Origin of the sequence: Phocoenobacter atlanticus subsp. cyclopteri, from assembly GCF_018343795.1 — a bacterium.
GTDB classification, from domain to species: domain Bacteria; phylum Pseudomonadota; class Gammaproteobacteria; order Enterobacterales; family Pasteurellaceae; genus Phocoenobacter; species Phocoenobacter atlanticus.
In genome coordinates this window covers 1,903,157-2,301,649 of record NZ_CP074346.1, presented here as the reverse complement: position 1 = coordinate 2,301,649, position 398,493 = coordinate 1,903,157, and the positions used below count along the sequence as shown (strand labels likewise).

Annotated in this window: 340 protein-coding genes, 9 tRNA genes, 7 rRNA genes, 14 pseudogenes and 1 CRISPR repeat array (1 of these 371 running past the window's edge); of the genes and pseudogenes, 172 read left to right on the top strand and 198 right to left on the bottom strand. The window is 34.3% G+C overall.

The genetic code is table 11. The annotated features are described in order from the left end of the window. Positions 1-251: 251 nt before the first annotated feature. From KGI96_RS11085 to mutM, 8 genes are all read right to left on the bottom strand, one after another. Positions 252-327 (bottom strand) — tRNA-Trp (locus tag KGI96_RS11085). Between the two features lie 9 nt (positions 328-336). Further along, a tRNA-Asp gene (locus tag KGI96_RS11080) sits at positions 337-413 on the bottom strand. A gap of 13 nt (positions 414-426) precedes the next feature. Then, positions 427-542, bottom strand: a 5S ribosomal RNA gene (rrf, locus tag KGI96_RS11075). 53 nt (positions 543-595) lie between these two features. After that, positions 596-711, bottom strand: a 5S ribosomal RNA gene (rrf, locus tag KGI96_RS11070). 161 nt (positions 712-872) lie between these two features. Then, a 23S ribosomal RNA gene (locus tag KGI96_RS11065) occupies positions 873-3,885 on the bottom strand. A 266-nt stretch (positions 3,886-4,151) separates the two neighbouring features. Continuing rightward, a tRNA-Glu gene (locus tag KGI96_RS11060) sits at positions 4,152-4,227 on the bottom strand. A gap of 86 nt (positions 4,228-4,313) precedes the next feature. After that, positions 4,314-5,854, bottom strand: a 16S ribosomal RNA gene (locus tag KGI96_RS11055). 329 nt (positions 5,855-6,183) lie between these two features. Next, the gene (mutM, locus tag KGI96_RS11050; protein ID WP_211598531.1) at positions 6,184-6,996 is read right to left on the bottom strand and encodes a bifunctional DNA-formamidopyrimidine glycosylase/DNA-(apurinic or apyrimidinic site) lyase; all 813 of its coding nucleotides are present in this window, start codon (positions 6,994-6,996) and stop codon (positions 6,184-6,186) included. A 273-nt stretch (positions 6,997-7,269) separates the two neighbouring features. Here mutM and KGI96_RS11045 point away from each other — a divergent pair, with 273 nt between their 5' ends. Continuing rightward, entirely contained in the window at positions 7,270-8,094 is an 825-nt protein-coding gene (locus KGI96_RS11045) for a tetratricopeptide repeat protein (protein ID WP_211598533.1), read from the top strand. A gap of 151 nt (positions 8,095-8,245) precedes the next feature. Here KGI96_RS11045 and KGI96_RS11040 read toward each other — a convergent pair whose 3' ends face one another. The 3 genes from KGI96_RS11040 to KGI96_RS11030 form a co-directional block, all read right to left on the bottom strand. Then, positions 8,246-9,445, bottom strand: coding sequence for an ATP-binding protein (locus tag KGI96_RS11040; RefSeq protein ID WP_211598535.1), 1,200 nt, complete (start codon positions 9,443-9,445; stop codon positions 8,246-8,248). 305 nt (positions 9,446-9,750) lie between these two features. Next, on the bottom strand, positions 9,751-10,791 hold the full coding sequence (locus KGI96_RS11035; RefSeq protein ID WP_249111438.1) for an extracellular solute-binding protein: 1,041 nt from the start codon (positions 10,789-10,791) through the stop codon (positions 9,751-9,753). Between the two features lie 157 nt (positions 10,792-10,948). After that, a complete protein-coding gene (locus tag KGI96_RS11030) occupies positions 10,949-11,299 on the bottom strand; it encodes a carboxymuconolactone decarboxylase family protein (protein WP_211598537.1) in 351 nt (116 codons plus the stop codon). A 133-nt stretch (positions 11,300-11,432) separates the two neighbouring features. Between KGI96_RS11030 and KGI96_RS11025 the strand changes: the two genes are divergently transcribed. Next, a complete protein-coding gene (locus KGI96_RS11025; protein WP_211598538.1) occupies positions 11,433-11,714 on the top strand; it encodes an ArsR/SmtB family transcription factor in 282 nt (93 codons plus the stop codon). 226 nt (positions 11,715-11,940) lie between these two features. Here the strand turns inward: KGI96_RS11025 and nhaA are convergent. Next, positions 11,941-13,115 (bottom strand): annotated as a pseudogene (gene nhaA / locus KGI96_RS11020) (Na+/H+ antiporter NhaA). Positions 13,116-13,271: 156 nt separating this feature from the next. On the opposite strand from nhaA, the gene KGI96_RS11015 reads away from it, so the two are divergent. Then, positions 13,272-14,216 carry a 2-hydroxyacid dehydrogenase gene (locus KGI96_RS11015; RefSeq protein WP_211598542.1) on the top strand — a complete coding sequence of 315 codons (945 nt, stop codon included), beginning with the start codon at positions 13,272-13,274 and terminating at the stop codon, positions 14,214-14,216. Between the two features lie 145 nt (positions 14,217-14,361). Here KGI96_RS11015 and upp read toward each other — a convergent pair whose 3' ends face one another. The 4 genes from upp to ppc all read right to left on the bottom strand — a co-directional run bounded on the left by upp (position 14,362) and on the right by ppc (position 18,807). Then, the gene (upp, locus tag KGI96_RS11010; protein ID WP_211598544.1) at positions 14,362-14,988 is read right to left on the bottom strand and encodes a uracil phosphoribosyltransferase; all 627 of its coding nucleotides are present in this window, start codon (positions 14,986-14,988) and stop codon (positions 14,362-14,364) included. A gap of 132 nt (positions 14,989-15,120) precedes the next feature. Next, positions 15,121-15,513 carry a 30S ribosomal protein S9 gene (gene rpsI, locus KGI96_RS11005; RefSeq protein WP_211598546.1) on the bottom strand — a complete coding sequence of 131 codons (393 nt, stop codon included), beginning with the start codon at positions 15,511-15,513 and terminating at the stop codon, positions 15,121-15,123. 16 nt (positions 15,514-15,529) lie between these two features. Next, positions 15,530-15,958: a 50S ribosomal protein L13 gene (gene rplM, locus KGI96_RS11000; protein ID WP_211598548.1), complete on the bottom strand. Its 429-nt coding sequence runs from the start codon at positions 15,956-15,958 to the stop codon at positions 15,530-15,532. 194 nt (positions 15,959-16,152) lie between these two features. After that, positions 16,153-18,807, bottom strand: coding sequence for a phosphoenolpyruvate carboxylase (gene ppc, locus KGI96_RS10995; protein WP_211598550.1), 2,655 nt, complete (start codon positions 18,805-18,807; stop codon positions 16,153-16,155). A 243-nt stretch (positions 18,808-19,050) separates the two neighbouring features. Between ppc and KGI96_RS10990 the strand changes: the two genes are divergently transcribed. Beyond that, positions 19,051-19,914: a YicC/YloC family endoribonuclease gene (locus tag KGI96_RS10990; protein ID WP_213156484.1), complete on the top strand. Its 864-nt coding sequence runs from the start codon at positions 19,051-19,053 to the stop codon at positions 19,912-19,914. Between the two features lie 12 nt (positions 19,915-19,926). Then, on the top strand, positions 19,927-20,763 hold the full coding sequence (ygfZ, locus tag KGI96_RS10985; protein ID WP_211598559.1) for a CAF17-like 4Fe-4S cluster assembly/insertion protein YgfZ: 837 nt from the start codon (positions 19,927-19,929) through the stop codon (positions 20,761-20,763). 10 nt (positions 20,764-20,773) lie between these two features. On the opposite strand, the gene mnmC is transcribed toward ygfZ, so the two are convergent. Continuing rightward, the gene (mnmC, locus tag KGI96_RS10980; protein WP_211598561.1) at positions 20,774-22,774 is read right to left on the bottom strand and encodes a bifunctional tRNA (5-methylaminomethyl-2-thiouridine)(34)-methyltransferase MnmC2/FAD-dependent 5-carboxymethylaminomethyl-2-thiouridine(34) oxidoreductase MnmC1; all 2,001 of its coding nucleotides are present in this window, start codon (positions 22,772-22,774) and stop codon (positions 20,774-20,776) included. A 55-nt stretch (positions 22,775-22,829) separates the two neighbouring features. Then, positions 22,830-23,168, bottom strand: a complete 339-nt coding sequence (locus tag KGI96_RS10975; protein ID WP_211598563.1) for a rhodanese-like domain-containing protein — start codon at positions 23,166-23,168, stop codon at positions 22,830-22,832. Positions 23,169-23,492: 324 nt separating this feature from the next. Between KGI96_RS10975 and purR the strand changes: the two genes are divergently transcribed. The 8 genes from purR (at position 23,493) to rph (ending at position 30,745) form a co-directional block, all read left to right on the top strand. Next, positions 23,493-24,506, top strand: a complete 1,014-nt coding sequence (gene purR, locus KGI96_RS10970; RefSeq protein ID WP_211598565.1) for an HTH-type transcriptional repressor PurR — start codon at positions 23,493-23,495, stop codon at positions 24,504-24,506. A gap of 12 nt (positions 24,507-24,518) precedes the next feature. Further along, positions 24,519-25,139 carry a DedA family protein gene (locus KGI96_RS10965; RefSeq protein ID WP_211598567.1) on the top strand — a complete coding sequence of 207 codons (621 nt, stop codon included), beginning with the start codon at positions 24,519-24,521 and terminating at the stop codon, positions 25,137-25,139. Next, a complete protein-coding gene (rnhA, locus tag KGI96_RS10960; protein ID WP_211598569.1) occupies positions 25,126-25,590 on the top strand; it encodes a ribonuclease HI in 465 nt (154 codons plus the stop codon). The genes KGI96_RS10965 and rnhA overlap by 14 nt, the downstream gene beginning before the upstream one ends. 48 nt (positions 25,591-25,638) lie before the next feature. Continuing rightward, a complete protein-coding gene (locus KGI96_RS10955) occupies positions 25,639-26,130 on the top strand; it encodes a CvpA family protein (protein ID WP_211598571.1) in 492 nt (163 codons plus the stop codon). A gap of 18 nt (positions 26,131-26,148) precedes the next feature. Next, positions 26,149-26,757 (top strand): UbiX family flavin prenyltransferase, encoded by a 609-nt coding sequence (locus tag KGI96_RS10950; RefSeq protein ID WP_211598572.1) that lies wholly within the window; start codon positions 26,149-26,151, stop codon positions 26,755-26,757. Between the two features lie 80 nt (positions 26,758-26,837). Next, positions 26,838-29,042 carry a GTP diphosphokinase gene (relA, locus tag KGI96_RS10945; RefSeq protein WP_211598574.1) on the top strand — a complete coding sequence of 735 codons (2,205 nt, stop codon included), beginning with the start codon at positions 26,838-26,840 and terminating at the stop codon, positions 29,040-29,042. A 17-nt stretch (positions 29,043-29,059) separates the two neighbouring features. Then, positions 29,060-29,887: an RNase RNM gene (gene rnm / locus KGI96_RS10940; RefSeq protein WP_211598631.1), complete on the top strand. Its 828-nt coding sequence runs from the start codon at positions 29,060-29,062 to the stop codon at positions 29,885-29,887. A 135-nt stretch (positions 29,888-30,022) separates the two neighbouring features. After that, positions 30,023-30,745 carry a ribonuclease PH gene (gene rph, locus KGI96_RS10935; protein ID WP_211598576.1) on the top strand — a complete coding sequence of 241 codons (723 nt, stop codon included), beginning with the start codon at positions 30,023-30,025 and terminating at the stop codon, positions 30,743-30,745. 90 nt (positions 30,746-30,835) lie between these two features. Here the strand turns inward: rph and KGI96_RS10930 are convergent, their stop codons facing one another. From KGI96_RS10930 to murD, 10 genes are all read right to left on the bottom strand, one after another. Beyond that, positions 30,836-31,822, bottom strand: coding sequence for an IS110 family transposase (locus KGI96_RS10930; protein WP_211598578.1), 987 nt, complete (start codon positions 31,820-31,822; stop codon positions 30,836-30,838). Positions 31,823-32,133: 311 nt separating this feature from the next. Continuing rightward, a complete protein-coding gene (lpxC, locus tag KGI96_RS10925) occupies positions 32,134-33,051 on the bottom strand; it encodes a UDP-3-O-acyl-N-acetylglucosamine deacetylase (RefSeq protein WP_211598580.1) in 918 nt (305 codons plus the stop codon). A gap of 10 nt (positions 33,052-33,061) precedes the next feature. After that, complete coding sequence (ftsZ, locus tag KGI96_RS10920) at positions 33,062-34,267, bottom strand: cell division protein FtsZ (RefSeq protein ID WP_211598582.1); 1,206 nt, start codon at positions 34,265-34,267, stop codon at positions 33,062-33,064. A 229-nt stretch (positions 34,268-34,496) separates the two neighbouring features. Beyond that, positions 34,497-35,762, bottom strand: coding sequence for a cell division protein FtsA (gene ftsA, locus KGI96_RS10915; RefSeq protein WP_211598584.1), 1,266 nt, complete (start codon positions 35,760-35,762; stop codon positions 34,497-34,499). Positions 35,763-35,775: 13 nt separating this feature from the next. After that, complete coding sequence (locus KGI96_RS10910; RefSeq protein WP_211598586.1) at positions 35,776-36,585, bottom strand: cell division protein FtsQ/DivIB; 810 nt, start codon at positions 36,583-36,585, stop codon at positions 35,776-35,778. Continuing rightward, a complete protein-coding gene (locus KGI96_RS10905) occupies positions 36,585-37,496 on the bottom strand; it encodes a D-alanine--D-alanine ligase (protein ID WP_211598588.1) in 912 nt (303 codons plus the stop codon). Before KGI96_RS10905 ends, KGI96_RS10910 begins: the two co-directional genes overlap by 1 nt. A gap of 1 nt (position 37,497) precedes the next feature. Next, on the bottom strand, positions 37,498-38,925 hold the full coding sequence (gene murC / locus KGI96_RS10900; protein ID WP_211598590.1) for a UDP-N-acetylmuramate--L-alanine ligase: 1,428 nt from the start codon (positions 38,923-38,925) through the stop codon (positions 37,498-37,500). Positions 38,926-38,945: 20 nt separating this feature from the next. Next, positions 38,946-40,007 carry an undecaprenyldiphospho-muramoylpentapeptide beta-N-acetylglucosaminyltransferase gene (murG, locus tag KGI96_RS10895; RefSeq protein WP_211598592.1) on the bottom strand — a complete coding sequence of 354 codons (1,062 nt, stop codon included), beginning with the start codon at positions 40,005-40,007 and terminating at the stop codon, positions 38,946-38,948. A gap of 106 nt (positions 40,008-40,113) precedes the next feature. Further along, positions 40,114-41,313, bottom strand: coding sequence for a putative lipid II flippase FtsW (ftsW, locus tag KGI96_RS10890; RefSeq protein ID WP_211598593.1), 1,200 nt, complete (start codon positions 41,311-41,313; stop codon positions 40,114-40,116). Continuing rightward, positions 41,306-42,613, bottom strand: a complete 1,308-nt coding sequence (murD, locus tag KGI96_RS10885; protein ID WP_211598602.1) for a UDP-N-acetylmuramoyl-L-alanine--D-glutamate ligase — start codon at positions 42,611-42,613, stop codon at positions 41,306-41,308. The genes ftsW and murD overlap by 8 nt, the downstream gene beginning before the upstream one ends. A gap of 142 nt (positions 42,614-42,755) precedes the next feature. Here murD and KGI96_RS10880 point away from each other — a divergent pair, with 142 nt between their 5' ends. Further along, positions 42,756-43,739, top strand: coding sequence for a DNA polymerase III subunit delta' (locus KGI96_RS10880; RefSeq protein WP_211598604.1), 984 nt, complete (start codon positions 42,756-42,758; stop codon positions 43,737-43,739). 237 nt (positions 43,740-43,976) lie between these two features. Here the strand turns inward: KGI96_RS10880 and KGI96_RS10875 are convergent, their stop codons facing one another. Together KGI96_RS10875 and ftsY are read right to left on the bottom strand one after the other, a co-directional pair. Further along, positions 43,977-44,441, bottom strand: a complete 465-nt coding sequence (locus tag KGI96_RS10875; RefSeq protein ID WP_211598606.1) for a hypothetical protein — start codon at positions 44,439-44,441, stop codon at positions 43,977-43,979. Positions 44,442-44,753: 312 nt separating this feature from the next. Then, entirely contained in the window at positions 44,754-45,914 is a 1,161-nt protein-coding gene (ftsY, locus tag KGI96_RS10870) for a signal recognition particle-docking protein FtsY (RefSeq protein WP_211598608.1), read from the bottom strand. Between the two features lie 69 nt (positions 45,915-45,983). Here ftsY and rsmD point away from each other — a divergent pair, with 69 nt between their 5' ends. Together rsmD and glmU are read left to right on the top strand one after the other, a co-directional pair. Continuing rightward, positions 45,984-46,577 carry a 16S rRNA (guanine(966)-N(2))-methyltransferase RsmD gene (gene rsmD / locus KGI96_RS10865; protein WP_211598610.1) on the top strand — a complete coding sequence of 198 codons (594 nt, stop codon included), beginning with the start codon at positions 45,984-45,986 and terminating at the stop codon, positions 46,575-46,577. A 56-nt stretch (positions 46,578-46,633) separates the two neighbouring features. Then, the gene (glmU, locus tag KGI96_RS10860; protein WP_211598612.1) at positions 46,634-47,998 is read left to right on the top strand and encodes a bifunctional UDP-N-acetylglucosamine diphosphorylase/glucosamine-1-phosphate N-acetyltransferase GlmU; all 1,365 of its coding nucleotides are present in this window, start codon (positions 46,634-46,636) and stop codon (positions 47,996-47,998) included. 91 nt (positions 47,999-48,089) lie between these two features. On the opposite strand, the gene KGI96_RS10855 is transcribed toward glmU, so the two are convergent. The 9 genes from KGI96_RS10855 to KGI96_RS10815 all read right to left on the bottom strand — a co-directional run bounded on the left by KGI96_RS10855 (position 48,090) and on the right by KGI96_RS10815 (position 56,036). Beyond that, on the bottom strand, positions 48,090-52,238 hold the full coding sequence (locus KGI96_RS10855; RefSeq protein WP_211598614.1) for an NACHT domain-containing protein: 4,149 nt from the start codon (positions 52,236-52,238) through the stop codon (positions 48,090-48,092). Positions 52,239-52,460: 222 nt separating this feature from the next. Beyond that, entirely contained in the window at positions 52,461-52,610 is a 150-nt protein-coding gene (locus tag KGI96_RS10850; RefSeq protein ID WP_211598616.1) for a hypothetical protein, read from the bottom strand. A 126-nt stretch (positions 52,611-52,736) separates the two neighbouring features. Continuing rightward, the gene (gene erpA, locus KGI96_RS10845) at positions 52,737-53,078 is read right to left on the bottom strand and encodes an iron-sulfur cluster insertion protein ErpA (protein WP_211598618.1); all 342 of its coding nucleotides are present in this window, start codon (positions 53,076-53,078) and stop codon (positions 52,737-52,739) included. Between the two features lie 231 nt (positions 53,079-53,309). Further along, entirely contained in the window at positions 53,310-53,945 is a 636-nt protein-coding gene (tmk, locus tag KGI96_RS10840) for a dTMP kinase (RefSeq protein ID WP_211598620.1), read from the bottom strand. Position 53,946: 1 nt separating this feature from the next. Then, positions 53,947-54,960, bottom strand: a complete 1,014-nt coding sequence (mltG, locus tag KGI96_RS10835; RefSeq protein ID WP_211598622.1) for an endolytic transglycosylase MltG — start codon at positions 54,958-54,960, stop codon at positions 53,947-53,949. Between the two features lie 89 nt (positions 54,961-55,049). Then, positions 55,050-55,125 (bottom strand) — tRNA-Lys (locus KGI96_RS10830). Between the two features lie 30 nt (positions 55,126-55,155). Beyond that, positions 55,156-55,231 (bottom strand) — tRNA-Lys (locus KGI96_RS10825). A gap of 30 nt (positions 55,232-55,261) precedes the next feature. Next, positions 55,262-55,337: transfer RNA gene (locus tag KGI96_RS10820), tRNA-Lys, on the bottom strand. Positions 55,338-55,493: 156 nt separating this feature from the next. Beyond that, on the bottom strand, positions 55,494-56,036 hold the full coding sequence (locus tag KGI96_RS10815) for a YggT family protein (RefSeq protein WP_211598625.1): 543 nt from the start codon (positions 56,034-56,036) through the stop codon (positions 55,494-55,496). Between the two features lie 115 nt (positions 56,037-56,151). On the opposite strand from KGI96_RS10815, the pseudogene KGI96_RS10805 reads away from it, so the two are divergent. Both KGI96_RS10805 and KGI96_RS10800 read left to right on the top strand, forming a co-directional pair. Next, a pseudogene (locus tag KGI96_RS10805) lies at positions 56,152-56,963 on the top strand (DUF4184 family protein). 108 nt (positions 56,964-57,071) lie between these two features. Next, positions 57,072-58,175 carry an ISAs1 family transposase gene (locus KGI96_RS10800; protein ID WP_213156405.1) on the top strand — a complete coding sequence of 368 codons (1,104 nt, stop codon included), beginning with the start codon at positions 57,072-57,074 and terminating at the stop codon, positions 58,173-58,175. 38 nt (positions 58,176-58,213) lie between these two features. Here the strand turns inward: KGI96_RS10800 and trmB are convergent, their stop codons facing one another. The 4 genes from trmB to yceD form a co-directional block, all read right to left on the bottom strand. Continuing rightward, positions 58,214-58,960: a tRNA (guanosine(46)-N7)-methyltransferase TrmB gene (trmB, locus tag KGI96_RS10795; RefSeq protein WP_249111400.1), complete on the bottom strand. Its 747-nt coding sequence runs from the start codon at positions 58,958-58,960 to the stop codon at positions 58,214-58,216. A 22-nt stretch (positions 58,961-58,982) separates the two neighbouring features. Then, positions 58,983-59,936 carry a beta-ketoacyl-ACP synthase III gene (locus KGI96_RS10790; RefSeq protein WP_211597407.1) on the bottom strand — a complete coding sequence of 318 codons (954 nt, stop codon included), beginning with the start codon at positions 59,934-59,936 and terminating at the stop codon, positions 58,983-58,985. A gap of 135 nt (positions 59,937-60,071) precedes the next feature. Next, positions 60,072-60,233: a 50S ribosomal protein L32 gene (gene rpmF, locus KGI96_RS10785; protein WP_211597406.1), complete on the bottom strand. Its 162-nt coding sequence runs from the start codon at positions 60,231-60,233 to the stop codon at positions 60,072-60,074. 21 nt (positions 60,234-60,254) lie between these two features. After that, positions 60,255-60,776, bottom strand: a complete 522-nt coding sequence (yceD, locus tag KGI96_RS10780; RefSeq protein WP_211597405.1) for a 23S rRNA accumulation protein YceD — start codon at positions 60,774-60,776, stop codon at positions 60,255-60,257. Between the two features lie 124 nt (positions 60,777-60,900). Between yceD and KGI96_RS10775 the strand changes: the two genes are divergently transcribed. After that, the gene (locus KGI96_RS10775) at positions 60,901-62,160 is read left to right on the top strand and encodes a paraquat-inducible protein A (protein ID WP_211597404.1); all 1,260 of its coding nucleotides are present in this window, start codon (positions 60,901-60,903) and stop codon (positions 62,158-62,160) included. A gap of 55 nt (positions 62,161-62,215) precedes the next feature. Here the strand turns inward: KGI96_RS10775 and KGI96_RS10770 are convergent. Further along, positions 62,216-62,407: pseudogene (locus tag KGI96_RS10770) on the bottom strand (MltR family transcriptional regulator); the annotation flags it as partial. A 312-nt stretch (positions 62,408-62,719) separates the two neighbouring features. Between KGI96_RS10770 and KGI96_RS10765 the strand changes: the two are divergent. Continuing rightward, positions 62,720-63,484 (top strand): DeoR/GlpR family DNA-binding transcription regulator, encoded by a 765-nt coding sequence (locus KGI96_RS10765; protein WP_211597403.1) that lies wholly within the window; start codon positions 62,720-62,722, stop codon positions 63,482-63,484. A gap of 34 nt (positions 63,485-63,518) precedes the next feature. Next, the gene (glmS, locus tag KGI96_RS10760; RefSeq protein WP_211597402.1) at positions 63,519-65,354 is read left to right on the top strand and encodes a glutamine--fructose-6-phosphate transaminase (isomerizing); all 1,836 of its coding nucleotides are present in this window, start codon (positions 63,519-63,521) and stop codon (positions 65,352-65,354) included. Positions 65,355-65,418: 64 nt separating this feature from the next. Here the strand turns inward: glmS and grxD are convergent, their stop codons facing one another. Together grxD and cysZ are read right to left on the bottom strand one after the other, a co-directional pair. Next, positions 65,419-65,745, bottom strand: a complete 327-nt coding sequence (gene grxD, locus KGI96_RS10755; RefSeq protein ID WP_211597401.1) for a Grx4 family monothiol glutaredoxin — start codon at positions 65,743-65,745, stop codon at positions 65,419-65,421. An 87-nt stretch (positions 65,746-65,832) separates the two neighbouring features. Then, positions 65,833-66,651 carry a sulfate transporter CysZ gene (gene cysZ / locus KGI96_RS10750; protein WP_211597400.1) on the bottom strand — a complete coding sequence of 273 codons (819 nt, stop codon included), beginning with the start codon at positions 66,649-66,651 and terminating at the stop codon, positions 65,833-65,835. 96 nt (positions 66,652-66,747) lie between these two features. Between cysZ and zipA the strand changes: the two genes are divergently transcribed. Next, positions 66,748-67,578, top strand: a complete 831-nt coding sequence (gene zipA, locus KGI96_RS10745; protein WP_211597399.1) for a cell division protein ZipA — start codon at positions 66,748-66,750, stop codon at positions 67,576-67,578. Between the two features lie 414 nt (positions 67,579-67,992). Here the strand turns inward: zipA and KGI96_RS10740 are convergent, their stop codons facing one another. The 4 genes and pseudogenes from KGI96_RS10740 to xylA form a co-directional block, all read right to left on the bottom strand. Next, the gene (locus KGI96_RS10740) at positions 67,993-68,706 is read right to left on the bottom strand and encodes a tRNA1(Val) (adenine(37)-N6)-methyltransferase (RefSeq protein WP_211597398.1); all 714 of its coding nucleotides are present in this window, start codon (positions 68,704-68,706) and stop codon (positions 67,993-67,995) included. 298 nt (positions 68,707-69,004) lie between these two features. Beyond that, a pseudogene (locus KGI96_RS10735) lies at positions 69,005-69,220 on the bottom strand (hypothetical protein); the annotation flags it as partial. 100 nt (positions 69,221-69,320) lie between these two features. After that, entirely contained in the window at positions 69,321-70,766 is a 1,446-nt protein-coding gene (xylB, locus tag KGI96_RS10730; protein WP_211597396.1) for a xylulokinase, read from the bottom strand. Positions 70,767-70,846: 80 nt separating this feature from the next. Continuing rightward, positions 70,847-72,166 (bottom strand): xylose isomerase, encoded by a 1,320-nt coding sequence (xylA, locus tag KGI96_RS10725; protein WP_211597413.1) that lies wholly within the window; start codon positions 72,164-72,166, stop codon positions 70,847-70,849. A gap of 242 nt (positions 72,167-72,408) precedes the next feature. On the opposite strand from xylA, the gene xylF reads away from it, so the two are divergent. From xylF to KGI96_RS10660, 13 genes are all read left to right on the top strand, one after another. After that, entirely contained in the window at positions 72,409-73,407 is a 999-nt protein-coding gene (gene xylF, locus KGI96_RS10720) for a D-xylose ABC transporter substrate-binding protein (RefSeq protein WP_211597395.1), read from the top strand. Between the two features lie 53 nt (positions 73,408-73,460). After that, positions 73,461-74,972 carry a xylose ABC transporter ATP-binding protein gene (locus KGI96_RS10715; RefSeq protein WP_211597394.1) on the top strand — a complete coding sequence of 504 codons (1,512 nt, stop codon included), beginning with the start codon at positions 73,461-73,463 and terminating at the stop codon, positions 74,970-74,972. Positions 74,973-74,974: 2 nt separating this feature from the next. Further along, a complete protein-coding gene (locus KGI96_RS10710) occupies positions 74,975-76,105 on the top strand; it encodes a sugar ABC transporter permease (protein ID WP_211597393.1) in 1,131 nt (376 codons plus the stop codon). Positions 76,106-76,125: 20 nt separating this feature from the next. After that, complete coding sequence (locus KGI96_RS10705) at positions 76,126-77,322, top strand: MalY/PatB family protein (RefSeq protein ID WP_211597392.1); 1,197 nt, start codon at positions 76,126-76,128, stop codon at positions 77,320-77,322. Then, a complete protein-coding gene (gene nhaC / locus KGI96_RS10700) occupies positions 77,306-78,715 on the top strand; it encodes a Na+/H+ antiporter NhaC (RefSeq protein WP_211597391.1) in 1,410 nt (469 codons plus the stop codon). Before KGI96_RS10705 ends, nhaC begins: the two co-directional genes overlap by 17 nt. A gap of 220 nt (positions 78,716-78,935) precedes the next feature. After that, the gene (locus KGI96_RS10695) at positions 78,936-80,117 is read left to right on the top strand and encodes a XylR family transcriptional regulator (RefSeq protein WP_211597390.1); all 1,182 of its coding nucleotides are present in this window, start codon (positions 78,936-78,938) and stop codon (positions 80,115-80,117) included. A gap of 576 nt (positions 80,118-80,693) precedes the next feature. Continuing rightward, positions 80,694-81,287: a peptidylprolyl isomerase gene (gene slyD / locus KGI96_RS10690; protein WP_211597389.1), complete on the top strand. Its 594-nt coding sequence runs from the start codon at positions 80,694-80,696 to the stop codon at positions 81,285-81,287. A 10-nt stretch (positions 81,288-81,297) separates the two neighbouring features. Continuing rightward, positions 81,298-82,632 (top strand): phosphoglucosamine mutase, encoded by a 1,335-nt coding sequence (glmM, locus tag KGI96_RS10685; protein ID WP_211597388.1) that lies wholly within the window; start codon positions 81,298-81,300, stop codon positions 82,630-82,632. A gap of 62 nt (positions 82,633-82,694) precedes the next feature. Continuing rightward, the gene (gene rpiA / locus KGI96_RS10680) at positions 82,695-83,354 is read left to right on the top strand and encodes a ribose-5-phosphate isomerase RpiA (RefSeq protein WP_211597387.1); all 660 of its coding nucleotides are present in this window, start codon (positions 82,695-82,697) and stop codon (positions 83,352-83,354) included. A gap of 55 nt (positions 83,355-83,409) precedes the next feature. Next, entirely contained in the window at positions 83,410-84,642 is a 1,233-nt protein-coding gene (gene serA, locus KGI96_RS10675) for a phosphoglycerate dehydrogenase (RefSeq protein ID WP_211597386.1), read from the top strand. A gap of 51 nt (positions 84,643-84,693) precedes the next feature. Beyond that, on the top strand, positions 84,694-86,400 hold the full coding sequence (proS, locus tag KGI96_RS10670) for a proline--tRNA ligase (protein ID WP_211597385.1): 1,707 nt from the start codon (positions 84,694-84,696) through the stop codon (positions 86,398-86,400). Positions 86,401-86,421: 21 nt separating this feature from the next. After that, positions 86,422-87,147 carry a 1-acylglycerol-3-phosphate O-acyltransferase gene (locus KGI96_RS10665; protein ID WP_211597384.1) on the top strand — a complete coding sequence of 242 codons (726 nt, stop codon included), beginning with the start codon at positions 86,422-86,424 and terminating at the stop codon, positions 87,145-87,147. Between the two features lie 108 nt (positions 87,148-87,255). Next, a complete protein-coding gene (locus KGI96_RS10660; protein ID WP_267873264.1) occupies positions 87,256-88,434 on the top strand; it encodes a DUF2254 domain-containing protein in 1,179 nt (392 codons plus the stop codon). 210 nt (positions 88,435-88,644) lie between these two features. Here KGI96_RS10660 and KGI96_RS10655 read toward each other — a convergent pair whose 3' ends face one another. Further along, positions 88,645-89,937: an amino acid permease gene (locus KGI96_RS10655; RefSeq protein ID WP_229577178.1), complete on the bottom strand. Its 1,293-nt coding sequence runs from the start codon at positions 89,935-89,937 to the stop codon at positions 88,645-88,647. Positions 89,938-90,036: 99 nt separating this feature from the next. Beyond that, a complete protein-coding gene (locus tag KGI96_RS10650; protein WP_211597382.1) occupies positions 90,037-91,176 on the bottom strand; it encodes a trans-sulfuration enzyme family protein in 1,140 nt (379 codons plus the stop codon). Positions 91,177-91,351: 175 nt separating this feature from the next. Here KGI96_RS10650 and KGI96_RS10645 point away from each other — a divergent pair, with 175 nt between their 5' ends. Continuing rightward, positions 91,352-91,813, top strand: coding sequence for an Lrp/AsnC family transcriptional regulator (locus KGI96_RS10645; protein ID WP_211597381.1), 462 nt, complete (start codon positions 91,352-91,354; stop codon positions 91,811-91,813). A 127-nt stretch (positions 91,814-91,940) separates the two neighbouring features. On the opposite strand, the gene hslU is transcribed toward KGI96_RS10645, so the two are convergent. The 3 genes from hslU to KGI96_RS10630 all read right to left on the bottom strand — a co-directional run bounded on the left by hslU (position 91,941) and on the right by KGI96_RS10630 (position 94,512). Further along, complete coding sequence (hslU, locus tag KGI96_RS10640) at positions 91,941-93,269, bottom strand: ATP-dependent protease ATPase subunit HslU (RefSeq protein ID WP_211597411.1); 1,329 nt, start codon at positions 93,267-93,269, stop codon at positions 91,941-91,943. Positions 93,270-93,275: 6 nt separating this feature from the next. After that, complete coding sequence (gene hslV, locus KGI96_RS10635; RefSeq protein WP_115316215.1) at positions 93,276-93,800, bottom strand: ATP-dependent protease subunit HslV; 525 nt, start codon at positions 93,798-93,800, stop codon at positions 93,276-93,278. A gap of 103 nt (positions 93,801-93,903) precedes the next feature. Then, entirely contained in the window at positions 93,904-94,512 is a 609-nt protein-coding gene (locus KGI96_RS10630; RefSeq protein ID WP_211597380.1) for a YigZ family protein, read from the bottom strand. Positions 94,513-94,746: 234 nt separating this feature from the next. On the opposite strand from KGI96_RS10630, the gene KGI96_RS10625 reads away from it, so the two are divergent. From KGI96_RS10625 to KGI96_RS10615, 3 genes are all read left to right on the top strand, one after another. Next, on the top strand, positions 94,747-95,709 hold the full coding sequence (locus KGI96_RS10625) for a TAXI family TRAP transporter solute-binding subunit (RefSeq protein WP_211597379.1): 963 nt from the start codon (positions 94,747-94,749) through the stop codon (positions 95,707-95,709). Between the two features lie 145 nt (positions 95,710-95,854). Continuing rightward, positions 95,855-98,467 carry a TRAP transporter permease gene (locus tag KGI96_RS10620; protein ID WP_211597378.1) on the top strand — a complete coding sequence of 871 codons (2,613 nt, stop codon included), beginning with the start codon at positions 95,855-95,857 and terminating at the stop codon, positions 98,465-98,467. Positions 98,468-98,485: 18 nt separating this feature from the next. Next, a complete protein-coding gene (locus KGI96_RS10615; protein ID WP_211597377.1) occupies positions 98,486-98,911 on the top strand; it encodes a universal stress protein in 426 nt (141 codons plus the stop codon). Between the two features lie 120 nt (positions 98,912-99,031). Here KGI96_RS10615 and KGI96_RS10610 read toward each other — a convergent pair whose 3' ends face one another. Next, positions 99,032-99,130 (bottom strand): methionine/alanine import family NSS transporter small subunit, encoded by a 99-nt coding sequence (locus tag KGI96_RS10610; protein WP_211597376.1) that lies wholly within the window; start codon positions 99,128-99,130, stop codon positions 99,032-99,034. Further along, positions 99,130-100,644, bottom strand: a complete 1,515-nt coding sequence (locus KGI96_RS10605) for a sodium-dependent transporter (RefSeq protein ID WP_211597375.1) — start codon at positions 100,642-100,644, stop codon at positions 99,130-99,132. Before KGI96_RS10605 ends, KGI96_RS10610 begins: the two co-directional genes overlap by 1 nt. 456 nt (positions 100,645-101,100) lie before the next feature. On the opposite strand from KGI96_RS10605, the gene KGI96_RS10600 reads away from it, so the two are divergent. From KGI96_RS10600 to KGI96_RS10580, 5 genes and pseudogenes are all read left to right on the top strand, one after another. Beyond that, positions 101,101-104,160, top strand: a complete 3,060-nt coding sequence (locus KGI96_RS10600) for a TonB-dependent receptor domain-containing protein (protein WP_211597374.1) — start codon at positions 101,101-101,103, stop codon at positions 104,158-104,160. A gap of 148 nt (positions 104,161-104,308) precedes the next feature. Beyond that, the gene (locus KGI96_RS10595) at positions 104,309-105,106 is read left to right on the top strand and encodes a Slam-dependent surface lipoprotein (RefSeq protein WP_211597373.1); all 798 of its coding nucleotides are present in this window, start codon (positions 104,309-104,311) and stop codon (positions 105,104-105,106) included. Between the two features lie 143 nt (positions 105,107-105,249). Further along, positions 105,250-106,713, top strand: a complete 1,464-nt coding sequence (locus KGI96_RS10590) for a surface lipoprotein assembly modifier (RefSeq protein ID WP_211597372.1) — start codon at positions 105,250-105,252, stop codon at positions 106,711-106,713. Positions 106,714-106,808: 95 nt separating this feature from the next. After that, positions 106,809-108,683 (top strand): DNA mismatch repair endonuclease MutL, encoded by a 1,875-nt coding sequence (gene mutL, locus KGI96_RS10585; RefSeq protein WP_211597371.1) that lies wholly within the window; start codon positions 106,809-106,811, stop codon positions 108,681-108,683. Positions 108,684-108,688: 5 nt separating this feature from the next. Continuing rightward, positions 108,689-109,818 (top strand): annotated as a pseudogene (locus tag KGI96_RS10580) (glycerate kinase). A gap of 101 nt (positions 109,819-109,919) precedes the next feature. Here KGI96_RS10580 and KGI96_RS10575 read toward each other — a convergent pair. After that, positions 109,920-110,684 (bottom strand): IclR family transcriptional regulator, encoded by a 765-nt coding sequence (locus KGI96_RS10575; protein WP_211597370.1) that lies wholly within the window; start codon positions 110,682-110,684, stop codon positions 109,920-109,922. Positions 110,685-110,905: 221 nt separating this feature from the next. On the opposite strand from KGI96_RS10575, the gene yiaK reads away from it, so the two are divergent. The 9 genes from yiaK (at position 110,906) to KGI96_RS10530 (ending at position 121,040) form a co-directional block, all read left to right on the top strand. Then, positions 110,906-111,904 carry a 3-dehydro-L-gulonate 2-dehydrogenase gene (yiaK, locus tag KGI96_RS10570; RefSeq protein WP_211597369.1) on the top strand — a complete coding sequence of 333 codons (999 nt, stop codon included), beginning with the start codon at positions 110,906-110,908 and terminating at the stop codon, positions 111,902-111,904. 38 nt (positions 111,905-111,942) lie between these two features. Continuing rightward, positions 111,943-113,460, top strand: coding sequence for a sugar ABC transporter ATP-binding protein (locus KGI96_RS10565; RefSeq protein WP_211597368.1), 1,518 nt, complete (start codon positions 111,943-111,945; stop codon positions 113,458-113,460). Between the two features lie 21 nt (positions 113,461-113,481). After that, positions 113,482-114,528 carry an ABC transporter permease gene (locus KGI96_RS10560; RefSeq protein ID WP_090919811.1) on the top strand — a complete coding sequence of 349 codons (1,047 nt, stop codon included), beginning with the start codon at positions 113,482-113,484 and terminating at the stop codon, positions 114,526-114,528. A 62-nt stretch (positions 114,529-114,590) separates the two neighbouring features. Continuing rightward, positions 114,591-115,694, top strand: a complete 1,104-nt coding sequence (locus tag KGI96_RS10555) for an ABC transporter substrate-binding protein (RefSeq protein WP_211597367.1) — start codon at positions 114,591-114,593, stop codon at positions 115,692-115,694. Between the two features lie 117 nt (positions 115,695-115,811). Continuing rightward, positions 115,812-116,699 carry an SMP-30/gluconolactonase/LRE family protein gene (locus KGI96_RS10550; protein WP_211597366.1) on the top strand — a complete coding sequence of 296 codons (888 nt, stop codon included), beginning with the start codon at positions 115,812-115,814 and terminating at the stop codon, positions 116,697-116,699. Positions 116,700-116,717: 18 nt separating this feature from the next. After that, positions 116,718-117,197, top strand: coding sequence for a TRAP transporter small permease (locus KGI96_RS10545; protein ID WP_090919818.1), 480 nt, complete (start codon positions 116,718-116,720; stop codon positions 117,195-117,197). Next, entirely contained in the window at positions 117,197-118,474 is a 1,278-nt protein-coding gene (locus tag KGI96_RS10540; protein WP_090919821.1) for a TRAP transporter large permease subunit, read from the top strand. Before KGI96_RS10545 ends, KGI96_RS10540 begins: the two co-directional genes overlap by 1 nt. A gap of 31 nt (positions 118,475-118,505) precedes the next feature. Beyond that, positions 118,506-119,489 carry a TRAP transporter substrate-binding protein gene (locus tag KGI96_RS10535; RefSeq protein WP_211597365.1) on the top strand — a complete coding sequence of 328 codons (984 nt, stop codon included), beginning with the start codon at positions 118,506-118,508 and terminating at the stop codon, positions 119,487-119,489. A gap of 99 nt (positions 119,490-119,588) precedes the next feature. After that, positions 119,589-121,040 carry an FGGY-family carbohydrate kinase gene (locus KGI96_RS10530; protein ID WP_211597364.1) on the top strand — a complete coding sequence of 484 codons (1,452 nt, stop codon included), beginning with the start codon at positions 119,589-119,591 and terminating at the stop codon, positions 121,038-121,040. On the opposite strand, the gene KGI96_RS10525 is transcribed toward KGI96_RS10530, so the two are convergent. Continuing rightward, positions 121,029-121,427 (bottom strand): fructose PTS transporter subunit IIA, encoded by a 399-nt coding sequence (locus KGI96_RS10525; RefSeq protein ID WP_211597363.1) that lies wholly within the window; start codon positions 121,425-121,427, stop codon positions 121,029-121,031. The genes KGI96_RS10530 and KGI96_RS10525 overlap by 12 nt on opposite strands. Before the next feature lie 185 nt (positions 121,428-121,612). Here KGI96_RS10525 and tehB point away from each other — a divergent pair, with 185 nt between their 5' ends. Then, positions 121,613-122,473, top strand: coding sequence for an SAM-dependent methyltransferase TehB (gene tehB / locus KGI96_RS10520; RefSeq protein ID WP_211597362.1), 861 nt, complete (start codon positions 121,613-121,615; stop codon positions 122,471-122,473). Positions 122,474-122,646: 173 nt separating this feature from the next. Here the strand turns inward: tehB and aroQ are convergent, their stop codons facing one another. The 3 genes from aroQ to ruvA form a co-directional block, all read right to left on the bottom strand. Then, a complete protein-coding gene (aroQ, locus tag KGI96_RS10515) occupies positions 122,647-123,084 on the bottom strand; it encodes a type II 3-dehydroquinate dehydratase (RefSeq protein ID WP_211597361.1) in 438 nt (145 codons plus the stop codon). A 2-nt stretch (positions 123,085-123,086) separates the two neighbouring features. After that, positions 123,087-123,971: a 50S ribosomal protein L11 methyltransferase gene (gene prmA / locus KGI96_RS10510; RefSeq protein WP_211597360.1), complete on the bottom strand. Its 885-nt coding sequence runs from the start codon at positions 123,969-123,971 to the stop codon at positions 123,087-123,089. Positions 123,972-124,057: 86 nt separating this feature from the next. Then, on the bottom strand, positions 124,058-124,663 hold the full coding sequence (ruvA, locus tag KGI96_RS10505) for a Holliday junction branch migration protein RuvA (protein WP_211597359.1): 606 nt from the start codon (positions 124,661-124,663) through the stop codon (positions 124,058-124,060). Between the two features lie 141 nt (positions 124,664-124,804). Between ruvA and KGI96_RS10500 the strand changes: the two genes are divergently transcribed. Continuing rightward, positions 124,805-126,385, top strand: coding sequence for a BCCT family transporter (locus KGI96_RS10500; RefSeq protein ID WP_211597358.1), 1,581 nt, complete (start codon positions 124,805-124,807; stop codon positions 126,383-126,385). 81 nt (positions 126,386-126,466) lie between these two features. On the opposite strand, the gene KGI96_RS10495 is transcribed toward KGI96_RS10500, so the two are convergent. From KGI96_RS10495 to hemL, 3 genes are all read right to left on the bottom strand, one after another. After that, on the bottom strand, positions 126,467-127,090 hold the full coding sequence (locus tag KGI96_RS10495) for a ubiquinone biosynthesis accessory factor UbiJ (RefSeq protein WP_211597357.1): 624 nt from the start codon (positions 127,088-127,090) through the stop codon (positions 126,467-126,469). Positions 127,091-127,099: 9 nt separating this feature from the next. Continuing rightward, positions 127,100-127,873, bottom strand: coding sequence for a bifunctional demethylmenaquinone methyltransferase/2-methoxy-6-polyprenyl-1,4-benzoquinol methylase UbiE (gene ubiE, locus KGI96_RS10490; RefSeq protein WP_211597356.1), 774 nt, complete (start codon positions 127,871-127,873; stop codon positions 127,100-127,102). A 76-nt stretch (positions 127,874-127,949) separates the two neighbouring features. Continuing rightward, positions 127,950-129,242 carry a glutamate-1-semialdehyde 2,1-aminomutase gene (hemL, locus tag KGI96_RS10485; protein ID WP_211597355.1) on the bottom strand — a complete coding sequence of 431 codons (1,293 nt, stop codon included), beginning with the start codon at positions 129,240-129,242 and terminating at the stop codon, positions 127,950-127,952. Between the two features lie 281 nt (positions 129,243-129,523). On the opposite strand from hemL, the gene asnC reads away from it, so the two are divergent. After that, entirely contained in the window at positions 129,524-130,012 is a 489-nt protein-coding gene (gene asnC / locus KGI96_RS10480) for a transcriptional regulator AsnC (protein WP_370685830.1), read from the top strand. Between the two features lie 24 nt (positions 130,013-130,036). Beyond that, on the top strand, positions 130,037-130,792 hold the full coding sequence (gene udp, locus KGI96_RS10475) for a uridine phosphorylase (protein WP_211597353.1): 756 nt from the start codon (positions 130,037-130,039) through the stop codon (positions 130,790-130,792). 86 nt (positions 130,793-130,878) lie between these two features. On the opposite strand, the gene KGI96_RS10470 is transcribed toward udp, so the two are convergent. After that, on the bottom strand, positions 130,879-131,718 hold the full coding sequence (locus KGI96_RS10470; protein WP_211597352.1) for a 23S rRNA (adenine(2030)-N(6))-methyltransferase RlmJ: 840 nt from the start codon (positions 131,716-131,718) through the stop codon (positions 130,879-130,881). A gap of 61 nt (positions 131,719-131,779) precedes the next feature. Between KGI96_RS10470 and ampD the strand changes: the two genes are divergently transcribed. From ampD to lipA, 7 genes are all read left to right on the top strand, one after another. Next, on the top strand, positions 131,780-132,352 hold the full coding sequence (gene ampD, locus KGI96_RS10465) for a 1,6-anhydro-N-acetylmuramyl-L-alanine amidase AmpD (RefSeq protein ID WP_211597351.1): 573 nt from the start codon (positions 131,780-131,782) through the stop codon (positions 132,350-132,352). Positions 132,353-132,505: 153 nt separating this feature from the next. Beyond that, positions 132,506-134,101 (top strand): L-lactate permease, encoded by a 1,596-nt coding sequence (locus KGI96_RS10460; RefSeq protein WP_211597350.1) that lies wholly within the window; start codon positions 132,506-132,508, stop codon positions 134,099-134,101. Positions 134,102-134,226: 125 nt separating this feature from the next. Beyond that, positions 134,227-135,396 (top strand): alpha-hydroxy acid oxidase, encoded by a 1,170-nt coding sequence (locus KGI96_RS10455; RefSeq protein WP_211597349.1) that lies wholly within the window; start codon positions 134,227-134,229, stop codon positions 135,394-135,396. 462 nt (positions 135,397-135,858) lie between these two features. Then, positions 135,859-136,842, top strand: coding sequence for an octaprenyl diphosphate synthase (gene ispB / locus KGI96_RS10450; protein WP_211597348.1), 984 nt, complete (start codon positions 135,859-135,861; stop codon positions 136,840-136,842). Between the two features lie 72 nt (positions 136,843-136,914). After that, positions 136,915-137,208 (top strand): DUF493 family protein YbeD, encoded by a 294-nt coding sequence (ybeD, locus tag KGI96_RS10445; protein ID WP_211597347.1) that lies wholly within the window; start codon positions 136,915-136,917, stop codon positions 137,206-137,208. Next, on the top strand, positions 137,208-137,861 hold the full coding sequence (gene lipB, locus KGI96_RS10440; RefSeq protein ID WP_211597346.1) for a lipoyl(octanoyl) transferase LipB: 654 nt from the start codon (positions 137,208-137,210) through the stop codon (positions 137,859-137,861). The genes ybeD and lipB overlap by 1 nt, the downstream gene beginning before the upstream one ends. A gap of 21 nt (positions 137,862-137,882) precedes the next feature. Further along, positions 137,883-138,845: a lipoyl synthase gene (gene lipA / locus KGI96_RS10435; RefSeq protein WP_211597345.1), complete on the top strand. Its 963-nt coding sequence runs from the start codon at positions 137,883-137,885 to the stop codon at positions 138,843-138,845. A 57-nt stretch (positions 138,846-138,902) separates the two neighbouring features. Here the strand turns inward: lipA and uxuA are convergent, their stop codons facing one another. Beyond that, positions 138,903-140,087, bottom strand: a complete 1,185-nt coding sequence (gene uxuA / locus KGI96_RS10430) for a mannonate dehydratase (RefSeq protein WP_211597344.1) — start codon at positions 140,085-140,087, stop codon at positions 138,903-138,905. A 193-nt stretch (positions 140,088-140,280) separates the two neighbouring features. On the opposite strand from uxuA, the gene KGI96_RS10425 reads away from it, so the two are divergent. The 4 genes from KGI96_RS10425 (at position 140,281) to KGI96_RS10410 (ending at position 144,150) form a co-directional block, all read left to right on the top strand. Then, positions 140,281-141,300: an alcohol dehydrogenase catalytic domain-containing protein gene (locus KGI96_RS10425; protein WP_211597343.1), complete on the top strand. Its 1,020-nt coding sequence runs from the start codon at positions 140,281-140,283 to the stop codon at positions 141,298-141,300. Between the two features lie 45 nt (positions 141,301-141,345). Beyond that, positions 141,346-142,332, top strand: coding sequence for a TRAP transporter substrate-binding protein (locus tag KGI96_RS10420; protein ID WP_211597342.1), 987 nt, complete (start codon positions 141,346-141,348; stop codon positions 142,330-142,332). A gap of 67 nt (positions 142,333-142,399) precedes the next feature. Further along, positions 142,400-142,879 (top strand): TRAP transporter small permease, encoded by a 480-nt coding sequence (locus KGI96_RS10415; protein WP_211597341.1) that lies wholly within the window; start codon positions 142,400-142,402, stop codon positions 142,877-142,879. Further along, a complete protein-coding gene (locus KGI96_RS10410; RefSeq protein WP_211597340.1) occupies positions 142,879-144,150 on the top strand; it encodes a TRAP transporter large permease in 1,272 nt (423 codons plus the stop codon). Before KGI96_RS10415 ends, KGI96_RS10410 begins: the two co-directional genes overlap by 1 nt. A gap of 89 nt (positions 144,151-144,239) precedes the next feature. On the opposite strand, the gene KGI96_RS10405 is transcribed toward KGI96_RS10410, so the two are convergent. Further along, complete coding sequence (locus tag KGI96_RS10405) at positions 144,240-144,998, bottom strand: FCD domain-containing protein (RefSeq protein WP_211597339.1); 759 nt, start codon at positions 144,996-144,998, stop codon at positions 144,240-144,242. Between the two features lie 87 nt (positions 144,999-145,085). Further along, positions 145,086-146,066 (bottom strand): TRAP transporter substrate-binding protein, encoded by a 981-nt coding sequence (locus KGI96_RS10400; protein WP_211597338.1) that lies wholly within the window; start codon positions 146,064-146,066, stop codon positions 145,086-145,088. A 240-nt stretch (positions 146,067-146,306) separates the two neighbouring features. Between KGI96_RS10400 and KGI96_RS10395 the strand changes: the two genes are divergently transcribed. From KGI96_RS10395 to mnmE, 7 genes are all read left to right on the top strand, one after another. After that, positions 146,307-146,804 (top strand): TRAP transporter small permease, encoded by a 498-nt coding sequence (locus KGI96_RS10395; RefSeq protein WP_213156478.1) that lies wholly within the window; start codon positions 146,307-146,309, stop codon positions 146,802-146,804. A 3-nt stretch (positions 146,805-146,807) separates the two neighbouring features. Then, positions 146,808-148,118 (top strand): TRAP transporter large permease, encoded by a 1,311-nt coding sequence (locus tag KGI96_RS10390; protein ID WP_211597336.1) that lies wholly within the window; start codon positions 146,808-146,810, stop codon positions 148,116-148,118. Positions 148,119-148,133: 15 nt separating this feature from the next. Further along, entirely contained in the window at positions 148,134-149,555 is a 1,422-nt protein-coding gene (locus tag KGI96_RS10385) for a mannitol dehydrogenase family protein (protein WP_211597335.1), read from the top strand. A 28-nt stretch (positions 149,556-149,583) separates the two neighbouring features. Continuing rightward, positions 149,584-150,987 (top strand): glucuronate isomerase, encoded by a 1,404-nt coding sequence (gene uxaC, locus KGI96_RS10380; protein WP_211597410.1) that lies wholly within the window; start codon positions 149,584-149,586, stop codon positions 150,985-150,987. Between the two features lie 10 nt (positions 150,988-150,997). After that, a complete protein-coding gene (locus KGI96_RS10375) occupies positions 150,998-151,936 on the top strand; it encodes a sugar kinase (RefSeq protein ID WP_211597409.1) in 939 nt (312 codons plus the stop codon). A gap of 10 nt (positions 151,937-151,946) precedes the next feature. Next, positions 151,947-152,588, top strand: coding sequence for a bifunctional 4-hydroxy-2-oxoglutarate aldolase/2-dehydro-3-deoxy-phosphogluconate aldolase (locus KGI96_RS10370; RefSeq protein WP_211597334.1), 642 nt, complete (start codon positions 151,947-151,949; stop codon positions 152,586-152,588). Positions 152,589-152,729: 141 nt separating this feature from the next. Further along, on the top strand, positions 152,730-154,088 hold the full coding sequence (gene mnmE / locus KGI96_RS10365; protein WP_211597333.1) for a tRNA uridine-5-carboxymethylaminomethyl(34) synthesis GTPase MnmE: 1,359 nt from the start codon (positions 152,730-152,732) through the stop codon (positions 154,086-154,088). Between the two features lie 77 nt (positions 154,089-154,165). Here the strand turns inward: mnmE and ligA are convergent, their stop codons facing one another. Then, a complete protein-coding gene (ligA, locus tag KGI96_RS10360) occupies positions 154,166-156,190 on the bottom strand; it encodes an NAD-dependent DNA ligase LigA (RefSeq protein WP_211597332.1) in 2,025 nt (674 codons plus the stop codon). A 150-nt stretch (positions 156,191-156,340) separates the two neighbouring features. Next, positions 156,341-157,150 (bottom strand): Cof-type HAD-IIB family hydrolase, encoded by an 810-nt coding sequence (locus tag KGI96_RS10355; protein WP_211597331.1) that lies wholly within the window; start codon positions 157,148-157,150, stop codon positions 156,341-156,343. A gap of 117 nt (positions 157,151-157,267) precedes the next feature. Here KGI96_RS10355 and KGI96_RS10350 point away from each other — a divergent pair, with 117 nt between their 5' ends. Beyond that, positions 157,268-157,945, top strand: coding sequence for a phosphoribosyltransferase family protein (locus tag KGI96_RS10350; protein WP_211597330.1), 678 nt, complete (start codon positions 157,268-157,270; stop codon positions 157,943-157,945). A 130-nt stretch (positions 157,946-158,075) separates the two neighbouring features. Here the strand turns inward: KGI96_RS10350 and KGI96_RS10345 are convergent, their stop codons facing one another. From KGI96_RS10345 to rraA, 3 genes are all read right to left on the bottom strand, one after another. Then, the gene (locus KGI96_RS10345) at positions 158,076-159,734 is read right to left on the bottom strand and encodes an ABC transporter ATP-binding protein (RefSeq protein WP_211597329.1); all 1,659 of its coding nucleotides are present in this window, start codon (positions 159,732-159,734) and stop codon (positions 158,076-158,078) included. After that, positions 159,727-161,478, bottom strand: coding sequence for an ABC transporter ATP-binding protein/permease (locus KGI96_RS10340; RefSeq protein ID WP_213156476.1), 1,752 nt, complete (start codon positions 161,476-161,478; stop codon positions 159,727-159,729). The genes KGI96_RS10345 and KGI96_RS10340 overlap by 8 nt, the downstream gene beginning before the upstream one ends. A 173-nt stretch (positions 161,479-161,651) precedes the next feature. Then, positions 161,652-162,143, bottom strand: a complete 492-nt coding sequence (gene rraA, locus KGI96_RS10335) for a ribonuclease E activity regulator RraA (RefSeq protein WP_211597327.1) — start codon at positions 162,141-162,143, stop codon at positions 161,652-161,654. A 169-nt stretch (positions 162,144-162,312) separates the two neighbouring features. On the opposite strand from rraA, the gene rpoZ reads away from it, so the two are divergent. The 4 genes and pseudogenes from rpoZ to KGI96_RS10315 all read left to right on the top strand — a co-directional run bounded on the left by rpoZ (position 162,313) and on the right by KGI96_RS10315 (position 167,699). After that, a complete protein-coding gene (rpoZ, locus tag KGI96_RS10330; protein WP_211597326.1) occupies positions 162,313-162,597 on the top strand; it encodes a DNA-directed RNA polymerase subunit omega in 285 nt (94 codons plus the stop codon). A 28-nt stretch (positions 162,598-162,625) separates the two neighbouring features. Beyond that, a pseudogene (locus KGI96_RS10325) lies at positions 162,626-164,041 on the top strand (RelA/SpoT family protein); the annotation flags it as partial. A gap of 167 nt (positions 164,042-164,208) precedes the next feature. Beyond that, the gene (fumC, locus tag KGI96_RS10320; protein WP_211597325.1) at positions 164,209-165,603 is read left to right on the top strand and encodes a class II fumarate hydratase; all 1,395 of its coding nucleotides are present in this window, start codon (positions 164,209-164,211) and stop codon (positions 165,601-165,603) included. A 263-nt stretch (positions 165,604-165,866) separates the two neighbouring features. Then, positions 165,867-167,699, top strand: coding sequence for an LTA synthase family protein (locus KGI96_RS10315; protein ID WP_211597324.1), 1,833 nt, complete (start codon positions 165,867-165,869; stop codon positions 167,697-167,699). Positions 167,700-167,744: 45 nt separating this feature from the next. Here KGI96_RS10315 and KGI96_RS10310 read toward each other — a convergent pair whose 3' ends face one another. The 9 genes from KGI96_RS10310 to KGI96_RS10270 all read right to left on the bottom strand — a co-directional run bounded on the left by KGI96_RS10310 (position 167,745) and on the right by KGI96_RS10270 (position 176,279). Beyond that, the gene (locus KGI96_RS10310) at positions 167,745-168,944 is read right to left on the bottom strand and encodes an aminotransferase class V-fold PLP-dependent enzyme (RefSeq protein WP_211597323.1); all 1,200 of its coding nucleotides are present in this window, start codon (positions 168,942-168,944) and stop codon (positions 167,745-167,747) included. A gap of 159 nt (positions 168,945-169,103) precedes the next feature. After that, on the bottom strand, positions 169,104-170,270 hold the full coding sequence (cgtA, locus tag KGI96_RS10305; RefSeq protein ID WP_211597322.1) for an Obg family GTPase CgtA: 1,167 nt from the start codon (positions 170,268-170,270) through the stop codon (positions 169,104-169,106). 14 nt (positions 170,271-170,284) lie between these two features. After that, complete coding sequence (locus KGI96_RS10300) at positions 170,285-171,211, bottom strand: DMT family transporter (protein ID WP_211597321.1); 927 nt, start codon at positions 171,209-171,211, stop codon at positions 170,285-170,287. 72 nt (positions 171,212-171,283) lie between these two features. Then, complete coding sequence (gene rpmA, locus KGI96_RS10295) at positions 171,284-171,541, bottom strand: 50S ribosomal protein L27 (protein ID WP_090922052.1); 258 nt, start codon at positions 171,539-171,541, stop codon at positions 171,284-171,286. Positions 171,542-171,561: 20 nt separating this feature from the next. Continuing rightward, entirely contained in the window at positions 171,562-171,873 is a 312-nt protein-coding gene (gene rplU, locus KGI96_RS10290) for a 50S ribosomal protein L21 (protein ID WP_211597320.1), read from the bottom strand. Positions 171,874-172,097: 224 nt separating this feature from the next. Continuing rightward, a complete protein-coding gene (gene rlmB / locus KGI96_RS10285; protein ID WP_211597319.1) occupies positions 172,098-172,841 on the bottom strand; it encodes a 23S rRNA (guanosine(2251)-2'-O)-methyltransferase RlmB in 744 nt (247 codons plus the stop codon). Next, complete coding sequence (locus tag KGI96_RS10280; RefSeq protein WP_211597318.1) at positions 172,841-174,697, bottom strand: AMP-dependent synthetase/ligase; 1,857 nt, start codon at positions 174,695-174,697, stop codon at positions 172,841-172,843. Before KGI96_RS10280 ends, rlmB begins: the two co-directional genes overlap by 1 nt. Positions 174,698-174,808: 111 nt before the next feature. Next, positions 174,809-175,900: a tRNA (uridine(54)-C5)-methyltransferase TrmA gene (trmA, locus tag KGI96_RS10275; RefSeq protein WP_211597317.1), complete on the bottom strand. Its 1,092-nt coding sequence runs from the start codon at positions 175,898-175,900 to the stop codon at positions 174,809-174,811. A 55-nt stretch (positions 175,901-175,955) separates the two neighbouring features. Continuing rightward, complete coding sequence (locus KGI96_RS10270) at positions 175,956-176,279, bottom strand: MaoP family protein (protein ID WP_211597316.1); 324 nt, start codon at positions 176,277-176,279, stop codon at positions 175,956-175,958. A 368-nt stretch (positions 176,280-176,647) separates the two neighbouring features. Between KGI96_RS10270 and acpP the strand changes: the two genes are divergently transcribed. Beyond that, positions 176,648-176,878, top strand: coding sequence for an acyl carrier protein (gene acpP, locus KGI96_RS10265; protein ID WP_090922038.1), 231 nt, complete (start codon positions 176,648-176,650; stop codon positions 176,876-176,878). Positions 176,879-176,913: 35 nt separating this feature from the next. On the opposite strand, the gene tusA is transcribed toward acpP, so the two are convergent. Beyond that, positions 176,914-177,159 carry a sulfurtransferase TusA gene (gene tusA / locus KGI96_RS10260; RefSeq protein ID WP_211597315.1) on the bottom strand — a complete coding sequence of 82 codons (246 nt, stop codon included), beginning with the start codon at positions 177,157-177,159 and terminating at the stop codon, positions 176,914-176,916. 167 nt (positions 177,160-177,326) lie between these two features. Between tusA and dnaA the strand changes: the two genes are divergently transcribed. The 6 genes from dnaA (at position 177,327) to rpoD (ending at position 185,035) form a co-directional block, all read left to right on the top strand. Then, on the top strand, positions 177,327-178,664 hold the full coding sequence (gene dnaA / locus KGI96_RS10255; protein WP_211597314.1) for a chromosomal replication initiator protein DnaA: 1,338 nt from the start codon (positions 177,327-177,329) through the stop codon (positions 178,662-178,664). 9 nt (positions 178,665-178,673) lie between these two features. Continuing rightward, positions 178,674-179,777: a DNA polymerase III subunit beta gene (gene dnaN, locus KGI96_RS10250; RefSeq protein ID WP_211597313.1), complete on the top strand. Its 1,104-nt coding sequence runs from the start codon at positions 178,674-178,676 to the stop codon at positions 179,775-179,777. Between the two features lie 12 nt (positions 179,778-179,789). After that, positions 179,790-180,884: a DNA replication/repair protein RecF gene (gene recF, locus KGI96_RS10245; protein ID WP_211597312.1), complete on the top strand. Its 1,095-nt coding sequence runs from the start codon at positions 179,790-179,792 to the stop codon at positions 180,882-180,884. Between the two features lie 185 nt (positions 180,885-181,069). After that, on the top strand, positions 181,070-181,285 hold the full coding sequence (gene rpsU / locus KGI96_RS10240) for a 30S ribosomal protein S21 (protein WP_211597311.1): 216 nt from the start codon (positions 181,070-181,072) through the stop codon (positions 181,283-181,285). Positions 181,286-181,386: 101 nt separating this feature from the next. Further along, the gene (gene dnaG, locus KGI96_RS10235) at positions 181,387-183,126 is read left to right on the top strand and encodes a DNA primase (protein ID WP_211597310.1); all 1,740 of its coding nucleotides are present in this window, start codon (positions 181,387-181,389) and stop codon (positions 183,124-183,126) included. Positions 183,127-183,199: 73 nt separating this feature from the next. Then, on the top strand, positions 183,200-185,035 hold the full coding sequence (rpoD, locus tag KGI96_RS10230; RefSeq protein ID WP_249111397.1) for an RNA polymerase sigma factor RpoD: 1,836 nt from the start codon (positions 183,200-183,202) through the stop codon (positions 185,033-185,035). Between the two features lie 69 nt (positions 185,036-185,104). Here rpoD and uvrD read toward each other — a convergent pair whose 3' ends face one another. Next, positions 185,105-187,291, bottom strand: coding sequence for a DNA helicase II (uvrD, locus tag KGI96_RS10225; RefSeq protein WP_211597308.1), 2,187 nt, complete (start codon positions 187,289-187,291; stop codon positions 185,105-185,107). Positions 187,292-187,579: 288 nt separating this feature from the next. Between uvrD and KGI96_RS10220 the strand changes: the two genes are divergently transcribed. Next, on the top strand, positions 187,580-188,839 hold the full coding sequence (locus tag KGI96_RS10220; RefSeq protein ID WP_211597307.1) for a SulP family inorganic anion transporter: 1,260 nt from the start codon (positions 187,580-187,582) through the stop codon (positions 188,837-188,839). A 93-nt stretch (positions 188,840-188,932) separates the two neighbouring features. On the opposite strand, the gene asnB is transcribed toward KGI96_RS10220, so the two are convergent. Then, complete coding sequence (asnB, locus tag KGI96_RS10215; protein ID WP_211597306.1) at positions 188,933-190,516, bottom strand: asparagine synthase B; 1,584 nt, start codon at positions 190,514-190,516, stop codon at positions 188,933-188,935. Positions 190,517-190,761: 245 nt separating this feature from the next. On the opposite strand from asnB, the gene menB reads away from it, so the two are divergent. Next, positions 190,762-191,619, top strand: a complete 858-nt coding sequence (gene menB / locus KGI96_RS10210; protein ID WP_211597305.1) for a 1,4-dihydroxy-2-naphthoyl-CoA synthase — start codon at positions 190,762-190,764, stop codon at positions 191,617-191,619. 72 nt (positions 191,620-191,691) lie between these two features. On the opposite strand, the gene ompA is transcribed toward menB, so the two are convergent. The 4 genes from ompA to accB all read right to left on the bottom strand — a co-directional run bounded on the left by ompA (position 191,692) and on the right by accB (position 196,486). Beyond that, positions 191,692-192,762 (bottom strand): porin OmpA, encoded by a 1,071-nt coding sequence (gene ompA / locus KGI96_RS10205; RefSeq protein WP_211597304.1) that lies wholly within the window; start codon positions 192,760-192,762, stop codon positions 191,692-191,694. A 419-nt stretch (positions 192,763-193,181) separates the two neighbouring features. Further along, positions 193,182-194,144 carry an IS30 family transposase gene (locus tag KGI96_RS10200; protein ID WP_213156442.1) on the bottom strand — a complete coding sequence of 321 codons (963 nt, stop codon included), beginning with the start codon at positions 194,142-194,144 and terminating at the stop codon, positions 193,182-193,184. A gap of 517 nt (positions 194,145-194,661) precedes the next feature. Continuing rightward, positions 194,662-196,005, bottom strand: coding sequence for an acetyl-CoA carboxylase biotin carboxylase subunit (gene accC, locus KGI96_RS10195; RefSeq protein WP_211598765.1), 1,344 nt, complete (start codon positions 196,003-196,005; stop codon positions 194,662-194,664). Between the two features lie 16 nt (positions 196,006-196,021). Then, the gene (gene accB, locus KGI96_RS10190) at positions 196,022-196,486 is read right to left on the bottom strand and encodes an acetyl-CoA carboxylase biotin carboxyl carrier protein (protein ID WP_211598763.1); all 465 of its coding nucleotides are present in this window, start codon (positions 196,484-196,486) and stop codon (positions 196,022-196,024) included. A gap of 316 nt (positions 196,487-196,802) precedes the next feature. Here accB and KGI96_RS10185 point away from each other — a divergent pair, with 316 nt between their 5' ends. Next, on the top strand, positions 196,803-197,159 hold the full coding sequence (locus KGI96_RS10185) for a diacylglycerol kinase (protein ID WP_211598761.1): 357 nt from the start codon (positions 196,803-196,805) through the stop codon (positions 197,157-197,159). A 98-nt stretch (positions 197,160-197,257) separates the two neighbouring features. Here the strand turns inward: KGI96_RS10185 and KGI96_RS10180 are convergent, their stop codons facing one another. The 3 genes from KGI96_RS10180 to KGI96_RS10170 form a co-directional block, all read right to left on the bottom strand. Continuing rightward, positions 197,258-197,554 carry a hypothetical protein gene (locus KGI96_RS10180; RefSeq protein ID WP_213156475.1) on the bottom strand — a complete coding sequence of 99 codons (297 nt, stop codon included), beginning with the start codon at positions 197,552-197,554 and terminating at the stop codon, positions 197,258-197,260. A 150-nt stretch (positions 197,555-197,704) separates the two neighbouring features. Continuing rightward, on the bottom strand, positions 197,705-198,970 hold the full coding sequence (locus KGI96_RS10175) for an HlyC/CorC family transporter (protein ID WP_211598757.1): 1,266 nt from the start codon (positions 198,968-198,970) through the stop codon (positions 197,705-197,707). Between the two features lie 121 nt (positions 198,971-199,091). After that, positions 199,092-199,865 (bottom strand): cytochrome C assembly family protein, encoded by a 774-nt coding sequence (locus KGI96_RS10170; RefSeq protein ID WP_211598755.1) that lies wholly within the window; start codon positions 199,863-199,865, stop codon positions 199,092-199,094. Between the two features lie 188 nt (positions 199,866-200,053). Here KGI96_RS10170 and KGI96_RS10165 point away from each other — a divergent pair. Then, positions 200,054-200,143: transfer RNA gene (locus tag KGI96_RS10165), tRNA-Ser, on the top strand. A gap of 53 nt (positions 200,144-200,196) precedes the next feature. Here the strand turns inward: KGI96_RS10165 and hpaC are convergent. The 3 genes from hpaC to KGI96_RS10150 all read right to left on the bottom strand — a co-directional run bounded on the left by hpaC (position 200,197) and on the right by KGI96_RS10150 (position 201,655). Continuing rightward, a complete protein-coding gene (hpaC, locus tag KGI96_RS10160; RefSeq protein WP_211598746.1) occupies positions 200,197-200,679 on the bottom strand; it encodes a 4-hydroxyphenylacetate 3-monooxygenase, reductase component in 483 nt (160 codons plus the stop codon). A gap of 10 nt (positions 200,680-200,689) precedes the next feature. After that, a complete protein-coding gene (locus tag KGI96_RS10155) occupies positions 200,690-201,010 on the bottom strand; it encodes an HI1450 family dsDNA-mimic protein (protein WP_211598744.1) in 321 nt (106 codons plus the stop codon). A gap of 90 nt (positions 201,011-201,100) precedes the next feature. Beyond that, positions 201,101-201,655, bottom strand: coding sequence for a DUF2799 domain-containing protein (locus tag KGI96_RS10150; protein ID WP_211598742.1), 555 nt, complete (start codon positions 201,653-201,655; stop codon positions 201,101-201,103). A 151-nt stretch (positions 201,656-201,806) separates the two neighbouring features. Here KGI96_RS10150 and dapD point away from each other — a divergent pair, with 151 nt between their 5' ends. Continuing rightward, entirely contained in the window at positions 201,807-202,628 is an 822-nt protein-coding gene (gene dapD / locus KGI96_RS10145) for a 2,3,4,5-tetrahydropyridine-2,6-dicarboxylate N-succinyltransferase (RefSeq protein ID WP_211598740.1), read from the top strand. Positions 202,629-202,741: 113 nt separating this feature from the next. Here dapD and bamJ read toward each other — a convergent pair whose 3' ends face one another. Then, entirely contained in the window at positions 202,742-203,371 is a 630-nt protein-coding gene (bamJ, locus tag KGI96_RS10140; protein WP_211598738.1) for a BamJ family beta-barrel-assembly machinery protein, read from the bottom strand. 198 nt (positions 203,372-203,569) lie between these two features. Further along, on the bottom strand, positions 203,570-204,460 hold the full coding sequence (locus KGI96_RS10135) for an autotransporter outer membrane beta-barrel domain-containing protein (protein ID WP_213156473.1): 891 nt from the start codon (positions 204,458-204,460) through the stop codon (positions 203,570-203,572). Between KGI96_RS10135 and KGI96_RS10130 the strand changes: the two genes are divergently transcribed. Together KGI96_RS10130 and KGI96_RS10125 are read left to right on the top strand one after the other, a co-directional pair. Next, positions 204,447-204,908 (top strand): hypothetical protein, encoded by a 462-nt coding sequence (locus tag KGI96_RS10130; RefSeq protein WP_213156471.1) that lies wholly within the window; start codon positions 204,447-204,449, stop codon positions 204,906-204,908. The two genes, KGI96_RS10135 and KGI96_RS10130, sit on opposite strands and share 14 nt — an antisense overlap. 183 nt (positions 204,909-205,091) lie before the next feature. Further along, positions 205,092-205,598: a hypothetical protein gene (locus tag KGI96_RS10125; RefSeq protein WP_213156470.1), complete on the top strand. Its 507-nt coding sequence runs from the start codon at positions 205,092-205,094 to the stop codon at positions 205,596-205,598. Between the two features lie 255 nt (positions 205,599-205,853). On the opposite strand, the gene KGI96_RS10120 is transcribed toward KGI96_RS10125, so the two are convergent. The 4 genes from KGI96_RS10120 to KGI96_RS10105 form a co-directional block, all read right to left on the bottom strand. Beyond that, complete coding sequence (locus KGI96_RS10120; protein ID WP_211598728.1) at positions 205,854-207,017, bottom strand: FAD-dependent oxidoreductase; 1,164 nt, start codon at positions 207,015-207,017, stop codon at positions 205,854-205,856. 305 nt (positions 207,018-207,322) lie between these two features. Then, positions 207,323-207,532, bottom strand: coding sequence for an NUDIX hydrolase (locus KGI96_RS11160; protein ID WP_229577173.1), 210 nt, complete (start codon positions 207,530-207,532; stop codon positions 207,323-207,325). Between the two features lie 20 nt (positions 207,533-207,552). Continuing rightward, the gene (locus tag KGI96_RS11300) at positions 207,553-207,783 is read right to left on the bottom strand and encodes an EamA family transporter (protein WP_211598726.1); all 231 of its coding nucleotides are present in this window, start codon (positions 207,781-207,783) and stop codon (positions 207,553-207,555) included. Positions 207,784-208,142: 359 nt separating this feature from the next. Then, positions 208,143-208,394 carry an EamA family transporter gene (locus KGI96_RS10105; RefSeq protein ID WP_306344735.1) on the bottom strand — a complete coding sequence of 84 codons (252 nt, stop codon included), beginning with the start codon at positions 208,392-208,394 and terminating at the stop codon, positions 208,143-208,145. Between the two features lie 289 nt (positions 208,395-208,683). Here KGI96_RS10105 and KGI96_RS10100 point away from each other — a divergent pair, with 289 nt between their 5' ends. From KGI96_RS10100 to KGI96_RS10085, 4 genes are all read left to right on the top strand, one after another. Next, the gene (locus KGI96_RS10100; RefSeq protein WP_213156468.1) at positions 208,684-209,556 is read left to right on the top strand and encodes a sce7726 family protein; all 873 of its coding nucleotides are present in this window, start codon (positions 208,684-208,686) and stop codon (positions 209,554-209,556) included. Then, positions 209,538-210,479, top strand: coding sequence for a sce7725 family protein (locus KGI96_RS10095; RefSeq protein ID WP_211598720.1), 942 nt, complete (start codon positions 209,538-209,540; stop codon positions 210,477-210,479). Before KGI96_RS10100 ends, KGI96_RS10095 begins: the two co-directional genes overlap by 19 nt. Position 210,480: 1 nt before the next feature. Then, on the top strand, positions 210,481-211,539 hold the full coding sequence (locus tag KGI96_RS10090; protein WP_211598718.1) for an RES family NAD+ phosphorylase: 1,059 nt from the start codon (positions 210,481-210,483) through the stop codon (positions 211,537-211,539). A gap of 224 nt (positions 211,540-211,763) precedes the next feature. Then, a complete protein-coding gene (locus tag KGI96_RS10085; protein ID WP_211598716.1) occupies positions 211,764-213,293 on the top strand; it encodes a YifB family Mg chelatase-like AAA ATPase in 1,530 nt (509 codons plus the stop codon). A 56-nt stretch (positions 213,294-213,349) separates the two neighbouring features. On the opposite strand, the gene glpT is transcribed toward KGI96_RS10085, so the two are convergent. After that, entirely contained in the window at positions 213,350-214,732 is a 1,383-nt protein-coding gene (glpT, locus tag KGI96_RS10080) for a glycerol-3-phosphate transporter (RefSeq protein WP_211598714.1), read from the bottom strand. Between the two features lie 583 nt (positions 214,733-215,315). Between glpT and rpsP the strand changes: the two genes are divergently transcribed. From rpsP to rplS, 4 genes are read left to right on the top strand one after another with little or no spacing between them, the layout of a single operon-like run. Continuing rightward, positions 215,316-215,564, top strand: a complete 249-nt coding sequence (gene rpsP / locus KGI96_RS10075; protein ID WP_211598712.1) for a 30S ribosomal protein S16 — start codon at positions 215,316-215,318, stop codon at positions 215,562-215,564. A 29-nt stretch (positions 215,565-215,593) separates the two neighbouring features. Beyond that, a complete protein-coding gene (gene rimM, locus KGI96_RS10070; RefSeq protein ID WP_211598711.1) occupies positions 215,594-216,121 on the top strand; it encodes a ribosome maturation factor RimM in 528 nt (175 codons plus the stop codon). A 37-nt stretch (positions 216,122-216,158) separates the two neighbouring features. Then, complete coding sequence (trmD, locus tag KGI96_RS10065) at positions 216,159-216,911, top strand: tRNA (guanosine(37)-N1)-methyltransferase TrmD (protein WP_211598709.1); 753 nt, start codon at positions 216,159-216,161, stop codon at positions 216,909-216,911. 37 nt (positions 216,912-216,948) lie between these two features. After that, on the top strand, positions 216,949-217,302 hold the full coding sequence (gene rplS / locus KGI96_RS10060; protein ID WP_090921372.1) for a 50S ribosomal protein L19: 354 nt from the start codon (positions 216,949-216,951) through the stop codon (positions 217,300-217,302). A 93-nt stretch (positions 217,303-217,395) separates the two neighbouring features. On the opposite strand, the gene crp is transcribed toward rplS, so the two are convergent. From crp to coaBC, 5 genes are all read right to left on the bottom strand, one after another. Continuing rightward, positions 217,396-218,061 (bottom strand): cAMP-activated global transcriptional regulator CRP, encoded by a 666-nt coding sequence (gene crp, locus KGI96_RS10055; RefSeq protein ID WP_211598707.1) that lies wholly within the window; start codon positions 218,059-218,061, stop codon positions 217,396-217,398. A gap of 69 nt (positions 218,062-218,130) precedes the next feature. Then, positions 218,131-218,349, bottom strand: coding sequence for a YheU family protein (locus tag KGI96_RS10050; protein ID WP_211598701.1), 219 nt, complete (start codon positions 218,347-218,349; stop codon positions 218,131-218,133). Between the two features lie 7 nt (positions 218,350-218,356). Continuing rightward, positions 218,357-218,968, bottom strand: a complete 612-nt coding sequence (gene slmA, locus KGI96_RS10045; RefSeq protein WP_211598699.1) for a nucleoid occlusion factor SlmA — start codon at positions 218,966-218,968, stop codon at positions 218,357-218,359. Positions 218,969-218,977: 9 nt separating this feature from the next. Next, a complete protein-coding gene (dut, locus tag KGI96_RS10040; protein ID WP_211598697.1) occupies positions 218,978-219,433 on the bottom strand; it encodes a dUTP diphosphatase in 456 nt (151 codons plus the stop codon). After that, positions 219,433-220,638 carry a bifunctional phosphopantothenoylcysteine decarboxylase/phosphopantothenate--cysteine ligase CoaBC gene (gene coaBC, locus KGI96_RS10035; RefSeq protein ID WP_211598695.1) on the bottom strand — a complete coding sequence of 402 codons (1,206 nt, stop codon included), beginning with the start codon at positions 220,636-220,638 and terminating at the stop codon, positions 219,433-219,435. Before coaBC ends, dut begins: the two co-directional genes overlap by 1 nt. A gap of 172 nt (positions 220,639-220,810) precedes the next feature. Here coaBC and radC point away from each other — a divergent pair, with 172 nt between their 5' ends. The 3 genes from radC to rpmG all read left to right on the top strand — a co-directional run bounded on the left by radC (position 220,811) and on the right by rpmG (position 222,064). Continuing rightward, complete coding sequence (gene radC / locus KGI96_RS10030) at positions 220,811-221,479, top strand: RadC family protein (protein ID WP_211598693.1); 669 nt, start codon at positions 220,811-220,813, stop codon at positions 221,477-221,479. 166 nt (positions 221,480-221,645) lie between these two features. After that, on the top strand, positions 221,646-221,882 hold the full coding sequence (rpmB, locus tag KGI96_RS10025; protein ID WP_211598691.1) for a 50S ribosomal protein L28: 237 nt from the start codon (positions 221,646-221,648) through the stop codon (positions 221,880-221,882). Positions 221,883-221,893: 11 nt separating this feature from the next. After that, the gene (rpmG, locus tag KGI96_RS10020) at positions 221,894-222,064 is read left to right on the top strand and encodes a 50S ribosomal protein L33 (RefSeq protein ID WP_090921417.1); all 171 of its coding nucleotides are present in this window, start codon (positions 221,894-221,896) and stop codon (positions 222,062-222,064) included. A gap of 411 nt (positions 222,065-222,475) precedes the next feature. Here rpmG and KGI96_RS10015 read toward each other — a convergent pair whose 3' ends face one another. Together KGI96_RS10015 and prfA are read right to left on the bottom strand one after the other, a co-directional pair. Next, on the bottom strand, positions 222,476-222,988 hold the full coding sequence (locus tag KGI96_RS10015; protein ID WP_211598689.1) for a DUF2569 domain-containing protein: 513 nt from the start codon (positions 222,986-222,988) through the stop codon (positions 222,476-222,478). A 24-nt stretch (positions 222,989-223,012) separates the two neighbouring features. After that, the gene (gene prfA / locus KGI96_RS10010) at positions 223,013-224,089 is read right to left on the bottom strand and encodes a peptide chain release factor 1 (protein ID WP_211598688.1); all 1,077 of its coding nucleotides are present in this window, start codon (positions 224,087-224,089) and stop codon (positions 223,013-223,015) included. Between the two features lie 116 nt (positions 224,090-224,205). Between prfA and KGI96_RS10005 the strand changes: the two genes are divergently transcribed. Continuing rightward, on the top strand, positions 224,206-224,598 hold the full coding sequence (locus tag KGI96_RS10005; RefSeq protein WP_211598686.1) for a YchJ family protein: 393 nt from the start codon (positions 224,206-224,208) through the stop codon (positions 224,596-224,598). Between the two features lie 64 nt (positions 224,599-224,662). On the opposite strand, the gene KGI96_RS10000 is transcribed toward KGI96_RS10005, so the two are convergent. After that, entirely contained in the window at positions 224,663-225,697 is a 1,035-nt protein-coding gene (locus KGI96_RS10000; protein WP_213156467.1) for a YadA C-terminal domain-containing protein, read from the bottom strand. 187 nt (positions 225,698-225,884) lie between these two features. Here KGI96_RS10000 and KGI96_RS09995 point away from each other — a divergent pair, with 187 nt between their 5' ends. From KGI96_RS09995 to KGI96_RS09875, 24 genes are all read left to right on the top strand, one after another. Then, positions 225,885-226,343 carry a phage virion morphogenesis protein gene (locus KGI96_RS09995; protein ID WP_249111441.1) on the top strand — a complete coding sequence of 153 codons (459 nt, stop codon included), beginning with the start codon at positions 225,885-225,887 and terminating at the stop codon, positions 226,341-226,343. 225 nt (positions 226,344-226,568) lie between these two features. After that, on the top strand, positions 226,569-227,525 hold the full coding sequence (locus KGI96_RS09990) for a phage protease (RefSeq protein ID WP_229577171.1): 957 nt from the start codon (positions 226,569-226,571) through the stop codon (positions 227,523-227,525). Between the two features lie 116 nt (positions 227,526-227,641). Next, complete coding sequence (locus KGI96_RS09985) at positions 227,642-228,562, top strand: Mu-like prophage major head subunit gpT family protein (RefSeq protein ID WP_213156465.1); 921 nt, start codon at positions 227,642-227,644, stop codon at positions 228,560-228,562. Between the two features lie 49 nt (positions 228,563-228,611). Beyond that, entirely contained in the window at positions 228,612-228,938 is a 327-nt protein-coding gene (locus KGI96_RS09980) for a hypothetical protein (protein ID WP_211598681.1), read from the top strand. 5 nt (positions 228,939-228,943) lie between these two features. Then, a complete protein-coding gene (locus KGI96_RS09975) occupies positions 228,944-229,369 on the top strand; it encodes a gp436 family protein (RefSeq protein ID WP_211598678.1) in 426 nt (141 codons plus the stop codon). Further along, positions 229,369-230,019 carry a phage protein Gp37 gene (locus KGI96_RS09970; RefSeq protein WP_211598676.1) on the top strand — a complete coding sequence of 217 codons (651 nt, stop codon included), beginning with the start codon at positions 229,369-229,371 and terminating at the stop codon, positions 230,017-230,019. Before KGI96_RS09975 ends, KGI96_RS09970 begins: the two co-directional genes overlap by 1 nt. Continuing rightward, a complete protein-coding gene (locus KGI96_RS09965) occupies positions 230,009-230,188 on the top strand; it encodes a DUF2635 domain-containing protein (protein ID WP_211598674.1) in 180 nt (59 codons plus the stop codon). Before KGI96_RS09970 ends, KGI96_RS09965 begins: the two co-directional genes overlap by 11 nt. Beyond that, the gene (locus KGI96_RS09960) at positions 230,188-231,606 is read left to right on the top strand and encodes a phage tail sheath subtilisin-like domain-containing protein (protein ID WP_211598672.1); all 1,419 of its coding nucleotides are present in this window, start codon (positions 230,188-230,190) and stop codon (positions 231,604-231,606) included. The genes KGI96_RS09965 and KGI96_RS09960 overlap by 1 nt, the downstream gene beginning before the upstream one ends. A gap of 10 nt (positions 231,607-231,616) precedes the next feature. Beyond that, the gene (locus KGI96_RS09955; RefSeq protein ID WP_211598664.1) at positions 231,617-231,988 is read left to right on the top strand and encodes a phage tail protein; all 372 of its coding nucleotides are present in this window, start codon (positions 231,617-231,619) and stop codon (positions 231,986-231,988) included. After that, on the top strand, positions 231,988-232,356 hold the full coding sequence (locus tag KGI96_RS09950) for a hypothetical protein (RefSeq protein WP_229577169.1): 369 nt from the start codon (positions 231,988-231,990) through the stop codon (positions 232,354-232,356). The genes KGI96_RS09955 and KGI96_RS09950 overlap by 1 nt, the downstream gene beginning before the upstream one ends. A gap of 77 nt (positions 232,357-232,433) precedes the next feature. Further along, positions 232,434-232,571 (top strand): hypothetical protein, encoded by a 138-nt coding sequence (locus KGI96_RS09945; protein ID WP_211598662.1) that lies wholly within the window; start codon positions 232,434-232,436, stop codon positions 232,569-232,571. A 46-nt stretch (positions 232,572-232,617) separates the two neighbouring features. Next, on the top strand, positions 232,618-234,990 hold the full coding sequence (locus tag KGI96_RS09940; RefSeq protein WP_213156463.1) for a phage tail tape measure protein: 2,373 nt from the start codon (positions 232,618-232,620) through the stop codon (positions 234,988-234,990). After that, positions 234,990-236,369 carry a DNA circularization protein gene (locus KGI96_RS09935; protein ID WP_211598658.1) on the top strand — a complete coding sequence of 460 codons (1,380 nt, stop codon included), beginning with the start codon at positions 234,990-234,992 and terminating at the stop codon, positions 236,367-236,369. Before KGI96_RS09940 ends, KGI96_RS09935 begins: the two co-directional genes overlap by 1 nt. Positions 236,370-236,377: 8 nt before the next feature. Continuing rightward, positions 236,378-237,481, top strand: a complete 1,104-nt coding sequence (locus tag KGI96_RS09930) for a phage baseplate assembly protein (RefSeq protein WP_211598656.1) — start codon at positions 236,378-236,380, stop codon at positions 237,479-237,481. Beyond that, positions 237,481-238,056, top strand: a complete 576-nt coding sequence (locus KGI96_RS09925) for a phage baseplate assembly protein V (protein ID WP_211598650.1) — start codon at positions 237,481-237,483, stop codon at positions 238,054-238,056. The genes KGI96_RS09930 and KGI96_RS09925 overlap by 1 nt, the downstream gene beginning before the upstream one ends. A 105-nt stretch (positions 238,057-238,161) precedes the next feature. Continuing rightward, positions 238,162-238,512 (top strand): phage GP46 family protein, encoded by a 351-nt coding sequence (locus tag KGI96_RS09920; RefSeq protein ID WP_211598648.1) that lies wholly within the window; start codon positions 238,162-238,164, stop codon positions 238,510-238,512. Between the two features lie 12 nt (positions 238,513-238,524). After that, entirely contained in the window at positions 238,525-239,586 is a 1,062-nt protein-coding gene (locus KGI96_RS09915; protein WP_211598646.1) for a baseplate J/gp47 family protein, read from the top strand. Beyond that, positions 239,586-240,161, top strand: coding sequence for a YmfQ family protein (locus tag KGI96_RS09910; protein ID WP_211598644.1), 576 nt, complete (start codon positions 239,586-239,588; stop codon positions 240,159-240,161). The genes KGI96_RS09915 and KGI96_RS09910 overlap by 1 nt, the downstream gene beginning before the upstream one ends. An 11-nt stretch (positions 240,162-240,172) precedes the next feature. Beyond that, on the top strand, positions 240,173-241,441 hold the full coding sequence (locus KGI96_RS09900) for a pyocin knob domain-containing protein (protein WP_229577167.1): 1,269 nt from the start codon (positions 240,173-240,175) through the stop codon (positions 241,439-241,441). Positions 241,442-241,456: 15 nt separating this feature from the next. Continuing rightward, on the top strand, positions 241,457-242,059 hold the full coding sequence (locus KGI96_RS09895) for a DUF4376 domain-containing protein (RefSeq protein WP_211598643.1): 603 nt from the start codon (positions 241,457-241,459) through the stop codon (positions 242,057-242,059). After that, positions 242,052-242,498, top strand: a complete 447-nt coding sequence (locus KGI96_RS09890; protein WP_211598640.1) for an enoyl-CoA hydratase — start codon at positions 242,052-242,054, stop codon at positions 242,496-242,498. Before KGI96_RS09895 ends, KGI96_RS09890 begins: the two co-directional genes overlap by 8 nt. Before the next feature lie 136 nt (positions 242,499-242,634). After that, positions 242,635-242,751 (top strand): Com family DNA-binding transcriptional regulator, encoded by a 117-nt coding sequence (locus tag KGI96_RS11295; protein ID WP_211598638.1) that lies wholly within the window; start codon positions 242,635-242,637, stop codon positions 242,749-242,751. A gap of 65 nt (positions 242,752-242,816) precedes the next feature. Further along, positions 242,817-243,650 (top strand): DNA adenine methylase, encoded by an 834-nt coding sequence (locus KGI96_RS09880; protein WP_211598637.1) that lies wholly within the window; start codon positions 242,817-242,819, stop codon positions 243,648-243,650. A gap of 11 nt (positions 243,651-243,661) precedes the next feature. Continuing rightward, positions 243,662-244,408, top strand: coding sequence for a DNA cytosine methyltransferase (locus KGI96_RS09875; protein ID WP_211598635.1), 747 nt, complete (start codon positions 243,662-243,664; stop codon positions 244,406-244,408). 71 nt (positions 244,409-244,479) lie between these two features. Here the strand turns inward: KGI96_RS09875 and KGI96_RS09870 are convergent, their stop codons facing one another. Next, positions 244,480-245,121, bottom strand: a complete 642-nt coding sequence (locus KGI96_RS09870; protein ID WP_213156461.1) for an ISAs1 family transposase — start codon at positions 245,119-245,121, stop codon at positions 244,480-244,482. Between the two features lie 89 nt (positions 245,122-245,210). Between KGI96_RS09870 and KGI96_RS09865 the strand changes: the two are divergent. From KGI96_RS09865 to cas2, 4 genes and pseudogenes are all read left to right on the top strand, one after another. Beyond that, positions 245,211-245,600: pseudogene (locus KGI96_RS09865) on the top strand (YchJ family protein); the annotation flags it as partial. A gap of 214 nt (positions 245,601-245,814) precedes the next feature. Beyond that, a pseudogene (cas9, locus tag KGI96_RS09860) lies at positions 245,815-248,994 on the top strand (type II CRISPR RNA-guided endonuclease Cas9). A gap of 57 nt (positions 248,995-249,051) precedes the next feature. Further along, complete coding sequence (cas1, locus tag KGI96_RS09855; protein ID WP_211597775.1) at positions 249,052-249,966, top strand: type II CRISPR-associated endonuclease Cas1; 915 nt, start codon at positions 249,052-249,054, stop codon at positions 249,964-249,966. Further along, entirely contained in the window at positions 249,959-250,285 is a 327-nt protein-coding gene (gene cas2, locus KGI96_RS09850) for a CRISPR-associated endonuclease Cas2 (RefSeq protein ID WP_211597776.1), read from the top strand. Before cas1 ends, cas2 begins: the two co-directional genes overlap by 8 nt. A 169-nt stretch (positions 250,286-250,454) precedes the next feature. Then, positions 250,455-251,414: a CRISPR direct-repeat array (repeat unit 36 nt; unit sequence ATTATAGCATAGCGAAATGAGAAAGGGAGCTACAAC). Between the two features lie 189 nt (positions 251,415-251,603). On the opposite strand, the pseudogene KGI96_RS09845 reads toward cas2, so the two are convergent. From KGI96_RS09845 to KGI96_RS09780, 14 genes and pseudogenes are all read right to left on the bottom strand, one after another. Beyond that, positions 251,604-252,737: pseudogene (locus tag KGI96_RS09845) on the bottom strand (IS256 family transposase). 117 nt (positions 252,738-252,854) lie between these two features. After that, complete coding sequence (locus KGI96_RS09840) at positions 252,855-253,307, bottom strand: hypothetical protein (RefSeq protein ID WP_211597777.1); 453 nt, start codon at positions 253,305-253,307, stop codon at positions 252,855-252,857. An 802-nt stretch (positions 253,308-254,109) separates the two neighbouring features. Further along, positions 254,110-255,879, bottom strand: coding sequence for a Tad domain-containing protein (locus KGI96_RS09835; protein ID WP_211597778.1), 1,770 nt, complete (start codon positions 255,877-255,879; stop codon positions 254,110-254,112). 24 nt (positions 255,880-255,903) lie between these two features. Continuing rightward, positions 255,904-256,530: a tight adherence pilus pseudopilin TadF gene (gene tadF / locus KGI96_RS09830; protein ID WP_211597779.1), complete on the bottom strand. Its 627-nt coding sequence runs from the start codon at positions 256,528-256,530 to the stop codon at positions 255,904-255,906. Further along, a complete protein-coding gene (locus KGI96_RS09825) occupies positions 256,505-257,074 on the bottom strand; it encodes a TadE family protein (RefSeq protein ID WP_211597780.1) in 570 nt (189 codons plus the stop codon). Before KGI96_RS09825 ends, tadF begins: the two co-directional genes overlap by 26 nt. A gap of 30 nt (positions 257,075-257,104) precedes the next feature. Further along, positions 257,105-257,890: a tetratricopeptide repeat protein gene (locus KGI96_RS09820; protein ID WP_211597781.1), complete on the bottom strand. Its 786-nt coding sequence runs from the start codon at positions 257,888-257,890 to the stop codon at positions 257,105-257,107. Then, complete coding sequence (locus KGI96_RS09815) at positions 257,880-258,734, bottom strand: type II secretion system F family protein (RefSeq protein ID WP_211597782.1); 855 nt, start codon at positions 258,732-258,734, stop codon at positions 257,880-257,882. The genes KGI96_RS09820 and KGI96_RS09815 overlap by 11 nt, the downstream gene beginning before the upstream one ends. Beyond that, positions 258,734-259,621 (bottom strand): type II secretion system F family protein, encoded by an 888-nt coding sequence (locus tag KGI96_RS09810; protein ID WP_211597783.1) that lies wholly within the window; start codon positions 259,619-259,621, stop codon positions 258,734-258,736. Before KGI96_RS09810 ends, KGI96_RS09815 begins: the two co-directional genes overlap by 1 nt. Beyond that, positions 259,621-260,898 carry a TadA family conjugal transfer-associated ATPase gene (locus tag KGI96_RS09805; protein WP_211597784.1) on the bottom strand — a complete coding sequence of 426 codons (1,278 nt, stop codon included), beginning with the start codon at positions 260,896-260,898 and terminating at the stop codon, positions 259,621-259,623. Before KGI96_RS09805 ends, KGI96_RS09810 begins: the two co-directional genes overlap by 1 nt. Before the next feature lie 5 nt (positions 260,899-260,903). After that, positions 260,904-262,022 carry a CpaE/TadZ family protein gene (locus KGI96_RS09800; protein WP_211597785.1) on the bottom strand — a complete coding sequence of 373 codons (1,119 nt, stop codon included), beginning with the start codon at positions 262,020-262,022 and terminating at the stop codon, positions 260,904-260,906. A 16-nt stretch (positions 262,023-262,038) separates the two neighbouring features. Then, complete coding sequence (locus KGI96_RS09795) at positions 262,039-262,494, bottom strand: hypothetical protein (RefSeq protein ID WP_211597786.1); 456 nt, start codon at positions 262,492-262,494, stop codon at positions 262,039-262,041. Next, a complete protein-coding gene (locus tag KGI96_RS09790; RefSeq protein ID WP_211597787.1) occupies positions 262,491-263,861 on the bottom strand; it encodes a type II and III secretion system protein family protein in 1,371 nt (456 codons plus the stop codon). Before KGI96_RS09790 ends, KGI96_RS09795 begins: the two co-directional genes overlap by 4 nt. Before the next feature lies 1 nt (position 263,862). Beyond that, complete coding sequence (locus KGI96_RS09785) at positions 263,863-264,663, bottom strand: CpaB family protein (RefSeq protein ID WP_211597788.1); 801 nt, start codon at positions 264,661-264,663, stop codon at positions 263,863-263,865. Between the two features lie 60 nt (positions 264,664-264,723). Further along, positions 264,724-265,113 (bottom strand): A24 family peptidase, encoded by a 390-nt coding sequence (locus KGI96_RS09780; RefSeq protein ID WP_229577271.1) that lies wholly within the window; start codon positions 265,111-265,113, stop codon positions 264,724-264,726. Between KGI96_RS09780 and KGI96_RS11155 the strand changes: the two genes are divergently transcribed. Continuing rightward, positions 265,040-265,198 carry a hypothetical protein gene (locus tag KGI96_RS11155; RefSeq protein WP_229577280.1) on the top strand — a complete coding sequence of 53 codons (159 nt, stop codon included), beginning with the start codon at positions 265,040-265,042 and terminating at the stop codon, positions 265,196-265,198. The two genes, KGI96_RS09780 and KGI96_RS11155, sit on opposite strands and share 74 nt — an antisense overlap. Positions 265,199-265,218: 20 nt before the next feature. Here the strand turns inward: KGI96_RS11155 and KGI96_RS09775 are convergent, their stop codons facing one another. The 22 genes and pseudogenes from KGI96_RS09775 to dprA all read right to left on the bottom strand — a co-directional run bounded on the left by KGI96_RS09775 (position 265,219) and on the right by dprA (position 289,084). Continuing rightward, positions 265,219-265,446: a Flp family type IVb pilin gene (locus KGI96_RS09775; RefSeq protein ID WP_211597790.1), complete on the bottom strand. Its 228-nt coding sequence runs from the start codon at positions 265,444-265,446 to the stop codon at positions 265,219-265,221. A gap of 837 nt (positions 265,447-266,283) precedes the next feature. Next, positions 266,284-266,763 (bottom strand): deoxycytidylate deaminase, encoded by a 480-nt coding sequence (locus KGI96_RS09770; RefSeq protein WP_229577165.1) that lies wholly within the window; start codon positions 266,761-266,763, stop codon positions 266,284-266,286. Positions 266,764-266,908: 145 nt separating this feature from the next. Then, a complete protein-coding gene (rpoC, locus tag KGI96_RS09765; protein ID WP_211597791.1) occupies positions 266,909-271,171 on the bottom strand; it encodes a DNA-directed RNA polymerase subunit beta' in 4,263 nt (1,420 codons plus the stop codon). Between the two features lie 141 nt (positions 271,172-271,312). Continuing rightward, entirely contained in the window at positions 271,313-275,344 is a 4,032-nt protein-coding gene (gene rpoB / locus KGI96_RS09760) for a DNA-directed RNA polymerase subunit beta (RefSeq protein WP_211597792.1), read from the bottom strand. Positions 275,345-275,653: 309 nt separating this feature from the next. Beyond that, positions 275,654-276,016 carry a 50S ribosomal protein L7/L12 gene (rplL, locus tag KGI96_RS09755; RefSeq protein WP_211597793.1) on the bottom strand — a complete coding sequence of 121 codons (363 nt, stop codon included), beginning with the start codon at positions 276,014-276,016 and terminating at the stop codon, positions 275,654-275,656. Between the two features lie 65 nt (positions 276,017-276,081). Next, positions 276,082-276,573, bottom strand: a complete 492-nt coding sequence (gene rplJ, locus KGI96_RS09750; protein WP_211597794.1) for a 50S ribosomal protein L10 — start codon at positions 276,571-276,573, stop codon at positions 276,082-276,084. 344 nt (positions 276,574-276,917) lie between these two features. After that, complete coding sequence (gene rplA, locus KGI96_RS09745; RefSeq protein ID WP_211597795.1) at positions 276,918-277,613, bottom strand: 50S ribosomal protein L1; 696 nt, start codon at positions 277,611-277,613, stop codon at positions 276,918-276,920. A 3-nt stretch (positions 277,614-277,616) separates the two neighbouring features. After that, a complete protein-coding gene (rplK, locus tag KGI96_RS09740) occupies positions 277,617-278,045 on the bottom strand; it encodes a 50S ribosomal protein L11 (RefSeq protein ID WP_115316247.1) in 429 nt (142 codons plus the stop codon). Positions 278,046-278,232: 187 nt separating this feature from the next. Next, positions 278,233-278,805: a transcription termination/antitermination protein NusG gene (gene nusG / locus KGI96_RS09735; protein WP_211597843.1), complete on the bottom strand. Its 573-nt coding sequence runs from the start codon at positions 278,803-278,805 to the stop codon at positions 278,233-278,235. Between the two features lie 22 nt (positions 278,806-278,827). Beyond that, on the bottom strand, positions 278,828-279,241 hold the full coding sequence (gene secE, locus KGI96_RS09730) for a preprotein translocase subunit SecE (protein ID WP_211597796.1): 414 nt from the start codon (positions 279,239-279,241) through the stop codon (positions 278,828-278,830). 107 nt (positions 279,242-279,348) lie between these two features. Further along, positions 279,349-279,597: a hypothetical protein gene (locus KGI96_RS09725; protein ID WP_211597797.1), complete on the bottom strand. Its 249-nt coding sequence runs from the start codon at positions 279,595-279,597 to the stop codon at positions 279,349-279,351. A 24-nt stretch (positions 279,598-279,621) separates the two neighbouring features. After that, positions 279,622-280,062: a hypothetical protein gene (locus KGI96_RS09720; protein WP_211597798.1), complete on the bottom strand. Its 441-nt coding sequence runs from the start codon at positions 280,060-280,062 to the stop codon at positions 279,622-279,624. A gap of 12 nt (positions 280,063-280,074) precedes the next feature. Next, positions 280,075-281,211, bottom strand: coding sequence for a hypothetical protein (locus KGI96_RS09715; RefSeq protein ID WP_211597799.1), 1,137 nt, complete (start codon positions 281,209-281,211; stop codon positions 280,075-280,077). Positions 281,212-281,406: 195 nt separating this feature from the next. After that, a complete protein-coding gene (locus KGI96_RS09710; RefSeq protein WP_211597800.1) occupies positions 281,407-281,697 on the bottom strand; it encodes a hypothetical protein in 291 nt (96 codons plus the stop codon). A gap of 40 nt (positions 281,698-281,737) precedes the next feature. Next, positions 281,738-282,259, bottom strand: coding sequence for a hypothetical protein (locus tag KGI96_RS09705; protein WP_211597801.1), 522 nt, complete (start codon positions 282,257-282,259; stop codon positions 281,738-281,740). 26 nt (positions 282,260-282,285) lie between these two features. Continuing rightward, positions 282,286-283,845, bottom strand: coding sequence for a leucine-rich repeat domain-containing protein (locus KGI96_RS09700; RefSeq protein WP_213156459.1), 1,560 nt, complete (start codon positions 283,843-283,845; stop codon positions 282,286-282,288). Beyond that, the gene (locus KGI96_RS09695) at positions 283,821-285,572 is read right to left on the bottom strand and encodes an FtsK/SpoIIIE domain-containing protein (RefSeq protein ID WP_211597803.1); all 1,752 of its coding nucleotides are present in this window, start codon (positions 285,570-285,572) and stop codon (positions 283,821-283,823) included. The genes KGI96_RS09700 and KGI96_RS09695 overlap by 25 nt, the downstream gene beginning before the upstream one ends. Positions 285,573-285,713: 141 nt before the next feature. Further along, entirely contained in the window at positions 285,714-286,730 is a 1,017-nt protein-coding gene (locus KGI96_RS09690) for a virulence RhuM family protein (RefSeq protein ID WP_211597804.1), read from the bottom strand. Between the two features lie 27 nt (positions 286,731-286,757). Then, complete coding sequence (gene rhuM, locus KGI96_RS09685; RefSeq protein ID WP_229577163.1) at positions 286,758-287,234, bottom strand: RhuM family protein; 477 nt, start codon at positions 287,232-287,234, stop codon at positions 286,758-286,760. A gap of 22 nt (positions 287,235-287,256) precedes the next feature. Beyond that, complete coding sequence (locus tag KGI96_RS11345; RefSeq protein WP_229577162.1) at positions 287,257-287,475, bottom strand: virulence RhuM family protein; 219 nt, start codon at positions 287,473-287,475, stop codon at positions 287,257-287,259. 116 nt (positions 287,476-287,591) lie between these two features. After that, positions 287,592-287,732, bottom strand: coding sequence for a CopG family antitoxin (locus tag KGI96_RS09680; protein ID WP_211597805.1), 141 nt, complete (start codon positions 287,730-287,732; stop codon positions 287,592-287,594). 228 nt (positions 287,733-287,960) lie between these two features. Beyond that, positions 287,961-289,084: pseudogene (gene dprA / locus KGI96_RS09675) on the bottom strand (DNA-processing protein DprA). Between the two features lie 94 nt (positions 289,085-289,178). Here dprA and def point away from each other — a divergent pair. Continuing rightward, positions 289,179-289,688, top strand: coding sequence for a peptide deformylase (gene def / locus KGI96_RS09670; protein WP_211597806.1), 510 nt, complete (start codon positions 289,179-289,181; stop codon positions 289,686-289,688). Between the two features lie 11 nt (positions 289,689-289,699). Then, on the top strand, positions 289,700-290,626 hold the full coding sequence (gene rfaD / locus KGI96_RS09665; RefSeq protein ID WP_213156457.1) for an ADP-glyceromanno-heptose 6-epimerase: 927 nt from the start codon (positions 289,700-289,702) through the stop codon (positions 290,624-290,626). Positions 290,627-290,742: 116 nt separating this feature from the next. On the opposite strand, the gene tusB is transcribed toward rfaD, so the two are convergent. From tusB to KGI96_RS09640, 5 genes are read right to left on the bottom strand one after another with little or no spacing between them, the layout of a single operon-like run. Then, positions 290,743-291,015 (bottom strand): sulfurtransferase complex subunit TusB, encoded by a 273-nt coding sequence (gene tusB, locus KGI96_RS09660; RefSeq protein ID WP_211597808.1) that lies wholly within the window; start codon positions 291,013-291,015, stop codon positions 290,743-290,745. Positions 291,016-291,023: 8 nt separating this feature from the next. Then, positions 291,024-291,395 carry a sulfurtransferase complex subunit TusC gene (gene tusC, locus KGI96_RS09655; protein WP_211597809.1) on the bottom strand — a complete coding sequence of 124 codons (372 nt, stop codon included), beginning with the start codon at positions 291,393-291,395 and terminating at the stop codon, positions 291,024-291,026. A gap of 1 nt (position 291,396) precedes the next feature. Next, positions 291,397-291,777 carry a sulfurtransferase complex subunit TusD gene (gene tusD / locus KGI96_RS09650; RefSeq protein WP_211597810.1) on the bottom strand — a complete coding sequence of 127 codons (381 nt, stop codon included), beginning with the start codon at positions 291,775-291,777 and terminating at the stop codon, positions 291,397-291,399. After that, positions 291,777-292,433, bottom strand: a complete 657-nt coding sequence (locus KGI96_RS09645; RefSeq protein ID WP_211597811.1) for a helix-turn-helix transcriptional regulator — start codon at positions 292,431-292,433, stop codon at positions 291,777-291,779. Before KGI96_RS09645 ends, tusD begins: the two co-directional genes overlap by 1 nt. 52 nt (positions 292,434-292,485) lie before the next feature. Continuing rightward, complete coding sequence (locus KGI96_RS09640; RefSeq protein ID WP_211597812.1) at positions 292,486-293,205, bottom strand: FKBP-type peptidyl-prolyl cis-trans isomerase; 720 nt, start codon at positions 293,203-293,205, stop codon at positions 292,486-292,488. A 113-nt stretch (positions 293,206-293,318) separates the two neighbouring features. Here KGI96_RS09640 and KGI96_RS09635 point away from each other — a divergent pair, with 113 nt between their 5' ends. Continuing rightward, the gene (locus tag KGI96_RS09635; RefSeq protein ID WP_211597813.1) at positions 293,319-293,543 is read left to right on the top strand and encodes a SlyX family protein; all 225 of its coding nucleotides are present in this window, start codon (positions 293,319-293,321) and stop codon (positions 293,541-293,543) included. Between the two features lie 36 nt (positions 293,544-293,579). On the opposite strand, the gene mioC is transcribed toward KGI96_RS09635, so the two are convergent. Further along, on the bottom strand, positions 293,580-294,017 hold the full coding sequence (mioC, locus tag KGI96_RS09630) for an FMN-binding protein MioC (protein WP_211597814.1): 438 nt from the start codon (positions 294,015-294,017) through the stop codon (positions 293,580-293,582). Positions 294,018-294,228: 211 nt separating this feature from the next. Between mioC and dnaK the strand changes: the two genes are divergently transcribed. After that, entirely contained in the window at positions 294,229-296,139 is a 1,911-nt protein-coding gene (gene dnaK / locus KGI96_RS09625) for a molecular chaperone DnaK (protein ID WP_211597815.1), read from the top strand. A 128-nt stretch (positions 296,140-296,267) separates the two neighbouring features. Beyond that, positions 296,268-297,392: a molecular chaperone DnaJ gene (dnaJ, locus tag KGI96_RS09620; protein ID WP_211597816.1), complete on the top strand. Its 1,125-nt coding sequence runs from the start codon at positions 296,268-296,270 to the stop codon at positions 297,390-297,392. A gap of 76 nt (positions 297,393-297,468) precedes the next feature. On the opposite strand, the gene KGI96_RS09615 is transcribed toward dnaJ, so the two are convergent. From KGI96_RS09615 to glgB, 5 genes are all read right to left on the bottom strand, one after another. Next, on the bottom strand, positions 297,469-299,928 hold the full coding sequence (locus tag KGI96_RS09615; protein WP_211597817.1) for a glycogen/starch/alpha-glucan phosphorylase: 2,460 nt from the start codon (positions 299,926-299,928) through the stop codon (positions 297,469-297,471). An 89-nt stretch (positions 299,929-300,017) separates the two neighbouring features. Beyond that, a complete protein-coding gene (glgA, locus tag KGI96_RS09610; RefSeq protein ID WP_211597818.1) occupies positions 300,018-301,445 on the bottom strand; it encodes a glycogen synthase GlgA in 1,428 nt (475 codons plus the stop codon). 112 nt (positions 301,446-301,557) lie between these two features. After that, a complete protein-coding gene (gene glgC / locus KGI96_RS09605; RefSeq protein WP_211597819.1) occupies positions 301,558-302,865 on the bottom strand; it encodes a glucose-1-phosphate adenylyltransferase in 1,308 nt (435 codons plus the stop codon). Between the two features lie 49 nt (positions 302,866-302,914). Beyond that, the gene (gene glgX / locus KGI96_RS09600) at positions 302,915-304,894 is read right to left on the bottom strand and encodes a glycogen debranching protein GlgX (RefSeq protein WP_211597820.1); all 1,980 of its coding nucleotides are present in this window, start codon (positions 304,892-304,894) and stop codon (positions 302,915-302,917) included. A gap of 44 nt (positions 304,895-304,938) precedes the next feature. Then, positions 304,939-307,128 carry a 1,4-alpha-glucan branching protein GlgB gene (gene glgB, locus KGI96_RS09595; RefSeq protein WP_211597844.1) on the bottom strand — a complete coding sequence of 730 codons (2,190 nt, stop codon included), beginning with the start codon at positions 307,126-307,128 and terminating at the stop codon, positions 304,939-304,941. A 656-nt stretch (positions 307,129-307,784) separates the two neighbouring features. Here glgB and KGI96_RS09590 point away from each other — a divergent pair. Further along, positions 307,785-309,500: a ShlB/FhaC/HecB family hemolysin secretion/activation protein gene (locus tag KGI96_RS09590; protein ID WP_211597821.1), complete on the top strand. Its 1,716-nt coding sequence runs from the start codon at positions 307,785-307,787 to the stop codon at positions 309,498-309,500. Between the two features lie 24 nt (positions 309,501-309,524). After that, positions 309,525-316,709 carry a YopT-type cysteine protease domain-containing protein gene (locus KGI96_RS09585; protein WP_211597822.1) on the top strand — a complete coding sequence of 2,395 codons (7,185 nt, stop codon included), beginning with the start codon at positions 309,525-309,527 and terminating at the stop codon, positions 316,707-316,709. A gap of 209 nt (positions 316,710-316,918) precedes the next feature. Here KGI96_RS09585 and KGI96_RS09580 read toward each other — a convergent pair whose 3' ends face one another. Beyond that, the gene (locus KGI96_RS09580) at positions 316,919-318,127 is read right to left on the bottom strand and encodes an IS256 family transposase (RefSeq protein ID WP_211597823.1); all 1,209 of its coding nucleotides are present in this window, start codon (positions 318,125-318,127) and stop codon (positions 316,919-316,921) included. A gap of 784 nt (positions 318,128-318,911) precedes the next feature. Between KGI96_RS09580 and KGI96_RS09575 the strand changes: the two genes are divergently transcribed. The 5 genes and pseudogenes from KGI96_RS09575 (at position 318,912) to sfsA (ending at position 330,788) form a co-directional block, all read left to right on the top strand. Continuing rightward, positions 318,912-321,401 carry a two-partner secretion domain-containing protein gene (locus KGI96_RS09575; protein ID WP_211597824.1) on the top strand — a complete coding sequence of 830 codons (2,490 nt, stop codon included), beginning with the start codon at positions 318,912-318,914 and terminating at the stop codon, positions 321,399-321,401. A 27-nt stretch (positions 321,402-321,428) separates the two neighbouring features. Next, positions 321,429-325,526 (top strand): hemagglutinin repeat-containing protein, encoded by a 4,098-nt coding sequence (locus KGI96_RS09570; protein WP_211597825.1) that lies wholly within the window; start codon positions 321,429-321,431, stop codon positions 325,524-325,526. Positions 325,527-325,538: 12 nt separating this feature from the next. Further along, positions 325,539-326,330 carry a YopT-type cysteine protease domain-containing protein gene (locus KGI96_RS09565; protein WP_211597845.1) on the top strand — a complete coding sequence of 264 codons (792 nt, stop codon included), beginning with the start codon at positions 325,539-325,541 and terminating at the stop codon, positions 326,328-326,330. Between the two features lie 235 nt (positions 326,331-326,565). Continuing rightward, a pseudogene (gene ydiJ, locus KGI96_RS09560) lies at positions 326,566-329,687 on the top strand (D-2-hydroxyglutarate dehydrogenase YdiJ). A 378-nt stretch (positions 329,688-330,065) separates the two neighbouring features. Next, positions 330,066-330,788 carry a DNA/RNA nuclease SfsA gene (gene sfsA, locus KGI96_RS09555; RefSeq protein WP_211597827.1) on the top strand — a complete coding sequence of 241 codons (723 nt, stop codon included), beginning with the start codon at positions 330,066-330,068 and terminating at the stop codon, positions 330,786-330,788. A gap of 51 nt (positions 330,789-330,839) precedes the next feature. Here the strand turns inward: sfsA and KGI96_RS09550 are convergent, their stop codons facing one another. The 6 genes from KGI96_RS09550 to KGI96_RS09525 all read right to left on the bottom strand — a co-directional run bounded on the left by KGI96_RS09550 (position 330,840) and on the right by KGI96_RS09525 (position 336,072). Continuing rightward, complete coding sequence (locus KGI96_RS09550) at positions 330,840-331,550, bottom strand: SDR family NAD(P)-dependent oxidoreductase (protein ID WP_213156455.1); 711 nt, start codon at positions 331,548-331,550, stop codon at positions 330,840-330,842. Between the two features lie 99 nt (positions 331,551-331,649). Continuing rightward, positions 331,650-332,651, bottom strand: a complete 1,002-nt coding sequence (gene ruvB / locus KGI96_RS09545; RefSeq protein WP_211597829.1) for a Holliday junction branch migration DNA helicase RuvB — start codon at positions 332,649-332,651, stop codon at positions 331,650-331,652. Continuing rightward, the gene (dolP, locus tag KGI96_RS09540) at positions 332,648-333,232 is read right to left on the bottom strand and encodes a division/outer membrane stress-associated lipid-binding lipoprotein (RefSeq protein ID WP_213156594.1); all 585 of its coding nucleotides are present in this window, start codon (positions 333,230-333,232) and stop codon (positions 332,648-332,650) included. The genes ruvB and dolP overlap by 4 nt, the downstream gene beginning before the upstream one ends. Before the next feature lie 47 nt (positions 333,233-333,279). Continuing rightward, complete coding sequence (locus KGI96_RS09535) at positions 333,280-333,858, bottom strand: D-sedoheptulose-7-phosphate isomerase (protein WP_211597831.1); 579 nt, start codon at positions 333,856-333,858, stop codon at positions 333,280-333,282. Positions 333,859-333,911: 53 nt separating this feature from the next. Further along, positions 333,912-334,256, bottom strand: coding sequence for a YraN family protein (locus KGI96_RS09530; RefSeq protein ID WP_211597832.1), 345 nt, complete (start codon positions 334,254-334,256; stop codon positions 333,912-333,914). Position 334,257: 1 nt separating this feature from the next. Continuing rightward, positions 334,258-336,072, bottom strand: a complete 1,815-nt coding sequence (locus tag KGI96_RS09525; protein WP_211597833.1) for a penicillin-binding protein activator — start codon at positions 336,070-336,072, stop codon at positions 334,258-334,260. Positions 336,073-336,132: 60 nt separating this feature from the next. Here KGI96_RS09525 and rsmI point away from each other — a divergent pair, with 60 nt between their 5' ends. Next, on the top strand, positions 336,133-336,993 hold the full coding sequence (gene rsmI / locus KGI96_RS09520) for a 16S rRNA (cytidine(1402)-2'-O)-methyltransferase (protein ID WP_211597834.1): 861 nt from the start codon (positions 336,133-336,135) through the stop codon (positions 336,991-336,993). A gap of 5 nt (positions 336,994-336,998) precedes the next feature. On the opposite strand, the gene KGI96_RS09515 is transcribed toward rsmI, so the two are convergent. Further along, positions 336,999-337,619 carry a TfoX/Sxy family DNA transformation protein gene (locus tag KGI96_RS09515; RefSeq protein WP_211597835.1) on the bottom strand — a complete coding sequence of 207 codons (621 nt, stop codon included), beginning with the start codon at positions 337,617-337,619 and terminating at the stop codon, positions 336,999-337,001. Between the two features lie 145 nt (positions 337,620-337,764). Continuing rightward, the gene (gene hemH, locus KGI96_RS09510) at positions 337,765-338,715 is read right to left on the bottom strand and encodes a ferrochelatase (protein ID WP_211597836.1); all 951 of its coding nucleotides are present in this window, start codon (positions 338,713-338,715) and stop codon (positions 337,765-337,767) included. A 117-nt stretch (positions 338,716-338,832) separates the two neighbouring features. Between hemH and lptM the strand changes: the two genes are divergently transcribed. The 4 genes from lptM (at position 338,833) to KGI96_RS09490 (ending at position 342,937) form a co-directional block, all read left to right on the top strand. Then, positions 338,833-338,940, top strand: coding sequence for an LPS translocon maturation chaperone LptM (lptM, locus tag KGI96_RS09505; protein WP_211597837.1), 108 nt, complete (start codon positions 338,833-338,835; stop codon positions 338,938-338,940). A gap of 274 nt (positions 338,941-339,214) precedes the next feature. Then, positions 339,215-340,039, top strand: coding sequence for a formate transporter FocA (focA, locus tag KGI96_RS09500; RefSeq protein WP_213156593.1), 825 nt, complete (start codon positions 339,215-339,217; stop codon positions 340,037-340,039). Positions 340,040-340,174: 135 nt separating this feature from the next. Next, entirely contained in the window at positions 340,175-342,457 is a 2,283-nt protein-coding gene (pflB, locus tag KGI96_RS09495) for a formate C-acetyltransferase (protein ID WP_211597838.1), read from the top strand. Positions 342,458-342,550: 93 nt separating this feature from the next. After that, positions 342,551-342,937 carry a DUF805 domain-containing protein gene (locus KGI96_RS09490; RefSeq protein WP_211597839.1) on the top strand — a complete coding sequence of 129 codons (387 nt, stop codon included), beginning with the start codon at positions 342,551-342,553 and terminating at the stop codon, positions 342,935-342,937. A gap of 208 nt (positions 342,938-343,145) precedes the next feature. Here KGI96_RS09490 and argS read toward each other — a convergent pair whose 3' ends face one another. After that, positions 343,146-344,873, bottom strand: coding sequence for an arginine--tRNA ligase (gene argS, locus KGI96_RS09485; protein WP_211597840.1), 1,728 nt, complete (start codon positions 344,871-344,873; stop codon positions 343,146-343,148). Between the two features lie 173 nt (positions 344,874-345,046). Here argS and KGI96_RS09480 point away from each other — a divergent pair, with 173 nt between their 5' ends. Next, positions 345,047-345,511, top strand: a complete 465-nt coding sequence (locus KGI96_RS09480) for an outer membrane lipoprotein (RefSeq protein ID WP_211597841.1) — start codon at positions 345,047-345,049, stop codon at positions 345,509-345,511. Between the two features lie 134 nt (positions 345,512-345,645). Here KGI96_RS09480 and KGI96_RS09475 read toward each other — a convergent pair whose 3' ends face one another. Then, entirely contained in the window at positions 345,646-346,752 is a 1,107-nt protein-coding gene (locus tag KGI96_RS09475; RefSeq protein ID WP_213156454.1) for an ISAs1 family transposase, read from the bottom strand. A gap of 311 nt (positions 346,753-347,063) precedes the next feature. Here KGI96_RS09475 and corA point away from each other — a divergent pair, with 311 nt between their 5' ends. From corA to KGI96_RS09425, 10 genes and pseudogenes are all read left to right on the top strand, one after another. Continuing rightward, on the top strand, positions 347,064-348,020 hold the full coding sequence (corA, locus tag KGI96_RS09470; protein WP_211599135.1) for a magnesium/cobalt transporter CorA: 957 nt from the start codon (positions 347,064-347,066) through the stop codon (positions 348,018-348,020). A 97-nt stretch (positions 348,021-348,117) separates the two neighbouring features. Next, the gene (locus KGI96_RS09465; protein WP_211599136.1) at positions 348,118-348,657 is read left to right on the top strand and encodes a pilus assembly FimT family protein; all 540 of its coding nucleotides are present in this window, start codon (positions 348,118-348,120) and stop codon (positions 348,655-348,657) included. Then, a complete protein-coding gene (locus tag KGI96_RS09460) occupies positions 348,614-349,315 on the top strand; it encodes a PilW family protein (protein ID WP_211599137.1) in 702 nt (233 codons plus the stop codon). Before KGI96_RS09465 ends, KGI96_RS09460 begins: the two co-directional genes overlap by 44 nt. Then, entirely contained in the window at positions 349,299-349,955 is a 657-nt protein-coding gene (locus KGI96_RS09455) for a DUF2572 family protein (protein WP_211599138.1), read from the top strand. The genes KGI96_RS09460 and KGI96_RS09455 overlap by 17 nt, the downstream gene beginning before the upstream one ends. After that, a complete protein-coding gene (locus KGI96_RS09450) occupies positions 349,955-350,248 on the top strand; it encodes a DUF5374 domain-containing protein (protein WP_211599139.1) in 294 nt (97 codons plus the stop codon). The genes KGI96_RS09455 and KGI96_RS09450 overlap by 1 nt, the downstream gene beginning before the upstream one ends. A 52-nt stretch (positions 350,249-350,300) precedes the next feature. Then, positions 350,301-353,567, top strand: a complete 3,267-nt coding sequence (gene recC / locus KGI96_RS09445; protein WP_211599140.1) for an exodeoxyribonuclease V subunit gamma — start codon at positions 350,301-350,303, stop codon at positions 353,565-353,567. A gap of 8 nt (positions 353,568-353,575) precedes the next feature. Next, positions 353,576-353,995, top strand: a complete 420-nt coding sequence (locus KGI96_RS09440) for a hotdog fold thioesterase (protein ID WP_211599141.1) — start codon at positions 353,576-353,578, stop codon at positions 353,993-353,995. Positions 353,996-354,097: 102 nt separating this feature from the next. After that, a pseudogene (gene mrcB / locus KGI96_RS09435) lies at positions 354,098-356,374 on the top strand (penicillin-binding protein 1B); the annotation flags it as partial. Positions 356,375-356,618: 244 nt separating this feature from the next. Next, positions 356,619-357,728, top strand: a complete 1,110-nt coding sequence (gene ald, locus KGI96_RS09430; RefSeq protein ID WP_213156451.1) for an alanine dehydrogenase — start codon at positions 356,619-356,621, stop codon at positions 357,726-357,728. A gap of 110 nt (positions 357,729-357,838) precedes the next feature. Beyond that, positions 357,839-359,199: pseudogene (locus KGI96_RS09425) on the top strand (sodium-dependent transporter). Positions 359,200-359,462: 263 nt separating this feature from the next. Here the strand turns inward: KGI96_RS09425 and KGI96_RS09420 are convergent. From KGI96_RS09420 to KGI96_RS09410, 3 genes are read right to left on the bottom strand one after another with little or no spacing between them, the layout of a single operon-like run. Further along, complete coding sequence (locus KGI96_RS09420; RefSeq protein WP_211599145.1) at positions 359,463-359,867, bottom strand: phosphoribosyltransferase; 405 nt, start codon at positions 359,865-359,867, stop codon at positions 359,463-359,465. A gap of 22 nt (positions 359,868-359,889) precedes the next feature. Continuing rightward, complete coding sequence (gene pyrF, locus KGI96_RS09415; RefSeq protein WP_211599146.1) at positions 359,890-360,525, bottom strand: orotidine-5'-phosphate decarboxylase; 636 nt, start codon at positions 360,523-360,525, stop codon at positions 359,890-359,892. A gap of 1 nt (position 360,526) precedes the next feature. Continuing rightward, entirely contained in the window at positions 360,527-361,396 is an 870-nt protein-coding gene (locus KGI96_RS09410) for an amino acid--tRNA ligase-related protein (protein ID WP_211599147.1), read from the bottom strand. A gap of 314 nt (positions 361,397-361,710) precedes the next feature. Between KGI96_RS09410 and KGI96_RS09405 the strand changes: the two genes are divergently transcribed. Further along, positions 361,711-362,751 carry a quinone-dependent dihydroorotate dehydrogenase gene (locus KGI96_RS09405; protein ID WP_211599148.1) on the top strand — a complete coding sequence of 347 codons (1,041 nt, stop codon included), beginning with the start codon at positions 361,711-361,713 and terminating at the stop codon, positions 362,749-362,751. Positions 362,752-362,802: 51 nt separating this feature from the next. Here the strand turns inward: KGI96_RS09405 and yidC are convergent, their stop codons facing one another. From yidC to mnmG, 8 genes are all read right to left on the bottom strand, one after another. After that, positions 362,803-364,431: a membrane protein insertase YidC gene (gene yidC, locus KGI96_RS09400; RefSeq protein WP_211599149.1), complete on the bottom strand. Its 1,629-nt coding sequence runs from the start codon at positions 364,429-364,431 to the stop codon at positions 362,803-362,805. 151 nt (positions 364,432-364,582) lie between these two features. Beyond that, positions 364,583-364,861 (bottom strand): membrane protein insertion efficiency factor YidD, encoded by a 279-nt coding sequence (gene yidD, locus KGI96_RS09395; protein WP_211599150.1) that lies wholly within the window; start codon positions 364,859-364,861, stop codon positions 364,583-364,585. Further along, entirely contained in the window at positions 364,822-365,184 is a 363-nt protein-coding gene (gene rnpA, locus KGI96_RS09390) for a ribonuclease P protein component (protein WP_211599151.1), read from the bottom strand. The genes yidD and rnpA overlap by 40 nt, the downstream gene beginning before the upstream one ends. 37 nt (positions 365,185-365,221) lie before the next feature. Further along, positions 365,222-365,356 carry a 50S ribosomal protein L34 gene (rpmH, locus tag KGI96_RS09385; RefSeq protein ID WP_090923035.1) on the bottom strand — a complete coding sequence of 45 codons (135 nt, stop codon included), beginning with the start codon at positions 365,354-365,356 and terminating at the stop codon, positions 365,222-365,224. A gap of 131 nt (positions 365,357-365,487) precedes the next feature. Further along, positions 365,488-366,687: a cupin domain-containing protein gene (locus KGI96_RS09380; protein WP_211599152.1), complete on the bottom strand. Its 1,200-nt coding sequence runs from the start codon at positions 366,685-366,687 to the stop codon at positions 365,488-365,490. Between the two features lie 52 nt (positions 366,688-366,739). After that, positions 366,740-367,366 (bottom strand): glutathione S-transferase family protein, encoded by a 627-nt coding sequence (locus KGI96_RS09375; RefSeq protein WP_211599153.1) that lies wholly within the window; start codon positions 367,364-367,366, stop codon positions 366,740-366,742. A 67-nt stretch (positions 367,367-367,433) separates the two neighbouring features. After that, positions 367,434-368,048, bottom strand: coding sequence for a 16S rRNA (guanine(527)-N(7))-methyltransferase RsmG (gene rsmG, locus KGI96_RS09370; RefSeq protein WP_211599154.1), 615 nt, complete (start codon positions 368,046-368,048; stop codon positions 367,434-367,436). Beyond that, a complete protein-coding gene (gene mnmG, locus KGI96_RS09365) occupies positions 368,048-369,940 on the bottom strand; it encodes a tRNA uridine-5-carboxymethylaminomethyl(34) synthesis enzyme MnmG (RefSeq protein ID WP_211599155.1) in 1,893 nt (630 codons plus the stop codon). The genes rsmG and mnmG overlap by 1 nt, the downstream gene beginning before the upstream one ends. 674 nt (positions 369,941-370,614) lie before the next feature. On the opposite strand from mnmG, the gene KGI96_RS09360 reads away from it, so the two are divergent. Further along, positions 370,615-371,070 (top strand): hypothetical protein, encoded by a 456-nt coding sequence (locus tag KGI96_RS09360; RefSeq protein WP_211599156.1) that lies wholly within the window; start codon positions 370,615-370,617, stop codon positions 371,068-371,070. 1 nt (position 371,071) lies between these two features. Here KGI96_RS09360 and dxs read toward each other — a convergent pair whose 3' ends face one another. Both dxs and suhB read right to left on the bottom strand, forming a co-directional pair. Continuing rightward, on the bottom strand, positions 371,072-372,919 hold the full coding sequence (gene dxs, locus KGI96_RS09355) for a 1-deoxy-D-xylulose-5-phosphate synthase (protein ID WP_211599157.1): 1,848 nt from the start codon (positions 372,917-372,919) through the stop codon (positions 371,072-371,074). Between the two features lie 81 nt (positions 372,920-373,000). Beyond that, the gene (suhB, locus tag KGI96_RS09350; protein ID WP_211599158.1) at positions 373,001-373,810 is read right to left on the bottom strand and encodes an inositol-1-monophosphatase; all 810 of its coding nucleotides are present in this window, start codon (positions 373,808-373,810) and stop codon (positions 373,001-373,003) included. 211 nt (positions 373,811-374,021) lie between these two features. Here suhB and KGI96_RS09345 point away from each other — a divergent pair, with 211 nt between their 5' ends. Beyond that, positions 374,022-375,929 (top strand): LTA synthase family protein, encoded by a 1,908-nt coding sequence (locus KGI96_RS09345; protein ID WP_229577159.1) that lies wholly within the window; start codon positions 374,022-374,024, stop codon positions 375,927-375,929. A gap of 62 nt (positions 375,930-375,991) precedes the next feature. On the opposite strand, the gene pepE is transcribed toward KGI96_RS09345, so the two are convergent. The 9 genes and pseudogenes from pepE to ilvC form a co-directional block, all read right to left on the bottom strand. Continuing rightward, positions 375,992-376,723: a dipeptidase PepE gene (gene pepE / locus KGI96_RS09340; protein WP_211599159.1), complete on the bottom strand. Its 732-nt coding sequence runs from the start codon at positions 376,721-376,723 to the stop codon at positions 375,992-375,994. 10 nt (positions 376,724-376,733) lie between these two features. Continuing rightward, complete coding sequence (gene dcuC, locus KGI96_RS09335; protein WP_211599160.1) at positions 376,734-378,113, bottom strand: C4-dicarboxylate transporter DcuC; 1,380 nt, start codon at positions 378,111-378,113, stop codon at positions 376,734-376,736. 147 nt (positions 378,114-378,260) lie between these two features. Then, positions 378,261-379,264, bottom strand: a pseudogene (locus KGI96_RS09330) (nickel/cobalt transporter). After that, positions 379,252-379,884: a DUF1007 family protein gene (locus KGI96_RS09325; RefSeq protein ID WP_211599162.1), complete on the bottom strand. Its 633-nt coding sequence runs from the start codon at positions 379,882-379,884 to the stop codon at positions 379,252-379,254. Before KGI96_RS09325 ends, KGI96_RS09330 begins: the two are co-directional and overlap by 13 nt. A 146-nt stretch (positions 379,885-380,030) precedes the next feature. Next, positions 380,031-381,872 carry a dihydroxy-acid dehydratase gene (gene ilvD, locus KGI96_RS09320; protein WP_211599163.1) on the bottom strand — a complete coding sequence of 614 codons (1,842 nt, stop codon included), beginning with the start codon at positions 381,870-381,872 and terminating at the stop codon, positions 380,031-380,033. Between the two features lie 107 nt (positions 381,873-381,979). Next, positions 381,980-382,198 carry an acetolactate synthase 2 small subunit gene (gene ilvM, locus KGI96_RS09315; protein WP_211599164.1) on the bottom strand — a complete coding sequence of 73 codons (219 nt, stop codon included), beginning with the start codon at positions 382,196-382,198 and terminating at the stop codon, positions 381,980-381,982. A 20-nt stretch (positions 382,199-382,218) separates the two neighbouring features. Next, positions 382,219-383,886, bottom strand: a complete 1,668-nt coding sequence (ilvG, locus tag KGI96_RS09310; RefSeq protein WP_211599165.1) for an acetolactate synthase 2 catalytic subunit — start codon at positions 383,884-383,886, stop codon at positions 382,219-382,221. A gap of 282 nt (positions 383,887-384,168) precedes the next feature. After that, positions 384,169-385,695: a threonine ammonia-lyase, biosynthetic gene (gene ilvA, locus KGI96_RS09305; RefSeq protein ID WP_211599166.1), complete on the bottom strand. Its 1,527-nt coding sequence runs from the start codon at positions 385,693-385,695 to the stop codon at positions 384,169-384,171. Between the two features lie 32 nt (positions 385,696-385,727). After that, entirely contained in the window at positions 385,728-387,209 is a 1,482-nt protein-coding gene (gene ilvC, locus KGI96_RS09300; RefSeq protein WP_211599167.1) for a ketol-acid reductoisomerase, read from the bottom strand. A gap of 162 nt (positions 387,210-387,371) precedes the next feature. Between ilvC and murI the strand changes: the two genes are divergently transcribed. The 6 genes from murI to rrf (KGI96_RS09270) all read left to right on the top strand — a co-directional run bounded on the left by murI (position 387,372) and on the right by rrf (KGI96_RS09270) (position 393,917). Next, positions 387,372-388,157 carry a glutamate racemase gene (gene murI / locus KGI96_RS09295; RefSeq protein WP_211599168.1) on the top strand — a complete coding sequence of 262 codons (786 nt, stop codon included), beginning with the start codon at positions 387,372-387,374 and terminating at the stop codon, positions 388,155-388,157. 311 nt (positions 388,158-388,468) lie between these two features. Then, positions 388,469-390,009: ribosomal RNA gene (locus KGI96_RS09290) — 16S ribosomal RNA — on the top strand. Positions 390,010-390,090: 81 nt separating this feature from the next. Beyond that, positions 390,091-390,167, top strand: a tRNA-Ile gene (locus KGI96_RS09285). Positions 390,168-390,203: 36 nt separating this feature from the next. Further along, positions 390,204-390,279 (top strand) — tRNA-Ala (locus tag KGI96_RS09280). A 347-nt stretch (positions 390,280-390,626) separates the two neighbouring features. After that, positions 390,627-393,640: ribosomal RNA gene (locus KGI96_RS09275) — 23S ribosomal RNA — on the top strand. Between the two features lie 161 nt (positions 393,641-393,801). After that, positions 393,802-393,917, top strand: a 5S ribosomal RNA gene (rrf, locus tag KGI96_RS09270). Positions 393,918-394,161: 244 nt separating this feature from the next. Here rrf (KGI96_RS09270) and nagA read toward each other — a convergent pair. The 6 genes from nagA to KGI96_RS09240 all read right to left on the bottom strand — a co-directional run. After that, complete coding sequence (nagA, locus tag KGI96_RS09265) at positions 394,162-395,277, bottom strand: N-acetylglucosamine-6-phosphate deacetylase (protein WP_211599199.1); 1,116 nt, start codon at positions 395,275-395,277, stop codon at positions 394,162-394,164. 18 nt (positions 395,278-395,295) lie between these two features. Further along, positions 395,296-395,724, bottom strand: coding sequence for a PTS galactosamine/N-acetylgalactosamine transporter subunit IIA (gene agaF, locus KGI96_RS09260; RefSeq protein ID WP_211599198.1), 429 nt, complete (start codon positions 395,722-395,724; stop codon positions 395,296-395,298). Between the two features lie 98 nt (positions 395,725-395,822). After that, complete coding sequence (locus KGI96_RS09255) at positions 395,823-396,737, bottom strand: PTS system mannose/fructose/sorbose family transporter subunit IID (RefSeq protein WP_211599197.1); 915 nt, start codon at positions 396,735-396,737, stop codon at positions 395,823-395,825. A 1-nt stretch (position 396,738) separates the two neighbouring features. Further along, positions 396,739-397,530, bottom strand: a complete 792-nt coding sequence (gene agaW / locus KGI96_RS09250) for a PTS N-acetylgalactosamine transporter subunit IIC (protein WP_211599196.1) — start codon at positions 397,528-397,530, stop codon at positions 396,739-396,741. A gap of 37 nt (positions 397,531-397,567) precedes the next feature. Next, on the bottom strand, positions 397,568-398,041 hold the full coding sequence (agaV, locus tag KGI96_RS09245; protein WP_090921364.1) for a PTS N-acetylgalactosamine transporter subunit IIB: 474 nt from the start codon (positions 398,039-398,041) through the stop codon (positions 397,568-397,570). Between the two features lie 23 nt (positions 398,042-398,064). Beyond that, positions 398,065-398,493 carry the end of an SIS domain-containing protein gene (locus KGI96_RS09240; RefSeq protein ID WP_211599195.1) on the bottom strand. It continues 759 nt past the right edge of the window, so only the last 429 of its 1,188 coding nucleotides appear in the window; the start codon falls outside the window, past its right edge; it ends in the stop codon at positions 398,065-398,067.

Here is a 398,493-nt window from a genome sequence, read left to right as displayed (position 1 = left end):
AAAAATGGTATTTGAAATGTAAGATGTGTAGTATTGTACTTCGAATTTCAGTTGTACTTGGATAACGTTATGAAACACTACAAGAATTTTATACAAGAACAAAAATATCAAATTTCTGCTTTAATGAAAACAAAAATTTCACAAAGAGAAATACTCGTCTGATGGATTTTAGTTTGAAGTGCAATACTTAAAAATCAAAATTCGATCTTAAGTGGTGTTTGATAGTCTAATATTTATTTGATAAGAAAAAATGGCAGGGGCGGAGAGACTCGAACTCCCAGCATTCGGTTTTGGAGACCGACGCTCTACCAATTGAACTACGCCCCTAAAAAGAGTTGGCGGAATGGACGGGATTCGAACCCGCGACCCCCTGCGTGACAGGCAGGTATTCTAACCAGCTGAACTACCACTCCGCAAATTTGGAAAATCTAACAGTGTCCTACTCTCACATAGGGAGACCCTACACTACCATCGGCGTTACAGCATTTCACTTCTGAGTTCGGTATGGAATCAGGTGGTACTACTGCACTATTACTGTTAGAAAAATTTTTATTAAGTTAGTTTACTCATAAATGAATAAACTAATGTAATAAAACCCTGATGGTGTCCTACTCTCACATAGGGAGACCCTACACTACCATCGGCGTTACAACTTTTCACTTCTGAGTTCGGTATGGAATCAGGTGGTTCCGCTGCACTATGGCCATCAGGAATATTCTTTTCTGTTAATGTCACTTCTACATAACACTAACTCTATATTCTCTAAATTAAAAACAAGCTTCTACTTTAACTTTCTTAAACTTCAAACTCCAACCTTACAGTCTTCTGTCTTCCGTCCTCTGTCTTCTGAAACAAAAACACTTGAGTGTTGTATGGTTAAGTCTCTCGGGCAATTAGTACAGGTTAGCTCAACGTCTCACAACGCTTACACACCCTGCCTATCTACGTCTTAGTCTCAAACAACCCTTACAATCTTATAGATTGGGAGAACTCATCTCAAGGCTAGTTTCGTGCTTAGATGCTTTCAGCACTTATCTATTCCGCATGTAGCTACCCAGCAATGCTTCTGGCGAAACAACTGGAACACCAGTGATGCGTCCACTCCGGTCCTCTCGTACTAGGAGCAGCCCCTTTCAATTCTCCAACGCCCACGGCAGATAGGGACCGAACTGTCTCACGACGTTCTAAACCCAGCTCGCGTACCACTTTAAATGGCGAACAGCCATACCCTTGGGACCTACTTCAGCCCCAGGATGTGATGAGCCGACATCGAGGTGCCAAACACCGCCGTCGATATGAACTCTTGGGCGGTATCAGCCTGTTATCCCCGGAGTACCTTTTATCCGTTGAGCGATGGCCCTTCCATTCAGAACCACCGGATCACTATGACCTACTTTCGTACCTGCTCGACATGTCCGTCTCGCAGTCAAGCTTGCTTATACCATTGTACTAACCTCACGATGTCCGACCGTGATTAGCAAACCTTCGTACTCCTCCGTTACTCTTTGGGAGGAGACCGCCCCAGTCAAACTACCCACCAGACACTGTCCGAACACCCGTTTCGGGTGCTTCGTTAGAACATCAAACGTTAAAGGGTGGTATTTCAAGGTTGACTCCATAACAACTGGCGTTGCTACTTCTAAGTCTCCCACCTATCCTACACATTAAAATTCAAGGTTCAGTGTCAAGCTATAGTAAAGGTTCACGGGGTCTTTCCGTCTAGCCGCGGGTACACCGCATCTTCACGGCGATTTCAATTTCACTGAGTCTCGGGTGGAGACAGCCTGGCCATCATTATGCCATTCGTGCAGGTCGGAACTTACCCGACAAGGAATTTCGCTACCTTAGGACCGTTATAGTTACGGCCGCCGTTTACTGGGGCTTCTATCAGAAGCTTCTCTTTCGATTACATCATCAATTAACCTTCCAGCACCGGGCAGGCATCACACCCTATACGTCCACTTTCGTGTTTGCAGAGTGCTGTGTTTTTAATAAACAGTTGCAGCCAGCTGGTATCTTCGACCGGTTCAACCTTCACCCGTAAAGGGCTACAATCTACGCCGGCGCACCTTCTCCCGAAGTTACGGTGCTATTTTGCCTAGTTCCTTCACCCGAGTTCTCTCAAGCGCCTGAGTATTCTCTACCTGATCACCTGTGTCGGTTTACAGTACGATTTATAATAACCTATGCTTAGTGGCTTTTCCTGGAAGCGTGGTATCAGTTACTTCATCTCCTTAGAGATTCGTCATCACTTCTCGGTGTTATACAGAATTCCGGATTTGCCTAGAATTCCCACCTACCGGCTTAAACAGGGATATCCAATACCCTGATAACCTAACCTTCTCCGTCCCCACATCGCAGTTATTACAAGTACGGGAATATTAACCCGTTTCCCATCGACTACGCTTTTCAGCCTTGCCTTAGGGGTCGACTCACCCTGCCCCGATTAACGTTGGACAGGAAACCTTGATCTTCCGGCGAACGAGTTTTTCACTCGTTTTATCGTTACTTATGTCAGCATTCGCACTTCTGATACGTCCAGCAAACCTCTCGATTCACCTTCATCCGCTTACAGAACGCTCCCCTACCCAACAGGCGTATCACAAATATTCCTCAATCCTTACTTTATTCCAACTCGACGTATGGAACGCTTGGACGTCTTTCACTTCGTGAAAGCCGTCAATCGTAAATTATAAGGCGTATTTGTGATACGCCTGATGCCGCAGCTTCGGTGCTATATTTGAGCCCCGTTACATCTTCCGCGCAGGCCGACTCGACTAGTGAGCTATTACGCTTTCTTTAAATGGTGGCTGCTTCTAAGCCAACATCCTAGCTGTCTAAGCCTTCCCACTTCGTTTCCCACTTAATATAGACTTTGGGACCTTAGCTGGCGGTCTGGGTTGTTTCCCTCTTCACGACGAACGTTAGCACCCGCCGTGTGTCTCCTGAGTATCACTCTTTGGTATTCGGAGTTTGCATCGGGTTGGTAAGCCGGGATGGCCCCCTAGCCGAAACAGTGCTCTACCCCCAAAGGTGTCAGCTCAAGGCTCTACCTAAATAGATTTCGGGGAGAACCAGCTATCTCCCGGTTTGATTGGCCTTTCACCCCCAGCCACAAGTCATCCGCTAATTTTTCAACATTAGTCGGTTCGGTCCTCCAGTTAGTGTTACCCAACCTTCAACCTGCCCATGGCTAGATCACCGGGTTTCGGGTCTATACCTTGCAACTAAACGCCCAGTTAAGACTCGGTTTCCCTACGGCTCCCCTATTCGGTTAACCTTGCTACAAAATATAAGTCGCTGACCCATTATACAAAAGGTACGCAGTCACAACTCGAAGTTGCTCCTACTGCTTGTACGTACACGGTTTCAGGTTCTATTTCACTCCCCTCGCAGGGGTTCTTTTTACCTTTCCTTCACAGTACTTGTTCACTATCGGTCAATCAGGAGTATTTAGCCTTGGAGGATGGTCCCCCCATCTTCAAACAGGATATCACGTGTCCCGCCCTACTTATCGTTAGCTTAGTTCCACAATTGTATTTTCAGATACGGGATTATCACCCTCTTTGATTGAGTTTCCCAACTCATTCTCTTAATACTAATGCTAAAACTAACTGGCTCTTCCACTTTCGCTCGCCGCTACTCACAGAATCTCGGTTGATTTCTTTTCCTCGGGTACTTAGATGTTTCAGTTCTCCCGGTTCGCTTCAATGACCTATGTATTCAGTCATTGATAATAGGTTCTTCACCTATTGGGTTTCCCCATTCGGAAATCTTGGAATTATCACGTTTCTTATCAACTCTTCCAAGCTTATCGCAGATTAGCACGTCCTTCTTCGCCTCTGATTGCCAAGGCATCCACCGTGTACGCTTAGTCACTTAACCATACAACCTCAAGTATTCTTAAAATAAATCAAAGAAAACCTAACGTTGTTACATTAAACAACTCAAGTTCGTATGTTGCTTTTGTTCAACATACTATTTTTTAGTTTCTTACTCAGACTTCTTCTCAAAAAACAGCCACTTTAACAAATTACAGTTTTAATTCCTGTCATCTGTCTTCCATACTCTGTCTTCTGAACTTGAAAGTCTTCAGTTTTCAGCTTGTTTCCAATTTTTTAAAGAACAATAAGATAATAAATATCTTTAAATGGCGTCCCCAGGGGGATTCGAACCCCCGTTACCGCCGTGAAAGGGCGATGTCCTAGGCCTCTAGACGATGGGGACAACATTTAGAGATACTCTTATCTCTCTTTTGTCTCTTATTTCTCTATCAAACAATCTGTGTGAGCACTCATTGTCGCTTATTCAGGTAAGGAGGTGATCCAACCGCAGGTTCCCCTACGGTTACCTTGTTACGACTTCACCCCAGTCATGAATCATACCGTGGTAAACGCCCTCCCGAAGGTTAAGCTATCTACTTCTGGTACAACCCACTCCCATGGTGTGACGGGCGGTGTGTACAAGGCCCGGGAACGTATTCACCGCGACATTCTGATTCGCGATTACTAGCGATTCCGACTTCATGGAGTCGAGTTGCAGACTCCAATCCGGACTTAGACGTACTTTCTGAGATTCGCTTACCATCGCTGGTTCGCCGCCCTCTGTATACGCCATTGTAGCACGTGTGTAGCCCTACTCGTAAGGGCCATGATGACTTGACGTCGTCCCCACCTTCCTCCAGTTTATCACTGGCAGTCTCCTTTGAGTTCTCAGCATTACCTGCTAGCAACAAAGGATAAGGGTTGCGCTCGTTGCGGGACTTAACCCAACATTTCACAACACGAGCTGACGACAGCCATGCAGCACCTGTCTCATAGTTCCCGAAGGCACAAGACTATCTCTAGTCTCTTCTATGGATGTCAAGAGTAGGTAAGGTTCTTCGCGTTGCATCGAATTAAACCACATGCTCCACCGCTTGTGCGGGCCCCCGTCAATTCATTTGAGTTTTAACCTTGCGGCCGTACTCCCCAGGCGGTCAATTTATCGCGTTAGCTACGGGCGCCAGGCTTAAAGCCCAACCCCCAAATTGACATCGTTTACAGCGTGGACTACCAGGGTATCTAATCCTGTTTGCTACCCACGCTTTCGCACCTCAGCGTCAGTCTCTCTCCAAGGGGCTGCCTTCGCCTTCGGTATTCCTCCACATCTCTACGCATTTCACCGCTACACGTGGAATTCTACCCCTCCCTAGAGGACTCTAGTCGCCCAGTCTCAAATGCAATTCCCAAGTTAAGCTCGGGGCTTTCACATCTGACTTAGACAACCGCCTGCGTGCCCTTTACGCCCAGTTATTCCGATTAACGCTCGCACCCTCCGTATTACCGCGGCTGCTGGCACGGAGTTAGCCGGTGCTTCTTCTGCGACTAACGTCAATGTTTGCACCTATTAGATACAAACCCTTCCTCATCGCTGAAAGAACTTTACAACCCGAAAGCCTTCTTCATTCACGCGGCATGGCTGCATCAGGGTTTCCCCCATTGTGCAATATTCCCCACTGCTGCCTCCCGTAGGAGTCTGGACCGTGTCTCAGTTCCAGTGTGGCTGGTCATCCTCTCAAACCAGCTAGAGATCGTCAGCTTGGTGAGCCTTTACCTCACCAACTACCTAATCTCACTTGGGCTCATCTCGTGGTATATGGTCCGAAGATCCCATACTTTAATCTTTCGATATTACGCGGTATTAGCTACAGTTTCCCGTAGTTATCCCCCTCCACAAGGCAGATTCCCAAGCATTACTCACCCGTCCGCCACTCGTCAGCAAGAAAGCAAGCTTTCTCCTGTTACCGTTCGACTTGCATGTGTTAAGCCTGCCGCCAGCGTTCAATCTGAGCCATGATCAAACTCTTCAATTAAAAGTTTAATCGCTCAATAAACTGACATAGAATTTTTATTAAATAAATTTTCAGTGACACTTATTAAGACTTCTTTATTTCAAATATTTTTTTCAAATAAGTCAATCAACAAGTGCCCACACAGATTGTCTGATAAATTGTTAAAGAGCAAAAAACAACGACGCACCTAGCAAAATCTTTCACAACAGTGCGTCATTGTCTGTGGCGTATTATAGAGATTTTTAAAGGCGACGCAAGTACTTTTTGGAAAAATATTTAATTTTTTTGCTATTTGATGTTTTTTAATTCAATTTGAATGTTTTTTGTAAATTTTTAATAAAATGTCACCGCTATTGCTGACAATTTTCACAATAAAACGTATTGCGTTGCCCGATGATTTTTGTCTTAATTTGGTTTTGGCACTGATTACATTCTTCGCCTTTGCGTCCGTACACCTGTAAAACTTGTGCAAAATAACCCGGTTTGCCGTCTGGTTGCACAAAATCTTTCAAGGTTGTACCACCCTGCTCTATCGCTTTGGTTAAAACTTGCTTAATTATCGTTACTAATAAGTGAGATTGTTCCTTTGTTAAAGTGCAAGCTAATCGCTCAGGCAGAATTTTGGATAAAAATAAACTTTCACACGCATAAATATTCCCTACGCCCACCACAACGGCATTATCCATTATGAACTTTTTAACCGCCACTTTTCTATTTCTGCTCTTCTTATATAGGTAATCGCCATTAAATTCTGCTGAAAGGGGTTCTAATCCGAGTTTTTGAAAAATCGGCATTTGTGAAATATCTTCCGCCCATAGCCACGCACCAAATCGGCGTGGGTCGTTATAGCGTAACACAATGCCATCTTGTGTAATTAAATCAACGTGATCGTGCTTGCCGACATCTTTGGTTTCTTTTTCTAAAATACTTAATGAACCCGACATTCCAAGATGAATAACTATCTCACCCTTTGTGGTGTGAATAATCAAATATTTGGCTCGGCGTGAAATTGCGGTAATTTGGGCATTTTGCATTTCATTCAATTCATCGCTCACCAACCAACGCAGTTGCTTTTGGCGAATAATAATCTCTTTTATGGTTTTTCCCTCAAGATAAGGGGATATTCCACGCACACTGGTTTCAACTTCGGGTAATTCTGGCATTTTATTTTCTCTTCTATATAAGGATAAGATTTTGCAAATAGTAAATAAAATTTGACCGCTTGTGAAGTAGAAAAAACAGAGTGAAATCTTTAACTTATTGTTTCTAAGGTGATTTAATTGTATAATTAGCACTCCCAAATATTTCAATATCTCACCAAAAATTAGCTAAAAAATGGCTAGACGGATCGGATCGGATCGGATAAAATTGTGTCTTGGTTGAATTAAAATTCAAGCAATTTTCTTGTTAAATCACTCAAACTAAGGAATAACACAATGAAAAAACTTATCTCAATTATTATTGGTATTTTAATTTTCTCTTTTTCTAGTCTCAGTTATGCAAACAAAAAACACGATGATCAAGTTTATGAATTCTATGAGATAGCTAAAAAACATTATGATAAGAAACAATATAAACAAGCATTTAAACTCTTTAAGAAAATAGCTGAACAAAATGATAAAGATCCTCTTGGAAAAGCTCAATATTATCTTGGAAAAATGTATGCTAAAGGACTAGGTGTAAAACGAAACTATACTGAAGCTATAAAATGGTATAAGGTAGCCGCTACTGGATACAATTATTTTGGATTTCCTGCATATGAACTTGGTATAATGTATAGATATGGGATTGGAGTAAAGCAAGACAATTCTCAAGCCTTTAAATGGTTCTTAAAAACTAGTGATCGTATAGGATTCATTGGTGGTTTGGAACTTGGTTCAATGTATGAGAATGGTTTAGGTACAGAACAGAACTATGGTAAAGCTTTAAAAATATATGAACAAGCACATAAAAGTAGTCTTATTAAAGAAGACAAAACTCTGATTGAACAAAAGAAGCGTTCACTATTTGATAAAATTATAAAATTGAATGATGCTATAGACTATTATGAGAAAAAACAATATAAAAAAGCACTTAAATTATTTACAGAAAGTGCGGAACAAGGATCTCAACTTGCTCAAATTACTATTGCAGATATGTATAGAAAAGGGCTAGGTACAAAAAAGGATTTTAAACAAACCGAGAAATGGTACAAAATAGCGGCTAAAAGTGGAAATAAAAAAGCACAAAAAATTCTTGAAGATAAAGGTATAAAATACTAATTTCTTTTAATTAAAAACCTGTTGTAAGAAATTGCAACAGGTTTTTTTGTTGGGAAATTCGCCCTATTATACGAAATTATAATTAACATTGGGCGTATGCCATACGCCCCTACGGATATTCCGCAAATTTTTATAAAAATCTAACCGCTTATTACTGTAATAAAAAATCCATTATATTCTGATGAATAATTCCATCTTGGCTGAAATCGACTTTATCCATTGAAAGTACATATTTTGGATAATTATCACTGATATTTTTATATACCCCAAATTCTCGTTCTCTGGTTTGCTCGGTTGCCATTAAATAAGATACTTGATAATAGATAATTTCTTTATCTTTTCTCGCAATAAAATCTATTTCTTTCGCACCAACCTTACCAATTTCAACTTGGTAGCCCCTAGAAATCAATTCTATATAAACAATATTCTCTAAAGTTTTTTCAATATCTTTAATATTAGAATATCCCTTAGACTGTCGAAAACCGTGATCAGTAAGATAATATTTTTCATCTATTTTTAATGTTTTTTTACCAACAAGATCATATCTCGGCACTTTTTTAATAATAAAAGCCATTTGACAATATTCTAAGTAATTTAAAACGGTATCGACTGATACTTCTCGGCTTTCACTTTTTAAATACTTTTTAATACTACTGGCTGAAAAAGTTGCACCGATATTTTGAATAACAAAATTTAGAATACGATTAAATATATCAACATCACGTATTTTGTTATAATTTAAAACATCTTTTACTAAAACTGTATTATAAACATCCTGTAAATATTTATAGCTCGTTTCTTCCTCTAAATTAAAATACCTTAAAATTGGCATTCCGCCAACTTGTAGAAATTTATTAAATAATTCATCTCTATTTAAGTTTGTTTCAGTATAAACCATTAAAAATTCATCAAAGGTAAAGGGCTGTATTTCAAATTCTACATATCTCCCTGCTAATAATGTGGCTAATTCTCCTGAAATGAGTTTTGAGTTTGAACCTGTAATATAAATATCACAATCTCTATCTACTCTTAAACCGTTGATGACTTTTTCCCAATTTTTTACTAACTGAATTTCATCAAAAAAGAAATAAACTTTGCCTTTAATTCCTTTTAAGTTTTCAGTCAAATACTTAGCTAACGCATTAGCATCATTAATATGTAAAAACTCTAACGACTCAAAATTAATATAAATTTTTTGCTCAGTAGGAATTGTCGCTAATATTTCATTTTTTATAATCGTTAAAATTGTTGATTTTCCGACTCGTCGCATTCCAGTTAATACTTTGATCACGGGTTTATCAACAAATTTCTCTATTTTTTTAGTATATTTTGGTCTAACAACATATTTCATAGATAACCCTTATTACATTACTTTAATGTTTAGACTATAATAGAAAAAAATACAAAAATCAATAACGATTTCTATTATAATCGATACGTTTAAAATTTTATGATTTATATAGATTATAATAGAAACAAGCCATTTTTTGTATTCAATTGCTATTTAGTAAACGGTCGGATATACGCAAACAAGTTTGCTAATCCAACCCTATAAATTTATAAATAAAAAACCTGTCGCAAATCATCTGCAACAGGTTTTTGTTAAGTATGAAAAACGGTAAATTTTTATAAAAATCTAACCGCTATATTTTAACCTTAGTTACTGGTTCTTAATTTATTCCAGTATTTTTCATACACTTCAATCGCATCCCCTACATCTGCTTGGGCAATGCCTTTTTCAAGCTCTTCTTTTGGTGGGAATAATACTTTATCTGCTAATTGTTCTGGGGTTAATAAATCTCTTACCCCTTCATTTGGCATTGAGAAACCTAATTTTTCAATCACGACTTTTGCACTTTCTGGACGTAGTAAGAAGTCAATAAATTTATAGGCTGCTTCTTTATTTTTAGCAGTATTTGGAATAGCGTAGTTATCCATCCAGACAATCGCTCCTTCTTTTGGGTAAATAAAGGTTAAATTTGGGTCTTCTTTTTGACCTAAATATGCCGAACCATTCCAAATCATTCCGATTGACACTTCACCTTGTAAAAATGGCATTTCAGGTGCATCTGAATTGAAGGTTAATACATTTGGAATTAAGGTTTTTAAACGCTCATAAGCAGTTTTGATTTCTTCTGGGTTAGTGGTGTTTGGCGATTTTCCATCTAATAATAGTGCCATATGGAACACTTCACGAGAATCATTCATTAACTGTAATAAGCCTTTATATTCAGGTTTCCATAAATCTGCCCAGCTAGTTACTGTCGTTAGATCAATTTCTTCTTTATTTACGCCGATACCTGTTAAGCCAAAAATATAAGGTAATGAGTAATCATTTTTAGGATCAAAACTTTGCCCCATTAACTCTTTACTCACATATTTAAAATTAGCTAATTTTGTTTTATCTAACTTTTCTAGCATTCCTTCTTTTGCCATTCTACTAACGTAGTAGCTTGAAGGGAACACGATATCATAACCTGCACCTTGAGTAAGCTTCATTTTTGAATACATTTCTTCATTACTTTCAAACGTAGAATAGATCACCTCTATCCCTGTTTCTTCCGTAAATTTCTCTAATAAGCTTGAAGGTACATATTCAGTCCAGTTATAAACATATAATTTTTCTGTAGCTTGTGCAGAAACCGCCACACTTAAAGTTGTAATTGCAAAAAAGAGTTTTTTAATTAATTTTGTCAATTTAATATCCTTAACGTTTAAAATTGTTATACTAATAGGGGAACGAGTATAACGTTTTATAAACGAATTTACCAACAATAAAAGGGACGGTTTTTTATTCTGCAAACCGAATAATATGCAAAAAACAAATTAAATCATACCGCTTGTCATATTAAAACTATTCTTTTTCTCCACCAAATTCTTCGTATGCCATTAATGCTTCTGCAGCAGTCATCACTGATGGACCACCACCCATATAAATAGCAACTTGTACCATTTCCAGAAATTCAGCACGAGTACAACCTGCTTTAACGAGTGCTTTTGCATGAAAACCTAAGCAACCTTGACAACGCATTGCAATCGCAATGGACATTGCCATCATCTCTTTTTGTTTAAATGAAAGTGCATCTTCTTTTAATGCAGATTGTGCCATTTGATTAAAGCCTTGCATTGTATCTGGAATAGCAGAGCGAAGTTGTGCTAATTTTTGATTAAGGGCTTGTGTTAGTTCTGTGTAATTGTGACTCATTCTTTCTCCTAAATTATGGTTTATAAAAACAATATAAATGATATCAGACTTTTGTGTTATGTAAAAATACATAAAATATGTTACTATAAATAAAACAATATTATTTATTATGGAGGTTTAAGGCGTGCAAGAAATGATACAAAATGCTGAAGATACGGCATCTCAATTAAAAATTATTGCCAACCCTTATCGACTAATGGTGCTATGTGCGTTAATAGAAGAGAGTAAAAATGTCTCGGAATTAATGAGTTTAACAAATGCTCCACAGACGCTGATGTCTAACCATCTAGCGGTTCTTAGAAAAGCAGGAATTATTGATTACAATCGAGATCACCGCACTCTAAATTATTATCTTAAAGATCCTCGAATGAAAACGTTATTAAAAACATTATATAATATTTACTGTAATATCTAAGAAACAAAAATGAACAATTTAATACTTGGATCTTTTCATTCGATTTTAATTTAAATTTCAGAACAAGTATAATAAAACAAAATATAAAGGACAAAAAGCGAGATGATTGATATCTCGCTTTTTTTATTTATTTGTCCCGTCCTAAAATAAGTTTACATAAAAGGCATTTATTTATGGAAATAAGTAGCCATACATTTTGTGTATGGCTACAAATTTAACTATCAATCTATTTTGGGATGATACATTTGGTCGTTTGACGTAATAATATATAACCCAATATTGCAGAGACAATTGAGCCAATTAAAATCCCTACTCTAGATAAAATATTTAAATTTTCTCCTGCTCCATCAATAAAAGCAAGACTGGCAAGGAACATCGACATTGTAAATCCAATACCACATAAAAATGCAACCGCTAAGATCTGTTTAAAATTAATTCCTTCTGGCAAGGTGGCAATACGGAATTTTACAGATAGATAGCTAAATAAGAATACCCCTAATGGTTTACCAACAATTAATCCAAAAACAATACCGAGTGGCAAAGCTGATGTCACCATTGATAAACTCACTCCATTTAAATTTACTCCAGCATTCGCAAAAGCAAATAATGGTAAAATAAAGAGTGAACACCAAGGTACTAAGCTATGTTCCAATTGATGTAATGGACGTTCACCATTTCGCCCTTGTAATGGAATACAAAAACCGATAATTACCCCTGCTAAAGTGGCGTGTACCCCTGATTTTAATACGGAAGTCCACAATACCAACCCCACCAATATATAAGCACCAATAGAACTCACTTTACATTTTCCCATTATTGCCAATATAACAATAGCAACACTTGCTGAAATAAGAGCTGTCATACTCAAGGTATCAGAATAAAAAATCGCAATAACAACAATTGCCCCTAAATCATCAATAATAGCCAATGCTAATAAAAATACTTTTAATGCTAACTGCACTCGCTTTCCTAGCAGTGCAACAATCCCCAATGCAAACGCAATATCTGTTGCCATTGGAATTGCCCAACCTTTTTGCAATTCAGGACTGGTATAGGTAATCATATAAAAATAAGGGCTGGGATAACCATTCCACCAATAGCCGCAATGGCAGGAAAAATAGCTTGTTGATAACTTGAAAGAGAGCCTTCAAACAGCTCTCGCTTTACTTCCAGCCCTACTAAGATAAAAAATACCGCCATAAAACCATCATTGATCCAATGTAATAATGATTTATCAATTTCAAAATGCCCTACTTGAATAGAAACAGGCATATTCAAAAAACTAGTATAAAGTGAATTTAAACCCGTGTTTGCAAATAGCATTGCCACAAGAGCTAATACAAATAATAAAATCCCACTGGTTGGCTCTTTTTTTAAAAGAGATTGAATTGCTAACAGCATTATATTACGTCCTTTTTGTATGTATTTATCAATAAAACTTTTCTTTTATCACAAAAATAGTCTCAATAGAGAGAATATTTGACATTTTATTTTTATTGTTTGATTATAGCCTTTTTATCATAGATAGCATAATAATTAAATAATAGGGGAATTTTTATGTTAAATATCGTATTTTTAGAAAGTACAGCTATACCTAGCACGCACAGCATTCCACGTCCGCAATTTCCACATAATTGGATTGAATATTCTCATACCTCCGCTGATGAGCTTTACGAAAGAGCCAAAGATGCTGATATTGTGATTATGAGTAAAATTATTTTTAATCGTGAAATAATGTCAAAATTACCCAAATTAAAACTTATTGCTGTTACAGCAACAGGTACAAATAATATTGATTTGGTTGCCGCTAAAGAGTTGGGAATTGAGGTTAAAAATGTGACAGGTTATTCCAGTGTCACCGTGCCTGAACACGTACTTGGTATGATTTTTTCATTAAAACATCAACTTATTTCTTATCATAAAGATCAAGTTTTAACCGACCGTTGGGCAACCTGTGGTCAATTTTATTATGCTGACTTTCCAATATCGGATATTCGAGGTTCAACCATTGGTATTTTTGGTAAAGGTTGTTTAGGAACAGAAGTGGGACGTTTGGCAGAGCTGTTAGGAATGAAAGTTCTATATGCTGAACATAAAGGTGCAGCCAAAATTCGAAAAGGATATACACCATTTGAAACGGTATTAAAAGAGTCGGATATTATTACCCTACACTGCCCTTTAACAGAAACCACACAAAATCTTATTAATGCAAAAACCCTAGCTTTAATGAAACCTAATGCTATTTTAATCAATACGGGGCGTGGTCCTTTGGTTGATGAAATAGCATTACTTGACGCATTAGAAAATGGCACAATTGCAGGAGCTGGCATCGATGTAATGATTCAAGAACCCCCACAAATTGATAATCCATTAATGCAAGCAGCAAAACATTTACCTAATTTGTTAATCACTCCACACGTTGCTTGGGCAAGCCAGTCTGCAACTACAACATTATGTAATAAGGTGGCTCAGAATATTGAAGATTTTGTGAAAACTTTGTAGGCAAGATAAAAAGGTAAGATTTTTGTAGATCTAAGAAAACAAAAAGTATTTTACCACTATATTTTATCTACTATGCCAGAAAATCAAAAAACCTCTTCTAGATTTAGAAGAGGTTAAATGTTTTTATTTAGCAGATCAAAAATTATTATTTTGTACCAAATATTTTATCTCCCGCATCACCGAGACCCGGAATAATATAACCTTTTTCATTTAAATGATCATCAATAGAAGCGGTATAAAGCTCAATATCAGGGTGTGCTTTCTCAAGAGCTGCAATCCCTTCTGGTACCGCAACTAACACTAAAACTTTAATATTGTTACACCCTGCTTCTTTTAAAAGATCGATAGTTGCAATCATTGAACCACCTGTAGCTAACATCGGATCAACGACAATTGCTAAACGTTCGCTTACATCATTTGTTAATTTTTGAAAATAAGGAACCGGCTCTAAAGTTTCTTCATTGCGATACATACCTACAACACTAATTCTTGCACTTGGCATATGTTCAAGTACCCCGTCCATCATTCCAAGACCTGCTCGTAGAATAGGGACAACTGTTACTTTTTTACCTTTAATTCGATCAACTTCCACATCACCATTCCAACCTTCAATAGTGACTTTTTCTGTCTCTAAATCAGCGGTTGCTTCATAAGTCAGTAAGCTACCAATTTCAGTAGCAAGTTCTCGGAAGTGCTTTGTGTTTACATCAGCGGCACGCATTAAACCTAATTTATGTTTAACGAGTGGGTGTTTTACTTCAACAATTTTCATAATTAACCCCTTTGTCTTAGAAATAAAATAATACTCGATCGAATATTTTAACAGACTTTTTAATATAAGGGGAAATAAAAGAAATAAAAAAAGCAGAGATTTCTCTCTGCTTTTGGAAACGAAAATATAGAATTAACGTTTTGAGAATTGTGGACGACGACGTGCTTTGCGGAAACCCACTTTTTTACGTTCAACGCAACGAGCATCGCGAGTAACGAAACCTGCTGCACGTAATGCTGGGCGTAAAGACTCATCATATTCCATCAATGCACGTGTAATACCATGACGGATTGCACCTGCTTGACCAGAAATACCACCACCTTTAACCGTAATGTAAAGGTCTAATTTATCAGTTAATTCAACTAACTCTAAAGGTTGACGAACAACCATACGTGCGGTTTCACGACCAAAATACACGTCTAATGAACGGTTGTTGATCTCAATTTTACCGCTGCCCGGTTTGATAAATACACGAGCTGAAGAGCTTTTGCGGCGACCTGTGCCATAATTTTGATTCTCTGCCATTTTGTTTGCTCCGTGATTAAATGTCTAAAACTTGAGGTTGTTGTGCTGCGTGGTTATGTTCTGAACCTGCATACACTTTTAATTTACGATACATTGCACGACCTAAAGGTCCTTTTGGCAACATACCCTTAACCGCAATTTCAATCACAGCTTCTGGACGACGTTGAATCATCTCTTTAAAGGTAGCTTGTTTGATACCACCGATATAGCCAGTGTGCCAGTAATAGATCTTATCGCTTTCTTTTCTACCTGTTACTGCCACTTTTTCTGCATTGATTACTATAATGTAATCACCTGTATCCACGTGTGGAGTATATTCAGGTTTATGTTTACCACGAAGACGGCTAGCGATTTCAGTCGCTAAGCGACCTAAAGTTTTGCCTTGTGCATCTACTACATACCAGTCACGTTGTACGGTTTCTGGTTTTGCTACAAAAGTTTTCATTAATTTAATACCAATATTTAATAGTTATTAACCCAATACTCGAAATGAGTATTACCTAAAAGTTCAAACCTAACCCCTTCGAGTTCGCTTAAACAAAACTTGCTTGGCGGGAAAACCAAGCAAAACAGGGTTCGGCAATTGTACAGATTTTAAGTTTAAAACTCAATAAGTATTTTTTTATATTAATGATAACATTACCCTGTATTACGCATTCCTGCAGCAATACCCGTAATCGTAATCATTAGAGCTTGTTCTAAAATTGGATCTCTATTTTCTTCATCTTGGTTACGCAAACGGTGTAATAATTCCACTTGCAACAAATTAAGAGGATCAGTATAAACATTACGCAAACGGATGGATTCCACGACTTCGGGCAAGTCTCCCATTAAACTATCGTGATGAGCAAGCTCCATAATGGTGTCTATATCTGATTGAAGTTGTGCCCTTAATGTTTTCCCTAAATTATGTAATTTCGGATCCACAAGACGTTGATCGTAATGCTCCGCTAACCATAAATCTGCTTTAGTAAAGACCATTTCCAGCATTCCAATACGAGTTGAAAAGAATGGCCACTCTGAACACATTTCACTTAACAATGCTTTATCTCCCTCATCCATTAATTGACGCAATGCTGTTCCTGCACCTAACCAAGCGGGTAGCATTAAACGATTTTGCATCCAAGCAAAGATCCAAGGAATTGCACGCAAGCTTTCTACTCCTCCATTTGGATTACGTTTTGCAGGACGAGAACCTAGTGGTAATTTGCCTAATTCTAGCTCAGGGGTTGCACTGCGGAAATAGGGCACAAAATCCGCTTCACCACGTACAATATTACGGTATGCTTCACACGAAATATCTGATCCTTTTTCCATCATCTCTCGCCACGCTTGTTTTGGTTCTGGGGGTGGGAAAATATTCGCTTCTAAAATCGCACTCGCATACAATTCTAAACTTTCTAGGGCAACGATAGGTAAACCTAATTTAAAGCGGATCATCTCACCTTGCTCAGTTACACGTAAACCATTTTTCAGTGAGCGAGGTGGTTGTGAGAATAACGCTGCGTGAGCGGGTGCACCACCACGACCGATTGTACCTCCACGTCCGTGAAATAAAGTTAATTCAATGCCATTTTTCTCTGCCAAATTTACAAGAGCTTCTTGTGCCTTATATTGTGACCATGAGGCAGCTAACATCCCCGCATCTTTTGCTGAATCTGAATAACCGATCATTACCATTTGTTTATTAGCAATAATGCCACGATACCAGCCAATATTAAATAATTGTGTCATTACTGATTCGCAACGATCTAAATCATCCAAGGTTTCAAACAATGGCGCAACTGGAATAGAAGGTTTACAATCTGCTTCTTTTAATAATAAATGTACCGCTAACACATCAGAGGCTTCACGTGCCATTGAAATAACATAAGCAGAAATCACACCTTCTGGTTGCTCGGCAACCACTTTACAAGTATCTAAAATTTCTTTGGTGTCTGCACTTGGTGTCCAATTTGTTGGAATAAGTGGGCGGCGAGAGTTTAATTCTCTTACTAAAAAGGCTTGTTTATCTTCTTCTGACCATTGTGAATAATCGCCTAAACCAATATAACGAGTAATTTCAGCAATCGCCATTTCGTGGCGTGTACTTTCTTGACGAATATCTAAACGAGATAAACCAATACCAAAACAACGAATACGACGTAATGTATTTAATAATTCACCATTTGCTACAATTCGCATTCCACAACTATGCAATGATTGGTAACAATCATACAAGGGTTCCCATAATTGCTCATCACTGGAGATAATTTCATCTTTATGAACAGTTAAATCTTTACCGTCTAACACTTCGGTATAATAAGCAACAGTGTTAATCAATTTTGCACGTAATTCTTTTACAACAACACGATAAGGTTCTAAATGTAAACCGTATTTTTCGCTAAATTCAGGGGTACATTCTACGATTGAAAGCTCATCGGCTAATTCTCTAATATCATTTAAAAATAGTTCTGCAGCTTTACGACGACTCATTGCAAGCACAGTGCGAGTGGTTTCGTGTGTAACAAAAGGGTTTCCATCACGATCTCCCCCCATCCAAGATGAAAAACGAATAGGCGTTAAACCTACGTTATGTTGCACACCAAAATTTTTCTCTAAATGAAAATTTAATTGACGACAAAATTCTGGCACCGCTTTCCATAAGCTACTTTCAATCACTGCCATTCCCCATTTTGCTTCATCAATCGGCGTTGGACGTTGCGTACGAATTTCATTGGTATGCCACGCTAATGCGATCATTTGCATCAAACGACGTTTTAAACGAATAACCTCAGGTTCTGGCAAATCATTATGTTCTAAACGGCTCAAACAACGGTTGATTTCAACGTGTTTTCCAACTAAAGAGCGACGTGTAACTTCTGTTGGATGTGCTGTTAAAACTAACTCAATCAATAGTTTTTCGACTGTTTGCACGACTTTTTCAACGGGTACATTCTCTTCTTTTAAACGTTCGAATAATTTTCCTAATGAACGTTCACCAAATGAGGATTGATTACTATTACGAGCAATCATTTGGTACTGTTCTGCAATATTAGTTAAATTTAAGAACTGGTTAAATGCACGTGCTACTGGTAATACATTCTCCGTTGAAATAGTAGAAAGAGTATCTAATAGTTGTTCTCTTGATTTCTCATCTCCAGCACGAGAAGCTCTTGAAAGCATTCTAATATTCTCAATTAGATCTAAAATTTCACTTCCCTGAGCATCTTGGATAGTTTCCCCTAAAAAATTTCCTAGCATATTTATATTACTGCTTAGTGTATTTTTTACTGATGTGGTATGTTGCTTCATTATTTTGCTTCCTTTAATAAAAAATTTACTGACTGTAGGTATACCGTAAAATGCTTTTAAAAGCAAAACCAAACATTAAGAAATTAACACTATACTGATCTCTCTCAACTAAAATGGTGAAATGATTAAGCTTTATTTAAAATAATTACTTTAAACACAGGCTATGTTAATCTGATTTTTTAGTTTAAAATATCGCAATCTCACTACCAATAGAGTAGCGTTAATCATAAAAGGAAATTTATAATGATTTATAGTATGACTGCTTTTTCACACCTTGAAATAAAAAAAGAGTGGGGATCCGCCGTTTGGGAACTTCGCTCTGTAAACCAACGTTTTTTAGATACTTATTTTCGTCTGCCAGATACCTTTCGTCATTTAGAAATGACCTTACGTGATCGTTTAAAAGCCAGTCTAACCCGTGGTAAAGTTGAATGTAGTTTGAAAATTGAGCTTAATAATAATCAAAATAATGGGTTAGCTCTCAATCAAGAGTATGCCACTCAAGTTATCAATTCTTTAAAATGGCTTAAAGCTACAGCTGATGAAGGCGAAATAAACCTTGTTGATGTACTGCGTTATCCCGGTGTCGTTGATAATGCCAATCAAGATTTTGATCAAATTGCTGAAGATTTATTAACTGGCTTTGAACAAATTCTTAGTGATTTTATTGCAATGCGAGGGCGTGAAGGTGAAAGTTTACATAGTTTAATTCAACAACGTTTAGACGCGATTTCTATTGAAGCAACAAAAGTACAAAATCAAATGCCAGAAGTATTACAATGGCAAAAAGAACGTTTTCAACAAAAATTTGATGAACTGAATGTTCAATGTGACCCACAACGTTTAGAGCAGGAAATGGTATTAATTGCTCAAAAATCTGATGTTGCAGAAGAGTTAGATCGTCTACAATTACACGTAAAAGAGACAACCGCAATCTTAAATAGAGGCGGAGCTGTTGGGCGTAAATTAGATTTTATGATGCAAGAATTAAATCGTGAAGCGAATACATTAGCCTCGAAATCAATCAATAATGAAATTACTAATTCTGCAGTAGAATTAAAGGTCTTGATTGAACAAATGCGTGAACAAATTCAGAATTTAGAATAAAACGGAAAAGTAATGATTTATCTAAAACAATATAAAGTAATTGAAGTTGCAGGACTTGATGCACAAAAATTTCTACAAGGACAACTCACTTGTGATGTTGCAAAATTAGAAATGGGTAAACAAACATTAACGGGTCACTGCGATCCGAAAGGTAAAGTCAGTGGCTTATGGCGTTTATATCGACAATCAGAAAATCAGTTTTTAATCATTATTCATCAAGATTTGTTACCTGAAGCGATAGATCAATTAAAAAAATATGCCATTTTTTCAAAAGTGACTTTTACTGAAAAGCAAATCTTTGTTTATGGTTGTATTGAACAAAATATAAGCGGTGAGATTTTTGCAAAAATTTACCAAAATCATACTGCTTGTCAATTGGAAGAAAATTCATCTCGTCATATTATTTTAAGTGAACACCCCCTTGATGCAACTGAAAACAGTGAATATTGGGATCTGCTTGATATTCAAAATGGTATCCCTATTTTATTAAAACAAAATAGACTCACTTTTATTCCTCAATCCTTAAATTTACAAGATATTGAACAGGCGATTTCCTTTAAAAAAGGCTGCTATATTGGGCAAGAAACCATTGCAAGAGCCAAATATCGAGGAGCAAACAAAAGAGCAATGTTTACTCTAGAGGGTACACTTTCTGAAAATTCCCCATTACCAGAAATTGGCTCTGCGGTTGAAATGCAATTAGGCGAAAATTGGAAATCTACGGGAACAATTTTATACAGCCTTATTGCAGATAACCAACTTTGGGTGCAAGTGGTATTAAATAAAGATATTGAGGAAGATAGTGTATTTCGTGTTAATGAAACACACTTATCTCTATTTAATCATTAACCAAAAATCATTAAACTGGCGTGCCTTTTAATTGTTTTCTTAGCCATACTCGATTTGGATTTAAAGCGTGCCATAAATCTTCACTTAATGGGATAGGTTCATTACAAATTTGACTAGCAAGTAGTTCACCAAGCAATGGGGCGGTAGTTAAGCCTCGTGAACCTAATCCAACTATAGTATAAAGTTGCGGGTAAACAGTGGCAGTTTCAATTGGTTTCTTACGACGGCGAAGGTTAAATAAATTATTATATTGCTCTCGCTGTTTGTCTAGATGACCCACCAAGCCTACCATTGGAATACGATCTCTTAATGTCGCTCTAATCCCCATTCTGGCAAGATTTTGAGAATAATCAATTGCTTTATTCCATTCACAAGCGGTCACATTTTGTTGTAATTTTGCAATATTTTGCTGATGTTCTTCTAAACTAAAATGGGTATCGGTATTATCTCTCACGTGGCTTGCTCCGATGCAATGGGTTCCTTGTGCTGAAACAGGAGTTAGATAACCATCGTAACACAACACAGTTTTTAATTTTTGTAGCTCAGGCGTTGTTGGAAATTGACTGACTTGCCCACGCACTGCATAAAGAGGAATGCCTTCTGTCTGAGTGAAGTCTTTGAGTTTATGTCCATTGGCTAATACTAAAGTTTGATGTGCAAAGGTTTCGCCATTGTGTTGCCATTGCCAAAGGTTATCTTGAAAAACAGGATTGGTTACTTCGTGATTTAGCACGATTTTCAAGCCTTTTTTCTCTAAATACGCAAAACTGTTTTGTACAAATTGAATCGGCGATAGCCAACCTGCACGAGGAATAAAGCCTCCGCCATTAGTGACAGACAAACCTATTTTGTCACTTAATTGCTCAGCATTACATAAATGAAAGAGTGAATGAGCATAGTTAAGATTGGCGAGCTTTTGTAGTTTATTCTGATTTTTTTGATTGTAGCCATAAATTGCCACGCCACTTAAATTATGTTCAAAATCAATCTGTGGCTCTAACTGTTGAATACGTTGCAACGCATAATCAAAGCTATGCACATAAAAACGGATATTTCGTTCATCATCATCACTGAGTTGCGGATAAATAGCACCTTGTTTATTGCCAGAAGCATTTTGAGCTAAAGCACTATCTTTACAGTATAACGTGACTTTTTTACCTTTTTCCAATAAGGATAGACTTAAAAATAAGCTTGCAATTCCGCCTCCGACAATCGCAATATCGTCCGTTTCAGGTTGTGGTTGCTGATAATAATAAGGGACTTTAACCGCTGATCTTTCACTTTGTGGTGGTTTTTCACCCCATAACATTTCCCGTTTTTTACCAAAACCTTTACGTTTTTTAACATTAAATCCGACTGCCTGTAATCCTCTACGCACAGTACTTGCTGCAGTGAAAGTCGCAAATGAGCCACCATTTTTGGTTAAGCGAAACATTTGCTGATATAAGCTTTCACACCACATTTGTGGATTTTTATCTGGTGCAAAACCGTCTAAAAACCACGCATCGATTTTCTCATTATATAAATCGCCAAGTTGTGGTAAGTTGTCTAAAATATCTCCAAACCAGAGATCAAGATAAACATTATCAAAATGATAACGCTGACAACCTGTTTGCCAGACATTCCAACAAGCGGTCAGATGTTGTGAAAAATTTGCAAATTGTGGATAATTGCTATGAATTTTCGTTAATTGTTGTGAAGTTAAAGGATACTTTTCAAAGGAAATAAAGTATAAACGTTGTAATATGTGAGTAGGATTTCGTTGTTTAAATTGCTGGAATTTTTCTGCCACTGCAAAAAAGTTTAATCCTGTTCCAAATCCTGTTTCTGCGATAACAAAGGCTGATTGAGTGTGATTTTGCCATTTTTCCCACAATTGATTACCTTCTTGGAAAACATAAAGACTTTCAGCAAGACCATCTTGAGTCGAAAAATATATATCATTAAATTGCGTTGAAAAAGGTGTGTTATCCGTATTAAATAAAATGGTGGCAAAAGTAAGTTTAGACATTTTTGGTAAATTTCTATCAGATTAAAAATAAGCTAAAAAGGAAGTGGGTAAATACTTATGGCACTATTTTGCGAAGCTGTTCATATCTACCACGATTTTGAACATTAGTATAACCCATTCGTACCAAAGTTTCTCGAGCAACCTCTGCTCGTCTACCAGAGCCACAATATAAATTAATCAGCTGTTTCCGATCTTTTACGACTGTCTGAATTTTTGTTGCGATTTCGTTGTAGGGAATTAAAACAGCATTTTTTAGATGTCCTTTGTCCCACTCATACGGCGTACGCACATCAACCCACACAGCTTTCTCCTGTGCGATACTAATAGAAGGCAATGTTAGCCCTAAAATAGTTAAGGAAAACACAGCCAAATAAAATGTTTTAATTTTCGTCATTTTTTTATTAGTGTGTTGTAAATTCTCTTACGTAATCGATAGAATGCCATCGATACTATCAGTTACTTCTACTTGAGATTTACCGCTAATTTTATATTTTAAAAAATATTATATGCAAAAAGTATAATCATACCTAAAGATGCACACACAGTCAGCATTGAATAACCGAAAGTTCCCATAATTAATCCTCCAAAAAAGTAAAATAATAAAGGTATTTTAAAACTATTTTTTCAAAATGCAATCAAAGGTGTAATTTTATTTAAAAATTTTATAAAAAGTCAGCTATAATAGGCACAAATTTACATTGAATTCAGGAAAAAACCAATGGCAACCATTAAAGATGTCGCAAAATTAGCTGGAGTTTCAACCACTACAGTTTCTCACGTAATTAATAAAACGCGTTTCGTTGCAGAAAAAACAACGCAATCTGTTTGGGATGCCATTTCTGAATTAAATTATTCTCCCAGTGCGGTTGCTCGTAGTTTGAAAGTCAATACCACAAAATCTATTGGAATGATTGTTACCACCAGTGAATCCCCTTTTTTTGCAGAAATCATTCTAGCAATGGAACGTCATTGTTATGAAATGGGTTACTCACTGTTTTTATGTAATACTCAAAATGATCCTGAAAAAATCCAAAACCATTTAGATATGTTAATGACGAAACGTGTTGACGGTATTTTGGTTATGTGTAGTGAATATACTGAAAACTCTCTTGCACTTTTAAATAAAGCGAATATTCCTATGGTAGTAATGGATTGGGGATTGCGAGATAATAGTAATGATCTTATCGCTGACAATAGTTTTATTGGTGGCTATTTCGCTACTCAACATTTAATTGAGAATGGGCATAAAAAAATAGCAGTTATTACAGGAGATTTGTTTAAAACAGTATCAAAAAATCGTTTTCAAGGTTTTAGTAAGGCAATGGATGAAGCAAATTTATTGATTGAACCACAATGGATTCAGGAAGGTGATTTTGAACCAGAAGGTGGCTTTGAGTGTATGAATAATATTCTTGATTTAGATGAATTACCTACAGCAATTTTTTGTTTTAGTGATGTAATGGCATTAGGTGCAATTTCAGCAATTAATCTTAGAGGATTATCTGTACCACAAGATATTTCTGTTATTGGTTATGATAATATTCATAACTCTCGCTTTTATGCGCCTCCTTTAACAACAATGCATCAATCCAAATCACGACTTTCAGATAGAGTGCTAGAATTATTACTTGAGCGAATTTCTTCAAAAGAAAAACGAAATGAACCACAAATATTAGAGTTTATGCCTGAGTTAGTTGTGCGTGATTCAGTTCGTAATTTAAATAAAAATTAGATAGGTTTTTTAATGGAATTTTTAATTGATTTTTTTAGTAGTTATGGCTATTGGGCTGTTTTTTTAGTATTACTCGCTTGTGGTTTTGGTTTACCTATTCCTGAAGACATAACGTTAGTCTCTGGGGGGGTTATTTCTGGTTTAGGCTATACTAATGTACATATTATGCTGGTAGTAAGTATGATAGGGGTATTAGCTGGTGATAGTACAATGTATTGGCTTGGACGAATTTATGGTAAGAAGATCTTACGTTTTCGTTTTATTAAACCTTTAGTTCGTCGAGGACGATTATCCGCAGTAAGAAAGATGTTTGATAAATATGGAAATCGCTTACTATTTACTGCTCGTTTCTTACCCGGATTGAGAGCGGTAGTTTATCTTGTTTCTGGTATTACCAATCGTGTTAATTACCTTCAATTTGTCCTTGTTGATTTTTGTGCGGCTATTATTTCCGTTCCAATTTGGGTATATTTAGGTGATTTTGGTGCCTCAAATTTAGATTGGCTGAAAGAACAAATACATAAAGGACAGGCTATTATTTATATCATTTTGGTTACTGTCATCTTATTTGTTGTTTGGAAGATTTATCAAATGCGTAAAAAACAAAAGGTAAAAATTAATGAAGCACGTTGAAATTTTTACTGATGGTTCCTGTTTAGGTAATCCAGGTAAAGGTGGTATTGGTATCGTATTACGCTACAATCAACACGAAAAAAAAATAAGTAAGGGGTATTTTCAAACGACCAACAATAGAATGGAATTACGAGCGGTCATTGAGGCATTAAGTTTACTAAAAGAACCTTGCTATATTAGACTATTTAGTGACAGCCAATATATGCAAAATGGAATCCAAAAATGGATTTTTAGTTGGCGAAAAAATAACTGGAAAACCAGTGCGAAAAAACCAGTTAAAAATAAAGATTTATGGATTGCACTAGATCAACAAATCCAACAACATAAAATTGATTGGCAATGGGTTAAAGGGCATTCAGGACACCGTGAGAACGAAATTTGTGATGAATTAGCCAAGTCAGGGGCAAATAATCCAACATTACAAGATGTTGGTTACGAAAATTTAAGTTAATTATTCCATCAACTATTTATAGAATAAGGAATAGAAAAAAGAGGTATTATGATTGATTATATTATTATTGGTATTATTGTTTTTTCTTCATTAGTGAGTTTATGGAGAGGATTTATTAGAGAAGTAATGTCTTTAATCGGTTGGGTAACCGCTTTTTTTGTGGCAAGCTATTTTTATCCTTATTTCAGTGGATATTTCACACAAGTAAATTCGACTTATCTGCAACAATCTGAGTTGATAAGAGACGGTCTGGCTGCGATATTATTATTTATTGGTACACTTATAATAATGAGTATTATTAATGCTTTGTTAGGTAAACTTGTTGATCAAACAGGATTAAGTGGTACAGATCGAGTACTTGGAATGGTATTTGGTGCGTTACGTGGCATATTGATTGTTGCTGCAGTATTATTCTTCTTTGATTTCACTCAAGCCAGTGACAGTGAATGGTGGAAAGAGTCTCAATTAATTCCTCATTTTGGTTTTATTGTTAAGTGGTTTTTTGAGCAACTACAAACAAACTCTAGTTTATTACAATAGCAATGTTAAAATAGTTTAATGAAAGAAAATTGTAAAAAGTCATCAAGATCTCACCGCTTGCCTGAACGCCTAATTGTTGCAATAACAGGGGCGAGTGGTGTCATTTATGCTATTCGATTACTCGAAGTGTTACAAAAAACGAATATAGAAGCACATCTAATTATTAGCAATGCAGCAAAACAAACCATTGCAATAGAAACGGACTATTCTCTTAATCAAATAAAATCATTCGCTCACCAAATTTATGATATACGAGATATTGGTGCCGCAATTTCATCAGGTTCATTTATTACAAAAGGAATGATTATTGTCCCCTGCTCAATGAAAACATTATCAGGTATTGCACATAGTTATACTGATGATTTAATTACTCGTGCCGCAGACGTTATTTTAAAAGAGAGAAAACCTTTAGTGCTTTGCGTACGTGAAACTCCCTTACACTTAGGGCATTTACGCTTAATGACACAACTGACTGAAATTGGTGGACAAATCGTACCACTAATGCCTGCTTTTTATCATAAACCACAAACTGTTGCAGATATTGTGGATCAAGGGGTAAATCGCCTACTAGATCAATTTGATATTTATCTTGAACAAGAGCTATTTACACGCTGGAAAAGTGAATAATAATATTTTAGTTTAAATATTAAATAGAAATATGTATTATCTTTTATTACATCATACAGTTAACAGTTATCGGAGGATCTATGGTTGCAATTCGTCATTCCCATATTCTGGACCCAAATGATTTCGAATTAGTAAGTTGGGGCACTTCTTTGCAAATGTCACCTGTAACTTTTGAAGAAATCCAAATTGTTTGGCGTTATGCACAAGAAAAACTTGATATCGAACAATATCCATTAATGTGGTTTGGTATTGAAATGATTGAAATCTTGCATAGTTTAAATATGGATGATGATAGTCTAGTTGCCGCTTTTTTAGTTCCTCTCGTTAAGCATAAAATTATTGATTTAATTGAAATTAAAGATAATTTTAATGCGAGCATTACCGAGCTTGTTAAAGGTGTGTTAGAGATGGATAACATTCGTCAATTAAATGCAGGTTACTCTTCTGATATTCAAATCGATAATATCCGCCGTATGTTGTTAGCAATGGTAAAAGATTTCCGCTGTATGGTTATTAAACTTGCTGAACGCATTACTTATCTACGAGATAAAAATCACACAGAAGAAGAACTTTTTTTAGCGGCAAAAGAATGTTCTCAAATTTACGCTCCCCTCGCCAACCGTTTAGGAATTGGACAATTAAAGTGGGAACTCGAAGACTACTGTTTCAGAGCATTACATCCTAGACAATACAAACAGGTTGCAAAAATTGAACTCAATGAACGACGTTTAGATCGTGAAAAATATATTGCAAAATTTATTAAAAATCTGACCGCTTTACTTGAACAAGAATTAGATGGTTTTCATATTTATGGTAGACCAAAACATATTTATAGTATATGGAAAAAAATGCAATGCAAAAACCTTGCATTTAAACAACTATTTGATATTCGAGCAGTGAGAATTATTGTACCAACCTTAGAAGATTGTTATACCGCTTTGGGAATTGTTCATACCCATTATCAACATTTATCTGAGCATTTTGATGATTATATTTCAAATCCAAAACCTAATGGCTACCAATCCTTGCATACTATTATTTTAGGCAAAGGTCACAAACCCATTGAAATACAAATTAGAACTCAAGAAATGCACGACAGTGCGGAACTTGGCGTCGCTGCTCACTGGAAATATAAAGAAGGAGGTGCTGCTGGGCGTGCTGGCTATGAAGATAAAATTGTATGGTTACGTAAACTATTAGATTGGCAGAATGATATTGCAGAATCGAATGAATCTATTAATGAACTACGTAGCCAAGTCTTTGATGATAGAGTTTACGTCTTTACTCCTCGTGGTGAAGTAATTGATCTTCCTAAAAATGCTACACCTCTTGATTTTGCCTATGCTATTCATAGTGAAGTAGGACATCGTTGTATTGGTGCAAAAGTAGCAGGACGAATAGTTCCTTTTACCTATTTACTACAAATGGGCGATCAAGTTGAAATTATCACTCAGAAAAATCCCAATCCAAGTCGAGACTGGTTAAATCCAAATCAAGGCTTTATTAATACAGCACGAGCCAGAGCCAAAGTTATCAATTTCTTTAAAAAGCAAGATCGAGATAAAAATATTCCTCTTGGAAAAGATATTCTCGATGCTGAAATGACAAAGTTTAACTTTACACAAAAGCAAATTGAACAATATGGATTACCTCGTTATAACCTAAAACATATTAGTGACCTCTATGCTGCCATTGGCAGCGGTGATATTAAATTAAATCAATTTAGTCATTATTTACAAAGTAAATTGATTAAACCCACCGCCGAGCAAGAAGATGAAGCAGTACTAAAAAGTGTTCAATTTAAAGCCTCAAATACTATCAATAAAGGAAAAAGTAGTGATATTATTATCGATGGTGTAGGTAATTTAATGCACACTGTTGCACGCTGTTGTCAACCTATCCCAGGAGATAAAATTGTGGGTTATATTACTCAAGGACGAGGAATTTCTATTCATAAATCGGATTGTGAACAACTTTTTGAATTAAGAAGCATTAATCCAGAACGCGTTGTCAAAGCACAATGGGGAGCAAATGATACTAGAGGCTTTAGTTTAACCATTCGAATCATTGCCAACGATCGTAATGGTTTATTAAGAGATATTACCAGTATTATGGCAAATGAAAAAGTGAATGTACTTGGTGTATCGAGTAGAACAGATATTAAATCAAATATTGCGACCATTGATATGGAAATTGAATTAACAAATGTTGAATTTCTTGCAAAATTGCTTTCTCGTATTACACAGCTGAGCGATATAATTGAAGCTAAACGCTTCGCAGGTTAACAATGACAAACAATACAATAATTTATGATTTACACAGTCACAGCACTGCCTCGGATGGACTGCTTACTCCTACAGAATTGATACAACGTGCGGTTGAAAAAGGTATTAATATTTTAGCCTTAACAGATCACGATACTATCAATGGTTTAGAAGAAGCAAAGCAAGCGACACAACACTTACCAATTAAACTTATTTCAGGAGTAGAAATTTCTGTCATATGGCAAAATAAAAATATCCATTTAAGTGCCTTAAATTTTGATGAAAATAATGAAAAATTGGTAAATTTATTACAAAATCAGACCGCCTTAAGAGAACAGCGAGCAATTCACATCGCAGAAAAATTAGCCAAAGCAGGTATTCCAAATGCCTATGAAGGGGCAAAAAAATTGGCACAAGGTGAAATCACACGTGCTCACTATGCCCGTTTTTTAGTTGAAATTGAAGCCGTCAACAATATAGAAAAAGCATTTAAAAAGTATTTAGGACAAGGTAAATCTGCTTACGTTAAACCAATATGGTGTTCAATGGAAGAAGCCATTGATGTAATACATCACGCAGACGGAGTAATCAACATTGCCCACCCTCTTAAATATAAACTCACTGCACGTTGGATACGCCGTTTAATTACCGCCTTCAAAGAAGCAGGAGGAGATGGAATTGAGGTCGCAGGTTGCGGACAGTCGCGAGATCAACGCCAACTTCTCGCCCGTTGGGCAGAAAAGTTTGAGCTTTACTCCTCTGTTGGTTCTGATTTCCACTATCCAACCCAATGGTTAGATCTCGGTAAAGATCTTACCCTTCCCACAAACTGTAAACCTATTTGGGAACTATGGAAAGAAAAATGACCATATGACCTCTTGGTACAAAAATATTTTTAATTGTAAAAAATAACAAAGATCATACCGCTTATTCAGAACAACCGCATACATTACTGGTATTATTTGTTAGAATAGATTAACTTTTTAATTTTAGGAGAATGTATGCGTCCAAATAATCGCACAGCAAACCAAACTCGCCCAGTAAAAATCACTCGCAATTATACCAAATATGCTGAAGGTTCAGTATTAGTTGAATTTGGGGAAACCAAAGTGTTATGTAATGCCTCAATTGATGAATCTGTTCCTCGTTTTTTAAGAGGTAAAAATCAAGGTTGGATAACAGCAGAATATGCAATGCTTCCTCGTGCCACACACTCACGAACACAACGAGAAGCCTCAAAAGGTAAACAAGGTGGAAGAACCCTTGAAATTCAACGTTTAATTGGTCGTTCACTACGAGCAGTCGTTGACTTAAAAGCCTTAGGTGAACGTACAATTACGGTAGATTGTGATGTTATTCAAGCCGATGGTGGTACTCGAACTGCTGCAATCACTGGAGCTGCTGTCGCTTTACAGGATGCATTAAATAAGTTAATTGACACAGGAAAATTAAAAACTAATCCGATGAAAAGTCTTGTTGCTGCAATTTCTGTTGGAATGGTAAATAATGAAGCTGTTTGTGATTTAGAATACATTGAAGATTGCAATGCTGAAACAGATATGAATGTTGTTATGGTCGAAGGTGGTCATTTTGTAGAAGTACAAGGTACTGCAGAGGGAATACCATTTTCTCATAATGAATTATTACAGTTATTAGATCTCGCAAAACAAGGGATTGAACAACTATTCGAGGCACAGCATTTAGCATTACGAAATGCTCAATAATACTTCACTTCCTACAAGGCAATATCATATTTAAAAAATCTAATTACTTACGTAGATACCATCTTGCCAACCCAACCGCAAGTAATTTTTTTAATTAATTTGCGGTTGGTAATTACTATTGTGTTTTATCACACCATAGCAAATTTGTAATAACTTTCTCATAGCTGCAATCAACGCCACTTTTTTACATTTCCCATTCGCCAGTAATCTTTCATATTGAACCTTGATATCAGGGTTATACTTTATCGCACTCATTGCACACATATACAGCTTAGAACGAATAGTACTATTACCTTTCTTGCTAATTCTAGGCTTACCTTTCATCAACCCCGATTGCCGTTGAACAGGCGTTAGACCAACAAAAGCAGCACATTCGGACGCACTTTTAAATTGTTTAGATTTTAATAAATTCAATACTCTTGGGGCAACCTTTTCACCAATGCCTGGAATACTAACAAGGTGTTCAAAACCCGACTTTAAATCAGGATTATTATCAATATGTTCATTTATTTTAGCTTGTACTTTTTCTATCGCCTCATCAAGATTATCGAGCATTTCCTGTAAAGATTCTAATAGGAATACATCATTATTTTTACTTGATAATAATTTTTCTAAGCGATTTTTTTCTCGTTGTTTATCCATTTCTAACGCATCTAAACGAGCGATTAATTGTTTTAAGTAGCGAACATCTTCAGGTTCTGGCTCCCATAGTCTAATTTCTTTGATACTCGCATACTGAGCTAAAACCTTCGCATCTTGCTTATCTGTTTTACTATGACTTCCCATTGCACCTGCAAATTGTTTCACATAAGTAGGATTGACAACCGATACGCCAAAACCCATATCATAAAGGGTATAAGCAAGATTTTCATGATAAACCCCAGTGGCTTCCATAAGTACTAGAATATCTTTAGCTTCTTTTTTGCTTTGTTTGATTATCCACCGATGAAATATGTCAAAGCCCTTCGTATCATTTGTAAATTGTTTGGTTTTCGGTTTCTTTGACCCCTTGTTAACCCAAGCTACATCAAAATTAAATTTAGATACATCTATGCCAACATATACTTTATAAGTCATTTCTTGCATTCCTCTTGTAAATACAGTGTCACTTAGCGTATATATTTTGTATAATTATCTAAGGCACTTTGATACCATCCAATATTAAAGAAATATGGGTAAAGGACTTAATCTACAACACAAGTTCAAAGACTTTAGAGACAAGCCTAGTTCACTTTACCCATTGCATATCCAGTTTACTAGTTTAACTGAATAAGCTGGCAAGATACAAGAGACAGGGCATGCCCTGTCTCTACAATATACTTATACATCAATAGGTAAAAACTTACGGTTGCCCTTGATAATATCAGTAATTTACCAATACATCTTAATTAAACTAAAATATGACCCTTTTTCTGATAACCAAAAGGCACTGTTGCTTTATCATCGAAAGTCACAAATTCCCAAGCTTTCTCATTTTCAAGCACCGCTCTTAATAATTGATTATTTACGCCGTGCCCTGATTTATAGGCAGAAAATTCACCGATAATATTGTAACCACACATAAATAAGTCACCAACAGCATCTAACATTTTATGACGAACCAATTCATCAGGAAAACGTAACCCCTCTTCATTTAAGATACGATAATTATCTAGTACAATGGCATTATCCAAACTTCCACCCAGTGCTAATCCCATCGATTGAAGTAATTCAATATCTTTCATAAAACCAAAGGTTCTCGCACGACTTAACTGCTGAATAAAGCTTTTTGTTGAAAATTCCATTTGATAATGCCCAACATCTTTACTAATTGCAGGGTGAGAGAAATCAATTGTAAAATCAAGTTTAAAGCCATTATAAGGTTTTAATTCTGCCCACTTGTCTTCATTTTCTACTCGCACTGTTTCTTTAATTCGAACAAATTTTTTCAATGCATTTTGTTCTTCAATTCCTGCATCTAACAATAAATAGATAAATGGACTAGAACTACCATCCATAATAGGAATTTCAGGCGCATCAACTTCTACAATTACATTATCTAATCCAACAGCAGACATAGCAGCATTTAAGTGCTCAACCGTTGAAATACGCACACCATCATCGTTGATCATACAAGTACATAACGTCGTATCACGAATAAAATCGGCTCTCGCAGGAAAATAAACAGCAGGCTCTAAATCAGTACGAGCATAAATCACACCTGTATTTTCAGGAGCAGGACGCAGCGTAAGGGTTACCTTTTTACCACTATGCAATCCGATTCCCGTTACTTTTATTGATTTTTTCAGGGTTCTTTGCTTAATCATATTTACCTTACTATTTCTTTAAAAAACCAGGAATTGATGAAGGCGAGAATAGTCTCTGTTCATCAATACGATGAGGTTGTGGATTATTCATTTTTGTAGTTTCACTTCCTGTTGTATAAGTTCTTCGGTCAGAAACACTTTCTACTGGTTTTAATTCTGGTTGAGTAACGCCGAAATGAGAAGATACTGAATGCTGTGCTCTCATATTATTTGCTCTCAACATCTCTTGTTCAGAAGGTCCAATACCCGTTGCAACAAGAGTCACTCGAATTTGACCATCCATTTCTGGATAAATGGATGTCCCGAATACAACTGTAGCATCCGCTGCTGCATATTCGTGAATATAATCCATAACTTCATATACTTCACTTAATTCAATATCCATTCCTGAAGTAATACTGACTAGAATACCTTTTGCTTCAGACCAGTCAACATCTTCTAATAATGGACTAGCAACGGCTTCTTGTGCGGCTTTTTCTGCTCGACCTTCTCCATCTGCGATACCTGTTCCCATCATCGCTCGTCCCATCTCAGACATTACTGTTTTAACGTCTGCAAAATCGACATTAATTAACCCTGGAGAAGTAATCATATCAGTAATACCCAAAACAGCATTACGTAACACATCATTTGCTGCTTTAAAAGCGTCTAACATTTTAACATTTTTGGGTAAAACTTTTAATAACTTATCATTAGGGATAATAATTAAGGAATCAACATGCTTAGATAGCTCAGCAATACCTTGTTCTGCATAGTTCATTCGCTTAGCCCCTTCAAATCTGAAAGGTTTTGTTACAATCGCAACCGTCAAGGCTGATGGCTCTGCATTTTTTGCAATTTCCGCAATAACTGGTGCAGCTCCTGTTCCTGTTCCACCACCCATTCCAGCAGAAATAAACACCATATCTGCACCAGATAACATATTAGTTAATGCATCTCGATCATCTTCTGCCGCTTGGCGACCTACATTGGGGTTAGCTCCAGCACCCAATCCTTTAGTGATCTTATCCCCAATTTGAATAGTTTGACGCACTGCTGTTTTACGCAATGCTTGAGCATCTGTGTTAACTGAAAAAAATTCAACACCGCTACTCAGCTCACCATTTTCATCGGCTTGTCCTTCAACCATATGATTTAATGCGTTACCGCCACCGCCACCAACACCAACGACCTTTATCACTGCATCAGGTGTTACTTCATATACTGGTTCAAACATTATTTATTCTCCCTAATATGCAAGTCTAAAACCTACATTTCTATCTAAAATGTGACTTACATAAATTATATAAATTTTTATTTTTACTTATTTCAAGACTATATTAATTAATATATTACCACAATCATAGAGCAATTGCATACTAAGTATTATGCATTACTACCCTATTAACACACAATACCACGCATTGTATATAAATTATGCGATTTCTATTATTTTAAATTGAATTTCAAAAATTTGATTTTATCCAATTATATGATTTTTTAAGCACACTCAACATACCTTTATCATTTGAAGGTAATGGTTTATTATTAATGTCATCACTATTTAGATAACTATATTGTAATAAACCCAATGCTGTTGCATACTGAGGTTTATTTACATAGTCTGTTAAACCTGTAATATTTAAAGGATAACCAACTCGAGCAGCCATTCCAAATACATTTTTTGCACATTCAACAATATCTTCTGCTTGAGATCCTCCTCCAGTTAGTACGACGCCAGCGGTTAAATCAAGCTTAATTCCTCTTTGAGTCAATTCTTCCTTCAAAAGTTCCAATTCTGTTTGTATTAATTTTAATAAATCTATATAACACTCAGAAATTACACTAGAAAAATCCTGTTTAGTAATATTTTGAGGTCTACGCCCACCCAAACCTGGAATTTCAATTTTTGTATCAACAAAAGTAGAAGGTGGTGAAATCGCACTTGCATATTTCACTTTAATATTTTCGGCATCATTAGGAGAAGTTGTAAATACTTTAGAAACATACTGAGTGATATCATTTCCTGCAAATGGAATAACCTTGCTATAACGCAATGCACCACCAGAATAAACTAAAATATCCATCGTGCCTCCGCCAATATCCACAAGGCACACACCCAATTCCATTTCATCTTCAGTGAGCACTGAATAACTTGATGCAATTCCTGAAAAAACAACCTGATCAATATTTAATTTATTATTTTCAACGGCTTTACATAAATTGCGTAACCAATCTTTATGACAAGTGATCAAATGTACCTGTGCTTGCAAACGCATACCTTGCAAACCCAGTGGCTTTTTTGTTCTTTCTAAATGATCCACTTTATATTCTTGTGGGATGATATGTAATGTTTCAACACCTTCTGATAATTTTACCGAACGAGCGGTGCGAATGGCCGCTTCAATATCAGCGTGGGTAACCTCTCCGCTTCCCAAAGCTACACTACCAAGTTCATTAAGTGTTTGGATATGTTCTCCTGTAATAGCCAAGGTTACACCTTGAATATCACAATTTGCAATGGACTCCGCTTGCTCAATCGCTCTTTTAATGGCTCCCGTAACGGCATCTAAATCAACAACACTTCCTCTTTTAATTCCTTTAGACGGACAGACACCTGTACCTAATACATTCACAACAGCATCAGGTAAAACCTCTCCAACAACAGTGACGATCTTTGATGATCCCACCTCTAAACTTACTATAATTTTAGATTCTGCAATTTTTGACATATTTTTTCATCTACTATTTTTTAGAAATAAACCCTACAGCGGCACCATATTTATAACGCAAATCTATATAAGAAATTACTTTTCCTTCTGGTACATTAATTTGTGGAAAAATTTTTACAAAACGATCAATTTTGGATGCCCAATCACCTCTTCCTAAAAGTAATTCAAGCTCATTTGATAACTTAATTTTCCACGATCCTCTTCCATCTATAGAAACTGATTTTAATATTAAACTTCTGGCGATCAAATCTTGTTTGATTTTCCACCACGCACTCAATACTTTTTTTCCTTCTGTATCTGGTCCATATAATACAGGAAAGTCTGTACGATTGACACGATCAAAAGGTAAAGTAAATACAACTCCTCGATCAGATAACAATTTAGTATCATTCCATAATGCAACAGGGCGATGTTCCAAAACTGTTAAACTTAACTTATTAGGCCACAATTTTCTTACTACAACACTATGAATCCAAGGAATTGTCAATAATCTTTCTTTCACTTGCTCAATATTTTGCCCAAAATATCCTTTTAGAGGCTTACCTGTTGAAAGTGCATCTCGAATATCAGTATGCGTAGTAAATTGAAGTTTATGAGTAAGGGCATAAGATGTAATAGGTGTATCGTTATCTAATCTTTCAAGCCAATAATCTTTATTACTATAAACCACATACGCTAATACTATGCAAAACAATACTACCAAAGGACGAATAAAAATAAAAACAGAATATGAACTACTTTTATATTTTGTACGTAATCTCTCCCTTGCTGAACGATTTTTTTTCTGTTTAGCAAATACTTGATTACTTTTTCGCCACCACATTAAATACTTAGCTCCAAAATACGTTCAACCAATTTATCAAAACTATATCCCACTTTCGCTGCAGCAAAAGGAAAGTAACTGTGCGTTGTCATCCCTGGGCAAGTATTGGCTTCCATTAGAAAAAATTCACCTTTATTATTTTCCATTACATCAATTCGACTCCATCCACGACAACCTAAAACTTGATGAGCTCTCATCACTAATTCTGCAATCTCTGCCTGACGATTATCATCTAATGCAGGACAAATGTATTGTGTTTTATCAGATATATATTTAGCGTGATAATCATAAAACTCACCATCGGGAATAACTTGTACTGTTGGTAATACTTCATCACCTAATACGGGTACAGAATATTCTTCCCCTGCCAAAAATTCTTCAATTAATACGGTATCATCATATTTTAATGCTTCTTCAATTGCTGGAATTAATTGTTCTTTTTCTTTTACTTTTACCACGCCAACACTTGACCCCTCACAAGCAGGTTTGACAAAAAGAGGTAACCCTAATTTTGCAAAAATTTCCTCAGATCGTACCGCTTCCCCTTTATGTACAATTTCCATTTCTGCTGTTGGTAAACCAACCGCTTGCCATAAAAGTTTAGTTCGAAATTTATCCATTGTTACTGCTGATGCCATTACACCACTACCCGTATAAGGGATTTCTAATTGATCCAATACACCTTGTAATACACCATTTTCACCCACACCACCGTGTAAAATATTAAAAACACGTTGAATGCCCATTTCTTTTAATTTTTCAACTGGGGTAAATTTAGTATCCACGGCTTCCACATTATAACCAAGATTTTTTAACGCATTAAATACGGCTTCTCCTGATTTTAATGAAACTTCTCTTTCTGAGGATACTCCACCAAAGAGTACCGCTATTTTTTCATCTTTTAAACTCATTCTATCCTCTCCAACTTTCTGCTAGATTACGAGAAATTTTACTAACACTCCCAGCCCCTTGAGCTAATACCAAATCACCATCTTGAATAACCTGATCTAATACCTCACCTAATTTATCAGTATCAGAAACCAAAATTGGATCTACTTTACCCAAATTACGAATAGAGCGACATAATGCTCGACTATCTGCTCCTGCAATCGCTTGTTCACCAGCAGTATAAACCTCAAGCATAATCAATACATCCACATTTGACAAGACATTCACAAAATCATCAAACAAATCACGCGTTCGAGAATAGCGATGTGGCTGGAACACCATTACCACACGTTTACCTTTCCACCCACTACGAGCAGCTTTAATCGTGACATCCACTTCTGTTGGATGATGCCCATAATCATCAACTAAAGATACTTTACCATTAGGACGAATAAACTCCCCTAGCTGATCAAAACGTCTACCTGCTCCTTGAAACTCTGCTAATGCTTCCAAAATTGCTTCATTTGAAATATTTTCTTCTTTTGCAACGGCTAATGTTGCAGTTGCATTTAACGCATTATGTTTACCTGGAACATTAAGTAATACATTCATTTTTTCACCTGTTGGACAAACAACGGTATAATGCCCTTGAAAACCAGTCTGTTCATAATTTTCAATACGATAATCCGCTGTTTCACTAAAGCCATAAGTAATCACTTGTCGTCCAACTTGTGGCACTAGTTCCATTAAATCTTTATCATCAGCACACATTACTGCAAGACCATAAAAAGGCAAATTATGTAAAAATTTCACATAGGTTTGTTTCATTTTATCAAATGAACCACCGTAAGTATCCATATGATCGGGTTCGATATTAGTGACCACAGAAACCATCGGTTGTAAGTGTAAAAATGATGCGTCACTCTCATCTGCTTCTGCAATTAAATAGCGACTCGCACCAAGGTGAGCATTTTTACCAGCTGATTTAATTAAACCACCATTTACATAAGTTGGGTCAAGTTTAGCTTGAGCATAAACCATTGAAAGCATTGCTGTTGTTGAGGTTTTACCGTGTGTCCCCGCTACGGCAATACCGTGACGAAAACGCATAATCTCCGCTAACATTTGAGCACGTTGAATAACTGGTATCCGTTGCTCTTTAGCTGCAATAATTTCAGGATTTGTTTCATCAATGGCACTTGAAACCACTACTACATTTGCTCCGTCAATATTTTCAGCTCGATGTCCAATAAAAACCTTTGCACCATTGGTTACAAAGTTTTTTGTTACTGGACTTTCAGCAATATCTGAACCCGAAATTTGGTAGCCCTCATTTAATAAAATTTCAGCAATACCACTCATTCCAGCACCACCGATACCAATAAAATGAACCTGCTTCACACGACGCATTTCTGGAATAATTTTTCTTACTTGATCTTGATAATTTTTCATTATTATTCTTTATCCTTTGTTTATTTCGCTACTTCAACGATCACTTCTGCCACTCGTTTCGCAGAAAAAGGGGTGGCGACTTCACGAGCATTTAATGCCATTGCTAATAATTGTTGACGATCGGTGATTAAACACTGTAATTGTCTTACTAAATTGTCAACAGTAAAGTCTTTTTGTTCAATAATAATTGCTGCTTTTACTTGTTCCAAATATTTTGCATTTAAGTATTGTTGACGATCTTTGTGTTGGAATGGTACAAAAATCGCAGGTACTCCAGCAGCAGCAATTTCACATACCGTCAATGCACCTGAGCGACAAATCACAAGATCTGCATCACCATAAGCCTGTGCAACATCATCAATAAATTCAGTCACAATCACATTTTCTGCTGATTGTTTCGCATAACGTTGTTGCACATATTCTAAATTACCTTTCCCTACTTGGTGTACAATTGCAATTTTTTCTCCAAATGTACCCGCTATCTGTGGCAATGTTTGGTTTAAAATTCTCGCCCCTTGTGAACCACCCATTACTAGAATTTTTATGGCACCTTCACGTTCTGTGAAACGTTGTTCTGGTGAAGGAAGTTGGAATAAATCTTGTCTAACTGGATTGCCAACTACCTCTTTATGCTTAAACGCATTTGGGAAAGCTTGCAACACACGAGTTGCCACTTTTGAAAGCCAAACATTGGTCAATCCTGCCACCGCATTTTGCTCGTGTAGAACAATTGGTACACCACACAATTTTGCAGCAATGCCACCTGGTCCAGAAACATACCCTCCCATTCCTAGCACTGCATTAGGTTGAAACTCTTTAATAATTTTACGAGCTTGCCATACCGCGCGTGAAATGGAAAAAGGTGCCTTTAACAAAGCTTTAATCCCTTTGCCACGTAATCCTGAAATTTGAATAAATTGAATGGGAATATTATATTTTGGCACGAGTTCTGCTTCCATTCGATCTTTTGTTCCTAGCCAACAGATTTCCCAACCTTGTTGTTGTAATTCTGTTGCCACAGCTAGAGCAGGAAAAACGTGTCCCCCAGTTCCACCCGCCATTACTAATAATCTTTTTGTCATATTTTTATTCACTTTTTAATTATTTATTATAGATATACTCTATGAAGTCGTCATTGTACCTCAAACAACTAAATACAAAAATAAAGGATTAATTTTTGCAAAATTTTTACTCAATCCTACCGCTTTCTTCATTTTTATTTAGATTTTCAGATTGTAAATTTGCTAAGCGATTTTCATAATCAATTCTTAATAAAATCGCAATCGCAATAGACATAATAATCAAACTCGAGCCACCGTAACTCACAAGAGGAAAGGTTAATCCTTTAGTTGGAAGTAAACCTGAAGCCACTCCTAAATTAACAAAGCTTTGTAAAAAAATCCAAATTCCAATACCAAAACTAAAAAAGCCTTTAAAACGCTCTTCTAATAACAATGACTCTCGACTAATTTTTAACGCTCTTAAAGAGAGTAAAACAAATAATAAGGTAATACTTAAAATACCAATAAAGCCTAATTCTTCTCCAACAACAGCCATAATAAAGTCAGTATGGGCCTCTGGTAAATAGCCTAATTTTTGAACTGAATTACCCAACCCTTTGCCAAATAATTCACCTTGTCCAAATGCCATTTGTGAATTGGTTAATTGGAAACCATCACCATAAGCATCTGCCCAAGGATCTAAAAAAGTTTTTACTCGCTTTAAACGATATTCAGAGGTTAAAACAAAAAATAAGAAAAGACCACCACCTGTAATACCTAAAAACAAAAATTGAAAAATTCTTGCACCAACAATAAATAGCATTGCAAAAGTGAGAACAAAAATAACAACAGTACTTCCTAAGTCTGGCTGTAAAATCAATAAACTGCCAAATAAACTTAAAATGATCATTGGTCGTACAAAGCTCATCATTCTATTTCGCATTTCATCAAATTTTCTTACATAAAACCCTGCAAAATAACAAATAATGGCTAACTTCGCTAACTCCGCAGGTTGGAAGTTCATCATTCCCAAACGAATCCAACGTGTTGCACCATTCACGTTATGCCCAACAAATAACACGCCAATTAATAATGCAAGAGCAATAAAAAACAATCCTATATTGTATTTTTCCCATTTTTGAATTGGAATTTGAATAAAGAAAAATAAAATACATAACGAAATAAAAATATAAACCACATCTCGTAATGCAAAATAAATAGGATCATTTTTTAATCTTAATCCAGCAGGAATAGAGGCAGAGGTCACGACTATAAATCCAAAAACCAATAATGCAAAAAATAACCACATTAATGTGCGATCATATAATACATTTTGAGGAGTAAGTTCAAACCATATTTTCTTATCTTTTGCCAACTGTTCACTCATTATCTAACTCTCCTAATGCTAATTTTATAAATGTCTCTCCCCTTACTTCAAAATTAGGAAATTGATCTAAACTAGCACAAGCGGGTGATAATAGAACCCTATCATTTTGTTTTAATTGTGGACGAATTCTTTTTATTGCTTCTTCCATTGTGTCTACCACCAGACTATTAGGTGTAAGTTCTGCTAGTTTATTACTATCTTTTCCAAAGCAATAACATACAATATTTGATTTATTGATAAAAGGTTTTAATTCTGAAAAATCTGCACCTTTACCATCACCACCGAGTAATAAGTAACATTTTTGTTGTATCTCTAACCCATTTAATGCGGCGACAGTACTTCCTACATTGGTTGCTTTAGAATCGTTAATCCAAAGAATGCCATCATTAGTTGGTACTAATTGAAAGCGATGTGCTAATCCAGTATAACTTTGCAACGCTCTTACAATTCCATTTTTAGGGATATTAGCCGCTTCCGCAAGTGCAATAGAAGCAAGGGCATTTAACATATTATGACGCCCTGTTATTTTTAACTTATCCACTGAAATAATGGTTTCATCGCCAGAATATAACTGTTCATCTCTCAATGAATATCTAGCATTATTTTCTGCAAAATCTATCAAAGAAGTGACCGCTTGCTCAGGATACGTTTGTGTGTCTTCTGCATTTACGATCACATTTTCAGCATTATTATAAATTCGTAATTTAGCTAAACGATAATCATCTAACGTCACATAACGATCCATATGATCTTCACTAATATTTAATACTGTCGCAGCTTTTGCTTTAAGTGAAAAAGTTGTTTCTAATTGAAAACTAGATAATTCTAATACATATAATTCATAATCTTGTTTTAATAAGGTTAGAGCTGGTACACCAATATTCCCGCCCATACCAACTTTTAACCCTGCTTGTTTTGCCATTTCAGTCGTTAATGCGGTGACGGTACTTTTACCATTAGACCCCGTAATCGCAATAATGGGTGCTATTGCTTCACGACAAAATAATTCAATATCACCAACAACTTCAATGCCAGCTTTTAATACCTGCTGAATTTCAGGTGTCGCTAATGCCAACCCAGGGCTTATTACCACTAAATCAGAGCTTAATAACCAATCTAAATTTAAACTGCCTATATGTAATGCTACATTTTGTGGTAATTGATCAATACCTGCAGGTTCTTCACGAGTATCAATCACTCGTAATTGTACTTTTTTATCTAAAAAATAATCAACACAAGAAAGCCCTGTTTTACCTAATCCAACAATAGTAACTCTTTTTCCTTGATAACAAGTTTGCATAAATTTACGATCCTAAAATGGTAAAAAAATCTTTTCAATTATCGCATAAATAACCTTATAAGCGGTAAGATTTATATAAAAATTTGCAAAAAAAGCCATTAAGTGTTGAAATATACCTATAATTTTTTCTAAAAACATATTTATGAAACTCTATCCTTGGCAATATAATTTATACCAGCAATTAAGCAATGCATTCCTACAAAATCACCAACATCACGCCTTACTTTTTAAAACAGAAATAGGGTTAGGAACAGATGTACTTATTCGCCATTTTGCTCATTGGCTACTATGTCATCATCCACAGGGAGAACAACCTTGTTATCAATGTAAAAGTTGCCTTCTAGTCGAAAGTCAAAACCATCCTGATTTCCATATTTTACAATCTATGGAAAATAAAGAAATCGGTATTGATCAAATTCGAGAATTGAATAGTCAATTACAACAATTTGCACAACAAGATGGTAATATTGTCATTTATATTGCAGATACAGATAAACTCAATGAATCCAGTGCCAATGCATTACTAAAAACCTTAGAAGAACCTCATAATAACGTTTATTTTTTATTAAAAGCACCGTTACAGTCCACTGTTCTTGCCACTATTCAAAGTCGTTGCCAACAATGGGTTATCTATGCACCTGAAAGTACTTTATCATTGCAATGGCTACAAAATATTTATCCACAAAAAGAGAGGGAAGAATTAAGTACTGCACTGCGATTGTGTCACCATCGTCCACTTTTTTGCAAAAAATTTATTGAAACTGACCGCTTATCACAGCGTAAAACCTTTTTACAAAATTTCTGGCGATTTTATAAAAGTAAAAATATTCTATTGTTATTAAAAAGTTTTGATAAAGAGAAAGAAAATATATCAGAACAACTCGATTGGCTGTCATCATTCTTTAGTGATGCTCTTAAAGCCCAAATGAATATTGCCACCAACTGGACAAATCCTGATTTACAAAAAGGTATTTTAATTTTTGGACAACAAATTACTGCCCAAAAATTATTAAAAGGACATAAAATTATTCAACAAACCCAGCAAAATCTTTATATCAATGGCGTAAATTTAGAATTGATGTTACTTGATGGTTTAACTAAACTTGTTTTAGAGGTTTTTGAATAAATTCTCTTGCAATCTAAGGGATTTTTTAAAGATCACACTATTCCCTAAAGGATACTTAACGCTATTTACCTACTCATTTCTTAATATTTTGATATATTATTTATTAAAATTTGTGTTTCTATAAAAGAAATAAGCTTTATGTATCTTTTATGGTACAAGCTATTAGCTATCACTAGTTTATATAAAAAAAACCTACTTAATTAAGTAGGGTTTTATAAAAGTATTTACTCAGGTAACTTATTTTGTACCATCTGTTGCTTTAATTACTTCTTGAGTTTCAGTTGCTTTGTTCATAACTGTATCTGTTGCTTCTGTAGCTTTCGTCATAGCTACATCTTTAACTTCAGTTGCTTTGTTCATAACTGCATCTGTTGCTTCTGTAGCTTTCGTCATAGCTACATCTTTAACTTCAGTTGCTTTGTTCATAACTGTATCTGTTGCTTCTGTAGCTTTCGCCATAGCTGCATCTTTAACTTCAGTGGCTTTTGCAACTGCTGCATCTTTAACTTCAACAGCCTTTTCAACAACTGCATTTTTAACTTCAGTTGTTTTATCCATTGCTGAATCTTTAACTTCAGTTGCTTTTTCTACTACTGAACTTTTTGCCTCTGTAACAGATGCTTTTAATTCTTCAGCTTTATCACAAGCAGTTAAAGTAACTGCTGAACCCAGTATTAATGCACTTAATAGCATTTTTTTCATAGAGATGACTCCTAATTGTTTATCTCAAAATAATTCATTCTGTCTTGAACGAAAGTAAAATTGTCTCATACTTTTAAATAATAGTAAAGAAATCTTCCATTATGTAGCAGGGCAAGAGCATTATAAATTTTAAAGTAATAAATAAACAATTTGTATGATGTTTGCTCACTTAAATTTATGAAATATAGTTTATATAAATGTACTATTATCAATATTACTTAATGAAGAACAAAATACATACAATTAATGAGAGTTTTTTAAATTATAATGCTCTTGCCCTGCATTATGTAGTGTTTAGTAATATGTAAGGAATTAGCTTTTTTCATTACTAAATAATGCGTCAATAAATTCATCTGCATCAAATTGACGCAAATCTTCAATACTCTCTCCAACACCAATAAATCGTATTGGAATATTAAATTGATCCGCAATGGAGAAAATAACGCCCCCCTTTGCTGTTCCATCTAATTTAGTGAGAGAGATGCCTGTTAGACCAACGGCATCATTAAAAAGTTTCGTCTGGCTGATGGCATTTTGTCCAGTTGAAGCGTCAAGTGTTAGCATAATTTCGTGTGGTGCAGTTTCATCATATTTACGTATCACTCGGACAATTTTTTTCAATTCGTCCATTAAATTATCTTTATTTTGTAAACGCCCTGCGGTATCAGCCAATAAAATATCAATACCTTTGGCATTGGCTGATTGCATCGCATCATAAATCACAGATGCAGAATCTGAACCCGTAGATTGTGCCACAACAGGAATCTGGTTACGTTCACCCCAAACTTGTAGTTGTTCCACCGCAGCCGCACGAAAAGTATCGCCCGCAGCAAGCATTACAGATTTACCTTCGTCTTTAAATTTGCGCGCTAATTTCCCAATAGTGGTGGTTTTTCCTACCCCATTAACCCCCACCATCAAAATTACATAAGGTTTTTTCGTTTCATCAATAACCAAAGGCTGTGCCACAGGTTTTAGTACATCAGCCAATTCGATTTTTAATTGCTGATAAAGTAATTCTGCCTCTTTCAATTCTTTCTTAGATGTATGCTGAATTAAATTATTAATGATTTTTGTAGTAGTTGGCATACCTAAATCGGCAATTAATAGTTTTTCTTCTAACTCTTCAAACAGTTCATCATCAATTTTTTTACCTTGAAAAAACCTCAAAAATCCCGAACCAATATTTTGTTTTGTTTTTACTAATCCATTGATAAGACGATTGAAAAAGCCATCTTGAGTTGGTTTTTTTTGATAATTATCGACAATTTCAGGTTGCAATTCAGCTGTTACTTCGACGCCAGATTGATGAATAGCGGTAACATTTTGTTCATTTTTTGCAAATTTTTCATCACAAGTAACCGCTTGTTCTTCAACTTGTCCTTCTGTTTCTTGTTCTGCGATAATTTGCTGTTCATTAGTTTGTTGTTTATCACCAAATAGTGATGACCAGAATCCTTTTTTCTTCGCCATATTTTGTTCTCTTTATAATTGATATAGAATATATCCTTATATTCTACTTTATTTTGAGTACCTTTTGTTATGAAAAAACCACAAAATTCAACCAAATCTCGTCAAATGGGCGAAGTAAGGATTATTTCAGGGCTATGGCGAGGCAGAAAATTACCTGTTTTAAATGCCGAAGGATTAAGACCAACCACCGATCGTGTTAAGGAAACCGTCTTTAATTGGTTGATGAATGATGTGGCAAACGCACGTTGTTTAGATTGCTTTGCGGGAAGTGGTTCACTCGGATTAGAAGCTCTTTCTCGTCAGGCACAAGCGGTCACATTTTTAGAAAAATTTGCAAAAGCGTCACAACAATTAAAAAATAATTTAGCGTTGCTTAAAACAGATAAAGGAAAAGTGATCAATACCGATACCTTACAATTTCTTGCTCAAAAAAATAATGAATTGCCCTATGATCTGATTTTTATCGATCCCCCTTTTAATAAAGGTTTTGTACCACAAGTGTTGGATCTATTGATTAAAAATAACTATATTGCACCAAATGGACTGATTTATGTAGAAACGGAAAAAAATCATACCGCTTTAGTATTACCAGAAACGTGGCAAATTCTCAAAGAAAAAACCTTTGGGCAAGTGACCAGTCGTCTTATTCAAGTTTGCGATTAAGTGTCGCTTTCTTTACAATACGTAAAAATTAATTTAATTATTTATAAGGATTTTCAATGACTCAACTTAGTGTTGTAATTTTAGCCGCAGGCAAAGGCACTCGTATGTATTCTGACTTACCAAAGGTGTTGCACAAAGTAGCCGGCAAACCGATGGTTAAACACGTGATTGATACCGCAAAATCATTAGAAGTGGACAATATTCATTTGATTTATGGACACGGTGGCGAGTTAATGCAACAAGTGTTAAAAGACGAGCCAATAAATTGGGTGCTACAAACCGAGCAACTCGGTACAGGACACGCAATGCAACAGGCTGCACCGTTTTTCAACGATGATGAAAATATCGTGATGCTTTACGGCGATGCACCTTTGATTACCAAAGAAACTTTGCAAAAATTGATTGCTCAAAAACCACAAGATGGCATTGCGTTGTTAACTGTAGGGCTTGATAATCCAACTGGTTACGGACGTATTTTGCGTGATCAAGGTTCGGTAGTGGGTATTGTGGAACAAAAAGATGCAAACCCAGAGCAATTGGCAATCAAAGAAGTGAATACGGGCGTAATGGTAGCGAGCGGTAAGAGTTTTAAACAATGGTTGGCTCGTTTAGATAATAACAACGTTCAACAAGAATATTACATCACCGATATTATCGCTTTTGCAAATCAAGATGGCTTTAAAGTTCAAGCCGTGCAAGCGGACGAATTTATGGAAGTGGAAGGAGCGAATAACCGTTTACAACTGGCAGCCTTAGAGCGTTTTTACCAACAAAAACAAGCAGAAAAACTTATGCTGGGTGGCGTACGAGTGATTGATCCTGCAAGAATTGACGTGCGTGGCACAGTGCAACACGGTAAAGATGTTGAAATTGATGTGAACGTGATTTTTGAAGATAATGTTACCTTAGGAAATAATGTGAAGGTCGGTGCGGGCTGTGTTTTAACAAATTGTCAAATTGGCGATAATGTAGAAATCAAACCTTATTCTGTGATTGAAAATGCGGTTGTGGGGCAAAAAGCCATTATCGGACCTTTCTCTCGTTTACGCCCAGGGGCTGATCTTGCCGCTGAAACTCACGTTGGAAACTTTGTTGAAATCAAAAATTCAAAAGTGGGTAAAGGCTCAAAAGTCAATCACTTAAGCTATGTGGGTGATGCTGAAATCGGCGAAACCTGTAATATCGGTGCAGGTGTAATTACTTGTAATTATGACGGTGCAAATAAATTTAAAACCATTATCGGCGATGATGTTTTTGTCGGTTCAGATTGTCAATTAGTTGCTCCTGTAACCATTGAAAATGGTGCGACCATTGGTGCTGGTGCGACTATTACTAAAAATGTTGCAGAAAAAGAGCTTGTAATCACACGAGTTGCTCAAAGACATATTCAAGGGTGGAAACGTCCGACTAAGAAGAAATAAGGTTAATTTAGGCACAAAACATGCTTGACTGGTTAATAGTTAAGCATGGTTATTCAATAGATGTTGATGATAATATTATATAAGTAAACTACTAATTAATAAAAAAGTAATCATTTCCTGTGATAATACCATTTTCTAAATAATACACGCCTGATATCGTGAGACGATTTTTTGTGTGCGTTACCATATCGTGCATTGCTACTTTTTCAGAAAGAACAGTCCAAATGATACGACAATCTAGTAATTTTTCTAATATCATTAATTCATCAAACCGTATCAATAAATTATTCTTACTATTTCCATAAAGACCAGCATCAAATAAGACTACTTCATTATTTTGATTAAGCCAAGAACCTGCGTAAATATCATGACTTAACTCTAATGTTTTATAAATTAACTCAGAAGGTACATAAACTTCAGTAGCTAATCGAGAGTTTTTTATTCCTTCCATTATGTAGTTATTACTGCAAGAGTGAGCCTTACCAATAATTTGTTTATTATGAGTAATGTTCTGCCAGTTACTATGACTATAATAATTATTGTTATACACAGAAAATAAAGGAGACCAATAATACTCACCATAAAAAATATTATTATAATGTTCCACAGGTTGTGGCATCCAGTTGTTCATAAAACTTTTATTTTGAATATTTCTTATAATATTTTCAAAATCTTTATTATGTACTAAACAGGCTTGAACCCTATACCAAAGGTTTTGATAACCATTACAACTATTATCGTCTAACTGGCGTGGATTATAATCAACATAACGCTGTAATGAACACCATTGAGCATTATCATATTCTAGGGATAATAATTCCCTAATATTAATTAAATTATTTTTAGAAATTGTCCATTTTTCATAATCATTATCCCAGTCATCATAATCGGGGGTATGGATCATACGCTTATCATTACTAGGTGGAATAAATGAAGGATCTATATCTCGTAAACAAGGCTCGACAGAACCGTTGTACCATATTTGTTGTGGATTACTACCGTAGCGAGAGCTTGGAGCAATCATTTTTATATTATCAGATACTCTAGCCATTGCTTCATACATTGCAATCCATTGATATTTTTTCCCTATGCGTTCAATAGTATTACGTGATCTATCGTTACTGATAGAATATCTGTCAAACTTGCCGTGTAATTCAGGATTATATCCGTATTTTTCAAAAATCAGTTGTATTGCATAATTACTGAGTAAATTAATATCAACTTGACCTTTCCAATTTCTGAACTTGGCTTCAAAAGTATAACGACCAAAATCTCCATAACCACACATTCCACGACCATATTCTGTTGCCATAGAGTGAAATATTATATCAATGGAGCGATAATATTCTGGGGAAGTATCCTTGTTGTAATTATTAAATTGAGTATCAATATCATCATTACTAGGTAGTGATTTTGGAAATGAACTACTGTACGGTGGATGAATTAAATCATTTTCATCATCTGTTAATGTGATGATTGAGTGCAAATGAGCATATTCAACAATATTTTTTGCGTAATCTCGTACTAATATATTTGGGTATATTTCATCTTTTGAAAAAAAATTGTTGAGTAAAAAAGTACAGATTTCTTGTAACTGTACTGTCTTTTGAGAAGACAGTACAGCACCATAGCTAGCAGCAAATACTCGCTCTACAATGTACGGATCATTAACACTACTAAATCGTTTCAAAATATCGCTAGCCACAGATAAGTGATTTTGTAGTAATCGAGCAAGAGCAATTGTGATATCATCTCTTAGAGCAATATTGGTAGTAGATAATGCCCATGACAATGCAGTGGCAAGTAAAAAACGGCTATTATCCGATAGACTATCTGAAAAACTACGATTTTTACCCCAAAGAATAATGTTTTGTAAGGCATCAATATTTTCAAAACCCCTATTAATTTCTATTGTCCAAAAAGAATCTCGTTCTGCTAATGAAAATTTTGATAGCCATAAATGTAATTTTTCTGCATTAAGTGGATGATTTTCCTTGCCAGCAACTTGATAATTAAGGTTGAGGAAATGTCTCAATAAGTAGTGATTACTGTGAGAGATAGCCCCATTTATAAATAGTCTATTTTTATCAAGACTAAAGTTATCATTATTACGCCAATAAAGACTTTCAATAAATAAATCGACAATATCAAAAGAATAATTTATGCTTTTTAAGTCTATAACTTCATAGAGTTCAAAACCATATTTTATGGGAATAAGAAATGATAAAACACCTACAACACCTGAAGATAATATTCTATCCTTATATAGTAAATTGTTGTATAATAGTTCCAAATTATTTTTGAAATCTTTTTTTGTTGTAAGTGTTTCACAAATATATTGTGCAGTCAGATAATCAAGAAAGCGTTCAAATGTAAAATGCAGATATTCTGTATCTGTTGCATTATCCATTTGAGCAGTTAATAAGTTTTCTGCAAGTAATTCTTGCAAAAATATATCGGCACTTATTATGGCACTGTAATTTTGATTAATAATATTAGTAGTGTCTAAATAATTAATGGAATGTCCATTACCCATAAATATTGCTTCAGCAATATCATTAAGTACTTTTGATACTAAGTTAAGATTTACTCTATATCCTAATTTTTCAGATATTTTTTTATTGATTGTTTTAAAATATTCTCTAAATACTTCACTAATTAATAATGAAGATACTTCTTTGGGAGTACTTTTTCTATACTCACAATATATTTTAAGGAATAAAGGGTTAGAAAATTCATTAATGAGCAAGGGTTCTGTTGGTAAAGGGATTTGATGGTAATTAAAGAAGAACTCTGTAGCATCTACAATATTTGAGGAAAGCCCCATATGTTCTATCAACATAATACGCTTTGTTTCAATATCTCTTTGTATATTTGCTAATATATTTTGTTTGTATTCAGAGCGAATTGATAAAACAAGACCAACCCAAGGGTATTTGGAGAATTTAGCTATAAAACTAGCTAGTGTATCTTTCCAAAAATGACAACCTTTACCTTCATTAAGTGCATCAATTATAAATAACACTCTTTCTTGTTGTGCTTGTCCAATGGTATTCAATATACCTAAAAATTCATCTTCATTACAGCACAATCTTAATTCATCTTTTAATATCTGAGTCCAAGGGTGTGTTTCATTGGTAAAACGTTGACCAAGCAAGAAAACACACTTTTTGTTATTTTTGATAAGATTATTTGCAATATCACCAAGTAGATGTGATTTGCCAATGCCAGCTTTTCCATGAATAATGAGATATGGATTATCAGCTAAATAATAACACTTTTGAGTAATATCATATATAGCTTTTCCTAATTCATCTAATAAACTATCTATTCTATAATTTTCGTCTATGATATATTTGGATGTTAATAATGGCAGTATTTGATCAAATATATCTTGTAAAGAATTTTCTATTTTTAAAATATCCAATTCTGTAGGATTATTTTCAGATATTGTTATCCAGAAATCTTGAAGCTGTTGTAGTCCAACTTCAACCTTGTTCACAATCTGATTTTTTGTGTTGAACTGCTTACTTTGTAATTCACTATAAATTTTGTTTAGTATTTTAAAGGTTTCTTGTAGATAATTAAAAATATCATCACAGAATTTTGAATTTTTTATCATAAAATCAAAATATGATGCAATTTCGTGATTTTCAAAATTTAACTCAGTACTATATCTTGCTCCTAAGTTTTTTATGGATCCATTTACTTGCTCATTAAACCAATTATTTGAAAATTCATCACACCCAAACCAAAATTTTGTTACTCCTGTATTATATTCTTTTTGTAATTCACTATTGAGTTCAAAGGCTCCCCAATATTCAATTTCTAGAGTAATACCTTTATCATCAGCTATTTTCTTACATTTATTAACAAAATGGTGCCATCTATCTTGTAAATATTGTTTGCCTTCTATTCTCGGATCTTGCTTATCAATGGGGCAACATACATAGTATTTTTTTAGATTTGGGTGTTTATCAATAACCGTTTTAAAAGATTTTTCAATTTGATCAAATTGACTGTTTTGAATGTCAAAAAAATATTTTGCTTGCCAGCCAAACTCATCTCCATTTGGAAAAGTTAAATATGATTCAACTCCACCATCAGGTGCTTTTACTCGTACATATTTATTTTGTGTATTTGGAGCAAATTTATTGTGTGCGATTTGGCATACTAACTCTTCAAAGGCAGACTGTTGAGAGCCTTCATACGATCTTATTTTTTTCCAATCTATAGACATGCTTGTTATTAAGAGTTAAGTTTGTTTTATTGCATTATATTTGCTATGTAAGGTTAATATCAAGTATTTAGCATTACTTTCCTCCTAATCAGCTACAATACTTTCTTTTTCGTATTCTAATTCTTTCCTGTATAGTTAGGGGTAATTATTTATCTATGAGCTTATTGTTCGCCATTGTATTTCTTGCGGTAGCCACCACCTTTGGCATTTACAACCAATTAATTATTTGTAGCAAATTTGCAGCAATGAACGCTCAAAACCAATATTCGCCATTTTCTTTTGTAGTTCATCAGCGGTGATTGAATAACTTTTAGGAATTTGGCGTAATACTTCTAAATGGAATTGCACTGTGGTTGGCTTTTCAATTGCCATTTTAATTACTCTTGATCTCTGAAGTCCTAGTGAAGAGCTATTTTATAATAGTTATCACTCTTTGAAAAAATCCAGAAATTACAGTAAAAATCAATATTTATACAACTTTAAAATGATTTTACTTAATCAAACAGTAAATGACGATCCACAACCACAAGTGGAACTTGCATTTGGATTATTAACAACAAAACGAGAACCTTCTAACCCTTCAATATAATCAACTGTTCCACCAATTAAATATTGTAAGCTCATTGGATCGACAACTAATCCAACATTTTGATTTTCAATCGTTAAATCACCTTCGTTTACTACTTCGTCAAAAGTAAAACCATACTGGAAGCCACTGCAACCTCCACCTGTAATATAAACTCGCAAGCGGAGGTTTGGATTCTCTTCCCCCTCGATTAGACTCTTTACTTTAGCCGCAGCTGCATCTGTAAAGATCAGAGGAACATTGATATCACTCATAAAAAACCCCACTAAATTAAAAAAATAGTGGGGTATTATCTACTAATTAACCACTTCAATCAACTTGTTTAATTAGATTTAAAGGAATATAAACAGGGTAACCATAGACTTTTAACTATTGAGTTTTATAAATGAATAGCAATAATACTCCCTAACCTTCCTCCGCTCGCGGAAGGAGGCTAGGAGGGGGGGTATAAATTTCAAGTATGATTAGCCTAGCAATATCATCTTTTACTTTTCGGTCTGAGCTAACCACTTCTCAACAACCGTTCTAATTTCTTCTGAAACCTTTTCTAAGCACTGTTCTGCATTAATTTTTATTGCTTTAGGGTTTTGTTCTACTAATTCCAAGTAACGTTTTCGAGTACGATAAAAAAAATCGATATGTTGTTGCTCTATCCGATCGAGTTCGCCACGTCCTTTTGCTCTCTCTAAACCAATTTTAGGATCAAGATCCAAATAAAGCGTTAAATCGGGTTCAAACTCACCTAAAATGGCATTTTTGATTGTATTGAGCAATGGTTCACTTAATCCTCGCCCACCACCTTGATAGGCTAAAGTAGACATATTATGACGGTCACCTACAACCCATATTCCATTGTCTAATGCAGGTTGAATAATGGTTTCTACTAATTGTGTTCTTGACGCATAAAGCATTAATAATTCTGCTTTATCTGTCGTATATTCTCCTTCAACACCTTCTTTCCAAATTCGGCGTAATGCTTCAGCAATAGGCGTTCCACCGGGTTCACGAGTAGTAATAAACTGAATATTATGTTTTTGTAAGCTATCTATGAAAATTTGCTGTGCATTACTTTTTCCTGCACCTTCCAAACCTTCAATAACAATAAATTTTCCCTTTAACATTTTAATTTCCTTTCTTGGATCTTAACCATTTTAGATATTCTTGCACTGCTTGATTATGTTCTTTAAGTGTACGACTAAATTTATGCCCACCCGTTCCATCTGCCACAAAATACAGATAAGTAGTAGTATCGGGATGAGCAACCGCATTAATTGCTGCTTCGCTTGGCATTGCAACAGGTGTTGGAGGCAAGCCTTCTATCACGTAGGTATTATAAGCTGTTGGTTTTCGTAAATCTCTTTTTGTAATGTTGCCTTTATATTTATCTCCCATTCCATAGATAACGGTTGGGTCGGTTTGTAAACGCATTTTTAAACGTAATCGATTAACAAAAACGGAGGCAATTTGAGGTCGTTCCTCTGCTTTGGCTGTTTCTTTGTCTATGATAGAAGCAAGAATTAACATTTCATAGGCTGATTTAAGTGGTAAATTTTCATCCCTATTATTCCAAGCATTATCCAAGATAGTTTTTTGTCTTTTATAAAGGCGTTGTAATAATGCCAGATCCGTTGAATAAGGAATATAATTATAGGTATTTGGAGCAAACCATCCTTCTAATTTAGAATGTGGAATGCCTAATAATTTAGCAATTTCTTCTTCTGATTTTCCTTTTAGCGTTTGTTTTAAAAACGAGGCTTGTTTAATTGTTTCTAACCAATCTTTAAATGTTTTTCCAGAAATAAAACGCAACGAAAGTTGAACTTGTTGATAGCCCGTTATTTGCTCTAATAATTGACCTAATGTTGTTACCTTATCAAGAGAAAATACCCCTGCTTTAAAATCTTTAAATTTAGGGTCGAAGCGAATAATATAAGGTAATAAAAATGATTTCTTAACAATATGTTGCTGGCTAAGTAAGGTGGCTAATTGTTTACTAGAAGTGCCTCTCTCAATAATTAAAAATTGCTGAGGTTTACTTTCAATAGGTTGATTAATAATTTGAAAATAACGATAGCTTACTAATGAGACTAAGCAAATAGGAAGCAAAAATAAAATAAATATAATTTTTTTTAACATAACTAAAATGGAAGAATAAATAAATTGATGTAACTATACCAAAAAGCGGTACGATTTTAAGATTTTTTTGCAAATTTAAGAAAATTAAATGGTGGGGCATGAAGGATTCGAACCTTCGACAAATGGATTAAAAGTCCACTGCTCTACCAACTGAGCTAATGCCCCTTATTAAACTACTAATATAGGGTACGTGAATGGTGGGGCATGAAGGATTCGAACCTTCGACAAATGGATTAAAAGTCCACTGCTCTACCAACTGAGCTAATGCCCCTTATTAAACTACTAATATAGGGTACGTGAATGGTGGGGCATGAAGGATTCGAACCTTCGACAAATGGATTAAAAGTCCACTGCTCTACCAACTGAGCTAATGCCCCATCACTATTCAACGAGGGGTAATCATACTGATTTTAAAAATCTAATCAACCCCTTTTTTTAAAATTTTTACATAATTATAGATTAACTGGATAGTTTCCACTCGATTTTGTAAATTTTCATAATAATCCTACCGCTTACTTGGTCATTTAGTAAACTTATGCAATTGCCCAAAGCCCACCTAAATGACTATACAAAAATTGGTTTAATGCTAATAAAATAAATGCCAATACCATTACAGAAAAATCAAGCATTCCTGTTTTTGGAAGAAAACGGCGAATTAAACCCAATACGGGTTCTGTAATTTGTGCTACGGTATAATCTAAAGGATGATTACCTTGTGTGACCCAACTCATTAATGCTCGAATTAATGTAGTAAAAAATAAAATTTGTCCAAAAGTTTTTAACACACTTAATAAACCAATCAACACCGCTGTGGTAATAGAAATAGTGTCAATAAAGAAAAAATAAAAGAGTGTTACTATCACAATCGCAATCAAAATAGCGGCGACATTAATATTTCCACGTAGATTAGGAATAACCTTGCTTACTGGATTAACCAAAGGCTGAGTTAAACGAAGAAGAGACTGAGAGATGGGTAGCTGAGGGCTAACTCTACAAAACTCCAACCACGCTCGTAAGATAAGAACAAAACTAAAAAAACTAATCACAATGTTCAAAAGACTAATAATAAATTCCATAAATTTAACCACGCTATAAATTGATATAATATAATCCGTTCAGATTGACATAACTTACACTTTTTGTAAATAGTTTGAATGAACTAACCGCTATTCCAAGCATAATATAAGCGGTATGATCCTATCAAAAATTTACAATTTTGTATTATCTTTTTTTTCTGATACACTTTCGATATCAATTATTCATATTATAAAATCAAATGCCATTTACTTTTCACATCCTGCGATTGTGCTACCGCTAAAAAATATTTTAGGGCGTCACGTTTCATTAATTGCTCTGATTATTGGTAGTTTAACACCCGATTTTGAATATTTTTAAGAATGAAGATGTATGGCGAATATGGACACACATTTTATGGGGTACTAGGGTTTGATTTGCCTTTAGGTCTTATTTTATACCTTATTTTTCATCGCATTATAAAAAAACCATTGATAGAAAATTCTCCTCGATTTATTCAAGGTCGTTTAGCCATATTTAAAAATGATGATGGGTTTGGCTACTTTAAACGACATTATTTTATTGTTATTTTTTCTATCATTATTGGGGCTTATTCACACTTATTTTGGGATCTATTTACTCATCATAATACTTGTTTGGTTAATTACTTTGAACTTCATCAAACTATTGCTAACACGACTATTCCTTTTTTCAAATTATTACAACATTTGAGCAGTGTTGTTGGGATGTTATTTATATTTAGTTACTTATTAATGATGAAACAAGCACCCTGCCAATATACTCAACCTAAATTAAGTTTCTGGTTTAAAATGATAATACTCGCAAGCAGTATCTTTATAATAAGAATATATTTTCTGCAAAATCTGACTCAATATGGGGATATTATCGTTAGTGGAATAGCATCAGGAATAGTTGCATTAATAATAGTGTGCTTAAATGAAAAGCTGAAAATAAAAAAATCGCCTTAAAAATGAAGGTGATTTTCTCTTATAACATACAGGGCAAGATCATACTTTAATTGAATATAACTTTAATTTATGATCAAATACTCCTTTATATATAAAAGGAGACATAAAATGGCATTTATTGAGCACTTTAATCAATTAGAAGATACTCGTTCACATATTAATAAAAAACATGACTTACTGGATATTATATTTCTAACAGTAACCGCCATTTTATCAGGGGCGGAAGGTTGGAAAGGTATTAAGTTATTTGGTGATGAAAAACTCCAGTGGTTACGTAAATTTAGGGCATTTGAAAATGGTATTCCAGTCGATGATACGATTGCTAGGATTGTAAGTTCCCTAGACCCACAAGAGTTAACTCATTGTTTTATGCGTTGGGTTAATGAAATACGAGAAGCCAATGGACAAAGTGTCATTGCATTTGATGGAAAAACACTTCGTCATTCCTTTGATGGTGATAGAAAGACAGCATTACATAGTGTTTCAGCCTATGCAACAGACCAGAAATTAGTGCTGAGTCAAAGTAAATCTAAAGGTAAAAAGAATGAAGTTGAAACGGTTTTAGAGTTGATTGAAATCTTAGAAATAAAAGGAAATATTGTTACTGCTGATGCTATGCATTGCTTGAAAAAAGTGACAAAAGCAATTGATAAAAAAGGCGGTGATTATGTCCTTCAAGTAAAAGATAATCAAAAAAAACTACTGCAAGAAATAGAAAGTTTTTATCATAAAACTCGTCGAGATACACCTGTTTTAATTGAACAAAATAAATTTGAACAGATTGATGGTGAACATGGGCGATTAGAAGAAAGAACCTATACACAATTAGCTGTAACTGACTGGTTAGAACAAACAAATGGTTGGTCAAATTTAAATTCAATTATAGAAGTTGTTAGAAAACGAACAATCAAAGAAAAAAAGAGTGAAGAAGTCTCTTATTATATAAGTTCTTTGCCTGTTGCACCTGAGATAGTAGCAAAAGCAATAAGAAGTCATTGGAGTATTGAAAACAGTTCACACTGGGTACTTGATGTGATTTTTAAAGAAGATGAATCAAGAATTCGTCGAGAAAATGCCCCTGAAAATATGGCGATATTTAGGCGTTTTGCGATGAATTTAGCTCGTTTAAGTCCAATCAAAGATAGTATGAAGAGTAAACTACAACGAGCTGGATGGTCAGATAAAATAAGAGAGCAACTTATATTTGGTTAATTATTGTTCAAGTATGATTTTGCCCTGTTATAACATATTTATTTTTTAATGAAATACAGATCCCACACTCCGTGCCCTAAATTTTTTCCTCGCTCTTCAAATTTGGTTAAAGGGCGAAAATCTGGACGTGGAATATAATCATTAGTAGGGGATTGATTTTCTAGCTCTGTATCAAACTGTTGCAATACTTCCAACATATGCTCTGCATAATTCTGCCAATCCGTAGCAAAATGAATAAAGCCATTAGCGGTTAGTTTATGTAAGATTTTTACAATAAATTCTGATTGAACAATACGGCGTTTATGATGTTTTGTTTTATGCCAAGGATCCGGGAAATAGAGTTGTAAGCCTGCCAATGAGTGATCTGAAATACTATCTCGTAAAATTTCCGTTGCATCGTGACAGATCACACGTAAGTTTTTCACTTGCTTTTCCACCGCATAAGCAATACAAGCCCCCACACCCGGTGTATGAACTTCAATTCCAATATAATTTTTATCTGGATTTTGCTCTGCCATTTCAACTAAAGATTTACCCATTCCAAAACCAATTTCTAAAATAACAGGGTTATCATTTCCAAAAATAGTTTTAAAATCAAAAGGAGTGATTTGGTAATCTAACCCAAAGGTTGCCCAATTATTATTCATTGTGTTACGTTGATATTCGCTCATTCGCCCTGTACGCAGTACGAAGCTACGAACTTTACGTTTATAACGTCCATCTTCAGTAAACTCAGCCTGCTCCACTGTTTTACGTTTTTTATCTGCTAAAGTTTGTTGTGTCATTATCTATTCTATATCACTCAAATTAAAAACGAATTAAGGCTGAACCCCAAGTTAAACCACCACCAAATGCCTCTAATAATAGCGTTTGTCCACGTTGAATACGTCCATCTCGTACCGCTTCATCAAGAGCGGCAGGAATAGAGGCTGCTGATGTATTACCGTGACGATCTAAGGTTAAAACAACTTGATCTAACCCCATTTTTAATTTGCGTGCTGTGGCTGAAATAATACGTAAATTGGCTTGATGTGGAATTAACCAATCAATTTGATCCCGCTTTAACTGATTATATTCAAGGGTTTCTTCCACTACATTAGCCAATTCTCGAACCGCAATTTTAAAGGTATCATTGCCTTGCATTTCTACATAAGCTGGAGCACTTTCTAATACGCGAGCTTGATTTTCTAATGATAAAACATTGGCACTTTTACCTGTTGCGTGAAGATGGGTTGATAAAATCCCTGCTTCTTCCGATGCTTCTAAAATAACAGCCCCTGCCCCATCACCAAATAAAATAACTGTAGTACGATCTTCAGGATCTAACGCTCGAGAAAAGAGGTCTGAACCAATAACCAGTGCTTTTTTCACTTGTCCTGTTTTGATAAATTGATCTGCTACGCTTAATCCATACACAAAGCCTGAACACGCAGCCGCCAAATCAAAGCAAATTGCATCATCAATATCCAACATTTGCTGCACTTGGCACGCAGAACTTGGAAAAGCGTGGCTGGATGTAGTAGTTGCCACAATAATTAAGCCAATCTCATTAGGATCAATGTTCGCCATTTCCAATGATTTTTTTGCTGCTTCATAACCCATTGTGGCAACTGTTTCATTTTCTGCAGCAATACGACGCTCTTTAATGCCTGTGCGTTGCGTAATCCACTCATCAGAGGTTTCCACCATCTTTTCAAGTTCTGCATTAGTGCGTACCTGCGCAGGTAAATAGCTACCTGTTGCTAGAATTCTGCTATACATTTTGTTCTCTAAAATTTAAAACGATTAATTTTGGCAATTCTAACAAGAATTGCAAAGGCTTTCACTAATTTTTAAAAATAAAAAAAACGAGGACAAAAGCCCTCGTTTTCTCATTCTTAAAGTGGTTAAATTAAATTACTTAATTTTACGACCTTTGTAGAAACCATCTTCACTTACGTGATGACGTAAATGAGTTTCACCACGAGCATCTACTGATACTGCAGCAGTTGTTAATGCATCATGTGAACGACGCATACCACGTCTTGAACGAGTTTTTTTACTTTTTTGAACAGCCATTGGCTATACTCCTAATCTAGATTATTTTTTTAAGTTAGCTAATACGGCGAACGGATTTGGTTTTTCTTCTTCCTCGTCAGGAATTTCACCAAAAACCTGCTCCGCCACGGACACTTCACAGTGTTCATAATTATGTTTCGGGACTAGGGGTAAATTGAGAATAAATTCATCCACAATAGCATCTAGTAAATTTATTTCACCAAATTCATTTAATTCAAGTGGTTCATAAATTTCGGGCAAATTGTCCGCCTGATTCATATTAGATACTGGACTGAAACTAAACGTACAGTCGAGTACTTGTGAAAATGGGTTACCACAACGCTGACATTCTAACTCTACTTCAACATTTGCGGTGCCTTTCATCACCGTCAAACCTTGAGAATCAATATCAAGCGAAAGTGTAACTTGTGCATCACTTTGCACATTACCAACAAGTTCATCCAAACGACCTAAAGCATCTTTTAGAAAAAAACCTTTGTAGTCCATACGATGCTGTGCATCTTTTTTAGGATTAATTGTTAGGGGTAGTTTTACCTTTTTCATAGGGTGAAGATATTACAGATAGAAACTAAAATAGTCAAAGGGAAAATTGTATTTTTTAAAACTTACTTGCAAAACTCATTATATTATAGACAATAGTCTTAATTATTCCGAATAAAAAACACGAATGAAACAAGACTTAACTTACTTACAACGTTGCAAAGAGTGTGATATCACAGTAAAAATTGCAAAAACTGACCATAATCATACCGCTTATTGCCCGAATTGTAATAAAGTGTTACATCAAGGACATAGCTGGAAGCTCATTAAATGCACAATTATTGCTATCTCTATTCTTATTTTACTTCCTTTTGCATTAACCTTTCCCCTAATGCGTATTGATTTATTAGGAATGCCAGTCTATGCCTCTTTTTGGGGAGGCATTTGGAAAATGGCTGTTTCTGGCTATGCGATTACTGCCTTTATGGTACTTATCTGTGCTGTGATTATGCCTTGCCTTTTTGCCTCACTGGTTGTTACATTAGCAATACAACGTTTATTAAAACAACGCCCCAAATATACATTACTGCTACTAACCAAAATTCAACCCTGGGTAATGCTAGATGTTTATTTTGTTGCTTTAGCTGTAGCTGCATTTAAAGTACACGAATATGCAGATTTACATTTTGATATTTATCTCTCTGCTTTTGTTATCACAACCCTACTAACTACACTATTATTTATCAAAATCAATCCTCAACAATTATGGTCTGATTTTTATCCTGAATATCATACCCTACCTCCAGATCACCCTTGTTCACCCACACTTTGTGCCGAATGCGAATATACCTTTGATGAAAACATCATTGACTTAAAAGGACGATTACGCTGCCCACGTTGTGAAAGTAAATTAACTATTTCTGATAGTATAAAATTACAACGAGTGTGGGCAACACTAGTTGCTGGTACTATAATGCTTATTCCAGCAAATATTTTACCTATTTCAATCACCAATTCGGCAGGATCAATTTCTGCAGACTCTCTTATTTCGGGCGTTCTACTATTTATAGAAATGGGAAGCTACTTAGTCGCAATGATTGTTTTTGTTGCGAGTATCCTAGTCCCTTTCAGTAAAATTATCATTATCACTTATTTATTATTGGCGATTCACTATCGTTTTAAACACAATATTCACTTTCAATTAAAGCTATTGCACTATGTTCATTTTGTAGGACGCTGGTCTATGTTAGATTTATTTGTGCTTGCTTTAATGATGTCGCTCGTAGAACGAGGACAAATCATCAGTTTTTCTGTCGGCAGTGCTGCTGTATTCTTTGGTGCCGCCGTCTTTTTAACAATGATTTCATCATCAAATTTAGATGCCAAAATGTTATGGAAAATACACAAGAAACATAAAGAACAAAATAAGCGGGTAGATGTTGAATAGAATTTGTAAAACAATGAGGCTATTTGATGAGTAATTATTTATTATAAAGGGATTACTCTTTTAATCCGATAAAAAGATTAATATCCTCACAAACATCTGTTGAAATAGCACCCAAACTCACTAACACTTTTATCCTTACTGGTAATTCAGCAAGTGGTCCTTGACGTTCAAAAAGCGAATTAACCACAGATTCAACCACAAAATCTTTTTTACGAAAAACAGGGTTAATCAATTGCTCAACGCCCTGAGAAAAATGTTTGATATCGTGAGAATTTTATAAAAGAGAATGTATCATTTCGTGAGAAAATGAAGTTTATAAACTTGTTATTTCGTGATCTTATTGATTTTATTATATTTAATAGGTATAGAATTAACATAATTGAGATATTGTTAGATTAAGTAAGGAAAGTAAAAATATCACTACTTGAAGCATAGTACTCTACTTTTTATACTGCCCATCATCTTATTTTTACAAATCACCACAAAAATCTTACCGCTTATCTCTTTTTTATTATATAATTACGAAACGAAACTTAATCAAATCGAATCAAAACATTTTATGTCAAAACGAAATACCCAACAACGTCGTCATTTAATTGCTACTCTTGTTCAAGAACAAGGGGAAGTGAGTGTGGAACAGTTATCAGAACAGTTTGAAACCTCAGAAGTAACAATTCGCAAGGACTTAACAATACTTGAAGAGAGTGGGCTATTGTTACGCCGTTATGGTGGGGCAATTAAAATGCCGTCTGAATTTATTGATGAGCAACATATTGAAGATGTTTCGAAACAAAAGAAAGCGATTGCAAAATTGGCAGTAAGTTGTATTCGTGAGCATAATCGTATCATTATTGATAGTGGTAGTACGACAGGGGCATTGGTTCCTTATTTGAATCAAGTAGGGTTAGTTGTGATGACAAATTCTCTTGCACTTGCCTCAGAATTAACCGCTTTGGAAATTGAGCCAACGGTATTGATGACAGGGGGAACGTGGGATTCTCGTTCGGAATCTTTTCAAGGAAAAGTGGCAGAAACCGCATTGCGATCCTATGATTTTGACCAGTTATTTATTGGTGCTGATGGGTTGGATTTGGCAAGGGGGACGACAACTTTTAATGAGTTAGTTGGGTTGAGTCAGGTTATGGCAGACGTATCTCGTGAAGTGAATGTGATGATTGAGTCTCACAAAATGGCAAGAAAAATGCCTAATGTGGAATTAGATTGGGATCATATTGATCGTGTGATTACCGATAATCAAATTGATTTAGAAATTAAGAAGGCATTGGAACAAAAAGGTATTGACGTTCTGATTGCTGAAATTTAGTCATTTTAAATTTATATAAAAGGAAAATAGAATAATGTGTGGAATAGTAGGTGCAGTAGCACAGCGTGATGTGGCAGACATTTTAGTTGATGGGTTACACCGTTTAGAATATCGTGGTTATGACTCGGCAGGTGTTGCTGTGCTGAATGCGACAACCAAAGAGATGCAAGTGGTTCGCCGAGTGGGTAAAGTCAAAGAATTAGAAAATGCTGTTGCTGAAAGTAATGTTATTGGTGGAACAGGTATTGCACACACACGTTGGGCGACCCACGGTGAGCCAAGTGAAACCAATGCTCACCCTCACGTTAGTGGTAAAATTGCGGTGGTTCACAACGGTATTATTGAAAACTACGAAGAATTACGTGAAGAATTAAAAGCGAAAGGCTATGAATTTTTATCACAAACGGATACCGAAGTGATCGCTCATTTAGTGGAATGGGAACTACGTACCTCTGAAACCTTATTAGACGCTGTGAAAAAAACTGTCAAACAGTTGCGTGGGGCTTACGGCACTGTGGTGATGAACCAAGATGAACCAGAACATTTAATCGTGGCTCGTTCAGGTAGTCCATTAGTGATCGGCTTAGGTGTTGGCGAGAATTTTATCGCTTCAGATCCTTTGGCATTATTAAGTGTTACCCACCGTTTTATTTACTTAGAAGAAGGCGATGTGGCTGAGATTACACGTAAAACAGTGGATATTTTTGATAGCGAAGATAAGCCTGTGCAACGTGAAATTCACGAATCACAATTTGAACACGATGCGGCGGATAAAGGGCAGTATCGTCACTATATGCAAAAAGAAATTTTTGAACAGCCAGTTGCGATTATCAATACCCTTGAAGGTCGTATTACCAATGGTAAAGTGAATATTGACGCAATGGGCAAAGATGTCGATAAAATCTTAGAGAAAGTAGAGCATATCCAAATCGTCGCGTGTGGTACGTCTTATAACGCTGGAATGGTGGCTCGCTACTGGTTTGAGTCTATTGCGGGCGTAAGTTGTGATGTAGAAATCGCCTCTGAATTCCGTTATCGCAAATTTGTCACTCGTCCAAATAGCTTATTAGTTACCCTTTCACAATCAGGGGAAACCGCAGATACCTTGGCAGCATTACGTTTAGCACAAGAATCAGGCTTTATGTCTTCAATGGCGATTTGTAACGTGGCAAGTTCATCATTAGTGCGTGAATCTGATTTTGCCTTTATGACAAAAGCGGGCGTGGAAATTGGCGTTGCCTCAACCAAAGCCTTTACAACTCAATTAACCTGTTTATTATTATTAACCGCTGCGATCGGACGCTTAAAAGGTAACCTTTCAGAGCAAGAAGAGAAACAAATTGTGCAATCTTTACAACGCTTACCCGCACAAATTGAAAGTGCGTTAGTGTTTGACAAAGAAATTGAAAAATTATCACAAGATTTCGCCGAAAAACACCATACTCTATTCTTAGGACGTGGTGAGTTTTACCCTATCGCAATGGAATCTGCGTTAAAATTAAAAGAGATTTCTTATATTCACGCAGAAGCGTATGCCGCAGGCGAATTAAAACACGGTCCGTTAGCTTTAATTGATAGCGATATGCCAGTAGTGGTAATTGCTCCTGAAAATGATTTATTAGAAAAAGTAAAATCGAATATTGAAGAAGTGAGTGCCAGAGGCGGACAGCTTTATATCTTTGCGGATAAAGATGCTGGTTTTACGGATTCAGATAATTTCAAAACGTTAGTAATGCCAAAAGTCGATCAGGTTACGGCACCGATTTTCTACACCGTGCCATTACAATTATTGTCTTATCACATCGCCTTAATTAAAGGCACTGATGTTGATCAACCTCGTAATTTAGCAAAAGCAGTAACGGTTGAGTAATATAATTTATGTAATTAAAAACCCCTATTCTTTTGTAAAGTAATAGGGGTTATAAATACTAAAATTAAGCTGGATTTTCTTCAGTCGCTTCTTTTAATAGTTTTTGAAGCTCACCTTTTTGATACATTTCTAAAATAATATCACAACCACCTACTAATTCACCTTTAACCCAAAGTTGTGGAAAAGTTGGCCATTGTGCATATTTTGGTAATTCTGAACGAATATCAGGATTAGTTAAAATATCTACATATCCAAAAGGAACTTTGCATCCCATCAATGCTTCTACTGCTCGAGCAGAAAAACCACAAGAAGGAAATTTTGGTGATCCTTTCATATAAATAAGAACAGGATTTTCTGTAATTTGTTTTTTGATTTTCTCTATTGTTTCCATTATAAGCCTCTAATCTAAATATAGGAGAGTATTTTAGCAAATTTTAATTAAGATCGCACCGCTTATCCTGTTTAATTAAATAGCATTTTATATTTTATTTATAAATTTACTCTTTTTTCTATCATAAAACTCCCCTAAATCACTATTTAAAAAGAAAGTACGGTATTCTTGTGTCCACATTGCAGTTGCACCACACACAGCAACAGGCATAATAACTAAATTAATTACTGGAATTAACGTGGCAATGCTTATCAGTGTACCAAAAGTTAAGTTCATTACTTTATGTTCAGATAATGCTTTTTGCATTCTAATAAAGCTAATTTTATGATTATCAAAAGGATAGTCACAATATTGAATTGCAACTAACCAACATCCCAATATAAATAATAATATAGGGATCACCGTTTGTCCTAAAAGAGGTACAAAGCCTAATGTAAATAAAATAACTAATCGAGGAAGTGCATACATCATTTTTTGCCATTCGCGTTTAAGCATTCTTGGAATGTCTTTTAATATGTCGGCAAAAGAAGTATCTAATAACAGTTCCCCCGTTAATTGAAGTTCCACTTTTTCTGCCAATAGACCATTAAAAGGCGCTGCAATAAAATTGGCTAGTGTTGTGAAAGTAAAATAGAAAAAGAGCATTAAACCCAAAATTGCAATAGGGATCAATATCACTGTTATCCAATCTAACCAGCTAGGCATAAAGCTTACAAGAGAATTTAACCAATCATTAAGGTTAACAATAAATAACCATACTAAACCTATAATCAGCGTAATATTAATCAGTAATGGAAACAAAATAAAAGGAAGTAATTTTCGCTGAAAAATCAAACGCCATCCAAAAGTAAAATAATAAATCCCCGCCTCAAACTGATTTTGAGAAGGTGGAGGTAATAAAATCATAATATTTTTCCTTATATTTTTAAAATATTCTTAGAAATATGGTAAGCTATTCATATCATTTTCCAAAGTACGTACTATAAGACAAAAGAGGATGCAATGGAACTCTCAATTATTTTCTTTATTTTAGCTGGAATACTTATTACATTGTTAATTGGTTATTCAATCTTGTCTTCTCGCAGAGAAAAATCTCATATATTTGAAAATGACTTTGCTAGTCGTCCACAACAACCCATCACACCATTAAATGAACTCTCTTTTTCTCATTTATCTCAAAATGAGAAGTATGACAATGTACAAGATGACACGTCGACAGAACAATTGCCAGAAAACAATGAAGACTCTGCAGTTGAAAAGTCTATCAATAAAATAAAAATACGTTTAAATAATAAAAAAAATGCAAAAGAAAAGCAAAAATCAGAAGAGAGACAATTATCCTTATTTAATACTCAAGACACAATTAAAAATGAGGAAGAAGAGATAGAGGTAGAAAAACAAGCACCAGAGGTAACACAAACTCAAGAGAATACAACAGAAGAGAAAATTATTACCCTTTATCTTGTTGCTCCTGAAAATAAAGAATTTTCTGGTGAAGAAATTGTTCAAAAGCTCGAAGAAATGGGTTTTCAATATGGTGAACATAAAATTTTTCATCGTCATATTGATAACAGTGCGAGTCCAATTATCTTCAGTGTTGCTAATATGATGCAACCTGGGGTATTTGATCTCGATAAAATACACTCATTTTCAACAATTGGTCTTCTCTTTTTTATGTATATTCCATCAGCTGGAAATGATGTTACAAATTTACGATTGATGATCAGCACAGTAGAAAGCTTATCTAAATCACTCGGCGGATTTGTGTTGAATGACCAACAAGCGTTATTTGACAAACAATCTCACTCAGAATACATACGAAGAGTACAATAACGTACAAATGAATTGAGAATTATATTGTTTAAAAAACAGCTCTCTTCAAAATGAATAGTAACATTAAAGAGTAACCTGTTGTTTTAGAATGATTTATTTGTTATTTAAATACTTCATTCTAAAACAATTCTTAGATTTACACAAATTTATCCACAGTAAATGGGGATAAAAAAAGAGTAGCGAAAACTAGCCTGATAGAAACAAAATTAACATCTATCGAAAGCATAATAAATAACCATATTGTAGATCAATTAAACGTGTTGATGATCTTTTAACAAACACCAATAACAAATAAAAAAGAATTTATAAAACAACAGGTTAACACTTATTTTTATTACCTTTCAACAACTATTACGTAGTTATTCACAAAATTATCTACATTTTATGTGAATAAAGATCGCAACTCTCTTTGCATTAAAAATTAAGATAGAATAATTGCGTTATTTTTTTATATTGCTCAGTATATTGATGATTTTCGTCATAAATAGTCAAAAACAAGCGGTCACTTTGTTGAAACTTTTTACAAAAAGTCACAATCATTCGTTTCGGTGGGTTACCTTGCTTCGTTGCAATGTCCCAACGCTCAATGCAATAAAGGTTAATTTCTTTTGCCTCCTCAATTAATTTTTCTGCTACATCAAAAGGTAAAATAAAGGTAATTTTACCTTCTTCAGAAAGTAAATTTTTGGCGTGTTTTAGCCACACAAAATGACTGTGAATGGTCGCACGAGCAAGATCTCGCTCACTACTTTTACTTGCAAGACTATATTCAAAATAAGGAGGATTAGATACAATAAGATCAAATTTTTGGGTAACTTGAAAGTCTAAAAAATCACACAATTTAATAGATAGACGATCTTTCCAAACTGTTTGTTGAATATTTTCAACAGCTTGCTGAAAAGCATTTGGTTCGATCTCCAATGCGGTAATTTGGCAGGTCGTATAAGCGGTACGTTGTGCTAACATAATTGCAATTAGCCCTGTTCCCGTTCCAATATCTAGAATAGATAAAGCACTACCTATATTCGCAATACTTCCCAGTAAAATAGCATCCGTATTCACTTTCATTGCACATTTGTTATGTGCAATAAAAAATTGTTTAAATTGAAATCCGTTAGATTTAGTCATTTTAGTAAATTTTTTGATAGATCGTACCGCTTTGAAATTTAGTATGTAAGGAAAAATCCTCAATTCAAACTCATAAGCGAAGTAATAAAAACGTATAGTGATTTACTATACTTGAAAGCAAATAGATTATATACAAATATTCAAGAATAACAGTCCAAAATCAAACTTGAACAATAATTAATCCAATATAAATCACTCGCTTATTTTATCTGACCATCCAGCTCGTTGTAGTTTGCTTTTTATACTATCTTTGATTGGACTTAAATGAGCTAAATTTACCTTGTTCAATTAAAAATAGCGTATCTCGGCGAGATTTATGATAAAAACTTTCTATTTCTTGCAGTAATTTTTTCTGATTATCTTTTACTTGAAGAACATAATCACCGCCTTTCCAACCTTCGACCTCAGATAAAATTGCAATGACTGTTAGAAATATAATATCAAGTAAATAATGTTTTTTATTAATATGTGAACAAGTATCTTCTAATTGATTAAAATGCTCAATAAATGCCATGTTGCTCTCATTGTAAAAGGAGTATTTGATCATAAATCAAAGCAATATTCAATTAAAGTATGATATTGCCCTGACTAAGACTCACAACTTGGCCAAAAAACTAATTAAACTGCTTTAAAGATTGATATAACGCTATATATTTTTCTTTTTTCTCTTGATACAAATTATGATTATTGATATTTGGTTCATAAATTGTTTCTAAATTTAATGGCTGGCATAAATTAGCCACATCTTCATTTGGATTTAACGCAATTTGTGCAAGTTTTGCAGCACCTAGCGCAGGACCAACATCACCACCTGTGCGATATTCCAATGTTTTTCCCGTAATATCTGCTAATAGCTGTCGCCAATAATGGCTTTTCGCTCCACCGCCAATGAGTGCGATACTTTCTGCTTTTACCCCTGTCTCGTGTAAAACATCAATCCCTTCTGATAACGCAAAACTTACCCCTTCAACTACTGCTTTGGCGAGTGAAATAGGATTTGTATTATGATCTAATCCCCAAAATACGCCTTTTGCATAAGGATCATTATGCGGTGTTCTTTCTCCTGAAAGATAAGGTAAAAATAATAAATCAGACATCGATTCTTGTTCAATTTGTTTAAATAATAATTGAATATCTTGTATATTCGTAATTTTTTGCACCCAATCAACTGCGGATGCTGCACTTAAAATTACCGACATCAAATGCCATCTATTCGGTAATACGTGGCAAAAACTATGTACTGCTTTATGCGGATTACAAGTAAATTTATCCGTTACCACAAAATAAACACCCGATGTACCCAATGATAGCATTGCCTGCCCTGATTTATGTAGCCCAATGCCAACCGCCCCCGCTGCATTATCTCCACCGCCAGCAATAACAGGTACTTCTTTCATCTTCCAGCTTTGAGCAATGTGCTTGTTCAATATCCCTGTAATTTGATTACCTTCAAATAAGGTTGGCATATTTGATAAATCTAAACCACAAGCATTAAGCATATCCCTATTCCATTCTCTTTTTCCTACATCAAGCCACATCGTACCTGCTGCATCAGACATATCAGAAGCATACTCTCCTGTCATCATTAAGCGTAAATAATCTTTAGGAAGCAAAACTTTTGCTATACGATCAAATATTTCTGGTTGATTTTTCTGAACCCATTTCAGCTTTGGTGCTGTAAAACCTGGCATCATTAAATTTCCTGTAATATCACAAGAATTTTTAACCGCTAGCTCCAACTCTTTACACTCTGCTGCACTACGCCCATCATTCCACAAAATAGCAGGGGATAAGATTTTATTATTTTTATCTAATAGTGTTGCACCGTGCATTTGACCTGTAAGCCCTATCGCTTTCACACTACTCAAATTATGTTTTGTTGATAATTCCAACATTGCTTGATGTGTTGCTTGCCACCAATCATCAGGGTTTTGTTCAGACCAAAGCGGTTGTGGGCGAGAAATGGAAAGGGAACGATGAGATGTTGCAATAATATTTTGCTCCTCATCAAGTAAAAAAACTTTTACTCCAGATGTACCAAGATCGATTCCAATATACATAAGATTTCCTTATTTTAAGATATACAAGCGGTCATTTATTTTGTAAAAAATACAAATAAAATTACCGCTTGTCTATTTGATTATTTATAAATATAAGCATTTACTCTATTTTCTAAATACTCTTGTTGTCCTGATAGAGGTTTGGGATCTAAACCAGTATCTTCAACAAGTTTAGCTAAATCTTGTAGTGAAACTTGTTTGTTTAAGATCTGTTTACCTAATTCAGAATCCCATTTAGCATAACGTTTTTCTACAATAGTTTGCAATACCTGATCTTCAAACATTTTTGCGGCACGTTTTAAAGAAAGGGCTAACGTATCCATACCACCAATATGGGCGTGGAATAAATCATAAGGATCAATACTTTGACGATGAATTCTTGCATCAAAATTAAATCCACCCGTAGTAAACCCTCCATATTTTAGGATTTCATACATAATTAAAGTATTTTCTTCAACACTATTTGGGAATTGATCGGTATCCCAACCCAATTGAGCATCACCACGATTAGCATCAATAGAACCAAAAATGCCTAACGCACAAGCTGTTGCAATTTCGTGATGGAAAGAATGTCCTGCTAATGTTGCGTGGTTTGCTTCAATATTAACTTTCACTTCTTTTTCTAAGCCATAGTCTTTTAGGAAACCATACACCGTTGCAGTATCATAATCATATTGATGTTTGGTTGGCTCTTGTGGTTTTGGTTCAATCAATATCGTGCCATCAAACCCAATTTTATGCTTATGCTCCACAACCATTTGGATTAATCGCCCAAGTTGTTCACGCTCTTTTTTCAAATCCGTATTTAATAATGTTTGATAACCTTCTCGCCCACCCCATAATACATAATTAGCACCACCTAAACGCTTAGTTGCATTCATCGCCGTAAAAATTTGAGTTGCAGCACAAACAAACACTTCGGGATTCGGATTTGTTGCTGCTCCAGCTAAATAACGAGGGTTTGAAAAACAATTTGCTGTTCCCCATAATAATTTTACACCTGTTTCAGCCTGTTTCTTTTCTAAAATATCAACCATTGTACTAATATTATAAAAATACTCTTTAAATGAATGACCTTCTGGTGCAATATCTGTATCGTGGAAACAGTAATAAGGTACACCTAATTTAGTAAAAAACTCAAATGCTACCTCTGCTTTCTGCTTTGCTCCTTCGAGAAGATCACTATTTTTTTGCCAATAACGATCGAGTGAACCTGAACCAAAAACATCTGTTCCCCCCCAACAGAATGTATGCCAATAACAAACCGCAAAACGTAAATGTTCTGCCATTGTTTTACCTAAAATGATTTGATCTGGATTATAGTGTTTGAAAGCAAAAGGATTGCTAGATTGCTCCCCTTCATATTTTACTTTCTCAATTTTATCAAAGTAACTCATTATAAATACTCCTCTTTTATGACGAAATAACAAGCAGGATTATTTATTAAAAATATTGAGTAAACAATTACGTTTTTTTATTTATGAATTAAGATCTTTGTTTATTGTGTAATAGATCACAAAAACAAAAAAACGTAATTTGATTATAAATTACTATAATTGTTTTTATTTGGTTCTATCGTAATAATTGCTTTGAGTATAAAAAACTCCATTGTAATCCATTTATTTATAGAGGAATAACTATTATGAAATTTAAACATATTTTTATAGCAATGATGGCAAGTGTTACGATTTTTAGTAATAGTGCATTATCTAATAACTTAAAAATCGGAATGTCAATTGATGATTTAAGATTAGAAAGATGGCAAAAAGATAGAGATATTTTTGTGAAAAAAGCCAACGAATTAGGTGCAGAAGTTTTAGTTCAATCTGCTAATGGTGATGATTACAAACAAATTTCACAAATTGAAAATATGATCAATAAAAATATTGATGTATTAGTTATTATTCCACACAACGGCGATGTTCTAAGTAATGTTATTGCTGAAGCTAAACGTGAAGGTATTAAAGTCCTCGCTTATGATCGTCTTATTAATAATGCTGAACTTGATTTTTATATTTCATTTGATAATGAAAAAGTCGGTGAATTACAAGCAAAAAGTATTATTAAAGCAAAACCAGAAGGTAATTATTTCTTAATGGGTGGTTCACCTGTTGATAATAATGCAAAACTATTTAGAAAAGGACAAATGAAAGTATTACAACCATTAATTGATAGTGGAAAAATTAAAGTGATTGGTGATCAATGGGTTGATTCTTGGTTAGCAGAAAAAGCATTACAGATAATGGAAAATGTACTTACTGCAAATAAAAATAATATTGATGCTGTTGTCGCTTCCAATGACGCAACAGCAGGTGGGGCTATTCAAGCATTAATAGCACAAGGATTATCTGGAAAAGTCGCAATATCAGGTCAAGATGCAGATTTAGCTGCAATTAAACGAATTATTGCAGGAACACAAACAATGACTGTCTATAAACCTATTAATAATTTAGCAAATACAGCAGCCGAAATTGCTATTGCATTAGGGAATGATAAAAATCCTAAAGCAAATGCTGAATTAAATAATGGGTTAAAAAATGTGCCTTCCTATTTACTCGATCCTATTTCTGTTGATAAAACTAATATCAAAGAAACAATAATAAAAGATGGTTTCCATACAGAAGAAAGTATTTATAAATAATAAATATAAGGGATATTAGTAACTAATATCCCTATCCAGTCGGAGCAGTTATTATGACTAAATTATTAGAAATGAAAAATATTACTAAGAAATTTGGTGATGTTATTGCATTAAATAATATTTCAATCTCTTTATCTAAAGGTGAAATACTCTCTTTATGTGGAGAAAATGGTTCTGGAAAATCAACACTGATGAAAGTGCTATGCGGCATTTATCCGTATGGTGAATATGATGGAGAAATTTATTTTTCTAACCATAAGTTAGAACCTAAAAACATTAAAGATACTGAAGAAAAAGGGATTTCTATTATTCATCAAGAATTAACGTTAGTTAAAAATATGTCTGTTGTTGAAAATATCTTTTTAGGAAATGAAATATCAAACAATGGCATTACTGATGACAATCAGATGTATCTTAAATGTAAAAAATTACTACAATCTGTAGAACTTAATATAGATCCTAATACTAAAGTTGGAGAATTAGGTATTGGTCAACAACAATTAGTTGAAATTGCTAAAGCATTAAATAAAAAAGTACAACTATTAATTTTAGATGAACCGACCTCTTCTTTAACAGAAAAAGAAACTAAAGTATTACTTAATTTAATTAAAAATTTAAAAGTACACAATATCGCTTGTATTTACATATCTCATAAACTAAATGAAGTAAAAGAAATTTCAGATAATATTTGTATTATTCGAGATGGAGAACATATAGGAACATACTCAATGGCAGCTATGTCAGAAGATGACATTATTACCAAAATGGTTGGACGTGAAATTACCTCCCTTTATCCACGTGAAGAGCATCAAATAGGGGAAGAAATTCTTCGTATAGAAAATCTTACGGCTTATCATCCGATTAATACGCACATCAAACGTCTTGATCACATCAATTTTAATCTCTGTTCTGGAGAAATTTTAGGGATTGCAGGGCTTGTTGGTTCTAGGCGTACCGAAATGGCTCAATGTATATTTGGGTCGTATGAAGGTAAATATAATGGTGATATTCTTATTGATAACCAGAAAGTAACAATCAAAAACTGCTCACAAGCAATTAAACATAAAATTGTAATGGTACCTGAAGATCGTAAGAAACACGGAATTATCTCTATTATGGAGGTGGGCAAAAATATTACTCTTTCTTCTCTTAAAGAATATAGTTTTAAAAATATTATTAATAACGCAAAAGAAGAAACAGTAATTCAAAACTCAATTGAAAAATTAAAAGTAAAGACATCTTCCCCCAAATTAGCCATTGGTCGATTAAGTGGTGGAAATCAACAAAAAGCAATTTTAGCTAAATGTTTATTATTAAATCCAAATATTCTTATTTTAGATGAGCCAACAAGAGGAATTGATGTTGGTGCTAAATATGAAATCTATAAATTAATTTATCAGTTAGCCCAAAAAGGTATTGGTATCATTGTTATATCTTCAGAATTACCAGAAGTTTTAGGTATTAGTGATCGTATTCTCGTAATGCACGAAGGGCAAATCAAAGCGAATTTAATTAATCATAATCTAACACAAGAAAAAGTGATGGAAGCGGCACTTAAGGAGTAATTATGTTTTCTAAATTTAAATCTATTAATTTACAACTTTATATGATGTTAATTTCTATTATAGTGGTTATATTATTTTTCTCTTTAGCTACTGATGGTGCTTATTTAAGTGCAAGAAATATTTCTAACTTATTACGTCAAACATCTATTACTGGTATATTAGCTATTGGTATGGTATTTGTAATTATATCAGCAGAAATTGACCTTTCTGTTGGATCATTAATGGGATTATTAGGTGGTTTTGCTGCTATTGCTGATGTATGGTGGAGCTGGCCATTACCTTTAACTATTATGGTAACACTCTGCTTAGGATTATTATTTGGTTCGTGGAATGGTTGGTGGGTAGCATACCGTAAAGTTCCTTCATTCATCGTAACACTAGCTGGTTATCTTGCATTTAGAGGAATGCTAATTGGATTAACAAATGGAACAACTATAGCTCCTATTAGTAAAGAAATGACAGTTATTGGGCAAAGTTATTTATCTGATATAACAGGAATAGTTGTTGGTACTGTCGCTATTCTTATTTTTTTTGTATGGGGAGCTTATCAACGTAAAGCACGTAAAAATCTAAATTTAAACATTGATACTCTCTCAAATAGTATTCTAAAAAATGGGCTTTTTACAGTTATAGTTCTAGGATTAATTTTATTACTTAATAACTATCGAGGTATTCCACTCCCTGTCATTTTATTAATTATTCTGACTATCATTGGTATGTTTATTGCGACAAAAACAGTATTTGGACGTCATATTTATTCAATAGGTGGCAATATAGATGCAGCAAGACTATCCGGTATTAATGTAGAAAAAATTAAATTAATTGTTTTTTCTCTTAATGGATTAATGGCGGCAGTTGCAGGACTAATTTTAAGTGCGAGATTAGGGGCAGGTTCACCATCAGCTGGACAAAATGCAGAATTAGATGCTATCGCGGCTTGTGTAATTGGTGGAGCAAGCTTAGCTGGTGGTATTGGTAGCGTTTATGGCGTTATTATCGGGGCTTTAATTATTGCTGCCATTGATAATGGAATGAGTATGTTAGATGTACCAACATTCTGGCAATACATTGTTAAAGGAAGCATCCTACTATTAGCAGTTTGGGCAGACACCATGAGCAAGAAGAAAATGTAACTACATTTTAGGGGATTAATATGAACAAAATAAATTTTGATTACTTAATCGATCGGTCAAATAATTATAGTGCAAAGTGGAATTTGGCAGATACTCATTTAGATCAAAAAATTATTCCAATGTCTGTGGCTGATATGGATCTACCTGCCCCCCAAGAAGTTGTAGATATTTTGGAACAATCTAATAATGGGATTTATGGATATACAGTTATCCCTGATACTTATTATACAGTGGTCAAAAATTATATTTTTAGACATTATGATTATGACGTAGATATAGAAGACATTGTTTTTTGTCCTAGAATAATTCAAGCAATCTCTATTTACATACGAGAATTTACCAAAGAAGGAGATAGTATAGGGATTTTTACTCCCTCTTATCACCCAATATTAAATATCATATCTTTAAATAATAGATATGTTAATCGCTGTCAATTAGATTATAGCGGTGATAATTATGTAATAAATTTCAATAAATTAGAAGAATGTTTTAAAACCTCTAAAGTGTTTCTTCTCATTTCCCCACATAATCCAACAGGTAAAGTATGGACTCAAGATGAATTGTATAAAATAGCAAAATTAGCCGAAAAATATCAAGTATTTTTAATTTCAGATGATGTTCATTCAGATTTTGAGTTTTCTAGTAAACATATTTTTATATCTTCATTAAATAGCTATGTGAAAGAACACTCACTTATATGCACATCACCTGCTAAAACATTTAATATTCCCGGATTAGAAGTCGCTAATATCATTCTTCATAACAATGAAATAAAAGAAAAATTTAAGTCAATAATGTTAGCTTTAGGTATGCATAACCCTAATTATTTTTCCATCCCTGCAATAATGACCGCATATACGGATTGTGATTATTGGTTATGTGAATTAAAAAAATATATACAGGAGAATAAATCAATCACAAGAAATTTTTTGAAAAAAGAAATTCCTGAACTTGTCGTTACCGATAGTGATGGAACGTATTTAATGTGGATCAATTATGAGAAATTAAACATTGATGAAGAAAAATTGCAATATTGGTTTTTAAAATTATCTGGCATAGAAATATGTTTAGGAAGCGAGTTTGGTTATGAAGGACAAAACTTCTTCAGAATAAATGTAGCAATGCCTAGATTTCTTTTAAAAGACTGTTTAATGAAAATTAAAGAAAGTTTTGTTTTACTACAAAAAAGAGGATTTAATTATGAACAATCAAACTAAAACACCAACATTATTAGTAGCACTTTCCCCAATATTGGTAATGCTATTTTTACTTGGTTTTGGATATGCATTATTTAATTTACCTGCAGAACCATTAATGGTTATATCTTGTATATTTGCAGGGATATTAGTTAAGTATCTAGGATTCTCATATCAAGATATATTAAGTTCTATCGCTGAAAAAATTGCTAAGACTATGCCTGCATTACTTATCTTAATTACCGTAGGGTTATTGATTGGCACTTGGATCGCAGGTGGCACAATACCAATGATGATTTATTATGGATTAAAAATAATAGATCCACAGTATATCTATATCACAGCATTAGGATTAACATCAATAGTTTCCGTCTGTACAGGTACTTCTTGGGGATCTGCAGGTACTGTTGGTGTTGCTTTTATGGGCGTAGCGGTAGGATTAGATGCGAATTTAGCAGCGACCGCAGGGGCTGTTGTTGCAGGGGCTTATTTTGGTGATAAATTATCCCCATTATCAGATACAACAAATATTGCATCAACAGCAGCCGGTGTTGATTTATATGAGCATATTGCACATTTACTTTACACAACCCTGCCATCTTTTATATTAGCAGCTGTTGTATATATAATATATGGAATGAGCGGAGATTTTCATAGTGTAGAAACGCCTGAAAAAGTATTAGGAATGATATCAGGATTAGAAAATATATATCATTTTAATATTTTCTTCTTAATGATTCCTGTCATTATTATTTTATGGGGTTCTATAACGAAGAAACCAACTATTCCTGTTATGCTACTTTCTGCCACTGTTGCGGTCATAAATGCTATTTTTATTCAAAACTTTGCTTTACACGATGTAATCAATAGTGCTGTTAATGGATTTAATGTTTCTATGATACCTAGTGATATGAATGTAAATGCAGATCTTGCTAAATTATTGAATAGAGGAGGAATGAACTCAATGATGGGAACATTACTTATCTGTTTCTGTGCATTATCTTTTGCAGGTATTTTATCATTAAGCGGTGCATTAGAAGTGATTATTCAAAGTCTATTACGTTTAGTCAAATCAACTGCTTCACTTATTTTTGCAACAATATTGTGTGGATTAACTATGATAGGAGTAACTTGTAATGGTCAAATATCTATATTGATCCCAGGTGAAATGCTAAGAAAAGCGTATATTGATAGAGGATTACATCCTAAAAATTTAAGTCGAACAGCAGAAGATTCTGCAACCATTATTGAACCTATCTTACCTTGGACTGCTGCAGGTGCATATATGGCAGGTACGTTAGGCATTCCTACCTTATCATATTTACCTTGGGCAATATTATGCTGGAGTGGAATTGTGTTTGCAATGCTTTGGGGTATTACCGGCTTCGGTATTGCCAAATTAAATAAAAACTAAGGTTTAAATACCTAGTATAGAGACGTGGTTCACATACTACGTCTCTACAAATATACTTGAAAATCAATGGATTATTATTTTCTAACTCTATAAAAATCATTTCCTACTCATCATTTTTATGGCATTATTCAGTTAATACAGTCTTTACCAGATCAATTTTAATTATCTAACTTATTGTAATTTCAAATTAAAATATAAATTTATGAAGGAGTAAAGAAAAATGAAAGAACAAAAAACCTACTGTATTACACTCCTATTTAACGCAAATAAAGTTTATGATCGTCAGATAATTGAAGGGGTTGGGCAATATTTACAAGCATCTCAATGTAATTGGAATATTTTTATAGAAGATAATTTTATTTATCAAAAAGATATTTTAGAAGATATTTCTATTGATGGTATTATTGCTGATTTTGATGATTCAGAAACAGCAAATAAATTACTAAAATTTAATCAAATTCCTACCATTGCTGTTGGTAGTTCATATAAAGATCCGTCTTTATATCCTGATATTCCATACGTTGCTACTGATAATAATGATTTAGTTGAAGCTGCATTTTTACATTTAAGACAAAAAGGTATTTCTAATTTTGCTTTTTATGGAATGATACCGCCTAAAAATGGCAAACATTGGTCTATTGAACGACAGAACACTTTTGTTGAATTAATGAATAAATATAAATATCCAAATAATATTATTTATCAGGGTGAAAATATTACTTCTAAAAACTGGCTCTTTGCCCAACAAAATTTACAAGAATGGATTAAAACCCTACCTGCTCATACAGGTATAATTGCGGTAACAGATGCGAGAGCAAGACACCTCTTACAAGCTTGCGAATATTTGAATATCGCCGTTCCCGATCAATTATGTATTATTGGTATTGATAATGAAGAACTTATACAACATTTATCAAGAGTTTCACTATCTTCTGTGATGCAAGGCACAAGACAAATTGGCTATCAAGCGGCTAAATTACTTGATAATTTATTAAACAATAAACCTATTAGTAAAAAACCAATTTTAATACCATCAATAAAAGTGGTAGAACGAAGATCAACTGATTACCGTTCTTTAAAAGATCCTTTTGTGATACAAGCAATGCACTTTATCCGTCACAATGCTTGTAAAAGAATTAAGGTTGAACAGGTTCTCGATCACTTACGTATTTCTCGTTCTAATTTAGAAAACCGTTTTAAGATAGATATGAAAAAAACTATTCATCAAGCTATTTATGATGAAAAACTAAAAAGAGCCATTGATTTACTCTGTTTCACAAATATGTCAATACAGGAAATTACTGAGATCTGTGGTTATCCATCTGTTCAATATTTTTATTTTATTTTTAAAAAAGAGTATAAAAAGACACCAAAAGAATTTAAAAATATGATGCTTAACTAATTGAATATTAGATAGTTTACCTTTCAGGATAACTGCATACTTTGTATATACATCACTCAACCACACCAAAAATGATCTCAAATATCATTGATAAAATTAATAAAAACATTATTTAACTTTTCTGGATTTATATATTTGACAATAGTGAAATCAATAGAAATACTCTTGTCAAAAAACCTATATTTTTGTAACTATTTTACATTTTATTGACCAAACTGATAAGTTTCACTCTACCTTTTTCACCTGATACTACAACACTTATTGCAAGAAGAGAATATCTAAAAAATTATGTTTTTTATTTAAGTGAATTCGTTTTTATACCTATTTATTATTTACTCAATAAGCACTATTAGATCATATTTTTAAGGAAAGTGTACTCTTGCTCTGAAATTCATAGATTAAATGATAAAAACGTATAGTGATTTACTATACTTGAAAGCAAATAGATTATATACAAATATTCAAAAATTAGAAAAATACAGATTTTTTCAAAGAGAATTTTTTCATTTTTTATTCTCTAATGGTCATTAAAACGTTACAATAGACACAATTTTTACTTAAATAAAGGAATCCCTAATGAAAATTACTAAAAATACTGTACCAAGCATTGCTTACCAAGTTCGTACCCAAGAAGGTGTGTTAGTTGATGAAGCACCCGTTAATCAACCATTAGACTATTTACACGGTCATCAGAACCTTGTGATTGGTTTAGAAAATGCATTAGAAGGTAAAGCGGTAGGCGATACATTTGAAGTGCGTGTAAAACCAGAAGAAGGTTATGGCGAATACAATGAAGATATGGTGCAACGTGTACCAAAAGATGTATTCCAAGGCGTTGATGAATTAGAAGTAGGAATGCGTTTTATCGCAGATACGGATATTGGTCCATTACCTGTTGTGATTACTGAAGTAGATGAAACCGAAGTGGTGGTTGATGGTAACCATATGTTAGCAGGACAAGAATTATTATTCAGCGTTGAAATCGTATCAGTGCGTGCAGCAACAGAAGAAGAAATGGCTCACGGTCATATTCATCAACACGATGGCTGTTGTGGACACGATCACGATGAAGAAGAACACGAATGTTGTGGTGGACACGGTCATTGCCACAGTGATGAAGAAAAGAAAGATAAAAAAGAAGGTCGCTGTGGTTGTGGTCACAAACACTAAGGACTAGAAAATGGCAGAACGTAAATATTTTGGAACAGATGGTATTCGTGGCAAAGTTGGGCAATATCCTATCACGCCAAAGTTCATCTTAAAATTAGGTTGGGCTGCGGGCAAAGTATTAGCCAATCAAGGTTCAAAGCGAATTTTAATTGGTAAAGATACTCGTATTTCAGGTTATATGATTGAAGCAGCATTGGAAGCGGGGCTTTCAGCAGCAGGGCTTTCTGTGGCATTTACCGGTCCTATGCCAACCCCTGCGATTGCGTATTTAACCCGCACTTTTCGTGCCGAAGCAGGAATTGTGATTTCAGCGTCCCATAACCCTTATGATGATAACGGAATTAAATTCTTCTCATCAAATGGCGAGAAATTACCTGATGAAGTGGAAGAAGCAATCGAGGCGATGCTTGATGAACCAATGGATTGTGTGGAATCAGCACAGCTTGGAATGGCAAGCCGTATCACGGATGCCACTGGACGTTATATTGAATACTGCAAAAGTACTTTCCCTTCTCACTTAAATTTAAGTGCGTATAAAATTGTGGTGGATTGTGCGAACGGTGCAACCTACCACATCGCACCAAATGTAATGCGTGAGCTTGGTGCAGAAGTGATTGAAATTGGTACTAAGCCAAATGGTATGAATATCAATAAAGGCGTGGGTGCAACAGATATTAAGCAACTACAAGAAACTGTACTTGAACATAAAGCCGATCTTGGTTTAGCTTATGATGGCGATGGCGATCGCTTGATTATGGTGGATCATCTAGGCAATAAAATTGATGGCGACCAAATTATCTTTATTATTGCTCGTGAAGCATTGCGTGCGGGTAAATTAAAAGGGGGCGTTGTCGGTACATTGATGAGTAATATGAGCTTAGAGAATGCACTGCGTACCCTTGCTATCCCCTTTGTGCGTGCCAAAGTGGGTGACCGTTATGTTTTAGAACAGTTAAAAGAAAAAGGCTGGACATTAGGTGCAGAAAACTCAGGGCATATTATTATCTTAGATAAAAATACCACTGGGGACGGCATTGTGGCTTCATTAGAAGTATTAGCGGCAATGGCGGCTCAAAAACTGAGTTTAAATGAACTTGCTGAGGCAGTACCACTTTATCCGCAAGAGCTTATCAACATCAAGTTTAGTGGCGATAATGATCCACTTGTAAGCGAAGAAGTACAAAAAGTGACACAAGATGTGGAGCAACGCTTAAAAGGGAAAGGGCGAGTATTATTGCGTAAATCAGGCACTGAACCGTTAATTCGTGTAATGGTTGAATGTGCTGATGGCGAGCTTGCTCACTGCTGTGCAACTGAAATTGCAGAAGCAGTAAAACGTAATTAGTCATTTTATTTGGTAGATACTATTAAGAAAATTTAATTTATTACATTTAGAGATTAGAAATAATGGATCAACTTTCAATGAAAAAACAAGCAGCAAAAACTGCTCTAAAGTATGTCAAACCAGAAACTATTATTGGTGTTGGTAGTGGCTCAACCGTAAATTGTTTTATTGAAGCATTAGGCTCTATGAAAGATCAAATCAAAGGTGCTGTTGCCGCTTCAAAAGAGTCAGAAAAACGCTTACGTGAATTAGGTATTGAAGTCTTTGATGCCAACCAAGTATCTAGCCTTGACGTGTATATTGATGGGGCTGATGAAATTACACCACAAGGTTATATGATCAAAGGAGGCGGTGCAGCCTTAACCCGTGAAAAAATTGTAAGCTCATTAGCGAAAAAATTTATTTGTATTGTGGATAAATCTAAACAAGTAGATGTATTAGGTTCAACCTTTGCGTTACCTGTTGAAGTTATTCCAATGGCACGTTCTTATGTTGCTCGTCAGCTTGTTGCTTTGGGTGGTTCACCTGAATATCGAGAAGGTGTGGTAACGGATAATGGTAATGTAATTTTAGATGTCTATAATTTCAATATTATTGAACCGCTTAAAATGGAACATACGATTAACAATATCGCTGGTGTGGTTACGAACGGTATCTTTGCACAACGTTTTGCAAACATCACCATTGTCGGCTCACCAGAAGGTGCAAGAATTATTGAATAAGCGGTCAGATTATTATAAAAATTTTAAATATAAATACAACAGGAAGTAATAAATAATGACAACTCATATTTCTTTAGATAAATCAAAAATTAAATTTGTGTTACTTGAAGGCGTTCATAAAAATGCTATTGAAGTGCTAAAATCATCAGGCTATCACAATATCCACAATTATAAAGGAGCACTTGATGGCGATGAATTGGTTAATGCTATCAAAGACGCTCACTTTGTAGGTATTCGTTCTCGGACTTATTTAACTGCAGAGGTACTATCTCAAGCAACTAAACTGGTTGCTATTGGCTGTTTTTGTATTGGTACCAACCAAGTGGATATGAATGCAGCAAAAACACTAGGAATTCCTGTTTTTAACGCACCATTTTCAAATACTCGTTCTGTTGCAGAACTGGTACTCGCAGAAATTATTTTATTAATGCGTAAAGCTGCTCAAGCGAATATGGAAGTACATAGAGGAGAATGGAATAAATCTGCCGAAGGCTCAAATGAAGTACGTAATAAAAAATTAGGTATCATTGGATATGGTCATATTGGCTCACAATTAAGTGTAATCGCCGAATCTATTGGAATGCAAGTTTATTTTTATGATATAGAAAACAAACTCCCTCTAGGTAATGCACAACAAGTACATAATTTAGATGAATTATTGTCATTTTGTGATGTTATTTCTCTTCACGTACCTGAGAACAATTCTACTAAAAATATGATTGATGCTCAGTGTCTTAAAAAACTAAAAGAGGGTGCAGTTTTAATCAATGCCGCACGAGGAACCGTCGTTGATATTAATGCTCTTGCTGAAGCTTTAAAATCTGGAAAATTACGAGGTGCTGCTGTCGATGTATTCCCTATTGAACCCGCATCAAAAGATGAGTGCTTCACTTCACCATTATGCCAGTTTGATAATGTTATTCTTACTCCTCATATTGGTGGTTCAACAACAGAAGCACAAGCCAATATTGGTACGGAAGTCGCCAATAAATTTGTGAAATACTCTGATAATGGCTCTACTCTATCAGCGGTTAATTTTCCTGCTGTTTCCTTACCATCACACAACGGAGCGAAAAGATTATTGCATATTCATACAAATAAACCTGGTGTAATGAATCAGATTAACCAAGTATTTGTTAATGCAAATATGAATATTGCAGCACAATATTTACAAACTGATGCTGAAATTGGCTATGTTGTTATAGATGTTGAATCTGATGATGTAACCGAAATACTTGCTCAATTAAAAGCAATTGATGGAACAATAAAAGCAAGAGTATTACACTAGTTAAAATCAATAAAAAAAATTTTAAATTATACAAATAGGAATAAAAAAATAATGCGTACAAGTCAATATTTACTATCTACATTAAAAGAAACCCCTAATGATGCACAGGTGGTAAGCCATCAATTAATGTTGCGAGCGGGAATGATCAGACCCCTAGCATCAGGACTTTATACTTGGTTACCAACAGGGTTACGTGTATTAAAAAAAGTAGAAAATATCGTGCGTGAAGAAATGAATAAATCTGCTGTTGAAGTGTCTATGCCAGTGGTTCAGCCTGCGGATTTATGGATTGAATCACAACGTTGGGATGACTACGGTCCAGAATTGTTACGTTTTGAAGATCGTGGAGCTCGTCCATTTGTATTAGGTCCAACTCACGAAGAAGTAATTACGGATTTGGTGCGTCGTGAAATTACTTCATATAAACAATTACCGTTAAATTTATACCAAATTCAAACTAAATTCCGTGATGAAGTGCGTCCACGTTTTGGGGTAATGCGTTCACGTGAATTTTTAATGAAAGACGCTTACTCTTTCCATACAACACCTGAGTGTTTACAAAATACTTATGAAGTAATGCACCAAACTTATTGCAATATTTTCAATCGTTTAGGCTTAGATTTCCGTCCTGTTCAAGCTGACACAGGGTCAATCGGTGGTAACGCATCACACGAATTCCAAGTATTAGCACAAAGTGGCGAAGACGATATCGTCTTCTCAACAGAATCTGATTACGCAGCCAATATCGAATTAGCAGAAGCAGTGGCTGTGGGCGAAAAACACGCCCCAACCAAAGAGATGGAATTGGTGGATACCCCAAATGCGAAAACCATTGCCGAAGTGGTAGAGCAATTTGATGTAGCGATTGAGAAAACCGTTAAAACCTTAGTAGTAAAAGGAGCAAGCGAAGATCAACCTTTAATCGCATTGGTGTTACGTGGTGATCACGACTTAAATGAAATCAAAGCCATTAAATTACCAGAAGTGGCTGAACCTTTTGAGTTTGCTGATGAAGCGAATATTAAAGCAAAAATTGGGGCTGGAGTGGGTTCATTAGGGGTTGTAAATATGCCAATTCCTGTGATTATTGACCGTAGCGTTGAGTTAATGAGCGATTTCACCACAGGGGCAAACATCGACGGTAAACACTATTTCAATGTGAACTGGGAACGTGATGTTGCTCTGCCAAAAGTAGCAGATTTGCGTAATGTGGTAGAAGGCGATCCAAGTCCAGACGGCAAAGGCACATTGTTGATTAAACGTGGTATTGAAGTAGGGCATATTTTCCAATTAGGCTCAAAATATTCAGAAGCAATGAATGCCACAGTTCAAGGCGAAGATGGTCGTCCACAAACCTTAATTATGGGCTGTTACGGTATCGGTGTTTCTCGTGTGGTTGCCGCAGCGATTGAGCAAAATCACGATGAGCGTGGCATTAAATGGTCAAATGTAATTGCACCTTTCACAGTAGCGATTGTACCAATGAATATGCACAAATCAGAAGAAGTAAAACAAGAAGCTGAAGCCCTTTATAAGCAATTAAAAGCATTGAATATTGATGTGATTTTTGATGATCGTAAAGAACGTCCTGGGGTAATGTTTGCGGATATGGAATTGATCGGTGTGCCACACACCATCGTGATTGGACAGCGTAGCCTTGAAAATGGTGAGCTTGAATATAAGAGCCGTCATACTGGTGAAAAACAGATGATCGCCAAAGATCAAATGGTCGCCTTTATTCAATCTCAACTTAGTTAATTGATAAAAAAGGACGAATTTATGCTCAAAATACTTAGAATTATCATTGTTGTTATTCTCGCTATTGGAATTTGTTTGATTGGCACAGTTTATTCATTATGCCGTTTTAAACATCCGAATAATGTGTGTTTTATCGTCAAAATGTTTGGCTGGTTACATCATTTTCTGGGTATTAAAGTGATTCTTCGTCCTAAAAAAGATTTTACCCAACACGCTATTTATATAGCCAATCATCAAAATAATTATGATATGGTAACGATTTCTGCAATGTTACAATCGAATACGGTTAGCGTTGGAAAAAGTAGCTTAATTTGGATTCCATTTTTTGGTTTAATGTATTGGAGTAGTGGTAATATTTTAATTCAGCGCGAAAATCATAATAGTGCAATTAAAACAATGAGCAAAGTAGCAAAAGTGATTAAAGAAAATAACATTTCTATTTGGATGTTTCCTGAAGGAACACGTAGCCGTGGGCGTGGTTTACTTCCGTTTAAACGTGGTGCTTTTCATACCGCTATCGCAGCAGGCGTACCTATTGTGCCTGTCGTATGTTCAAATACCCATAATAAAATAGACTTAAATCGTTGGGATAATGGTTACGTAATTTGTGAAACCTTAGAACCAATTGATACCGCTGGCTACTCTCGTGAAAATATCAAAGAACTAATTCAACTTTGTTACGATAGAATGGATGAAAAAATTAAAGTGCTTAATCAAGAAGTCGCAGAATTAGAATCAAAAGCTTAAATTATCGCTATATTTACACACCCTGAAAATCATAATAATTTTGAGGGTGTTTTTTATACGTTCAATTTAGAGTATGATAGGGTTTTCTAAAATAATTTTATAAATATTATGTACCGTTTTTTACTTTGGTTAAAGCAACCAAGCAATACATTATGGGTTAAGCCTACATTAGGGGCTTTATTGGCCCTAATCATTGCTTTCTCTTCTTATTGGATTGATCGTTGGTTACCTGCTCAAACTCTACCTAAAATTAATATAGATATTGTAGATGACTTATTAAATATTATTGCCTCCAGTATGCTAGCAGTAAGCACCTTCTCTCTTTCAATTATGATTGCTGCTTTTAGTTCCGTCGCCAGTAATGCCACACCTCGAGCAACAGAGTTAATTATTGCCGATGGTACTACTCGAACAGCAATTTCTAGTTTTCTTTCTGCGTTTATTTATGCAGTTATTGCTAAGATATTATTAGGACTCGGTATTTTTGGCACAAATGGGCTGTTTATTCTATTTGGTTGTATTGTTATTTTATTATTATATTTAGTGGTAGTTTTAATTCGTTGGGTACAAACTCTTTCAGGATTAGGGCGTTTAAAAAACACCTTAGATCGTATTCAACAAAAAGCCACTGAATCATTACGTGATTATCGTAATAATCCAAATTTAGGGACTGCCGCCAAAATTACTGAATTAAAACAAGTAAGATCAATTTATTCTCAAAAGATTGGTTATTTAATTAATATAAATCTTTCAGGCTTGCAGCACTGGGCTGAAGATAACGATTGCTATTTACATATTATGGTACGAGTAGGTGACTGGCTAATGCCAAATAAAGCAATGGTATTAGTGCAACGAAATCATTTTGAGGATATTGATTTTGATGAAATCAACCGTTTCTTTATTGTAGATTCACAACGTAAATTTGAACAAGATCCAAGTTTTGGTTTATCTGTTTTAAGTGAAGTTGCACAACGAGCCCTTTCTCCTGCAATCAATGACTCAGGTACAGCATTAACAGTATTAGCGACTCTTACACAATTATTGACTGAAAAACCAATCGAAAAAGATGACGATAGAGACTTTGATCGTTTAAGTATTGTTCCGTTAGATGAAGGGATTTTTATTCAAGAATCAATCCGCCCTATTGCACGGGATGGGGCGACCAATGTAAATATTGGTATTGCTATTTTGCAAGCACTTGCCACTATTTACCATCAAGCACCAACCGTTGAGCTTTCACTTGCTGCACAAAAAGAAGCAGAAAATACTTTACAACGTAGTATTTAAATACTGAATTTTGAAAATGATAAACATCTTATTAATGATCTCTATCAACAACTTTTTGGGTTTAAATTAAGCCAGTAAGCGGTCACATTTTAAGAGAAATTTACACAATTGAAAGAAAATAAAAGTTGCTTAACTCCTTATAAAATAAGACATTAAGCAACTTTTCTGATTATTTAAAATAGTGAAAAAATTTACTGCTAATCTCCAAAACTAAAGAAAAGCAAGAAATGGTGAAATACAAAGTAGTATTCCAGTAAAGATAATCACATTTGTTGCTAAGCCTTTATAGTGGTGTAAGTGTGGCATTTTATGTACAAGATATGCAGGGATTAAACAACCCACTAAACCAAAAATTGGACTACAAATTGAAGTAAAGTTTAGGATTGGGAAGTTGGTAACAATTGTTCCCCAGCAAATAAGAATGATAAACGCAACTACCAGTTTCTCAATTAATGGCTTGTTGATCTCTTCTTCTTTATATTTACGTAGTAACACATTCATTACAAGACCAACACACGCTTCTCTAAAGCCTAAGAATACCCCAAAGAAAGAGGTCACAATCGCAAAAATATTGATAACAATACCTGTAATGGTTGCCCAGCTACCTGGTATAAATTGTGCAATAATTGCTAATGATGAAATGTTTTGCTCTTTGGCACTGATTGCTTGCTCTTGGCTGATAGCCAAAGTAAATGAAACTGCATAGAAGAATACCACCACAAATAAAATCACAAACGAAATACGCATTGCTCGTGATGCTTTATAACGTGCGACTTCAATAGATTTTTCGTGTGATCGATAAGAAATCACCATTGGGCTTAATGACTGTAAGAATAAAATAGACGTTAGAGTAAATGGAAGGGTTATGATGGCATCTTTTATCATTGTTCCCCAGTTTCCAACGGCTGGAAGATTTGAGAGATCCCAACGTGATACAAGTAGCACACCCATTATCCCCACAAGAGATAATACCGTCACAGCCATAAATCCAGATAATTTAAAGAGTAATTTTTCTCCTTTCGATGCAATAAAAGAAAGTACACAAACTAATCCTAATCCATAGAATATATTATCACTTAACTTAGTTTCAGTAATACCAAAGGATTGCAAGTAAGAGGCACTGTCATTAGTGACGGCTAATGAATAAATTAACACCCAAATGACAAGCATAATAAAATAAAGAATACCTAACGCTATCCCCCAGTTTTTACCAAGGTAATCAGAGATAATTCGAGGGTAGTCAGTACATTTTTTTGATTCGGCAAGGGTATTTATAAAGAGATTTTGGAAGAGATATAAAGCAGGATAACCAATGATTGCGGAAAGTAGGAAAACCCATATTCCCATTATCCCAACTTGAACAGGAAGAAAGACAATTCCCGCCCCAATCGCCATTCCGATGCTCATTACTATCCAACCAACATCGACACTATCAAACTTAATGGCTTCTTGCCATTGCTGTCTGGTCATACCGGCTTTTTCATAGTTTTTTTGATTGCTCATATATTGCTCCTTATAGGATTTACATTTTAGTCTTGTGAAATTTTATTGAACATCTGTAAATATAGAAACAAAGGCTCAATTTACCACCTTACAAAAACACTAGATATGATCCAGTGCATTTTTGATATCATCAATCAGATCTTCTGGATCTTCAATACCGACGGATAAGCGAACCAATCCTGCTGTAATTCCTTGTTTTAATCTCTCTTCTTCAGGTACACTGGCATGTGACATTTTTGCAGGATAAGATAAAATAGATTCCACGCCTCCTAAACTCACTGCAACAATAGGATATTTTAAGGCTTCTGCAAATTTCTTCATATTTTCAATACTACCCAAATCAAAAGAAAGCACTGCCCCACCACTTGATGCTTGTTTTTTGTGAATTTCATAGCCTTCGTGACTTTCTAAACCGGGATAATACACTTTTTTAACTTTAGGATGGATTTCAAGAAGTTGAGCAATTTTTAATGCCGTTTGAGTACTTTTCTCCATTCGAATAGCCATCGTTTTGATACCTCGCATCACCAACCAACTTTCTTCAATACCCGGTAATCCGCCAAGCATAATTTGTTGTTTATGCAATTTTTCATAAAGTTCATCATCATTCACCGCTACTGCACCTAAAATGACATCGCTATGCCCATTTAAGAATTTAGTTGCACTTTGAATAACAATATCTACCCCCATTGTCAGTGGATTTTGATATTGTGGTGTCATAAATGTATTATCAATAGCGGTCAAAATATTATGCCTTTTTGCAATTTCAACCACACCTTGAATATCGGTAATTTTTAAAGTCGGATTAGATGGCGTTTCCATATAAAAGGCTTTGGTATTCGGTTTAATGGCATTTTCCCATTCAGCAAGATTCGTTTCATCAACAAAGCTCACTTCAATCCCAAAGCGTGGTAATGCCTCATTGACTAATTGAAATGTGCCGCCATAAACATCTTTACACATCACAATATGATCACCTTTTGAGAACATCAAAAGTACCGCAGAAATTGCCGCCACCCCAGACGCAAAAGCCACCGCATATTTGCCTTGTTCTAGGCTAGCGATGGCTTCTTCTAATGCAGAACGAGTTGGATTACCAAATCTTGAATACATATATTTCTGCATATTATCAATTTCTTTTTGATGAAAGGTTGATGCTTGGCAAATAGAAATGGATGATGCCCCTGTTTCAGGATCGAGCATATTATAGCCGTGTAAAACTTGTGTTCCAAATTTCATAAAACCACCTCTTTTTGTTTATTAATTATCACAATAGTTGTGATTATACTCTTGAAAAGTAAAAAAATTTTTCTCCATTTTTACTTGATTTCCATAAATTTTAAAATAAAATTCTAAAATATCTTATATAGAAAGAATATTTTTCTACAGCTAAACTTACTTACGAGGTAACAAAGTGTACAAACTTGATAAAATAGATAGACAAATTTTAAGACTATTGCAAAAAGATGCCTCTATTTCGATTACTGATTTAGCAGAAAAAGTCAATTTGACCACGACACCTTGCTGGCGACGAATTCATCGTCTTGAAGAACTTAAAATTATTAGTAATCGAGTTGTATTGGTAGATGCAAATAAAGTGGATTTAAGTCTTATTGGCTTTGTTCGGATTAAAACCAGTGATCATTCTGAGCAGTGGTATCACAAGTTCTCCAAAACAATTATAGACTTTCCTGAAGTCACGGCTTTTTATCGAATGGCTGGAGAATATGATTATTTAATGCAAGTACGAGTGAAAGATATTCACACCTTTGATATTTTTTATAAAAAATTAGTAAGAGAAGTAGAAGGCTTAACGGATGTCACTTCTACCTTTGCAATGGAAGAACTAAAATATACTTATGAATTACCGATTTAATAAGCGGTACGATTATTTTCATTTTTTGCAAATTTTTGATCAAATCTTACCGCTATATTTAGCCACTTAGTTCTATATAACGTAACGGACGGATAGTTTGCTAATGCCACCTCTACAACGTTTTAAACTATAAAATATAACGACTTAAATCTTCGTTCTCAACCACATCATCAAGCTCTTTGGCAACGAATTCTTGGTCAATCACAATTTTTTCGCCTGAGCGTTCGCTTGCATTGAAAGAAATGTTATCCATTAAACGCTCTAACACGGTATGCAAACGTCTTGCACCGATATTTTCGGTTTTTTCATTCACGTGGAATGCAGATTGTGCGATTCGGCTGATACCATCTTCGGTGAACTCAATTTCAACGCCTTCGGTTTTCATTAACTCTTTGTATTGTAAGGTTAATGATGCATTTGGTTCAGTTAAAATACGTTCAAAATCGTTTTGCGTTAAAGATTTTAATTCCACACGAATAGGTAAACGACCTTGTAATTCAGGTAGTAAATCAGAAGGGCGAGCCACTTGGAATGCACCTGAACAGATAAATAAAATATGATCCGTTTTTACAATGCCGTGTTTAGTGTTTACTGAGCTACCTTCAATGATTGGCAGTAAATCACGTTGCACCCCTTCACGAGAGACATCGCCACCGCTATGCTCCGATTTTTTACAAATCTTATCGATCTCATCAATAAACACGATACCGTGCTGTTCTACCGCTTCAATCGCTTGCTGTTTTAACTCTTCTGGATTAACTAATTTTGCCGCTTCTTCGTCAATTAACACTTTAAACGCGTCTTTGATTTTCATTTTGCGTTTTTTCTTTTTGCTTGGCGATACGCCTTCAAACAGGGATTGTAATTGCGATGTCATCTCTTCCATTCCCGGTGGTGTCATAATTTCTACACTCACTTGGGCGGCGATATCAATTTCAATCTCTTTGTCATCTAATTGACCTTCACGCAATTTTTTACGGAAAACTTGACGAGTTGAGGTGCTAGAGCTACTTTCTTCACTGTTACCCCATTGATCTTTGGCTGGTGGCAGTAATACATCTAAAATACGCTCTTCCGCTGCTTCTTCAGCACGGAAACGATTTTTTTCAATCGCTTGTTCACGCACTAATTTCATTGAAACATCAGCTAAATCACGAATAATCGCATCAACTTCCTTACCCACATAACCGACTTCGGTAAATTTGGTTGCTTCTACTTTCACAAAAGGCGCATTGGCTAATTTTGCTAAACGACGTGCAATTTCCGTTTTACCCACACCTGTTGGTCCAATCATTAAAATATTTTTTGGGGTGACTTCTTGGCGTAAATCTTCTGGCAACTGCATACGACGCCAGCGGTTACGCAATGCAATCGCTACGGCACGTTTTGCTTCGTTTTGCCCAATAATATGGGCATCTAATTCTGATACAATCTCACGAGGTGTCATTGACATAATCTGTTCCTATTTTTCAATTTCTTCAATAATATGGTTGCTGTTGCTGTAAATATCGATTTCGCCTGCCACTTTTAATGACTCTGCAACAATCTCTTTGGCTGATAACTCGCTGTTTCTTAACAATGCAAGGGCAGCGGATTTTGCATAATTACCGCCAGATCCAATCGCTAAGACATCGCTTTCTGGCTCAATCACATCGCCACTGCCTGAAACTAATAAAAATTCGCTTTCATTCGCAACAATCATCATCGCTTCTAAACGACGTAATGCACGATCTGAACGCCACTCTTTGGCTAATTCTACGGCGGATTTCACTAAATGTCCTTGATGAAGTTCTAATTTTCGCTCGAATAATTCACGCAAAATAAAAGCGTCTGCCGTTGAGCCTGCAAACCCTGTGATCACTTTATCTTGATACATTTTACGCACTTTTCTTACTGTGCCTTTTTCTACACAGTTACCGAGCGTAGCTTGACCATCGCCCCCCATTGCTACTTTGCCATCACGACGTACACATACAATAGTTGTCATTGTTATTCCTTATTTTCTTAAAAATCTTTTTATTAGATTGTGATTAAATTTAAGATTTCAAGGGTAAGAATCAATTTTGTAAATTTTAATCAGAAAGTAACCGCTATTCCATCTCAATTAAGTTTAATTGACCAGAAAATCGTTCGGTAATGGCTTGTTGAATTTCATCAAATTCAGTAGGGTTAAGACCTAATTCTATAACAACTTTATCGCTAAATTGTTGGTCATAAATTTCAATATCCATTGTGCTAAGCAGGTTTTGTAGTGAGTTAAATTGATCGTATTCACATTGTAAGCGGTATGATTTTCTTAAAACTTTGCGAATTTTTTCTACTTGCTTTAAGGCTTGCTGTACACCGTTTCCATAAGCTCGCACTAATCCACCTGTCCCTAATTTTATGCCACCAAAATAACGAACAATAACAACACTGACTTCCCCCATTCCACTGCCTAACAGATGATTTAACATTGGTTTTCCAGCCGTGCCTTGTGGTTCACCATCGTCAGTAAAACCATATTGTTGACTATCTGTCGGTGAACCAGCCACAGCCGCCCAACAGTGATGTCGTGCATCAGGATAAGTGGTTCGCATTTCGGTTAAAAAAGCCTTAGCTTCTTCAATACCTTCTGTATGACGAATATAGGTAATAAAGCGACTTTTTTTAATTTCTTCTTCAAAAACAACTTCAAATTTGGGTATATAATATTCCATTTGAGCCTAAAAATATTTCTTTAAAAAATGTTCATTTTTGTGATCATAGCCTAATTTTTGATAATTATCGACGCATTTAACGGTTATTTTTACTGTTTTACTTGCAAAATAAATATTTTTTTAGTATACCTTTAAATATTGTATTTTTGTAACAAACAGAAAGTGACAATGTAAAGAGATAATGTGAAATAATAATGCAACATTATTTTAAACAAAAAAACAGAGGAAAATTTAATGAAAAAATTACTAAAAATTTCTTTAGTAGCAGGACTAGCGATGAGTGCAATTTCTGTTCAAGCTGATGAAAAATTTGTGACTATCGGAACAGGTGGTCAAACAGGTGTTTATTATGTAGTCGGTCAGTCGGTATGTAAATTAGTAAACCGTACCACGGCAAAAACAAATGTAAAATGTAATGCACCATCAACTGGCGGTTCTGTGGCAAACTTAAATGCCATTGCAGGTAATCAAATGCAAATGGGGATTGCTCAATCAGATTGGCAATTCCACGCTTATAATGGTACAAGTTCTTTCAAAGGTAAAAAGAACGATAAATTACGTGCTGTATTCTCAATCCATCCAGAACCATTTACGGTAATGGCTCGTGATGATTCAGGTGTTCAATCATTTGATGATCTTAAAAATAAACGTGTAAATGTAGGAGACCCAGGTAGTGGTACTCGTGCAACAATGAAAGTTGTTTTAGATGCCAAAGGTTGGACAGAAAAAGAATTTAAAGTCGCATCAGAATTAAAAGCGTCAGAAATGGCTTCTGTAATGTGTGATAACAACTTAGATGCGATCACTTATAATGTTGGACACCCAAATGGTGCATTAAAAGAAGCGGCAGCATCTTGTGATGCACATTTAGTACCTGTTACAGGTAAAGCAATTGATAAACTAATTGCTGATAATGCTTACTATGCGAAAGCAACTATTCCAGGTGGATTATATAAAGGTTCTGATAAACCAGTAGATACTTTTGGTGTATATGCAACTTTAGTCACTTCAACAGATGTTGATGCAGACAGTGTTTATGCCGTAGTTAAAGCGGTGTTTGATAACTTTGACCGCTTTAAGCGTTTACACCCAGCATTTGCAAACTTGAAAGAGCAAGATATGATTAAAAATGCTCTTTCAGCGCCTCTTCACGAAGGTGCGGTACGCTATTATAAAGAGCGTGGTTGGTTAAAATAATTCAATTATTTGTTTTATTAAATCATAATTGAGAGTAAAATTCTCATTATCTGAAAATTTCACAAATTTTCTTTGCCCTCAATCTTTAACCAGATTGAGGGTACTCATTTCCCCTTATAACTTGATTTTTACGAGAAAGCATTTTATGTCTGAAATAAATAAAGTAGATTATGACGATCTGCAAGATATGGTAGCATCTAATGATGCTGGTGGTCGTAATCCTTATGGATTTACTAAAAAACTGATTATTGTAACTGCTATTTTATGGTCGGTATTCCAACTTTATTATAGCTCACCTCTGGCTTATACCTTACAGGAGATGGTAAGGGCAGCAGGAATTGATATAAACGTAGTTATTGATGACACCAAAGCACGCTCAATTCACCTTTCTTTTGCACTATTCTTAGGATTTTTAACCTTTCCTGCTTTTGCTACTTCGCCAAAACACAAGGTACCTTTAATTGATTGGACTTTTGCAATTGTCGGTGCATTTTTAGCATCTTATTATCTTTTCTTTTATGAAGGATTAGTCACTCGTTTTGGTGCACCTAATTTACAGGATATTATCGCGGGTTGTATGGGGATTATTTTACTGCTTGAAGCAACTCGCCGTACTTTAGGGCTGCCTTTAGTAATTATTGCTGCAGGCTTTCTACTTTATAACTATTTTGGGCAATTTTTCCCAAGTAGCTGGATTGTCAGCCATCGTACAGGTACGCTTTCCCATATTATTAATCAGCAATGGATAACGCCAGAAGGAGTATTTGGTGTTGCGTTAGGCGTATCGACTAAATATGTTTTCTTATTTGTATTATTTGGTGCATTGCTTGATAAAGCGGGGGCTGGAAACTATTTTATTAAAACTGCTTTTGCATACTTAGGGCATTTGCGTGGCGGTCCAGCAAAAGCGGCAGTCGTTGCATCGGGATTAACAGGGTTAATTTCAGGATCTTCAATTGCAAACGTAGTAACTACTGGAACATTTACTATTCCAATGATGAAACGAGTCGGTTTTTCATCAGAAAAAGCAGGTGCTGTGGAAGTTGCCTCCTCTGTAAATGGTCAAATTATGCCACCTGTAATGGGTGCGGCTGCATTTTTAATGATTGAATATGTTAATATGCCATACAGTGAATTGATTACTCACGCTTTCTTGCCTGCATTAATTTCGTATATCGCATTAGTTTATATTGTTCATTTAGAAGCGTGTAAACTTAATTTAACTGGACTTCAAAGAACGGATCCTGCTCGTCCATTATTCGTTGCCATTATACGAGTATTAGCAACATTCTTGAGTGTTTGTATTCTTTATTTTGCCGTTAAATTTGGATTAGGTTGGATAAAAGAAATTGCACCAAATTCTGCCTTTATGATTATAATGGTATTATTAACCCTCGCTTATTTAGGATTAATTTACCGAGTTGCACAATTCCCAGAATTAGAAATTGATGATCCGACTTCTAAAATTGTGAAACTGCCATCAGTTAAACCGACCGTAAATTCAGGGTTACACTTTTTACTGCCAGTAGTCGTATTAATCTGGTGTTTAATGATTGAACGCTTATCACCAGGATTATCTGCATTTTGGGGAACATTAGTACTTAGCTTTATTCTTGTGACTCAAAGAACATTATTAAACTTCTTCAGAAAAGAAGTATTTAACCCACTGTCTTTAAAATTAGGCGTAAAAGATCTCATTGATGGTTTAGAAACTGGAGCCAGAAATATGATCGGTATTGGCATTGCCACAGCAACAGCAGGTATTATCGTAGGTGTTGTATCGTTAACTGGTTTTGGGGTACAACTTTCTGGCATCATTGAAGCTCTTTCAATGGGTAGCGTGTTAATTATGCTGGTTCTTGTTGCTGTCTTTAGTTTAATTTTAGGAATGGGATTACCAACTACGGCAAATTATGTCGTGGTATCCTCACTTATGGCGACGGTTATCGTAGAAGTGGGTCGTCAAAATGGCTTAATCGTACCTTTAATTGCGGTACATTTATTTGTGTTCTATTTTGGAATTATGGCAGATGTCACGCCACCTGTTGGACTGGCTTCCTTTGCAGCAGCGGCAGTTTCAGGAGGAAATCCGATTAAAACAGGGTTGGTTGCATTTTTCTATAGCTTAAGAACCGCCATTTTACCGTTCTTATTTATCTTTAATACTGATTTATTATTAATTAATGTAGGTTGGGCTAAAGGTATACTGGTCTTTATTATATCTACCACCGCAATATTACTCTTTACAGCCGCCACAATGAATTTCTTTATTACAAAAAACAAGAAATGGGAAACAGTGGCGTTAATTCTATCTGCATTTATCTTATTTCGCCCAGCACTATTTATGGAGCAAATTTCACCAAGTACAAAAACAATTGAAGCAACTCAGTTTGTACAACAGCTTGAAAACGCATCAGCAGGTGAAAAAATAACACTACAAATTGCAGGGGTTAACCCTTATGGTAAACCAATAGAATTTTTCTCAGAATTGGACATTCCTGATGTAAACGGACAAACTCGTCTTAAAGCCTTAGGATTAGAATTGTTAGAGCAAGAAAATAAAGTGATTGTGGATATGGTTGATGTTGGCTCACCGGCAGAAAAAGCTGGGTTAAGCTGGGATCAAGTTATTTTAAGCGTAAAATTACCACAAGCTTCACTACCAAAAGAACTAATGTTTATTCCAGCATTATTACTCGCTTTATTTGTGGGCTGGAACCAACGACGTCGTAGAAAAAACGCAGTAGCAACAAACTAAAGTAATCAAGGATTAACTATGTATAATAAAATTTTAATTGTTATTGATCTTGGCGATATAGAAAAAGCGTCAGAAATGGTAAAAACTGCACAAGATCTCACCGCTCATAACCCAAATGCTATTTATCGAGTGGCAACCGTGATAGAACCATTTGATGGAAGTTTTATCTCTTCTTTTTTACCACAAGGGTTTGATAAATCAGTAATCTCAGAAGCGAATAAAATGCTACATGAATTTACAAAACAACATTTTCCGGAAGGCACAAAAGTGCAACATATTGTTGCTCACGGCACGATTCACGAAGAAGTTAATCGAATTGCTCACGATAAAAGTATTGATTTAATCATTATGTTAGCTAAGAAAAAAAGAACCTCTAAAGGATTAAGCTCTGATACTGTAAAAGTGGCACGTTATAGTGAAAAGCCGATGTTGTTATTACGTTAATCTACTTGCTTTCGAAAGCTGAAAAAGTTATTACTAACTGCGTTCATCTTACAATTATTAGTAAAACAAAACCGCTTGTGTTAAACAGCAAGCGGTTTGATTTTTAGTAGTTTTTACAAATTATTTTTCTTCTTTCGGTAAATGTATAAGTGAAGCTACTAAGCCTCCCCAAATAATGAGAAGAGAAATAATCATCATAATAATAGCAATAAAACTCATTATTTAGTCTCCTTAAAAATATGATACTTCCATTCAATGTGAGAAAGTAAGTATGAAATAACACCTAATGCGATCACCATTCCCCAGCCAAAGAGATTTAAGAACCATTGTGGATAACCTGAGTACCCTTCAAAAATCACTTTCTTGGCTTCAATAAATAGCATAATACCAAGGACAATGGGTGTAATAATGCCACAGAAAATAATCCATAATTTACCAACTTGTACAGATGATGTACTATTTAAATGTTCAGCTAATGATGGCAAACGTTTTGTTAAACTGATCGAAACAATATAAAGGAATCCAACTAAAACAATACCAAAACTATTCACAAATTTATCTAAAGTATCTAATACTGGAATACCTGTTGTTGTACCAAATAACAGAACAGAAACCACCGCCATTGGAAGTGAAACCATTAATGTTGCTTTAAGACGACGAATTCTAAATTTATCTTGAATTGCCGCAATAATTACTTCCATAATTGAGATCATTGAAGTTAAGCCTGCAAATACCAATGAACCAAAAAAGAGCAACCCAACAAGTGACCCCATCGGAGCTTGATTAATAATAGTTGGAAATGCAATAAAAGCTAACCCGATTCCTGAAGAGGCAACATCACTTACTTCTTTACCTCCAGCTGTTGCCATAAAGCCCAATGCAGCAAATACACCAATACCAGCAAGTAATTCAAATGAACTGTTAGCAAAACCGACAACCAACCCCGTTCCTGTTAAATCAGTATCTTTTTTCAAATAAGAAGAGTAAGTTACCATTATTCCAAAACAAATTGAAAGAGAAAAAAAGATCTGCCCATAAGCCGCAATCCAAACACTTGGTTCAACTAATTTTGACCAATCTGGTGTGAATAATGCATCTAACCCTTTTGCTGCCCCTGGTAAGAAGAGTGAGTAAATAACAAGAGAAACAAACATTACTAAAAGTAACGGCATAAAAATATTTGATGCTTTTGAAACTCCTCGTTGAACACCTAAAGTCATAATGAAAATAGTGACCATCCAAACGGCAATTAAAGGTCCTACAACTGCACCAACAAAATCAAGGCTTATACCTGCATCTGCAACTTGTGTAAATTCTTTTAAGAAAAAATCGGCAGGATTTGATCCCCAAGCACTACTTAGAGAAAAATAAGTATAACTCGCTGCCCAACCTAAAATTACCGCATAATAAACGGCGATAATAATACAAACTAAAACTTGCCACCAACCAAACACTTCAAACTTTTTGCTAATATGACGAAATGCCAAAGGTGCTGAACCACGATATTTATGCCCAATTGCATAATCTAATAATAAAATAGGAATTCCTGCCGTTAATAAAGCAACAAGGTAAGGAATAATAAATGCCCCTCCCCCATTTTCATAACTAACATAAGGAAATCGCCAAATATTTCCTAACCCAACGGCGGAACCAATTGCCGCTAAAATAAAAGCTCGACGATCAGTAAACGTCTCCCTTTTATGTTTCTTGACTTTTTTATCTGAACTAGACATCAACACCTCCCATAATAAAAATTAATAATAATCACAATAATAAAAAGTAATTATTTTTAATATGCCTTAAATTAAAATAAATGTAAATAATATGTTGACAAAAAATCAAATATTTTGAAAACATCTCCGTCTATTTGTGTATGGTTTAAAATTTTTTCCAAATTTCAAATAAAAATTGGTTTTATTATAGGAATAGCTTCAATCTACATTACTTCTATTTCAGATATGCACTACTGTAAAACTAGAGGTAAAGCCATAAAATTTACCAAATATCAGCTTGTTTATAGAATATTTAAAGAAAATATTTCTATTTATCAATTCTCATAAACAAACACCACATACTTGATAAGAATAAATATCAATCAAATAATTAGCAAACCCAACTAAAGCAATTGACAATAGTTCGCATTAGCGTTAATCTCGCGTATCTGTTAAATTGAGATCAAAGAGGATGTTATGAAAAAAAATTTGTGTTTGAATTTTATATCGACTGTACTTATCGTAACAAGTACTTCAGCACAGGCTGTTGATATTCTTAATAACCAATCATCAACACTAGGCACGATAACTGTTACAGATAAAGCAGAAAGTATTGATGAGCAAAAAAAAGATGAAGTTTATCAGCGTGATATTACCAATATGTACGCCGATAAAGAAACCGTTGAGCGTTATAAAGGTGCTGCACCAGCCGATTTATTCCAAGGGTTTAATGGTGTTTATAGTGGTGACGCTCGCAACAGTGGTGCAGTTGATCCCAATATTCGAGGTATCCAAGGGCAAGGAAGAATTCCTGTTACTGTTGATGGTACAGAGCAGGCTTTGACAACATATCGTGGTTACAATGGGGCAAACAATCGTAATTATTTAGATCCAAATTTAGTGAGTGGGATTACGGTAGAAAAAGGACCGACTATTGCCTCTGGTCATGCATCTGGAATTGGTGGTGTTGTTAAAATGAGAACAATAGACACTGATGATATTGTGAAAGAAGGTGAAAAGTTTGGTGTAGAGTTAAAATTAGAAACAAGTAATAACTCAGTAAAAGAACATATTCCTGATTATAAATGGGGACAAGATTATCGAGTGGTTGGTGATGGAACACCAGGGGATTTTTCTTCTGTTACTCTCGTTAAGCCTAAACGTAAAGGTGAATACTTTAAAGATAGTGCAATACGTTTGGCTGTTGGTTTAAAAGAGGATAAATACGATTTATTAGCAGCCTATAGTTACCGCAATAAAGGAAATTACCTAGCAGGGAAAGGTGGTGCAGACAGATATAAAGGCTTACCACCAGAAAAAGGAATGGGTAGCTTAAGGCAGTTAGAGCCAAATTTACCTTTTGCAGCATCAATTTATAAACCTCATACTGAAATTCCAAATACATCTAATGAAATGGAATCCATTTTATTAAAAGGAAAATTACGATTAACTGATGAGCAAACACTTAAAATGGGTTATCGTCATACTAATATTCATTATGGAGAAATAATGCCTTCTCGTCTTGAATTTAGGAAGTTTCATGGCTTTGTTCCACAGTGGCCTTTATCAAAAGTTAAACAAGATACGTTTAATTTAGACTATGCTTATAATCCTGATAATCCATATATTAATTTAAAAACAGGAATTTGGTATAACAAGACTGTCAGTGATACCAATACTTCTGGCGGAAACCCTCGGGATGCAAAAGGGCGTGATAGGGAATGGACAATAGCAACATCAGACTGTGTTACTGAAAATCCTAATCCAAGTAATCCTCATGATTATTTTATAATAGATCATCAATGTTTAAAGGAAAAAGGCAAAGATATCATTGCTAAAAATCCAAATACAGATGGTCAATATAATTATGAAAATGCAGCTCAAGTTAATGCTTACAATACTCGTAAAGGATTTAATTTGAGTAATATGATGCATTTAACTAAAAATCTTGATTTAACATTATCTGGTGCATTTCAAACAGAGCATTTAACCAGTAATAAAGATCGAGAAAAACCAAACCCAAATAGCTCTTTTGAAATGCCTCCTCGTATTGGTAAACGTCAAGAGTGGGATGTCGCATTTAATTTTAATTACCGCCCAACAGATTGGTTAATTTTAACCGCAGGTGGTCGTTACAATGAATATTGGTCTTTTGATGAATATTTAGATCAAATTTTAAAATCTGGAAAACTTTATGCAACGGATAATCACTCAACTAGAAAAGTGACGACAGGTATTTCTTATGAGTATGATAAAGTGATTCCAAAAGATTTATGGGATAATTATGCAAAGGCACAAGACGCAATGCTTAATTATGATTCATTCGCTTGTGATGATATAGCAGATCCTACGGAACAAGATGCTTGCTATGATAAAGAATGGGACTTAATGGATGAAGTCGATGCAGCAGAAAGTTTAATAAAAGAAAAAATGGCAGAGGCAGGAAGTGAGCCAGAGATCAGAGAAAATGGTCGAGCACATTTTTATTTTAAACAAAATTATCGTTCTGACGGCTATTCACATAAAGAAGATAATCCATTTTATAATGGTACCTTAAAGCAAGAAAAGGTAAAAGATCCTATTACGGGTAAAATGGTAGATAAATATCAATTAACACAGTTAGGCTCTCATTATGAAAATGGTAAAGAAGAAAATAAATTAACTGAAGTGAAAAAGAAAAAAGGACATGCATTCTCACCTTCATTCTCAGCTACTGCCTTTGTAAATGATAATGCAAGGGTATATTTCCGTTATATTCAATATGCTCGTATGCCAAGCATTTTTGAGACAACAGTAGGATTCTCTGCTAGTCCTGAAGCATCAAAAATATTTAAAAATATGTACCTAAAACCAGAAAAAGCCCAAAACATTGAAATTGGGTATGTGCATAGTTTTAGTGATTATTTTGAAACACCAACCAAGGCTGATCTTAAATTGAGTTACTATCACAATGTAACTAAAAATGTAATTGATCGTGATACCAATTTCCGTTTTGTTCAATTGGATAAACGTATTTTAGATGGATTAGAATTACAAGCACGTTATGATAATGGCGATTATTTTGGTGATTTAGGCATTGAATATCGTCTTAAAAATCAGGTCTGTGATGCAGATATGGCAGTAGAACTTGACCCTATTTCTCAACGTGTTCCTCACTGTATGACAGCCGGCTTCCCAGCAGGATATTTACGTACTCAATTACAACCAAAATATTCAATTAGTGCTAATTTAGGGGGACGTTTTTTTGATCGTAAACTAGAACTTGGAACACGTTGGTTATATCACAGTAAAGCAAAAAATAGTGATGAAATGAAATTAGTTGAGCAAAAAATACAACATATTGGTATGAATGCTCCAATGTATTGGCAACCAGTGTTAACAGTTGATGCTTACGCAAAATATAAGTATTCAAAAAATGTAACATTGGAATTTGTGGGAACAAACTTAACCTATCGTTACTACCTTGATCCTATGACTCGTTCAATGATCCCAGCACCGGGTAGAACCTTTAAATTAGGATTAACTGCCAGTTTTTAAAAAGTCAGCAATGATTTTTTAGAAAAAAAGACAGTAAAACGACCGCTAAATCTATTTTACTGTCTTTAAAAAGAACGCTACTTTTAATAAAAAAGTAGCATAATTGTAACCGTGGAAAATATCCACAAATTCATTATAGGAGATTTTTATGAAAAAATCACTTTTAGCAACTATTGTATTAAGTTCATTATTCGCAGTAAGTACTGCAAGTGCTGTTGTTACTTCAGGTATGTCTGATAAAGTTACTTTAACGTTACCCCAAGAAGGTTCTGCTGCACATAATGGCTGGTTCCACAAAGATGACGCAGGTTTACCAGGTGTGAGAGTAAAAAACTCTAATCTTAAATCAGAAAAAGTCACCAGCTTTAAATCATTAACCAGTATTACTAAAAGAACCCAATGGCTAAGACGTTTTGGTGGTGTAGATAGCAATGGTGTGGTGGTATTAAAAATGAGCAATATGCCAAGCTGGGTACCAGGTTTCCATAATGAACTTGGTGATTTTGCCTTTAAAAAAGTAGGTAATCAGGAACTTTATTTTGGAGAATGGTTAGGTCATAGCGGTAACCCATCTAAAGATCGTGTTGTTTATTACGCAGGTAATGAAAAAACACAAACAATGCCAACCAGTGGAAAAGCCGTCTATTCTGTGCAAGGAATTAACCAAAATAATGACTTAAATAAAGCATTATTAAAAGGTGAGTTTACTGCTGATTTTGGTAAAAAACGTTTAGATGGTACTCTTTCTAAATCAAATTTAAATATTACAGTTAAGGCTAGAATTAAATCTGATGCCAGCTTTGGAGGTAGAGCTGTCGCAAATAATAATGTGAGAGGTTCAGCTAAAGGTCATTTCTTTGGAAAAGATGCTTCAGCTCTAGCAGGTTATACGAAATTTGAAGTTAATAATCAATATGATACGGCTTTTGGCGGTACTAAAAAATAATTTGAGCATTATTTAATTATTGATAGAGATCGAGTTTACTGGATCTCTATTTTTTCATTGCGAATTAAACATATTATAGCGGTCACATTAATAATAAAATTTGCAAATTTATTTTTATTATTGGATGGTTACTCGGAGAATATATGAAACAATATTATTGGGTACCTTTTTTAGGTGCGATGTTTATACCACAAGCAATTGCACAGCAATATCAAGACAACTCTCATAATCAAGAGAGTATTCAGCTATTACAACAGTACCAACAAAAAGCACAACAGCAACAACAAGAGTATCAACAGGTTAAAAATAAAACGCAAAAAAATGAAATTACTCTTGATGGTAAAACATTTGAGATAGAAAATAATGTAAATGCTGTTGGACAGGCGTTGTATATTTCGCTAAACCAAGAGTTATGGGATTATGCGGAGAAATTTTTAGCCCAATATCTACAATTTGCCGATCATAAACCACCGCTTGTTTTATTTGCAAAAGGATTGTTAGCAAGGAAGCAAGGAAGTCTTGAACAAGCCGAGCTTTATTATCAGGAACTATTAAAACTGGATCCACAATTTTTACGTGGGCAGTTAGATCTTGCGAGAATTTTATTTGAAAATCATAAAAATAATGAATCGACATCGCTATTTGAAAAAATTACCCAATTAGAATTACCTCAAGATCTATATCAAACCATTGGTGGCTATCAGCAAGCTTTATCCGAACGGGAAAGTTGGCAAGGCGGATTGAGTGTTGGTTATCAATATAATCAAAATATTAACCAATCATCACAAAAAGAAGAATGTTTGCTTTCTCTGAATAATCAATGTGTTGAAAAACAATCTTCTCCAAAGTCAATTAATGCTCAAGGTTGGCATTATGATGCAAATATTCGTAAACAAACTTCATTTGTTGCAAATCACGGTCTAGCATTCTCATTGAATAGTTATGGTCAATTTTATCCTCACTATCGAAACTATAATGAAAATACCGTTAAAACGTCTTTAGGTTATCACTTCCAAAATGCGAAAACAGAATTAACCATTGCTCCTGTATTTGAATATAATGTGTTGCAAAATCATCGTAATTATCACGCTTGGGGCGGACGTATTAATTTTTCACAAAATTTGTCACCTCGTCATCATTTAAACTTACAATTTGAACAGAAGAAATTCTATTATAATAGTGAACAACACTCTTTTGAAAATGCTTATTTAAGCACTTTATCTGGAACGTGGTATTATTTACTTAGTCCAAAAACAACCTTATTTAGTGGTTTAGATTTTGCATATCGTCACACGCTACAAAAAGAGAAAAATTATCAAATGGCAGGGCTACGCTTAGGTTTTAATCATCAATTTGATTTTGGATTAAACACCACTTTTTTAGCCTTACTTAAACATTATCGTTATGAGAAAGATTATGGCGTGATATTTAAGGCAAGAAGAGAAAATTTACAAACTTATTTAGCTATATTTAAAATGCCAAAATGGAATTTTAAAGGCATTGTACCGAGTTTATTGATTAAACATAGTCGCAATAAAGCAAATAATGACACGATATTTTCTTATAAACAAAGTGAAGTGCAAGTAAATTTTGAATGGCAGTTTTAGTATCAATTGATTGTTTAAGCAAAAAACAGGGTATGCCCTGTTTCCAGAATTTATGCTAAAATCTAACTAATTATCTTCTGAAATCTAAAAATAAAATGACACAAACACACCTTATCAATATTCTGCCCCCACAACTTGCCAACCAAATTGCGGCAGGGGAAGTAGTGGAGCGACCAGCTTCTGTGGTTAAAGAATTAGTGGAAAATAGCCTTGATGCAGGGGCGACCAATATTCAAATTGATATTGAAAAGGGCGGATCGCAGTTGATCCGAATTCGTGATAATGGCTGTGGTATTGCAAAAGTGGATCTGGAATTAGCCCTCGCTCGTCACGCTACCAGTAAAATTGCCAGCCTTGAAGATTTAGAAGCGATTTTAAGTTTAGGTTTTCGTGGCGAAGCGTTAGCAAGTATCAGTTCGGTGTCTCGCTTAACCCTCACATCACGCCCTGAAAATCAAACAGAAGCGTGGCAAGCTTATGCTCAGGGGCGAGATATGGCGGTGGAAATTCAGCCTGCCTCACACCCTGTTGGCACAACCATTGAAGTGGCAAACTTATTTTTTAATACTCCTGCGAGACGTAAATTTTTACGAACCGATAAAACAGAGTTTAACCATATTGATGAAGTGGTGCGACGTATTGCATTGGCAAAACCAAGCATTACCTTTACCTTAACCCATAACGATAAAAAAATTCGCCATTATCGTGGCATTGCTCAGCACAATTTAGCGCAGCAGCAAAAACGAGTGGCAGCAATTTGTGGTGAGAATTTTATTCAAAATAGTGTTCATTTAGATTGGCAACACGGCGATCTTCATCTGCAAGGTTGGATCGGATCGCCCACCATTGCTCGTACACAAAATGATCTCAATTACAGCTATGTAAACGGCAGAATGATGCGAGATAAAACCATCAACCACGCTATCCGCCAAGCCTATGGCGATTTGCTCGCAAAAGATTGTTACCCAAGTTTTGTACTGTTTTTGGATTTAGATGCGAGCCAAGTGGATGTAAATGTCCACCCCGCCAAACACGAAGTACGTTTTCATCAAAGACGACTCGTACACGATTTTATTTATCAAGGTATTGCGAATGCTCTGCAAGAGCAGGCAGATTTACCTTTGAATGACAATCAGGTTAATGAGCCGATGCCAAGTTATGCCAAAGACACTCATATTAAAGACACCAACCGAGCCGCAGCAGGCAAAAATATTTTTGCGGAGCAATACCAAGAGCAGTACCAAAAAAATTATTCACAGGGACTCAGTTTTCAAAGACCGTCAAATTCTTATACTTCACCAAGTGTAAGTAAATCCTCACAACGTCTTTATGGCGAGTTATTACAAAGTGGCACAGAAACCTCTCAACATACGGAAATAAAGCGGTCAGATTTTAGTGAAAATTTACCAAAAATGGATAATTTGCAAAAAACTGCAGAAATCACACCGCTTACACAACCAAGTTCAGACTATATTCAAGCCCTTGCGATTGTGAAAAACAAAGCACTATTATTAAAGAAACAAGAGTCCTTTTATTTAATGCCATTAAAAAAATTAGCGGAATTAAAGTTACAAGCGGAGCTGAAAAAAACCGAAACCAAAGTGTTGCTTATTCCATTAAGCTTAACCCTTGATGAAGCCCAAACGATCGCTTGGCAACAATGTGAGCAACAACTTACTATGTTAGGCTTTGAAATTATAGAAAAGCATTGGCAAGGACAAACTCGTTTAACTATTAATAAAGTCCCTCAATGTTTACGAGAGCAAAATTTACAACAATTATTACTGAATTTGTTTAATCAACAAGCGGTCAGTTTAAGTGAATTTTTTGCAAAAAATTGTGTAAATCATACCGCTTGTAATTTAAGTGATTGCATTACCCAACTCGCTGAAATTGAGCAAAATTTAGTGACCAAACAACAGCTAGAACAAAGTTATATTGAAGTGGATTTTGGGCAGTTTTTGGAATAAAAAAGATGAAAATTATTATAGCCCCTGATTCATTTAAAGAAAGCTTAACCGCCTTAAAAGTGGCAAATGCGATTGAGGAAGGATTTGCAAAAATTTATCCCAATGCTGAATTTATCAAAATTCCGATGGCAGACGGTGGCGAAGGCACGGTGCGATCCTTAGTTGATGCGACAAATGGCTCAATTATAGAAACCGAAGTTACTGCCCCATTAGGGAATAAAATAACCGCTTTCTTTGGGCTATCAGGGGATCGTAAAACGGCATTTATTGAGATGTCCGCCGCCTCTGGTTTACACCTTGTTCCACCTGAAAAACGTAATCCTCTTAAAACCACTTCTTTTGGCACAGGGGAATTGATTGGTTCAGCGTTAGAGTATGGCGTAGAAAAAATCATTCTTGGGATTGGCGGAAGTGCGACGAATGACGGCGGTGTCGGAATGTTGCAAGCCTTAGGGGGAAAATTTTTAGATAGTTCAAATCAGCCGATTGGCTTTGGTGGCGAAGCGTTAAAAGAGCTTGCTCAGATCGATTTATCAGCGTTAGATCTTCGTTTAAGCAAGGTTCAATTTGAAGTGGCTTGTGATGTGAATAATCCTTTATGTGGCGAGAATGGTGCAAGTGCTATTTTTGGTCCTCAAAAAGGGGCAACCCCTGAAATGGTTCAGCAATTAGATGAAGCATTGGCACATTTTGCAAATATTGTTCAGCAACAGATTCAACTTGAAATTAAAGAGAAAGCGGGTTGCGGTGCAGCGGGCGGAATGGGGGCGGTTTATTGTTATTGCCTAACGTAACCCTAAAATCAGGTGTAGATATCGTGATTGAAGCCACGTCACTGGCTCAATTTATTGAGCAAGCAGACCTAGTGATTACAGGCGAAGGCAGAATGGACGCTCAAAGTATTGCAGGTAAAACGCCGATTGGTGTCGCAAAGGTGGCGAAACAATTTAATAAACCTGTGATTGCGATTGTAGGTTGCTTACGAGAAGATTATGAAGTGGTGTATCAATATGGTATTGATTGCGTCTTTCCGATTATTCGTAATCTTGGCTCACTTGAAGAAACCTTGCAACAAGGTAAAGCAAATCTAATCTCAACGGCACAGAATATTGCAAGGTTGTGTCGGGTTTTATAAGAGCTAATAAGCGGTGGGATTTTTATCTATTTTTGCAAAAAATTATATAAAAACCACCGCTTATCATTTAGGTTTGAAATACCATTTAATTTTTAGGATATTTAAACATTTGCCCCAAGTTCTAATGAAATATTTTTCGCTGTTTCTTGTATTTGTGAAAGTAAACTTTTTTTATCTAAGGCATTAAGCCTTGCGGTTGAAAGCGAAACAGAAACAGAATATTTCACTTTTCCTTGAATATCAAAAATAGGACAGGCAATACAGGTTACACCCAGCTCATTTTCTTCGTTATCTAAGGCGAAACCTTGATGGCGAATATTATCTAATTCTTCATACATTTTATCTAATGAAGTAATCGTATTTGCAGTAAGCTGTATAATGTTTTCTTTATTGTTTGCCCAATATTGGGATACTTTTTCCTTTTCATCATAAGCAAGATAATTTTTTCCCATTGCAGAGCAATAAAGTTGTAACTGCTGCCCAATATAAGAGCGTGTTTTCATCATTCCTGTTGTAGGTTCTAATTTATAAATCATTACAGCGTGATTTTTATCTCTCATTGAAAAATTGACTGTTTCACCGATCTCAATGTTTAGATTTTCTAACAAAGGCGATATCACATTTAAAATATTTAAGGAATTTAATGTTTTTTGCCCAATCATCAAACATTTGGTGGTTAAGCGATAAGATCCCGCTGTATTTGCCGGTTTGACATAACCGCAATTTTGCAATGTTTGTAGCATTCTGTGGGTTGTACTTTTGTTTAATGTTGATAATTCTGCCAATTTTGCCAAAGGACAGCCATTTGGGTAATCGCTCAGAATATCAAGTAGTGATAATCCTCTTATCAAACTTTGATTACTCATCTTTTTTCCTTTAATTATTTTTTTTCTGAGAAATATACTCTTTTTAATAAAAATTTCCACAATGAGATCTATTCCAAAAATGAGATCTTGTTCACAAAATAGAAAATTATTTCTTAAAATATTGATATTAAAGTATTTTTATTTTTGAGTTTTTGTTGACTTTATATTTATATAGATCTATATTTTGAAACATCATTTCAATATATAAAACGGAGACGGTAATGAAAGTTTCTTATGAACAACTAAAATCTGAATTTAAACGTGTTTTAATTGCAAGAAATGTCACAGAAGAAATCGCAGAAGAATGTGCAACAATGTTTGCAGATACCACACAGGACGGGGTGTATTCACACGGTGTAAATCGTTTCCCTCGATTTATTCAACAGTTAGAAAATGGTGATATAAAGCCCGATGCAATACCGACAAAAGTACTTTCTTTAGGGGCAATAGAGCAGTGGGACGCACATCAGTCTATTGGTAATTTAACTGCCAAAAAAATGATGGATAGAGCCATTGAGCTAGCCGATCAAAATGGCATTGGTGTTGTTGCATTAAAAAATGCCAACCATTGGATGCGTGGCGGTGGCTATGGTTATCAAGCGGCGGAGAAAGGTTACATTGGTATTTGTTGGACAAACTCTATTGCGGTAATGCCACCTTGGGGGGCAAAAGAGTGCCGTATTGGTACAAACCCTTTAATTATTGCTGTACCAAGTAATCCAATTACGATGGTTGATATGTCTTGTTCAATGTATTCTTACGGAATGTTAGAAGTCAATCGTCTTGCAGGTCGTCAAACCATTGTTGATGCGGGCTTTGATGATGAGGGAAATCTAACAAAAGATCCCGCTACTGTTGAGAAAAATCGTCGTTTATTACCAATGGGTTATTGGAAAGGATCAGGGCTGTCGATTGTCCTTGATATGATTGCAACACTTCTTTCAAATGGTGAATCCGTTGCTTCAGTGACAGAAGATAAAGATGATGAATATTGTGTTTCACAAATTTTTATTGCGATTGAAGTGGATCGCCTGATTGATGGCAAAACCAAAGAAGAAAAACTCAATCGTATTATGGATTATGTTTTTACCGCAGAACGCTCTGATCCTAATGTTGCTATTCGTTTACCTGGTCACGAATTTGTACAGCTAAAAGCCGATAATCAAGCAAATGGAATTCCTGTTGATGACAGTGTGTGGGAAAAATTATTATCTTTATAAATAATAATTGACCGTTTTGTTAATTACTGGGGGCAAGTATGAACAGCAAGCAACCCATTCTTAGTTTTAAGAATATTGTTAAATTATTTGGTAATAATGCTGCAGTAAATCATATCAATCTTGATATTTACTCAGGAGAGATTGTAGCCCTTTTAGGCGAAAATGGTGCAGGAAAATCAACTCTTATAAAAATTTTAGCAGGAATTTATAACTCTGATGAGGGAGAAATTTTATTTCATCAAAAAATAATTAACTCAGCAAAAGATCTTAAAAAAGGTAATAAACAACCTATAGCATTTATTCATCAGGATTTAGGGCTTATTGAATGGATGACTATTGCTGAAAATATGGCTTTTGTAATGGGGTATCCAAAACGCTTTGGGATTATTGATTGGAATACTGTCAATACACAAGCTCAAAAAGCACTTGATTTTGTAGGTTTAGAGTTAGATGCCAATACTAGAGTCTTTGATTTAAGTCGTACAGAAAAAGCACTACTTGCTATTTCTCGTGCTATTGCAGTAGAAGCTGAGTTATTAATTTTGGATGAGCCAACAGCGTCACTTCCTGCGGCAGATGTAAAACATCTTTTTAGTGTTTTACATCGTTTGAGAGAACAGGGTGTTGGTATGATTTATGTCACACACCGATTAGATGAAGTTGTTGCCATTTCAGATCGTATTTTAGTAATGAGAGATGGAAATCCTGTTGCGGAAGGAAATACTAAAGATTATGACGTTAAAGGGCTTTGTAGAGCAATCGTAGGCGAAGAAACTCGAGGTCGTCAAAGAAAAGCATTACCTGTTAATAATTGTGAAGTTCTAAATCTAAAAGAGGTTGTTGTTGGAGATACTGGCCCTGTGTCATTTAGCCTACAACAAGGAGAGATGATTGCTTTAGCGGGATTACGTGGAGCAGGGCAAGAGGAAATCGGTCGTTTACTATTTGGCTTACGTGAATTAGATAGCGGTACGATTTTATTAAAAAATAACAAATTTTTTGCTAAATCTCCACAAGATGCAATTAATAAAGGGATTGCTCTTGTTGCAGGTGATCGTGTTAGAGAAAGTGTCATTATGTCAATGACAACCACTGAAAATCTATTTTTGAATCCTGTGCTAAGCGGTCATTCTCCTCTTAAAAAATACAATAAACGTGCTGAATTAGAACAAAGTTGGTATAAATTCCAGCTTTTTGATATTCGCCCTAAAAATCTTTTTATTGATATCAGTGCATTATCAGGAGGTAACCAGCAAAAAATTGTAGTGGCAAGATGGATGCATTTAGATACCCCTGTATTAATTTTAGAAGATCCAACAGCAGGTGTAGATGTGGGGGCTAGAGCAGAAATTTATGACTTACTGAATAAGGCTCTAGATAAAGGTGTCGCCATTATTATCATTTCTACTGATTTTGAAGAAATCGCTCATTTGTGTAATCGTGCTTTGATATTTAATCGTGGAGATATTGCTGGAGAATTAAAAAATGAAGAAGTTACTTTTTCTAATTTGCTTGCATTAGCATCAGATTCGAAATCAGCTCAAAAGGTAGCGTAATTAAATTTATAAGAGGTTATTATGGCTCAAACAAGTGTTAAATCAACTGCCCTAGAACAACCAGTGTCTATTGCTAGAGATGGCTTTATTGCATGGTCATCTCAGATGATAACTCGTTACGGTTTATTATTTTTATGTATTTTATTGATAGTTATTTTTTCTCTTACTACTGAATCTTTTGCTTCAATGCTAACAGTTAATGCCATATTAGAAAGTAAGTCTAAAATCGCATTGCTTGCACTTGCAGCAACCACAACAATGATTGTGGGAAAAATAGATTTAAATGTCGGTTTTGGAATTGTGTTATGGCACATCTTAGTCATTACGTTACAAGTTCAATATGGATTTTCGTGGCCAGTTGCTATGCTTATTGTTCTTATCATTGCAGCATTATATGGTTTATTTAATGGTATTTTGGTTGCTTTGGCGGATATTGATAGCTTTGTGGCAACGTTAGGTTCTGGAACAGTACTGTATGCTGTTGCATTATGGCATTCAGGTGGACGACAAATTGTCGGTGATTTACCAGATGGATTTTATGCAATAAATAGCACTGAAATTTTGGGTATTCCTATTTCTGCTTTTTATGTATTAGCTGTTGCAATCATTATGTGGCTTGTCACAGAACACACCCCAACTGGACGTTGTATGTATGCAGTAGGAGCAAATCCAGCTGCAGCGAATCTGAATGGTATTAATATTAAGAAATACACAATTGTCCCTTTCGTTGTATCTAGTGTCATCACTGCTTTTACTGGAGTATTAATTGCGGCACAACAAGGTGTAGGACAAGCAAGTGTTGGAATGGATTATTTATTACCCGCTTTAGTGGGGGCTTTTTTAGGAAGTACGACTATTCGTCCTGGACGCATTAATGTATGGGGAAGTGTAGTAGGGATTGCTATTCTTGCAATCGGTATCTCAGGTATTCAACAATTTGGTGGTGCATTTTGGGTTGAACCATTATTCAATGGAACAACATTACTATTATCCATTACGATTGCTGGTTATGCTCAACGTAAACGGTTATTAAATCAGAAATCAATTCAAAAGAAATCAACAAAGTAGTTGTAAAGAATATTCTATAAGTGATGGAATATAAACAATATTACTCAAAGTAGGAGTTATTTATGAAATTAAGATCAACATTAACAGCACTTGCTATGTTAACAATGGCAACGTTTACAACAAATGCTATTGCAAATGAAACTTTCCTTGAAAATGCAAAACAGCGAGTGGAAGCAGCAACAGCACAACAAACTAAATGGAATGGCCCAAAAACAGGACCTAAAATTCAAAAAGAAAAACACATTATTTTTATCGCTTCTGATATGAAAAATGGCGGCGTTTTAGGTGTAGTAGATGGAATGAAAGAAGCCTCTAAAATAGCTGGGTGGAAACTTGACATTCTTGATGGTGCAGGTTCGGTGAATAACCAATTATCCGCACTTAACCAAGCAATTGCACGTACGCCAGATGCAATAGTTATTGGTGGTTGGAATCCAAATGTGGCAAAAATGCCTCTTCGTAAAGCACAAAAATATGGGATTAAATTAGTTTCTTGGCATGCAACACCAAATCCAGGTCCTGATGAGAAATATAATATTTTCTATAATGTTACCTCTAATTCAGATGAAATCGCAGAGTTATCCGCATTACTTGCTGTTGCAAAATCAAATGGAAAAGCAAGCGTGGTTATCTTAACGGATTCTCTCTATGAAATAGCACTTCATAAAGCAAATGTAATGAAATCTGTTATAGAAAAATGTAAAGAGTGTAAAGTATTAGAATTTATTGATACACCGTTAGCGGATACGTCAAGCCGTATGCCAAGTTTAACTTTTAGTTTACTTCAAAAATATGGTGATAAGTTGGATTATACGTTAGCTATAAATGATCTCTATTTTGATTTTATGGCACCTTCTTTACGCTCTGCTAAAACTGGTGATAAACCATATAATATTTCAGCAGGTGATGGTTCTGTAACAGCCTATCAGCGTATCAAAAAAGATGACCATCAGTTTGCAACTGTACCTGAACCATTAAATTTACATGGTTGGCAGCTCGTAGACGAATTAAACCGTGCTTTTTCTAATCAAAAACCGTCAGGTTATGTCACCCCTCCTCATCTAGTGATTAAAGAGAATGTACAGTTTGATGGTGGTGAGAAGAATTTATATGACCCTCAAAATGGTTATAAAGAAGCATATCAAACTATTTGGGGATTGAAATAAAATTTTAATTACCCCAAGAGGAGAAATTACTTTTGGGGTAACTAACTTTAATAAGCGGTGAGATTTCTAATATGTTTTACAAAAAGTAAATTTCAGAAAGTAAGTATCTTAGGAGTGATGATGTCATTAAAAATTGAACGTTATGATCCTCGTTTTAAACAATTAGTAGGGAATGCCTTTGAATTGGATGAACTTTTTGATCAAGCAATTTGGGCTGAAGGACCTGCATGGAATAAAGATACTCAAACTCTTACTTTTAGTGATGTAAAAGGGAATATTATGTATCAATGGAGTGAGAGTAATGGTACGCAAATTTTTCGTCAGCCATCACATTATGCGAATGGGAATGCTATTGACTTGAGTGGTAATTTAATTACTTGTGAGCATAAACGTAGAGGTGTCAGCCGTACAGATGTTAATGGTTATTTTGAATTATTAATAGATAATTTAGAAGGTAAGCAACTAAATTCCCCAAATGATGTGGTAGTTAAATCTGATGGCACTATTTGGTTTACTGATCCACCTTATGGCATCTTAAGTGATGAGGAGGGGAAAAAATCAGCGAGTGAAATTATTGGGTGCTATGTTTATTGTTTTGATCCAAAAACAAAGGATCTTAATATTGCGACTTTTAATGTAATGCGTCCAAATGGATTAGCTTTTTCTACAGATGAGAAGCAATTATTTGTAGCTTATATGTCAATTGTAGAGTTTAAAAAAGGAGGCTTGCACCATATTGTTGCTTTTGACGTTGAAGGAAAGTTTTTAACTAACCGACGGAATATTGCTGAAATTAACCCAGGTATTCCTGATGGTTTCTGTATTGATAATCAAGATGTTATCTACTGTAGTTGTGAGAATGGTATTGTTGTATTACTTAGTGATGGCACAATTTTAGGACGAATTATTATTGGGAAATGTACTTCAAATATTACTTTTGGAGATAATCAAAAAACACTTTTTATTACTGCCACTAATAGTTTGTATCGTTTAAAAATAAACTAATAGAACAAGGGAAGTATGATGAAACGTTATTCAAATTTTGCCACAAAAACCATTGAGATATTGGTTGTTACTATTTTGGGAGTAATGGCACTGCTTGTTTTTCTTAATGTCGTACTGCGTTATGGCTTTAACAGTAGTATCAATATTACGGAAGAAGTCTCACGTTACTTGTTTATTTGGTTAACTTTTCTAGGGGCAATCCTTGCTTTTAATGATAATCAACATGTTAAAGTAACCCTTTTTGTGGATAAGCTGTCACCCATTAAAAAACATATTCTTCATTTATTGACTGATGGGTTAATGCTGTTTTGTTGCTATTTGATGTTACTTGGTGCTTGGTCTCAGTTTAAACTTAATCTTAGCAATATGGCTCCGATTTCTGGTATTCCAACTGGGGTCAATTTCTTTGCGTGTGTAGTTGCAAGTGTTGCTATAGGATTGTTACTTATTATTCGATTGGTTGCCACATCAATAGTGTTAATAAGAGGAGAAAAATAATGACCGTAATTATTTTCCTTTTAGTCTTACTTGGTGCAATTATTTTAGGCATTCCTGTTGCATTCTCACTTATTCTTTGTGGTGTGGCATTAATGCTTCATTTGGATTTATTCGATCCACAAATTCTTGCCCAACAGTTAGTCAGTGGTGCAAATAGCTTTTCATTACTTGCAATTCCTTTCTTTGTACTTGCAGGAGAAATAATGAATGAAGGAGGGCTATCTAAACGAATTATTGATTTGCCAATGAAATTAGTTGGACATAAACAAGGTGGATTGGGCTTTGTTGCTATTATGGCAGCGATGATTATGGCAAGTTTATCAGGCTCAGCCGTAGCTGATACAGCAGCAGTGGCAGCGATGTTATTGCCAATGATGAAAACGACAGGCTATCCGATGGAGCGTTCTGCTGGTTTAATTGGTACAGCAGGTATTATTGCACCTATTATTCCGCCATCCATTCCTTTTATTATTTTTGGTGTCACCAGTGGTGTGTCAATTACTAAGCTCTTTTTAGCAGGTATTTTTCCTGGAATTTTAATGGGAGTTTGTCTGGGAGTATTATGGTGGTGGCAAGCAAAACACCTGAATTTAATGACTTTTTCTAAGGCGACTAAGCAAGAAATTCGTGATTCATTTAAGAGTAGTATTTGGGCGTTATTACTTCCTGTGATCATTATAGGTGGTTTCCGATTAGGTATTTTTACTCCAACAGAAGCAGGTGTTGTTGCTACGTTTTATGCCTTGTTCATTTCTCTTTTTGTTTATCGAGAATTAAAAGTCTCTCAGCTTTATGGAGTTTTACTCAGTGCTGGAAAAACGACGGCAGTAGTGATGTTTCTTGTTGCAGCTGCACAAGTGACGGGTTGGTTGATTACTATTGCAGAACTGCCTCAAATGATGACCGAATTACTCGAACCATTATTAGAAACCCCAACAACATTATTAATTGTCATTATGTTAATGGTCTTTGTGATAGGAATGGTAATGGATTTAACACCAACCGTGTTAATTCTAACCCCTGTTTTAATGCCATTAGTAGAGGAAGCTGGCATTGATCCTGTGTATTTTGGAGTGTTGTTTATTCTTAACACGTCTATCGGTTTAATTACACCACCTGTAGGCAATGTACTCAATGTCATTACTGGTGTATCTAAACTACCTTTCGATAAGATGGCAAAAGGAATACTTCCTTATCTATTTATGATGATCATCTTACTGTTTATTTTTATCTTCGTACCTGAACTCATTTTAATCCCATTTAATTGGATAAAATAAGTTGTCTCAAAACTTTATTAAGGAGTTACAAATGAAACATTTAACGTTAAAAGCAATATCAGCAACTGTTATTAGCCTATTTTTAGCCAGTAATACAATGGCAACAACATCACTGCGTTTTGGCTATGAAGCGCCTCGTAGTGATACTCAACATATTGCAGCCAAAAAATTTAATAAGTTACTAAAAGAAAAAACAAAAGGAGAACTAAAATTGAGCCTTTTCCCTGATAGCACGTTAGGGAATGCACAAACAATGATTTCTGCTGTTCGTGGTGGTACCATTGATTTAGAAATGTCAGGTTCACCTAACTTTTCAGGTTTAGAACCTAAATTAAATGTGATTGATATCCCGTTTATTTTCCAGAATCGTGAACACGTTTATAAAGTATTAGACGGTGAAATTGGTCAAAAACTATTAAAATCATTAGAAGATAAAGGCTTAAAAGGTCTCGCTTTTTGGGATGTTGGCTTTAGATCTTTTACCAATTCCAAACATCCAGTCAAAACACCTGATGATATTAAGGGATTAAAAGTACGTACAAACCAGAATCCTATGTATATTCAAGCATTTTCATTACTAGGAGCAAATCCTGTTCCAATGCCATTATCAGAGCTTTATACTGCATTAGAAACAAAAGCAGTTGATGCCCAAGAACACCCTGTAGGTATTGTATGGTCGGCAAAACTTTATGAAGTACAAAAATATTTAAGTTTAACTAATCACGGTTATACACCTCTTATCGTTGTAATGAATAAAGCAAAATTTGATACACTTTCTCCAGCAGTACAAAAAGCCTTGGTTGAATCAGCACAAGAGGCAGGGAATTATCAACGTCAGTTGAATGAAAAAAATGAGAAAGACATTATTGCTAAAATGCAGAAAGAAGGTATTAAAGTACTTGAACAAGTTGATACTAAACCATTTAAAGCAGCAATTGAAAAAGAAGTGCGTAAAGCATTTATTGATAAAAATGGCGATGAATTAGTAAAACAGATTGATGCATTAGCGAAATAAAATCTAGTAAACTAAATAAGCGGTTAGATTCTATTTAAAATTTGCAAATGTTTAGTAAAATCTGACCGCCTAGTAAGCAAGTATTATTAAGGGTATATAATGAGTTACTATTTGGGAATTGATTGTGGTGGCACTTTTATTAAAGCCTCTCTATTTGATGAAAACTTAAATATGTATAGCTGTATTCGTGAAAATGTTGCTGTGCTTAGTGAAAAAGAGGGTTATGCAGAGCGAGATATGGCATCACTCTGGGAAAGTTGTGCAAATGTGATAAAACAAGTAATCAACACATCTCAAATTGATTCGACTAAAATTAAAGGTGTAGGTATTTCAGCTCAAGGAAAAGGCGCTTTTTTACTTGATAAACATAATCAGCCACTAGGAAGAGCTATTCTCTCTTCTGACCAACGGGCTTTAGACATTGTTAAACAATGGCAAAAAGAAGGTATTCCACAACAACTCTATCCTATTACCCGTCAAACATTATGGACAGGACACCCTGTTTCCATTCTTCGTTGGATTAAAGAGAATGAGCCAAAGCGATATCATCAAATTGGTAGTCTGTTGATGTCTCACGATTATCTTCGCTTTTGCTTAACTGACCAACTTTATTGCGAAGAAACGAATATCTCAGAATCTAATTTGTATAATATGAACACAGGAACTTATGATCCTGAGTTAGCACAATTACTGGGTATTCCTGAAATTATCAATGCATTACCTCCTATTATTGCTTCAAACCAACAAGCAGGAACTGTTACAGAGAAAGCCTCTCAACAAACTGGACTTGCGGTTGGAACTCCTGTTGTAGGTGGATTGTTTGATGTTGTCTCAACGGCATTATGTGCAAATTTGAATGATGAAACAACGCTAAATGTGGTATTAGGCACGTGGTCTGTGGTGAGCGGTATTACTTCTCATATTGATAACTCACAGAGTTCACCTTTTGTCTATGGACGTTATGCAGATCATCAGTCTTTTATTGTACACGAAGCAAGTCCTACTTCTGCAGGAAATTTAGAGTGGTTTACACAGCAATGGAGCAATCTTAGCTATGAGGATATAAATGCAGGTATTGCTACGTTAGCACCAGCAAGCAGTTCGGTATTGTTTATTCCTTTTCTGTATGGTTCAAATGCAGGGCTTGGAATGAAAGCAGGGTTTTATGGTATACAATCTTATCATACCCAATTTCATCTTTTGCAAAGCATCTATGAAGGCGTATTATTTAGTTTAATGCATCATTTAGAAAAGATGTTACAACGTTTTCCAAATGTGACTGTTTTAAGAGTAACGGGAGGTCCTACTAAATCAGATATTTGGATGCAAATGTTAGCAGATTTAACAGGAATAACCTTAGAAATTCCTCAAATTGAAGAGACGGGTTGTTTAGGTGCGGTATTGATGACAATGCAACAAAATGGAGGGGTAAATGAAGTAGTTGTAGAGTCTATTATTGTCAAACCTAATCCTGATAATTTCAATGCTTATCAAACGAAATATCAACAATATAAAAAATTAGTGAGTTTGTTACAGAAATTAGAAATATAACGTTACTTTATATAAGGGTATTTCAATCAATTTAGAAGAAAGTTCAACCAATAGATGATCCGCACCATTCTCTGGTGAAGCAATCATAAAGAATAATTTAGATAATTCACCATTTTCTGCACCATAATCAATTCCACTACGGCTAATCCCTACCACGACCGCAGGCTCAGTAATTGCAGTACTTTTAGCGTGTGGCATTGCAACACCATTTTCAAATCCAGTATTATCTATTTGCTCACGAGCATAAACATCTTTTAAAAACTGTTCAGGATATTTTAGCTTTCCTTGTGAATGAAGTTTTTCTATTAATTCACGGAATACCTCGTCTTTTGTGGTTGCTTTTAGAACCAAGAAAATCAGTTCCTCGTTAATCAGTTGAGTAATCATATAGACCTCCTTTAATTAGTAAGTTTTAGAATAAAGGTAAGACAGAGAAATACTACTGTATTTTGATGAAAATTTTTTATAAAAGAAAAAAGGCATCAATACCTGACTAAAATAGTTGGTTTTAAAGTTTGTTTCATATACACTTATTTTATGAAAATTTTACATTAAGTAATAAGGAAAAAATGATGCAAAACTTAATCTGTTATAAAACTATGCCTGTATGGAATAAAGATTCATTACCTAAGATGTTTCAAGAGCAACATAATACAAAAGAAGGAACTTGGGGAAAACTGACTGTTTTAAAAGGTAAATTAAAATTTTATGAATTAACAGAAGAAGGACTGGAAGTTAACTCTGTTATTTTATCACCTGAAAATCAAGCAGATTTTGTTACCCCTCAGCTTTGGCATAAAGTAGAAGCGGTTTCTGATGATTTAGAGTGTCAGTTAGCATTTTATTGTCAACCAGAAGATTTTTATGCTAAAAAATATAATTTAACCAAAACACATTCTGAGGTTTTAAATGCCGCAAACATCGTACCTAAAGGTAAAGTTTTAGATCTAGGCTGTGGTCGAGGTAGAAATTCACTTTATCTAAATTTACTGGGCTTTGATGTGACTGCAGTTGATCATAATCCTGAAAGTATTGCTTTTTTAAATCGTATTATTGAGCAAGAAAATCTCTCTATTGATGCTCATACTTATGATATTCACAATGCAAGTTTAAAAGAGCAATATGATTTTATTGTTTCAACTGTGGTGATGATGTTCTTACAAGCAGATCGTATTCCTGATATTATTAAAAATATGCAGCAGCAAACAAAAGTAGGGGGATATAATTTAATCGTCTGTGCGATGAATACTAAAGCATATCCTTGTACACAACCCTTCCCCTTTGCATTTAAAGAGAATGAATTGAAAAATTATTATCAAGATTGGGAATTGGTAAAATATAATGAAGATCTTGGAAAGTTACATCGAGTTGATGCAGATGGTAACCGAATTCAATTACAATTTGTGACAATGTTAGCGAAAAAATTACGATAATTTTTTTACTATAACGAGCCTTTTAATTATAGCGGTAACATTTGATCGAAAATTTTCAAAAAAGTAATACCATCCCCCCCTAGCCCTCCCCCGCAAGCGGAGGAGGGAATTTGAGTAGTTAATTCAAGTTAGATTTGACTCTATCACTCAAAATAATTTTTATCTGAAATATTTTATTCTGCTAATTGCTGTACTGCAAAATCTAGCCCATATTCATAGCCCTTTACACCACAGCCACAAATCACAGCTTGTGCAATATCGCTAAAATAAGAATAATGACGAAACTCTTCACGAGAATGGACATTAGACAAATGGATTTCCACAAAAGGAATATCAACAGAAAGTATTGCATCACGCAATGCAACGCTAGTGTGAGTAAAAGCAGCGGGATTAAATAAAATAAAATCGACTTGCTGAAAAGCTTGATGGATACGATTAATCAATGCTTCTTCACTGTTTGATTGGAAATAATCTAACTCAACACCTTGCTCTTTTCCGAGTTGTTGAAGATGTCGTTCAATATCTACAAGAGTTTGTGAACCGTAGATTTCTGGCTCACGTTTTCCTAACATATTTAAATTTGGACCATTTAATAACAGTATTTTTTTCATTTTTACCCTCTTCTAATGCCTGTAATTCGACACCATTCCTCTTTTTCTGCCACAGGATCTAACTCATAATCTTGTTGATAAGCTTCACAAACTGATTCCGATTGGGTGGTTAAAATCCCAGAAAGCCCTAATAAGCCTTGTGGTTTCACTAAGTTAATAATCAAAGGGGCAAGCTCTTTTAACGGACCTGCAAGAATATTAGCGACAACTACATCCGCTTGTAAATTTTGTGGCTGATCCTCGGGTAAATATAAGGCTAATTTATCTGCCACACCATTTTGCTCTGCATTCATTTTGCTTGCAGTGATTGCTTGTGGATCGATATCAATTCCAATCACCGATTTAGCCCCTAATTTTAAGGCAGCAATCGCTAAAATGCCTGAACCACAACCAAAATCAATCACGGTTTTACCTTCTAAATCTAGGCTATCTAACCAACGTAAACAAAGTTCTGTGGTTGGGTGCGTACCTGTTCCAAAGGCTAAACCGGGATCAAGCATAACATTTACTGCATTTGGATCTGGTACTTCTCGCCAACTTGGACAAATCCACAAACGTTCGCCAAATTGCATTGGGTGGAAATTATCCATCCATTCACGTTCCCAATCTTTATCTTCAATCTGTTCAATTTTATAAGCAAAATCAGGTTCAATAATACCACTTTGTTGTAGTGCTGTGATGATTGGTTTCATCTCTGTTTCTGCATCAAATAAAGCAACGACATCCGTATTGCCCCATAAACGAGTTTCGCCTGGTAATGGCTCAAAAATTGGGGTATCTTGGCTATCCATATAAGTAATAGATACTGCTCCCCATTCTTCAAAAAACTCACTAAGTTGTTCTGCTTTATCATCTGTACTGTTTAAGCGAATTTGTATCCACGCCATTTTTATTCCTTCAATATTTTGGTAAATTTTTACTCAAATCTTACCGCTTGTGTAATTTAGGTGAATTTTTTAGTAAGTGGCTAATATTATAGCGACTTTTTCAGCGCCTCTCTAATAATTTGTTCACTGGTTAGATCTTGTTGTGATACTTTTTTGAGCATTTTTTCAATTTCTGTTGCTTTATAACCAAGTGCAATTAATGCTTCTTTTGCTTCACCTGTTGGGCTTGGTTTATTGATAGCCGTCATCTCTTGAGAAGATTGCTGCATAAAGAACTCTGTTTGAGCCATTGATTTGAATTTTCCTTTTAATTCAACCAAGAGCCTCTCAGCAGTTTTTTTACCAATTCCTGGAATTTTTGTTAATTTTGTTACTTCTTCGTTTTCTACCGCTGTCGCAAAATCATAAACAGACATTGCAGAAAGAATGGCTAAAGCAAGTTTAGGTCCAACACCATTCGTTTTAATCAGATCTCGAAATAAGGTGCGATCAATTTTTTCAGAAAACCCAAAGAGTAAATGAGCATCTTCTCTAATACTTAAATGAGTAAAAAGCGTGGTTTCTTCACCAACTTTTGGCAAGTTGTAAAAACTAGTCATTGGAAGTAATAATTCATAGCCAACACCCTGTACATCTAATACAATTTCGGGTGGCGATTTTTCAATAATTTTACCTTGTAATCGTCCGATCATTGTTCTATTCCATCTATTAAATATGAGTATTTAGGATACACAAAAACTGGATAAAAAAACAGTAAAATAATGTATTTATTTGTTATAAATAGTAGATAGTGGTAGTATATATGGAGTTTTTATTCAAATTTAGAGGAAAATATGAAACAAAAAAAACATCACGATAAGTACAGTATTCATAATACTGATTACGAAATCGGACAAGATAATATCCAAAAATGGGGCTTTGATATCCATAATGCCGTATTTGGTATTAGTGCAGGATTAATCATTCTTTTCTTAGCCGCTGTGTTGATCGCTGATTCTCACACAGCAAAAGAAGTATTAGATGGGATTAAATGGAAAATCATTGGTAATTTTGACAGTTTATTTATCATAGCTGGAAATATTTTCGTTATTTTTTGTTTAGCGTTAATTGTATTACCCGTTGGACGTATTCGTTTAGGCGGAGCTGATGCAAAACCAGAGCATTCACGAGTCTCTTGGTTTGCAATGTTATTTGCAGCAGGAATGGGGATTGGTTTAATGTTCTGGAGTGTGGCAGAACCTGTAGCCTATTATACTGGTTGGTATAAAACACCACTAAATGTGATTGCAAACACTCCTGAAGCAGCAGATCTAGCAATGGGTGCAACAATGTTCCACTGGGGGTTACATCCTTGGGCAGCTTATGCTTTAGTTGCATTATCTCTTGCATTTTTTACTTATAATAAAGGTTTACCACTTTCTATTCGCTCAGTATTCTATCCATTATTAGGTGAAAGAACTTGGGGATGGATTGGGCATATTATTGATATTCTCGCTGTTGTTGCCACTTTATTTGGTTTAGCCACTTCTTTAGGATTAGGTGCTCAACAAGCTGCCAGTGGTATGCATCATGTATTTGGCTTGGAAAATTCAGTAAGCTTACAAATTATTGTCATTATTGTTGTAACAGCTGTCGCCTTATATTCTGTGATAAAAGGTATTAATGGCGGTGTTAAATTATTAAGTAATATTAATATGGGAATTGCTGTTGCATTATTAATCTTTGTTGCTGCGTTAAATATTGGGACTGTTTCAGACTTTTTACCTAGAACATTAACATCTTATGTAAAAAATATTATTCCATTAAGTAATCCTTTCGGACGTGAAGATGAAGCGTGGTTCCAAGGTTGGACAGTATTCTATTGGGCGTGGTGGTTCTCTTGGTCACCATTCGTTGGTATGTTTATTGCTCGAGTATCAAAAGGACGTACTATTCGTGAGTTTTTACTTGCAGTATTAATTGTTCCAACATTTGTAACCTTAATTTGGATGTCTACTTTTGGTGGTATTGCACTTGATCAAGTCATAAATAAAGTAGGTGTATTAGGTCAAGAAGGCTTAAAAGATGTCTCTCTTGCGATGTTCCAAATGTTTGATGTTCTTGCTTTCTCTAGTATTCTTTCTGTTGTAGGGATCGTTTTAGTATTAGTCTTCTTCGTAACTTCATCAGATTCAGGTTCACTGGTTATTGATAGTATCACGGCTGGCGGAAAAATGGATGCCCCTGTTCCACAACGTATTTTCTGGGCAACAATTGAAGGAGCCATTGCTGCAGCATTAATTTGGGTTGGAGGTACAGAAGCAATTCAAGCACTCCAAGCTGGAGCAATCTCAACCGCTTTACCATTTACGATTATTCTACTGTTAATGTGTGTGAGCTTGGTCTTGGGATTACGTACAGAGCGTTATAAATAGAATATAAATCACATTAAGTGAAAAAAAGACCTCATACTACAATATGAGGTCTTTTTTATTTGTGTAAATTGTTACAAAAATCTAACCGCTATTTCTTACCTTCATTTCTAGCTGATTAGCTTGTTTTTCCAAAGCGGTCACTTCATCACAAAAATTTGCAATTTCTAATTGATGAACTAAGACAGAACATTCATTAATAAGATTATCGACTATATGTTCACTATTTTTGGCTATTTGTTGTTTAGCTTTATTAAATAAAAAACCAGCAACATCTGTTGAGCCTTGTGCAATAACATCACCGACAAAAGGCGAGAGTAACTCAGCTGGATTTTTTTCCAATTCATCAAGAAGCTGAACAAAATGCTGTAAAACCTGAATATCACCTTCTAAAAGCAACGTTTTATTATTGATCAGCTCCGTTAATTTCGTTTTATCTGCTAATTTTGGTAATACCGAGCTTTGTAAACTAAGGCAGCAACTTGGGTTCCCTTCATAATGAGAGAGCCAATCTGTTTGGGTTTCACTAAAATTAATGATACATTCAAATTCAGGTTGTAATAATTTGATATGTAAGGTGCTATCTTTCAGTTTTTTTAAGGTTGGCAAACAATGAGGTGAGCGGTTAATTAAATAATTAAAGCCCATTTCTAGCGTACCAATGGTTACTTGAGATAACATAAACTGTTGTTTTAATTGTTCTAACATTAGTCTCTCCTAGAATTTATACCCTCTATGCAAAGCAACAATACCTGCACTTAAATTATAGTAATTCACACTTTCAAAACCCGCCTGTTGCATCATTTCTTTTAATTCATCTTGTTTCGGGTGCATTCGAATGGATTCTGCCAAGTAACGGTAACTGTCACCATCATTCACTACTGCTTCACCAATTTTTGGCAAAATATTAAAAGAGTAAAAATTATAAGCCTGACTAATAGGATCAATAATTGGTTTAGAGAATTCTAATACTAATAAACGTCCACCCGGTTTTAGCACTCGATACATTGAACGCAGTGCTTTATCTTTATCAGTGACATTACGCAATCCAAAACTGATAATAACGCAATCAAAGGTATTATCAGCGAAAGGTAAACTTTCTGCATTGGCTTGCACATAACTCACATTACCCACAACACCTAAATTGCGTAGCTTTTCACGCCCTACTTCTAGCATTGAACTATTAATATCCGCTAATACAACTTCCCCAGTTGAACCAACAAGTCGAGAAAATTTGGCACTAAAATCCCCTGTTCCTCCCGCAAGGTCGAGAACTTTTTGCCCTTGTCTTACTCCACTACAATCTATCGTAAAGCGTTTCCAAATTCGATGAATACCGAAAGAAAGTAGATCATTCATTAAATCATATTTACCCGCTACATTATGGAAAACTTGTGCGACAAGTTGCTGTTTTTCTTCTTTAGCAACCGTTTTAAACCCAAAATGAGTGGTTTCCGTTTGCTGTGAGATAGTTTGATTTTCTTCTTTCATTACTTTATTCCTAATATTAATAAATTTGGGATTTTGCAAATTTTATTCAAGATCATACCGCTTAAATACTATTTTTTTAATTCAGCGTCTTAATTTCAGCAAAGACTTTATCTACAACCTCTAATGTTTTTGCAATATCTTGATCACTATGGGCTAAAGACATAAAACCAGCCTCGAAAGCTGATGGAGCAAAATAAATGCCTTTTTCTAAACATTTATGGAAGAATGTATTGAACATTGCAACATCACACTTCATTACATCTTTATAACTTGTCACCGAAGATTGGTCGGTAAAAAATAAACCAAACATTCCCCCAACATAATTAACCAAAAACGGTACAGAATGTTTATTCGCCAGCGCTTTTAAGCCTTCTGCCAATTGTTTTGTTTTCGATGCAAGTAGCTGCTCATTTTCAGGTTTTGAAAGTTCTGTCAAACAAGCCATTCCTGCTGCCATTGCAATAGGATTGCCTGATAATGTACCTGCTTGGTAAACAGGTCCTGTTGGGGCAATATAATCCATAATTTCAGCTTTACCACCAAAAGCCCCCACTGGCATTCCGCCACCAATAATTTTTCCTAAGGTAGTTAAATCTGGCGTGACATTATAATAGGCTTGAGCTCCACCTAACGCCACTCGAAAACCTGTCATTACTTCATCAATAATAAAAACCGTGCCGTATTGAGTACAAAGCTCTCGAATGCCTTGCAAAAATCCCTCTTGTGGAGGAATACAATTCATATTTCCTGCTACGGGTTCAATAATTAAACAAGCAATCTCATTAGGATATTGCTCAAATGCTTGTTTAACAGAGGTGAGATTATTGTATTCACAAGTCAGTGTATGCTTAGCAAAATCCTCAGGCACGCCTGGTGAACTTGGTTGACCAAGCGTCAATGCACCCGATCCTGCTTTTACTAATAGTGAATCAGAATGTCCGTGATAACAGCCTTCAAATTTAATAATTTTATCTCTGTTGGTATAACCTCGAGCAAGGCGAATCGCTGACATTGTCGCTTCTGTACCAGAACTGACCATTCTGACTTTTTCAATAGAAGGGATAAGTTTACAAACTAATTCCGCAAGTTCTGTTTCTAAAGGACTTGGTGCTCCAAAACTTAATCCGTTTTGAGCCGTTTTAATCACTGCATCTAAAATTTTAGGATGATTATGCCCTAAGATCATCGGTCCCCAAGACCCAACATAATCAATATAATGATTATTTTCACTATCAAAAATATAAGCACCTTGTGCCTTTTCAATAAAAATAGGCGTGCCTCCCACACCTTTAAATGCAAGTACTGGTGAATTTACACCACCTGGGATAACTTGTTGTGCTTTTTCAAAAAGAGATTGCGATGATTTCATTTATATACCTTAATTTTGCAAATTTCTGTCATTATCTTACAGCTTTACAGTAAATATATCCCATTTTACTGTAAAAACCATAAAATAAAAATTTATTTTAAAAAACGAAATCCTTTGCGTAATTGTTAGAACTATATTCACTGTAAAATTTGTGATTTTCCTCACATTTCTTAAAATGAAATCTTCTCATTATTAGTATATTAGCGATATAATTGGAATATATTTAAAAATATGAGATATAGGTAGATATATTTTAATAGCACCACAAATTGTAGGATGAAATGATGAAAAATTACCAGAACTTAGTATCTACAGATCAACTTGATCGACAAATTCTGCGAACATTAACCCTTGATGCTCGAACACCTTACGCTGAGATGGCAAAAAAATTTGAAGTGAGTGCTGGTACTATCCACGTTCGAGTTGAAAAAATGCGTCAATCAGGCTTAATTAAAGGCACACAGATTTGTATTGATGAACAAAAGCTAGGTTATGATGTTTGTTGTTTTGTTGGTGTGATCTTAAAAAGTGCGAAAGATTGCAGTGCAGTTATTCAAAAATTACACCAATTTGATGAAGTGATAGAGGCTTATTATACTACTGGAAATTATTCCATTTTCTTAAAAGTAATGACTCACACCATTGAGGAACTTCATCTATTACTTTCCACAAAAATTCAATCTCTTGATGAAATTCAATCAACAGAAACCATCGTTTCTATGCAGAATCCAATTAAGAGAAATATTAACCCCTCTAAAGTAGATTTATAATTACATAAAATAAGGAGAAATAAAATGTCTGAAGTTTTCCATTTAGGTTTAACTAGAGCAATGTTAGAAGGTGCAGAATACGCTATCGTACCTGGAGATCCAGCACGAAGTGAGCGTATTGCTAAATATATGGATAATCCAAAATTCTTAAATTCAACTCGTGAATATACTTCTTGGTTAGGTTATATCAATGGCAAGCCTGTTGTGGTTTGTTCAACTGGTATTGGTGGTCCATCTGTATCTATCTGTGTTGAAGAATTAGCACAACTTGGTGTACGTAACTTTATTCGTATTGGTACAACAGGGGCAATTCAACCACATATCAATATTGGTGATGTATTAATTACCACTGGTGCAGTTCGTCTTGATGGTGCGAGCCAACATTTTGCACCAATGTGCTTCCCTGCAGTAGCTGATTTTAACTTAACTCAAGCGATGTATGAAGCCTCAAAAGAGTGTGAATATCCAACTTATATTGGTGTGACAGCATCATCAGATACTTTCTATCCCGGTCAAGAACGTTATGACACTTATACAGGAAAAGTATGGAAAGATTATCAAGGTAACTTAAAGTTATGGCAAGATCTTGGTGTAATGAACTTTGAAATGGAATCTGCCACACTTTATACAATGGCTCACGCACTAGGATTAAAAGCAGCGATGGTTTCAGGTGTTATTGTAAACCGTACTCAAAAAGAAATTCCAAACGAAGAAGATGCTAAAACCGTTGAAGTTCGCAGTGTAACCGCCACGATTGAAGGTTTGAAAAAAGTGTTGTGATTTAACATTAATTGATTAATGCTAAACCAAAGCCATTATAATTTCTTATAATGGCTTTTTTATCCTTTCTGTTTAAAAAATTTTCTTTATTCAGGTGCAATCCAACTTACTTTCCAACTGCCCGTTCCTTCTGGTACTAGTGTTTTTGTTAAGTAAGGTAAAATAGTTTTCATTTGTTTTTCTAACTGCCAAGGTGGATTAATTATAATCATTCCACTTGCCGTCATTCCTCGTTGATCAGAATCTGGACGTATCGCTAACTCAATTTGCAAAATTTTACGAATTCCTGTCTCTTCTAATCCTCGTACCATTCGTCTAATATGTTGGCGTAATACGACTGGATACCAAATTGCATAACAGCCTGTTGCAAAGCGTTTATAACCCTCTTGAATTGCTTTTACCACTAGCTCATAATCTTCTTTAAGCTCATAAGGAGGATCGATTAAAATTAAACCTCGTTTTTCCTTAGGAGGAAGTGCAGCTTTTAATTGTTGAAAACCATTTTCTCGTTTAGTAATAACTATCGCATTCTTTGAAAATTCATTACGCAATAAAGGATAATCGCTAGGATGAAGTTCTGTTAACAATGCTCTATCTTGTGGACGCAATTGTTGTACTGCAAGCAAAGGAGAACCTGTATAAAAACGCAATTTTCCTTTATTTATTTTTTTGACTTCAGCAACATATTTTGCAACCTCTGACGGTAAATCATCCCTATCCCAAAGTCTTGCAATACCTTCAAGGAACTCTCCTGTTTTTTCAGATTCTCGGCTCAACAAACTATAACGTCCCGTTCCTGCGTGAGTATCAAGATAGAAAAACCCTTTTTCTTTTTGCTTTAATGATTCTAAAATTAGAGTTAAAACAATGTGTTTTAGCACATCAGCGTGGTTGCCTGCGTGAAAACTGTGACGATAACTTAGCATTTTATTTCTCTTTCTCGTAAAATAGGTTCTATTCTAACGTAATATCAGAGTAATTTATAGAATGAAATCAAATCTAACAATTAAAAATGGCTGGTTAACTCAAAGTAAGCGGGTACTTTCTCCTCATTTTTCGCAACGTTCTGATGTGAATGATATCTCACTGTTGGTTATCCATTATATCAGCCTTCCACCAGAACAATTTGGAGGAGACTTTATTGATCGCTTCTTTGAAGGAACACTAGATCCTACCCATCACCCCTATTTCAAAGAAATTAAAGATCTTAAAGTATCCGCACATTGTTTAATTAACCGCAACGGTGAAATCACTCAATATGTCAATTTCAATGATATGGCGTGGCACGCAGGCATTTCTCAGTTTCAAAGTAGAGACAAGTGTAATGAGTTTTCTATTGGTATTGAACTGGAAGGAAGTAATGAACAACCATTTACAGAATTGCAATATCAAAGTCTTGTAAAATTAACTCACATTATTATGAGAAATTATCCTCAAATTACTCAAGATCGTATTGTTGGACATTGTGATATTGCACCTGAACGAAAAATTGACCCTGGTCAGTATTTTAATTGGGATTATTATAATCAATTACTCACGATTTTTAGCAAAAAGATCTAAGAATAATATTAGATCCTATTTTTGAAACTTATACAATTTTTGAAACAATTTCGTATTTTTTGTGATCAATCTCTCGTTTTTTTAACTTTTTTGTTACACTTTTCTATAATTATATTTACAATGCTACTTTAATTTTTATTTTGGAGTAGCTTTATGGCTCTTTTTCTTAGTATTTTTCCGATTGTATTGTTAATTTATCTGATGGTAAAACGCAATGCACTTCCTTCTTATGTTGCATTACCTTGGATTGCAGCAGTTGTATTAATTGTTCAACTTATTTTCTTTGAAACAGATATAACAACGATTAGTGCTAATATTGTTTCAGCAATTATTTCGGTACAAACACCAATTACCGTTATTTTTGGCGCTATTTTATTTAATCGTTTCTCTGAAAAATCAGGAGTAACTAACACATTACGTAAATGGCTTGGTAATATCAGCCCTAATCCTGTTGCTCAGCTTATGATTATTGGTTGGGCATTTGCCTTTATGATTGAAGGGGCAAGTGGATTTGGTACGCCTGCGGCTATCGCGGCTCCTATTTTAGTTGGCTTAGGTTTCCCTGCTCTACGTGTGGCAATGCTTGCATTGGTAATGAACTCAGTGCCAGTATCATTTGGTGCAGTAGGTACGCCAACGTGGTTTGGTTTTGGTCCGATGAATTTAACAGATACTCAAATTTTAGAAATTGGTTCAATGACATCTCTTATTCATACCATCGCTGCAGTTGTCATTCCAATAATGGCATTACGTATGATTGTTAGCTGGCAAGAGATTCGTAAAAATATTGTGTTCATTTATATCAGTATTTTTGCCTGTGTTGTTCCTTACTTCTTAATTGCTCAAGTAAACTATGAGTTCCCATCATTGGTAGGTGGTGCTGTTGGTTTATTAATCTCTGTTTTTGTTGCTCACAAAGGCTTTGGTTTAGAAAAAGTTGAAGATAATTTAGATGATAAAGCGGTAACCAAAGCAGAAGTAATGAAAGCATTATTACCAACGGGAATGTTAATTTTCATCTTAATAATTACTCGTATCAAACAGTTACCATTCAAAGGAATGTTAACAAATGCAACAGAATGGTTTAGCGTTCAGTTAGGTTCATTAGGTCACTTTGAAGTCAGCCAAAGTTTAATTCTTAGTTTAAAAAATATCTTTGGTTCTTCAATTAGTGCAAGCTACAAAGCACTTTATGTTCCAGCATTTATTCCTTTTATTATTACTGTTTTACTGGTTGCACCATTATTTGCAATGTCTTTTGGAAAAACAAAAAATGTGTTTGTGGATAGTTTAAAACAAACTCGCAATCCATTCTTAGCCTTAGTTGGTGCGTTAATTATGGTTAAATTGATGTTAGTTGGTGGCGATGGGTCAATGGTAAAAATTATCGGTAGAGGTTTTGCTGCTGCAACAGGGGAATACTGGACTGTCTTTGCCTCATATTTAGGTGCTGTGGGTGCATTCTTCTCTGGTTCTAACACTGTTTCTAACTTAACCTTTGGTAGTGTGCAATTATCAACTGCTGAAATTACTGGTTTATCTGCAACCCTAGTGCTTGCATTACAATCTGTTGGTGGTGCAATGGGGAATATGGTTTGTATTAACAACATCATTGCCGTAAGCTCAGTATTAAATATTGAGAAACAAGAAGGTGTAATCATTAAGAAAACCGTCGTTCCTATGATTGTTTATGGTATCATCGCTGCATTATGTGCATCCTTTGTTATTCCGCTATTTTTTAACGTATAAATAGCTTTTTAATGTGTAACTAAGCGGTTAGATTTACATAAAAATTTACAAATTTTATTTACTAAAACAAAAGGTTCGCTTACCCAAGGTAAGCAACCTTCATCATTTATAAGAGAGAAAATATTATGAGCTTTCAAATGAATCCAGATTATCCAAGTATCGAACATCTTCGTGTTAAATCAAAAAAACGTATGCCAAAATTTGCCTACGAATATTTAACAGAAGGCTGTAACGAAGATCTAAACGTATATAAAAATACCAAAGAAATTCGTGATATCGAATTAATGCCAACTTACTTAACTGATTTAAAAGAAGTTTCTATGAAAAAGGAACTTTTTGGTAAAACTTACGATGCTCCATTTGGTATCACAGCCGTTGGTTTACAATCTTTAATGTGGCCACAAACTTCACAAATTCTGGCGAAAACGTCTGTTGATTTCAATATTCCATTTATGCTTTCAACAGTCACCACAATGTCTATCGAAGAATGTGCTGAAATCACAAAAGGTAACTTCTGGTTCCAACTTTATTACCCAAAAAATAAAGAGTATCGTGAAGATATTTTAAAACGTGCTTGGGATAACGGCTGTCGTGTACTTTGCTTATTATCAGATGTACCAACTTTTGGCTATCGTCCAAAAGATATTTATAACGGCTTTGGTATGCCACCAAAAATGATGCTTCGTAATATTGTTAATGCTGCATTACACCCAACTTGGGCATTAGAGTCATTAAAATATAATGGAATTGAAAAACTAGGTATGCCAAGTTTTAAAACGTTGGAAAAATATATGCCAGGTGGTATGGATTTACGTCAATTAGGTGTCTTTATGGATGACTTCTTTGATGGTAAATTAACGGTTGAACGTATCAAAGATATCCAAAAAATCTGGCCAGGTAAAATCGTGATTAAAGGTGTAGCAAGCGTTGAAGATGTACAAACCTGTGTAGATTTAGGTTTAGATGGTGTCATCGTGTCTAATCACGGGGGGCGTCAATTAGATGCTGGCCCAAGCTCAATTTCAACCTTAGGTCCAATCGTTGAGAAATTCAAAGGTAAAATTACCATTATGATGGACGGCGGTATGCGTAATGGTCCAGATATGGCTCGTGTGCTTGCAAGCGGTGCTGATTTCTGTTTCTTAGGTCGTCCATTTATGTATGGAACTGGAGCATTAGGTGCAAAAGGTGGCGATCAAGCTGCTTGGATCTTAAAACGTGAGTTCCAACAAGTAATGGAACAATTAAACTGCGAAAAAGTAGAAGATTTACCAAGTTTCTTATTGAAAAAATAATTGGTAATAAAAACAAAAAAAGTGGAGTACTTTTTAAAGTACTCCACTTTTTCATAAATTGGGTGAACATCCTTGTTCAGTATAACTCCATTTTCTGTGCTAAAATCGTATATCGCCAAAAATCTTTTTCAGCTTTATGGAAGGCATAAAATCCGTTTGTACCTAATTGTCTCAGCAAAGAAAACGCATTGTATACCCTTTCTTAATAATACCAAGATAAACATTTACAAAGATAATCTGGTTGTACCAGACCTTAAATAAATACAAAATCATTTCACAAAACCTATTAATAGGTTATCTTTCAAAAATTTAATGAATATTGATATTAATTAAAAATAGTTAAGTCATAATAGCAACCAAAACAATACTCATCTCAATTTTTTAAACTAGATTTGTGATTTTATTTTAACGAACTGTAAATTTAAGGTAAAATTAGGAAAATTTTTGTAATTTGGAATAATAATGACAACACAACTTTCCCTTGAACAAATTCAAGCACTTATAAAAGACGATATGCAAGGAGTCAACCAAGCAATTTTAGATCAATTAAATTCTGATGTTGTTCTAATCAATCAATTAGGTCACTATATTATTAGTGGTGGTGGTAAACGTATTCGTCCATTAATCGCTTTATTATCAGCAAAATCTTTAGGTTATCAAGGTTCCGATCATATCACTTGTGCTGCTTTTATTGAATTTGTGCATACCGCAACCTTATTACACGACGATGTAGTCGATGAATCAAATATGCGTCGAGGTAAAGAAACGGCTAATGCGTTATTTGGAAATGCGGCGAGTGTATTAGTAGGCGACTTTATTTATACCCGCTCTTTCCAAATGATGACAAGTGTCAATTCATTAGACGTGTTAAAGGTGATGTCAAATGCCACGAATGTTATTGCGGAAGGTGAAGTGCAACAGTTAATGAATTGTAATGATCCAGATACAACAGAACAAAGCTATATGCAGGTGATTTATGGCAAAACTGCTCGTCTTTTTGAAGCGGCAACACAGTGTGCTGCCATTATCTCAAAAGCAACACCACAGATGGAAAAAGCATTACAAGATTATGGGCGTTATTTAGGTACAGCATTTCAATTAATTGATGATATTTTGGATTACAGTGCAAATACGGAAAAATTAGGTAAAAATATCGGTGATGATTTAGCTGAAGGTAAACCTACTCTACCCTTACTTCACGCAATGCAACAAGGCAATACCGCAGAAGCATCACTTATTCGTGAAGCGATTGAGCAAGGAGGGAAAAGAGACGCATTAGATCAAATTCTTGCAATTATGCAAAAATATCAATCTCTTGACTATGTAATGCAACGTGCCAAAGAAGAAGCACAAAAAGCCGTTGATACCATTCGAGTTTTACCTGATACTGAATATAAGCAAGCATTGATTTCTTTAGCTTATCTTTCTGTTGATAGAAATTATTAAGAAAAATTTGCAAATTTTATACAAAATCATACCGCTTTCAATTGAAAGTATATTGTTATTAAAGAGGAAAAGATGACAAAATCCGTAAACTTACAAGATTTACCACAACAAAAATTAAAAGATTTATTAGAATTTCCGTGTAATTTTACTTTTAAAATAGTAGGTGCCAAACGTGATAATTTGTCTGATGATGTAGTGAAAGTTGTTCAACAATATATTCAAGGGGATTATATACCTCGTGAACAAGCTAGTTCAAAAGGCACTTATAGTTCTATTTCTATTTCTATAGTGGCAGAAAATATCGATCAAGTAGAAAGCCTTTATACCGATCTTGCCAAAATTGAAGGCGTAAGAATGGTGCTTTAATGGAACTCATTATTCGCCAACTTGGTATTTGTGATTATCAACAAACGTGGCACGAAATGCAGCAGTTCACCGATAATCGCAATGCTTCAACCATTGATGAAATCTGGCTTGTGCAACATCCCGCTGTTTTTACACAAGGGCAAGCAGGTAAGCCTGAGCATTTACTCAATCCATCCAACATTCCTGTTGTTCAGTCTGATCGTGGGGGACAAATAACCTATCACGGTTTAGGGCAACAAGTAATGTACGTGCTAATTGATATCAAACGCCATAAAGCTGAAGGACGAGATTTTAATGTGCGACAATTAGTGACCGCTCTGGAACAATCTGTCGTCAAAACCTTAGCGGATTATAACATTAAAAGTTATCCAAAAGCGGATGCACCGGGTGTTTATGTGAATGAAAAGAAAATTTGTTCATTAGGACTGCGAATTCGCAAAGGCTGTTCATTTCACGGACTTGCGTTAAATATCAATATGGACTTATCCCCTTTTAAAAATATCAATCCTTGTGGCTATACAGGACTTGAAATGTGCCAATTAAAAGACTTTATCAGCGAAGAACTGGCAGATTGTGATAAAGTTTCTCTAAAATTAGTAGATTACTTTACACAAATTCTCGGTTACAATAGCACCCAAATTGTTAAAAAATAGTTAAGAAATAGGATTTAATGAATGGGTACACCTTTCAAAATGGAAAGAGGGGTTAAATATCGTGATGCAGCAAAAACCTCTATTATTCCTGTCAAAAATATTGACCCCGATCAGGAAGTATTAAAAAAACCAAGTTGGATGAAGATCAAACTTCCAGCAAGCTCGGCGAGAATTGAGAGTATTAAAAATGGTATGCGTCGTCACGGATTACATTCAGTCTGTGAAGAGGCAAGTTGCCCTAATTTACACGAATGTTTTAATCACGGTACTGCAACCTTTATGATTATGGGCGCAATTTGTACTCGCCGTTGTCCTTTCTGCGATGTCGCACACGGTAAACCATTACCTTTGGATCAAGAAGAGCCATTAAAATTAGCAGAAACCATTGCGGATATGAAATTAAAATATGTAGTTATCACTTCGGTGGATCGTGATGATCTCCCTGATCGTGGTGCTGGACACTTCGCTGCTTGTGTAAAAGAAATTCGTAAACTGAATCCTGATATTAAAATTGAAATTTTAGTCCCGGATTTTCGTGGACGTATTGAATTAGCATTAGAGAAATTAAAAGACAACCCACCAGATGTATTTAACCATAATTTAGAAAATGTACCTCGTTTATATAAAAATATTCGCCCTGGTGCAAATTATGAGTGGTCACTTAAATTACTGAAAGAATTTAAAGAAATGTTCCCTGATATTCCAACCAAATCAGGGTTAATGGTAGGACTCGGTGAAAAAAATGAAGAAATTCTCACGGTGATGGAAGACTTGCGTGAAAATGGCGTGACAATGCTAACCCTTGGACAATATCTACAACCAAGTCGTCATCATTTACCTGTTGATCGTTATGTCCACCCAGATGATTTTGATGAATTTAGAGTAAAAGCTGAAAAAATGGGCTTTGAACATGCCGCTTGTGGTCCTTTTGTGCGTTCATCTTATCACGCTGATTTGCAAGCAAGCGGTGGGATTGTGAAGTAAATTTGTAAAAATAAAAAATAAGGTACTAACCATATAGTTAGTACCTTATTTAATTTACTACTTTTCAAAATAAACTTTTTTAAGTGCTAACTCTAATCCCCTAAATTCAGCTAATCCTTTTAAGCGACCAATTGCTGAATATCCAGGATTCGTTTTTTTATTAAGATCATCTAACATTTGATGTCCGTGATCAGGACGCATTGGAATTAAACGATGATTTCCATTTTCTTTACGTTTATATTCCTCAGTAAGTAATGCCTTAATAACATTAAACATATCAACATCGCCTTCTAGATGACAATCTTCGTGAAAACTCAATGGATTTTCTTCACGACAGGTTGAGCGTAAATGAGCAAAGTAAATTCGATCCGCAAATTTTTCAGTCATTGCAACAAGATCATTATCTGCTCTCACACCATAAGATCCCGTGCACATTGTAAACCCATTGGCGGATAGCGGTTGTATTTCTACAAAATATTGCATATCTTCAATAGTTGATACAATACGAGGTAATCCTAAGATTGGACGAGGAGGATCGTCTGGATGAACTGCCATTTTAATTCCAGCTTCCTGAGCGACAGGAATGATCTCATTTAAAAAATAAGCTAAATGACTACGAAATTTTTCAGTAGAAATATCTTTATAACGATCTAATTGAGCCTGAAATTGTTCTAATGTATAGCCTTCTTCAGCACCAGGTAAGCCTGCAATAATATTATTTGTCAGTTGCTGAATATCGTCATCAGACATTTTTTCAAAATATATTCTTGCCTCTTCACATTCTTTTTGAGTATAAGCATTTTCCGCATTTGGTCTTTTTAAAATATAAAGTTCAAAAGCGGCAAAAGCAATATGATCGAAACGTAATGCCTTTGAACCATCAGAAAGTTGGTATGCCAAATCAGTTCTTGTCCAATCTAATACTGGCATAAAGTTATAACATACTGTATCAATACCACACTGTGCTAAGTTTCGTAAACTTTGCTTATAATTATCAATCCAATACTGATAATTCCCAGTTTGGGTTTTTATTTCCTCGTGAACAGGAATACTTTCTACCACAGACCAAGTTAATCCAGCATTTTCAATAAGTTGTTTTCTTTCTATAATTTCTTTCATAGACCAAACTTCTCCATTTGGAATATGATGTAATGCGGTAACCACCCCCGTTGCTCCCGCTTGTCTAATATCTGATAAAGAAACAAAATATTTTGGTCCATACCAACGCCACGTTTGTTCCATAAGGACTCCTTTCTTAATATTTTTAAATAATTAATCACATTTCTATTATCTATAAATTTTAGTATTTTTGGAATGCCAAATTTAAAAATATGTGATCTTAATCACAAATTTTGAAATTGGAATGCCAAAATTATTGTGTTTAACTTAATTGTTATACTATACTCCAACAAAAATTAAATAATGTGGAGATTTTATGATAAATGCAATTTGTCTAGCTGAACCTGGAAAAATTGAAATTAAGAAAGTTGATTATCCAATAAAAAAAGAAAATGAAGCTCTTATTAAAATTGAATCTATGGGAATTTGTGGTTCTGATGTTGGTGCTTATCGTGGAACTAATCCATTGGTAACATATCCACGAATTTTAGGACATGAGCTTGTTGGAACGGTTATTGAAGAAGGAGAAGGAATTCCTAATACTATCAGTAGAGGAGATAGAGTAATAGTAGAACCATATATTTATTGTAATGCTTGTTACCCATGCTCTATTGGCCGTACAAATTGCTGTGAAAATTTAAAAGTTTTAGGTGTTCATATAGATGGTGGTATGCAAGAATTTTTTGCTCATCCAGCAAAAATGTTAACAAAAGTTCCTGATAACTTAACTTTAGATAAATTACCATTAGCAGAACCATTAACAATTGCACTGCATGCACTTCATAGAACAGAATTAAAATCAGGTGAATATGTAACTATCATTGGTGCTGGTGCAATTGGGTTAATGGCTGCATTAGTTGCTAAAGAATATGGAGCAATTCCTATTCTTATAGATATTTTAGATAAACGTCTTGAATATGCAAAATCAATTGGTATTCCTTATATAATTAATCCAAGTAAAGAAAATGATATAGAGTGTATTAAAAAAATCACCAATAGTCGTCTTTCTGAAGTTGTTATTGAAGCGTCTGGAGCAAATGTATCAATACAAAATACTTTAAAATATGCTTCTTTTGCTGGCCGTATTGCATTAACAGGTTGGCCAAAAACAGAAACTTTATTACCCACAAATATAATTACTTTTAAAGAGTTAAATATTTATGGATCAAGAACAAGTAAAGGAGAATTTTTGGAAGCTTTAAATTTACTTTCTACAGGAAAAGTAAGAGCACAGGATATTATTAGTCGAACAATACAATTTAATGAAATTCCGGAATATCTTGAAATCCTTTCGGATACTCCAGAAAGATTCTTAAAAGTTAACGCCGTAATCTAAAAAATTTAGACTACATACTTATACCTTAAAAGTAAGGAGTTTATTATGAAAAAACTTAAAGTATTAACAAAAACATTATTAGTAACAAGCTTGTTATTTGGTAGCTCAGCTTTTGCAAAAATGGTTATTAAAGTAGGGCATTATAATGCAGATACACATCCATCTCATATTGCATTACAAAAATACTTTAAAAAAATAGTTGAAGAAAAAACAAATAATCGTTACAAAATAATGATTTATCCTAATAACCAATTAGGAGGAGAAGATCAGGTTGTTAATGGTTTAAGAAATGGAACCATTGAAATGGGTGTAACAGGACTATTGTTACAAAATATTGACCCTATTTTTGGTGTATGGGAATGGCCATTCTTATTCAAAAATAATGAAGAAGCGAAAAAAGTTTTAGAATCTCCAGTTGCTGCTGAGATCGGAACTAAAATGGAAAAATACGGAATTAAATTACTTGCTTATGGTATGAATGGTTTCCGTGTGATTTCTTCAAATAAAAAATTAGAAAAATTTGATGACTTCCAAGGTTTACGTTTACGTGTTCCACTAAATTCATTATTTGTTGATTGGGCGAATGCGATGAAAGCTAATCCGCAAAGTATGCCATTAAGTGAAGTATTTACAGCTCTTGAGCAAAAAGTAATTGATGGTCAAGAAAATCCTTATATGTTAATTAAAGATTCTGGATTGTATGAAGTTCAAAAATATATTATCCAAAGTAATCATATTTTCTCACCTGGTTTATTACAAATGAGTTTAAAAATATGGAATAAAATTCCAGCTGAAGATCAAAAAATTTTTATGGAAGCAGCTAAAGTATATCAAGAAAAAGAATGGGAAATGGCTATGAAAGTTGAGCAAGAAACAAAAGATTTTTTTGCTAAAAACGGTAGTGAAATTATTATCCCAGATGCAAAATTCCAAGCGGATATGTTAGAAGCATCTAAAGGCTTATACGAGAGTTTCTATAAGAAATATGATTGGGCAAAAGGTGTTGTTCAAAAAATCACTGATGCTAAGTAATTAGCCTGAGAACGTTACTGATAAGTTTATCAGTAACGTTTTTTTATTATGATATAAAGGATATATTATGAATACATCAAAAATACTTGATAATACATTAAAATCATTATCAATATTAGCGTTAGTAATAATGATCTGCTTAGTTTTCTTTAATGCTTTATTACGCTACTTTTTTGATTCAGGTATTGCTTGGTCAGAAGAGTTTGCGAGAATTTGTTTTGTTTATATGATTTTTTTAGGCATTGTTTTAGTTGCTAAAGAAAGAGGGCATTTAACAGTTGATATTGTGATATCTACACTTTCTCCAAAGTATAAAATAATATTTCTTATTATTTCAGATCTTTTAATACTACTTGCTACAAGTTTTATTACTATAGGTGCTTATGAATTAGCTAAATTGACCTATATGCAAAAAATGCCTGCAACAGGTATATCTTCAGCCTTTCTGTATAGTGCTGCTATTATTTCATCTATTTGTTATTTCTTAATAATAAGTTTTAGTTTGAGAAAAAATATTAAATCAGTATATTTTAAAGGGGATAAATAATGTTGTGGCTATTTTTAGGAAGTTTATTTCTTTTGCTATTTTTAGGCGTTCCTGTTGCACTTTCAATGCTATTAAGCGCAAGCTTAATGCTTTTTCAAATGGATATGTTTGATACACAACTAATAGCAGAAAACTTTGTTATGGGAACAAATAATTTTCCCTTAATGGCAATTCCTTTCTTTATGCTTACTGGTGAAATAATGAAGCATGGCGGTATTTCAGAAAGAATTATCAATTTTGCTATGAGTATAGTTGGGCATATTAAAGGTGGGCTTGGGTATGTTGTTATTATTTCAGGACTGATTTTTGCAGGATTATCTGGTTCAGCAGTTGCTGATACTGCAGCTTTAGGTGCAATTTTAATTCCAATGATGGTTGCAAGAAATTATGAGGCTTCTCGCTCAACTGGATTAATTTGTGCTGCTGGTATTATTTCTGTTGTCATTCCTCCAAGTATCCCAATGATTATTTATGGAATTACAGCTGGTGCATCAATTACTAAATTATTTATGGGAGGGGCTATTCCTGGATTACTTATGATCGCTGGACTATGGATTACTTGGAAAATTCTTTATCGTAATGAAGAATTAACAATTGAAAGAAAACAAAATTATAAAGAGCGTTTAATTGCTTTTAAAAGTGCATTTTGGCCACTATTACTTCCTGTCATTATTATTGTTGGATTACGAGGTGGTATTTTTACACCAACAGAAGCTGGTGTTGTAGCAGCTATTTATGCAGCAATTGTCAGTCTTACATATGGTAACCTAACGGTTGATAAGGTACAGTTAATTTTTATTAATACTATTAAAACAACATCAATGGTTATGTTTGTTGCTGCAGCTGCTATGATTTCTGGCTTTGCAATTACGGTGGCACAAATTCCAATGGAGCTTGTTGAATTTATTAAAGGTATTACTAATAATCCAATAGTATTAATGTTAATAATAATGATTTTTCTATTATTTGTTGGTTGTGTAATGGATCTTATTCCTGCAGTATTAATTTTTGTACCTGTTTTACTGCCGGTATTAAGAGCATATAATATTGATATTGTTTATTTTGGCATTATGATGGTAATTAATTTATCTATTGGATTAATTACACCTCCTGTTGGTACAGTATTATATGTAGGTTCAGGGATTGCTAAGTTAGGTATTAATGATATAACGAAAGGGATTGCTCCATTTTTATTCGTGTATTTTATAATATTATTATTGATGGTATTTATTCCTGATATTGTAATTGTCCCTATGAATTGGCTATCGTAAAAACTCATTACCAGTTAAGCAAAAGTGTGATTTATTATTAAATAATAATCACACTTTTTATTTTTTAAGAAATCATAGTGAAAAACTATTTATATTCCAACAACAACAGGGTTAGTTTTATATAAAAAACCATCAAAATCAGGAGATTCAACATCTGAAAGTTCAAATAATTTTTGTTTCACATTTTCTAAATGTTGCCACATCATTTTTTTTGCCAAAATTGGATTTTTACGCTGAATAGCATTTAAAATATTTTGATGATCTTCTAACCAAAGCTTTCTATATTGCTGATCGATAATATGAGCATGTAGTCCTTTCCACATTGAATTAGAACGATATTTCCAAAGTTCTTTTTGCATTTGAATTAAGACTTCATTCTGCGTAATTTCTGCAATCGCTAAATGAAACTCTTCGTCTTCCTTATAATCATCATTATTATTTTCTAGTGTGATCCGCTCTCTATTTAAAATATCTTTTAACTTTGTAATATCACTAGGATTTGCTTGAATCGCAGCAAATTCTGCAATACTACTTTCTAAAAGTTGTCTTGCTTGGAGTAATTCAAAAGGACCAACATCAGCATATAAAGACTTATCATCAGAAACTTCAATTTCATTTTTAGGTAAGTTGATAACATAAACCCCAGATCCTTTTTTGACAGATACTAAATTTTCTAATTCAAGCATTATCAATGCTTCACGGATAACTGTTCGGCTTACATTAAATCGTTCAGCAAAATCTCTTTCAGGGGGAAGGCGTTCGCCAATTTGGTATAAACCTTGTTGTAACTCTTCTTTTAATAGTTTACCAATTCTTTTATAAGAGCGATGTAAATCAGTTCCATTCATAAATTGTACGATACTTATTAAGTGTAATAACAAATGCCCCAATACTTAAATATTAGGACATTCAACATACCTACAATAATACCATATTTAGTTTACTTTACGAACTTCTTCTACAATTTTATAGGTTTCAGGATCATTTTTTTGTAGCTCTTGATACATTGGTTCAACTGCTTTTTTAAATGGCACTTTATCCACTTGAACAAATTTAACGCCTTGCTTAATTGCTGACTCTCTTTGCTCGTTTTCAGATTTAACCCATAAATCTCTCATTGCAAGCGTTGCTTCATCTGCTGCTTGTTTGAGAATTTTCTGATCTTTTTCACTTAAATCATTCCAAACTTTTGTTGAAATAACCAGAACATCAGGTACCATTGTATGTTGATCTTCACTGAATACTTTTGCTACTTCACTATGACGGCTTAATGTAAAAGATGGAATATTATTTTCAGCAGCATCAACAACACCTTGTTGTAATGCAGTATACAATTCTCCATAAGCTAATGGGGTTGGATTTCCGCCTAAGAATTTAACCATACTCACTGCGGTAGGACTTGGTTGCACTCGAACTTTTAACCCTTTTAAATCTGCTGGGCTATTGATTGCTTTACTTGTATAAAAATTTCTTGAACCTGCATCTAAATAAGCTAATCCAATAAAACCATTTTTCTCAGAAGAAGATAAAATATCTTGTCCAACTTTACTTTCCATTACTTTATGATAGTGATCTTTATCATTAAATAGATAAGGTAAATTATACACACCATAAGGTTTACTAAATGCTTCTAATTCTGCAGCATTTGATTTTGCTAATGCTAAAACTCCTTTTTGAACTAACTCTAATGATTCTCTTTGAGTACCAAGTTGAGCATCAGGATAAACTCTAATTTTTAGTTCACCCTTTGATAATTCCTTCGTTCTTTTCGCCATTAGATCTAAAGCTTTATGTACTGGGTGAGCTCTATTTTGATTATGACTTAATTTTAATGTTGTACTTGCATTAGCCGCCACAGAAAAAGTTAATGCAACGGTTGCAGCTAAACTTGATAATAAAAATGTTCTTTTTAACATAGCTTTATTCCTCGTTAGTTAGTAAATAAATGAATACCAGAATTCCAAACCAATTAATTTGGTATTCCAATGTTTCACTTTTTTTGTATATTAGTCAAAGAAATAAATTTAAAAATGAGATACACTTCACAAAAAACAAATTTTTGGCATTCCAATTGTTGAGAAATGTGATCTATATCTAATTTTTTATCTAGTTTTTATAGTAAACTCTGTCATAAAAATAAACATCAGGAGTTTTTTATGGAAAAAACAGCCAGATTGGTAAACCAATTTCTTGCTTGGTTTTCTGTCATACTATCAGTTGTTCTTGTTATTTGTGTTGTATGGAAAGTCATTTCTCGTTATGTACTAGGTGCTCCAAGTATAGTTACCGATGAACTAGCTCGTTTTTTATTTATGTGGGTGGGGTTAATTGGAGCAGCTTATGCCACAGGTGCTAAACGTCACTTGGCAATAGATTTACTGCTATTAAAATTAAAAAATACTAAAAAGCAATTATTAGAAATAGTTATTCTACTAACAATGTGTTTTTTTGCTGGTTATATTTTAATTTATGGTGGTTCTCAACTCGCTTGGGATACTCATATCTCTGGTCAAGTATCTCCATCATTACAAATTGATATGGGCTTAGTCTATTTATGTCTTCCTGTTTCAGGAGGACTTATGCTTTTTTATCTTATCGTAGAGTTAATCCAGAAACTCACTTCCAATTCAAATAACCTAACAAGCAAGGATTAAAAAATGGAATGGACGGTAATTCTTACACTATTTGGTAGCTTTGCAATAATGCTGGCATTATCTATACCTATCTCTTTTGCTATTGCAATTTCTACCTTGCTTACAATTTCTATATCACTGCCTTTTGATATGGCTTTGATGGTTGTTACTCAAAAAATGGCGTCAGGTTTAGATAATTTTGCTTTGCTTGCAATTCCATTTTTTATTTTAGCAGGAAATATAATGAATAGAGGTGGGATTGCGATGCGACTTATCGCATTAGCAAAAGTGTTAGGAGCAAAGTTACCCGGTTCACTTTTTCATTGTAATGTGCTTGCAAATATGATGTTTGGCTCAATTTCAGGCTCTGCGGTTGCTTCTGCTGCTGCAATGGGAGGAATTATGTCTCCATTACAAAAGAAAGAAGGTTATGATCCTGAATTATCAGCGGCAGTAAATATTACTTCTTGCCCAACAGGACTCCTTATTCCACCAAGTAATACACTTATTGTTTATTCTCTGGTTTCAGGTGGAACATCAATTTCAGCTCTATTCTTAGCAGGTTATCTACCGGGTATTTTAATGGGGTTAGGAATTATGCTGGTAGCAGGATTTATGGCGAAGAAAAGAAATTATCCAATTGAAAAGAAACCAGCTTGTAAAGAAGTGATATTTAAAACCCTAGATGCCCTACCATCTTTATTACTGATCATTATTGTTATCGGTGGGATTATTGGTGGAATTTTTACCGCAACAGAAGCATCAGCAATAGCGGTCATTTATACATTAATTCTTGCAGTTATTATTTATAAAGAGGTAAAAATAACCGAGCTTCCAAGTATTATTTTAGATTCTAGTATTACCACAGCAATCGTTTTACTGTTAATTGGTGCATCATCAGGTATGTCTTGGGCGATGGCAAATGCAGATATTCCTTATATGATTCAAGATGCGTTAATGAATATCTCTGAAAATCCAATTGTTATAATGTTATTTATTACCTTTATTTTATTGATAATTGGTACTTTTATGGATATGACACCAGCAGTACTCATTTTTACACCTATTTTCTTACCTATTGTAATGGAGCTAGGTATTGATCCTGTTCATTTTGGTATTATGATGACATTCAATCTATGTATTGGAATTTGTACACCACCTGTTGGTAGTGCATTATTTATTGGTTGTTCAGTGGGGAATGTAAGCATTGACCGTGTATTAAAACCATTATTACCTTTCTTTGTGACGTTAATAATCACACTCTTAATGGTTACTTTTATCCCTGATATTAGTTTAATTTTACCAAAATTATTCCTTAATTATGTTCCAATGTAAAAGTGGAGAAATATTATGAATTCAAATACAAAGAAAGCACGTATATTACATTTAGGATTTGGTGCATTTCATCGTGCTCATCAACTTGTTTATACAAATGAAACAAATCAAAATACAAATGAGCCTTGGTATTTTTATGAAGTAAATTTACGCACAGGTATTCCTGTTATCAAACAACTAAAAGAACAAAATTTTAAATTTCACGTACTTGAAAAAAGTAGTACGCAATCAGAATTAAAAGAAATTGATATTATTGCTGACGCTTTTCATCCTGAAATTAGCACTATTGACACAATTATAGAAAAAATTGCTGAACCACAAATTGCCATTGTTTCTTTAACTGTTACAGAAAAAGGTTACTGTATTGATCCTGTTACAGGAAAATTAGATCTCAACAATACTGCTATTTTACATGATCTACAAAATCCAACTAAGCCTACAACAGCGATTGGCTATATTGTACAAGGTTTAGCATTACGCAAAGCACGTGGATTAAACGGTTTTTCTGTAATGTCTTGTGATAATTTAATGGAAAATGGACATATTGCTAAAAATGCAGTATTAGGATTTGCTGAACAGCTTGATCCAGAACTTGCTCAGTGGATTGATAAAAATGTTTCTTTCCCTTGTACAATGGTAGATAGAATTGTTCCTGCGGTAACAAGTGAAACACTATCAGAAATAGAAACTAAGCTTGGCTATTCAGATCCTTGTGCAATTGGCTGTGAAGCATTTAGACAATGGGTAATTGAAGATAATTTTATTGCAGGCAGACCACAATGGGAACTTGCTGATGCAGAATTAGTAACTGATGTGAAACCCTTTGAGCAAATGAAATTAAGAATGCTCAATGGTAGCCACTCTTTCTTAGCTTATTTGGGGTACTTAGCGGGTTACGAACATATCTCTGATTGTATGCAAGATCCAAATTATCAAAAAGCAGCCTTAAAGCTAATGTTAGATGAACAAGCTACCACACTTAATATGCCAGCAAGTATAGACTTAACTCAATATGCAAACTCCTTAATTGAGCGTTATGAAAATAACAATATAAAACACCGTACTTGGCAAATTGCTATGGACGGTAGTCAAAAATTACCGCCACGAATGCTCGAATCAATTCAGTACCATTTGGAAAAAGGATCTAATTTCTATTTATTAGCTTTGGGTGTAGCAGGTTGGTTACGTTATATGAGTGGTGTTGATGAGCAAGGTGAGGTCATTGATGTTCGAGATCCAATGAAAGATCAAACTCAACAAATTTATGCAAAATCTGGTTTAAATCTGACCGCTATTGATGAATTATTGAAACTAGATAATATTTTCCCAACTCAATTAGTTGCAAATAAATCTTTTGTTGAAGCTGTTAAACAAGCTTATCAATCACTACTTGATCTTGGTGCGAAACAAAGTGTCGCAATCTATTTACAAAAATAATAGGAAAATAATGATGAACCCAACAATAATAAAACCTTTTATGTGTGAAGATTTTTTACTGACGAATGATGTATCACGCACGTTATATCACGACTATGCAAAAGATCAGCCAATTTTTGATTACCATTGCCATTTAAGCCCAAAAGAAATCGCAGAAAACCGTCAGTTTAATAATTTAACTGAAATTTGGTTAGAAGGCGATCATTATAAATGGCGTGCATTACGTTCAGCAGGTGTTCCAGAGAAACTGATTACAGGTAATGCCACAAATTATGAAAAATATAAAATATGGGCTGAAACAGTCCCAAAATGTATCGGTAATCCAATTTATCATTGGACGCATTTAGAACTACGCCGTCCTTTTGGGATTACAAATACCTTATTTAATCCACAAAATGCCGATAAAATCTGGCATCTATGTAATGAAATGTTACAACAGCCTGAATTTTCTGCTCGTGGAATAATGCAACAAATGAATGTCAAATTATCAGGTACCACCGATGATCCTATTGATTCTCTTGAATATCATAAAATAATTGCCAAAGATCCTAATTTTGATATTGAAGTTGTTCCAAGTTGGCGACCAGATCGTGCATTGAAAATAGAATTACCTTTATTTAATGATTACATTAAACAGCTAAGTGAAGTTGCAGATATTGAGATAGATAGTTTTGATAAACTTAAAAAAGCACTTTTGAAACGTCTTGAGCATTTTGATCAACATAACTGTAAATCAGCCGATCACGGTATCGAAATTGTTCGCTTTGCACCTATTCCTGATGAAAAAGAGTTAGATAAAATTTTAAGTTTACGCTTAAATAATCAACCGCTCACCGAACAACAAATCGCCCAATTTAGTACCGCACTTTTAGTGTGGCTAGGAACGGAATACCATAAACGTCAATGGGTGATGCAAATGCATATTGGTGCATTGCGTAATAATAATACCAGAATGTTTAACCTATTAGGTGCTGATACTGGCTTTGATTCTATCGCTGATCGTCCTTTTGCAGAGGCTTTATCTAAATTACTGGATACAATGGATCAAACAAATCAGCTTCCAAAAACAATCCTATATTGCTTAAATCCAAGAGATAATGAGATGATGGCAAGTATGATCGGAAATTTTCAAGGTGGTGGTATCGCAGGAAAAATTCAGTTTGGATCAGGTTGGTGGTTTAATGATCAAAAAGATGGAATGGAACGCCAATTACAACAACTTTCACAATTAGGGCTATTAAGTCAATTTGTAGGAATGCTGACTGATTCTCGTAGCTTTTTATCTTATACTCGCCACGAATATTTTCGTCGTATTTTATGTGAAATGCTAGGAAAATGGGTCATTAATGGTGAAATACCAAATGATCAGCAGTTATTGGGTAATATGGTTCAAAATATTTGTTACCACAATGCGAAACATTATTTTAAATAGGATTTGAATGATGAAAAAAATAGCACTGATTGGCGAGTGTATGATTAAGTTAAATGGCGAGCCTTTTGGAATAATGCAACAAACCTACGGTGGGGATTCATTAAATACTGCCACTTATCTTGCAAGAACGAGCTTGCCAGAAAAAATCCAAGTTTATTATGTTTCAGCCTTAGGTGCAGATAAAATCAGCCAAAAAATGATTGAGCTTTGGGAAGATGATGGAATTAACACTAAATGGGTATTAAAAGATCCGCATCATCAGCTTGGGCTATACCTTATCCAACTTGATCAACAAGGTGAAAGAACTTTTTTATATTGGCGTAATCAATCTGCTGCTCGTTATTTATTACAGCACCCTGATTATCCCAAAGTATTAAATAATTTATCTCAGGTTGATGCCATTTATCTAAGTGGTATTTCATTAGCCATTCTACCGCCTGATGATCGCACAACCTTGATTAAACAACTAACAGAGTTTAAAAAGCAAGGTATTACAATTATTTTTGATAGTAATTATCGCCCTGCTTTATGGAATAGCGTAGAAGAAACACAACATTATTATGCTCAACTACTTTCTCTTGTTGATGTAGCATTAGTTACATTTGATGATGAGCAATTATTATGGCAAGATTTGAATGAACAGCAATGCTTACAGCGTTTATCTTCAAAAGGTATTCAAACTATTGTTTTAAAACAAGGTAAAAGCGGTGTAATTTTACAAGAAATTTGCAAAATTCAGCCAATCCCAACAATACCAATAAATAATGTTATTGATACTACCTCAGCTGGAGATGCTTTTAATGCAGGATTTTTAAATGGCTACTTACAAGATAAAGATTTAACAACTTGTTGCCAACAAGGAAATCAACTGGCGGGAGTTGTAATACAACACAAAGGTGCTATTATTCCTAAAAGTGCAACACAAAATTTAATCAATGAATTTAATTAAGGAGATAAAAATGGCTTATACAACAAAACAAATTATAGAAAAACTGGCTCAACTAAAAGTTGTACCAGTCATTGCTTTGGATAATGCAGAAGATATTTTACCTCTTGCAAAAACATTAGCAGAGAATGGATTACCTGTTGTTGAAATTACATTCCGTTCAACTGCTGCTGAACAAGCAATTCAATTATTACGCAAACATAATCCTGATATTTTAATTGCAGCAGGGACAGTATTAACATCAGAACAAGTATTACAAGCTAAAAATGCAGGGGCTGATTTTGTTGTGACACCAGGATTTAATCCAAAAATTGTTAAACTTTGCCAAGATCTTGATTTACCTATTACTCCGGGAGTAAATAATCCAATGTCTATTGAAGCTACATTAGAAATGGGGATTACCGCCGTGAAATTTTTCCCTGCTGAAGCGAGTGGTGGTGTAAAAATGATTAAGGCATTGCTAGGACCTTACCCACAATTACAAATAATGCCGACAGGGGGAATTGGTTTAACGAATATTCAAGATTATTTAGCCATTCCTAATGTCGTAGCTTGTGGAGGATCTTGGTTTGTGGATAAAAAACTGATCAATGCTCAAGATTGGGATAAAATTGCACAATTGACAAAAGAAGTAGTTAAATTAGTACATATTTAAACTAGTTAGGATTACTGAAATAATTAAACTCAGTAATCCTTTTTTATATCACTTATCTCTCTTCCACATATAAGCTACTTGATATAATACGCTTTCAAGGTATCATATCCCCTAATATTCTATTAACTAAATATAAAAACAATGAAAGAAACAATAGTAGCACAAGCAACCCCAATAGGTCGTGGTGGGGTTGGAATTTTACGAATTTCAGGACCTTTAGCCGAAGCCGTCGCACAGGAAGTCTTAGGTAAACCCCTTAAGCCTCGTATGGCAAATTATTTGCCTTTTAAAGATATTGATGGGTCTACTATTGATCAAGGAATTGCTCTCTTTTTTAAAGCACCAAATTCGTTTACTGGTGAGGATGTTCTTGAATTGCAAGGACACGGTGGGCAGATTATTTTAGATATTCTGTTAAAACGTATTTTACAAGTAAAAGGCTTACGCATTGCTCGTGCGGGAGAATTTTCTGAGCAAGCCTTTTTGAATGATAAGCTAGATTTAACCCAAGCAGAAGCCATTGCTGATTTAATTGATGCCACCTCTGAGCAAGCCGCTCGCAGTGCCTTGAAATCGTTACAGGGCGAATTTTCAAATAAAATTCATCAGCTTGTTGATGATGTGATTTATTTGCGTACTTATGTTGAGGCATCGATTGATTTTCCTGACGAAGAAATTGATTTTCTTGCCGATGGTAAAATTGAAAATAAACTCAACCAGATTATTGCCAGTTTAGACAATGTGCGTAAAGAAGCAAAACAAGGCTCGATCATTCGTGAAGGTATGAAAGTTGTAATTGCAGGGCGTCCAAATGCAGGAAAATCAAGTTTATTGAATGCTCTTGCAGGGCGTGATGCGGCGATTGTAACAAATATTGCAGGAACAACCCGTGATGTGTTACGTGAGCATATTCATATTGACGGAATGCCGTTGCATATTATTGATACTGCAGGGTTACGAGATGCCAGTGACGAAGTAGAGCGTATTGGGATTGAGCGTGCGTGGAGCGAAATAGAGCAAGCGGATCACGTTTTATTGATGATTGATAGCACAGAAAGTAGTAATGAAAATATTCAAGCCGAATGGCAAGATTTTTTAACACGTTTACCTGAAAATATTCCTGTTACTGTAATTCGTAATAAAGTGGATCTCTCGGGCGAAAAAGAAGGTTTTGAACAATTAGAAGATTTTAATTTAATTCGTCTTTCTGCTCAAACCAAAGTAGGGATTGATCTATTACGTGAACATTTAAAACAATCAATGGGTTATCAAAGTTCAACAGAGGGGGGCTTTATTGCTCGTCGTCGTCATTTGGTCGCCTTAGAAAAAGCGGCTGAACATTTATTAAATGGGCATACTCAATTAACTGAATTTTATGCGGGCGAGTTACTTGCTGAAGAACTACGAATGACACAAAACTCCTTAAGTGAAATTACAGGCGAATTTACCTCTGATGATTTACTCGGTAATATTTTTAGTTCATTTTGTATTGGTAAATAAAGTTATTGGCATATCGTCTCAGAAAAATAATTTCGAGATCCTATGCCAATAATCTATAAGCCAGTTACTATTACATATTAAGTACTAAATTCATTGGTTAAATCAATTAAATCTTGCTCACTGAGTATTTTAATTCCAAGCTCTTGGGCTTTAGTTAATTTTGAGCCTGCCTTTTCTCCTGCAATTAGAAAATCTGTCTTACCTGATACACTGCCAGAAACTTTACATCCATAACTTTGTAGCAATGCTTTTGCCTGATCACGTGTTAACTGTGAAAGAGAGCCTGTTAGTACGACATTCTTATCTTTTAATGGATTGTCTTTAACCTCTTGTAATACAACATCTTCCCAATGAACGCCCAATGCAATCAACTCTTCAACTACAGCGACATTATGTGGCTCTAACCAAAAACGATAAATATGATTTGCTACAATTTCACCAACATCTGGCACCTCTTTCAACTGTTCAACATTAGCTTGGCGAATAGCATCTAGTGTTCCAAAATGATTAGCTAAATTCAGTGCGGTTGCTTCGCCCACTTCTCGAATGCCAAGTGAAAATAAAAAACGGGCAAGGGTAGTTGATTTCGATTTTTCAATACTTTGTAGAGAATTAGTCGCTGATTTCTCCCCCATTCTTTCTAGCCTAGACAAGGTTTCTTTTTCTAATTTAAACAAATCTGCAGGGGTGTGGAGCAACTCTTTTTCCATTAATTGTTCAATCAATTTTACACCAACACCATCAATATCCATTGCCTTGCGAGAAACAAAATGTTTTAAAACTTCTTTACGTTGTGCGTTACAAAACAGACCACCAGTACAACGAGCCACTGCTTCACCTTCAACACGAATAATGGTTGAGCCACATTCAGGGCAAGCGGTAGGAAAATGAATACTTTTTGCAAATTCAGGGCGATGTTCCAATACAACTCCTACAATTTGTGGAATAACATCACCTGCACGACGAATAATCACAGTGTCGTGAATACAGACACCTAAACGAGCAATTTCATCACCATTGTGCAATGTTGCATTACTCACCGTCACTCCCGCCACAAAAACAGGCTCTAATTTTGCAACAGGCGTTATCGCCCCTGTTCGCCCCACTTGAAACTCAACATCCTTTAACACCGTCATCTCTTCTTGAGCAGGAAATTTATAGGCAATTGCCCAACGAGGTGCTTTAGAAACAAAACCTAATTGCTCTTGTAATTTAATGTCATTGATTTTTAACACTGTACCATCAATATCGTAACCGAGAGAATTACGTTTTTGTGCAATAGAATGATAAAACGCCAATAAGCCTTCTATTCCTTTTGCAAGCATAATTTCATTATTGACGGGAATACCAATAGATTTTAACCACTGTAAACGAGCAAAATGAGTGTCAGGAAGTGGTTGCTCACTTTGATAAACACCGATTCCATAAGCATTTAAAACTAATGGTCTAGAGCGAGTAATTTTAGGATCAAGTTGGCGTAATGAACCTGCGGCAGCATTACGTGGATTAGCAAAGCTTTTTTCACCCTTTGCTAGTGCGTTTTTATTTAATAAATCAAACCCCTTTTGAGGCATAAATACCTCACCACGAACCTCTAAACTGGCAGGAGGATTTGTCATATTAAGCTTTAATGGAATATTACGAATAGTACGAATATTGGCAGTAATATCCTCCCCAACTGCACCATCGCCTCGAGTTGCTGCTTGGGTTAATATTCCATCTTCATACAAAATACTGACCGCTAAACCATCTAGCTTTGGTTCACAGCAAAATTCAAGTGAGGAAGTATTTACTGCTCCTCTATCTTTAATTCGACGTAAAAAAGCCTCTAATTCATTATCAGAAAAGGCATTGTCTAACGAGAGCATTGGCACTTTGTGAGTAACTTGGTTAAATCCATCTAAGGGTTTTGCACCCACTCGTTGTGTGGGAGAATCTGTTGTAATTAACTCTGGATTGTCTTTTTCAAGCTGTTTGAGTGTATTCATTAAACGATCATACTCAGCATCTGGTACGATTGGATTATCTAGTACGTGATAATGATATTCGTATTCTCGTAATTTTTCTTTTAATTCAGTAATTTGTTGTATTAGTGATGACATTAATAAATCTCTTGATAAAAAGTATAAAAACACTTTTATTATAATGATATAGGGCTATAAAATAGATGGGCTATTCTAACATAGATGCTATTTTTTATAGGTAAAATTTAACATTTTGCAAATTTTGTATAACATCATACCGCTTCAAAGTTAAATTATATTAAACTCTTTTAATGCAAATAATACACCATCTTCCCAAATTGGCTTGGTGACATAATCCGCTAATTTTTTTAACTCTTCTTCACTATTTCCCATCGCCACACCAAAACCAACACTGGAAAGCATTTCAAGGTCATTTAAGCCATCACCAAATGCCATTGCATTTTTGATATCAATATTAAAATAAGCAAGCACATCTTGAATTCCTTTTGCCTTAGAATTTGTTTTATCTAAAATATCAACGGCTTTAGGATGCCAACGTACTTCTTTTAAATCATCACCAAATAATCCTGAATTTTTTACTTCTTGAGAACGCTCTTGTGGATAAAAAGCTAACATCTGCATAATATCATTGTGTTTATAATGTTCAGGATCAACAATATAATCTTCTTGAATTGGCTTTAACGATTCAATAACATCTGGAGTTTCTTTTGATACCACCATCTGATTATCACTCACGAAACCATATTCAATATTTAACGCTTTTAGTTGTCCAATAACTACTTCAATTCGGGTAGTATCTAATGGATATTTACTTATTATTTGATTTTTATAACAGTTATATTGCCCATTAATTGTAACTAATAATTCAAATCCCTGTGCATTAATCAATGGTGTTAAAGGTTTGGGAAATACACCCAAACAACGCCCAGTTGCAATAGCGGGAATAATCCCCTTGGCTTTTAGTTTTGGGATAACTTCCTTAAAAATACTCTCTGGAATACGGGTTTCTTTTTTATAGTAAAGGGTATCGTCAATATCAAAAAAAACAATTTTAATTGGGTAGTTTAAATTATTCATTTTTTCTCCTTACTGAATATCAGTATATTTTAGGCTTTTTCTCGATCTAGGTCACAAAAATTTTTACTTTTTTTGATTTTTATTCTTTATTATTCGTTTTATTTTAATTTGATAAATATGAATATTGGACAGTTTCGTTGTTTTCAATGTGAAAAACCATTAGCAATCAGTCATCACGGTTTTTGTAGTCATTGCTATAAACAGATTGAGCAATCTCCTTATTGTGGTTGCTGTGGTTCGCTATTGTTAGAGAATAGTTTAGGCTGTGGAAATTGTTTACAAGACGAACCAAAATGGCATAAATTTGTGCAAATTTGTTGGTATAAGTCACCGCTTACCCATTGGATTGCTGATTTTAAATTTCATCAATGTTATTATTTAGATCAACCTTTAGCAAGATTATTACTATTAGCCATTAGAAAAGCCAGAAGAGAGCATTTTTTAACTTTACCTGAGGTGATTATTCCTGTTCCTTTGTATTGGCAACGCCATTGGAAACGTGGTTATAATCAAGCAGAATTATTAACTGAGCCTCTTTCAAAATGGTTAAATATTCCTATGGATAAAGATTGCTTAACAAGGATAAGATCAACCATTCCACAGCGAGAGCTTTCTGCTCAAGAACGTAGAACAAATTTAAAAAAAGCCTTTTGCTATCAACCTATAAAACCCTATAAAAGCGTGGCAATTGTTGATGATGTAGTTACAACAGGATCAACGATTAATGCTATTTGTGTGGAGTTATTAAAACAAGGTGTGAAGGAAATACAGGTTTGGACGTTGTGTAGAGCTTAGCTTAAAGTAATATTATTTTAATTTGTGGTTTTGTTAAAAAACAAGCGGTTAGATTCTAGAAAAATTTTGCAAATTTATTTTGTAGCGAAAGGGCATCTAAGTTATGCCCTTTCACTATATAACTACACAACTAAGACATTCGCCCATTCTCAATTTCAATCACTTGATCGCAAATTGCCATTGTTGAGGCTCTGTGGCTAACCAAAATAATCAGTTTATCCTGTTTTACTTTTTGTAACGATTGTAAAATGATCGCTTCGTTTAAGCTGTCTAAGTTACTGGTTGGTTCATCAAGTAAAATAATCGAGGCGTTGTGTAAGAACGCACGAGCGATACCGATACGCTGTTTTTCGCCGTCTGATAAATTGTTGCCAAGCTCAGTGACTTTGGTATCGTAACCTTCAGGTAAGCTCATAATAAAATTATGTAATGACGCTTTTTTACTTGCCTCGATCACTTGTTCTTTGGTTGCTGAGCGGTTTGCCATTAAGATATTTTCATAAATACTTTCGTTGAAAATATAGGTTTGTTGTGTGATGTAAGCGATATGATCACGCAAACTCGCCGTGTTAATCTGTGGCAAAGCGGTCTGATTTATCGTAATTTTTCCACTTTGTGGATCGTAAAAACGCATAATCAGTTTCAGTAAGGTACTTTTACCGCTTCCGCTACGTCCGTGAATACCCACGATTTCGCCTTTGTTTATGGTTAAGTTGAGATCCGATAAAATCTTCTCATCTTCATAAGCAAAGCTTAAATTTTCTACTGTGATTTGTTCGACGTTATCTAAATCGGTGCTATCAACCACATCTTCCAAATCTGGCGTTTCATTTAATAGGGTTAAAACACGTTCGCCACTCGCAAGAGTTTGTAGTAAATTGCTTGATAAATTACTTAACGCAATCACAGGTCCGTAGCTCGACATCAATAAGATTACCGCCACTAATAAGCCTGCAAAATCAATCTGTTGGTAATAGAATAGAATTAAACCTGCGAATAAAATCACAATGTTGAAAGCGGATACGGCAATCTCGGTGTAAGAGCGTACTTTGCCTTCTTGCTGTTTGATTTTTAAGAATGCTTGGTCAATTTTTTCACTGCGTTGATTGATTTCATCTAAACGTGGTTTTTCATTGCCGAAGAGTTGCAATTCTTTCATTCCACGCACGCTATCTAAGAAATAATCATTCATTTCGCCGACTAAATCACGGTATTTGCGACCATCTTCTCGTGCCATTTTGGTGGTAATAATAGGTAAAATAAAGCCGATTGTGAGATAAGCTAAAAAGGCGATGACAGTAAACCAAATTGAAATATGAGCGAACACAACTAATAATAATGTAGAAGTTAAGAAGGCAATCATTATCGGGGCGATAGTGTGAGCATAGAAGACTTCTAACAATTCAATCTCGTTGGTAACCAGAGAAACAAGCTGTCCTGATTGCTTATCTTGTAATTTTACAAAGGCTAATTTACGCAATGCGGTAAAGACTTTTTCACGCAATAACGCAAGCAATTTGAAAGCGATATAATGCCCTGACATTTGCTCTAAGTAACGTAATAGCCCACGAGAAACTGCTAAGATAATCAAAATCATCAGCACGCTGCGTAGTTCTAAGTGCATTTGAAAATCAAGCAAACTTGCCAAGCCCATTGCACCAAGTACCATAATAAAAATCGCAGAAAGGAAACCTAACACGCCAGTGATTACGGTAAAACTCATAATGTGAGCCAGCGGTACGACTAATTTTAATAAATTCCACATCACAACAAATCCATTTTTACGCATTGTTATTTCCCCCGTTTCTGATACTTTCTAAATTCTGTTGCTGATTAAACATTTCAGCGTAAATACCTTGTTTATCCATTAACTGACGATGATTACCCTGCTCGGCAAGTTCGCCTTGTTGTAAAACAAAAATATTATCTGCCCACACGGCATTTGCTAAGCGGTGCGAAATCATCACAATGGTTTTTTCATTTTTGAGTTTTTGGATAAAGTTGAGAATAATCTCTTCACTTTCCACGTCAATGTTGCTTGTTGCCTCGTCAAAAATATATAAATCCGCATTGTGTAATAAAGCACGAGCAAGGGCTAAACGCTGAATTTGTCCGCCTGATAAATTGCTACCACGACTTAATAATGGCATATCTAATCCGCCATTTTCACGCACGAAATTCGCTAAATTGACTTGCTCTAAGGTTTGATAAATTTGTTCATCGCTCGCCTCTAAGTTTGCCATTAACATATTTTCTCGTAAGCTACCTTTGAAAATATACGAACTGTGGCTCACAAGTGAAACCTGTTGATAGAAAGAGTGGCGTTCGACGTCTTGAATATCTTGTCCGTTGAATAAAATCTTGCCTTGCTGTGCTTTATAAAAGCCCATTAGTAATGAAACTAAGGTTGATTTTCCGCAACCACTTTTACCCACAAAGACCGTTAATTGTTTTGGGGCAATGGTTAAGTTCAAACCTTTAATGGCTTGTTTTTCAGAGGAATAAGAAAAATGTAAATCTTTAATTTCAATAGAAATTGCATTTTTTACTGAGAATGTGACCGCTTGTTTATTCTCTTCTACTGGCGTATCTAATAAAGTGAAGATTTTATCGGACGCGGCTTTACCGTTCATTGCAACGTGGAAGAATGAACCGAGTAAACGCAATGGAATAAAGAATTCTGATGATAATAAAATAAATAAAATCACACCGAAAATCCCCAAATTACCGTCTTGATATTGCAATAATGCGGTTAAAATCCCCACCGCTGCTCCACCATAGGCAAGCAAGTCCATCAATGAAACCGAGTTTAATTGCATTGTCAGCACTTTCATTGTGATTTTACGAAAATGCTCCGCCTCTTCGTCCATTTTTTGGGATTTATGCTCATCATCTTGATAGATTTTTAAAGTAATCAAGCCCTGTAAATTATCTAAAAAGCTACTGCCTAAGCCGACATAAATCGCCCAATATTTACTTAATAATTTTTTAGCGATTTTATTGACCGCAATGATAGACATCGGAATTAACGGTACGCAAACCAACAAAATTAAGGCTGTCGGTGCATTGAAAAACACCAAAAAGGCAAATAAAGTTAAAGGTGCAAGCAAGCTATAAAAAAGCTGTGGCAAATAACGACCAAAATAGATTTCTAACTGCTCTACCCCTTCCGATGCTACTTGAATAATTGATGATGTAGATTGTTGATTAACCTGATTCAACGGCATTGATGCCAATTTCTCAAAAATTAAGGTACGCAATCTGTGTTTAACATCAGTACTCGCTTTATAAGAGGCTTTGACAGACATACTGCCAGCAAAGGCTCGTACCCCAAGTGCAGCGATCAAAATAATGGCATAAAAAATCCCACTTCCAAGTGAAAGAGAGCCATCAAAAGCCTGTTGCAATACCCACGCAAAAACTACCGCACTTACAATACCGCCAACCAGTGCAACCCAGTTCCACAGCACCGTTACTGCAATCCATTTTTTGCTATCGGTTACTGTGCCGATCAAACGTTTATCAATCATCATAGATTCATCATCCCGAAAAGTTTGCTATTAATTTGATTATTTTAGCATAGAGAAAGGCAAAAGATTATCACTCTTAATTAAAAATTAATAATATTTGGTAGGAATTTTATAAGAGTAAACCTTATTTTAAAACTAATTTTAAAATAAGGTTTAATTTTAATGAAGTTAAAAAATTATGCCTGATAATCTTCTAATGGCTCTGGAGAAAGGACTATTCCTGTTAAATCAGCATAAACATAATCCTCTGGGAAAAAAGTCACCCCACCAAAATTAACTGGCGTATCCACTTCTCCGATATCGGTATATTCAGCTCCGACAGGAATTGGAGCAAGTGCTTGAATACCAATTTCAAGGGTTTCTAAAATATCAACCTGACGAACAGAACCATAAACAATAATACCTTCCCAACCATTATCAACCGCAAGAGTTGCTAGTTCAGCATCAATTAATCCACGTCTTAATGAACCGCCACCATCAATAAGTAGTACTCTTCCTTCACCATTCTCTTTTAGTGTTTCTGCAATTAATCCATTACATTCAAAACATTTTATTGTGGTAATTTTTCCAAAAAAAGCACTATCTCCTCCAAATGTTGAAAACATTGGTTCGACAACATCAAGTTGGTCACTATAAAGATCACAAAGTAAAGAAGTATCAATATTCATAAGAAATCCTATTTAAAGATGAGTTTGAGGGTCAGTATAGATCTCTTTATTTAATAACTCAACATTTTGTTGCGTTTCCTTCATTTTGAGGCTAGCAAGTTACTAGCAACTTGTAGTATAATCGAAGATCCTTTCTATAATTTATAAATAATTTTTGGAGTAATGAAATATGGCTCGAGTGACAGTACAAGGTGCAGTAGATAAAGTAGGTAATCGTTTTGATTTAATTTTAATGGCAGCGCGCCGTGCAAGACAATTACAACTTCACGTACGTGATCCTTTAGTTGAAGAAGAAAATGATAAAGCAACCGTAATTGCATTACGTGAAATTGAACAAGGTTTAATTACTAATGAACTAATGGATCAATTTGAAAATAGTGATGCCATTCAAAAAGAAGAAGCAGAAAAAGATGCGATCTCTTTCTTAACAAGTATAAAATCTACTGATATTTAATTTAGGTGTAATTGTGTATCTTTCAGAAATTTTTGAAGAGTTAAATAAAATCATTCAAACTTATTTACCATCAGATAAAATTGAATTAATAAAACAAGCTTTTATTGTTGCTCGTGATGCTCACGAAGGACAGTTTCGTTCTAGTGGCGAGCCCTATATTTGCCACCCTGTTGCAGTGGCTACGATTATTGCAGAAATGAAGCTTGATCATGAGGCGGTAATGGCGGCATTACTGCACGATGTAATTGAAGATACTCCTTATACAGAAGAAGAGCTAGCAAATGCATTTGGTACAAGTGTTGCAGAAATTGTACAAGGTGTATCCAAATTAGATAAGTTAAAATTTCGTACTCGTCAAGAAGCTCAAGTTGCTAATTTCCAAAAAATGATTTTAGCAATGACAAAAGATATCAGAGTTGTTTTAATTAAACTTGCTGATAGAACACACAATATGCGAACCTTAGGTTCATTACGAGCAGATAAACGTCGTCGTATAGCAAAAGAAACTCTTGAAATTTATACACCTCTTGCTTATCGATTAGGATTAGATAATCTTAAACGTGAGTTAGAAGATCTCTGTTTTGAAGCTCAATATCCACACCGTTTCCAAGTATTAAAAATGGCCGTGGAGTACGCAAGAGAAAATCGTAAACGCTTGATTGAAACTATTTCAAATGAAATTCAAGGTTTGTTAGATAAGGCAAATATTCAAGGTTATGTATATGGACGTGAAAAAAATATTTATACCCTCTACCAAAAAATGCGTCAAAAAGATCAGCATTTTCAATCAATTTTAGATATTTATTCTTTTAGAATTGTTGTAGATAGTATAGATAGTTGCTATCGTACATTAGGTTTATTACACTCGTTATATAAACCTCGTCCAACCTTAATTAAAGATTATATAGCTATCCCAAAACCTAACGGTTACCAATCCTTGCATACTTCAATGTTTGGACATAAAGGTATGCCTATTGAAGCTCATATCCGTACTAAAGATATGGATCAAATGGCAGTAATGGGCGTTTCTGCTTATTGGAGCTATAAAGATGATTCTCATACCAGTGTGCAGTTAAGAGTAAATAAATGGTTACAAAGTATTGTTGAATTACAACAAAGTATTGAAAATACAGAAGAATTTATTGAAAATGTAAAATCTGATTTATTTTCAGATGATATTTATGTCTTTACACCGAAAGGACGTATTATTGAATTACCCGCCAAATCTACTGCCATTGATTTTGCCTATGCCGTTCACTCCGCAATAGGAAATAGATGTGTTGGAGCTATTGTTGATCGTAACCCTTATCCTCTTTCGAAGCCTCTTAAAACAGGACAAACTATTCAAATAGAAACACAAGAAGATCATTTACCAAGTGCAGAATGGTTAAATTTTGTGGTCAGTGCTAAAACCAGATCAAAAATTAGAAATGTATTAAAACATAAAATTTAAGCGGTATGATTTTATAAAAAATTTGCAAAAAGTTTGTAATAAATAACCGCTTAAATTTGTGATCTATATCAGAAAATCAGCATTATATTATTCCTTTCTTTTTTAGGCAGTGATACTATTCCAAGGTTATCATTTTTTATAAATTGAAGGAGTATTCTATGGAATTTCGTACTGAACACGACACTATGGGTGAAGTAAAAGTCCCTGCGAGTCGTTATTGGGCTGCACAAACTGAGCGTTCACGCAACAACTTTAAAATTGGCGAAGAAGCGTCAATGCCAAAAGAAATTATTGAAGCCTTTGGGTATTTGAAAAAAGCAGCGGCATTTGCAAACTGTGATCTTGGTGTGTTACCAGCCGAAAAACGTGATTTAATCGCAAAAGCCTGTGATGAAATCTTAGCAAATCAATTAGAAGGCGAGTTTCCACTTGTGATTTGGCAAACAGGTTCTGGTACGCAATCAAATATGAATGTGAACGAAGTGGTGGCTAACCGAGCGCACGTTTTAAACGGCGGTAAATTGGGCGAGAAAAGTGTGATCCACCCAAATGATGATGTGAATAAATCACAATCTTCAAACGATACTTACCCAACTGCAATGCACATTGCAGCATACAAAAAAGTGGTTGAGCATACCCTTCCAGCATTAAGACAGTTACAAAAAACGTTTGCGGATAAATCAGCGGCATTCCAAGATGTGGTTAAAATCGGTCGTACCCACTTAATGGATGCAACCCCATTAACCTTAGGTCAAGAGTTCTCAGCTTACGCAGCACAGCTTTCATTCGGTATCAAAGCCCTTGAAAATACTTTACCACATTTAAGTGAATTAGCCTTAGGTGGAACAGCGGTAGGTACAGGGTTAAATACACCAAAAGGCTACGATGTAAAAGTGGCGGAATATATTGCACAGTTTACGGGTTTACCATTTGTTACTGCACAAAATAAATTTGAAGCCTTAGCAACCCACGATGCGATCGTAGAAACACACGGAGCATTAAAACAAATTGCAATGTCATTATTCAAAATCGCAAATGATGTGCGTTTATTAGCCTCAGGTCCTCGTAGTGGAATTGGTGAAATCTTAATTCCTGAAAATGAACCAGGTTCATCAATTATGCCGGGTAAAGTAAACCCAACGCAATGTGAAGCATTAACAATGGTGGCGGCACAAGTATTAGGTAACGACACCACCATTTCATTCGCTGGCTCACAAGGTCACTTCCAGTTAAACGTATTCAAACCTGTTATGGCGTTTAATTTCTTACAATCTGCACAACTTTTAGCGGATGCGTGTTTATCATTTGATGAGCATTGTGCAAGCGGTATCGAGCCAAATTACGCACGTATCAAAATGCAATTAGAAAATTCGTTAATGTTAGTGACAGCGTTAAATACCCATATCGGTTATGAAAATGCAGCTAAAATTGCGAAAACTGCTCACAAAAATGGTACAACATTAAGAGAAGAAGCGATTAACTTAGGTTTAGTGACTTCTGAGCAATTTGATGAATGGGTACGCCCAGAAGATATGGTTGGAAGTTTGAAATAGTCATTTAATTACGTTAACTAAAAGTTGAGCGCTATACTAGAAAAAATAGCACTCAACTTTTTTGTTGATTTCATCTATCAATGTCTTATTGATATAAATGTTCAATTACTCAAATATTTTTCTATAGGGCAAAAATTAAACCTAACTTAAGATCAATCCCGTTTTTATAATTACTCTTAACTCTCATTTTAATTAAGATCATAGCAGAAATAGTGTAAAATGAAGATATTATTTTATGTACAAAGCTAAAAGGAAAAAGAAAAGTGAAATTACTAAAAAACTATTTTTCAGTATTTTTTATCTGTGTATTTATCTCAATTTTTGCAAAACTTATTTTTGCTTTTTATGATTTTGCAGATATAGAAATAACTGAAAAATTATATGCTGTATTTTATGGTTATAAATTTGATTTTGCGATAAGTGCAATCATCGCTCTTTTAACTCTCTTTTTTGATTTTAATCAAAAATTATTACTTAGCATATCACTTTTCCTTATTTTATCGTTATTTTGCTTTTTAATCAGTGATATTATGTATTTTAATGATGCAAGTCGCCATATTTCTTATGAAATTAAAGATGCAATTATTGAAGCAAAAGGTTTATTCGGTACTGTACTACAAAAGTATTTAGATCTTTTCATTATAGGTTTAATTACAATTATTGTTTTGGGAGCATTGTGCTTTAAATTATTAAATAAAAATTTAAATGCCATTAAATTTTCAAAATCATATATTCCAACAAAATTTTTATTAATTACAATAAGTGTATTTTTCATACGAGGAATGTTTCAACATATTCCTTTAGATCCGTGGCATGCTTATAAAATTGGTAATACTAAATTAGCGATGCTTAGTTTAAACGGTGCATATAATTTAGTTTTTCAAAATATTAGAAATGAAGGCGATATTAAAATCACGCCTAAATATCAGGTTAATAATAAATTACAAAGTGTGAAATCACTTTATACTAACAACCATCAACAGCCGTTAAAAACATCTTTAGCACAACCCAATATCGTGATGTTTTTCTTAGAAAGTTGGGGAGGGGCATTCTTAAAAGACTATGGTGGAGAATATGATATCACACCTAGATTTAGCGAAATTTTAAAAAAATCTATTCGCCCTAAAGCAATGATAGCCAATGGACATAGAACCGTTGAAGGTATTTTTTCCACACTTACTTCATTCCAGAATCCACTAGGAAAGAGTATCGCTAGAACATCACTACAATCTTTTGAATATACAAGTGTTATAAACCTACTTAGAGAAAGACATTATTCGAGTGCTTTTTTTCAAGGATCTAGTTCCAATACTGCTGCGGGAAACTTAGCTCAAAACTTAGGATTTGAACATTCCTACGGTAAGCACGACATAAAAAAACGTAATTATCAAGAAAACTATTGGGGTGTACATGATCCTGATTTATATAATTTCGTTTTTGAAAAAATTACAGAAATGAAAACACCTTTTGTAATTGGTGTAAATGGCACCACTACACACGATGATGTCGTACCAAAAAATTATCCACAAAAACGTTTTACTGAAGATGATGTGCTAAACGAACGCCTAAATACGTTCCGACTATCTGATGAAGCTACTTATAATTTCATACAAAAAGTAGAGAAAGCTTATCCCAATACTATTTTTGTGATACTGGCAGACCATACAACAAGAATACCTGTAGATACAAATTTTCATAACTATTTAATTCCATTTGCTATTTATTCACCAAAACTTAAACCTAAATATATTGATGAATTTATGTCACAACGAGATATTGCTCCAACACTGACGGATCTTGTTTTGGGTGATTATTATAAAATTGCACCTGAATTTAGTGGCAAGTCACTGTTAAGGGATGATAATTTTTTTGCGGATTATTATCATAATGGGGTGTTAGGCGTGGTTAAAAATAATATAGCGATTGAAACAGTGGGTAATCAAACCAAGTGTTTTGATGTCTCTGATTTCAAACTAAATAATATTATTTGCCCAGCAAATACAGCTGAAATTACTAACCAAATAAAATCCTTTACCAATCTTCAACAAGAATTATTGTTTAAAGGAAAAACAAAGGATTTTGCTAAATTTAGGTAATGTGTTTAAATATTAAAACCTCATTTAAAATTCCTTAAATGAGGTTTATTTATTATGCAATAACTCTAATACACAATCTAATGCTTTAAAAAACTGCTCCATATCTTGTTGAGAATTATAATGAGCAAGAGACACTCGCACAGTGCCACTTTCTTTTAAATAATGTAAATACGGTTTGGCACAGTGTTCACCACTACGAATAGCTATTTTACTTTCCGTTAAGATACTTCCAATATCAGCGTGATGCTCACCTTTTATATTAAAACTAATAATCGGTGCAATCTGCTTACCCGCTAAAATTTGCAAATTTTTATAACAATCTAACCGCTTACGAAATTGTTTGGCTAAAGAATAAAGGTGATTATTTAGTTCTTCAAAATCCCATTGCTCCAACCACTGCAATACGGCACCAAAACCTATAACCCCTGCAATATTAGGTGTGCCAGCCTCAAAACAATAAGGCATCTCAGCAAGGGTTAAATGGGTTTCATCCACAGTTTGCAACATTTTTCCCCCAAACATAAGCGGTGAGATTTCAAGTAAACTTTGCAATTTCCCCATTAACACGCCAACCCCTGTCGCACCATACATCTTATGTGCGGAAAAGACATAATAATCAGCATCTAAACTTTGTACATCCACTTTTTCAGAAGATACTGCTTGAGCAATATCTAATAAAATTTTTGCATTAGAATATTGGCGAATAATTGGAATTAACTTTTCGGCATTCTGACGCACACCTGTCACATTAGAAACCAAATTAAATGCAACAATTTTAGTTCGAGAGGATAATACCTGCTTTAATTCTCTTTCTTTAATTTGATAAGATTTATCTACCGACAACACAATTAATTTTGCACCAGTTCGCAATGCTAACTGTTGCCAAGGGACAAAATTAGCGTGATGCTCTGCCACTGATACAATAATTTCATCACCTTGCTGAATACTATTCGCTAATCCATTCGCCACCAAATTAATAGAATGAGTGGTACCACTTGTCCAAACTACGGCTCTACGATCCTCAACATTAAACCGCTGTGCCACTAAATCTCTTGCTTGTTCATAAGCAGAGCTTTGTTCCAGATCATATTGACTGCGATGTACAGAACCTGCTGACATATAAAATTGCTGGGTTGCATTCACCAAAACGTCAGGTTTTAAAGTCGTTGCCGCAGAATCTAAATATGTCCATTCAGATTGATTTTCAAAAAAAGGAAAATGAGAACGAAATAAAATATTGATCATTGAGCTTATCTTTTAAATAATAGAAAGCGATTATTTTACACTATTTAACTTATCATCTTGATTAAAATTTTAGATAAATATTTAAAACTAAGCGGTTAGATATGCATTAAAATTTGCAAAATCCCTCTTAATGATGACCATAAGAGGGATTTTTTTATATTAAGGTTGGTAAATAATTTCTACACCTTCATCATCTTCTTCTGTCCAATCGTCATCCCAATCATCTTCAGTAATTGGATTTTGAATGGCTTGGTTATGGTATTCTTCCCATTTGAATTCCACTTCCTCTTTGGCTTTTTCCTCTTCTTCAACTTCTCGAGGATTAGCTTCAATAAAGTCCATAATGCTGTTGGTTAATGTAGATACATTGTGACCTGTTGCTGCAGAGATAATGTAATAATCTCCTTTCCAACCAATTTGTTCAATAATCTCTTTCGCTCTTTGCTGTGCTTCTTCTTCGCCAATAACATCACATTTATTAAACACTAACCATTGAGGTTTATCTGCAACTTTTTCACTATATTGAAAAAGTTCTGATTCAATAATGGTAATATTATCTGCAGGATTTGTTTCATCAATTGGCACAATATCTACTAAATGAAGTAATATACGACAACGTTCTAAGTGCTTTAAGAAACGAATACCTAAGCCTGACCCTTCTGCAGCACCTTCGATCAATCCAGGAATATCTGCAACCACAAAACTACGATCACCGCTAACACGAGCCACACCTAAACTTGGAACAAGTGTTGTAAATGGATAATCGGCTACTTTAGGTTTGGCTGCTGAAATGGCACGAATAAAGGTTGATTTGCCTGCATTGGGTAAACCTAACATTCCAACATCTGCAAGTAACATCAATTCGAGCATTAAATCTCGTTTTTCACCCTCTGTACCATTAGTTTTTTGACGAGGAGCACGATTAACCGAAGATTTAAAACGTGCATTACCTAAACCGTGAAAACCACCTTTGGCAATCAATAATTTCATTCCGTGTTTGGTTAAGTCTCCAATCACTTCTTTAGTATCATTATCTATTGCACGAGTTCCAACAGGTACACGTAATGTAATATCTTTACCTCTTGCCCCCGTACAATTTGAGCTACGTCCATTCTCACCACGTTCTGCAGCAAAGCGTTTAGTAAAGCGGTAATCAACTAATGTATTTAAATTATCATCTGCAATCAAGTAAACATCACCACCATCACCACCATCTCCACCATCAGGACCACCTTTTGGGATGTATTTTTCACGGCGGAAACTGACACAACCATTTCCACCATCACCAGCTTCTATTCTTACTAGAGCTTCATCAATAAATTTCATTTTTACTCCTAAAATTATTTTATTCTATTCTTTTTGATTAACTTATGTCCAAGTACTGAGATAATTGTACCTGAAACTACAATAAATGCACCGATATAACTTAAAAAACTCATTTCAGGATTGGCAAATATGTCAGGAAAAGAATAATAACCTATATTTGAAAAAAACATTGTAAAAATTGGAATGAGTACCGTAATTGCACTGACTTTTGATGCATCCCAATTATTAAGTGCTTCCGCATAAGCACCATAACCAATTAAGGTATTTAAGCAACAAAAAATAAAACAACCTAATGTAAATCCACTTAACTCACTAAATTGGTTAGGTGTGGCAAAACCACTGAAGACAATTGCACACCCCATATAAATAATGAACAAAATTTGTTGCGAACTAAATCGTGCTAACAATAATTTTTGTGAGATTGCATATAATACCCAGATAGAAGATGCACCCACACCAAATAATATGCCTAATGCATAGTCGCCAAGTTGTAATATTTCTTCAAACTGTTGATGAAAAAAAGTAATTAATCCAATAATTAATAATATTGAACCAATTTTTTGGTGTAAACCAAAACTTTCTCGGAAAAGTAATACACTAACAATCATCATTATAAAGGGAGATAATTGACTTAAAACTTGTGTGGTTGTTGGGGAAATATATTGTAATGCTGAACTAAATAAGAAAAAATTGGCGGAAAGCCCAATAATACCAAATAAAATCCACTTATATTGTCTAAAAGATAAACTTGTTAATTTGGGTAATTTTTTAGTCAATCCCAATATAATAAATAAACCTAAGCCTGCAACTAAGAAACGATACCAAACTATAGTAGTAGGTGTCATTACAGCTAATACTTTTTGTACCGCAATAGGTACAGCTCCCCACATTGAGGTAGCAAGTAATGCCAATAAAAATCCAATTACGGGTCTTTGTTTCATATACTCTCTTTTCTTAAATCCTATAAAAAAACCCGCATAAAGTGCGGGGTCATTTATTCTTTACTTTGAAAACTACTCAGCGTCAATGCTCACAAATTTGCGATTTTTGTCACCTTTCACTTCAAATTTAACTTTACCATCTGCTGTTGCAAATAATGTATGGTCACGTCCCATACCTACGTTTGTTCCAGCGTGGAATTTAGTACCACGTTGACGAACAATAATACTTCCCGCTAATACAGATTCACCACCGAAACGTTTAACACCAAGGCGTTTAGATTCAGAATCACGACCGTTACGAGTTGAACCACCTGCTTTTTTAGTTGCCATCTACTTGATCTCCTCTGAAATTATGCTGTAATCCCAGTGATTTTCACTTCTGTGAACCACTGACGATGACCTTGTTGTTTACGGCTATGTTTACGACGACGGAACTTAACGATTTTAATTTTATCGCCACGACCGTGTGAAACAACTTCTGCTACTACTTTGCTACCAGCAACTACTGGTGCACCAATTTGGATATCTTCACCATTAGCGACCATTAACACTTTGTCAAACTCAACTGTTTCACCAGTTGCAACTTCAAGTTTTTCTAAACGAATTACTTGACCTTCGCTTACTCGGTGTTGTTTGCCGCCACTTTGGAAAACTGCGTACATATATACTCCGCTAAATTATGCGTTCGCATTCTGTTTCTAATTAACTTGCTACTAACATTTTTAAATCATTAAAATAGGTCGCCAATTCTACGCAAAAAAAGAGTTAAGAGCAAGATCGTTTTTAGATTATTTTGATAATTTATGAAAAATAATAGCTAAGCGGTCACTTACTCTTAATTTTTTGCAAATTCTTGTCTGTAAGTTACCGCTTACTTTTGAGAAGTTTAACTTTTTAACGTTAAATTTTGACGTACAATTTCAAAAAGACAAATCCCTGTCGCAACAGACACATTTAATGAAGAAACTGAGCCCGCCATTGGAATGCTGATCAGTTGATCGCAATGTTCTCGAGTTAAACGACGCATTCCTTCCCCTTCTGCACCCATCACTAAAGCAACAGCACCCGTTAATTTGGCTTGATAAAGATTTTCAGTGGCTTCACCGGCTGTGCCAACGACCCAAATATGCTTTTCTTTAAGCTCTCTGAGTGTACGAGCTAAGTTGGTCACTCGAATTAATGGAACAGTTTCTGCTGCCCCACAAGCAACTTTACGAGCAACAGAAGTCAGCTGTGCTGATTTGTCTTTTGGTACAATCACCGCATCAACGCCAGCGGCATCAGCTGTTCGTAAACACGCACCAAGATTATGAGGGTCTGTGATACCATCAAGCACCAATAAAAAAGGTTGTGTTTTTTGTTCTAACAGGCTCGCTAAATCTTGTTCATTAAGTTCTTTTGTTGGCACGACTCGAGCGATAATACCTTGATGTACTTCGCCTTGTGCTTTTTTGTCTAAGGTATTGCGATTTAACCATTGAATCGAAATACCGTAATTATTTAATTGCTGCAATAATGGTTGTAGGCGTTTATCTTCACGCCCTTTTAAAACAAAAACTTCAATTAAACGCTCAGGGGTATTTTTTAAAAAGGATTCAACAGAATGAATGCCATAAATATGTTCGCTCACTATTTTTTATCATCCTCTTTTGGTAAGTTTTCTTCGCTATTTTTAGCTTCTTCTTTTTTATTAGGAGAAAAATATTCGTTATACATTTCTTCAATATGATGTTTATAACGCTCTAAAATCACTTTACGACGTAATTTTAAGGTTGGCGTAATTTCCTCCATTTTGGCACTAAATTCTTCTGAAAGTAAGGTGAATTTTTTGACCTGTTCAAAATGGGCTAACTCTTTTTGTAATTCATTAATACGCGTTTCAAAAAATTGAATAATTTCAGAGTTTTTAATAAGTTCTAAACGATCTTGGTATTTAATATTAAGCTGTTCAGCTAAATCTTCTAATGCCTCAAAACTTGGTACTACTAAGGCGGATACATATTTTTTAGCATCAGCAACTACGGCTATTTGCTCAATAAATTTATCTTTTCCAATTTTGCCTTCAATATATTGAGGTGCAATATATTTACCATTTGAAGTTTTCATTAGTTCTTTAAGGCGATCGGTAATGTATAAATTGCCGTATTCATCAATTTCACCTGCATCACCTGTTTTTAAGAAGCCATCTTCAGTAAAACTTGCTGCTGTTTCTTCAGGTTTCTTGTAATAACCTTTCATTACAATACCACCTCGTACCAAAATTTCATTTTCCTCACCAATTTTGATCTCTACATTTGGCATTACTTTACCGATAGAGTTACTTTTAAACCCTTTTTGTTCCCAACAAGAAATCGTGGCGGTCGTTTCTGTCATTCCATAACCCGTAATGATATTAATTCCAATAGAATGAAAAAATTCCGCAATGGAAGGTTCTAATTTTGCACCACCACAAGGTAACATACGAACTCGCCCACCCAGTAACGCTCTGAGTTTAGATAATACCAGTTTATCGGCTAATTTATAACGTACTTTTAACCACTTAGAATGGTACTTACGTTGTAAACTTTTTTCTCCGATATTGATTGCCCAATTAAATAATTTTTTACGGTATTTTGGTGCTTTATCTACTTTATCCCAAATTGCTGAGTACATTTTTTCATATAAACGAGGAACCGCACACATTAAGGTTGGCTGTGTTTCAGCTAAAGCAGAACGTACTTCATTAGTATCTTCTAAATAACAAATGATGGCTCCTCTATGTAGCATATAGGCCGACCAAGCACGTTCATAAACGTGCGAGAATGGCAAGAAAGCCAAAGAAACATCATTATGATCAATAGGAAGTAACGCAAGATCGTGACTTTGAAATTGATGAGCCAAATTTGAATGCGTCAGCATTACACCTTTCGGTTCACCAGTGGTGCCAGAGGTATAAATCAGGGTAAACAGGTCGTCTAAGTTTTTAGTTGCAATACGTTGTTCAAAGTCTTGTTTATTGGCATTTTCACCTAATGCAATAAAATCATTCCATTCTATAATTAAATCATTGGCTTGGTATTGTAATCCCTCTTTCATTAACACAATTTTTGTTAATGTCGTACAATTTTCAGCTACGCTTAAAATCGCATCCAGTTGAGGCTGATCGCCTACAAACAAGATTTCTACGTCTGCATTATTGATAATGTATTCTGCTTGCTTAGGCGTATTTGTTGCATAAATAGGTACCGTAATTGCACGTAATTGCAAGGTGGCAATATCAACAATTGTCCAATTTGGCATATTTTGTGCAAAAATGCCCACTTTATCCTGAATGTCAATATTTTGACCTAGTAAGGCTAAAGAGAGTTGATCTAATTTTTGCTGAAACTCACCCCAAGAAATATCTTGCCAAGTTTCATTTTGTTTAAAACGCAATGCACTACGTTCAGGGTGTTCTAAGGCTTGCTTACGAACACGGCTTACGATATGGAGATCTAATAAATTCATAATGGTATTTTAATTAAAATTAAACGGAAAAACGTTAGCAATATAACGTTTTCTAGTAAAAAAAGCGAGTGAATTTAATGTTTTTGCAAAAACTAAAATAAATCTTACCGCTTATTTCTTCAACAACCAAACCCCACTTTCAATATGGTCTGTATAAGGGAATTGATCAAATAACGCACATCTCTCAATACGGTGGGTTTGGCTAAGTTGTTCTAAATTCTCACACAAAGTATGCGGATTACACGAAATATACAAAATTCTTTCATAGTTTTGTACTAAATTTAAGGTATCTTGATCTAATCCTGCTCGAGGAGGATCAACAAAAATGGTGTTGCATTGATAATCAGATAACTCAATTCCTTTTAAACGGTTAAATTTACGCACTCCATTCAACGCTTGCGTAAATTCTTCCGCTGACATTCTGATAATTTGTAAATTATCAATTTGATTTTGTTCAATATTATATTGTGCGGATGCCACAGAAGATTTAGAAATTTCCGTTGCTAATACTTTTCTAAATTGGCTAGCAAGTGCAATGGAGAAGTTGCCATTTCCACAATAAAGTTCCAATAAATCCCCTTCGCTATTTGCGGTACAACTTCTTGCCCACTCTAACATTTTTATATTTATTTTTGCATTAGGCTGAGTAAAACTATTTTCTACTTGGCGATAAATATATTCTTTATTATCAATGGTTAATTTTTCTTCGACATAATCACGATCAATCACAATTTTTTGCTTTGTGGCACGTCCCACCAATTGAACATCAAAACCTTGTTGAATTAAATTTTGTTTAAGTAATTTGGCTTGCACTGTCCAATTTTCGTCAAGTTTTTTATGATACAACATTGACACCACAATTTGTCCACTTAATGATGTAAGGTAATCCACTTGAAATAAACGATGTCTTAATATGTCATTGGTGCGAATTTCATCTAATAATGCGGTCATCATTTGATTGATTAACAGACTACCAATCGGAAATTGATCGACTCGATAGCGTTGTTTGGTCTGTTGATCAAACATTATGTGATAAAGATCGTCATCATTATGCCAAATGCGAAATTCTGCACGTAGACGAAAATGGTGAGTTTCAGATTCAAAAGCCTCAATACAAGGAGGATTAAAAGGAGCAAGTAAAGCGGTCAGATTTGCCACTTTTTTTGCAAATAATTGAGGATATTGTTCAATCTGTAGTGTCATAATTTCTCTATATTGATATAAAAATTAAAAAGAAATTCCCCTTTTAATTCTTTGATTATTCTGATAAATCGTCAGTTTCATTTCCTAAATTATCAGCCAATGTGTATAAACGTTTTGTTTGACTAATTTTAGTACGATATTTCACCCAAACTCTTTCTAATGGTGTCGTTGCTTGTCTTTCTGCTTTAATCATCGCAACAAATTGCTTTTCGTCTTCTGTTACTGGCTCTCTTTCTCCAAGCTCTAAGGCAAGACAAGCTTGTCCAAATTGTTCCAATAGTTTTGCTTCATTAATAGTATAATCACCTTGACGAGAAAATCCTCTTGGATAGTTTTTGTTATCAAAAAAGCGACGAGTTGCACTAAAACTTTTTGTCATAATTTTTCTTCTCCTAAAACAACAGATCTAAAAATCAGAGAAATTAAAACAAGTTTCAAAAATAAGTCAATTATTTTTATTCAAATATGCTTTCATTTATTTTACTTATTTGCATTTTTTATGGTTTTTTATTAAAAAATGACCACTTAATCAAAAATCAACTATGGATCAACATCATACATAATGGTAAAATCATTCTGCTTTTTCGTTCAGACCGTAGAACAAAATTATTTTATTGAACGGTGTGAGGAAAAGCATAGCTGGTTTGACATCTATTAAAATTGCTTAAATAAGAGTTGAAATCAGTTAAATTTTCTTTACACTATACATTTTCGCAGTTAGGCGAAGTCATAAATAGGAAACAAAAAATGAGTATTGAAGAACGCGTAAAAAATATTATCGTAGAACAACTTGGCGTTAAAGAAGAAGACGCAAAACCAGAAGCATCATTTATTGATGATTTAGGTGCAGATTCTTTAGATACTGTTGAGTTAGTAATGGCTTTAGAAGAAGAATTTGATATCGAAATTCCAGATGAAGAAGCTGAAAAAATTACAACTGTTCAATCTGCGATTGATTACGTTCAAAACAATCAATAAGATTACAACAAGGCGGTCATTTGACCGCCTTCGTTTTATATTCCTTTCTTTATCCAGTATTGATACGGTATTGTTTCTGTTTGAAAATCAACTAATTGATGATTCATAAACTCACAAAAACTAGGAATGTCACGAGTTGTCGCAGGATCATCTGCAGTAATTAATAAAATATCCCCCTCTTGCATATTTCTGATAGTTTTACGTACAAGCATTATTGGTTCAGGACATCTTAGTCCTAATGTGTTTAGTGTTTGATTAGATTTAGGTCGATTAAATTGCAATTTTCATTCTCTCTTATCTATAAAGCGCCATTGTATCAATTTTTCATAAAATAAGCGGTGAGATTGATCAAAAGATTTGCAAAAAAATAAAAAGATCTTCATTACATTTTGAGGTATGATATTAGTTCTTTCTTAGTAACAATTTTCTTATTTTTTGGGAGTAATTAGTGTCTTCTCTTTGGCGTGATACCTTAGATCATTTGCAAACTAAAGTATCTTCACAAGAATTTAATGCGTGGTTGCGTCCTTTACAAGCAACGTTAAGCAATGATCAGCTTACACTTTATGCACATAATTCATTTATAATTGACTGGGTACAAAATAAATATCTTTCTGAAATTACAGAACTAGTTCGTTTTTTATCAAAAAATGATAACCTTGCTGTCGTTATTAGAGAAGGAAAAAAACCAGTAGAAACAGAAATAAAAACTCAAACGCAATCTGTTTCGACAAATAAAAATGAAATATTTAACTCATCTATCCAAACTGGATTATTAGAAGGCTTAACTTTTGACAATTTTGTTCAAGGGAAATCCAATCAAATGGCAAAATCTATTGCTCAATCTGTGGTTGAGAATATAGGTGAAAGCTATTGTAATCCATTTTCTCTGTACGGAGGTACAGGATTAGGAAAAACCCATTTGTTACACGCCATTGGTAATGAGATTTTAAAAAAGAATCCCAATGCAAAAATTGTATATATCCATTCTGAACGCTTTGTTCAAGATATGGTAAAAGCATTAAAAAGTAATACGATTGAGAAATTTAAGCAATTTTATCGTTCCCTTGATGTATTGATGATTGATGATATTCAATTTTTTGCCAATAAAGAAGCGTCTCAGGAAGAATTTTTCCATACTTTTAATACGCTTTTTGAACGCAGTAAACAAATTGTGGTTGCCTCAGATGTTTTCCCTAAAAATATTCAAAATATTGAAGAACGTATTCGTTCTCGCTTAAGCTGGGGGGTTAATGCCGCTATTGAACCACCCGAACTTGAAACTCGTGTTGCTATTTTAATGAAAAAAGCAGAAGAACGAGGTGAAAGACTAGAAGAAAATGTAGCCTTATTCCTAGCTCAAAAGCTTCGCACAAATGTGCGAGAATTAGAGGGGGCATTAAATCGTGTGATTGCGTGGCGTAATTTTACAAAACGTCCAATTACTATTGATGCAGTACGTGAAGCCCTTAAAGATTTAATGTCATCTTATGAACATTTAATTACTATCGAAAATATTCAAAAAACAGTTGCAGAGCGTTATAATATAAAAATATCAGATTTAAAATCAAAAAGTCGTAAACAAATGTTTGCTCGTCCTCGTCAAATCGCGATGGCATTGGCAAAAGAATTAACTAACCACAGTTTACCTGAAATTGGTCGAGAATTTGGTGGTAAAGATCATACCACTGTGATGCACGCAATAAAAAGAATCAATGAGTTAATGGACTCTGACAGTAATCTTAGAGAAGATTATACCAATTTAACACGCAAATTATCATCTTAAGGAATTGTTATGCAATTTACTATTACACGTGAAAAATTATTAAAACCATTACAACAAGTTTGTAGCGTTTTAAACAGTCGCCCAACATTACCCATTATTAATAATATTTTATTAGAAGTAAAAGGTAATCTATTATTTTTAACTGGTACAGATCTAGAGGTTGAATTAACGACTCAAGCAGAGTTAGAAGAACATCTACAGACTGAGGAAAAATTAACTATTCCAGCTAAAAAGTTTTTAGATATTTGTAAAAGTTTACCCGAAGATAGCCTAATTTCAGTTAAATTTGAAGAGGATCGAGTGCTTATTCAAGCCTCTCGTAGTAAATTTAATTTAGCAACTTTACCTGCAAGCGATTACCCAAGCTTAATGGATTGGAGTTCCGATGTTGATTTTAATATTGAACAAGCAACATTAACTCGCCTCATTGATGCCACACAATTTTCTATGGCAAATCAAGATGCTCGTTATTTTTTAAACGGAATGAAATTCGAGACTGAAGGAAATTTATTAAGAGCGATCGCAACAGATGGTCACCGTTTAGCTGTTTGTACTATGCCATTAGCTCAAGAACTTCCTTCTCACTCGGTAATTGTTCCTCGTAAAGCAGTAATTGAACTTTCTCGTTTACTTATCCCAAATGATGAAACGACTCGTCTTGAGATTGGGGCAAATCACATTCGCTTTTCTATGAATAAAATCGTATTTACGTCTAAATTAATTGACGGTCGCTTCCCTGATTATCGTCGAGTTTTACCTCGTAATGCAGATCGTATTTTAGAAGCAGATACTGAAACATTAAAACGAGCATTGGTGCGTGCCGCTATTTTATCTAATGAACGTTTTCGTGGTGTTCGCTTATTATTAACGAATAATTTACTCAAAATTACGGCTAATAATCCAGAGCAAGAAGAAGCAGAAGAAATTATTGATGTTGCTTATCAAAATGTAGAAATGGAAGTAGGTTTTAATGTTAGCTATTTGTTAGATGTCCTTAATACCTTAAAATGCGAAAGAGTACGCATTAATTTAGTGGATTCTTCATCGAGTTGTCTCATTGAAAACTGTGACAACAGTAGCGCAGAATACGTTATTATGCCAATGCGTTTGTAATAATTGTAAATAATGCCTTTAAGCCGTCTGATTATTAATAATTTTAGAAACCTTAATGCCGTGGATCTTGAATTAAGCCACGGCTTTAACTTTTTGGTTGGAGAGAACGGTAGTGGTAAAACAAGTTTATTAGAAGCTATTTTTTATCTTGGACACGGACGATCATTTAAAAGTAATATAACGAACCGTATCATTAATTATGATAGTGAACATTTTATTTTGCACGGAAAAATAGACCAAGCTAAATATCACTGGAGTGTGGGATTACAAAGAAGTCGTCAAAATCAAACTATTCTCAAAATAAATGGTGAAGATGGAAATAAAATGGCCGATCTTGCCCATTTATTACCAATGCAAGTCATTATGCCTGAAGGTCTTACATTATTAAATGGAGGACCAAGTTATAGAAGAGCCTACCTTGATTGGGGACTTTTTCATTTACACACTCACTTTTATACGCATTGGACAAACCTCAAACGTTTATTAAAACAACGAAATGCTGCTCTCCCTCAAATTCGTTATTATCAAGAGTTGCTTCATTGGGATAAAGAGCTCGTAAATTTAGCTCTAGTTGTCAGTAAAATGCGAGCAGAATACGCAGAAATACTTTGTCCTGAAATTGAAAAAACGTGCCAGTTTTTTTTGCCAGAATTAGAAATTTCAGCAACATTTTATCAAGGCTGGAATAAAGACCAAGATTATGCAACCATTTTGGCACAAGGTTTTGAGAGAGATAAATCTATTGGTTATACAATGATTGGACCTCAAAAAGCAGACTTTCGTTTTCGAGCAAATGGATTACCCGTTGAAGATGTTCTATCTCGAGGGCAGCTAAAACTATTAATGTGTGCATTACGTTTAGCTCAAGGAGAGCATTTAATACAACAAAAAGAATGTCAGTGCCTATTTTTAATTGATGATTTTGCTTCAGAACTCGATGCAAATAAAAGAGAATTACTGACTCACCGTTTACGAAGAAGCAACTCACAAGTATTTATTACTGCTATCAATAAAGAACAACTGCAATATATGGATTGGCAAAAAAATAATACCGATAAATTATTTACGGTTAAAAATGGTAATATTAGGCCTCTTTCACCAAAATAATGAAATTTAAAGAATAAAAAGATAATTTTTCCTTTGGGAGAAACGTTCCCTAAAATAATTAGTTGAGATCTTTCTTTACATCTGTTTTCCTCTGAGCTAAAATAACCTACCTTTTTTAGTCTATTGTCGCCATTATTTAAGCGACATTTTATTTTAAACATATTATTTTTCTGAGGTGATGGCTTATGCCAGTAATTAAAGTTCGTGAAAATGAATCATTTGACGTTGCATTACGTCGTTTTAAACGCTCTTGCGAAAAAGCAGGTATTTTAGCAGAAGCTCGTGCTCGTGAATTCTACGACAAACCTACAAGTATTCGTAAACGTGAAAAAGCATCTTTAGCTAAACGTCACGCTAAACGTAATAATCGTGAGAATGCACGCAACAATCGTTTGTACTAATTTAGATTTATTTTCAAGCGAAATTCTAGAACCGTGACTCTTTTATAAGATCACGGTTTTGGTGTTTTTAGTTTCTAATTAATTTAACATAAGAAGAATTGATGAAAGGTCTTATTCCTCGTTCATTTATTGATGATCTCATTGCACGTACCGATATAGTTCAATTAATTGATTCTCGTGTGAAATTAAAAAAAGCAGGACGAAATTATCAAGCCTGTTGTCCTTTTCATCACGAGAAGACTCCATCATTTTCAGTCAGTCCAGCAAAACAGTTTTACCATTGTTTTGGTTGTGGAGTAAGTGGCAATGTAATTTCTTTTCTTATGGAATATGATAAATTGGAATTTGTAGAGGCCATTGAAGAACTCGCTCAACTATACGGTTTAGATGTACCAAGAGAGAATACTTCTTTAAATAGTACACCAACAACGAGTTATAAGACAAAAAGAAATCTCTATGAATTGATGGAAGAAATTGCAAAATTTTATCAAGATCTCACCGCTTCCAATCCTCATAGTTTAGTTTATTTGAAAGAAAGAGGACTTTCCAACGAGATTATTAAACGTTTTGAATTAGGTTTTGCTCTCAATTCAATGGACAGTGTATTACAGCGATTTGGTAAAAATCGTGATGAAATAGAAAAACTTCTTGATGCTGGAATGCTCTCTAAAAATGACCAAGGAAGAGTTTACGATCGTTTTCGTAATCGTATAATGTTTCCCATTCGAGATCGTAGAGGACGAATAATTGCATTTGGAGGACGAGTTTTAGGTGATGAAAAGCCAAAATATTTGAATTCTCCAGAGTCGGCGATTTACCATAAGGGAAATGAACTTTATGGATTATATCAAGCTCTACAACTTAATGACAAACCTGAGTTTTTGATTGTGGTTGAAGGTTATATGGATGTCGTTGCCCTTGCTCAGTTTGGGGTAAATAATGTGGTTGCCTCACTGGGCACAGCAACTACAGGAGAACAACTTCAACAGATGTTTCGACATACAGAGCAAGTAATTTGTTGCTATGATGGCGATCGTGCAGGAAGAGATGCTGCTTGGCGAGCCTTAGAAAATGCACTACCTTATTTAGAAGATGGTCGTCAGTTAAAATTTATATTTTTACCAGATGGTGAAGATCCTGATTCATTTGTTAGACAACAAGGAAAAGAGGGATTTGAGAAAAATTTAACAAAAGCTCAATCATTAAGTGATTTTTTATTTAGTTCATTATTAGCCAAAGTAGATCTTTCGACTAAAGAGGGAAAATCAAAATTAGCGGCATTAACCCTTCCTTTACTCAAACAAATTCCAGGGGAAATGTTTCGTGTTTATTTACGTAATATTTTAGGGCAGAAACTCGGTATTTTAGATTCAGCACAATTAGAATCGATGCTACCTCAAACACAACAAACAACAACACAAAAAATTTCTCAGTCTAAAGTTGAGCAAACACCAATGCGATTATTGGTTGCATTGTTATTACAAAACTCTCATTTAGTGCAGCTTGTACCTAATTTACAGCCACTAAAAGAGCTTAATATTGCAGGTTTGGAACTTTTTGAAGAACTGGTAGAATTATGTAAAACGCATCAAGGAATAAGTTTGGGAGGAATTTTAGAATATTATCGTGATAAAAAATCATTTAAAACCCTTGAAATTCTTGCTAACTGGAACCATCTAGTAGCACCTGAAAATGTAGAAAGCGCTTTTTTAGAGACCCTTGATTTTTTTTATAAAAAATTAGTTGAAAAACAAATAGAAGAGTTAATTGCAAAAGATCGTACAATAGGGCTAAATACGATCGAAAAAAAAGAACTGGCTTTATTAATTAGCCAACAATAATTTAGTATTAACAATAATTTTAAAAGTAGTGGTATAATCTACCCTCTTTTCTAGCATAAATGTGGATATCAGAATGGAAAAACAATCTCAACTTGAACTGCTTATTACTCAAGGCCGTGAACAAGGATACTTAACTTTATCAGAAGTTCACGATCACCTACCTGAATATTTGGTAGATGCTGAGCAAATCGAAGATATCATCCAAATGATCAATGATATGGGAATTAAGGTTCTGGAAACAGCACCTGATGCAGATGATTTAATGTTATCTGAAAATATCACTGATGAAGATGTGGTAGAAGAAGCAACTAAAGTCCTTTCCACCGTAGAATCCGAACTGGGTAGAACAACTGATCCTGTACGTATGTATATGCGTGAAATGGGCACCGTTGAACTTCTTACTCGTGAAGGTGAAATTGATATCGCAAAACGTATTGAAGAAGGTATTAATGAAGTTCAATGTACCATTGCAGAATATCCAGAAGCATTAACTAACTTAATCGCTAGCTATGAGCAAGTTGAAGAAGGAACAATGCGAATTACGGATCTCATTACTGCCTTTATTGAACCAGATATTGAAGAAAGCGAAGTTGCCGATGATACCTTTATCGTTCCTGAAGAAGAAAATAGCGATATTCCTGAAGATGACGATGATGAAGATAGTGATGATGACAGCGATGATAATGCTGATGATAATGGTATTGATCCTGAACTTGCTCGCCAAAAATTCTACGCATTACGCGATCAACATAAAAAAGCACTTTTAACCATTCAAAAGTATGGTAGAACAAGTAAAAAATCAAAAGAGCAAGTAAAAGCCCTTTCGGAAATTTTCCGTGAATTTCGTCTAGTACCAAAACAATTTGATCTACTTGTTGCCCAAATGCGTACTATTATGAAACAAGTTCGCAAAGAAGAGCGTCAAATATTACGTTTAGCCGTTGAGTATTCAAAAATGCCAAGAGGTGCATTTTTAAAAGCATTCCAAGGTCATGAAACGGATGATGCTTGGTTAATCAAAGCGATTGAATCAAACAAACACTATTCAGAAAAATTAGGTTTGAATGCAGAAAAAATTCGTCTCAATATGAATAATTTAAAACATATTGAAGAACAAACAGGATTAACTATTAAGCAGATTCGAGTGATTGGTGGACGAATTGCAGAAGGCGAATTAAAAGCTCGCCGTGCGAAGACTGAAATGATTGAAGCAAACCTACGTTTGGTTATTTCTATTGCTAAAAAATACACCAACCGCGGCTTACAATTCTTAGATTTAATTCAAGAAGGTAATATTGGTTTAATGAAAGCAGTTGATAAATTTGAATATCGTCGTGGGTATAAATTCTCAACTTATGCAACTTGGTGGATCCGCCAAGCGATTACTCGTTCAATTGCCGATCAAGCACGTACTATCCGTATCCCTGTGCATATGATTGAAACGATTAATAAATTAAATCGTATTTCTCGTCAATGTTTACAAGAAATGGGACGTGATGCGACACCTGAAGAATTAGCAGAAAAAATGGGAATGCCTGAAGATAAAATTCGTAAAGTTCTTAAAATTGCTAAAGAGCCAATTTCAATGGAAACACCCGTCGGTGATGACGATGATTCACATTTAGGGGACTTTATCGAAGATACTGCACTTGCACAGCCACTAGATTCTGCAACATCAGAAAGCCTACGTTTAGCAACTGGTGGAGTATTAGAGGGTTTAACACCTCGTGAAGCCAAAGTATTACGTATGCGTTTTGGTATTGATATGAATACCGATCATACGTTAGAAGAGGTGGGTAAACAATTTGATGTAACACGTGAACGTATCCGTCAAATTGAAGCAAAAGCATTACGTAAACTACGTCACCCAAGCCGTTCTGAAACGCTGAGAAGTTTCTTAGATGAATAATGATTAATAAAGTAAAAATAAAGGACATTATAAAATAATTAATGTCCTTTGTTATTTTTTACCTTCGCCTTACACTTTTTCTAGCTTCGCCATTTTAGCCACTAACCACTTAATGCCATTTTGAACAAAGGCAATTTGTAAACGTGTCTGTTCACCAGATCCTTCTACATTAATAATAGTCCCCTGCCCAAATTTACTATGTTGAACTTTTTGACCCATTTGCCAACCTGTATCTTGTGATATTGAAGAGGAGGAAGCGGTACGATGTTGTGAACTTTTTACAAAATTTGCAGGGCGGTTGATTGTGCCACGTAAACGCACCACTTGAATATGTTGTTCTGGTAGTTCTGAAATAAAACGTGATGGAATATGACGTTCTTCTTTACCATATAAACGGCGATTTTCAGCATAACTTAAGGTGAGTTTTTTCTTGGCTCGAGTAATGCCAACATAAGCCAAACGGCGTTCCTCCTGCAAACGATCTTCTTCAAAACTTCGTCCACTTGGAAAAATACCTTCTTCTACACCTACGATAAATACACGTGGGAATTCCAAGCCTTTGGCTGAATGTAATGTCATTAATTCAACATAATCTTGATGAGGTGAAGCTTGAGACTCTCCCGCTTCCAATGAGGCGTGAGTAAGAAATGCGGTTAAATCTGTCATATCTTCCGCTTCATCAGGTTTAGTAAATTGACGTGTTGCAGTGACTAATTCCCCTAAGTTTTCAATACGAGCCTCACCTTTTTCACCTTTCTCTTTTTGATACATATCTAATAAACCTGAGCGGTTGATGACAAATTCGGTTTGCTCAAAAAGGGGCATTTCTGAGGTTTCAATATCGATGGTATTGATCAATTCAGTAAAGCGTAATAAAGCATTAGCAGCACGTCCTGAAAGTTGCTCTTCTTGTACGGCGACCTGTACAGCTTGCCACAGTGTAATTTGACGAGTACGAGTCAGTTGTCGCAAAATATCTAGGGTACGATCCCCAATCCCTCTTGTTGGCGTGTTCACGACACGTTCAAAAGCAGCATCATCTTGTCGATTGGATATTAAACGTAAGTATGCCAGTGCATCTTTAATTTCTTGGCGTTCAAAAAATCGCATTCCACCATAAATACGATAAGGAATATCCGTTTGAATTAAGGCTTCTTCCATCACACGAGATTGGCTATTGCTACGATAAAGAATGGCACATTCATTTAATTCGCCGTCATTTTTACACCATTGTTTTATTTGTGAAGCAACATAACGGGCTTCATCTAACTCATTAAAGGCTTCATAAATTTCAACAGGATCACCGTTGCCGCTATCTGTCCATAAATCTTTTCCTAGTCGGTTTTTATTATTTGAAATAAGGGCATTCGCACTATGTAATATATGCCCCGTAGAACGGTAATTCTGCTCAAGACGAATTGTTTGTGAATTAGGATAATCCTCTAAAAAGCGTTGAATATTTTCAACTTCTGCTCCTCGCCAACCATAGATAGATTGATCATCATCGCCAACCACAATGACATTGCCAGATTGTCCTGCTAATAGCCTAATCCAACAATATTGAATGTGGTTGGTATCTTGAAATTCGTCAATCAAGATATGTGGAAAGCGTTCTTGATAACGTTTTAAAATCAGAGGCTTATCTTTAAATAATTCATAAGCTCGAATTAATAATTCAGCAAAATCTAACAAACCCGCACGATTACAGGCATCTTGATAAATTTGATAAATTTTTATCAGTCTTTTTTCATTGCTATCATTTTGATGATCGATTTGATGCGGGCGTAACCCTTTATCTTTTTTACCATTGATGTACCACATCACTTGTTTTGGGGGGAAGTTTTTCTCATCAATATGATGTAATTTGAGTAAACGTTTAATTAAGCGATGTTGATCTTCTGAATCCATAATCTGAAAATCTTGCGGAAGATTGGCATCCAAATAATGAGAGCGTAGTAAACGGTTTGCAATACTATGAAATGTACCAACCCACATTCCAAATAGACGATGATTAGAGGATGAAAGCGTATGCTCAATACGATGACGCATTTCTGTCGCTGCTTTGTTGGTAAAAGTAACAGCAAGAATATTGGATTCAGGAATATTTTCAACGCCAATCAGCCACGCAATACGATGGGTTAAAACTCGTGTTTTACCACTGCCAGCTCCTGCAAGTACTAAATAGTTACCCACAGGGGCAGCGACTGCTTCACGTTGCTTTTCATTCAGTCCATCTAATAATAATGAAAAATCCATCCTTTACCTCAAATTTTTTTATATTTGTTATTTTGCATCTGTTTTTTTATACAGTAATTGTTTGGCATTATAGATCAAAGCGGTAAGATGTTGCAAAAAATTTGCAATTATTTTTTACTGGGTTTTCATTATTTTTACTTTTTTTCCCTTTTTTTAGGCGTATAATACCCGATCATTTTGTGATTAAATTTTTATTTTTTCACCCCTTTATAATTACTTGATAACTTTACTATTATGATTTCTTCATCTAAAAGCAATTTTTCAATTTCTAATTTATATACCAATATAATGGCAGCATTAGTCGTGAGTTTTGTTGCCTTGAGTTTAGGTGCGTCTTTTGGCTTATTATCAGGACGTGGGGCATTATCAGGTATGATCGCCGCCGGTGTGATTGCCTTTGTGACATCTTTATTTGGTGGAACAAGAATTCAATGTTCAGGACCTACTGCACCAATGTCAGCGGTGGCAATTGCAGTTTTAGTTTCTGCACAACAATTAAGTGCAAACCAACTTGAAGGGATGACCGTTAATCAAATTTTTAATTTTACCGTTATTTTAAGCGGTTTTATGTTAGGGTTTGCCGCATTGTTTCGTGCAGGTAATTTAATTAAATGGATTCCAAATAGTGTTATTTCAGGTTTTATGTCTGGAATTGCTGTGCTAATTTGGATTGGACAAATAGAACAATTATTTGTCATTGATGGTCTTTGGGTGTTTAATAAAACGGCTCTACTTAATAGCTTAATTGCACTATTAACTCTGGCTATTATTCTTCTTTTTCCTAAAACAAAAAATAAAACTTTCCGTCGAATTTTAGCTTTTTTCCCTGCCACATTAATGGCAATTATAATTAGCACTCTGGTTGTACATTTATTTAATATTCCGATTGAAACTATTAATATAGATAGCAGTGTACTTTCAGTCTCTATCAGTGAATGGGTGCAGGCTCAAGTTCCAACACATATGTCTTTTGAATTGTTGATATTTGCACTTCCTTTAGCATTTCAGCTAGCATTATTATGTTATCTAGATACCTTAATGACGGCTTTGGTAATGGATAAAATCAGTGGTGAAGATACTCAACGTAATCGTGAGCTTGCGGCTCAAGGTTTAGCAAATGCAGCGGCTGCCTTACTTGGTGGCTTACCAGGTGCTCAGGCAACTATTCGTTCTGTACTAATTTTAAAAGAAGGAGCAACATCAAGATTTGCGGGGATTTTAGTGGGTGTTTTTGTGATTGTGGAAATTTTTGTTTTCCTTGATTGGATCAGCCTTATTCCAAAAGCGGTATTTATAGGAGTGCTGTTTAAAGTCGGTTACGATGTATTTGATAGAACAGTTGCACGAGAAATTGGCAAATTATTATTAGGGCGAAAAGCATTACTTTCTAAGAAAGATGTACCATTAATTGTATTAACCGTATTAGTCACACTCTTTGTGAATTTGAGTGTTGCCGCAATTGGAGCAACAATTTTATTCTATATTATTCAAAAATTAACCAATAATAGTTTACCTGATTTGAATAAATTATTGGTTAAACACGATTGATAATTTGAAAAAATATCCAAAAATTTACAACTAAAAAAGTGAGCAACATTCAGATGCTCACTTTTTTGTAAATTTTAATAAAAATCTAACCGCTTACTTGCCACTATCTCCATAATTTTTAAGAACTCGTGCTGATGGATCGTTGACATTACAGCCTTCCCACTCTTTATTCGGCATCCAGAAATCTTTAATCCACTCTGCTTGATCTGGATAAAACTTTTCAAAAATATCACGATAAAGCAAGCTTTCTTTGGTAAATGGTGTGCCGTGTAAATATTTTTGTTTAGCATTTTCTAGATCTTCATCAGAATATTTACTTTCTGCAAATTCTTTTAAATGATCCACCATTGAGTGACCAACAGCATCGGAAAATGCGGCTTTTTCACGGTATAAAATACTATCTGGTAAATAATCTAAACCCTCAAATGCTCGGCGTAATAAGTATTTCCCTTTACCGTATTTATTCATTTTACGTTCAGGGTTGATACTCATTGCATAATCTACAAAATCAATATCACTAAATGGTACACGAGCCTCAATTGAGTTTGCTGATAAGCAGCGGTCCGCACGTAATACATCGTACATATATAATTCGCGGATACGTTTTTGTGACTCTTTTTGGAATTCTGCTGGTGTTGGAGCAAAATCGGTATATTTATAACCAAAAATTTCATCACTTACTTCGCCCGTTAAAAGCACTTTAAGATCGGTATTTTCACGGATATATTTACAAATCAAGTACATTCCCATACTTGCACGAACTGTCGTAATATCCCAAGTTTCCAAGTGCCAAATTACTGTTTCTAATGCTTCTAACACATCTTCTTTAGTCATAATCACTTCAGTATGTTCACAACCTAAAAAATCAGCCACTTCTTTAGCATATTTTAAATCAATAGGATCCGTTTCCATTCCTACAGCAAAGGTACGAATTGGTTTATCTAAATGTTTTTGAGCAATCGCACAAACTAATGATGAATCTAATCCGCCACTTAATAAAAAGCCTAATGGTGCATCGGCGTGTAAACGCTTAATTACCGCTGCTTCTAATTTTTCTTTTAAATTTTTTGCAATAGTTTCAACATCTTGATCGATAATCACTTTTGGATCAGCAATATCGTTATAACAAACAAACTTACCCGCTTTATAATAATGACCTGGAGGGAATGGCACAACATCACGACAAAATGAAATTAAACCCTTCGCTTCTGACGCAAAAGCAATCGCACCTGTTTCTTTATCGTAACCATAAAATAGTGGACGGATACCCATAGGATCACGACCAGCCATAACTTCACCTGTTTTATGATCAAACATTACCAGTGCAAATTCAGCATCAAGCATTTTCATCATTACATCAATGCCTACGTGTTCATAAAGTGGAATTAATACTTCACAGTCACTGTGTGAATGGAAATTATAGGTATCTTTTAAAATTTCAGTTAAATATTCAAAGTTATATATTTCACCATTACACATTAATTTTACACCATTATGTTCAAATGGCTGGTTACCATTATTGGTCATATCCATAATAGATAAACGGTGAAATCCCCAAATTCCTCCATCATCAACACTGATACTTTGATGATCAGGACCACGATGGAAAGTTGAATCATAACTTTTCTTAAATACTTCACTCATCTCTTTTGCTGATGAATATACAAAACCACACATTTTTTATCTCCAAATTGATTATTCTTTAACTTAGTTATTTTATTTTAAATAAAAATAATCAAAATGCAATTATATTTACTAAAATTACCCAAATATTGCCAATAAGATGAATATCATTTAATTTAACGCCGCTTTTATTAGATATATAATTCTTTTATAGATAAAATCCCTTATTATTTAGACTATCGTTAAAAAAGAAAAATTCCGTTATAATTCTTTCACTTTTAACAAAATAAGGAATAATTATGCAAAATCCAAATGATGATGTACTTTATGCACCAATAGAGTGGCAAGATTATAGTAAAAACTATACTGATATTTTATATCACAAATCAACGGATGGAATTGCCAAAATTACGATTAACCGTCCTGAAGTCCGTAATGCTTTTCGACCACAAACGGTCAAAGAGATGATTCAAGCTTTTGCAGATGCCCGCTTTGATGAAAAAATAGGAGTGATCATACTCACTGGTCAAGGTGAAAAAGCATTCTGTTCAGGTGGTGATCAAAAAGTACGTGGAGACTACGGTGGCTACAAAGATGATAGTGGTGTGCATCATTTAAACGTACTTGATTTCCAACGTGATATTCGTACTTGTCCAAAACCAGTTGTTGCAATGGTTGCTGGCTATTCTATTGGAGGCGGTCACGTATTACATATGATGTGTGATCTAACTATTGCAGCAGAAAATGCTATTTTCGGTCAAACGGGACCAAAAGTAGGGTCATTCGATGGTGGCTGGGGAGCTAGCTATATGGCTCGTATTGTTGGGCAGAAAAAAGCCCGTGAAATTTGGTTTTTATGTCGTCAATATAATGCACAAGAAGCATTAGAAATGGGATTAGTCAATACTGTTGTTCCGTATAGCGAATTGGAAAAAGAAACCGTAAAATGGTGTCGTGAAATACTACGTAACAGTCCAATTGCGTTACGTTGCTTAAAAGCAGCTCTAAATGCAGACTGTGATGGTCAATCTGGCTTACAAGAACTTGCCGGCAATGCCACGATGTTATTTTATATGACAGAAGAAGGACAAGAAGGGCGTAATGCATTTAATGAAAAACGTCAACCCGACTTTAATAAATTTAAACGTAACCCTTAAATTTAATAGTTTGTTACTACCAATAAAAAAGCCCACTAATATGGGCTTTTTTGTTATTCTTAAAAATACTAATTACATAGTAATTTTTTTAACGCCTTGAACTCGAACTTCAACACGACGATCAGGTGCTAAACAAGAAATTAATGCTTTACGACCTTTTACTTTATCACAAGTATTACCAGTTGCTGGGTTTGTTTCACCATAACCAACTGCTGTAATATTTGCAGGTTGAACACCTTTAGATACTAAGTAGTTTGCTACTGTTTCAGCACGACGTTGTGATAAATGCATATTAGATTTTTCAGAACCAATACGGTCAGCATAACCACTTACTTTAACTGCTGGAGTTTCTAAACCTAATGCATTGATTTCAGCATTTGCTGAATCTAACACTTCAGTTGCTGCAGGTTTTAAGCTTGCTTTACTAAATGCAAACAATACATCTGAGCTAAATGCAAAGTTTTTAGTTACCACTTTAGGTGCTTGAACTTGACCAAAACGGTAAGAAATACCTAAGCTAACTGAACCGATATCTGGACGGAAATCTATACGGCTACCGTCACCATCTTTTAATTTACCAACATTGTTAACCCATTGATATTCTAAACGAGTCGCTAACTGTGGTAATGAAGGTAAGCTATATTCTAAACCAGTAGCAAATACTGCTGAAACTCGGTTTGAGCGTTGACTTGGTTGAGCTTTGCCCATAAACAGGTTATCTTTAAAGTTATAGTCTGTACGTACTAATGCAGCACCAACACGACCATAAACATCTAAACCGTTAAGAACCTGATAGCTACCTTTTAAGCTTAAAACAGGACCACGGTTTTTAATTTTTGCAACACTTTCAGTTTTATTTCCTTTAGTGTTACGTAATTTTGCAGAACCAAAATCATCGTATGCTAATTCAGTCGCTAAACCAAATTTACCATTATTAAAAATTTGATAGCCACCAAAAACACCATAGGCTACTGAGTTTTTGTGAATACCATTAGGTGGCACATCTAATTGGTTTAAACCATCATGAAATGATGACCAACCTGCTTTTGCACCCACATAGAAAGTATTTTCTTGTGGAGCTGCTTGAGCAACGCTTGCTAATGCTAAGCTAGAAATAGCTAATGCAATTACTGATTTTTTCATATTGTTTTCCTTTTAAAAACTAAAATATTGCGGATTTTTATTTTATTATAAAAATTCCTTAGTTATCTTTATTATACTGCACACTACACATTATAAACAAAACACGGCTTTCATTATACAATAAAAAATATTTTTATCAAATTGTTTACAATTGAAATAACTATACAGCCCAGGGCAACAACAAACTTTTACCTATTGATTTTTAGAAATTAATAATTATTATGTAGATACTATTAAAAAAATAAGCATAAAAAGGGTACATGTTGAACTGGATGTGACCGTTATATTTTATTAATTTTTAAATAACCCATTGATGTATAAGAATGTTATATAGACAGAGCATACCCTGTCTATATATAAAATATTAAATTTGTAAATTTTTGATTTGATCTATCTGCTACATTTATTCCTAGGCGGATTCAAGTTTGAAGTGCAACGCACCCAAATCTAGATTTTACCTCAAGAGGTGTTTGATAGCCTAATACTTTTCTTGGTCTATTGTTTAAATTATCTTCAATAGCTTTAATCTCATCATCAGTTACTTTATCTAAAGTGGCTGATTTTGGTAAAAATTGCCGAATAAGCCCATTCGTATTTTCATTTGTTCCACGCTCCCAAGAGTGATATGGTTTTGCAAAATAAATCGTTGTCTTTAATGACTTTGCAATCTCTTCGTGTTGTGCAAACTCTTTACCATTATCAAAGGTAATACTTAATGGATTTTCACCTAAAAGCATTTCAATACAAGCTTCTTTAACTCGTTCAGCCTTACGGTTAGGTAAACATTTTATTTTAGTTTCTCGACTTACCCTATCAACCAAGGTAACTAGCACTCCACGATGATGTTTACCTACAACGGTATCACCTTCATAATCCCCTAAGCGTTCTCTATTATCAACAGAAGCAGGACGTTCTGTAATATCAATTCTATTTGCTATTTGACCACGTCTATCTTGATTAGCGTAACCTCGTTTTCTGTAGGTTTTCTGACAACGTAGGTGCTGATACAGCTTTCCTCCTGCTTGTTTATCCGCATAAATATATTGATAGATTCTTTCGTGACTAGGCACATTAGTCCACCCAAGAAAACGTAGTCTCCCTGTAATTTGTTCAGGAGAGTATTTCCTTGATAATAACTCCTCTATATATGCCCAGCCAAAATCACTAATTGTTTGAGCATTATTTGCTTTTCTAGAGACAGCGAGGTTATTTGCTTGTTTAGGGCGGTAACCTCGTTGTCCAGTATTACGTTTTAGTTCACGGTATATCGTTGCTTTGTGAACGCCAATGATTCGAGAAATTTCACTTTTTGAGATTCCTGTTTTCATTAGAGCAGAAATTTGATATCTTTGTTCTTGTGTAAGATGTTTGTAGTGTTTCATAACGTTTTGATATGTGGTAGTTGAAAATCGAAGTGCAACACTGCACATCTTACATTTCAATTACTATTTTTCAAACGTTGCACTTCGTTTTTGAATCTAAGCTAATAATATTTTGTGGGGATTGTTATATTGAGCAACGGGGAATATGTACAAACTACATTGACTAATTTACCCTGCTGCACAATACACATCAGCCTATTACTTACAAAACTAATTCGATCTGAACAGGGCAAGAGCATACTAAAAACTCATTATTCACACCTTTGGGTATTTTAATAACACACTGAGTTTTAAGTAAATTTATAGAAACGTAGCGTGTGAATTAGCCCCCTGTACAACACACAAATGCCCTCCTCTGCTTGCGGAGGAGAGCTAGGGTGAAAGATAATTTATGTTTTTGGATTCTTTTGGAACACTATTGCTATTAATTTTTAAAAATCAATAGGTAAAAGTTTACGGTTTCCCTGTCGCTCTGAAAGGAAAATAGAGCTTTTTATTGACAAAAACATTTGAATAATTATTTAATTCCAAGCTTTTCTTCAAGGTAATGGATGTTCATTCCGCCTCGAAGAAAGTTTTTATCACTTAATATGTTTTGGTGTAATGGAATATTCGTCTTTATTCCATTAATAATAGTTTCTGAAAGTGCAATTTTCATTCTACGAATAGCAATGTCTCTTGTTTCGCCATAAGTAATAAGTTTTGCAATCATTGAGTCATAATAAGGAGGAACAGTATAATTAGCATAAATGTAGGAATCCCAGCGAACACCTAATCCACCAGGTACGTGAAGACGCGTAATTTTCCCCGGTGATGGTAAAAAACTACTTGGATCTTCAGCATTAATTCTGCACTCAATAGAATGACCTCTTACTTTAACTTGCTCTTGAGTAACGGATAAAGGTAAGCCTGAAGCAATGCGTAACTGCTCTTTTACTAGGTCAATACCTGTAATCATTTCAGTGACAGGGTGTTCTACTTGAATTCTGGTGTTCATCTCAATGAAATAAAACTCACCATTTTCATATAGAAACTCAAATGTTCCAGCACCACGATAACCAATTTCAAGACAAGCATTTGCACAACGCTCACCAATAAATCGACGCAGTTCCTCTGAAATCCCTGGTGCGGGAGCTTCTTCCAATACTTTTTGATGGCGACGCTGCATTGAACAATCACGCTCAGCTAAATAAATAGCATTACCGTGCGTATCAGCTAATACCTGTACTTCAATATGACGAGGGTTCTCAAGATATTTTTCCATATAAACCATATCATTATTAAAAGCGGATTTGGCTTCTGATTTTGTCATTGCAATGGATTCAGCTAAATGCTCTTCGTTGCGTACAACTCGCATTCCTCGACCACCACCTCCACCAGAGGCTTTAATAATAATAGGATAACCTATCTCGTTAGCTATTTGCTTATTTTTAACAATATTATCACCGACCGAACCATTAGAACCAGGCACACAAGGAATGCCCGCCTTTTTCATCGATCTAATCGCTGATACTTTATCTCCCATTAAACGAATAACATCTGCAGACGGTCCTATAAAGGAGAAACCTGAACGTTCCACTTGCTCTGCAAAGTCTGCATTTTCAGATAAAAACCCATAACCTGGGTGAATGGCATCTGCTCCTGTTACTTCAGCGGCGGCAATAATAGCAGGGATATTTAAATAGCTTTTTACAGATGATGCAGGACCAATACAAATCGTTTCATCAGCCAGACGTACGTGCTTTAATTCTCTATCTGCTGTAGAGTGTACGGCAACCGTTTGAATATCTAATTCTTTACATGCTCGTAAAATACGCAATGCAATTTCACCACGATTAGCAATAACAACTTTTTTTAACATTTGTATATCCTAATGATTATTCAATAACAATAAGAGGTTGATCAAATTCAACGGCATCACCGTCGTTTACTAAAATAGCTTTTACTATACCTGCTTTATCTGATTCGATTTTATTCATCATTTTCATTGCTTCTACAATACAAAGTGCATCACCCACATTAACATTTTGCCCAATCTCTATAAATGGCTGAGCCTCGGGGCTTGGGCTACGATAGAAAGTCCCTACCATCGGAGACGCAACAGTATGACCAGATATAATTTGTTCTGTTTGAACTCCTGTTATCGTACTCTCTTGAGATATCTCCGTTTTTTCCGTAGGAACTTCAATTGTTTGAGTATTAATATATTGCTGAGGTTGTGATATAGCTTGTGCAACACCACGACTAATACGTACTGAACCATCTTCTTCAGATACTTCTAATTCTGTAATACCTGATGCTTCGACAAGCTCTATAAGTTTTTTGATTTTGCGAATATCCATTATAATGAGATCCGTTTAAGTTAAATTGAAAATAAAAAACACCACTTCATATTAATAAAAATTAAGGAGAAATGGAGGTGTAAAATAAAGTTTCTTAAGGTTACCTGAAATTACCCTAGTTTAACCGAAATTACCACTATTTCGTAACTGATCGTAGCAGTTTCTCCTAATTAAGGCAATTTTTTATAAAAATTTTGCAAATTTTTATAAAGATCATACCACTTTATTTTAGTAAAACTTATTTGTATTTGGCTACCATTATTGAATAGACTATAATAGCATTTTTTACTCATTAGCAACAAACTTAAGGATAATTATGCAAAAATATACTGGATTAACTCATTTTCTTAAAGCTGCTGGCTACTCTATTCAAGGTTTAAAAGCTGCATTTAAATATGAAGCGGGATTTCGCCACGAAATAGGCGCTGCACTTATAATGTTTCCCTTAGCATTTATTTTAGGTAATACAAATATAGAAATTGCATTACTTGTTGCTTCAGTATTAATGGTTTTTGTGATTGAATTGCTCAATAGTGGTTTAGAAGCAATCGTTGATCGTGTTGGCAAAGAGTATCACGAACTATCAGGACGAGCTAAAGATATGGGATCCGCTGCTGTGTTTATGGCAATGGTCACCTGTGGAATTGTTTGGGTAATTATTTTATTTTTTTAATACAGGGTAGTTATCATAGCGGTATGATGTAAACTATTTTTTGCAAATTTAATGTAAAAAGTTCGTTAATTGGAAATCGTGTGCCAAATACGGACTCCTTAAGGTGGGGTGGCTGTTTTTCCCTCTAGATATGCTGTCGCTTTTTTGTATTTTTCTAAACGGTTTAAATCTTTTTGAGTAATATTTTTAATTCGTTTAAGATTCATATTATCCCTTAAATCACTGAGTTTTACCGCTTTTGACATTTCATTTTCTTTAAGTTGTGAAAGGTATTCACTGTACTCTTGAGCCTCTTTTTTAGTGACAAGATCGATGGCTTTTATAATGTCTTTATCAAAATAGTTTTCTAAATTCGTCAAAGTATAATCACTGTCTTCAACAACATCGTGTAACAATGCAACAATCTTTTTTTGTATCCTTTAACCCCAAACATTACCCTAATTGGATGGGTTATATATGGTTTTCCAGCTTTATCAAACTGCCCTTTATGAGCATCTAAAGCGATTAAGAATGCTCTTAATAATTTCATACATAACCTCTCTATTTTATGATTTCGACAATGTTTCAACCCTTGCTTGCTTAACCATATTATCAGCAACTTCCAATACAGTGACTTTCAAGTTATAGAAAGTAAATTGCGTATCTTCATCTGGGATGTTTTCTAGGTGTTCCATAATCAAGCCATTAAAGGTTCTAATATCTTCAGCGGGCAAGTTCCACTTAAAGAGTTTATTTAAGTCACGTAAATTCGCTGACCCTTCAATAATAACTGAACCATCTAGTTGCAGTTTCACTTCTTGCTCAAGAGTGGGTGAAGTTGAGGTGGTAAATTCACCAATAATTTCTTCTAAAATATCTTCAAGAGTAATTAAACCTTTAATATCACCATATTCATCAACCACTAATCCAATACGCTCTTTGTTTGCTTTGAAATTGATAAGTTGTGCCGTTAGTGGTGTGCCTTCGGGAATAAAATACGTATTATCCAATGCTCGCACTAGCGTTTCTTTACTAAATTCATTTTTTTCAAGCATAAAACGAAACACTTCTCGAACTCGGAGCATTCCCAATACATTATCATCAATGCTTTCTTTATAAATCACAATGCGTCCGTGAGCCGCACCTTTAAGCTGACGTATAATAGACTTCCAATCATCATCAATATTAATGCCATCAATATCATTACGTGGCACCATTACATCATCAACCGTCGCTTTTTCTAAATCAAGAATTGAAACCAGCATATCTTGGTGCTCTGTAGGAATATATTTGCCCGCTTCTAATACTACACTACGCAATTCTTCAGCACTTAATCCTGTTTTTTCCCCCGATTTAATTCGCATTAATTTCATTAAAGAGCTAATAATAATGTTCATTAAAAAAATCAATGGTGTAAGTATTTTTTTTAGTGGTGTTAAAACATAACTTGCAGTGAAACCGACTTTTTCAGGATAAATTGCAGCAATGGTTTTAGGTAAAATTTCTGCAAAAACAAGCATTACAAGGGTAAGCAATCCTGTTGCAATAGCGACGCCTGCATCACCAGACAAACGCATTCCAATCATAGTAGCAATGGCAGAAGCAACGATATTGACAAGATTATTACAGATTAAAATTAAACTTAGTAGAATGTCTGTTTTTTCAAGTAATTTTTCAGTTTGGATAGCGGCTTTATGTCCTTTTTCAACAAGATTTCGCATTTTATAGCGGTTAAGTGACATTAACGCAGTTTCAGAACTTGAAAAGAATGCAGAAAGAAAAAGTAGTAGCACAAGAGTAATAAAAAGCGTACTCAAGGGTATGGTTTCCAAAATTTAAAATCCTATATTAGTTATATCATCAAGTGGTAACATATTTTTATTATTTTTAATAATTGAGTTTTTGCAAAATTTTATAATAATGTGACCGCTTACCTAAACATTTATTTGGTAGCTATATTCGACTTCCGAAATAGCCTACAGTAAGTAAGATCATACCTGAAATTGAATAAATTAGCACTCGTTTTCCTCGCCAATGTAACTTCCATTGTCCAAAAAGTAAAATAGCATAAATAATCCAAGCCATAAAAGAAAATACTGTTTTATGTATTTGATTATTTGAGAAAACTTGTGGTAAATAAATCATACCTGTAATCAACGTGAGAGTTAATAAAACTTGGGCGATAAACGTCAAAGAAAATAGATGTCGCTCAACGGTCATCAATGGGGGTAAATGTGAACTAAAAGAGAGCTGTTTATTTTTTAATTTAAAATCAATCCATTTCAATTGAAATACATAAAGCAATGCAATAAAAAACATTGCATAGGAAAGCATTGCAATTGAGATATGAAATAATAAACTTATATTTTGAGAAAAATATTTTGCAGTCTCTCCTGTAATAAAACCTGAAAGTGCGACACTCACAATACTTAAAATATAAATGACCAACAAAGGTAATAAACTTGTTTTCCATTTTGTAATGGCAAAAGTCATCATTAGGCTCATTAATAAACAGATAAATGAAACAACATTTATTATAGTTAGCCTAAATCCAAACATAGTAGAAAGTTGATTAGAGAGGGTAATAAAATGAAGCAGTACTGTCAATATTCCGAAACCCAGAATAACGGTAGTATTTGGTTTATTTGTATTTGTTTTTATGATAGTGGGCGTAATCCAAAGTATCGCCGCTACATAGGTAATAATAGTTAAAATAACAAACAACATTTTCTTTTTCTCTACAATAAGATAGGTGTATTAAATTACCATTTTTAGTCCTGTTTTTCTATCTAAAAAGAGAAAATTATATATAAATAAAGATGAAGATTGATGAAAAACAATGCAAACAGACATTTTTTTTATTTTTCTTCTTGACGACTTTTCGTAATATCTATATTATTCAACACGTTTTCAACGGAGGAATGGTCGAGCGGTTGAAGGCACCGGTCTTGAAAACCGGCGAGGGTTTAAATCCTCCGTGAGTTCGAATCTCACTTCCTCCGCCACTTATTCTAAACCACTGATAAGAAATTATCGGTGGTTTTTTTTATGGAAATTTTTAATCTAATATAGCGGTACTGAAACGACGGTTAAAATAAGTTAAAACATTGCCTATTGTGGAATTAATCTCTGTAAGCTGCAAAATAAATACGGTATGAGTACCCACTTCATAACAATTAACAATATTTCCCTGCAGAGTTGAAACTGCCTCTTTTAGTGCAGGTTGATCACTGTCTTGCCATATATCCCATTCAAAACGTTGTTCCATTGTTGAATCCAGCATATTTGCGAAATGTTTAGCAAGTTCTTCTTGTTGAGGCATTAAGATGTTGATACAGGCTTTACCATTTTGCTTAAAAATATCGTGAGTACCACTCTCTTTGTTGATACAAAATAATACTGTAGCAGGTGTATCACTTACAGAACAAACTGAAGATACTGTTAATCCAACTTTACCCGCGTCTCCTTTTGTGGTAACAATACTAACCGCAGTGGGTAAATTTGCCATCGCATTACGAAATTCTAATGAAAAATCACTCATTTTTATCCTCTTATTCTTTCCAAATTATATGATATTCACGATTTTCTGCTTGATGTGAAATTAAAAAACGAGCAAAAACGTTATCCATTTCATCATTATCATTAATCAAACCAATCCAGACTTCTGCAAATGCATCAGGGTCAATTAAAACGCCAATTTCTTGTTCCCAATTTTCACTGGTTTCTACCATTTCTACCGCACCACATTCTTCAAATTGAAGATTGAAAAGTAGAATATCCGCAGGATCAAGATTTTCCCCCGCCATTTCTAAAAAAATATCATAAGCAATATCAATGGCTTCATCTGGTGTTAGTTTTGTTACATTATCCAACTTACTTACCTCTTTTATGTATAATAAACCCCAAATAGGCGGTCACTTTATCAGAAAAATTTGCAAAAATAATTCATCTATTTTAAAAAATTACTTCTTACTTTCTGCTTTTTGAATTTTTTGCTCTAAAACTAAAATTTCTTTTTGTAACTTTAGCATATATTCTCTAGCTTCTTTCTCTGTTTTAAAATCAAGCATTTCTCCTTTAAGTAATTTTTTAAGTTTTTCTTTATGTTGAAAAAGCGTACGTTTATCTTGAGTTAATTGTCTTCGTATTGTGTATTTTTGGTATGCCTTATTATAAACATTCTGTAAATTTTCTGTCTGAGCATTTGGGCAAACACGATTAAATGCGTAACCAAAATTTCCTAATCTAGTAGCATTTTCAATTGTACAATAATGCTTTAAACCATTTTCTCGCCCTTTTTCCCATAAGGTAAAATTAGGAATGATACCCGTTTTAGCACAAGCCTCTTGATGAACATTAATACGATCAGGATAATAACCTGCGACCCCATCATTATAGCCAATTGCTTCCCAATTTCCCGTTAAACATTGCTCTTTTGTGAGTGACGGAGAAGTACAGGCAGTTAATGTAATCATTACACCTAACCAAAAAAGTGCTTTCTTAAATTCAATTTTCATATTATTCCTTTAATTTTCTGTAAAATTTATCGTTGAACTATTGCTGTTTGTTGCAATTTTGACATTATAAATGGATAATGAGATATTGGCTAATAAATAAAGTTGTTTAATTTTATTTCAATTTATTACTCTTTTATAAAAGGAAATATCAATGTCTTTACAAAGCATTATTGAAACAGCATTTGAGCGTTGTAGTGAAATTACACCTGCAAACGTAGATGCAGAAACCAAAGCCGCAATTGAAGAAGTTGTATTAAAACTTGATTCTGGTGAATTACGTGTTGCAGAAAAAATTGATGGTGAATGGATCGTTCATCAGTGGTTGAAAAAAGCGGTATTACTCTCTTTTCGAATTAGAGATAACGTACTTGTTGAAGGTGGTGAAACCAATTACTACGATAAGGTGCCATTAAAATTTGCAGAATATACCCAAGAACGTTTTGATAAGGAAGGGTTTCGCGTTGTACCTTCGGCAACGGTTCGTCAAGGTGCTTATATTGCAAAAAATACCGTATTAATGCCTTCTTATGTAAATATAGGAGCTTATGTCGATCAAGGAACAATGGTTGATACTTGGGTAACTGTCGGGTCTTGTGCTCAAATTGGTAAAAACGTTCATCTTTCAGGGGGCGTTGGTATCGGTGGCGTATTAGAGCCGTTACAAGCAAACCCAACTATTATTGAAGATAACTGTTTTATTGGGGCAAGATCAGAAATTGTAGAAGGTGTGATTGTAGAAGAAGGTTCAGTGATTTCTATGGGCGTATTTATCGGACAATCTACTCGTATTTATGATCGTGAAACAGGTGAAATTCATTATGGTCGTGTACCAGCAGGATCTGTGGTTGTCTCTGGTAGCCTACCGTCAAAAGATGGTAAATATAGCCTTTACTGTGCTGTAATTGTGAAAAAAGTTGATGCTAAAACATTAGGTAAAGTAGGAATTAACGAGTTATTGCGTACGATTGAATAATTATTCCTGATAAGAATACTATTCCACAATAACAAGAAAATTAACACTCCATAAATAAAAAGTCTGCTGATAAATAAACGATCAGCAGACTTTTTTTTCTTAACAAGTTTTTATTATAAAACTTCTAATAATTCTACTTCAAAAACTAACACACTAAAAGGTGGAATGGTTTGACCTGCACCTCGTTCACCATAAGCAAGCTCGTGAGGAACAACCAAACGCCATTTAGAACCTGCTGGCATCATCGTTAATGCTTCAGTCCAACCTTTAATTACGCCATTTACAGGGAATTCAGCAGGCTGACCACGTTTAATTGAGCTATCAAATTCTTGTCCAGTAATTAAAGAACCTGCGTAATGCACACGCACTTTATCTTCTGCTGATGGCACTTTTCCATTACCTTCCACAAGTACTTCATACTGTAAACCACTTTCAGTAACTTTAACGCCTTTTGCTTTTTTATTTTCTTCTAAAAATGCTTTCCCATCTTGTTCAAATTGAGCAAACATTTCCTGTTGAGCTTTCTCTGCTCGTTGTTGTAATTCTTGTAATGCAGCACTGATTTCATTAAGATCAACAGCAGGTTGATTTTGATTTAATACATCAAAAATCCCTTTCATTACTGTTTCAGGTTCAACTTCTAAACCACTACTTAACAATTGCTGACCAATCTGCAAACCAATACCATAACCACCTTTTTCTTCGGTAGTTTCAAATTTCACTGAATCAAAATTTAACGCCATAATTATTTCCTTTTTATTTAAATGAGTTTTATAGATGGGGAATATTTTACAAAAAACAAGGGCATTTTGTAAAAATCTACAACCCAATTGCATATTTTAATGCTCTATTTTTTAATGGCATTAATTTTTCCGATGAAAATTGCTGTAATTCGTTAAATGATTTATTTGGGCGTACACAGTACGCCCCTCAGATCTAACTTAGAATACGCCTTTTAACTGTAATGATGTTCCCCAGCCATTATAACCAAAAGCGGTACTTTCATAGTAAGGTGTAAAACTTAGCATAAATTTAGGGCTAAAGTCATAGCTTAACCCTGCTTGAACACGTCCACGTGTTTTGCGAATTTTCGCTGTTTTACTAAAACTTCCCACTGCTGGCATTGAAACGGCATAAGTTGGTGCATTGTTATTTAGCTGTTGTTCAATTTCTGCACTGGCTAACAGGTTTAATTGTTCTGTTAATGGGAATGTTGTATCAACACCTAAGGCTAAAGCGGTATCTTTATAACTTAATTTTGCAAAACTTGCCGCAAATTCGGCATTTTTTTCCACATAAGCATCACGAGAAACTTGGCGATGACGAAGTGAACTGTAAACAGAAACATTGCCAAAATCATAACCCGTCGTTAATGAAACTGCTGAACCTTTCATTGTATTTTTGTTACTGCCCGCTTCGGTATTCGCCAATAATGGGCGTTCCACTTTCACTTTATCTTTTTGCCACGCCGCTGTGGTTTCCACAAACCAGTTATCGCCTTTCCAGTTGGCAAAAATCCCTAGTCCTGTGTTGCCGTCGGTTTTATACCTTTTAGGTAATTGACGAGATAAACTTTTATCAAAGTTAACCCCTGTGGTAATGCCATATCCCACACCATAAGATAAGCCAAGTCCAACACTGGCAGTAGTATCACCTTTTTGTTTAGCCATATCTTGACGAACACCATAACCTACTTCGCCTTGTTTTAAATAACGGCTTTGTTGTAAACGCTGTAAGATTTGGCTTTGTAATGAAGTCACCCCAATCGCATCATTACCCAAACGTGCCATACTTAACTTGGTATTTTCGACATCAATTTTGGCAACAACCACTGGTTTGGTTATCGGTTTGGCGATATCTTCTATTTTTGCCGCAGGAATAGTTCGTTTAGCGATATCTTCGATTTTTGCGGCTGGGATAGTGCGTTTGGCGATATCCTCAATTTTCGCCGCAGGAATAGTTCGTTTAGCGATATCCTCAATTTTCGCCGCAGGGATAGTTCGTTTGGCAATATCCTCAATTTTTGCTGCTGGAATAACTTTCTTTTCAGGGTATTTTATTTTCCAAAGAACTGCTCCACCACCATCAGCCCTACCACCTGCAATAGTACCATCACTACTTAAAGCCCGAACATCTGAATACCCACTATTATCTGATCTTAATGTGCCTAAATCCGTTTTATTTTGCCAGTTTTTCCCTGACCAAATTATTGCTCTCCTATCAGCGTTATCATTACGAGCCCAACCACCTGCAATAGTACCATCACTACTTAAAGCCTGAACCTTTGAATTCCCAGTATTATCTGAGTTTAATGTGCCTAACTCCGTTTTATTTTGCCAGTTTTTCCCTGACCAAATAATCGCCCTATCACGACCGTTATCATTACTAGCCCAACCACCTGCAATAGTACCATCACTACTTAAAGCCTGAACCTCTGAACTCCAAGCATTATCTGATCTTAATGTGCCTAAATCCGTTTTATTTTGCCAGTTTTTCCCTGACCAAATTATTGCTCTACCATCATTTTTATCATTGTCAGCCCAACCACCTGCAATAGTACCATCACTACTTAAAGCCCGAACCTCTGAATTTCCAGTGTTATCTGATCTTAATGTGCCTAAATCCGTTTTATTTTGCCAGTTTTTCCCTGACCAAATTATTGCTCTCCAATCATTGTTATCATTACGAGCCCAACCACCTGCAATCGTACCATCACTACTTAAATCCCAAACCGTTGCAACCCCAGTATTATCTGAGCTTAATGTGTCTAAATCTATTTTTGAAACAACAGTTGGTAAAGTTTCAGCAACAGCCTGTGAGAATAAAAAAGGATTGAAAGAGAGAAGAATAAGAGAGGAAATAGAGGAAAGTTTTAGACTAGACTTTTTTGTTTGTTTGTTTGTTTGTTTGTTTGTTTGTTTGTTTGTTTGTTTGTTTGTTTGTTTGTTTGTTTGTTTGTTTGTTTGTTAAGAGTATTCATAATAATTTTCCTTATAGCAAGAATAAAAAAATATGGAATGAGTTAAAAAATTTAACCGTTTAAATATTAGCATTTTATTTTGTATAAAAAAATAACGTTGGGGTTAAAAATTAAATAAATTTTATACTATGGGTATAGTACATTAAATTCTCACCACATTATTAATGGCATTTTGTTACGATTTATTTTATAACGCTAAGAATTTGCAAAAACATAAACAGATCTTACCGCTTATGTTTTTTTACCTACAACCCAATTGCATATTTCAAGGCTTTCTTTTTCAAAGGCGTAATTTTATCCGCCGTAAATAAGCCTAAATTTCGTATAACTTTTACAGGCAATAAATCCGTTTTAAAGGTTTTATAGAAAAAATCCATTCCTGATTGCATCAGTAAATTATCGGGTTTGCGTTTTTGTTGATAGCGTTTTAACACCTCATCACTCGCCAAAGTCTCGCCTTTTTGTTGGGCTTTTTCTAATACATTTAAGAGGGCTTTAACATCTTTAAATCCTAAATTTACCCCTTGTCCAGCCAATGGGTTGATCGTGTGAGCTGAGTCGCCCACCAATACAATGCCATTTTTAAAATAGCTTTGAGCGTGTTGTCTGGTAAGTGGGAATGCACCGCAGTTTTCCACTTCAATTTGTCCTAAACGTTGTGGAAAATGTGTCAGAATTTCAGCAGTTAATTTTTCTGATGAAAGGTTTTGTAATTCCTTTATACGCTGTGGCGAATCATACCAAACCACACAACCTTGATGATCTAATAAAGGTAAAAAAGCACGCGGTCCGCTGTGATGAAATTGTTGCCAAGTCACGCTCTGTTGCGGTAATTCGGTTTTGACGACAGCTAACAAACAGTGTTGACGATATTGCCAACTGGTTAGCCCAATCCCAGCCCAACCACGCACCTGAGAATTTGCCCCGTCAGCTGCGACAATTAAAGGGGCGGAAAATTGTTGCTGATTATCAATTGTTATCGTCCAAACGCCTTGTTCATTTTTTGCAAAAAGTTGTTCAAATCCGACCGCTTGCTGACAATTTGGATAATCTTTTAAACATTGCCATAAACCAAGCTGAATCACATTATTTTCAACCATATAGCCCAGTTCATTCAGCCCTAAATCCTGTGCGGAAAATACCGTATTAAACCCGTCAATTTCCCACGTTTCCAAACCATCATAAGGGCAAACTCGCATTTCTTGAATATGTTGCCACGCCCCTAACGCTTCCAATAATTGAACGGAGGCTTTGCTGATTGCAGAAATACGTAAATCGTAGGGTTGTTCTTGTGAGAATGTTGGCAAGGCTCTTTTTTCAAGTAAAGCAACCTTTAAACCTTGCTTTGCCAAACCCAACGCTGTGGCAGCCCCAACCATTCCACCACCAATCACGATTACATCTTGCATTGTTTATTACCATTTTTAATTTAGATATACTTAAATTCTACATCACAAGCGGTTATATTTTTATAAAAATTTACAAAAATTTTATTTTTAATCAATATTTATGTGAGCAAAAAACTAACCTAATAATTGTTTTTCTTTTAAGAAATCCAGTACGATTTGTGCAGCTAATGAGCATTTTTCTCTTTCTTGATAGCCAATCCAACGGATCTCTTCAATCTCTTGATCCGCTTTGCATTCCCCTTGAAAATCAGCGGTGTAGCAAGTGAGTTTAACATTATACCCTTCTGGTTTTCCGTCTGCTTGAGCTAAAACGTGCCTGCATATTGAATGGTGTTAGGCAACAAATCAACACAAAGCTCTTCTTTAATTTCTTGGATCAACGCAGTGTTATCATCTTCCCCTTGCTCTCGTTTACCACCTGGAAGATAAAATTTTTCCTTTCCCTTAGAGCGAGCCATTAAAACTTGATTATTTTGGATATATAACCAAGCAAGCTTATCAATCTCTGTGTTCATTTACTTTGTCCTTTTTGTTCTCAAAAAAATTGCACTAATACCACGCCCGCGGTGATCAATATTGTGCCGATAATAAAATTTGTATTTAGTTTTTCTTCTAAAAAAATAACCGCAAAAATGGTGCCGAATATGGCTTCTGTGGATAAAATCAGCCCCATTATATGGGCGGGTACGTATTTTTGCGAGATATTTTGTAGTGTGAAATTCAACATTGTGCAAATTAAAATTAAATAGATGAGTGAAAAATTCATACTTTGTAATCAAATCATTTCTTTTTTAAAAATAAGCTGAAAAATAAAAGCGAAGAGACCCGTAGAGAGCATTTGAATGGTGGTGATATTCATTATATGAATCTCAAAATATGAATCTCAAATTTGGCTATTTTTGAAATTAAAATGATATTTAAGGAAAAAACAAACGCACACAGTCAAGTGAGAAAATCTCCATAATTAAAGGATAATTCAAGGTTTGCCACGTTATCAAAAGAGATAAAAAATAACCCTATCAGGATAAGAGAAAAAACAGCGACAACGGCTTTTTGTAGCTTTTCTTTAAAGAAAAGAAAATTGAGTAGCGGAATGAGTACAATGTAAAGAGAAGTCAGAAACGATTACTTGGAAACGGTGGTATATTTTAAGCCATAGGTCTGAAAAGCAAAGGCTGAAAAGAGAAACAGTCCTGCTAAAATACCGAAAATGACATCATATTTTGTCGCTTTGGCTAACAGTTTGCGATAAAAAATAAAAAGCACGATGCCCGTTAAGAAAAACCGAAAAAAGACAATTTCAAAGGGGGAATAAACGGTGATAACATCTTTAATAAAAAGATAAGAACTGCCACGAATCATTGCTAAGACTAGCACAATAAATAAAAAATAATGTTTTTTTGAACGTCTCCATACAAAATCCCTTATTTAATACCTTTAACTGAGGAATAGAGCGTGGATTTTACTCCATAATCAGTAATATTTTTATAAAAATTTTCAAATTTTGCGATCTAGATCGAAAAAATAATTTTAATGATAAGTACAGAAAATACACTTTCAATATATTATACTACTAAAGGAAAATATAAAATTGTGAAACCTTGTATTATTATAAATCAGTGTGTACAATTTTAAAAAAATATTATACTCTTTAGAATTATTTGTTATGAATGCAACACAGAATTTAAGAATTTTATCACAAATTTTCTCCCCTCCTATGTTTCAAAAAATAGTTAGGGAAGGGGATGTTGCTTTATTTCAAAAGCAAACTACCAAGTATCTTAATCTAACAGATAATAATTATACAAATTTAGATATTATTAAGTTGCTATATAAAATGTTACAAAAAAAATATAGATGTGAATATATCTATAAAAATTATTTATTTCTTAATATTATCAAAGAGTATGGACTTACAAAAACATTAACCATAAATGAATTTAAAATATCCAGCTCAAAAGCTGATTTACTTTTGTTAAATGGTTCAGCTCGAGTTTTTGAAATAAAAACTGAGCTTGATGATTTTTCTAAATTATCAAAACAACTAGAAGACTATCAGAAATTTGCAGATTTTGTATTTATTGTTACTAATGAAAAGAACGGAGTAAAACTAAGTGTGGAATATGCTAATACTAATATTGGTATTATTATATTTAACGGTCAAAATAAATTAGAGATGCTTAAAGAAGCGGGAAGTAATGTATCCTTATTTGATTTTGATACAATTTTTAAGCTCTTAAGAAAGCAGGAATATCTTGATTTAGTTGCTGATAACTTTGGGGTTATTCCTGCCGTTCCAAATACAAAAATATTTAGAGCTTGTTATGAAGAACTTGCGACTATAGACATTATAAAATTTCAGCAGCAGGTTATAAATAAACTTAAAGAACGAAAACTATTAAATCCTAGTTTACTTAGATCAAGAAAAACTCCTAAAGAATTAAAATATATCTGTAATTCTTTGAATTTTAATGAGCAAGAGTATCATAGCCTATATAATTTTCTAAAAGAGGGTAACCAATGTATCAGCCATATGTAAGAGGTAAGCAATTTGAATTAATTGGAATCAGGGAATTGATCGAAAATGTTTTAGCTCCGAATAAAGAGAAAGTATCTCCAATTATTGAGCCAGTTAAAGATTCTTCTACATTAAAAACTACCTTATCAATGTTAGTTCAACATGATGTAAATTTTACAATCATTATTAATCCACAAGTTGGAACATTTACAGATATTGAGAAAATCTTCGATTCTATTCAGAACTCCATTGAAAATAGTAAAAACTATCAAATTGGTATTATTTTTCATAATAAAATAGATCACCTCAATATTATTAAATTTTTAAAAAAATATAAAAGTATTGTTCCTGCATTAACAATTATTCACAATACTGTTTTTAATGATATAGAAAATATTATTAATACTTATCAAGAGAATTTTAAAATAAAGTATAATGTAATCAACTTATCATATACAACTAAACGTTATCACCGTAATTTTCATGGTGAAACTAGAGTGGAGCTTGATGATTATTTTGATGCAAAATCAAGGAATGCTGATTATTTACAAATAGATGAAAGTAGTTTTTCAGAAGAGCATTTATACTATAAAGAAGATGGTTTTACAGGTTTTGGTGATTATCTTTGTATCGGAGAAGAATATTCAGAAACAGGTTTTTTACCTTATGCTGTAGCAATTCACCTATCTTATGCAGAAAAAGAAACAAACAGAATAAAAATAAAACATTTTGTATCAAATTCTAATGATGATCAATCAGATATTGGTGGGAAATTTTCTGAAGCACTAGACAAATTAATTGCTTGGTGTGATGAAGAAAAATATGATTCTATTTCAGTACCGATATTTAGAGAATATCATAAGAGTGGGCATTTTCCTGGATTAGGTACATTAAAAAAACTTTCTTTGATGAATCATATAGATCTAGTTTTAAGGTTGATTTGATATGAATTGTTGTATTAACTGTTTTGAAAGTCAATATATAAGAGCTATTATCTCAAATAATAATACTCAAGGAATTTGTGATTTCTGCAAGTCTAGAGATATTTATATTTATGAGCCTTCTGAGTTGAATATTTTTTTAAAAGGCATTATTGATTTATATATAATTGATAGCATAAATGGTAAACCTCTAGATTTACAAATTAAATCAGATTTTGATAAAAAAGTATTTTCTCAAATATTATTTAATACGCATAATACAAAAAAACTTATTGCTGAAATACTTAAAGATGATATTACTGATTACCGAGATGTATTAGAGAATCCTGTAAGATTAAAATTTGATAATACTGAAAATGATATTAATCAAGAACTTCTTTTTTCATGGGATAAGTTTTCAGAAGAAATAAAAACTATTAATAGATTCCATTTAAATAATCCCTTAGATTTAGAAAGATTAAAATTATTATTTAATAATTTTGGCAAAGAGATTCCTAAAGGGAAAAAATTTCACAGAGCAAGAATTTGTGTAAATAAACAAGGATATAATAGTAGCGAAATGGGTTCTCCTCCAAATGAAAAAGCCACAAGTGGGAGAGCAAATCCTAGTGGGATTTCCTATTTATATTTATCAAGTGATATAACAACAACATTATATGAGACAAGAGCAAGTTTGTTTGATTATGTTTCGGTTGGTACTTTTAGACTAGAAAAGAATATAAAAGTAGTCAACTTAAGTCGTAATACTTATGATGTTTTCCGACTCGCTGAATTAGATACTCTAGAAGATGTAATAATACATGGTAATTTTATTGATAAATTAGAACAGGAGCTTTCTAAACCAAGAAGAAAGAATGACAGTGAATTGGATTATTTGCCGACTCAATATCTTTCTGAATTAATAAAATCAATGGGATTTGATGGCATCGAATTCAAAAGTTCTTTATATTCAGAAGGCACTAATTTAGCGATCTTTAATCCTGAAAAATTCAAATGCTTGGAAGTTAAAGTTTATGATATTACAAATATCAAACTTGATTTTAAAGAATTATCTAATTTGTAATACAATACTTAGGTAAGTAGTCTTGTTGAACTCTCTTTTACATTCATAGTACAGTATTTTTGTATACCATAGCTAAAAATTTCTATTTAAACTTATGAGTTTGTTATTTTAGGAAGTATTTTTTATAAAAATTTGCAAATTTTGCGATCTAGATCGAAAAAATAATTTTGCTTTATTTTCTCCTTTAAAATTTCAGATAAGATGAAAATAAAACAGGATTTTTTATGTCATTAGCCATTGTATATAGCCGAGCCTCAATCGGTGTTGAAGCCCCCTTAGTGACGATTGAAGTGCATATTAGCAATGGTAAACCTGGTTTGACGTTGGTGGGATTGCCTGAAACCACTGTCAAAGAATCACGAGATCGAGTTCGTAGTGCGTTGTTAAATGCGAATTTTAGTTATCCTGCTCGTCGAATTACGGTTAATCTTGCCCCTGCGGATTTACCCAAAGAGGGTGGACGTTTTGACTTGCCGATTGCGATTGGAATCTTAGCAGCATCAGGGCAAATTGACGCAGATAAATTAAATCAATTTGAGTTTTTGGGTGAGCTTGCATTAACGGGATTTTTGCGTGGTGTACACGGTGCAATTCCTGCTACTCTTGCGGCTCAAAAAGTGAAACGGGCTTTGATTATTGCCAAACAAAATGCCAATGAAGTTTCCCTTGTATCAAATACAGAAACACTTTGTGCGACTTCGCTGTTGCAAGTGGTGAATTTTTTAAATAATCGTGATCAGTTACCCATCGCCCAACAAATTTTGCAAAAAGAACAAAAAATCATACCGCTTATGCAACGTGATTTAACAGATATTATCGGACAACAACACGCAAAAAGAGCCTTAATGATCGCTGCGGCAGGGCAACATAATTTATTATTTTTAGGTCCTCCAGGAACGGGGAAGACAATGCTCGCCAGTCGCTTGGCGGATTTATTGCCTGAGATGAATGATGAAGAAGCCATTGAAACGGCAGCAGTGGCAAGTCTTGTACAAAATGAATTAAATTACCATAACTGGAAGCAAAGACCTTTTCGTTCGCCTCATCATTCGGCGTCAATGGTGGCGTTAGTGGGTGGTGGCTCGATCCCCAAACCCGGAGAGATATCCCTTTCCCACAACGGTATTCTATTTCTAGACGAACTGCCTGAGTTTGAAAAGAAAGTATTAGACGCATTGCGACAGCCGTTGGAATCTGGCGAAATTGTGATTTCTCGTGCCAATGCCAAAGTACAATTTCCTGCAAGTTTTCAACTAATTGCAGCAATGAACCCAAGCCCAACAGGACATTATCAAGGCACACACAATCGCACTTCTCCTCAACAAGTTATGCGATACTTAAACCGTTTGTCTGGTCCTTTCTTGGATCGCTTTGATTTATCCATTGAAGTGCCATTACTTCCCAAAGGGGCGTTGCAAAATCCCAATGTTAATCGTGGAGAAACCACCGAACAGGTTAAACAACGAGTGTTAAAAGCCAGAGAAATTCAGCTTGCACGAGCAGGAAAAATCAATGCTAAGTTATCCACCAAAGAAATTGAGCGAGATTGTAAAATCAGCAAACAAGATGCGATTTTTTTAGAAAACGCACTCACTAAATTAGGACTGTCAGTACGTGCTTATCATCGTATTTTGAAAGTGGCTCGTACCATTGCAGATTTAACGGAAGAAGATCAAATTAAACAACCACATCTTGCTGAAGCCTTAGGTTATCGAGCGATGGATCGTTTATTGCAGCGGTTACAGGGAGAATAGAAGTCCTTAGTATAAGAGTACTAAGGACTTGTTTTATTTTGGTGTTATTTTAAAAACTAACCTTCCATTGCCTTTTTATGTTTTGCTTCTTGAATCATTGTTAAGAATAATAATACACAGGCTAATGCACTACCGCCCAACATTACATAGAAGCCGCTGTCCCAACCGTTGTTTTGAACAGTCCAACCAATGATTGCACTTGCTGCTACTGATCCACCTAAGTAACCGAATAAACCAGTGAATCCTGCGGCTGTACCTGCTGCTTTTTTAGGGGCTAATTCTAATGCGTGTAAGCCGATTAACATTACAGGACCATAGATTAAGAAACCTAAAACAACCATCATAATCATTGCAAGATTTTGTGAAGTGGTTTGCCAGTAAACATATAATGCGATTGTAACTGCCACCATAAAGATGAAACCAGTTAAACCACGTTTACCTTGGAAAACTTTATCTGAAACCCAACCACAGAATAAAGTACCTGGAATTGCGGCAATTTCATATAATGCGTAAGTAATAGATGATTTATCGATACCAAAATGACGCACTTCTTTTAAATAAGTTGGTGCCCAGTCTAATACACCGTAGCGAATTAAATAAACAAATACATTAGCGATTGCGATGTACCATAACAATTTATTTTTGAATACATACTCAACAAAGATTTGTTTTGCTGTTAATTCTTTTTCATAAGTTTCTGGGTTGTAGTCATCTGGGTAATCATTTTTGTATTCTTCGATTGGCGGTAAGCCACAAGATTGTGGAGTATCACGCATTACAAAGAAAATAATGAAAGAAGCGATGATTGCAGCAATACCTGGATAGTAAAGTGCTTCACGCCAAACCATAATAGATTGTACAGAATCACGATCGATATTATGAGTATAAGCATAAACACTTGATGCTAACATTAGTAACAATGCAGGTACTGCACCACCTAAGTTATGTGCGGTATTCCAAATAGAAACAATGGTGCCACGTTCTCTTTTAGACCACCAGTGAACCATTGTACGACCACAAGGCGGCCAGCCCATACCTTGAAACCAACCATTTAAGAAAAGTAAAATCGCTAATACTGTTACACTACTGGTTGCCCAAGGGAAAAGCCCCATTGTAAGCATAATCAAACCAGAAAGGAAAAGACCAAGAGGTAAGAAAACACGTGTATTAGAACGGTCAGATACTGATCCCATAAGGAATTTAGAAATACCGTAAGCAATAGAAACAAATGCCAAAGCATAACCTAAGTCAGCTTTTGACCACCCTTCGGCAATCATACCTGGCATCGCTAAAGCGAAGTTTTTACGCACAAAATAATATGCCGCATATCCAAAGAAAATACCCATAAAGACTTGCCAACGTAATTTACGATACGTTGGGTCAATTTGTTCTTTTGGTAACTGTTCTTTATGCGGTGCAGGTTTTAAGAAACCGATCATAATGAATTCTCCATAGTTAAGTTTACGTTTTTTATAATCAAATTATTTCTGAAAGCGGTTGGATTTTTTGTAAATTTTACAAAGATAAAACTACTAACAAGAATCTAGAAATTGTTGGTACATTGTAAAAATTTTAATGTTAATAACAATCAGTTTTTGTTAAAAGTGTGATCTTGATCGATTATTTTTTATAAAAATATGATTGATATCGCTTATTTTATAAATAAAAATGTTTGATAAGAGATGGTTTTTACTCTAATTTTTTTCGTTAATGGTTTTTTGTGTAGAATATTAACATTTATATTCCTTATATAATCAAGTGAAGTAAAGGCATACTTGAACAAAAATGACTTAAATGTGACTTTTTCTTTATAAAAGGAATATTTGATCATAAATCAAGGTTATTCCATTAAAGTATGATTTTTCCTGTGTGTAACTAAGTTTAGTACTGATATCTTTCTTGCTTTTTTGCAAAAAATCATTATAATCTCACCGCTTGTTTTCTATTTTTTAGACAAGCAAAATACACGCCCTCACCTCGAACGAGGGTTTCTTTTTACTATCAATTATTTAGAGGAAGGTTATGGTAACCATTCGTTTATCTCGTGGCGGTTCTAAAAAACGCCCATTTTATCAAATCGTTGCAGCGGATAGCCGTTGTGCACGTGACGGTCGTTTTATCGAGCGTTTAGGATTTTTCAACCCAATGGCAGCAGGTCAAGCAGAACGTTTACGCGTAAACCTTGAAGGTGTTGATGCGTGGGTTGGAAAAGGTGCTTCACTTTCTACTCGTGTCGCAACTTTAGTGAAAGAAGCACGTAAAGAAGCTTAATTCATAAATTATTTAGTGTGGTGAATAGTATGAGCGAACAAAATATTACAGTGGTGGGGAAATTAGGGTCAACCTATGGTATCCGTGGCTGGTTACGCCTTTATTCATCAACAGAACAACAAGAAAGTATTTTTGACTATCAACCTTGGTTTTTAAAAGTTAAAGATCAATGGAAACCAGTCGAACTTGAAAGCTGGCGTTATCATAAAAATGATTTAATTGTAAAATTAAAAGGCACAGATGAGCGTGAATCTGCTCAGTTACTGACAAATGCGGAAATCGGTGTGGATTTAAGTGTTTTCCCTCAATTAGAGGAAGATGATTTTTATTGGCACGATTTAATTGGTTGTGAAGTAGTCAATACGGATAACTACCAAATGGGTACAGTAACCGAGATTATGGAAACAGGTTCAAATGATGTTTTAGTCGTTAAAGCAAAAAGTAAAGATGCTTTCGGAAAGCAAGAGCGGTTAATTCCGTTTTTATACGAACAAGTAGTTAAAAGAGTCGATCTCACCACTAAAATTATTGAAGTGGAATGGGACGCAGGTTTCTAACCTCAGGTATGCATAACCGTAATCAAAAGAGCTTCTTATGTGGATAGGAATTATTAGCTTATTTCCTGAAATGTTTCAAGCAATTACGGAATATGGCGTAACAGGAAGAGCCGTAAAGCACAATCTTCTGCAAATTCAATGTTGGAATCCTCGTGATTTTACCTTTGATAAGCATAACACGGTTGATGATCGCCCTTATGGTGGTGGTCCCGGTATGTTAATGATGGTTCAACCGTTGCGAGATGCAATTCACGCAGCGAAACAAACCGCATTAAGCGAAGATGAAAACGTGGATGTAAAGGTCATTTACCTTTCACCGCAAGGACGTAAACTTGATCAGCAAGGTGTTAAAACCTTAGCCACAAATCAAAAAATGATTTTGGTGTGTGGTCGCTATGAAGGCATTGATGAACGCTTAATTCAAGCAGAAGTTGATGAGGAATGGTCGATTGGTGATTACGTTTTAACAGGGGGCGAACTGCCTGCAATGACATTGATTGATGCTGTTGCAAGATTTGTTCCGGGAGTATTAGGCAAACAAGCCTCCGCAGAAGAAGATTCTTTTGCGACAGGATTACTGGATTGTCCTCATTATACTCGCCCCGAAGTGCTAGATGGTGAACCCGTACCCGATGTGTTGATGTCTGGACATCACGAGAATATTCGTAAATGGCGATTAGAACAATCCCTTGAACGAACGTGGTTAAGACGCCCTGAGCTATTAGACGATCTAGCTCTGACTGACGAACAAGCGACGTTGTTAAAGAAAATTAAACAGCGTTATACATAGATTCAGTTATTTCTAGAATTATATAAGGTTTATTATTATGAGTAACATCATTAAACAAATTGAAGAAGAACAGTTAAAGAAAGACTTACCAAGCTTCCGTCCGGGTGACACTTTAGAAGTTAAGGTATGGGTTAAAGAAGGTAGTAAAAGCCGTCTGCAAGCGTTCGAAGGCGTGGTTATTGCAATTCGTAACCGTGGCTTGCATTCAGCATTCACACTACGCAAAATCTCAAATGGCGTAGGTGTTGAACGTGTATTCCAAACTCACTCACCTGTAATTGACAGCATTGCTGTTAAACGTAAAGGTGATGTACGTCAAGCGAAAATCTACTACTTACGTGAGCGTAGTGGTCGTTCTGCACGTATCAAAGAGCGTTTGGGTAAAAAATAATTTTTGCTTAATAATGCAGAAAACAAAAGGCTTGGGAAATCCCAAGCCTTTTTTCTATCTTTACTATCTATAATCCAAAGATTATTTCATAAACTATCTCGAACCATAAACCACAACAGTTTTACCGTGTGCTGAGATCAATCCATCATTTTCTAACATTTTCAGTATTCGTCCAACAGTTTCACGTGAACAGCCGACCATTTGCCCAATCTCCTGACGGGTAATTTTAATTTGCATTCCATCGGGGTGAGTCATTGCATCTGGCTGTCTTGTTAAACTCATTAGTGTTTGAGCAATACGCCCTGTTACATCTAAAAAGGCAAGATTACTTGCTTGCATAGAGGTTTGGCGTAAACGACGAGCCATCTGAGCAGAAAGATACATCAAAATATCTGGATTTAAATGAATTAATTGTTTGAATTTTGTATAAGGAATTTCAGCAATTTCACAAGCTCCTATTGTTTTAACCGATGCAGTTCGTCTAGAGATATCCTCTTCAAATAGACTGATTTCACCAACAAATTCACCTTCGCATAGGTTAGATAAAATCATCTCTTTGCCTTCTTCATCTTTTACAAAAACAGAAACTGAACCACTAACGATGTAATAAAGTGTGTCTGCTTTTTCACCTGCGTGAATTAACGTTGTTTTTGAAGGATAACGATGTACGTGACAATAAGTTAAAAACCACTCTAACGTTGAAACATCTGATGGTTTTATTGGAACTGGTTGAGGTATAACAAGTGAAATATCTTGCATAAATAATGTCTCTATTGGTTGAATAAAACAAAAATATTATATGGGTTAGTCTAACACAGCCATTATATTTTAACCAAAAAAAGATTGGCGATCTTTAATATCTAAACTTTGATGTAATTCAGACCATACAATAACAGCTTGCTCGGAATAAATTAATTGTAATAAACATTCTTTTTTTTCTTCCATTGAACGTTCAACTTCACCATAATCTGTCCCTTCTCGCATAATGAAGGACTCTAAAATATTATCTAAAGTCTCTGAGGGAATACTTTTCCAAGGAATTATCATTGATTTCTCACTCAAAAAGAGGTTTAATTAATCGCCATTGTTTCTCAAAGTTTTGGAATTGATCATAGCGAAAATTTGAACGAACTAAGCGTAAAAATTGCCCTTCACAAAAATTAATAAGAAAAACAGAAAGTATTCTAATATCGGTGTCAAAAGCACGCCCTTCTCGTAATTTTCTCATTTGTAGAATATTTGTAAATTGTAATTCTAAACCATCAAAAAATTTGGCTACTCGCATTTTCAGTAAATCATCTTCAAACATCAATGCGTGTCCTGTTAAAATACGTGTCACGCCTGGATTTTTTCTAGCAAATTCTAATATGGTGTAAAGAATAACTTTAATCCGTGATAGTGTACTCTCTTCTCTCTGGATAACAGTTTTGATTTGACTGATTAATGCAGCTTCAATACTATCTAATAATGCTTCAAACATTTTAGTTTTACTTGGATAATAGCGATATAAAGCGCCTTCAGACACACCTACAGCTTTGGAAAGGCGATCTGTTGTTATACGCTGCATTCCTTCCTCAGAGTTTAATAATGTTAATAATACTTCTAAAACTTGTTGTTGACGTTCTTTTACTGATTTTTTAGGCATTTTTATTATTGGTTCTATCATAATAACATCCTATTGTTTTCCTGAATGACCAAAGCCACCTTCACCACGCTCTGTTTGATTAAATTCTTCTACTACATTAAAACTGGCTTGAACAACAGGAACAAAGACTAATTGTGCAATACGATCACCTATTTCAACGGTAAATGGTTGATTACTTCTATTCCACAAAGACACCATCAAAGGACCTTGATAGTCTGAATCAACCAACCCAACTAAGTTACCCAATACAATGCCATTTTTATGCCCTAATCCTGAACGAGGTAAAATGACTGCTGCCAAATTAGGATCTGCGATATAAATAGAAATTCCTGTTGGAATTAACACTGTTTGTCCCGCTTCAACAATCATTTTTTCTTCAATTAATGCACGTAAATCAAGCCCTGCGGAACCCTCAGTTGCATAGCTCGGTAATGGAAATTCTGTTCCTATACGTTTATCTAACACTTTTAAATCAATCTGTTTCACTACTTTTCCTTATATATACTTATTATTTCATCCACTAATCGTTCTGCTAATATTAATTTATCAGCAAGCGGTAAGATTTTATCATTTTTTTGCCAAAATAAATGCAAGCTATTTTGATCGCTATTAAAAACTTGTCCATTTGAAACATCATTTGCACAAATTAAATCCAAATTTTTACGTTCTAATTTACTTTTTGCATAATGCTCAACATCTTGCGTTTCTGCAGCAAAGCCGACAACAAAAGGTCTATTTTCTTTAAGGTTAGCAACATTTGAAATAATATCAGGATTTTTGATTAATTTGAGGGTTATTTCATTATTTTTATCTGTTTTTTTGATTTTTTGTGTCGCTACCTCTGCTACTCGATAATCAGCAACAGCAGCACAGCCAATAAAAATATCACTTTGCTGTGCAAATTTAATCGCTTCTTTTTCCATTTCCATTGCAGAAATGACATTTATTCGTTGCACATTATCCGGTGTATTCAAATTTACAGATCCTGAAATTAGAGTAACTGTCGCCCCCCGATCTGCAAACGCTTTTGCAATGGAAAACCCCATTTTACCAGAGCTATGATTACTAATATAACGTACTGGATCAATTGGCTCTCGGGTAGGACCTGCCGTAATTGTAATAGTTAAGTGTTGTAAATCTTGTTTCTTTGTAAAAAATTGTTCAAGGTGATAATAAATTTCAGTAGGCTCTGACATTCGCCCAAAGCCATTATCCCCACAAGCTTGTTCACCCTTATTTGGACCAATGCAATAAACACCCTGTTCGTGGATTAAATTTTGTAAATTTTGTTGAACAACTGACCGCTTATACATCTGCTTATTCATTGCTGGAGCAATAAAAATAGGAGCAGTGGTTGCCAAACAGAGTGTAGAAAGCAAATCATTACCCATTCCAATTCGTAAACGAGCCATAAAATCTGCCGTTGTGGGGGCTATAACAATCGCATCAGCCCATTTTGCTAATTCAATATGCCCCATTGCCAATTCAGCTTGTGGATCTAATAATGACGTTGCCACAGTATTACCTGAAATTGCTTGTAAAGTTAATGGCGTCACAAAAGCCTCTGCTGCAGAGGTTAATACAACACGAACTTCAGCATTGGCTTTTTTAAGTAAACGAATAAGTTCTATTGTTTTGTAAGCCGCAATACCACCCGTTATTCCTACAACAATTTTCTTTGATTTCAACATTAAGCTATTTACCTATTTAAACAAACGTCAGAGTGAGTATTCTACGAAAATAAGGAGTTACTCACAATAGTTTATTTTTGCGATCTTGATCGAAAGATTATATTTTCTTTTTTGTATCTATTTATTACTCAGATTATTATTTTTCTATTTGTTCCATTTTAATAGGATAATAATGACTAAGTTACTAGAACCATTGATGCCACGAGAGAAACTTCTAAAATTTGGTGCTGAAACATTAACAGATAGTGAGCTTCTTGCCATTTTTTTACGTACTGGCATTAAAGGATTACCCGTGATGCAACTTTCAGAAAATGTACTAAATAAATTTGGTTCTTTGAGAGGATTACTTACTGCAAATTTAACAGAATTTTGTGAAATTAAAGGCTTAGGACAAACGCAATTTATTCAACTTCAAGCAACAAAAGAGATGACAAAACGTTATCTCAACCAAAAAATTAAATTTACAGAAGTGATTAGTGAACCTTATCTTGCAGTAATGTATTTTCAATCTGAATTAGAAGAGAGTGAGAGAGAAATTTTTATGGTTATTTTTTTAGATAATCAACATCAAGTGATTAAAGCTGAAAAAATGTTTTATGGCACAATTAATCAAGCAAGTGTTCATCCTCGTGAAATAATTAAAGAAGCGTTAAAATGTAACTCTGCTGCCATCATTGTTGCACACAATCATCCATCAGGTAATTGCACGCCAAGTGAATCAGACAGAATTCTTACGAATAAAATTGAAATGGCCTGTGAATTAGTTGATATTCGCTTTCTTGATCATATTATTATTGGAAAAGGAAGTTATTTTTCTTTTGAAGAGGAAAAATTAACCTAAAAGATGAACAATACTTGAATGCAGTAAATAAACAAAGTATAATCGCCAGTCTTTATAGTAGTCGGTGGATTGGGTATATGCCTGACGAGGTACAAAAGCATAATTAATATGTTTTTGATACCCGAACCATTTAACTTAAGCTTAAGCAAATTATTGGAGAATAACAATGTCTAGAGTCTGTCAAGTAACAGGCAAGCGTCCTGCAGTGGGGAATAACCGCTCACACGCAATGAATGCGACTCGCCGTCGTTTCTTACCTAATCTTCACTCTCACCGTTTTTGGGTTGAAAGTGAAAAACGTTTCGTAACTTTACGCTTAACAGCGAAAGGTATGCGTATTATTGATAAAAAAGGCATCGATGCAGTTTTAGCTGATATTCGTGCTCGTGGCGAAAAAATCTAAGGAGCTAAACAATGGCAGCTAAAGGTAATCGTGAAAAAATTAAATTAGTGTCTAGTGCTGAAACAGGTCACTTCTACACTACTGATAAAAACAAACGTAATATGCCAGGTAAAATGGAGATCAAAAAATATGATCCTGTTGTGCGTAAACACGTTATGTATAAAGAAGCAAAAATCAAATAATTTTCTTTATATATCAAAATTTAAAACCCAGCTTTTGCTGGGTTTTTTTATGGCATTAGGATGATAAGATTTTCTGTTTAAGCGAATTTCATTCATTTTTTAATATAACCACCCATTGATGTATAAATATATTGTATAGACAGGGCAAGCCCTGTCTATATGTAAAATATTAAATGTGTAAATTTTCGATTTGATCTACCCGCTATATTGATGCCTAATAATGTTTTGTGATAATTTTTATATCGAGCAACGGGCGGATATACGCAAACAAGTTTGCTAATCACGCCCCTACATTAATAATGTAATCTATTGATTTTTATAAAAAATAAGCGGTAGGATTTATTCAAAAATTTGCAAATTGGGTGAATAAAGTGACCGCTTGTAATAATTAGTTTTCAAACACAGAGTTATTTATTCAATAGGTTTCTTTTCTACAAAGGTATTTTTTACCCTTTTTGAGTACTTAAGGTATGGAATCCATATAGCACAACTAATAATTAGCTTGATAATAGGTGTTATAGTTTCTTTATCAAAAAATTCACTATTAGGCATAAAACCATTCATAACAGAAAAACTTAAAAAAGTATCTGAAGTAACAAATCCTAAGTTAGCTAGTAATATATAAATATAATACTTTGGAAATTTATAATTTTTTGAAAAAAATAAAGCACATACATAAAACCACAAAAGTAGAAATATAATATTAAAAGTTAATTCAAAAATAAATAAAGGCATAAAGTAAGGAATATAATATTCAGAGTTTGTAGATGTAAATAACTCTAAATAACCGTCATTTAGAAAAGGGTAAAGATTTTGTGAAATAAAATAAATTATTTTAAGAAAGCTAAGAATAATGGTTATTCCTAATAAAACTAACCAGCCACCAATCTCTTGTGTTCTCTTTTTCTTAACTTCTAAAGACATATATTCCTTCTTTATTGAAAGTAATTATTCCGACAATGCCGCCAACTGATCCGCTTGATATTCAGTAATAATCGGCTGGATTAATTCTTCCATTTTGCCATTCATCACTTCATCTAAACGGTATAATGTTAAGTTGATACGGTGATCCGTTACACGACCTTGTGGGTAGTTATAAGTACGGATTTTATCACTGCGATCCCCTGAACCTAACAGGTTACGGCGAGTGTCTGCTTGTTGTGCAGCTTGACGTTCTTGCTCAGCTTGAACGATACGAGAGGCAAGCACCGACATTGCTTTGGCTTTGTTTTTGTGCTGTGAACGTTCGTCTTGACACTCAACCACGATACCTGTTGGTAAGTGAGTAATACGCACCGCAGAATCGGTGGTATTAACGTGCTGACCACCTGCCCCCGACGCACGGAAAGTATCAATTTTCAAATCAGATGGATTGATTTCTGGCAATTCTGATTCTGGTAACTCAGGCATAACCGCAACTGTACAAGCCGAAGTATGAATTCGTCCTTGCGATTCGGTTTTTGGTACACGTTGCACACGATGACCGCCTGACTCAAATTTCAACTTACCGTAAACGCTATCGCCACTGATTTTCACAATGATTTCTTTATATCCGCCTTGCTCACTTTCACTTGCCGATATTTCTTCGACACGCCAGCGTTGGTTTTCTGCGTAGCGAGAATACATACGGTATAAATCCCCCGCAAAAATCCCTGCTTCATCGCCACCCGTTCCTGCACGGATCTCTAAGTAACAATTATATTCATCATTTGGATCTTTTGGTAATAATAGAATTTGCAGTTGCTGTTCAAGTTCAGGAATTTGTGCTTCGCTTTCGGCAATTTCTTCTTCCGCCATTTCTTTCATTGTTGGATCGTTTAACAAGATTTTTGCTTCTTCAATATTTTCTTGTAATTGTTGCCATTGAGAAAAAGTTTTAACCACATCTTCAAGCTGTGAATATTCTTTTGAATAGGTTCGAAACTTGTCTTGATCACTGATAATACCCGCATCACCTAACAAAGCTTGTAATTCTTCATAACGTTCCGTTAGGCTTTCTAATTTTGTAATAATTGATTGTTTCATAATTTTATTTTCAGCTATTTTTTGTAAAATTTAATATAAAAATGACCGCTTATTGTAACGGAAAATCACCTAAATTGCTTGTATAATATTACTTTTTACTGTGGATAAAATCGAAAATGAATCATAAACCTTGCCCTTGTCAATCAAACAAAAGTTACGCCGAATGTTGCGAACCTTTTCATCAACACATCGCAAAACCACTCACCGCCGAACAGCTAATGCGTTCACGTTACAGTGCTTATACGCTGATCAATATTAATTATATTGTAGAAACCACCCTACCAAGTCAGCAAAAACACTTAGATAAATCCGCAATGGAACAATGGGCTAAAATGACTAAATGGTGTGGTTTAGAGATTGTGGCGCATAATCCTACGTTTGCTAAAAACAGAGCAACGGTAGAATTTAAGGCTTATTTCAAAACTGAGCAAAAAATAGCAGAACACCACGAATTATCGCTTTTTATTTATAAAGGGAATAAATGGTATTTTGTGGATCCGAATGTATAAAAAACCTCTTAACACTAAAAATAGTCCTAAGAGGTATAAAATTTTAAATAAATACAATTTTTATTTAGAATGAGTAAGAAACACCGCCACCTACTGATAATTGTGAACCAGCTAAGCCTACTGAAAGTTTCATTGCGGTTCCATTTTCATAATAACGCCCTACACCTGCTGCAAGTGCTGTTTTCTGATCATAATGACCAATACCAATACCAACAGTTGTTTTCCCTACAATAGCAGGAAGAGGGATATTTGACATAGCAGCAATACTTGCAATACCTCTACTACTGGTATTACGATTATGCTTCACTTTATTATTTACTTGATTGTAACGGTTATTTAGATCAGTTTTAATATGGTTAATTTCATTAGTATTATTTCTAATAAGATTTGTATTTGTAGAGAGCAATTGCTGTGTACCTCTTACATTTTCTAGTACATCACGAGTACTTTTCTCAACAACTTTTGTTTTTTCTTTAACTTGATTGATTTCTACTCCATAATCATTCACTTTTTGAGTTATATTTTTTACTTCTTTTTGCAAACCTTGATTATTTTTTCCTATAATTTCGATTTGCTTCTTATCTTGCTCAATTTCCTTTTTGTTTTTAGCGATTGTTTCTTTTGCTTCTTTATAATTTGAACTTCTTTCAACAACAGTATCTGCTGTTTTTTCAAGTATATTATTTGTTGCTTTTACTACTTCATTAGGTATATTATAAATAGTATTGATAAATGCACCAGGAAGGCTCTCTTCTGAAATATTTCTAATTTGAGCAGCATTATCAATAATACTTGTTACTTCTTTTCCTAAATCAGAAGATAACTTTATCACTTTACTAATTTTCCCATTTGCAAGACTTTCTCCTAAACCAAATATTCTACCGATGAAACCACTATTAGGATTAATGATATCACCTTTTAATAGTTCCCCGATTGTTTCTTTATGACGGTATAAAGTGGCTGGAATATTTGCAGTATGATAAATAATATTTGAGATATTTAATGCAATATTTGGTTTGGCTGCTTCAACTGCAAAAGAGGTATTTGAGAGAGAGAAACTCATTAGTATAGCTAATGAAAGTTTATTTATTTTTGTCATATATGTATCCTTACATAAATTTCGCTAAAAAAATAGCCACCAAGTAGGGCTGGGGGCTCCTACACACATTCCCAAGCACTGTTTCAGCTTTTCGACCGCGAACCCAGATTCATCGCTTTTTTAGTAGCTGGCCAAAATATAACAAGGTTTAAATTAAAAATCAATAGAAATAAGTCAGGAAGTAAAAATGATCATTAAAGTGAAATTAAATAATGCCGATACAGTAACTGCTTTATTAAATAAGTTAGCTGATAAAACTGATAATCGCAAAGCGTTAATGGGTGTGCTTGCAATCCGAATGGAAAAAGCGGTATTGCAAAATTTCGAGGAAGAAGGTCGCCCAAAATGGTTGGGCATAAAACCACGTCGTCCAAGAAAAGACAGAGATGGAAATGCTATTGAAAGAGACGGCAAGATATTAAATGATACAGGTGTTTTAAAAAATAGTATTACCGCTGCTTTTGATAATGATTCGGCAACGGTTGGCACAAACCTTCAATATGCCACTATTCATCAATTCGGCGGAATGGCTGGTCGTAATAAAAAAGTTAAAATTCCTGCACGCCCTTTTTTAACTTTAACCTCCGAAGACGAAAAAGATATTATTGATGATATTCAGACCTATTTTAGAAATCTAATTAAATAGCCCTAAAACGCCCATTAAGGGCGTTATTTTTTAATTGATATAATTTAACGAATAACTTTTTTTAAAATTTTTTAAAGCGGTTTTAAAACGTTTTAAAAAGGGTTTTAACTTCTTATCAATAACAATTCTTTATTTTTAAGCATAATCTGGTGCTGAACCCCATCCTCTCTTTTACTTTATTCCTTTTCGCTATTCTACAACCATCAAACGAATATGAGGTTTTTTATGGCGACAACACTTAATCCTATTGCGTGTAATTTTGAAATTGATCCAAAAGTGAATGGGCGTATCCAGCTTTTTCCGTTTGGGCGTTTCTATCCGCAAGATGGACGTAAAGAAGGCAAAGGGGGCTGGTATGTAGATGATTCTAATGGGTATGCGTTAGCGGAACAAATCAATTCACTTCCAATTCGCTTGATGATTGATTATGAACATCAGACGCTTTTTATCAAAGAGAACGGAAAAGAAAATCCAGCCGCAGGCTGGTTTATCAAAACAGAATACATTTCAGGGCAAGGTATCTTTGTTGATGTGGAATGGACAGAAAAAGCCCATTCTCAAATCAAAAATAAAGAGTATCGTTATATTTCACCTCTTTTCTTTGCTGACAAAGATGGAAAAGTTGTTGAGGTTATCAATGCAGCATTAACAAACCGCCCTGCTCTTCATAACTTAGATGAAGCTTTGGCTTTATCTGAACGCTTAAATCAAACAAAGGACAATTCAATGAACTTCAAAGATTTACTAATTAAGCTTTTTGCATTAGGTGCTGATGCAACAGATGAGCAAATAGAAGCACAAGTAACAGCATTATCGAAACAAGCAACAGATTCTAAAGTTGCATTAAGTGCTGTTTATGATGAACTTGCAAAAAACACTCAACAAGTGACCGCTTTATCAGCACAGGTTGAATCAGCAAAAGCAACTAATCCCGACCCTGCTAAATACGTAGCACTTTCTGATTTGCAGACTGTTCAAACTGAGTTAAATAATTTCAAGGCTCAGGTACAACAAGAAAAATGCGAATCGTTAATTCAAACCGCTCTTTCTGATGGACGTTTGTTACCTGCTCAGAAGCAGTGGGCTGAAGATTTGGGTAAAAACAATCTTACAGCGTTATCTGATTATTTGAAAACAGTAACCCCGAATAGTGCTTTAAAAGGTACACAATCAGGTGGTTAAGATCCAAATAAAAAAGAACCTGTTGCGTTATCAGCAGGTGAACTTGCAGCGGCTCGTTCGTTGGGTATGACGGCTGAGGAATATGCAAAAGAATATAAAACAGAAGGAGATAAATAATGAGTTTTAAAAAATCAGAATTGTTAAAAGCGTTAGATGTTGCTTTACGTAAAGAGTTTCACGGTGGTTTAGGCTTAATAAAACCACAATGGAATGATGTTGCAATGCGAGTGCCTTCAAATACATTGGTTAATACTTACGGCTTTTTATCACAATTTCCTAAAATGAAAGAGTGGGTTGGCACACGTACTATCAATAATATGCAGGCACAAGCAACACAAATTGAGAATAAAACGTTTGAATCAACGGTTGCTATTCCACGTACCAATATTGAAGATGATCAATCAGGGGTTTTCTTAGATGTGGCAAAACAAGCAGGTCAAAGTGCAGCGGAATTACCTGATGATTTGGTGTTTGGGATTTTAAGCAAGGGTAAAAGCACCTTGTGTTATGACGGTCAAAACTTCTTTGATACTGACCACCCTGTTTATGAAAATGTTGATGGCACAGGTTCGCATAAAACACAGAGCAATTTAACCACAGGCTCAACCTCTGAGGCGTTACCGTTTTATATTTTTGACACAACCAATTCGATTAAGCCGTTAATTTGGCAGGAACGCACTAAACCTGAAATTGAAACGAAGTTTGATCCGAGCAAATCCGATAAAGTCTTTATGGAAGATGTGTATTTGTGGGGTGTGCGTGCGCGTGGTAATGCAGGTTTTGGCTTCTGGCAACTCGCTCATCGTGTAGAACAAACGGAATTCACAGCTGAAAACATTATGAGTATTGTGGCAACAATGCAATCCCTTAAAGGCGATGGTGGCAAGTTGTTAAATATTCGTCCTAATGTGATTTTAGTTCCACCAGCACTTGAATTTAAAGCTCGTCAGATTTGTGAAGCTGACATTATTGGTGGCACAACCAATGTGTTAAAAGGTCGTTTAAAAGTAATGGTGAGTTCTCAAATTATTGAGTAATTAATTTAAGGCAGATTTCTGCCTTATTAAAGATAAAGAGGATAAAAAAATGACTAAGAAAAAAACCAAAAATAAAGAACAACAAATTCAAGAACAGCAAACTCAAGAGCCAGAGGTTCCAAAAACTGAAGTCCAAAAACAACAAAATCAGACAAAAACCGTTTGTGAAACAACAGGAATGAATGTTGTAGAAGTCGATTTTAAAGCGATTGAAGTAACCTTACGTTCAACTCACCCAAATGAAAGCTATGGGCGTGCGGGGTATCGTTTCTTCAAAGATAAAGCGGTGCTTATTGAAGCAGAAGATGTCGATATAGATTTGCTTAATACTCTTGAAACCGATCCTTATTTGGCGGTTGAGTTTATTGCGGAGTAATTATTATGTACGCAAACACAGACGATTTTTTAAAACGAGTGGGTGAGCAAGAAGCGATTGAACTCACGGATAGAGAAATGACTGGTGAAGTCAATATTGAAGTACTTAATACAGCATTAAGTGATTCATCTAGTCAAGTGGATGGTTATTTAGCGGGGCGTTATCGCTTACCACTTAAAACGATACCGCAAAACTTAGTACGAATTTGTTGTGACTTGGCTCGTTATCGTCTGTGTAGTATGTCTTCTCATTTAATTACTGATGAAGTCATTGAACGTTATAAGTTATCACTTAAAGAGCTTGAAAATATTAGCAAAGGCGTTGTTTCATTGGGGATTACTAACACTGATGAAAACACTAACACGGATAATGGCGAATTTTCAGTGCAATTTTTTAATGGCAATAATCGTATATTTAAGAGAGATCGTTAATGATTACTAAGATTGAAAACGCATTGATTGAACGACTAAAAAAAGGTTTGGGAAAGCTAGTTTATTCAGTGGATAGTTACTCTGGTGAAATTGATGATACTCAATTAAATGTACGTCGTTTACCGCTTTGTTTAGTTTCTTATGGTGGCTCAAACTTCGACACAATGGGAGCAACTAGCAGAGGTAAACGCTATAAAACATCAAGCTCTTTTGTTGTTTTAGTCTTAGCTCGTTCATTGCGTTCAGGTACTGCAAGCAGAAAGGGAGGAATCACTAAAAATGAAATTGGTGTTAATCAACTTGCACAAGCAGTGAAGTATTTATTAGTTAATCAAACATTAAATGGACTTGTTGACTTTATTAAACCAAAACGCATTCGTACGATTTTAAATAATGCAGAAATTCGTTCAGAGCGTTTATCTGCTCTTTCTTTAGAGTTTGAAATTAAATATACCGAGCAAGATTTCTTAGAAGATGGGCGTTTTCCAGAGGGAGAGAAAGAATGGGAAACGATTTTTAAAACATATCAAGGGCAATTAGATGATCCATTGCCTGATTTAAAAAGGATTGGGGGCGAGATTTTTGACCCTAGTCTTAAAAATGTCAAACAACCTTTTGTTGTAGAACTAGGAGAAAAAAATGAAAGTTAAAGCAATTAATGGTGTGAAAGTGCCTTTTGAACATCGTCCACATCAATATATTGAGCAAGAAGTCGTTGAGGTTGAAAACTCGGTTTATTACCAACGTCGTATTGCAGATGGTGACTTGGTAAAAGTTACCGAAACTCAAACTAAAGCAAAAAATAAAGAGGTGAAATAATGACAGATTCTACCAATATTGAATTTGAAAAAATTCCTCGTTCAATTCGTAAGCCTGGTGTTTATACAGAATACAATAACAAAGATGCAGTCAGTACGTTACCAATTAATGAGCAAGAAGTCTTAATTATTGCTCCGATGTTAGGCGGTGATAGTGATTTTACTAAGCCAGTTAAAGTTTTTTCTGATGTAGAAGCGGAGAAATTATTTGGTGCAGGCTCAACGGCTCATTTGATGTCACGTCAAGCTATCTCTAATAATGAGTTAATTCGTTTATCAGTAATGGGTATTCGTGACCATAGTGCTGGTATTAAAGCCAGTGGTTCGGTTACATTTAATTCAACTGTAACCAGCGCTGGATTAGTGACGGTTGCTATTGCAGGAAAAAACTATCAAATCGCAGCAGAAAAAGGCGAAGAAGCAACGGCTATTGCAAGTCGCTTAGAAGCGGTGATTAATAGTTCACTTTATTGTCCTGTTGTAGCGAGTACCAATGAAAAGGTATTGACTTTAACTGCAAAAGAAAAAGGGGAGATTGGAAATGAAATTGCATTATCAGCATACACCACAGCACAGAGTTTAGATATTGAATTATCTGCATTTAGCGGTGGTCAGCGTAATGCTCAGATTGAATCAGCCCTTGCTAGTATAGCAGGTAAGCATTATCACATTATTATTTCTGCATTTTCTGATGCTGAAAATACCAAAGCACTACGTACTCATTTAGAAAATATGTCATCGCCAATTGAAAAGAAACCTGCGATTGGTGTGCTTGGTTTTCGTGGTTCACTAGCTCAAGCAACCACACTTGGTGAAAGTTTAAACTCGGAGCGATTAACCATTGCTTGGTATAAAGGGGCAATTGAATCTAATGCGATATTAGCTGCGGGTTATGGTGCGGTGATTGCTTATGAAGAAGACCCTGCAAGACCACTGAATACACTTGAAATTAAAGGTCTGACATTAACGGATGATTCTCAAAAACCGACATTTAGTGAATTTAATCAAGCTCTATTTAATGGAGTAACTCCTCTTGAGGTTGTAGGTCCTCGTGTTCAGATTGTGCGTGCAATTACGACTTATCGTAAAAATGTAACAGGTACAGATGACCCAAGCTGGTTAGATTTAACATCTATCCGCACGATGGACTATGTACGCAAAGCTGTTGAAACACGTTTAAATCTACGTTTTCCACGTGAGAAATTACACGATAAAAAAGTACCAAAAGTACGCTCGGAAATTCTTGATGTGTTGTATCGCTTGGAAGCAGTGGAAATTATCGAAAATGTCGATAAACACAAAAAACGTTTAATTGTGGTGCGTAATCCAAATGATGTGAATCGTGTTGATACCAAAATTCCATCTGATGTGGTCAATGGATTGCACGTTTTAGCCAACCAAATTGATTTAATTCTATAAGGGGGATTAGATGGCAGAAGTATATGCAGGCTCGGCAGTTTTAGAGGTAGATGGGCGTGAAATTGAAATTACTAAACTGGATGTAAAAAAACAGACAGGGCGAAAACTAGTAAAAACAATGAATAGTAGCGGTCACGCACAGGGTTTTTCAAAAGGGATTAGTGAATATTCTCTTAATGTATCCGCAATTGTTCCGCTTGATACTCAAATTATTTGGGAATATATCGAAGATGCAAAAATAACTGTATTCCCATTAGGTCACGATGAAAAACGTACTTCATACTTGGGTTGTTTTACAACTGAAGTGGGACAAAGCTATACTGTTGATGGTGAAGCCACTATTGATATTACGATGAACGCATTGAAAGAGGTTAAAGAATAATGGGAAAATTAAATTTTGGTTTGTCTTTTAACGGCAAAATTCACAAAGATTTTTCAGTTAAATTACTGACGGTCGGCGGAAATTGTAAAGCACAGGAAGTGCTGGCTGATTTAGGGATTGAGCCTGAAAGTGAATCTCTTCGTGATAGAACCATTGTGGATATGGCTCACTTGGTTGAACAAGTCGATATATCAGGCATTCCAAAATCAGCATTAACCGTTGATTTTATGCTTGAAAATTTAGTTGATGAGGATTATTGGCTTATTTTAGAAGCATTGGTTGAATTAAGAAAAAAGCGCTTAGGCGATATGGTAATCCAAACAACAAGCGTTTCCCTAACAGAGCCACACATTCACAAAACAGAGTAAAAGAGGCGTTTAAGCAATATCAACAAGCGGTAATTCTATTTGCAAAATTTGGTTTTAATCCGACCGCTATCTGGGAGATGCCTTTGCTTGAAATGACAAGCTGGGTGGAAAACTATTTAGAAAGTGAAGGCGTTAAACAAAATGTTGCACCTGCGATGGATAATGTAACGCATTATGTGTTTACACGGCGAAAAAAGAAATCAAAAGGGGCTTAATGCCCCTTTTTTATAGGTTTAAAACGGTTTTAAAGAGGGTTTAAAAATGGCAAATGATATGAAGGTTCAGCTTGAATTAAGCGTTAAAGACAATGCATCAAAAAGATTAAAAAAAGTCGCCCAAGAAGCTGAGAAAAGTTTTCAAAACACCGAAGATGCTGCGGTTAAAAGCGGTAAGGAACAGGTTAAAACAGAAGAGAAAGTTGCGAAAAAGGTTGAAGAAACACAACACATAAAAGAGTTGGCTTCACAACGTGCTTTGCGTACTGCTCAGAAAATTTCAAGAAGTCGTGAACAATTAGGGGTTCGTAGTGAACGCTCTGTTCAGCGTGAAATTCGTCGCTCTCAAATGAGTTATGAACGCTTAAAACGTAGTGGACTGGCTAGTGCAAATGAATTAAAACGTGCTTTTGCTGCACATAAACAGCAAATTAAATCATTAAATGCTGAAATGGGCAAAATGTCTTTTGGTGATAGAACTCGTGGAATTGGTCGTGGTGCAATGGCTGTGGGAACGGGTATTACAGCAGGTGCAATGGTTATGCGTGAACCTAGTCGTAACCAAATGAGTTTTGAACGCCGTTTAGCAATGGTTTCCAATACGGCTTTTTCAGAACGAGGTGTTGAGGGACGTATAGCAGGTAAAAAAGAGCTATTTAATGCGGTAGAAAATGCGGTAAATATTGGCGGAGGTTCAAAAGAGGATGCCCTTGCTTCACTTGATACTTTACTTGCCAGTGGTTCGGTGGATGCTAAAACTGCAATGGATCTATTACCGACTTTACAAAAGGGGGCAGTTGCAACGGGGGCAAGTCCAGAAGATTTAGCCCGTATTGCTATTTCATCAATGCAACAATTTAATATTGATCCAAAAGAAATTGGGCGAGTATTAGATATGGCTGTTGCTGCAGGTCAAGCTGGTAATTTTGAGCTTGCTGATATGGCTCGTTGGTTGCCACAACAAATGGCAGCGGCTAAAAATGCAGGTTTAACAGGAATGGATGGTTTACAAACATTATTAGTTGCAAACCAACAGGCGCGAGTAACAGCAGGAACAAGTGATGAAGCAGGAAATAATTTAGTTAATCTTCTCGCTAAAATTACATCAAAAGAAACGAATGAGCGTTTTAAAAATTTAAAATATAAAGATCCAAAAACAGGAGAGGAAAAAGGCATTGATTTTCTTGCTTCGATGGAAAAATACAAAAGCAAAGGAATGAACTCATTAGAAGCTTTTGGTGCAATTATGGAAGATGTTATAGGAAATGATGATAAATACAAAGCTCTTAAAGAAAAATTAAAAACAGCAAAAGGCAAAGAGCAAGAAGAGTTACTTAATCAAATGACTAATTTAGTCGAAGGTTCAGCTGTTGGTAAAATTATTTCAGATAGACAAGCATTAATGGCATTTTTAGGTATTCGCAATAATGTTAATCTAGGAAAAAACGTTGAAAAAAAAGTACAAAATAGTGATGGGGATGTTGATGTGTCTCATAAAGTGATTGCTGATACGAATGATGCAAAAGTAAAAAAACTACAAAATACAGCTGACTTCACTCAGATGAAAAACTTTGAAAAAGTGAATAATATACTTGGGGATTTAAGTGAAACATTAGCAGATTATGGAAAAGAATATCCTGAATTATCTAAGTATATCATTGGTACTAAAGATGCTGTTATTACATTTGGTGCTGCATTAGCTGGATTTAGTTTAATGAGTATGGCTGGGGGAAAAAATCCTGTTGTTACTGGAAATATTGTTAAAAGCCTGGTACCAACTAGTATTGCGAGTAAATTTGCTCCTAGCGTTATTCAAAAAGTTGCTCCTAGTGTCGCAAGTAATGTTGCACGAGGTATTGCAACAGGAGCATCAACACTTTCTAACTTTGCTTTATTTGGCTATGCAGCAGCTGAGGGGAAAATTCCTTATGATGCACGACGTGAGGCTGAAGAAGAGAAACGTGCTGAAGCTAAAAAAGCATTTCAACAATCTTATGAAAAATCTTCACAAGTTAAACATTCATTGGGATTTCAAGCCGCACCTTATGCACCAATAAAAAGTAGCGGTATCAATTATCACGGAGGTTATTCAATTTCAGCTTTGCAACATAATAGCGAGGTAGCAAAAGAGCGATTAAAACAGGGGACGTTAAGCCAAGATGATTATGATAAACGGATTTTGAAAAATGAACAGCAAATCAGATCCATTGTTAGACCTCAAAATAATATGTCTGAAATGCCAGATTATCATAATTATATTCAAGGGCTAACTCAAACCATTTCAGATGGATTTAAAGCAATTAACAACCAAACCCATACAATTAAGAACTTTATTACACTGGAAATGGATGGGCGAGTTATCACAGAAATAACATCTACTAAACTTTATAATATGGATAAAAGAATGGGGGTATCATAATGAGCGGTTGGACGGTACCAATTCAACACGCCAGTTTTAAAGGTGTACGATTTGATGTGTTATCTGTTGATGATACTTTTGAACAAGCATTAGTTGAACATAGTTACCCTTTTATCAATGGAGCTGATTTAGAATGTATGGGATTTAACCCTGAGAATGTAACCTTAAAAGCGATTTTGTATGGCGAGGGTTATTTTGTCGATTATCAAAAATTTCTTAATTTAATGCAGGATAGTTCAAAAGGGTTGTTGGTTCATCCTGTGCGTGGGCGTATGCAGGATATGGTGTTATATTCTGCTCGACTAAGTCACGAAGCAGACAATATTGATTATGTCGCACTTGATTTAAGTTTTAAGAAAACAGGTAAGCCACAGCCAATTTTTGTGTTTCACTCGGTCATTTCTAAAATTGATGCACTGTTGTTACAAATTGAAGAGTTTGAAGATAATCTTACCGCTTTATTTGCTTCTTATATGCAAATAGTCAGCTTTGCTTTTAATAGTAAAACGAGATTATTAAACGTTTGGGGGGCATTATTTGGCTGTGCTAAACAAGTTGTTGAACTTTTTGATTTTGCTGAAGATGATTTCTCGCTAATTAAAATAAATGATGATTTTGTTTCTTTGGATTCGATTTTTAATAAAAGTATTAATAAAGCAGAATTTAAAGACAGTTCAACACAAGCTATTTCTGTTATTCATAAGATAATTGAGAGCAATATCACTGCCATTTCTGAGCAACCTTGTTTAACTGTTATTTCTAATTTTAATGATGTTTGTCGTGCAATTGATGATGTTTTAAAAATACCTCAGCAACTAGTCAATTTTGGTAATGAAAGCGTTGAAAACAAACGAACATCATTACGTTCATTAAGTAGCTCATTAAGTGAAAATGATGTAAAAGAATTAACTTGTGCTGTGCATTTAAGTTGCTCTATCGCACTAAGTAAAGTTGTCGTTAATCTTTTTGAGCAACATAGTGAAAATTTAATTCCCTCTGAAGTTGAAGTAATCACGACTGCATTAAGGTTAAATTTAGTTAAAACCCTTAATGTCATTCGTCATTTACAAAATGAGATGGAAAAAACAAGCAGTTTAACAGCAGGACAATTAAATACAGCAAATTACAGCTTGTCACATAAAACGGGCGAGTCTATTCGTAATATTGCAAGCGAAATAATGGAACTGGCTATTTTAACGATAAATAAAAAACCACCAATGATTATCAAAGAATGTAAGATTAACGGTACATTACAGCAGGTTTCACATTTATTTTACGGTGATTATCGTCGCTCTGGTGAGTTGCTGAAGTTAAACCCACAGATTAGACAACCGAATTTTATTAAGCAAGGTACGTTGCTTAATTGTTATTCAAAATAGGTGGCAATATGATTAAAAACGATATTGTTGTAGAAATTGACGGTAAACAGCATAAAGACTGGAAAAGCTATGATATTGATAGTGATTTCTTAATTGCTGCAGATGCCTTTTCTTTTGACTTGGGTATCACTTCTGATGTAACTAAAATTGAAGATTTGACCTGGAAAGAAGCAAAAGTAATGATTAATGGAGAGACTGTGCTTACTGGTATTGTTGATACTACATCACGAAATACCACTAAACATAGTCGTGGTTATTCAATTAATGGCAGAGATAGAGCCTCTATTCTTGTTGATTGCTCAGCACCTATAACTAACGTAAAAGGACTAACGGTTTTTGATGCAGTTAAGAAAATAGTTAAACCGTTGGGGATTACCAAAGTTACCTTAAAAGCTGAGAAAAACCCTACTTTAGATAAGGTGGATATTGAAATTGGTGAAACTGCTTGGACTGCAATTATGCGTTGTGCAAACTCCGCAGGTTTACATTGCTGGTTTGACTCTGACGGTACTTTAATTGTTGGGGGGGCTGATTATTCATCGCCACCCGTTGCAACATTACAATGTGTTAAAAACGGTAAGAATAATAATTTTTCTGAAATTAATGAAGTTCGTGATATTTCTCAAAGTTATTCAGAGGTAACTTTTCTTGCTCAAAAACACGGTCGCTCAAATGATTCATCAAAACACGATCTAAAATGGGTTTATAAAGACCCTAATGTTAAAATATACAAACAAAAAACTGTTGTGCTTAGTGATATTGAGAACTTAGAAGCATTAAAAAAGGCTGCTAAAAAATGGTTATCAGATAGAAAACTGGAAGAACTAACATTAACTATTACTGTTCCAGATCATAAAACTCAAGACGGTGTATTGTGGAAAGCGGGACAACGTGTTCATATTATTTCTGATGAGTATGATATTGATGCAATCTTTTTTTTAATGGGACGACGTTTTATGCTCTCTAGAAGTGGTGGAACACAAACAGAATTACGTTTTAAAGAAGACGGTGTTTGGACACCTGACGCTTATACAAAAAAATCTGAAAAGGCACGTAAGCGTAAGGGAAAAGGAAAACGTGATCGTGAATTAATTGTGCTAGGTGGTGATTAATGAAAAGATATCTAGATAAACAGCGTTCAGTTGCTCAAGATGTTAAAAATGGTGTCCGTTCTGCTTTTCGTGGGGTGTTAAATTTAGTTAAAAGCAAGCCAAAAATTCAGCTAGTTCAAGTTTCAGGATTGGCTGATGAAACATTGCAGGATGTTGAGATGATGCAACAATTCGGTTTTACTTCTCGACCGCCTAAAGATACTGAGTGTATTGTAGTTCCATTGGGCGGCAATACTTCACACGGTATTGTTATTGCAACTGAAAACGGATCATTTCGTGTTAAAAACTTGAAAGATGGTGAAGTAGCAGTTTATGATAAAAGTGGTAGTTCAATCATTTTAAAACAAGGTCGGTTAATAGATGTTGATTGTGACACTTTTAGATTAAATTGTAAAAAATATGAGGTTACAGCAACAGAAGGTGCAACAATCAATGCGAACACAACGAATAATGGTAATTTAGATATTAGTGGAGTTTCAACGGCTAAAGATCATGTTTCTAATGGTGTAAGCGGTGAGAAACATAATCATAAAAGCCCAGAAACAGGTGCTTTAACAAGTGAGCCTGTCAAGTGATAACAAGCGGTATGATTTTTACTAGAATTTACACATTTTAATCATACCGCTAGTGCTGAACCCCCTCCTCTCTTTCTCTATCCCTATTTTAATTATTATTCGATTATGGACAGAGAAATTAACCCACAAACCCGAGATTATTCGGGAAAACAAATTAACACATTGCAAAATGCGGTTTATATCAGGCTTACTAAACCTCTCGGATTTTGGTGGGCGGATAAATCGCTTGGTTCTTTACTTCATACATTAAATCGTGAAAAAGACTTAAAACGTGTTGGTTTGTTATCTCAGCAATATGCAGAAGAAGCATTGCAACCATTGGTTGATGATGGGCGAGCAAAAGAAATTATCGTTACTCATACACAACCAAATGATGGCTACCTTTTCCTACATATAAAAGTCACTGACAATCGCGGTGAATTATTTGAATTTAAACACCCTGTAAAAGTTATTTAAAGAGGTTTTAAAATGTATATTGTTCCCAGTTTAGAAGAAATTCGAGATCAAATTTTACGTGATTTAAAATCTCTTTGTCATAATGCTGACACAAGCGTTGATTCAGATAATTATGCACGGGCTTCCGCTTTAGCGGCAACTGCAGAGGGGATTTATTCTCATCAAAAATGGTTGGTTAAACAAATCTTTCCTGATACTGCAGATACTGATTTTTTGGAAAAACACGCAAGTTTACGAGGTTTAAGGCGTAAAAATGGGACTTATGCAGTCGGTCAAGCACTGATTAAAGGTGAAGCAGGCTCAGAAATTACAACAGGACTTCAAATTAAATCAGCAGATGGTCGTTTTTATACTACAAAACAATCTACCGTGATTACTACTGACGGCACTGTCAATGTTGCTGTTAATTCATTGGAAATAGGTAGCTCACAAAATATTAATACAACAACCACTGGGCAATTTATGTCTGCTCCCGCAGGCGTTTCATCTGAAGTTGTTTTAAGCAACATAAACGGGGGAACAGATGCAGAAACAGATGCAGAGTTATTAGAGCGTTTACTTGAAGTTATTCGCAGACCAGCGGCTGGTGGCAATAAATATGATTATAGACGCTGGGCGATAAGTGTTGAAGGCGTGACTAATGCTTATGTTTATCCGTTGCGCAGAGGGCTTGGCACTGTTGATATCGCTATTACTGCAAGCAATGGTTTACCCAGTGATGATACTGTCGAACGATGTCAAAATTATATTGATGATGTTCGCCCTGTGACCGCGAAAGAATCAAGAGTTGTTAAGCCTGATGTTACTCTCGTTGATTTTAATATCACTGTTAAATATGTTGATTCAACACTCACAAAAGTAACAAATTCAATTAAAGAGGCATTAAAAACGTATTTTGATTCATTGATACCAGGGGATGATTTAATTGTTTCTCAATGTGAAGCAATTGTTAGTGATTTAGTGAATGTGGTAGATAGACGCTTTACTACTCCAACACTAAATAGAAAAGCCGATATTATTAATAAAATAGAATGGTTTAGGCTTGGTGAAGTGGTTGTAACGGAGATGGAATAATGAAGCATAAACAGGTCTTATCAACACTCTATCCGCCCGTTTCTTATGACACAAATGGTGAAAATTTTCTTATTCAATGCGAGGTCGATGGTAATGCGTTTGATAGATTGCACGCCAGTGCTAACAATGTATTAAATGCTATTCATCCCAAGACGTCTGGTGAGATGATTGCTGATTGGGAAAGAATGCTAGGGCTTGAAATAGACTTAAATAAATCTTATGCAGAAAGAGTGAACAAAGTCATTATTAAACTAAATGCAATCGGTGGGCTTTCCATTCCTTATTTTATAAAACTCGCTGAAAGTATAGGGGTTGAAATTCAAATTAAAGAATTTTCGCCACTTCAAAATGATTTACCAAATGTGGGGGATATCCCTATTCAAAATTCTCCAACCGAAACACTAATTTTTATGTGGCGAGTTACGGTGTTAAATGGCGATGACAATATTATTTACTTCAGAGCAGGACAATCAACGGCAGGCAATAGATTAGTTGAATTTGGGGATCGTATTGTTGAAGAATTTTTTAAAGATTTAAAACCTGCTCATACTTACTGTTATTTTGCTTATAAATAGAGAGATAAAAAATGAAAGAAAAACTTGAAAATATTGAATCAAATGATGGGGAATTTCACGACGGAAACCCTGCAAGTGGTGAACAAGGGACGATTGTTACAGCGAAATGGCTTAATAACGTTCAGAAAGTGCTGCAAAGTTTTGGAGATGAGTTTGCTTATTTATTAAAACAAGTTAAAGATGTCCCAAATAATGCTAAAAATACTCAAATTTATGATGCATTGATGAGTATTTTTAATAGAGAGATTACTCAGAAAAAATCTAGCTCAGTTACTTCAACAAGCGAAGACACTATCGCAACATCAAAAGCTGCTAAAACTGCTTATGATAAAGCAGTGACAGCACAAAACACAGCAAATACAAAAGTTTCACAAAGCAATATTTCTAATTCTGTAAGCTCTACTAGTCAAACAACAGTAGGAAGTTCTCGTGCAGTAAAAATTGCTTACGATCGTGGTACAACAGCTTTAAACAAAGCAGTATCAGCAGAAAATATAGCTAATCATAAAATTGATAACAGTAAAAAATCAAGCTCTGTTACTTCAAATAGCGAAGATGATGTTGCGACACCAAAAGCGGTTAAAACGGCTTATGACAAAGCAGTGACAGCACAAAACACAGCAAATGGAAAAGTATCAAAATCTGGCGATACAATGACTGGTGACTTATTCATTAATATATCAAAAGTATTAACAGAAGATGATTTTCAAGTGAAAGCATTAACAAGTGAAAATTTTAATGATATCTGGAAAGTAGGAATATATCATCGCGGTAGACAATGGGGGAATGGTGATTTAACAGTTTTAAATTATCCCAAAAATATTGCAGGTGTTTTATTTGTTAAAGGATTTAGTGAAACATTCATTCATCAAGAGTATCGAACCAATGAGGGTGAACTTTATATACGTCACTTTGCAAATAATGAATGGTCAGAATGGGAATTATTAAATCCTAGGACTGTACAAAATTTAACACAAAATGGTTGGAAAAAATTACCTAGTGGATTAATTTTGCAATGGGGATATGTCAATAATGAGCAAGGTTATGAGCATTCTAGACGATATAATTTTAATATAAGTTTTACACAAAACTGCTTTGGTGTTTTTATCACAAGCATAGATGATTTGAAAGAATTAGGACATCATTATGCAAATAATCGTCATGAAGCTAATTATGTAGTAAGTGCTACAGTTAAGAATGTAAATGCAAATAGTTTTGAGGGGTGGATCGATGATAATTCAGGAAGTTGTGAGTTTTACTGGTTCGCGATAGGACAATAAGTAAAGGAGATTAATATGTATTTTTATGATGTAAATAGACAAGTATTTTTAACAGATGAAATTCATCAAGTACCAGAACTTTCAATAGAAGTTTCAGATGATGATTTTCAATATTTCATTGAAGAAAGAGCGAAAGGAAAAGAAATTTATATTAAAGATAATCAATTATTTTTAACACCCGTTAAACCGTCTAAACATCACAAGTGGAATGGTTCTGAATGGATTTTAACAGAAGAAGATAAAGCAAGAATTCTCAAAAAAGAACAAAAAAAGGCTTGGCTTAACATTCGAGAACACAGAGACAAAATGAGCGAATCGGGAGTGAAAGTAAATGACAAATGGTTTCACACTTATGAACGCTCACACTTACGATTGATGACACTGCAACAACTTCCAACAATACCACCTGATCTACTTTGGAAAACGATGGACGGCTCTTTTGTAATAATGACAGAAGAACTACTATCTAATGTCATTAATGCTCGTTTATTAACTGAAATAGAAAATTTCAAAAACGGAGAACGACATAAAATACTAATGCTGCAATCAGAAAATCCGCTTGAATATGATTTTAGTGACGGATGGTGTGAAATTTATAAAGAGGTAGATAATGAATAAGATTTATATAGCATTTTATAAAGGAAAAGGAAACCTTATTGATCGCATTGTGCGTTTTTTCACTAAAGGCAAGTATTCACACTGTGAGCTTGTTGTAAAAAAAATTGAGCCCGAAAGCGGTTATCATTATGAATATTCAACTGTTTACGACTGCTACAGTTCAAGCCCGAGAGACGGGGGAGTACGTTGTAAACAAATCAATGTGGAAAATGGAAATTGGGATTTAAAAGAAGTTAAAAACATTACAGAGCAAGATATTAAATGCTACTTTGAGAAAACAAAAGGTATAAGATATGACTTCTGCGGAGCAATTGGCGTTACTTTATTAATTAATCAAGATAAAAATAAAATATTTTGTTCAGAATGGGTTTTTAACTGTTTGTTCAATAGTGAGAATGGTTGGAGGTTTAGTCCGAATGATTTAGATGCAATACTTTAAAGACGGCGACATTATTAGTGCTGCAACACATAATAATGTCAGCTAAGCAAAACATACTTGCATATAGCCATACGCCGCCTACTCAGATCCGAGCAAGGCGGATTTTAGCAGATAATTTTAACAAATTGGAAAATATATGCAGAAAAAAGTAGAAATCCGTTGCAAGTGCTGTAATAAGTTACTTGCAAAAGCAATGATTGTACAGAATTTGGAAATTAAATGTACTCGTTGTAAAAAAAATAAACAAATTTAATTAACCAACTTGAGAGTCAGAGCATCTTGAATGCCAGAGCTCCATAATTTAAAAAAGGAAAAATTATGGCTCAATTCAAAAAAGCGCCCCTCCCGTTCGCTGGACAAAAAAGAATGTTTTTAAAACATTTTGAAAAAATATTAAATGAAAATATACAAGGTGATGGTCAAGGTTGGACTGTTGTTGATGTATTTGGTGGTAGTGGTTTATTAAGTCATACTGCAAAACATTTAAAACCACAGGTAAAGGTAATTTATAACGATTTTGATAGGTATTCAGAGAGATTAAAACACATCAATGAGACTAATCAGCTTCGCCAACAAATCTATGATATTGCCAAAGATACACCCAAAAATAAGCGGTTACATTTATCTTTAAAATTGAAAATTATTAAAATAATCAACAATTTCAAAGGATATAAAGACTTAAATTGCATTGCTTCGTGGTTATTATTTAGTGGGCAACAAGTTAGTAATTTTGATGAATTGTACTCAAAAACATTTTGGAACTGCGTTAGACAAAGTGACTATGCAAATGCTGATGGTTATTTAAATGATATTGAGGTAATTAATGAGAGTTTTCACACATTAATTCCGAAGTTTCAAAATCAAGAAAAAGTACTGCTATTGTTAGATCCTCCTTACTTATGCACTAATCAAAAATCTTACAGGCAGGATACTTACTTTGATTTGATTGATTTCTTAAGACTTATCAATTTAACAAAACCACCATACATTTTCTTCAGTTCAACTAAATCTGAATTTATTCGATTTATTGATTATATAATTGAAAATAGGTTTAATAATTATCAAAGTTTTGAACACGCTAGACGTATAACAATAAATGCTTTTACAAGCTATGCTATTCAGTATGAAGATAATTTAGTTTATATGTTTTAAGGGGGGGAATTGTGGCAAAAAAGAGAATAATAATTTGGGCGTTGTTTGATAGCGGAAATGGGTGCTACTCAAAAGCAGCCAAGACTTTTCCAAACATTAAAATATATCCGATCGGCATTGATATAGAAAATAAAAATAATCACTTTATTAAACTTAATTTAGCAGATTATTCTAGATTATTTGGAACAAATAAGTTATTTAAGAAACTAGATAGATTGCCAAAACCAGACGTTATAATAGCAAGCCCTCCGTGTGAGAGTTTTAGTGTTGCAAGCACTATGTGGGGCGGTAATGCAAGTTGGAAACAAGAAGATAAAAAAGGATCTCGCTTTGTTATTCGAAATAGAAGTGATTACGAAATTCCAAAAGTGTCAAGAGTGCATTTTCGCTATGAAAAATCATTTTTGAATCGAATTAATGGTGAACTATGTATATTTAATACTATTGAGATTATTAAACGTTATCAACCTAAAATTTACATTATTGAAAATCCTTACACTAGTAGAATGTGGGATTATATTGAAAAAGTTTTGGGATTTCATATAGAGTATGACAATCCAACATACTACGGAAATTACAATTATCAAGTTAAAAAACCAACTAAGTTTAAAAGTAATATTCCTCTTTATCTTAAATATGAAAACTATTATGCAGGGGTAAAATTGAGTAATGTTTTAAAAACTTATAACGCACGATCTAATATTCCGCTTGATTTAATTAGGGATATTTATGGAGAGATAATTAAGTTTTTGGGTTAACTTTTATTAAAAAATATGTCGGCTTAAATAGGTATCAAAAGGCGTTTTTATTTACATAAAATTAAATTATTTTATATGCAGATAAAAACGCTTATGTATGCAAAAATTTTAGGCGGTTTATATTTCTTATGATTATTTTTCAATGGCATCACATAATCGCTCTTCTTTTCTATGATTTTCTTCGCTATTTTCTTTTGCGTATTCATCGCATCTACCGTAATGAAGGCTTGATTTAGCTCTAAAATATCTATCATTTCTAGAATGCTTTCATTCTCATTTTTCTTACCTTTGGACTTATTTTGAGCTAAAATTAATCCTCTTGAACAGCTCCAAGCCGTAATACTATGTAGGGCATTATGAGGCTCTAAATGTGAACTGTTTTTTAATGTTTTACCATCTATTGCAATACACTCTTTGCCTTGTGATTTTCGTATCTCATTGATAAAATTAATAAAAATATAATTTAATTTCTCAGGATTTATCCGTCTTACAATACGAGCAATCGTATCATCAACAGGAATACCATTTTCAAAATCTCGGTATTTTCGTAACCATTTTATATTCAATTTACCAAACTGATGAATTTCACTCCATCCTTCTGCACCTGATATTACCGCACTTACGACAAGAAAAATAACATCTAAGAAGTCATGTTTTTTGTTTATATCTTTGCGAGGGTCTTCCAAATCTTTAAAAGCTGATAATATATTCATTTTTACACCTATTTGTTATTGAATAATAGGTGCTATTAGATCATATTTTTAAGAAAAGTGCGATCTTGCCCTGGTGGATAAAATCGAAAATGAATCATAAACCTTGCCCTTGCCAATCAAACAAAAGTTACGCTGAATGTTGTGAACCTTTTCATCAACACTTCGCTACACCACTCACCGCCGAACAGCTAATGCGTTCACGTTACAGTGCTTATACACTGATCAATATTAATTATATTGTAGAAACCACCCTACCAAGTCAGCAAAAATACTTAGATAAACCCGCAATGGAACAATGGGCAGAAAGTACAAAATGGTGTGGTTTAGAGATTGTGGCGCATAATCCTATGTTTGCTAAAAACAGAGCAACGGTAGAATTTAAAGCTTATTTCAAAACTGAGAAAAAAATAGCAGAACACCACGAACTATCGCTTTTTATTTATAAAGGGAATAAATGGTATTTTGTGGATCCGAATGTGTAAGGCACAAATAAAAAGATGCTCCTTAATACCGAAGCATTAAGGAGCAGAGCTTTACGAAATTCTGTTGAATCTCTTATTGTAGCAACGTTTTCTCATTTCGCTATGCAACAATATAAATAATAATAAAATTTTTTTTACAAAAGTCAATTTTTTTATTCAATTTATGATAAAAATATATCTATTTCTTTAATTAGATAGTTTAGGTGAATTTATGTCGACAATATCATATATTTTAGGATTAGATTTAGGGGTTGCATCTGTTGGTTGGTCAGTTATTGAGATTGATGAAAATGAAATGCCGATTAGATTAATTGATTTAGGGGTTAGAACCTTTGAAAAAGCAGAAGTCCCAAAAACAGGTGAATCATTAGCAAAATCAAGACGTGAAGCAAGAAGTACAAGACGACTTATTGCTCGCAGAGTAAAACGTTTATTATTAACGAAAAAAGCACTCCTAGAAGAAGGACTCTTAACCAAAAATGATTTTTTAACTAAAAATATCATTAAAAATTTACCGATCAATGCATGGGAATTAAGAGTTAAAGGGTTAGATCATAAATTAGAACCCAAAGAATGGGCGACGGTATTACTACATTTAATCAAACATAGAGGTTATTTATCCCAGCGTAAAAATGAAAGTGAAACGGCAGATAAACAGCTCGGAGCACTGTTATCTGGAGTGAAAGAGAATCATCTATTATTACAAGAAAGCCAATATAGAACGCCAGCAGAACTTGCTATTCGAAAATTTGAAAAAGAAAAAGGACACATCCGCAATCAAAACGGTGAATATATTCATACTTTTGATCGATTGGATTTACAAGCCGAATTACATCTCCTCTTTGAAAAACAACGTCAATATAATAATCCTTATACCTCTGCCAAATTAGAAGAAAAAATAGATTATTTATTGATGTATCAAAAACCTGCACTATCTGGTGAAGCTATCCTAAAAATGTTAGGTAAATGCCCTTTTGAAACGCAAGAATATAAATGTGCAAAAAATACATATAGTGCAGAACGCTTTATTTGGTTGACTAAATTGAATAATTTAAGAATTTTAACTCAAGGAGCAGAAAGAGGATTAACAGAGTCTGAAAGAGCATTATTATTAAATCAACCTTATCAAAAAGCAAAATTAACCTATACACAAATCCGAAATATTTTATAATTATCAGAATCGGAAATTTTTAAAGGCTTGCGTTATCGAAAAGCGGAAGATAAGAAAGAAATTGAAAAAGAAACACTGATGGAATTAAAAGCATTTCATCAAATTCGCAAAGTATTAGAAAAAGCAAATTTAAAAACGGAATGGCAAGGTTTAGCGACCAAGCCTGAATTACTTGATGAAATTGGTACCGCTTTTTCATTATATAAAACAGATGCTGATATTACCGCACAATTACAAGATAAAATATCAACTCCTATTTTAAATGCGTTATTATCAGGTATAAACTTTGATAAATTTATCAATTTATCTCTAACGGCACTTTCTAAAATTCTTCCACTAATGGAACAAGAGCAACGTTATGATGAAGCTTGTACCTCTATTTATGGCGATCATTATGGCGTAAAAACGAAAGAAGAGCATCTATTTTTACCTTCAATTGATAAAGATGAAATACGTAATCCCGTTGTATTACGTTGCCTTTCTCAAACAAGAAAAATTATCAATGCCGTTATTCGTTTATATGGCTCTCCTGCGAGAATTCATATTGAGACAGGACGAGAAGTGGGAAAATCATTTAAAGATCGTCAAAAAATTGCAAAAAATCAGCTTGAAAATAAAGCCAAAAAAGAACGTGCAATAAAAGAATTTAAAGATTTATTTCCTTACTTTATCGGAGAACCAAAATCAAAAGACATTCTAAAAATGCGTTTATACAATGAGCAACAAGGAAAATGTTTATATTCTGGAAAAGCTATTGATATCAATCGATTACTTGAAAAAGGTTATGTGGAAATTGATCACGCATTACCCTTTTCTCGTACTTGGGATGATAGTTTTAATAATAAAATTCTCGTATTAGCCAATGAAAACCAAAATAAAGCAAATCAAACCCCTTATGAATGGTTTGATGGTAAAAATAATACGACAAAATGGCAACAATTTGTTGCATTAGTGTCGGGAAGTCACTTTAATTATCATAAAAAACAACATCTATTACTCAAATATTTATCAGAAGATTTTATTAAGAGAAATCTCAATGATACGCGATATGTCGCTCGCTACTTAATGAATTTTATCAATGATAATATTCAGTTAACGGGTAAAGGAAAAAAATGCGTATTTGCTTCTAATGGACAAATTACTGCATTGCTCCGTGCTCGTTGGGGATTGATGAAAGTCAGAGGAGAGAATGATCGCCATCACGCTTTAGATGCTATCGTTGTAGCCTGTACAACATCTGCAATGCAAAAGAAAATTACTGATTTTGTACGCAATAAAGAGATGAATATTTTCAGCGGTGAATTTATAGATAGAAATACCGGTGAAATTAAACAGATTCATTTCCCGGAACCGTGGAACTATTTCCGTAACGAAGTGATGATTCGTGTATTTAGTCATAATCCTCTACTAGAGTTAGAGCAACAATTACCAAACCGTCCCGAAGCAAGACATCAATATGTTACACCGTTATTTGTATCAAGAATGCCAACACGTAAAATGACAGGGCAAGGGCATTTAGAAACCATTAAATCAGCGAAACGCTTAGCAGAAAATGAAAGTGTGCAACGTATTGCACTCACATCATTAAAATTAAGTACGCTAGAAAATATGGTTAATAAAGACAAAGAAAAAGCACTTTATCAAGCATTAAAAGAACGATTAGAACAATTTAATAATGATCCTGTAAAAGCCTTTGCTGAACCCTTTTATAAAAAAGGTGGACAACAGGTGAAAAAAATTAGAGTTAAACAAATCCAAAAAACAGGGGTTCTTGTCCATCAAGGAAATGGTGTAGCAGATAATGCCTCAATGGTTCGGGTGGATGTATTTGAAAAAGCTAATAAATTCTACCTTGTCCCTATTTACACTTGGCAAGTTGCTAAAGGAATTTTGCCAAATAAAGCGGCTATAGCAAATAAAGGAGAAGATGAATGGCAAGAAATGGATGAATCTTTTACTTTTAAGTTTTCAATCTATCCGAATGATTTAATTAAATTAGAAACTAAAAAGGTTACTCACTTCGGTTATTATGTAGGAATGGACAGAAGTAATGCAGCAATACACATTAGGACTCATGATTTAGAAAAATCGGAAGGTAAGAATGGAATACATAAAAATGTTGGTGTAAAAACAGCACTTTCTTTTGAAAAATATGATATTGATCCTTTAGGTAAAAATATTGGACTTTGTCAGCCAAAAGCTCGACAACCTATTCGTTAATTATTACGCCCTATTTGTTTAACAGATAGGGCGTTTTTATTAAGAGGTAATACCATTATGTCTTGGCGAAGTATCTTAATTAGCAAGGGTGGAAAATTATCATTAAAACAGAATCAACTTTGTATTTGGCAAGAGGAAGCTGAATATACCGTTCCTATTGAAGATATTGCTATTATCGTTGTTGAAAGTAAGGAAGTGGTTATTACAGCCCCCTTACTTTCTGCTCTTGCACTCAATGGTGTGACATTATTAACCTGTGATCAACAATTTCTACCCTGTGGACAATGGCTTCCCTTTTCACAATATCATCGCCAATTAAAAATATTAAAACTCCAAATAGACGCGACTATTCCCCAGAAAAAACAACTATGGCAAGAAATTATAAAACAAAAAGTCCTTAATCAAGCCTTTGTTTTATCACAAGCCCAATGTGAAAAAGAAAGTGCCAAATTACACATTATGGCAAAACAGGTTAAATCAGGCGATAAAGAGAATATTGAGGCTCAAGCGGCATTACTTTATTTTCACACTTTATTCGGAAAAACTTTTCGTAGGACAGATGATGATAATATCAATAGCCACTTAAATTATGCTTACACTGTATTACGCTCTGCAGTAGCACGTTGTTTAGTTTATTATGGTTGGTTACCTAGCTTAGGAATTTTTCATCATAGCGAGTTGAATCCCTTTAATCTTGCCGACGATTTTATTGAACCCTTTCGCCCTCTTGTCGATTTATTAGTATGGGAATTATGGAAACAAAATAAATTAGATAAAGGCTTAACACCTTATACCAAACAACAACTCATTAAAATTTTACACAAACAAATACAATTTCAAAATGAAACATTGAGTGTTCTCAGTGCAATTGATCGCACCATTGCATCATTAAAAAATGCATTTATCAGTAAAAATTCCAAACAATTAAAGTTACCCAAAATATTACCTTTAGAGGAATATCACTATGAGTGAGGCTAAATTTATGCGAATAATAGTCTTTTTTGATTTACCCGTCACAACTAAATCCAAACGCCGAGCTGCCAATCAATTCCGTCAATTTTTATTAAAAGATGGATATCAAATGCTCCAATTATCAGTCTATTCTCGTATAGTAAGAGGAAGAGATTCATTAACCAAACATCATAAAAGATTGTGCCAAAACTTGCCTGAAGAGGGATCTATTCGTTGCTTAGAGGTGACAGAAAAACAGTTTGCTAGTATGCAACTACTATTAGGAGAATTGAAAACACAAGAAAAAAAAGTAAACGCAAATCAAATGCTGTTATTTTAAACAATCATTTCTGATAAATTTTTATTTTTTGCATTTTTTATAGCTAAATATCCAGATCTTTATTAGAAAAAAATCATAAAAAACACGGATAAATACTTATTTATCCGTGTTTTTTATAATGAATATAATAGTAATAAAGCCTTATTTTAAAAGGCTTTAGATGTCCAAGATTATAGCATAGCGAAATGAGAAAGGGAGCTACAACTGGTAGAAAGGGGTAATTTTTTATGATGTAATTATAGCATAGCGAAATGAGAAAGGGAGCTACAACCCGCCTAAAATTGCATAATCCGCAATATCTATTATAGCATAGCGAAATGAGAAAGGGAGCTACAACTAAAAAATGTCACGACACAAGCAATCAGCGATTATAGCATAGCGAAATGAGAAAGGGAGCTACAACTTCGTTAGAAGATTATTTCATTTCTTTAAGATTATAGCATAGCGAAATGAGAAAGGGAGCTACAACAGAATACAGAGGATTAATACAATGACACAAATTATAGCATAGCGAAATGAGAAAGGGAGCTACAACTTTTGGCTAAAAGTATCAATGATGGGCTAGATTATAGCATAGCGAAATGAGAAAGGGAGCTACAACCACAAGATGGCAATACTACTGCTGCAATATATTATAGCATAGCGAAATGAGAAAGGGAGCTACAACTTAACGCCTCGTGTGCTGCATCTGCCACTTATTATAGCATAGCGAAATGAGAAAGGGAGCTACAACTTTTGCTGTTTGTACGTGAGCGGTTTTATCATTATAGCATAGCGAAATGAGAAAGGGAGCTACAACTATATTTCGTGGCTGTGTCGCACACCCTGTATTATAGCATAGCGAAATGAGAAAGGGAGCTACAACATTTCATCTGTTGTTTGTTCACTTCTAAAAATTATAGCATAGCGAAATGAGAAAGGGAGCTACAACACAGAAACAAGCAATTAGAAATGGTAGCAAATTATAGCATAGCGAAATGAGAAAGGGAGCTACAACTTCATCACGATGTACTTCACACCACGCTTGATTATAGCATAGCGAAATGAGAAAGGGAGCTACAACCTAGAACAATGCCATCTGAAAGCCGTTTATATTATAGCATAGCGAAATGAGAAAAGGAGCTACAACTAAAATAAACACTCAAACTTTCGATAAGAAATTATAGCACAACAAAATGAAAAAAGGGAACTACAACTGTTTCCAATGTTAAAGAGACTGTCTCCTGTTAAATGAAAAAAGAGTTCAAAGAGACTATAAAAATAGCTAGTCTCGACACAGAATTGAGACTGTCTCCTAAACTGTGTAACTGCACTTTAGTTAAAGATAATCAGCTAAGCGATCATCAAACTCAATCATAAACTTATTGAGTGCTAATTTCCAGTCTCTAATTGGCATTGTCCATTTTTTAGAGGCATTTTGAATAGCCAGATAAACGACTTTTTTTGCAGAGTCATCCGTTGGAAATAATTTTCTCTTATTGATGACTTTGCGAATAACACTATTTACAGACTCAATAGCATTAGTCGTATAAATGGCTTTCCTTATATCCTCAGGGTAGTTAAACAAGGTATTCAGGTTATCCCAGTGTTTATACCAAGACCGTGATATTTGCGGATATTTATCGTCATAAGTATTCGCAAAATTCTCTAATTCCTGCAAGGCTTCATCTTCTGTCGTAGATTGATAAATTTTCTTTAAGTCTCGAGCAACTGCTTTATAATCCTTATGAGGCACATATTTCATAGAATTACGCACCATATGGACAATACAAAGCTGGATTTTAGTTTTTGGATAAACGGTATTAATCGCATCAGGAAAGCCCGTTAAACCATCAACACAAGCAATAAGGATATCTTTTACACCACGATTTTGTAATTCTGTCAGCACCCCTAACCAAAATTTAGCTCCTTCATTTTCAGATATCCACAACTTTTGTCCTTGCATATTAATGCCTAAGGAGAGGTAAATAGCCTTATTAATCACACATTTATCTTGACGGACTTTAACAACGATGCAGTCCAAATAAACGATAGGATAGACATCATCAAGCGGGTGAGATTTCTGTCCCATATAGGTCTGACACAGTTTCAGTGATTTCTTGGGTACTCATTCCTTGTGAATACAAATAGATAATTTTTGAGTCGAGTATGGGTACTCTTGTTTGTCGTTTTTTAATGATTTCAGGCTCAAAAGTGCCTTCTCTATCACGTGGCGTATCGATAGAAAATTGAACTTCTTCGGTATATACCGTTTTGGTTGTAACGCCATTTCTGGCATTGCTACCTTTACGTGTGCCATTCTTTTGATAGCCTAGATGCTCATCTAATTCAGCATTGAGTGATTTCTCAAAGAAACGTTTGTGCAATAACTGAGTTGCATTTCGATATCTTCTTGAGAATCTAGTTGCTCAAGTAGGGCGTCGATTTGGTTGGTTAAATTTGCTTTTTTCATATTGGTATCCACCTTAATGTTTTTTGTATATTAAAGCAGATACACAGTTATTTTTATAGTCTCTATTTGAAAGCTACATATAAAAACTTTTATATGTAGCCTACGATAAAATTAATTTTATTTTATTTTGAAAACCCAAAAATCATTATTTATCCACGCAATAATAACGCCTTTGTCAAAACTTTTTATATCAACGATGGCTTTATTTGAACGTGTTTTTTTTCTGTAAGATATTTTTGAATTTCTATCAAAACATAAAAAATATCTTCCAAAGCTTTTGTCTCGTATTCTTAGCTTATGAAATGATAAATAATTAAATTTATATCCTCCTTTTAGTAAAAAGTTTCTTAAAGAACTTTTTTTGATACTCGGGTATTTTTTCCCTGATTCTTCTAAACAAATATACGAAAAATATCCAGTTGTATTTTGTCCTGGCTCAAAAGAAGGAAGTTCTATATATTCCCCACTTTTTGTTTTAATATACGCACCATCATACTCTGGCTCTTTTGCAAAAACGCTAAATGTTAGACTAGATACTAATAAAAAAAATATTATGCTGTATTTTTTCATATTAACTCCTTTACGAATAATTTTAACTATAAAAACACGGACATTATACCCCCCTAACTTATCAAGATTTTTTCAAAATTATTACTTAGATTCCCAGGGGAAAACTAGGGTAAGAGCATATTTTAAATTTTATAAAAAAATCAATATGTTATTCAAATTAACGTAAGATTGGGATTATAAAAATATGTTGTAGTAGCTAATTAACAAATATTAGTTTGTGTATATTTAGTCCATATTCTGAGATGTTGCATGCAACGTCTCCATATTAGATATTTATTTTGTAAATTTAACCATTAATATAACCGCTATATTTAAATTTTATTATTAATTTCTAGAAATCAATAGGTAAACGTTTAAGGTTACTCTGAGGGATATATAAAACTATGATTCCTTGTAATTTATAATCCTTCCCTTTTATAATAAAATAAATGCTATAATGCAAAAAAATTTGAGGTAGATTTAAATAGATAATAATTTATGGTCTCTGCGGCTTGATTTTGAATCAATTTTTGACTATTTCTGGATAGGATTCAAGGATAACCCTGAACCCTATTTTTAGAACTTACGCAGTTTGTGGGATAGTGTCTTCAGCAGACTAGTAAAAATAGGTAATGCCAAATTGAGACGAGACTGTCTCTTAAAATTCTGACACAGAGTTTTGAGCGCTCTTTTAATTTACAAAAAGTGAGTTAAAACTCTTCACCTCACTTTTCACCAACCACTTCATCTACTATGCCTTTTTATTCTTTACAATAAAAATTTAACTCACTGTAAATGCATATTGAATGAAATATTCGTACCCTTATAAATTTGGTATGCTATTTATTGTACGACCAACTTCTTCCGTTATACCTGCTACTGATTTAAAGGCTTCCAATAATTCTTTTTTATTATTTGCCTCATAAAAATTACCCTCGCCAACACATTCTTTCCAAGCTCGTTGTTGGGCAATCACTTCATCTCTTCCTTTCTGATTTTTATCATATCCAAAAGCAACAAAACCAATCTTCGTTTTATATATTGGATAGTTATTATCTTGTAGTGAATCAATTCTATTACGGATATGTTCACACATTTTATGATTTGTAATCAATGTTTGAGTTACTTCTAGAGGTTGACTCTTTGGTGTTAATTCATCCACACCATCAGATAGCATAATAATAACTCTTTGAGTATTGCTTATTACTTTTTCTGGTAATGCATTCAGATTTTTATTCATCATTAAATTAGCACCGATCAAAAAACCCGAGCTTGATAATGTTGAACCCGATGCACTAAGACGATTAGAATCTTGTTTAAAATCATTACTTTCCTGATAATTATACCAAGTTTTCGTTGTTGTAATACTATTTGACAACTGCTTTAAACAAATCCCATTTTTCTCAAATGATAGAAATCCCTCAATATCTTTTCCATTAAAATTATCAATCATACGTATTGTTGAAGGATAATCTACAATATTATTTAAAGTTCGAGATATTTGTTCTAATACCGCATCAAAACTTTCTATATAATTTGTCTGATCATCACTTTTATTACTCTCTACTTTAATAAATTTACTTATATTAACACCCGTATATTTAGAATGTATAATTCTAAATATTGCATCTAATAATTCATCTTTATCACTTAAATTATACTGATAATTAAAATTGTTATTTATCCATACATTTTGATCATGTCTTAATTCCCACCATTCTGTTCTTTTTTTTAATACATTTCGAATTTTATATTGAGTAGAAGATGCAGAGCTCAATAATCGATAAGGAAAAACACATTGCGATAAATTATTCTGTTGCTGAACACCAAGAGAAAAAGAAGTAAAACCAATCCGATTATGAATATTTTGTTTATTGTTAGAAGATAATAGCTCTTCAGATACTTCACTAAATACTTCCTTTAATACTGATAATTTTGTTGGTCCACCGCCTGACAAGCTATATCCCATCGAACCAGACAAATCGGTAATTAGCATCAAATCAACAGGCGGTGCTATATTACGCTGTTTTACAGCATAAAGTGTATCTGCTTTAATATTAACTGTTTTAGCAAACGTCAGCCCAAACTCTTTACCCAAATATACCCAAGATGGACGATCAAAATTACCATCAACTTCACAAACCACCGATACTGAATATTTTAGTCGACCACAACGATAAGTATATTGATCGGTAATAGTATAATTATCAGGTTTATAACTCTTACCTTGATAATAACTACGAACCATTGTTGCTATCATTTCTTTATTACGCTTATCTTGTTGTGCTTTTAATGTATCCTTATTAAAGGCATCAAGCTCTTGCTTTGTGATACTTTGACGAGTAACACCTATATGGATTGTTGGTCGATCTTTATTATTTTCAGCAATAAGTAATAAACTGGCTTGCTCCATCCCTTGTGTGAAACGGGCTTTATCTAGCAGAATACCCGAACCATCTACGACTAATGCAATAAATCCTAATAGAGCAAAACTCATTAGGGACATCACAATAGTGTAAACACCTTGTTCATTCTTCAAAAATTGTGAGAATACATCTCGACAAGATTGATATTTTTTCTTAATATTATCCATCTCTAATCCCTTTATGATCTTTTATTAACGCCCAACAGCTACAGAAGAAGAACGTAATAAACGCCCTGATTTTTCAGACTCATCTAAAATAATTGCTCTAAAAATACTGTAATCTTGGATACATATTGTGACTTGATAAAGAGGAATTGTCCTTCTTTCGTTCACTTCTGAGCGAGGAGCTATGCTTCTTAATAATTGTAAATTCGTTGCTGGTACACACGCATTTCTATCACCTAAAGAAGAAAAAACTAAGGTTGGTTCTTTATCTACATCTGCCTCATTAAATTGTAATGATTCTATAATAATGAATAACTCTTTTGAGCTATTGGCGTCTCCATACATCATATACTTCGCTAATCTACGAAAATCTGAAAGATCTTTATTTTTTATCTTGCCATTTACTTTCTCATCTTTCGAAAGACTTTCATTCCCTTTACCATATAACTGCGTTCGCTCACGCAACAAATTAACCAATGAATAAGTTGCATTATCGATTTTACCTAAGTTTGAACGTAGCAACGCTAAATCTACCATAAAAACTAACATCAATGTCAGCAGTGTAATCATAAAAACAAATTCAATAGTTACTGAACCTCTGCTATTCTTGGTAAAATTGTTGAATAACTTATTCCTTAAATTTCGATCTTTCATTTTCTTGTACCACCAAAACTTCACGAGTAAAAAGGGAATTAACAAAAGCCCCAATGAAAGGTAATGCAACTAAAAATTCATAATTATATTGTAAACGATATTTTACAATGGCCGCTAATTGACCTGTTGGAAGAATTTTTTTACCATTACCATCATCGACTGCCTTTCTAAAACCATCGACATTACCTTCAATTCCTTTAACTAAATTATCAATAGAATCTGCATATTTTACATCAACACTGAGTGAAGGATTATCTGGCACAAGAAATGCCATATCATTGCCTGATCTTGACTGATATTGCTTAGTAATCTCTTTTTTCAAAAGTGTAGCATAATCACCACTTGGTTCTTTTTGATTCTTTGTTAAACGCACACCCTCAGCAATTGCTAAATCCCAATAAGCAGATAACAGAGCAATACGACCAAACTCAAAAAGAACAAATAGTACCGTCAAGAAAATACCAATTGTAAGGGTAAATTCTATACTCGACACTCCTTCTTTATGATTTACAAACTGTTTAATTTTTTGAAAAAATCTGTGCATATTCATTCTCTGCTTATTTATATTTAACAATTAGCGAACCGCTAATTCTTTAGATACTCGTTCTGTTCTTTTTAATGCATTAACAAGATCTGTTTCAGAGGTGTTTAAACGCTCTTTTTCAATGATATCCAGTGCATACTTTGTATCACCTGATTTTACCAATGCAAGCACTAAATTATGCAATAAACGTGATTCTTTTTGACCATCTAAATACTGTGGTAATAACAATCGTACTGCATTTTTATATTCACCTTTAATAATATTTAGCATTGCAAGGTTATTAATTGCAACTAAATCCGTCAAAAAACGTTCACGTGCACTCATAAAGTCTTGCTCGGATTTATCTAACCTTCCAAGTTGTGCGAATGCAATCCCTCTCGCATTATAAGCTTCTGGATTACGGGTAAATTTTGTAATAAGCTTATTTGCCTCATTAACCGCTTCATGATATTTTTTATTTTGAACCAAGCATTTCACTTGTAACAACATTGCTCTTTCTGTAAATTCTGGTTTATTTAATAAAGGCTGTAAATAAAATAATGCTTCTTTACCATTTCCTTTTTGATAATAACTGTCTGCCAATTTATAACGAATGCGAGAATCTTCTTGATTTTTTAAGACTTCTCTATAAAGAGAGATAAGTCCTGCATAATTAAGCGTTGATTCATAAAGCTTTTCTTTTGCAACAATATTCTGCGGTGTTAACATTTCCACAGAAGGATCCTTACCATTCTTTGACAATGTTAAATTAGCACAAGCCGTGAGTGCTAAAATAAAAGATAAACTTACTGTTTTTTTCAAAAATTTAGAATACATGTGGAAAGACCCTCATCGCCCCTGGGGCTAAAATTAAAATAATAATCGGAAACATTATAAATGCAATAAGAGGAATACTCATTTTTGCAGCTAATGTTCCTAACCGTTCTTCAATAGCAAGTAATTGCAATTCTCTAATATCCGCTGATAATTGAATGAGTTGTCCATAAATAGACGAGCCAAAATTTAAACTTTGTTGTAACACGGTGGTGAACATTCGAACTTCTCGAGTAGGTAAAGAAATAATAAGATCGTCTAATGCTACACTTAAACTTGTTAACTCAGATTTACGAATAATTCGTAGCATCACATAAGTTAAATCAGGATTTAACGTTTTAAAATCTTTTGCAATCTGTTTTAACGCCATATCAATGATCATGCCTGTTTGTACGCATACAGCAACTAAATCAATAAACCCTGGCAAATCATTCATAATTGATTTTATTTTTTTCTTTAAAATCATACTAGTTATTACTCCTGGAATAAGAATAACTAAAATAAAAACACCACTAAAACCAAGCATTAACTCTGCTTTATCTTTATTCATATTAAATAGATAATAAAAAGCGAATATGATAAATGATATAAATAGTTTTAATTTAATATTTTTATCGACTTCACCTAAAAATTTCAACAAAGGGTTATTACTAATTAACAATAACTCAAGATCCTTTTGTTGTTTATTTTTGCTACTTTTATTTTCTTCTTCATTATTCTCTTTTGGATATATCCCCGCAATAATATCTTTATGCTTCTTTAATCTATTTTTATTTAATATAGATAAAATAAAGAGTAGTACACCAAAACATAGTAATAATACAAAAAAAGAGATTTTTACGATCATCAACTTGCCTTCCTCATTAACCACCAAATTATAATTAAGCCTAAGCCTTCACTTCCTAGAACATAATAAAGCACTAAACGACCATCAGGATCATTAATAATAAACTCAAAATTCTCTGGCATCGCCACTCTCATAAAAATAAAGAAACAGACAGGAAGTGCTCCTACAATTAACGCCGAAATACGTGCCTCTGACGTCATCGCTTTCTTTTTTTGTTCCATTTTTTTACTCTCTGCAATCACTCGTCCTAAACGACTAATTACTTCTCGCATTTGTCCACCTTTATCTAAATTTACACGAATAATAGTCACAAAAAAGTAAAACTCTTTATAAGGATAGCGGGTATAACTATCTTCAAAAACAGTCGTAGGATCTTCTCCGATCGCAAGTCGCTTATAAATACGTTTAAATTCCTCTCCTAGTTGTCCTGTTACATCTTTACCACAACGTTCTAATGCCTGTAATAATCCAGCACCCGCTGTAGTTGCGCTATTTAAAATTTGAATAACCTCTGGAAATCCGTCTTCAAAAATAATTCTGTTACGTCTTTGTCCAAGCTTCCAAACAAGTAAAATAATTAGCACACAAGAAAGAGGCACAAAAATATAACGCTCTACCTGTAAATAGAAATCATTTATATAAAATAAAATTAAAAAAACAAATAACGTAATAACCGTATTACGAATCAAATTTTTAGCATTACCCCCAACAAAGTAAAATTTCCATAAGACAAAGTTTGATTGAATTTTCTTCCATACGCCAGAAAATCCCTCCGTCGTGTATGCTATCGGATCTATTTTTTTCTTTTTCTCACGAAAATTAAATGCTGCATATAATGTAAGTAGCATACCAAACACAAAAATCAACGAGTATATATATAAAAACATCAATTCTCCTTAAAAATACTCTCTAACTCAGCACTTAAGTTAAATATTTGAGCATTTTGTGACACGATAGAACGTGAAAGTAAGCCGTGTGAAATAAATTCACCAATAATTTTACCTTCTTTAGTTCGCTCCTTACTTGATTTATAAGAGAAAATATCCTGTAAAACAACCTGACCATTTTCCATTCCCATAATTTCCGTAATGCTAATTACTTTTCTTGAACCATCATTTAAACGTGTAGCTTGGACAATAATATTTACTGCCGATGCAATATTACGACGGATAGCCTCCAAAGGTAAACTTGCACTAGACATCATAACCATCGATTCTAGACGAGCAAGCGCATCTCTTGATGAGTTAGCATGAAGTGTAGACATTGAACCATCATGACCTGTATTCATTGCTTGTAACATTTGAAATGCCTCACCACCACGACATTCCCCCACAATGATACGTTCAGGACGCATACGCAATGCATTAATCACCAAGTCTTGCATTGTGATTGCCCCTGTGTTTTCTACCCCTGCAACACGTGTTTCTAAACGTACAACATGTGGCTGATCTAAACGTAATTCCGCAGTATCTTCTAACGTAATCACACGTTCATCTTCTGAAATATAACTAGATAATGCATTTAACAAGGTCGTTTTACCCGACCCCGTTCCCCCTGAAACGATAATATTTATACGTGAACGAGCCGCTATAATCAAAAAATTTGCCATTTGTCTGGTCATCGAACCAAAACCAACAAGCTCCTGTAATGATTTTTTTGCTTTACTAAACTTACGAATTGAAATTGATGTTCCATCTAATGCAATAGGTGGAATCACAACATTCAAACGGCTTCCGTCAGGTAAACGAGAATCCACTAATGGTGAACTATCATCAATACGTCGCCCAACCATAGAAACTAAACGTCGTGCAATATCTGTCAATTGCTCATTATTAATAAAAGATTTTTGGGTTTTTTCTAACTTACCTGCTCGTTCAACCCAAACATCATCGGAACCATTAACCAAAATATCATTGATGGTGTCATCTTCCATCAGCTCTCGCAAAGGACCATATCCCATAATCTCGTCCGAGATCATTTCTGCCATCATATTTGCATCAGAAGCGGTCAAATAATTATTCTTTTTTGACGTTAATTGATAAATGACTTGAATCAATTCATCTACTAACTTATCTCTGTTATCTCTAATTAAATCAAGCTTCTCAACATCTAAGTTACTCAAAATTTCATTTCTAAAGAAAATCTGTTGTTCTTTATTTAGCATATAAATTAATTACCCAGAATGTTACGAATAATTGCTTTAAAAAAACTTTTACTTTCTTTTGTTTTTTGACGAGACAATACACCAATAACTTTCATTGTTAACTTGTTCAAGTTTTTTATATTTGATTTTGATAGTTTCAGATCGAACACCTTATTAGCTGTTGTTTTTTTCAAGAATGGAATCACTGCATCAATTTGACAACCTAATAAGTTCTCAATATCTGCTTTTGCCATCTGTGATGCATACTCTGATTTACAATCTGAAATACAAACAAAGGTACGAATCGGTTTACCCGTTGCACTCTGCTCTCTTTTACATTGCTCTAAAAACTGTTTTGCAACACGCAATGAACTAACATGGCGCTCAACAACCAAAATAAAACTGCTACTATAACTAAAAAAGTCCGCAAAATTATCTCTATGAACATTAAAAATGGGCTGATCATAAATGATAAAATTGTATTTTTCTCTTTCTTCTACAGATAACGTCTCAATATCACCATTAAATAAATCTAAATTATTGCCATACTCAACAATATCGCCTTGTAATCTTTTATCAAATAATAAATCTAAATCTTGTGAACCATCACTACCCTGAGCAAGTAAGACAGGAACTTTCTTATGATTCACAATTTGGTTAACAATTTGAGTACTAATAAAACTTGTACCAATGCCACCTTTGCACCCTAACACACACACATTTATCGTATTTCTCGTACGAGGAATACTCACTGTAGAAGAGATTACACTCTCCATCATCAAACTCAATTGTGAGTCACAATGAAAATAGAGAATATTTTTTTCTAACAAGCGTTGCGCAAGTGAAATTGAATCACTGTTTCCAATTAAACAGCACCATACTTGTTGTGGAATGATAGCATTTACATATTCTGCAATTATACCTACATTGGTTGAGTCTTTAATATCAATAATAACACCGTTCGTTTCCTCAGCATTTAATACAACCCTCTCATTTTGAAAATCTTTCCCAATTACTTCAATATTCTCAAGCCCTCGGGAACGTAACAACTGTGAAACTTGAGATTGAACAGACTCAGATTCTGAAATAACAACAACTTTTCTTATGCTGTTTAATGTAGAACTTTCATTATCAAGTAATAACATAATTCCTATTCCTTAATTAATTTTTTGATTGAATACGAATATTACTTTCCACCGCACAAGATCCTTGTTTTTCATAAAAAACGGTATCCATACGCACCTTACTACATTTTGTTTTTTGTTTTACAATACTATGCACTTTTGCATAAACAGGATAAATCGTCCTTTTTTTATAAACTAAACGAATGTTTTTTGTTGAAAGACCTTGCTTAATTAAGCTACGGCGTAATGACATTGCCATTTTCTTTTGTCTTTCACCATAAAAAAGTGTGACTTTTTTATTCACATCACTGCCTATTTCACGATAGATTTCATTTTTTAAATTAAGTAAACCAGCCTCTGATTCTTTACTCAAAGTGTAAATTGCAGTTTTATCCACAAAAGGCAAAAACTTGCCACCATACTGATTTGCATTAGCAAAATTGAAAAGAGAGAAAATGCTCAATAGTAATGTTATTCTTATAAATCTTATCATTGAATAAATCCTCCACGTTTTAAGAAATTCGTCGTTAATGTACGATAATAAATGTTTTTAAATGGTGTAGTATTAAAGAAACGCTCTAATGTACCTGTTTTCTCAAAATCAGGATAAACAATATCATCGCCTTGTACTGGTTTCACTAAATTAACAGTTGCTACAACAACTAACTCTCGTTCAACTTTTTCTGTTTTTGCTTGACGAAAGAATGCACCTAAAATTGGAATATCGCCTAAAAATGGAATTTTCGCCAATCCTTCAGCATCTTCTGATGAATATAATCCACCAATTATAAAACTTTCGCCATCAGCCAACTCTAATGTTGAAGAAGAGCGACGTATATTAAATAAAGGCACTTTTATTTCTTCGTAATGAACAGGCGAACTTAACGTACTTACTTCTTGATTAAGACGCAAGCGGATCTTATCGTTATCTAATAATTTTGCACCAACATCTAATTTAATCCCAAATGACTTATAAGTAATGGTTGGATCGCCATTTTTATTTCTATTAAATAATGGTATCTCTCCTCCGACTAAGAAAGTAGACGTTTCACCAGAAAGTAATGAAATATTTGGTTGAGCCAAAATCTTTCCATTATCTTTATTATTAATCGCATTAATAAAAACCGCTAAATTATTCGCATTTAAGAATGCAACAGAGCCTTTTCCATTATTAAAACGACCTTCAATTTGTGTTGCACCATTTGTTAAACCTTTTAATGCATTACCCGAAATACTCGTCCAATCAATCCCCAATGATTCACTAAATTTCTTATTTACATCTACCACTGTCAATTTCACATTAATTTGTTCTGAAAGTGATATTTCTGCATTATTAATAACCTGTTTGTATTCATAAGAATCTAAGAACGAAATTTCTTCTCCACCTAATTTACGCTTAGTTACCTTATAGTCATCGCCTATCGCTGCACCAACAACACGAGCAGCTTTTTCTGCTTCACTTTTTGATTTTGCTTTACCTTCAATAACATAGGCTTGCCCAATTTTCTTCACTCTTAATGAACTTTTAGGAAAACGAATATTAATTTGCTCATTCACATTGGCTAAACTATTAATTGCATCATTAACAAAAAAAGTATTAGATATTAATTGCTTACCATCAAGTCCCAATACATTAATATCTGTACGACCAATATCTTTTGCATACACAACAAAATTATTGTCATCAAGAATTTCATAATCCGCAATATTTGGTGCTGAAATAAAAATCGTATCAATCTTATCCTTTAATTGAAAATGCTTACTTTCTCCTTTGTCGAGATAAAACTTCCCTGCTAACACCTGTGTTGGTACAAAAAGTGTTGTCACTACAAATAAAATTGCAAAAATAATCTTACACATATTAACCTCTTAATTTACGAATAAATATACCACGAGCGTCTACCGGTGTTGGTTTGTCCGTGGGTAATAACACCAAATTTGCACCCATCGGTAAGGTGTATAATTTTTTCACTTGCTCTGCAGTCATTTTTAATGTCACAAAACCTGTAATTCTTGTATTTTTATCTTGTTCTTCTTTTGGTATTGTGTTTGTTTGTAAAACAAGTACATTATCCACAACTTTTATTAAATCATTACGATTTTGATTTTCTCTACCCACACCCCCCTGATAAGAATACACAGAAACATAAGTCCCAGCTTTCGTTGTTTGTAAAATATAATCACTATTTATATCCACAGATACCTTATAGGCAACCTCTTGCTTGGGATCGATACTCGAAATTAAAAACTCAGACGAATCGGGAGATACAAGCACTTTAGGAGCAAGAATAGAACCTTTTGTTATGTTTTGATTTAATAAAAAACCTTGCAATGAATTATGTTTTGATTTTTCAAAAAGAAGTTTTAAATCATGAGATAATAAAGGTTCATCATCTCCTTCTTTAACTTCTATAGTCATCTCGGAAAGCTGATAATCTTCCTCTTTTAATAACATACCTTTATTGAGATCTTTATTAGATGTTGCGGTAATAATGACTTGTCTTTTAGATGAAACATCTTCAACAAAATCTTTTATTTTTTGAGATGAATCTTTAATCGGCAGAGGGGCTTGCTCGCTGAATGAATTCGGCATAAAAAACAGTCCCGCAAATCCCACAAACAAAATAAAAAGAGACATTATAAATAAGACACGATAATTCATTATTAATCCTTAAAAATAAATTAGTGGTAAAGTTAGCACTTTACAAATAAGGTTTATCACTTAGGACGAGTGATACAACCAAAAATTAGTCAGAAAGCCTAGACTAATGGCAACACCATAGGGTAATCCCTGTTTCTTAATGTTTTTTCTAAAAAAAAGCCACCCAAAAATCACAAGTAATAATCCAAAAAAACTTGTTAAAAACAGAAAAGAAGTAACTTGTTTATAAGGTATTGCGAGCATCAATACAGTTATTAACTTTACATCTCCCCCACCTATTACTTTTAATATAAACAGTAGAAAACCTATTACGAATGTAATCATTGCAGGGATAAGAAAAACTTGCTTGTGAAACATCCAACAAAAAGGTAATAATGTGATGAGAAGAACCAATACAGCCTTGTTACTAATTATTCTTGCTGAAATATCTGTCCAAGAAAGCCAAGCCAAGATACAACAGACAAAAATCAAAAAAATCATTATAAATCCTTTAAGGAAAACATTTAATCCTGAAATTTCAGGACTAAATGTCTAAAAATAATATATGTTATATTATTATTTAGATACACTCACAGCAGTAATTGACGTACCCAATTGCTCAAATTTAGTTTTCATTTTAGAAATGAAACCGTCGTCTGAACCGAAAACAACAATAATGAATGCAGCAATAAATACAGCGATTAAACCGTACTCAATTGCAGTTACACCACGTTGGTTGTTTTTTAATTGACGAAATGCTTCTGTTACAGAAACATAAGCTTGAATTGTTAACATATTTAACATTTGATATATCCTTATAACTTTAAAAGTTAATATAATGTATTTAAAAGGCAATTTTCCCGACCAAACATTTATTATCCTTATATATCCTTATATATCCTTATATATCCTTATATATCCTTATAATAAATAATAAATGCTTGTGCGGATTATAAACAAAAAATTGAAATAATCAATACAAGCACATCTCTAACTGTTCATTTTATGTTCGAAATAAATATTTATTCTTTTATTTTATAATAAAAAGATTTTTTATTTTATAACATATTGATTTATTAGATAATTTTTATTTACCTCTTAAGGTCTGACCAGTTGAGCTTTTGGCATAAAAAGTATCTAAGTAAATTAAGGGCAAAATAATTTTGGACGAATAATATGCATATTATTAAAATAAGGGTTTATTTTAATTTGGGAATAAACTTTATTGCCATCTTACAGGTATAAATAAACACCAGTCGAATAGTTTTTGTTCAACGCTTAATAAATAACTAAAATATTATAAGTTTAAAAGTATGATCTTGCCCTGATCTATTAGATAGTAACATCTCAAGAAAACCATTAAAATGTCCATTACACCTAAATTTTAAGTAATATTATGCCGTTTATATTTTGTTAAAAAATATAGATTTTATGGTATGTGATGAAAATCTTGTCGTTGATGTGAATAAAATAACCCAGTATATAAATATAGATTAATTATTGAAGGAAAGATATTCGGAGTTTCTGACACTGTTCCACAAACTGTGAAGTGCTGAAAATAGGGTTCAAGGTTATCCTTGAATCCTATCTTCAAATAGGTTATTTGGAATTTTGTAAATTTTCTTTAACATCTCACCGCTATCATTTATCAAAATAAAGTTCTATCTTCTCTTTTTCCGTTTGTAATTGTCGATATTTTACCCCTGCACTATCAAGCATTTTCTGTGATGCTTTTTGAGTATCAGTATGTGCATATTTATTTGATAAATAGACCACTTCTTTAATGCCACTTTGGATGATTGCTTTACTGCATTCATTACAAGGAAAAAGCCCAACATAGATAATACAATCTTTTAAGGATTTAATACTATTTAATATGGCATTAAGTTCTGCGTGGCAAACATAGGGGTATTTGGTATCAAGTAAATCACCTTCTCTTGCCCAAGGGAAATCCTCATCTTTACACCCAGCAGGAAAGCCATTATATCCTACTCCGATTATTCGGTGATCTTGATTCACAATACAAGCCCCCACCTGAGTATTAGGATCTTTACTTCTCATTGCTGATAGGATTGCAATCCCCATAAAATAGCAATCCCAATCAATATAATTTTTTCTCATAATAATATCCTATAATTTTTTAAAATTTATCATCTTGCTCTTTTTAATCTAAGCTATTAATTTTCTAAAATCAATATAAAATCTATAAAAAAACCCCTTACGTTTTAGTAAAGGGTTTATTTATATTATTTAGATATCAATTCAATTAATTATCTAAACCTGCATTTAATAACGCAGCTAAACTTTGAGCTGCTTCATCTGTTGCAGAAGATTGCTCTGTTGCAATTACAACAGGTTGCTCTTCAGACATCGCTACTGATGTTAGATCTAGCTTAACGTCACTTTGTAAACGTTTCTGAGCACGTTTTTGATGATACGCAAAACCAGTACCCGCAGGAATTAAACGACCAACAATTACGTTCTCTTTTAAGCCTCGTAATTCATCACGTTTACCCGCAACAGCGGCTTCAGTAAGCACACGTGTTGTTTCTTGGAACGATGCAGCAGAAATAAAGGATTCTGTTGCAAGTGATGCTTTGGTAATACCTAATAATTCACGTTGATATTCAACCAATGGTTTACCTTCTGCTTCACGTTTACGGTTCACAATTTTCACTCGTGCCACTTCAACCTGTTCTCCATTTAGGAATTCAGAGTCATATGCGTTTGTGATAATTCCTTTACGTAACATCTGACGAACAATTACCTCGATGTGCTTATCGTTAATTTTTACCCCTTGTAAGCGGTAAACTTCTTGCACTTCGTTTACAATATAATCCGTTACTGCGTGAATACCACGTAAACGTAAGATATCGTGAGGCATTTCAGGACCATCGGAGATTACATCACCTCGTTGGATCATCTCACCTTCAAACACATTAAGCTGACGCCATTTTGGAATCATTTCTTCATATGCTTCGCCTTCTGCTGGTGTAATCACTAAGCGACGTTTTCCTTTGGTTTCTTTACCAAATGAAATAATACCTGAGATTTCTGCTAAGATTGCTGGTTCTTTTGGTTTACGTGCTTCAAATAAATCTGCTACGCGAGGAAGACCCCCAGTAATATCTTTAGTTCCTACAGACTCTTGAGGCATACGAGCTAACGCATCACCGACTGAAATTTCAGCACCATCTGTTAAGCTAACAATAGATTTACCGGCTAAGAAATAGTTAGCTGGCACATCAGTACCTGGAATCAATACATCATTACCTTTTTTATCCACCAGTTTTAATGCTGGACGCAAATCTTTACCTGTAGCAGTACGTTCACCAACATCTTGTACAACAATGGATGATAAACCTGTCAGCTCATCCGTTTGACGAGTAACAGTCACACCATCAATTACATCGCTAAACTGAATAAAACCACTAGCTTCTGCAATAATTGGTAATGCGTGAGGATCCCAGTTTGCAACGACTTCACCCGCTTCAACTTCTGCTCCATCACCTTTAGAAAGAATAGTACCATAAGGCACTTTATATTTCTCTTTAGTACGACCAAAGGCATCAATAACCGTTATTTCAGTAGTACGAGAAGTAATGACGAGTTTACCATTTTTGTTAGTTACAAATTTTGCGTTCGCCAGTTTTAATGTCCCTGCAGTTTTCACTTGAACGCTAGATTCTTTCGCTGCTGCTGATGCCGCTCCCCCGATATGGAACGTACGCATCGTTAACTGTGTACCCGGTTCCCCAATTGATTGTGCTGCGATAACCCCAACGGCTTCACCTTGGTTGATGATATGACCACGAGCCAGATCACGTCCGTAACATTTTGCACACACACCGAAGTCTGTATCACAAGTTACTACTGAACGAACCTTAATTACATCAACAGATTCAACATCAATCACATCACACCATTTTTCATCAAGTAATGTATTGCGAGGAATTAAAATTTCTTCTGTTCCAGGTTTAACAACATCTTCGGCAACTACTCGTCCTAATACTCGCTCACGTAATGGTTCTTTAACATCACCACCTTCAATAAGCGGTGTCATTACAATACCTTTATCTGTTCCACAGTCATCTTCAACAATCACTAAATCTTGTGCCACATCAACTAAACGACGGGTTAAGTACCCAGAGTTTGCTGTTTTAAGTGCTGTATCCGCAAGACCTTTACGTGCCCCATGGGTTGAGATAAAGTACTGAAGTACATTTAGACCTTCACGGAAGTTTGCCGTAATTGGTGTTTCGATGATCGAACCATCTGGTGCTGCCATCAGACCACGCATACCTGCAAGCTGACGAATCTGAGCTGCTGAACCACGTGCTCCTGAATCTGCCATCATAAAAATACTATTGAATGAAGGTTGTATTTCTATTTCACCTTGGCGGTTTTTAACTTCTTCTGTTGAAAGATTTTCCATCATCGCTTTTGCAACACGCTCATTAGCGGCTGCCCAAATATCGATGACTTTATTGTAACGCTCACCTGCCGTAACTAAACCTGATTGGAACTGTTCTTGAATTTCCGCAACTTCCGTTTCCGCTGCTGAAATAATCGATTGTTTTTCATCAGGAATAACCATATCATCGATACCCACTGATGCACCACTACGTGCCGCATAAGCAAAACCTGTATACATAATTTGGTCAGCAAAAATAACACTCTCTTTCAAACCTAAATGACGATAGCTTTCGTTAATTAATTTTGAAATGGCTTTTTTACCTAATGTTTGGTTAAACAGTGCAAATGGCATACCTTTTGGTGCAATCATCCATAAAATTGCACGACCCACAGTTGTATCGACTAAATTCGTTGTTGCAACATAGTTACCACTTTCTGATTTTTGATATTCCGTAATACGAACTTTAACACGTGCGTGTAATTCTGCTTGACCTGTACGGTACGCTTTTTCGGCTTCACGTGGATCTAAGAAATACATCCCTTCACCTAACGCATTAACATTCTCACGCGTCATATAGTAAAGACCTAATACAACGTCCTGAGAAGGTACGATAATTGGCTCACCATTTGCAGGAGATAACACGTTGTTGGTTGACATCATTAACGCACGCGCTTCTAATTGAGCTTCAAGTGTTAATGGTACGTGAACCGCCATTTGGTCTCCATCGAAGTCCGCATTGAATGCCGCACAAACTAATGGGTGTAACTGAATCGCTTTACCTTCGATCAACAATGGTTCAAACGCTTGGATACCCAAACGGTGAAGTGTTGGTGCACGGTTTAATAAGATTGGGTGTTCACGGATAACTTCCGCTAAGATATCCCAAACAATCGGCTCTTCACGCTCAACCATTTTCTTCGCCGCTTTGATTGTTGAAGCAATGCCACGACCTTCTAATTTAGAGTAAATAAATGGACGGAATAATTCCAACGCCATTTTTTTCGGTAAACCACATTGGTGTAAATGTAAATATGGACCTACGGTAATTACCGAACGACCTGAATAATCTACACGTTTACCTAATAAGTTTTGACGGAAACGACCTTGTTTACCTTTGATCATATCCGCTAATGATTTAAGTGGACGACGGTTTGAACCGGTAATTGCACGACCACGACGACCATTATCTAATAATGCGTCTACAGACTCTTGTAGCATACGTTTTTCGTTACGTACGATGATGTCTGGTGCAACTAAATCTAATAAACGTTTTAAACGGTTATTACGGTTGATTACACGACGGTATAAATCATTCAAATCTGATGTTGCAAAACGACCACCATCAAGTGGCACTAATGGACGTAAATCTGGTGGTAATACAGGTAATACTTTTAATACCATCCACTCTGGTTTATTACCAGAATACTGGAAAGCTTCCAATACTTTTAAACGCTTGGTGATTTTTTTACGTTTGGTTTCTGAATTGGTTTCTTGTAATTCTTCACGCAACATTTCACATTCGCGATCTAAATCTAACTCACGAAGTAAATCTTGGATACCTTCTGCACCCATTTTTGCTTCAAATTCATCACCCCAACGCTCTTCAGCTTCCCAGAATTGTTCTTCTGTTAATAACTGTGCTTTTTCAAGATCAGTCATACCTGGCTCTACAACCACATAAGATTCAAAATAAAGCACACGTTCGATATCACGTAATGGCATATCTAAGATAATACCGATACGAGATGGCAATGATTTTAAGAACCAAATATGAGCTACAGGACACGCAAGATCAATATGACCCATACGATCACGACGCACTTTAGTTTGGGTAACTTCAACACCACATTTTTCACAAATTACACCACGGTGCTTTAAGCGTTTATATTTTCCGCAAAGACATTCATAATCTTTTACTGGTCCAAAAATACGTGCGCAGAAAAGACCATCACGTTCTGGCTTAAATGTTCGGTAATTAATTGTTTCTGGCTTTTTCACTTCTCCAAAAGACCACGAATGGATCTTATCTGGTGACGCTAAACCAATTTTAATTGCATCAAAATCATCATTTGTTTGAGATTGTGATTTTAAAAACTTTACTAAGTCTTTCACTTTCTACTCCTGACAAGGAATTAAAGTTTATTTAAGGCAATGCCTTAAACAATGAAATTTTATTTTGTTGGAAGCGGTTAGATATTTTCAAAAATTTGCAAATTTTTAAGAGTATCTTACCGCTTTAAAGTAATATTTAGATTACTTTGATTCATCCAACTCCATATCAATGGCTAATGCACGAATTTCTTTCGTAATTACATTAAAGGATTCTGGCATACCTGGTTCCATATGGTGTGAGCCATCCACAATGTTTTTATACATTTTAGTTCGACCATTCACATCATCGGATTTAACCGTAAGCATTTCTTGTAGGGTATAAGCAGCACCGTATGCTTCTAATGCCCATACTTCCATCTCTCCGAAACGCTGACCACCAAATTGTGCTTTACCACCCAATGGCTGTTGAGTAACAAGACTATAAGAACCCGTTGAACGTGCGTGCATTTTATCATCAACTAAGTGATTCAATTTCAGCATATACATATAACCAACAGTTACTGGACGTTCAAATTTTTCACCTGTACAACCATCATATAAAGTAATCTGACCAGATGCTGGCAATCCGCCTAATTCTAATAAGCCTTTAATTTCACTCTCATAAGCACCATCAAACACTGGAGTGGCAAGTGGCATACCTTTACGAAGATTTTCTGCTAATCGCATAACTTCTTCATCACTAAATGTATTTAGATCAACAACTTGCACACCTTGTCCTAAATCATAGGCTTTTTGAATATACTCACGTAATTTAGCAATTTCTTGTTGCTGTTTAAGCATTTGGTTGATTTGATCACCAATACCTTTGGCTGCTAAACCTAGATGAGTTTCAAGAATCTGACCGATGTTCATACGAGATGGTACACCCAATGGGTTTAATACGATCTCAACAGGCTGACCATTTTCATCATACGGCATATCTTCCACAGGATTTATTTTTGAGATAACCCCTTTGTTACCGTGACGTCCCGCCATTTTATCACCAGGTTGAATATGGCGTTTAACCGCAAGGTAAACTTTAACCACTTTCAACACACCTGGTGCTAAATCATCGCCTTGAATAATTTTGTTACGTTTGATTTCTAACTTACGTTCAAATTCTTTACGTAACTCTTCGTGCTGCTCAGCAAGTTGCTCAAGTTGATTTTGTTTTTCTTCGTCATCAATGGTTAATTCTAACCATTTTTCACGTTGTGTTTTATCAAGTTCAGTGTCTGATACACCACTTACAATCAACAAGTTGCGAACACGAGAGAATAAGCCAGCTTCAAGAATGGTTAATTCTTCCACTAAATCTTTCTTCGCTTCTTTCAACTGCATTTCTTCGATTTCTAATGCACGTTTATCTTTTTCTACACCATCACGGGTAAAGACTTGAACATCAATAACGGTACCTGAAATGCTGTTTGGTACACGTAATGATGAATCTTTTACGTCTGATGCTTTTTCACCGAAGATCGCTCGTAGTAATTTTTCTTCTGGGCTTAATTGAGTTTCGCCTTTTGGTGTAACTTTACCCACCAAAATGTCGCCACCTTTTACTTCCGCACCGACATAAACAATACCTGATTCATCAAGTTTGCTTAATGCAGATTCACCCACATTTGGAATATCCGCTGTGATTTCTTCTGAGCCTAGTTTCGTATCACGTGCCACACAAGATAATTCTTGAATATGGATAGTTGTGAAACGATCTTCTTGAACCACACGCTCTGAAACTAACATTGAGTCTTCAAAGTTATATCCATTCCAAGGCATAAATGCCACACGAATATTTTGACCTAAGGCTAATTCACCTAAATCTGTTGAAGGACCATCTGCTAAAATTTCACCACGCTCTACTGGTTCGCCTAAATTCACACAAGGGATTTGATTGATACAGGTATTTTGGTTTGAACGGGTATATTTAATTAAGTTATAAATATCAATACCTGATTCACCCGCAATAGTTTCATCTTCGTTTACTTTCACGACGATACGAGATGCATCCACATATTGGATTGTACCGCCACGTTTAGCGACAACAGCAACACCTGAATCAAGTGCAACGGCTTTTTCTGTACCTGTACCGACTAATGGTTTGTCCGCACGTAATGTTGGCACGGCTTGACGTTGCATATTCGCACCCATTAAGGCACGGTTCGCATCATCGTGTTCCAAGAATGGAATTAATGCTGCTGCCACAGATACCATCTGTTGTGGTGAAACGTCCATATATTGAATATCTTCTGGACGGAATAAACCTGATTCACCGTGTTCTCCACGAGCAGTCACATAAGTATCTGTGAAACGTAAGTTTTCGTCTAAGTTTGCATTTGCCTGAGCAATCACATACTGACCTTCTTCAATTGCTGATAAGTATTCAATTTCTTCCGTTACTTGACCATCAACAACTTTACGATATGGTGTTTCTAAGAAACCATAGCTGTTCGTACGAGCATAAACTGAAAGTGAGTTGATCAAACCGATATTTGGCCCCTCTGGGGTTTCAATCGGACATACACGACCATAGTGAGTATTATGAACATCTCGAACTTCAAAGCCTGCACGCTCACGGGTTAAACCACCTGGACCTAATGCAGAAATACGACGTTTATGGGTGACTTCTGAAAGCGGGTTATTTTGATCCATAAATTGCGAAAGTTGTGAAGATCCGAAGAACTCTTTCACTGCCGCAGAAATAGGTTTTGCATTGATCAGATCTTGTGGGGTTACACCCTCTAAATCGCCTAATGATAAACGCTCACGAACCGCACGTTCAACACGCACTAAACCAATACGGAATTGGTTTTCAGCCATTTCACCCACCGAACGAATACGACGGTTTCCTAAATGGTCAATATCATCAACTTCGCCACGACCATTACGAATTTCAATCAGTTTTTTCATTACGCCAACGATATCATCGCTGCTTAAAATACTTGAACCTTCTTCTCCTGGAATATCCAAAGAGCGATTGAATTTCATACGACCCACAGAAGAAAGATCATAACGATCTGTTGAGAAGAACATATTATCAAATAAGCCTTCAGCTGCTTCTTTTGTTGGTGGCTCGCCTGGACGCATCATTCGATAAATTTCAACTAATGCACTTAAACGATCTGTTGTTGAATCTACACGTAATGTTTCTGAAATATAAGCACCGTGATCTAAATCATTGGTAAATAATACATCAATTTCTTTATAACCTGCAGCACTCAATTTAGCTAACAATTCTAAATTAATTTCATCATTTGCAGAACAAACGACTTCTCCAGTTTCAAGATCAATATAATCTTTCGCTGTAACTTTACCAACGATATACTCAACAGGTACTTCAATTTGGGCTATATTATCTTTTTCCAAGTTACGAATATGACGAGCGGTAATACGACGACCCGCTTCTACGTACACGTTGCCATTTGCTTCAATATCAAATGCAGCTGTTTCACCACGTAAACGCTCTGGTACTAACGTCATCAATAATTTATTATCTTCAATCTTAAATGTAATAGTATCGAAAAATAAATTTAAAATTTCTTCTGTTGAATAGCCTAATGCACGTAAAATAATAGTCGCAGGTAATTTACGACGACGGTCAATACGAGCAAATAAATTATCTTTTGGATCAAACTCAAAATCTAACCACGATCCACGGTAAGGAATAATACGTGCGTTATACAGGATTTTACCTGATGAATGAGTTTTACCTTTATCACTATCAAAAAATACACCTGGACTACGGTGTAATTGCGATACAATTACACGCTCTGTACCATTGATGACAAATGTTCCATTGTTTGTCATTAATGGAATTTCACCCATATATACTTTTTGTTCTTTAATATCTTTTACTGTTCCAGCAACGGCTTCACGATCATAAGTTACCAAACGAAGTTTTACTCGCAATGGAGCAGCATAGGTAATCCCACGAATTTGGCACTCACGAACATCAAATGTTGGTTCGCCTAATTCATAAGAAACGTATTGTAATTCAGTACTACCATTGTTACTTACAATAGGAAACACTGAACGGAATGCCGCTTCTAAACCTAACTGTCCTTCTGGATCTTTTTGGATAAACTTATCGAAAGAATCAAGCTGAATTGTTAATAAATAAGGAACATTCAAAACTTGCTGACGTTTACCGAAGCTTTTACGGATACGTTTTTTCTCTGAATAGGAATACGTCATTTTTTATATCTCTACTATTGATTCTTTAGTTGAATTCACAATCCTGCACTCAGAAGAGGCTGGAAGTGGCATAAAAAGTAAATTATTATTTACTCTTCTTAATTACGAGGTGTCGTTTTCCAACTGTGCAAGCTATAAGTCAAAAATCACTACTTATAGGGCATAAGCTGGAGAAATGGAGTTAGTTTTACTAACTATAATTCAGTAGACTAAAACGACAAAATCTACTCAAATTCTTTAAAGTACAAAAGGCTGATGGAAAAATCCACCAGCCATTGTCTCTAAAAGAGCATAACAGAAAAATCAAAATTATTTGATTTCTACTTCTGCGCCCGCTTCTTCTAATTGTTTTTTAAGTGCTTCAGCTTCATCTTTAGCAATACCTTCTTTTAAGGTTGCTGGTGCTGATTCAACTAAGTCTTTCGCTTCTTTTAAGCCTAAACCAGTTGCACTACGTACTGCTTTGATTGCTGCTACTTTGTTAGCACCTGCTGCTTTTAATACAACATCAAATTCTGTTTTTTCTTCTGCTGCTTCAGCTGGTCCTGCAACTACTGCTGCTGCCGCTGCTGATACACCAAATTTTTCTTCCATTGCAGAAATTAATTCTACGATTTCAGTTACTGATTTTGAAGCAATCGCTTCAATGATTTGTTCATTAGTTAATGACATAACAATTGTTTCCTAAAATAAAAAAGTTAATAATTGCACAACTTAATCTAGTTTAATCACTAAAATTAAGCTGCGGCTTCCATTTGATCACGAAGAGCTGCAAGAGTACGAACAAGTTTGCCCGCTGAAGCTTCTTTCATTACACTCATTAATTGAGCGATTCCTTCGTCAAACGTTGGTAATGTTGCCAAGAAGTTTGGATCTTGGATTTTACCTTCAAAGGCTGCACCTTTAATTTCAAACTTATCGTTTGCTTTAGCAAAGTCTTTGAACAAACGTGCTGCTGCACCTGGGTGTTCATTTGAAAAAGCGATAAGTGTTGGACCTACAAATGCGTCTTTTAAACACTCATATTCTGTCCCTTCTACTGCACGACGTAACAAAGTATTACGAACCACACGAATAGAAACGCCAGCTTCACGAGCTGATTTACGCAATTCAGTCATTTTACCTACAGTCACACCACGAGAATCCGCGATAACTGCAGACAGCGCACCTTTGGCTGTTTCATTTACTTCAGCAACAATTGCTTGTTTGTCTTGAAGATTTAATGCCATTGGTTTTAGCTCCTGATACCTCTGCCGTTTATCTCTCTATAACATAAGTATAAATAAATTAAGCGGTCAGATTTTTTCTAAAATTCTCAAAAATAATTCACATTACCTTTGAGGCTAAAGGTGAACAGAAGCAGAAAAAATTCTTCTATCGTTCTGACACCATCTACGCAGGAAAATTAAGAAAACACCTACAATATTTATAAGCGTTCTCACCTACGGTCTTGGACGGGACTTGAAAAAGGTCAAGCACCAACCAGAAATAGACTAAAATAGTCTAAAGGGTCGAAAATTATAACAATAATTTTCAACCCTGTAAAGTGATGAATTTATCATCACTCAAAAAGTTAGATAGCTAATGAAGCTTGATCCACTTCAACACCAGCACCTTGAGTGGTAGAAAGGCTTACTTTCTTAACGAAAACACCTTTTGCTGTTGTTGGGCGAGCTTTAATTACTGCACCTAAAAATGCTTCTAAATTTTCTTTTAATTGCTCTTCAGAGAAGTTAGCTTTACCAATTGAAGTATGGATAATACCATTTTTATCATTACGGTAGCGAACCTGACCTGATTTTGCATTTTTCACTGCTTCAGCAACGTTTGGTGTCACAGTTCCAACTTTAGGGTTTGGCATTAAACCACGTGGACCTAAAATTTGACCTAATTGACCCACAACACGCATTGCATCTGGAGAAGCAATCACAACGTCAAAGTTCATTTCGCCTTTTTTCACTAATTCAGCAAGATCGTCCATACCCACGATGTCTGCACCCGCTTCTTTCGCAGCGTCCGCATTTGCACCTTGTGTAAATACTGCTACACGCACATCACGACCTGTTCCGTGTGGTAACACAGTTGCACCACGCACGTTTTGGTCTGATTTACGAGGATCGATACCTAGATTAACTGCGACATCAACGCTTTCAACAAATTTTGCTGTTGCTAATTTTTTCAATAAAACAACTGCTTCGTTGATTTCATAAGATTTAGTAGCGTCAACACTTTCTCTAATTGCTTTCATACGCTTAGTAAGTTTAGCCATTGATTAGTCCTCCACCACTAAACCCATTGAACGTGCAGTACCTTCAATAGATTTCATCATTGTTTCAATAGTTGCACCCGTCATATCCGCCGCTTTTAATTCTGCGATTTCTTGAACTTGTGCACGAGTTACTTTACCTACTTTAGTTTTGTTAGGTACACCAGAACCAGATTTAACGCCGGCTGCTTTTTTCAACAATACCGCTGCTGGTGGTGTTTTAGTAATAAAGGTAAAAGAACGGTCTGCGTAAACTGTGATTACAACAGGAATAGGTAAACCTTTTTCCATACTGTCAGTTCTTGCGTTGAACGCTTTACAGAATTCCATAATATTCACACCGTGTTGACCTAACGCAGGACCAACAGGTGGACTTGGGTTTGCCGCACCAGCTGCAACTTGCAACTTAATATAGGCTTGTACTTTCTTTGCCATTTTTGATTTCCTCTTAATGGGTAATAACGCTAAAAATTAGCTTCCCGTTGTTATATAAAAAATATATAAAGACCGCAGATTTTAATGAATCCACGATCATTTTTCAAGCAAAACCTAACGATTTCACAAAAACATAAAAACTCACCGAAAACAAGCGGTCAGTTTTTGATAAAAATTTACAATTTAATTAACTCTGTTTTTCAATCTGATTAAAGGCTAATTCCACTGGTGTTGCACGACCAAAGATTGAAACCGATACTTTAACTCGACTTTTCTCATAATCCACTTCTTCCACTGTACCAGAAAAGTCTGCAAATGGACCTTCAGTAACACGAACCAATTCTCCTGGTTGGAAAGTGGTTTTGTGTTTTGGCTTATCAGAAGTTTCTTGAAGGCGATTTAAAATACGATCTGCTTCTTTTTGAGTAATTGGAGCAGGTCTATCTGCTGTTCCACCAATAAAGCCTAATACACGAGGCACATTTTTAACCAAATGCCACGTTTCATCGTTCATATCCATCTGTACAAGAACATAACCTGGAAAAAATTTACGCTCAGATTTACGACGCTTGCCTGCTACAGTCTCAATCACTTCTTCCGTTGGTACTAATACTTCACCAAACTGATCTTCCATTTGGTGTTGTTTAATATATTCACGCAAAGTAATTGCGACACGAGATTCAAAACCAGAAAAAGCTTGTAAGACATACCAACGTTTATCACTCTTTGTTACTACTTCTTGCTGTTCTTGTGATTCCATTTCTACTTCAACTTCACTCATTTTAGAACCTCAACTCAGTTAAAAATGTCACTAACTGAACAATGATTGAATCCATTGCCCATAAGGCTAAAGATACCACGACGGTAATTGCGATCACAATAAAAGTCGTTTGCGTTGATTCTTGACGTGTTGGCCAAATAATTTTTCTTAATTCTAAGCGAGATTCTTTTAAAAATCTAATCGCTCTTATTCCTTCATTAGTTAATGCCGCAATAACCAAGCCTGCAACCAATAAGCCCACCATCAATAAGACGCGAACTAATAAACCAAAATGTGTTGTAAAATAAACATTTCCAACTGCTGCTACCGCTAAAAGCGTAATAGCAATTACCCATAAAAATGTATTTACACCTTTACTTTTTAATGTGATCTCTGCTGTTTTTTCAGAGACTTTCTTTTTATTGTTATTTGCCATATAAAACCTAAATTTGTGTAAAAGAAAAGATTGTTCAATTTTGAAAGCGTGTAATTCTACCATTTTCTACAGCGGTTGCCACGATCTTTTATCACTTTTTGTGAATTTTAATTGAAATGTGACCGCTTACTTATCATAACTTGTTCTAAATAAATATTTTCTAACACTTTAATCAACCTTAATTTTTTTTGACGACGCCATAAAATAAATTCTCTAAAAATCACAAATTCAATAAAATAAAACTGTCCGAGCGCAAGTATAAAAATGCCACCCATCATTTTAAATAGTTTCATAAAATCATCAAAGCCACTTAAAGCATACTCCATTGATCCTGTAAAGAAAAGTGTTGCTAACACCGTAATACTAGATACCAAAAAAGTTTAAAACAATCCAACTGATTGATAACTTTGCATTTCTTGCTCTCTCTGTATTGCATTGATGACAAACTCAAGATTTTTAGGTTTAAAAAAATGAGGGTTGTTAATATGTTCCTTAAATATCTTAATATAAATCTCTTGTATTTTCTGGGGCTTACTTTTTTTAGCTGATACATAAGAATATTGTTTACTTATGATTTTATTATCTTTTTCATTTGCATAAAAAAAAGCCCCGATTATTAACCCAGCACCAAGAAGGGCGACACAAAGTTTTCCATCTGGCGATACTCCATATGCAATCAATATCAAAGAAATGATTAAAATTGAACTCACAATAACATAATCTTGCCATTCCCAATATCGCATAAATAAGTTCCAATGGCTCAATTCCCTATTTATGTGATGCAAATCTTCTATTCTGATATTTATTTCATTATTTTTCATAAAACAATCTCCCTAAAAATAATAATAAGTTATTTCAGTCAGATATGTTGCAATACCATTTTTATATTCAACTACAGAGACTTTATTTCCTTTTTGATCATATTGATAAATTAATTTTTGAGTATTGTCATTTGTTGTATTCTGATTATATCGCTCAATATTATTTCCTTTCGCATCATATTTATAAAAATAAGAAATTAAATTTCCATCAATAGAACCAACACTATAACGAGTATCATAATATGTCCGCTTAATTATATTTCTATTAACATCATATTGAGATGTTTCTTGATAGACCAATATATCCTGCTTACTTTCATTTAAATTATTTTTAATATAGTGAGATCTTTGAATCATATTGTTCTTATCATCATATTTATAAATAAACGTATAATTAATACTACCATTAGCATCATACTTTACTTGTTTGATCTGCTTTCCGTAAGAATTATAAACATACTCTATTCTATAATTCTTACTTTCACCTTCTGTATAAACTACTTTCTTGTTTATCTGATTTCCATTCTTGTCATATTGATAAATTTCTTTATATTCTAAACTTCCATTATTTCTATATATATTTTTTTGGATCAAATTATTATTGATATCATAGACATAACCATACTTGTAATCTAAACCACCTTTAACATTGTATGTATTTTCTTCAATCTTATTATGATTTATATCATACTTACGTGTTATTTTAGTCAATATATGGCTATTAAGATATTGAATCTCTTCAATATTATCTCTATTAGTATTATATTTATAGCTTACACCATTATTAATATTCCCATTAATATAACGATGCTCTGCTATTTTATTTCCATTATTATCATACTGATAATATTCTTCGAATATTGGTTGATTTAATTCATCATAAACCGTTTTTTCAAGAAGATTTCCCTTATTATCAAATAGAAAGTACTCACAGTCATATAGTGAGCATAATTTCTTATCTTTGATAATTTTTCCATTTACTTCTTTTACTGTATATTTGGTCGTTGTATAAGATTTTACTTTGTCTTTTACACCATATTTTTCCCAGTCACTCTGGCTATTTCCCAAATCTTTACAATAAGAAATATTTTTATAAAAAAGAAAAATAAACAAAAGAATTAATATATTTTTTATTGGGTTTCTCATCATTAATGTGACAGTTATTGATTGAAATAATCTTTTAGTTTTAATAAATTCAAGCGGGTAGATTCTTATCAGAATTTGCAAACTTTGAAAAAGATCCGACCGCTTGTTGATCTCTTTATATAATTTATTGTTAATTGTTGTCTAAATTTAAAGTATCAACTTTGTATCATACTGATTTAAAGCCCTGTATTTATACAATTAACCAACATTAGACAACTCTTGAGATAAACGCTTACTCTGTTTATCTACATAGGCTTTATTTTCAGTATGTACTTGTTGTAACAATGTTTTCATTTCACCACGAAACATTTCTTGGCGATACTCCACTTGTTTTATAAATTCACCAAAAACGGTAGTATTTTTAAGCTCATCCGTAATGCTATCATAACCATTTGCAACGCTGATAATGGCATATTCAAATTCATCTAATCGATCTCTGGTTGTATTACACCACGCTAGTTGATCTTCAATTGTTTGTTTATAACTCATCTTGTTATCCTTTTTATATTATTTTACTAAATTATTAGGGTTACGCATCTTTTGCATCAATAATCATACGCTGTAAAGACTCTTGAAAACTGTCAATCATTGCTAATTGCTGACGCAGTTCGTCTAACACATTTTCAACGGTTGAATCTAATCTTTCATAACGGCTGGATAATTCATTTGTATAGTCATTTGCAAAACCCACCCCTTGCATAGCTTGAACTTGCTTACCATATAAACCATTCGCTTGTTCTAATAAACTTTGGTGATGTTTAATCGCTGATTTTGCCTGCTCTAAAATATGTACCTGTTGTTCTAAATCTGTCATATTGCCTCCTCTGTGTGATGAATAGATATTATGGCTAACACGCTGTCCGTCCGTATAGCCAATATCATAACTTTTACTATAACTATCAATTGCATTATCCGATTGCCAAAGATAGTTAATAGGATTTCTTTTTAATGTGCCAAAGTGAGATTTAGGTTTCCCTTGTTTACTATCAGAAATCCCATTATCATAGCCCTCTTTGGAATAGTCACCTGTGTAGATTTTTTTGATGTTCATAATTTTCTCTTTAAACGATAAAAATCTTAACCAAATAAGCCTTTAACAAATCTTTTCGCTTTATTGACTAATTTAGCCTCTTCTCTACGCTTATACTCCGCTTCCCTTGTTAAACGCTCTTGCTCCTGACGCTCTTTTTCTAATCTTTCTCGCTCTTTGCGTTCAGCTTCTAGCCTTTCTTTTTCTAACCTTTCCTGTTCTTTGCGTTCAGCTTCTAGTCTTTCCTTTTCTCGTATTTCCTGCTCTTTGCGTTCAGCTTCTAGTCTTTCCTTTTCTAGTCTTTCCTGTTCTTTTCTTTTAGCTTCAATATTTTCTTTAACCTGTTTAACCACTGGTTCAACAATCTTACTAGGTAAATTATAAAAACTTTCTGGTAAGGCTATAATTTCATTACCTTCAAGTTTAAACCAAGTTAACTTAGTTAAATTTCCAATATTTTGGGGCAATGTTTTAAGTTTATTTCCGCTAAGATTAAGCCAAGCTAGATTAGTAAGATTGCCAATCCCTTCTGGTAATTCTGTAAGTTTATTATTTCTAAGATAAAGATAAGTTAATTTAGTTAAGTTTCCAACCCCCTCTGGTAGTTCTGTAAGTTCATTATCTCCAAGACCAAGATGAGTTAATTTAGTTAAGTTTCCAATCCACTCTGGTAGTTCTGTAAGTTCACTATGTTCAAGATAAAGATGAGCTAATTTAGTTAAGTTTCCAATCCACTCTGGTAGTTCTGTAAGTTCACTATAAAGATAAAGATGAGTTAATTTAGTTAAGTTTCCAATCCACTCTGGTAGTTCTGTAAGTTCACTATGTCCAAGACTAAGATAAGTTAATTTAGTTAAGTTTCCAATCCACTCTGGTAACTCGGTAAGTTTATTACCCGCAATAGATAAGTCAGTTAACTGTTTTAAATTGCTAATATTTTCTGGCAATTCTGTAACTTTATTATTATTAAGACAAAGTACATTTAGTCTTATTAAACCTCCAATACTTTCTGGTAATTCTTTAATTTCATTATTACAAATAAAAAGTTTTGTTAAATTGGTTAAATTTCCAATCCACTCTGGTAACTCAGTAAGTTGATTCTCTTCAATCCTAAGTTCATTAATCTTAATTAATTTTTTTATACTTTCTGGCAACTCTGTAAGTTCATTCCATCCAACACATAACCTAGTTAACTGTGTTAAATTACCAATATTTTCTGGCAACTCTGTAAGTTCATTAAACTGAACAATAAGCTCTATTAATTGTGTTAATTTGCCCAAACTCTCTGGTAAAATTGTTAGTTTATTATTGCAAAGGTAAAGCTTAGTTAATTGTGTTAAGTTACCTATACTCTCTGGCAAGACTGTTATTTGACTATTACTAAGATCAAGTACTGTTAATTTAGATAGTTTTACAATCTCTCTTGGTAACTGTTCTTCTGAAATATCATTTTCAATCGCCCAATCAATAATAGGTTGCAGTTCTTTTTTAATTTGACAGTATTTATCGTTTATCGTTGATACTTCTTGTTGGTAATCACGATAACCTGAATATTGATTAGTTATTTCTTGATAAACACTCATTATTCCACCTCCCCATTTAACCAATCAGGCATTGTTTTATTATTATCCTGAATAAATATATTGTTACCACTTTTTGGCTGTGCTTGTTTTTCTGTTTCTTTATTTTCTACCACCGTTCCTTTTAAGATTTGTGGTGTTACAATTAAATGTGGTAATCGGCTTGCTTTGATTTGTTGTAGTTTAGCTTCTATTGCTATGCGTTCTTGCTCTTTTTCAGCAAGGGGTGGGTTTGCTCGACCGATTTGGTTCGCTATTTTTATACCGCTATCGGTATTGATTAATACTTCAAATTTATGTCTATCTAATGTTGTTGCAATGGTATTTCCACTTTCAAACAGTGCGTAAGTATCGCTAATATCATTGACTTTAAACGACAAACGCAAAGCAATATGACTTAAAATATCTTTTGGTATATCTGACCCTTTTAGTGTTTGGGTTACTAATAAAAGATGTAAGCCATAACTTCGTCCTTGTCGCAATAGATGATCTAAGCATTTAACAAAATGTTGCTTTTGTTTAAAATTACTTTCAAATAAGCGTTGGGCTTCATCAATAATTAACAGTTTATAAGGTAATGGTGTATTTAGATTGAGTTGATTGTAACTTGCAATATCTTTGACTTTTGCTTGGTTCATTAACTCTGCTCGCAATTGTAATTCTTGTGTAAATTCTTCAATCATACCGATAGCAAGCGTAAAATCAGTTTCATCTAAAAACAGTTTGACACAGTTAGGATGGTTTCTAAACACATCAAATTCCACCCCATTTTTATAATCCATTAAATAGAGTTGTACTTGTTGGGCAGTGTAACGTTCGGCAATACCGATAATCAGATTATTTAATAATACTGATTTTCCTGAACCTGTGCCACCTGTCAAAATAGCGTGATAGTTTTGTGAATTTGCCCCTAAACTGAAATAAATATCACTTCTTCCATCTTGAGTTTTGGCTATCGGTATCTGTAAGAAATCGCTCTCGGTATTTTCTTTTTCACAAGCGGTAAGATTTTCAATAATATTTGCAATTATTTGGGTTTGGTTGGTATCGGCTAATTGATAATCATAAAATTCACATAGCTGACTAAATTCAAATAAATCTGTATTTAAGCTAGCTGTTTTATCTTCAATGCTTAATGTAGCAAATTTTTGTTTGATATAGCTAAGACTTTTTTCACGATTGCCTTTTAGCTCTTCATCATCTTCTACACCATTATAGAAAATGGTATAAAACCCTGCTTTACTCGCACTTTCAAAAAAAGATTTAATACGTTTTACACCGATAAAATCATCAGGGTAATAATCAAGATTAATTAATAATAAGTGATAATTTTCAGGGTATTGTGCGGTTTGATTATATTCAGACAGGTTAGCTATTTCAGGGGGCAATAAATCGTGTAAACGGTGACGAGCAATTTCTTCTAACTCATCAAAGCCTTTTTTTGCCTGCTCAGTATTTGCATATAAATGATATAGCTTCTGAGTTTTTAATTGCGATAAATAACGAAAGCGTGGGGCAGTATCAAAATCAAAGGTATAGATATGTAGAGATTTAGGGGGTAAGGCTTGCATTAATAACAAAGCGATATTTTCTATAAATTGATTACTGATTGTTTCACTCTTCTCATCATAATCAACACAAAACCCTCCTTTTTCAGACGGAAGTAAAACAGGAATATCCTCTGTTTCAGCCACATTTTCTTTTGGTGTTAGTTCACCGATATAAATTCCCCAAGGAAACGCATATTTATTCATAAAAGCCCCTTAATTCATCATTTTTTATAATGCTAAGTGTATCAAAATTTAAACTTCAAGGACAAATATTTGTTTAATTGATAGGCTTTTATTTTCAAATTTAATTTTTTGTAAATTTTTATAAAAATGTGACCGCTTGGTTTATTTTTTCTTTTTTTGTACGCTTTCTAACAATCGATCAAAATCAGAAACTATGCGTTGCATTTTATTAAATTTATCGTACTCAGTAAAGGCTTTCTCCCTTGCCTGTTCCGTTGATACCTTACCATTATCAGCTAGAATTTTATATTCATTAAAATCTAGAAATTTATTTACACTTTCTGCAAAAGCTTTCATTGTAAAGGTATTACGAGTTTCAATAATGCGTTCTATATAATCAAAAAATGCAGAAATGGTACGTTCTAAACGTTTGATTTCATTAGGGGATAAATAGTTTTTAGCAATCACGCTGTCTGATTTTAAAATTCGTCCTGTTGGGGCATTTTTCCACGTTTGTAAGCCCATAAACTCTTTATTGGCATCTGCTTTCTTATAAATCAATTCAGCGGCGGTTTGTCCGTGAATCGCATAGTGGAATTTATTTTGTACAGTGGCATAAAAATGTCTTGTTGTGGTCGATTTAGGATTATAATCAATACAACATTCCGCAAAAATATCGGTAATTTGTTGATAAATACGGCGTTCACTGGCTCGAATTGAACGTACTCGTTCCAATAATTCACGAAAATAATCTTTACCAAATTGCTCGCCTTGTTTTAGGCGAGCATCATCGATTACAAAACCTTTAAGTAAGTATTCTTTAAGGGTTTTTGTTGCCCAAATACGAAATTGAGTTGCTTCCACACTATTTACACGATAACCAACTGAGATAATGGCGTCTAGGTTATAATGAGCAATATCTCTGGTTACTTGGCGATTACCCTCTTTTTGAACTATCCGAAAATATTGGATAGTTGCTTTTTCATCTAACTCACTGGATTTATAAATATTATTTAAGTGATGATTGATAGTACGAACATCAACGTTAAATAAATTTGCCATTGCTTTTTGTGTTAGCCATACGGTTTCATCTTGTAAAATAACATCTACTTTTACTGTACCATTTGGTGCCGTGTAAAGTAGAAAGTTATTGAAATTATTTGCTACTGTTGTTGTCATTTTTATTCCTAATTTTTTAGCCCTTAATTAACGATTTTTCACTTTTTTAATAGCATTTTCAATGATTTTTAAATCATCTTGATCGGCTAGTTGTGCTTCATATTGTTTACGACGATTATCAAAATCTGCATAAACTTGTCGAATACGAATTTCCATATTTTTATGGGATATAGAACCTTTTCCTGATAATAATGGACGATCATTGAACAACAAAATTTTATCAACATTATCTTGCCAAAATTGTATTGTAATATCTTTATGACTTTTAACTCTTAATTCTGCCATTTCTAAAAAGATAACAACTAAACGATTAAGTGAATCTATTTCATCCTCAGTTAAATAGTTTTTAGCAATAAAAATATCTTGTTTACGTACAATACTGCCTTTCCAAGTTGTGAGTGCCATATTAGGTTTAGTTGCATCAGCTCGTTCAACAATAAGCTCAGCTGCTGTTTTTTTCGTTACAGCAAACAATAGCTTATTTTGTGTGTCTGCAAAAAACATTTGTGTCGCTTTATCTGTTTTATCAAACAGTAGTAAAGTAATTCTTTACTACTGATTTTTTATCTAACTCATTGTCTAATAATATATTATTTATATGTTGCCCAATATTTTGTTTAGAGGTGGAAAAAAGTTCTGCAAGCTGATTTTGGCTTAACCAAATATCTCCATCTTTTGCATATAAAGCCACATTAACTTTACCATCTTCGGTATTATAAATAATAAAATTATCTTGCTCTTTCACGATACTACTCCATTGCTATTTTAAGAATTAATCATATCATACCGTTACAAAATTCAGTAAATCTAAGATTCTTATCAAAGTCCCGCCACTTACCTCAGGGCAACCATAAATTTTAACTAAAGAGAAAGGGCTATTTTATCAATATAAGTACGCAAAAAAGTTTGATAAGGCACATTCATTTCTTTTGCATATTTTTTGATCTTATTAAGTGATGACTTTTTCAAGCTTAATGAAATTTGTACTGTTTGTTTTTCCATTTGAAATAGCATTAACCATTGAATCTACTAATTCTTGTTCATCTTTATTTAGTTTTCCCATCTTGTATCTCCTTAATCAGTCGTTTAGATTCTAACTCTTAAAATCTTCAAACCTTAAATTTTTCATAAAATATACTATGTTAATAAGATTTAGTTTTCAATTTAATATTAAAATTACACTTTAATCGATACTTAGTATTTGAAATATTGCAAATTTTTATCAAAATCCTACCGCTTATCTCTCACATATCCCCCTGAAACCTGCTTAACAATACCCTCTAATTCCAAAGTTAAAAGCTCAATCAACAAAGTTTCAATACTCATCTCGCAAGCCTCCGCTAAATCGTCAGCACTAATCGGCTCAAGACTTAGTTTTGATAAAATTTGTTGTTGGCAAGCGGTAAGATTTGGATCATTTTTTGCAAGATTTTCTACTTTTGAATTTTCAAATAGTGTATTTTGAATTACAGGTTTTGTGGTAGGCTGAAATTGTCGTTCGATTGCATTTAATATATCTTCTACACAATCCACCAATAATGCTCCTTCTTTGATCAACTGATGGCAACCTTGTGCATAAGGATCTTGTACGGAATTTGGAACAGCAAATACTTCTCGCCCTTGTTCTAAGGCATAGCGTGCGGTAATTAATGATCCGCTTTTAATAGTGGCTTCAACCACTAATGTACCTAATGATAAACCACTGATAATTCGGTTACGACGTGGAAAATTTTCAGCTAGCGGTGGCTGATTAGGAAAAAACTCAGAAACTAATACTCCGCCATTTTCTAAAATCTGTTCAGATAGTTTTTTATGGCGAGCTGGGTAGGTTTTATTTAAACCACTGCCTAATACTGCGATGGTTTTACCTTTTTCTTTTACCACTTGCTGATGACAAAAACCGTCAATACCAATCGCTAAGCCACTGGTGACCACGATATTATTTTTTACTAATTCCGATGAAAAATGCTTTGCCCAATATTCGCCATAATGGGAATAATCTCGACTGCCCACAATGGCAATTTGTGGTGAGGAAAGCACCGCTTGATCACCTTTAAAAAAGAGCAAGGGTGGAGCAGTACTAATTTGGCGTAATAAAAAGGGATAAGCTTCATCAAATAATGTTAGCAGATGATTATTGTCATCTTCTTGCCACGCTAAAACCTCCTCTATTTTTTTCTATCAGGATGAAACCAGCGCTGAATTTGTTTTTCATTCCAACCTATTTGACGCAATTGTGTCTTATCATAATCACAAAATTCATTGAAATTGACTTCATTTAATAATCGCCCAATACGTTGAGCGCCAAGTTGTGGAATTTGGATTAATTTTAATAATTGTTCTATTTTATTCATTCTTTCATCCTTTGTTGTAATGGCTTTTATTTATAATCAAAAAACGTTAGAATGAAGAACTTTTTATATTAATTTTTCGATAGAGATCCCAAAAATGGCAAAATTAGATGTCGTACTTTACCCCGATGAAACCCTGACAAAAGTATGCGAACCTGTAACAGAATTTAATGATGAATTACAACAATTTATCGATGATATGTTTGATACAATGTATGAAGATGAAGGTATCGGTTTAGCTGCCCCTCAAGTCAATGTATTAAAACGTGTGATCACAATGGATATTGAAGGGGATAAAACTAACAAAATCGTATTAGTAAACCCTGAAATTATTGAAAGTAGTGGTGAAACGGGTATTGAAGAGGGGTGCCTTTCTATTCCTGGTTTTAGAGGTTTTGTTCCTCGTAAAGAAAAAGTCACAGTAAAAGCCTTAAATCGTAATGGTGAGGAATTTATTTTAGAAGCAGATGATTTACTTGCTATCTGTATTCAACACGAAATTGACCATTTAAATGGGGTTTTATTTGTGGATTACCTTTCCCCTTTAAAACGCCAACGCATTAAACAAAAAATGCAAAAACTTAAAAAACAACTTGCTCGTCAATAAAGGAATAAAGAATGATTATAGTAACAGGTGGTGCTGGATTTATTGGTAGTAATATCATTAAAGCATTGAACAAAATAGGTCGTAAAGACATTTTAGTAGTAGATAACCTTAAAAAAGGCGAAAAATTTATCAATCTTGTTGATTTAGATATTGCCGATTATTGCGATCGTGAAGATTTTATTGCCTCTATTGTAGCTGGTGATGAATTTGATCACATTGATGCAATTTTCCACGAAGGGGCTTGCTCTGCCACAACGGAATGGGATGGTAAATATATAATGCATAATAACTACGAATATTCCAAAGAGTTATTACATTATTGCTTAGATCGTGAAATTCCATTTTTCTACGCCTCAAGTGCTGCAACCTATGGTGGTCGTACCGATAACTTTATCGAAAAACGTGAATTTGAATCACCATTAAATGTGTATGGCTACTCAAAATTTTTATTTGATGAGTATGTTCGCAAATTATTACCAGAAGCGACCTCGCCAGTGTGTGGGTTTAAATATTTCAATGTGTATGGACCACGTGAGCAACACAAAGGCTCAATGGCAAGTGTGGCATTCCACTTAAATACCCAAATTCAAAAAGGCGAAAATCCAAAATTATTCGCGGGCAGTGAAACCTTTTTACGTGATTTTGTGTATGTGGAAGATGTGGCAGATGTCAATATCTGGGCGTGGCAAAACAATATTTCAGGGATTTATAACTTAGGAACAGGCAATGCAGAGTCATTCCAAGAAGTGGCAAATGCTGTTATCAATTTCCATCAAAAAGGTGAAATTGAAACAATCCCATTCCCTGAACATTTGAAATCTCGCTATCAAGCTTATACCCAAGCGGATATTACCGCTTTACGCAACGCAGGTTACGATAAACCGTTTAAAACTGTTGCTGAAGGGGTTAAAGCTTATATGGAATGGTTGAATAAATAATTTTTACTATTTATAGAAATACCCAAGCGGTAAGATACTTGAAACTTTTTGCAAATTTTTTCAAATATCTTACCGCTTGTTGCTTTTATTAAATGCTTTTTGATGAGTTAAAATAGCTATAATGCTATTTGTGGATAATATTTATCCGTAATAGCGATAACTTCTTGTAAACTAACTCGTTTAAAATGAGATGACAAAGTTAATCCTCGTGCAACAACATCTTGATCTAATACAAATAAATGCGTAATTTTTGCAAAAAGTTGTGATGATCGTACCGCTTGTAGAACGCCATCTTGCCAAAGTAAAACAGCATCTTGTTCAGTAACATTGATAAGTATATTTTCAAGTTCACTGGTATCATATTGTGCTTTAGAAAGAGTATAGAGCATAATTCATCCTAAAAAGTGAGTATTTTTTCTGCTTGTTTTAAAAGCGTAAATAGTGTTTTCTGAGGAACTATTTGATAATTGGAAATGACAAAATCAACCTTGTTTAAAGCTCTCTGTTCAAGGGAGTTTTCACAAATAAAACAGTGTGAAAGTTCATATAATTCAATCAGTTTGAAAGTAGAAATATGATCTTTTTGTAAAATTAACTGTGGCTTTTGATTTGCAATAAGATTAAACACCCCATCATTAAGAAAGCAAATTAAGATTTTCTCTTCTTCACAAAAGGTACTTGCGGCGAGCAGGGCATCGAGTCCTTCTCTGCTTACGCTTGAACCAAAGGGGGGTTGAGTAAAAAGAAAAGCAATTTTATATTTTTTCATTTTAAAACGTCACCAAACGATCCGCTGTTAATACCGCTTGAGAAAACTCCCCTAATCCCGCTAAAACAAAGCCCTCAGCAAGGTTAGTTTGAGTATGAAGTGGGGTAGTCGTTTCATCTACCACCCCTCTGCGTTGTGCGGCAGCGATACATAAATGGAGTGATAAGCGGTATGATGTTGCTAAATATTGCCATTTTTCTACCAAATTGATCTCGTCTGTGGCAGGGTTAACCAATTTATTTGCATTACTAATACCCTCTTGAAAGAAAAAAACTTGAGAAATAGAGTAATTATTTTCTAATAATGTTTTGATAAATTGATAAGCTAAAGCACTGCCTTGAGAACCATAAACGGGTGATTTAACTGCAACGACATAACGCATTACTGTTCCTGTTTAATCTGACGAATATAAAGATAAACGGTGTGGCGTGAAATATTTAAGCGTTCAGCCACTTGATTGATCGCATCTTTAATATCAAAAATTCCTTTTTCAAAAAGAGAAACCACGATTTGACGGTTTTTATTGTTATTTGCAACAGAATTATCTGCGGAAATTTCATCAACGGTTTTTTCAATAGTCTGTGCAACTAAGTCTTCAACTGAGCTGGCAAAGGTTTCTTCAACTTCAGGTTCTTCAGTTGGCAAAATGAAGCTATTAAAGAACTGCGAAAGTGGTACATCTAAATTTAAATTAATACAGAGCAAACCAATAATACGTTGCTTACTATTACGAATAGCAATGGTATTTGATTTCATCAATACATTACCTTTTGCTTTGGTAAAGTAAGGTTGAGCATTTTCTTGATTACTCATTTGATGTAGCGACTGCAATGCTCGATTTGTAATAGGAGAGCCTATTTTACGATCAGTATTATGCCCATTTGCGATATAAATCGCGGAATGTTCAAGGCTTTCAAGAGAATGTAAAACAATCTCACAATATTCACCAAGTAACGAGGCTAACCCATCAACAACGGGAATATAAGATTCTATAATGGCATAATCTTCAAGGGTAAATGGTTGTGAATCTATCGTCATAATATAAATAAGTGGCTAGTATTTTAGCCACTTGTATTCTCAAGTATGTTTCTTATTTTTTTGTTTTCGTTGGTTGGAAATCTAACAATTCAATTTTAAAAATCAAGGTTGAATTTGCTGGAATATTACCCACTTGATTAGCGCCGTAACCTAATTCAGCAGGTACCACAAGTTCCATTTTTCCACCTTTTTTAAGCATAGGGATTGCTTCTTTCCACGCAGGAATAAGTTGGCTTAATTGAAACTCAATTGCTTCGCCACGTTTGTATGAACTATCAAAAACAGTACCATCAGTAAGGGTTCCTTCGTAATGTACTTTAACAGTATCTTCTATTTTTGGTGATTTTCCTTTACCTTGTTGCTCAATTTTATACATTAAACCTGATTTAGTCGTTTTTACACCGTCTTTTTTAGCATAATCTTCACGGAATTTTTTACCCGCTTCAAGCGTCATTTTAGTATGTTTTTCAGAAAGATACTTATCTAACGCATCTAAATGGGCTTCTAACTCTTTTTCTTTTAACTTACTTGTTTTTTTCAAGGTGTCTTTTACACCTGCTAAAATCTCATCTTGATTGTATACAAGCATTTCTTTTTGAGATTCTACTATTTGTTCAATTTTCTTACCCATTAATGTACCAATGGCATAAGAAGAGTCATTAATAAATTTAGTATCTACTTTTTGTTCTGCCATTACAGATTGTGAAGCAACCAGAGTTGTTGTCATTAATGTTACTGAAAAAGCAACGGCTGAAAGTTTAGTTTTTAACATTATATATTCCTTTAATTTTGGCACTATTTGTAAGATAAATGTAGCCAAAGGGTTTAAACACAAGAAAAGATGGAGTAAAGTATATCCTTTTAATAAACAATAGTCATTATAAAATGAATACAACTCCTCATCAATTATTAACTTATATTGCAGAACTTGAAACAAAAATTGCTTTTCAAGAACTGGCAATAGAAGATTTAAATCAAGCTATTATTCAACAGCAGTTTATCTTAGATAAACTTCAAATACAGGTTCGTCATCTTGCAGAAAAATTGACAAATTCACAACCAAGTAATATAGCCTCATTAGCAGAAGAAACTCCTCCACCGCATTATTAGAAGACAAAATAGTAGAGTGGAAGTTCCGTATATAAATTATAGTTTATCAATAAAGTTGGGCAACCACGCTTCTGCCGTTTCATCGTGATCAAAGTTTTCTACAACATCAATTTTTAACGAATTGCAAAGTTGTTTTGCCCCTTTTTGTTGCAAAATTTGTTCAACAGTATCGACGGCATAGCAAAAAGTATCATAATCAGAGCTTCCTAAACCAATCACACCAAATTTCATTCCCGTTAAATTTAACGTTGATTGTGCTAATTCTTCAAATAATGGCTGAATATTTTCAGGTAAATCTCCTGCACCGTGAGTAGATGTCACAACCAATAAAGACTGTTTATCCTTTATATCATCTAATGTTGCATTATTAAATAATTCAACATTTAATCCTTTAGTAATGAGTACTTGTTCAATGTGGTCAGCAACATATTCTGCTCCACCTAACGTACTTCCTGTAATAATACAAATTGACATTGTTGGATCCTTATATTTAAGTAATTTCAATCATTTTATAAGAAAATATCCATACACCCTATATAAAATTACAATAAATCTAAAATTTTTTTCATTTTTACCCTTGATCCTCAAAAATTAACCCCTATTTAATAGAACGTCAGGATGAGGAATCAAACCCTCACTCTTTTTTGTAACATTTAAAAATTTAAAATCTTATTGGAGAATAAAAATGGGAAAAATTATTGGTATTGACTTAGGAACAACTAACTCTTGTGTAGCGGTAATGGACGGTGATAAACCTCGTGTAATTGAAAATGTGGAAGGGGCAAGAACAACCCCTTCAATTATCGCTTATACAGATAAAGAAACTTTAGTTGGACAACCTGCAAAACGTCAAGCTATCACAAACCCAAAAAATACCGTATTTGCAATCAAACGTTTAATCGGTCGTCGTTTTGAAGACAATGAAGTTCAACGTGATATTGGTATTATGCCATTCAGCATTGTTAAAGCTGATAATGGCGATGCGTGGGTTTCTGTTAATGATGATAAATTAGCTCCACCTCAAATTTCTGCTGAAATATTGAAAAAAATGAAAAAAACAGCAGAAGACTTTTTAGGTGAAAAAGTAACAGAAGCAGTTATCACTGTGCCTGCATACTTTAACGATGCACAGCGTCAAGCAACCAAAGACGCAGGTCGTATCGCTGGTTTAGAAGTAAAACGTATCATCAACGAACCAACAGCGGCAGCATTAGCTTACGGTTTAGACAGCAAAAAAGAAAACCAAATCGTGGCAGTTTATGACTTAGGTGGTGGTACATTTGACTTATCAATCATCGAGATGGATAACTTCGATGGCGAGCAAACTTTTGAAGTGCGTGCGACAAACGGGGATACTCACTTAGGTGGTGAAGACTTTGATAACCGTGTGATCAATTACTTAGTTGATGAGTTCAAAAAAGATCAAAACATTGATTTACGCAACGATCCAATGGCAATGCAACGTGTGAAAGAAGCCGCTGAAAAAGCGAAAATCGAGCTTTCTTCTGCACAATCAACGGAAGTAAACTTACCTTATATTACAGCGGACGCAACAGGTCCTAAACACTTAGTGATTACCATTTCTCGTGCGAAATTAGAATCATTAGTAGAAGATTTAGTGGCGAAATCATTAGAGCCAATCAAAATCGCATTAAAAGACGCAGGTTTAAGCGTGTCTGAAATCAACGATGTCATCCTTGTGGGTGGACAAACTCGTATGCCTCTTGTACAGAAAAAAGTAGAAGAGTTCTTCGGTAAAGCACCTCGTAAAGATGTAAACCCTGATGAAGCAGTGGCAATCGGTGCTGCAGTTCAAGGTGGTGTATTAGCGGGCGATGTAACAGACGTATTATTATTAGACGTAACCCCATTATCATTAGGTATTGAAACAATGGGTGGCGTGATGACAACCTTAATTGAGAAAAACACCACGATTCCTACTAAGAAATCACAAGTATTCTCAACAGCGGAAGACAACCAAAGTGCGGTAACTATCCACGTGTTACAAGGCGAACGTAAACAAGCGTCAGCAAATAAATCATTAGGTCAATTCAACCTTGAAGGCATTAACCCAGCACCTCGTGGTATGCCACAAATTGAAGTGACTTTTGATATTGACGCAAACGGTATCATCAACGTATCGGCGAAAGATAAAAATACCGGCAAAGAGCAACAAATCAAAATTCAAGCATCAAGCGGTTTGAGTGATGAAGAAGTAGAACAAATGGTACGTGACGCAGAAGCGAATGCGGAAGAAGATCGTAAGTTTGAAGAGTTAGTTCAAGCTCGTAACCAAGCAGATCACTTAGTTCACTCAACTCGTAAACAGGTTGAAGAAGCAGGCGATGCAATCAGTGCTGACGATAAAGAAAAAATTGAAGAAGCTGCAAAAGAGTTAGAAACAGCGGCTAAAGGTGAAGACAAAGCTGAAATTGATGCAAAAGTTGAAGCATTAGTGAAAGCGGCAGAACCTTTAATGCAAGCAGCCCAAGCTCAGGCACAAGCAGCTCAACAAGGTGCAGGTCAAGAGCAATCATCTGCGAAAAAAGACGACGATGTTGTTGATGCAGAGTTTGAAGAAGTAAAAGATAAATAATTTTATTTAATTCAAATTGTAGGGGCGTATTAAATACGCCCCTTTACCGTATAAAACAAGCGGTCATATTTTAGATAAAATTTGCAAATTTTTATAAAAATCTAACCGCTTATGATTAGGTCAAAACAATGTCAAAAAAAGATTATTACGAAATCCTTGGTTTAAACAAAGGGGCGAGCGAGCAAGAAATCAAACGTGCTTATAAACGTTTGGCGGCGAAGCACCACCCAGATAAACACCAAGGCAGTAAAGAAGCAGAAGAAAAATTTAAAGAGATCAAAGAAGCCTATGAAGTATTAGGCGATCAAGAAAAACGCTCAATGTACGATCAGTACGGACACCAAGCCTTTGAACAAGGTGGATTTGGTGGCGGATCAGGTGGATTCGGGGGTGGTTTTGGTGGCTTTGAAGATATTTTCAGCGAAATGTTCGGCGGCGGTGGTCGTGGACGTTCACGCGTAGTGCGTGGCGATGATCTGCAATATAACCTTGAAATTACTCTTGAAGAAGCCGTTAAAGGTGTAAAAAAAGATATTCGCATTCAGACGCTTGTGCAATGCGATAACTGTCACGGTAGTGGTGCTGAGAAAGATTCCAAAGTATATACTTGTTCGCACTGTCACGGTAATGGACGCATTCGCCGTCAACAAAGTTTCTTTGTATCCGAAGTCATCTGCCCAAGCTGTAATGGAAGCGGTAAGAAAATCGAGAAAAAATGTAAATCTTGTTATGGTGAAGGGCGAGTTAATAAACCAAGAAGCCTTTCAGTTTCTATTCCTGCGGGAGTGGATACAGGCAATCAATTACGTTTATCTGGTGAAGGTGCAGCAGGAGAGAATGGTGCACCAGCGGGCGATTTATACGTTGTCATTCACGTTAAACCACACGATATTTTTGAACGTGATGGTTCAAACCTTTATTGTGAAGTACCGATTAGCTTTACAATGGCGGCTCTTGGTGGTGAAATTGAAGTACCAACCCTTGAAGGCAGAGTAAAATTAAAAATACCAGCAGAAACCCAAACGGGGAAATTATTCCGAGTGCGTGGTAAAGGTGTAGTGTCTCCTCGTGGTGGGTATGCAGGTGATTTAATTTGTAAAGTGACCATTGAAACTCCTGTTTCATTAACAGACGAGCAAAAAGAGTTACTTAGAAAATTAGAAGAAACCCTTAAAGGGCATAAAAAACATCGCCCAAAACACGACGGTTTTTTTGACGGCGTAAAACGTTTTTTTGATACGCTAGGTAAATAAAAAAATAACCAAATAAAAAATCGCACTAAAAGATAACTTCTAGTGCGATTTTTTATTTAAGATTAAAGCCTGAAAACTATTTCAATTTTAGAGGTTTCACTTTCCATATTTTTTCAGCGTATTCTGTGATAGTTCTATCTGATGAGAAGAAACTCATATTTACAATATTTTGTAATGCACTTTCCACCCACTCATCTTGATTTTTATACTTTTGATCAACTTGTTTTTGAACTTCAACATAGCTTTCAAAATCAGCAAATGATTGATAATAATCATAGGATTTTAAGCTATTTAAAAGATCTTGATAACGATAGGGTTCTTCTGGTGAGAAATATCCAGATGAAATTTGATCAACAACTGTACGTAATTGCTCATTCGATTGATAAATCTCAAAAGGACGATAACCATTTTTACGCAAAGTGTCGACTTGCTCAACGGTATGACCAAAAATAAAAATATTATCTTCACCAACATTTTCTAAAATTTCTACATTTGCACCATCAAGTGTTCCTAAGGTTAACGCACCGTTTAATGCAAATTTCATATTACTTGTACCAGAAGCTTCTGTTCCAGCTAACGAAATTTGTTCAGAGATATCAGCTGCAGGAATAATTATTTGAGCAAGACTGACGCTATAATTTGGAATAAATACCAATTTTAAGCGACCTTTCAAACGTTCATCATTATTGATTACATTTGCTATATCATTAATTAAATGAATGGTTTTCTTCGCTGAATAATAAGCCGAAGCGGCCTTACCTGCTAAAATAAACACGCGTGGTGTCCAATCTTTTTCTGGGTTGGCGATCATTTCGTTATAACGAGCAACGACTTGTAATACATTTAAAATTTGACGTTTGTACTCGTGAATACGTTTTACTTGAACATCAAATAATGCGTTAGTGTCTACTTCAATACCCAATTCTTGTTTGATATAATTTGCTAAACGTTGTTTGTTTTTACGTTTAATATCAGGAATTGCTTTTTTCAAATCTGGATCTTGAATATGAGCTTTGAGATTTTCTAATTGGCTTAAATCACGACGCCATTCTGTACCAATATATTGATCAAATAATGCAGAAAGATCAGGGTTTGCTACCGCAATCCAACGACGTGGCGTAATACCATTTGTTACATTGGTAAAGCGTTCAGGATAAATACGTGCAAAATCAGCAAATGTGGAACTAACCATCAGTTCGGAATGAATGGCTGCTACACCGTTTACTTTATGAGAGCCAATAACGGATAACCAACCCATTCGTACTTTTCGACAATCGCCTTCTTCAATAATAGAAACGCGGCGAATAAAATCGTGATCTTCCGTGATATTTGCTTTCACGTATTTTAAGAAATATTCATTAATTTCAAAAATAATATGTAAATGGCGTGGTAGAACTTTTGCCATCATATCCACCGGCCACGTTTCTAGGGCTTCGGACATTAAAGTATGACAAGTGTAAGAGAATATTTTACAACACATTTCCCACGCTTTATTCCATTCATACCCCTCTTGATCGATAAGAATTCGCATCAATTCTGGAATAGCTAAGGTTGGATGGGTATCATTTAAGTGAATAGCAACTTTTTCTGCTAAATTTTCAACTGTTCCGTGAGTACGTTTATGACGTTTAACAATATCTTGTAATGATGCAGAAACTAAGAAATATTCTTGACGTAAACGTAATCTTTTACCTTCCCAAGTTGAGTCGTTAGGGTAAAGCACACGAGAAACATTTTCAATAGAAGAACGTTTTTCAACAGCTCCAACATAATCTCCTTTGTTGAAATCATTTAAGTCAAAGGTATCGCCTGCATTTGCACTCCATAAACGTAGCGTTGCTGCTGAGTCATTTTGATAACCAGGGATCATTTGATCATAGGCTAAAGCCGTCAATTCTTCTTCGTGTTTCCAAATACATTTCGAGCCTTCACAATAAACGTGTCCACCAAGATGAATAATAAAACGTTTAGATGGACGAATAAACTCCCAAGGAGCACCTTTTTCAAGCCATGCATCTGGTTTTTCAACTTGATAGCCATTTTCAATAGCTTGCTGGAACATTCCGTACTCATAGCGAATTCCATAACCCATTGCTGGAATAGCAAGAGTAGCTATAGAATCCATAAAACAGGCGGCCAAACGACCTAACCCACCATTTCCTAAGCCAGGATCTACTTCTTTTTCTAATACATCTTCTAAATCAACATTAAGTTTTGCAAGAGCATCTCTTGTAAGTTCATACATTCCTTCTGCAATTAACGTATTAGATAATGTACGCCCCATTAAAAATTCCATAGAAAGATAATAAACCCTTCTCGTCTCTTCACTTCTTGCTTGATGTGCAGTAGAAATCCATCCTTCTGTGACTAAATCTCGTACTGCATACAACGTTGCATTTAACCAATCTCTTTGACTTGCCTCTTCAGGCGAGCGTCCGATTAGAAAAATTAACTTATAAACGATCATATTTTTTAACGTTTCTGAGTTATCTTTTAAATGATCATATAAAAAAGGAAACTGAATATCTTTTGTCATAATTTGCTTTCACTCCAAATACTAATATAAAAATAAGGGCAAATAATATCCTTATTTGTACTAAAAATAAAACGTTTTTTATCTTTTTACTAAGATTGATATAATTTTTGGTAATGTTTAGCAGATATTTTCCAGCCAAAATCTTGCTCCATTGCTACAGTTCTAACACTAAACCATAAACGTTGTTTTTGCCATAATGTGAACGCATTACAAATTGCTTGACTTAATGCTTCTGAGCTAGCTTCATCAAAAACAAAACCTGTTGCTATACGTGCTTTTATATTTTCTGATGTACTATTCACTACAGTATCCGCCAATCCACCCGTCGAGCGAACTAATGGCAAAGTACCATATTTTAAACCATATAATTGAGTTAACCCACAAGGTTCAAAACGACTTGGTACTAAAATCACATCACCACCCGCAATAATCAAATGTGACAATGCTTCATCATAACCTATTCTTACTGCAATATTCTCTGGATATTGAGTAGCTAGTTCATCAATAGCTTGCTCTAAATGTGATGATCCCGAACCTAGAATGACGAGTTGTCCACCTTGCTTTACAATTTCTTCGGCACTATCAACAACTAAATCTACCCCTTTTTGCTCAGTTAAACGTGTAACCATCACAAATAACAATGCATCAGCTTGCTGTGGTAAATTAAAATAAGATTGTAGCTTTTCTTTATTCTTACGCTTCTTGGTCATAAATTTAAGTTTATAATGATCTTTTATGTATGGGTCATTATTTGGATGCCAAATATTTTCATCTACACCATTTAAAATACCAAATAATTTACCTTGTTGCTCTAATGTTGCAAGCAAACCTTCTAATCCATAGCCAAATTCTGATGTTGTAATCTCTTTTGCATAAGTTGGGCTCACTGCTGTTACTTTATCAGAATAATAGAGTCCTGATTTTAAATAAGAAATTTGCCCATATAACTCTAATCCATTGATATTAAACATTTCACTTGGTAATCCAATTTCATATAAATGATCTGCAGAAAAATTACCTTGATAAGCCAGATTATGAATAGTAAAAATGGATTTTGCAGGGCGACCTTTATTAGCTAAATAAGCACTGGTTAAACCTGCGTGCCAATCATGAGCGTGTACCACCTCAGCTTGCCACCAGCTGTCTAAACCTGTTGTTAACTCTGCCCCTACCCAGCCTAGTAATGCAAAACGTTTGTAGTTATCAAGATAATCATTGTGATTTTCATCATAATAAGGATTGCCTTCACGAGCATATAAATGGGGTGCATCAATCAAATAAACACCAATACCATTATACTCACCGTAACGTAATATGATATGCCCTGCAAAATTATCAAATTCATTAACAATAACAGTGTTTGTTATACCTGCAATAATTGTAGGATAGGCTGGCAATACTACTCTTGCATCAATGCCAATTTTTTTTTGTGCAAAGGGCAATGCTCCAAGAACATCGGCTAACCCACCGGTTTTTAACAGTGGATATAATTCCGAACAAACATGTAAAACTCTCATTTAATTATCCTTTTCAATATACAATACTAATAAAAATTAGTATTGTAGAGGCAGATAATATCCTATCCTGCCTCTACAAAATTAACTATTACAATAAATAGTCACATTTACTTTAATCTAAGTGTTCTTCATGAATCACTTCTTTACCTAGTAACTTTTCAATCATAGGTTTAGTGACTAATACTACCTTATCTGTACTACTCACCCTAAAACGCTGACGATCCGACTCTAAATCTAATCCTATTTCTGTACCATCAGGAATATTTACATTACGATCAATAATACAATTTCTTAATGTACAGTTCTTACCAATAGTGACTTCTGGCAGAACAACACAGTACTCAACCATTGAACCTTCATCTACAGTAATATGGTCAAATAATACAGAATTACTAATACCTGCATCAGTAATCACACAACCACCAGCAATTAATGAATTATCTACAGGTTTACTATCTGATTTCTTATAAAAAAACTTAGATGGATAGGTCTGAATTGGATTACCACGAATTGGCCAGCGTTGATCATAAATATCCAGCTGTGGGTTTTCAGAAACTAAATCAATATTTGATTGCCAGAAACTATCTAATGTACCCACATCAAGCCAATAAATTTCACCTTCAGTATTACGTCCCATACAAGAACGGCTAAACGGATGAGCGTACAATACTCCTTCTTTTAAAGTACGAGGCAGAATATCTTTACCAAAATCGTGAGAAGTGTAAGGCGTTTCAACCTCTTGTTCTAATACTTCATATAAATAGTCGGCATCAAACACATAAATTCCCATTGATGCTAATGAAATATCAGGTCTGCCAATCATTGCTGGTGGGTTTTCTGGTTTTTCTACAAAAGATTTTACTTTTAAATTTTCATCAACCGCCATCACGCCAAATTCAGATGCAATTTTACGCTCAACCTCAATACAACCAACCGTACATTTTGCACCACTTGAAATATGATCAAGTAACATTTGACTATAATCTTGTTTATAAATATGATCCCCAGCCAAAATTAATACATATTTTGGACAATAATGATTACGTAAAATTGCCATATTTTGATAGACTGCATCAGCTGTACCACGATACCAAGTTGAATTATCAATTTGTTGACGAGCGGGTAACATATCGACAAATTCACCTTTTTCTTGTGGTAAAAATGACCAACCACGTTGCAAATGACGTAATAAGGAATGAGCCGCATATTGAGTCACTACACCAATACGGTTTAATCCCGAGTTAATACAATTAGATAATGCAAAATCAATAATACGGCGGTTACCTCCAAAATAAAGTGCTGGTTTTGCTCGTTTATCTGTTAATTCGTGAAGACGAGAACCTCGCCCACCTGCCAAAATAAGTACTAGTGTGTCTTTTACCACTTCATATTTATTTGGGGATTTTGTTACACTACTCATAGTCACTCCTTAATTTTCATTAAATTCACTATTGAATTTAATTGATTTGTTAATGAAATGCTTTCTTTAGAATAGAAAATGAAACATCTTCTACATCGAAAATTTTTTGATTTAATGTAAATTTTGATTCAAAAACGACCGCTTGCCACGAACCTTTTGGTAGCTGAAATTGCTGTAATCCCGCTTTTCCATTCACAACAAACAACCATTGGTCATCTAGCTGAATTTGAAATGCCTTTGTTTCTATATTATGCCAATCTTCCATCTCCATCAAATGACCTGCAATGTTGAACCACTTAACCTCATTCATTTTCCACCAACGATCTTTTAATGCACTTGGTAACTGTTTACGTATTGCTATTACTTGTTTTGTTAATTCAAAAAGTGTTTCTTGAAAAGAATCCCACTTCAACCACGCTATCTTATTATCCTGACAATAGGCATTATTATTGCCATACTGAGAATTACCAAATTCATCTCCTGCTAAAAGCATTGGCGTACCATTGGCTAATAACAAACTCGTTAATAATGCACAACTATGAACAAAACGCATTGCTTCTACGGTTGAAGACGCATTCTCTGATCCTTCAAAACCCTGATTGTTACTGTAATTTTCATCACGTCCATCACGATTATTCTCGCCATTTTCTACATTATGCTTATGGTTATAACTCACTAAATCTCTGAGTGTAAAGCCGTCGTGAGCAGTAATAAAATTAATAGAATTATGAGGTAAATATCCCTCTCGTCGATAAATATCACTTGAACCAGCAAAACGTTGAGCAAACATATCTAATCTGCCGCTTTTTTGTAGCCAAAAACGACACATATCATCACGGAAATGATCATTCCATTCAGAAAAATAAACAGGGAAATTACCTACTTGATAGCCCCCTTCTCCAATATCCCAAGGTTCGGCAATAAATTTGCATTTTTGTAAACTTGGTATTTCTGCTATCTCTTGGAATAATTTCGCTTTGGGATTAAATTTTGGTGTTTCTCGCCCTAAGGTTGGGGCTAAATCAAAACGAAAACCATCGACGTGACAGTCTTCTACCCAGTATCGCAAACAATCAATAACCCAACGACGTCCAATATCAGAAGATACATTCAGCATATTTCCACAGCCTGTTGCATTGATATATTCCCCTTTATCATTTCGCCAATAATAGGTTTCATCATCAATACCACGCTGACAAAAAGTTGGAAAATCTTTTTCTGATTCCGCACTGTGGTTAAACACCACATCAAGCACCACTTCAATTCCTGCTTTGTGTAACGCCTTAACCATTTCTTTAAATTCAGAAAGTGGCGATGTCCCTTTTCGTCCTGACCAATATTTAGGCTCAACCGCAAACATTGCCAAAGGATTATATCCCCAATAATTATGCAAGCCTTTTTCTTGTAAATGCTGCTCATCTAAATGATAATTAACAGGCAATAATTCTAAGGTTGTAATACCTAACTCTTTTAAATAAGCAATCATTTTAGGATGACTCACCCCAGCATAAGTGCCTCGAATCTCCTCTGGTAAATCATCTCGTAATTGAGTTAAGCCTTTTACATTTGCTTCATAAATAATGGTATCTGCCCAAGCAATATTGGGTGATTGATCGTCTTGCCATACAAATTTATCTTCAAAAATGACCGCTTTCTGGGCAAGGTGAGCGTTATCTCTTGGATCATTTAATAAAAACCACGATCGTTTTTCTGCATTACTCAGATCTGGCTTTCCAACAACTTCTTTTGCATAAGGATCAAGAATCAATTTATTTGGATTTAAGCCATCGCCATACATACGATAACCATATTTCATACCATAGTTCACTTTTGATAACCAAATATGCCAAATATCATCTGTTTTATACATAGGTAAACGAATTTCTTGCCGATTTTTTTCATCAAAAAGACACAACTCCACCGCTATTGCCTTTGATGAAAAAATAGCAAAATTAAACCCTTTAAATCCTTTTTTATAACGAGAGGTACAGCCCAAAGGATAAGGCTTTCCTAGTGTTATCTTTTTCATTCTTTTAACTTATTAATTAATAGAGAGCCTTGCTCTCAACTATATTACTTACTTAATTTCAAATATATTGTTGCTAATGGAGGAATAATCACACTAATCGACTGAGATTTTGAATGAGAAGCAATATTCTGTGCTTCAACTTTCCCTAAATTACCCATATTTGATCCCATATAAACCTGTGCATCAGAGTTTAAAATCTCCGTATATGTGCCCATTTCATTCACACCAATACGATATTCATAATGTGGTACTGGGGTAAAATTACTGATGACAATAATACGCTCGCCACTTTGAGTACGGCGTTCAAAGGCAAAAACAGAATTTTGATGATCATCTGCAACTAACCATTCAAACCCATTAGGATCACAATCTAATTCAAATAATGGGGCATTTCGTTGATAGGTATGGTTAAGATCTTTTACAAAATCTTGTACCCCTTTATGCCAACCACCACCGTGATTTTCATCTAATAAGAACCAATCTAAACTTTCTTGATAATCCCACTCACGCCCTTGTGCAAATTCATTGCCCATAAAGAGTAATTTTTTTCCTGGATGCCCCCACATATAACCATAATAAGCACGTAAATTCGCAAATTTCTGCCACGTATCACCCGGCATTTTACCCAATAAAGAGGATTTACCGTGAACCACTTCATCGTGTGAAATCGGTAACACAAAGTTTTCACTATATTGATACATCATTCCAAAAGTCATTTGATTATGATGATGCTGACGATAAATCGGATCTTTTTGCATATAGGATAAAGTGTCATTCATCCATCCCATATTCCATTTAAAATTAAAACCAAGTCCACCATTTTCTAAAGGATGTGTTACACCAGTAAAAGAAGTAGATTCTTCGGCAAAAGACACCGCTCCGTTCATCTCTTTATTGATTAAATAATTCGTTTGTTTTAAAAATTCAATCGCTTCTAGGTTTTCACGCCCACCATATTGATTTGGGATCCACTCCCCTTCTTTACGGCTATAATCACGATAAACCATCGACGCCACCGCATCAACACGAATTCCATCTAAGCCAAAGCGTTCCAACCAATATAACGCATTACTGACCAAGAAATTACGCACTTCATTACGACCATAATTATAAATAAGGGTATTCCAATCTTGATGATAGCCTTCTTTTGGATCAGCGTGTTCGTATAATGCCGTGCCATCAAAAGCGACTAAGCCGTGAGTATCACTTGGGAAATGTCCAGGCACCCAATCTAAAATGACATTTAATCCTGCTTCATGGGCTTTATCAATTAAACGTTTAAAACTTTCTGGTGAACCAAAGCGACTGGTTGGAGAATATAATCCAATAGGTTGATAGCCCCAAGAACCATCAAAAGGAAACTCAGAAAGGGGTAAAAACTCAATATGAGTAAAGCCCATTTCTTTTACGTAAGGAATTAGCTCATCAGCAAGCTGATCATAATTAAGCCAATAATTATTTTCGACATTACGACGCCACGAACCTAAATGTACTTCATAGATAGAAATCGGTTGATCTGATTGATTTGCTTTACGACGCTGTGCTGTCATTTCTACTATTTCAGGTAACATACTCACTTGTGATGCCGTATCAGGACGAAGTTGGGAGCTAAATGCATAAGGATCAGCTTTTAAACGTAATTGATCATTACAATCAATCAGTTCAAATTTATAATATTGTCCAAGGGATACTTTTGGTAAAAACAGTTCCCAAATACCACTTGAAAAATGTTTTTGCATTGGATGACGACGCCCATCCCAATAATTAAAATCCCCCACCACAGAAACTCGTTTAGCATTTGGTGCCCATAAACGGAAAACAACACCAGAAACGCCATCGCACTCCGTAAAATGAGCACCTAAAATTTCATAAGGTCTGTGATGTGAACCTTCTGAAAGTAACCAATTATCCAATTCATCTACCATAGGATGAAAGCGATAAGGATCTTCAATAATTTGAGATTCATTACCCCAAAATACTTGTAACTGATAATCATAAAAACTATGGGTATTTGGTGTTACGCCAGCAAAGAACCCCCTTTCATCAAGCGGTGATAATTCAAATAAAATTTGCTGATTTTCTCGCTCAATCACTAATACTCGTGTGGCATCAGGTAACAATACTCGAATTTCTATGCCATTATCTGTTTCGTGCATACCTAAAACAGAGAAAGGGACAGAACACTGCCCATTAAAAAAAGCATTAATTTCTGCTTGGGATACTAATTCTGTTATCATAAATTCTGCCTATTTTTGTTTTTTGTATATTGAAATATTTGGTTGGTATTAACAAAAATATACAGAGTTACAGTTAAAAAGCAATTGGTTTCATTGTAACTTGTGATCTCCATCAAAAATATTTTTTCCCTGATCTTTTCATAAATAGAATATCTAAAAAAGTTTAAATTATAAACAGGAGAAACGTAACCTTTTACCTATTATTTTTTTAGATACTATTAAGAAATAGCAAGCATAAAAATTGTAAATTGTGAACTGGATATAACTGCTATATTTTATCAATTTTTCACATAACCAATTAATGTATAAACATATTGTAGGCACAAGGTATCTACGCAAGGTGTTAAATTTGTTAATTTTCGATTTGATCTACCCGCTATATTTATACCTAATAATATGTTGTGAGGATTTTTATATCGAATAGCGAGCGAATATACACAAACTAACGCTTACTAATTCGCCTCTACGTTAATTAATGTAATTCATTGATTTACATTAGGTTTTAGCGTCTATTTTGTTCTAATTACGTATAATTTTATCCTGAAACCACAAACTCATTAGACCAGTTATTTTACTCTTTCTTTTTTATATACATATCCTGTTTTTATACTATAATTGATTACTATTCTCAATAAGTACATCAGGAATTTTAAATGGAAAATGCTGTTAATAATTACAAAAAAATACATCTAACCATTCTTTCTCTCTATTTCATACTCTACTGCTCAAATGTAATAGCAAATAGCAAAAATATACTTATAGAAGAGCAACAAAGAATAAAAAATCAAGAAAAAATAAATAACAGTGAACTGCAAATAAAAAAAGCAGAACAATTTTTATTTACCAATCCCCCAAAAAAGCTAAAAGTAACAAAAAGTTTAGTTAATAAAGAGGAACAAGCTCAAGAAATAAATAAAATTAGTATTGATCTCGCAAATCAGTCTATCTCACTAAATTTTCAATCTATTATCCAACATTATGAAAATAAGAAATTAACAACGCCACAAATTTTAGAATTAGTAAAAGAATTAACAGAAGTTTTATATTCACAAGGGTATATAACTAGTGCTATTGGATTAAAAGAAACCAATATCTCAGATGGACATTTAAAATTTATTATTCATTGGGGGGGTGTAAATAATTACTATGTAAATGGTCAAATCCCACAAAGCTTTAAAGATAAAGCGATGTTAAGCACTTTACCTAATTTAAACAATAAGCCATTTAATATTTTTGATGCTGACCAAATTGTAGAAATAACCAATAATGTCAACAAATCTACACGATTACAAATTATTGCAAGCCAAGAAATGTCTAAATCAAATATTAATATTGAAACCAAACGTTCTGTAATGCCGACTTTTTCCATTGGGTTTAATAACTCAGGATCAGAAAATAATGCAAATGGTCGTAATCAACTGACAGCAACCCTATCAGTAAGTGATCTCATTGGTATAAATGATCGTTGGTCTTTTTCAACCAATTATCGTTTTTATAAAAATTCAAAAGAAAATAGTCAGCAAAACTATGCAATAAATTATAGTCAACCACTCGGTTTTTATACTTTAGATCTAAAACTGGCACATTTAGGATATGAAAAAGAATTACGTGGAAATAATGATAATTACAGCAGTGAAGGAAAAACTCAAACAGCGAGTATAAAAGTCTCTCGCATTCTCAATCGTAATAGAGAAAGTATTTTAACGGCTTATGGTGAGTTAGAATTTAAGAAAAAGAACAACTACGTTGTTAATCGTTTAGTCGCAGATAATCTTTACAGCAAATTTAATGTTGGATTGTCTCATATTTCAACTTTTTGGAATGGTAAATTACATAGCGATCTTAATTTTAGCAACGGGTTAAATTGGTTTAATTCTCAACATTCTGCTTATTTAAATAATCAACCAAAAACGATGCGAGTTATTTCAGGTAGTGTTAATTGGCACAAGCCTTTCACTATGATACGTCCTTTAAGTTATCAATTTAGAGCTGGAGCTCAATATAGCTCATTAGGATTACTCTCCGATAATCAATTTGCTATTGGTGATGAATACACCGTACGAGGTTTCAAAGGTGGTATAGTTTCTGGAGACAAAGGTGTGTTTATTTCACAAACACTCACAATACCTTTTTATCCACAAAAAAGTGTCTTGTCTATTATTTCACCTTTTATAGGTGTAGATTGGGGACAAGTGTATCAAAAAGCGTCAAAACAGCATAATACATTAGTAGGAGTAGCATTAGGACTAAAAATGCAAGCCCAAAATGTTTCATTATCTGTAACTTATGCCAAACCATTAAGAAGTACCGAAAATTATCCTAAAGGGAATTCAGGAGTGACCTATTTCAATGGAGCAATTCATTTTTAACATACATAATTAAGGAAAATTATTATGAATAAAAACAAATATAAATTAATTTTTAGCAAATCTAAATCTTGTTTAATCCCTGTCGCAGAAAATGTTCAATCTGCGATCAATAATAGTTCATCTGATACTGATACTTCTAATCAAGAAAAATCAGCATTTAATTTTAAATTGAATACCATTTCTACATTTATTCAATCAACATTATTACCAATATTTGCCGTTTCCCTTCTTTCAACGCATTCATTTGCAAATAGTGTAGAAGTAGATGGTATTAAAACGAAAATGACGACAGTTGGTAACGACACACTAATTATTGATATTGCAAAACCAGAGTTCGATGGAATTTCTGATAACCGTTTTAAAGAATTTAATGTAACAAATGGTGCAGTATTCAATAATAGCACTAATGATGGTAATTCACATTTGGTTGGTTATGTTAAAGGAAATACCCTACTTGAAGGGCAGTCCGCTAAAGTCATTTTAAATCAGGTAACAGGACATAATTCAACGCAACTAACAGGGGCTTTAGAAGTACTTGGTCAAAAAGCAGATCTGTTAATTATAAACCCTAATGGTATTAATATTAATGGTGTACAAACTCGCAATACTGATCGTTTTGTTGTATCAACAAGTAATGTTATTGAACCTCAAAAGGGTTTACATCTTAATATAGATAAAGGTGTTGTAACCATAGAAAAAGATGGTTTAGTCACTGATGGATTAAAATATTTAGATATTGTTGCAAAAAAGATCAAACAAAAGGGCGCTATCAAAAATCATAATGATGATAGTTCTTCAGAAACTAATATCAATTTAGTTGCTGGTTCAGCTTATTATGATATTGCACAACAAAAAATCACCTCTAAAGGTGAAATAGCGAACGAAGTAATCATTAGTGGTGAAGAATTAGGTGCAATGCACGGCAAACATATCCAATTTGTTACCACAGATTCAGGAGCAGGGATAAAACATAGTAATATAATTTTATCTGAATCAGATATTAAATTTACGACAAATAATGGTAATGTTGATCTTCAAACTGTACATTCTAAAAACAACGTAGAAGTAGACAGAGCTAAGCAAATTAATTTAGATAAAGGCATTACATCTCGATCTGTTGTGTTAAATGCTCAATCTATAAATGTAAAAAACAAGGCAAATATCAAAGCACAAAGAGTGGTATTAAATGCCAAAGAAAACATTGATTTAGAAGCGAATAGCAGTGTTATAGCAATAAATTCTCACTCGCAAAGTAAGCAACTCAATGTTGAGGAAAATGCGACTTTATTTGCTACCAACAGTGTGATAACTAACGCTGAAATCAATAATAACGGAGAGTTATTAGCAGAAGAATCATTGACTATAATCACTAAAGGTAGCGATGAAAAGAAACAAACTAATGGCTATAAAAATAGCGGGCTAATATCAAGTAAAGGCGATCTTGAATTAATTTTTACTGACAATACTAATTTTAATTCTAATGTTCACAGTTTACCAGAAGCACATAATAAATTAATGCTGACAACACATCTTTTTTATATTGAAGACAATGCTAGATTACACTCCAATGCTAATGTTCATATTCATAGTCAAATCTTTAAAAATAAAGGGCTATTAACAAGTGCAAAAAAACTAAATATTATGGCGGATCATATCAAAAACAATGGTCTTCTTGCTGCCAAAGAAGGAATGTCTTTAATTTCAAAAAATACCGATAACTATGATAATTCTGTTATTTATACTGATGGAAAATTAAATTTAGACAGTAATAATACTGTTTATAATTTAGGGGAAATCTTTGCTAAGGATAAAATAACAATATCAGCAGTTAAATTGGTTAATGATGTTGAATTATCTGGAGATATTGATACTCCAACAACCTTTAAACAACACTCTCATCAAAAATATTATAATGTAGAATTTGATGATTACGCTATTGAGCTCAATGTTCCAGAATTTAGAAATAATTTGAAAGTTAAAAATGCTGGACTCATTGAAGGTGGAGCAGGGCTGACTTTTATTCAAAAAGAAACAAGAAACAGAAATGCAGGTATTTTTAATCATAGTATTATAAATATTAAAGGAGAGTTTGAAAATAATAATACAATAAACTTTGTTAATAATTCTAAAGGAAGATCTTTTGATCTTATTAATGATTATTTGAAAAAAAAGGCAGATATCAAAATATCTTATATGCCTAAATTACAATCTTTAAATACTGGATTAAGTGTTAGAACAACATTAGAAAAAGAAAGTTTATATGAATTATTTGATAATATCTTTCAAAATGAATATGCCATTAGTAGTGCTTTTTATTATGGTCGTACTCGAGAGATAATGACAGCCTTTCAAGGTATAAATTCTCCTGATTTCCAACGTGTAATGTTATTAGTTTTTGGTCCAAATTGGACAGATCAAGATTATCAAAAGTTAAAACAGAATTGGCAAAACTTCAAAAAAAATAAACCATCCATTATCTTTCACCCATCTAATTATAAAGCTAAATTATTTGCCGATAGATTAACAGGAATGACTGATACATTAGCAAATAGTGAACAAAGTGAATCCAATTCTTATCAAAAGCATATTAACGCTAAAGAACAAATAATAAACAGCACTTCTGGTGTGGAGTTTAAAAGTCTACACAATGGCTTAATGTTAGGAAATGATGTTGAGTTTCTTAATTTAAAACTCTCATTAGGAAAAATAAACCTACTTATTGATCGGTCTTTTCAACAAATTGATCCAACAGATACAGATGATTTATTATCAGAATATACACCTGATATCAATAATATTAAGACAATAATAGATCACTCTTCTCATACTACAACGGCATCAGAAAGTTTATCAAGTGATGCCGAAATTGAAGTCCGAGATATCGATATAAAAACACACAATACCTACAATAGCGGTACGATTGTCGCTGAAAAAATTAATATTGAAGCAGAGGATAAAATCCAAAGCTCAGGGGATATTATAAGTACACAAGAAACGCACTTAACTGGAGAAAAAGGAATTGAAGTAGAAAATAAAGTTATCTTCAATGGTGATGGTAGTTCTTCTGTTCATCAAGCACATATTGAATCACAAGGAAACATTAAACTAGAAACGGATGCAAATAGTGAAATTGATCTAACCGCTTCCGAAGTTAAAGGACATAGTGTTTCAATAAAAACACAGGATCTAAATTTAAAAGATGATGCAACAACGAATAGCAGCCTTAAAGAAGAGGATATTTATTCTCGGATTTCAGGAAAGGTTATTGGACAAAGTTCACAACAAGATTTTAGTGTGACATCTGTAGGTTCTACTTTAGAAGCGGATAATTTAGACTTAAATTTAACAAAGGATTTAAATCAAAAAGGAAGTAGTATAACAACGGATAGCATTGTTGGTGTAGTGCAGGGTAATTATAACACTGAAGCAGGTATTAATACCAAACACTCTGAAAGTAGTGAAAATGTTGCACAGCTTGAGTTTTCTATAACAGCAAGTGGTAATGGGCATCAAGCTGGGTTAAATATCAATGAAAAAGAGGGTATAAATACAGGTATTACAGATAATGATCGATTTGGATTGCATTCAGATCTAGCTATTAAATTTACTAAAATACAAGAAGAGCATACTGCATTAACACATACTAATAGTCGCCTTTCTGTAAAAGAAGGTCGCTTAAATGTACAGGGTATTGCTGATATTGGAGGAGTAAATATTGATGCAACATCTCCTTTAACAGAGGAAAAAGGATTTGAATTAAGTGCAGATCGTATTCAATCAACAAAACAGCAAGACCAAATTGATGAATATTTGAGTACAACAAGTATTAAACTGGGAATAGATGCTGAACTACACTCTTCTATAGGAGATACTGTTAATAGTACCCTTCGCCAAATTAATGATTTAAACAAAGGTTTGAAGCAAGATGGTACAGTAAGTCTACAGGCTACAAGTGATGTATTACATTTAATAACTGGAGATGCTATCGGTGGAAGTATAAAAAATAAGGGGGAAATTACTCAGACTGAACACTCTTCACATCAAAATGCTGATATTGCCACTCATATTGAAGGTAAGGTAGTACTTTCTTCACATTCAGATATTACGCTAAAAAATGTGGGTAGTAGTGACAAAAGTCAATTATCTTTAAAAGCAGTTGGTGATGTAAACCTAGTAGCAGGAGAAACAGATCGAACAGAAAGTACAACAAGCTTTAGTGCTACTATTACCAGTGGAAATTATGCTCGTTGTGGCATTATGTCTGATGGTTGTGAGGTTGGAGTAAGTGCCTCTTTCGATGGAAGCAGTAGTGATAGTCATCAGAATTCTAAAAAATTCCATAATACTGAGCTAAAAGCAACTCATCTTAGTATTGATACAGGTGGTAATCTTAATCTTGCAGGGGCAAATATTGATAGTAAATCCCTAGAATTAGAAGTAAAAGGTTCTACCAATATTGAATCTGTACAAGATGAATTAAACAGTAAAACCACATCACAAAGTGCAAATTTAGGCATTGGTGCTTCAATCACAACCGCATTAAGGGTTAAACCAAGTCTCAGTGTTGGATTTGATATTGGTACAGAAAGCGAACACAGAAAAGAGGTAAATAAACAGTCTGGAATAACAAGTGAACATCTTACAGGACATCTTGAAGAGGTAAATCTATCTGCTGGACATCTGATTAATAAGGGAGATGCTACTCTATTACAAGTTGAAGGAAAAGTAACAGGCAAAGAACTTACTGATTCTCATCACAAAGATGGTGGTACTTTTGGTGGAAGTATTGGTACTGATGGAAGTAGTTTATCACAACTTGATATTCGTGGTGGTCGTTCAGAGCAAAAGCATTATGAAGCAACTCAACATTCTGCTGTATCAGGCGTAACCAATATTAAAGAAGTTGAGGGAGAGGTTAAAACATCCCTTTCAGAAATAAAAACCATTAGTCAAGATGATACGGTTGCTAGAACTTCATTTAATTTTGAAATTCTTGATCTAAAAAAACTCTCCGATAAAGGGAAAGATTATACTTCGAAAGTAATGCAGAGTAGCGATACGGTTAATGAAGAGAGTGATCCTATTTATGAAGAAATTGGTGAAAATGGAAGAATATTGCCTCCAATAGCAACAAATGATAATCCGTTAGCTAAACGACCATTACCTCCAATACCGGAGGATGCGAGTATTCATAATACCCCTGATCAACCAACAGGTTATACGGAAGAGATTTATGCAATAATCGATAAATCTCCAGAAGCCATTGCCAAAGCAAATAATGTTGCAACTACATCTGAAATTGAAGAAGAGTTTGCACCATTATTACCCGCTAGACCTGAGTTAAAAGATGCAGCGGGGAGAAGAGGTGATAAAACAGGTGCAGCAAGTGAACGCTCATTACTGCAATCTATACGTAAACTATTTGCAGGAAAGTCATCAGAAGTAGAAAAATCAGCAGATAGTCTACCGCTCAAGCCGAATTATGAACATTTAGAAGATTCTCTAAATCTCAAAGGATTAATTGTTTTAGAAAATGAACGTAATCAGAATTTTGAAAAAACGATACTAGAAAATGACAAATTCTTAGATGAGGCACGTGAAGCAGCTAAAAAAATAATATCCGTAGCAACAATTGAACAAATGAAAAATGTTCCAGAATTTGATGAAATTCTTACGGAAGGAGCAAAAAAAATTGAAATACGTATTAACGAGGCGGTAACTTTTCAACCAACTATTGAAGAGTTTAGTGAAATTCAGAGATTAGTTCAAGCTATACCTAAAGGAACAGTATTAGATATTTCAGAGCAAACACTTCATATCTTGGATACACTAGCAACAACATCAAAAACCATTAAAAAAAGTCCAGAGTTAAAAGAACAGCTTCACAATGTTATTGAAGCATTTTTGACTGAGAGTAAAGATAAAGCGTTAACTGTAGCGATGGTTGAAAAACTAAATTACAATTTACGACCGGAAGAGGGACCATCTCGTATTTTATATAAAGATAAATCATTAACTAAAGATGAAGCTATTTTTTCTAGTGTAGAAGCCTCTAAATTACAGTTAGCACAAACAGTGGACTTTATTAATAATGCTAAGAGTAAAGGGGTTGAACCGAGCGTTTTGGCTTCTCTTGTTTATCAGCGATTAATTGATTATCATCCTTTTGCCGAAGGTAACGGAAGAATTACACGTGTAATAACAAATAAATTATTACTAGATGCTGGCTATTCCGTTTTTCCAACATTTGATAAACGATTTGAAATGCGAATTACTCCTCGTGATAATGAGAGCGAGCCTCAAGCAACAAACAGTGAAGTAGTTCAAGAGTTCTTACGCACTCTACAAAGAAATCATTTACCATCTGAAGAAAATAGGGATCTATTAACGTCTTCTGTTACTAAAAGCAATACTCCAGTAACAGATCGTGTTAAAGATCGTACTCTTGTGGAACAACCTCGTTCTTCTCTACAAAAACTAAGTGCTCTTTTTCAACCTCTTAAAGTAGATTCGAGAATTAGTAAAGTTAGGAGTTCTGTATCTCAATTTGGTGGTGACGTTGTCTTTAAATTTTCTCAATCAAAAGGTGAAGTGTATAACGAAATTATCAAACATATTGAAACAGAGAATGGTGTTTGTGAAGCGGTTTGTACCAATTGGATTGCTAAAAAAGTTAATACTCAAAATTTATGGGATGAGATTTATGATCAGCCTAAAAATGGAGAAAAAGGTAAATTGAATAAAGATGCCTTTGAAAATATTAAGAAATTACAGACTGAATTTATTAATAGTGGAAGTACAGCAACTGAACAATTCACATTAACAGATTCTTGGTTATCTGAACAAGGTGTTGTACCAAAAGAAAAAACCTTTGGAACTCTAAGTCGTCAAGATAAAGTTGAGGGAGGAGTATCTAGAGATAATACTGACACGTTAATTAAAACAATACTAGATACTGGTTCAGAACAATCAGCAGCGAAGAAAATTTCAATCAATATAAAAGATGGTGTGCATACTGTTTCAGCGACCATAATTGGAGAAAAAGTAGCATTTTTTGATCCAAACTTTGGAGAAATGGAATTTTCAAGTCGTGAAAAGTTTAATAATTGGTTTAAAAACTCATTTTGGAAGCAAAGTGGTTATGCTGAAAATGACAATAAAACCAAAGTTTTTAATGTTACAAATTATCATATAACTGATAAGGAATAATCTGAGAAAAAATAAAGTAAAAAAAAACAATTAAATTTAAACACTATATTTAAATTTGTGTAAGTCCTAAAAAAATAGGATTCAAGTATTTGCTTGAATCCTATCATTAACGATAATTATTAGCATCGAATAATCTAAAAAAATTATAATTATGAAACGTCTAGGCACAAAGTAGAGACTGTCTCCTAAACTGTGTAACTGCACTTTAGTTAAAGATAATCAGCTAAGCGATCATCAAACTCAATCATAAACTTATTGAGTGCTAATTTCCAGTCTCTAATTGGCATTGTCCATTTTTTAGAGGCATTTTGAATAGCCAAATAAACGAATTTTTTTGCAGAGTCATCCGTTGGGAATAATTTTCTCTTATTGATGACTTTGCGAATAACACTATTTACAGACTCAATAGCATTAGTCGTATAAATGGCTTTCCTTATATCCTCAGGGTAGTTAAACAAGGTATTCAGGTTATCCCAGTGTTTATACCAAGACCGTGATATTTGCGGATATTTATCGTCATAAGTATTCGCAAAATTCTCTAATTCCTGCAAGGCTTCATCTTCTGTCGTAGATTGATAAATTTTCTTTAAGTCTCGAGCAACTGCTTTATAATCCTTATAAGGCACATATTTCATAGAATTACGCACCATATGGACAATACAAAGCTGGATTTTAGTTTTTGGATAAACGGTATTAATCGCATCAGGAAAGCCCGTTAAACCATCAACACAAGCAATAAGGATATCTTTTACACCACGATTTTGTAATTCTGTCAGCACCCCTAACCAAAATTTAGCTCCTTCATTTTCAGATATCCACAAGCCTAAAAGCTCCTTTTGTCCTTGCATATTAATGCCTAAGGCGAGGTAAATAGCCTTATTAATCACACGTTTATCTTGACGGACTTTAACAACGATGCAGTCCAAATAAACGATAGGATAGACATCATCAAGCGGGCGAGATTGCCACTCTATAACATCATCTAATAGAGCATCTGTCACCCGTGATACCAGTGCAGGAGATACTTCTGTCCCATATAGGTCAGATACTGTTTCAGTGATTTCTCTGGTACTCATTCCTTGTGAATATAAATAGATAATTTTTGAGTCTAGTGTCGGTACTCTTGTTTGTCGTTTTTTGATAATTTCAGGCTCAAAAGAGCCTTCTCTATCACGTGGGGTATCAATAGAGAATTTCCCCTCTTCAGAATATACTGTTTTGGTTGTAACGCCATTTCTAGCGTTACTTTCTTTACGAGTACCATTCTTTTGATAGCCTAGATGTGCATCTAATTCGGCATTGAGTGATTTCTCAAAGAAACGTTTGTGCAATAGCTGAGTCGCATTTGCGATATCTTCTTGAGAATCTAGTTGTTCAAGTAGAGCGTCGATTTGGTTGGTTAAATTTGCTTTTTTCATATTGGTATCCACCTTAATGTTTTTTGTATATTAAAGCAGATACACAGTTATTTTTATAGTCTCACAAAGTATTCAATTATCTCCTATGTGAAAAATCAGCCTTTAATTTTATAGTCTCAATCTTGTTAATATAAATAATCCTATTAAAGGTATCAAGATTGTTGAATAGTCTCTCATTGATTTATTATTAGATACTATTTTTCTCTAATTACGTATGATTTTACCCTGAAATTATAAACTCATCAGACCAGCTATTTTACTCTTCCTTTTTTATGTACATATCCTGTTTTTATCCTATAATAAATTATCCTTGCCAATAAGAATATCAGGAATTTTAAATGGAAAATGCCGTTAATAATTACAAAAAATACATCTAACCATTCTCTTTCTATATTTCATACTCTACTGCTCAAATGTAATAGCAAAAATGTACTTATAGAAGAGCTACAAAGAAGAAAAAATCAAGAAAAAATAAATAACAGTGAACTGAAAATAAAAAAATCAGAACAATTGTTGTTTACTTCCCCGAAAAGAGCTAAAAGTAACCTGTCGTTTCATTTTTTATAGGTGTCGATGGGGACAAGTGTATCAAAAAGCGTCAAAATAGCATAATACATTAGTAGGAGTAGCATTAGGACTAAAAATGCAAGCCCAAAATGTTTCATTATCTGTAACTTATGCCAAACCATTAAGAAGTACCGAAAATTATCCTAAAGGGAATTTAGGAGTGCCCCATTTCAATTGAGTAATTCATTTTTAACATACATAATTAAGGAAAATTATTATGAATAAAAACAAATATAAATTAATTTTTAGCAAATCTAAATCTTGTTTAATCCCTGTCGCAGAAAATGTTCAATCTGCGATCAATAATAGTTCATCTGATACTGATACTTCTAGTCAAGAAAGGTCTGTATTTAATTTTAAACTGAATGCAATTTCTACATTTATTCAATCAACATTATTACCAATATTTGCAGTATCCCTTCTTTCAACACATTCATTTGCGAATAGTGTAGAAGTGGATGGCATTAAAACCAAAATTACGACAGTTGGTAATGACATACTACTCATTGATATTGCAAAACCAGAGTTCGACGGTATTTCTGATAACCGCTTTAAAGAATTTAATGTAACAAATGGTGCTGTATTTAATAATAGTACTAATGATGGTAATTCACATTTGGTTGGTTATGTTAAAGGAAATGCTTCACTTGAAGGAGAGGCCGCAAAAGTCATTTTAAATCAGGTAACAGAACATAATTCAACGCAACTAACAGGGGGGTTAGAAGTACTTGGTCAAAAAGCAGATCTGTTAATCATAAACCCTAATGGTATTAATATTAATGGTGTACAAACTCGCAATACTGAGCGTTTTGTTATATCAACAAGTAATGTTATTGATCCTCAAAAGGGGTTAAATCTTGATGTAGATAAAGGGACAATTACTATTGAAGAAAATGGTTTGGCTACTGATGGATTAAAATATTTAGATATTGTTGCAAAAAAGATCACACAAAAGGGCGCTATCAAAAATCATAATGATGATAGTTCTTCAGAAACTAATATCAATTTAATTGCTGGTTCAACTTCTTATGATGTTGTACAACAAAAAATTACTTCTAAAGGTGAAATAGTGGATGAAGTGATCATTAGTGGTGAAGAATTAGGTGCAATGCACGGCAAACATATCCAATTTGTTACCACTGATTCAGGAGCAGGGATAAAGCATAGTAATATAATTTTATCTGAATCTGATATTAAATTTATCACTGATAATGGTAGTATTGATCTCCACTCAGTGCATTCAAAAAATAGTATTGAAATAAAAAAAGCAAATCAAATTACACTGAATAATGAAATAAATACAAAAACTATTTTATTAGATGGTCAAACTACAAATATAAAAACAAATGCACAAGTAAATGCTAACAAAGTACAACTAAATATGACTGAGAGTATTAATTTAGAAAATAATAGTAAACTTTCTGGTGTTAGCGTTCAAACTAAAGCAAAACAGTTAAAATTAACAGAAAACGCTGTTTTGTTAGGGAAAAATATTGTAGTAAATAGTTCAGATATTGATAATAAAGGAATAATTTATGGACATTCTACTCAAATAGACAGTAATAATTTAAATAATAATGGAAAAATATTAGCCGTAGAATCACTCAAAATTATTACTAAGGGTAATGATAGTGAAGGGAAAATTAATGGTTATAAAAATAGTGGTCAAATATCAAGTAAAAGAGATGTTGAATTAATTTTTAAAGATAATACCAATTTTAGTTCAGAGAGCCATAATTTACCTGATGCACAATATAATATTACAGTTAAAACAAATAACTTTAATATAAGCGAAGATCATAAACTTACATCTCTTGCAAATATTGCAATTAAAAGCAACTCCTTTAAAAATAGGGGAGTTGTTACCTCTGCCCAAAAATTAGGAATTACAACTAGTAGTGATATTCAAAATTATGGCGATTTAGTTGCAAAAAGAGGAGTATATTTAACCTCAACTGTAGGAGACATTAATAACTATTCTGATGCAATTATTTATTCAGAAGGTCAACTTTTTTTAGATGCACAGAATAATATCTATAATTTAGGAGATATTTTTGCTAAAGAAAAAATTACAGCTTCTGCTGTAAAATTTACTAATGATGCAAAATTAGAAAGTAATGTTAGTATTTCAAATACGTTCAAAGAATATCTGCATAGTAAATATTATAACTTAGAATATGACAATTATTATATATCTTTAGAAGCACCTGAATTTGTGAATAATTTAAAAATTAAAAATGCAGGAATTGTTATTGGAGAAGCGGGTTTTTCATTTATACAAAAGAATATGCTAAATACTAGTTTAAATTATATGTTAATAAACACTAGAAAATCGGTTAATCCTACTTATGATATTAAATTATTATTTACACCTATAGAGATTCAAAATAAAGATAGCGGTATCTTTAATTATAGCCTTATTAATATTCAAGGAAATTTTGAGAATAATGGAACAATAAAAATTGTTAATGAACCCAAAAATCAACAGTTTGATCTGATAGAAAATTATTTAAAAAACCAAAAAGTAAATATAAAAGTAGCCTATACTCCTCGCTCTTCTCTATTTCAAACAGGTTTAAGTGGAACAACAGATTTAAATAAAAATAATTTATATAATTTTTTTGATATTATACTTAATGATGAATATCCATTAAGTAGCTCTCTGTACTATGCACGTAGTAATGAAATAATAAATTCTCTTCAATGAATACAATCTTCTGATTTTCAGAAAGTGATGCTACTAACATTTGGGCAAAATTGGGCAAACCAAAACTACGCCACATTAAAACAGAATTGGCAAAATTTTAAAGAAAATGAACAGATGATTTCTTTTTATCACTCTCATCATAAAGCACAGTTATTTGCTGATAAATTAACGGGAAATATTATATCTTTACAAAATGGTCATCTATCTGAACATAGTAATTATCAAAGAAATATTGTCATTGGAAAATACTCTATTTCCGCCCCTGATATAGGTTTTGAAGATTTACCAAATGAAACAGAAAAGGACACTGAAGTTGATCTTTCTCATTTAACCAAATTATTAAGAAAAACAAATTTATTTATTGATCGCTCTTTTCAACAATCTAATTTAAATTTTCAAAAAGAATTAACCGATGAAGATAGAAAATTATTAGGTGAAATAGATGACAGAGAAGAAATTTCACGAATAAAATATAACTTAACTGATGTTGATATGATCAAAACACAAATTACTCATCATAGTAATAACTTGCCCTCTAGTTCTGAAAAAAATGCCATACTGGATGTTAACGATATAGAGCTAAAAACTCACGAAACTTACAATGATGGCACAATTTATGGAGAGACTGTAAATATTGATTCAGATGGAAAAATTAAAAATCAAGGAGATATTTTAAGTGAAAAAGAAACTCATTTGAAAGCCTCAAAAGGAATTGAAACCGAAGGTCGTGTTATTGCAAATGCAGATGGTAGTACATCAGTACATAAATCAAATATTGTTTCGAAAGGAAATCTCAATCTAGAAACAGATTTAAATAAGAGTATTGATATAATCTCCTCAAACATTGGAGGGGCAACAGGTTCGATTAATACAAAAGATTTAAATATTAAAGATACTTATTCAACAACAAGTATAAGTTTAGAAGAGGGTATTCATTCAAAACTATCTGGTAGAGTTATTGGTCAACATACACAAAAAGAATCAAGTGTAAAATCAGAAGGATCAACCTTAAATTTTGATCATATAAATTTCAACTTAAATGGAGATCTTAATCAAACTGGTAGTGACATTAATGCGAATGGTATTTCTGGTGTAATACAAGGTGACTACAACACTCATTCTGGTAAAAATATTACTCATTCTGAAAAAACTGAAGATGTTGTTCAGCTCGAATTAGATCTATCTGCAAGTGGTGGAGGTTATCAAGCTGGTGTAGTCGTTAATGAAAAAGACGGCACTAAAACTGCTATAACCGAAAGTGAAAGATTTGGTTTAAATGGAGAAGCAGGTATAGCCTATACGAAAAAACAAGAGCAACAAACTAATTTAAAGCATAATAATAGTCATCTTTCTACCCATAATGGAAAATTAAATATTTTAGGTTCTGCAGATATTGGTGGTTTAGATATAGATGTAGCTCAACCTCAACCTTATCCCACAAATGTAAATAAAGAAGGATTTGAATTAGATGCTAAACATATTTTATCTACAAAAGAGAAAGATGAAATAGATAAGTCAATAACTGAAACAATTATTAAAGTTGGATTAGAGGGAGAAGTACACTCTGCTGTTGGAGATTTAATCAATGATACTGCTCGTGAAATTCGTGATTCAAAAAATGGCTTAAAGCAAGATGTTACTACTACTTTACAAGTTGCCAGTGATGTTATAAATACTGTAACAGGAGATATCATTGGAGGGAGTGTAAAAGAAAAAGCTGAAATATCCCATACTGAATATAACATTCATGAATCCTCAGATGTTCGTAGTCACATTAATGGTAAAGTAACTCTTTCTTCAGATGCCGATCTTGATTTAAAAAATGTAGAAAGTGATGAAAAAAGTAAATTATCTTTAAATGCAAAAGGTGATGTAAATTTGATTGCAGGAGAAACAATACGTTCTGAAACAACGAATAGTCTTGGTGCAAAAATCTCTGCTGGAGGTAGTGTTCATTGTGGTGTAATGTCTGAAGGCTGTGCAATAGGTGTAGATTACTCGTTAGAAGGTAGTGGAAGCAATTCTCAAACTAGCTCAACTATTCATAAAAACACTGAATTAAAATCAGATGATTTAAATATAAAAGCTGGTGGTAACATTAATCTTTCTGGAGCAAATATTGATGCCAATAAACTGCATCTGGACGTAAATGGTAAAACCAATATAAAATCTGTACAAGATGATATAAAAAGTGAAACAGTCTCAATAAATGCCAGTTTAGGACTGGGAGCCTCTATAAATACAGAGTTAGTCATAAAACCAAATGTAAATGTCGGCGTTGGGATTGGTTATGAAAAAGAAGAAGGCAAAGAAGTTCATAAACAATCAGGGATTACTGGAAAACATATCGAAGGTAATTTAAAAGATGTTAACTTAGAAGGTGGCTATCTTGTTGATAGTAGCGGTCAATCTTTATTAAAGATTGATGGCAAAATAAATAGTAAAGATATTATTGATTCTCATCATAAGGATGGAGGAAATGTTGGTATAAATATTGGAATGAGTTCTGATAGCCTATCACATCTTAATGTCAATGGAGGAAGGATAGAACAAAAGCATTATGAAGCAACAGAGTATTCCACTATATCAGGAATAAATAATAAACAAGATATGGATGGTAAAATAAAACATAATGTATCTGATTCTAAAACAGTAACTCAAGATGATACCGTTGCAAAAACACATTTCTCTTTTGAAACAGTAGATATATCAAGATTAGCGAATAAAGGTTCAGAATATATAGCCAATAAAACTAAGCCCAAAACAGATCATATCAATACTAAATTTTTAGATAAAGTCGTTGAAGAACCAATTTATGAAGAGATACTAGATAATCCTAATACATTAAATAAACCAACTAAATCATTAGGTGATGAAGCAAGTATTGACTATAGCAAACGCCCATTACCTCCAATACCCAAAGAAGCAGAGGGAGTATCAGAAAAAGAAAGTGACGTTATTTATGCAAAGATAGATAAATCACCAGAAGCTATAGCAAAAGCGAACGCTAAAGCAGATGAAATTGTAAAAAACTTATCTGATCATACCGCTACTGAATCTGAAGAAGATTTTGCCCCTCTATTACCTGCTCGACCAGAACTAAAAAATTCTGCAGGGAATGGAAATAAAGTAGTTGAAGAAAATGTTAGAGAATCACTATTTCAACGTATACGAAATATCTTTAGTTCTAGACAGCAGCCAGAAACAATAGATGAAAAATTAAAAAATATAAATTATGACAATCTAGAAGATAATTTAAATTTAAAAGAATTAATTATCTTAGAAAATATACGTAATGATAATTTTGAAGAAAGTATCTTAAATGATTCAGTATTTCTAGATGGTGCTCGTGTAGCTGCAAAAAGATTAGTTCCAGAATCAGTCTTTGAACAAATGAAAAACACTCCCGGTTTTGATGAAATCTTAACAGAGGGTGCAAAAGATATGGAAAAACGTATTAATGATGCAGTAACGTTCAAACCTACTGAGAAAGAATTTAACGAAATTCAGAATTTAGTCAAAACTTTACCTAAAGGTTTACCACTAGATATTCCAGAGCAAACGCTTCATATCTTAAATACATTAGCAACAACATCAGAAACCATTAAAAAGAGTCCAGCGTTAAAAGAACAGCTTCATAGCGTTATTGAAGAATTCTTAACCGAAAGTAAAAATAAAGCCTTAACTGTAGCGATGATTGAGAAACTAAATTATAACTTACGACCAGAAGAAGGAGAGAACCGTATTTTATATAAAAATGAGTCATTGACTAAAGGTGATGCTATTTTTTCTAGTATAGAAGCTTCTCAATTACAGTTAGCACAGACAGTAGATTTTATTAATAATGCCAAGAATAAAGGTGTTGAGCAAAGCGTTCTAGCTGCTCTTGTTTATCAGCGTTTAATTGATTATCATCCTTTTGCCGATGGTAATGGAAGAATTACACGTGTAATCACTAATAAATTATTACTAGATGCAGGTTATTCCGCTTTTCCAAAGTTTGATAAAACATTTGAAATGCGAATTACTCCTCATGATAATGAGAGAGTTCCTCTGGCAACGAATAGTGAAATGGTTCAAGAGTTCTTACGTACTTTGCGAAAAAGTAGTTCATCAACAGAATAAAATCATACTCCTATAACAGATCGTATAAAAGATATTGTATTAAAAGATCAAACTCGTTCAGTATTACAAAAGTTAAGAGATAATTTTAAATCTGTAAAACAAGATAGTGAAATTAGAAAAGTTCGTAAAACTGTTGAACAATTTGATGGAGAAGTTAATTTTACATTTTCTCAACTTAAGGGAGAAGTATATAGCGAAATAATCAAACATATTGAAACCCAAAATGGTGTTTGTGAGGCGGTCTGTGCATCTTGGATCACAAAAAAAGTAAATGAGCAAAGTTTATGGGAGGATATTTATGATCAACCTAAAGATGGAAAAAATGGAAAGCTAAATAAAAAATATTTTGAAGTCATTAAGCAATTACAAACTGAATTCATAAATAATGGTAATACGGCAACTCAACAATTTACATTAATGGAATCTTGGTTATCAGAACAAGGTGTTACAGCAAAAGAACGACAATTTGGATCTCAACGTCGTAAAGATCAAGTAGAAGGCTCTCTTTCTGACAAGAATCTAAATGCTTTCACTCAAGCTATTTTAGATACAGGCAAAGAAAATTCAGCAATAAAGAAAATATCAATTAGCTTGAAAGATGGTGCTCATACTGTTTCAGCCGCTATTCAAGGTGAAAACGTTGTTTTCTTCGATCCTAATTTTGGTGAATTAAGTTTTCCTAGTCGTGAAAAATTTGATCATTGGTTTAAAAACGCATTTTGGCAACAAAGTGGTTATGCTGGAGATAATAGTAAAAACAGAGTTTTTAATGTGGTAAATTATCATCTAAATGATAAGGAATAATCTGAAAACATTATCCCACAAACTGTGTAAACTTTAAAAATGGGGTTCAAGGTTATCCTTGAATCCTATCGCTCAAGATAGTTAAAAATTAGCATTAAACAATCTAAAAAAATTATTCTGAGTACTCAGTTAAACCTCAATGTAAAAAACCATTCTTTATTTTCTCTTTCATTTTATGGAAAAATCTTGTTAAGATAATCATTATTCAATAATTAATATAAATACTAATAACACTATGCTTCCACAACTTTCAGATGTCCCAGAATTAAGTAATGATGTGATTTGTTACCTAAATGAAGTAAAAAAACGCCATTTTAAAGGTGATATTGCGTCAAATTATGCTGATAGGCTAAGTTTGGCGACGGATAATAGTGTTTATCAGACTATTCCATCGGCTATTTTATATCCAAAAACAATAGATGATGTACAACTTTTAATTCAAATTGCCCAAAAACCTGAATTTCAATCCCTGACTTTTACGCCTCGAGGTGGGGGAACGGGTACCAATGGTCAATCATTAAACGATAATATCATTATTGATCTCTCTCGTTATATGACAAATATTCTAGAATTAAACGTCCAAGAGCGTTGGGTTAGGGTGCAAGCTGGCGTAGTAAAAGATCAACTGAATCAATTTTTAAAACCTCACGGACTATTTTTCTCACCAGAGCTTTCAACCAGTAATCGAGCGACCATCGGAGGAATGATCAATACTGACGCTTCAGGGCAGGGTTCGTTACAATATGGTAAAACCTCACAACACGTACTAGAGATAAAATCAGTGTTGATGAATGGGGAAATATTAGAAACTCAAGCGGTACGATCTGATCAATTTTTTGCAAATTTAGATAAATTAAATTTATCTGATACAGCCAAACAACTGTATTCTGCTATTTTTACGCGTTGTAAAGAAATTCGCCCACAGGTACTAAAAGATCTACCTCAGTTAAACCGTTTTTTAACGGGTTACGATCTCAAAAACGTCTTTAATGATGATGAGTCAGAGTTTAACTTAACTCGTATTCTGACAGGTTCAGAAGGATCATTAGCTTTTATTTGTGAGGCAAAACTTAATTTATTACCTATTCCTAAATATCGTACCTTAATTAATATTAAATATAATTCTTTTGATTCTGCTCTGCGTTCCGCTCCAATGATGTTAGAAGCAAAAGCACTTTCTGTTGAAACCATTGATTCAAAGGTATTAAATTTAGCCAAACAAGATATTATTTGGCACTCCGTTTCAGATTTATTATTAGAAGATAAAAATAATCCTATCCTTGGTATTAATATTGTGGAATATGCCTCTAATGATGAAGAACAAAATCAAAAACTGATTAATGACTTGTGTCAAACCCTCGATAAAAAAATAGCAGATAAAACAAGCGGTATCATTGGTTACCAAATTTGCAATGATTTAGCCTCTATCGAAAAAATTTATGCAATGCGTAAAAAGGCGGTGGGGTTATTGGGTAATACGAAAGGGTGGGCAAAACCCATTCCTTTCGTGGAAGATACCTGCGTCCCCCCTGAAAATTTAGCGGATTACATTACAGAATTTCGCCAATTATTGGATTCTTATCAATTAGAATATGGTATGTTTGGACACGTGGATGCAGGGGTGTTACACGTTCGCCCTGCATTAGATTTATGTGATAAACAACAAGTTAAAACCTTTAAAACCATTTCTGATGAAGTAGTAAAACTGACCTCAAAATATGGCGGTTTAATTTGGGGAGAGCACGGTAAAGGTATGCGATCTTATTATGGTCAGCATTTCTTTGGAGAAAAATTGTGGCACGAACTACGTTACATTAAACAACTGTTTGATCCTCAAAATCGCTTAAACCCGGGTAAGATCTGTACGCCTTTAGACAGTAAGGATAAGTTGTATCCTATTGATTCACCTATGCGAGCTGATTTTGACCGCCGAATTCCCCTCGAGGTAAAAAACGAATTTAAAGGAGCAATGAGTTGTAACGGTAATGGGTTATGCTTTAATTTTGATGTGCATAGTGTGATGTGTCCTTCAATGAAAATAACAGGCAATCGAGTTTTTTCACCAAAAGGGCGTGCAACACTAATTCGAGAATGGTTACGACTTCTTGCAGAAAAAGGGATTGAACCTGATGATTTAATTTTTAAACATACTAAACAAACCCTTAAATTAACAGATTTTATTGCAAAATTTCGCCATCAATGGAATAAAAACACCCATTATGATTTTTCTCACGAAGTCAAAATGGCGATGGATACTTGTTTAGCTTGTAAAGCCTGTGCTAGCCAGTGTCCAATAAAAATTGACGTACCAACCTTTCGTAGCCAGTTTACTTATCTATATCATCAGCGTTATTTTCGCCCAGTGAAAGATTATGTGGTGTCTAATCTTGAGTTTGTTGCTCCTTTAATGGCAAAAACACCACGCTTTTATAATTTTTTTAGTACCACGAAAATAGCAGAAAAATAGCAAATAAAACAATTGGAATGACGGATTTACCCGCTCTTTCAATGCCTAATTTACAACAGCAATTAGTAAAAATTAATTATCAAGGAGAAAAATTAGAAACCATTGAACATTGGGTTGCAAGCGGTCACTTACCTAATGATTTTTGCAAATTTATTTTTGTAATACAAGATCCTTTTACCTCTTATTATGATGCAAAAGTTGTCGCAGATTTTGTCCATTTTTGTCAAAAAATTGGTTTTAAGCCAATTGTATTACCTTTCAAACCAACCGGAAAAGCGGCGCATATTAAAGGTTTTTTAAATCAATTTTCTAAAACAGCAAAAAATCAGGCAGACTTTTTAAACCGTGTCGCAAAATTAAATATCCCAATGGTAGGAGTCGATCCTGCTTTAGTATTACTTTATAGAGATGAATATAATCATCTGTTACAAGAAAAACGAGGCGATTTTAACGTCCTATTAGTACACGAATGGTTAAATGATCAGATTAAAAACAAGCGGTTAGATTTTTGCAAAAATTTACAAATAAGTGACCGCTTACAATGGTATCTGTTTTCACACTGTACAGAAACCACAGCTTTACCAAATAGCACGAAAGAATGGCAACAAATTTTTGAGTATTTTAACCAAACACTGAACAATGAAAATGTCGGTTGTTGTGGAATGGCAGGGACTTTTGGTCACGAAACTCAACATATAGCAATGTCTAAAGCAATTTATGAACAATCGTGGCAAACTAAATTTAAAGATAAACCGATAGAACAATGTCTTGCCACAGGTTACTCTTGCCGTAGCCAAGTCAAGCGTATGGAAAAAGTGATATTAAAACACCCTATTCAAGCGTTATTAAGGGTGCTGATATCTCACGCAAGAGCAACTGTAAACTTTTAACTATTGATTTTTAGGAATTAATAAATAATTATTACGTAGGGGCGGCATTAGCAAACGTAGTTTGCGTATATCCGCCCGCAATGCTTATTTTAATAACTTTTTTAAATCAATTAGTTAATTATTTTTTACTCATTATTTACAAATTTATAAACAAAAATATTCACGATATATGTATTTAATCTTGGCTTTTAAAAAAATCTTATATCGAGCAATGGGCGAATATACGCAAACTACGTTTGCTAATGTCGCCCCTACGTTAAAAAGTAGTCTATTTGATTTTTAAGTGTTTTTTACTCTAATAAAAGTATGCGGTTACCCTGTATATCACACTTAAAATTTGCAAAAATCAATCAACAACTGACCGCTTAAAGGACAACGATGCAACTTCCACCACTAAAACAAGGTATATTAATCAAACGTTATAAACGTTTTCTAGCAGATATAATGTTGCCTAATGGAGAGCAAATTACTATTCATTGCCCTAATACTGGAGCAATGACGGGCTGTGCAACAGAGGGCGATCGAGTGTGGTTTTCTACCTCAGATAATCCAAAACGTAAATATGCCCACACTTGGGAACTCACTGAAACACAACAAGGCGATTTTATTTGTGTGAATACACAACGAGCCAATCAATTAGTTAATGAGGCATTGCAACATAAATGGATTGAGGAACTGGCTCAATATCAACATATTCAAGCAGAAGTAAAATATGGTGAAGAAAAGAGTCGTATTGATTTTTTACTGGATGAAAGCTGCTTTGTCGAAGTAAAATCTACTACACTATTAACAGAAAATGGCATAGGAATGTTCCCTGATACCCAAACGTTACGAGGTCAAAAACACCTAAGGGAGCTAACCATAATGGCACAACAAGGTTATTCAGCAGTTATTTTCTTTGCTATTTTGCATTCTGGTATTCACACTTTTGAAGTCGCCAAACAGATTGATCCTAAATATGCTGAGTTATTTCAGCAAGCCCTTAAAAAAGGCATACAAGCGGTCTGTTACAAAGCAAAATTTACTATTGATAATGGTGTACCTGTTGCGATGGAGCTTGTTCAGAGAGTTTCCCATAATAGTAGATTTAAGACAAAATGAAAACAGATAACACTTTTTTATAATGTTATCTGCTATTTCAAAAATAATTTACTATTTACCCACTCGAACATCGTGTAACCATATTTTATCTGGTTGAGAAAGCATATAAGCAATAACATCAGCCAAATCTTCAGGATTAGTAAAGTTTTGTGTATCAAAATTATCGCCACTTTTTGCAAAAATCTCAGTATTGGTACCACTTTGATAAACACCTGCAATTTTTATATTAGTCTCTGCTAAGTCTTGTTTCAATACTTCAGTAAAGCCTCGAATACCATATTTACTTGCAGTGTAGACTGATTGATTCTGTTGTGCAACAACCCCTGACTTTGAAACAATGTTAATGATACGGGCTTCTTCACGTTGTCTTAAAACAGGAAGTAACAAACGTGTTGTAGGAATAACAGCCAGCAAATTAGTCTGAATAATATCGTCAACCATTTTGACATCCATCTCATCCACAGGCATTAATTTTTGCCAAATTCCCGCATTATTAATAAGAACATCAACAGTACCAAAATCGGAAACAATAGATTGCAACGTTAATTCTAATTTTTCAGTATCACAAATATCACAGATATAATAGTTGGTATTAACAGCACCGAGCTCCTTTGCTTGTTTTACCACTTCTACTAACTGTTTTTCATTGCGAGCAATTAATGCCAATTGGCATTTTTCTTTTGCCAGTCTTAACGCTAATTGCTTGCCAATGCCTGTACTTGCCCCAGTTATAACAATAATTTTATTGGATAATTCCATCATTTCCTTCCTATCATAAACACACTTTTCTAAAAATTAGACACTCATTCTCTCATTTGTAATAAATATTATATATATTATTACAATTATATAATTGACCAATTAATTTTCACTAAATCCAAAATGAGAATAAGTTCTTGAGGTTGCCATACGCCCTCTTGGAGTACGTTGTAAAAAGCCTTGCTGAATAAGATAAGGTTCTAATACATCTTCAATGGTATCTCGCTCTTCGCCAATGGCTGCGGCTAAATTGTCTAGCCCAACAGGTCCTCCATCAAAACGTTCAATAACCGCAAGTAATAATTTTCTATCCATAAAATCAAACCCTTTTGGATCGACATCCAGCATTTTAAGGGCTTGTTGGGAAATTTCTTTAGAAATCACACCGCTATTTTTAACATCTGCAAAATCTCGTACTCGACGTAATAAGCGGTTTGCAATTCGAGGCGTACCTCGTGAACGGCGAGCAATTTCAATTGCAGCCTCATTAGACAGGGCTAAATTTAAGCAATTGGCACTTCGTGTAACAATGGAAGTTAGATCTTCTACGGAATAAAACTCTAAACGTTGCACAATACCAAAACGATCTCGTAATGGCGAAGTAAGAGAACCAGCTCTAGTAGTTGCTCCAACTAATGTAAAAGGAGGGAGATCTAACTTAATGGAACGAGCAGCAGGTCCTTCACCAATCATTATATCCAACTGATAATCTTCCATTGCGGGATACAATATCTCTTCAATCATTGGGGAGAGACGGTGAATTTCATCAATAAAAAGGACATCATAAGGCTCAAGGTTAGTGAGCATTGCAGCCAAATCCCCTGCTTTTTCAAGTACTGGTCCTGAAGTGGTACGAATATTCACGCCCATTTCATTAGCAATAATATTAGCAAGGGTAGTTTTTCCCAACCCCGGAGGTCCAAATATCAATAGATGATCGAGAGCATCTTGACGCATTTTAGCGGCTTGGATAAAAATTTCCATCTGCTCTCGAACCGTAGGTTGTCCCACATAATCAGCCAATAATTTTGGTCGGATTGCACGATCAATAACCTCTTCTTCTGGCTGAGAAGAGGCACTGATAATTCTATCTGCTTCTATCATTGTGTTTTAATATAACTGAAAGCTGGGATAACTTTTCTCACCCCTTTTGTATGGCGAGCAATATTTATTACAACTTGTGACTGCTTAGGCGTAACGTGTCCCATTAAGAAAACTTCACCATTTTCAGTGAGAACTTTAACATTATTACTTTTTACATATACGTTAGCCAATAGCTGCGTTTTAACTTGCGTAGTTATCCACGCATCTGTTGTGATCTGCCCAGCACCTATTTTTTTCGCAATACGTATTTCGTTATAAACTAGTCTCACGCCTTGTTGCCCTAAAGTAATTTTTCTTGCAGTATCTACCGCAATTTTATTAGGTGCTTGACCCGCTAATAAAACTTTACCATTGTAAGACACTACAACAACTCTTGCTTCTTCTTTTAATTGCGCATCTTTATTTAAGCGATAATTAATTTTTGCTTCTAGAGTTTCATCATCTATTTGTCTTCCTGCTGTTCGAGGATCAGTGGCCACTTTAGTTGCTGCCGCAACCGCTCCAACAGTACCTACAACAGCAGCAGTTACACAGCCTTGTAATGATAGTAAACTAACTGAAAGCAAAGTAATTACACTTATTTTTTTAACGTTAAATTAAACATAATAATATTCCTTATAAATATTAATTAAGAAAAGAGCAACGTATCTATTGATTCACACATTAAATTTAAACTAAATAAATGTCCTTCAATAATACGCATTTCATTATTAGACGCAATGGCGATTTCTGTATCTGTCTTTGCTAATAATCCAGCGGTATGATGATTATGACTACTTGTAAATGCAATAATACCTAAATTTTCATTAACCGCACTATAAATTGCATTTAAAACAATGTCTTCATTACCAAATGGAGAAAATACAATCAATATATCCCCTTCTTTTGCCACTGCTTGAAGTTGTTTTTTATAGAGTGAATGAATATCATCATCCTGCACTGACATTGTGGCTAAAACACCTTCAAAACTCAGCAATACACTTGGAAAGCTTGGTCGAGCTAAATCATAACGATTTGATAAATGACTCACTAAAAGTTGTGCATTACTGTAAGAACGCCCAGAACCACACACAATAATCTTATTACCTTTTAATAAACATTCAGCTATCTTGTTTGCTGCTTGCTCTATTGCTTGAGGCAATAATTCAGAAGAAGCAAGTTGAATTTGAATACTTTCCTGAAATCGATCTTTTATTTTTTGTAACATTTTTTATTCTTATATAAAAGTACGCGGTAACATTATTAAAAAAATTTGCAAATTTAATCTAAAAAATTAGGTATCCAAAGAGGTTCATTTGTTCCTTCAAAAGCAATCACGTCAAAACGACAATCTGCACTATCGAGACTTAATCCTTGCTTTGCTAACCACAAATCTGCTGCATTCAACCATTTCTGTTGTTTAGTATAAGTGATACTTTCTACAGCACTACCAAAATTTGCATTTTTACGTTGTCTAACTTCTACAAAAACAAAGGTGGTATTTTGTTTCATAATTAAATCAAGCTCGCCACACTTAAACGTTTGATTTGCTGCAACAAAGAGCAATCCTTTTTGTTCTAAGAACAAGCGAGCTTTTTGTTCAAAAATAGCACCTTGATGACGCATTTTATTCTTCTAATAAATTAGTTTCTGATTCTGCTGACTCCTCAGATACAATATTTAAATCATCTACATCAGGGACAATTGTACCACTACTATATTGTAACCACTTCATACCTCGTTCTACATGACAATCAACATTGGCTTTTAGTTCTCCTGTTAATCCTGAAATAGTAAAACCTGGAATTTGACGTAATTCATTAAAGTGATGAATTAACGTCCAAGCATCAGCGCCCATCGCATACAAACGCATCATCGAATAATCATTTTGAGCAACTTTACGTGCTTTTTTATATTCTTGTGAAGATTTATCTGTTAATAATGGAATTTCACTAAATTTAACGCCATTCATCGTAGTATAAAAATCTGCATTACTATTTGGAGAATGACTACGAGAAGAACTATAAATAGTAAATAAATCTGCTAATTCAGAACCATCTAATATTTCTTTTGCTTCTAATAACTGTTCTGCTGTACCTAAGAAATAGAGAGCTTTTCCTTCTTCATTTTGTAATTTATCTATAATTTCTGTTGCTTTATCGTAATACTGTACACTAACATCATTATTGGTTAATTTTCTCCATTGAGAAATAAATGCACTTGCTGAGCGTCGCCCAAAATCATCATTTGGAGCTAATACAATCACTTGTTCAAATTTATCTTGGTAAACTTTATTTGCTGCAGAACGAGCTTCTGTTTCTGGTGCTAATCCGTAATAACATACATTCATTCTGGGTTGAGCATTTTTTGTTGAATTTAATGTTAGAATACTTAATCCATCAATATTTGATTGATTGAACATTTCATCTACTTTTGATTTTAGTAACGGTCCAGCAATAGCCTGTGCACCTGATTTTTTTACTCTTTGTATTACAGATGACAATGTTCCAGAATTAGTATCAAAAATATTTACTGTTGTCATATCTTCTGTACCACGAGCATCATTAAATCCTTCTTGAATAATGTCACCAAGAAATTGCAAATCACCGCTTAATGGCAATAACAACGCAATATTATCAAAGGTTGTTTGTTTAAATGTTGTAATTGCCTTCAACTCCGTTGGCAATACTTGACCTGCACTATGGTTTGGGTATTGCATTTTCCAATTATTAATTGCTTGTGGTAACATTTCTGGTGCACCCAGATTATCATTATAAAGCTCGATAAGCGATAACCATCCCGCTAATGAATATTCCCCTGATTTTATATCTGTTTGAGAAAGCATTTGTTTATTAGCACTTCTTAATAATGCCCAAATATTGTTATTATTCTGTTGATATTCAGGAATATTTGTTAAATATTTCTCCAATAAAACATACATTCTTACTGCTTCAATAATATTTTTTTTATTTTCTGCAATTTTTACTAAAACATTATAATAACGTTTAGTTTGAGAGTGACTTAATTGTGATAATAATATCGCCTTAAGAGAATGGTTTGCTTCAATATTTTTATGCTCCATCGCCATCAGTTTAGCGGTTAATAATTTGTACTCTATTCTCTGTGCATCAACCAATATAACAAATCGTTTAAACATATTTTTTGCTTCTACAACTTTATTTTCATTTAATAATTGGCGAATAGCCAATAAACGATAACTCTGTTTGGTTTCAGCATCTTTGCTGTGTACCATTTTGTTAACATAAAATTCTGAGCTTGAATAAGCATCATTTTTTAGTGATTCAGTGACTTCATTTTTAAAAAGCCCCACACCTGTACAAGCTGATAAAAAAACAACCATTATTATTGGCATTAAAATGGTTCTTATTTTTTGTTTTAAAGTTAGCTGTTGTCGTGTATGTTTTTGTACTAAAATAGACATATAAAATTCCTTCATAACAAATTATTTAAAGATATTACTGAGCTAATGAGCAAAAAGCAAATGAAAAACAATCAAAATTCTCAACAATATGGTAAATTATATATTGTTGCCACACCAATTGGAAATCTTAATGACATCACTCAACGAGCACTTACAACACTTGAGCAAGTTGATCTCGTTGCAGCAGAAGACACTCGCCATAGTGGATTACTACTTAGCCACTATGGAATAAAAAAACCTTTTTTTGCATTACACGATCATAATGAGCAGCAAAAAGCGACAACATTAGTTGAAAAATTACAACAAGGTTTAAATATTGCCCTTATTTCTGATGCAGGAACCCCCCTTATTAGTGACCCAGGTTTTCATTTGGTGCGTGAATGCAAAAAAAATGACATCCAAGTAATCCCCATTCCAGGTGCTTGTGCAGCTATTACTGCATTAAGTGCTGCTGGCGTTGCTTCAAATAGATTTAGTTTTGAAGGTTTTTTACCTGCTAAAACAAAAGCTCGCTGTGATAAACTTCAAGAATTAAAAGATGAAAGTCGAACACTTATTTTTTATGAATCTACTCACCGTATTTTGGACACTCTTCAAGATATGCAAAATATATGGGGAGATGAACGTTATATTGTTATAGCAAGAGAACTCACAAAAACGTGGGAAACCATTTATGGCAACACGTTGTCACAACTCACAAACTGGTTAAAAGAAGAAAATAATCGTACAAGAGGAGAAATTGTACTCATCGTAGAAGGAAAACTAACTAAAGAAACCGAAGAGCTCTCTCCACAAGCCATCAAAGCATTGACATTATTAACTCAAGAATTACCATTAAAAAAAGCAGCGTCTCTTGTTGCTGATATTTTTGGTTATAAAAAGAATGCATTATACCAATATGGCTTAGCATTTCTTAAATAACGACATCATTTTTTCGTAAAACGTTTTCGTAGTCCAGCATTGTATAAGGCTGTATCTGCTTCTTCAAGCAGATACTCTTTTTGTTTGTTATTTAAAGTATATACAAGTTGATTATTCAATGCTCCGTGTAATTTGAACAATAGGGGTTCTGTAACATCAAACCCTTTTTCAATGAGTTTAACGAAAACATCAACTTCACCTAAATGATGTAATTCACCCACTGTTTTTATTCCATTTCGCTGCAATAATCGCTCTAAATTAATATTCATATTAGGTAGATGACGAATTAACCTCTTTGCAGTTACTTTTTCTCTCTCTGTTTTAAGTGATTGAATTAGAGAAAGCAACCAATCTGCATCTTTAAAAAATTTATCCCATTGATTTTCTGCAACAAAATAAAAATCACACATTAAAACAGAATTTTCATTAAAAAAAGTAGAATAATGCTCATCCCGAATAAATTCCTTAGATATCTTCAAATACAATTTATTGTCTTTATATAATCCAAACATTAAATTATCTTTGAATAAACCATAATAAGAAAAATAAGTTTTGATCACTAAACCTTCAACTATGGGTGCCAATAATTCTCTAATTTCTTTTGTCTTGTTATCTATTTTATTCATCATAAGCTCCTATAAATACATAAAGATGAATATTAAAATTAATTTTAATATCTACTATAAAATGAAATAAATAAGTAAGCTCGATTTTAAGAAATTTTTGCGATCTAGATCGCAAAATGATTATTAACCCATTGAAAAATTGAATTTAAATTCTTTCTTTAATTAATTCAGTAAGCAAATGGATATGTTCACTATTCGTGTTTAATGCTGGAATATAGCGGTAAGATTTTCCACCATTTTTACAAAAAACATCCTGATTTTCTACCGCTATTTCCTCCAAAGTTTCCAAACAATCTACTGAAAATCCTGCACAAATCACGGCTATTTCAGATATACCTTTTTTAGGATAATTTTCTAAAACTTTGTCAGTATAAGGCATCAACCATTCCTCTTTTCCAAAACGAGACTGAAAACTGAGTGACCACTTGCTTTCATCTAAATTTAATGATGAAGCAACCAGAGAAGCGGTTTCTCGACAATGATCCGAATAAAAATCTCCTTCATTTTCATAACGTTTTGGAATACCGTGAAAAGAAAAAAGTAAGTGTTCACTTTCTTTTAATTGAATTGATGTAGCAAGGGCTTTTATATAAAGAGGATGATTATGATAACTATGAATAAAATCAAAAGGCACCATTTTTTTATGCTGTTTTAGTGCTTTAGCAAAAGCATCAAACACAGGTGCTGTGGTGGTACTACTATATTGTGGATAAAGAGGTAATACTATTATTTTATCAACATTTTGAGCCAATAGACTAGTGACACCATCACTGATTGAAGGCTCGCCATAAGTCATTCCTAATTCAACAACCACATCTTGATTTTCTAAATTAAACGAATGTTGAATGGCTTGTTGTTGCTGACGAGAAATGGCTAAAAGAGGGGAACCTTGCTCTGACCATATTCTTTGGTACAGTTTTGCTATTTTAGAGGCTCGCTTTGGTAACACAATACCATTTAAAATAGGTAACCATTTTAATCTAGGTAGATCAATCACTCTAGGATCACTTAAAAATTCTTTTAAATAACGCTTTATCGCAGGTACCGTTGGTGCATTTGGTGTCCCTAAATTTGCTAATAAAATTCCAACTTTCATTTATATCCTCAAAATTTACTCTTTTTGTCTTATTATGTATATAATTTACTGTATAATCCTAGAAATTATGGCATATCTTGGATAAAATTCCTCATTATTTTTTAAATTAAGGTAATTATGAAAAAGTGGATCATCATTTTAATGTTTGTAATGGGCTTAACAGCTTGTGGTGTAAAAGGCTCTTTGTATTTTCCAACTGAACCAACTCAACATCAAACAAAATAAAAAATAAGCGGTATCATTCTCTTTATTTTTTACAAAAATAACCCCTATCGTTTTGAATTAACTTTAATGAATATCATAAGAACTAAAGTTAATTCTAATGATGGTTGTTAATGAAAACTAATTTAAAACACACAATTTTAACAATACATTAACATACAAAAGATTATTTAATTGATATAGCTCAACTTTACAAAATTCATTTTGAATCAGAGAGATGAAAGGATTATAATTCAACAAATTTTATAAACTTTCAAATTTTAGTTGAATTATGATGATGTATTCTCCTGTTGAAATGGCAAAAATTGCACAAGAAGGTGCAGTATATAAAGCGTTAAAAAAACCATTATATGCGTTTATCTCTGCGATCCTTGCTGGTGCATTTATTGCCATTGCATTCGTTTTTTATACCACTGTTAAAACAGGGGCTGGCAGTATGCCTTGGGGCATTGCCAACCTTGTTGGTGGTATCTTCTTTTCACTTGGATTAATGTTATGTGTCGTATTTGGCACAGACCTCTTTACCTCTACAACACTTACCATTATCGCTAAAGCAAGTGGTCGAATTACTTTTTCTCAAATGTTTAAAAACTGGGGAATTGTGTATGTAGGGAATTTAGTTGGAGGCATAATTATTGTGGCATTAATGTGGTTTGCAGGACAATATATGGCAGATAACGGTCAATGGGGATTAACCATTTTAAAAGTCTCACAACATAAACTACATCATACTTGGGTAGAAGCGTTTAGTCTTGGCATTATGTGTAATGTAATGGTGTGTGCAGGTGTCTGGATGTCCTATTCAGGTAAAAGTTTAACCGATCGTACCCTCATCTTAATTTTACCTATCGCTATGTTTGTGGCATCTGGTTTTGAACACTGTGTGGCAAATATGTTTATGGTACCGATGGGAATTTTAATTCAACACTGTGCAAGTCCTGAATTTTGGAGTGCAATTAGTATTGATCCTGCACAGTTTGCAGATTTAACTATTGGACATTTTATTAGTAGCAATCTTATTCCAGTAACATTAGGAAATATTGTAGGCGGATCATTCTTTATCGGTTTGGTTCAATGGTTTTTACATATTAGAAAACATTAATTAGCACACTATTTGTTTGATAAATTTTGGAATTTCAAATTAACAAGCGGTTAGATTTAAAATAATTTTTGCAAATTTTTTATAATATGTAACTGCTTCAATTTTAACTTATCTTTAATTATAGAGGATTTAACGATGACTCAAATGACAGAAGTTCAGCAACAAGCGTGGCAAGGCTTTGCTCACGGTGATTGGCAAGAAAACGTAAATGTACGTGATTTTATTCAAAAAAACTATACGCCTTATGAAGGTGATGAATCTTTCTTAGCAGACGTAACAGAAGCAACAACAACGTTGTGGGCAAAAGTAATGGAAGGCATCAAAGAAGAGAACCGTACTCACGAACCTCTTGATTTTGATACCGATCTTCCTTCAACAATTACATCTCACCCAGCAGGTTATATTGATAAAGAGTTAGAAAAAATTGTTGGTTTACAAACAGATAAACCATTAAAACGTGCCATTATTCCATTTGGTGGAATTAAAATGGTAGAAGGTTCTTGTAAAGTTTATGGTCGTGAATTAGATCCACAAGTGAAAAAAATCTTTACTGAATACCGTAAAACACACAACCAAGGAGTATTCGACGTTTATACACCAGATATTTTACGTTGTCGTAAATCAGGTATCATCACAGGTCTTCCAGATGCTTATGGTCGTGGTCGTATTATTGGTGACTACCGTCGTGTAGCATTATATGGTATTGACTTCTTAATGGCAGATAAATTAAATCAATTCCATTCATTACAAGAGCGTTTAGAAAATGGTGAAGATTTAGAAGGTACAATCCGTTTACGTGAAGAAATTGCTGAGCAATACAAAGCACTTTCTCAAATCAAACAAATGGCTGCCACTTATGGTTACGATATTTCAGGTCCTGCAAAAAATGCACAAGAAGCGGTTCAATGGTTATACTTTGCATATCTTGCTGCAGTAAAATCACAAAATGGTGCAGCGATGTCATTCGGTCGTACTTCAACATTCTTAGATATTTATATCGAACGTGATTTAAAAGCAGGTAAAATTACAGAACAAGACGCACAAGAGTTAATGGATCACTTAGTAATGAAATTACGTATGGTGCGTTTCTTACGTACACCAGAATATGATCAATTATTCTCTGGTGACCCAATGTGGGCAACAGAAACATTTGCGGGAATGGGCTTAGACGGTCGTACATTAGTAACTAAAAACAGCTTCCGTATGTTACACACATTATACACAATGGGACCTTCTCCAGAGCCAAACTTAACTATTCTTTGGTCTGAGCAGTTACCAAAAGCATTTAAAGAATACTGTGCAAAAGTATCAATTGACACTTCTTCTGTTCAATATGAAAATGATGATTTAATGCGTTCAGATTTCCAAAGTGATGATTATGCAATTGCGTGTTGTGTAAGCCCAATGATCGTAGGTAAACAAATGCAGTTCTTTGGCGCTCGTGCAAACTTAGCGAAAACAATGCTTTATGCCATCAATGGTGGTATTGACGAAAACAGTAAAATGCAGGTAGGTCCTAAATTTGATCGTATCACTTCTGAAGTATTAGACTTTGACGAAGTAATGGAGCGTATGGATACCTTTATGGACTGGTTAGCAAAACAATATGTGACTGCGTTAAATATCATTCACTATATGCACGATAAATACAGCTATGAAGCGTCACTAATGGCATTACACGATCGTGATGTATATCGTACAATGGCGTGTGGTATCGCAGGACTTTCAGTTGCAGCTGACTCACTTTCAGCAATCAAATATGCAAAAGTGAAACCAATTCGTGATGAAGACGGTATCGCCGTTGACTTTGAAATTGAAGGTGAATACCCACAATTTGGTAACAACGATTCTCGTGTAGATGATTTCGCTTGTGACTTAGTTGAACGTTTTATGAAGAAAATTCAAAAACTTAAAACTTATCGTAATGCTGTGCCTACTCAGTCAGTATTAACCATCACCTCTAACGTGGTTTACGGTAAGAAAACAGGTAACACCCCAGACGGTCGTCGTTCAGGTGCGCCATTCGGCCCAGGTGCTAACCCAATGCACGGACGTGATCAAAAAGGTGCAGTAGCGTCATTAACTTCTGTGGCTAAATTACCATTTGCGTATGCGAAAGATGGTATTTCATATACATTCTCAATCGTACCAAATGCGTTAGGTAAAGATGACCTTGCTCAAAAACGTAACTTAGCAGGCTTAATGGATGGTTACTTCCACCACGAAGCAGAAGTTGAAGGCGGTCAGCACTTAAACGTAAACGTAATGAACCGTGAAATGTTATTAGACGCAATGGAAAATCCTGAAAAATATCCACAATTAACCATTCGTGTTTCAGGTTATGCGGTGCGTTTTAACTCATTAACCAAAGAGCAACAACAAGACGTTATTACTCGTACATTTACACAATCTATGTAATAAAAATCTTACCTAATATTTTTTAGGTAAGATTGTCAAAATAAGGGATTAAGTTTAATATAATTAGACTTAGTCCTTTTTGTTTTTATTGCTATGAATAAAATTAAAATAATGTTGTGTGTTTATCTACATGAATTTAGGTACTATGCTAATTTTAAAGGCAGAGCAAGTATTGAATATTATCGTTCATTTATAAGAATTTACGCTATTATTTTTTTCTGCTTAATGGGATTAGCCGAGTATTCTGATGAAAAAGTTTTTGTGGAAATTCTTGTTATTTATTTTTTTATCAGTTTATTTCCAATGCTTGCAGTGATGACTAGACGTTTTCACGATTTAGGCAAAAGCGGATGGAATATTATAGATATAAATACATTAGATTTCATAAGATTGAGCGATAAAGAAGGCTCACCAGAACCAAATAAATATGGTGAAAAGCCAAATGATATGGAGTTTATAAAAATTAAAAAATCACAATGAGATTTACAATGGTGGAGCTTTTAGAAGCTAAAATAAATGAAATATAAAAAATGGTCAAAACACAGAGTTTTTTGACCATTTTTATTATTTTAATTTATTGAATAATAGGCATAAAGGATTAAAAGTCTAACCCTATTTATTAATGTTATTGATCATTAAAATATATCAAAGATAAAATTAAAATAGACCTATACCAATTTAGTAAAAACTACATTTTTTCAACGGTTTTAATACCCAATAAATCTAATCCTTGTTTTAAAGTTTGAGCTGTTAAATAAGCTAATTTTAAACGGCTTTGTTTTACATCTTCTTCCGCATTTAGGATCGGACAAGCCTCATAAAATGTTGAAAAGGTACCTGCCAATTCATAAAGATACTGACACAACACGTGTGGAGTCCCTTCTTTTACAACTATAATCACGGCTTCTTCAAATTGTAATAATTTTAAGGCTAAAGCACGTTCTTTGTCCTCTGTTAGCAACAGTTTACCCGCCAATGTTTTTGGATCAATATTAGCACGATTGAAAATAGAGCTTACTCGAGTATAAGCATATTGCATATAAGGTGCCGTATTGCCCTCAAAACTTAACATATTATTCCAATCAAAAATATAATCTGTAGTACGGTTTTTTGATAAATCGGCATATTTAACAGAACCAATACTCACAGCTTCAATTACAGCCTGTTTCTCTTCTGGTGTTAAATCAGGATTTTTTTCTGAAATTAATTTATCTGCTCGAATTTTTGCTTCATCAAGCAAATCAACTAACTTAACCGTACCACCTGTACGTGTTTTAAATGGTTTACCATCTTTACCTAACATCATTCCAAAATAATGATGTTCAAGACTAAAACTATCTGGTACATATCCAGCTTTACGAGTAATTAACCATGCTTGTTGCATATGCTGAGCTTGACGAGAGTCTGAAAAAACTAATGCACGATCTGCTTTTAAAGTATGGTAACGGTATTTTGCAGCGGCAATATCTGTAGTAGTATAAAGAAAGCCTCCATCACGCTTTTGAACTATTACACCTAAAGGCTCCCCTTCTTTATTTTTAAATTCATCAAGATAAACGACATAAGCGCCATCATCTTCAACCGCTAAGCCTTTCGCTTTTAAATCCTCCATAATTTCAGGTAACATCGGATTATATAAACTCTCTCCCATCACATCTTTTTCTGTTAAAGTAACGTTCAAACGATTATAGTTTTGTTGGTTATGGAGCATTGTGATATCAACTAATTTACGCCACATTTTATGGCAATATTCATCTCCACTTTGTAATTTAACCACATAATTACGTGCTTTGATTGCAAACTTTTCATCTTCATCATAATGTTTTTTTGCATCACGATAAAAAGCCTCAAGATCACTTAATTCCATTGCTGTTGCATTCTCATTTTCTATTTTTTCAAGATAAGCAATCAACATTCCAAATTGTGTTCCCCAATCTCCCACGTGATTAGCTCGAATAACCTTGTTACCCAAAAACTCTAACGAACGGACGACCGCATCACCAATAATCGTAGAACGTAAATGTCCGACGTGCATCTCTTTCGCAACATTTGGTGAAGAGTAATCCACCACCACAGTTTGATTTTGATTTAGTTCAATTCCTAATTTTTCACTTTTTAATACCAATTCTGCATTTTTTTCTAACCACTTTGAATCTAAAAAAATATTAATAAAGCCCGGTCCTGCAATTTCTAATTTTTCTGCAATACCCCCTAAATTAATATTATCTAGCACTTTTTGAGCAAATTCACGCGGATTTACCCCTAATTTCTTCGCTGCTCCCATAATACCATTGGCTTGATAATCCCCAAATTGAGGTTTTCCCGATTGACGCACCAATGCTTCACAATTTGTTTCAGCACCAGCTAAAACCATTGCTTGCTGAATTTGTTTAGATAAAATTTGTTGAATATTCATTTTTATAACCTGTTAATAATGTAATCGTATTAAATTTGGATAAGATGATACTAAATTTTGCAAAAATTTTCGACAATCTTACCGCTTGTTTTTTAATAAAAGAACTCATTTGAGTGATTATTGTCTTAAATAATGTAATAATGGTCGAAACTCAATTTTTAGGAGAATATAAAATGAAGAAATTAGGTTTAACATTTGCTTTAGCGATCAGTTTAGGTTTAGTTGGTTGTGCTAATCAAGATATATATGGCGGGAATGTATATACTGGTTCTCAAGCAAAAGAAGCACGTTCAATTAGCTACGGAAAAATTGTTTCTGTTCGTGATGTTATCATCCAAGCAAAAAGTAATGGTGTTATTGGTGGAATTGGTGGTGGTGCACTCGGTGGTGTACTCGGTTCTAGCATCGGCGGAGGAAAAGGTCAAGAAATTGCCACCGCAGTTGGAGCAATTGCTGGAGCAGTAATTGGCAATAAAACAGAACAAAAAATGAATCAAGTTGTTTCTATGGAAATGGTGATTCGCAAAGATAATGGTAAAGAAATTGTCGTGGTTCAGAAAAAAGAAGCTGGTTTTGTACCAGGTAAACGAGTAAGAATAGTTGGCTCATCTTCTGATCTTAATGTTTCATTACTTTAAACATTATGAAAATATGTAGGGTTAGCGATACTCGTTAATCCTACTAAATGCTAAAAAATAACGTTTAATTATAAAAATTTGTAAAAAATAATCAAAATATTACCACTATCCAGGGCAAAATCATACTTGGATGATTATTGACCAAATATAAGTTGCTCTCTTATTTTATCTGACCATCCAGCTCGTTGTAGTTTACTCTTCATACTATCTTTGATTGGACTTAAACGAGCTAAATTCATCGCAAAACGCCTAAATATCGCCATATTTTCAGGGGCATTTTCTCGACGAATTCTTGATTCATCTTCTTTAAAAATTACATCAAGTACCCAGTGTGAACTGTTTTCAATACTCCAATGACTTCTTATTGCTTTTGCTACCATCTCAGGTGCAACAGGCAAAGAACTTATATAATAAGAAACTTCTTCACTCTTTTTTGCTTTGATTGTTCGTTTTCTAACAACTTCTATAATTGAAGTTAAATTTGACCAACCCTTTTTTTGTTCTAACCAGTCCGTCACAGCTAATTGAGTATACGTTCTCTCTTCTAATCGCCCATGTTCACCATCAATCTGTTCAAATTTACCTTGTTCAATTAAAAATGGCATATCTCGGCGAGTTTTATGATAAAAACTTTCTATTTCTTGCAGTAGTTTTTTTTGATTATCTTTTACTTGAAGGACATAATCACCGCCTTTTTTATCAATTGCTTTTGTCACTTTTTTCAAGCAATGCATGGCATCAGCTGTAACAATATTTCCTTTTATTTCTAGTATCTCAATCAACTCTAAAACAGTTTCAACTTCATTTTTTTTACCTTTAGACTTACTTTGACTTAGCACCAACTTCTGGTCTGTCGCATAGGCTGAAACACTATGTAATGCCGTCTTTCTATCACCATCAAAGGAATGACGAAGTGTTTTTCCATCAAATGCAATGACACTTTGTCCATTGGCTTCTCGTATTTCATTAACCCAACGCATGAAACAATGAGTCAACTCTTGTGGGTCTAGAGAACTTACAATTCTAGCAATCGTATCATCGACTGGAATACCATTTTCAAACGCTCTAAATTTACGTAGCCACGGGAGTTTTTCATCACCAAATAATTTAATCCCTTTCCAGCCTTCAGCTCCAGATAAAATTGCAGTTACTGTTAAAAATATAATATCGAGTAAGTCATGTTTTTTATTAATATGTGAACGGGTATCTTCTAATTGATTAAAGTGTTCAATAAATGCCATTTTATGTCTCCTTTTATATGAAGGAGTATTTGATCATAAATTAGAGTTATATTCAATTAAAGTATGATCTTGCCCTGTACCACTATCTCAAAATATATTTGTTTATCTTGACTAACCCTCTCTTAATCGTTACCATTTAAGCAATTTTTTATTTGAGGAAACACATTTTGGACAGTCATAGGGACTTTTCTAGTCAATATCATATATCTTACCTAAACTAAATACACTTCGTCCAACTGCCTCAAGGCTTGCCGACGAGTGTCGGGTAAGTCTGTTCCATTCTATGTTCACTCCCCAACAAGGAGTATGAAATGATTAAAGCTTTTGCATTAGAAAATAATAATTCTCGCTTAATTCGAGTAGATAATAACGATCAACATAATTTAAATAATGCGATTTGGATTGACTTGGTTGATCCGAGTGATGAAGAGCGTAGTGTACTTGAGCAAGGATTGTCACAAACTCTTGCTGAAGAGCGAGAACTGGAAGATTTAGAGGCTTCTGCTCGTTTTTTTGAAGATGAAGATGGTCTGCATTTGCACTCCTTTTTCTATTGTTTAGATGAAGAAGATTATGCAGATATGGCAACCGTTGCATTTACGCTTCGTGATGGTCGTTTGTTTACTCTACGTGAACGTGAATTACCTGCTTTTCGTTTATATCGAATGCGTACTCGTACAGCAAAACTAACAGATGGTAATGCCTACGAGTTATTATTAGATCTTTTTGAAACTAAAATTGAGCAACTTGCTGATGTGATTGAAGATATTTATGCTGATTTAGAAAAATTAAGCCGTGTCGTATTGGAAGGAACTCAAGGCGAAGATTTTGATGAGGCGTTATCTTCTCTAACAGAATTTGAAGATGCAAGCTCTAAAGTTCGTCTATGTTTAATGGATACACAACGAGCATTAAGTTTCTTGGTACGTAAAACCCGTTTACCTGAAAATCAATTAGAACAAGCTCGTGAAATTTTACGAGATATTGAATCACTACAACCTCATAATGAATCACTTTTCCAAAAAGTAAACTTTTTAATGCAAGCTGCGATGGGTTTTATTAATATTGAACAGAACCGTATTATTAAACTCTTCTCTGTTGTGTCGGTAATGTTTTTACCGCCAACATTGGTTGCTTCTAACTATGGTATGAACTTTGCGAATATGCCTGAACTTAGTTTTGCTTATGGCTACCCTTTAGCAATTGGTTTAATGGTGATGGCAGCGGTTGCACCTTATTGGTATTTTAAACATAAAGGTTGGTTATAATTTTAGTTTTGCGATCTTGATCGATAAATTAATTTAATATTATTTACTCTTTTTCAAAAAGTCCTAGTATTGTCCTTTCAAAATACTAGGATTTTTTATGCTCAACATTTCGCTTTTTAAAGCATTTACCTTAATAGAAACCTTAATCACCCTTACTATTTTAGTGATAGCACTCTATTTTCTTTCTCCCTCTATTTTCAAATTACAGGATAAAATGAAATTAGAGAGCGAATTAACACAATTAAAATCCTTTGTTTATCAAGTACAAACAAAAGCACGTTACCATAAAAAACGCTATTCTTTATTAATCTCTCAAGACTTAAACCGCCAAAAATGGTGTGTAATTGCCATAAAGAAGAAAAGCAGAAGAAAAGTCAGATGTGATTGTCTTAATTTATCTAGTTGTGCAAAATTTAAAGAATATTTATTGTATAACAACAGCTACCCAGAAACTCAAATAAAAAGTTCTCTGCTTTATCCTAAAAGCTTTATTAATATTGATGGTGTAGCAGCAACATCAGAATCAAAGTGCTTAAATATTGCCATTAATCAACAAAGTGAAATTTTACAATTTCATCAATATGGAGTGATCAATGTTATTGCGAAGAACAAAACAAGTAAATGTCGCTTTCGTTAAAGTTATTCAAGCGGTTACATTAGTTGAACTTTTAGCAAGTTTATCTCTTATGGTAACCCTATTATTTGCTTTATCCAGTTTCTATTCTGATAGCTATAAAAATCAACATAAATTACAAACAACACTTTCTTTACAGCAAAATGCTCAACAAATTATGAATTTTTTTAAACAACATATTCAACACATTTACTATCAAGGTATTGATCGAGAAAACAGTAATTATTTTGCTTTTACGTATAATAAAAGTTCTGTAGCAATAAAGCCTCAATGTTTAGTTTTTTTCTATGATATCAATAGTGATGGTTGTGTAGGTAATCGAAAAAAGAAAAGTGCTTGCTTTGTTAAAGGAAAAAATAATACCAGTGATGTCGCAAAAGAAGTATTTGGATTTAAAGTCGATCATCAAGAACTGTATATTTATCAAGATAGTTCTATTAGTAAATGCTCACTCATACAATGTAAACAACTACTTGCTCAATGTGATCAAGGAAAATGGGGGAAATTAACACAATACAATAACTATAAAATCTCTCAACTCTCTTTTTCTTGGTTGAAAGAGCATAAAGTAATGCAGGTTTTATTATCTTTAACTAAAAATAATCAAACTTATTCCACTCAATCTTATATTTATATTTTAAACAATGAAAAAATTATTTAATGCCTCAGTCGGGCTAGTTTCGATTATTTTATTAATGGGTATTTTATCGGTAATTTTTTTAGCGAAAGATCGCTGGCTGAATACAGAAAAAATCACTCAATATTACTATTCAGATTATCTAACAAAAAAATTTCAATTAGTCGATTATCTTCATCAAGATAAAGATGCTTTATGTAATTTACATAAAAAAGAAGAAGTAAAAATTGAAATAAGCGGTATGATTTATCAGCTTTTTTGCAAAAATATTAATATTTTCAAAATAGAACCCACTAAAAAGAAATATGTGCCTTTTAGTGATATTCAGCAGTATCTTGATATTGAGCATTATCAAGAGCAAATTATTCATATTCAATCTTTAAAAGATTTACCCAAAACCTCACTTCGTCACCCCAGTATTGTGATTGCAGATAATGCGATTGATGAAAGTTTAAAAAAGAATTTTTACGGTATCATTATTACTGACTATCACTTTGATATTAAAGGTAAAAAATTCTATGGAAAATTATATTCTTCTTACGATAATGAGCGTGAAGAACGTAACTTATCTTATAAAAAAAGTGTCATTAAATATTTAAAAAATAAATATGGGGCTTGGTTTTATATTTCAAATTCACAAAATTTGTTAAACGGGAGAAAATAATGCAACGTCAATTTAAAGCCGAAACCTTTATCAGTGTAATTGTTGCTATATTACTTTCTTCAATTATATTTTTAAGTTATAGCAAATGGCAAAAATACCAAAATAAAAAAGAAGTCTTAATTTATCAGCGTTTACAAGCAATGCAAATTGCAGAAAACCAACTTAGTTTAAAAATGGCTAAATTACCCTGCCAATCATCAATCAAACAAAATGAGATCACTTTTATAGTAAATTGTCGTCATAATGAAATTAAAGTGACTTTTCCTCTAGGAGAATTTTATTTAAAACCTTGAAACTCGTTGCAAGTTAGAGGAAAATCTCTCTAAATTCAACGGAGAGAATACAATGTTTACGGTATATTATGCTAACCAGCTAAAAACTCACAAAGAGCTACTGCTAAAATTACTGAAAGTACAGTCTAATAATGATCCTTTTCAAGCGGAAATTATTTTAGTACAAAGTGCTGGAATGGCACAATGGTTACAAATGGAAATTGCACAACAAAAGGGAATTGCTGCAAATTTTGAGTTTCCTTTTCCAACCAGTTTTTTATGGCAACAATACCGCACATTATTACCAAAACTCCCGAAAGAGAATATTTTTGCTCAAAAACTCACTGTATGGCAATTGATACAAATTATTCCTGACTTATTACACTATGAGGCGTTTAATTCATTACGTCTTTACTTAGGGGAAATCCCTGAACAACAAAAGTATTATCAACTAGCGAAAGCAATTGCAGAATTATTTGATCAATACTTAGTTTATCGCCCTCATTGGCTAATTCACTGGGAAAATAATCAAAATGAATTAGTATTAAAGGAGATTTATCAACAAAGTGGTCATTTAACAGAAAGTATTAAAGCTCATATTGAAACAGAAGTTCAATGGCAAAGTATGTTATGGAATGCTCTGGTTAAAAAATTAAAAAAAGAGAGTAATACAGAAATTTTTAATACGTCACACCGAGCGTATTTCCAACAACATTTTTTTGAAAAATTGGAAAATTTAAATCAATTAGAACAGCAAAAATTACCAAAACGAGTATTTATTTTTGGTATTTCGTCGTTACCCCCTTCACAGTTAGTTACCTTAAAAAAATTAAGTGAATTCTGCGATATTCATCTTTTCTTTCTGAACCCAAGCCAGTATTATTGGGGTAATAGTTTAGAACAAAAAATGATCGATAAAATCACACTGTATAACGAAAAAATAACACAAGAAAATGATGATTATTCCCTTACTGCAAACCCATTACTGACCACTTGGGGAAAACAAGGGCGAGATTTTTTAAATACATTATTAGATTTTCAAGATAATGAAATCTCCGCCTATATTGAACCATTACAACATAAACAGCATTTACTGGCACAAATACAACAGAGTATTTTAGAGTTAAGTAATGAATTTGACTTTAATACTGATGAAAATGATCACTCATTACAAATCCATTCTTGCCATAGTCCATTGCGTGAAGTTGAGGTATTGCACGATCAACTCCTTTATTTATTTGAACAAGATCCAACCCTTTGTCCAAAAGATATTCTGGTAATGTCACCAAACATCGATCTTTACGCACCTTATATTAGGGCAGTTTTTGAACGAAAAGATCCTTGTGCTATTCCTTATAGTGTTTCTGATCAAAGCATTCAAGAAATTGATCCTATTATTAATAGTTTTCTGAACTTGCTTTCAATGAGAGAAACAAAATTTAGTGCCGAACAAATTTTAGATCTATTAGATATTACCGCAATTCAGAAAAAGCATCATTTTGTCCCCTCTCAAATTGAACAATTACGCAATTGGATTACTCAGGTTGGTATTCGAGCAGGTTTAAAATTAGAAAATCCACAATGGAAAAATTATAATTCGTGGGAAAATGGTCTCAATCGTTTATTACTAGGTTGTGCCTTAAAAGAAGAAAATGGGATTTGGGAAGAATCCATTGCATTTAATGAAAGTTATGGTTTGAATGCTGAACTAAGCGGTCACTTAAATGCATTTATTTGCAAAATTATGGATTGGGTTGATTTTATTCATCAATCGCATTCAATTCAACAATGGAAAATAAAACTGCTCCAATTGATTGATGATTTCTATTTAGAAGATGAAACCAATGCTTACAGTTTATTACAGTTACATAATGCCATAGATGAAATTGTCAAAAATATAACTGAGGGGCAATTTGATCATAAAATTAATGATGAAATTATCATTAATCTACTTAATGAACAACTTGAAAATAATAAAAGTCATCTCAATTTCCTTGCTGGACGAGTCAATTTTGCGACTCTTTTACCAATGCGAGCAATTCCATTTAAAGTTGTTTGTTTGCTTGGAATGAATGAAAAAGATTTTCCTCGTCAATATAATATAAACAGTTTTGATTTAATGCAGTATGCACCACAAAAAGGTGATCGAGCGAAACGGGATGACGATCGTTACCTATTTTTAGAAGCTTTACTTTCTGCTCAAGATATTTTTTATATTAGTTACGTTGGACAAAGTTTAACGAAAAATCAAACAGAATTACCATCTGTTTTGGTTTCTCAACTTTGTGATTATTTACCTAAAAATGGTGAAAAATCCTTTTTTGAGGAAAACGTCATTCAACATTCAATGACGGCTTTTAGTCCAACTAATTTTATTCCAAATAGTCCTTATCAATCTTATGCAACAATGTGGTTAGAAACCCTTAACTCTCACCAATCTACTGGTGATTTCTTAACAAAACTTGAACATTATTCTGAAATTGACACTATTGAAATTGAAGATTTAATCCGTTTTATACAACATCCTATTAAGTTTTTCTTTAACAATCATTTAGGTATTTATTTTTCTAAAAAAGAAAAACCTCTGGAAGATTCTGAGCCTTTTTCTCTATCACCATTAGAAAAATATCAATTTTTAGATCAGTTGCTTATCAACGAACAAGATCAATTTAATGATTTTTTTGAAAAAGAACAATATAAAGGGAAATTACCTGTTAATGCCTTTAAAGATGTCGCTCAACATAATTTAATTAATGAATTACAAGCACTTTATAATGAAGTATATCCTTATACGAGACAAGACACTCAATATTTAACCTTTAATTATCAAAGAGAAAACATCACGCTTTGTGGTAATTTAAATTATTATCCAGAGCATAATCAGGTTATTTTATACCGTGTAGGTAATTTACGAGATAAAGATATTATCCAATGCTGGCTCTATCATCTACTGTTACAAATTCACTATCCAACTATCTCTATTTCACTATATTTTAAAAATAAAGACCAAACAGTAGGAAAATTAACCTTTGAAACCGTAGAAAAAGAAAATGCGACTCTACTACTAGAACAATATATTAATGATTATTTAATCTCTTTTAATGAGCTACAATGGGGTATTTACCAAAACTTAGAGACTTTCTTTAAAAAACAACCAAAAGAAAAAGAAAATATTGATGACTTTATACAAGAACAGTTAGATCTTCTTATTCAAAAAGATCGAGAAAATATTTATTTACAACGAATTCTAAACCAAACAAGCGGTATCATTTGTCATAAAATTTGCAAAAAAACATTCGATTGGTTTGAATTAATGTGGGAAAAAAGAATTATTCAATAAGGTAAAAAATGTCAATTTGGAAAAAAGAACCTAATATTGAAGAGCTTAATCAACTTTGCAAAAATTGTGCGGTAGCTCATTTGGGAGTAACTTTCAATGATTTTGGTGATAACTGGTTAAGTGCTAAATTAACAGTAGATCATCGAACTGTACAACCTTTTGGCTTATTACACGGTGGTGTTTCAGCATTTATTGCCGAGACGCTTGGCTCTGCTGCTTCGTTATTATGTTGCTCAGCAAATCAAATTCCAGTAGGTAAAAAATTAACAATTGAACACTTAAAACCAATAAAAAGAGGTCTTGTTAATGCTGTTGCTCGTCCAGTAAAATTAGATGAGAATCAACATATTTGGGAAATATCACAATACAACGAACAAAAAGAATGTTGTGCTATATCACAGCTTGTTGTTAGAATTATTGAAAAATAATGCCATTATTAGTGGATAAAATAGGAATAAGATAATGTCAAAAAAAGACAAAAATAAAGCAGATAAAAAGAAAAAACTAAAAAAGTAACAAGTAAAAAAAGCTCAAAATTTAAAAAATACTTTTTTGTTACCTTCTTGAAAGTTTTATTTACAGGTTTTGTTTGCCTTTGTTTTTATGGGATCTATCTTGATAGTAAAATTCGTACCACTATGGATGGTCAAGTTTGGCAGTTACCCGCTGAAATTTATGCAAAAATAGATCATATCCGTGTTCAAGATAATAAAAGCTTAGCAGAAGTAAAATTTATTTTGCTTGAAAATGGTTACCGTGAAGTTCCTCAAATAGTTACTCCAGGTGATTTTAAAATAGAACAAGATCGCCTCATATTACTACGTCGAGCATTTTCATTCCCCCAAAAACCAGAACCACAGCGATTAATAAGATTATATTTTAAACAAAACTATTTAATTCATATTGAAGATTTAGTGCAATCTCGTTTAATTCAAGAATTTCAAGTTGATCCCAATTTAATCGCAATGTTACACTCTGATAGTGATGAAGATCGTCAAGTTCTTCGATTACAATATTATCCTAGATTATTAATAGAAGCATTGCTATTGAAAGAAGATAAGCACTTTTATGAACACGAAGGTGTAAGCCCTTTAAGTATTATACGTGCATTAATTACAAATTATAAAGCCGGTCGCCGTGTACAAGGTGGAAGTACCTTAACACAACAACTTGTTAAAAATATTTTTTTAACTCGAAAAAAATCATTAATTCGTAAAATAAATGAGGCTTTGATGTCTCTTATTCTAGACTATCGTTATAGTAAAAATCGTATTTTAGAAACTTATCTGAATGAAATTTATCTAGGGCAAAATGGAAACTATCAGATTCACGGTTTTGCGTTAGCCAGTCAATTCTACTTTGGACGCCCTATTCAAGAAATCAGTTTAGATAAATTAGCTCTCTTGGTTGGTATTATTAAAGGACCATCACTATATAACCCTTGGAGAAATCCTCAATATGCTCTCAATCGCCGTAATGTTGTGCTTAAAATTTTATTTAAAAATAAAATGATTAATCAAGAACTCTATGAGCTATTGATTAAACGTCCTTTAGGCGTAAAGAAAACAAGAAAAATTTATCGTAAACAGCCTGCTTTTATGCAAATACTAAATAAAGAATTAAAGCAAAAATATGGAAAACATATTGCCGCCAAATTATCAGGCTCTAAAATTTTTACGACTCTTGATAAACAGCAACAACGAGCAGCTGAAATAGCGGTTATTAATGGTATTGCACAACTAGAAAATAACCATAGCAAAGTAAATAATTTACAATCTGCTGTTGTCATTACTGAATATAACACAGGAAAAGTTCGAGCCGTTGTTGGAGGAACAGAAACACAATCTTTTGGTTTCAATCGTGCAATTCAAGCAAAACGCCAAATAGGGTCACTGGTGAAACCATCAATTTATGCCATTGCACTCTCTGATCCAACAAAATTTCGTTTAAATACACCTATTGAAAATAATCCAATTACGATTAAATCTAAAGGCAGCCCAGATTGGAAACCTCGTAACTACAATAATAAGTTTAGTGGTTCAGTAATGTTAATGGATGCACTTGTACATTCAATAAACATACCAACAGTTAATATTGGAATGCAAGTTGGATTACAAAACGTAATTAAAAAACAAAAACAAATGGGATGGAATAATGCAAAAATACCTCCTTATCCATCCACGTTACTCGGTTCCTATACTATTTCACCTTATGAAGTAACAAAATCCTTTCAAACATTGGCAAATGCGGGTCAAAGCATACAATTAACAACGATCGAAGCAATTATCACAGATAAAGGAAAGTTACTTAATAAACCTAACAAAAATAATATAAAACAAGTATTACCTAAAGAAGCGGCTATTCAAACCCTTTATGCAATGCAACAAGTGATCAAAAGAGGCACTGGACGACGCTTATATAAAGATTTTGGCTACCTACAATTAGCTGGAAAAACTGGAACAACTAACGATGCTCGTGATACTTGGTTTGTTGGGATTGATGGTAAAAACCTGACAACAGTTTGGTTAGGGAAAGACAATAATGCCAATACTCACTTAACGGGTTCAAGTGGTGCATTATTTATTTATAAACAATATCTAAAACGAGCCATACCTACTCCATTTAAACTACCAAACTCTAAAAATATTCAGTGGGTTGGTATTAATAATTATGGATCTTGGGATTGTGAAAGTAATATAAAAATTCCTGTATGGATAATCCAAAATAAGTACTTATGCACTAATAAAGTGTCTAATAGTAAACCTAAACCAAGTGTTTGGGATGTGCTTTTATTAAATAAAAATTAGTCCTATAAAAAAGATAACCTATAATATTTATTATAAAAATTAATAACTATCATAAATATTTTTTTAATTATCACTTATTAAAATTGTGAGTTTAATCACAGACTAAATAATTATTAATAAATAGAATACAAAACGAATATTGAGTATAAAAGAAGGAGGATCATCAACTCTTATTTGTTATTTTCTACCTATTTATCAAAGTTATTATATTTATATGTAATCAATCAAACTAAGGAGATATAAAATGATTATTGGTTGTCCAAAAGAAATTAAAGTTCAAGAATATCGTGTTGGTTTAACTCCAGCAAATGTAAAATCTTATGTTGAAGCTGGCCACACAGTTTATATTGAACATAATGCAGGGACTGAAATTGGTTTCCCTGATGCAGAATATGCAGAAGCGGGTGCTATTCTAACTGATAAAGCGACTCTTTTTAAAAATAGTGAAATGATCATTAAAGTTAAAGAGCCAATTGAATGTGAATATGATTATTTCAGAGAAGGTCAAATTCTTTATACCTACCTACACTTAGCTGCTGATAAACCTCTCACAGATATGCTACTTGCTAAAAACATTCAAGCCATTGCTTATGAAACAATAAAAACACCAACAGGATTACCTTGCTTGGCTCCAATGAGTATGATTGCAGGTCGCTTAGCAACATTAGAATCTGCTAAATATATCCAAAAAACTTTTGGTGGTGCAGGCGTATTATTAAGTGGTACAGCGGGTACACCAAAAGCAAAAGTTGTTATTTTAGGTGGTGGTGTAGTTGGTTTAAATGCGGCACAAATCGCAATGGGTATTGGTGCTGATGTTACAATTTTAGATATTAATGCAGTGCGCTTAGCTTATATTGATCAAATCTTTGATATGAAAATTAAAACATTAACCAGCTCACGTGGTAATATCTTGAGTTGCTTAAAAGAAGCTGATGTTGTAATTGGTGCGGTATTAATTCCAGGTGCAAAAGCACCTCATTTAGTACGTCGTGAAGACTTAAAACTAATGAAAAAAGGTGCCATCTTAACTGACGTTGCAATTGACCAAGGTGGTTGTTTTGAAACTTCTCATCCAACAACACATAATGATCCAATTTATGAAGTTGATGGCATAATTCACTACTGTGTAGCAAATATGCCAGGTTGTGTCGCTCGTACTTCAACCCTTGGTTTAACAGATTCAACGTTAGAGTATGGTCTAAAAATTGCAAAATTAGGAGTGAAAGAAGCTTGTTTAACTGAACCTACATTATTGGATGGTTTAAATACTTACGCAGGTAAATGTACTTTCAAAGGTGTTTGTGATGCATTTGATATGGAATATACTGATCCAAAAGTAGCATTACAATAAAGCTCAATCAAATTTGAATTATCTGTTAGATAATTTATCTTATATAACATATCTTCCCATTGAATAAAATGGGAAGATATGTGTTCTAAAATTAGAAAGAGAGGTATGTAATGTCAAACACACAAACTGAACCACGCCAATCTTGGTCAAATCGTTTAACTTATGTTCTAACTGTAGCAGGAGCAACGGTTGGTTTTGGTGCTACTTGGCGTTTTCCTTACTTAGTAGGTGAAAATGGTGGGGGTGCCTATGTTTTATTATTCTGTATTGCTATGATTATTATCGGTATTCCAATGATCTTAGTTGAAAATGTTATCGGTCGTAGAATGCAAGCTAACTCTATTGATTGTTTTAGCGGTACAGCAAATGGTAAAAAAATTCACACTGGTTGGAAAATTTTGGGCTATATGGGATTATTAGGATCCTTTGGTATTATGGCCTATTACACTGTTCTTGGTGGCTGGGTGATAAACTTTATTGCTAATTTAGTGGGTGGAAATCTAGATTTATCACAACCAGTTACAGCAGAATTAACAGGACAATTCTTTACAGACCATATTACAAATGATCCTATTGCAATTTTAGTTTCTTCATTTGTATTCGCTCTTGTCAATTATTTTATCCTTGCAAAAGGTATTATGGATGGTCTAGAAAGAGCAGTACAATATTTAATGCCTATTCTTTTTGTTTGTTTACTTGTAATGGTAGTTCGTAATGTCACTTTACCGGGAGCAATGGAAGGGATTAAATTCTATCTCATACCTGATTTTTCAAAAATTAATAGTGACTTATTTATTTTAGTATTGGGTCAAGTTTTCTTTGCATTAAGCTTAGGTTTTGGGGTGCTCATTACACTTTCAAGCTACTTAGATAAAAAAGAAAACTTAGTACAAACCGCTTGTATTACAGCTGTCATTAACACTCTAATTGCTATTGCTGCTGGTTTTATGATTTTCCCTTCATTATTTACCTTCGGTATTGAACCAAGTTCTGGACCAACATTAGTATTCCAAAGCTTACCTATCGTATTTAGTCATATGCCTGGTGGTACTATTTTTGCAATTATTTTCTTTAGTTTATTAATTGTTGCCGCATTAACCACTTCATTAACTATTTACGAAGTATTAGTAACTGCAATGCAAGAAAAACTAACTTAAGTCGTAAGCAATCTATTGTTGTAACTATCGGAGGCATTTTTATTCTAGGTAATATTCCATCAGCATTATCAGATAATGTGTGGAATTCTATTACTATTGCTGGTCGTAGTATCTTCGATACCTTTGATTACGTGAGTGGAAATATCTTATTCGTATTAACTGCTTTAGGTAGTGCAATATTCGTAGGTTATGTATTAAAAGATGATGCTAAAAAAGAGCTTAATGCGGGTGAAACCTTTACTAAACTTTGGTTTAATTATGTAAAATTCGTTATTCCTGTCATTATTTTGGTTATTTTCTTTAATTCATTATAATTTAAGTAAAACAAACCATTAATTTTATAGCGGTAAGATGTTGAGAAAAATTTGCAAAAAATAATTAATATCTTACTGCTTGTTTTAAATAAACTAGATATGGTATGCCCTATAATATCCATTCGTCAAGGCATGCCTTGACGCTACGTTTTGTGTATTAACCCAATATATACATATAGACAGGGCATGCCCTGTCTATATGTGAAATATTCAATTTGTAAATTTTCAATTTGATCTACCCACTATATTTATGCCTAATAAATTTAATCATTTTGCCAAAATAAAGGATCTAAATGTAATACTGATTGTATCCAATCTGGCATTTTTCCTCTAGCAAATAATACTACTCCCTGTAGTTTTTCAAAACCTTGTGCCGTAACATCTGCAAGTATTTTATCTTTGGCTTCAAACATTGAACCTCCTGTCGTAAATACATCATCGACCAATAAAAATGTTTTATTCTCTGGTGTAATATATTTTTCTAAGGCTTTTTGTAATGCTACCCCTCCACGAGGAATACCATACACTCCTCCAAAACTGAATTTACGTGAAATTAAAAAAGCAAGAGTATCTAAATCTGTTTCTCTGAGTGCATCACATTCTATTTTAAAATCTGAAAAACCACCTGAGTGCATTTGAAAACGTTGTTGAATAAAAAGATTGTTCATTTTTTCCTCTTTAAATAAGTTGTTACTTACAAAATTGATAAAATTTTTCAGTCTGTTGCATAATATTTTGTGCATTTATAATTGGACGACCAACCACTATATAATCACAGCCTTGTGCTAATGCTTGTTGTGGAGTAACACAATTTTGATGATCATCAGAATAATAAAAACGTACACCAGGTGTCACAAGGGTAATATCATTACCAAATTGTTGACGTAGTTCTGTTAACATAAAACTTGGCGTAATAAATCCGTGAATACCACAATTTAAATTTTTTTCTACTTTTTTTAAGAAAGTTTTTATATCTCCAATATCACTAGTAAGAGAGATAACAGAAAGAGGTTGGCACTGATTATCACAACTTTCTACCACTGCTTTTAATCCATCATTGCTTGATGTTCCCCATACTGTAATCATTTCAAGATTTGTAAAAATATTTCTGTACCCCGTAATTGCACGAGCCATTGTGCTTGGAATATCATACAATTTAAAATCCAAAAATAATGGAATATCTTGAACAATGGTTTTAATCCTTTCTTGCCCCATAGTAAAAGGAATATGTCCGAGTTTTACGTGCGAAATCATCGCACTTGATTGCGATAACACCTGCGATGCCTTTATAGCATCACAAGTATCAAGAGAAAGTATCAATTTCATATTAGATAATGTTACAAGTTTTTAATGCGTGCATCATTCGTGTAACACCAATACCGCCACCGCAACGCTCAAAGAAATTTAAACTCAAGTAATCTTCTAATTCTGCAAGTACACGCTCTTTTCCAAATTTAGTGAAGAGTAAATTAGCGTATTCTCCATCAGAGATAGTATGGAAAGCATTTCTCATTTCATCAGCATTTATTGCACGTTCTGCTGAGCCTATGGTTTCTTGACCACAAATAATTGCATCAATTTTTCGTGCTTTACCTTTATCTTCATAATTTCTCATATTCCAGAACGGGCTTGTATAGTTAGGAAAGTCGCAAAGCAAAGTAACATTACCATATTCTTGATAAATTTTTGCTTCTTCTTCATTACCGATTTCTTTTACACCATATTTTGTTGCTGCCTCCACATAATCAATTTCTGAAACTTCATTAAAATTATCAACTAAACCTAGATGAGTAACTAATTCTTTTTCTAATTTTGCTAATGCTTCTAATCCACCGTGTGTTTCAAACTCAAACATTGGAAAGATAGTACGGTGACGACCTAAAATTGGATTTTTCTCTGCACGATAAGAAGTTGAAAGACAGAAATATCCTTCTACATCAGGCTTAGTTAATAATTCATATTCCAACCACATTTGTCCTGTTTGAGGTAATGGCCACACTTCACCTTCAAAAATATAGGTGCTAACTGTCGTTGGATCTTCACAAGCTGCTAAAATAGATAAACGAGATTGAGTCGGCACTTCAATAAATCCTTTTTTGACAAAGAAACTACGCATTAACTCTACCGTTTTACTATAATCTTCTGAATTGATTAAATCATTAGCATAAACACCTGTGGTAAAAGTTTTGTTTGTCATATTTTTACTCCTTTAATATGATTGTGATTAAAATTAAAATAAAAAAAAACCACCTAAAAATAGGTGGTTTTAAAAGAAATAATACTGAATATTAAAAAAGACTTTCCTAAGCTAATTTGCTTATTTTTTCGTTTTTTTATAAAAGATTTTAAAATCATTTTATTAATCTCTTTAGTTAATATTCAAAATTTAGCGATATAATATAGATAAAATTTTATGTGTCAATCTTTTTTTGTAAATAATTTAAAAATTAACCCCTTGGCATAATCTTAAAAGTATGCTAATTTTTGCAATCTAAAAACAAAGGTATTTTTATGTATAAAAAAATTATCCGTCCTATTATCTTTCTCTTTGATCCTGAAACTTCCCATTTTATTATTTTTTCATTTATTAAATTTATTTATAAAATTCCTTTTTTATCCTTTTTAATTCGTAAAATATCTATTTTGGAAAACCCTAAACTTGAGAAAAAAATATTAGGTTTAACTTTTAAAAATCCTGTGGGATTAGCCGCAGGGTTAGATAAAAATGCAACTTTATATAACGAATTAGCAGACTTTGGATTTGGCTTTATAGAAATAGGTACAGTAACGCCAAAAGCACAATCAGGTAACCCTAAAAAACGTTTATTTAGACTACTTGATGATCAAGGAATTATAAACCGAATGGGATTTAATAATGATGGGTTAGAGGCTGTAATAACTCAACTTAAAAAGAATAAACATAACGTTATTATTGGAGGTAATATTGGAAAAAACACAGCAACAAAACCTGAAAATTATACCCAAGATTATGTTGTTTGTTTCAAAGATCTGCATCCTTATGTTGATTATTTTACATTAAATATAAGTTGCCCTAATGTGTCTAGTCATAAAAAATTAGCAGATATTCATTATTTAAAAGAATTAATTTTGATTTTGCAAAAAATTAATAACCAATTTGAAATACAACGTCCTATTTTATTAAAAATATCTCCTGATTTAAGTAAACAGCAATTAGATGAAATAATAAAATTGATTTTAGAAACTAATATTGCTGGAGTTGTTGCAACCAATACCTCTATTAATAGAGATAATTTAAAAACCAAAATATCAGAATTAGAAAATATTGGTGATGGTGGGTTAAGTGGACAGCCTATTAAAGATCGTAGTACACAAATTATTCAATATTTAGCTAAAAAATCAAATAAAGACTTTGTTATTATTGGTGTTGGAGGTATTCATAGTGAGCAAGATGCTTTGGAAAAATTACAAGCTGGAGCTGATCTTATCCAAATTTATACTGGTTTTATTTACGAAGGTATTGGATTAGTTAAACGTATTAACCAAGCTATTTTAAATAATAAAAAAGACTGATTTATATAAACCAGTCTTTTTATAAATACTTTTTTAAGCTCTATTTAATTTCTATTTCTTACGAGAATGTAATCCTTTTTTCTCTAAATTACGATAAATTAACCATTGTTGGAAAATCGTAATTGAGTTTGATGTGATCCAGTAAAGAACCAATCCTGAAGGGAAGAACAAAAAGAACCCTGTAAATATAATTGGCATAAACATCATCACTTTTTGTTGCATTGGATCTGCAACTGGTGTCGGTGACATTTTTTGTAATAAGAACATTGATGCTCCCATTAACAACGGCATAATATAGTATGGGTCTTGTGCTGATAAATCTTGAATCCAACCAAAGAAGGGTGCATGACGTAATTCTACCGCTTCCATAAATGTCCAATATAAAGCAATGAAAATAGGCATTTGAATAAGAATAGGTAAACAACCACCCATTGGGTTTACTTTTTCTTCTTTATAAAGCTTCATTGTTTCTTGGCTTATTTTTTGACGATCATCACCAAAACGTTCACGCATTTCTTGTAATCTTGGTTGTAACATACGCATTTTAGCCATTGACGTATATTGTGCTTTAGTTAATGGATAAAGTATTGTTTTCACTACAATAGTTACACAAATAATCGCAATACCCCAGTTAATCACTAACTGTTGAATATGCGTTAATAACCAGAATAATGGTTTTGCTATAAACCACGCCCAACCATAATCTACGGTTAAATCAAAATGAGCAGCTGCTTGTGCCATCTCTTCTTGATTTTTAGGACCTGTCCATAAATGGCTTTTAATCGTTTCTTTTGAATTTGGTGAAATAGTGGTGATAGGACCTCTATATCCAATAGATGCTGTACCATCATTATTTACTCGAGAATAAATATTATTTTGAGCTTGCTGATTAGGGATCCACGCAGACACAAAATAGTGCTGTAACATTGCTGCCCAGCCTGCTTTCGTATTTATAGAAAGATTTTTTTCTGCCATTTTATCAAAAGCATACTTTTCATAATTTACTTCAGAAGAAGAGTAAGCGCCGCCCATATAGGTTGGCATAGTTAAATTACCAGAACCATCTTCCAAAGTGTGTTTAATTTGTCCATAGGGTTGTACTTCTAATGCTTGTACAGATTTATTATCTATTACAAAATCAACAGCTACATTATAGCTACCACGTTTTAAAATAAATTCTTTAGTATAAAGTACACCATCTTTTTCAAAGGTTAAAGGAACAGTTAATGAATTTTGCCCTTCTGCTAATACAAATTTATCTGCTGTTACTTGGTATTGTGGACGACCAGAATTACTATCAATACCATCTTTTCCAACTAAACCACTTTGAGCAATATAAACAGTTTTTACATTATTTTCTAATAATTTAAATGGCGTTTTACTATCTAATTGAGCGTTATATTTTAATAAATCAGACTCAACAACATCGCCCCCTAAAGTATCAATCACTAAACGTAATACATCACTTTCAACAACAATAGTTTTACCTGTTGTTTTTTGTTGATTAATAATTTCAGTTTCAGATAATACTGGCACATCTCCTGATTGCTGAGGAGCTGTTACTTTGGTTTGCTCTTTAGCTAATTGAGCTGCTGGATTATGATCTGTTTGCCATTGTGTAAAAATTAAAAATGACACCAGAAAAAAACCTATAACGAGTAAACTACGATTTGAATTCATTTTGGTTTCTCTGTAATTGTTTAAAAATAAGGGAAATACCCTCTACTAAAGGGAAGTATTTTATAATAGGTTGCCTTTTAATCCAACCATTTTTACTTATAAGCGGTCAGATATTCGTTAAAATTTGCAAATTTTATAAATAAGTAATCACTCACTTACTCTTTTTGTCTATTTTAGGAGGAACAGGATCATCTCCACCTTGATGTAATGGATGACATTTTGCAATACGTTTTAATGTTAACCAGCTACCTTTTATTGCTCCGTGAGTTTGAATAGCTTCTAATCCATATTGAGAACAAGTTGGATTAAAACGACAACGAGGTAGTAACATAGGACTTATAAAATAACGATAAAATTTTATAAGTAGGATAAAAATAGCAGCTAAAAAACTTACTTTTCTTTGTTTGCTAGATGAATGTGGCGTTTCCATAATTTATCCAAAGTAACAAAAAGAGTTTGGTTATCTAGTTTTCCTATACCACCTTTGGCAATAAACACAAAATCTGATAAAGGTAATTGATGTTGATTTAAACGAAAGCTCTCACGTACGATACGTTTTATTCTATTACGATCGTGAGCACGTTTTAAATGCTTTTTAGCAACAGTTAAACCTAAACGAGGAACATCAACAGAATTTTGACGTGCAAGAATGGTAATTTGAGGAGTTGAAGCTCGCTTAGGATCTTCAAATACTGCCTTAAACTGAACGGGAGCTAACAAACGTAGCTCCCGAGAAAATTTTAGCTTATTCACTATTTTAGTTTATTACTAAAAAGTATATCACTGCAAATTATGCAGATAAGCTTTTACGACCTTTAGCACGACGACGAGCTAAAACTTGGCGACCGTTTTTAGTAGCCATACGAGTACGGAAACCATGTGAACGAGCACGCTTTAATCGAGAAGGTTGAAAAGTACGTTTCATTATTGTCTACCTAGTTAAAATTATTAAACTATAAAAAAGAGTGGCGATCTTACCCATTTATTTTTAATAAATCAAGATCTATCTATAAAGTAATCGTTTAAATTTGCAAATATTTATAAATAAGTAACCGCTTACTCATTTTCTATCAATAAAATCCAGCCATTATCTAGCCAATCACACAAACTATCTAATAATAATTCTAATTCACTTTGATTTTGTGTTTTAGATGCAAGTTTATTCCAAGAAATACTATCTCCATTTGCTATTCTAATAAGCAAATCCATTTCAGCTTGGTTTAATTCATTAATCCATTCGCTATTTACATAAATTTTTAATGGATTTTCTGTATAAATAATTTTTACATTTGCATCTTGTATTAGCCAACCACCATCTTCTAAAACAGTTTGAAGCTCATCTGGATAAAAATCTTCATTAACTTCAAATTGTTCATAACGACGAGAGCTTACTGCAGTGGCTACACTATCTAAAAATAACTGATCAAATTGAGTTGAATTTAATAACAAATTAATAAATTGTGATTTTAAATTTGCTACCATTTTCATATCTAATTTTGCATTAGGTTTATATTCTGCAGATAAACGAAATGGAATATTAAACTGTGAATAATCTGCTTCATTACATTTTAATGAATGGCTTATTTTATCTAATAAATCATTTGCACTAGGAAAGCGTAAACCAAAAGAGAAAGTTAAGCTCTCGTCTTCTGCAACACCATAATGTGCCATACGAGAAGGAACATACAATACATCTCCAGCTTGCATTATTTCATCTAAGACCAATTCTCCCATATCATCAAAAATACGAATAGGTTGATTAGGATTAAATTCCGTACTTGGATCACACCATTTTCCTAATTGCCAGCGACGGGATCCATAACCTTGAACTAAAAATACATCATATTCATCATAATGTTTTCCTACAGATCCTCCTTTTGGCGCATAAGAAACCATAATATCATCACGCTGCCACTGAGGAATAAAACCGAAAGCTTGCCATAATACACCTAATTCAGGTGACCATTGTTCTAAATTTTGAACTAAAACAGACCACTGTTCAGGTAAATTTTCAAAATCATTTTTAGTTAAAGGGCTAGTTTTTACTTGCCATTCTAGTTGTTCATTATTTTTATAAGTTTTAACTAAACGAGCAACTACATCCTCTTCTTGAGATAAATCTATAATATCATCAGGAGTAAATAATCCTATAATCTGAGGTAATCCATTACGGATGATAAGCGGTTTCTTTTGCCAATAATTTTGCAAAAAGATTTCAGGGGTGATTTCTTCTGGTAAGCAAAATGGAATGTTCATAATTTACTCCTTACTTTAGTAACTATGTATTGTCCTCATTTTTAATTATATTCTACTCTAATTTAGAAAATATTACTTCTTCTTTTAATGCTTCATATTCCCATTGTTGCATAGCTGGTAGTGTTAATAATCTTTTTTGATATTGTTGTGATTTATCAGATAATTTAACATTAAAAGTACGAAAACGAAAAACTATGGGAGCAAAAAAACAATCTACAATACAAAAATCACCACATAAAAATTCACCTTTAGCATTAGCAAATATAGTATCAATACGCTCAATTTCCCTAGTTAATTCAATACAATTTTTATTATACTCTTTATTATTTGCTCTGATATCCATACTCATTTGAGTACGAATATTAATAAAACTAGAATGCATTTCTGCAACTAATGATTTTGCTAAAAATCTTTGTTTAATATCATTTGGATAAGCCTTACCATTTAAATATATATCATTTATATATTCACAAATAGCTAATGAATCCCAAATGGTCAAATTTTTATCATTAAGTACTGGAACTTTTTGAACAGGGCAATGTTGCTTTATTAAAGTTGGTGATTCTGGCGAATATAAAGGTATATTAACTTCTTCAAATACTAAATCAAAATATTTTATCAATAACCACGGACGAAGTGACCACGATGAATAATTTTTATCACCAATAATAAGTTGCATACACTTACTCCTATAAGAATTAAAAATATTACATATAGCATTTATATTTTTTTATTCTATTACTTTTTTATTTGAATACTAACAAACAACGCTCAGCATTTAAACTTGGTACAGTTAAAGGAATAACTTCTATTTGTTTAATTTTATCTTCAATTTCAGTGACTTCTTCCTGCTTATAAATTCCTTTTAACGCATAAAACTTACCTTTTTCACTCGGTAAATGCTCACACCAATGCACCATATCAGAAAGTGATGCAAAAGCACGACTTAACACACCATCAAAACCTTGTTCAGGTTGATATTCCTCTACACGAGATTGTACAGGGGTTACATTCTTAATGCCAAGCTGTAATAAAACTTGCTCAATAAAACGAATGCGTTTACCCAGCGAATCTAGTAAGACAAATTCTTTATCAGGATTGATGATCGCAAGGGGGAGACCTGGTAATCCTGGTCCTGTACCCACATCAATAAAACAAGAGCCTTCAAGGTGTGGGCTAACCACTAAACTATCTAAAATATGCTTAATCCACATTTCATCAGGATCACGTACTGATGTTAAATTATAAGCCTTATTCCATTTATCCAATAATGCCACAAATTTAAAAAGTTTTTCTTTTTGATCCGTTGAAATTTCAAAGTTAAGTTCATTCAACAAAGCTTCTGCTTTTGCAAAATTCATTACAAATCACCCCGCTTAAGCATTCCTTGTTTTTTTAATGATACCAATAAAATAGAAATAGCCGCAGGTGTTACCCCTGAAATACGAGACGCTTGTCCTATTGAAACAGGTTTATGTTCCACTAATTTGGTACGTACTTCATTCGATAAACTTTCTACTTTGCTATAATCAAAATCTGCTGGAATTTCTGTGTGTTCGTGGCGTTTTTGTTTCTCAATTTCTGCTAATTGATGCTCAATATAACCTTGATATTTAATCGAAATTTCCACTTGTTCCGCCGCTTGTTTATCTTCAATAGCAGGGGCAAAAGCATCTAATTGGGTTAAATTCTGATAGTTCACTTCTGGACGACGTAATAGATCTTCGCCACTGGCTTCTCGAGTTAAAGGTGTTTTAACCAATTCATTTACTGCTTGTAAATATTGTGATTTTGGGTGAATCCAAATCTGTTTTAAACGCTCACGCTCTTTTTCAATATTTTCCATTTTTTGATTAAATCTCGCCCAACGAACCTCATCAATCAAGCCAAATTTATGAGCAATCGGCGTCAAGCGGATATCGGCATTGTCTTCACGCAACAATAAACGGTATTCCGCACGAGAAGTAAATAAACGATACGGTTCTTTTGTCCCTAAGGTACATAAATCATCAACCAATACGCCCATATAAGCCTGATCACGGGTTGGATACCAGCTTTCCTTACCTTTCACCTGTAAAGAGGCGTTAATCCCTGCTAGCATTCCCTGAGCGGCTGCTTCTTCGTAACCTGTCGTACCGTTAATTTGCCCTGCAAAGAACAAACCTGCAATCGCTTTGGTCTCTAAGGTTGGTTTTAAATCACGAGGATCGAAATAATCATACTCAATCGCATAACCTGGTCGCATAATACGTGCATTTTCCAAGCCTTTCATTGAATTGACTAATTTTTGTTGTACATCGAAAGGCAAACTGGTTGAAATACCGTTAGGGTAAATTTCAGTTGTGGTCAAACCTTCTGGTTCTAAGTAGATCTGATGACTATCACGCTCCGCAAAACGCATCACTTTATCTTCAATAGACGGGCAGTAACGTGGTCCAACACCTTCAATCACGCCAGCATAAAGTGGACTACGATCTAAACCTGCACGAATAATGTCGTGGGTCTGTGCGTTAGTGTGCGTGATATAACAAGAAATTTGTTGTGGGTGTTGATCCACATTGCCCATAAAAGACATCACAGGTAGATTTTGATCGCCTTTTTGCTCGGCTAATACGGAAAAATCTATGGTTCTTGCATCAATTCGTGGTGGAGTTCCTGTTTTTAAGCGATCAATTCTTAAATTAAGATCACGCAAACGATCCGATAGACTATTTGAAGCAGGATCGCCCGCACGACCACCCGCATAATTTTCCATTCCAATGTGGATCTTACCTTTCAAAAACGTTCCTGCGGTTAAAATAACTGAACGAGATTTAAAGATTAAGCCCATTTTAGTTACCGCACCGACCGCACGATCATTTTCAACTAAAATATCCACTACTTCTTGCTGAAAAATATCCAAATTTTCCTGATTTTCTAATGTGGTTCTGACCGCTTGGCGATAAAGTACACGGTCTGCCTGAGCACGAGTCGCACGTACCGCAGGACCTTTACTACTATTCAAAATGCGAAATTGAATGCCAGCAAGATCCGTTGCTTGTGCCATTAAACCACCCATTGCATCAATTTCTTTTACAAGGTGACCTTTACCAATTCCACCAATGGCTGGGTTACAAGACATTTGTCCTAATGTATCAATATTGTGTGTTAATAATAAAGTTTTTAATCCCATACGAGCAGGGGTAAGTGCCGCTTCAGTACCTGCGTGTCCCCCACCAATCACAATGACATCGTATATTTTCTGATAAATCATATTTTATATTTAACCTTTAAATTTATTATTTTTTAAATTCTTAATTTAGAAGATCATTCTACCTGAATTTTTGAGATCTTAAAAAAGCTATTTTACAAAAAGTTTTTAAGGAAAAAGCAGTAATCTAATTAATATAAGATCTTTATATATAGATCTTTATTATTATAGTAATTAGTAACGCCTTTTTTTGTTGATAACAGAAAATAAAATAGATAGATCATAAAGTTAAGGGATCCTAAGATCTGTTTAAAAATAAAAAATTTATAGGATCTTTCTTGTGTATAACCTATATAGTTATACACAGGTAAAATGAATTTAAAAGTTATTAAATAATAGATCTATCTTTAAACACAGTTTATATACGTAGTTATCCACAGTTTAAGTGCCTAAAAAAGCATCTTTTTAATAGAACTACAGGAGGATTTAATAAGAAAAATGGATGCTATATACTCTCTTAATACACTGAATTAAATTATCTATAAAAAAATAATATATTATGTAACATTAATTATAGAATAATGGGCGTATATATTATATACAAACGGAGGGTTGCTAGTGATATTTCTACTATCAATATAGCGGCAAGATCTTTTTGATTTTTTGCAAATGTTGATGATAAAATTCAATAAATAAATAAATAAATAAATAAATAAATAAAAAAAAAGGATAGATTGATGAAAAAAATATTTTATATCATAGTATTACAACTGCTCTATTCCACACTATTAGTGGCTACACCACTACAATATGATAATTTACAAAAACCTATTATTAAAAAGTTACCTTTATATTTAGTTGATAATAATGAAAAAAAAGTTATTAAAATTTTTTATAATCCAATGCTAGCTATCAATCAAGAGCATGCACAAGAGATGAGAGAATTTGCAGAATATTTAAAAAAGCATCCTATTCCTTTTTTCCAAAAAGAACCTAATATGCAAGAGTTAAATAATGAGTGGTCTGAACAATGTATTAATATGGCTGGTATGTATCAAATGAAGAGTACAAATTTCAATGAGCCTAATGAGAAAGTAGTTGCTCTTCTGAAAAAATTACGACCAATGAAAAAAGAAGAACGAGCAATGTATTGTACTCGTCTTCTAATAGAATGGATAAAAAATCAAAAATAGCTTATAGATAATTATTAATAGATCTTTCAATTCCTTCAGGATCAAGCCCTAAATCTGCATAGCTTTCATCTTGGGTGGCTTGTGGAATAAACTCATCAGGAAGACCTAATATAACAAGCGGTACGATCTTTTGTATTTTTTGCAAATATTCATTCACCGCACTGCCAGCTCCACCTTGAATAGCATTTTCTTCTAGGGTCACTAACAGCTCGTGAGAATTGGCTAACTCACCAATCATTGCTTTATCTAATGGTTTCACAAAACGCATATCAACAAGGGTATAGTTATACTTTTCTGCGACTGTTTTAGCACTTTCTAAATGAGTTCCAAAATTTAAAATAGCGACTTTTTTACCTTGTTTAATTAGATTTGCTTTACCTATTTCTAAACTTGTTAATTCTTGTAGTTCAACACCCTTTACATTACCACGCGGATAACGAATAGCCATTGGGGAATTGGATTGATAAGCGGTATAAAGCATTTGTCGCATTTCATTTTCATCGCTAGGAGTCATTATGGTTATATTTGGAATACAACGCATAAAACTTAAATCAAATGCTCCTTGATGGGTTTGTCCATCTGCGCCAACAATACCTGCACGATCGATCGCAAAAATAACAGGTAGATTTTGAATAGCGACATCGTGAATAACTTGATCGTAAGCACGTTGTAAAAAAGTAGAATAAATAGCAACTACTGGTTTATAACCTGCAATAGCTAAACCCGCTGCAAAAGTCACGGCGTGTTGTTCGGCTATGGCAACATCAAAATATTGTTTTGGAAAACATTTTGAAAATTCCACCATTCCAGAACCTTCACGCATTGCAGGGGTGATACCTATTAATTTAGGATCATTTTGAGCTATTTCGCATAACCAATCCCCAAAAATATTTGAATAAGTTTTAGTTGTTTTTGATTGAGGTAATTCACCGTTGTTTGGATCAAATTTTGGTACACCGTGAAAACCAATAGGATCTTGTTCGGCAGGTTTATAGCCTTTACCTTTTTTAGTCATAATATGCAGTAATTGAGGACCTTTTCGGTTACGCATATTTTTAAGGGTATTAATAAGTTCTTCAATGTCGTGTCCATCAATTGGACCAATATAATTAAATCCAAGTGTTTCAAAAATCGTACCCACAGGGGAAATAAAGCCTTTCATATGCTCTTCGGTTTTACGCACAAATTCTTTGATCGGCGGTAAACCTGAGAGAATTTTTTTACTGCTTTCACGGAAGGTGGTGTAAAGCTCGCCTGATAGAATACGAGCGAGATGATTATTTAACGCCCCAACATTTTCAGAAATAGACATTTCATTATCGTTTAAGATAACTAACATATCATTATGCAATGCCCCTGCGTGATTAAGTGCTTCAAACGCCATTCCAGCGGTCATTGCACCATCACCAATAACACAAATAGTTTTACGTCCTGCATTCTCTTTTTCTGCTGCAATGGCTAAACCTAAACCTGCACTAATAGAAGTGGATGAATGTCCAACACTCAACACATCATAAGGGCTTTCTTCACGCCACGGAAAAGGGTGTAAACCATTTTTTTGACGAATAGTGTGCATTTGCTCACGGCGACCAGTAAGAATTTTATGGGGATAGGCTTGATGACCCACGTCCCAAATCAGTTGATCAAAAGGGGTATTAAAAATGTAGTGTAATGCAACGGTTAGCTCAACTACCCCTAAACCAGAGGCTAAATGTCCACTTGTTTGGCTAACAGATTCAAGAAGATAGCTTCGTAATTCATCACAAAGCTCTGGAAGTTTATCTTTTGAAAGCAAACGTAATTCGTCGGGTGAATCTATTTGGCTTAAAAGGGGATAATTATTTTGCATAATATTATTCTTTATATTAAGCGGTATGATCTTTTAATTTTTTTGCAAATTTTTTAAATAATGTTACCGCTTATTTAAGGTTTATTTTTTTAAATCGTCTGTTAAAACAGATTTAATACTATTTAGGGTTTCTTTTACAACTCGTGAATTGCCGGCAATAATATTACCAGAGGTTAAATAATCTGTGCCACCGACAAAGTTAGTCACCAAGGCACCAGCTTCACGTACGATTAAATCACCAGCCGCACAATCCCAAGGTTTTAAACCAATTTCAAAATAACCATCAACACGAGCTGCAGCAACATAACATAAATCTAAAGCAGCGGATCCTGTTCGACGCAAATCAGCAACACCATTGTTCATTAATGCTTCAATCATATTTAGATGAGCTGATTTATGTTTAGGTGTTTTAAAAGGAAAACCTGTTGCTAGAACTGTACCAGTTAAGTCACGGTTATTATTTACACGTAAACGAAATTCATTTAATTTTGCTCCTTCACCACGTACACCAGTGAAAAGCTCATTACGGATAGGATCGTATACTACACCGACGGTTGTAACACCATTTTCTCTAATTGCAATAGAGACGGCAAAGTGAGGAAAACGATTTACAAAATTGGTGGTTCCATCTAATGGATCAATAATCCACTGAACATTACTATCTTTACCAACGAGTAAACCTGATTCTTCACCAATAATAGAATGGTCAGGATAAGATTGATGTATAGTTTCAATAATAGCCTGTTCAGCTGCTTTATCAACGGCTGTTACATAGTCATTTGTACCTTTTTGAGCAACTTCAGTATCTTTAGGCGATTGCTCATAGCCTTTTATAATAATATTTCCTGCTTTTCGTGCTGCACGAATAGCAATGTTTAACATAGGATTCATAATTCCACCAGATAGATTTTAAAGAACATTGTGTGGGTGCATTATAGAGAAAGTTGTCAAAGAAATAAACTGTAATATATTACTTAGTGCATAGGAATAATGATTTAGTTATACTATTTCAAGTTATTTTTATGTAAATGAGGAACTATAAGACGTGTTACTTATATTTTTAATAATTATTGGCTTATTTTTATATTTTTATAGTATCTGTATGCTAACAAGAGAAACGATGATCGCTCATTTTTTACCACAAGAAATTAAGAATACTGAAAACAATAAAAAAGCAATTCAACGAATGCGAGTACTAGGAGCGAGATTTGATATAAAAGTGGTTGCTTTAACATTATTATTGCCTTATTTATATTTATTGATTGCATCCTTATTTCATTCGACACTCACTGCTAATATTTTTTCAAGCATTATTTTTATTGTAAGTTTTATTTTTACTGCGATTATTATTGGAAATTATTACTATTTTAAAACTTACAACAACTATTATGATGTATTTGTTTTTGGATTAGTTGAGGACGATACTAAGGCAGTATTACAAAATATGTATGATGATTATCCAATAATTAAAATAATTTTTGGGATTACGATATCAAGTTTTATCACAAGTTACTTTTCTTATTTTATGATTAGCCATATTCAATCTAATATGGAAATATCATTTTTATATATTATAAGTATTATTTTATTTATTACTATTTGCGTATTCCTTATTCGAGGCACAATTCATTCTAAACCACTCGGACGCATACACGCCCAAGTTTCTTCATTAAGTATTATCAATAAATTAGTACCCAATGGAATTATTTGTTTAAATTGGGCAGTCGAAGATAGGAAAAGAGATATATCTTTTGAGGCAGTTGATGAAAGTGAAGGCAAAGCGTTAATAAAAAATGCCTTAGGAAAAGAAACCTTAATATCTAAAACAGCAAAAAATGATTATATTGAAGAGAATAAACCGAATGTTGTCTTTGCTCTAATGGAAAGTTTTGGTTCAAATATTTTGCAATATGATAATCCCCAAACCAATGATTTATTAGGCAATTTACGTCCTTATTTTGAAAATGAGATTGTTTTTAAACGCTTTTTAGCAACGGCAAATGGTACAGCACCAACTTTAGCACATTTATATTTTAACAGTCCAATACAAAATATTAGTCAGTCTATTGTTCAAAATATAAAATTAAAAGAAACTCCATTTTTAACGTATAAAAAGAAAGGTTATAAGACCATTTTTATTACTTCTGGCAATATGATGTGGCGTAATTTAGCCAATTATTTACCCTTACAAGGTGTTGATGAAATGTATGATCAAAATGATTTAATGGATACTTTTGCTAACGCCAAAGGAACACTTTCTTATTGGGGTGTCGCTGATGAATATGCGTTTAAATTGGCTGAAAAATTACTAGATGAAAGCGATGAACCTTTATTTATAAGTATTTTAACTATCACAAACCACCCACCTTATGAGCCACCAAAACAGTATCAAGCAAAACCTGTTGATAGTAATGTTTTAAAAGGAATGTTTGGTCGAGATGATCAAGAACGAGCAGCCTTATTAACGACTTATCAATATGCAGCGAATGAGTTAGGTAATTTTATTACTAATGTGAAAGCGAGTAAAAAAGGCGATAATACCATTATTTCTGCTACGGGCGATCATCATATGCGAGGGATTATAAATAATGATCTACCAGCACAGTTATTTTTGACTTATGCTGTACCTTTTTTTATTTCTATACCTGAACAATTAAAGGCTCATTTGAATATCAATTATAATCCTTTGATAATAGGTTCTCATAAAGATGTAATGCCAACACTTTATTCATTAAGTTTATCGGATACTGAATATTGGGCAACAGGCGTTAATTTATTATCCACAGATGATTTAACCTATAAATTTGCCTATAATTCAGAAGTTTTTGCTGATGAACAAGGTGCTATAGATCTTAAAAGTGAAGATTTTACGCAATATAAATGGAATAGCGATAATATACTTTTATTGGATAGTACAGATATAGAGCATAATAAAATAGAAAAGATCACAACTTATCAAAAACTGTTATATTGGCAAAGCAACTATTTAGTAAAAGGTCATAAAAATTAATAAAAAAATCCCTCAATTTTTTAAATTGAGGGATTTTTAAATTTTAAGAAAGATCTAACCGCTTATAAATTAACTTGCATAAAGCGAGTCATATCAGTTTCCGTGAAATTTTGTTTTTCTTGACCAAATTTAAACCAAGTATAAGGTTTATTATTTGGGGCATTGTAAGTTAATCCTTGTTCACTTAAATGTAACCAAGTGCCTTCAGGAATACCTATCACGGATTTATGTGGATTTTGAATACAAAATTCGGCAATACGTTCATCACGTGTTTCACCCATATGATTTTCAATACTTGCGTCAATGTAGTGAGCATTGATATGGAATGGTAAGAAATTCAATGATGGAGTGATGGCTGCATCTACAATACACATATCATTTGTAGTACACATATTTGGTGAGCAGATTACCGAACCTGCACTCCAACCCACATAAACAGCATTTTTATTTAATACTTTGTCACGAATAGGCTCAATTAAGCCATTATCGTGTAAGCATTTGTTTAAGTGCCACGTATTACCACCACTAACCATAATGGCATCGGCTTCATAAATAGCTTGCACAGGATCAGCAAACTCGTGAATACCTTTGATTTCTAAGCCTTCTAATTCAGCAAGGGAATCCTTAACACTTTGTACCCGTTCATCATAAGTCAGACGAATAACTGCATAAGGAATAACCACCACTTTTTTTACTTTTTGCTCTTTAAAACAAGGAATAATAGCAGGTAAGGCATATTCAAGTAAAACTTTTGATGTTGGCAATTTTCCATTACTTAACATAAAAATATTCATTTTAGATCTCCTAGAAAGTCATAATACTAACAAGGGTTGAAATAATAATACCACCAAGCATTGGGATAGCAGTACGTTTTGCTAAAGCAAATGGAGACACATTAGCAACCCCTGCGATCGCTACCATATTTGGTGCAATAGGTGAAATATTACGGCTTAAACCTGCCACAAATTGCATTGGCAATAACATCATAACAGGGGCAATTCCCATTTTAGCTGCAATTCCCGGTACTAAGTTTGCAAAAGAGAAGAAAGCCGCGTTACCTGAACCCATTAATACAGAAGTCACCATAATAATAGATACCATCACAATGGTCATTGCGACGGGTCCAAAACCAGCAGTTTTAGCACTTTCAATAATAATATCAATTACACCAATAGTTTTAAGACCTTGAGCAAAAGTTTGACCTGCCACGATAAAGGTTACAACATTTGCAAACTGTTTACCCATTCCATCAAAGAATATTTGTACAGAGTTAACTACTTTTTTCGCATTGCCGAGTGTAAAGTATTCAAATAATAATGCGATAACAATAGAAACTAACATTGCAGTGGTGACGTCCATTTTTATGCTACTAATAGTTAATTTATTAAACATAAAAATAAGGACTAAAGGAATGATTGGTAATATTGCGTAAGAAGTAGGGGCTTTTTCTAAATCTTGTTGTTTTTTTTCATCAACTTGAACATCTTCTATATTATCGCTATGTTGATAATTTTCAGCTTTATCAAAATATTTTTGAACAACAATATGTAAAAATGCAATAACAGCTAAAGCTGCAACAGCCACTAAAATTTGGTAATTAACTACATATTCAACCACATCAATACCAATTAATTCAGCAGCAAAGTTTACATTCCCTTGAGCAGGTCCCATTTCTACCGCAACTGCAGTTGCAATAGGGGCACAAGCAGTGAGAGGGCTTAAGCCAACACCACGCATTAATGGATAAAGAGTTACCATTAAAAGCACACCTAATCCTGATGCACTGGTGATGAAGATAGATAAAAATTCACCTACAAAAAAGCAGAGAGCCATAAATAAATAAGGCATATGTCTCACTCTTTCAAGCGGTTTTGTTAATACTCTAACCAAAGAAGCGGAAGCACCAATTTCGTGCATATAGAAAGCAAACCCAGCGATTTCCATAATTTTCAATCCTAATCCAGCACTTTGGGAAGAGAAGGTTATTTTAATAAAGTGGAAAATATCTAAAAACGTTGAGCCTGTTGATTTACCTTCAGGTAATGGAAGTCCTTTGCCTAATAGGATAGAAGCAAGCATTAGAATAATACCGCCAAAAATAAGTATTGCTTGGGCTTTGTAGCCTTTTAATACAAAGTAAGCAACAACAGACGTAACAGCTAGAGCAACAATAATTTCTAACATAATATTAGTCTCCATAAATTTAAAATTTAAATTTTCTAAATTCCTTGAAAAGTAACTAAAAATTATCCTTATTTGTTTTTATTATAAACGCATTTAATTATATTAATATGTGATTTTTTATCATATATATTAAATAAAATTATACGTTTATACTATTCCATTAGTTCCTCCTATACTTAAAAAACTGCTATGTAACAATGTAATACCTAAAATGATAATAGAAACTGCAGCAATAATTTTTAATCCAATTATCACTTTTTACCTGTTTGTATGGATATATACCACTTACTTAAATAAATGGCTTTATTGCGAGCAAACAATACAATAAGTGCAAATAAAGTTAAGGTAAGCCCTGTACCAAAAGCCATTGCTAATGCAGAAATAATTCCCCAATAATACAAATCTAGGGTATAAGAAAAAAACAGTACTAAAATTGCACCTGAACAAGGACGACTGGCAATGCTTAAAATAATCATTAATTGTGCTTTCCAATCTTTTGCCTTTGCTAATTGATTTGCATTAGGTAAATGCTGATGACCACAACCACAATTTTCAGTATATTGATGAGGTTGTGAAGCAATTATTGATAATTTTTGAGTTTTAAGCGGTACGATTTTTGTTATTTTTTGCAAATTAAATGTAACTGGTTTTTTATCTGTATCGTATTGTTTCTTTAATGTTACCAATGTCGTTTTCAACCAATATAATCCAAATAAAATCATTACAATAAAACTACCTCGTTCAAAGAGTTTTACAGTATAGTTAAAGTAATGACGAGAGAGCGTGAAAATTACTACAACAATGGATACCAACATAATTGCTACAATACCTTGAGCAAAAGATGAAAGTAATGTGAGACGTATTGCTTGAGTAAGTTTTGTTTTTTCAAAAGAAAGATAACTACTTAAAATAAATTTGCCGTGTCCCGGTCCTAATGAGTGAAAAACACCATATAAAAAACTCATATAAATCAATATCCAACCTGCTTGTGGATTATTTTTTATTTGAAGAAGAGTATGTGATATTTCTTGATTAAAAACTTTTTGCCATTTTAAAATTTTAAACAATAAATAAGGATATATTTCATAAATTGCAAAAATAATTAAAAATCCAATCGCTAGTAACCCAAGTTTAAACATTATTTTTTGCATACAATGGCAACCTCTTGAGCAAATTGAGCTCCTAATGATAAGTTTTTATCAGGGTTATCACTTTTATCTAAATTGGAAGCGTATTCTTTAAGATCCGCATTTATTTGAGGTTTTTTTAATTCTAATTTACAAAGACGATCAACATCACTCAGTAACAAGGCATTACTATCTTCATAATTCATTGAAATATAATAACTTGGTTCATAAGTAAACAGTTTAAAACGTCTATTTTTAACTTCTTGAGGGTTAGTTAAGTAAAATGTAATATGGAAAATAACTTGGTTATTTTTAATTTCAAAATAGGTATTTTTAGGTTTTGTTGTATATTTTATAGGTTGATTGTTTTCATCATACAAGTAACTAAAATAATGATTAGAAATAGCCGTATTTTGCATATCTTTGGTTATTTCTTTTCTTGTTTCAAGTTTATTTTCACTGACTTTCATTTCATAAATTAACGAGGAAGATGCCATTTCGTCAAGTGTCCATTCCATTTGAAAGCCAATGAGTTTTCCCTCTTCAATTAACACATTATTTTTAACATCAATCCACGAATGAGGATGAGAAAAACTGTTAAGAGAAAATAAAGAGCAAGCCAATAACACCAATATTCTTTTCATTCTTTCTTCCTTTCTATAAATTAAATCCTTATTAATATTGTGGACATTATAAAAGTTAAAAAGAACTAAGCAACTTATTTTTTATAATCTACTTATTTCTAAGTTGTTTAAACAAGTTGTTTTATTCCTTTGATGAAAAATTTTTATTAGTCAGGTAATAAGGCTTTATTACGTACTGCTCCTTTATCTGCTGATGTTGCAAAATGTCCATAGACTTTCAATGCAAAAGAAACATCACGCTGACGATTTTTAGGTTTCCAACCTTTACGATCTTGTTCTATTCTACGTTGTTGCAATTCTTTATCAGAAACTTTTAATGTAATAGAGCGGTTTGGAATATCAATTTCAATAATATCCCCATTTTTAACTAATCCAATTATACCACCAGAGGCGGCTTCAGGGGAGCAATGCCCAATGGATAAACCAGATGTTCCACCTGAAAAGCGTCCATCTGTTAATAATGCACAGGCTTTTCCTAATCCCATTGATTTTAAATAACTGGTTGGATACAACATTTCTTGCATACCGGGACCACCTTTTGGTCCTTCATAACGGATTACTACAATATGCCCTGCTTGTACTTTTTTACCTAAAATAGCGTCTACTGCTTCTTCTTGGCTTTCAAAAACAATGGCTTTACCACTGAATGTCCAAATAGATTCATCAACACCTGCTGTTTTTACAATACAACCATCTTGAGCAATATTACCGTAAAGGGTCGCTAATCCTCCTTCTTGGCTATAAGCAAATTCTTTAGAGCGGATACAACCATTTTGACGATCATCATCAACACTGTCCCAACGGCAATCTTGTGAAAATGCCTTAGTAGTACGAATACCAGCAGGACCTGAGCGGTAAAATTTGTGTAGTGCTTCATCTTTATTAAGAATGATATCATATTGATTTAATTGTTCTTTTAATGTTAAATCTAATACTGTTCTTGTTTGATTATGTAATAAACCTGCTCTGTCTAATTCTCCTAAAATAGCCATTACGCCACCAGCTCGATGGACATCTTCCATATGATATTTTTTTGTATTGGGGGCAACTTTAGAGAGACAAGGAACAATACGAGAAAGGCGATCAATATCACGCATAGTAAAATCAATTTCAGCTTCTTGTGCTGCAGCTAATAAATGGAGTACGGTATTACTTGATCCTCCCATTGCAATATCTAAACACATTGCGTTTTCAAAGGCATCACGGTTTGCAATAGAGCGAGGTAACATAAAAGTATTATCATTATTATAGTATTGGTTACACATTTCAACAATTTGGCTTCCAGCTTTTAAAAACAGTGATTTACGATCTTTATGAGTTGCTAAACAAGATCCGTTACCGGGTAAACTTAACCCCAATGCCTCTGTTAAACAGTTCATTGAATTGGCGGTAAACATACCAGAACAAGAACCACAAGTTGGGCAGGCACTACGCTCAATAATATCAACATCAGAGTCAGAGACATTTTCATCGGCACTTTGAATCATTGCATCAACTAAATCTAATTTTATAATTTGATCAGATAATTTGGTTTTTCCTGCCTCCATTGGACCACCTGAAACAAAGATAGTCGGAATATTTAATCGCATTGCTGCCATCAACATTCCCGGAGTAATTTTATCGCAGTTTGAAATACAGACCATTGCGTCAGCACAATGGGCATTGACCATATATTCCACACTGTCTGCAATTAAATCACGAGAAGGTAGTGAATACAGCATTCCGTTATGCCCCATTGCAATACCATCATCAACAGCAATAGTATTAAATTCTTTTGCAACCCCTCCTGCCTTTTCAATTTCTGTTGCAACTAATTGTCCCATATCTTTTAAATGAACGTGACCGGGTACAAATTGGGTAAAAGAATTGACTACCGCAATAATGGGTTTTCCAAAATCATTTTCTTGCATTCCTGTTGCTCGCCATAAAGCTCTTGCCCCTGCCATATTGCGACCTTGTGTACTGGTTGCTGAACGTAATTTAGGCATTTTTATATTTACTCCACATCTTATAATAAAAGGAAGCGGTAGGTTGTAATCAAAAATTTGCAAATTTTTGTATTTATCTAACCGCTTAAATCAAATCGTTTTTATGATTAGTTTAATTTTAGTACATCAGGCAATTTAATTAATTGATTTTTTAATAGATCAATGGCTCTTTCACTTTGTACAGTTACATCAAAGTTTATCACTTCTGATGTATTTTCAACATTTAAGGTAACAACTTCAAACCCTCGATGACGAATAACTCGTAATAAACGTTCAAGAGATTCTGGGCGTTTATTGACTTGGATAGTTAATGGATAGTGTTGCATTTTCACTCCTTTTTTTATTATTAATTATCAGATTCAATCATTTCTAAATTGCACTTATTTGGTGGTACGAGAGTCCATACATTTTCTCCATTAGGAATACAAATATGCAATAAATAGGCTTCTTTACTTTGTAACAAACGATCAATTGCATCACTCACTTCACTGGCTTTTTCAATACGTTCACCTTTTATATCAAAAGCACTAGCTAAGGTCACAAAATCAGGATTATCATCTAAAATTGTTTCGCTATGACGAGCGTCAAAAAATAATGTTTGCCATTGACGAACCATACCTAAGCGTTGATTATCTAATAACACTATTTTGATAGGGGTATTTGCTCGCTTGATTGAACCCAACTCTTGTACGTTCATCATAAATGAGCCATCACCAGAGATTAAAATAACATCATCATTAGGGCGTGCTTTTTTAGTCCCAATAGCTGCGGGTAAGCCAAATCCCATCGTACCAAGTCCTGCAGAAGTAATGTGATTTTCAGGTGCATAATGCTGCATATGTTGAGCAGACCACATTTGATGTTGTCCTAAATCTGTTACTACAACGGCATTGTTATTTTTTCTTTGAGATAAGGTATTTAATAAAGCCCAAGGATCGATATCCCTTTCTCCTTGATTATCTTGATATTGGAAATCATATTGTGATTTTAAATAAAGTACTTTATCACGCCATTGTTCAATTAAAAGAGGTTGTTTTGTGACAGATAATGTCAATTCATCAACAGCTTGAATTAAGTCACCTTTTAATTGAACATCAGCTTGACGTAGTTTATTTATTTCTGCTGCATCAATATCAATGTGAATAACTTTAGCTTCTGGAGCAAAGGTATCAAGTTTACCTGTAACTCGATCATCAAATCTCGCACCGCATACAATTAATAAATCACAATGATGAACCGCATAATTAGCGGCTTTAGTACCGTGCATTCCTAACATTCCCATATAAAGAGGATGATCAGGTGGTATGACGCCTAAACCTTTTAAAGTAGCAACAGAGGGAATATTTGCAAATTTTATAAAAGATCGTACCGCTTCAACCCCTTTTGCCATTCCAACACCTCCACCAACATAGAGTATTGGTTTTTTTGCTTGGTTAATTAACTGTTTTGCATAGGTTAAGTTTTCAACCTGTTGGTGTTTGGGTTCTTCTTTTTCCAAACAAAAGGCTTTTGCGGTGGTTTCTGCTATTTGAATATCTTTTGGAATATCAATCAAAACAGGACCAGGACGACCACTTTGAGCAATTTGAAAAGCCTCTGCTAATACTTGAGGTAATTCTTCGATATTTTGTACAATAAAGCTATGTTTAGTACAAGCAAGAGAAAGTCCTATTACATCAACTTCCTGAAAAGCATCTGTTCCCATTAATGATGATCCTACTTGCCCTGTAATAGCGACCATAGGAATAGAATCTAATAAGGCATCAGCTAATCCAGTAATTAAATTTGTTGCACCCGGTCCTGAGGTAGCAATACAAACGCCTACTTTATTTGATGAACGAGCGTAGCCAATAGCTGCCATCGCTGCACCTTGTTCATTACGGCAAAGTAGATGTTTTAAACCTGAATCATAAAGAGCATCATATACTGGCATTATTGCTCCACCAGGATAGCCAAATATGGTTGTCACTTGATGTGCTTTTAAACATTCTATTATTAAGTTTGCCCCATTCATTTTCCCACCTATTTCTGTATTTTAAATTAGTTATAAAAAAACCCTCGTTATGTTAACGAGGGTTTTTGCTAAAATTATATGTCTGTACTATCTATCTTATTTTTTTGCAAAACCACTCGCCCCATTGTGAAATAATCACGATGAGGACGATAATGTTAATGAAGCGATAGTTAGTTGACATATCAAATTCCAATTATTTTTTATTAAAAAAAGTTGTGTTCTTTATTTAGACACTTTATAAATAACATATTTTTTGTATAAATCAAACCCTTTTTTATATTTTTATCTTAAAAAATAGTGATAAGCTAAACTATTGTTCACATTTTTATAGCGATACCCCAGCACATCCAAGTGTTTTTTAAATAGAACTTTATCATTTTCATCTAGTACAAAAGCAACTAATATATCACCATAATCTACACCGTGTGAACGATAGTGAAATAAAGAAATATCCCAATATGCACCAAGGGTTTGTAAAAAGCGTAACAATGACCCTTTTTGTTCGGGAAATTCGAAAGAATATAACGTTTCTGATTTTAAATTGGGACTGTGTCCCCCTATCATATAACGAATATGTGTTTTAGCGGTATCATCTTCAGATAAATTTGCAACATCATACCCGCCTTTACGTAGGTTTTTTATAATTGTATTTGTTTCTGTTTCATTTTTTACTCTAATTCCAACAAAAATACAGGCATTATTATCATCGCCGTGACGATAATTAAACTCTGTTACTCGGTGATCACCCAATAAGTGACAAAAACGTAAAAAACTGCCTTTTTTCTCTGGAATAGTAACTGCTAATAAAACTTCTTGTTTTTCACCAAGTTCACAGCGTTCAGAGACATAACGTAAAGTGTGAAAATTTAAGTTTGCACCAGAAAGAATACAGGTAAGGGTTTCATCTTGAATGTTATTCTGAGTAACATACTTTTTTAATCCAGCTAATGAAACAGCTCCAGAAGGCTCTGGTACAGCTCGGACATTTTCAAAAATATCTTTCATTGCAGTACAGATTTCATCAGAATTAACTAAAACAACATCATCTAGATGTTTTTGGCAAAGGCGAAATGTTTCATCACCAATGCGTTTAACAGCTACACCATCAGCAAACAAACCAACATTTTCTAAATCTACAGGCTTACCTACTTTTAATGCATTATAAAAACTAGCAGAATCTTTTGATTCTACTCCTATTACTTTTACTTCTGGCAACATTTTCTTTATAAAAACGGCAATCCCCGCAGCAATCCCGCCTCCACCAACGGGAACAAAAATACGATCAATATCGGCATTTTGTTGTAATAGTTCTAATCCAATAGTTCCCTGTCCTGCAATAACTTTTTGATGATCAAAAGGAGGGATAAAAGTCATATTCATTTCTTTAGAAAGTTGAATGGCTTTTGCTTTTGCTTCGTCAAAGTTGGCCCCGTGTAGCAGAACTTCACCACCAAAGCCTTTTACAGCATCAATTTTAATGGCTGGCGTGCTTTCTGGCATAACAATAATAGATCGAATATTTTGATATTTAGCAGAAAAAGCAACACCTTGAGCGTGATTACCTGCTGAAGCGGCAACCACACCTGCTTTTTTTTGTGCATCAGATAATGAAGAAATCATTGCGTGAGCACCACGCAACTTAAAACTGTGCACTGCTTGACGATCTTCTCGTTTGATAAAAATACGATTATTCAAGCGTTCAGATATTTTTTCCATTTTTTGTAAAGGGGTAACCTGAACTAAATCATAAATATTAGAACGTAATACAGCTCTTACATAATCTGTACTTGAAAATAAGGATGGTGTCATTTTATCTCCATATCTTAGAACTTATAATATCATTAACCATTTGATGCAATACGTTGCATATCAGTCATATAACTACGTAATTCTTTACCAATAAATTCAATAGGGTGTTGGCGAATAGCATCATTTACTGCATTCAATGTTATATTATCAATTTCTATTTCTGGTGTAGCTTCACCTAAATCACCTTTTACTAAAGTTGGCATAATATATTGTTCAAATAAAGGAACAGCAGCATTCGCAAATAAATAGTTACCATATTCAGCTGTATCAGAAATAACGACATTCATTTCATATAAACGTTTACGAGCAACCGTATTCGCAATTAATGGTAATTCGTGTAACGATTCATAATAAGCAGACTCTTCATAAATACCTGTTGCAACCATAGTATCAAAAGCTAATTCAACACCCGCTTTAATCATTGCTACCATAAGAATGCCATTATCAAAGTATTCTTGTTCAGTAATCTGAATGTTACTGCCATCAGGTGCATTTTCAAAGGCTGTTTTCCCTGTTTCTTCACGCCACTTTAATAAATTAGCATCATTATTTTGCCAATCTTGCATCATTGCTGCTGAAAATTCACCACTAATAATATCATCCATATGTTTTTCAAACAGAGGTGCAAAATGTTGCTTAATATTTTGTGATAAGGTGAAAGCACGTAATTTTGCTGAGTTAGAAAGGCGATCCATCATTAAAGTAATACCGCCTTGTTTTAAGGCTTCAGTAATCACTTCCCAACCATATTGAATTAATTTACCCGCATAGGCAGGATCTTTACCTTCAGCTACTAATTTGTTATAACAAACAATAGAACCAGCTTGTAACATTCCACAAAGAATAGTTTGTTCACCCATTAAGTCTGATTTTACTTCAGCTACAAATGAAGATTCTAATACGCCTGCCTTATGACCACCAGTTGCTACCGCCCAAGCTTTGGCAATTTCAAATCCTTCTTCTTTAGGATCATTTTCAGGGTGAACCGCAATTAATGTTGGCACACCAAAGCCTCTTTTATATTCCTCACGAACTTCTGTCCCTGGACATTTTGGTGCGACCATCACAACAGTAATATCATCACGAATTTTTTCACCCACTTCTACAATATTCATACCATGTGAATAACCAAGAGAAGCACCTTGTTTCATTAGTGGCATAATATCTGCAATTACACTGGAGTGCTGTTTATCAGGTGTTAAGTTAATGACTAAATCAGCTGTAGGAATCAATTGCTCATAAGTACCAACCTGAAATTTATGTTCAGTTGCTCGTTGAAAAGATAAACGTTTTTCATCAATAGCTGCTTGGCGTAAGGCATAACTAATATCTAAACCAGAATCACGCATATTTAACCCTTGGTTTAAACCTTGAGCTCCACAACCAATAATGACAATTCTTTTACCCTTTAAAATATTTACACCATTAACAAATTCATCACGCTCCATAAAACGGCAGTGACCTAATTGATCTAACTGTTGACGTAAATTTAATGTATTAAAATAGTTACTCATATCATTCTCCTGTTTGTTTTATTGTTGTAAGTGTTGTGTTATTAAAACTTTAAATTTAATTAAAGCATATTATTTTATTGAATGAAAGCTATACACTCAATTTGAATGCAATAAAATAAAAGAGTAGTATTACGTGCAACAACCTCTTTTTATAAAAATAATATGAAACCAACAATTTTAATTTATGATTCAGGAATGGGAGGATTGACCATTTATGATGAAATTCAAAAAAAGCTACCGAATGCTCACTATATATATTGTTTTGATAATGCTTACTTTCCTTATTCTGAAAAAACAGAAATAGAATTAATACAAAGAGCAGAAAAAATAGTGCAAAAAGTGATAGATAAGTTACCGCTTGATTTGATAGTCGTGGCTTGTAATACAGCGAGTACAGTGGTGTTACCAATATTAAGAGAAAAATTTGATATAGATGTAGTCGGGACTGTGCCAGCGATAAAACCAGCAGCACAGATTTCACAAACAAAAGTAATAGGCTTGCTTGCTACGAAGGGGACAATTAATCGATCTTATGTTCAAGATCTTATTGATAAGTATGCAAAAGGATGTGTGATAGAAAAAATTGGTTCAACAGATCTTGTAGAATTAGCTGAAGAAAAAATGAAAACAAATAATGTTGATATAAATGAATTACAAAAAATCATAATTCCTTGGCAGGGAAATTTAGAATTAGATACGGTTATATTGGGTTGTACGCATTTTCCAGTGGTAAAAAAAGAGTTGCAACTACTTCTTCCAAATGTAAAAAACTTTGTCGATTCAGGAAAAGCCATTGCAAACAGAGTAGAATTTTTATTAAAAAGTAAAAAAATAGAAAATAAAAAGGCTTTTGACAACATATCTTACTGTACTCAAGTCACAAAAAGTAAAAAAAATCACGAAATGATAATGATAAAAAAAGGATTTAAGCGGTTAGATCTTCTATAATTTTTACAAAAAATCTACAAATTGAATTAAAAAACATCGGATAGCAAAAAAATTAAATATTTTTCCAAAAAGTACTTGCGTCGCCTTTAAAAATCTCTATAATACGCCACACACAATGACGCACTGTTGTGAAAGATTTTGCTAGGTGCGTCGTTGTTTTTTGCTCTTTAACAATTTATCAGACAATCTGTGTGGGCACTTGTTGATTGACTTATTTGAAAAAAATATTTGAAATAAAGAAGTCTTAATAAGTGTCACTGAAAATTTATTTAATAAAAATTCTATGTCAGTTTATTGAGCGATTAAACTTTTAATTGAAGAGTTTGATCATGGCTCAGATTGAACGCTGGCGGCAGGCTTAACACATGCAAGTCGAACGGTAACAGGAGAAAGCTTGCTTTCTTGCTGACGAGTGGCGGACGGGTGAGTAATGCTTGGGAATCTGCCTTGTGGAGGGGGATAACTACGGGAAACTGTAGCTAATACCGCGTAATATCGAAAGATTAAAGTATGGGATCTTCGGACCATATACCACGAGATGAGCCCAAGTGAGATTAGGTAGTTGGTGAGGTAAAGGCTCACCAAGCTGACGATCTCTAGCTGGTTTGAGAGGATGACCAGCCACACTGGAACTGAGACACGGTCCAGACTCCTACGGGAGGCAGCAGTGGGGAATATTGCACAATGGGGGAAACCCTGATGCAGCCATGCCGCGTGAATGAAGAAGGCTTTCGGGTTGTAAAGTTCTTTCAGCGATGAGGAAGGGTTTGTATCTAATAGGTGCAAACATTGACGTTAGTCGCAGAAGAAGCACCGGCTAACTCCGTGCCAGCAGCCGCGGTAATACGGAGGGTGCGAGCGTTAATCGGAATAACTGGGCGTAAAGGGCACGCAGGCGGTTGTCTAAGTCAGATGTGAAAGCCCCGAGCTTAACTTGGGAATTGCATTTGAGACTGGGCGACTAGAGTCCTCTAGGGAGGGGTAGAATTCCACGTGTAGCGGTGAAATGCGTAGAGATGTGGAGGAATACCGAAGGCGAAGGCAGCCCCTTGGAGAGAGACTGACGCTGAGGTGCGAAAGCGTGGGTAGCAAACAGGATTAGATACCCTGGTAGTCCACGCTGTAAACGATGTCAATTTGGGGGTTGGGCTTTAAGCCTGGCGCCCGTAGCTAACGCGATAAATTGACCGCCTGGGGAGTACGGCCGCAAGGTTAAAACTCAAATGAATTGACGGGGGCCCGCACAAGCGGTGGAGCATGTGGTTTAATTCGATGCAACGCGAAGAACCTTACCTACTCTTGACATCCATAGAAGAGACTAGAGATAGTCTTGTGCCTTCGGGAACTATGAGACAGGTGCTGCATGGCTGTCGTCAGCTCGTGTTGTGAAATGTTGGGTTAAGTCCCGCAACGAGCGCAACCCTTATCCTTTGTTGCTAGCAGGTAATGCTGAGAACTCAAAGGAGACTGCCAGTGATAAACTGGAGGAAGGTGGGGACGACGTCAAGTCATCATGGCCCTTACGAGTAGGGCTACACACGTGCTACAATGGCGTATACAGAGGGCGGCGAACCAGCGATGGTAAGCGAATCTCAGAAAGTACGTCTAAGTCCGGATTGGAGTCTGCAACTCGACTCCATGAAGTCGGAATCGCTAGTAATCGCGAATCAGAATGTCGCGGTGAATACGTTCCCGGGCCTTGTACACACCGCCCGTCACACCATGGGAGTGGGTTGTACCAGAAGTAGATAGCTTAACCTTCGGGAGGGCGTTTACCACGGTATGATTCATGACTGGGGTGAAGTCGTAACAAGGTAACCGTAGGGGAACCTGCGGTTGGATCACCTCCTTACCTGAATAAGCGACAATGAGTGCTCACACAGATTGTTTGATAGAGGAATAAGAGACAAAAGAGACAAAAGACATCATTTCTGGGTCTGTAGCTCAGGTGGTTAGAGCGCACCCCTGATAAGGGTGAGGTCGGTGGTTCAAGTCCACTCAGACCCACCACTCATTGAGTGTGGTTAGAAATGATAGTGATGTATTGGGGATATAGCTCAGCTGGGAGAGCGCCTGCCTTGCACGCAGGAGGTCAGCGGTTCGATCCCGCTTATCTCCACCAATTCATCATTGCTAAGTAAATTTATAAGTAATAAATAGTTAGTAAATTTTATATTTATAAGTTGATTTAGCAATGATGAAGCACGTTAAGTGTTTTGTTATATTTGTTCTTTAAAAAATTGGAAACAAGCTGAAAACTGAAGACTTTCAAGTTCAGAAGACAGAGTATGGAAGACAGATGACAGGAATTAAAACTGTAATTTGTTAAAGTGGCTGTTTTTTGAGAAGAAGTCTGAGTAAGAAACTAAAAAATAGTATGTTGAACAAAAGCAACATACGAACTTGAGTTGTTTAATGTAACAACGTTAGGTTTTCTTTGATTTATTTTAAGAATACTTGAGGTTGTATGGTTAAGTGACTAAGCGTACACGGTGGATGCCTTGGCAATCAGAGGCGAAGAAGGACGTGCTAATCTGCGATAAGCTTGGAAGAGTTGATAAGAAACGTGATAATTCCAAGATTTCCGAATGGGGAAACCCAATAGGTGAAGAACCTATTATCAATGACTGAATACATAGGTCATTGAAGCGAACCGGGAGAACTGAAACATCTAAGTACCCCGAGGAAAAGAAATCAACCGAGATTCTGTGAGTAGCGGCGAGCGAAAGTGGAAGAGCCAGTTAGTTTTAGCATTAGTATTAAGAGAATGAGTTGGGAAACTCAATCAAAGAGGGTGATAATCCCGTATCTGAAAATACAATTGTGGAACTAAGCTAACGATAAGTAGGGCGGGACACGTGATATCCTGTTTGAAGATGGGGGGACCATCCTCCAAGGCTAAATACTCCTGATTGACCGATAGTGAACAAGTACTGTGAAGGAAAGGTAAAAAGAACCCCTGCGAGGGGAGTGAAATAGAACCTGAAACCGTGTACGTACAAGCAGTAGGAGCAACTTCGAGTTGTGACTGCGTACCTTTTGTATAATGGGTCAGCGACTTATATTTTGTAGCAAGGTTAACCGAATAGGGGAGCCGTAGGGAAACCGAGTCTTAACTGGGCGTTTAGTTGCAAGGTATAGACCCGAAACCCGGTGATCTAGCCATGGGCAGGTTGAAGGTTGGGTAACACTAACTGGAGGACCGAACCGACTAATGTTGAAAAATTAGCGGATGACTTGTGGCTGGGGGTGAAAGGCCAATCAAACCGGGAGATAGCTGGTTCTCCCCGAAATCTATTTAGGTAGAGCCTTGAGCTGACACCTTTGGGGGTAGAGCACTGTTTCGGCTAGGGGGCCATCCCGGCTTACCAACCCGATGCAAACTCCGAATACCAAAGAGTGATACTCAGGAGACACACGGCGGGTGCTAACGTTCGTCGTGAAGAGGGAAACAACCCAGACCGCCAGCTAAGGTCCCAAAGTCTATATTAAGTGGGAAACGAAGTGGGAAGGCTTAGACAGCTAGGATGTTGGCTTAGAAGCAGCCACCATTTAAAGAAAGCGTAATAGCTCACTAGTCGAGTCGGCCTGCGCGGAAGATGTAACGGGGCTCAAATATAGCACCGAAGCTGCGGCATCAGGCGTATCACAAATACGCCTTATAATTTACGATTGACGGCTTTCACGAAGTGAAAGACGTCCAAGCGTTCCATACGTCGAGTTGGAATAAAGTAAGGATTGAGGAATATTTGTGATACGCCTGTTGGGTAGGGGAGCGTTCTGTAAGCGGATGAAGGTGAATCGAGAGGTTTGCTGGACGTATCAGAAGTGCGAATGCTGACATAAGTAACGATAAAACGAGTGAAAAACTCGTTCGCCGGAAGATCAAGGTTTCCTGTCCAACGTTAATCGGGGCAGGGTGAGTCGACCCCTAAGGCAAGGCTGAAAAGCGTAGTCGATGGGAAACGGGTTAATATTCCCGTACTTGTAATAACTGCGATGTGGGGACGGAGAAGGTTAGGTTATCAGGGTATTGGATATCCCTGTTTAAGCCGGTAGGTGGGAATTCTAGGCAAATCCGGAATTCTGTATAACACCGAGAAGTGATGACGAATCTCTAAGGAGATGAAGTAACTGATACCACGCTTCCAGGAAAAGCCACTAAGCATAGGTTATTATAAATCGTACTGTAAACCGACACAGGTGATCAGGTAGAGAATACTCAGGCGCTTGAGAGAACTCGGGTGAAGGAACTAGGCAAAATAGCACCGTAACTTCGGGAGAAGGTGCGCCGGCGTAGATTGTAGCCCTTTACGGGTGAAGGTTGAACCGGTCGAAGATACCAGCTGGCTGCAACTGTTTATTAAAAACACAGCACTCTGCAAACACGAAAGTGGACGTATAGGGTGTGATGCCTGCCCGGTGCTGGAAGGTTAATTGATGATGTAATCGAAAGAGAAGCTTCTGATAGAAGCCCCAGTAAACGGCGGCCGTAACTATAACGGTCCTAAGGTAGCGAAATTCCTTGTCGGGTAAGTTCCGACCTGCACGAATGGCATAATGATGGCCAGGCTGTCTCCACCCGAGACTCAGTGAAATTGAAATCGCCGTGAAGATGCGGTGTACCCGCGGCTAGACGGAAAGACCCCGTGAACCTTTACTATAGCTTGACACTGAACCTTGAATTTTAATGTGTAGGATAGGTGGGAGACTTAGAAGTAGCAACGCCAGTTGTTATGGAGTCAACCTTGAAATACCACCCTTTAACGTTTGATGTTCTAACGAAGCACCCGAAACGGGTGTTCGGACAGTGTCTGGTGGGTAGTTTGACTGGGGCGGTCTCCTCCCAAAGAGTAACGGAGGAGTACGAAGGTTTGCTAATCACGGTCGGACATCGTGAGGTTAGTACAATGGTATAAGCAAGCTTGACTGCGAGACGGACATGTCGAGCAGGTACGAAAGTAGGTCATAGTGATCCGGTGGTTCTGAATGGAAGGGCCATCGCTCAACGGATAAAAGGTACTCCGGGGATAACAGGCTGATACCGCCCAAGAGTTCATATCGACGGCGGTGTTTGGCACCTCGATGTCGGCTCATCACATCCTGGGGCTGAAGTAGGTCCCAAGGGTATGGCTGTTCGCCATTTAAAGTGGTACGCGAGCTGGGTTTAGAACGTCGTGAGACAGTTCGGTCCCTATCTGCCGTGGGCGTTGGAGAATTGAAAGGGGCTGCTCCTAGTACGAGAGGACCGGAGTGGACGCATCACTGGTGTTCCAGTTGTTTCGCCAGAAGCATTGCTGGGTAGCTACATGCGGAATAGATAAGTGCTGAAAGCATCTAAGCACGAAACTAGCCTTGAGATGAGTTCTCCCAATCTATAAGATTGTAAGGGTTGTTTGAGACTAAGACGTAGATAGGCAGGGTGTGTAAGCGTTGTGAGACGTTGAGCTAACCTGTACTAATTGCCCGAGAGACTTAACCATACAACACTCAAGTGTTTTTGTTTCAGAAGACAGAGGACGGAAGACAGAAGACTGTAAGGTTGGAGTTTGAAGTTTAAGAAAGTTAAAGTAGAAGCTTGTTTTTAATTTAGAGAATATAGAGTTAGTGTTATGTAGAAGTGACATTAACAGAAAAGAATATTCCTGATGGCCATAGTGCAGCGGAACCACCTGATTCCATACCGAACTCAGAAGTGAAAAGTTGTAACGCCGATGGTAGTGTAGGGTCTCCCTATGTGAGAGTAGGACACCATCAGGGTTTTATAAGAAGAAAGAGCCGTAACTAGAAATAGTTACGCCTTTTTTGTATTTAAAAGAAAGTGAAAAATAGGGTATAAAGGACAAAATGGATAGAAATTGAGGCTTGATTTTAAATCAATTTTTGACTATTTTTGGAGATAGGATTCAAGGACAACCCTGAACCCTATTTTTAGAACTTACACAGTTTGTGGGATAGTGTCGTGTAAGTCTCATTTTGCAAATATGTTTAAATATCTGACCGCTTAGTTTGGTAATTCTTGTAAACTTAATTCATCATCTAAGTACAAAATATCACGCATTTCTCGGTTAATAATAGTGGCTAAATCTTCTCGACCAATATGTTTAGCTGGAGTAGTTATTGCCATTGTTAAAACATCAACTACACTTGCTTGCATAAATTTTAGTGCGTTTTTCACATTTTCTTCCATTGTGACGTGTGCACCTGCGAGTGAACCATTTTCATTCACTAATTTATTACCTTGTACAAACACTTTTTGTCCCATTAGATCAAAAGATTCAATGCCTTCTACACCGATAGTGTGCATACTGTCAGTCACAAGGTGTAAACGATCTTTTCCAAGCAATTTATAAGCCGTTTTTAATGAGAATGGATCACTGTGAACACCATCCACGATCACGCCACAATATAAGCCTAATGTGCACGCTGTACCAATTACGGCGGGCTCTCTGCCTTGAAGTGGTGGCATTGCATTATATAAATGTGTTACCCCACTCAAACCCATACTATATGCACGTAACATATCTTCTTTTTGTGCCATTGTATGACCTGCATTTACCTTGAAACCGTGATCAACAAGATGCTTGATAAAGTCAGCAGGGACTTGTTCTGGTGCAACAGTGACTAGGCTATTGCCTAACCCTTCTTTTGCATAACGATCGTAGTCTTCTTTAGTCGGTTTGCGAATATAAGCAGGTTGGTGCGTCCCTTTTTTCTCTAAGCTGATAAAAGGACCTTCAAAATGTCCACCAATTAAGCCGTGTAAATTTTGTTTAATCCCTTCTTGAATAGCGGTCAAACCTTGCTCTAATTTTTCAGGGGTGTCTGTGATAAAAGTGGGTAATATAGCCACTGTACCAAATTTACGGTGTGCTGCTATAATTGTTTTTAAACCTTCAATATTTGGCTCATCATTAAATAGTACGCCACCGCCACCATTTGCTTGTAATTCAACATAACCAGGTGTAAGAATTCCACCTTTTAGTTGAATGATTTTAGCATCTTGAGGAACGTTTTCATTAGGTATAACAGCAATAGTGCGATCACCTTCCACCGCCAAACTATGCCCATATAATAAGTTGTTGCCATCAAATATGGCTGCATTTTGATAGTAAATCATTATTTTTCCATCCGTTAGTTAAATACCGTCATCATCGGTTTGATTATTTTGATTGTTGCTCATTTGTAGTGCAAAACTTGTTATTCCTTGGCGAGCACTATCAATAAGCGTGTTGATACTATCGCTTAAATTATCATAATCATCTCTTTCTAGGCAAGCTTCAATTAACATTTGTGCTGTTGTGCCAGTCACAACTTCACAATTTTTTCGTTGAGCAGCAATCATTGAAGCTTGTCTGAATGGTGTTCCCCCTAGAATATCTGTGAAGAAAATTAATTTTTCACAATTTAATTCTTCAACGGCTTGCTTGAGTAATACACCAAAATCACAACTTCCATCAAAATCTACTGCTTTATAATCTTCTTGCTCACCTGCAACTAATTCTAATGTTGAAGTAATCCCTGTTGCAAAATGCCCGTGTCCACAAACAATAATACCGATAGTCATATTCTGCTCCCGTAATAAAAAGTTTATTTTGTTTAAAATTGAAAAAGGGGAAAAAGATTCTCATCATTTACCCCTTTTTTATTACTTACTCGCTAAGATTAACTCATACGTGTTGCTAATACTGCTGGGTCGATAATATCAACACCGAACATCATTTTCACTAACACTGGAATTAAAGTACAAACTAGACCAAAGACTACAGTGAAAGTTACTAAACGTAATGCACTATCCCCTTTCTTAATACGCCATAAAATCATTAGCGTCCATAATAATGGTAATAGCTTAGGCATAATTGGATCAATTAAGTCGCCTTGTAAAGTATATATATAAGGTTTTTCAACCCCTGGTACATGGCGAATCATTTGTAATCCAGCTTCTAAGCGAACATAACTTGCTGTCATCGCACCGATTACGGTTAACCCCACAATGGACGCTGCGTGACCAAGCCGTTTGGTTTGCTCTTTCAGGTTAGCAATGGCTGAAACCCCCATTTTATAACCATAGCTTGCTAAACCAAAACGTAAACCGAAGTGTACAAGGTTAAATGCCACTAAGAAGAAAATAGGACCAAGCCAAGAACCATTTAGTGAGAAGGAAGCCCCCACACCACCACAGATAGAAAGTAAGGTTAACCAGAATACCGCATCACCGATACCACCACCTGGTCCCATTGTTGAGATTTTAATTGCACGAATCGTTGAAACACGTTCTTTTGATTCTTCCATTGCAAGTACAAGACCAGAAATAAAGGTTACTAAGAATGGATGAGTATTAAAGAACTCAAGGTGCATTCCCATTGATTTTTTCAAGTCTTCTTCATTTTTATGAATTTTGCGTAAACTTGGTAAAATAGTATATAACCAACCATTTGCTTGCATACGCTCATAGTTAAAACTTGCTTGTAAGAATAGTGAACGCCAAGCCATTTTAGAAATATCTTTGTTAGTAATGACTTTTTGTTTAGTTTGATCTTCATAAACATCTGGATCAACAGTTTTATTCATATCTGTCATCTTAAATTCCCTCTTCTTCAGTTTCAGTTGAATGACCACCTTCTGCTGGTGCATCTCCACGGATAAAGAATTCGATTAATGCGAATACTAAACCAATTAGTGCAATTGCAAGCAATGGCTGTTTGAAGTATGCTGACAATAAGAAACCTAAGATGAAATAAGCAACATATTGTTTTTTAAGCATAATATTCAATAAGATACCAAAACCGATAGCTGGCATTAAACCACCTGCAAAACCTAAACCATCAGTTACCCATTTAGGAATTAATTTAACAAAACCTTGTGCTGCTTCTGCTCCAAAATAAATTACTGCAAAAGCAATAATTGAGTAGAAGAAGAACAAGATTGTCATACCTAAATAGTTAAGGTTTGCAATACCCGCAAAGTTAAGATTTTTTGCATAACGATCCGCCACACTCATTAATGGTGAATAAACGGTAAACAATAAAGTGATACAGATTTGTACAAAGATAGCAAATGGTACAGCAACTAAAATTGCTTGTTCTGCTGTTTGCCCTGTTACAAGAGCAAATGCAGTACCAATAATACCACCAAGTACCACGTTAGGTGGCTGAGCTCCTGCAAGAGGAACAAGTCCCATCCACATTAATTCAAAGGTTGCACCAGCAACTAAACCTGCTTCTGGTTTACCTAGAATTAGACCCACAATTGGACCTGTAATAATTGGACGGTGGATATGTGTAAGTACGTTAAATAAATCGATACCCGCAATACCTGCAAAAATCGCTATCAGTAAAGCTTGCATCAAACTGACGTCAGTAACAACTTCCATAGCATTCTCCTAATTAAAAGTTAAGATTAAGTTAAAATTAAAGTAATGACAAAATGTCTTTTTTAGCATCGGCAGGAATACCTTGAATAGTACAAGGAATACCCTTTTCCACCAGTGCCTTAAAGCAACGAATATCGTCTTCTGTCACACTAATGGTTTTATCGATTTGTTTTTTGCCTTCAGCAAAGTGAAGATTACCCACATTTACTGCAGTAATTGGAACACCTCCCTCTACTAAGGCTAATACTGTTTGTGGTGTACGACAAACAAGAAATATTTTTTGTTTTGGTGATGCTTTATGAATCACGTCAATAGTCTTTTGAACACTAAAGTAACGAGATTGCACACCATCAGCTAACACCATATCCATTAAATTTTGTTGCACCTTATCTTCTGCAAGAATATCATCTGCAACAAGTACTAAATTAGCCCCTAACCAGCTTGTCCAAGTCATTCCAACTTGTCCATGAACAAGACGGTTGTCAATTCTAGTTGCTAAAATATTTGGCATTATCGACCTCCTTTTGTTATTTATTATTTGAATTCGTACAATGTAACACCTTGAACTACTCGATTCACCTCTCCAGTTGGGCAAGGATTATCTGGTGAAATATCAAAGGTAACACTTAATGTTAAGCCGATAATTTGAGATACTAATACACCAAGTGGTGCAAGTAATACATCATCAGCATCAACCAAATTATCTGGTAAAACAATCAACTCAAGCGGTGAGTTGTGACCAAATTTTTGCAATAATTGATCTGCAATACGTTGTGTTGCAATCACTATCACTTGCTTACATTTGTTGTCTGAAAGCAATTCAATTGCAATATCACGGTCAAAACGTGAGGTGTATTCATTATTACTAACAAAAACACAAGCTGTAGTGGTTTCATCAACAATAGATTTAGGACCGTGTCTAAAGCCAAGAGAAGTTTCAGTAAGGGTGACAACTTTTCCACC

Bases quoted from the DNA above. Each gene is read 5' to 3' on its own strand.
- mutM (WP_211598531.1), bottom strand. From the start codon at position 6,996: ATGCCAGAATTACCCGAAGTTGAAACCAGTGTGCGTGGAATATCCCCT.
- KGI96_RS11045 (WP_211598533.1), top strand. From the start codon at position 7,270: ATGAAAAAACTTATCTCAATTATTATTGGTATTTTAATTTTCTCTTTT.
- KGI96_RS11040 (WP_211598535.1), bottom strand. From the start codon at position 9,445: ATGAAATATGTTGTTAGACCAAAATATACTAAAAAAATAGAGAAATTT.
- KGI96_RS11030 (WP_211598537.1), bottom strand. From the start codon at position 11,299: ATGAGTCACAATTACACAGAACTAACACAAGCCCTTAATCAAAAATTA.
- KGI96_RS11025 (WP_211598538.1), top strand. From the start codon at position 11,433: ATGATACAAAATGCTGAAGATACGGCATCTCAATTAAAAATTATTGCC.
- KGI96_RS11015 (WP_211598542.1), top strand. From the start codon at position 13,272: ATGTTAAATATCGTATTTTTAGAAAGTACAGCTATACCTAGCACGCAC.
- upp (WP_211598544.1), bottom strand. From the start codon at position 14,988: ATGAAAATTGTTGAAGTAAAACACCCACTCGTTAAACATAAATTAGGT.
- rpsI (WP_211598546.1), bottom strand. From the start codon at position 15,513: ATGGCAGAGAATCAAAATTATGGCACAGGTCGCCGCAAAAGCTCTTCA.
- rplM (WP_211598548.1), bottom strand. From the start codon at position 15,958: ATGAAAACTTTTGTAGCAAAACCAGAAACCGTACAACGTGACTGGTAT.
- ppc (WP_211598550.1), bottom strand. From the start codon at position 18,807: ATGAAGCAACATACCACATCAGTAAAAAATACACTAAGCAGTAATATA.
- KGI96_RS10990 (WP_213156484.1), top strand. From the start codon at position 19,051: ATGATTTATAGTATGACTGCTTTTTCACACCTTGAAATAAAAAAAGAG.
- ygfZ (WP_211598559.1), top strand. From the start codon at position 19,927: ATGATTTATCTAAAACAATATAAAGTAATTGAAGTTGCAGGACTTGAT.
- mnmC (WP_211598561.1), bottom strand. From the start codon at position 22,774: ATGTCTAAACTTACTTTTGCCACCATTTTATTTAATACGGATAACACA.
- KGI96_RS10975 (WP_211598563.1), bottom strand. From the start codon at position 23,168: ATGACGAAAATTAAAACATTTTATTTGGCTGTGTTTTCCTTAACTATT.
- purR (WP_211598565.1), top strand. From the start codon at position 23,493: ATGGCAACCATTAAAGATGTCGCAAAATTAGCTGGAGTTTCAACCACT.
- KGI96_RS10965 (WP_211598567.1), top strand. From the start codon at position 24,519: ATGGAATTTTTAATTGATTTTTTTAGTAGTTATGGCTATTGGGCTGTT.
- rnhA (WP_211598569.1), top strand. From the start codon at position 25,126: ATGAAGCACGTTGAAATTTTTACTGATGGTTCCTGTTTAGGTAATCCA.
- KGI96_RS10955 (WP_211598571.1), top strand. From the start codon at position 25,639: ATGATTGATTATATTATTATTGGTATTATTGTTTTTTCTTCATTAGTG.
- KGI96_RS10950 (WP_211598572.1), top strand. From the start codon at position 26,149: ATGAAAGAAAATTGTAAAAAGTCATCAAGATCTCACCGCTTGCCTGAA.
- relA (WP_211598574.1), top strand. From the start codon at position 26,838: ATGGTTGCAATTCGTCATTCCCATATTCTGGACCCAAATGATTTCGAA.
- rph (WP_211598576.1), top strand. From the start codon at position 30,023: ATGCGTCCAAATAATCGCACAGCAAACCAAACTCGCCCAGTAAAAATC.
- KGI96_RS10930 (WP_211598578.1), bottom strand. From the start codon at position 31,822: ATGACTTATAAAGTATATGTTGGCATAGATGTATCTAAATTTAATTTT.
- lpxC (WP_211598580.1), bottom strand. From the start codon at position 33,051: ATGATTAAGCAAAGAACCCTGAAAAAATCAATAAAAGTAACGGGAATC.
- ftsZ (WP_211598582.1), bottom strand. From the start codon at position 34,267: ATGTTTGAACCAGTATATGAAGTAACACCTGATGCAGTGATAAAGGTC.
- ftsA (WP_211598584.1), bottom strand. From the start codon at position 35,762: ATGTCAAAAATTGCAGAATCTAAAATTATAGTAAGTTTAGAGGTGGGA.
- KGI96_RS10910 (WP_211598586.1), bottom strand. From the start codon at position 36,585: ATGTGGTGGCGAAAAAGTAATCAAGTATTTGCTAAACAGAAAAAAAAT.
- KGI96_RS10905 (WP_211598588.1), bottom strand. From the start codon at position 37,496: ATGAGTTTAAAAGATGAAAAAATAGCGGTACTCTTTGGTGGAGTATCC.
- murC (WP_211598590.1), bottom strand. From the start codon at position 38,925: ATGAAAAATTATCAAGATCAAGTAAGAAAAATTATTCCAGAAATGCGT.
- murG (WP_211598592.1), bottom strand. From the start codon at position 40,007: ATGACAAAAAGATTATTAGTAATGGCGGGTGGAACTGGGGGACACGTT.
- ftsW (WP_211598593.1), bottom strand. From the start codon at position 41,313: ATGAGTGAACAGTTGGCAAAAGATAAGAAAATATGGTTTGAACTTACT.
- murD (WP_211598602.1), bottom strand. From the start codon at position 42,613: ATGCAAACTTGTTATCAAGGAAAAAGAGTTACTATTGTTGGATTAGGT.
- KGI96_RS10880 (WP_211598604.1), top strand. From the start codon at position 42,756: ATGAAACTCTATCCTTGGCAATATAATTTATACCAGCAATTAAGCAAT.
- KGI96_RS10875 (WP_211598606.1), bottom strand. From the start codon at position 44,441: ATGAAAAAAATGCTATTAAGTGCATTAATACTGGGTTCAGCAGTTACT.
- ftsY (WP_211598608.1), bottom strand. From the start codon at position 45,914: ATGGCGAAGAAAAAAGGATTCTGGTCATCACTATTTGGTGATAAACAA.
- rsmD (WP_211598610.1), top strand. From the start codon at position 45,984: ATGAAAAAACCACAAAATTCAACCAAATCTCGTCAAATGGGCGAAGTA.
- glmU (WP_211598612.1), top strand. From the start codon at position 46,634: ATGACTCAACTTAGTGTTGTAATTTTAGCCGCAGGCAAAGGCACTCGT.
- KGI96_RS10855 (WP_211598614.1), bottom strand. From the start codon at position 52,238: ATGTCTATAGATTGGAAAAAAATAAGATCGTATGAAGGCTCTCAACAG.
- KGI96_RS10850 (WP_211598616.1), bottom strand. From the start codon at position 52,610: ATGGCAATTGAAAAGCCAACCACAGTGCAATTCCATTTAGAAGTATTA.
- erpA (WP_211598618.1), bottom strand. From the start codon at position 53,078: ATGAGTGATATCAATGTTCCTCTGATCTTTACAGATGCAGCTGCGGCT.
- tmk (WP_211598620.1), bottom strand. From the start codon at position 53,945: ATGTTAAAGGGAAAATTTATTGTTATTGAAGGTTTGGAAGGTGCAGGA.
- mltG (WP_211598622.1), bottom strand. From the start codon at position 54,960: ATGTTAAAAAAAATTATATTTATTTTATTTTTGCTTCCTATTTGCTTA.
- KGI96_RS10815 (WP_211598625.1), bottom strand. From the start codon at position 56,036: ATGGAATTTATTATTAGTCTTTTGAACATTGTGATTAGTTTTTTTAGT.
- KGI96_RS10800 (WP_213156405.1), top strand. From the start codon at position 57,072: ATGGCATTTATTGAGCACTTTAATCAATTAGAAGATACTCGTTCACAT.
- trmB (WP_249111400.1), bottom strand. From the start codon at position 58,960: ATGACACAACAAACTTTAGCAGATAAAAAACGTAAAACAGTGGAGCAG.
- KGI96_RS10790 (WP_211597407.1), bottom strand. From the start codon at position 59,936: ATGTATAGCAGAATTCTAGCAACAGGTAGCTATTTACCTGCGCAGGTA.
- rpmF (WP_211597406.1), bottom strand. From the start codon at position 60,233: ATGGCTGTTCAAAAAAGTAAAAAAACTCGTTCAAGACGTGGTATGCGT.
- yceD (WP_211597405.1), bottom strand. From the start codon at position 60,776: ATGAAAAAGGTAAAACTACCCCTAACAATTAATCCTAAAAAAGATGCA.
- KGI96_RS10775 (WP_211597404.1), top strand. From the start codon at position 60,901: ATGAAACAAGACTTAACTTACTTACAACGTTGCAAAGAGTGTGATATC.
- KGI96_RS10765 (WP_211597403.1), top strand. From the start codon at position 62,720: ATGTCAAAACGAAATACCCAACAACGTCGTCATTTAATTGCTACTCTT.
- glmS (WP_211597402.1), top strand. From the start codon at position 63,519: ATGTGTGGAATAGTAGGTGCAGTAGCACAGCGTGATGTGGCAGACATT.
- grxD (WP_211597401.1), bottom strand. From the start codon at position 65,745: ATGGAAACAATAGAGAAAATCAAAAAACAAATTACAGAAAATCCTGTT.
- cysZ (WP_211597400.1), bottom strand. From the start codon at position 66,651: ATGATTTTATTACCTCCACCTTCTCAAAATCAGTTTGAGGCGGGGATT.
- zipA (WP_211597399.1), top strand. From the start codon at position 66,748: ATGGAACTCTCAATTATTTTCTTTATTTTAGCTGGAATACTTATTACA.
- KGI96_RS10740 (WP_211597398.1), bottom strand. From the start codon at position 68,706: ATGACTAAATCTAACGGATTTCAATTTAAACAATTTTTTATTGCACAT.
- xylB (WP_211597396.1), bottom strand. From the start codon at position 70,766: ATGTATATTGGAATCGATCTTGGTACATCTGGAGTAAAAGTTTTTTTA.
- xylF (WP_211597395.1), top strand. From the start codon at position 72,409: ATGAAATTTAAACATATTTTTATAGCAATGATGGCAAGTGTTACGATT.
- KGI96_RS10715 (WP_211597394.1), top strand. From the start codon at position 73,461: ATGACTAAATTATTAGAAATGAAAAATATTACTAAGAAATTTGGTGAT.
- KGI96_RS10710 (WP_211597393.1), top strand. From the start codon at position 74,975: ATGTTTTCTAAATTTAAATCTATTAATTTACAACTTTATATGATGTTA.
- KGI96_RS10705 (WP_211597392.1), top strand. From the start codon at position 76,126: ATGAACAAAATAAATTTTGATTACTTAATCGATCGGTCAAATAATTAT.
- nhaC (WP_211597391.1), top strand. From the start codon at position 77,306: ATGAACAATCAAACTAAAACACCAACATTATTAGTAGCACTTTCCCCA.
- KGI96_RS10695 (WP_211597390.1), top strand. From the start codon at position 78,936: ATGAAAGAACAAAAAACCTACTGTATTACACTCCTATTTAACGCAAAT.
- slyD (WP_211597389.1), top strand. From the start codon at position 80,694: ATGAAAATTACTAAAAATACTGTACCAAGCATTGCTTACCAAGTTCGT.
- glmM (WP_211597388.1), top strand. From the start codon at position 81,298: ATGGCAGAACGTAAATATTTTGGAACAGATGGTATTCGTGGCAAAGTT.
- rpiA (WP_211597387.1), top strand. From the start codon at position 82,695: ATGGATCAACTTTCAATGAAAAAACAAGCAGCAAAAACTGCTCTAAAG.
- serA (WP_211597386.1), top strand. From the start codon at position 83,410: ATGACAACTCATATTTCTTTAGATAAATCAAAAATTAAATTTGTGTTA.
- proS (WP_211597385.1), top strand. From the start codon at position 84,694: ATGCGTACAAGTCAATATTTACTATCTACATTAAAAGAAACCCCTAAT.
- KGI96_RS10665 (WP_211597384.1), top strand. From the start codon at position 86,422: ATGCTCAAAATACTTAGAATTATCATTGTTGTTATTCTCGCTATTGGA.
- KGI96_RS10660 (WP_267873264.1), top strand. From the start codon at position 87,256: ATGTACCGTTTTTTACTTTGGTTAAAGCAACCAAGCAATACATTATGG.
- KGI96_RS10655 (WP_229577178.1), bottom strand. From the start codon at position 89,937: ATGAGCAATCAAAAAAACTATGAAAAAGCCGGTATGACCAGACAGCAA.
- KGI96_RS10650 (WP_211597382.1), bottom strand. From the start codon at position 91,176: ATGAAATTTGGAACACAAGTTTTACACGGCTATAATATGCTCGATCCT.
- hslV (WP_115316215.1), bottom strand. From the start codon at position 93,800: ATGACAACTATTGTATGTGTACGTCGTGATGGCAAAGTAGCAATGGGG.
- KGI96_RS10630 (WP_211597380.1), bottom strand. From the start codon at position 94,512: ATGGAATATTATATACCCAAATTTGAAGTTGTTTTTGAAGAAGAAATT.
- KGI96_RS10625 (WP_211597379.1), top strand. From the start codon at position 94,747: ATGAAAAAATTACTAAAAATTTCTTTAGTAGCAGGACTAGCGATGAGT.
- KGI96_RS10620 (WP_211597378.1), top strand. From the start codon at position 95,855: ATGTCTGAAATAAATAAAGTAGATTATGACGATCTGCAAGATATGGTA.
- KGI96_RS10615 (WP_211597377.1), top strand. From the start codon at position 98,486: ATGTATAATAAAATTTTAATTGTTATTGATCTTGGCGATATAGAAAAA.
- KGI96_RS10610 (WP_211597376.1), bottom strand. From the start codon at position 99,130: ATGAGTTTTATTGCTATTATTATGATGATTATTTCTCTTCTCATTATT.
- KGI96_RS10605 (WP_211597375.1), bottom strand. From the start codon at position 100,644: ATGTCTAGTTCAGATAAAAAAGTCAAGAAACATAAAAGGGAGACGTTT.
- KGI96_RS10600 (WP_211597374.1), top strand. From the start codon at position 101,101: ATGAAAAAAAATTTGTGTTTGAATTTTATATCGACTGTACTTATCGTA.
- KGI96_RS10595 (WP_211597373.1), top strand. From the start codon at position 104,309: ATGAAAAAATCACTTTTAGCAACTATTGTATTAAGTTCATTATTCGCA.
- KGI96_RS10590 (WP_211597372.1), top strand. From the start codon at position 105,250: ATGAAACAATATTATTGGGTACCTTTTTTAGGTGCGATGTTTATACCA.
- mutL (WP_211597371.1), top strand. From the start codon at position 106,809: ATGACACAAACACACCTTATCAATATTCTGCCCCCACAACTTGCCAAC.
- KGI96_RS10575 (WP_211597370.1), bottom strand. From the start codon at position 110,684: ATGAGTAATCAAAGTTTGATAAGAGGATTATCACTACTTGATATTCTG.
- yiaK (WP_211597369.1), top strand. From the start codon at position 110,906: ATGAAAGTTTCTTATGAACAACTAAAATCTGAATTTAAACGTGTTTTA.
- KGI96_RS10565 (WP_211597368.1), top strand. From the start codon at position 111,943: ATGAACAGCAAGCAACCCATTCTTAGTTTTAAGAATATTGTTAAATTA.
- KGI96_RS10560 (WP_090919811.1), top strand. From the start codon at position 113,482: ATGGCTCAAACAAGTGTTAAATCAACTGCCCTAGAACAACCAGTGTCT.
- KGI96_RS10555 (WP_211597367.1), top strand. From the start codon at position 114,591: ATGAAATTAAGATCAACATTAACAGCACTTGCTATGTTAACAATGGCA.
- KGI96_RS10550 (WP_211597366.1), top strand. From the start codon at position 115,812: ATGATGTCATTAAAAATTGAACGTTATGATCCTCGTTTTAAACAATTA.
- KGI96_RS10545 (WP_090919818.1), top strand. From the start codon at position 116,718: ATGAAACGTTATTCAAATTTTGCCACAAAAACCATTGAGATATTGGTT.
- KGI96_RS10540 (WP_090919821.1), top strand. From the start codon at position 117,197: ATGACCGTAATTATTTTCCTTTTAGTCTTACTTGGTGCAATTATTTTA.
- KGI96_RS10535 (WP_211597365.1), top strand. From the start codon at position 118,506: ATGAAACATTTAACGTTAAAAGCAATATCAGCAACTGTTATTAGCCTA.
- KGI96_RS10530 (WP_211597364.1), top strand. From the start codon at position 119,589: ATGAGTTACTATTTGGGAATTGATTGTGGTGGCACTTTTATTAAAGCC.
- KGI96_RS10525 (WP_211597363.1), bottom strand. From the start codon at position 121,427: ATGATTACTCAACTGATTAACGAGGAACTGATTTTCTTGGTTCTAAAA.
- tehB (WP_211597362.1), top strand. From the start codon at position 121,613: ATGCAAAACTTAATCTGTTATAAAACTATGCCTGTATGGAATAAAGAT.
- aroQ (WP_211597361.1), bottom strand. From the start codon at position 123,084: ATGAAAAAAATACTGTTATTAAATGGTCCAAATTTAAATATGTTAGGA.
- prmA (WP_211597360.1), bottom strand. From the start codon at position 123,971: ATGGCGTGGATACAAATTCGCTTAAACAGTACAGATGATAAAGCAGAA.
- ruvA (WP_211597359.1), bottom strand. From the start codon at position 124,663: ATGATCGGACGATTACAAGGTAAAATTATTGAAAAATCGCCACCCGAA.
- KGI96_RS10500 (WP_211597358.1), top strand. From the start codon at position 124,805: ATGAAACAAAAAAAACATCACGATAAGTACAGTATTCATAATACTGAT.
- KGI96_RS10495 (WP_211597357.1), bottom strand. From the start codon at position 127,090: ATGTTAGAACAATTAAAACAACAGTTTATGTTATCTCAAGTAACCATT.
- ubiE (WP_211597356.1), bottom strand. From the start codon at position 127,873: ATGAAAGAAGAAAATCAAACTATCTCACAGCAAACGGAAACCACTCAT.
- hemL (WP_211597355.1), bottom strand. From the start codon at position 129,242: ATGAAATCATCGCAATCTCTTTTTGAAAAAGCACAACAAGTTATCCCA.
- asnC (WP_370685830.1), top strand. From the start codon at position 129,524: ATGATGAAAAATTACCAGAACTTAGTATCTACAGATCAACTTGATCGA.
- udp (WP_211597353.1), top strand. From the start codon at position 130,037: ATGTCTGAAGTTTTCCATTTAGGTTTAACTAGAGCAATGTTAGAAGGT.
- KGI96_RS10470 (WP_211597352.1), bottom strand. From the start codon at position 131,718: ATGCTAAGTTATCGTCACAGTTTTCACGCAGGCAACCACGCTGATGTG.
- ampD (WP_211597351.1), top strand. From the start codon at position 131,780: ATGAAATCAAATCTAACAATTAAAAATGGCTGGTTAACTCAAAGTAAG.
- KGI96_RS10460 (WP_211597350.1), top strand. From the start codon at position 132,506: ATGGCTCTTTTTCTTAGTATTTTTCCGATTGTATTGTTAATTTATCTG.
- KGI96_RS10455 (WP_211597349.1), top strand. From the start codon at position 134,227: ATGAGCTTTCAAATGAATCCAGATTATCCAAGTATCGAACATCTTCGT.
- ispB (WP_211597348.1), top strand. From the start codon at position 135,859: ATGACAACACAACTTTCCCTTGAACAAATTCAAGCACTTATAAAAGAC.
- ybeD (WP_211597347.1), top strand. From the start codon at position 136,915: ATGACAAAATCCGTAAACTTACAAGATTTACCACAACAAAAATTAAAA.
- lipB (WP_211597346.1), top strand. From the start codon at position 137,208: ATGGAACTCATTATTCGCCAACTTGGTATTTGTGATTATCAACAAACG.
- lipA (WP_211597345.1), top strand. From the start codon at position 137,883: ATGGGTACACCTTTCAAAATGGAAAGAGGGGTTAAATATCGTGATGCA.
- uxuA (WP_211597344.1), bottom strand. From the start codon at position 140,087: ATGGAACAAACGTGGCGTTGGTATGGACCAAAATATTTTGTTTCTTTA.
- KGI96_RS10425 (WP_211597343.1), top strand. From the start codon at position 140,281: ATGATAAATGCAATTTGTCTAGCTGAACCTGGAAAAATTGAAATTAAG.
- KGI96_RS10420 (WP_211597342.1), top strand. From the start codon at position 141,346: ATGAAAAAACTTAAAGTATTAACAAAAACATTATTAGTAACAAGCTTG.
- KGI96_RS10415 (WP_211597341.1), top strand. From the start codon at position 142,400: ATGAATACATCAAAAATACTTGATAATACATTAAAATCATTATCAATA.
- KGI96_RS10410 (WP_211597340.1), top strand. From the start codon at position 142,879: ATGTTGTGGCTATTTTTAGGAAGTTTATTTCTTTTGCTATTTTTAGGC.
- KGI96_RS10405 (WP_211597339.1), bottom strand. From the start codon at position 144,998: ATGAATGGAACTGATTTACATCGCTCTTATAAAAGAATTGGTAAACTA.
- KGI96_RS10400 (WP_211597338.1), bottom strand. From the start codon at position 146,066: ATGTTAAAAAGAACATTTTTATTATCAAGTTTAGCTGCAACCGTTGCA.
- KGI96_RS10395 (WP_213156478.1), top strand. From the start codon at position 146,307: ATGGAAAAAACAGCCAGATTGGTAAACCAATTTCTTGCTTGGTTTTCT.
- KGI96_RS10390 (WP_211597336.1), top strand. From the start codon at position 146,808: ATGGAATGGACGGTAATTCTTACACTATTTGGTAGCTTTGCAATAATG.
- KGI96_RS10385 (WP_211597335.1), top strand. From the start codon at position 148,134: ATGAATTCAAATACAAAGAAAGCACGTATATTACATTTAGGATTTGGT.
- KGI96_RS10375 (WP_211597409.1), top strand. From the start codon at position 150,998: ATGAAAAAAATAGCACTGATTGGCGAGTGTATGATTAAGTTAAATGGC.
- KGI96_RS10370 (WP_211597334.1), top strand. From the start codon at position 151,947: ATGGCTTATACAACAAAACAAATTATAGAAAAACTGGCTCAACTAAAA.
- mnmE (WP_211597333.1), top strand. From the start codon at position 152,730: ATGAAAGAAACAATAGTAGCACAAGCAACCCCAATAGGTCGTGGTGGG.
- ligA (WP_211597332.1), bottom strand. From the start codon at position 156,190: ATGTCATCACTAATACAACAAATTACTGAATTAAAAGAAAAATTACGA.
- KGI96_RS10355 (WP_211597331.1), bottom strand. From the start codon at position 157,150: ATGAATAATTTAAACTACCCAATTAAAATTGTTTTTTTTGATATTGAC.
- KGI96_RS10350 (WP_211597330.1), top strand. From the start codon at position 157,268: ATGAATATTGGACAGTTTCGTTGTTTTCAATGTGAAAAACCATTAGCA.
- KGI96_RS10345 (WP_211597329.1), bottom strand. From the start codon at position 159,734: ATGCGTAAAAATGGATTTGTTGTGATGTGGAATTTATTAAAATTAGTC.
- KGI96_RS10340 (WP_213156476.1), bottom strand. From the start codon at position 161,478: ATGATGATTGATAAACGTTTGATCGGCACAGTAACCGATAGCAAAAAA.
- rraA (WP_211597327.1), bottom strand. From the start codon at position 162,143: ATGAATATTGATACTTCTTTACTTTGTGATCTTTATAGTGACCAACTT.
- rpoZ (WP_211597326.1), top strand. From the start codon at position 162,313: ATGGCTCGAGTGACAGTACAAGGTGCAGTAGATAAAGTAGGTAATCGT.
- fumC (WP_211597325.1), top strand. From the start codon at position 164,209: ATGGAATTTCGTACTGAACACGACACTATGGGTGAAGTAAAAGTCCCT.
- KGI96_RS10310 (WP_211597323.1), bottom strand. From the start codon at position 168,944: ATGATCAATATTTTATTTCGTTCTCATTTTCCTTTTTTTGAAAATCAA.
- cgtA (WP_211597322.1), bottom strand. From the start codon at position 170,270: ATGAAATTTATTGATGAAGCTCTAGTAAGAATAGAAGCTGGTGATGGT.
- KGI96_RS10300 (WP_211597321.1), bottom strand. From the start codon at position 171,211: ATGAAACAAAGACCCGTAATTGGATTTTTATTGGCATTACTTGCTACC.
- rpmA (WP_090922052.1), bottom strand. From the start codon at position 171,541: ATGGCAACTAAAAAAGCAGGTGGTTCAACTCGTAACGGTCGTGATTCT.
- rplU (WP_211597320.1), bottom strand. From the start codon at position 171,873: ATGTACGCAGTTTTCCAAAGTGGCGGCAAACAACACCGAGTAAGCGAA.
- KGI96_RS10280 (WP_211597318.1), bottom strand. From the start codon at position 174,697: ATGAATTTATTAGATCTCCATATCGTAAGCCGTGTTCGTAAGCAAGCC.
- trmA (WP_211597317.1), bottom strand. From the start codon at position 175,900: ATGACACTACAGATTGAACAATATCCTCAATTATTTGCAAAAAAAGTG.
- KGI96_RS10270 (WP_211597316.1), bottom strand. From the start codon at position 176,279: ATGACAAAAAGTTTTAGTGCAACTCGTCGCTTTTTTGATAACAAAAAC.
- acpP (WP_090922038.1), top strand. From the start codon at position 176,648: ATGAGTATTGAAGAACGCGTAAAAAATATTATCGTAGAACAACTTGGC.
- dnaN (WP_211597313.1), top strand. From the start codon at position 178,674: ATGCAATTTACTATTACACGTGAAAAATTATTAAAACCATTACAACAA.
- recF (WP_211597312.1), top strand. From the start codon at position 179,790: ATGCCTTTAAGCCGTCTGATTATTAATAATTTTAGAAACCTTAATGCC.
- rpsU (WP_211597311.1), top strand. From the start codon at position 181,070: ATGCCAGTAATTAAAGTTCGTGAAAATGAATCATTTGACGTTGCATTA.
- dnaG (WP_211597310.1), top strand. From the start codon at position 181,387: ATGAAAGGTCTTATTCCTCGTTCATTTATTGATGATCTCATTGCACGT.
- rpoD (WP_249111397.1), top strand. From the start codon at position 183,200: ATGGAAAAACAATCTCAACTTGAACTGCTTATTACTCAAGGCCGTGAA.
- uvrD (WP_211597308.1), bottom strand. From the start codon at position 187,291: ATGGATTTTTCATTATTATTAGATGGACTGAATGAAAAGCAACGTGAA.
- KGI96_RS10220 (WP_211597307.1), top strand. From the start codon at position 187,580: ATGGCAGCATTAGTCGTGAGTTTTGTTGCCTTGAGTTTAGGTGCGTCT.
- asnB (WP_211597306.1), bottom strand. From the start codon at position 190,516: ATGTGTGGTTTTGTATATTCATCAGCAAAAGAGATGAGTGAAGTATTT.
- menB (WP_211597305.1), top strand. From the start codon at position 190,762: ATGCAAAATCCAAATGATGATGTACTTTATGCACCAATAGAGTGGCAA.
- ompA (WP_211597304.1), bottom strand. From the start codon at position 192,762: ATGAAAAAATCAGTAATTGCATTAGCTATTTCTAGCTTAGCATTAGCA.
- KGI96_RS10200 (WP_213156442.1), bottom strand. From the start codon at position 194,144: ATGAAACACTACAAACATCTTACACAAGAACAAAGATATCAAATTTCT.
- accC (WP_211598765.1), bottom strand. From the start codon at position 196,005: ATGTTAAAAAAAGTTGTTATTGCTAATCGTGGTGAAATTGCATTGCGT.
- accB (WP_211598763.1), bottom strand. From the start codon at position 196,486: ATGGATATTCGCAAAATCAAAAAACTTATAGAGCTTGTCGAAGCATCA.
- KGI96_RS10185 (WP_211598761.1), top strand. From the start codon at position 196,803: ATGCAAAAATATACTGGATTAACTCATTTTCTTAAAGCTGCTGGCTAC.
- KGI96_RS10170 (WP_211598755.1), bottom strand. From the start codon at position 199,865: ATGTTGTTTGTTATTTTAACTATTATTACCTATGTAGCGGCGATACTT.
- hpaC (WP_211598746.1), bottom strand. From the start codon at position 200,679: ATGAGTGATTTTTCATTAGAATTTCGTAATGCGATGGCAAATTTACCC.
- KGI96_RS10150 (WP_211598742.1), bottom strand. From the start codon at position 201,655: ATGAAAATTGAATTTAAGAAAGCACTTTTTTGGTTAGGTGTAATGATT.
- dapD (WP_211598740.1), top strand. From the start codon at position 201,807: ATGTCTTTACAAAGCATTATTGAAACAGCATTTGAGCGTTGTAGTGAA.
- bamJ (WP_211598738.1), bottom strand. From the start codon at position 203,371: ATGGCGTTAAATTTTGATTCAGTGAAATTTGAAACTACCGAAGAAAAA.
- KGI96_RS10120 (WP_211598728.1), bottom strand. From the start codon at position 207,017: ATGCAAGATGTAATCGTGATTGGTGGTGGAATGGTTGGGGCTGCCACA.
- KGI96_RS11160 (WP_229577173.1), bottom strand. From the start codon at position 207,532: ATGAACACAGAGATTGATAAGCTTGCTTGGTTATATATCCAAAATAAT.
- KGI96_RS11300 (WP_211598726.1), bottom strand. From the start codon at position 207,783: ATGAATTTTTCACTCATCTATTTAATTTTAATTTGCACAATGTTGAAT.
- KGI96_RS10100 (WP_213156468.1), top strand. From the start codon at position 208,684: ATGAATGCAACACAGAATTTAAGAATTTTATCACAAATTTTCTCCCCT.
- KGI96_RS10095 (WP_211598720.1), top strand. From the start codon at position 209,538: ATGTATCAGCCATATGTAAGAGGTAAGCAATTTGAATTAATTGGAATC.
- KGI96_RS10090 (WP_211598718.1), top strand. From the start codon at position 210,481: ATGAATTGTTGTATTAACTGTTTTGAAAGTCAATATATAAGAGCTATT.
- KGI96_RS10085 (WP_211598716.1), top strand. From the start codon at position 211,764: ATGTCATTAGCCATTGTATATAGCCGAGCCTCAATCGGTGTTGAAGCC.
- glpT (WP_211598714.1), bottom strand. From the start codon at position 214,732: ATGATCGGTTTCTTAAAACCTGCACCGCATAAAGAACAGTTACCAAAA.
- rpsP (WP_211598712.1), top strand. From the start codon at position 215,316: ATGGTAACCATTCGTTTATCTCGTGGCGGTTCTAAAAAACGCCCATTT.
- rimM (WP_211598711.1), top strand. From the start codon at position 215,594: ATGAGCGAACAAAATATTACAGTGGTGGGGAAATTAGGGTCAACCTAT.
- trmD (WP_211598709.1), top strand. From the start codon at position 216,159: ATGTGGATAGGAATTATTAGCTTATTTCCTGAAATGTTTCAAGCAATT.
- rplS (WP_090921372.1), top strand. From the start codon at position 216,949: ATGAGTAACATCATTAAACAAATTGAAGAAGAACAGTTAAAGAAAGAC.
- crp (WP_211598707.1), bottom strand. From the start codon at position 218,061: ATGCAAGATATTTCACTTGTTATACCTCAACCAGTTCCAATAAAACCA.
- KGI96_RS10050 (WP_211598701.1), bottom strand. From the start codon at position 218,349: ATGATAATTCCTTGGAAAAGTATTCCCTCAGAGACTTTAGATAATATT.
- slmA (WP_211598699.1), bottom strand. From the start codon at position 218,968: ATGATAGAACCAATAATAAAAATGCCTAAAAAATCAGTAAAAGAACGT.
- coaBC (WP_211598695.1), bottom strand. From the start codon at position 220,638: ATGTTGAAATCAAAGAAAATTGTTGTAGGAATAACGGGTGGTATTGCG.
- radC (WP_211598693.1), top strand. From the start codon at position 220,811: ATGACTAAGTTACTAGAACCATTGATGCCACGAGAGAAACTTCTAAAA.
- rpmB (WP_211598691.1), top strand. From the start codon at position 221,646: ATGTCTAGAGTCTGTCAAGTAACAGGCAAGCGTCCTGCAGTGGGGAAT.
- rpmG (WP_090921417.1), top strand. From the start codon at position 221,894: ATGGCAGCTAAAGGTAATCGTGAAAAAATTAAATTAGTGTCTAGTGCT.
- KGI96_RS10015 (WP_211598689.1), bottom strand. From the start codon at position 222,988: ATGTCTTTAGAAGTTAAGAAAAAGAGAACACAAGAGATTGGTGGCTGG.
- prfA (WP_211598688.1), bottom strand. From the start codon at position 224,089: ATGAAACAATCAATTATTACAAAATTAGAAAGCCTAACGGAACGTTAT.
- KGI96_RS10005 (WP_211598686.1), top strand. From the start codon at position 224,206: ATGAATCATAAACCTTGCCCTTGTCAATCAAACAAAAGTTACGCCGAA.
- KGI96_RS10000 (WP_213156467.1), bottom strand. From the start codon at position 225,697: ATGACAAAAATAAATAAACTTTCATTAGCTATACTAATGAGTTTCTCT.
- KGI96_RS09995 (WP_249111441.1), top strand. From the start codon at position 225,885: ATGATCATTAAAGTGAAATTAAATAATGCCGATACAGTAACTGCTTTA.
- KGI96_RS09990 (WP_229577171.1), top strand. From the start codon at position 226,569: ATGGCGACAACACTTAATCCTATTGCGTGTAATTTTGAAATTGATCCA.
- KGI96_RS09985 (WP_213156465.1), top strand. From the start codon at position 227,642: ATGAGTTTTAAAAAATCAGAATTGTTAAAAGCGTTAGATGTTGCTTTA.
- KGI96_RS09980 (WP_211598681.1), top strand. From the start codon at position 228,612: ATGACTAAGAAAAAAACCAAAAATAAAGAACAACAAATTCAAGAACAG.
- KGI96_RS09975 (WP_211598678.1), top strand. From the start codon at position 228,944: ATGTACGCAAACACAGACGATTTTTTAAAACGAGTGGGTGAGCAAGAA.
- KGI96_RS09970 (WP_211598676.1), top strand. From the start codon at position 229,369: ATGATTACTAAGATTGAAAACGCATTGATTGAACGACTAAAAAAAGGT.
- KGI96_RS09965 (WP_211598674.1), top strand. From the start codon at position 230,009: ATGAAAGTTAAAGCAATTAATGGTGTGAAAGTGCCTTTTGAACATCGT.
- KGI96_RS09960 (WP_211598672.1), top strand. From the start codon at position 230,188: ATGACAGATTCTACCAATATTGAATTTGAAAAAATTCCTCGTTCAATT.
- KGI96_RS09955 (WP_211598664.1), top strand. From the start codon at position 231,617: ATGGCAGAAGTATATGCAGGCTCGGCAGTTTTAGAGGTAGATGGGCGT.
- KGI96_RS09950 (WP_229577169.1), top strand. From the start codon at position 231,988: ATGGGAAAATTAAATTTTGGTTTGTCTTTTAACGGCAAAATTCACAAA.
- KGI96_RS09945 (WP_211598662.1), top strand. From the start codon at position 232,434: ATGCCTTTGCTTGAAATGACAAGCTGGGTGGAAAACTATTTAGAAAGT.
- KGI96_RS09940 (WP_213156463.1), top strand. From the start codon at position 232,618: ATGGCAAATGATATGAAGGTTCAGCTTGAATTAAGCGTTAAAGACAAT.
- KGI96_RS09935 (WP_211598658.1), top strand. From the start codon at position 234,990: ATGAGCGGTTGGACGGTACCAATTCAACACGCCAGTTTTAAAGGTGTA.
- KGI96_RS09930 (WP_211598656.1), top strand. From the start codon at position 236,378: ATGATTAAAAACGATATTGTTGTAGAAATTGACGGTAAACAGCATAAA.
- KGI96_RS09925 (WP_211598650.1), top strand. From the start codon at position 237,481: ATGAAAAGATATCTAGATAAACAGCGTTCAGTTGCTCAAGATGTTAAA.
- KGI96_RS09920 (WP_211598648.1), top strand. From the start codon at position 238,162: ATGGACAGAGAAATTAACCCACAAACCCGAGATTATTCGGGAAAACAA.
- KGI96_RS09915 (WP_211598646.1), top strand. From the start codon at position 238,525: ATGTATATTGTTCCCAGTTTAGAAGAAATTCGAGATCAAATTTTACGT.
- KGI96_RS09910 (WP_211598644.1), top strand. From the start codon at position 239,586: ATGAAGCATAAACAGGTCTTATCAACACTCTATCCGCCCGTTTCTTAT.
- KGI96_RS09900 (WP_229577167.1), top strand. From the start codon at position 240,173: ATGAAAGAAAAACTTGAAAATATTGAATCAAATGATGGGGAATTTCAC.
- KGI96_RS09895 (WP_211598643.1), top strand. From the start codon at position 241,457: ATGTATTTTTATGATGTAAATAGACAAGTATTTTTAACAGATGAAATT.
- KGI96_RS09890 (WP_211598640.1), top strand. From the start codon at position 242,052: ATGAATAAGATTTATATAGCATTTTATAAAGGAAAAGGAAACCTTATT.
- KGI96_RS11295 (WP_211598638.1), top strand. From the start codon at position 242,635: ATGCAGAAAAAAGTAGAAATCCGTTGCAAGTGCTGTAATAAGTTACTT.
- KGI96_RS09880 (WP_211598637.1), top strand. From the start codon at position 242,817: ATGGCTCAATTCAAAAAAGCGCCCCTCCCGTTCGCTGGACAAAAAAGA.
- KGI96_RS09870 (WP_213156461.1), bottom strand. From the start codon at position 245,121: ATGAATATATTATCAGCTTTTAAAGATTTGGAAGACCCTCGCAAAGAT.
- cas1 (WP_211597775.1), top strand. From the start codon at position 249,052: ATGTCTTGGCGAAGTATCTTAATTAGCAAGGGTGGAAAATTATCATTA.
- cas2 (WP_211597776.1), top strand. From the start codon at position 249,959: ATGAGTGAGGCTAAATTTATGCGAATAATAGTCTTTTTTGATTTACCC.
- KGI96_RS09840 (WP_211597777.1), bottom strand. From the start codon at position 253,307: ATGAAAAAATACAGCATAATATTTTTTTTATTAGTATCTAGTCTAACA.
- KGI96_RS09835 (WP_211597778.1), bottom strand. From the start codon at position 255,879: ATGGATAATATTAAGAAAAAATATCAATCTTGTCGAGATGTATTCTCA.
- tadF (WP_211597779.1), bottom strand. From the start codon at position 256,530: ATGAAAGATCGAAATTTAAGGAATAAGTTATTCAACAATTTTACCAAG.
- KGI96_RS09825 (WP_211597780.1), bottom strand. From the start codon at position 257,074: ATGCACAGATTTTTTCAAAAAATTAAACAGTTTGTAAATCATAAAGAA.
- KGI96_RS09820 (WP_211597781.1), bottom strand. From the start codon at position 257,890: ATGTATTCTAAATTTTTGAAAAAAACAGTAAGTTTATCTTTTATTTTA.
- KGI96_RS09815 (WP_211597782.1), bottom strand. From the start codon at position 258,734: ATGATCGTAAAAATCTCTTTTTTTGTATTATTACTATGTTTTGGTGTA.
- KGI96_RS09810 (WP_211597783.1), bottom strand. From the start codon at position 259,621: ATGTTTTTATATATATACTCGTTGATTTTTGTGTTTGGTATGCTACTT.
- KGI96_RS09805 (WP_211597784.1), bottom strand. From the start codon at position 260,898: ATGCTAAATAAAGAACAACAGATTTTCTTTAGAAATGAAATTTTGAGT.
- KGI96_RS09800 (WP_211597785.1), bottom strand. From the start codon at position 262,022: ATGTTATTACTTGATAATGAAAGTTCTACATTAAACAGCATAAGAAAA.
- KGI96_RS09795 (WP_211597786.1), bottom strand. From the start codon at position 262,494: ATGATAAGATTTATAAGAATAACATTACTATTGAGCATTTTCTCTCTT.
- KGI96_RS09790 (WP_211597787.1), bottom strand. From the start codon at position 263,861: ATGTGTAAGATTATTTTTGCAATTTTATTTGTAGTGACAACACTTTTT.
- KGI96_RS09785 (WP_211597788.1), bottom strand. From the start codon at position 264,663: ATGAATTATCGTGTCTTATTTATAATGTCTCTTTTTATTTTGTTTGTG.
- KGI96_RS09775 (WP_211597790.1), bottom strand. From the start codon at position 265,446: ATGTTAAATATGTTAACAATTCAAGCTTATGTTTCTGTAACAGAAGCA.
- KGI96_RS09770 (WP_229577165.1), bottom strand. From the start codon at position 266,763: ATGAGAAAAAATTATATTGATTGGGATTGCTATTTTATGGGGATTGCA.
- rpoB (WP_211597792.1), bottom strand. From the start codon at position 275,344: ATGACGTATTCCTATTCAGAGAAAAAACGTATCCGTAAAAGCTTCGGT.
- rplL (WP_211597793.1), bottom strand. From the start codon at position 276,016: ATGTCATTAACTAATGAACAAATCATTGAAGCGATTGCTTCAAAATCA.
- rplJ (WP_211597794.1), bottom strand. From the start codon at position 276,573: ATGGCATTAAATCTTCAAGACAAACAAGCAATTGTTGCTGAAGTAAAT.
- rplA (WP_211597795.1), bottom strand. From the start codon at position 277,613: ATGGCTAAACTTACTAAGCGTATGAAAGCAATTAGAGAAAGTGTTGAC.
- rplK (WP_115316247.1), bottom strand. From the start codon at position 278,045: ATGGCAAAGAAAGTACAAGCCTATATTAAGTTGCAAGTTGCAGCTGGT.
- nusG (WP_211597843.1), bottom strand. From the start codon at position 278,805: ATGGAATCACAAGAACAGCAAGAAGTAGTAACAAAGAGTGATAAACGT.
- secE (WP_211597796.1), bottom strand. From the start codon at position 279,241: ATGGCAAATAACAATAAAAAGAAAGTCTCTGAAAAAACAGCAGAGATC.
- KGI96_RS09720 (WP_211597798.1), bottom strand. From the start codon at position 280,062: ATGAAAAATAATGAAATAAATATCAGAATAGAAGATTTGCATCACATA.
- KGI96_RS09715 (WP_211597799.1), bottom strand. From the start codon at position 281,211: ATGATGAGAAACCCAATAAAAAATATATTAATTCTTTTGTTTATTTTT.
- KGI96_RS09710 (WP_211597800.1), bottom strand. From the start codon at position 281,697: ATGAGTTATAAACAAACAATTGAAGATCAACTAGCGTGGTGTAATACA.
- KGI96_RS09705 (WP_211597801.1), bottom strand. From the start codon at position 282,259: ATGAACATCAAAAAAATCTACACAGGTGACTATTCCAAAGAGGGCTAT.
- KGI96_RS09695 (WP_211597803.1), bottom strand. From the start codon at position 285,572: ATGAATAAATATGCGTTTCCTTGGGGAATTTATATCGGTGAACTAACA.
- KGI96_RS09690 (WP_211597804.1), bottom strand. From the start codon at position 286,730: ATGACAACAACAGTAGCAAATAATTTCAATAACTTTCTACTTTACACG.
- rhuM (WP_229577163.1), bottom strand. From the start codon at position 287,234: ATGTTTTTTGCAGACACACAAAATAAGCTATTGTTTGCTGTAACGAAA.
- KGI96_RS09680 (WP_211597805.1), bottom strand. From the start codon at position 287,732: ATGGAAAAACAAACAGTACAAATTTCATTAAGCTTGAAAAAGTCATCA.
- def (WP_211597806.1), top strand. From the start codon at position 289,179: ATGGCAAAATTAGATGTCGTACTTTACCCCGATGAAACCCTGACAAAA.
- rfaD (WP_213156457.1), top strand. From the start codon at position 289,700: ATGATTATAGTAACAGGTGGTGCTGGATTTATTGGTAGTAATATCATT.
- tusB (WP_211597808.1), bottom strand. From the start codon at position 291,015: ATGCTCTATACTCTTTCTAAAGCACAATATGATACCAGTGAACTTGAA.
- tusC (WP_211597809.1), bottom strand. From the start codon at position 291,395: ATGAAAAAATATAAAATTGCTTTTCTTTTTACTCAACCCCCCTTTGGT.
- tusD (WP_211597810.1), bottom strand. From the start codon at position 291,777: ATGCGTTATGTCGTTGCAGTTAAATCACCCGTTTATGGTTCTCAAGGC.
- KGI96_RS09645 (WP_211597811.1), bottom strand. From the start codon at position 292,433: ATGACGATAGATTCACAACCATTTACCCTTGAAGATTATGCCATTATA.
- KGI96_RS09640 (WP_211597812.1), bottom strand. From the start codon at position 293,205: ATGTTAAAAACTAAACTTTCAGCCGTTGCTTTTTCAGTAACATTAATG.
- KGI96_RS09635 (WP_211597813.1), top strand. From the start codon at position 293,319: ATGAATACAACTCCTCATCAATTATTAACTTATATTGCAGAACTTGAA.
- mioC (WP_211597814.1), bottom strand. From the start codon at position 294,017: ATGTCAATTTGTATTATTACAGGAAGTACGTTAGGTGGAGCAGAATAT.
- dnaK (WP_211597815.1), top strand. From the start codon at position 294,229: ATGGGAAAAATTATTGGTATTGACTTAGGAACAACTAACTCTTGTGTA.
- dnaJ (WP_211597816.1), top strand. From the start codon at position 296,268: ATGTCAAAAAAAGATTATTACGAAATCCTTGGTTTAAACAAAGGGGCG.
- KGI96_RS09615 (WP_211597817.1), bottom strand. From the start codon at position 299,928: ATGACAAAAGATATTCAGTTTCCTTTTTTATATGATCATTTAAAAGAT.
- glgA (WP_211597818.1), bottom strand. From the start codon at position 301,445: ATGAGAGTTTTACATGTTTGTTCGGAATTATATCCACTGTTAAAAACC.
- glgC (WP_211597819.1), bottom strand. From the start codon at position 302,865: ATGAGTAGTGTAACAAAATCCCCAAATAAATATGAAGTGGTAAAAGAC.
- glgX (WP_211597820.1), bottom strand. From the start codon at position 304,894: ATGAAAAAGATAACACTAGGAAAGCCTTATCCTTTGGGCTGTACCTCT.
- KGI96_RS09590 (WP_211597821.1), top strand. From the start codon at position 307,785: ATGGAAAATGCTGTTAATAATTACAAAAAAATACATCTAACCATTCTT.
- KGI96_RS09585 (WP_211597822.1), top strand. From the start codon at position 309,525: ATGAATAAAAACAAATATAAATTAATTTTTAGCAAATCTAAATCTTGT.
- KGI96_RS09580 (WP_211597823.1), bottom strand. From the start codon at position 318,127: ATGAAAAAAGCAAATTTAACCAACCAAATCGACGCTCTACTTGAACAA.
- KGI96_RS09575 (WP_211597824.1), top strand. From the start codon at position 318,912: ATGAATAAAAACAAATATAAATTAATTTTTAGCAAATCTAAATCTTGT.
- KGI96_RS09570 (WP_211597825.1), top strand. From the start codon at position 321,429: ATGCTACTAACATTTGGGCAAAATTGGGCAAACCAAAACTACGCCACA.
- sfsA (WP_211597827.1), top strand. From the start codon at position 330,066: ATGCAACTTCCACCACTAAAACAAGGTATATTAATCAAACGTTATAAA.
- KGI96_RS09550 (WP_213156455.1), bottom strand. From the start codon at position 331,550: ATGATGGAATTATCCAATAAAATTATTGTTATAACTGGGGCAAGTACA.
- ruvB (WP_211597829.1), bottom strand. From the start codon at position 332,651: ATGATAGAAGCAGATAGAATTATCAGTGCCTCTTCTCAGCCAGAAGAA.
- KGI96_RS09535 (WP_211597831.1), bottom strand. From the start codon at position 333,858: ATGTTACAAAAAATAAAAGATCGATTTCAGGAAAGTATTCAAATTCAA.
- KGI96_RS09530 (WP_211597832.1), bottom strand. From the start codon at position 334,256: ATGCGTCATCAAGGTGCTATTTTTGAACAAAAAGCTCGCTTGTTCTTA.
- KGI96_RS09525 (WP_211597833.1), bottom strand. From the start codon at position 336,072: ATGTCTATTTTAGTACAAAAACATACACGACAACAGCTAACTTTAAAA.
- rsmI (WP_211597834.1), top strand. From the start codon at position 336,133: ATGAAAAACAATCAAAATTCTCAACAATATGGTAAATTATATATTGTT.
- KGI96_RS09515 (WP_211597835.1), bottom strand. From the start codon at position 337,619: ATGAATAAAATAGATAACAAGACAAAAGAAATTAGAGAATTATTGGCA.
- hemH (WP_211597836.1), bottom strand. From the start codon at position 338,715: ATGAAAGTTGGAATTTTATTAGCAAATTTAGGGACACCAAATGCACCA.
- lptM (WP_211597837.1), top strand. From the start codon at position 338,833: ATGAAAAAGTGGATCATCATTTTAATGTTTGTAATGGGCTTAACAGCT.
- focA (WP_213156593.1), top strand. From the start codon at position 339,215: ATGTATTCTCCTGTTGAAATGGCAAAAATTGCACAAGAAGGTGCAGTA.
- pflB (WP_211597838.1), top strand. From the start codon at position 340,175: ATGACTCAAATGACAGAAGTTCAGCAACAAGCGTGGCAAGGCTTTGCT.
- KGI96_RS09490 (WP_211597839.1), top strand. From the start codon at position 342,551: ATGAATAAAATTAAAATAATGTTGTGTGTTTATCTACATGAATTTAGG.
- argS (WP_211597840.1), bottom strand. From the start codon at position 344,873: ATGAATATTCAACAAATTTTATCTAAACAAATTCAGCAAGCAATGGTT.
- KGI96_RS09480 (WP_211597841.1), top strand. From the start codon at position 345,047: ATGAAGAAATTAGGTTTAACATTTGCTTTAGCGATCAGTTTAGGTTTA.
- KGI96_RS09475 (WP_213156454.1), bottom strand. From the start codon at position 346,752: ATGGCATTTATTGAACACTTTAATCAATTAGAAGATACCCGTTCACAT.
- corA (WP_211599135.1), top strand. From the start codon at position 347,064: ATGATTAAAGCTTTTGCATTAGAAAATAATAATTCTCGCTTAATTCGA.
- KGI96_RS09465 (WP_211599136.1), top strand. From the start codon at position 348,118: ATGCTCAACATTTCGCTTTTTAAAGCATTTACCTTAATAGAAACCTTA.
- KGI96_RS09460 (WP_211599137.1), top strand. From the start codon at position 348,614: ATGTTATTGCGAAGAACAAAACAAGTAAATGTCGCTTTCGTTAAAGTT.
- KGI96_RS09455 (WP_211599138.1), top strand. From the start codon at position 349,299: ATGAAAAAATTATTTAATGCCTCAGTCGGGCTAGTTTCGATTATTTTA.
- KGI96_RS09450 (WP_211599139.1), top strand. From the start codon at position 349,955: ATGCAACGTCAATTTAAAGCCGAAACCTTTATCAGTGTAATTGTTGCT.
- recC (WP_211599140.1), top strand. From the start codon at position 350,301: ATGTTTACGGTATATTATGCTAACCAGCTAAAAACTCACAAAGAGCTA.
- KGI96_RS09440 (WP_211599141.1), top strand. From the start codon at position 353,576: ATGTCAATTTGGAAAAAAGAACCTAATATTGAAGAGCTTAATCAACTT.
- ald (WP_213156451.1), top strand. From the start codon at position 356,619: ATGATTATTGGTTGTCCAAAAGAAATTAAAGTTCAAGAATATCGTGTT.
- KGI96_RS09420 (WP_211599145.1), bottom strand. From the start codon at position 359,867: ATGAACAATCTTTTTATTCAACAACGTTTTCAAATGCACTCAGGTGGT.
- pyrF (WP_211599146.1), bottom strand. From the start codon at position 360,525: ATGAAATTGATACTTTCTCTTGATACTTGTGATGCTATAAAGGCATCG.
- KGI96_RS09410 (WP_211599147.1), bottom strand. From the start codon at position 361,396: ATGACAAACAAAACTTTTACCACAGGTGTTTATGCTAATGATTTAATC.
- KGI96_RS09405 (WP_211599148.1), top strand. From the start codon at position 361,711: ATGTATAAAAAAATTATCCGTCCTATTATCTTTCTCTTTGATCCTGAA.
- yidC (WP_211599149.1), bottom strand. From the start codon at position 364,431: ATGAATTCAAATCGTAGTTTACTCGTTATAGGTTTTTTTCTGGTGTCA.
- yidD (WP_211599150.1), bottom strand. From the start codon at position 364,861: ATGGAAACGCCACATTCATCTAGCAAACAAAGAAAAGTAAGTTTTTTA.
- rpmH (WP_090923035.1), bottom strand. From the start codon at position 365,356: ATGAAACGTACTTTTCAACCTTCTCGATTAAAGCGTGCTCGTTCACAT.
- KGI96_RS09380 (WP_211599152.1), bottom strand. From the start codon at position 366,687: ATGAACATTCCATTTTGCTTACCAGAAGAAATCACCCCTGAAATCTTT.
- KGI96_RS09375 (WP_211599153.1), bottom strand. From the start codon at position 367,366: ATGCAACTTATTATTGGTGATAAAAATTATTCATCGTGGTCACTTCGT.
- rsmG (WP_211599154.1), bottom strand. From the start codon at position 368,048: ATGAATTTTGCAAAAGCAGAAGCTTTGTTGAATGAACTTAACTTTGAA.
- mnmG (WP_211599155.1), bottom strand. From the start codon at position 369,940: ATGATTTATCAGAAAATATACGATGTCATTGTGATTGGTGGGGGACAC.
- KGI96_RS09360 (WP_211599156.1), top strand. From the start codon at position 370,615: ATGAAAAAAATATTTTATATCATAGTATTACAACTGCTCTATTCCACA.
- dxs (WP_211599157.1), bottom strand. From the start codon at position 372,919: ATGCAAAATAATTATCCCCTTTTAAGCCAAATAGATTCACCCGACGAA.
- suhB (WP_211599158.1), bottom strand. From the start codon at position 373,810: ATGAATCCTATGTTAAACATTGCTATTCGTGCAGCACGAAAAGCAGGA.
- KGI96_RS09345 (WP_229577159.1), top strand. From the start codon at position 374,022: ATGCTAACAAGAGAAACGATGATCGCTCATTTTTTACCACAAGAAATT.
- pepE (WP_211599159.1), bottom strand. From the start codon at position 376,723: ATGAATATTTTTATGTTAAGTAATGGAAAATTGCCAACATCAAAAGTT.
- dcuC (WP_211599160.1), bottom strand. From the start codon at position 378,113: ATGTTAGAAATTATTGTTGCTCTAGCTGTTACGTCTGTTGTTGCTTAC.
- KGI96_RS09325 (WP_211599162.1), bottom strand. From the start codon at position 379,884: ATGAAAAGAATATTGGTGTTATTGGCTTGCTCTTTATTTTCTCTTAAC.
- ilvD (WP_211599163.1), bottom strand. From the start codon at position 381,872: ATGCCTAAATTACGTTCAGCAACCAGTACACAAGGTCGCAATATGGCA.
- ilvM (WP_211599164.1), bottom strand. From the start codon at position 382,198: ATGCAACACTATCCATTAACTATCCAAGTCAATAAACGCCCAGAATCT.
- ilvG (WP_211599165.1), bottom strand. From the start codon at position 383,886: ATGAATGGGGCAAACTTAATAATAGAATGTTTAAAAGCACATCAAGTG.
- ilvA (WP_211599166.1), bottom strand. From the start codon at position 385,695: ATGACACCATCCTTATTTTCAAGTACAGATTATGTAAGAGCTGTATTA.
- ilvC (WP_211599167.1), bottom strand. From the start codon at position 387,209: ATGAGTAACTATTTTAATACATTAAATTTACGTCAACAGTTAGATCAA.
- murI (WP_211599168.1), top strand. From the start codon at position 387,372: ATGAAACCAACAATTTTAATTTATGATTCAGGAATGGGAGGATTGACC.
- nagA (WP_211599199.1), bottom strand. From the start codon at position 395,277: ATGATTTACTATCAAAATGCAGCCATATTTGATGGCAACAACTTATTA.
- agaF (WP_211599198.1), bottom strand. From the start codon at position 395,724: ATGACTATCGGTATTATTGTTTGTGGACACGGGCATTTTGCAACAGGG.
- KGI96_RS09255 (WP_211599197.1), bottom strand. From the start codon at position 396,737: ATGACAGATATGAATAAAACTGTTGATCCAGATGTTTATGAAGATCAA.
- agaW (WP_211599196.1), bottom strand. From the start codon at position 397,530: ATGGAAGTTGTTACTGACGTCAGTTTGATGCAAGCTTTACTGATAGCG.
- agaV (WP_090921364.1), bottom strand. From the start codon at position 398,041: ATGCCAAATATTTTAGCAACTAGAATTGACAACCGTCTTGTTCATGGA.